At 53.5% G+C, this 458,892-nt stretch carries 429 protein-coding genes, 10 tRNA genes, 7 rRNA genes, 2 pseudogenes and 2 riboswitches (1 of these 450 cut by a window edge); of the genes and pseudogenes, 268 read left to right on the forward strand and 180 right to left on the reverse strand.

Features of this window, described 5'->3' with window-relative positions:
* Positions 1-68: 68 nt before the first annotated feature.
* A complete protein-coding gene (gene glnA / locus PAGR_RS00520) occupies positions 69-1,478 on the reverse strand; it encodes a glutamate--ammonia ligase (protein ID WP_014332991.1) in 1,410 nt (469 codons plus the stop codon).
* Positions 1,479-1,910: 432 nt separating this feature from the next.
* On the opposite strand from glnA, the gene typA reads away from it, so the two are divergent.
* The 5 genes from typA to fabY all read left to right on the forward strand — a co-directional run bounded on the left by typA (position 1,911) and on the right by fabY (position 6,869).
* The gene (gene typA, locus PAGR_RS00525) at positions 1,911-3,734 is read left to right on the forward strand and encodes a ribosome-dependent GTPase TypA (RefSeq protein WP_014332992.1); all 1,824 of its coding nucleotides are present in this window, start codon (positions 1,911-1,913) and stop codon (positions 3,732-3,734) included.
* A gap of 224 nt (positions 3,735-3,958) precedes the next feature.
* On the forward strand, positions 3,959-4,555 hold the full coding sequence (yihX, locus tag PAGR_RS00530) for a glucose-1-phosphatase (RefSeq protein WP_014332993.1): 597 nt from the start codon (positions 3,959-3,961) through the stop codon (positions 4,553-4,555).
* A 3-nt stretch (positions 4,556-4,558) separates the two neighbouring features.
* Positions 4,559-5,428, forward strand: coding sequence for a virulence factor BrkB family protein (locus PAGR_RS00535; RefSeq protein WP_013027778.1), 870 nt, complete (start codon positions 4,559-4,561; stop codon positions 5,426-5,428).
* Positions 5,425-5,862, forward strand: coding sequence for a D-aminoacyl-tRNA deacylase (dtd, locus tag PAGR_RS00540; RefSeq protein ID WP_013027777.1), 438 nt, complete (start codon positions 5,425-5,427; stop codon positions 5,860-5,862). The genes PAGR_RS00535 and dtd overlap by 4 nt, the downstream gene beginning before the upstream one ends.
* 59 nt (positions 5,863-5,921) lie before the next feature.
* Entirely contained in the window at positions 5,922-6,869 is a 948-nt protein-coding gene (fabY, locus tag PAGR_RS00545; protein ID WP_026020958.1) for a fatty acid biosynthesis protein FabY, read from the forward strand.
* A 32-nt stretch (positions 6,870-6,901) separates the two neighbouring features.
* Here the strand turns inward: fabY and PAGR_RS00550 are convergent, their stop codons facing one another.
* From PAGR_RS00550 to gmk, 7 genes are all read right to left on the reverse strand, one after another.
* Complete coding sequence (locus tag PAGR_RS00550; RefSeq protein ID WP_014604732.1) at positions 6,902-8,581, reverse strand: AsmA family protein; 1,680 nt, start codon at positions 8,579-8,581, stop codon at positions 6,902-6,904.
* 111 nt (positions 8,582-8,692) lie between these two features.
* On the reverse strand, positions 8,693-10,072 hold the full coding sequence (locus PAGR_RS00555; RefSeq protein WP_014604733.1) for a nucleobase:cation symporter-2 family protein: 1,380 nt from the start codon (positions 10,070-10,072) through the stop codon (positions 8,693-8,695).
* An 84-nt stretch (positions 10,073-10,156) separates the two neighbouring features.
* Entirely contained in the window at positions 10,157-12,235 is a 2,079-nt protein-coding gene (gene recG / locus PAGR_RS00560) for an ATP-dependent DNA helicase RecG (protein WP_014604734.1), read from the reverse strand.
* Positions 12,232-12,933, reverse strand: a complete 702-nt coding sequence (gene trmH / locus PAGR_RS00565) for a tRNA (guanosine(18)-2'-O)-methyltransferase TrmH (protein WP_014332997.1) — start codon at positions 12,931-12,933, stop codon at positions 12,232-12,234. The genes recG and trmH overlap by 4 nt, the downstream gene beginning before the upstream one ends.
* A gap of 3 nt (positions 12,934-12,936) precedes the next feature.
* On the reverse strand, positions 12,937-15,045 hold the full coding sequence (gene spoT, locus PAGR_RS00570) for a bifunctional GTP diphosphokinase/guanosine-3',5'-bis pyrophosphate 3'-pyrophosphohydrolase (RefSeq protein ID WP_013027771.1): 2,109 nt from the start codon (positions 15,043-15,045) through the stop codon (positions 12,937-12,939).
* A gap of 20 nt (positions 15,046-15,065) precedes the next feature.
* The gene (gene rpoZ, locus PAGR_RS00575; RefSeq protein ID WP_003851346.1) at positions 15,066-15,341 is read right to left on the reverse strand and encodes a DNA-directed RNA polymerase subunit omega; all 276 of its coding nucleotides are present in this window, start codon (positions 15,339-15,341) and stop codon (positions 15,066-15,068) included.
* Between the two features lie 54 nt (positions 15,342-15,395).
* On the reverse strand, positions 15,396-16,019 hold the full coding sequence (gene gmk, locus PAGR_RS00580; protein ID WP_014332998.1) for a guanylate kinase: 624 nt from the start codon (positions 16,017-16,019) through the stop codon (positions 15,396-15,398).
* A 240-nt stretch (positions 16,020-16,259) separates the two neighbouring features.
* Between gmk and ligB the strand changes: the two genes are divergently transcribed.
* The gene (ligB, locus tag PAGR_RS00585) at positions 16,260-18,029 is read left to right on the forward strand and encodes an NAD-dependent DNA ligase LigB (RefSeq protein ID WP_014604735.1); all 1,770 of its coding nucleotides are present in this window, start codon (positions 16,260-16,262) and stop codon (positions 18,027-18,029) included.
* Here ligB and PAGR_RS00590 read toward each other — a convergent pair.
* The 7 genes from PAGR_RS00590 to PAGR_RS00620 form a co-directional block, all read right to left on the reverse strand.
* A complete protein-coding gene (locus tag PAGR_RS00590) occupies positions 17,943-18,560 on the reverse strand; it encodes a trimeric intracellular cation channel family protein (RefSeq protein ID WP_013027768.1) in 618 nt (205 codons plus the stop codon). The two genes, ligB and PAGR_RS00590, sit on opposite strands and share 87 nt — an antisense overlap.
* A gap of 441 nt (positions 18,561-19,001) precedes the next feature.
* A complete protein-coding gene (locus PAGR_RS00595) occupies positions 19,002-19,664 on the reverse strand; it encodes an oligosaccharide flippase family protein (RefSeq protein ID WP_044042239.1) in 663 nt (220 codons plus the stop codon).
* Between the two features lie 761 nt (positions 19,665-20,425).
* On the reverse strand, positions 20,426-21,349 hold the full coding sequence (gene lpxP, locus PAGR_RS00600; RefSeq protein ID WP_014333004.1) for a kdo(2)-lipid IV(A) palmitoleoyltransferase: 924 nt from the start codon (positions 21,347-21,349) through the stop codon (positions 20,426-20,428).
* Between the two features lie 517 nt (positions 21,350-21,866).
* The gene (locus PAGR_RS00605) at positions 21,867-22,142 is read right to left on the reverse strand and encodes a YmdA family protein (RefSeq protein WP_044042241.1); all 276 of its coding nucleotides are present in this window, start codon (positions 22,140-22,142) and stop codon (positions 21,867-21,869) included.
* Between the two features lie 923 nt (positions 22,143-23,065).
* The gene (locus PAGR_RS00610) at positions 23,066-23,545 is read right to left on the reverse strand and encodes a DUF943 family protein (protein ID WP_013027764.1); all 480 of its coding nucleotides are present in this window, start codon (positions 23,543-23,545) and stop codon (positions 23,066-23,068) included.
* Positions 23,542-24,357 (reverse strand): DUF3289 family protein, encoded by an 816-nt coding sequence (locus PAGR_RS00615; RefSeq protein WP_014604738.1) that lies wholly within the window; start codon positions 24,355-24,357, stop codon positions 23,542-23,544. The genes PAGR_RS00610 and PAGR_RS00615 overlap by 4 nt, the downstream gene beginning before the upstream one ends.
* 352 nt (positions 24,358-24,709) lie before the next feature.
* A complete protein-coding gene (locus tag PAGR_RS00620; protein ID WP_013027746.1) occupies positions 24,710-25,573 on the reverse strand; it encodes a YicC/YloC family endoribonuclease in 864 nt (287 codons plus the stop codon).
* A gap of 157 nt (positions 25,574-25,730) precedes the next feature.
* Here PAGR_RS00620 and PAGR_RS00625 point away from each other — a divergent pair, with 157 nt between their 5' ends.
* Entirely contained in the window at positions 25,731-26,165 is a 435-nt protein-coding gene (locus PAGR_RS00625; RefSeq protein WP_044042243.1) for a DUF3574 domain-containing protein, read from the forward strand.
* 35 nt (positions 26,166-26,200) lie between these two features.
* Here PAGR_RS00625 and PAGR_RS00630 read toward each other — a convergent pair whose 3' ends face one another.
* Positions 26,201-27,385 carry a NupC/NupG family nucleoside CNT transporter gene (locus PAGR_RS00630; protein WP_014333007.1) on the reverse strand — a complete coding sequence of 395 codons (1,185 nt, stop codon included), beginning with the start codon at positions 27,383-27,385 and terminating at the stop codon, positions 26,201-26,203.
* A gap of 153 nt (positions 27,386-27,538) precedes the next feature.
* On the opposite strand from PAGR_RS00630, the gene rph reads away from it, so the two are divergent.
* The gene (rph, locus tag PAGR_RS00635; RefSeq protein WP_013027743.1) at positions 27,539-28,255 is read left to right on the forward strand and encodes a ribonuclease PH; all 717 of its coding nucleotides are present in this window, start codon (positions 27,539-27,541) and stop codon (positions 28,253-28,255) included.
* A gap of 49 nt (positions 28,256-28,304) precedes the next feature.
* Entirely contained in the window at positions 28,305-28,946 is a 642-nt protein-coding gene (pyrE, locus tag PAGR_RS00640) for an orotate phosphoribosyltransferase (RefSeq protein WP_013027742.1), read from the forward strand.
* A gap of 28 nt (positions 28,947-28,974) precedes the next feature.
* Here pyrE and slmA read toward each other — a convergent pair whose 3' ends face one another.
* The 3 genes from slmA to coaBC all read right to left on the reverse strand — a co-directional run bounded on the left by slmA (position 28,975) and on the right by coaBC (position 31,348).
* Positions 28,975-29,571, reverse strand: coding sequence for a nucleoid occlusion factor SlmA (slmA, locus tag PAGR_RS00645; protein WP_013027741.1), 597 nt, complete (start codon positions 29,569-29,571; stop codon positions 28,975-28,977).
* A 120-nt stretch (positions 29,572-29,691) separates the two neighbouring features.
* On the reverse strand, positions 29,692-30,150 hold the full coding sequence (dut, locus tag PAGR_RS00650) for a dUTP diphosphatase (RefSeq protein WP_014333008.1): 459 nt from the start codon (positions 30,148-30,150) through the stop codon (positions 29,692-29,694).
* Positions 30,128-31,348, reverse strand: a complete 1,221-nt coding sequence (gene coaBC / locus PAGR_RS00655) for a bifunctional phosphopantothenoylcysteine decarboxylase/phosphopantothenate--cysteine ligase CoaBC (protein WP_014604740.1) — start codon at positions 31,346-31,348, stop codon at positions 30,128-30,130. The genes dut and coaBC overlap by 23 nt, the downstream gene beginning before the upstream one ends.
* Positions 31,349-31,528: 180 nt before the next feature.
* Here coaBC and radC point away from each other — a divergent pair, with 180 nt between their 5' ends.
* The 4 genes from radC to mutM all read left to right on the forward strand — a co-directional run bounded on the left by radC (position 31,529) and on the right by mutM (position 33,727).
* The gene (radC, locus tag PAGR_RS00660; RefSeq protein WP_044042251.1) at positions 31,529-32,185 is read left to right on the forward strand and encodes a RadC family protein; all 657 of its coding nucleotides are present in this window, start codon (positions 31,529-31,531) and stop codon (positions 32,183-32,185) included.
* Between the two features lie 238 nt (positions 32,186-32,423).
* On the forward strand, positions 32,424-32,660 hold the full coding sequence (gene rpmB / locus PAGR_RS00665; RefSeq protein ID WP_006121249.1) for a 50S ribosomal protein L28: 237 nt from the start codon (positions 32,424-32,426) through the stop codon (positions 32,658-32,660).
* A gap of 20 nt (positions 32,661-32,680) precedes the next feature.
* Positions 32,681-32,848, forward strand: coding sequence for a 50S ribosomal protein L33 (gene rpmG / locus PAGR_RS00670; RefSeq protein ID WP_001051798.1), 168 nt, complete (start codon positions 32,681-32,683; stop codon positions 32,846-32,848).
* Between the two features lie 69 nt (positions 32,849-32,917).
* Entirely contained in the window at positions 32,918-33,727 is an 810-nt protein-coding gene (gene mutM, locus PAGR_RS00675) for a bifunctional DNA-formamidopyrimidine glycosylase/DNA-(apurinic or apyrimidinic site) lyase (RefSeq protein ID WP_014604742.1), read from the forward strand.
* Here the strand turns inward: mutM and coaD are convergent.
* The 6 genes from coaD to PAGR_RS00705 all read right to left on the reverse strand — a co-directional run bounded on the left by coaD (position 33,724) and on the right by PAGR_RS00705 (position 39,612).
* Complete coding sequence (gene coaD, locus PAGR_RS00680; protein WP_014604743.1) at positions 33,724-34,203, reverse strand: pantetheine-phosphate adenylyltransferase; 480 nt, start codon at positions 34,201-34,203, stop codon at positions 33,724-33,726. The genes mutM and coaD overlap by 4 nt on opposite strands.
* Positions 34,200-34,979 carry a glycosyltransferase family 2 protein gene (locus tag PAGR_RS00685; protein WP_014604744.1) on the reverse strand — a complete coding sequence of 260 codons (780 nt, stop codon included), beginning with the start codon at positions 34,977-34,979 and terminating at the stop codon, positions 34,200-34,202. The genes coaD and PAGR_RS00685 overlap by 4 nt, the downstream gene beginning before the upstream one ends.
* Positions 34,979-36,253 carry a lipid IV(A) 3-deoxy-D-manno-octulosonic acid transferase gene (waaA, locus tag PAGR_RS00690; RefSeq protein ID WP_013027734.1) on the reverse strand — a complete coding sequence of 425 codons (1,275 nt, stop codon included), beginning with the start codon at positions 36,251-36,253 and terminating at the stop codon, positions 34,979-34,981. The genes PAGR_RS00685 and waaA overlap by 1 nt, the downstream gene beginning before the upstream one ends.
* A 90-nt stretch (positions 36,254-36,343) precedes the next feature.
* The gene (locus PAGR_RS00695; protein ID WP_013027733.1) at positions 36,344-37,480 is read right to left on the reverse strand and encodes a glycosyltransferase family 4 protein; all 1,137 of its coding nucleotides are present in this window, start codon (positions 37,478-37,480) and stop codon (positions 36,344-36,346) included.
* On the reverse strand, positions 37,473-38,549 hold the full coding sequence (rfaQ, locus tag PAGR_RS00700) for a putative lipopolysaccharide heptosyltransferase III (RefSeq protein WP_014604745.1): 1,077 nt from the start codon (positions 38,547-38,549) through the stop codon (positions 37,473-37,475). Before rfaQ ends, PAGR_RS00695 begins: the two co-directional genes overlap by 8 nt.
* 73 nt (positions 38,550-38,622) lie before the next feature.
* The gene (locus PAGR_RS00705; protein WP_071823375.1) at positions 38,623-39,612 is read right to left on the reverse strand and encodes a glycosyltransferase; all 990 of its coding nucleotides are present in this window, start codon (positions 39,610-39,612) and stop codon (positions 38,623-38,625) included.
* Between the two features lie 176 nt (positions 39,613-39,788).
* Between PAGR_RS00705 and PAGR_RS00710 the strand changes: the two genes are divergently transcribed.
* A complete protein-coding gene (locus tag PAGR_RS00710) occupies positions 39,789-40,808 on the forward strand; it encodes a glycosyltransferase family 9 protein (protein WP_014604747.1) in 1,020 nt (339 codons plus the stop codon).
* 33 nt (positions 40,809-40,841) lie between these two features.
* Here the strand turns inward: PAGR_RS00710 and galE are convergent, their stop codons facing one another.
* Entirely contained in the window at positions 40,842-41,858 is a 1,017-nt protein-coding gene (galE, locus tag PAGR_RS00715; RefSeq protein ID WP_014604748.1) for a UDP-glucose 4-epimerase GalE, read from the reverse strand.
* Between the two features lie 11 nt (positions 41,859-41,869).
* The gene (locus PAGR_RS00720) at positions 41,870-42,991 is read right to left on the reverse strand and encodes a glycosyltransferase (protein WP_014604749.1); all 1,122 of its coding nucleotides are present in this window, start codon (positions 42,989-42,991) and stop codon (positions 41,870-41,872) included.
* Between the two features lie 163 nt (positions 42,992-43,154).
* Between PAGR_RS00720 and PAGR_RS00725 the strand changes: the two genes are divergently transcribed.
* The 4 genes from PAGR_RS00725 to PAGR_RS00740 are packed head-to-tail and all read left to right on the forward strand — an operon-like array spanning position 43,155 to position 47,637.
* Complete coding sequence (locus PAGR_RS00725; protein WP_014604750.1) at positions 43,155-44,114, forward strand: polysaccharide deacetylase family protein; 960 nt, start codon at positions 43,155-43,157, stop codon at positions 44,112-44,114.
* A complete protein-coding gene (locus tag PAGR_RS00730) occupies positions 44,114-45,226 on the forward strand; it encodes a glycosyltransferase family 9 protein (protein WP_014604751.1) in 1,113 nt (370 codons plus the stop codon). The genes PAGR_RS00725 and PAGR_RS00730 overlap by 1 nt, the downstream gene beginning before the upstream one ends.
* A 36-nt stretch (positions 45,227-45,262) precedes the next feature.
* Positions 45,263-46,432, forward strand: a complete 1,170-nt coding sequence (locus tag PAGR_RS00735; protein WP_014604752.1) for a glycosyltransferase — start codon at positions 45,263-45,265, stop codon at positions 46,430-46,432.
* A complete protein-coding gene (locus PAGR_RS00740) occupies positions 46,429-47,637 on the forward strand; it encodes an O-antigen ligase family protein (protein WP_014604753.1) in 1,209 nt (402 codons plus the stop codon). Before PAGR_RS00735 ends, PAGR_RS00740 begins: the two co-directional genes overlap by 4 nt.
* Positions 47,638-47,671: 34 nt before the next feature.
* On the opposite strand, the gene rfaC is transcribed toward PAGR_RS00740, so the two are convergent.
* The 3 genes from rfaC to rfaD are packed head-to-tail and all read right to left on the reverse strand — an operon-like array spanning position 47,672 to position 50,636.
* Complete coding sequence (rfaC, locus tag PAGR_RS00745) at positions 47,672-48,640, reverse strand: lipopolysaccharide heptosyltransferase RfaC (RefSeq protein WP_014604754.1); 969 nt, start codon at positions 48,638-48,640, stop codon at positions 47,672-47,674.
* Positions 48,628-49,686, reverse strand: a complete 1,059-nt coding sequence (gene rfaF / locus PAGR_RS00750) for an ADP-heptose--LPS heptosyltransferase RfaF (RefSeq protein WP_014604755.1) — start codon at positions 49,684-49,686, stop codon at positions 48,628-48,630. Before rfaF ends, rfaC begins: the two co-directional genes overlap by 13 nt.
* 17 nt (positions 49,687-49,703) lie before the next feature.
* A complete protein-coding gene (gene rfaD / locus PAGR_RS00755; protein WP_014604756.1) occupies positions 49,704-50,636 on the reverse strand; it encodes an ADP-glyceromanno-heptose 6-epimerase in 933 nt (310 codons plus the stop codon).
* A gap of 228 nt (positions 50,637-50,864) precedes the next feature.
* Here rfaD and kbl point away from each other — a divergent pair, with 228 nt between their 5' ends.
* Both kbl and tdh read left to right on the forward strand, forming a co-directional pair.
* Positions 50,865-52,061 (forward strand): glycine C-acetyltransferase, encoded by a 1,197-nt coding sequence (gene kbl / locus PAGR_RS00760; protein WP_014604757.1) that lies wholly within the window; start codon positions 50,865-50,867, stop codon positions 52,059-52,061.
* A gap of 9 nt (positions 52,062-52,070) precedes the next feature.
* Complete coding sequence (gene tdh / locus PAGR_RS00765; protein ID WP_013027720.1) at positions 52,071-53,105, forward strand: L-threonine 3-dehydrogenase; 1,035 nt, start codon at positions 52,071-52,073, stop codon at positions 53,103-53,105.
* 86 nt (positions 53,106-53,191) lie between these two features.
* Here tdh and PAGR_RS00770 read toward each other — a convergent pair whose 3' ends face one another.
* Positions 53,192-54,103 carry a divergent polysaccharide deacetylase family protein gene (locus PAGR_RS00770; protein ID WP_014604758.1) on the reverse strand — a complete coding sequence of 304 codons (912 nt, stop codon included), beginning with the start codon at positions 54,101-54,103 and terminating at the stop codon, positions 53,192-53,194.
* The gene (gene envC / locus PAGR_RS00775; RefSeq protein ID WP_014604759.1) at positions 54,104-55,405 is read right to left on the reverse strand and encodes a murein hydrolase activator EnvC; all 1,302 of its coding nucleotides are present in this window, start codon (positions 55,403-55,405) and stop codon (positions 54,104-54,106) included.
* 252 nt (positions 55,406-55,657) lie between these two features.
* Here envC and PAGR_RS00780 point away from each other — a divergent pair, with 252 nt between their 5' ends.
* The 5 genes from PAGR_RS00780 to cysE all read left to right on the forward strand — a co-directional run bounded on the left by PAGR_RS00780 (position 55,658) and on the right by cysE (position 58,771).
* Entirely contained in the window at positions 55,658-56,089 is a 432-nt protein-coding gene (locus PAGR_RS00780; protein WP_013027717.1) for a rhodanese-like domain-containing protein, read from the forward strand.
* Between the two features lie 16 nt (positions 56,090-56,105).
* The gene (gene grxC / locus PAGR_RS00785; RefSeq protein ID WP_013027716.1) at positions 56,106-56,360 is read left to right on the forward strand and encodes a glutaredoxin 3; all 255 of its coding nucleotides are present in this window, start codon (positions 56,106-56,108) and stop codon (positions 56,358-56,360) included.
* 36 nt (positions 56,361-56,396) lie between these two features.
* Positions 56,397-56,867, forward strand: coding sequence for a protein-export chaperone SecB (gene secB / locus PAGR_RS00790; RefSeq protein ID WP_013027715.1), 471 nt, complete (start codon positions 56,397-56,399; stop codon positions 56,865-56,867).
* A complete protein-coding gene (gpsA, locus tag PAGR_RS00795) occupies positions 56,867-57,883 on the forward strand; it encodes an NAD(P)H-dependent glycerol-3-phosphate dehydrogenase (RefSeq protein ID WP_013027714.1) in 1,017 nt (338 codons plus the stop codon). The genes secB and gpsA overlap by 1 nt, the downstream gene beginning before the upstream one ends.
* Positions 57,884-57,949: 66 nt before the next feature.
* Positions 57,950-58,771, forward strand: coding sequence for a serine O-acetyltransferase (gene cysE, locus PAGR_RS00800; protein WP_013027713.1), 822 nt, complete (start codon positions 57,950-57,952; stop codon positions 58,769-58,771).
* Here the strand turns inward: cysE and trmL are convergent.
* The 3 genes from trmL to cpxR are packed head-to-tail and all read right to left on the reverse strand — an operon-like array spanning position 58,768 to position 61,351.
* Positions 58,768-59,241 carry a tRNA (uridine(34)/cytosine(34)/5-carboxymethylaminomethyluridine(34)-2'-O)-methyltransferase TrmL gene (gene trmL, locus PAGR_RS00805; protein WP_013027712.1) on the reverse strand — a complete coding sequence of 158 codons (474 nt, stop codon included), beginning with the start codon at positions 59,239-59,241 and terminating at the stop codon, positions 58,768-58,770. The two genes, cysE and trmL, sit on opposite strands and share 4 nt — an antisense overlap.
* A gap of 35 nt (positions 59,242-59,276) precedes the next feature.
* On the reverse strand, positions 59,277-60,656 hold the full coding sequence (gene cpxA, locus PAGR_RS00810) for an envelope stress sensor histidine kinase CpxA (RefSeq protein ID WP_013027711.1): 1,380 nt from the start codon (positions 60,654-60,656) through the stop codon (positions 59,277-59,279).
* Positions 60,653-61,351 carry an envelope stress response regulator transcription factor CpxR gene (gene cpxR / locus PAGR_RS00815; protein WP_014604760.1) on the reverse strand — a complete coding sequence of 233 codons (699 nt, stop codon included), beginning with the start codon at positions 61,349-61,351 and terminating at the stop codon, positions 60,653-60,655. Before cpxR ends, cpxA begins: the two co-directional genes overlap by 4 nt.
* Positions 61,352-61,499: 148 nt before the next feature.
* On the opposite strand from cpxR, the gene cpxP reads away from it, so the two are divergent.
* From cpxP to PAGR_RS00845, 6 genes are all read left to right on the forward strand, one after another.
* Positions 61,500-62,009, forward strand: a complete 510-nt coding sequence (cpxP, locus tag PAGR_RS00820; RefSeq protein WP_013027709.1) for a cell-envelope stress modulator CpxP — start codon at positions 61,500-61,502, stop codon at positions 62,007-62,009.
* A gap of 836 nt (positions 62,010-62,845) precedes the next feature.
* A complete protein-coding gene (locus PAGR_RS00825; protein WP_013027707.1) occupies positions 62,846-63,010 on the forward strand; it encodes a KGG domain-containing protein in 165 nt (54 codons plus the stop codon).
* Positions 63,011-63,245: 235 nt separating this feature from the next.
* Positions 63,246-64,148, forward strand: a complete 903-nt coding sequence (fieF, locus tag PAGR_RS00830; RefSeq protein WP_014604761.1) for a CDF family cation-efflux transporter FieF — start codon at positions 63,246-63,248, stop codon at positions 64,146-64,148.
* A 206-nt stretch (positions 64,149-64,354) separates the two neighbouring features.
* Positions 64,355-65,317 (forward strand): 6-phosphofructokinase, encoded by a 963-nt coding sequence (pfkA, locus tag PAGR_RS00835; RefSeq protein ID WP_006121288.1) that lies wholly within the window; start codon positions 64,355-64,357, stop codon positions 65,315-65,317.
* Between the two features lie 146 nt (positions 65,318-65,463).
* Positions 65,464-66,453: a sulfate ABC transporter substrate-binding protein gene (locus PAGR_RS00840; protein ID WP_014604762.1), complete on the forward strand. Its 990-nt coding sequence runs from the start codon at positions 65,464-65,466 to the stop codon at positions 66,451-66,453.
* Between the two features lie 108 nt (positions 66,454-66,561).
* Positions 66,562-67,335, forward strand: coding sequence for a CDP-diacylglycerol diphosphatase (locus PAGR_RS00845; RefSeq protein ID WP_041458036.1), 774 nt, complete (start codon positions 66,562-66,564; stop codon positions 67,333-67,335).
* A gap of 31 nt (positions 67,336-67,366) precedes the next feature.
* Here PAGR_RS00845 and tpiA read toward each other — a convergent pair whose 3' ends face one another.
* On the reverse strand, positions 67,367-68,134 hold the full coding sequence (tpiA, locus tag PAGR_RS00850) for a triose-phosphate isomerase (protein WP_014604763.1): 768 nt from the start codon (positions 68,132-68,134) through the stop codon (positions 67,367-67,369).
* Positions 68,135-68,254: 120 nt separating this feature from the next.
* Positions 68,255-68,845, reverse strand: coding sequence for a DUF1454 family protein (locus PAGR_RS00855; protein ID WP_014604764.1), 591 nt, complete (start codon positions 68,843-68,845; stop codon positions 68,255-68,257).
* Positions 68,846-68,942: 97 nt separating this feature from the next.
* On the opposite strand from PAGR_RS00855, the gene PAGR_RS00860 reads away from it, so the two are divergent.
* Positions 68,943-69,377 carry a DUF805 domain-containing protein gene (locus PAGR_RS00860; RefSeq protein ID WP_013027700.1) on the forward strand — a complete coding sequence of 145 codons (435 nt, stop codon included), beginning with the start codon at positions 68,943-68,945 and terminating at the stop codon, positions 69,375-69,377.
* Here PAGR_RS00860 and fpr read toward each other — a convergent pair.
* On the reverse strand, positions 69,368-70,114 hold the full coding sequence (fpr, locus tag PAGR_RS00865) for a ferredoxin--NADP(+) reductase (protein WP_013027699.1): 747 nt from the start codon (positions 70,112-70,114) through the stop codon (positions 69,368-69,370). The genes PAGR_RS00860 and fpr overlap by 10 nt on opposite strands.
* 271 nt (positions 70,115-70,385) lie before the next feature.
* Between fpr and emrD the strand changes: the two genes are divergently transcribed.
* The gene (gene emrD / locus PAGR_RS00870) at positions 70,386-71,579 is read left to right on the forward strand and encodes a multidrug efflux MFS transporter EmrD (protein WP_014604765.1); all 1,194 of its coding nucleotides are present in this window, start codon (positions 70,386-70,388) and stop codon (positions 71,577-71,579) included.
* On the opposite strand, the gene glpX is transcribed toward emrD, so the two are convergent.
* The 3 genes from glpX to PAGR_RS00885 form a co-directional block, all read right to left on the reverse strand.
* Positions 71,569-72,579 (reverse strand): class II fructose-bisphosphatase, encoded by a 1,011-nt coding sequence (gene glpX, locus PAGR_RS00875; protein WP_014604766.1) that lies wholly within the window; start codon positions 72,577-72,579, stop codon positions 71,569-71,571. The genes emrD and glpX overlap by 11 nt on opposite strands.
* A 94-nt stretch (positions 72,580-72,673) precedes the next feature.
* Positions 72,674-74,185, reverse strand: a complete 1,512-nt coding sequence (gene glpK, locus PAGR_RS00880) for a glycerol kinase GlpK (RefSeq protein WP_014594886.1) — start codon at positions 74,183-74,185, stop codon at positions 72,674-72,676.
* A 30-nt stretch (positions 74,186-74,215) separates the two neighbouring features.
* Complete coding sequence (locus tag PAGR_RS00885) at positions 74,216-75,064, reverse strand: MIP/aquaporin family protein (protein WP_013027695.1); 849 nt, start codon at positions 75,062-75,064, stop codon at positions 74,216-74,218.
* Positions 75,065-75,481: 417 nt separating this feature from the next.
* Between PAGR_RS00885 and zapB the strand changes: the two genes are divergently transcribed.
* A complete protein-coding gene (gene zapB, locus PAGR_RS00890; protein WP_014594885.1) occupies positions 75,482-75,721 on the forward strand; it encodes a cell division protein ZapB in 240 nt (79 codons plus the stop codon).
* A 53-nt stretch (positions 75,722-75,774) separates the two neighbouring features.
* Here zapB and rraA read toward each other — a convergent pair whose 3' ends face one another.
* The 6 genes from rraA to priA all read right to left on the reverse strand — a co-directional run bounded on the left by rraA (position 75,775) and on the right by priA (position 82,884).
* Positions 75,775-76,260, reverse strand: a complete 486-nt coding sequence (rraA, locus tag PAGR_RS00895; RefSeq protein ID WP_013027693.1) for a ribonuclease E activity regulator RraA — start codon at positions 76,258-76,260, stop codon at positions 75,775-75,777.
* A 161-nt stretch (positions 76,261-76,421) separates the two neighbouring features.
* Positions 76,422-77,759 carry an ATP-dependent protease ATPase subunit HslU gene (hslU, locus tag PAGR_RS00900; protein ID WP_013027692.1) on the reverse strand — a complete coding sequence of 446 codons (1,338 nt, stop codon included), beginning with the start codon at positions 77,757-77,759 and terminating at the stop codon, positions 76,422-76,424.
* A gap of 10 nt (positions 77,760-77,769) precedes the next feature.
* Entirely contained in the window at positions 77,770-78,300 is a 531-nt protein-coding gene (gene hslV, locus PAGR_RS00905) for an ATP-dependent protease subunit HslV (protein WP_024471414.1), read from the reverse strand.
* A gap of 88 nt (positions 78,301-78,388) precedes the next feature.
* Positions 78,389-79,333, reverse strand: coding sequence for a cell division protein FtsN (ftsN, locus tag PAGR_RS00910; protein WP_014604767.1), 945 nt, complete (start codon positions 79,331-79,333; stop codon positions 78,389-78,391).
* Positions 79,334-79,486: 153 nt separating this feature from the next.
* Positions 79,487-80,524, reverse strand: coding sequence for a DNA-binding transcriptional regulator CytR (gene cytR / locus PAGR_RS00915; RefSeq protein WP_014604768.1), 1,038 nt, complete (start codon positions 80,522-80,524; stop codon positions 79,487-79,489).
* A gap of 164 nt (positions 80,525-80,688) precedes the next feature.
* Positions 80,689-82,884 (reverse strand): primosomal protein N', encoded by a 2,196-nt coding sequence (gene priA / locus PAGR_RS00920; protein ID WP_014604769.1) that lies wholly within the window; start codon positions 82,882-82,884, stop codon positions 80,689-80,691.
* Positions 82,885-83,109: 225 nt separating this feature from the next.
* On the opposite strand from priA, the gene rpmE reads away from it, so the two are divergent.
* Positions 83,110-83,325 carry a 50S ribosomal protein L31 gene (gene rpmE / locus PAGR_RS00925; RefSeq protein WP_006121308.1) on the forward strand — a complete coding sequence of 72 codons (216 nt, stop codon included), beginning with the start codon at positions 83,110-83,112 and terminating at the stop codon, positions 83,323-83,325.
* A 72-nt stretch (positions 83,326-83,397) separates the two neighbouring features.
* Here rpmE and metJ read toward each other — a convergent pair whose 3' ends face one another.
* Entirely contained in the window at positions 83,398-83,715 is a 318-nt protein-coding gene (gene metJ / locus PAGR_RS00930; RefSeq protein WP_013027687.1) for a met regulon transcriptional regulator MetJ, read from the reverse strand.
* Positions 83,716-83,986: 271 nt separating this feature from the next.
* Between metJ and metB the strand changes: the two genes are divergently transcribed.
* The 3 genes from metB to metF all read left to right on the forward strand — a co-directional run bounded on the left by metB (position 83,987) and on the right by metF (position 88,690).
* On the forward strand, positions 83,987-85,147 hold the full coding sequence (gene metB / locus PAGR_RS00935; RefSeq protein WP_013027686.1) for a cystathionine gamma-synthase: 1,161 nt from the start codon (positions 83,987-83,989) through the stop codon (positions 85,145-85,147).
* Between the two features lie 2 nt (positions 85,148-85,149).
* A complete protein-coding gene (locus PAGR_RS00940) occupies positions 85,150-87,585 on the forward strand; it encodes a bifunctional aspartate kinase/homoserine dehydrogenase II (protein WP_015699320.1) in 2,436 nt (811 codons plus the stop codon).
* A 208-nt stretch (positions 87,586-87,793) separates the two neighbouring features.
* Positions 87,794-88,690, forward strand: a complete 897-nt coding sequence (gene metF, locus PAGR_RS00945) for a methylenetetrahydrofolate reductase (protein ID WP_014604771.1) — start codon at positions 87,794-87,796, stop codon at positions 88,688-88,690.
* A gap of 93 nt (positions 88,691-88,783) precedes the next feature.
* Here the strand turns inward: metF and PAGR_RS00950 are convergent, their stop codons facing one another.
* The 3 genes from PAGR_RS00950 to argE all read right to left on the reverse strand — a co-directional run bounded on the left by PAGR_RS00950 (position 88,784) and on the right by argE (position 94,928).
* On the reverse strand, positions 88,784-90,418 hold the full coding sequence (locus tag PAGR_RS00950; RefSeq protein ID WP_014594876.1) for a methyl-accepting chemotaxis protein: 1,635 nt from the start codon (positions 90,416-90,418) through the stop codon (positions 88,784-88,786).
* Positions 90,419-90,780: 362 nt separating this feature from the next.
* The gene (ppc, locus tag PAGR_RS00955) at positions 90,781-93,429 is read right to left on the reverse strand and encodes a phosphoenolpyruvate carboxylase (protein ID WP_013027682.1); all 2,649 of its coding nucleotides are present in this window, start codon (positions 93,427-93,429) and stop codon (positions 90,781-90,783) included.
* 350 nt (positions 93,430-93,779) lie between these two features.
* Positions 93,780-94,928 (reverse strand): acetylornithine deacetylase, encoded by a 1,149-nt coding sequence (gene argE / locus PAGR_RS00960; RefSeq protein WP_013027681.1) that lies wholly within the window; start codon positions 94,926-94,928, stop codon positions 93,780-93,782.
* Positions 94,929-95,096: 168 nt separating this feature from the next.
* Here argE and argC point away from each other — a divergent pair, with 168 nt between their 5' ends.
* The 5 genes from argC to oxyR all read left to right on the forward strand — a co-directional run bounded on the left by argC (position 95,097) and on the right by oxyR (position 100,870).
* Complete coding sequence (argC, locus tag PAGR_RS00965; protein WP_014594874.1) at positions 95,097-96,101, forward strand: N-acetyl-gamma-glutamyl-phosphate reductase; 1,005 nt, start codon at positions 95,097-95,099, stop codon at positions 96,099-96,101.
* A gap of 14 nt (positions 96,102-96,115) precedes the next feature.
* Positions 96,116-96,892, forward strand: coding sequence for an acetylglutamate kinase (gene argB, locus PAGR_RS00970; RefSeq protein WP_013027679.1), 777 nt, complete (start codon positions 96,116-96,118; stop codon positions 96,890-96,892).
* 24 nt (positions 96,893-96,916) lie between these two features.
* On the forward strand, positions 96,917-98,134 hold the full coding sequence (locus PAGR_RS00975; protein ID WP_013027678.1) for an argininosuccinate synthase: 1,218 nt from the start codon (positions 96,917-96,919) through the stop codon (positions 98,132-98,134).
* A gap of 88 nt (positions 98,135-98,222) precedes the next feature.
* Positions 98,223-99,596, forward strand: a complete 1,374-nt coding sequence (gene argH / locus PAGR_RS00980) for an argininosuccinate lyase (RefSeq protein WP_014604772.1) — start codon at positions 98,223-98,225, stop codon at positions 99,594-99,596.
* Positions 99,597-99,952: 356 nt separating this feature from the next.
* Positions 99,953-100,870, forward strand: a complete 918-nt coding sequence (oxyR, locus tag PAGR_RS00985) for a DNA-binding transcriptional regulator OxyR (RefSeq protein ID WP_015699323.1) — start codon at positions 99,953-99,955, stop codon at positions 100,868-100,870.
* On the opposite strand, the gene sthA is transcribed toward oxyR, so the two are convergent.
* Entirely contained in the window at positions 100,853-102,253 is a 1,401-nt protein-coding gene (gene sthA / locus PAGR_RS00990) for a Si-specific NAD(P)(+) transhydrogenase (protein ID WP_013027675.1), read from the reverse strand. The two genes, oxyR and sthA, sit on opposite strands and share 18 nt — an antisense overlap.
* Positions 102,254-102,446: 193 nt before the next feature.
* Here sthA and fabR point away from each other — a divergent pair, with 193 nt between their 5' ends.
* Together fabR and PAGR_RS01000 are read left to right on the forward strand one after the other, a co-directional pair.
* Entirely contained in the window at positions 102,447-103,094 is a 648-nt protein-coding gene (fabR, locus tag PAGR_RS00995) for an HTH-type transcriptional repressor FabR (RefSeq protein ID WP_013027674.1), read from the forward strand.
* 14 nt (positions 103,095-103,108) lie between these two features.
* Entirely contained in the window at positions 103,109-103,462 is a 354-nt protein-coding gene (locus PAGR_RS01000; protein ID WP_014604773.1) for a YijD family membrane protein, read from the forward strand.
* Positions 103,463-103,494: 32 nt separating this feature from the next.
* On the opposite strand, the gene trmA is transcribed toward PAGR_RS01000, so the two are convergent.
* Complete coding sequence (trmA, locus tag PAGR_RS01005) at positions 103,495-104,598, reverse strand: tRNA (uridine(54)-C5)-methyltransferase TrmA (protein WP_013027672.1); 1,104 nt, start codon at positions 104,596-104,598, stop codon at positions 103,495-103,497.
* 121 nt (positions 104,599-104,719) lie between these two features.
* A riboswitch (cobalamin riboswitch) is annotated at positions 104,720-104,902 on the forward strand.
* A gap of 66 nt (positions 104,903-104,968) precedes the next feature.
* Between trmA and btuB the strand changes: the two genes are divergently transcribed.
* The 9 genes from btuB to PAGR_RS01055 all read left to right on the forward strand — a co-directional run bounded on the left by btuB (position 104,969) and on the right by PAGR_RS01055 (position 113,689).
* Positions 104,969-106,825 (forward strand): TonB-dependent vitamin B12 receptor BtuB, encoded by a 1,857-nt coding sequence (gene btuB, locus PAGR_RS01015; protein WP_013027671.1) that lies wholly within the window; start codon positions 104,969-104,971, stop codon positions 106,823-106,825.
* Entirely contained in the window at positions 106,770-107,621 is an 852-nt protein-coding gene (gene murI / locus PAGR_RS01020; protein ID WP_013027670.1) for a glutamate racemase, read from the forward strand. Before btuB ends, murI begins: the two co-directional genes overlap by 56 nt.
* A gap of 397 nt (positions 107,622-108,018) precedes the next feature.
* Positions 108,019-109,558 (forward strand): 16S ribosomal RNA (locus PAGR_RS01025).
* A 73-nt stretch (positions 109,559-109,631) separates the two neighbouring features.
* A tRNA-Ile gene (locus tag PAGR_RS01030) sits at positions 109,632-109,708 on the forward strand.
* 148 nt (positions 109,709-109,856) lie between these two features.
* Positions 109,857-109,932: transfer RNA gene (locus tag PAGR_RS01035), tRNA-Ala, on the forward strand.
* A gap of 235 nt (positions 109,933-110,167) precedes the next feature.
* Positions 110,168-113,074: ribosomal RNA gene (locus PAGR_RS01040) — 23S ribosomal RNA — on the forward strand.
* Positions 113,075-113,177: 103 nt separating this feature from the next.
* Positions 113,178-113,293 (forward strand): 5S ribosomal RNA (gene rrf / locus PAGR_RS01045).
* The 16S, 23S and 5S rRNA genes sit together here with 4 tRNA genes alongside, the layout of an rRNA operon.
* 235 nt (positions 113,294-113,528) lie before the next feature.
* Positions 113,529-113,605, forward strand: a tRNA-Asp gene (locus PAGR_RS01050).
* 8 nt (positions 113,606-113,613) lie between these two features.
* Positions 113,614-113,689: transfer RNA gene (locus tag PAGR_RS01055), tRNA-Trp, on the forward strand.
* A gap of 112 nt (positions 113,690-113,801) precedes the next feature.
* On the opposite strand, the gene hdfR is transcribed toward PAGR_RS01055, so the two are convergent.
* A complete protein-coding gene (hdfR, locus tag PAGR_RS01060; RefSeq protein WP_014604774.1) occupies positions 113,802-114,626 on the reverse strand; it encodes an HTH-type transcriptional regulator HdfR in 825 nt (274 codons plus the stop codon).
* 121 nt (positions 114,627-114,747) lie between these two features.
* Between hdfR and PAGR_RS01065 the strand changes: the two genes are divergently transcribed.
* Positions 114,748-115,086, forward strand: a complete 339-nt coding sequence (locus tag PAGR_RS01065) for a MaoP family protein (protein WP_006121163.1) — start codon at positions 114,748-114,750, stop codon at positions 115,084-115,086.
* 23 nt (positions 115,087-115,109) lie between these two features.
* Here PAGR_RS01065 and PAGR_RS01070 read toward each other — a convergent pair whose 3' ends face one another.
* On the reverse strand, positions 115,110-116,630 hold the full coding sequence (locus tag PAGR_RS01070; RefSeq protein WP_014604775.1) for a YifB family Mg chelatase-like AAA ATPase: 1,521 nt from the start codon (positions 116,628-116,630) through the stop codon (positions 115,110-115,112).
* A gap of 330 nt (positions 116,631-116,960) precedes the next feature.
* Here PAGR_RS01070 and ilvL point away from each other — a divergent pair, with 330 nt between their 5' ends.
* From ilvL to ilvA, 6 genes are all read left to right on the forward strand, one after another.
* Positions 116,961-117,059 carry an ilv operon leader peptide gene (ilvL, locus tag PAGR_RS22875; RefSeq protein ID WP_071785161.1) on the forward strand — a complete coding sequence of 33 codons (99 nt, stop codon included), beginning with the start codon at positions 116,961-116,963 and terminating at the stop codon, positions 117,057-117,059.
* Between the two features lie 149 nt (positions 117,060-117,208).
* On the forward strand, positions 117,209-118,855 hold the full coding sequence (gene ilvG / locus PAGR_RS01075) for an acetolactate synthase 2 catalytic subunit (protein WP_014604776.1): 1,647 nt from the start codon (positions 117,209-117,211) through the stop codon (positions 118,853-118,855).
* A complete protein-coding gene (gene ilvM / locus PAGR_RS01080) occupies positions 118,852-119,109 on the forward strand; it encodes an acetolactate synthase 2 small subunit (RefSeq protein WP_013027665.1) in 258 nt (85 codons plus the stop codon). Before ilvG ends, ilvM begins: the two co-directional genes overlap by 4 nt.
* An 18-nt stretch (positions 119,110-119,127) precedes the next feature.
* The gene (locus PAGR_RS01085) at positions 119,128-120,057 is read left to right on the forward strand and encodes a branched-chain amino acid transaminase (protein ID WP_014604777.1); all 930 of its coding nucleotides are present in this window, start codon (positions 119,128-119,130) and stop codon (positions 120,055-120,057) included.
* A gap of 59 nt (positions 120,058-120,116) precedes the next feature.
* Positions 120,117-121,967: a dihydroxy-acid dehydratase gene (gene ilvD, locus PAGR_RS01090; RefSeq protein WP_014604778.1), complete on the forward strand. Its 1,851-nt coding sequence runs from the start codon at positions 120,117-120,119 to the stop codon at positions 121,965-121,967.
* 1 nt (position 121,968) lies between these two features.
* Positions 121,969-123,516 carry a threonine ammonia-lyase, biosynthetic gene (ilvA, locus tag PAGR_RS01095; protein ID WP_014604779.1) on the forward strand — a complete coding sequence of 516 codons (1,548 nt, stop codon included), beginning with the start codon at positions 121,969-121,971 and terminating at the stop codon, positions 123,514-123,516.
* Here ilvA and ilvY read toward each other — a convergent pair whose 3' ends face one another.
* Positions 123,517-124,398, reverse strand: coding sequence for an HTH-type transcriptional activator IlvY (ilvY, locus tag PAGR_RS01100; RefSeq protein WP_014604780.1), 882 nt, complete (start codon positions 124,396-124,398; stop codon positions 123,517-123,519).
* Positions 124,399-124,559: 161 nt separating this feature from the next.
* On the opposite strand from ilvY, the gene ilvC reads away from it, so the two are divergent.
* On the forward strand, positions 124,560-126,035 hold the full coding sequence (gene ilvC, locus PAGR_RS01105) for a ketol-acid reductoisomerase (protein WP_013027660.1): 1,476 nt from the start codon (positions 124,560-124,562) through the stop codon (positions 126,033-126,035).
* Between the two features lie 118 nt (positions 126,036-126,153).
* Here ilvC and PAGR_RS01110 read toward each other — a convergent pair whose 3' ends face one another.
* The 6 genes from PAGR_RS01110 to PAGR_RS01135 are packed head-to-tail and all read right to left on the reverse strand — an operon-like array spanning position 126,154 to position 132,151.
* Positions 126,154-127,395, reverse strand: a complete 1,242-nt coding sequence (locus tag PAGR_RS01110) for an MFS transporter (protein WP_013027659.1) — start codon at positions 127,393-127,395, stop codon at positions 126,154-126,156.
* A gap of 46 nt (positions 127,396-127,441) precedes the next feature.
* Positions 127,442-128,698 (reverse strand): ATP-grasp domain-containing protein, encoded by a 1,257-nt coding sequence (locus PAGR_RS01115; protein ID WP_013027658.1) that lies wholly within the window; start codon positions 128,696-128,698, stop codon positions 127,442-127,444.
* A gap of 48 nt (positions 128,699-128,746) precedes the next feature.
* Positions 128,747-129,481 carry an SDR family NAD(P)-dependent oxidoreductase gene (locus tag PAGR_RS01120; RefSeq protein ID WP_014604781.1) on the reverse strand — a complete coding sequence of 245 codons (735 nt, stop codon included), beginning with the start codon at positions 129,479-129,481 and terminating at the stop codon, positions 128,747-128,749.
* The gene (gene hilB, locus PAGR_RS01125) at positions 129,469-130,209 is read right to left on the reverse strand and encodes a 3(1)-hydroxy-L-isoleucine 4-dioxygenase HilB (RefSeq protein WP_014604782.1); all 741 of its coding nucleotides are present in this window, start codon (positions 130,207-130,209) and stop codon (positions 129,469-129,471) included. Before hilB ends, PAGR_RS01120 begins: the two co-directional genes overlap by 13 nt.
* Before the next feature lie 50 nt (positions 130,210-130,259).
* Positions 130,260-131,150, reverse strand: a complete 891-nt coding sequence (gene hilA, locus PAGR_RS01130; RefSeq protein ID WP_014604783.1) for an L-isoleucine 3(1)-dioxygenase — start codon at positions 131,148-131,150, stop codon at positions 130,260-130,262.
* Positions 131,151-131,179: 29 nt separating this feature from the next.
* A complete protein-coding gene (locus tag PAGR_RS01135; protein WP_014594862.1) occupies positions 131,180-132,151 on the reverse strand; it encodes an amino acid ABC transporter substrate-binding protein in 972 nt (323 codons plus the stop codon).
* Positions 132,152-132,269: 118 nt separating this feature from the next.
* On the opposite strand from PAGR_RS01135, the gene PAGR_RS01140 reads away from it, so the two are divergent.
* Positions 132,270-133,181, forward strand: a complete 912-nt coding sequence (locus tag PAGR_RS01140) for a LysR family transcriptional regulator (protein ID WP_013027653.1) — start codon at positions 132,270-132,272, stop codon at positions 133,179-133,181.
* 64 nt (positions 133,182-133,245) lie between these two features.
* Here the strand turns inward: PAGR_RS01140 and PAGR_RS01145 are convergent, their stop codons facing one another.
* The 3 genes from PAGR_RS01145 to PAGR_RS01155 all read right to left on the reverse strand — a co-directional run bounded on the left by PAGR_RS01145 (position 133,246) and on the right by PAGR_RS01155 (position 136,812).
* Positions 133,246-134,577 carry an MFS transporter gene (locus PAGR_RS01145; protein ID WP_013027652.1) on the reverse strand — a complete coding sequence of 444 codons (1,332 nt, stop codon included), beginning with the start codon at positions 134,575-134,577 and terminating at the stop codon, positions 133,246-133,248.
* A 277-nt stretch (positions 134,578-134,854) separates the two neighbouring features.
* Positions 134,855-135,874: an inner membrane protein YhjD gene (gene yhjD, locus PAGR_RS01150; protein WP_014594860.1), complete on the reverse strand. Its 1,020-nt coding sequence runs from the start codon at positions 135,872-135,874 to the stop codon at positions 134,855-134,857.
* A gap of 38 nt (positions 135,875-135,912) precedes the next feature.
* Positions 135,913-136,812, reverse strand: a complete 900-nt coding sequence (locus PAGR_RS01155; RefSeq protein WP_013027650.1) for a LysR family transcriptional regulator — start codon at positions 136,810-136,812, stop codon at positions 135,913-135,915.
* Positions 136,813-136,927: 115 nt separating this feature from the next.
* Between PAGR_RS01155 and PAGR_RS01160 the strand changes: the two genes are divergently transcribed.
* Complete coding sequence (locus tag PAGR_RS01160; protein ID WP_014604784.1) at positions 136,928-137,686, forward strand: SDR family NAD(P)-dependent oxidoreductase; 759 nt, start codon at positions 136,928-136,930, stop codon at positions 137,684-137,686.
* Positions 137,687-137,725: 39 nt separating this feature from the next.
* Here the strand turns inward: PAGR_RS01160 and PAGR_RS01165 are convergent, their stop codons facing one another.
* Positions 137,726-138,574: a PhzF family phenazine biosynthesis protein gene (locus tag PAGR_RS01165; RefSeq protein ID WP_014594858.1), complete on the reverse strand. Its 849-nt coding sequence runs from the start codon at positions 138,572-138,574 to the stop codon at positions 137,726-137,728.
* Between the two features lie 105 nt (positions 138,575-138,679).
* Between PAGR_RS01165 and PAGR_RS01170 the strand changes: the two genes are divergently transcribed.
* Complete coding sequence (locus tag PAGR_RS01170; protein WP_014604785.1) at positions 138,680-139,303, forward strand: glutathione S-transferase family protein; 624 nt, start codon at positions 138,680-138,682, stop codon at positions 139,301-139,303.
* On the opposite strand, the gene PAGR_RS01175 is transcribed toward PAGR_RS01170, so the two are convergent.
* The gene (locus tag PAGR_RS01175; protein WP_013027646.1) at positions 139,270-140,760 is read right to left on the reverse strand and encodes an aminotransferase-like domain-containing protein; all 1,491 of its coding nucleotides are present in this window, start codon (positions 140,758-140,760) and stop codon (positions 139,270-139,272) included. The genes PAGR_RS01170 and PAGR_RS01175 overlap by 34 nt on opposite strands.
* Positions 140,761-140,894: 134 nt before the next feature.
* Between PAGR_RS01175 and PAGR_RS01180 the strand changes: the two genes are divergently transcribed.
* On the forward strand, positions 140,895-141,482 hold the full coding sequence (locus PAGR_RS01180) for a LysE family translocator (protein ID WP_013027645.1): 588 nt from the start codon (positions 140,895-140,897) through the stop codon (positions 141,480-141,482).
* A gap of 108 nt (positions 141,483-141,590) precedes the next feature.
* On the opposite strand, the gene mqo is transcribed toward PAGR_RS01180, so the two are convergent.
* Both mqo and PAGR_RS01190 read right to left on the reverse strand, forming a co-directional pair.
* Positions 141,591-143,204 carry a malate dehydrogenase (quinone) gene (mqo, locus tag PAGR_RS01185; protein ID WP_014604786.1) on the reverse strand — a complete coding sequence of 538 codons (1,614 nt, stop codon included), beginning with the start codon at positions 143,202-143,204 and terminating at the stop codon, positions 141,591-141,593.
* A 622-nt stretch (positions 143,205-143,826) separates the two neighbouring features.
* On the reverse strand, positions 143,827-144,069 hold the full coding sequence (locus PAGR_RS01190) for a DUF1158 family protein (RefSeq protein ID WP_014604787.1): 243 nt from the start codon (positions 144,067-144,069) through the stop codon (positions 143,827-143,829).
* Positions 144,070-144,374: 305 nt separating this feature from the next.
* Between PAGR_RS01190 and mntP the strand changes: the two genes are divergently transcribed.
* The 5 genes from mntP (at position 144,375) to PAGR_RS01210 (ending at position 148,615) form a co-directional block, all read left to right on the forward strand.
* Entirely contained in the window at positions 144,375-144,947 is a 573-nt protein-coding gene (mntP, locus tag PAGR_RS01195; protein WP_014604788.1) for a manganese efflux pump MntP, read from the forward strand.
* Positions 144,948-145,056: 109 nt separating this feature from the next.
* Positions 145,057-145,134, forward strand: coding sequence for a stress response protein AzuC (gene azuC, locus PAGR_RS24325; protein ID WP_112900613.1), 78 nt, complete (start codon positions 145,057-145,059; stop codon positions 145,132-145,134).
* A gap of 266 nt (positions 145,135-145,400) precedes the next feature.
* The gene (locus PAGR_RS01200; protein WP_014604789.1) at positions 145,401-146,237 is read left to right on the forward strand and encodes a fumarylacetoacetate hydrolase family protein; all 837 of its coding nucleotides are present in this window, start codon (positions 145,401-145,403) and stop codon (positions 146,235-146,237) included.
* A gap of 73 nt (positions 146,238-146,310) precedes the next feature.
* Positions 146,311-147,231 carry an alpha/beta fold hydrolase gene (locus PAGR_RS01205; RefSeq protein WP_015699334.1) on the forward strand — a complete coding sequence of 307 codons (921 nt, stop codon included), beginning with the start codon at positions 146,311-146,313 and terminating at the stop codon, positions 147,229-147,231.
* A complete protein-coding gene (locus PAGR_RS01210; RefSeq protein WP_014604790.1) occupies positions 147,224-148,615 on the forward strand; it encodes a hypothetical protein in 1,392 nt (463 codons plus the stop codon). Before PAGR_RS01205 ends, PAGR_RS01210 begins: the two co-directional genes overlap by 8 nt.
* Before the next feature lie 10 nt (positions 148,616-148,625).
* On the opposite strand, the gene PAGR_RS01215 is transcribed toward PAGR_RS01210, so the two are convergent.
* The gene (locus PAGR_RS01215; protein ID WP_015699336.1) at positions 148,626-149,975 is read right to left on the reverse strand and encodes an MFS transporter; all 1,350 of its coding nucleotides are present in this window, start codon (positions 149,973-149,975) and stop codon (positions 148,626-148,628) included.
* 168 nt (positions 149,976-150,143) lie between these two features.
* Positions 150,144-151,046, reverse strand: a complete 903-nt coding sequence (locus tag PAGR_RS01220) for a GntR family transcriptional regulator (RefSeq protein ID WP_014604792.1) — start codon at positions 151,044-151,046, stop codon at positions 150,144-150,146.
* A gap of 137 nt (positions 151,047-151,183) precedes the next feature.
* Between PAGR_RS01220 and PAGR_RS01225 the strand changes: the two genes are divergently transcribed.
* Positions 151,184-152,212 (forward strand): zinc-binding alcohol dehydrogenase family protein, encoded by a 1,029-nt coding sequence (locus tag PAGR_RS01225; RefSeq protein WP_014604793.1) that lies wholly within the window; start codon positions 151,184-151,186, stop codon positions 152,210-152,212.
* A 33-nt stretch (positions 152,213-152,245) separates the two neighbouring features.
* Here PAGR_RS01225 and PAGR_RS01230 read toward each other — a convergent pair whose 3' ends face one another.
* The gene (locus PAGR_RS01230; protein ID WP_013027635.1) at positions 152,246-153,163 is read right to left on the reverse strand and encodes a nucleoside hydrolase; all 918 of its coding nucleotides are present in this window, start codon (positions 153,161-153,163) and stop codon (positions 152,246-152,248) included.
* Between the two features lie 244 nt (positions 153,164-153,407).
* Positions 153,408-153,484, forward strand: a riboswitch (Fluoride riboswitch).
* Between the two features lie 93 nt (positions 153,485-153,577).
* On the opposite strand from PAGR_RS01230, the gene crcB reads away from it, so the two are divergent.
* Complete coding sequence (gene crcB, locus PAGR_RS01240; protein ID WP_015699341.1) at positions 153,578-153,955, forward strand: fluoride efflux transporter CrcB; 378 nt, start codon at positions 153,578-153,580, stop codon at positions 153,953-153,955.
* Positions 153,956-153,984: 29 nt separating this feature from the next.
* Here crcB and PAGR_RS01245 read toward each other — a convergent pair whose 3' ends face one another.
* A complete protein-coding gene (locus PAGR_RS01245) occupies positions 153,985-154,590 on the reverse strand; it encodes an alpha/beta hydrolase (protein WP_014604794.1) in 606 nt (201 codons plus the stop codon).
* Positions 154,591-154,771: 181 nt separating this feature from the next.
* Here PAGR_RS01245 and PAGR_RS01250 point away from each other — a divergent pair, with 181 nt between their 5' ends.
* On the forward strand, positions 154,772-155,896 hold the full coding sequence (locus PAGR_RS01250) for a GNAT family N-acetyltransferase (protein ID WP_014604795.1): 1,125 nt from the start codon (positions 154,772-154,774) through the stop codon (positions 155,894-155,896).
* On the opposite strand, the gene PAGR_RS01255 is transcribed toward PAGR_RS01250, so the two are convergent.
* Entirely contained in the window at positions 155,893-157,725 is a 1,833-nt protein-coding gene (locus tag PAGR_RS01255; protein WP_014594844.1) for an ABC transporter ATP-binding protein, read from the reverse strand. The two genes, PAGR_RS01250 and PAGR_RS01255, sit on opposite strands and share 4 nt — an antisense overlap.
* A gap of 71 nt (positions 157,726-157,796) precedes the next feature.
* On the opposite strand from PAGR_RS01255, the pseudogene PAGR_RS01260 reads away from it, so the two are divergent.
* From PAGR_RS01260 to PAGR_RS01295, 8 genes and pseudogenes are all read left to right on the forward strand, one after another.
* A pseudogene (locus PAGR_RS01260) lies at positions 157,797-158,299 on the forward strand (GNAT family N-acetyltransferase).
* A 148-nt stretch (positions 158,300-158,447) separates the two neighbouring features.
* A complete protein-coding gene (locus PAGR_RS01265) occupies positions 158,448-159,614 on the forward strand; it encodes an HD-GYP domain-containing protein (RefSeq protein WP_014604797.1) in 1,167 nt (388 codons plus the stop codon).
* A gap of 110 nt (positions 159,615-159,724) precedes the next feature.
* Positions 159,725-159,814 (forward strand): K(+)-transporting ATPase subunit F, encoded by a 90-nt coding sequence (kdpF, locus tag PAGR_RS01270; RefSeq protein ID WP_015699348.1) that lies wholly within the window; start codon positions 159,725-159,727, stop codon positions 159,812-159,814.
* Complete coding sequence (kdpA, locus tag PAGR_RS01275; RefSeq protein WP_013027627.1) at positions 159,814-161,496, forward strand: potassium-transporting ATPase subunit KdpA; 1,683 nt, start codon at positions 159,814-159,816, stop codon at positions 161,494-161,496. Before kdpF ends, kdpA begins: the two co-directional genes overlap by 1 nt.
* Before the next feature lie 2 nt (positions 161,497-161,498).
* The gene (gene kdpB, locus PAGR_RS01280; RefSeq protein ID WP_013027626.1) at positions 161,499-163,544 is read left to right on the forward strand and encodes a potassium-transporting ATPase subunit KdpB; all 2,046 of its coding nucleotides are present in this window, start codon (positions 161,499-161,501) and stop codon (positions 163,542-163,544) included.
* A gap of 10 nt (positions 163,545-163,554) precedes the next feature.
* Entirely contained in the window at positions 163,555-164,124 is a 570-nt protein-coding gene (gene kdpC, locus PAGR_RS01285; protein ID WP_014594840.1) for a potassium-transporting ATPase subunit KdpC, read from the forward strand.
* 13 nt (positions 164,125-164,137) lie between these two features.
* Complete coding sequence (kdpD, locus tag PAGR_RS01290) at positions 164,138-166,813, forward strand: two-component system sensor histidine kinase KdpD (RefSeq protein WP_013027624.1); 2,676 nt, start codon at positions 164,138-164,140, stop codon at positions 166,811-166,813.
* Between the two features lie 54 nt (positions 166,814-166,867).
* Entirely contained in the window at positions 166,868-167,371 is a 504-nt protein-coding gene (locus PAGR_RS01295; RefSeq protein WP_014604798.1) for a TIGR00645 family protein, read from the forward strand.
* 61 nt (positions 167,372-167,432) lie between these two features.
* Here PAGR_RS01295 and PAGR_RS01300 read toward each other — a convergent pair whose 3' ends face one another.
* Positions 167,433-168,365 carry a LysR family transcriptional regulator gene (locus tag PAGR_RS01300; protein ID WP_014604799.1) on the reverse strand — a complete coding sequence of 311 codons (933 nt, stop codon included), beginning with the start codon at positions 168,363-168,365 and terminating at the stop codon, positions 167,433-167,435.
* A gap of 93 nt (positions 168,366-168,458) precedes the next feature.
* Here PAGR_RS01300 and PAGR_RS01305 point away from each other — a divergent pair, with 93 nt between their 5' ends.
* The 4 genes from PAGR_RS01305 to PAGR_RS01320 all read left to right on the forward strand — a co-directional run bounded on the left by PAGR_RS01305 (position 168,459) and on the right by PAGR_RS01320 (position 172,547).
* Positions 168,459-169,667, forward strand: a complete 1,209-nt coding sequence (locus tag PAGR_RS01305; RefSeq protein WP_014604800.1) for an MFS transporter — start codon at positions 168,459-168,461, stop codon at positions 169,665-169,667.
* A 61-nt stretch (positions 169,668-169,728) separates the two neighbouring features.
* Complete coding sequence (locus PAGR_RS01310; protein WP_013027620.1) at positions 169,729-171,072, forward strand: cation:proton antiporter; 1,344 nt, start codon at positions 169,729-169,731, stop codon at positions 171,070-171,072.
* Between the two features lie 30 nt (positions 171,073-171,102).
* Positions 171,103-171,441, forward strand: a complete 339-nt coding sequence (locus PAGR_RS01315; RefSeq protein ID WP_015699351.1) for a hypothetical protein — start codon at positions 171,103-171,105, stop codon at positions 171,439-171,441.
* A 170-nt stretch (positions 171,442-171,611) separates the two neighbouring features.
* Positions 171,612-172,547 carry an alpha/beta hydrolase gene (locus PAGR_RS01320; RefSeq protein ID WP_013027618.1) on the forward strand — a complete coding sequence of 312 codons (936 nt, stop codon included), beginning with the start codon at positions 171,612-171,614 and terminating at the stop codon, positions 172,545-172,547.
* Positions 172,548-172,653: 106 nt separating this feature from the next.
* Here PAGR_RS01320 and PAGR_RS01325 read toward each other — a convergent pair whose 3' ends face one another.
* From PAGR_RS01325 to PAGR_RS01355, 7 genes are all read right to left on the reverse strand, one after another.
* A complete protein-coding gene (locus tag PAGR_RS01325) occupies positions 172,654-173,733 on the reverse strand; it encodes a porin (RefSeq protein ID WP_013027617.1) in 1,080 nt (359 codons plus the stop codon).
* Between the two features lie 199 nt (positions 173,734-173,932).
* Complete coding sequence (locus PAGR_RS01330; RefSeq protein WP_013027616.1) at positions 173,933-174,679, reverse strand: glycerophosphodiester phosphodiesterase family protein; 747 nt, start codon at positions 174,677-174,679, stop codon at positions 173,933-173,935.
* Positions 174,680-174,716: 37 nt separating this feature from the next.
* Positions 174,717-175,820: an extracellular solute-binding protein gene (locus tag PAGR_RS01335; RefSeq protein WP_014594836.1), complete on the reverse strand. Its 1,104-nt coding sequence runs from the start codon at positions 175,818-175,820 to the stop codon at positions 174,717-174,719.
* 31 nt (positions 175,821-175,851) lie between these two features.
* Positions 175,852-176,688, reverse strand: a complete 837-nt coding sequence (locus PAGR_RS01340) for an ABC transporter permease (protein WP_014594835.1) — start codon at positions 176,686-176,688, stop codon at positions 175,852-175,854.
* A complete protein-coding gene (locus tag PAGR_RS01345; protein ID WP_014594834.1) occupies positions 176,688-177,554 on the reverse strand; it encodes an ABC transporter permease in 867 nt (288 codons plus the stop codon). The genes PAGR_RS01340 and PAGR_RS01345 overlap by 1 nt, the downstream gene beginning before the upstream one ends.
* On the reverse strand, positions 177,551-178,651 hold the full coding sequence (locus tag PAGR_RS01350) for an ABC transporter ATP-binding protein (protein ID WP_014604801.1): 1,101 nt from the start codon (positions 178,649-178,651) through the stop codon (positions 177,551-177,553). Before PAGR_RS01350 ends, PAGR_RS01345 begins: the two co-directional genes overlap by 4 nt.
* Positions 178,652-178,943: 292 nt before the next feature.
* A complete protein-coding gene (locus PAGR_RS01355) occupies positions 178,944-179,717 on the reverse strand; it encodes an inositol monophosphatase family protein (protein WP_014604802.1) in 774 nt (257 codons plus the stop codon).
* A gap of 299 nt (positions 179,718-180,016) precedes the next feature.
* On the opposite strand from PAGR_RS01355, the gene PAGR_RS01360 reads away from it, so the two are divergent.
* The gene (locus PAGR_RS01360) at positions 180,017-181,147 is read left to right on the forward strand and encodes an ROK family transcriptional regulator (RefSeq protein WP_014604803.1); all 1,131 of its coding nucleotides are present in this window, start codon (positions 180,017-180,019) and stop codon (positions 181,145-181,147) included.
* Between the two features lie 59 nt (positions 181,148-181,206).
* Here PAGR_RS01360 and gorA read toward each other — a convergent pair whose 3' ends face one another.
* On the reverse strand, positions 181,207-182,559 hold the full coding sequence (gorA, locus tag PAGR_RS01365; protein ID WP_014594830.1) for a glutathione-disulfide reductase: 1,353 nt from the start codon (positions 182,557-182,559) through the stop codon (positions 181,207-181,209).
* A 124-nt stretch (positions 182,560-182,683) separates the two neighbouring features.
* On the opposite strand from gorA, the gene rnz reads away from it, so the two are divergent.
* Positions 182,684-183,595, forward strand: a complete 912-nt coding sequence (rnz, locus tag PAGR_RS01370; RefSeq protein WP_014604804.1) for a ribonuclease Z — start codon at positions 182,684-182,686, stop codon at positions 183,593-183,595.
* A 3-nt stretch (positions 183,596-183,598) separates the two neighbouring features.
* Here the strand turns inward: rnz and PAGR_RS01375 are convergent, their stop codons facing one another.
* Both PAGR_RS01375 and PAGR_RS01380 read right to left on the reverse strand, forming a co-directional pair.
* Entirely contained in the window at positions 183,599-184,414 is an 816-nt protein-coding gene (locus tag PAGR_RS01375) for a CPBP family intramembrane glutamic endopeptidase (RefSeq protein WP_014604805.1), read from the reverse strand.
* Between the two features lie 61 nt (positions 184,415-184,475).
* Complete coding sequence (locus PAGR_RS01380; protein WP_013027606.1) at positions 184,476-185,318, reverse strand: 23S rRNA (adenine(2030)-N(6))-methyltransferase RlmJ; 843 nt, start codon at positions 185,316-185,318, stop codon at positions 184,476-184,478.
* Between the two features lie 371 nt (positions 185,319-185,689).
* Here PAGR_RS01380 and prlC point away from each other — a divergent pair, with 371 nt between their 5' ends.
* Positions 185,690-187,732: an oligopeptidase A gene (gene prlC, locus PAGR_RS01385; protein WP_014604806.1), complete on the forward strand. Its 2,043-nt coding sequence runs from the start codon at positions 185,690-185,692 to the stop codon at positions 187,730-187,732.
* 7 nt (positions 187,733-187,739) lie between these two features.
* Complete coding sequence (gene rsmJ, locus PAGR_RS01390; RefSeq protein ID WP_014604807.1) at positions 187,740-188,489, forward strand: 16S rRNA (guanine(1516)-N(2))-methyltransferase RsmJ; 750 nt, start codon at positions 187,740-187,742, stop codon at positions 188,487-188,489.
* A 53-nt stretch (positions 188,490-188,542) separates the two neighbouring features.
* On the opposite strand, the gene uspA is transcribed toward rsmJ, so the two are convergent.
* A complete protein-coding gene (gene uspA, locus PAGR_RS01395) occupies positions 188,543-188,980 on the reverse strand; it encodes a universal stress protein UspA (RefSeq protein WP_014604808.1) in 438 nt (145 codons plus the stop codon).
* A 423-nt stretch (positions 188,981-189,403) separates the two neighbouring features.
* Between uspA and uspB the strand changes: the two genes are divergently transcribed.
* Entirely contained in the window at positions 189,404-189,739 is a 336-nt protein-coding gene (gene uspB, locus PAGR_RS01400; RefSeq protein ID WP_014604809.1) for a universal stress protein UspB, read from the forward strand.
* 36 nt (positions 189,740-189,775) lie between these two features.
* Here uspB and pitA read toward each other — a convergent pair whose 3' ends face one another.
* The gene (pitA, locus tag PAGR_RS01405) at positions 189,776-191,278 is read right to left on the reverse strand and encodes an inorganic phosphate transporter PitA (protein WP_128574381.1); all 1,503 of its coding nucleotides are present in this window, start codon (positions 191,276-191,278) and stop codon (positions 189,776-189,778) included.
* A 242-nt stretch (positions 191,279-191,520) separates the two neighbouring features.
* Between pitA and PAGR_RS01410 the strand changes: the two genes are divergently transcribed.
* Positions 191,521-192,705: a BaiN/RdsA family NAD(P)/FAD-dependent oxidoreductase gene (locus tag PAGR_RS01410; RefSeq protein WP_014604810.1), complete on the forward strand. Its 1,185-nt coding sequence runs from the start codon at positions 191,521-191,523 to the stop codon at positions 192,703-192,705.
* 21 nt (positions 192,706-192,726) lie between these two features.
* Here PAGR_RS01410 and PAGR_RS01415 read toward each other — a convergent pair whose 3' ends face one another.
* From PAGR_RS01415 to PAGR_RS01450, 8 genes are all read right to left on the reverse strand, one after another.
* A complete protein-coding gene (locus tag PAGR_RS01415) occupies positions 192,727-193,977 on the reverse strand; it encodes a D-amino acid dehydrogenase (RefSeq protein ID WP_014604811.1) in 1,251 nt (416 codons plus the stop codon).
* A 73-nt stretch (positions 193,978-194,050) separates the two neighbouring features.
* On the reverse strand, positions 194,051-195,001 hold the full coding sequence (locus tag PAGR_RS01420) for an ABC transporter ATP-binding protein (RefSeq protein ID WP_014604812.1): 951 nt from the start codon (positions 194,999-195,001) through the stop codon (positions 194,051-194,053).
* Positions 194,994-195,980, reverse strand: coding sequence for an ABC transporter ATP-binding protein (locus tag PAGR_RS01425; RefSeq protein WP_013027597.1), 987 nt, complete (start codon positions 195,978-195,980; stop codon positions 194,994-194,996). Before PAGR_RS01425 ends, PAGR_RS01420 begins: the two co-directional genes overlap by 8 nt.
* Positions 195,980-196,873 carry a D,D-dipeptide ABC transporter permease gene (gene ddpC / locus PAGR_RS01430; protein ID WP_014604813.1) on the reverse strand — a complete coding sequence of 298 codons (894 nt, stop codon included), beginning with the start codon at positions 196,871-196,873 and terminating at the stop codon, positions 195,980-195,982. Before ddpC ends, PAGR_RS01425 begins: the two co-directional genes overlap by 1 nt.
* Before the next feature lie 3 nt (positions 196,874-196,876).
* A complete protein-coding gene (locus PAGR_RS01435) occupies positions 196,877-197,893 on the reverse strand; it encodes an ABC transporter permease (protein WP_029569247.1) in 1,017 nt (338 codons plus the stop codon).
* Positions 197,894-197,947: 54 nt separating this feature from the next.
* A complete protein-coding gene (locus PAGR_RS01440) occupies positions 197,948-199,513 on the reverse strand; it encodes an ABC transporter substrate-binding protein (RefSeq protein WP_014604815.1) in 1,566 nt (521 codons plus the stop codon).
* Positions 199,510-200,094: a D-alanyl-D-alanine dipeptidase gene (gene ddpX / locus PAGR_RS01445; RefSeq protein WP_013027593.1), complete on the reverse strand. Its 585-nt coding sequence runs from the start codon at positions 200,092-200,094 to the stop codon at positions 199,510-199,512. The genes PAGR_RS01440 and ddpX overlap by 4 nt, the downstream gene beginning before the upstream one ends.
* An 18-nt stretch (positions 200,095-200,112) precedes the next feature.
* The gene (locus PAGR_RS01450) at positions 200,113-200,979 is read right to left on the reverse strand and encodes a MurR/RpiR family transcriptional regulator (RefSeq protein WP_013027592.1); all 867 of its coding nucleotides are present in this window, start codon (positions 200,977-200,979) and stop codon (positions 200,113-200,115) included.
* A 632-nt stretch (positions 200,980-201,611) separates the two neighbouring features.
* On the opposite strand from PAGR_RS01450, the gene PAGR_RS24050 reads away from it, so the two are divergent.
* The 4 genes from PAGR_RS24050 to PAGR_RS01475 all read left to right on the forward strand — a co-directional run bounded on the left by PAGR_RS24050 (position 201,612) and on the right by PAGR_RS01475 (position 204,229).
* Positions 201,612-201,809 carry a hypothetical protein gene (locus PAGR_RS24050; RefSeq protein WP_013027591.1) on the forward strand — a complete coding sequence of 66 codons (198 nt, stop codon included), beginning with the start codon at positions 201,612-201,614 and terminating at the stop codon, positions 201,807-201,809.
* A 1-nt stretch (position 201,810) separates the two neighbouring features.
* Positions 201,811-202,632, forward strand: coding sequence for a hypothetical protein (locus tag PAGR_RS01465; RefSeq protein WP_013027590.1), 822 nt, complete (start codon positions 201,811-201,813; stop codon positions 202,630-202,632).
* A gap of 133 nt (positions 202,633-202,765) precedes the next feature.
* The gene (locus tag PAGR_RS01470; RefSeq protein ID WP_014604816.1) at positions 202,766-203,446 is read left to right on the forward strand and encodes an SDR family oxidoreductase; all 681 of its coding nucleotides are present in this window, start codon (positions 202,766-202,768) and stop codon (positions 203,444-203,446) included.
* Positions 203,447-203,569: 123 nt separating this feature from the next.
* On the forward strand, positions 203,570-204,229 hold the full coding sequence (locus PAGR_RS01475; RefSeq protein WP_014594818.1) for an epoxyqueuosine reductase QueH: 660 nt from the start codon (positions 203,570-203,572) through the stop codon (positions 204,227-204,229).
* A gap of 16 nt (positions 204,230-204,245) precedes the next feature.
* Here the strand turns inward: PAGR_RS01475 and PAGR_RS01480 are convergent, their stop codons facing one another.
* The 3 genes from PAGR_RS01480 to proP all read right to left on the reverse strand — a co-directional run bounded on the left by PAGR_RS01480 (position 204,246) and on the right by proP (position 207,610).
* On the reverse strand, positions 204,246-204,710 hold the full coding sequence (locus tag PAGR_RS01480; RefSeq protein ID WP_013027587.1) for a helix-turn-helix domain-containing protein: 465 nt from the start codon (positions 204,708-204,710) through the stop codon (positions 204,246-204,248).
* 287 nt (positions 204,711-204,997) lie between these two features.
* Complete coding sequence (gene hemB / locus PAGR_RS01485; protein WP_014594817.1) at positions 204,998-205,975, reverse strand: porphobilinogen synthase; 978 nt, start codon at positions 205,973-205,975, stop codon at positions 204,998-205,000.
* Between the two features lie 129 nt (positions 205,976-206,104).
* On the reverse strand, positions 206,105-207,610 hold the full coding sequence (proP, locus tag PAGR_RS01490; RefSeq protein ID WP_013027585.1) for a glycine betaine/L-proline transporter ProP: 1,506 nt from the start codon (positions 207,608-207,610) through the stop codon (positions 206,105-206,107).
* Positions 207,611-208,102: 492 nt separating this feature from the next.
* Here proP and PAGR_RS01495 point away from each other — a divergent pair, with 492 nt between their 5' ends.
* Positions 208,103-208,423: a hypothetical protein gene (locus PAGR_RS01495; protein ID WP_013027584.1), complete on the forward strand. Its 321-nt coding sequence runs from the start codon at positions 208,103-208,105 to the stop codon at positions 208,421-208,423.
* Between the two features lie 50 nt (positions 208,424-208,473).
* On the opposite strand, the gene PAGR_RS01500 is transcribed toward PAGR_RS01495, so the two are convergent.
* Entirely contained in the window at positions 208,474-210,054 is a 1,581-nt protein-coding gene (locus PAGR_RS01500) for an EAL domain-containing protein (RefSeq protein ID WP_014604818.1), read from the reverse strand.
* Positions 210,055-210,479: 425 nt separating this feature from the next.
* Positions 210,480-211,664, reverse strand: coding sequence for a mannonate dehydratase (uxuA, locus tag PAGR_RS01505; RefSeq protein WP_014604819.1), 1,185 nt, complete (start codon positions 211,662-211,664; stop codon positions 210,480-210,482).
* Between the two features lie 148 nt (positions 211,665-211,812).
* Here uxuA and PAGR_RS01510 point away from each other — a divergent pair, with 148 nt between their 5' ends.
* A complete protein-coding gene (locus tag PAGR_RS01510) occupies positions 211,813-212,496 on the forward strand; it encodes a FadR/GntR family transcriptional regulator (RefSeq protein WP_013027581.1) in 684 nt (227 codons plus the stop codon).
* Here the strand turns inward: PAGR_RS01510 and PAGR_RS01515 are convergent.
* Positions 212,485-213,540, reverse strand: coding sequence for an AI-2E family transporter (locus PAGR_RS01515; RefSeq protein WP_013027580.1), 1,056 nt, complete (start codon positions 213,538-213,540; stop codon positions 212,485-212,487). The two genes, PAGR_RS01510 and PAGR_RS01515, sit on opposite strands and share 12 nt — an antisense overlap.
* Before the next feature lie 265 nt (positions 213,541-213,805).
* On the reverse strand, positions 213,806-215,185 hold the full coding sequence (locus PAGR_RS01520) for a nucleobase:cation symporter-2 family protein (protein ID WP_028715893.1): 1,380 nt from the start codon (positions 215,183-215,185) through the stop codon (positions 213,806-213,808).
* 685 nt (positions 215,186-215,870) lie between these two features.
* On the opposite strand from PAGR_RS01520, the gene PAGR_RS01525 reads away from it, so the two are divergent.
* Both PAGR_RS01525 and iolB read left to right on the forward strand, forming a co-directional pair.
* Positions 215,871-217,376, forward strand: coding sequence for a CoA-acylating methylmalonate-semialdehyde dehydrogenase (locus PAGR_RS01525; protein WP_014604821.1), 1,506 nt, complete (start codon positions 215,871-215,873; stop codon positions 217,374-217,376).
* Between the two features lie 57 nt (positions 217,377-217,433).
* Positions 217,434-218,252, forward strand: coding sequence for a 5-deoxy-glucuronate isomerase (gene iolB, locus PAGR_RS01530; protein WP_014604822.1), 819 nt, complete (start codon positions 217,434-217,436; stop codon positions 218,250-218,252).
* Positions 218,253-218,798: 546 nt separating this feature from the next.
* Here iolB and PAGR_RS01535 read toward each other — a convergent pair.
* From PAGR_RS01535 to iolD, 4 genes are all read right to left on the reverse strand, one after another.
* A complete protein-coding gene (locus tag PAGR_RS01535; protein WP_013027575.1) occupies positions 218,799-219,650 on the reverse strand; it encodes a MurR/RpiR family transcriptional regulator in 852 nt (283 codons plus the stop codon).
* A 239-nt stretch (positions 219,651-219,889) separates the two neighbouring features.
* The gene (gene iolE, locus PAGR_RS01540) at positions 219,890-220,786 is read right to left on the reverse strand and encodes a myo-inosose-2 dehydratase (RefSeq protein WP_013027574.1); all 897 of its coding nucleotides are present in this window, start codon (positions 220,784-220,786) and stop codon (positions 219,890-219,892) included.
* Between the two features lie 25 nt (positions 220,787-220,811).
* The gene (gene iolG / locus PAGR_RS01545; RefSeq protein WP_013027573.1) at positions 220,812-221,822 is read right to left on the reverse strand and encodes a bifunctional inositol 2-dehydrogenase/D-chiro-inositol 1-dehydrogenase; all 1,011 of its coding nucleotides are present in this window, start codon (positions 221,820-221,822) and stop codon (positions 220,812-220,814) included.
* Between the two features lie 60 nt (positions 221,823-221,882).
* Entirely contained in the window at positions 221,883-223,823 is a 1,941-nt protein-coding gene (gene iolD, locus PAGR_RS01550; RefSeq protein ID WP_014604824.1) for a 3D-(3,5/4)-trihydroxycyclohexane-1,2-dione acylhydrolase (decyclizing), read from the reverse strand.
* Positions 223,824-224,336: 513 nt separating this feature from the next.
* On the opposite strand from iolD, the gene PAGR_RS01555 reads away from it, so the two are divergent.
* Positions 224,337-226,256, forward strand: coding sequence for a bifunctional 5-dehydro-2-deoxygluconokinase/5-dehydro-2-deoxyphosphogluconate aldolase (locus PAGR_RS01555; RefSeq protein WP_014604825.1), 1,920 nt, complete (start codon positions 224,337-224,339; stop codon positions 226,254-226,256).
* 106 nt (positions 226,257-226,362) lie between these two features.
* Here PAGR_RS01555 and PAGR_RS01560 read toward each other — a convergent pair whose 3' ends face one another.
* Complete coding sequence (locus tag PAGR_RS01560) at positions 226,363-226,917, reverse strand: DcrB family lipoprotein (RefSeq protein WP_013027570.1); 555 nt, start codon at positions 226,915-226,917, stop codon at positions 226,363-226,365.
* 117 nt (positions 226,918-227,034) lie between these two features.
* Entirely contained in the window at positions 227,035-227,700 is a 666-nt protein-coding gene (locus PAGR_RS01565) for a 7-cyano-7-deazaguanine/7-aminomethyl-7-deazaguanine transporter (RefSeq protein ID WP_014604826.1), read from the reverse strand.
* 205 nt (positions 227,701-227,905) lie between these two features.
* Here PAGR_RS01565 and tusA point away from each other — a divergent pair, with 205 nt between their 5' ends.
* Positions 227,906-228,157, forward strand: coding sequence for a sulfurtransferase TusA (gene tusA, locus PAGR_RS01570; RefSeq protein ID WP_014604827.1), 252 nt, complete (start codon positions 227,906-227,908; stop codon positions 228,155-228,157).
* A 26-nt stretch (positions 228,158-228,183) separates the two neighbouring features.
* Here the strand turns inward: tusA and PAGR_RS01575 are convergent, their stop codons facing one another.
* Positions 228,184-230,469, reverse strand: a complete 2,286-nt coding sequence (locus PAGR_RS01575) for a zinc/cadmium/mercury/lead-transporting ATPase (protein WP_014604828.1) — start codon at positions 230,467-230,469, stop codon at positions 228,184-228,186.
* An 88-nt stretch (positions 230,470-230,557) separates the two neighbouring features.
* Complete coding sequence (locus PAGR_RS01580) at positions 230,558-231,187, reverse strand: lysoplasmalogenase (RefSeq protein ID WP_014604829.1); 630 nt, start codon at positions 231,185-231,187, stop codon at positions 230,558-230,560.
* 152 nt (positions 231,188-231,339) lie between these two features.
* Here PAGR_RS01580 and PAGR_RS01585 point away from each other — a divergent pair, with 152 nt between their 5' ends.
* A complete protein-coding gene (locus PAGR_RS01585; protein WP_013027565.1) occupies positions 231,340-231,696 on the forward strand; it encodes a DUF2500 domain-containing protein in 357 nt (118 codons plus the stop codon).
* A 28-nt stretch (positions 231,697-231,724) separates the two neighbouring features.
* Here PAGR_RS01585 and PAGR_RS01590 read toward each other — a convergent pair whose 3' ends face one another.
* Both PAGR_RS01590 and rsmD read right to left on the reverse strand, forming a co-directional pair.
* Positions 231,725-231,994: a DUF1145 family protein gene (locus PAGR_RS01590; RefSeq protein ID WP_013027564.1), complete on the reverse strand. Its 270-nt coding sequence runs from the start codon at positions 231,992-231,994 to the stop codon at positions 231,725-231,727.
* Entirely contained in the window at positions 231,984-232,583 is a 600-nt protein-coding gene (gene rsmD / locus PAGR_RS01595) for a 16S rRNA (guanine(966)-N(2))-methyltransferase (protein WP_014594808.1), read from the reverse strand. Before rsmD ends, PAGR_RS01590 begins: the two co-directional genes overlap by 11 nt.
* A gap of 233 nt (positions 232,584-232,816) precedes the next feature.
* On the opposite strand from rsmD, the gene ftsY reads away from it, so the two are divergent.
* The 4 genes from ftsY to rpoH all read left to right on the forward strand — a co-directional run bounded on the left by ftsY (position 232,817) and on the right by rpoH (position 237,303).
* Positions 232,817-234,568 carry a signal recognition particle-docking protein FtsY gene (gene ftsY / locus PAGR_RS01600; RefSeq protein ID WP_014604830.1) on the forward strand — a complete coding sequence of 584 codons (1,752 nt, stop codon included), beginning with the start codon at positions 232,817-232,819 and terminating at the stop codon, positions 234,566-234,568.
* Positions 234,569-234,573: 5 nt separating this feature from the next.
* On the forward strand, positions 234,574-235,242 hold the full coding sequence (ftsE, locus tag PAGR_RS01605; RefSeq protein WP_013027561.1) for a cell division ATP-binding protein FtsE: 669 nt from the start codon (positions 234,574-234,576) through the stop codon (positions 235,240-235,242).
* Entirely contained in the window at positions 235,232-236,215 is a 984-nt protein-coding gene (gene ftsX, locus PAGR_RS01610; protein WP_014594806.1) for a permease-like cell division protein FtsX, read from the forward strand. Before ftsE ends, ftsX begins: the two co-directional genes overlap by 11 nt.
* A gap of 230 nt (positions 236,216-236,445) precedes the next feature.
* A complete protein-coding gene (rpoH, locus tag PAGR_RS01615; protein WP_013027559.1) occupies positions 236,446-237,303 on the forward strand; it encodes an RNA polymerase sigma factor RpoH in 858 nt (285 codons plus the stop codon).
* 45 nt (positions 237,304-237,348) lie between these two features.
* On the opposite strand, the gene panM is transcribed toward rpoH, so the two are convergent.
* Entirely contained in the window at positions 237,349-237,735 is a 387-nt protein-coding gene (panM, locus tag PAGR_RS01620; protein ID WP_014604831.1) for an aspartate 1-decarboxylase autocleavage activator PanM, read from the reverse strand.
* A gap of 402 nt (positions 237,736-238,137) precedes the next feature.
* Here panM and PAGR_RS01630 point away from each other — a divergent pair, with 402 nt between their 5' ends.
* The 10 genes from PAGR_RS01630 (at position 238,138) to ugpQ (ending at position 248,259) form a co-directional block, all read left to right on the forward strand.
* Positions 238,138-239,262 carry a branched-chain amino acid ABC transporter substrate-binding protein gene (locus PAGR_RS01630; protein WP_013027557.1) on the forward strand — a complete coding sequence of 375 codons (1,125 nt, stop codon included), beginning with the start codon at positions 238,138-238,140 and terminating at the stop codon, positions 239,260-239,262.
* Between the two features lie 137 nt (positions 239,263-239,399).
* Complete coding sequence (gene livH, locus PAGR_RS01635) at positions 239,400-240,326, forward strand: high-affinity branched-chain amino acid ABC transporter permease LivH (RefSeq protein ID WP_014594805.1); 927 nt, start codon at positions 239,400-239,402, stop codon at positions 240,324-240,326.
* The gene (locus PAGR_RS01640) at positions 240,323-241,594 is read left to right on the forward strand and encodes a high-affinity branched-chain amino acid ABC transporter permease LivM (RefSeq protein WP_013027555.1); all 1,272 of its coding nucleotides are present in this window, start codon (positions 240,323-240,325) and stop codon (positions 241,592-241,594) included. The genes livH and PAGR_RS01640 overlap by 4 nt, the downstream gene beginning before the upstream one ends.
* Positions 241,591-242,358, forward strand: coding sequence for a high-affinity branched-chain amino acid ABC transporter ATP-binding protein LivG (livG, locus tag PAGR_RS01645; protein ID WP_013027554.1), 768 nt, complete (start codon positions 241,591-241,593; stop codon positions 242,356-242,358). Before PAGR_RS01640 ends, livG begins: the two co-directional genes overlap by 4 nt.
* Before the next feature lies 1 nt (position 242,359).
* Positions 242,360-243,067 (forward strand): high-affinity branched-chain amino acid ABC transporter ATP-binding protein LivF, encoded by a 708-nt coding sequence (gene livF, locus PAGR_RS01650; protein WP_013027553.1) that lies wholly within the window; start codon positions 242,360-242,362, stop codon positions 243,065-243,067.
* 274 nt (positions 243,068-243,341) lie between these two features.
* The gene (ugpB, locus tag PAGR_RS01655; protein ID WP_013027552.1) at positions 243,342-244,658 is read left to right on the forward strand and encodes a sn-glycerol-3-phosphate ABC transporter substrate-binding protein UgpB; all 1,317 of its coding nucleotides are present in this window, start codon (positions 243,342-243,344) and stop codon (positions 244,656-244,658) included.
* A 55-nt stretch (positions 244,659-244,713) separates the two neighbouring features.
* Entirely contained in the window at positions 244,714-245,601 is an 888-nt protein-coding gene (ugpA, locus tag PAGR_RS01660) for a sn-glycerol-3-phosphate ABC transporter permease UgpA (protein ID WP_014594803.1), read from the forward strand.
* Complete coding sequence (gene ugpE / locus PAGR_RS01665) at positions 245,598-246,443, forward strand: sn-glycerol-3-phosphate ABC transporter permease UgpE (protein WP_013027550.1); 846 nt, start codon at positions 245,598-245,600, stop codon at positions 246,441-246,443. The genes ugpA and ugpE overlap by 4 nt, the downstream gene beginning before the upstream one ends.
* A 2-nt stretch (positions 246,444-246,445) precedes the next feature.
* Positions 246,446-247,519: a sn-glycerol-3-phosphate import ATP-binding protein UgpC gene (locus tag PAGR_RS01670; RefSeq protein ID WP_013027549.1), complete on the forward strand. Its 1,074-nt coding sequence runs from the start codon at positions 246,446-246,448 to the stop codon at positions 247,517-247,519.
* Positions 247,516-248,259, forward strand: coding sequence for a glycerophosphodiester phosphodiesterase (gene ugpQ / locus PAGR_RS01675; protein ID WP_014604832.1), 744 nt, complete (start codon positions 247,516-247,518; stop codon positions 248,257-248,259). Before PAGR_RS01670 ends, ugpQ begins: the two co-directional genes overlap by 4 nt.
* Here the strand turns inward: ugpQ and PAGR_RS01680 are convergent.
* A complete protein-coding gene (locus PAGR_RS01680; protein WP_014604833.1) occupies positions 248,256-248,543 on the reverse strand; it encodes a DUF2756 domain-containing protein in 288 nt (95 codons plus the stop codon). The two genes, ugpQ and PAGR_RS01680, sit on opposite strands and share 4 nt — an antisense overlap.
* A 203-nt stretch (positions 248,544-248,746) precedes the next feature.
* On the opposite strand from PAGR_RS01680, the gene ggt reads away from it, so the two are divergent.
* Complete coding sequence (gene ggt / locus PAGR_RS01685; protein ID WP_014604834.1) at positions 248,747-250,498, forward strand: gamma-glutamyltransferase; 1,752 nt, start codon at positions 248,747-248,749, stop codon at positions 250,496-250,498.
* Positions 250,499-250,531: 33 nt separating this feature from the next.
* On the opposite strand, the gene PAGR_RS01690 is transcribed toward ggt, so the two are convergent.
* The gene (locus PAGR_RS01690) at positions 250,532-251,026 is read right to left on the reverse strand and encodes a GNAT family N-acetyltransferase (RefSeq protein ID WP_014604835.1); all 495 of its coding nucleotides are present in this window, start codon (positions 251,024-251,026) and stop codon (positions 250,532-250,534) included.
* Positions 251,027-251,388: 362 nt separating this feature from the next.
* On the opposite strand from PAGR_RS01690, the gene PAGR_RS01695 reads away from it, so the two are divergent.
* The 4 genes from PAGR_RS01695 to gntU all read left to right on the forward strand — a co-directional run bounded on the left by PAGR_RS01695 (position 251,389) and on the right by gntU (position 255,201).
* Positions 251,389-252,084, forward strand: coding sequence for a pirin family protein (locus PAGR_RS01695; protein WP_014594800.1), 696 nt, complete (start codon positions 251,389-251,391; stop codon positions 252,082-252,084).
* 99 nt (positions 252,085-252,183) lie between these two features.
* Entirely contained in the window at positions 252,184-253,179 is a 996-nt protein-coding gene (gntR, locus tag PAGR_RS01700) for a gluconate operon transcriptional repressor GntR (protein ID WP_013027543.1), read from the forward strand.
* A 141-nt stretch (positions 253,180-253,320) separates the two neighbouring features.
* Entirely contained in the window at positions 253,321-253,857 is a 537-nt protein-coding gene (gene gntK, locus PAGR_RS01705; RefSeq protein ID WP_014604836.1) for a gluconokinase, read from the forward strand.
* 3 nt (positions 253,858-253,860) lie between these two features.
* Complete coding sequence (gntU, locus tag PAGR_RS01710; RefSeq protein WP_013027541.1) at positions 253,861-255,201, forward strand: gluconate transporter; 1,341 nt, start codon at positions 253,861-253,863, stop codon at positions 255,199-255,201.
* Positions 255,202-255,245: 44 nt separating this feature from the next.
* On the opposite strand, the gene PAGR_RS01715 is transcribed toward gntU, so the two are convergent.
* Entirely contained in the window at positions 255,246-255,839 is a 594-nt protein-coding gene (locus PAGR_RS01715; RefSeq protein WP_006121032.1) for a YhgN family NAAT transporter, read from the reverse strand.
* Positions 255,840-256,058: 219 nt separating this feature from the next.
* On the opposite strand from PAGR_RS01715, the gene asd (PAGR_RS01720) reads away from it, so the two are divergent.
* From asd (PAGR_RS01720) to glgP, 6 genes are all read left to right on the forward strand, one after another.
* The gene (gene asd, locus PAGR_RS01720; protein ID WP_013027540.1) at positions 256,059-257,168 is read left to right on the forward strand and encodes an aspartate-semialdehyde dehydrogenase; all 1,110 of its coding nucleotides are present in this window, start codon (positions 256,059-256,061) and stop codon (positions 257,166-257,168) included.
* An 890-nt stretch (positions 257,169-258,058) separates the two neighbouring features.
* The gene (gene glgB / locus PAGR_RS01725; protein WP_014604837.1) at positions 258,059-260,242 is read left to right on the forward strand and encodes a 1,4-alpha-glucan branching enzyme; all 2,184 of its coding nucleotides are present in this window, start codon (positions 258,059-258,061) and stop codon (positions 260,240-260,242) included.
* Positions 260,239-262,218, forward strand: a complete 1,980-nt coding sequence (gene glgX / locus PAGR_RS01730) for a glycogen debranching protein GlgX (RefSeq protein ID WP_237711074.1) — start codon at positions 260,239-260,241, stop codon at positions 262,216-262,218. The genes glgB and glgX overlap by 4 nt, the downstream gene beginning before the upstream one ends.
* 13 nt (positions 262,219-262,231) lie before the next feature.
* A complete protein-coding gene (gene glgC, locus PAGR_RS01735) occupies positions 262,232-263,524 on the forward strand; it encodes a glucose-1-phosphate adenylyltransferase (protein ID WP_014604839.1) in 1,293 nt (430 codons plus the stop codon).
* Positions 263,525-263,587: 63 nt separating this feature from the next.
* Entirely contained in the window at positions 263,588-265,021 is a 1,434-nt protein-coding gene (glgA, locus tag PAGR_RS01740) for a glycogen synthase GlgA (protein WP_014604840.1), read from the forward strand.
* Between the two features lie 18 nt (positions 265,022-265,039).
* Positions 265,040-267,487 (forward strand): glycogen phosphorylase, encoded by a 2,448-nt coding sequence (gene glgP, locus PAGR_RS01745; RefSeq protein WP_013027535.1) that lies wholly within the window; start codon positions 265,040-265,042, stop codon positions 267,485-267,487.
* Between the two features lie 905 nt (positions 267,488-268,392).
* On the opposite strand, the gene glpD is transcribed toward glgP, so the two are convergent.
* Positions 268,393-269,898 carry a glycerol-3-phosphate dehydrogenase gene (glpD, locus tag PAGR_RS01760; RefSeq protein ID WP_014604841.1) on the reverse strand — a complete coding sequence of 502 codons (1,506 nt, stop codon included), beginning with the start codon at positions 269,896-269,898 and terminating at the stop codon, positions 268,393-268,395.
* 226 nt (positions 269,899-270,124) lie between these two features.
* Here glpD and glpE point away from each other — a divergent pair, with 226 nt between their 5' ends.
* The 5 genes from glpE (at position 270,125) to malQ (ending at position 276,738) form a co-directional block, all read left to right on the forward strand.
* Positions 270,125-270,451: a thiosulfate sulfurtransferase GlpE gene (gene glpE / locus PAGR_RS01765; RefSeq protein WP_014604842.1), complete on the forward strand. Its 327-nt coding sequence runs from the start codon at positions 270,125-270,127 to the stop codon at positions 270,449-270,451.
* 29 nt (positions 270,452-270,480) lie between these two features.
* On the forward strand, positions 270,481-271,299 hold the full coding sequence (gene glpG, locus PAGR_RS01770) for a rhomboid family intramembrane serine protease GlpG (RefSeq protein WP_013027532.1): 819 nt from the start codon (positions 270,481-270,483) through the stop codon (positions 271,297-271,299).
* 39 nt (positions 271,300-271,338) lie between these two features.
* Positions 271,339-272,097 carry a DeoR/GlpR family transcriptional regulator gene (locus tag PAGR_RS01775; protein ID WP_013027531.1) on the forward strand — a complete coding sequence of 253 codons (759 nt, stop codon included), beginning with the start codon at positions 271,339-271,341 and terminating at the stop codon, positions 272,095-272,097.
* A 153-nt stretch (positions 272,098-272,250) separates the two neighbouring features.
* The gene (gene malP / locus PAGR_RS01780) at positions 272,251-274,656 is read left to right on the forward strand and encodes a maltodextrin phosphorylase (protein ID WP_014604843.1); all 2,406 of its coding nucleotides are present in this window, start codon (positions 272,251-272,253) and stop codon (positions 274,654-274,656) included.
* A 9-nt stretch (positions 274,657-274,665) separates the two neighbouring features.
* Positions 274,666-276,738 (forward strand): 4-alpha-glucanotransferase, encoded by a 2,073-nt coding sequence (gene malQ / locus PAGR_RS01785; protein WP_014604844.1) that lies wholly within the window; start codon positions 274,666-274,668, stop codon positions 276,736-276,738.
* A gap of 37 nt (positions 276,739-276,775) precedes the next feature.
* Here malQ and nfuA read toward each other — a convergent pair whose 3' ends face one another.
* Together nfuA and gntX are read right to left on the reverse strand one after the other, a co-directional pair.
* Positions 276,776-277,351 (reverse strand): Fe-S biogenesis protein NfuA, encoded by a 576-nt coding sequence (nfuA, locus tag PAGR_RS01790; protein WP_013027528.1) that lies wholly within the window; start codon positions 277,349-277,351, stop codon positions 276,776-276,778.
* Positions 277,352-277,409: 58 nt separating this feature from the next.
* Positions 277,410-278,090: a DNA utilization protein GntX gene (gene gntX / locus PAGR_RS01795; RefSeq protein ID WP_014604845.1), complete on the reverse strand. Its 681-nt coding sequence runs from the start codon at positions 278,088-278,090 to the stop codon at positions 277,410-277,412.
* A 34-nt stretch (positions 278,091-278,124) separates the two neighbouring features.
* Here gntX and bioH point away from each other — a divergent pair, with 34 nt between their 5' ends.
* The gene (gene bioH, locus PAGR_RS01800) at positions 278,125-278,901 is read left to right on the forward strand and encodes a pimeloyl-ACP methyl ester esterase BioH (RefSeq protein ID WP_014594791.1); all 777 of its coding nucleotides are present in this window, start codon (positions 278,125-278,127) and stop codon (positions 278,899-278,901) included.
* 169 nt (positions 278,902-279,070) lie between these two features.
* Complete coding sequence (locus PAGR_RS01805) at positions 279,071-279,340, forward strand: YdgH/BhsA/McbA-like domain containing protein (protein ID WP_026021071.1); 270 nt, start codon at positions 279,071-279,073, stop codon at positions 279,338-279,340.
* Here the strand turns inward: PAGR_RS01805 and PAGR_RS01810 are convergent, their stop codons facing one another.
* The 4 genes from PAGR_RS01810 to yjbE form a co-directional block, all read right to left on the reverse strand.
* Entirely contained in the window at positions 279,341-281,026 is a 1,686-nt protein-coding gene (locus PAGR_RS01810; RefSeq protein WP_014604847.1) for an alpha-amylase family glycosyl hydrolase, read from the reverse strand.
* A gap of 282 nt (positions 281,027-281,308) precedes the next feature.
* On the reverse strand, positions 281,309-283,633 hold the full coding sequence (locus PAGR_RS01815) for a Tex family protein (RefSeq protein ID WP_014604848.1): 2,325 nt from the start codon (positions 283,631-283,633) through the stop codon (positions 281,309-281,311).
* 99 nt (positions 283,634-283,732) lie between these two features.
* Positions 283,733-284,209, reverse strand: a complete 477-nt coding sequence (gene greB / locus PAGR_RS01820) for a transcription elongation factor GreB (protein ID WP_014604849.1) — start codon at positions 284,207-284,209, stop codon at positions 283,733-283,735.
* 163 nt (positions 284,210-284,372) lie between these two features.
* Entirely contained in the window at positions 284,373-284,621 is a 249-nt protein-coding gene (gene yjbE / locus PAGR_RS01825) for an exopolysaccharide production protein YjbE (protein WP_014604850.1), read from the reverse strand.
* Between the two features lie 535 nt (positions 284,622-285,156).
* Between yjbE and ompR the strand changes: the two genes are divergently transcribed.
* Both ompR and envZ read left to right on the forward strand, forming a co-directional pair.
* Positions 285,157-285,876: an osmolarity response regulator transcription factor OmpR gene (gene ompR, locus PAGR_RS01830; protein WP_001157751.1), complete on the forward strand. Its 720-nt coding sequence runs from the start codon at positions 285,157-285,159 to the stop codon at positions 285,874-285,876.
* A complete protein-coding gene (envZ, locus tag PAGR_RS01835; protein WP_013027520.1) occupies positions 285,873-287,237 on the forward strand; it encodes a two-component system sensor histidine kinase EnvZ in 1,365 nt (454 codons plus the stop codon). The genes ompR and envZ overlap by 4 nt, the downstream gene beginning before the upstream one ends.
* A gap of 38 nt (positions 287,238-287,275) precedes the next feature.
* Here the strand turns inward: envZ and pckA are convergent, their stop codons facing one another.
* From pckA to PAGR_RS01860, 5 genes are all read right to left on the reverse strand, one after another.
* Entirely contained in the window at positions 287,276-288,895 is a 1,620-nt protein-coding gene (pckA, locus tag PAGR_RS01840; protein ID WP_014604851.1) for a phosphoenolpyruvate carboxykinase (ATP), read from the reverse strand.
* A gap of 280 nt (positions 288,896-289,175) precedes the next feature.
* Positions 289,176-290,042 (reverse strand): Hsp33 family molecular chaperone HslO, encoded by an 867-nt coding sequence (hslO, locus tag PAGR_RS01845; protein WP_013027518.1) that lies wholly within the window; start codon positions 290,040-290,042, stop codon positions 289,176-289,178.
* Between the two features lie 45 nt (positions 290,043-290,087).
* Positions 290,088-290,489, reverse strand: coding sequence for a ribosome-associated heat shock protein Hsp15 (hslR, locus tag PAGR_RS01850; protein ID WP_013027517.1), 402 nt, complete (start codon positions 290,487-290,489; stop codon positions 290,088-290,090).
* The gene (gene yrfG / locus PAGR_RS01855) at positions 290,486-291,151 is read right to left on the reverse strand and encodes a GMP/IMP nucleotidase (protein WP_370620537.1); all 666 of its coding nucleotides are present in this window, start codon (positions 291,149-291,151) and stop codon (positions 290,486-290,488) included. The genes hslR and yrfG overlap by 4 nt, the downstream gene beginning before the upstream one ends.
* A 56-nt stretch (positions 291,152-291,207) precedes the next feature.
* Positions 291,208-293,343: an intracellular growth attenuator family protein gene (locus PAGR_RS01860; protein WP_013027515.1), complete on the reverse strand. Its 2,136-nt coding sequence runs from the start codon at positions 293,341-293,343 to the stop codon at positions 291,208-291,210.
* A 382-nt stretch (positions 293,344-293,725) separates the two neighbouring features.
* Here PAGR_RS01860 and nudE point away from each other — a divergent pair, with 382 nt between their 5' ends.
* Positions 293,726-294,292 (forward strand): ADP compounds hydrolase NudE, encoded by a 567-nt coding sequence (gene nudE / locus PAGR_RS01865; protein ID WP_013027514.1) that lies wholly within the window; start codon positions 293,726-293,728, stop codon positions 294,290-294,292.
* Between the two features lie 55 nt (positions 294,293-294,347).
* On the opposite strand, the gene mrcA is transcribed toward nudE, so the two are convergent.
* Positions 294,348-296,900 carry a peptidoglycan glycosyltransferase/peptidoglycan DD-transpeptidase MrcA gene (gene mrcA, locus PAGR_RS01870; RefSeq protein WP_014604852.1) on the reverse strand — a complete coding sequence of 851 codons (2,553 nt, stop codon included), beginning with the start codon at positions 296,898-296,900 and terminating at the stop codon, positions 294,348-294,350.
* Positions 296,901-297,016: 116 nt separating this feature from the next.
* Here mrcA and pilM point away from each other — a divergent pair, with 116 nt between their 5' ends.
* The 13 genes from pilM to PAGR_RS01935 all read left to right on the forward strand — a co-directional run bounded on the left by pilM (position 297,017) and on the right by PAGR_RS01935 (position 308,463).
* Complete coding sequence (gene pilM / locus PAGR_RS01875; RefSeq protein WP_014604853.1) at positions 297,017-297,820, forward strand: type IV pilus biogenesis protein PilM; 804 nt, start codon at positions 297,017-297,019, stop codon at positions 297,818-297,820.
* On the forward strand, positions 297,820-298,362 hold the full coding sequence (locus PAGR_RS01880; protein WP_014604854.1) for a PilN domain-containing protein: 543 nt from the start codon (positions 297,820-297,822) through the stop codon (positions 298,360-298,362). Before pilM ends, PAGR_RS01880 begins: the two co-directional genes overlap by 1 nt.
* Positions 298,355-298,843 carry a HofO family protein gene (locus PAGR_RS01885; protein WP_014604855.1) on the forward strand — a complete coding sequence of 163 codons (489 nt, stop codon included), beginning with the start codon at positions 298,355-298,357 and terminating at the stop codon, positions 298,841-298,843. The genes PAGR_RS01880 and PAGR_RS01885 overlap by 8 nt, the downstream gene beginning before the upstream one ends.
* Positions 298,830-299,222, forward strand: coding sequence for a HofP DNA utilization family protein (locus tag PAGR_RS01890; RefSeq protein ID WP_014604856.1), 393 nt, complete (start codon positions 298,830-298,832; stop codon positions 299,220-299,222). Before PAGR_RS01885 ends, PAGR_RS01890 begins: the two co-directional genes overlap by 14 nt.
* Positions 299,155-300,426 (forward strand): DNA uptake porin HofQ, encoded by a 1,272-nt coding sequence (gene hofQ / locus PAGR_RS01895; RefSeq protein ID WP_014604857.1) that lies wholly within the window; start codon positions 299,155-299,157, stop codon positions 300,424-300,426. Before PAGR_RS01890 ends, hofQ begins: the two co-directional genes overlap by 68 nt.
* Before the next feature lie 363 nt (positions 300,427-300,789).
* The gene (gene aroK, locus PAGR_RS01900) at positions 300,790-301,311 is read left to right on the forward strand and encodes a shikimate kinase AroK (protein WP_013027507.1); all 522 of its coding nucleotides are present in this window, start codon (positions 300,790-300,792) and stop codon (positions 301,309-301,311) included.
* Between the two features lie 38 nt (positions 301,312-301,349).
* Positions 301,350-302,438: a 3-dehydroquinate synthase gene (gene aroB, locus PAGR_RS01905; protein WP_014594780.1), complete on the forward strand. Its 1,089-nt coding sequence runs from the start codon at positions 301,350-301,352 to the stop codon at positions 302,436-302,438.
* Between the two features lie 71 nt (positions 302,439-302,509).
* Positions 302,510-303,562, forward strand: a complete 1,053-nt coding sequence (locus PAGR_RS01910; RefSeq protein ID WP_014604858.1) for an SPOR domain-containing protein — start codon at positions 302,510-302,512, stop codon at positions 303,560-303,562.
* A gap of 96 nt (positions 303,563-303,658) precedes the next feature.
* Positions 303,659-304,471: an adenine-specific DNA-methyltransferase gene (dam, locus tag PAGR_RS01915; protein WP_013027504.1), complete on the forward strand. Its 813-nt coding sequence runs from the start codon at positions 303,659-303,661 to the stop codon at positions 304,469-304,471.
* A 66-nt stretch (positions 304,472-304,537) separates the two neighbouring features.
* Entirely contained in the window at positions 304,538-305,221 is a 684-nt protein-coding gene (rpe, locus tag PAGR_RS01920) for a ribulose-phosphate 3-epimerase (RefSeq protein ID WP_014594778.1), read from the forward strand.
* Positions 305,205-305,882, forward strand: coding sequence for a phosphoglycolate phosphatase (locus PAGR_RS01925; RefSeq protein ID WP_014604859.1), 678 nt, complete (start codon positions 305,205-305,207; stop codon positions 305,880-305,882). Before rpe ends, PAGR_RS01925 begins: the two co-directional genes overlap by 17 nt.
* 17 nt (positions 305,883-305,899) lie before the next feature.
* Complete coding sequence (trpS, locus tag PAGR_RS01930; protein WP_013027501.1) at positions 305,900-306,904, forward strand: tryptophan--tRNA ligase; 1,005 nt, start codon at positions 305,900-305,902, stop codon at positions 306,902-306,904.
* Between the two features lie 275 nt (positions 306,905-307,179).
* The gene (locus PAGR_RS01935; RefSeq protein ID WP_014594776.1) at positions 307,180-308,463 is read left to right on the forward strand and encodes a cytosine deaminase; all 1,284 of its coding nucleotides are present in this window, start codon (positions 307,180-307,182) and stop codon (positions 308,461-308,463) included.
* Between the two features lie 36 nt (positions 308,464-308,499).
* Here the strand turns inward: PAGR_RS01935 and tsgA are convergent, their stop codons facing one another.
* The gene (tsgA, locus tag PAGR_RS01940; RefSeq protein ID WP_013027499.1) at positions 308,500-309,678 is read right to left on the reverse strand and encodes an MFS transporter TsgA; all 1,179 of its coding nucleotides are present in this window, start codon (positions 309,676-309,678) and stop codon (positions 308,500-308,502) included.
* Positions 309,679-309,938: 260 nt separating this feature from the next.
* Between tsgA and ppiA the strand changes: the two genes are divergently transcribed.
* The 5 genes from ppiA to argD all read left to right on the forward strand — a co-directional run bounded on the left by ppiA (position 309,939) and on the right by argD (position 313,404).
* Positions 309,939-310,511 (forward strand): peptidylprolyl isomerase A, encoded by a 573-nt coding sequence (ppiA, locus tag PAGR_RS01945; RefSeq protein ID WP_014604860.1) that lies wholly within the window; start codon positions 309,939-309,941, stop codon positions 310,509-310,511.
* A 78-nt stretch (positions 310,512-310,589) separates the two neighbouring features.
* Complete coding sequence (ficA, locus tag PAGR_RS22895) at positions 310,590-310,760, forward strand: FicA/YhfG family antitoxin (RefSeq protein ID WP_013027497.1); 171 nt, start codon at positions 310,590-310,592, stop codon at positions 310,758-310,760.
* The gene (locus tag PAGR_RS01950; protein ID WP_014604861.1) at positions 310,750-311,349 is read left to right on the forward strand and encodes a putative adenosine monophosphate-protein transferase Fic; all 600 of its coding nucleotides are present in this window, start codon (positions 310,750-310,752) and stop codon (positions 311,347-311,349) included. The genes ficA and PAGR_RS01950 overlap by 11 nt, the downstream gene beginning before the upstream one ends.
* A gap of 170 nt (positions 311,350-311,519) precedes the next feature.
* The gene (locus PAGR_RS01955) at positions 311,520-312,095 is read left to right on the forward strand and encodes an aminodeoxychorismate synthase component II (RefSeq protein ID WP_014594773.1); all 576 of its coding nucleotides are present in this window, start codon (positions 311,520-311,522) and stop codon (positions 312,093-312,095) included.
* An 88-nt stretch (positions 312,096-312,183) separates the two neighbouring features.
* On the forward strand, positions 312,184-313,404 hold the full coding sequence (gene argD, locus PAGR_RS01960) for a bifunctional acetylornithine/succinyldiaminopimelate transaminase (RefSeq protein WP_013027494.1): 1,221 nt from the start codon (positions 312,184-312,186) through the stop codon (positions 313,402-313,404).
* 1 nt (position 313,405) lies between these two features.
* On the opposite strand, the gene PAGR_RS01965 is transcribed toward argD, so the two are convergent.
* Together PAGR_RS01965 and crp are read right to left on the reverse strand one after the other, a co-directional pair.
* Positions 313,406-315,481, reverse strand: coding sequence for a YccS/YhfK family putative transporter (locus tag PAGR_RS01965; RefSeq protein WP_014604862.1), 2,076 nt, complete (start codon positions 315,479-315,481; stop codon positions 313,406-313,408).
* A gap of 58 nt (positions 315,482-315,539) precedes the next feature.
* A complete protein-coding gene (crp, locus tag PAGR_RS01970; RefSeq protein ID WP_000242758.1) occupies positions 315,540-316,172 on the reverse strand; it encodes a cAMP-activated global transcriptional regulator CRP in 633 nt (210 codons plus the stop codon).
* A gap of 303 nt (positions 316,173-316,475) precedes the next feature.
* Here crp and PAGR_RS01975 point away from each other — a divergent pair, with 303 nt between their 5' ends.
* Positions 316,476-316,880, forward strand: coding sequence for an OsmC family protein (locus PAGR_RS01975; protein ID WP_013027492.1), 405 nt, complete (start codon positions 316,476-316,478; stop codon positions 316,878-316,880).
* Between the two features lie 29 nt (positions 316,881-316,909).
* Here PAGR_RS01975 and PAGR_RS01980 read toward each other — a convergent pair whose 3' ends face one another.
* The 3 genes from PAGR_RS01980 to PAGR_RS01990 form a co-directional block, all read right to left on the reverse strand.
* Positions 316,910-317,779, reverse strand: coding sequence for a phosphoribulokinase (locus tag PAGR_RS01980; protein WP_013027491.1), 870 nt, complete (start codon positions 317,777-317,779; stop codon positions 316,910-316,912).
* Positions 317,780-317,840: 61 nt separating this feature from the next.
* On the reverse strand, positions 317,841-318,059 hold the full coding sequence (locus PAGR_RS01985) for a YheU family protein (protein ID WP_013027490.1): 219 nt from the start codon (positions 318,057-318,059) through the stop codon (positions 317,841-317,843).
* A gap of 4 nt (positions 318,060-318,063) precedes the next feature.
* On the reverse strand, positions 318,064-319,080 hold the full coding sequence (locus PAGR_RS01990; RefSeq protein WP_014594769.1) for a hydrolase: 1,017 nt from the start codon (positions 319,078-319,080) through the stop codon (positions 318,064-318,066).
* A 54-nt stretch (positions 319,081-319,134) separates the two neighbouring features.
* Here PAGR_RS01990 and PAGR_RS01995 point away from each other — a divergent pair, with 54 nt between their 5' ends.
* On the forward strand, positions 319,135-319,737 hold the full coding sequence (locus PAGR_RS01995) for a LysE family translocator (protein ID WP_014604863.1): 603 nt from the start codon (positions 319,135-319,137) through the stop codon (positions 319,735-319,737).
* 2 nt (positions 319,738-319,739) lie between these two features.
* On the opposite strand, the gene PAGR_RS02000 is transcribed toward PAGR_RS01995, so the two are convergent.
* Positions 319,740-320,720: a LacI family DNA-binding transcriptional regulator gene (locus tag PAGR_RS02000; protein ID WP_014604864.1), complete on the reverse strand. Its 981-nt coding sequence runs from the start codon at positions 320,718-320,720 to the stop codon at positions 319,740-319,742.
* 221 nt (positions 320,721-320,941) lie between these two features.
* Between PAGR_RS02000 and tauA the strand changes: the two genes are divergently transcribed.
* Genes tauA through tauD form a run of 4 tightly spaced genes read left to right on the forward strand, consistent with a single transcriptional unit; the run spans position 320,942 to position 324,372 of the window.
* Complete coding sequence (gene tauA, locus PAGR_RS02005; protein WP_014594767.1) at positions 320,942-321,931, forward strand: taurine ABC transporter substrate-binding protein; 990 nt, start codon at positions 320,942-320,944, stop codon at positions 321,929-321,931.
* A gap of 10 nt (positions 321,932-321,941) precedes the next feature.
* Positions 321,942-322,709 carry a taurine ABC transporter ATP-binding subunit gene (gene tauB, locus PAGR_RS02010; RefSeq protein ID WP_014604865.1) on the forward strand — a complete coding sequence of 256 codons (768 nt, stop codon included), beginning with the start codon at positions 321,942-321,944 and terminating at the stop codon, positions 322,707-322,709.
* Positions 322,706-323,536: a taurine ABC transporter permease TauC gene (gene tauC / locus PAGR_RS02015; RefSeq protein WP_013027484.1), complete on the forward strand. Its 831-nt coding sequence runs from the start codon at positions 322,706-322,708 to the stop codon at positions 323,534-323,536. Before tauB ends, tauC begins: the two co-directional genes overlap by 4 nt.
* Positions 323,533-324,372: a taurine dioxygenase gene (gene tauD / locus PAGR_RS02020; RefSeq protein ID WP_014604866.1), complete on the forward strand. Its 840-nt coding sequence runs from the start codon at positions 323,533-323,535 to the stop codon at positions 324,370-324,372. The genes tauC and tauD overlap by 4 nt, the downstream gene beginning before the upstream one ends.
* A 65-nt stretch (positions 324,373-324,437) precedes the next feature.
* Here tauD and PAGR_RS02025 read toward each other — a convergent pair whose 3' ends face one another.
* Positions 324,438-326,342 (reverse strand): ABC transporter ATP-binding protein, encoded by a 1,905-nt coding sequence (locus PAGR_RS02025; RefSeq protein ID WP_014604867.1) that lies wholly within the window; start codon positions 326,340-326,342, stop codon positions 324,438-324,440.
* Between the two features lie 111 nt (positions 326,343-326,453).
* On the opposite strand from PAGR_RS02025, the gene kefG reads away from it, so the two are divergent.
* The 4 genes from kefG to slyD all read left to right on the forward strand — a co-directional run bounded on the left by kefG (position 326,454) and on the right by slyD (position 329,786).
* The gene (gene kefG, locus PAGR_RS02030) at positions 326,454-327,005 is read left to right on the forward strand and encodes a glutathione-regulated potassium-efflux system ancillary protein KefG (protein WP_013027481.1); all 552 of its coding nucleotides are present in this window, start codon (positions 326,454-326,456) and stop codon (positions 327,003-327,005) included.
* A complete protein-coding gene (gene kefB / locus PAGR_RS02035) occupies positions 327,006-328,811 on the forward strand; it encodes a glutathione-regulated potassium-efflux system protein KefB (protein WP_013027480.1) in 1,806 nt (601 codons plus the stop codon).
* Between the two features lie 23 nt (positions 328,812-328,834).
* Positions 328,835-329,029, forward strand: a complete 195-nt coding sequence (locus tag PAGR_RS02040) for a YheV family putative zinc ribbon protein (protein WP_006120567.1) — start codon at positions 328,835-328,837, stop codon at positions 329,027-329,029.
* Positions 329,030-329,225: 196 nt separating this feature from the next.
* Positions 329,226-329,786 carry a peptidylprolyl isomerase gene (slyD, locus tag PAGR_RS02045; RefSeq protein WP_014604868.1) on the forward strand — a complete coding sequence of 187 codons (561 nt, stop codon included), beginning with the start codon at positions 329,226-329,228 and terminating at the stop codon, positions 329,784-329,786.
* A gap of 84 nt (positions 329,787-329,870) precedes the next feature.
* On the opposite strand, the gene PAGR_RS02050 is transcribed toward slyD, so the two are convergent.
* Complete coding sequence (locus PAGR_RS02050; RefSeq protein ID WP_013027478.1) at positions 329,871-330,089, reverse strand: protein SlyX; 219 nt, start codon at positions 330,087-330,089, stop codon at positions 329,871-329,873.
* 270 nt (positions 330,090-330,359) lie between these two features.
* On the opposite strand from PAGR_RS02050, the gene fkpA reads away from it, so the two are divergent.
* The 11 genes from fkpA to bfr all read left to right on the forward strand — a co-directional run bounded on the left by fkpA (position 330,360) and on the right by bfr (position 338,605).
* The gene (fkpA, locus tag PAGR_RS02055; protein ID WP_024471368.1) at positions 330,360-331,196 is read left to right on the forward strand and encodes an FKBP-type peptidyl-prolyl cis-trans isomerase; all 837 of its coding nucleotides are present in this window, start codon (positions 330,360-330,362) and stop codon (positions 331,194-331,196) included.
* 159 nt (positions 331,197-331,355) lie between these two features.
* On the forward strand, positions 331,356-332,078 hold the full coding sequence (locus tag PAGR_RS02060; protein WP_014604869.1) for a helix-turn-helix transcriptional regulator: 723 nt from the start codon (positions 331,356-331,358) through the stop codon (positions 332,076-332,078).
* Complete coding sequence (gene tusD / locus PAGR_RS02065) at positions 332,078-332,464, forward strand: sulfurtransferase complex subunit TusD (protein ID WP_013027475.1); 387 nt, start codon at positions 332,078-332,080, stop codon at positions 332,462-332,464. The genes PAGR_RS02060 and tusD overlap by 1 nt, the downstream gene beginning before the upstream one ends.
* Positions 332,464-332,823, forward strand: a complete 360-nt coding sequence (gene tusC / locus PAGR_RS02070; protein WP_014604870.1) for a sulfurtransferase complex subunit TusC — start codon at positions 332,464-332,466, stop codon at positions 332,821-332,823. The genes tusD and tusC overlap by 1 nt, the downstream gene beginning before the upstream one ends.
* Positions 332,824-332,832: 9 nt before the next feature.
* Positions 332,833-333,120: a sulfurtransferase complex subunit TusB gene (gene tusB, locus PAGR_RS02075; protein WP_013027473.1), complete on the forward strand. Its 288-nt coding sequence runs from the start codon at positions 332,833-332,835 to the stop codon at positions 333,118-333,120.
* A gap of 128 nt (positions 333,121-333,248) precedes the next feature.
* Positions 333,249-333,623 (forward strand): 30S ribosomal protein S12, encoded by a 375-nt coding sequence (rpsL, locus tag PAGR_RS02080; RefSeq protein WP_006120575.1) that lies wholly within the window; start codon positions 333,249-333,251, stop codon positions 333,621-333,623.
* 96 nt (positions 333,624-333,719) lie between these two features.
* Positions 333,720-334,190 carry a 30S ribosomal protein S7 gene (rpsG, locus tag PAGR_RS02085; RefSeq protein ID WP_006120576.1) on the forward strand — a complete coding sequence of 157 codons (471 nt, stop codon included), beginning with the start codon at positions 333,720-333,722 and terminating at the stop codon, positions 334,188-334,190.
* A 93-nt stretch (positions 334,191-334,283) separates the two neighbouring features.
* Positions 334,284-336,398, forward strand: coding sequence for an elongation factor G (gene fusA, locus PAGR_RS02090; protein WP_013027472.1), 2,115 nt, complete (start codon positions 334,284-334,286; stop codon positions 336,396-336,398).
* Positions 336,399-336,466: 68 nt separating this feature from the next.
* Positions 336,467-337,651 carry an elongation factor Tu gene (gene tuf / locus PAGR_RS02095; RefSeq protein WP_013027471.1) on the forward strand — a complete coding sequence of 395 codons (1,185 nt, stop codon included), beginning with the start codon at positions 336,467-336,469 and terminating at the stop codon, positions 337,649-337,651.
* A gap of 179 nt (positions 337,652-337,830) precedes the next feature.
* Entirely contained in the window at positions 337,831-338,025 is a 195-nt protein-coding gene (bfd, locus tag PAGR_RS22900) for a bacterioferritin-associated ferredoxin (protein ID WP_013027470.1), read from the forward strand.
* Between the two features lie 106 nt (positions 338,026-338,131).
* On the forward strand, positions 338,132-338,605 hold the full coding sequence (bfr, locus tag PAGR_RS02105) for a bacterioferritin (protein WP_014604871.1): 474 nt from the start codon (positions 338,132-338,134) through the stop codon (positions 338,603-338,605).
* On the opposite strand, the gene PAGR_RS02110 is transcribed toward bfr, so the two are convergent.
* Entirely contained in the window at positions 338,592-339,365 is a 774-nt protein-coding gene (locus PAGR_RS02110) for a prepilin peptidase (protein WP_014604872.1), read from the reverse strand. The two genes, bfr and PAGR_RS02110, sit on opposite strands and share 14 nt — an antisense overlap.
* A 400-nt stretch (positions 339,366-339,765) precedes the next feature.
* Between PAGR_RS02110 and rpsJ the strand changes: the two genes are divergently transcribed.
* The 30 genes from rpsJ (at position 339,766) to PAGR_RS02260 (ending at position 354,228) form a co-directional block, all read left to right on the forward strand.
* On the forward strand, positions 339,766-340,077 hold the full coding sequence (rpsJ, locus tag PAGR_RS02115; RefSeq protein ID WP_006120582.1) for a 30S ribosomal protein S10: 312 nt from the start codon (positions 339,766-339,768) through the stop codon (positions 340,075-340,077).
* Between the two features lie 32 nt (positions 340,078-340,109).
* Positions 340,110-340,739, forward strand: a complete 630-nt coding sequence (gene rplC, locus PAGR_RS02120) for a 50S ribosomal protein L3 (protein WP_013027467.1) — start codon at positions 340,110-340,112, stop codon at positions 340,737-340,739.
* A 10-nt stretch (positions 340,740-340,749) separates the two neighbouring features.
* Positions 340,750-341,355, forward strand: a complete 606-nt coding sequence (gene rplD / locus PAGR_RS02125) for a 50S ribosomal protein L4 (RefSeq protein WP_006120584.1) — start codon at positions 340,750-340,752, stop codon at positions 341,353-341,355.
* A complete protein-coding gene (rplW, locus tag PAGR_RS02130; RefSeq protein WP_006120585.1) occupies positions 341,352-341,654 on the forward strand; it encodes a 50S ribosomal protein L23 in 303 nt (100 codons plus the stop codon). The genes rplD and rplW overlap by 4 nt, the downstream gene beginning before the upstream one ends.
* A 17-nt stretch (positions 341,655-341,671) precedes the next feature.
* On the forward strand, positions 341,672-342,493 hold the full coding sequence (gene rplB / locus PAGR_RS02135; protein WP_006120586.1) for a 50S ribosomal protein L2: 822 nt from the start codon (positions 341,672-341,674) through the stop codon (positions 342,491-342,493).
* A 16-nt stretch (positions 342,494-342,509) separates the two neighbouring features.
* Positions 342,510-342,788, forward strand: a complete 279-nt coding sequence (rpsS, locus tag PAGR_RS02140) for a 30S ribosomal protein S19 (protein ID WP_001138115.1) — start codon at positions 342,510-342,512, stop codon at positions 342,786-342,788.
* Between the two features lie 13 nt (positions 342,789-342,801).
* Positions 342,802-343,134, forward strand: coding sequence for a 50S ribosomal protein L22 (gene rplV / locus PAGR_RS02145; protein ID WP_002919773.1), 333 nt, complete (start codon positions 342,802-342,804; stop codon positions 343,132-343,134).
* 17 nt (positions 343,135-343,151) lie between these two features.
* On the forward strand, positions 343,152-343,850 hold the full coding sequence (rpsC, locus tag PAGR_RS02150) for a 30S ribosomal protein S3 (RefSeq protein WP_006120587.1): 699 nt from the start codon (positions 343,152-343,154) through the stop codon (positions 343,848-343,850).
* 11 nt (positions 343,851-343,861) lie between these two features.
* A complete protein-coding gene (rplP, locus tag PAGR_RS02155) occupies positions 343,862-344,272 on the forward strand; it encodes a 50S ribosomal protein L16 (protein ID WP_002438716.1) in 411 nt (136 codons plus the stop codon).
* Entirely contained in the window at positions 344,272-344,463 is a 192-nt protein-coding gene (gene rpmC, locus PAGR_RS02160) for a 50S ribosomal protein L29 (RefSeq protein ID WP_006120588.1), read from the forward strand. The genes rplP and rpmC overlap by 1 nt, the downstream gene beginning before the upstream one ends.
* Positions 344,463-344,717 carry a 30S ribosomal protein S17 gene (gene rpsQ, locus PAGR_RS02165; protein WP_006120589.1) on the forward strand — a complete coding sequence of 85 codons (255 nt, stop codon included), beginning with the start codon at positions 344,463-344,465 and terminating at the stop codon, positions 344,715-344,717. The genes rpmC and rpsQ overlap by 1 nt, the downstream gene beginning before the upstream one ends.
* Before the next feature lie 168 nt (positions 344,718-344,885).
* On the forward strand, positions 344,886-345,257 hold the full coding sequence (gene rplN, locus PAGR_RS02170; protein WP_006120590.1) for a 50S ribosomal protein L14: 372 nt from the start codon (positions 344,886-344,888) through the stop codon (positions 345,255-345,257).
* Between the two features lie 10 nt (positions 345,258-345,267).
* Positions 345,268-345,582, forward strand: coding sequence for a 50S ribosomal protein L24 (gene rplX, locus PAGR_RS02175; protein ID WP_003850150.1), 315 nt, complete (start codon positions 345,268-345,270; stop codon positions 345,580-345,582).
* Positions 345,583-345,596: 14 nt separating this feature from the next.
* Positions 345,597-346,136 carry a 50S ribosomal protein L5 gene (gene rplE, locus PAGR_RS02180; protein WP_006120591.1) on the forward strand — a complete coding sequence of 180 codons (540 nt, stop codon included), beginning with the start codon at positions 345,597-345,599 and terminating at the stop codon, positions 346,134-346,136.
* A gap of 14 nt (positions 346,137-346,150) precedes the next feature.
* Complete coding sequence (rpsN, locus tag PAGR_RS02185; protein ID WP_006120592.1) at positions 346,151-346,456, forward strand: 30S ribosomal protein S14; 306 nt, start codon at positions 346,151-346,153, stop codon at positions 346,454-346,456.
* Positions 346,457-346,488: 32 nt separating this feature from the next.
* Positions 346,489-346,881: a 30S ribosomal protein S8 gene (rpsH, locus tag PAGR_RS02190; RefSeq protein WP_013027465.1), complete on the forward strand. Its 393-nt coding sequence runs from the start codon at positions 346,489-346,491 to the stop codon at positions 346,879-346,881.
* A gap of 13 nt (positions 346,882-346,894) precedes the next feature.
* On the forward strand, positions 346,895-347,428 hold the full coding sequence (rplF, locus tag PAGR_RS02195) for a 50S ribosomal protein L6 (protein WP_013027464.1): 534 nt from the start codon (positions 346,895-346,897) through the stop codon (positions 347,426-347,428).
* Positions 347,429-347,437: 9 nt separating this feature from the next.
* Positions 347,438-347,791, forward strand: coding sequence for a 50S ribosomal protein L18 (rplR, locus tag PAGR_RS02200; protein ID WP_013027463.1), 354 nt, complete (start codon positions 347,438-347,440; stop codon positions 347,789-347,791).
* A gap of 14 nt (positions 347,792-347,805) precedes the next feature.
* On the forward strand, positions 347,806-348,306 hold the full coding sequence (gene rpsE / locus PAGR_RS02205; protein WP_006120595.1) for a 30S ribosomal protein S5: 501 nt from the start codon (positions 347,806-347,808) through the stop codon (positions 348,304-348,306).
* A 5-nt stretch (positions 348,307-348,311) separates the two neighbouring features.
* A complete protein-coding gene (rpmD, locus tag PAGR_RS02210; protein ID WP_013027462.1) occupies positions 348,312-348,491 on the forward strand; it encodes a 50S ribosomal protein L30 in 180 nt (59 codons plus the stop codon).
* 3 nt (positions 348,492-348,494) lie between these two features.
* Positions 348,495-348,929 carry a 50S ribosomal protein L15 gene (rplO, locus tag PAGR_RS02215; protein WP_009087579.1) on the forward strand — a complete coding sequence of 145 codons (435 nt, stop codon included), beginning with the start codon at positions 348,495-348,497 and terminating at the stop codon, positions 348,927-348,929.
* A 7-nt stretch (positions 348,930-348,936) separates the two neighbouring features.
* A complete protein-coding gene (secY, locus tag PAGR_RS02220) occupies positions 348,937-350,268 on the forward strand; it encodes a preprotein translocase subunit SecY (protein WP_013027461.1) in 1,332 nt (443 codons plus the stop codon).
* Positions 350,269-350,300: 32 nt separating this feature from the next.
* The gene (rpmJ, locus tag PAGR_RS02225) at positions 350,301-350,417 is read left to right on the forward strand and encodes a 50S ribosomal protein L36 (protein WP_004160566.1); all 117 of its coding nucleotides are present in this window, start codon (positions 350,301-350,303) and stop codon (positions 350,415-350,417) included.
* A 144-nt stretch (positions 350,418-350,561) separates the two neighbouring features.
* Positions 350,562-350,918: a 30S ribosomal protein S13 gene (gene rpsM / locus PAGR_RS02230; protein WP_003850176.1), complete on the forward strand. Its 357-nt coding sequence runs from the start codon at positions 350,562-350,564 to the stop codon at positions 350,916-350,918.
* A 16-nt stretch (positions 350,919-350,934) separates the two neighbouring features.
* Complete coding sequence (gene rpsK, locus PAGR_RS02235) at positions 350,935-351,324, forward strand: 30S ribosomal protein S11 (RefSeq protein WP_004160563.1); 390 nt, start codon at positions 350,935-350,937, stop codon at positions 351,322-351,324.
* Positions 351,325-351,357: 33 nt separating this feature from the next.
* Positions 351,358-351,978, forward strand: coding sequence for a 30S ribosomal protein S4 (gene rpsD, locus PAGR_RS02240; protein ID WP_013027460.1), 621 nt, complete (start codon positions 351,358-351,360; stop codon positions 351,976-351,978).
* 25 nt (positions 351,979-352,003) lie between these two features.
* Positions 352,004-352,993: a DNA-directed RNA polymerase subunit alpha gene (locus PAGR_RS02245; RefSeq protein WP_007891688.1), complete on the forward strand. Its 990-nt coding sequence runs from the start codon at positions 352,004-352,006 to the stop codon at positions 352,991-352,993.
* A gap of 40 nt (positions 352,994-353,033) precedes the next feature.
* On the forward strand, positions 353,034-353,420 hold the full coding sequence (rplQ, locus tag PAGR_RS02250) for a 50S ribosomal protein L17 (protein WP_003850180.1): 387 nt from the start codon (positions 353,034-353,036) through the stop codon (positions 353,418-353,420).
* 93 nt (positions 353,421-353,513) lie between these two features.
* Entirely contained in the window at positions 353,514-353,882 is a 369-nt protein-coding gene (locus tag PAGR_RS02255) for a DnaJ family domain-containing protein (protein WP_014604873.1), read from the forward strand.
* Between the two features lie 85 nt (positions 353,883-353,967).
* Positions 353,968-354,228: an alternative ribosome-rescue factor A gene (locus PAGR_RS02260; protein ID WP_014604874.1), complete on the forward strand. Its 261-nt coding sequence runs from the start codon at positions 353,968-353,970 to the stop codon at positions 354,226-354,228.
* Here PAGR_RS02260 and mscL read toward each other — a convergent pair.
* From mscL to def, 5 genes are all read right to left on the reverse strand, one after another.
* Positions 354,203-354,613 (reverse strand): large-conductance mechanosensitive channel protein MscL, encoded by a 411-nt coding sequence (gene mscL / locus PAGR_RS02265; RefSeq protein WP_013027457.1) that lies wholly within the window; start codon positions 354,611-354,613, stop codon positions 354,203-354,205. The two genes, PAGR_RS02260 and mscL, sit on opposite strands and share 26 nt — an antisense overlap.
* 107 nt (positions 354,614-354,720) lie before the next feature.
* Positions 354,721-356,097, reverse strand: a complete 1,377-nt coding sequence (trkA, locus tag PAGR_RS02270) for a Trk system potassium transporter TrkA (protein ID WP_013027456.1) — start codon at positions 356,095-356,097, stop codon at positions 354,721-354,723.
* A gap of 17 nt (positions 356,098-356,114) precedes the next feature.
* On the reverse strand, positions 356,115-357,416 hold the full coding sequence (gene rsmB / locus PAGR_RS02275; RefSeq protein ID WP_014604875.1) for a 16S rRNA (cytosine(967)-C(5))-methyltransferase RsmB: 1,302 nt from the start codon (positions 357,414-357,416) through the stop codon (positions 356,115-356,117).
* A 47-nt stretch (positions 357,417-357,463) separates the two neighbouring features.
* On the reverse strand, positions 357,464-358,408 hold the full coding sequence (gene fmt / locus PAGR_RS02280) for a methionyl-tRNA formyltransferase (protein ID WP_014604876.1): 945 nt from the start codon (positions 358,406-358,408) through the stop codon (positions 357,464-357,466).
* A gap of 20 nt (positions 358,409-358,428) precedes the next feature.
* Complete coding sequence (def, locus tag PAGR_RS02285; protein ID WP_013027453.1) at positions 358,429-358,941, reverse strand: peptide deformylase; 513 nt, start codon at positions 358,939-358,941, stop codon at positions 358,429-358,431.
* 117 nt (positions 358,942-359,058) lie between these two features.
* Here def and dprA point away from each other — a divergent pair, with 117 nt between their 5' ends.
* The 6 genes from dprA to PAGR_RS02315 are packed head-to-tail and all read left to right on the forward strand — an operon-like array spanning position 359,059 to position 362,854.
* Complete coding sequence (gene dprA, locus PAGR_RS02290; RefSeq protein WP_014594751.1) at positions 359,059-360,183, forward strand: DNA-protecting protein DprA; 1,125 nt, start codon at positions 359,059-359,061, stop codon at positions 360,181-360,183.
* Positions 360,155-360,628 carry a DUF494 family protein Smg gene (smg, locus tag PAGR_RS02295; protein WP_013027451.1) on the forward strand — a complete coding sequence of 158 codons (474 nt, stop codon included), beginning with the start codon at positions 360,155-360,157 and terminating at the stop codon, positions 360,626-360,628. The genes dprA and smg overlap by 29 nt, the downstream gene beginning before the upstream one ends.
* A gap of 22 nt (positions 360,629-360,650) precedes the next feature.
* Complete coding sequence (locus PAGR_RS02300; RefSeq protein WP_014594750.1) at positions 360,651-361,196, forward strand: DNA topoisomerase family protein; 546 nt, start codon at positions 360,651-360,653, stop codon at positions 361,194-361,196.
* Between the two features lie 9 nt (positions 361,197-361,205).
* Positions 361,206-361,778: an L-threonylcarbamoyladenylate synthase type 1 TsaC gene (gene tsaC, locus PAGR_RS02305; RefSeq protein ID WP_014594749.1), complete on the forward strand. Its 573-nt coding sequence runs from the start codon at positions 361,206-361,208 to the stop codon at positions 361,776-361,778.
* A gap of 3 nt (positions 361,779-361,781) precedes the next feature.
* Positions 361,782-362,600 carry a shikimate dehydrogenase gene (aroE, locus tag PAGR_RS02310; protein ID WP_014604877.1) on the forward strand — a complete coding sequence of 273 codons (819 nt, stop codon included), beginning with the start codon at positions 361,782-361,784 and terminating at the stop codon, positions 362,598-362,600.
* Positions 362,597-362,854, forward strand: a complete 258-nt coding sequence (locus PAGR_RS02315; RefSeq protein ID WP_014604878.1) for a DUF1488 family protein — start codon at positions 362,597-362,599, stop codon at positions 362,852-362,854. Before aroE ends, PAGR_RS02315 begins: the two co-directional genes overlap by 4 nt.
* Here the strand turns inward: PAGR_RS02315 and PAGR_RS02320 are convergent.
* A complete protein-coding gene (locus tag PAGR_RS02320) occupies positions 362,809-363,375 on the reverse strand; it encodes a gamma carbonic anhydrase family protein (protein ID WP_014604879.1) in 567 nt (188 codons plus the stop codon). The two genes, PAGR_RS02315 and PAGR_RS02320, sit on opposite strands and share 46 nt — an antisense overlap.
* Positions 363,376-363,867: 492 nt before the next feature.
* Here PAGR_RS02320 and PAGR_RS02325 point away from each other — a divergent pair.
* From PAGR_RS02325 to rrf (PAGR_RS02355), 7 genes are all read left to right on the forward strand, one after another.
* A 16S ribosomal RNA gene (locus tag PAGR_RS02325) occupies positions 363,868-365,409 on the forward strand.
* 73 nt (positions 365,410-365,482) lie between these two features.
* Positions 365,483-365,559: transfer RNA gene (locus PAGR_RS02330), tRNA-Ile, on the forward strand.
* 148 nt (positions 365,560-365,707) lie between these two features.
* Positions 365,708-365,783 (forward strand) — tRNA-Ala (locus PAGR_RS02335).
* 235 nt (positions 365,784-366,018) lie between these two features.
* A 23S ribosomal RNA gene (locus tag PAGR_RS02340) occupies positions 366,019-368,925 on the forward strand.
* A gap of 103 nt (positions 368,926-369,028) precedes the next feature.
* A 5S ribosomal RNA gene (gene rrf / locus PAGR_RS02345) occupies positions 369,029-369,144 on the forward strand.
* 55 nt (positions 369,145-369,199) lie between these two features.
* Positions 369,200-369,275: transfer RNA gene (locus tag PAGR_RS02350), tRNA-Thr, on the forward strand.
* A 37-nt stretch (positions 369,276-369,312) separates the two neighbouring features.
* A 5S ribosomal RNA gene (gene rrf, locus PAGR_RS02355) occupies positions 369,313-369,428 on the forward strand.
* 352 nt (positions 369,429-369,780) lie between these two features.
* Here the strand turns inward: rrf (PAGR_RS02355) and PAGR_RS02360 are convergent.
* From PAGR_RS02360 to msrP, 14 genes are all read right to left on the reverse strand, one after another.
* On the reverse strand, positions 369,781-370,539 hold the full coding sequence (locus tag PAGR_RS02360; protein WP_013027445.1) for an amino acid ABC transporter ATP-binding protein: 759 nt from the start codon (positions 370,537-370,539) through the stop codon (positions 369,781-369,783).
* Between the two features lie 7 nt (positions 370,540-370,546).
* A complete protein-coding gene (locus PAGR_RS02365; RefSeq protein ID WP_013027444.1) occupies positions 370,547-371,647 on the reverse strand; it encodes an amino acid ABC transporter permease in 1,101 nt (366 codons plus the stop codon).
* 15 nt (positions 371,648-371,662) lie between these two features.
* Positions 371,663-372,841, reverse strand: a complete 1,179-nt coding sequence (locus tag PAGR_RS02370; RefSeq protein ID WP_013027443.1) for an amino acid ABC transporter permease — start codon at positions 372,839-372,841, stop codon at positions 371,663-371,665.
* A gap of 70 nt (positions 372,842-372,911) precedes the next feature.
* Positions 372,912-373,937, reverse strand: coding sequence for an amino acid ABC transporter substrate-binding protein (locus PAGR_RS02375; RefSeq protein WP_014604880.1), 1,026 nt, complete (start codon positions 373,935-373,937; stop codon positions 372,912-372,914).
* Positions 373,938-374,481: 544 nt separating this feature from the next.
* On the reverse strand, positions 374,482-374,778 hold the full coding sequence (gene fis / locus PAGR_RS02380) for a DNA-binding transcriptional regulator Fis (protein ID WP_003855228.1): 297 nt from the start codon (positions 374,776-374,778) through the stop codon (positions 374,482-374,484).
* 23 nt (positions 374,779-374,801) lie between these two features.
* Positions 374,802-375,767: a tRNA dihydrouridine synthase DusB gene (gene dusB, locus PAGR_RS02385; RefSeq protein WP_014604881.1), complete on the reverse strand. Its 966-nt coding sequence runs from the start codon at positions 375,765-375,767 to the stop codon at positions 374,802-374,804.
* 411 nt (positions 375,768-376,178) lie between these two features.
* A complete protein-coding gene (gene prmA, locus PAGR_RS02390; protein ID WP_014604882.1) occupies positions 376,179-377,063 on the reverse strand; it encodes a 50S ribosomal protein L11 methyltransferase in 885 nt (294 codons plus the stop codon).
* Between the two features lie 15 nt (positions 377,064-377,078).
* A complete protein-coding gene (gene panF / locus PAGR_RS02395) occupies positions 377,079-378,524 on the reverse strand; it encodes a sodium/pantothenate symporter (protein ID WP_014604883.1) in 1,446 nt (481 codons plus the stop codon).
* The gene (locus PAGR_RS02400; protein WP_014594741.1) at positions 378,514-378,756 is read right to left on the reverse strand and encodes a YhdT family protein; all 243 of its coding nucleotides are present in this window, start codon (positions 378,754-378,756) and stop codon (positions 378,514-378,516) included. Before PAGR_RS02400 ends, panF begins: the two co-directional genes overlap by 11 nt.
* 72 nt (positions 378,757-378,828) lie before the next feature.
* Positions 378,829-380,178 carry an acetyl-CoA carboxylase biotin carboxylase subunit gene (accC, locus tag PAGR_RS02405; RefSeq protein ID WP_013027437.1) on the reverse strand — a complete coding sequence of 450 codons (1,350 nt, stop codon included), beginning with the start codon at positions 380,176-380,178 and terminating at the stop codon, positions 378,829-378,831.
* Positions 380,179-380,189: 11 nt separating this feature from the next.
* Positions 380,190-380,654, reverse strand: a complete 465-nt coding sequence (gene accB, locus PAGR_RS02410; RefSeq protein WP_013027436.1) for an acetyl-CoA carboxylase biotin carboxyl carrier protein — start codon at positions 380,652-380,654, stop codon at positions 380,190-380,192.
* A 25-nt stretch (positions 380,655-380,679) separates the two neighbouring features.
* Positions 380,680-381,132 carry a type II 3-dehydroquinate dehydratase gene (gene aroQ, locus PAGR_RS02415; protein WP_024472015.1) on the reverse strand — a complete coding sequence of 151 codons (453 nt, stop codon included), beginning with the start codon at positions 381,130-381,132 and terminating at the stop codon, positions 380,680-380,682.
* Positions 381,133-381,353: 221 nt separating this feature from the next.
* Positions 381,354-381,956 carry a protein-methionine-sulfoxide reductase heme-binding subunit MsrQ gene (gene msrQ, locus PAGR_RS02420; RefSeq protein ID WP_014604884.1) on the reverse strand — a complete coding sequence of 201 codons (603 nt, stop codon included), beginning with the start codon at positions 381,954-381,956 and terminating at the stop codon, positions 381,354-381,356.
* Positions 381,957-382,961 carry a protein-methionine-sulfoxide reductase catalytic subunit MsrP gene (msrP, locus tag PAGR_RS02425; RefSeq protein ID WP_014604885.1) on the reverse strand — a complete coding sequence of 335 codons (1,005 nt, stop codon included), beginning with the start codon at positions 382,959-382,961 and terminating at the stop codon, positions 381,957-381,959.
* A gap of 285 nt (positions 382,962-383,246) precedes the next feature.
* Here msrP and csrD point away from each other — a divergent pair, with 285 nt between their 5' ends.
* The 8 genes from csrD to tldD all read left to right on the forward strand — a co-directional run bounded on the left by csrD (position 383,247) and on the right by tldD (position 395,739).
* Positions 383,247-385,196 carry an RNase E specificity factor CsrD gene (gene csrD / locus PAGR_RS02430; protein ID WP_014604886.1) on the forward strand — a complete coding sequence of 650 codons (1,950 nt, stop codon included), beginning with the start codon at positions 383,247-383,249 and terminating at the stop codon, positions 385,194-385,196.
* Positions 385,197-385,505: 309 nt separating this feature from the next.
* Entirely contained in the window at positions 385,506-386,549 is a 1,044-nt protein-coding gene (gene mreB, locus PAGR_RS02435) for a rod shape-determining protein MreB (RefSeq protein WP_003855260.1), read from the forward strand.
* Positions 386,550-386,696: 147 nt separating this feature from the next.
* Positions 386,697-387,716 carry a rod shape-determining protein MreC gene (mreC, locus tag PAGR_RS02440; protein WP_014604887.1) on the forward strand — a complete coding sequence of 340 codons (1,020 nt, stop codon included), beginning with the start codon at positions 386,697-386,699 and terminating at the stop codon, positions 387,714-387,716.
* Positions 387,713-388,201 (forward strand): rod shape-determining protein MreD, encoded by a 489-nt coding sequence (mreD, locus tag PAGR_RS02445; protein WP_006120976.1) that lies wholly within the window; start codon positions 387,713-387,715, stop codon positions 388,199-388,201. The genes mreC and mreD overlap by 4 nt, the downstream gene beginning before the upstream one ends.
* Positions 388,202-388,209: 8 nt before the next feature.
* Entirely contained in the window at positions 388,210-388,791 is a 582-nt protein-coding gene (locus PAGR_RS02450) for a Maf family protein (protein WP_014594735.1), read from the forward strand.
* Between the two features lies 1 nt (position 388,792).
* The gene (rng, locus tag PAGR_RS02455; RefSeq protein WP_013027429.1) at positions 388,793-390,262 is read left to right on the forward strand and encodes a ribonuclease G; all 1,470 of its coding nucleotides are present in this window, start codon (positions 388,793-388,795) and stop codon (positions 390,260-390,262) included.
* A 132-nt stretch (positions 390,263-390,394) separates the two neighbouring features.
* Positions 390,395-394,228 carry an AsmA2 domain-containing protein YhdP gene (gene yhdP, locus PAGR_RS02460; protein ID WP_014604888.1) on the forward strand — a complete coding sequence of 1,278 codons (3,834 nt, stop codon included), beginning with the start codon at positions 390,395-390,397 and terminating at the stop codon, positions 394,226-394,228.
* Positions 394,229-394,293: 65 nt separating this feature from the next.
* Positions 394,294-395,739, forward strand: a complete 1,446-nt coding sequence (gene tldD, locus PAGR_RS02465; protein WP_013027427.1) for a metalloprotease TldD — start codon at positions 394,294-394,296, stop codon at positions 395,737-395,739.
* 32 nt (positions 395,740-395,771) lie between these two features.
* Here tldD and aaeR read toward each other — a convergent pair whose 3' ends face one another.
* On the reverse strand, positions 395,772-396,689 hold the full coding sequence (gene aaeR / locus PAGR_RS02470) for an HTH-type transcriptional activator AaeR (protein WP_013027426.1): 918 nt from the start codon (positions 396,687-396,689) through the stop codon (positions 395,772-395,774).
* Between the two features lie 230 nt (positions 396,690-396,919).
* Between aaeR and aaeX the strand changes: the two genes are divergently transcribed.
* From aaeX to PAGR_RS02500, 6 genes are all read left to right on the forward strand, one after another.
* The gene (gene aaeX / locus PAGR_RS02475) at positions 396,920-397,123 is read left to right on the forward strand and encodes a p-hydroxybenzoic acid efflux pump operon protein AaeX (protein ID WP_014594732.1); all 204 of its coding nucleotides are present in this window, start codon (positions 396,920-396,922) and stop codon (positions 397,121-397,123) included.
* Between the two features lie 7 nt (positions 397,124-397,130).
* Positions 397,131-398,063 carry a p-hydroxybenzoic acid efflux pump subunit AaeA gene (gene aaeA, locus PAGR_RS02480; protein ID WP_015699409.1) on the forward strand — a complete coding sequence of 311 codons (933 nt, stop codon included), beginning with the start codon at positions 397,131-397,133 and terminating at the stop codon, positions 398,061-398,063.
* 9 nt (positions 398,064-398,072) lie between these two features.
* Positions 398,073-400,025, forward strand: a complete 1,953-nt coding sequence (gene aaeB, locus PAGR_RS02485; protein ID WP_014604889.1) for a p-hydroxybenzoic acid efflux pump subunit AaeB — start codon at positions 398,073-398,075, stop codon at positions 400,023-400,025.
* Positions 400,026-400,135: 110 nt separating this feature from the next.
* Positions 400,136-401,590 (forward strand): NAD-dependent succinate-semialdehyde dehydrogenase, encoded by a 1,455-nt coding sequence (locus PAGR_RS02490; protein ID WP_014604890.1) that lies wholly within the window; start codon positions 400,136-400,138, stop codon positions 401,588-401,590.
* Between the two features lie 55 nt (positions 401,591-401,645).
* Positions 401,646-401,921: a barstar family protein gene (locus PAGR_RS02495; RefSeq protein ID WP_014604891.1), complete on the forward strand. Its 276-nt coding sequence runs from the start codon at positions 401,646-401,648 to the stop codon at positions 401,919-401,921.
* 143 nt (positions 401,922-402,064) lie between these two features.
* A complete protein-coding gene (locus PAGR_RS02500) occupies positions 402,065-403,021 on the forward strand; it encodes an Rpn family recombination-promoting nuclease/putative transposase (protein ID WP_014604892.1) in 957 nt (318 codons plus the stop codon).
* 234 nt (positions 403,022-403,255) lie between these two features.
* Here PAGR_RS02500 and yhcN (PAGR_RS02505) read toward each other — a convergent pair whose 3' ends face one another.
* The 4 genes from yhcN (PAGR_RS02505) to argR all read right to left on the reverse strand — a co-directional run bounded on the left by yhcN (PAGR_RS02505) (position 403,256) and on the right by argR (position 405,188).
* A complete protein-coding gene (yhcN, locus tag PAGR_RS02505; RefSeq protein WP_013027419.1) occupies positions 403,256-403,519 on the reverse strand; it encodes a peroxide/acid stress response protein YhcN in 264 nt (87 codons plus the stop codon).
* A 93-nt stretch (positions 403,520-403,612) separates the two neighbouring features.
* Positions 403,613-403,885: a YdgH/BhsA/McbA-like domain containing protein gene (locus PAGR_RS02510; RefSeq protein ID WP_015699414.1), complete on the reverse strand. Its 273-nt coding sequence runs from the start codon at positions 403,883-403,885 to the stop codon at positions 403,613-403,615.
* 74 nt (positions 403,886-403,959) lie between these two features.
* Positions 403,960-404,223: a peroxide/acid stress response protein YhcN gene (gene yhcN / locus PAGR_RS02515; protein WP_013027417.1), complete on the reverse strand. Its 264-nt coding sequence runs from the start codon at positions 404,221-404,223 to the stop codon at positions 403,960-403,962.
* 494 nt (positions 404,224-404,717) lie between these two features.
* Positions 404,718-405,188, reverse strand: a complete 471-nt coding sequence (argR, locus tag PAGR_RS02520; protein ID WP_013027416.1) for a transcriptional regulator ArgR — start codon at positions 405,186-405,188, stop codon at positions 404,718-404,720.
* Positions 405,189-405,740: 552 nt separating this feature from the next.
* Here argR and mdh point away from each other — a divergent pair.
* Positions 405,741-406,679, forward strand: coding sequence for a malate dehydrogenase (mdh, locus tag PAGR_RS02525; protein WP_014594728.1), 939 nt, complete (start codon positions 405,741-405,743; stop codon positions 406,677-406,679).
* A gap of 48 nt (positions 406,680-406,727) precedes the next feature.
* On the opposite strand, the gene mscM is transcribed toward mdh, so the two are convergent.
* From mscM to rsgA, 3 genes are all read right to left on the reverse strand, one after another.
* Positions 406,728-410,063, reverse strand: a complete 3,336-nt coding sequence (gene mscM, locus PAGR_RS02530) for a miniconductance mechanosensitive channel MscM (protein WP_014604893.1) — start codon at positions 410,061-410,063, stop codon at positions 406,728-406,730.
* Between the two features lie 5 nt (positions 410,064-410,068).
* Positions 410,069-410,965 (reverse strand): archaetidylserine decarboxylase, encoded by an 897-nt coding sequence (gene asd / locus PAGR_RS02535; protein WP_014604894.1) that lies wholly within the window; start codon positions 410,963-410,965, stop codon positions 410,069-410,071.
* A 92-nt stretch (positions 410,966-411,057) separates the two neighbouring features.
* Complete coding sequence (gene rsgA, locus PAGR_RS02540) at positions 411,058-412,107, reverse strand: small ribosomal subunit biogenesis GTPase RsgA (protein ID WP_013027412.1); 1,050 nt, start codon at positions 412,105-412,107, stop codon at positions 411,058-411,060.
* 99 nt (positions 412,108-412,206) lie between these two features.
* On the opposite strand from rsgA, the gene orn reads away from it, so the two are divergent.
* The 4 genes from orn (at position 412,207) to PAGR_RS02560 (ending at position 413,187) form a co-directional block, all read left to right on the forward strand.
* A complete protein-coding gene (orn, locus tag PAGR_RS02545) occupies positions 412,207-412,755 on the forward strand; it encodes an oligoribonuclease (protein WP_014604895.1) in 549 nt (182 codons plus the stop codon).
* A gap of 153 nt (positions 412,756-412,908) precedes the next feature.
* Positions 412,909-412,984: transfer RNA gene (locus PAGR_RS02550), tRNA-Gly, on the forward strand.
* A 25-nt stretch (positions 412,985-413,009) separates the two neighbouring features.
* Positions 413,010-413,085: transfer RNA gene (locus PAGR_RS02555), tRNA-Gly, on the forward strand.
* 26 nt (positions 413,086-413,111) lie between these two features.
* Positions 413,112-413,187 (forward strand) — tRNA-Gly (locus PAGR_RS02560).
* A 339-nt stretch (positions 413,188-413,526) separates the two neighbouring features.
* Here PAGR_RS02560 and queG read toward each other — a convergent pair.
* Positions 413,527-414,666 (reverse strand): tRNA epoxyqueuosine(34) reductase QueG, encoded by a 1,140-nt coding sequence (queG, locus tag PAGR_RS02565; protein ID WP_014604896.1) that lies wholly within the window; start codon positions 414,664-414,666, stop codon positions 413,527-413,529.
* Between queG and nnr the strand changes: the two genes are divergently transcribed.
* The 15 genes from nnr (at position 414,665) to PAGR_RS02640 (ending at position 432,699) form a co-directional block, all read left to right on the forward strand.
* Positions 414,665-416,185 (forward strand): bifunctional ADP-dependent NAD(P)H-hydrate dehydratase/NAD(P)H-hydrate epimerase, encoded by a 1,521-nt coding sequence (nnr, locus tag PAGR_RS02570; protein ID WP_014604897.1) that lies wholly within the window; start codon positions 414,665-414,667, stop codon positions 416,183-416,185. The two genes, queG and nnr, sit on opposite strands and share 2 nt — an antisense overlap.
* Positions 416,182-416,658, forward strand: coding sequence for a tRNA (adenosine(37)-N6)-threonylcarbamoyltransferase complex ATPase subunit type 1 TsaE (tsaE, locus tag PAGR_RS02575; RefSeq protein ID WP_013027408.1), 477 nt, complete (start codon positions 416,182-416,184; stop codon positions 416,656-416,658). Before nnr ends, tsaE begins: the two co-directional genes overlap by 4 nt.
* Positions 416,655-418,331 (forward strand): N-acetylmuramoyl-L-alanine amidase AmiB, encoded by a 1,677-nt coding sequence (gene amiB, locus PAGR_RS02580; protein WP_013027407.1) that lies wholly within the window; start codon positions 416,655-416,657, stop codon positions 418,329-418,331. The genes tsaE and amiB overlap by 4 nt, the downstream gene beginning before the upstream one ends.
* Positions 418,332-418,380: 49 nt before the next feature.
* Positions 418,381-420,219 carry a DNA mismatch repair endonuclease MutL gene (gene mutL / locus PAGR_RS02585; protein ID WP_014594725.1) on the forward strand — a complete coding sequence of 613 codons (1,839 nt, stop codon included), beginning with the start codon at positions 418,381-418,383 and terminating at the stop codon, positions 420,217-420,219.
* Positions 420,212-421,162, forward strand: coding sequence for a tRNA (adenosine(37)-N6)-dimethylallyltransferase MiaA (gene miaA / locus PAGR_RS02590; protein ID WP_013027405.1), 951 nt, complete (start codon positions 420,212-420,214; stop codon positions 421,160-421,162). The genes mutL and miaA overlap by 8 nt, the downstream gene beginning before the upstream one ends.
* Before the next feature lie 104 nt (positions 421,163-421,266).
* Positions 421,267-421,581, forward strand: coding sequence for an RNA chaperone Hfq (gene hfq / locus PAGR_RS02595; protein WP_013027404.1), 315 nt, complete (start codon positions 421,267-421,269; stop codon positions 421,579-421,581).
* 75 nt (positions 421,582-421,656) lie between these two features.
* The gene (gene hflX / locus PAGR_RS02600; protein ID WP_013027403.1) at positions 421,657-422,937 is read left to right on the forward strand and encodes a ribosome rescue GTPase HflX; all 1,281 of its coding nucleotides are present in this window, start codon (positions 421,657-421,659) and stop codon (positions 422,935-422,937) included.
* Positions 422,938-423,103: 166 nt separating this feature from the next.
* Positions 423,104-424,336 carry an FtsH protease activity modulator HflK gene (gene hflK, locus PAGR_RS02605; RefSeq protein WP_013027402.1) on the forward strand — a complete coding sequence of 411 codons (1,233 nt, stop codon included), beginning with the start codon at positions 423,104-423,106 and terminating at the stop codon, positions 424,334-424,336.
* Between the two features lie 3 nt (positions 424,337-424,339).
* Positions 424,340-425,344: a protease modulator HflC gene (gene hflC, locus PAGR_RS02610; protein ID WP_013027401.1), complete on the forward strand. Its 1,005-nt coding sequence runs from the start codon at positions 424,340-424,342 to the stop codon at positions 425,342-425,344.
* A 55-nt stretch (positions 425,345-425,399) separates the two neighbouring features.
* Positions 425,400-425,600, forward strand: coding sequence for a DUF2065 domain-containing protein (locus PAGR_RS02615; protein WP_013027400.1), 201 nt, complete (start codon positions 425,400-425,402; stop codon positions 425,598-425,600).
* 166 nt (positions 425,601-425,766) lie between these two features.
* Positions 425,767-427,065, forward strand: a complete 1,299-nt coding sequence (locus PAGR_RS02620) for an adenylosuccinate synthase (RefSeq protein ID WP_014604898.1) — start codon at positions 425,767-425,769, stop codon at positions 427,063-427,065.
* 221 nt (positions 427,066-427,286) lie between these two features.
* The gene (gene nsrR / locus PAGR_RS02625; protein WP_014604899.1) at positions 427,287-427,730 is read left to right on the forward strand and encodes a nitric oxide-sensing transcriptional repressor NsrR; all 444 of its coding nucleotides are present in this window, start codon (positions 427,287-427,289) and stop codon (positions 427,728-427,730) included.
* Positions 427,731-427,746: 16 nt separating this feature from the next.
* On the forward strand, positions 427,747-430,182 hold the full coding sequence (gene rnr, locus PAGR_RS02630; RefSeq protein WP_013027397.1) for a ribonuclease R: 2,436 nt from the start codon (positions 427,747-427,749) through the stop codon (positions 430,180-430,182).
* A gap of 68 nt (positions 430,183-430,250) precedes the next feature.
* Positions 430,251-430,985: a 23S rRNA (guanosine(2251)-2'-O)-methyltransferase RlmB gene (rlmB, locus tag PAGR_RS02635; protein ID WP_014604900.1), complete on the forward strand. Its 735-nt coding sequence runs from the start codon at positions 430,251-430,253 to the stop codon at positions 430,983-430,985.
* An 85-nt stretch (positions 430,986-431,070) separates the two neighbouring features.
* Positions 431,071-432,699 (forward strand): isovaleryl-CoA dehydrogenase, encoded by a 1,629-nt coding sequence (locus tag PAGR_RS02640; protein WP_014604901.1) that lies wholly within the window; start codon positions 431,071-431,073, stop codon positions 432,697-432,699.
* Here the strand turns inward: PAGR_RS02640 and bsmA are convergent.
* Positions 432,673-432,999, reverse strand: coding sequence for a biofilm peroxide resistance protein BsmA (gene bsmA, locus PAGR_RS02645; protein WP_014594721.1), 327 nt, complete (start codon positions 432,997-432,999; stop codon positions 432,673-432,675). The genes PAGR_RS02640 and bsmA overlap by 27 nt on opposite strands.
* 57 nt (positions 433,000-433,056) lie before the next feature.
* Positions 433,057-434,988, reverse strand: coding sequence for a methyl-accepting chemotaxis protein (locus tag PAGR_RS02650; protein ID WP_014604902.1), 1,932 nt, complete (start codon positions 434,986-434,988; stop codon positions 433,057-433,059).
* A 156-nt stretch (positions 434,989-435,144) separates the two neighbouring features.
* On the opposite strand from PAGR_RS02650, the gene yjfP reads away from it, so the two are divergent.
* The 6 genes and pseudogenes from yjfP to PAGR_RS02680 all read left to right on the forward strand — a co-directional run bounded on the left by yjfP (position 435,145) and on the right by PAGR_RS02680 (position 438,694).
* Positions 435,145-435,894 (forward strand): esterase, encoded by a 750-nt coding sequence (gene yjfP / locus PAGR_RS02655; RefSeq protein WP_014604903.1) that lies wholly within the window; start codon positions 435,145-435,147, stop codon positions 435,892-435,894.
* 273 nt (positions 435,895-436,167) lie between these two features.
* A complete protein-coding gene (rpsF, locus tag PAGR_RS02660; protein ID WP_013027391.1) occupies positions 436,168-436,563 on the forward strand; it encodes a 30S ribosomal protein S6 in 396 nt (131 codons plus the stop codon).
* 6 nt (positions 436,564-436,569) lie between these two features.
* On the forward strand, positions 436,570-436,887 hold the full coding sequence (gene priB / locus PAGR_RS02665; protein WP_013027390.1) for a primosomal replication protein N: 318 nt from the start codon (positions 436,570-436,572) through the stop codon (positions 436,885-436,887).
* Positions 436,888-436,891: 4 nt separating this feature from the next.
* Positions 436,892-437,119 (forward strand): 30S ribosomal protein S18, encoded by a 228-nt coding sequence (rpsR, locus tag PAGR_RS02670; RefSeq protein WP_000135199.1) that lies wholly within the window; start codon positions 436,892-436,894, stop codon positions 437,117-437,119.
* Between the two features lie 38 nt (positions 437,120-437,157).
* The gene (rplI, locus tag PAGR_RS02675) at positions 437,158-437,607 is read left to right on the forward strand and encodes a 50S ribosomal protein L9 (RefSeq protein WP_013027389.1); all 450 of its coding nucleotides are present in this window, start codon (positions 437,158-437,160) and stop codon (positions 437,605-437,607) included.
* A 122-nt stretch (positions 437,608-437,729) separates the two neighbouring features.
* Positions 437,730-438,694: pseudogene (locus PAGR_RS02680) on the forward strand (DMT family transporter).
* A 34-nt stretch (positions 438,695-438,728) separates the two neighbouring features.
* On the opposite strand, the gene PAGR_RS02685 reads toward PAGR_RS02680, so the two are convergent.
* Complete coding sequence (locus tag PAGR_RS02685) at positions 438,729-439,394, reverse strand: LysM-like peptidoglycan-binding domain-containing protein (protein WP_014604904.1); 666 nt, start codon at positions 439,392-439,394, stop codon at positions 438,729-438,731.
* 220 nt (positions 439,395-439,614) lie between these two features.
* On the opposite strand from PAGR_RS02685, the gene bamJ reads away from it, so the two are divergent.
* A complete protein-coding gene (bamJ, locus tag PAGR_RS02690) occupies positions 439,615-440,235 on the forward strand; it encodes a BamJ family beta-barrel-assembly machinery protein (RefSeq protein ID WP_014604905.1) in 621 nt (206 codons plus the stop codon).
* Positions 440,236-440,271: 36 nt separating this feature from the next.
* Here bamJ and PAGR_RS02695 read toward each other — a convergent pair whose 3' ends face one another.
* Positions 440,272-442,212 carry a bifunctional 2',3'-cyclic-nucleotide 2'-phosphodiesterase/3'-nucleotidase gene (locus PAGR_RS02695; RefSeq protein ID WP_014604906.1) on the reverse strand — a complete coding sequence of 647 codons (1,941 nt, stop codon included), beginning with the start codon at positions 442,210-442,212 and terminating at the stop codon, positions 440,272-440,274.
* Between the two features lie 294 nt (positions 442,213-442,506).
* Here PAGR_RS02695 and cysQ point away from each other — a divergent pair, with 294 nt between their 5' ends.
* Positions 442,507-443,250, forward strand: a complete 744-nt coding sequence (gene cysQ / locus PAGR_RS02700) for a 3'(2'),5'-bisphosphate nucleotidase CysQ (RefSeq protein WP_014604907.1) — start codon at positions 442,507-442,509, stop codon at positions 443,248-443,250.
* Between the two features lie 37 nt (positions 443,251-443,287).
* Here the strand turns inward: cysQ and PAGR_RS02705 are convergent, their stop codons facing one another.
* Complete coding sequence (locus PAGR_RS02705; protein WP_024471139.1) at positions 443,288-443,845, reverse strand: YtfJ family protein; 558 nt, start codon at positions 443,843-443,845, stop codon at positions 443,288-443,290.
* 313 nt (positions 443,846-444,158) lie between these two features.
* Between PAGR_RS02705 and PAGR_RS02710 the strand changes: the two genes are divergently transcribed.
* Entirely contained in the window at positions 444,159-444,365 is a 207-nt protein-coding gene (locus PAGR_RS02710; protein WP_003855513.1) for a DUF1107 domain-containing protein, read from the forward strand.
* Between the two features lie 32 nt (positions 444,366-444,397).
* On the opposite strand, the gene paeA is transcribed toward PAGR_RS02710, so the two are convergent.
* Together paeA and PAGR_RS23865 are read right to left on the reverse strand one after the other, a co-directional pair.
* A complete protein-coding gene (gene paeA / locus PAGR_RS02715) occupies positions 444,398-445,717 on the reverse strand; it encodes a polyamine export protein PaeA (RefSeq protein WP_013027381.1) in 1,320 nt (439 codons plus the stop codon).
* A 182-nt stretch (positions 445,718-445,899) separates the two neighbouring features.
* Complete coding sequence (locus PAGR_RS23865) at positions 445,900-446,067, reverse strand: hypothetical protein (RefSeq protein ID WP_015699432.1); 168 nt, start codon at positions 446,065-446,067, stop codon at positions 445,900-445,902.
* 163 nt (positions 446,068-446,230) lie between these two features.
* On the opposite strand from PAGR_RS23865, the gene tamA reads away from it, so the two are divergent.
* Genes tamA through PAGR_RS02730 form a run of 3 tightly spaced genes read left to right on the forward strand, consistent with a single transcriptional unit; the run spans position 446,231 to position 452,069 of the window.
* Positions 446,231-447,946 carry an autotransporter assembly complex protein TamA gene (gene tamA / locus PAGR_RS02720; RefSeq protein ID WP_014594713.1) on the forward strand — a complete coding sequence of 572 codons (1,716 nt, stop codon included), beginning with the start codon at positions 446,231-446,233 and terminating at the stop codon, positions 447,944-447,946.
* Positions 447,943-451,710 (forward strand): autotransporter assembly complex protein TamB, encoded by a 3,768-nt coding sequence (tamB, locus tag PAGR_RS02725; RefSeq protein ID WP_014604908.1) that lies wholly within the window; start codon positions 447,943-447,945, stop codon positions 451,708-451,710. The genes tamA and tamB overlap by 4 nt, the downstream gene beginning before the upstream one ends.
* A 2-nt stretch (positions 451,711-451,712) precedes the next feature.
* Complete coding sequence (locus PAGR_RS02730) at positions 451,713-452,069, forward strand: gamma-glutamylcyclotransferase family protein (RefSeq protein ID WP_013027378.1); 357 nt, start codon at positions 451,713-451,715, stop codon at positions 452,067-452,069.
* A gap of 423 nt (positions 452,070-452,492) precedes the next feature.
* On the opposite strand, the gene ppa is transcribed toward PAGR_RS02730, so the two are convergent.
* The 3 genes from ppa to PAGR_RS02745 all read right to left on the reverse strand — a co-directional run bounded on the left by ppa (position 452,493) and on the right by PAGR_RS02745 (position 454,044).
* Positions 452,493-453,023 (reverse strand): inorganic diphosphatase, encoded by a 531-nt coding sequence (ppa, locus tag PAGR_RS02735; RefSeq protein WP_013027376.1) that lies wholly within the window; start codon positions 453,021-453,023, stop codon positions 452,493-452,495.
* 100 nt (positions 453,024-453,123) lie between these two features.
* Positions 453,124-453,573, reverse strand: a complete 450-nt coding sequence (locus tag PAGR_RS02740; protein ID WP_014604909.1) for a DUF441 domain-containing protein — start codon at positions 453,571-453,573, stop codon at positions 453,124-453,126.
* A gap of 60 nt (positions 453,574-453,633) precedes the next feature.
* Positions 453,634-454,044 carry a lysozyme inhibitor LprI family protein gene (locus PAGR_RS02745; protein WP_014604910.1) on the reverse strand — a complete coding sequence of 137 codons (411 nt, stop codon included), beginning with the start codon at positions 454,042-454,044 and terminating at the stop codon, positions 453,634-453,636.
* A 179-nt stretch (positions 454,045-454,223) separates the two neighbouring features.
* Here PAGR_RS02745 and PAGR_RS02750 point away from each other — a divergent pair, with 179 nt between their 5' ends.
* Entirely contained in the window at positions 454,224-455,783 is a 1,560-nt protein-coding gene (locus PAGR_RS02750) for a methyl-accepting chemotaxis protein (RefSeq protein WP_014594710.1), read from the forward strand.
* Between the two features lie 34 nt (positions 455,784-455,817).
* Here the strand turns inward: PAGR_RS02750 and fbp are convergent, their stop codons facing one another.
* On the reverse strand, positions 455,818-456,825 hold the full coding sequence (fbp, locus tag PAGR_RS02755) for a class 1 fructose-bisphosphatase (RefSeq protein WP_006118345.1): 1,008 nt from the start codon (positions 456,823-456,825) through the stop codon (positions 455,818-455,820).
* A gap of 167 nt (positions 456,826-456,992) precedes the next feature.
* On the opposite strand from fbp, the gene mpl reads away from it, so the two are divergent.
* On the forward strand, positions 456,993-458,348 hold the full coding sequence (gene mpl, locus PAGR_RS02760) for a UDP-N-acetylmuramate:L-alanyl-gamma-D-glutamyl-meso-diaminopimelate ligase (protein WP_014604911.1): 1,356 nt from the start codon (positions 456,993-456,995) through the stop codon (positions 458,346-458,348).
* An 85-nt stretch (positions 458,349-458,433) separates the two neighbouring features.
* Here mpl and yjgA read toward each other — a convergent pair whose 3' ends face one another.
* On the reverse strand, positions 458,434-458,892 hold the 3' portion of the coding sequence (yjgA, locus tag PAGR_RS02765) for a ribosome biogenesis factor YjgA (RefSeq protein WP_014594709.1). The gene runs 87 nt beyond the window's last position; the window shows 459 of its 546 coding nt (coding positions 88-546); the start codon falls outside the window, past its right edge — the gene reads right to left on this strand; it ends in the stop codon at positions 458,434-458,436.

The raw sequence follows: 458,892 nt of genomic DNA on the forward strand, positions 1-458,892 counted from the left end.
AAACGTTTCAGACTATCGGTGCCGCCTTTGCAAGATCTGTCTGCGGCACCCATTTGCTTATTCTGAAATTAAACGCTGTAGTACAGTTCGAACTCAACCGGGTGCGGCGTCATGCGCACACGATCGTTTTCGGATTTACGCAGTTCGATATAGGCATCGATCGCGTCATCAGTGAACACGCCGCCACGGGTCAGGAACTCGCGGTCTTCGTTCAGGGCAATCAGCGCTTCTTCCAGTGAACCTGCAACTTTTGGAATTTCAGCTTCTTCTTCCGGTGGCAGGTCATACAGGTTTTTGTCCATCGCATCGCCAGGATGGATCTTGTTGATGATGCCATCAAGACCTGCCATCAGCAGTGCGGTAAACGCCAGGTATGGGTTAGCCGCTGGATCCGGGAAGCGCGCTTCAATACGACGTGCTTTCGGGCTGGCAACAACCGGGATACGGATTGAGGCTGAACGGTTACGCGCTGAATAGGCCAGCATCACCGGCGCTTCATAACCCGGCACCAGACGCTTGTAGGAGTTGGTGGTTGGGTTCGCCAGGGCGTTAATAGCTTTAGCATGCTTGATGATGCCGCCAATGTAGAACAGCGCCATTTCAGACAGGCCGCCGTACTTATCGCCAGAGAACAGGTTCTGACCGCCTTTAGACAGCGACATATGGCAGTGCATACCGGAACCATTATCACCAAACATCGGTTTTGGCATAAAGGTCGCCGTTTTGCCGTAGGCATGAGCCACGTTGTGAACGACATATTTGTAGATCTGAATTTCGTCAGCTTTTTTGGTCATGGTATTGAAGCGTGTAGCCACTTCGTTCTGACCTGCTGTTGCAACTTCATGGTGATGGGCTTCAACAACCAGACCCATTTGCTCCATGGTCAGACACATGGCAGAACGGATGTCCTGTGATGAGTCAACCGGTGGAACCGGGAAGTAACCACCTTTCAGGCCTGGACGGTGGCCTTTGTTGCCGCCTTCGTATTCTTTGCCGGTGTTCCAGGCTGCTTCGATATCGTCGATAGCAACATGAGAACCCGAAGTTGAAGAACCAAAACGAATATCGTCAAACAGGAAGAACTCTGGCTCTGGGCCAAACAGAACGGTATCCGCAATGCCTGAAGAACGCAGGTAATCTTCCGCGCGCTTAGCGATAGAACGTGGATCGCGGTCATAGCCCTGCATGGTGCCTGGCTCAAGAATGTCGCAACGAATGATCAGGGTAGAATCTTCAAAGAAAGGATCCATTACCGCCGTGGTTGCATCCGGCATCAGCACCATGTCTGATTCGTTAATGCCTTTCCAGCCGCCGATGGAAGAGCCATCGAACATCTTGCCTTCTTCGAAGAAGTCAGCGTTAACCTGGTGAGCCGGAATAGTAACGTGCTGTTCTTTACCTTTGGTATCGGTAAAACGCAGGTCAACAAACTTAACTTCATGCTCGTTCATCATCGAGAGAACGTGTTCAGCGGACATACTCAACTCTCCTGGAAATGGTCATTGTCTACATGGCGAGAACCGGGTTACGGAATAGACGACTGTTAACTGTCTTTCCTGAATCTGATCCTGACCAGCTCTGTAACCGTTGTCTTACATCGTTTTCATCTGGATAATACAAAGCGAATTCTGTGCCAACTTTATTTCTTTGCACAAAATCGCGCTGTCATGCACCTTTTTGTCATAAAGGTCATGCACCATGATAGTTGCATTGCACTGTTTGTGTGCGGTTGGGTTGAAAGTGAGCACTTTTTTGGTGCAAAACATCGACGCAGTGCAAATTTTGCACGCCTATTAGTGCGATTTTGCGACAATGCAATAAACTTTCAGTGAAAAGTGTGATCGTGTTCAGTCTCCCGCTTAATCCGTGTACAATACCGCGTTATTTCTAATGCCTGAGGCAAAAAAGCTGTGATCGAAAATTTGCGTAACATCGCCATCATCGCGCACGTTGACCATGGAAAGACCACCCTGGTTGATAAACTGCTGCAACAGTCCGGTACTTTCGATGCCCGTACTGAAGCCACCGAGCGCGTGATGGACTCCAATGATTTGGAGAAAGAGCGTGGGATTACCATCCTCGCAAAAAATACCGCCATTAAATGGAACGACTACCGTATCAACATCGTTGATACCCCAGGACACGCCGACTTCGGTGGTGAAGTTGAACGCGTAATGTCTATGGTGGATTCGGTACTGTTGGTTGTAGATGCGATGGATGGCCCTATGCCGCAAACCCGCTTCGTAACCAAAAAAGCGTTCGCGCATGGTTTGAAGCCGATTGTGGTTATCAACAAAGTTGACCGTCCTGGCGCGCGTCCTGATTGGGTTGTTGATCAGGTATTTGACCTGTTCGTTAACCTGGATGCGACTGACGAGCAGCTCGACTTCCCTATCATTTTCGCCTCGGCGCTGAATGGTATTGCCGGTCTTGAGCACACAGACATGGCTGACGATATGACCCCGCTGTATCAGGCTATTGTCGACCATGTATCGCCTCCACAGGTTGAAGCGGATGCCCCGCTGCAGATGCAAATCTCTCAGCTGGACTACAACAACTACCTGGGCGTTATCGGTATCGGCCGCATCAAGCGCGGTAAAGTGAAGCCTAACCAGCAAGTCACTATCATTGATAGCGAAGGTAAAACCCGTAACGGTAAAGTCGGTAAAGTGCTGACTCACCTGGGCCTGGAGCGTATTGACAGCGACCTGGCAGAAGCAGGCGATATCATTGCGATTACCGGTCTGGGCGAGCTGAACATTTCTGACACCATTTGTGATCCACAGAACGTGCAGGCGCTGCCAGCACTGAGCGTGGATGAGCCAACGGTTACCATGTTCTTTAACGTCAACACCTCTCCGTTCTGCGGTAAAGAAGGTAAGTACGTGACGTCTCGTCAGATCCTTGAGCGTCTGAACAAAGAACTGGTTCACAACGTAGCACTGCGTGTTGAAGAAACCGAAGATGCTGACGCGTTCCGCGTATCGGGCCGTGGTGAGCTGCACCTGTCTGTTCTGATCGAGAACATGCGTCGTGAAGGTTTCGAACTGGCGGTATCCCGTCCGAAAGTTATCTTCCGCGAATTCGAAGGCCGTAAGCAAGAGCCCTTCGAGAACGTGACGCTGGATATCGAAGAAACGCATCAGGGTTCAGTCATGCAAGCCATGGGCGAGCGTAAAGGCGACCTGAAAAACATGGATCCAGATGGCAAGGGCCGCGTACGTCTTGACTACGTGATCCCAAGCCGTGGCCTGATCGGTTTCCGTAACGAATTTATGACCATGACCTCAGGTACCGGTCTGCTGTACTCCACCTTCAGTCACTACGATGATATTCGTGCGGGCGAAGTGGGCCAGCGTCAGAACGGCGTGCTGATCTCTAACGGTCAGGGTAAAGCGGTTGCGTTCGCCCTGTTCGGTCTGCAGGATCGCGGCAAGCTGTTCCTGGGTCACGGTGCTGAAGTTTATGAAGGCCAGATCATCGGTATTCACAGTCGTTCTAACGACCTGACTGTAAACTGCCTGACCGGTAAGAAGCTGACTAACATGCGTGCTTCCGGTACTGACGAAGCGACGACGCTGGTTCCACCTATCAAAATGACGCTTGAGCAGGCTATCGAGTTCATTGATGATGACGAACTGGTCGAAGTGACCCCTCAGTCAGTGCGTATCCGTAAACGTCACCTGACTGAAAACGACCGTAAGCGTGCTTCACGCGGCGGTAAAGACGCATAACTGCGCTGTAGGAAGCCCCGTTTAAACGGGGCTTTTTTTTTCCTGCGCGATTGCTACCCAGAGTTAAATCTACCCTAAACCAGCCCGTAACTTCTTCTCTCCGCCCTTTCAACGTTGTGTCGTCGTGCCTTAATTTACTGTTTCTGGTTTTCTCATCCAGGCTGCCTGTTCAGGCTGCGCTTTTACCGCTAGAGTGAATGATCCAGGGAACCCGAGGAGGCACCATGCTGTATATCTTTGATTTGGGCAATGTGATTATCGATATCGACTTTAACCGCGTACTGGGCGTCTGGAGTGACCTCAGCCGCGTGCCGCTGGCCTCGCTTCAAAGCCACTTCCATATGGATGACGCATTTGAACAGCATGAGCGTGGCGAAATCAGTGATGAGGCCTTTGCAGAAGCCCTGTGTGAGAAGCTGGATATCGCGCTGAGCTATGAACAGTTCGCGGCAGGCTGGCAGGCGGTTTTTGTGGGTGTCCGGCCGGAGACGCTGGCCGTAATGCACCAGCTAAGACAGGCGGGACATCGGGTGGTGATTCTCTCCAACACCAACGCCCTGCACTGTACCTTCTGGCCAACGCAATATCCTGACGTACAGCAGGCGGCTGACAAGATCTACCTGTCACAGGAGCTGGGCATGCGTAAACCTGAAGCGAGAATCTATCAGCATGTGTTAGATGCTGAAGGGGTGAGCGCCGATCAGGCCGTGTTCTTCGATGACAATGCCGCGAATATTGAGGGCGCGCGGGCGCTGGGAATTAACAGCGTGCTGGTAACCGACAGCACAACCGTGCCGGACTGGTTTGCAGGTCAGCATTAAGCCATGAAGTTACGTCATTTTCGCCCCGGGCTTCATGCGTTCTGGTTGTGGCTTAAGCTGCTGTGGAAGCGCATTGATAATGATGCCATGACGACGCAGGCAGGCAACCTGGCCTTTGTCTCGTTATTGGCGCTGGTGCCGTTGATTGCCGTGGTCTTTGCGCTGTTTGCTGCGTTTCCTGTGTTCTCTGATATTAGCGTACAGCTTAAGAATTTTATTTTTACCAACTTCATGCCCGCTGCGGGTAACACGCTGCAACGTTACCTTGAGCAGTTTGTGGCAAACGTGCACCGGATGACGGCCGTGGGCGCGGTGGGGTTGATCGTAACGGCGCTGTTGCTCATGCATTCCGTGGATTCGGCGCTGAATGCGATCTGGCGCAGCGACAAAAAGCGGCCGCTGGTCTATTCCTTTGCGGTTTACTGGATGATATTAACGCTCGGGCCCTTGCTGGCGGGTGCCAGTTTAGCCATCAGCTCTTATCTGCTGTCGCTGAAATGGATCAACGTGACGGGCGTAACCAGCCTGGTCGATCAGATGCTGCGTTTCTTTCCGCTGCTCTTATCGTGGCTGTCGTTTTGGCTGTTATACAGTATTGTCCCGACACAGCGGGTTCCTTCGCGCGATGCGTTGACGGGGGCGCTGGTCGCCGGACTGTTGTTTGAGCTGGGGAAAAAGGGCTTTGCGCTCTATGTTACGATGTTCCCGTCTTACCAGCTGATTTATGGTGTGCTGGCGGTGATCCCCATTTTATTCCTGTGGGTTTACTGGACCTGGTGTATCGTACTTCTCGGTGCGGAAATTACCGTGACCTTAGATGACTACCGCCAGTTCAAACGGCAGGAAAGAGAAAAAGAACGAGAGGACGGATGATTGCTTTAATTCAACGCGTTCAGCGTGCCAGCGTCAGTATTGATAACGCTGTTGTGGGTGAAATCGGACAGGGATTGTTAATACTGTTGGGCGTTGAAAAAGGTGATGATGACAAGCGCGCCGAGCGGCTGGCGGAGCGCGTGCTGGGCTATCGTATTTTTAGTGACGACCAGGGCAAGATGAACCTGAACGTCAAACAGGCGGGCGGCAGTGTGCTGGTGGTGTCTCAGTTTACGCTGGCTGCCGATACGCAAAAGGGCATGCGCCCCTCATTTTCCGGCGGAGCTGAGCCACAAGAAGCAGAACGGCTGTATGACTATTTTAGCGCGTGTTGCCGTCGCCATGACGTGATGACCGCGAATGGCCGTTTCGCCGCGGATATGCAGGTCGCGCTGGTCAACGACGGGCCAGTGACATTCTGGTTACAGGTATGACGCCGCATACCGCGCGGCTAAACCTCCGCCATCCCGCATCAGACCGAGAGAAACATTTTATGTATCATCTTCGTGTGCCACAAACGGCGGAAGAGCTGGATGTCTATTATCAGTTCCGCTGGGAAATGTTACGAAAGCCGCTGCATCAACCCCAGGGTTCCGAACGGGATGCCTGGGATGCGTTAGCGCATCATCAAATGGTAGTGGATGAGCAGGGTAAACCCGTTGCGGTGGGGCGACTTTACATCAATGCGGATAATGAGGCGGCGATCCGTTTTTTAGCCGTACACCCAACCGTTCAGGGGAAAGGCCTGGGCACGCTGGTGGCGATGACGCTGGAGTCGGTTGCGCGTCAGGAAGGCGTCAAACGTGTGACGTGCAGTGCGCGTGAGGATGCGGTGGCGTTCTTTGCCAAGCTCGGATATGTCAATCAGGGCGAAATTACCGCTCCACAGACCACGCCGGTGCGCCACTTTCTCATGATTAAGCCGGTTGTTACGCTGGATGATATCTTACACCGCGCGGACTGGTGCGGGCAGCTACAGCAGGCCTGGTACGAGCACATCCCCCTGAGTGAAAAAATGGGCGTGCGGATTCTGCAATATACCGGGCAAAAATTTATTACCACCATGCCGGAAACAGGTAATCAAAACCCGCATCATACCTTGTTTGCCGGAAGCCTGTTTTCGCTGGCCACGCTTACCGGCTGGGGGCTGATCTGGCTGCTGCTGCGTGAGCGCCATCTCGGTGGCACCATTATTCTGGCCGATGCGCATATTCGCTATAGCCGTCCGATCACCGGCAGGCCGGGTGCTATTGCCGACCTTGGCTCACTGAGTGGCGATCTCGATCGCCTGGCACGGGGTCGCAAAGCCCGTGTTCAACTGGACGTGCAGCTATTCGGTGATGATGAGTGTGGTGCGGTATTTGAAGCGGTGTACATCGTGTTGCCTGTGGATCCGGACGGGCCGCTCGAAGAGGGCGGCTCAGGGGCGCGCATCAATTAAACGACAGGGCCGCGATTGCGGCCCTGTGTGTTTTACTTCACCTGACCTGCCTGCATGGTCTGCTGCAGTTGCTGGCTGTCTGTATTCACCGACAGCGTAGCGTTAACCGACGGTGCCAGCGGCTGATCGGCCTTCAGGGAGGCATTCAGGCGCAGCTGGAAATTGCTGTCGCCTTCCAGAGGAAGGGCGGGCCAGCCCCAGTTTTGCAAGACATTGACGGGTACGCCGCGACCAGTCAGGTTAAGGCTAACCGGGCGGTCGGTTTGCTGACCTACGGTTGCCGTGCCTTCCAGTAAACCCTTAGCGCTAAACGCGCTGAGTTCCGTCACCCTGATCTGCCGATCGTCAGCCTCCAGCGCAATGGACGGATGGCGTAAATCCGTGCGGTTAAAAGTCGACTCCGCTGCATTCAGGCTCAGTTTCCCTGACCAGATCCCCCATTGATGCTGACGGGCCAACTGCAGATTCTCACCATTGCCATCCAGTGAGGTAAGCTGGAAAGGAAACGCAGGATTGATGTCGATAATCAAATTGCGGTTTGAGGTGAAACGGGTCACGGTAATCCCATCCAGCCAGTCTGGAAGGGGATCCTGCCATAACGCCCGCCAGTTCTGTGGCAGCGTATATTCCAGGCCCGCGACGGCCAGGTTATTCAGTGTTAAGCGTTTGTCGTTACGTGACCAGTTACCGTCAGCCCGGATCACGCCGTTGGCCCAGCGTGAGCTGAACTGGGTCAGGGCAATCCCCTGTGGCGAGAAGTCCATATTGATAATGGGATCGTTGAGCTCGAATTTGCCATTGATAAAGTTGCCTGCGTTCATCGCCAGTGAGCCATCCTGACTCTGCCAGTCCCGGCCTTTCCAACTGATATTTTTCAATGTCAGATCGAGATCGGTTACCGCCCAGTCAGGGCCCTGCAGCCGGGCATCGGTAATATCGACGCGGTTCAGCGTAACCGAGGGCACCTCTTCAAACGGCTTCAGGAAATCGACAAGCGAGCTGGCGGTTTGCAAACGGATATCGTTCAGGCGGAGCTGATTGATCTTCCAGTTTCCCTGCGCATCGCGCTCTCCGTTACCGGTCATCGAGCCCCGGGCTAAATCCGCGCCGATGTTGCTAAACGTCATGCGGCCCTGGGACACGTTGCCCTGAATCAGCACGTTTTCACCTGCCACGCTGTTGAGCGTCATCTTGCCTGCACTCATCTGGAACTGTGCATCTTTACCCAGCACATCGTCGGGCAAGGGCTTCCACGGCAGAATGCCGCCATTCACCTGCAGTGCGGAAAGCGGTAAAACGGAAGCGGGACTGTCGATGCGCATGTTGTTCAGTTGCAGGCGATCGGCCTGCACGGGTAAGGCGCTATTCCTGGCCAGATTGGTCAGGTTAACCTCACCGTCACGGAGCTCTATGCTGGCAAAATGAAAGGGATCGCTGAACTGCATCAGGGCGATGCCAAGATCGACGCGTTTGGCGACCAGCACGGCCGGTTGTCCGTCATGGCCAAAACTGAAGTCATCCAGAATAATGTGTGTAGGTGATGAAAAGTTATGTTCGATTTTGCTCAGCGACAGATGCCATTCCGTTTTGTCGCTCACCCAACGGCTAAACCAGCCCGCGCCCCACTGTGTTTGCAGCAGTACATACAGCACCACTAACGCAAACAGTAGTAGTAACAATAAGGTAAGGAAAAACTTTCCTATAAATTTCATCGTATCCTTCCCGGGTTCAGTCCGCTGAAAGGTTGTTATGCCTGAATTATCGTTATAGCTCAACCGCCTGGATGTAAATCAGCATAAATAGCAGGCAGGCCGCAGCCTGCCTTAAAACGACTTTTCCGGTGGAAAGATGAGATTAAGCACAATCGCTGTGATGCCCCCTGCGGCAATACCGGAAGACAGTAAGGTTTTCAACCAGTCCGGTGCAAACTGCAAAATCAGCGGTTGCTGTGACACGCCAAGTCCTGCGGCCAGTGAGAGGGCGATAATCATGATTGCACGCCGGTTAAGCGGCTCTCTGGAGACAATACGCACGCCGGATGCGGCGATGGTACCAAACATCACGATAGTTGCGCCGCCCAGAACCGGCTCAGGAATATGCTGCACCAGTCCACTCACCGCCGGAAACAGACCCAGCAGGATAAGCATCAGCGCCACAACAAAACCAACATAGCGGCTGGCAACGCCGGTCAGCTGGATAACGCCGTTATTCTGCCCAAAACAGGAGTTAGGAAAGGTATTAAACAGGCCAGAGACAAAGGAGTTCAGGCCGTTAGCGAGCACGCCGCCTTTCAGGCGCTTCATATAGATGGGGCCGCTCACCGGTTGTTCCGATACATCAGAGGTTGCGGTGATATCACCAATCGTTTCCAGTGAGGTCACCATAAACACCAGCATGAGCGGGATGAGCAGATTCCAGTCAAAACCCAGACCGTAATAAAGCGGAGTCGGCAACGCCACGATCGGCTGATCGGCCGGTGTGCTGATGGATGGCAGCATATTCATCGCCCAGGCCAGCAGGTAGCCCACCGCCATTGCAATCACCAGGGAGGCAACGCGGAGATAAGGATTTTTTTGACGGTTCAGAAGGATAATCACAACCAGAACGACGCCGGCCAGCAGCAGGTTTTTCGGTGCGCCGAAACTGTGATCGTTCATGGCGGCAAAGCCGCCGCCGACGGAGGTGAGGCCAACCTGAATAAGCGATAACCCAATGATCATTACGACAATACCGGACACCAGGGGCGTGATGATACGGCGAGCCAGGTGCAGCACCCGTGACAGTACCATTTCCGTGCAGGATGCGACCATCAGCGTTCCAAACAGCGCCGCCATCATCGTGGGCACATCTGCGCCGCCGTTCTTCAGCGCCATCCCACCCATAATCAGCGGTGTGACAAAGTTAAAGCTGGTGCCCTGAATAGACAGCAAACCTGAGCCAACCGGCCCCCACGTTTTAATTTGCAGCACTGAGGCTACGCCAGAGGCAAACAGGGACATGCTGATGATGTGCTGTGTGTCCTGCGCCGGTAAACCCAATGCCTGGCAGATGAGCAGCGCGGGCGTAATCACCGCAACGAACATGGCCAGCAAATGCTGACCGGCTGCAAACAGGGTTTGCGCAAGCGGCGGGCGATCTTCCAGGCGGTAGATCAGTTCACTTTTACTGACGGATGAGGAGGCTGGCTGCTGATTGGTCGACATTGTAACGGTTCCCAAAAAAAGTGAGGCGATTGTAATCTGCAACGGCTCAAAAGCAAACGTTTGCTAACGGTGGCAAAAAAAGTGTCAGGCGTTGCTGTAGCGGCCGGTTTCCGGCAGCCAGCGCTCGATTAGGGCCTGTGCCTGTTCAGGATAGTGCTGGTGGATATGCCGTGCGACGCGTTGAACTTCAGGAATCATGGCCTGATCGCGCAGGAGATCGGCAACCTTAAACTCAGCATTACCGGTCTGGCGCGTTCCCAACAGTTCACCCGGCCCCCGAATCTCCAGATCGTGTTGGGCAATCACAAAGCCGTCGTTGCTGTCGCGTAGCACCTGCAAACGCTTCTGCGCCGTTTTGCTCAGCGGCGCTTTGTACAGCAGCACACAGTGAGAGGCAACCGCACCCCGTCCCACGCGTCCGCGTAGCTGGTGCAGCTGAGCCAGCCCAAGCCGTTCCGGGTTTTCAATAATCATCAGGCTGGCGTTTGGCACGTCCACGCCGACTTCAATTACGGTAGTAGCGATTAACAGCTGGATCTCGTTCGCTTTGAAAGCCTGCATGACTGCCAGCTTTTCCGCCGGTTTCATACGACCATGCACCAGTCCTACCCGCAAATCAGGCAGCGCCACGTTGAGTTCTTCCCATGTGGCTTCTGCCGCCTGGGCTTCCAGCAGGTCCGATTCTTCAATCAACGTACAGACCCAGTAAGCCTGACGGCCCTCGTGACAGGCCTTTTGTACGCGCTCAATAATCTCACTGCGACGGCTGTCCGGAATGGCAACGGTCGTGACCGGCGTCCTGCCTGGCGGCAATTCGTCAATGGTTGATGTATCCAGATCGGCATAGGCGGTCATGGCCAGCGTGCGCGGAATGGGAGTGGCGGTCATGATCAGCTGATGGGGATGAAAACCCTGCTCCTCCCCCTTTTCCCATAGCGCGAGCCGTTGATGAACACCAAACCGGTGTTGCTCATCAATAATCACCAGCGCCAGCCCGTTGAACTTCACCTGCTCCTGAAACAGTGCATGTGTGCCAACGACCATGGCGACACTACCGCTCGCGATGGCATCCTGCTGCGCCTGACGCGCTTTGCCTTTTTGTTTACCTGCCAGCCAGCCGACTTCCAGACCCAGTGGCGCGAGCCATTGACGAAAATTGATTGCATGCTGTTCGGCCAGCAACTCTGTCGGTGCCATCATCGCCACCTGTTTGCCGTGAGCAATAACGTTCAGGGCGGCGAGGGCGGCAACTAACGTTTTTCCTGAGCCGACGTCTCCCTGGACCAATCGCAACATGGGGAAGTCATTGGCCAGGTCTTTCTCAATCTCGGCGACCACGCGTTTTTGGGCAGAAGTGGGCGAAAAAGGCAGAGCGGCCAGTAACTTGTCACTCAATGTATGTCGGGCAGGCATGGGCAGAGCATAATGGCGCTGCGCGCCGGCCCGAACCGCCAACATACTCAGGTTATGCGCCAGCAGTTCTTCCAGAATCAGCCTGCGCTGCGCAGGATGGTGCCCGCTTTCAAGTTCGCTGAGTTTCACATCTGGCGGTGGCCGATGCAGCGTATGTAAGGCCTCGGGCAGGCTGATCAGTCCGCCGCTTAACGCCTGCGGCAACAGCTCCGTAATCGGGCAGTTTTCCAGCAAAGTTAACGCCTGGTCGGTAAGGTTGCGCAGCGTCGCCTGACGAATGCCATCAGTTGTGGGATAAACGGGCGTCAGGGTTTCTTCCAGCGTCACAGTGCTGTGCTCGCCCTGTACACGGTATTCCGGATGAATGATTTCTGCGCCGCGCTGGCCACGTTTTATTTCACCATAGGCAGTGACACGTCTGCCCGGCGCGAGGCTGTTTTTCATCCCGGCATTAAAGTTGAAGAAGCGCATGCTCAGCACGCCGCTGCCGTCACTGATTTGGCACACCATCATGCGCCGGCGGCCAAAAGTAATCTCGGTATGCAGGACATCGCCCTCAACAGTTGCCCAAATGCCCGGTAGCAGGTCATTAATGGCATAAAGTTGGGTACGATCTTCATAACGCAGGGGAAGGTGAAGCAGTAAATCCTGAATGGTATGCAGGCCAATTTTAGCCAGCTTTGCCGCCTGACTGGCGCCGACGCCGGTCAGGGTACTGAGCGGGATGGCATCCAGCAGACGGCCTTTCATTTCTTACTTCTGCCTGTAGATTGCATCGTTGCCCACCAGGTTTCATCGGCTTCTATCTCGCCCTGAGCATTGATATAGGGATACGGCATGCGCTTGTGCTTTGCCACGCGGGCCAGAACGGGATAGCCGCCCTCAAACAGCAGGCGCTGTTGCTCTTCCGGGGCTAAAAGGCTGGCCTGACGTTGATACATACCGGCATTTTGACGCTGGCGCTGCGCTTCATAAAGAATCAGGGCAGATGCAACGGAAACGTTGAGTGACTGAACCATACCGACCATCGGAATAATGATATGACGATCGGCCAACGCCAGAGCTTCATCAGTAATACCGGTTTTTTCCTGCCCCATCAAAATGCAGGTGGGTTTGGTGTAATCAATCTCACGAAAATCCACGGCGTCAGCAGAGAGGTTGGTCGCCAGTATCTGCATGTTTTGCGTTTTAAGATGGCTAATGGCGTCGTTGATTGAGCGATGCGTTACCACGTTCACCCAACTGTTACTGCCGGCCGATGCCGACGCCTGGGTGCGCATGCGCTGGCTGGGCCATACGGCATGGACCTCATGAATCCCCACCGCGTCGGCGGTACGAATGACAGCGGAAACGTTATGAGGCTTATGCACCTGCTCCATGCAGACGGTAAGGTCGTGCTGGCGCAGGGCCAGCATTTCCTGGATACGAGCAAAGCGTTGAGGGTTCATGCACTAGTTACGGTTGCGGTGAACTTTGATCACATCCGGCATCACACGAATCTTACGCATGATATTCGCCAGGTGGACGCGATCGCGTGCGGTCAGACGGATAAAGGCACTGTAAACGCGGCCATCGCGCTCTTCAGTATTCAGACTCTGGATATTGGAACCGGCAGTATTAATGGCTGCCGTGAGATTAGCCAGTGCACCCTGGTGGTTAAACATATCCACCTTGATCTCAGCCACAAACTCCTGTTCGGTGACTTTATCCCACTCTACCGGCATGAATTTTTCTGGCTCTTTTTGGTAGCCGCGAATATTTCGACAGGATTCATGGTGAACAACCAGGCCTTTACCGGGGCTGACGTGAGCGACAATGGGATCGCCAGGAATAGGGCGACAGCATTTCGCAAAGGTAATCAGCACGCCGTCTGCACCTTTGATGGGCAGCTTGCCTTGTTTTTTGTTATTGCTGAGCGTGCTGGTGTCGGTCTGGAGCAGGTTCTTGGCCACGACCACGCTCATTGCATTACCCAGACCGATTTCCGCTAACAGATCGTCCAGTGACGTCAGTTTCATGCGATCAAGCTCATGCTTGATGTTTTCAGCCGGTACTTCCGCCAGTTTACGACTGCCGCCCATTGCATGGCTGAGCAGGCGACGTCCCAGGTTTACCGAGTCTTCGCGCTTGAGGTTTTTCAGTAGCTGACGGATCTTAGCGCGAGCTTTGGAGCTCACCACGAAGTTGAGCCAGGCAGCGTTAGGACGCGCGCCGGGCGCGGTGATGATCTCGATAGTTTGGCCGCTGGTGAGCGTCTGAGACAGCGGATAAGGCTGACGATCAACGCGCGCGCCTACACAAGCATGACCAATATCGGTATGTACCGCGTAGGCGAAATCGACCGGCGTGGAGCCTGTCGGCAGTTCGACGATACGGCCTTCTGGCGTAAAGACGTAGATCTCATCCGGGAAGAGATCGGATTTCACGCTTTCGATGAATTCAAATGAACTGCCGGCGCTCTGTTGCAGTTCAAGCAGGCTTTGCAGCCAACGCTGAGCGCGGATTTGCGCCGTGGTACCGCTTTCGCCTGCCTGCTTATAGGCCCAGTGCGCGGCAACCCCCATTTCAGCCATCTGATCCATATCTTCGGTACGGATTTGCACCTCAACCGGTACGCCATGTGGCCCGATCATCGAGGTATGCAAAGATTGATAGCCGTTAGCTTTGGGGATTGCAATATAGTCTTTTACCCGGCCCGGACGCGGCTTGTACAAGCTGTGCATCTGACCCAGCACGCGATAACAGGTATCTAAATCTTTGACGATAACGCGAAAGGCATAGATATCCATGATCGAGTGAAAACGCTGCTCTTTGAGCGTCATTTTGCGGTAGATAGAGTAAAGGTGCTTTTCGCGCCCACTTACCCGGCAGGGGATACCGGCTTCCTGCAGGCGGCCATCGATTTCAGAGAGGATTTTTTGAATCATCTCTTTACGGTTGCCGCGGGCCGCTTTCACGACCTCTTTAATCACCCGAAAACGATTGGGATAGAGCGCTTCAAAACCGAGCTCTTCCAGTTCTGTTTTTAGGTGATGAATACCCAGGCGGTGCGCCAGTGGACTGTATATTTCCAGCGTTTCGAGCGCGATGCGACGACGTTTATCGGGACGTAACGACCCGAGCGTTCGCATGTTGTGGGTACGGTCAGCCAGCTTGATGAGAATGACACGGATATCCTGCACCATTGCCATAATCATCTTGCGGAAGTTCTCTGCCTGCGCCTCTTTCTTGTCACGGAATTTCAGCTTATCCAGCTTTGAAACGCCTTCAACCAGTTCGGCAACGCTCTTGCCAAACAGCTGTTCCATATCCTGATAGGTGGCTGGCGTGTCTTCAATAACATCGTGCAAAAGCGCGGCCATGAGCGTTTCATGGTCGAGCTTCATTTCTGCCAGAATACAGGCTACTGCAACAGGATGGGTGATGTAAGGCTCGCCGCTGGAGCGTGTCTGTCCCTCGTGGGCATCACGTGACACAAGATAAGCTTGCTTGAGGCGCTTAATCTGGTCCTCAGGCAAGTATTGTTCAATCAGTTGATTGAGACTTTCAAACAGATACAAGGTTGACCTGCAGCTAGCTGTTAACGACGACCTTCAGCGATAGCGGTAACGGCCTGTAACTCAGCGGCTTCCTGCTCTTGCTGCTCCTGACGATCACGCACATCTAAAATCTGATTGGTGACCAAACCTTCTTCGATTTCGCGCAGTGCGATAACGGTAGGTTTATCGTTCTCTTCCGGAACCAGCGGATCTTTTCCGCCTACCTGCATCTGACGTGCACGACGTGCAGCGACCAACACCAGGTCAAAACGATTACCAACTTTTTCTACTGCGTCCTGAACGGTTACGCGTGCCATAGGTGTGCTACTCCACAGATGAAGAAATGACTCGGCATCATACTGAAACTGGGTTCAGACTGCCAACAGTTTGCTGATTAAAGCATCATGGCGCGCTTTCTGACGGGCCATGCGCAGACGTTCTGCGCGAATAATGGTTTTCAGATCCGATAACGCCAGATCAAAATCATCATTCACAATTAAATAGTCGTATTCGGCGTAGTGGCTCATTTCTGCCACGGCCTGTGCCATCCGACGCGCAATGACCTCTTCGCTGTCCTGACCGCGACCACGCAGGCGACGATCCAGCTCTTCTTTCGAAGGCGGCAAGACAAATATGCTGCGCGCTTCTGGCATCTTAGCGCGAATTTGCTGCGCGCCCTGCCAGTCAATATCAAGAAAAACGTCCACGCCGGTCGCCAGGACCTGTTCAATTGCCTTACGCGAGGTGCCGTAATAGTTGTCGAAAACTTTCGCGTGCTCCAGAAAAGCATCTTCCGCGATCATTTTTTCGAACTCATGCTGTTGAACAAAGAAGTAATGTTCACCATGCGCTTCGCCCGGACGCATACCACGGGTGGTATGGGAAACAGACACTTGCGTATCATACAGCGGCTGCGTTTTTAACAGTGCCTGAATCAGACTGGATTTTCCTGCACCACTGGGCGCAGAAACAATATAGAGCGTACCTTGGGCCATGATTTTCTTGAATTGATTAAGTGCGGAGTCGGTTTCCTGCACAGTATACACAGCTTCCCCGCCCCACGCAGCGTTTGCGCCATCCTCAAAGCGAAAAGTTTATGCGACATGCTACGCAGCCCAGTCCGCAGCAGCTGAAAACACAACTCTTTGTTCGCCTAACCCGTTCCAGAACACCGGAACAGGGCTGGCTCAGCCTGATGTTCAGAGATTGAATGGTTCAAAATCAGGAGGTGACGAATGAGAGGGATGTTTATTGTTGGGCTGCTACTGATATTCAGCACGTTTTCTTCCCTTGCGGCTTTGTGCCCCGCCTGGACGTCAGCGCGTGCCGTCAGTGAGATCGCGCATTTGCAACAGCAACTTCGGCAGTGGGATAAGGCGTATTTCCAGCAAGGGCGCTCGCTGGTTAGTGACGCAGACTACGATAGCTTGCAGCAGCGGCTTAACCACTGGCAGCGCTGTTTTACTCAGGCTGCGGATGAATATTTGCCTGCCTTGCCTGAGGACGGTACGCAGTGGCATCCCGTTGCGCACACCGGCGTTAAAAAAGTACGGGATAAACGTGCGCTGGGTTACTGGATGCAGGCACGAAACGATCTTTGGGTACAACCAAAAATCGATGGCGTTGCCGTCTCTCTGATCTATCGACAGGGAAAACTGGTCTCGCTAATCAGCCGCGGCGATGGGTTACACGGCGAGCAGTGGCTGGCGAAAGCCCGTCATATTCCTGCCATTCCATCGGTTATCGACAGTCAGCAAGGCAGCATCGTCCTGCAGGGCGAGCTTTTTTTGAAGATGACCGGTCATCAGCAGGCTGTGGACGGCGGCAGGAATGCCAGAGCCCGTGTGGCAGGGGCAATGATGAGCCAGGCTGACTCGCCGCTGCTGGCACAACTGGGTATTTTTATCTGGAGTTGGCCTGACGGGCCGGCGAGTATGCCTGAACGTCTGGCCCGGTTGAGCTCATGGGGCTTTGACCTCGCCAGCCACTGGACTCAACCCGTTCAGGATGAAGAGGATGCGGCAAGCTGGCGCGAGCGCTGGTTTCACGCGCCCTTGCCTTTTGTTACCGACGGTATTGTTGTGCACCAGGCTGCCCGCCCGGCAGGAAAGTACTGGCAGCCCGGTGAGGGTGAGTGGGCCATCGCCTGGAAATACCAGCCACCGGAGGTGAGCAGTGAGGTACGATCCGTAGATTTCTCAATAGGACGAACGGGAAAGGTGGCGGTCGTACTGAATCTTCAGCCCGTTCAGCTTGATGACAAAACCGTCAGGCGTGTCAACATAGGGTCGTTAAAACGCTGGCGAGAGCAGGATGTCATCGCGGGAGATCAGGTGACGGTTAGCCTGGCAGGACAGGGAATTCCCCGGCTGGAGCGCGTTATCTGGCGCGTGGCGCAGCGTGATTACCCTGAGCCACCGGGTTCTGAGCACTTCACTCATCTGAGTTGTTATACGTTAACGCCGGATTGCCATCGCCAGTTACTGGCTCGCCTGAGCTGGCTGAGTCAAAAGTTCGTGCTGAATATTCCCGGCGTTCAGCGCAGCACCTGGCAGCGACTACTGGATACCGGTTGTATTACGCACCTGTTTTCCTGGCTGACGATTACGCCAGAACAGATTACCGCTGCAGCAGGCATCTCCTCTGAAAGAGCACAGCAAATCTGGCATAGGTTCGAATTGACCCGCCAGCAACCTTTGCGTCGCTGGGTTAACGCATTGGGCATCGCGTTGCCCCAAAAGGCACTTCGCGCCCTGGCCGATAAAGAGTGGGAACCCTTGCTTGCTCGTGATGTGCAAACCTGGCAAGCGCTGCCCGGCGTGGGCGCAAGGCGTGCTGAACGCATTGCCGCACAATTTCAGGATGCCGGGCTGCGGAAGTTGATTACCTTTTTGCAGCAGCAGGGCATCCCGGCATCATCAGTGTTCAGGGTGGGGATAATTGAAGATGGGCAAGCCGAGTCGAAACCGCAGTGCCAGCAGGCGGGCAAAGAAACCGAAAAGTAAGGTGATGATGATCACCAGCTCATGTGCCAGAGGCGTTTTCAGTAGCAGGATGTACATCCAGCCAGAAGCGAAAGCGATACCGGCGTAAAGCTCTTTTTGAAAAACCAGCGGGATACGATTACAAAACATATCACGCAAAACCCCACCAAATACGCCGGTGATGACGGCACTTATCGCGGCAATGATCATGGCATGACCTGAATCCAGCGCAACCTGAGCGCCAATGATGGAGAACACCACCAGACCCAGCGCATCCAGAACCAGAAATACCTTGCGCAGATGTGTCATCAACGGCGCGGCAAAGGTGGTCACCACGGCAGCCGCGGCGACGATCATGATGTACTCAGGATGCTTTACCCAACCCAGTGGATAATGGCCAAGCAGAATATCGCGTACTGAACCCCCGCCTATCGCGGTCACAGAAGCAATAATGATCACGCCAAACAGGTCCATTTTACGACGGCCGGCGGCAAGTGCACCCGTCATCGCTTCAGCGGTGATACCAATGATATAGAGAACAGTAAGTAACATAGCAGGCTCCAGGAAGACGGCGGCAAGGCTACGCCACTGAAGAGCACGGCGCGACTGAGATTTTCTGTTAGTGACGTTAAAAGTATTAGTAAAAATTATCCCGTTCGGGATAAGGCATTAATAATCAATAAGGTGCATGGGGGAAGACACCAGTAGAGATGAAATTTTTTATTGGTTTTAATTCAGACACGCCAGGGGGCGCTGACGCATTGCCCTGATCTTGCACTCTGCCATGACATTATGTTGGTCTAAACAGGGAAAGGAAACAACGCAAGAAAGCCATGCAGGGTGAATGGCAGCCCGCATGCAGAAGCCGGTGAAAAGCAGGACAGAATCCGCAGGAATAACCAATAACGGAAAGGGCTGTGTGTTCTCAAAAAAACGTGCTGACTGGCAGCACGTGAAGCCCTTTTTTCAGATGCCTGAAGTCCAAATACCTTCTTATCGCGGTACGTTCCTGATACAAACCTGGAAAAAGGTTTTCAGATTAAATTGATACTCGGGTTGAAACCAGACCCGGCCATAACAGCAGTAAGTCAGCATCCTTACTGAAATCATTGCCAGATAGCCCCATAACGCGCATAACACTGAAGGCGTGCTCCACACAGTCAGCAGAGTAATGATCAGTCCAACGAATACGGATGATATTTCACAAAAAGCGATATCGGAATACTGCTTTTCGCGCTGCAAGATCGCGCGGTAATGTTGACCCTGAGGGATGATAATAAAGATGACCGCTGCCATCTCCAGCATCATGGTAATCTCTGGCTGGTTAAAAAGATGATCGGCAACAATGCCGGAAATAAAAAGCGCAGAAAAAATGATGAGGCCCATTAACACATTCCCCCAATATATGACGGACAATGTATTGTCGGAGAGGGGTGAATAGCGAATCACTTTGTTTGAAAAGCCGCGATCCGCCAGTGTATCTATGACTAAAAGGCCGGCAATCACGACAGCCAGAAAATTGAATGCTTCTGCCTGCAGGATTTTACCCAGCAGGGAAAGTTGCAACACGCCAATGCTTAAGATTTTTATTGATGAAAGAAAGGGCCATTTAGCGTCAATAATATTTATTTTACGTATAGCCATGGTTTTTTCCATCGTGTAAATAATTATAGTGGTAAGCGGAGATGAAATCCTGGCTTAGCGTTTGGTCTGTTTATACAGGTTATATTAACGGTCAAGCTGATGCTGTCGCGAACGGATCTATAGTGCGCATATTTCCCCTGGTGATGCTGAATCCCTGTTGTTGTTTTAATTATCCAGACGTCATTCATAATTATAACATTCATGATGCCATAATGAACATTACTGAACGCCTTTATTATATCGTTATATAAGTATTGCTGTGTGTAGGTGATTTATAGCGCTTTTTATTAGAAATAACATCATAAGGAAAATCTGATATACGATTTGAGATAGGCGTTAATATTGAGTGGCTGCATGATTTTTTTTGACTGACAGATAAAATCTACATGTTTATTTGTGCCAGAATTCGGTGTGACTATCCAGCATAAAAGAGTGTGGAATAAAAAAGGCTTTTAAACACTGTACATAGGCACGCTGTGAAAGCGTGAGCCAGGATTTTTCCGCTATAAAATGCTTAAGCAGCGGCAAAGCATAAACACGTTTGTTACGCGCGTGAGGGGTAAATACTTAAACATTCTGAACATAAAAAACCGGAGCGTAAGAATGACTCAACCGCTGTACTGGCAAAATAGCCTTTGGCAGTTATCAAAGAAAGCAGGGAAAGGCGGGGCTGGATAGGGGTTTCTGCTTTCAGGCTGAACCTGCCTTGTTTGCCGTAACGGTAAAACGAATCCCGCCTGAAAAAGTAAAGCAGGCCAGAGCCTGCTTTGTCTTTATACGTAAAGAGACGCTTCACCCGGTGGGCGCGTTTTAAACCGGCGATGTAGCCAGAGGTACTGCTCCGGCGCGCGCATAATCTGGCTTTCGATCACTTTATTCATGTAAGCAGCAGCGGCTGATTCATCTTTGTGAGGATAGTTTTCCAGAATCGGTTCAATAATCAGTTTATAGCCATCGTTGCCGGGATTACGAATCAGCATGATTGGCACCATAGCCGGCTTGGCCAGGCGAGATAAAACATAGGTACCGTTCGTTGTCGCTGCTTTCTCAACGGCAAACAGAGGCGCAAATGTACTGCCTTTAGGGCCGTAATCCTGGTCCGGCGCAAACCAGACGGATTCACCCTGCTTAAGTGCCTGCACCATGCCGCGCAGATCGCGACGGTCAATCATCGCCTTGTTGGAACGCATCCGGCCTTTGGTTTGTACGTATTCCATCGCGCGGTTGTTATGCGGACGGTACATAGCCATCATCGGCTGACACAACCCGCTGATGCGGCCACCCAGCTCTAAGGACATAAAATGGATGCCGATTAACATCACGCCACGGCCTTCATTTTGAGCTGAATAGAGGTTTGCAAGGCCAGAGACGTTGAATAAACGTTTAACCGCATGATCAGGCCAGAACCAGGCAATACCCGTTTCAACCAGTGCCATACCGAGAGAGGCAAAATTACCCGCGATCATGCTTTCTTTTTCTTCGTCACTGATAAAAGGAAAGCAGAGTTCAATATTACGACGGGTTATGCGCTCTCGACGCTGAAGGAAATGACGGGAAAGTTTACCGGCACCTGCACCCAATCTCATCAGAACAGGATAAGGGAGTTGAACCAGAAGCCAGAGAATGCCTAGACCGAACCATGTAAACCAATAACGCGGGTGTAAAAGTGTGCTGCTGAACTGCCTGGTGTTTTTCATCATTGACCTTAAAGGATTGATGGATGTAACGCAAAAAGACCCATTCCTTAAGTTCCCAAGCGGTACGGCTGTACTAACTACGACCAGCACTTTATCAAAAAGTGCCCTCTGTCACAGTGAGCTTTCGTCATCCTGTGGAGTAAGACGATCGATGGAATGGCTTACTGAACGAACAAAACAGGGTGGAGTTATATTTTTTAAATATTTAAAAACAATGCGTTAAGTATACTCTTGTAAAGCCAGAACGTTAAGGAAAGCGTAGGGAAATTAAGACAGTTCTGTACTCACAAGCTAAAATCTTTTCGAAAAACTTACATTCAGAGTGGCAAAATTCTAAAAATTGGCTAAGGACTAGTATGCGCCGGGATGTGATGAAAAGCGACATGATCCGTGCGATAAGTGATTTCGGCAGATCATAAGAGGAGAGAGTGAGGACATGCGTCTTCACAGGCTATACACGTCTGTCCCTGTACGTCACATCATAGCCTGAAAGAACATGCTGTACAAAAAAGGAGCGCTAGTAGTAATTCACAGTCATCATGCGGTAATTACCGACTTTTTTTAACTGAATCGTGCCCAGCTTGAATGGCAAAGATTGCTGGCTGTCATTCAACCCTAGGATGGCAGCTTCGGTTTTACCCCCTCTTGTGCAGCTTTGCTTAATCTGAGAATGAACAATCAGGGTATCACATCCGGTCTCCACAATAGCACCACGAAAAGTGATTTGGCCGCCAGTTGCAAATGACGAGGATGATAATGCCATTAAGACAAATACATAAGTTAGTTTTTTCATGGCTTCACACTCTGTGTTGATTTTCATAAACAAAGAACGGCACCAAATAATAAAACTTTAGTCGATCGTGCTTTTTTATTTTTTAAAAATTATTTTATACGATAGTGTGAGTGATTAGCACTTACAGACTCTTATTAATGCCGATTTCTGGAAGAAGCTTAGTGGATTATAGTTCACTACCTTATGGGCATTTGTTTTCTTAGTAAGATTTTCTCTTTTTTAACAAATCCGCCTGAATACTGGGCGGTAAATCACAAAATAACCGTTTCAATAATGCGTATGAAAATTGGGGTGCAGGTGGGCTGAAATGCGGCATACAGGTCATGTATCACCCAGATGAAAACATGTTCATTATCCGTACTTGGATTGTTGTGCGTCTGGGCTTCTTCGCGTTTTAGTTTCCGGCCTGCTTATCACATCTCACTATTCGGTTAGCGAAGGTTCTTCGGTGAGGACGGTTTACTTAAGAAATAAGGAGGCCTTGCCGAGAGGGCTGCATAATACTGACGATAAAAATCAATTCCATGTTCCGTTAAAAAAGGGAGCACCGAAAATGATAAGTTAACACTAAAGGGTTACAGATTTTATCTGTCTGACCAGAAAGCATCAGTAAAACGGGCGCCCAGTGCGCTTACAGCAGGTTGTTGAGCCTTTTTTACGCGCCTAAATTTGCTGAGCAGCAATGTGAAAAGTCCGCTATTACAAGGACTTGATAATGATGAAGTGACGTAGTAAACGCTATAAAGCGAAATTATCTATTACTCGATATTTTGGATTTGAATGTTGATTAAAATAAAATAAATGCTATTTATCATCATCTTAATGAGTTGATCTGTGACGGGGTTACCATTTTACTCCCCAATCAACTCCCCATTTATAACAGTGGCAAGCTGTTCAGCTCGCCAGGTTACAGATTACATCTGTCATTGAATGGTTGTCTTTGATCTTTCACCTTTCATGAGTTCACCAGAAGGTTTCCGATAGTAAGATTCGGTTCCTATCCGGTAATAGGTATAGCCATCCTTTGTCTTAGTTATGTCCATGATCCAATTAGACTTATCAATACAATTTTCTTCTGTATTCATGTCATCGAAGCATAGTAAATAATCTGTATCATGATCTGGAAAAATACCTGAATTTTTAGGGGCAAGCTTTTGATATCTTCCGTCAAACTTCCAGATTGAAACAAAGTAAGTTTCAGCGGATGAGAGGGTTTTAGCTCCATTATTATCCCACCACTCAATTTTACTACTATCACTGAAAGGCATGTTTTTAACTAAAAATTCTTTATTAGAGCCAGTGCCGTGAACGGCAAGGACCTTAGTGGAATTAAAAAAATTCAAATAGAAGAATACAAGAATAATAGCTGCTAATATAAATATTATAATTTTTCTGGCTTTCATCCATTCCTCCGGCTACTAATTTCAAACTCGGCTTTCATATTTGTAAAAAAAGGTTTAAATGCAAATTTTTCCCATCGTTGGAGCACAAACCAGATGCGGAATGCCCTAATATAGTGAAACTTCATATTCATAATGTCAGTTTTGTCGAGACCAAAATGATCTTGTCCCGTAAAAGTTACTTTCGCTACATAACCACTCTCAGTGATATCAATTTTAGTGAGTTGTATCTTTGTGGCATATATGTCATGTATAGACATTCCTAATCCATTAAAGCTATCTGCCCATCTGTTAAACTTAGGAAGTATTGAATTTCCTATTGCTTTAGTTATTGAATCTTTGTCGGCATCAGATAAGCCATTTTTTACATCAATGGCAACCTTATCGAGCATAGACTGGATTATTTTTAGCGAAGATAACGGAGAGGATTGTTCGTTTAATATCAAACTTTTATATGCACTATCAAGAAAAGGGCTGGAATAGCTTTTTCCATTGCCATGATAAAAATGCTTTACAAGATTATTAAATAAATTATGTTGCCCTAAGTAATATGTAGGCAATGACACTCGAAGAAACTCATCGAAAAGGATTTGAGCAATTACCGTTTTTGATTTTGGTTGGGATTTACGGAAGGAACTAAATATTGAGACTTCCTCTCCAGTCCACGGATCAACGACATCAGAAACATCATCAAGACCTAAGTCGCTTCTAAGCTGTTTTTCAGTAAGATCGCCACATTGCATATCATCAGAGCTGTGGTCATTGAACTGATGCTTAGTCTGATAAAGTGTGGCTGGGAACACCATAGCTGACATAATAACTTCCTTATGATATTAATTTTCAGACCAAACTCTTACTTGTGAAGGTAGATCCAAATCTTTAAATATCGTCATGTCTGTAAACTCAGTTCCTTGTCATTACAAGATATTCATTTCTGACTCTTAACCTATAGCTGATTAGTGTAATAATAAACTTCATATACGGGAAAGGGAAGTGCTGAGAATCTCATCTTTTTCTCAAATTACTGTCATAGCCTGGTCTCAATACTTTGACGTGCTCACCGCTTGGATGAAACAAATTGAAACGTACAAAACAGGCTGGAAATAAAAAGCCCTGATAAATCAGGGCGTTGATAAATATTGAAAAGCTTTGGAAAACAAGAGAAAATTATTCAATATTCTGGATCTGCTCGCGCATCTGTTCAATCAGCACTTTCAGCTCAATGGCTGAATTGGTGATCTCTGCATTAATCGATTTCGAGGCCAGAGTGTTCGACTCGCGGTTGAACTCCTGCATCATGAAGTCGAGCCGACGTCCGACGGCTTCTTTTTTCTTCAAAATGTTGTACGTCTCTTTAACGTGCGCATCCAGGCGATCCAGCTCTTCTGCTACATCCACACGTTGCGCCATCATCACCAGTTCCTGCTCCAGGCGGTTGTTTTCCAACTGCACTTCGGCGTCCTCCAGTTTGGCGATCAGCCTTTCACGCTGCCACTTAATGACATCAGGCAGTTGAGCTCGCACTTTACTGACTTCATGCGTTACCGCTTCCAGACGCTGCTCGATCAGGGATTTCAATGCGCTACCTTCGCTCTCACGTGCAGCAATGAAATCATCCAGTGCGCCATCTAGTGCCTGAATCAGCTGTGTATTAATCGCGTCCAGATCCTGTTCTGGCGCAGACATCACGCCAGGCCAGCGCAAAATATCCAGTGGATTGATCTGGCCTTCGTCGCTCTGCATCTTCACCCAGTTAGCGGCCTGAACCAGCTGTTTAGCCAGCGACTCGTTCAGCATCAGCTCGCCTTGTGCGCCGGGATCGGCATCAAAGCGCAGATTACATTCGATTTTACCGCGCGTCAGACGCTGGCGAATGCGTTCCCGAATCATCGGCTCCAGTCCGCGGAACTGCTCTGGCAGACGAATATAGGTTTCAAGATAACGTTGGTTAACGGAACGCAGCTCCCAGGCGGCGCTGCCCCATTCGCCTTTAACTTCACGGCGGGCGTAGGCGGTCATACTGCGGATCATAAGCGTTACTCATTTTCAGAAAGATTAAAGTCAGTATAACGAGGCAAAGCTAACCATAACAGGTGTAAGCAGCAGCAGGATGAGAGAACAAATTATTTCCGCTTTCAGCAACAGGCACTTATGCTGTTTACTGGCTTACTCGTTGAGGACCCCGTTTATGTCTCACGTATTACGCTTTCCTGTAATGCTGACCTTACTGCTGGCTGGCTGTCATTTGCCATCACCGCCACCTGTGCCATCAACCCGACCTGTTCCCATATGTGCTGGCGGTGAGGTGATGATGCAAACCACATTGTGGTTTGGTCTCAGTAAGCCACAAGGCGGTAGCGTGAGTTCGCTGGACTGGATGAATTTTATCGATAAACAAGTGACGCCTCGCTTTAAAGCCGGGCTCTCGGTTTATGATGCGCAAGGGCAGTGGTTGGGTGAAAACGGTCAGCTGGCGCGTGAGAAAAGCAAAGCGCTGGTGCTCATCTATAACTTTGACAGCGATAACAACAGCCGTGTCGAAGCACTACGCGAGCAGTATAAAAAACAGTTTGGTCAGGAATCGGTCATGCGTGTCGATTCGCCTTCCTGCGTGAGTTTCTGATGCCATTAACGGCGGCCCAGGCCGCCGTAAGATGATCAGATAAACAGTCCGGCGAACGCAGCCGAAAGCAGGCTTACCAGGGTCGAACCATATACCAGTTTCCAGCCAAATCGGGAGACGACGTTCCCCTGTTGTTCGTTCAGCCCCTTAATCGCGCCTGCCACAATACCAATCGACGCAAAGTTAGCAAACGAGACCAGGAATACCGACAGGATGCCTAATCCACGCGGCGTCATGCCTGCCGCCACTTTCTTCAGTTCGATCATGGCGACGAATTCATTGGCCACCAGTTTAGTGGCCATAATGCTCCCAGCCTGAAGGGCGTCGACGGCGGGGATGCCGATTAACCAGGCAAAAGGGTAAAAAACATAGCCCAGGAGCTGCTGGAAACTGTAGCCAAATAGCGCTGCGAACAGCGCATTGACGGCCGCGATCAGCGCAATAAAACCGATCAGCATTGCCAGAATGATCATCGCCACTTTAAAGCCCGCCAGGATGTACTCTCCCAGCATTTCGAAGAAACTCTGCTCCTCATGCAACTTATCCAGGGCTACAGGCTGTTCCTCGCTTTCCTTACCGGGATTAATAATCGACAGAATGATAAAGGTGCTGAACATATTGAGCAGTAGCGCCGCCACGACATAGCGAGCCTCAATCATCGACATGTATGCACCGACAATGGAAAGCGAGACGGTAGACATAGCGGTTGCCGCCATGGTGTAAAGGCGCTTCGGCGGGATATCCGCCAGAATACCTTTATATGCGATGAAGTTTTCAGACTGACCCAGTACCAGCGTACTGACCGCATTAAAAGATTCCAGCTTTCCCATGCCGTTGATTTTAGACAGGACAGTTCCCACCAGGCGGATTAGCAACGGCAGAATGCGCCAGTGCTGCAAAATACCAATCAGAGCGGAAATAAAAACAATCGGGCAAAGTACGCCAAGAAAGATAAAGGCCAGGCCCTGCTGACTCATGCCGCCAAAAACAAACTCTGTGCCTTGTGCAGCAAAACCCAGTAATGTTTCAAAGAAGCTGCCCACCGCTCCCACGAGCGCCAGTCCACTGGCAGAATGAAGGAAAAACCAGCCCAGCGCGGCTTCAACGATAATGAGCTGAATGATATAGCGCGGACGAATGTGTTTACGGTCATGACTGACCAACAGCGCAAGGGCGAAAATCACCACCAGCGCCAGCAGGAAATGTAAAATAGCGGCCATAGTTTAATCTGTTCGTAAAATGCGGCAAAAGGTAGGGCATTTAGCCATACTCCCACATGAATTTCATCCTGAGCCTTACAGCCCACTGCAAGAGACAGCGGGCCAGGAAGTCCGTATAATACGCAGCCAATCATTTGCAAGCCGGAGATAACCATGCGTCCAGCAGGCCGTAGCGCACATCAGGTGCGTCCAGTCACATTGACCCGCAATTACACTAAACACGCAGAAGGTTCCGTTCTGGTGGAATTCGGTGAAACCAAAGTGCTCTGCACTGCCACGGTGGATGAAGGTGTTCCGCGCTTCCTCAAAGGACAGGGACAGGGCTGGGTCACTGCCGAATATGGCATGTTGCCGCGTTCAACGCATAGCCGCATGGCACGTGAAGCCGCGAAGGGCAAACAGGGCGGCCGCACGCTGGAAATTCAGCGTCTGATCGCCCGTTCACTCCGCGCAGCCGTCGATCTTAAAGTGCTGGGTGAATATACCATTACGCTTGATTGCGACGTCATCCAGGCTGATGGTGGCACCCGTACCGCATCTATCACCGGCGCCTGCGTGGCACTGGCGGATGCACTAAACAAACTGGTTGCCAGCGGTAAGCTCAAAGCGAACCCGATGAAAGGGATGGTCGCGGCGGTATCTGTGGGCATCGTTAACGGTGAAGCCCTGTGTGACCTTGAATATGTTGAAGACTCCGCTGCTGAAACCGATATGAACGTCGTGATGATGGAAGACGGCCGTATGATCGAGGTGCAGGGCACGGCGGAAGGCGAACCTTTCAGCCATGAAGAGTTGTTGGCACTGCTGGCGCTGGCCCGCGGCGGCATCGAAGAGTTAATTCAGGCGCAAAAAGCGGCGTTGGAAAAATAAAGTAACAGGCGACCGCAGAGTCGCCTTTTTTTTATCTGAGGAGTAAGACATGAAAGCCTGGCAGCGGCAGTTTATTGAATTCGCACTGAATAAGCAGGTGCTTAAATTTGGTGAGTTTACGTTAAAATCTGGTCGTAAAAGTCCCTATTTCTTTAATGCCGGTCTGTTTAACAGCGGGCGAGACTTAGCGCTGCTGGGGCGTTTCTATGCGCAGGCGTTAGTGGACAGCGGCGTGGATTTCGATTTGCTGTTCGGGCCCGCTTATAAAGGGATTCCTATTGCGACCACGACAGCGGTTGCCTTAGCCGATCATCATGACCGGGATGTGCCTTACTGCTTTAACCGTAAAGAGGCGAAAGATCACGGTGAGGGCGGTCTGCTGGTGGGAAGCCCGCTACAGGGTAAAGTTATGTTGGTCGATGACGTTATCACGGCAGGCACGGCAATCCGCGAGTCGATGGATATCATTAATGCCCATGATGCGAGTCTGGCTGGCGTCATGATTTCACTGGATCGTCAGGAGCGTGGCCGGGGAGAGCTTTCCGCTATTCAGGAAGTGGAACGTGACTATTCCTGCAAGGTTACCGCCATTATCACGCTCAACGACCTGATCGACTATCTGGCTGAAAAAACGCATATGGCCGATCATTTAGCGCAGGTGCGTGCGTATCAAAAAGCGTACGGCGTCTGATTACAGGCGGGCGCTGCCCGCCTGCCTGTTACACCAGCTGTGCCGCAATCAGCGGCCAGCGGGTGTCAAAGTCAGCGGTGGGACTAAAGCGGAACTCCGAGCGAACGTAACGCGACAGTAATCCTTCACACAGAGCCAGTAGCTGACTGGCTAATAATGCTTCATCGGTTTGAAAGCCTTCACCCTCTCGCATTTTCCGCTCACGCATCACCTGACGTAGCTGGACTTCAATGCGCTCAAACAGCTGGTTAATGCGCCCTTGTAAACGATCCTGTTCAAACATCAGCGCGTGACCCGTTAAAATACGTGTCAACCCCGGATTACGCTCACCAAACCCCAGAATCAGTTGCACAATAAGACGCAGGCGCGCCATTGTTTCTTTTTCATCTTTAAGAATGAGATTGATGCGGGTAATCAGACTGTCTTCAATAAATTCGATCAGGCTGTCAAACATCCGTGTTTTGCTGGGAAAATGACGATACAGCGCCGCTTCCGAAACACCGACGTTGGCCGCGAGCTTCGCGGTAGTGATTCGTTGGCTGCCATCGCTGGACTCAAGCATCTGCGCCAGCGCCTGCAAAATCTCTTCGCGACGATTCCGCTTTACGACTTTTTTTTCTGCCATGCCCTTAAAAACCCCTGAATTTCACCATAAACAGGCAACACCTACGCATCAGCCACAAGATAAACACCTATGGCGATGAGAAATAAAATGATGAGCGTAAGTGAAAATAGGTAGTGCTGGTTACTGACGACCTGAGTGACCGAAGCCGCCTTCACCGCGCAAGCTGGCATCAAACTCTTCTACCAGATTGAATTCGGCCTGAACGACAGGAACAAAAACCAGCTGGGCCATGCGGTCGCCCGGCTGTAGCGTAAAGCTTTCCTGACCCCGATTCCATACCGATACCATCAGTTGACCCTGATAATCGGCATCAATAAGCCCCACCAGGTTACCCAGTACGATGCCATGTTTATGGCCCAGTCCTGAGCGTGGGAGGATGACAGCAGCAAGGCTCGGATCGGCAATATGGATAGCCAGGCCGGTAGGGATTAATGTTGTAGTCCCGGGGGCGATTTCCATCACGTCATCAATACAGGCACGAAGATCTAACCCAGCGGAACCCGGTGTCGCATAGGTCGGCAATGGAAAATCTTTGCCGACGCGCGCATCCAGAATTTTAACGTCTATTTTTTTCATCATAACGGCTGACAATCTCGTCTATTAAAAGTTGACCAAGGAGTGACTTATCGCTGAGCGGTAAGGTCTTTTCTCCTTCCTGCCAAAAAAGGTGAAGAGCATTGGTGTCGCTATTGAACCCTTGTCCAGCTTTCGACACGTCGTTAGCACAGATCAGGTCCAGCTTTTTACGCGCGCGTTTTTTTCGGGCGTATTCTTCCACATTCTGGGTTTCAGCCGCAAATCCAACCACAAAAGGCCGGCCCTGCGTTAATGCGGCAACGCCCGCGACGATATCGGGATTTTTAATGAGCTGCAGGGTGACATTATCATCGTCATCCTGTTTCTTGATTTTCTCATCCGCAATGTCGGCTGCCCGGTAGTCTGCCACGGCTGCGCTTGCAATGAAAATATGTTGTTTATTTATCTCGTCCATCACCGCAGACTGCATCTCCCGTGCCGACGTCACATCCACCCGCTTAACGCCCACGGGCGTTGCTAAGCTAACCGGGCCACTAATCAGTGTGACGCTGGCACCGCGTCTGGCGGCCGCAGCCGCAATGGCAAAACCCATTTTTCCTGAGCTGTGGTTGCTGATGTAGCGCACGGGATCGAGGGCTTCACGAGTCGGGCCGGCGGTAATCATAATGTTGAGATGTTGCAGATCGTTGACGGGGCTGGCCCACTGAACCGCATGGTCAACGATAGCCAGTGGGTCGAGCATGCGGCCCGGCCCGACATCGCCGCATGCCTGGCTGCCGCTGTCAGGCCCCCAGATGAATACGCCGCGCGCCTGGAGCGTCGTCAGGTTCGTTTGCGTGATGGCTGCGCGGTACATCTGTTGATTCATCGCCGGCACAATCGCGACAGGCGACGCGGTAGCCAACACGGCGGTTGTCACTAAATCGTTCGCCATACCGGCTGTCACGCGCGCGATTAAATCCGCGGATGCGGGCGCCAGCAGAATCAGATCGGCCCATTTGGCCAGCTCAATATGGCCCATGGCGGCCTCGGCTGCCGGGTCGAGCAGATCGTCCATTACCGGGTAGCCCGATACGGCCTGGAGGCTGAGGGGCGTAATAAACGCTTTTGCTGCATGGGTCATCATCACGCGCACATCGGCACCGCGATCGCGCAGACGGCGCACCAGCTCGGGGGTTTTATAGGCTGCGATGCCACCGCTTACGCCTAAAAGCACTTTTTTACCGGCTAATCCCATCATGCAGTTGACCTCGTTTTCAGTTGCCGTACAGGCACGGCGGAATGGGCGAATTTTATCACAAAACCTTGCCGTCACCTGTTCAAAGGCTGCGTTTGCGAGAAGTGCCGAAGAATCACATTTGCTCACTGGTCGCGTGTTAACTGCCAGAGGATGATACAGGGGGCGACAGGGAGAGCAGCAATGGATCATTTTCTACCACGGGAAAAACTCAAGCGACTGGGCGCAGATGCATTAAGCGATGCAGAACTGCTGGCCATCTTTTTACGTACGGGTTCAAGAGGCGTACCGGTGATGAAGCTGGCGCAGCAGATGTTGCAAGAGCTGGGATCGCTTTACAACATCGTGAACGCCAGTGCGGAGGATTTCAAAGGAATCAAAGGGGCAGGGGAAATTAAGCTAATTCAGCTACGTGCCGTTGCTGAGCTGGCTAAACGGTTTTTCGCCAGCCAGTTGGCCCGTGAAAATACCCTCGACAGCCCGCTTGCGACACGCCAGTATCTGCAAACGCTGTTAGCAGAGCAGGAACGTGAGATTTTCGTCGTGATGTTTCTGGATAATCAACACAGGGTGATAACCGCCCGGCAAATGTTCTCAGGCTCGATTAACAGTGTGGAAGTGCATCCGCGCGAAATTGTGCGCGAGGCGCTTAAAATTAACGCCGCAGCGTTAATCATCGCACACAATCATCCGTCAGGAAGAGCCGAGCCGAGTCAGGCTGACCGCGACATTACCGTTAAAATCTGCGAAGCTTGTCGGCTGGTCAATATTCGCGTGCTCGATCATTTAGTGATTGGACGGGGTGAATCGGTCTCATTTACCGAGCGGGGATGGCTCTGAGCCTGAAAATCTGGTCCAGGTGGCGGATTTTTACACGATCATTCGGGATCTTTATCTGTTCGGGACTTGAGCACTTGGGCCGAGCGGCGTATACTACGCCACCTTTGAGAATCTCGGGTTTGGCGGTTAGGCCAGCTTAGCGGGTTCCATGGAACTCGCCTGGCGGGCTGTAAGCCTGACGAGGCGGCCAAAACCTAATTTTTAAAGCTCGAGCTGATTTGATTTTTGGAGAATAGACATGTCACGAGTCTGCCAGGTAACTGGAAAGCGTCCGGTGACCGGTAACAACCGTTCCCACGCAATGAACGCGACGAAACGCCGTTTCCTTCCGAACCTGCACTCACACCGTTTTTGGGTTGAGAGCGAGAAGCGCTTCGTTACTCTGCGTGTATCTGTAAAAGGTATGCGTATTATTGATAAAAAGGGCATTGATACGGTGTTAGCCGACATGCGTGCCCGTGGTGAGAAGTACTAAGAGTACTAAGGAACTGAATCATGGCTAAAGGTATTCGTGAGAAGATCAAGCTGGTTTCCTCTGCTGGTACAGGTCACTTCTATACCACCACGAAGAACAAACGTACTAAACCAGAGAAACTTGAACTGAAAAAGTTCGATCCGGTTGTACGTCAGCATGTGATCTACAAAGAAGCCAAAATTAAGTAATTTTGGTTTTCTGCAAAAAACCCGGCTCAGGCCGGGTTTTTTGTTTGTGTAATGCGCAGGGGAGAGGTTATGCCAGAGTTGCCAGAGGTAGAAACCAGCCGACGCGGCATTGAGCCACATCTGGTTGGTGAGACAATTCTTCACGCAGTCGTGCGCAACGCGCGTTTGCGTTGGCCAGTGTCACAAGAAATCCTGGCGTTAAGCGATCAGCCTGTGCTGAGCGTTCAACGTCGTGCCAAATACCTTTTACTCGAATTGCCGCACGGCTGGATTATTATCCACCTGGGTATGTCAGGCAGTTTACGTGTCCTTTCAGAAGAGTTGCCCGCAGCCAAACACGATCATGTCGACCTGGTCATGAGCAACGGTAAAGTCCTGCGCTATACCGATCCCCGGCGTTTTGGCGCCTGGCTGTGGAGCAGCGACCTGGCCGGCAGTAGCGTACTGGCACACCTCGGCCCAGAGCCGCTGAGTGAAGCGTTCAGTGGTGACTATCTGTTTGAAAAATCCCGCGGAAAGCGAACGGTGATTAAGCAGTGGCTAATGGACAACAAAATTGTCGTTGGCGTGGGTAACATCTATGCAAGTGAGTCACTGTTTACGGCAGGGATCATTCCTGATCGACCCGCAATGAGCCTTTCCCATGAAGATGCGGCGATATTAGCGAATACCATCAAAGCGGTACTGTTGCGCTCAATCGAGCAGGGCGGAACAACATTACGCGACTTTTTACAAAGTGATGGCAAACCGGGCTATTTTGCACAAGAGCTACAGGTTTATGGTCGCGCGGGAGAGCCCTGCAGGGCATGTGGCACACCGATTGTCAGTGGCAAGCATGGGCAACGCAGTACTTACTGGTGCCCCAACTGTCAACACTAAGGCAGTTTTGCCAGCAGAGCCTGGTGGACAGGCGCGGGCAGGAAGGCCGAGACGTCGCCGCCGTGCCGCGCCACTTCTTTTACCAGGGTAGAAGAGATAAAAGAAAAGTTTTCCGATGGCATCAAAAACACGCTTTCCAGCGTCGGCAGCAAATGCCGGTTCATACGCGCCAGCTGTGTCTCATATTCAAAATCCGACACGGCACGTAATCCGCGCACCAGAATGTTTGCCTGCTGAGTGCGGGCAAAGTTCGCCATCAGATCGCTGAAACCTGTCACCTCAACGTTCGCCAGATGCGCGGTCGCCTGACGCGCCAGCGCAACTCTTTCATCAAGCGTGAATAAGGGCTTTTTGCTCGGGCTGGCGGCAATGGCTACGACCAGCCGGTCAAACATCTGCGCTGCACGCGTCACAATATCGATGTGGCCTAATGTGATGGGATCGAAGGTGCCTGGATAAATAGCTTTCGTGGTCATGTGCGCCCTTTCGCCGAAGCATGTGTCAGCGCCCATAGCGCTGCATATTTGTTGAAGGTGTACTGGGCATTGACGACCGCCAGCAGCCAACCCTGTTTACCATCAAGAAAGCCGGCACGCAGCAGCAGCGTTTTCGCGAAGGCGCCGAGCGCATGACTGAAGACCGAAAACAGGCTGCAGGTTTTTCCGCGCTGAAATCGTTCCTGTGCCCAGGCCTCCGCATAGGCCAGCTGCTTACGCTGGAAAGCCATCAGGTTACGACAGGTCAGGTGTTGTAAATCGCCTTTGAGGGCCTGCACGGAGGCGCCTTCGGTGTTGAGTGACTCATGCACGCTGTTATCGTTATAGCTTAACGTACGTGGGTAAAGACGCATCACTCGATCAGGGTACCAGCCGCTGTGGCGCATGAATCGCCCCAAAAAAAGATTACTGCGGCTGAAGCTGTAAACGGTGTCGCTTGGCGGGGCCTCGAGCACCCGTTCAATGGCCTGACGTAACTCTGGCGTGACTCGCTCATCGGCGTCGATCATTAAAATCATGTCGCAACTGGCAAAACTCTGCGCCCGCTGGCGCTGTTTGCCGTAGCCCTGCCATTCCGTCGCCTGAAAAACCTGCGCGCCTGCTGCCCGGGCCAGCGCCATCGTGTCGTCTGTGCTGCCAGAATCCAGCACGATAATCTCATCGGCCCAGCTCACTGATGCAAGACAGTCGGGCAGCAGCTCTGCTTCATTTTTGGCAATCATCACGACTGAAAGGCGTTGGCGAGTGGATGTCATTAATGGGCTCGTGGCGGCAGGTGTGGTTCAAGTAACTGCAGCAAACGCTGAAGGGCGCCCTGGTTTTGATGCAGCACTTCTACGGCATGGCGTCCGTAGTAGCGACGATAATCATCGTCCTGCAGCAGGTTCGTCACCTCTTTTACCAGCGATGCGACATCAGTAACGGTAATCAGCCCCTGTGCCTGTTGCAGCTTGCTACAAATATCTTTGAAGTTCCAGGTATGGGGGCCCATAAGCACAGGAATAGCATGAGCGGCGGGTTCGAGCGGGTTATGACCACCGCGCTCAACCAGGCTGCCGCCAACAAAGGCCAGATCGGCAATGCCATACAGCAACATCAGTTCACCCATCGAGTCGCCAATCACAACCTGCGTTGAGCCGGATGGGATTTCACCGCTGCTGCGCAGGGTAAAACTGAAGTTGCGCTTCTGCGTCAGCTCTCGGGCATCGTTAAAACGCTCCGGGTGACGCGGCACCAGAATCAGCAGCAAATCCGGAAAGGTTTGTAATAAGCGACGGTGCGTATCCAGCAGGATAGCTTCTTCACCCTCATGAGTGCTGGTGGCAATCCAGACAGGGCGACGGGGCGCCCATTGCCGGCGTAGCGTTACTGCTCTTGCGGCCAGCTCGGGCGTAACAGAAATATCAAACTTCAGGCTGCCGGTAACCGACAGATGCGAGCGCTTCAGACCGAGTTGCACAAACCGCTCACCGTCCTCGGCGTTTTGTGCGGCGATCAGCGTGATACTTTGTAAAAGATTACGCATGAACTTGCCAAGCTTGCGATAGCCTTTAGCCGATCGTTCGGAAAGTCGGGCATTAGCAATCACCAGGGGAATATGGCGCTGGTGCAGGATACGAATGATGTTAGGCCACAGTTCGGTTTCCATAATGATCACCAGGCGTGGATTGACCGTATCAAGAAAGCGATTGATGGCGTTGGGGAGATCGTAAGGCAAATAAACATGATGCACATCTTTGCCAAAAGCAGAGAGCGCACGTTCAGAACCGGTTGGCGTCATGGTTGTGACGGTGATAGGTAGCGTTGGATAGCGATGACGTAGCGCGCGCACCAACGGCACTGCCGCCAGGGTTTCGCCCACGGAAACCGAGTGTAAAACGATGCCTTCAGGCTTCACTTTTCCGGCGCAATAGCCATAACGCTCTGCCCAACGTTTACGGTAGGCAGGAGCTTTACGACCGCGCAGCCACAGGCGCAGCCAAATAAGTGGCTGAATGAGATAAAGCAATGCGGTGTAAATGGTCGTCATAGTTACCGTTATGACACGTTGGCGTCAAAAAAGCAGATTAAAGTCAGAATACAGCATCTTATCAGAAACAGCATAATCACTCATCCCACATCATGCGTGGCGACTCAGGACCTGCTGATAGAGCCTGTTCAGTGAATGTGCCAGGTTTTGCGGCGTGTAAGGTTCAATCCTGCGTCTTGCTGCTTCGCCCATTCTGCCGTCAACGGTTAAAGCAGAAAGGGCATTAATGGCCTGATTGAGTCCTTTTACATCCAGCGCATCACGAACAAACCCTTCCTGACCTTCGCGAATAAATTCAGCGCCGCCACACCCGGTGCTGGTGATCACCGGCAACCCGCAGGCCATGGCTTCCAGCACCACGTTGGGAAAAGGATCGTAAAGGGTGGGCAGAAGCAATCCATCAGCAGCATGGTAATAGGGCTGCACATCCTGCTGTACGCCGACAAAACGAAGCCGCTCACTGCAGTGAAGCTGACTGGCTAACTGCTGATAACGTTTTGCCTGTTTGTCCTGGCCGACCACGATCAGATAGCGGTTACTTTTGGCCAGCGCTTCAATGGCGGCTTTGAGGCCCTTACGTTCAAATCCCGAACCCACATAGATCAGAACAGTCGCGTTAGCGGGCAGGTTCAGCTGTGTCCGAACCGCATGGCGGGCGGCCTCTGTCGCAGGTTGAAAGCGCGTTGAATCAATGGCGTTGTGAATGACATGTATTTTGTCAGCCTGCAGTGCGAAGCAGCGCAGGATGTCTTTTTTTACCATCTCAGAATTACATATCACCGCTTTCAGTGCGGGGGAGTTAAACATATCGGCTTCTGCCTGCAGAACATAGCGATGATATGGGCTGAGGCTGGCGCTAAGACGCTGCAGGGGCGAAACAATACGTGCCCGTTGTTCAAGCCAGACACGATGAACGCCATCGCCTGCCCGAAAGATGTCACAACCAGCGATACGCTCATGGCTTTGAACAATATCGAACTTTTCACGTTCCCAGCAGGCCCGCGCCGCGTGGGCAAAACCGCGTTCACGTGAAACCCGTCCCAGTTTACCTGGATTGCAGATATGCAGGTGCCAGTCCGGGTTGGGCTTTCCTTCCCAGCTTCGGGTGATGATATTGAGATCCAGTTTTTCGCTACCCAGGGCTTCCAGCGCGCGTGAAATAAAGCGTTCGGCCCCGCCATCAGGGCGGTATTTCTGCCGGACAATCGCCAGGCGTAACTTACTCATTTAGATAGCTCCTTGCTGCGGTAACGACGTCCTCAACCGGGATAACGGACAAGTAACGTTGTTCGGTACGAGTATCAATGGAATCCGGAGAAGGAAGGGGGCCATAGTCACCAGCCCAGATGACCCGATTGTTGTCACCCCAGGGGCGCCAGTGCTGCAGTTTTGTCGGGCCGAAAAGCGCAATGCAGGGCGTGTCGAGCGCGGCGGCCATGTGCATCGGGGCTGAGTCAACGCCGATAAAGAGCTGAGCGCGAGCAATAAGTGCAGCCAGTTGTGGCAGAGAGAGTTTGCCTGCCAGCGAGATAACATGCGGAGACTGGCACTGCGCCAGAATCCGCTCAACCATCGCCAGCTCACTATCATCTGGTCCTGCTGTCAGGATGACTTTGCGGTCGGCTTGAGCCAACTGGTCGATAGTGGCTGCAACCTTATCTTCCTCCCAGCATTTGAACTGCCAGCGAGAGGTAGGCTGCAGCACGATATAAGGGGGCTTCACCTGCTGCTGAAGCAGCATATTCTGCACTTTTAACGCATCGTCCGGGCTGAAGTGCATCGAGGCTCTGGCACCGTTGGCTGAAATCTGCAGCGGTGACAGAGCGGAAAGATTCTGTTCAACCGTATGTAAGCGCTCATGATTTTCTGTGGTAACCAAATGATTGTGGCACCCGCGCCAGAAGGCGTTATCACGCTTTTTAAACGCGAATCCAATGCGTACCGGCGCGCCAGACAGTCCGGTGAGAATGGCACTGCGCCACTGATCGGCAAGATTAATCACCAAATCGTAATGACAGGCTCGCACTGCGGAGACCAGTGCGACTTCATGGCGAAACGTCTGCCAGCCACCTTCCTTTTTCCAGTTTCGATCGATGATGTGCAGATGACGGACAGAAGGATGTGCTTCCAGCATGGGCCGGGTTTCTTTGTAGAGCAGGACATCAATGCTGGCCTGCGGATAATGCTGATGCAAAGCATTGATGACAGGCGTAGTCAGCAGCATGTCGCCGTGATGGCGTAGTTTGATTAACAGAATTTTTTTGGGTGCAAACTGGACTGGAATCGGGCTTGTCATACTCAAATGCTCTCAGAATTCAGTGAGCCGATTGTAGGGCAAACCCTTTTGAGGTTAAAGCAAGTGACGCCGCTTATTTCCTGCGCCAGTAATAAATTCGACCCAGCCATAGCAGCAGGTGATACCACTGTTTTACACCGCGCGCATTACGCAGCATACGCGTGTGTGTCTGGGTCGCGAAGATATCGGCAATCATCGCCTGTCGCGCTGATTCGTCCGGTTCGCGTCGGATACTGTGACAGACGCTCAGGGCTTCGTAAGTAATCTGATAGTGAAAGGCCGGATAAATTTTTACCTTATGGCGATAGCTGCTGTTAATTGACTCCAGCATTTGCGCAATTTTCAGATAGTGACGCTGATATTCAACGTTACGCAGGCCGGTTCGCTTGCGGTTGCTGATTGAAGCATCGTGCAGATAGTAGCGATACAGCTGTTTATCGGTATAGCGCGCGCGTTTTACATTCAGCATGAACTCTGTGGTCCACGGAATATCCTGATGATGCAGGCCGGGTTCAAAATTTAGCTTCAGTTTTTCAATCAGTTCGCGTCGGTAAATACCGAGCCAGACAACATGTTTATAGCGATGAGTCTTCAGCGCCTTGTTAAGCCACTCAGGGCCGCTAAGGACGGATGTACTTGAGAGTCGTTCAGGCGGTATCAACGGCTGGGTTTCATTGCTAGCCTGGAAAAACCATTCGGCATTGCATTGCGCCACATCGAGATCGTCTGCCTCTGCCATATCGACCAGTGTCTGATACATCTCTGGCTTCATGGTGTCATCAGCGTCTGGAAAGGTTACGTACTTACCGGATGCGACAGCCAGCCCGGCATTGCGTGCACGTGATACACCACCATTAGGTTGGTGAATGACCCGGATATGAGGATGACGTTGTGCGTAGTCATCCGCTCTCTCACCCGAGCCGTCAGTCGATCCATCATCGACAAGGATGATTTCCAGAGATGTCAGCGTCTGAGCCAGTAAAGACTGAATAAATGTCTCAAACATCACACCAGCGTTAAACATTGGTGTGATTATTGATAATAAAGGCAAATTCTGTGACACAGCATTATGAGTTCAAATGAAAATGGAGCAAATTTTTAACAAAATTATTACTCAAGCGCTCAGAACTTTTTTTGCATTACGGGTCAAATAGTCTGTGTAGCAGAAATTTATTTTTTCGCCACTCTCAATGCCGGGTGCTTTACAGCCAGGACAGGTATCCCTAAACCGAGTATTGTATGAAAAATATCCTCGTCATCAGGCGCGACAACATTGGTGATATGGTTTGTACCACACCGTTACTGGAAGGCATAAAGACAGCCTTTCCTGAAGCTAAACTGACGCTGTTGGTAAATAAAGTGGCGCAGGATGTGATACTGCATAACCCCCATGTCGATGCGCTTCATGTCTATAAGAAAGCCAAGCACCGTGGCAAGAACGAGACCGCAATTGGCGTTTACTGGCACCGTTTAAAGATCTTTTGGGCTTTACGTAAAACGAAGTTTGATGCGGCGGTACTGGCTAATCCGGTTCCCTGTAAATACAGCCTTCGCCTCGCGCGTATGGCGGGCGCACAACATATCATTGGCGCAGGTGAAAAAGGCGATGGTCTGACAAAATGTTTCGACAAGGGCGATTTTTCAGGCCAGCATCAGGTTGAACAAACGTTTAGTTATCTCACCGCATTGACGTCGTTACGTCTTGTCGTTCCTGATGTGCGAATTTATTTAACGAATACAGAAAAAAAAGAAGCAGAACAACGTATCAAGGTTTTTTTTCCTCGGGGACAAAGTTTTTATGGCATTCACATTAGTAGTCGTTCGGCCAAGCGTCGCTGGTCGTTGGAAAGCTATGCGCAATTAATCGAAAAATTGTTAGATGAATCGGATGCACACATTTTAATTTTTTGGTCACCTCAGGGAACGCTGGATCCCAACGATCCTGGCGATCAGGCTCGCGTAGAGGCATTGTTAACTAAAGTAAATTCAGAACGCGTTGCTGCATATCCAACAGCAACGATTCGTGAACTTATGGCAGGCTTTAACTGTTGTAAACAAATACTGTGCAGTGATGGTGGACAAATGCACATCGCAGCAGCACTGCATAAAAAGCAGGTGGTGTTTTTCGGCGATACGGATGCTGCACTTTGGCACCCATGGTCAGGAAAACATGAAATTCTTCAGACTGACTCTGGGGAGAGCACGGATATCAGTGTCGACCAGGCCTGGCTGGCCTGGCAACGACTTGAGTCCATCTAACGAAAAACGGCTGGATAACATGTTTTGTCCAGCTCAGGATTTAAACCCCTCAGGGTGACTTAATTGCCAGCGCCAGGCATCTTTTACCATATCGTCCAGATTGCGCCTTGCCTGCCAGCCAAGCTGTTGTTTTGCCAGCGAAGGATCTGACCAACACTCACCAATATCGCCGTCTCGTCTGGAAACAATCTCATGTGGTACTGGTCGCCCGATAACCTTTTCAAACGCACGCAGGATATCCTGAACAGAATAGCCGATACCGGTGCCGAGATTGTATATGCTTACACCTTGTCGGCAGTTAACCGCATCGAGTGCTTTGAGGTGGCCTTCAGCAACATCCATTACGTGAATATAGTCCCGGACTCCGGTTCCGTCTTTGGTGGGGTAATCATTGCCGTAGATCAATAATTTTTCCAGCTTACCGACGGCGACCTGCGTAAGATAAGGTACGAGATTTGCCGGAACACCATTGGGATTTTCGCCGATCATACCGGATGGATGTGCCCCCACCGGATTAAAATAACGCAAAATAATCACAGAGAAATCGGGACAGGCTCGCGAGTAATCCTGCAATATCTGTTCAATCATTAATTTAGTTGTGCCATACGGATTAGTCGTGCCACCGATGCGTGCATCCTCTCGCAAAGGTATACATTCTGGTTGGCCGTAAACGGTGGCAGATGAGCTGAATATTAAATTATTGACGCCCGCCCGGCGCATTTCCGCCACAAGAACCATCGTGCTTTTTAAATTATTGTCGTAGTATTCCAGCGGTTTACACACCGACTCACCAACGGACTTTAGCGCGGCAAAGTGAATAACCGATGAGATAGCATGACGAGAAAAAATGGCTCTGACCTGATCTACATCGCGTACATCGGCTTGATAAAAAGCCAGCGATTTACCACTAAGGGCTTCCACACGATTAATTGACTCTGAAGATGCATTGCAAAGATTGTCTATGACGACAACTTCGTGACCTGCCTCCAGAAGGGTCAGCACAGTATGTGAACCGATATAACCGGCGCCGCCGGTAACCAGGATAGCCATATCGTTCCTTGTTATTTCGAGTCGCTATTTTTATCGGCCATCAGGCTGAGATAACGTTCGATGATAAGATTGATGTCAAATTTAGCATACATTGCAGGCGTAATGTCAGGCGGAGACTGCCAGCCATGGCGGATTTTAGTGGCTAATGAAGAGGCATCAAGTGCAGACTGATAGCTGGCCAGTTCACCCACCATGATTTCTTTCACCCCTCCAGGACAAGCGGTGCTGACAACAGGTGTCTCACAAACCAGTGATTCGATCAATACTGTAGGCAAGCCCTCACTGTCCGAACTCAACACAAATAAACGCGCATCTTTTAGTACGGGTATAGGATTGGACATAAACCCGCCCAACACCACCTTATCCTGCAGGTTAAGTCTGACAATAAGCGCGTTAAGTTGTTCCGTAACCGACTTCTCTCCCTGACCGAGGATAATGAGTTTGGTGGGAATGTCAGCCATAGCAAATGCTTCAAGAAGACGGTCCTGTCGCTTAACCTGATGAAGACGGCCAATATGCAGAATGTAGTTTTCACCTGCAAAGGGATTGTGTCCCATCGAACGTTGTTTGATTTTATCAAAATCAAAAGGGTTATAAATGGTCAACCTCTTGGCAGGCCTGACGCCCACATTATTGATCATGTCCTCCCCTACCGCTTCAGAAACCGTCACAATATTGCGTTGGTGATAGGTGCGTTGAATTTTGTATTTTTTTAAATAACGAGAAAACGCATTTTTATTACCAAGGTACGAACGGGAAAAAATACCATGGATACAGTGCCAGACATTACATTCCTGTAACAGGCGAGACCTGACAACAATACGATCGGTTTTATGCAAGCTTGAAATGACAAGCGCGGGTGGCCCTTTTTCAGCAAAAAGTAGTTCAAGCCTGTCATCAAGCTGGCGTGCCCGGCGTGAGAGTTCAGTTAACTTGCGAAGCGGACCTGTACCATTATCGTGACACACTCGGTAGTCAATATTGCCGGGAATGGTGTAGTCTAGTTTCTTACTAAGCGATATCAGTGTGACCGGATAACCGCGATGCGCGATGCCCTCAGCCAGGGTTAACGTCACGTTTTCAGCGCCACCACCCGGTAAGCCATCAATGATAAAAAGAATATGTCTTGTCATGATAATGCCTGCCCGAGTCCTAAAATTGTTATCAAAATCTTAATCTAGTATCTATGTCATTGCTATGATTAAAGTTTTTATAATTCATGGTAACTAAATGAATTTGCGCAGATGAGGTCTGGTGCGTAACATAGCTATTCATTTTTTTGGGATTAAAGCCATTATGTCAAGACTTGCATTTCTCATTACTATCGATACTGAAGGCGATAATCTTTGGGAGAATCATGACAGCATCACTACACGAAATGCGATTTTCCTGCCGCGATTTCAGTCTTTATGCGAGAAATATGGCTTTAAACCTACCTGGTTGACTAACTATGAAATGGCCGTCGATCCTGTCTACGTTGAATTTGCAAAGGATGTTATTGCGCGTGGCCAGGGTGAAGTTGGGATGCATCTCCATGCGTGGAATAGTCCACCTCTGCATGACCTCACCGGCGACGACTGGCGGCATAAGCCATACTTAATCGAATATCCTCATGCAGTTATCAGGGAGAAAGTTAAGTACATGACTCAGCTTCTTGAGGATACCTTTCAAACTAAAATGCTCAGCCATCGCGCCGGGCGCTGGGCATTTAACGAATATTATGCCAGTTTGTTGACGGAATTCGGTTATCAGGTTGATTGCTCAGTAACACCTCGTGTTAACTGGAGCAGCTCGATGGGCAACCCAGCCGGGAAGGGGGGCAGTGACTACGTTAACTTTCCACGTCGTGCTTATCTTATTGATCCTGATGACATTGCTAAAAGTGGCCAATCGACATTGCTCGAGGTTCCTATGAGCATTCAATATAAATATTCGCCTGTTATCAACAGCATCAAAATGGGCGTGAAAAAGCTGCGTGGCAAGCATCCTGTTTCATCCGTGAACTGGTTAAGGCCAGTAGGTGGCAATCTCGAACAGATGAAAAAAGTCGTCAATCAGTCTATCGCCGAAGGCGCAGACTATGTTGAGTTTATGCTCCATTCTTCAGAGTTCATGCCAGGGGGGAGCCCCACGTTCAAAAATGAAAAAGATATTGAACAACTTTATGCTGATTTAGAGCAATTATTTAGCTGGCTACAGCATCAAACGACAGGTATGACCTTGGCGGATTATTATGCAACGTTTAAGGGTGAATAATGCGTAAGCGCTGGAAATTTGAATTAATAAATCTTTATTTACGCACAGTTACCCGACGTAACGGCATGGTAGGCTCCAGAGCTGAATTTTTATCAGATAATCAACCAAACGACTTCAAAAATATTGTCATTTATTCTACGACAGCGCTGGGAGATTTCATGATGAATACACCAGCGATAGGAGCCCTGCGGCAACGTTTTCCCGATGCCTGGATCACACTTGTAGCACATCCTAAATTTCGTGATTTTTTAACGGGTGGAAACGACTGGGATGACGTCGTCTACTGGAATAGCAAAGTTAAACAGGTGCCTGCCCTTGTAAAAGCGCTTCAGAAAAAGGGCCGTCCAGAATTGGCCGTGATTCTTCATTCACATGCGCCCTATGACTATACGAGTGCTGTTTTAGCTGGTGCCAGTTATATCTTCCGCGATAACTATCATGATGATGAATCTCTAATTGATCGCTGGTTGACTAACTATACCGTGGGTTATAAAGGGCATCTTATACAGCGCAAACTGGAGCTTATTGCGCCACTGGGGTGTGATACTTCAGCCGTTGAAATGCGGTTGCCTCATTTGCCGCCAAAATGTTTCACGACACGAGAGAGAAAAAAATTAGGCTTTCAGTTAGGTGCATCTTCCCCTGAACGTTGCTGGCCCATCGACTCTTTCGCCGCTGTGGCTAAACGCGCACTCTCCCATAATGAAGATCTTGATATTGTTTTAATCGGTGGTCCGGGAGAAGTGGTTTTAGGACAGCAGTTTATGGCACAACTGAGCCCTCAATTGCATCATCGTGTGGTCAATACGATTGGTAAAACTTCACTGCCACAACTTGTTGAAACAATAAATCAGTTTGATGCTTTACTGACAGGCGATACTGGACCTTTTCACGTCGCGATCGCACTGAAAGTACCAACGCTCAGTCTGTTTGCGACGGCTCAGCCTGTGTTTAGTGGGCCTTATCAAGATCTGAATATCCACCATGCCATCCTGGGCGTCCAGTCTGCCCTGAAGGCCGAGACATTAGGTGATGGTGCGATGAAGTCCATTTCTGTAGATCAGGTTATAGATACATTTGAAGATTATTTCGATGTCTTAAAGCCTTTATGACAACATCGAACGCAATAAATAGTAGGGAATAATGTTATGAAGGTGATTCATATTATCAACCTGGATAAAATGGGTGGGGCTGAAAAAATCTTTTTGCAATTTATTAGCGAGAGCAATTTACAAAATAAAATATTTTGCATAAGTAACAATGTAGACCCGAGCATCAAGCAATCTTTGGTCGGTCATGACATTCAATTTGTAAATAAGATTTTCCCTTTTGCTAAAATAAAATTCCCTCCTTTTTTAAGACCAGTTGTCCTTAAAAAACGAATTGAAAGAGAAGGAGCGGATGTGTTGGTGGTATGGGATCTTATACCTCGCTTATCAGGTAAGCCGCGTGACGTTAAAACCGTTTATTATGACCATGGTTCGTCATGGGTATTCGATAATAATCAACGCACGCGTGAATTTATAAATTACATTGATGCCGCTATTGCTCCCAGCAAAGCATCGAAAGCGATGATGCAGATGCGATTATCGATAAGTGTGCCTGTAAAAATTATTCCCAATACATTACCTGTCCCTAAAGCCAATATGAGGCTCAAAACACCTCCGTCAAAGCATGAGTTAATTCTGGGGACTGCTTCGCGACTGGCTGGTGTAAAAGGGATTGCTGTCTCTGTACTTATGGTGGCTGAGCTACTCAAACGCGATATCAATGCCCGTCTTTTGATTGCCGGAAAAGGGCCAGAAGAAACGCACTTGAGAGCTTTGGTCAAAGAAAGAGGACTAGAAAAACATGTCAGCTTCCTTGGTTATCAGGAGGATTTAGGTGATTTTTATGATTCTATTCACCTCTATATGAGTCTGTCTGTTGCAGAAAGTTTTGGTTTGTCCTGTCTTGATGCACAGTTGCATAAAGTCCCCTGTATTTATTCTGTCGTTGACGGACAACCAGAAGTGAATATACATGAGGTAACCGGAATAGGTATCAAACCGACGCTGAGCATACAAGACTATATTAGCCAGACAGGCTACCCTGCTGATGTTGAAAGAAAGTTTGTATATGATCCTGTAAATAAAAAAATTACCAAACCCATGATCGTTTCTTATCTTGATGGTGCAGATGCAATTGAAGGAATATTACAAAAAGGAAACTATTTGCGTTTTCTGGAGGGGATTGAGCAAAGGAATATGATCCTGTCTGACAGAAACGATATGATTAAGAACATCGAAGATTTTCTTACCCAGGTAAAAATGAAATGACGATAAAATTTAAAGTGCCAGCAATAGTACTCGCACTAAGTTGTGTATCTTTTTCAACTGCATTGAATGCGTCAACAGTCTGTCGCAATGCACTTTTTATGGCATTCATAATATCATTTTTTGATATTTTTTTTAACAGACGGAATTTAAAGACAGATAGCGTCTTTTATTTTTCGCTGACGAGTGCCTTCCTCGCTTTAGGACTTATCTTGCATGCTAAGTTTTTCCATTCAATTGTAATGTTTTCAGTTGATGAAAACTATTATTACGTAGCGATTCGCATATTGATGGCGAGCGTTATCATTTACTACCTTGCGCAACAGAAAGAATATATCTCAAAGAATGGTTTTTTGTTTTCCAAGATTTTGATTCTTGTAGGTTTTTTATATGTTTCCGTGCAAGGGATTCTCATTCATTACCAAAACCCGGGTGTCCGACTGGAAATCAAAACTGTTGCGACTACTGTAGCCTATGTCTATGCTATTCAGGCTTTTGCGGCTATATATGTTACTTCGACTTTAAAAACAAAGTTTTCATTTTTATTGAATGTCTTAGTCATTCTTCTTGGGTTTTATGTGCTGTTACTTACTGAGACGCGGTCTGTTATACTAACCTACCCAATATTGGTTTTTGTTTTTTTGGCTCAGTCAAAACTTATTAACAGGAACATTATCTTACTGATGGTTGCAATCATTGCGATCACTTTTTTTATTAATCATAAGCCGTTTTACAATGCTTTCGAAAGAATTGTCTCTACATCAAGTGAGATTAAAGATTATAACGCCAATAATGGAAATACTTCTCTTGGTGCGAGATTTAGTTTATGGAAAGCAGGACTGTATGCTTTTGCAAAACACCCAATGGGTCAAAGTGCAGATCAGCGTTATATTGAGATTAAAAATTATATTGATCAATATGAACATAAAAATCCTGAAGCATTACGTGCAATAGATTTTCATATGCATAATGAATTCATTGATAGCCTTAGCTTAAGGGGTATTTGGGGCGCTTTGCTACTGGCATCATTCTTTTTTTCACTGGCCTATATTTTCATAAAAAATAATGAAAGTATTGCCGGCGTCATTTTGCTCTTAACGCCTAATTTTATTTATGGCCTGACTGACACTTTATTTATTGATTTACGCTGTGCAATAGTGCTTATGCTGGGGGTACCTGTCTATCTGTTAATTAAAAGACAGGCATAGAAGACAAAACGAGCAGATTGACTCTGCTCGTTTTTTATTTGTCGAGTAACGGACCGAGCGCGTTTGACACCTTCTCTGGAGTAATACTGTTAAGATTGTTATCAGTGGATTTGAGTACGAACTGATTTTGCCCATAACCCCCAATCAAACCCGGATCGGTGGGGCCATATAACGTGATATTGGGCCTGTCCAGCGCGGCGGTCAGATGGCTCAGCCCTGTATCTACCGACACTACGGCATCTGCGCCTGCCAACTGCTGTGCTACGGCTTCAAGAGAAAGCTTAGGCAAGACTTCTACGTGCTCAAAACCTTCAGCCAGACGCAGCGCACGCTGATGTTCATGTTCAGCGCCCCACGGCAGCTTTACACGCAAGCCCGCTGGCCGGACACGTTCAATCAACTCTCGCCAGTGAGATTCTGGCCAGTGCTTGTTATCACGGGTAGTGGCATGAAGAAATACCAGATAAGGGCTCTCATGCTGTGATAAGGGCTTCAGAAAATGGCCGGCAATTGCATAATCCCCCTGAGACGGGGGTTTATCGTAACCCAGACTTTTAGCAAACAGCTCACGCGTCCTCTCGACTGCATGTTGTTGCTTGCTGATCTCGTGTTTTTTGTCGTACCACCAGCTGGCGAAAGGTTCTCTCGCACTACGATTGTCCAGGCCGTGCTTAACGCCTTTAGCCAGACGAGTCACAAGCGCGGCGCTCTTAATCAGCCCCTGAGCGTCGATCACGATGTCGTAGTCACGAGACTGAAGCTCACGCTTGAAACGCACGCGCTCTTCACGCTGCAGGCTGCCAAACCAGTGTTTACGCCAGCGTCGAATGGCGACAGGCAGAACCTTATCCACTGCCGGATGCCAGGTCGGGATTTGTGCAAAATTTTCTTCCACCACCCAGTCAAAGCGTATTCCGGGCAGGGCATTCATGGCATCGGTGAGTGCTGGCAGCGTATGCAGGACGTCTCCCATGGAGGAGGTTTTGACGATCAGGACGTGCATGTCCCCTCCTGGACTTCGCGCAACAACGTGCTCAATGTTTCATGAACCTGTGCGGGCTGAATATCGATAAGACTTTGGTGATAGCCCTGCCCGGCATCGCCTTTGCGTACACGATGATAGCCGCTAATTAAACGGAGAATACGTGCCCGGTCAGACAGAGGTGGCGTAAAGTCAGGGCTGCTGGGACCATATAAGGCGACAAGCGGTCGGTTTAACGCTGCGGCAATATGCATCAGGCCCGAATCATTACTGACCACTGCGTGGCACTGAGCCAGCAGAATAACAGCCTGTTCCAGCTGCGTTTCGCCAGCCAGATTGCGGCAATGTGCACGGCTCGCTTCCGGTAGCGAAGACAGGATTTCTTCACCGGTGGAATGATCTTTAGCCGAGCCAAACAGCAGAATCTGATAACCCTCACTGATTAACTGCTGGGCAAGCGTCGCATAGTGAAAATGCGGCCAGCGTTTTGCCGGCCCAAACTCTGCACCGGGACAAAAACCAATCGTCGGCCGCTCGGGAGTCAGCTGAAACTGCGCGGACGTCTCACTTTTTTCCTGTTCACTGACCTGTAGCTGAGGCGTTAGCAGGGGTTGCGGCAGTTCCCGCGCTGAGCGGACTGGTGAGTCATAAGCCAGAGCCACATAGCGCTCAACCATCAGCGGAAACGCGGCTTTATCCAGTACCCGACAATCGTTTAACAGGCCGTAACGCATTTCTCCGCGCCAGCCAATACGGCGCTTGATCCCGGCAAAAAAGGGAACCAGCGCTGATTTAAAAGAGTTGGGTAAAACATAAGCGCGGTCATAATGGCTGGCCTGGAGCGATTTGCCCAGCCGACGGCGCTCGCCAAGCGCTAACGCGCCATGACCCAGCGGCATCGCCAGCGCCTGATTCACTTCAGGCATCCGTGAAAGTAAAGGACGGCACCACGCAGGTGCCATCACATCAATCACTGCGTCAGGATGTTCGGCCTTGAGGGTACGATAGAGACTTTGCGACATCATCATATCGCCGACCCACGACGGGCCGATCACCAGAATTTTCATTACCGGTATCTATTCCTTTAGACGTTGCGATTTAACCAAACCATATATTCAGAAACGCCCTGTGCCACGGTCTTAAACGGTTTGTCGTAACCCGCTGCGCGTAAATTAGACAGGTCGGCCTGCGTGTAAGCCTGGTAGCGGCCTTTCAGCTTGTCAGGGAAAGGAATGTACTCAATCTGGCCTTTCTGGTGAAAATTAAGCACCGCATCTGCCACTTCCTGGAAGGATTCGGCGCGGCCTGTTCCGCAGTTATAGATGCCGGAAATCCCATTCTCCCAGCACCACAGATTCACCGACACCACATCATCGACATGAATAAAATCACGTTTAAAGCCGTCGCTGCCTTCAAACAGCTTTGGATTTTCATCATTGCTAATCTGCGTGTTTAAATGAAACGCCACGCTTGCCATGCTGCCTTTATGGCTTTCACGCGGGCCGTAAACGTTAAAGTAGCGAAAGCCGCATACCGGCGAGGAGGCTTCAGGCAGGATCTGACGCACGTAGTGGTCGAACAGCATTTTTGAATAGCCGTAGACATTCAGTGGCTGTTCGTACTGGCGCTCTTCAATGAAATTCTCATTGCGTCCACCATAGGTGGCGGCAGAAGAAGCGTAAAGGAACGGAATTTCACGCTCAAGACAGAAGTGCAGCAGATCTTTAGAGTACTGATAGTTATTATCCATCATGTACTTACCGTCCCACTCGGTGGTGGCTGAGCAGGCACCTTCGTGAAAAACGGCTTCAATCGGACCAAGATCTTCACCTGACATGATATAGGTCAGGAATTCTTCTTTATCCATGTAATCAGCGATATCCAGATCGGCCAGATTCACGAACTTGGTGCCATCTTTAAGGTTATCCACGACCAGAATGTCGTTGTGACCGCGATCGTTCAGCGTTTTGACAATATTGCTGCCGATCATTCCTGCGCCACCGGTTACGATAATCATACTGTTACCTTTAAAGTTTTGAGTTGAAACGGGACATTTCACACGTAATGCCTACATCATAACATTTCATCCCGCTCCAGACAGCCAGATGACTCTGTAAGGTCCTGCACATCCGACAGAATGGCGTGAACTATGCTGCAAAATTAACATTCTTTTGGTCGATTAAGCGTAGAAAGGCGATATGTTCAGTAATATTTGCCAGATTTCCACCTTATCAGGAGCAGGATAATGCCAGCGCATTTTTACCAACATATCCGGCAGCAACTCGACGCCGCCCAGCGTGAAGGTTTATTCAAAAAAGAACGTATTATTACCTCCGCACAGCAGGCAGAAATTGAGGTCGGGCCTGAGCGTCCCGTAATTAACTTTTGCGCGAATAACTACCTGGGTTTGGCCAACCACCCAGCCTTAATTCAGGCAGCCAAAGAGGGCATGGATTCGCACGGTTTTGGCATGGCATCCGTGCGTTTTATCTGCGGTACCCAGGATATACACAAACAGCTGGAAAAAAAGCTCGCCGATTTTCTGGGAATGGAGGACGCCATTCTTTACTCCTCCTGTTTTGACGCCAACGGCGGGCTGTTTGAAACCTTACTGGGCGCGGAAGATGCCATCATCTCTGATGCACTCAATCATGCATCGATTATTGATGGTGTACGCCTGTGTAAAGCACAGCGCTATCGTTACGCTAACAATGATATGGCGCAACTGCGCGACCGCCTGAAGGAAGCCAGGGATAACGGGGCGAAGACCATTATGATTGCCACGGACGGCGTGTTCTCGATGGACGGCGTGATCGCCAATCTGAACGCCATTTGCGATCTTGCTGACGACTATTCCGCACTTGTCATGGTCGATGATTCCCATGCGGTTGGCTTTGTCGGAAGTACCGGTCGCGGAACGCATGAGTATTGCGACGTCATGGGCCGGGTCGACATTATCACCGGCACGCTGGGCAAGGCGCTGGGCGGCGCATCCGGCGGTTACACTGCTGCCAAAGCAGAGGTGGTGGAATGGCTGCGTCAGCGCTCACGGCCTTATCTGTTCTCTAACTCGCTGGCACCGGCAATTGTCGCGGCTTCTCTTCGCGTGCTGGATTTATTAAGCGAAGGCGACGGTTTGCGTCAGCGCTTGTGGGACAACGCACGTTTCTTCCGCGAAAAAATGACATCGGCAGGTTTTACGCTGGCCGGCGCCGATCATGCCATCATTCCGGTCATGTTGGGAGAAGCCAGCGTCGCGCAGGAATTTGCTCAGTTGTTACAACAGGAAGGCATCTATGTCACCGGGTTTTTCTATCCGGTTGTGCCAAAAGGTCAGGCACGCATCCGAACCCAAATTTCAGCAGCGCACAGCCAGCAGCAACTCGAAACGGCGGTGGCAGCTTTCACGCGCATTGGTAAACAACTTGGCGTCATTGCCTGAGGATTAACCATGAAAGCACTGGCTAAGTTGAAAAAAGAGCAGGGCATCTGGATGGTGACTGATGCGCCAGTTCCCGAGCCGGGTCACAACGATCTGCTGATAAAAATTCGTAAAACCGCCATCTGTGGGACAGACGTACATATTTACAACTGGGACGACTGGTCGCGTAAAACCATCCCGGTCCCCATGATTGTCGGCCACGAATATGTCGGTGAAGTGGTGGCTATTGGTCAGGAGGTTAAAGGGTTTAACATAGGCGATCGGGTTTCGGGCGAGGGGCATATCACCTGTGGGCACTGCCGAAACTGCCGCGCAGGCCGTACCCATCTCTGTCGAAATACCCAAGGCGTTGGCGTTAACCGCCAGGGATGCTTTGCAGAGTATCTGGTTATTCCCGCCTTTAATGCATTCAAAATTCCCGACAATATTTCCGACGAGCTGGCAGCGATTTTTGATCCCTTCGGCAACGCGGTACATACCGCCTTATCCTTCGACCTGGTCGGTGAAGACGTACTCATTTCCGGTGCCGGCCCTATTGGTATTATGGCGGCTGCGGTGTGCCGCCATGTCGGTGCGCGGAATGTCGTGATCACGGACATTAATGACTACCGGCTTGAACTGGCCCGCAAGATGGGCGTGACCTGCGCGGTCAATGTCGCCAGAGAAGATCTGCGTGAAGTCATGCATGCGCTGGACATGAAAGAAGGCTTTGACGTGGGATTAGAAATGTCAGGTGCACCGCCCGCTTTCCGAACCTTGCTTGAGGTGATGAATCACGGTGGGCGGTTGGCCTTACTGGGCATTCCTCCGGGAGAAATGGCTATTGACTGGAATCTGGTGATCTTTAAAGGACTGTTTATCAAGGGCATATATGGGCGTGAGATGTTCGAAACCTGGTATAAGATGGCCGCGCTGATTCAGTCAGGTTTGGATCTCACCCCGATTATCACTCACCGTTACCCGATTGATGACTTCCAGCAGGGTTTTGATGAAATGCGCTCGGGGCAGTCTGGAAAGGTGATTCTGGACTGGACATCGCCTTGATCGCCCGAGTAGCGAGTAAGAAAGATAACGTTTGTCTGCGTAATGTAATTGCTCAGCACCAGGTTTAATGCCTGGTGCTGAGTGTTTTAGAACAGTTCATCAATACGATGATAAAGCGGACTTTCTGTAATGCTTTCACCAATAACGCTCAGCGCACGGCTAGCCGGAACTGGTGCCAGCGGCTGCTTCACTTTACATTCACCAGGCGGCAGGAAGCCCTGAAGTGGCTTGCTGTGTGGTGTGATTTTGGCTGGCGATGCGTTGCCGTTGCGTAGCGGTTCATTCAATAACTGACCCGGCGTCACCAGGGTGATATCTGCGGGCAGCGAGGGCAACATTTGTTGCAGCACCCGCACGGTATTGGGATGCGGATGACCGATCGCAATCGCGTAGCCATCACGCTGGGCCAGACTGACTGCCCGGTTGAACTGCTGTCGAATCGCATTGATATCCTGACTGTCATCTAAAAATACGCGACGCTTAAGCACCCTGACGTGCGTTCCCTGTGCGGCCTGCAGTGACTGACTGTTACCAATCGTCATGCTGTCGAGAAAGTACAGATTGTACTGATTCAGCGCCTGCATGACTTTTTGCATACCCGGCAGGCTCGATGTCATTTTGCTGCCCATATGGTTATTCAGCCCCACTGCATAGGGGACATTGTTGACCGCACTACGGATGATGCGATCGATTTCCGCGCGGCTCATTTCAGGCGTTAAGGTGTTTTTCTCAAGCGGTTGCTTACTTAACGGCGCCATAGGCAGGTGAATCAGAACTTCACGGCCGCCCTGATGCGCTTTGATGGCCATCTGACGTGCATAGGGCGCATCAGGAAGCACCGCGACAGAGATCGCCTGCGGCATTTGCAGCACTTTATTTTCTTCCGTGGGTCGATAGCCGAAATCATCAATGACGATGGCGAGCTTAGCGGCCTGGGACGCGAAACTGAGCAACAGTCCGCACAGCAAGGCGGTAATCTGGTAACGATGAACTAACACTTATTTTCCCAACCACGGAACTGGATTGACCGCTTTACCCTGACGTCGGATTTCAAAATAGAGCGAAGGCGTGCCGCGACCACCGCTGGTGCCCACCAGCGCAATGGGCTGACCGGCCTTCACCTGGGCACCTACGCTGACGAGGGCGCTTTGGTTATAGCCATACAGACTCATATCTCCTTTACCATGCTCGATAACTACGACCAGACCATAGCCCTGCAACCAGTCGGCCATCAACACACGACCATCGGCAATGGCTTTGACCTCAGTGCCTTCCGGAGCCGCAATGACCAGGCCTTTCCAGCGTAATTCGCCTTGCAGTTCCTCACCGAACCGATGTTCGACGCGTCCGCGTACCGGCCAGATATCCTGACCGTTGGGCCGTCCCAGTCCGCCCGTTCGCGCCATCAGCTCGCGCTCGCTTTGTGTTGGCTGATAACTGGAGCCTTTCGCTTTCGCCTGCACCTGACGCTGACGCACTTTTTCTGCCTCACGTGCCTCACGGGCGGCGCGTTCACGGGCTTCTCGCTCGGCACGAGCGATTTTATCTTGCAGGCGGCTTTCGTTCTGGCGCATCTCAACCAGGTCAGCCTGATCCTTCTGCAGGGCGCTTTCCAGGGACGTGAGCGTTTTTTTACGCGCGGCGCTGGCTTGCTGGAGTTTGTCTTGTTGTTCTTGCTGCTGGGTTAACAGCGTTTTCTGCTGTTGTTGCTTTTGTTCCAGCGAGGCGCGCTGTTGGGCTAATTCCTGACGGGTGGTTTGCAGGGCGGTGATATTTTCCTGACGTGCGGTGTTCAGATAGCCAAAGTAGGCGAGGATACGTTCGCTACGCTGACTCTCTTCACCGCCTAACAGAAGTTGCAAACCTTTGTGCTGCCCCTGGCGAAAGGCGGCGTCCAGCTGTTCAGCAAGCAGCTTTTCCTGCTGGGCCTGCTGCTTTTCAAGACGGGAAACCGAGGCGGTGACCTGGGTAATCTCACCCTTCAGGGCCGACAGGCTGTTACGGGTTTCCCGTAGCTGTCGACTTGCCTGAGCAATGATCTTTTCCTGACTTTGTAGCTGATTAAGTAACTGGCTGCGCTGAACCTTTTGGGCTTTTACGCTTTTTTCTTTTTCGGCAATTTCTTGCTGGATAGATTTCAGCTGGGCTTTGTTGTCATCCGCCGATAAGCCGGGTAGAGGAAACAACAATATGCCCGCATAAAGCAGGCTAAAAGACAGGGCGGACAAGCGTGTAAACAACGGCAGGGGATGACCGTTGTAACGAGTCCATGTTGGTAGAACGGTTGTCTTTCCCTTCATAGGCCGATGATTATTCCACGATGAACAGTTGCTTACCAGCATTGCCGACCGGCTTTTGCTTTCTCAGTGCGATCCATTTTCATCAGGACAAGGGACAAGCGCCACGACATTTTTGCCATTCAGCCAATTTTTTTGGAAAATGACGCACAAATCGTCACTCTGTCCGCTTAGCGTCTGTACATGCGAAGTGGCGCAGGTATACTCAGAAGCCTTGTTTTAGCTTATTAGCCCGGTCTGGAGTCGTTACCCCTCATGCAAGAAATTATGCAGTTTGCAAGCAATCACCCCATCCTGAGTCTGGCATGGGTCGTCTTACTCGTACTGGTGATTGTGACTACCGTTAAAGGAATGTTCTCTAAAGTAAAAACTATCAGTCGAGGCGAAGCAACCCGACTCATTAACAAAGAGGACGCGGTAGTGGTAGACGTGCGTTCGCGTGATGATTACCGCAAGGGGCACATTTCGGGCGCGATAAATGTGGCTGCAGCAGATATCAAGAAAGGCAGTTTAGGCGAGTTGGAAAAGCATAAAGCACAGCCCATAATTGTTGTATGCGCAACCGGACAAAGCGCGGCAGATCCTGCTGCCCATCTGAGCGCGGCTGGATTTACCCAGGTTGCCGTTCTGAAAGACGGTATCAGTGGTTGGAGCGGCGAAAATCTGCCGTTGGTTCGCGGTAAATAATCATCCTGAGGTCCCTATGGCAAATGTTGAAATTTACATCAAAGCAACCTGTCCTTATTGCCACCGGGCAAAAGCGCTGCTGAGTCAAAAAGGCGTGGCGTTTCAGGAGATTCCCATTGATGGGGACATGGCAAAACGCGAAGAGATGATTAAGCGCAGTGGCCGGACTACCGTGCCGCAGATCTTTATCGACGGTCAGCATATTGGCGGCTGCGACGATCTGATGGCGCTCAACGATCGTGCAGGTTTAGATCCGTTACTTCAGGCGTAATTACGCCAGACATATTAACTTACAGGACTTAGTCACATGTCAGAACATAACACCAACGAAATGCAATTTCAGATTCAGCGCGTTTACACGAAAGACATTTCTTTTGAAGCGCCGAACGCGCCACAAGTGTTTCAGAAAGAGTGGGAACCAGACGTTAAGCTGGATCTGGACACGGCTTCTTCGCAGCTGGCTGATGAAGTGTATGAAGTGGTGCTGCGTGTGACTGTAACCGCGACCGTTGGCGAAGATACCGCTTTCCTGTGTGAAGTGCAGCAGGCGGGCATTTTCACCATCGGCGGTATCGACGGCACTCAGATGGCGCATTGCCTGGGCGCTTACTGCCCGAATATTCTGTTCCCTTATGCCCGTGAATGCATCACCAGTCTGGTTTCTCGTGGTACGTTCCCGCAGCTTAACCTCGCGCCGGTGAACTTTGATGCGCTGTTTATGAACTATCTGCAGCAGCAGCAAGGCGAAGAAGGTGCCGCGCAACATCAGGATGCCTGATGACTACTCACGCTTCGATTAGCGTCATCGGTGCCGGTTCGTACGGCACCGCTTTGGCGATTACGCTGGCCCGTAATGGCCATCCCGTGTTGTTGTGGGGCCATAATCCCGCCCACATGGCACAGCTGCAGTCAGACCGCTGCAATCTCGCTTTCCTGCCTGATGTTCCCTTTCCCGATAATCTGACGATTGAACCCGATCTCGCCAGGGCCATTGCGGCCAGCCGCGATCTACTGGTGGTCGTACCCAGCCACGTCTTTGGCGAAGTGCTGACGCAGATCAAACCTGGCTTACGTGAGGACTCGCGTATCGTCTGGGCGACGAAAGGGCTGGAAAAAGAAACCGGTCGTTTGCTGCAGGACGTCGCCCGGGAAATCCTGGGTGAGGCCATTCCGCTGGCGGTGATATCTGGCCCAACCTTCGCGAAAGAACTGGCCGCGGGTTTACCTACGGCGATTGCGCTGGCGGCAACCGATACGCAGTTTGCGGATGATTTGCAAACGCGGTTGCACTGCGGCAAAAGTTTCCGCGTGTATAACAATCCCGATTTTATCGGGGTTCAGCTGGGTGGCGCGGTTAAAAATGTGATCGCGATTGGTGCTGGGATATCGGACGGTATCGGATTTGGCGCGAATGCACGAACGGCATTAATCACCCGTGGACTGGCAGAGATGAGCCGTCTTGGCGCAGCGTTGGGTGCCGATCCCACGACGTTTATGGGGATGGCAGGCCTGGGCGATCTGGTGCTGACCTGTACCGATAATCAGTCGCGTAACCGCCGCTTTGGCATGATGTTGGGGCAGGGTGAAGAGGTCGATGGCGCACAACGCATTATCGGACAAGTTGTAGAAGGTTACAGAAATACGAAAGAAGTCAAAGCGCTGGCTGCACGTGTCGGGGTTGAAATGCCCATTACGGAGCAGATTTATCAGGTGCTCTATTGCGGAAAACCGGCACGAGATGCAGCATTAAGCCTGCTGGGGCGTTCGAGGAAGGACGAAAACAGTACAAACTAAAGCAGGAAGCCAGGCATCATCACCTGCAGCGCCGATCAAGGCGCTTTTTTATCGGGAGAAAACAGCATGTCGTCTGATGAGTTAGAACTGGTCTGGGACAATATCAAGGCGGAAGCACGCGCGCTGGCAGACTGCGAGCCGATGCTGGCCAGCTTTTACCATGCGACATTGCTTAAGCATGAGAATCTTGGCAGTGCTCTTAGCTATATGCTGGCCAATAAGCTGGCGAATCCGATCATGCCTGCTATCGCTATTCGTGAAGTGGTAGAAGAAGCATACCGTGAAGATCCCTCAATGATTGCGTCTGCAGCTTGTGATATTCAGGCGGTTCGCCTGCGCGATCCTGCGGTTGATAAATACTCCACGCCGCTGCTTTATCTGAAAGGCTTTCATGCGCTTCAGGCGCATCGTATCGGGCACTGGCTGTGGAATGAAGGCCGACGCGCTCTGGCCGTTTATCTGCAAAACGAAGTCTCAGTCTCCTTTGCGGTTGATATTCATCCGGCTGCCAAAATTGGTCATGGGATCATGCTGGATCATGCTACCGGGATTGTGATCGGTGAAACCGCCGTTGTGGAAAATGATGTATCAATCCTGCAGTCAGTAACGCTTGGCGGCACCGGAAAAACCAGCGGCGACCGCCATCCGAAAATTCGTGAAGGGGTGATGATTGGCGCGGGTGCGAAAATCCTCGGTAATATCGAGGTAGGCCGTGGTGCCAAGATTGGTGCCGGCTCCGTGGTGTTGCAATCTATCCCTCCACATACCACCGCCGCCGGGGTTCCTGCGCGCATCGTCGGCAAGCCCGGCAGTGAAAAGCCGTCAATGGATATGGATCAACACTTTAACGGTAACGGTGCAGGCTTCCAGTTTGGCGATGGTATTTAAGATTTAATCAGTGCGCCAGCATAGTCGAGTTGGCGCCACGCTTCGTAAACCACTACCGATACCGCGTTGGACAGGTTCATGCTACGGCTTTCCGCCATCATCGGAATGCGGATTTTTTGCGCTGCGGGCAGAGCCTGTAATATCTCTGCGGGTAACCCGCGGCTTTCCGGTCCAAACAGCAAATAATCCCCAGACTGATAGTTGACCGCACTGTGTGCGGGCGTGCCTTTGGTGGTCAGCGCAAACAGGCGCTCAGGCTGCTCGGTAGCGATGAAAGCCTGATAGTCAGCATGAAATTTGATCGCGGTAAATTCGTGATAGTCCAACCCGGCGCGACGCAGGCGCTTATCGTCCCAGGCAAAGCCCAGTGGCTCAATCAGGTGGAGCTGAAAACCGGTATTGGCGCACAGGCGAATAATATTGCCGGTGTTAGGTGGGATTTCTGGTTCAAATAATACGATGTTAAGCATAAGGCCCCCGATAACGAGGGCCGAAGCATAGCAAATTATTGCCTTGCAGAGGAGTAAAGTGGCAGCCAGATAGTGAGGCGCAGTCCACCCAGCGGGCTGTCATCCGCTTTGACCCACCCGCGATGTTGCTGTATTGCCGTTTCCACAATCGCCAGCCCGAGGCCAGTACCGCCGGATTCCCTGTCTCGCGCTTCATCAGTGCGGTAGAAAGGACGAAATATCTGCTCGCGATCCTCCGGGCTGACGCCAGGACCGTCATCATCAACGTGCACGGTAATACCCGAGATATCCACGGAAAAACTGACGCTGATATGCGTGTGCGAGTAGCGCAACGCATTACGGACGATGTTCTCCAGCGCGCTTTCCAGCGCATGTGGGTTGCCGTATAGCGGCCAGGGGCCTGGAGGATAAGGAATCTCCAGCGTCTTGCCCATTTGTTCCGCTTCAAACCTGGCGTCTTCCAGCACGTCATTCCAGAGCTGGTTTGCCTTCATGGCTTCGCTAACCAGCGCGTTCTTATGCTGGGTTCTCGACAGCACCAACAGGTCATTAATCATGCCGTCAAGCCGCTGAGCTTCCATCTCAATGCGCTCCAGCTCTTTGCCTTCACCCTGACGGCGACGCAGCAGGGCGGTAGCCAGCTGAAGTCTCGTCAGCGGCGTACGCAATTCGTGGCTGATATCGGAAAGCAGACGTTGCTGACCGTTCATCATGCGCTCCAGCGCACTCACCATTTGATTGAAGCTGGAACCGGCGGCCAGAAACTCCTGCGGGCCCGATTCCAGTTCAGGATGTTGACGCAGGTTGCCGCTGGCCACTTCATCCGCAGCGTATTTGAGTTTACGTGCAGGACGCGCCAGGCTCCACGCCAGCCAGAGCAGAAGCGGTGAGCTAATCAGCATGGTAACGATAAGCAGTAGCAAAGGCCGGTCAAACAGCAGGTTGATAAAGTCCAGTTGAGAACTGCTGGCAGGCCGAATCAGGTAAAGCTGATAGTTATCCTCCCCATCCCGAACGGCGAAAGGGCCCACCATTTCGACGCGACCATACTTTTTCTTCTGTGGATGATCGGCATTGTCTGACTGACCGATGAAGTTACGGATAACCTGCATTTCATTATGTTGCGCGCCAATAACCCGGCCTTCGCTGGTGACTAACAGCAAGCGCTGACCGGGCGGTGCCCATTTCTCAATCGCGCGAAATAAGCGCCGCCACCACATCAAATCGTTAGGGGGATCGCGCATTAACTCCGCTTCAACATGCTGCTCTATCATCGTCCCCTGACGCTGCTCACTCTCCATCAGCGACGTCATCTGACGTGAATCAAGCTTGGGTACCATGAGCACCAGCATCAATACCAGTGCCAGCGTCAGCCAGAAAATAGCAAAGATGCGGGTAGTCAAACTTCCTATCATGATGCAGAAACCATCAGATAGCCGCGGCCACGTAATGTCTTAAACCACGGATGTCCGTCACGGCGGTCAGGGAGCTTACGGCGCAGGTTAGAGATGTGCATGTCAATGGCGCGGTCAAAAGGCGTAAGGCGTTTGCCCAGCACTTCCTGGCTAAGGTGCTCGCGAGAGACAACCTGCCCAAGATGCTGTGCCAGAAGATAAAGCAGGGTGAATTCCGTTCCGGTGAGATCCAGCGTCTCGCTGTCGAAACTGGCTTCCTGACGGCCCGGATTCAGGCGCAGGCAGTCAACTTCCAGCGTGGGTGAACTGTTATCGTGCTGTTGCTGCTGTTCACTCCAGTTTGAACGGCGCAGGATAGCGCGAATACGCGCGACCAGCTCACGATCGTTAAAGGGTTTAGGCAGATAGTCATCGGCACCCAGTTCAAGGCCCAGCACGCGATCCAGTTCGCTTCCGCGTGCGGTAAGCATAATGACGGGCGTCTGATATTGCTGGCGTAATTCTTTCAGGGTGTCGATACCGTTTTTCTTCGGCATCATGACATCCAGTAAAAGCAGATCAATTGAGTTATCAAGCAGGTTCAACGCTTGTTCACCATCGCTGGCGACCACGACTTCAAACCCTTCCATTTCCAACAGCTCTTTCAAAAGCGAAGTTAATTCGCGGTCATCATCTACCAACAGGATTTTATTCATTTTTGTAGCCCTCCGCAGGCAAAATAGCGTGTTCCCATGATACCAATCCATCGATTTACGTACTTTTACACCCCCTGACGGATGTTTGCAGCTATCGCCGTACACTGGCTATCGTTGAATCGCAAAACAGAACGAACTGGAGTAAACGATGCGCAAATTAACCGCCGTCGTTATTGCCTCAGCGATGGTTCTCTGTAACGCCAGCGCAAGAGCAGCAGAGCCGATGGCGCCTGATGATGTGCATCACGGCGAATTTACGACAGGCAGTATGACGCAAAATTCGCAAAGTCACATGTTCGACGGCATTGAGTTGACGGAACATCAACGGCAGCAGATGCGTGACCTTATGCAGCAAGCCCGACACGATCGTCCGGCAACGAATATTGATGATATCGCAGCCATGCATGATTTAGTGACTGCAGATAATTTTAACGAAGCGGCCATCCGCAGTAAGGCAGAAGCCATTGCCAGAGTTCAGGTAGAGCAGCAGGTTGAGATGGCGCGCGTTCGTAATCAGATGTACCACCTGTTAACGCCGGAGCAGCAGGCCGCGTTACAAAAGAATTATGAGCGGCGTATAAATTCATTACGCAAGCTTTCGAATCTGCAGCCAGCATCATCGCTGCAACCCGTGAGTCGTACCAGTAGTAACCAGTAGTAAATAGTATCCCTGTTTTCCTTGCCATAGACACATCCCTGTCTTCCCCCTCATGATGAGGGGGTTTTTTTTATCAGGTACTTATCCAAAAATCCTTTAAAATCAGTGCGTGCCTAAAAACACGCTAAGCATTTGCAGACAGGTATAAGCGCCGCTGGTGTAGACAATATGTAGACAATATGTAGACAACATTAGCTACACATTGAGGCCACCTTCAAGCGGATTACGCGTAATCGCATCCCTCAAATCGTTAGGTGCAAAATGGGCATAAGCTGCCGTTTGCTCAATCCTCGCATGGCCTAAAATCGCCTGTACCGATATGAGATTTCTGCCGTCTATCATGACCAACGACTGAACGTATGCCGCAAGATATGCATAGCTTGATGCCTGGGTATATCTGGCTTCGCCAGTTTCATTAATTTGCAGAATTGTTCCGGGCTCACTTTGAACCAAAGATCCCTTTTCATCTCATGATGTTTTTTTCTGCGATTTATCATTTACGATGAATTTACAATTTATCCGGTAGTTAAAAAAATAGAAAACACCGTTGGTTTTATTCCTGTTTTTCAGGGGGCTGTTTTTCTTGCGCGTTTTACCATCGAAGATATTTCACTTTTCTTTCATCTTTTAAATACATGATAAGTAAAACTTATTTAACTTCCTGCTTTGTTTTTATTTATATTTCAATCAGCTGCAAATATCCCGCTCCGCTTGCACGCTAATTGCGCAGTTCTACACTTAAGTTGTCTCAGCATGGAAGCCGATGTACTTACGAAATTAACGGAGAGCAGCAACCACATCATGTAGTCCGAATTAACCTATTAACGGAGTAAATTATGGCAGAGCATCGTGGTGGTTCAGGTAATTTCGCAGACAACCCGCAAAAAGCGTCTGAAGCCGGTAAAAAAGGCGGTAAGAGCAGCGGCACTGGCGGCGGTGGTAATTTTAAAAATAACCCCGAAAAAGCCTCCGAAGCGGGCAAGAAAGGCGGCAAAAAGTAACGGCTGCTAAGCACTGAACCAAATCTGCACGTTGATTTGGCGCTTACCCAAGGTAGGCAATTCGCCCCGTCTCTCTATGAGGACGGGGCGAAGTACTTTTTTATCCCTTCAGAAATGCCATTTCATCCTGCTTCTTCGCCGTTCAGACAGTCAGGCGCGACGCCTTCTGTAGTGTTAAACTTAGCCTTTCTCTCATACTGCGTTACGTTTCAGTAATATGTCTATGGAGTTTGGCATGCAGGCTTCGTACGGAAAGTTAATCCAGTCTGCGGCAGTCGCGGCGACGCTGCTGGCTTCCGTCTTGTTGGTTGTGAAGATTTTTGCCTGGTGGTACACCGGATCGGTTAGCCTGCTGGCCGCGCTGGTCGATTCCCTGGTGGATATTGCCGCCTCGCTGACCAACCTGCTGGTGGTGCGTTATTCCTTACAGCCCGCCGATGACGATCATACATTTGGGCATGGTAAAGCGGAGTCGCTGGCCGCGCTGGCCCAAAGCATGTTCATTTCGGGTTCAGCCCTTTTCCTCTTTCTTACGGGTATTCAACATCTCGCTTCCCCTAACGAACTGCGCTCGCCGGGCATCGGAATTGTTGTCACCGTCGTAGCGCTGGTTTCGACATTAGTACTGGTCACCTTCCAGCGCTGGGTCGTGCGTAAAACCCGGAGTCAGGCCATTCGTGCAGATATGCTGCACTATCAGTCAGATGTGTTTATGAACGGAGCTATCCTGGTGGCGCTGATATTAAGCAGCTACGGTTTCACGCGCGCTGATGCACTGTTTGCGTTAGGGATTGGCGTCTATATTCTTTTTAGTGCGCTGCGGATGGGCCATGAAGCCGTTCAGTCTTTACTGGACAGAGCATTACCCGATGAAGAGCGGCAACAAATAATTGCGATTTCCCTCAACTGGCCGGGTGTACAGGGCGTACACGATGTGCGTACGCGTCAGTCCGGCCCGACAAAGTTTATCCAGCTTCACGTTGAGCTCGAAGATCAGTTACCACTCGTCCAGGCTCATCGTATTGCCGATCAGGTAGAGAAAGCGCTGCGAAAAGCGTTTCCCGGTTCTGACGTCATTATTCATCAGGATCCCTGTTCTGTGGTACCGTTTGAAAAGCAGGATTCTTTTAACTTTTAACTTAGATGAATTAAGTTAATAAAATGGAAACGGCACGTTTTTAACATTGCTGCAAAAAATTAGTGAAAAGTTGTCTGACCTGAATCAATTCAGCCGCAGGCCTTTGATATACTATCTGCCATTATATGTTGCGCTCATCACAATCGTGTTTATCAGCGTTGAACAGGCCGGATTAACCCTTAGCTTCGAACAATCCAGAGGTTGTCATGATCAAAAAAATTGGTGTACTGACCAGCGGCGGTGACGCCCCAGGCATGAACGCAGCCATTCGCGGCGTGGTTCGCTCCGCGTTAAGTGAAGGGCTGGAAGTTTTTGGTATCTATGACGGCTATCAGGGTTTGTACGAAGACCGCATGATCAATCTCGATCGTTACAGCGTATCTGACATGATCAATCGCGGCGGCACTTTTTTGGGTTCAGCGCGTTTTCCTGAGTTTCGTAACGATGATGTCCGTCAGGTGGCCATTGAAAACCTGAAAAAGCGCGGTATTGATGCGTTAGTCGTGATTGGCGGGGACGGTTCCTATATGGGCGCCAAGCGACTGACCGAGATGGGGTTCCCCTGTATCGGCCTGCCAGGCACGATCGATAACGATGTTGCCGGCACCGATTACACCATTGGCTACTTTACTGCACTGGAAACGGTGGTGGAGGCGATTGACCGCCTGCGTGATACCTCTTCATCACACCAGCGCATCTCCATCGTTGAAGTGATGGGCCGTTACTGTGGCGATTTGACCCTGGCTGCCGCTATCGCTGGTGGATGCGAGTTTATCGTGTTGCCAGAAATTCCCTATACCCGTGAAGAGCTGGTGGCAGAAATTAAGGCCGGCATCGCGAAAGGTAAAAAGCATGCGATTGTTGCTATCACTGAACATATCTGTGATATCGACGATCTGGCGCGGTTTATCGAGACCGAAACGAAGCGCGAAACGCGCGCGACGGTACTTGGCCACATTCAGCGTGGCGGTGCGCCGTGCGCATATGATCGTATTCTTGCATCCCGCATGGGCGCGTATTCCATTGAACTGCTCATGCAGGGCTACGGTGGCCGCTGTGTGGGTATTCAGAACGACAAAATGGTGCACCATGACATCATTGATGCGATCGAGAACATGAAGCGTCCATTCAAGCGTGACTGGATGGATACCGCGAAGCAGCTTTACTGATTTCACCGCATTAACGGGCATGCTCTTCAGGCATGCCCTTATACCTTCCGTATATTCCCCAAAGTTATAACCGCTTATTTTTAATTCTTTTAGCTCTGAAAAAGTTTATGTCACGCTTGTCCCATAATGAACTGGGAGAGTGCGCAATGAATAAATGGGCCATCGGTATTAGCTTGTTACTGGCATCAGGCAGTGTTCTGGCGAAGGATATTCAGCTGTTAAACGTTTCTTACGATCCCACCCGTGAGCTGTATGAGCAGTACAACAAGGCCTTCAGTGCGCACTATAAACAGGAAACGGGCGATAATGTGGTGATCCGTCAGTCGCATGGCGGCTCAGGCAAGCAGGCCACATCAGTGATAAACGGCATTCGTGCTGACGTCGTGACGCTGGCGCTGCAGTCTGATATTGATGCGATTGCTGAACGTGGCCGCATCGATAAGAACTGGATTAAGCGTCTGCCGGATAACTCGGCACCTTACACTTCCACGATTGTGTTCCTGGTCCGCAAGGGTAATCCAAAAGGGATCCATGACTGGAACGATCTGATCAAACCTGGCGTTTCCGTCATCACGCCTAATCCAAAAACCTCAGGTGGTGCACGCTGGAATTACCTGGCAGCCTGGGGCTGGGCGTTGGATCACAACAACGGCGATAAGGCAAAAGCGCTAAGCTATGTCAAAGCCCTGTTTAAAAATGTTGAAGTGCAGGATTCCGGTGCGCGCGGTGCGACCAACACCTTCGTTGAGCGCGGCATTGGTGATGTTCTGATCGCCTGGGAAAATGAGGCGTACCTGGCCGTGAATAAGCTGGGCAAAGACAAGTTTGAGATCGTTACTCCAAGCGAGTCTATTCTGGCAGAGCCGACGGTTTCCGTGGTGGATAAAGTGGTTGATGAGAAGGGAACGCGCCCAGTGGCTGAGGCCTATCTGAAGTATCTCTATTCGACCGAGGGACAGACGATTGCAGCCGAGAATTACTATCGTCCGCGCAATGCTGAGGTTGCGAAGAAGTTTGCCAGCACCTTTGCCCCTGTAAAATTGTTTACTGTGGACGAGAAATTCGGCGGTTGGGCTAAGGCACAAAAAACCCACTTCGCGGATGGCGGCACCTATGACCAGGTCATGAAGCCGTAACGATCGCCTGACACAATCTAAACCAGCGGAAACGCTGGTTTTTTTATGCGTGACATTCCGGCGCTGTCAGGCGAGGATGCTGACTGGTTCAGTATGGAGAGGGTAACTATGCAGGCAAATCGTCGGGCCTTCATCATCATTGCGTTTCTGCTGGTGCTTGTCGTGGCAGGAATGGGGATAGCTTCCCTTCATGTTAAAGGCAATGCCGATGCGCTTTGGCAGATCGTCAGCGAAAAGTGCGTACCCAATCAGCAGAATAACGGGCAACCTGCGCCTTGCCTGCGAGTTGATCTGCAGCAGCGTTATACACTGCTCAAAGACCGTAACGGTCCCTTGCAATACCTGTTAATTCCCGTTGATAAGATAACCGGCATCGAAAGCCCGCGGTTGCTCAGCACAGCCACACCCAATTTTTTCAGCTTTGCCTGGCATGACAGAGGCGTAGTGGCGCAGAAATTCGGCTCGCCCATTAAAGACACCGTGCTGTCGCTGGCGATCAACTCCGAGTACGGCCGAACTCAGAATCAGCTCCATATTCATATTTCCTGCTTACGGCCTGATGTCCGTCAGCAACTGGATGGACTGGCACCGACTCTCAATGCGCAGTGGAAGGATGTTACCTTTCTGAACCATCACTATATTGTGCGGGTGCTCAGTCAGGCGGAACTGGATCAACAGAGTGTCTTTATCCGGTTAGCGTCTGAAGTCCCTGATGCTAAGAATGCGATGGGGAAATACGGTATGGCACTGGCAAGCTTACCCGATGGCCGTCTGGTGCTGATGGCGGTAGCGCGCAACTGGCTTTTGCTGAATAAGGGATCGGCAGAGGAGGTGCAGGATCACGACTGCGCCCTGCTGCAACCCATAAAAAAAGCGGCCTGATGAGGCCGCTTATGCTGTGCTCAATCGCCGGTTAGCGTTGTTTAGCCGCCGCAGCAGCTTTAACGATCACGGCAAACGCATCGGCTTTCAGCGACGCGCCGCCAACCAGGGCACCGTCGATGTCCGGCTGAGTAAACAGCTCGGCAGCGTTTTTATCGTTAACTGAGCCGCCGTACTGAATAATCACTTGCTCAGCGATAGCCGCATCTTTTTTGGCAATGTGGTCACGAATAAATTTGTGAACGGCCTGCGCCTGAGCAGGTGTGGCTGACTTCCCGGTACCGATCGCCCATACCGGCTCGTAAGCGATGACCGCGTCTTTAAACGCTTCTGCACCCTGCGTGGTCAGCACCGCATCAAGCTGGCGTGCACACACTTCTTCGGTTTTGCCCGCTTCGTTTTCCGCTTCAGTTTCACCGATGCACAGAACCGGCACCAGGCCAGCAGTTTTCAACACGGCATATTTTTTCGCAATGAACTCGTCACTCTCTTTGTGATAAGTGCGACGTTCTGAGTGACCAATGATGATGTATTTCGCGCCGATATCTTTCAGCATTTCAGCGGACACTTCGCCGGTAAATGCGCCAGAGAGGTTTACATCAACGTTTTGAGCACCCAGAGCGATGTGGCTACCGGAGATGGCGTGTTTAGCCTGATCAAGATAGAGCGCGGGCGGTGCAATAGCGATGCCACAACCCTCAACGCCCGACAGTTCTTTGCGCAGACCGTCGATCAGTTCGGCTGTCATATGCTTGCTGCCATTCAACTTCCAGTTACCCATAACCAGTGGATGTCGCATTCTATCCTCCGCATAACGCGATACATGAAATGGCGCTGCCCCGGGGCAACGTTGTCTGCCAGACAGTATAGAGATCAAATAACGTCGTGGCTTTGCTTTTCGTCATTTTTGCCCCGTCCATCAGGGCGCAGCCAGCGCAAGTTTTACCGGCTCAATGGCAAAGGTTAATCCTTTATCCCCGTTATCAGACACCACAAAACGCAGTGCGCCTTCAACGTGCTCGTAGTATCGTGAGCCTTTGCCCGCTTTAAGTAATGTTTCCAGCTTTTTACGCCCTTCTTCTGGCGTGAGTCCCGGCACAAAAAAACGTAATATTGCGGTCATATAATCCATGGCTCTGGCCTGGGACGCACTTTGATCCGGGCCCGGAACCGGAAGCCAGGTGACCTGCAGCGTTTTAATTTTACCTGTGCCAGGCTCAAGCGCGGTCGAGGAGTAAAGCGTTTCGTTGATCTTGGTGGCTGCCCGCGTCAGATCGGTTTTCTCATCGCGGGAGTCAATGGCGCGATACTCCAGCAGCGGCAGTTGAGGGTTCGCGAGATTATATTTTTCACGAAACTGGCCGATAGTCATATCCAGCGTGGGCGCGCCTGTTAACAGATAGGGCGCGGTAGGCATATGTTCGGCCTTGTCGAGTGGCGGCGGATCGGCAGCAAATACCGGAACCGTCAGCGCAAGACTCAGCAACAGTGCGCCTGGCAAATTCTTCATTTTGTCGGCCCTGACCAATAAACTCGGAATCAAATTAGAACGGTTTTTACCTCTAAGGTCAAAAGCGTGCAGGTAAAATTTTGTCTGGGGAGCATGCATGATATTACAGCAATGGTTTTTTTCGTTTCGTGGTCGCGTCGGGCGCCGTGATTTCTGGCTCTGGCAGGCAATCTGGTTGCTGTTAACCAGCGTCCTGTTCTTTTTAGCCGGTAACGATCTGGTGGATACGCAAATGGCTGCGTTTGGCATCGTGTGTTTATTGTGGCCGGCCAGCGCCATCGTGGTTAAGCGCCTGCACGATCGTGATCGCCGCGGTTACTGGGCGCTGTTACTCATCGCTGCCTGGTTGCTGATGGCAGGTAACTGGAGCATGACCGGCGCTGTCCTGCAGTGGGTTATTGGCCGCGCGCTGCCATTTATCATTCTGGCAGGACTGATCCTGGACTTAGGCCTGTTTCGTGGCACCGCTGGCGATAACCGCTTTGGTGCCGCACCGGTGCCTTTACGTCTGAAGCGGGCGACTTACCAGTAATTCTCGCTGGTGATATGACCGGGCTTGCGCTTCAGGTGCTTGCGCATGCCGCGTGTCTCTTTCAACAGCTGCTGCGTATCTCGTACCATCTGTGGATTGCCGCAGACCATCACATGGCTGGTTTCTGCATCAATAGTCAATCCGGCCGCCCGCTCCAGCTCACCACTTTCGATTAATGCCGGAACACGTCCGGTTAATGAGCCCATACTTTCTTCACGACTGACGACCGTGATCACCTGCAGCTTGCCGTTATAGATCTGCTGGAGCTGCTGCATTAGCGGTAAAAAGCTGAGGTCGGCTGCGTAACGTGCGGCATGCACCAGTACGATATGTTTAAAGCGATCCAGGCCTTCACCCTGCTGCAAAATGGACAAATAAGGCCCCACTGCCGTACCGGTTGCCAGCATCCATAAGGTCTGACATTCCGGGACTTCATCCAGAATAAAAAAGCCTGCAGCATCTTTGGTAATCATGACCTGCTCACCGGGGCGCAGCGCCTGTAAGTGTGGACTCAATTTGCCGTCGGGTACGGTGACTAAGTAAAACTCAAGCAGGTCGTCATTGGGCGCATTGACGTAAGAGTAAGCACGTTGCACTCGTTCACCTTCGATCTCCAGTGCCAGCTTGGCGTACTGCCCGGCACTAAACGGGGCGATAGGGGCCTTAACCCGCAAGCTAAACAGCGCGTCAGTCCAGTTTTTTACTTCCTTTACTTGAGCATTGATCCACTCGGCCATGGTTACTCCTTCAGCGTTGAATCGTCTGGCGAATAAACATCTTCTCTACTGCACTGGCAGATTACCAGTCCGTCAGGCTGCAAAGGCTCTAATCGACAAACTGTAATATTTAGTTTACATCATGGTTGCAATTATTGACGTGAATTGCCCCGCCACTTTTTATGAATCACTCGCTTTGTCATGAAATCCTGATATTTTCCTGCCACAACGGGTTTCAGCCGTTATTTGTGCTGTTTAATCGTCCCTGTTCATACAGACCTTTCGTTAAAAGATGATGAAGAAAATAGAAAATCGTCCGTTGCTGATCATGCTCATTGCACTGGTCGCAGTCGGGCAGATGGCTCAGACCATCTATGTGCCCGCCATGGCGGCAATGGCGGATGCACTTCAGGTGCGAAATGGCATGATGCAGCATGTCATGGCGGCCTATTTAATCACCTACGGCGGATCGCAGCTGATCTACGGTCCGCTCTCTGACAGCGTGGGGCGCCGTCCGGTGATCCTAGCGGGGATGGCGATCTTTATGATCGGCGCGATTGCCGCCATGATGGCCTCGTCGCTGGATATGCTGGTCACGGGCAGTGCGATTCAGGGCGCGGGCACCGGCGTGGCCGGTGTCATGGCGCGAACCATGCCGCGCGATCTTTATCACGGTCATGCCCTACGCCAGGCCAACAGCTGGCTTAATATGGGCGTGCTCGCCAGCCCTTTAGTGGCACCGGTGATTGGCGCACTGTTAACGCAGCTGTTTGGCTGGCATGCCTGCTTTGCTTTTCTGCTGTTGCTGTGTCTGATGGTGACGGTCGCCATGGCGCGCTGGCTACCGGAGACGCGCCCAAACGGTGCCGAAGTCACGCCCTTCTTAAAACGCTATATCCGGCTGTTACGTGATGCGAATTTCGTCCGTTATCTGGTGCTGCTGATTGGCGCACTGGCCGGCATTGCCGTCTTTGAGGCCAGCTGTGGCGTGCTGCTCGGTGGCGTTCTGGGCCTGAACAGTTTCACCGTCAGTATTTTGTTTATCTTACCTATTCCTGCGGCCTTCTTTGGTGCCTGGTTCGCCGGACGTGAACAGCGCTCCTGGCATAGCCTGATGTGGTTTGGCGTCAACAGTTGCCTGCTGGCGGCGGTGTTGATGTGGATACCTGCCTGGTTTGGCATCATGACAATCTGGACGTTATTGATACCGGCGTCGCTGTTTTTCTTTGGCGCGGGAATGCTGTTTCCCCTGGCCACATCCGGTGCGATGGAGCCCTATGCCTGGCTCGCAGGAAGTGCGGGCGCACTGATTGGGGGGTTACAGAATTTGGGTTCCGGGCTGGTGGCGTCCCTGTCGGCGTTAATGGCTCAGCGCGATCAGTTCAGCCTTGGCCTGCTGATGGTTATCACGGCTCTGGTGATGTTGCTGTGCTGGCTGCCGCTTTCACGACAGCCAGCAGGCGAGAATCAGGCTGTTACAGGATAAAGGGATGCAAAACCGGATCTTTGCGGTCCAGGTAATGCACAGACTGGATGCGGCGAATCGTGCGTGATTTGCCGCGAATTAACAGGGTTTCACTGGTGGCCATATTGCCCTGACGGGTGATGCCTTTCAGCAGATCACCACTGGTGATACCGGTGGCGGCAAAGATCACGTTATCGTTTCGCGCCATCGCCTGCAGGGGCAGAACTTTTCCTGCCTCAATCCCCATGCCAGCGCAGCGTTTCAGCTCATATTCCCCAATCCGGCGGTTCTCTTCGCTGTCACCTTTTACGTGATGTCGTGCCAGTAATCTGCCCTGCATATCACCGTCCAGCGCACGAATAACAGCGGCCGATACCACGCCCTCAGGCGCGCCGCCGATACCGTACATCACGTCAACTTCGCTGTCGGGCATACAGGTAAGAATGGAGGCCGCCACATCGCCATCAGGGAATGCGAATAGTCTTACGCCCAGCTGTTTAAGCTGCTCGATAACGGCGTCATGGCGCGGCTTTGACAGAATGGACACGGTGAGTTGTGACAACGGCTTATTCATGGCGATGGCGATATTACGCAGGTTAATCTCAAGCGGGAGATCCAGATTGATATGGCCCCGCGCCGCCGGACCGACGATAAGCTTCTCCATATACATGTCAGGCGCATGAAGAAAACTGCCTTTGTCACCGACGGCCATCACGGCAAGCGCATTGGCCTGTCCCATGGCCGTCATGCGGGTACCTTCAATAGGATCGACGGCAATATCCACCGCGTCGCCCTGACCCGTGCCCACTTTTTCGCCGATGTAGAGCATAGGGGCTTCGTCAATTTCCCCTTCGCCGATCACTATCTGTCCATCGATCTGAATGGTATTTAAGACATGACGCATGGCATGAACGGCGGCACCGTCCGCCGCGTTTTTATCGCCGCGCCCTAACCACTTATAACCAGCCAGTGCGGCAGCCTCAGTTACGCGGGAAAATTCAATGGCAAGTTCTCGTTTCATTGCATGTACCTGACAAAAAACAGGCTGGCAGTGTAGCGGAGGGAGAAGGCGGGGAAAAGGCCCGTGACGGAGGACGTCACGGGCGCAGTGCGGATTACTCTTGTTCTTCCCACGCTTGCGCGCGCGCGACAGCTTTCTTCCAGCCGGCATAACGGACGTTACGCTCGGTGGTTTCAAGTGTTGGACGGAATTCGCGCTCAATCACGGCTTTGGCACGGACTTCTTCCAGATCCTGCCAGAAACCTACCGCCAGACCTGCCAGGTACGCGGCACCCAGCGCAGTGACTTCACGTACTTCAGGTCGCTCAACGCGTGTACCAAGAATGTCTGACTGGAACTGCATCAGGAAGTTGTTAGCCACTGCTCCTCCGTCCACACGCAGAGCCTGCAGGCGCGTGTTGGCATCATTCTGCATGGCTTCCAGGACATCACGTGTTTGATAAGCGATGGACTCCAGCGTTGCACGGATGATGTGGTTCGCATTCGCACCACGTGTCAGGCCGAACAGCGCGCCACGTGCATAGGGATCCCAGTAAGGTGCACCCAGGCCAGTAAAGGCAGGAACCATATATACACCGTTTGAATCTTTCACTTTCATCGCGAAGTATTCTGAGTCAGCCGAATCGCTGATCAGCTTCATCTCATCGCGTAACCACTGAATGGCCGCGCCGCCGATAAAGACCGCCCCTTCCAGTGCATAGTTGACTTCACCACGTGGCCCGCAGGCGATAGTGGTCAGCAGGCCGTGCGTTGAGGTAACGGCTTCGGTACCGGTGTTCATCAGCATAAAGCAGCCGGTGCCGTAGGTGTTTTTCGCCATACCCGGCTGAACGCACAGCTGACCATACAGCGCAGCCTGCTGGTCGCCTGCGATACCCGCGATAGGAATACGCGTACCGCCTTTACCACCAATGTTTGTCTGACCATACACTTCAGACGAAGATTTCACTTCTGGCAGCATCGCACGCGGGATATCCAGGATTTCCAGCATGCGCTCATCCCACTCAAGCTTGTGGATGTTGAACAGCATGGTACGTGAGGCGTTGGTGTAATCGGTAATGTGCACGCGCCCCTGGGTCATTTTCCACACCAGCCAGGTGTCGACTGTACCAAACAGCAGTTCGCCACGTTTTGCACGCTCGCGCGCGCCTTCTACGTTATCCAGGATCCACTTAACTTTGGTGCCAGAAAAGTAAGGGTTAATCACCAGACCGGTGGTGTGCTGGATATACTCTTCCAGTCCCTCTTTCTTCAGCTTATTACAGTAGTCAGCAGTACGGGGATCCTGCCAGACGATGGCGTTATAGACTGGCTTACCGGTTTCTTTATCCCAGACGATCGCGGTTTCACGCTGGTTAGTAATCCCAATCGCCGCGATTTCATCGGAGCGAATATCGGCATGTGCCAGCACTTCAACCAGCGTAGAACTCTGTGATGCCCAGATATCCATTGGGTCATGCTCTACCCAGCCCGCTTTCGGATAGATTTGGGTAAATTCGCGTTGCGATACCGCCACAATGTTAGCGTCGTGATCCAGCACCACAGCACGTGAACTGGTTGTGCCCTGATCGAGAGCGACGATGTATTTTTTATCGGTGGTAGTCATAAATTCATTCCTGATGATAAAAAGTGGAACTTACGCTTTACGTTCATGCGCGGACGCAATCGGTTTGTCACTGGTCGGTGGGGAAATCACCGCACCGGGTAAATGGCGGCCAATCAGGGCGCGATAACCAAAGGCTCCCAGGCAAGCACCGACCAGTGGGCCAAAAATTGGCACAAGGAAATACGGAATCTGATGACCGCCAGTGAAGGCAACGGTGCCCCAGCCAGCCAGCCACTCGAAGACTTTCGGTCCGAAGTCACGTGCCGGGTTCAGGGCAAAGCCGGTCAATGGGCCCATAGAGCCACCAATAACGGCAACCAGCAGGCCAATCAGCAGCGGTGCCATCGGGCCACGCGGGACGCCATTGCCATCGTCGGTCAGTGCCATAATCACGGACATCAGGACTGCAGTGATCACCATTTCAACCAGGAAGGCCTGACCTACGCTAATTTGCGGATTCGGGTAGGTAGAAAAAATGCCCGCCAGGCTCAGGCTTTCAACTGAACCCCGTACCATGTTATGACTTTGTTCGAAATTGATAAACAAGCTGTAGTAAAGTCCGTAGACCAGCGCCGCGCCACAGAAAGCACCGGCCACCTGAGACAGAATATAAGGAAGGACTTTACGGCCTTCGAAATTGGCGAACAGGCAGAGTGCGACAGTCACTGCCGGGTTGAGATGGGCACCTGACACACCTGCGCTGAGGTAGACCGCCATAGAAACGGCCAGCCCCCAGACGATACAGATTTCCCATTGGCCAAAAGTGGCACCAGCCAGCTTAAGCGCGGCAACGCAACCCGCGCCAAAAAACAGGATCAAACCGGTACCCAGAAATTCGGCAATACACTGACCTTTGAGTGTGGTTGTAGTCTGACTCATGATAGTTGTTCCTGAAGCGAGGTTAAATTTTATCAGTTTTTGTTCTCATTCCGTGAGTCACCCATCTTTGATGTAGGGCTGTTGTTAATTTATCGTTAACGAGCATAAACGAGAAATAGCGAAATCGATTTTTGTGTAGTGTGTCAAAAAAATGCGCGTTTTCGCGTGTTTTGATTTTCCTTAAGCGCCATTCGGGCCGTTTTCCTCCGCGTGATACCGGCTTCGCCAGGCAAACAGGTGGGAAAGGAACATTTTAGGGATAGGCTGAAAAATGTTACTGACGGCGGTCTGCAGGCCCGCGTTGCTGGACTTGCGTGATGAGGCTACATACAATCGGGACAACGTTGCTGGTAAACGCCTTGTGTGCGAAAGCTGGCATCATCAACGCCTTGCAAGATTTTAGGAGAGGTCAGAAAGATGTCATTTGAAGTGTTTGAGAAACTGGAAGCAAAAGTACAGCAGGCGATTGATACTATCACCCTGCTGCAAATGGAAATTGAAGAGCTGAAAGAGCAGAACAACAACCTGCGTCACGACGCGCAGAATGCTGCTGGCAACCATGAAGCACTGATGCGCGAAAATCAGCATCTGAAAGAGGAGCAGCATGTCTGGCAAGAACGCCTGCGTGCGCTGTTGGGAAAAATGGAAGAGGTATAAGCCTCAACTAATGCGAAAAACGGGTGCCTGGCACCCGTTTTCGTTCGCTGACATTATTCAATGTCGAGCGGATCTTCCGATAAAATCATCCCGGTGTTATCCGCATAGAGATGGTCGCCAGAGAAGAAGGTGACGCCGCCGAAATTCACGCGCACATCGCTTTCGCCAATGCCTTCACCGGCCGCGCCTGCCGGAATAGCGGCGATAGCCTGAATGCCGATTTCCAGTTCTTCCAGTTCGTCTACCTGACGTACCGAACCGTAAACCACGATGCCTTCCCACTCATTCTGCGCTGCCAGTCGGGCAAGCTGCGCATCAACTAAAGCGCGGCGTACTGAGCCACCGCCATCAATCAGCAACACGCGGCCACGACCGTTCTCTTCCAGCAGATCGTAAAGCAGCCCGTTGTCTTCAAAACATTTCACTGTGGTTATCTGACCGCCGAATGAGGTCCGCCCACCGAAATTTGAGAAAAGCGGTTCAACAACGTTCACTTCTTCGTGGTAGATGTCGCAGAGTTCAGAAGTATCGTATTTCATAAGGGTTTCGTCTGTTTGCCACAGGAGCGCTAAGTATATCGCTTTATGCCAATTGTTGGCAAAATCATCAGCGGTAAAAAACCGGTACCGCATCAAGCGCATGCAGAAAAAAGCCCAGCCAAACTGGCCGGGCTTTGATACAGCACATAGACAGGTGAACGTTACAGGATGAAGCGGCTCAGGTCTTCGTCTGCAACCAGCTCATCCAGATGTTTACCCACATATTCGGCATCAATGGTGACGGATTCACCGCTCCGATCGCTGGCATCATAGGAAATATCTTCCATCAGACGTTCCAGCACGGTATGCAAGCGACGCGCACCGATGTTTTCTGTGGTTTCGTTGACCTGCCATGCGGCTTCCGCGATGCGACGAATACCATCGTCAGTAAAGTGAATGTTCACGCCTTCGGTATTCATCAGCGCTTTGTACTGCACTGTGACTGAAGCATTAGGTTCGGTCAGGATGCGCTCGAAATCATTCACCGTCAGGGCCTGGAGTTCAACACGGATCGGTAAACGACCCTGTAGCTCAGGAATCAAATCGGACGGGCTGGCAACCTGGAACGCACCTGAGGCGATAAACAGAATATGGTCAGTCTTGACCATGCCGTGCTTGGTCGACACGGTGCAGCCTTCTACCAGTGGCAGCAGGTCGCGCTGAACGCCTTCGCGTGAGACGTCCGGGCCGCCCGCGTTTTGTCCGCCGCGCTTACAGATTTTGTCTATCTCATCGATGAACACGATGCCGTGCTGTTCTACCGCATCAATGGCATCCTGCTTCAGCTCTTCCGGATTCACCAGCTTAGCGGCTTCTTCTTCAATCAACAGCTTAAAGGCTTCTTTGATTTTCAGCTTGCGCGGTTTCTGTTTCTGCCCGCCCAGGTTCTGGAACATGGACTGCAGCTGGCTGGTCATCTCTTCCATGCCCGGCGGTGCCATGATTTCAACGCCAGGGCCTGTTGCGGCTAAATCGATCTCAATTTCTTTATCGTCGAGCTGGCCTTCACGCAGCTTCTTGCGGAAAGACTGACGTGCAGATGAAGGCTCGCTGGTTTGTTCAGCCTGTCCCCAGTTATTTTTCGCCGGTGGGATAAGCACATCAAGAATGCGCTCTTCCGCCATTTCTTCTGCGCGATATTTGTTCTTCTCAATGGCCTGGCTGCGCACCATTTTGATCGCGGAGTCCGTCAGGTCACGAATAATGGAGTCGACTTCTTTGCCGACATAGCCCACTTCGGTAAACTTGGTGGCTTCAACTTTGATGAACGGCGCGTTGGCCAGTTTTGCCAGACGGCGAGCAATTTCTGTTTTACCCACACCGGTTGGGCCGATCATGAGAATATTTTTAGGGGTCACTTCGTGACGCAGCTCTTCGTCAAGCTGCATACGGCGCCAGCGGTTACGCAGGGCAATAGCCACGGCGCGCTTAGCGCTGTCCTGGCCAATAATAAAGCGGTTCAGCTCGCTGACGATTTCGCGTGGAGTCATCTCAGACATGTTTAGATCCTTACGACTTGGACGTTAATTCTTCGAAATTAACGTTGTGGTTGGTGTAGATGCAAATATCGCCAGCGATATTCAGCGATTTCTCAACGATGTCGCGCGCACCCAATTCAGAATTTTCTAACAGGGCACGGGCAGCGGCCTGGGCATAGGGACCGCCAGAACCGATAGCAATAAGGTCGTTTTCAGGCTGGATGACGTCACCATTACCGCTAATGATCAGCGATGCCGATTCGTCCGCCACCGCCAGCAGCGCTTCCAGGCGGCGTAACATTCTGTCGGTGCGCCAGTCTTTCGCCAGCTCAACGGCCGCTTTCACCAAATGGCCCTGATGCATTTCAAGTTTGCGTTCGAAGAGTTCAAACAGGGTAAAGGCATCTGCAGTGCCGCCAGCAAAGCCAGCAATCACTTTATCGTTGTAAAGACGACGCACTTTTTTGACGTTGCCTTTCATTACGGTATTACCGAGCGTAGCCTGGCCATCGCCGCCAATCACTACCTGGCCGTTGCGTCGAACACTTACTATTGTTGTCACGGGCAGACCCCTTTTACTGTCGGAAAAAAGCTCCGCGCCTAGGGCGCGGAGGATCATGCAGACAGATATGGGGCAGATTTGACGGGTTTCAACCCCCAACGGCGAGCGGAATGCAGCCGGAATGTCCTGAAGCGCGCAGACGTTTCAGCGTGCTGTCTGCGCTGGCGCGGTCTTTGAAGGGCCCTACCACGACACGATTCCATCCGCCGCCGGAGGTCAGACGGCTTTCAAACCCTTCAAACGCCAGCGCGGCGCGCACCGATTCAGCCTGCTCTGTTCCCTTAAACGAGCCACACTGAACCATCCAGCGTTGCGAGGCTGCTTTTTCAGCCGGTTTCGCTTTGGCGGTGTCCTGTGTTTTAGGCTGAGCAGTAGGTTCACGCGTAACAGGTGCGGGTTGTGTCTGCTGCACACTCTGCTGTTGCTGAGTATGCTGCTCCTGACGCTGCTGCTGTATTTGTTGCTGACGTTGCTGCTGCTGTTGTGCCTGCTGCTGACGTTGCTGCGACTGCAATTGCTGTTGCTGGAGCTGTTGCTGTCGCTGAAGTTGCTGTACCTGCTGCTGATGCTGCAGCGTTTGCTGGCGTTGAGCTGGCGTCTGCTCGTTCCACGGCACTTCATTTAATTGGGTGGGTTGCTGACGCATATCCGCCTGCATTTGCTCAAGCAGCTGGCGTTGCTCATCGGTCAGTTGCGTATGTGACTGCACTTCGCCACCGGAGGTAGGCTCGCTTGGGGTCGGCACAGTGACCTGACGGTTTTCCAGCTCTTTGATGTATTTCCAGCGTTCTTCAGGCTTTGGCGGTAAGCCATTCCCGTTGGCTTTATGATCCGTAATAACCGGCACGTCTTCTTTCTTGTGGTGCGCCAGGAACCATAAACCACCGGCAAAGGTCACCAATACAGCAACCGCCAGTACAATCATTAATTTAGAGGTGCCTGAACCGCTTTTTGTTTTTTTGCCACGGCTTGGGCTTTTCTTGCGACGCGTCCCTGTTGAACGCCCGCGGCCTACATAATCTTTTTGTGCCACTCTCGTCCTGATACCCTTGAAAATATGATGCCACGTAGGCGAATCCGTTGTTACCACACGCCCGGCAAGGAGCCCGCCATGTTACTTAAGGGCCGGAACTTTGACCAGCAATGATAGCCCTAAGAATCCCCTGAAAATAGCGGAACTTTTCGCTTATCTCTCATCCTTTTTTGCCAAAGTTGTGCTACCACGCACCACCAGTTCGGCATCCAGCAGCGTTGAACCGTTATGAATGCTATTACCCTGTAATTCATTCAGTAACAGCCGCACGGCTTCGCAGCCTATTTCAAAACAGGGCTGTTTCACCGTGGTGAGCGGCGGCTCGCAGTAACGCGAGAGTTCAATATCGTCGAACCCCACAACCGACAGGTCTTCCGGTATGCGCAGGCCCAATCGTTTTGCCTGGCTAATAGCGCCGATGGCCATGATATCGCTATGACAAAACAGGGCTCGTGGCGGCTGTGGTAAAGCCAATAGCTGATTTATGGCATCAACGCCGGATTCAAAGGTGAAGTCACCCCGAACGATATAAGTGGGATCCACGCTGATGCCGCTGCGACGTAAGGCCTGCACATAACCCTGAAGGCGGTACTGGCAGAGCGCAACGTCTTCCGGTCCGGTCAGGCAGGCAATGCGTTTATGACCCAACTGCAGCAGGTGATTGACCGCGACAAACGAGGCCGTCAGGTTATCGATATTGACGGTGGGTAACGACATTTCTGGCGAGAACTCAATCGCCATCACCATCGGCGGAAGATTGCGCTGCTCTTCAGGACTCACATCAAAGGGTAACTGGGCGCCCAGCAGCACGATGCCATCGATCTGCCGGGTCAGCATCAGGTTTAAAAACGTCCACTCCTGCGGTTTTTGGTGTGCGCAGTCGCCGATAAGCACCAGATAACCAGCCTTTGAGGCGGCGACTTCAACGCCACGGATAATTTCACTGAAGAAGGGATCGCAGATATTGGGGACGATCAGCAGCAGCGTCTGCGTGTCATTGCGCCTGGCATGGCGGGACATGCTCTGGGCGGCATAGCCGACGTCAGCCACGGCCTGTTCGACTTTCTGACGCGTGGCCGAAGAGACTTTTTCCGGGTTCATGAGTGCACGCGACACGGTAGCGGTCGAGACGCCGGCTTTTTCTGCGACGTCTTTCATCGTGGCGGCAGCCGACGGTTGATTCTGATCCAACACATGCTCCTGATGCGTAATCGCGCATTCAACGTTCGTTTTGTCTGAGGTAAAAACAGGCCAGGCACCATTGTTATCGATTGCGATGCCGGGCCGTTACTTAATTTGCATAAAAATTGTGACTTATGCGACGTTTTTCGATCCCTCTCACAACCTGCCCGGGCCTAGCTTTCGGTAGGATCCACGTCCAGCGTCCACTTTACCTTGCGCGAGGCCGGTAAAGTGCCAGTCAGCGGTAACGAACTACTCAGCAGCTGTTGCAGACGTTTGCGTGACGGATGCTGCACCAGCAACTGCCAGCGCCAGCGACCGCTCCGCTTTGGCTGCAGAGCAGGCAGTGGCCCCATGAACCACATTGCCGTGTCGTTAAGCGGGCTGGCTTCCAGCATATTACGCAGCTGTTGCAGAAATTCTGCAGCCTGATGGTTGTCCATGTCCTCCGCACGAAACAGCGCATGATGTGTCCACGGAGGGAGAAAAACCGACTGGCGCTCCAACAGCGTTTGCTGGGCAAAAGCGAAGTAGCCCTGGTGGAGCAGCGTTTGCAGAAGCGGATGCTCAGGATGGTGTGTTTGCAGCAAGACTTCGCCTTGCTTACCGGCCCGACCGGCGCGCCCGGCAACCTGAGTATAAAGCTGAGCGAAGCGTTCTGCGGCACGGAAGTCAGCGGAAAATAAGGCACCGTCGACGTCCAGCAGTGACACCAGCGTCACATCAGGAAAATGATGCCCTTTTGCCAGCATCTGGGTTCCCACAAGAATACGCGCGCCGCCGCGATGGACATCCGCCAGATGCTGCTCCAGCGCGCCTTTGCGGCTGGTGGTATCCCGGTCGATGCGCGAGACCGGCACACCGGGAAATAACGTGCCTAGCTGCTGCTCAAGCTGTTCCGTCCCTACGCCCACAGGTAACAGGTGAGTTGAACCACATTGTGGACACTGGTTGGGCAGCGGCCGCTGGCTGTCACAATGGTGGCAGCGCAACTGACGATGATGTTGATGCAGAGTGTAATAGCGATCGCAGCGCTGGCATTCGGCAATCCAGCCGCAGTCGTGGCAGAGCAGCGCAGGTGAAAAACCACGGCGGTTCAGGAACAGCAACACCTGGTTATCTGCTTTCAGATGCTGGCGCATTTTGAAGATCAGGGCAGGCGCCAGGCCGCCTGTCAGCTGTACGCCTTTCAAATCGATTAGCTGCTGCAGAGCGGGTTTAGCGTTACCGGCGCGTTTCATCAGGTCGAGCTGACGGTATTTGCCGTTACGCACGTTGTGCAGGCTTTCCAGCGCCGGTGTCGCGGAACCCATGATGACAGGAATATTCTCTTCATGGGCGCGAAACACGGCCAGATCGCGAGCCTGATAGCGCCAGCCTTCCTGCTGCTTATAAGAACTGTCGTGCTCTTCGTCGATAATAATGACGCCCGGACGCGCCATAGGGGTAAACAGGGCCGAGCGAGTGCCGATGATGATGGCATTCTCTCCTCTGCGCGCCCGTAGCCAGACAGAAAGGCGTTCGCTGTCATTCAGCGCTGAGTGCAGCACATCAACCGGCGCATCAAAACGTTCGCGGAAACGGGCAATGGTTTGTGGCGTCAGGCCTATTTCGGGCACCAGCACCAGGGCCTGTTTTCCTCTGGCCAGGACGTTTTCCAGCACGCTGAGATAAACTTCAGTCTTGCCTGAGCCGGTAATTCCCGCCAGTAGCCAGGCCGCATAATGCTCATCTTCACTGCGCATCGCCCCGACTGCCGTCGCCTGATCGGTATTGAGGCGCAGGCGTTCACCTTTGACCGCGAAGCTGCTGCGCCAGTCATGCCTATGTGGCTGATGCTCATGTAATTCGCATAACCCTTTGGCACGCAGCGCCTGCATGGCGGCATCGGTGAGATCGTGCTCAGTGACTTCATGACGATAAAGCGGCCGCTGTCGCAGCGTTGCAAGCCCTTGCTGCTGTTTGGGGGCCCGCTTCAGGCTCTCGGGGGCAGTAGCCCGGCCCTGCTCGGTAATTTCCCAACGCCATAAGGGATTATCCTGGGCAGGTTTACCTTGTCTGAGCAGCACCGGTAGCGCATGGCTCAGTACCTCGCCGAGAGGTGAATGATAGTAGTTCGCCGCCCAGTGGAGAATGCGCCACAGAGACGGGGGAAAGAGCGACTCGCTGTCCAGTACCGATATCACCTGTTTGAGCTGGGTCGCGGGCAGGTCGCTGGTGTCAGGTAATGCCACCACGATACCGGTCATTTTTCGGTTACCAAAAGGCACGATCACCCGACCGCCAATGACCGGCTTCACGCCGACAGGAGGCAGGTAGTCAAACAGGCGAGGAAGGGGAACGGGCAGGGCAACCTGAACAACGGGCATAACAGTCTCTTTCCGGTTCATCTAGCAGGGCGGTTAGTGTACACGCTGACGCACACGGCGTGTATCTCAGGCGACATTTGCAGCATTAAACATTAGCCTGTATAATATGCCGCCTTCGGTAAGAAAGACCTTGCCGGAGTTCACCATTAATGTTCAATCGCGTGTGGTGCTGCGCAGGTTCACGTCCTGGCGCGGAGAGCGACACGGCCTTATATGAGGTTTCCCATGAAACAAGGTATTCACCCAAAATACGAAGCAGTTACCATCAACTGTACTTGCGGTAACGTGATTCACACTCGCTCTACGCTGACTCACGAACTGAACCTGGACGTTTGTGGTAAGTGCCACCCGTTCTACACCGGTAAGCAGCGTGAAGTTGCAACTGGTGGCCGCGTTGACCGCTTCAACAAGCGTTTCAGCGTGCCAGGCACCAAAAAATAAGAAACGGCATTCGAACATCTGTTCGGCGGCAAGAAAAACCCAGCTCAGGCTGGGTTTTTTTATGTCTGAAAATCAGTATTCCCAGGTATCCGGGTCGATGCCCATGTCACGCATAATTTTTTTCGCGGCTTCCGGTATTTCGTCGTTACGTTCTTTACGCAGGTCGACATCATTAGGTAACGGTTGTCCGGTAAAAGCATGCAAGAAGGCTTCGCACAGGAGTTCACTGTTTGTCGCGTGGCGCAGGTTGTTAACCTGACGACGTGTCCGTTCGTCTGTCAGAATTTTCAGCACGCTTAACGGAATTGATACCGTGATTTTTTTAACCTGTTCGCTCTTTTTGCCGTGCTCAGCGTACGGGCTGATATATTCGCCGTTCCATTCAGCCATGGGATACCTTAATCAATAAAAGTTAAAAGTTACGAAATCAGCCGATTATGCCTGATTTTCTTCTACCTGACCCCTTCTCTGGCGGGTTTCTTCGTTCAACGCACAGTGCTAATGGAGTTGAACGCCAGGTATGGGCGCATAATTTTAGCGGTTATTGCGACGATGCTCAATCTATACGCAAAGACATTTGGATGTCCAGATGTATTGACGTCTAAAAGCAAGATGATATCCTGTTGGCAAATTATTTCATACTTCAGGAACAGTTAGCCCTATGACGCGTAAACAGGCAACCATCGCAGTGCGCAGCGGTTTGAATGACGACGAGCAATACGGCTGCGTTGTCCCGCCCATCCACCTTTCCAGCACCTATAACTTCCATGATTTCAATGAGCCCCGTGCGCATGACTATTCCCGTCGTGGTAACCCCACGCGTGATGTGGTGCAGCGTGCCCTGGCAGAGCTGGAAGGCGGAGCGGGAGCGGTGCTAACCAATACCGGCATGTCCGCGATTCATCTGGTGACAACCGTGTTCCTGAAGCCTGGCGATCTGCTGGTTGCGCCGCACGACTGTTATGGCGGCAGCTATCGGCTGTTCGACAGTCTGAGTAAGCGGGGCGCTTACCGGGTGAAGTTTGTCGATCAGGGTGATAAAGCTGCGCTGCAGGCGGCACTGGATGAGAAGCCTAAACTGGTGCTGGTTGAAAGCCCCAGTAACCCGCTATTGCGCGTGGTGGATATCGCCGCCATTTGCGCAGCGGCGCGTGCGGCGGGCGCCGTGAGCGTCGTGGACAACACCTTTATGAGTCCGGCACTGCAAAATCCTCTGGCACTGGGTGCGGATCTGGTCATTCACTCCTGTACCAAATACCTGAATGGCCACTCTGACGTGGTAGCCGGTGCCGTGATTGCTAAAGATCCGCAGGCGGCGACCGATTTAGCCTGGTGGGCCAATAATATTGGGGTCACCGGCTCCGCTTTTGACAGCTATCTGCTGCTGCGCGGAATGCGCACGCTGGGCCCACGTATGGCCGCTGCGCAACGTAATGCGTTAGCCATTGTTGATTATCTCAAGCAACAGCCGCTGGTGAAAACGTTGTATCATCCTTCACTGCCGGAAAACGCGGGACATGAATTCGCTGCACGCCAGCAGCGTGGATTCGGTGCCATGCTCAGTTTTGAGCTGGACGGCGATGAAGCCCGGTTGCGCCGTTTCCTCAAAGCGCTTGAGTTGTTCACGTTGGCGGAATCGTTGGGCGGCGTTGAAAGCTTGATTTCACACACGGCGACCATGACCCATGCAGGTATGTCTGCAGAGGCCCGGGCCGCAGCAGGCATCTCTGAAACATTGCTACGTATTTCAGTAGGTATTGAAGACCACGAAGATTTAATTGCCGATTTGGATAATGCATTCCGGATCGCAGCCGAGGATTGATGATGACGAGTTCAGCTGGCGCAGGAACGCCAAACAACAGACAGCTCCACAAGTTTGGTGGCAGCAGCCTTGCAGATGCACGCTGCTACCAGCGTGTCGCCAGCATTATGGCGGATTACAGCCAGCCAGGTGACATGATGGTCGTATCGGCCGCGGGCTCGACGACCAATCAGCTGATTAGCTGGCTGAAGCTGAGCCAGAGCGACCGACTGTCCGCACATCAGGTGCAGCAGACATTACGTCGCTATCAGAGTGAGCTCATCAGTGCACTGTTACCTGCCGAAATAGCCGAACCCTTAATTACTGCCTTTATTCGCGACCTCGAAAAACTGGCGGCGTTACTGGATGGTGACGTCACAGAAGCGGTCTATGCGGAAGTGGTGGGCCATGGTGAGATCTGGTCTGCACGTTTAATGTCAGCGGTGCTGAACCAGCAGGATCTTCATGCCTGCTGGCTGGATGCACGCGATTTTCTGCGCGCGGAACGGGCCGCCCAGCCGCAGGTAGATGAAGGCAAATCCTGGCCGTTGTTACAAACGCTGCTGGCCCAGCATCCGCATAAACGCATCGTGGTAACCGGCTTTATCTGCGGCAATGACGCGGGCGAAACGGTACTGCTGGGGCGTAACGGTTCTGACTACTCTGCCACGCAGATTGGTGCGCTGGCAGGTGTGGGACGTGTGACGATCTGGAGCGATGTGGCGGGCGTTTACAGTGCCGATCCCCGCAAAGTCTCTGATGCCTGTCTGCTGCCCTTGCTGCGCCTGGATGAGGCCAGTGAGCTGGCGCGTCTGGCAGCCCCGGTACTGCATACCCGCACCTTACAGCCGGTCTCGGGCAGCGATATTGATTTGCAGTTACGCTGCAGCTATCAGCCGGAACAGGGCTCTACCCGTATCGAGCGCGTCCTCGCGTCCGGTACGGGCGCCCGCATCGTCACCAGCCACGACGACGTGTGCCTGGTAGAGATCCAACTTCCTGAGCAGCACGATTTTACGCTGTTTCAAAAAGAGATCGACCAGCTGCTGACGCGCGCGCAGATGCGTCCGCTGGCGATGGGCATTCATCCCGATCGTCAGCTGCTGCAACTGTGCTACACCTCTGAAGTGGTGAACAGTGCCTTTACTTTATTGCAGGACGCCGGCTTACCTGGACATTTGCAGTTACGTGAAGGTTTAGCGCTGGTCGCGCTGGTTGGCGCTGGCGTCACGCGCAACCCGTTGCACACGCACCGTTTCTGGCAGCAGCTAAAAGATCAGCCGGTCGAATTTATCAGCCAGTCGCCAGAGCACATTAGCGTGGTTGCGGTGCTGCGCGTTGGCCCTACTCAGCATCTCATTCAGGGGTTGCACAGTTCCCTGTTTCGGGCAGAAAAGCGCATTGGCCTGATGTTGTTTGGCAAGGGCAACATCGGTTCTCGCTGGCTGGAGTTGTTTGCCCGCGAGCAGGAAACGTTGTCGGCGCGCACCGGTTTCGAGTTTGTGCTAGCGGGCGTGGTGGACAGCCAACGCAGCCTGCTGAGCTATGAAGGTCTGGACGCCAGTCGCGCACTGGCATTCTTTGACGATGAAGCGGAAGCGCGCGATGAAGAGTCGCTGTTTCTGTGGATGCGTGCGCACCCTTACGATGATCTGGTTGTGCTGGATGTGACGGCCAGTAAGCCGCTGGCACAGCAATATCTTGATTTTGCCAGCCATGGGTTTCATGTCATCAGCGCCAATAAAGTGGCGGGAGCATCGGATACGCAAACCTGGCGCGAGATTCGGGATGCCTTTGAAAAAACCGGCCGCCACTGGTTGTATAACGCCACCGTGGGCGCAGGTCTGCCGATAAACCATACGGTGCGCGATTTACGGGAAAGCGGCGACACGATTTTGTCGATCAGCGGTATTTTCTCCGGAACGCTGTCCTGGCTGTTTCTGCAATTTGATGGCACGGTGCCCTTTACCGAGCTGGTGGATCAGGCGTGGCAGCAGGGATTGACGGAACCGGATCCTCGCGTCGATCTGTCGGGTCAGGACGTGATGCGCAAACTGGTGATTCTGGCACGTGAAGCAGGCTATAACATCGAGCCGGATCAGGTGCGCGTCGAGTCGCTGGTGCCGCAGAGCTGCGAAGATGAATCAATAGATCACTTTTTCGAGAATGGCGACGAGCTTAATGAGCAGATGCTGCAACGGCTTGAAGCCGCGCAGGAGATGGGGCTGGTGCTGCGCTATGTTGCGCGCTTCGATGCTAACGGCAAAGCACGTGTTGGCGTCGAAGCGGTACGTCCGGAGCATCCTCTGGCCGCCTTACTGCCTTGTGACAACGTGTTTGCCATCGACAGCCGTTGGTATCGCGATAATCCGCTGGTGATCCGCGGACCTGGTGCAGGCCGGGACGTTACCGCCGGCGCTATCCAGTCTGATATTAATCGCCTTGCCCGACTCCTCTGACGTTGCTTTTCTCCAGGCGCTTCGGCGCCTGTCCTGCCCTAACATCCTCATATAAAAAGCCCTTTCACATCGACTGAATATTTGTCACTTCCTGGGATGATTTATCAGTTGACGCTTGCGGGAAAATGGTTCACTTTGAGTGTCTGGACGTCTAAACGTATAGATGTTTACAGGTTAACAGATAACCGATGTGGGCGGAGGTAGCAGGATGAGTTTCTTTCATGCCAATCAGCGCGAGGCGCTCAATCAGAGCCTGGCAGAGCTAAACGGGCGAATTAGTGTCTCTTTTGAGTTTTTCCCGCCGCGCACCAGTGAAATGGAAGAAACGCTGTGGAACTCCATCCATCGTCTGAGCAGCCTGAAGCCCAGTTTTGTCTCTGTAACCTACGGGGCGAACTCGGGTGAGCGTGACCGCACACACAGCATCATTAAAGGCATTAAAGAACGTACGGGGCTCGAAGCTGCGCCGCATCTGACCTGTATTGACGCTACCCGGGATGAGCTGCAAGCCATTGCACAGGATTACTGGAATAACGGTATTCGCCATATCGTGGCGCTGCGTGGCGATCTGCCACCCAATAGCGGTAAGCCGGAAATGTACGGCAGCGATCTCGTTTCGCTGCTTAAAGAGGTCGGTGACTTCGATATCTCCGTCGCGGCCTATCCGGAAGTCCACCCCGAAGCAAAAAGTGCCCAGGCTGACCTGATTAACCTGAAACGTAAAATTGATGCTGGCGCTAACCGTGCCATTACCCAGTTCTTCTTTGATGTTGAAAGCTATCTGCGTTTTCGTGATCGCTGCGTTTCCACCGGCATTGATGTTGAGATCGTGCCGGGCATTTTGCCGGTATCAAATTTCAAACAGCTGCAGCGTTTTGCCGCCCTGACCAATGTACGCGTTCCGGGCTGGATGAATGCCATGTTTGCAGGGCTGGATGAGGATCCTGAAACGCGCAAAATGGTGGGGGCGAACATCGCCATGGACATGGTGAAAATCCTGTCGCGTGAGGGCGTAAAAGATTTTCATTTCTATACTCTGAACCGGGCAGAAATGAGCTATGCCATTTGTCATACCTTAGGTGTGCGTCCGGGAATTGCCGCCTGAAGATGGCCATAAAAAAACCGACGTGTCCGCGTCGGTTCTGAATGTCTCATCCATTGCATATACAGGGCTGACAGCAGCCTGATGTGCCACGCATTAAAAATGTGTCCAGCCTTCATGGGTCAAGGGTTGAGCCGGTTTCACTCGCGAGGGGTTTTTGAGCGTCGGTACGCTATGCACCTGCTGTGTCGTGTTATTAAAGCGAAAGACTGAGACCGCCTGCAGCAGCTGTCGTGCCTGTTCCCGGAGGCTGTTCGCGGCCGAGGCGGATTCTTCCACTAATGCGGCGTTTTGCTGTGTGGCGCTGTCCATCTCGGTTACCGCGATGCCCACCTGTTCTACGCCTCTGGCCTGCTCGGCGCTGGCTGAGGTAATTTCCTCAACGGTATCACTCAGGTGACCTACAGCCGTGACGATGCTCTGCATCGTCGCGGTGGCATGTGCAACCAGTTCGTCACCTTGCCCCACGCTGCGGGCGTTGGCGTCAATTAACTGGCGAATTTCACCTGCGGCCGTGCTGCTACGTTGCGCCAGGGTTCTGACCTCGCTGGCAACCACCGCAAAACCTTTACCGTGTTCGCCCGCGCGCGCGGCTTCTACTGCTGCGTTCAGCGCGAGAATATTGGTCTGGAAGGCAATACTGTCAATAACGGCGGTGATGTCGGCGATTTTCCCTGAGCTGTCTTTAATGGTGCGCATCGTGCTGGTAATCGCTGCCGTGGCATCATTGCCTTCGTTGGCGACATTACGCACATTGACCGCAAGCTGACTGGCCTGCTGCGCATTGCTGGCGTTATTTTTCACCGTCATGCCAAGCTGCGTCATGGTGGCTGCCGTCTGCTCCAGCGCGCTGGCCTGCTCTTCGGTTCTCTGTGACAGGTCGGCATTTCCCTGCGCTATCTGACTACTGGCAGAGGCGACGCTTTCCGCATTGGATCTCACCAGGCTGACCGTTTGAACCAGTGCCTCCTGCATCTCCCGGATTGCCACCAGCAGTTTGCCGGTTTCATCGGTGTGAGTGACCTGCACAGGCTCGCTGAGGTCACCTTTTGCCACGCGCTGTGCGGCAATCAGGGCCTGATTAAGGGGCCGGGTGATGCTGCGCGTAATAAGCCAGGCAGACAATCCCGCCAGAAATAGCGCAACGGCACCGGCGCCCGCCAGTAAACGCAACGCATTGGTTCGATCGCTATGGGAAGTTTGCTCTGCAACCTGCATCCGCGCTTCCTGGTGATCTTTTAATGCCTGAAGGGAGGCTATATAGCCCGTTTGAATGTTGTCTCCCGAGGCCTGTAACAGCTGGTCGGCCTCCTCTTTTTTACCTTGCTGAGCAAGTGCAACGACCTTATCCATTAGCGGCAGAAAAAGCGCCGCGTGAGACTGGATGTTGGAAAAAAGTTGTCTGCCAGTGACGGAGGCAACCTCTTTATCCAGCACCTGCATCAGGCTGTCGGCCTGGCTTCTGACCTGCTGATAGCTGTTAAGCGCTTTTTCTGTTTTTGCCGGATCCGGCTGGAGTACGGCAATGCGCGCCAGACGACTCATATCTTGCGCATAAAATGACAGCATGGCCGATTCGGATGCCTTGGCGTAAAGGCCCCCGGCGATCTCACTGTTAGCGTCGGCCAGAGAACGTGTTTTGGTAATACCGATCAGGACCATGAAAATGACAAGCATACCCATGAAGCCAAAAGCCGCCACGAGCCGTATTCCTATTCTGATGTTATTCATACTGTTACCCTGATGTTAATGATAAGCACGAAGGCCTCACTGCCTTCTGTCAGTGTGGTTTGTGAATCAGTGTGTGGCTTTTTAACGATCAATCCGGGTGATTTTTGACCCGTATAAAGAGTAACGACCACAAAGGCATAAGGTTTATAGGCTAACTGTAATCAAACTGTAATAATTTCTGAGGTAATGCACTTGACCAGATGAAATGGTCTTAAGGACGCTGTGGGTGAAGGGGTAAAACATTAGATAAAACAGCAGGCAATCATCAGAGGGTGCGTATTTGAGACGGGCAAACTCACCCGAGCGCGGGTGGGTTAAGGACGGCCGCACAGGCTGAGCGGACCGTCCTGACGAGAATGGACTTAACCCGTGTTACGCATGCCAGCAGCGACACCGGCAATCGTCACCATCAGCGCCTGTTCGACGCGCGCATCCGGTTCGTCACCGCGGGCTTCTTGAGCACGTGAACGGTGAAGCAGTTCAGCCTGCAGTACGTTCAGGGGATCGGTATACACGTTGCGCAGGGCAATGGATTCGGCAATCCACGGCTGATCCGCCATCAGGTGTGAATCGTTGGCGATGGTCAGCACGGCTTTGATATCGGCATCCAGCTGGTCACGCAGCTGTTGACCTAATGGCCACAAGGATTTATCCACTAGCCGTTGGTCGTAATATTCCGCCAGCCACAGGTCTGCTTTAGAGAACACCATCTCCAGCATACCGAGGCGGGTTGAGAAAAACGGCCAGTCGCGACACATCGCTTCGAGCTGATCCTGATGGCCTGCCAGCATCGCCTGCTGCAGCGCCGCACCTGCACCCAGCCATGCCGGGAGCATCAGACGGTTTTGGGTCCAGGCGAAGATCCAGGGAATGGCGCGCAGGGATTCCACACCGCCGGTAGGACGGCGTTTGGCCGGGCGTGAACCCAGTGGCAGCTTGCCCAGTTCCTGCTCTGGGGTGGCTGAACGGAAGTAGGGCACAAAGTCGGCGTTTTCGCGCACGTAGCCCCGGTACATCGCACAGGAATCCGCAGAAAGCTGATTCATAATACTGCGCCATTCCGGTTTAGGTTCCGGCGGTGGCATCAGGTTAGCTTCCAGTATCGCACCGGTATAGAGCGACAGGCTGGCGATAGTCACTTCCGGTAAACCGTATTTAAAGCGGATCATTTCGCCCTGCTCGGTAACGCGCAGGCCGCCCTTCAGGCTGCCTGGCGGCTGAGACAGCAGCGCAGCATGTGCCGGCGCGCCGCCGCGACCGATAGTACCGCCACGTCCGTGGAACAAGGTCAGTGACACTCCGGCTTTTTCGCAGGTTTTAATCAGCGCATCCTGCGCCTGATACTGCGCCCAACTGGCCGCCATGACGCCGGCATCTTTCGCCGAGTCGGAATAGCCAATCATGACCATCTGTTTGCCCTGAATAAAGCCGCGATACCAGTCAATGTTGAGCAACTTGCTCATCACATCGTTGGCATTGTTGAGGTCATCAAGCGTTTCAAACAGCGGTGCAACCGGCATCGCAAAAGGTATACCGGCTTCTTTCAGTAACAGGTGGACGGCCAGCACATCCGACGGCGTTTTTGCCATCGAAATCACATAGGCGGCGATAGAGCCCTGAGGCGCTTCCGCTACCACTTTGCAGGTTTCCAGCACTTCGCGGGTTTCATCGCTCGGTTCCCAGCTGCGCGGCAGTAAAGGGCGCTTAGAGTTCAGCTCGCGGATGAGGAACGCTTGCTTGTCGGCTTCTGACCAGCTCTCATAATCGCCCAGCCCAAGGTAGCGGGTAATCTCTGCAATGGCTTCGGTGTGACGGGTGCTTTCCTGACGAACATCAATGCGGACCAGCGGCACGCCGAAGCATTTGACGCGGCGCAGCGTATCCAGCAGTTGGCCGTTGGCAATGATGCTCATGCCACACTGCTGCAGGGATTGATAGATCGCATACAGCGGGTCCCAAAGCTGAGCGTTAGAGACCAGTAGGTCAGCCGGACGTGGTAAACGTTCGCCTTTGAGGCGACGTTCCAGATAAGCCTGCGTGCTCATTAGCTGGCTGCGCAGACGCTTCAAAATCACGCGATAAGGTTCGAGCGCTTCAGGATCGCCACTGAGATCGGCCACTTCCTGACTGCATTCAGACATCGACAGTTCTGAAATCAGTACGCCAATGTCACGCAGGAACAGGTCGGTGGCTTTCCAGCGGCTGAGTTGCATGACGTGGCGGGTGATGGAGGCCGTGACATTGGGGTTGCCGTCACGGTCACCGCCCATCCAGGAGGTAAACTGCACCGGAACGAAATCGACCGGCAGCTTAATGCCAAACGTCTCTTCTACCTGTTCATTCAGCTCACGCAGAAACGCAGGTACGCCTTCCCACAGGCTGTTTTCAACGACGGCAAAGCCCCATTTGGCTTCATCCACGGGCGTAGGACGGTATTTACGGATCTCATCCGTATGCCAGGCCTGAGCGACCAGTTGGCGCAGGCGGCGCATAATCTGGTTACGCTCGTAGTCAGAAATATCGCTGTGATCGAGCTGTTCAAGACAGCTGTTAACTTCGCCCAGTTTATGAATCAGCGTACGACGCGTAATTTCTGTGGGATGGGCGGTCAACACCAGTTCCAGCGACAGGGATTCAATCGCCGCGTGAATAGCACTTTCACTAAGATTGTTTTGTTTGAGCGTTTCGAAGGTCTTTTTTAACAACTCGGGATGATTCGCGCCATCGCCGCTACGGGAAATGGTTTGATACTGTTCAGCCACGTTAGTGAGGTTCAGGAACTGACTGAAAGCACGTGCGACGGGCAACAACTCGTCATTTGACAGGTTCTGCAGCGTATTCAGCAACGCCTTACGATGCGTGTCATTGCCAGCACGGGATGATTTAGACAGCTTACGGATGGTTTCCACCTGGTCCAGGATGTTCTCTCCCAGCGCATCCTTAATCGTATCCCCGAGCAGTTTGCCGAGCATACTGACATTACTTCGCATTGCGGAATATTGTTCGTTCATGTGACCCTGACACCCTTATCGTCTTGATAAACCTCTATACCCGGTCTTTTCAGGCAGCACAAAAGCCAGCAACGTTGTCCTCTCGGTACTGCCCGAGGTTCTTCAGTTGCTGCCTGTCGCAAGCTGAATAAAGTGGGATGATTGCCCCGTAGGTATAACATCGTCTTTTATCTAGCCACGTAATCATCCGTTCGTCAATTGACTTAAAGTGAAGGAAACATGCAGCTAACTGCTGGAAATTCATGGAATTTGATAGGGGAGAAGCGGGATAAGTTATTCTTATTATCAAATCCCGCAGAATGGCGGGGCATTTTGCTGTTAATTCAGTGAAATGCCCCGATTAATGATAATTAGTGACAGAAATGCTGCACAACCTGGCTTATCAGCGCACGGGTAGGCTTAATAAATGCGGTATCGATAAACTCGTCTGGCTGGTGCGCCTGATTGATCGATCCTGGGCCCAGTACCAGGGTTGGGCAGAGTTGCTGAATAAAAGGCGCTTCAGTGCAGTAATTCACCACTTCCGTCTGAATCCCCAGCAGCGTTTCTACCACTTTAACCAGTTCATGATCAGCGGGGCACTCGTAGCCGGGAATCGGTGGATGCAGTTCTTCAATGGTGATCCGTCCCGGCCAGCGTTCGCTTACCGGTGCCAGTGCTTCATTTAGCAGCCCGTCGAGATCGCTCAGCGTAAGGCCCGGCAGGGGCCGGATATCCATATGCAATTCGCAGCAGGCACAGATACGGTTTGCCGCATCGCCGCCGTGAATATGACCAAAGTTCATGGTCGGATAGGGGATGGCAAAGCCATCGTGGTGGTAACGTGATTTGAGTGTGTTACGCAACTGCATGAGTTCGGTAATCGACTCATGCATTAGCTCAATGGCATTGACGCCGCGTCCGGGATCGCTGGAGTGGCCCGATTGTCCCTGAATGCGAATCGCATTAGATATATGGCCTTTGTGCGCCCGCACCGGCTTTAGCGAGGTCGGTTCGCCAATAATGGCGCAGTCGGGGCGAAGCTGGGTGGACTCTGCAAAATATTTCGCACCTGCCATCGTGGTTTCTTCATCGGCGGTCGCCAAAATGTACAGCGGCTTACTCAGGGTTGTCACATCCACATCACGTAGCGTGTCCAGAATAAACGCAAAGAAGCCTTTCATATCGGCGGTGCCCAGACCGTACAGCTTGTTGTCATGTTCGGTCAGGGTAAAGGGATCGCGAGTCCAGCGACCATCATCGAACGGAACGGTATCGGTATGCCCAGCAAGCAGCAGGCCGCCCGCGCCGTTTCCGGTGCGCGCCAGCATATTAAATTTATGACGTGTTCCGGGTACGGGCTGTACTTCCACAGCAAAACCCAGGTCGCGGAACCAGCCAGCCAGTAAATTGATTAAAGTTTCATTGCTCTGATCGAGTGCGGCATCGGTTGCGCTGATTGACGGCGTAGCGATCAACTGGCGGTATAGTTCGATAAAAGGCGGTAATTTTGTCTTCACTGTTGACGGTCCTTGAGTTAGGATGTATCAATATTCATGCATTAATAGTGAATAAAAATACATTAACGTCGTGTGCATGTGAACCTTAAATCGCTGCAAACGACATCGTGGGCAACGGGGCAAGGCCGCGACCCGGAACGTGTGACTGTAATAAAGGTATACAGCCTGATGTTGAATACGCTGATCGTTGGTGCCAGTGGTTACGCTGGCGTAGAGCTTGCCACCTTCCTTAATCGCCATCCACATATCAACATAACCGCTTTGGCGGTATCTGCGCAAAGTCCCGATGCGGGCAAGCGCCTGTCCGATCTTCATCCACAGCTTAAAGGCGTGGTGGATTTGCCGCTGCAGCCGTTGAGTGATGCCGCCGAATGGGCAGACAAAGTGGATGTGGTGTTTCTGGCGACCGCCCACGAAGTCAGCCATGACCTGGCCCCTGAATTTCTTAAAGCCGGTTGTGTGGTGTTCGATCTGTCAGGCGCGTTTCGCGTCAACGATGGCGATTTTTACACCCAGTTTTATGGCTTTACGCATCAGCACGGTGACTGGCTGGATAAAGCCGTTTACGGTCTTGCTGAGTTCCAGCAGGAAAAAATTAAAGAAGCACAGCTGGTGGCTGTACCGGGCTGCTATCCCACTGCCTCCCAGCTGGCGTTGAAGCCCGTGTTAGATGCGGGTTTGCTGAATGACGCGCAGTGGCCGGTAATTAACGCCACCAGCGGCGTGAGTGGGGCGGGGCGCAAAGCGAATGTCGGCACCAGCTTCTGCGAAGTCAGCCTGCAACCTTACGGTATTTTTAATCATCGTCATCATCCTGAGATTGTGGCGCACCTGGGAACGCCGGTGATTTTCACCCCGCACCTGGGCAGTTTTCCGCGTGGGATTCTGGCGACCGTTACCTGCCGCCTGAAGGCCGGCGTAAGCCGTGATGATGTTGCTGAAGCTTTTCATAACGCCTACCACGATAAGCCGCTGGTACGCGTGTACGAACAGGGCGTGCCGGCTCTGAAAGCGGTTGTCGGGCTACCCTACTGCGATATCGGGTTCGCCGTTCAGGGCGAACACCTGATTGTGGTGGCTGCAGAAGATAACCTGCTCAAAGGCGCGGCCTCCCAGGCGGTGCAGTGCCTTAATATTCGTTTCGGTTTCCCTGAAACGCAGTCACTGATTTAACGGACGAGTAAACCATGACCAATCCATTGATTATCAAGCTGGGCGGTGTGCTGTTAGACAGCGAAGAAGCGCTGGCCCGTTTATTTGACGCGCTGCTGGCCTATCGCTCCGCGCATCAGCGCCCGTTGATCGTCGTTCACGGCGGCGGCTGTCTGGTCGATGAACTGATGAAAAAACTGGCGCTGCCGGTGCAGAAAAAGAACGGCTTACGCGTTACGCCTGCCGACCAGATCGACATTATTACCGGCGCACTGGCGGGTACCGCGAACAAAACCCTGCTGGCCTGGGCGAAAAAATATGGCATTCACGCGGTAGGCCTTTGCCTGGGCGATGCAGGCCTGGTTAATGTCACGCAGCTGGATGAAGCACTCGGTCATGTGGGCCACGCCACGCCGGGTAATCCCGCGTTGGTCAATACATTGCTTGCGGCGGGTTATATGCCTGTTGTCAGCTCAATTGGCATTACCGATGACGGCCAGTTAATGAACGTCAATGCGGATCAGGCCGCCACGGCGCTGGCATCAACGCTGGGTGCTGATTTAGTCTTGTTATCGGATGTCAGTGGCATTCTCGATGGCAAAGGCCAGCGCATTGCAGAGATGACGGCTGACAAAGCTGAACAGTTGATTGCGCAGGGCATCATCACCGATGGCATGATTGTTAAAGTGAACGCAGCGCTGGATGCTGCGCGCACGCTGGGCCGCCCGGTTGATATCGCCAGCTGGCGTCATGCCGAGCAACTGCCCGACCTTTTTAACGGTGTGTCCATTGGCACCCGGATTCTCGCTTAACGACTCAGATTCAAGGATTACGAAATGCAAACGCAAAACATCAAAAAAATCGTTCTGGCTTACTCTGGTGGTCTGGATACTTCTGCCATTATTCCCTGGCTGAAAGAAAACTATGGCGGCTGTGAAGTGGTCGCGTTTGTGGCTGATATCGGCCAGGAACGTAGCGATCTGGAAGGCGTTGAGAAGAAAGCGCTGCAGTCGGGTGCATCAGAATGCCACGTGGTTGATCTGCGTGAAGAGTTTATCAGCGACTACGTTTATCCGGTGCTGCAGACCGGTGCGCTGTATGAAGGAACTTACCTACTGGGCACCTCCATGGCGCGTCCTATCATCGCTAAAGCGCAGGTTGAGCTGGCGCTGAAAGTCGGTGCTGATGCCCTGTGCCACGGTGCGACCGGTAAAGGGAATGACCAGGTACGTTTTGAAACCACCTATACCGCGCTGGCACCCCAGCTGAAAGTGGTTGCGCCATGGCGCGAATGGAACCTGCGTTCACGTGAAGCGCTGCTGGATTATCTGAAAGAGCGCAATATCCCGACCACCGCTTCGCTGGAAAAAATCTACAGCCGTGATGAAAACGCCTGGCATATTTCTACCGAAGGCGGCGTGCTGGAAAGCCCGTCTAATGCGCCGAATAAAGATTGCTGGGTCTGGACCGTTGATCCGCTGGAAGCCCCGGATCAGCCTGAAGACGTGACGGTAACCGTTGAAAAAGGGCGCGTTGTCGCGGTGAACGGCGAGAAACTGAGCCCGTTCCAGTGTCTGGAAAAGTTGAACGTGCTGGGTGCTAAACACGGCGTAGGTCGTATCGATATCGTTGAAAACCGTCTGGTGGGCATTAAATCACGCGGCTGTTACGAAACTCCCGGCGGCACCATCATGGTTAACGCACTGCGTGCGGTTGAGCAACTGGTTCTGGATCGCGACAGCTTCAAATGGCGTGAGCAGCTGGGCCATGAAATGTCCTATGTGGTTTACGATGGTCGCTGGTTTGCACCGCTGCGTAAGTCTATCCAGGCGGCGGCAGAGTCGCTGGCAGAAGAAGTCAACGGTGAAGTGGTCCTGCAACTCTACAAAGGCCAGGCCACGGCGACGCAGAAGCGTTCAGCCAACAGCCTGTATTCCGAAGAGTTTGCAACCTTCGGCGAAGACGAAGTTTACGATCATCGTCATGCCGGCGGCTTTATCCGTCTGTTCTCACTCTCTTCACGTATTCGTGCATTGAACGAGCAGAAGAAGTAATCGCAGGCGAGGATCGCCTCGCCTCTCAGTATGACCTCAGGGGCGGCTTTCAGGCCGCCCCTGGTTTAACGACTTGAAGGAGATTCACATGGCACTTTGGGGTGGACGCTTTACCCAGGCAGCAGATCAACGTTTCAAACAGTTCAACGACTCGCTGCGTTTTGATTACCGCCTGGCTGAGCAGGACATCATTGGCTCAGTGGCCTGGTCCAAAGCGCTGGTGACGGTAAATGTTCTGACCGGTGATGAGCAGCAGCAGCTGGAAGCCGCATTGAATGCATTGCTGGAAGAGGTTCGTGCCAATCCTGAGCAAATTCTGCAAAGTGATGCCGAAGATATTCACAGCTGGGTTGAAGGCCAGTTGATCGAGAAAGTCGGCGCGCTGGGCAAAAAACTGCACACCGGTCGTAGCCGTAATGACCAGGTAGCCACCGACCTGAAGCTGTGGTGTAAGGAGCAGGTCGCCGCACTGCTGGGGGCCACACGTGAGCTGCAGCAGGCGCTGGTCGCCACCGCCGAAGTGAACCAGGACGCGGTGATGCCGGGCTATACGCATTTGCAGCGGGCGCAGCCGGTGACCTTTGCGCATTGGTGCCTCGCCTATGTTGAAATGCTGGCGCGCGATGAAAGCCGTTTGCAGGATACGTTGAAGCGTCTTGATATTAGCCCACTGGGTTGTGGCGCGCTGGCAGGAACGGCGTATGACATCGATCGTGAGCAGCTGGCTGGCTGGTTAGGTTTTGCTTCTGCCACGCGTAACAGCCTGGACACCGTGTCCGATCGTGACCATGTTCTGGAACTGCTCTCGGATGCGTCAATCGGTATGGTACATCTGTCGCGCTTTGCTGAAGACATGATTTTCTTTAACACAGGCGAAGCCGGCTTTATCGAACTCTCAGATAAAGTCACCTCGGGTTCATCCCTGATGCCACAGAAGAAAAACCCGGATGCGCTGGAGCTGATTCGCGGCAAGTGTGGCCGTGTACAGGGCGCGTTAACCGGAATGATGATGACGCTGAAAGGTCTGCCGCTCGCCTACAACAAAGACATGCAGGAAGACAAAGAAGGGCTGTTCGACGCGCTGGATACCTGGCTGGACTGCCTGCACATGTCGGTTCTTGTCCTGGATGGCCTGCAGGTGAAACGTCCTCGCTGCCAGGAAGCGGCAGAGCAGGGCTACGCTAACTCAACCGAGCTGGCTGACTACCTCGTTGCCAAAGGCGTGCCGTTCCGTGAGGCTCACCACATTGTCGGTGAAACGGTCGTTGAAGCGATAAAACAGGGCGTTGCGCTGGAAGCGCTGACGCTGGCGCAGTTAAAGCAGTTTAGTAGCGTGATAGAGGACGATGTCTATCCTGTTCTGGCCCTAAAATCCTGTCTGGATAAGCGTAATGCGCAGGGTGGGGTTTCGCCCGGTCAGGTTGCCCGTGCTATCGCGGATGCCAAAACACGCTTAGCGTAAACGGCAGGCAAAAAAAAGCGGGCATCAGATGCCCGCCAACCTCTAGCTTCAGAAACTACTTTTATTTTAGGCACATCATCAGAGCCGCGGCGCTCCCGGCCGATGCTCAGATTCGTAACGTTTACCCTCTACGCGTTTTAGGGAAGCGCTGACAGCGCTTCTCGTCTTTTTTTTGGCGAAGGGCTCACGACTGTTGAAAACAGGGAGAACACCGTTTTCAACGTTCAGAAAACATTTCCCTGGGTGGCAATGAATCTGAATTGATGTGGGCATTATTCCCATCCGCTCTTGATAGGGCCAATCGTTGGTTGCTATTCTATCTATCGCCACGAGCTATCGTGGAATGGAGGGTAATAATGAATATCCGTGATCTTGAATATCTGGTTTCGCTTGCTGAACATCGTCATTTCCGACGTGCAGCGGATGCCTGCCATGTCAGTCAGCCCACGTTGAGCGGACAGATCCGTAAATTAGAAGACGAATTAGGTGTCATGCTGCTGGAGCGTACCAGCCGCAAAGTGCTGTTTACTCAGGCCGGCCTGTTGCTGGTCGACCAGGCGCGTACCGTTCTGCGTGAAGTCAAAGTGCTGAAAGAGATGGCCAGTCAGCAAGGCGAAGCGATGTCAGGGCCACTGCATATTGGGCTTATCCCCACGACCGGCCCTTATTTGCTGCCGCAGATCATTCCAATGCTGCATCAGACCTTTCCAAAGCTGGAAATGTATCTGCATGAAGCGCAGACGCAGCAACTGCTGGCGCAGCTCGACAGCGGCAAACTGGACTGTGCGATTCTGGCGTTGGTGAAAGAAAGCGAAGCCTTTATCGAGGTCCCGCTGTTTGATGAGCCGATGAAGCTGGCCGTCTATGAAGATCACCCATGGCGCGATCGTGACCGCGTGCCGATGTCCGATCTGGCGGGCGAAAAGCTGCTAATGCTGGAAGACGGTCATTGCCTGCGCGATCAGGCGATGGGCTTTTGCTTTGAAGCAGGTGCAGACGAAGATACGCATTTCCGCGCGACCAGCCTGGAAACCTTGCGCAATATGGTTGCGGCGGGAAGCGGGATCACGTTACTGCCTGCACTGGCCGTACCGGATCAGCGTATTCGTGACGGCGTTTGTTATCTCCCGTGCTACAAACCGGTCCCCCAACGCACTATCGCACTGGTATACCGTCCCGGTTCACCCCTGCGCAGTCGTTATGAACAACTGGCAGAGGCAATCCGAACGCACATGCAAGGCTATTTCGATACGACGTTAAAACAGGCGGTTTAAGCCGTTTAACGCCGCAACACGATAGGCTTCGGCCATGGTGGGATAGTTAAAGGTGGTATTCACAAAGTACTCGATTGTGTTGCCACCATTTTTTTGCTCCATAATCGCCTGACCGATATGGATGATCTCCGCCGCGCGCTCGCCAAAACAATGAATGCCTAAAATTTCTTTGGTTTCGCGGTGGAACAAGATCTTCAGGCTACCCACATTCATTCCAACGATTTGCGCACGCGCCAGATGTTTGAACTGAGCACGACCCACTTCGTATGGCACTTTCATTGCCGTCAGCTGCTGCTCGGTTTTCCCCACAGAACTGATTTCCGGAATGGTATAGATCCCGGTCGGGATGTCTTCTATCAGATGCGCTGAGGCTTCACCTTTCATAATGGCCTGCGCGGCAATACGGCCCTGATCGTAAGCAGCGGATGCCAGACTTGGATAACCAATCACGTCGCCTACCGCATAAATGTGCGGCTGAGCTGTCTGATACATGCTGTTCACTTTCAGCAGGCCACGTCCGTCTGCTTCTAGACCGACATTTTCCAGCGACAGCGAATCAGTGTTACCGGTACGACCATTCGCATACAGCAGGCAATCCGCTTTTACTTTCTTGCCGGATTTAAGGTGCATGATCACGCCGTCATCTACGCCTTCAATTTTCTCGAACTCTTCATTGTGACGAATCACCACGCCGCTGTTCCAGAAGTGATAGGACAGCGAGTCGGACATCTCCTGGTCAAGAAATGCCAGCAGCCGGTCACGGGTGTTAATCAAATCAACTTTGACGTTAAGTCCACGGAAAATAGAAGCATATTCACAGCCAATGACACCGGCGCCATAAATGATCACGTGGCCAGGTTCATGGTGCAGGTTGAGAATAGAATCGGAGTCGTAAATGCGTGGATGGGTAAAGTCGACATCGTGGGGATGATAAGGGCGTGAACCGCAGGCGATGATAAACTTCTCGGCGGTCAGTTTTTCGCGCGTACCGTCATGATGTTCTACCTCGACCGTGTTGGCATCAACAAAATGGGCATCGCCCTGAAAGAGTTCGCAGCGGTTACGCTCGTAAAAACCCTGACGCATCGCCGTTTGCTGGTTGATCACGCTCTCCGTGTGATTAAGGATATCGGCAAAGGATGAACGAAGCAGTCGGGTGTGGTCGCTGTAAAGGGGATTTTGATTGAACTCGATGATGCGGCTAACAGCGTGACGGAGGGCTTTTGAAGGGATGGTTCCCCAGTGAGTACAGCCGCCGCCGATGTTGTGATAGCGTTCGATAACCGCGATGCGTGCGCCTTGCTTGACCAGTCCCATCGCCGCACCTTCGCCGCCGGGTCCTGAACCAATCACTATAACATCGTAATCGTAAGACTTTTGCATACCGATACGTCCTATTATTTATACATTTTTACAACGAGATTCTAACATCTCACCGCGCACTTCTGAATTCTAACAGCGATTTTCATCACGTTTTGCCTTTCAGTGGTGTTTAACAAGCCGTCACAAAGTTTGCCCGACTGTACGCTGAATATTTTGTTATAGTGCTGTTTCAGAACCTCACAAGGCAGAGAGAATGGGTGTCAGAGCGCAACAAAAAGAACGTACACGGCGTACACTCATCGAAGCTGCATTCAGTCAGCTCAGCGCCGAGCGCAGTTTTGCCAGCCTGAGCCTACGTGAAGTTGCCAGGGAAGCCGGCATTGCGCCCACGTCTTTTTATCGGCATTTCAAAGATGTTGATGAGTTAGGTCTGACGATGGTTGACGAAAGTGGACTGATGTTGCGCCAGCTGATGCGCCAGGCACGCCAGCGTATCGCAAAAGGTGGCAGCATTATTAAAACCTCTATCGCCACATTCATGGAGTTCATCGAGAATAACCCCAATGCGTTTCGCTTGTTATTGCGCGAACGTTCAGGGACTTCTGCGGCCTTTCGCGCTGCTGTTGCACGTGAAATTCAACATTTTATTGCTGAACTGGCTGACTATCTTGAGGTCGAAAATCGCATGCCGCGCAGCTTCACCGAAGCGCAGGCTGAAGCGATGGTGACGATTGTTTTTAGCGCGGGTGCTGAAGCGCTGGACATTGATATCGAGCAGCGACGTAAGCTGGAAGATCGTCTGGTATTACAGTTACGCATGATCGCCAAAGGCGCTTATTACTGGTATCGCCGGGAACAAGAACGTCTGGCGGTAACCCTGGATAAACCTGAAGAGATATGAATAAGGACCCTGCCATGACCCACCCAAGCTCCCGTGATAAAGGCACGATGTTGCTGGCTTTTATTACCGGCCTTGCTATGAACGGCTCGTTCTCCGTGCTGTTTAGTGCTTTTGTTCCTTTTTCTATTTTTCCACTGATTGCGTTGGGGCTGTCGGCCTGGTGCCTGCATCAGCGTTATCTGAACAAAAACATGCCGGATGGCGTTCCCGGCCTTGCTGCCGCCTTTTTCCTGCTGGGCATTTTGGTTTACAGCGCGCTGGTCAGGGCAGAGTACCCGGATATTGGCTCTAATTTCATCCCGACCATTTTGATGGTTGGGCTGGTGTTCTGGATTGCCCTGCGTTACAAGCGAAACCGCAATCGGTAATTAAAAACGGGAACCTTCAGGTTCCCGTTTTTTTACGCTTTACGCGTCAGCAGCACGCCGCATTCCATATGGTGGGTGTACGGGAACTGGTCAAACAGCGCCAGCCGCGTGACGTCGTGGGTTTGCGCCAGTATCCGCAGATTGTCGCACAGGGTTTGCGGATTGCAGGAAATATAGAGAATGGCAGGATAAGCCTGCACCATCTTAACGGTTTCCTCATCCAGCCCGCTGCGCGGCGGATCGACAAAGATCGTCTCGCAGTCATAACTCTTCAGATCGATCCCTTCCAGCCGGTTAAAGCTGCGCACGCCATTCATCGCCTGCGTAAACTCTTCGGCCGCCATGCGAATAATCTGCACGTTATCAACCTGGTTGGCGGCAATATTGTACTGCGCTGACGCTACGGAAGGTTTGGCGATTTCTGTTGCCAGTACCCGGCGGAAATTTCGGGCCAGCGCCAGCGAGAAGTTGCCATTACCACAGTAGAGCTCCAGCAGATCGCCGCGAGAACCCGTGGTGACGTCCAGTGCCCATTCCAGCATTTGAATGTTCATGGCGGCGTTAGGCTGCGTAAAGCTGTTTTCTACCTGACGGTAAATCATCTCTTTACCGGCCACCGGCAAACGCTCATCGACATAATCCCGATCAAGGCAGATTTTGGTCTTGGTCGCTCGGCCAATCAGCTGGACATCAATACCTTCGGCCCGCAATTGATCGCGTAACGTGCTGGCGGCCTGCTGCCATTCCTCATCCAGTTTGCGGTGGTAGAGCAGCGAAATCACGATCTGATGACTCATCGTGGACAGGTAGTCGATCTGAAACAGCTTGTGGCGCAGCAGACGATTGTCCCGAATGGCCGCCATCATTTTTGGCATGACCTGATTGATTAACTCACTGGCCGCAGGAAACTGATCGACGCGTATGCGCTGTTTCGTCTCCTGATCGAAGATAATATGGTAGAGGTCATCACCTTCGTGCCAGATGCGGAATTCTGCTCGCATGCGGTAGTGACTGACGGGTGAACGAAACACCTCCACGGCGGGCGCAGCGAATGGCGTCATCATCGTTTCTAACCGACTGACTTTTTCCGCCAGCTGCGCGTCATACTGTTCAACAGGGAGATGTTCGGGTGTCATGTTTAATCCTGGTTAAGAGCTTACTTGCCGGGCGATTGTAGGCATTCACCTGCCGATGTCCAGTCTTGTACGCTGGCGCAGAAAGACGACGTGCGGAAGTCTGGACTTGCTCATGCGCTCTTCGTAGACTGCTGGCACCGGCCTCAGCCTTGAGTTAATAGGGAATCCAGTGTGAATCTGGAGCTGACGCGCAGCGGTAAGGAATGTCAGGGTGATTGCAATTGCAGACACTGTCCTGCGGGATGGGAAGTCATCACCTGCTATGATTCCCAGCCCGAAGACCTGCCGGTGTGACGTCGCCACTCTTACAATCATCGCGTGCTATCGATTGTATGCCTGCGGCATCCTTTTTCTTTTGGATGCGATAAAAATGAGTAAAACAAAAGCCTCGCTGTTTGCCTTCAGCGCAACGGCGATTTCCCTCTGGGCGCAAAATGGCTTTGCGCAGGGTAATGATGATACGCAAATCGTGACCGCCAATCGTTTTCAACAGCCAGTGTCGTCGGTGCTGGCCCCGACGACCGTGGTTACGCGTGAAGAGATTGATCGCTGGCAGTCCAAAAGCCTCATTGATGTCATGCGGCGTTTGCCGGGGGTGGATATTGCTCAAAACGGTGGGCTGGGTCAATTAAGCTCCATGTTTATTCGTGGAACCAATTCCAGCCATGTTCTTGTGCTGATCGACGGTATTCGTCTTAACCAGGCTGGGATTTCGGGTTCTTCCGATCTCAGCCAGATCCCGCTGTCGCTGGTGCAACGAATCGAATACATCCGGGGTGCACGTTCGGCGGTTTATGGTTCAGATGCCATCGGCGGCGTCGTGAATATTATTACGGGCCGCGATAAGCCCGGCACCACGCTGACCGCAGGTGTGGGTTCTAACGGCTATCAGGCATACGATGGGTCCACCCAGCAGCGGCTGGGTGAGGCGACCACAGCCACTCTGGCGGGGAATTATACCTATACCAAAGGGTATGATGTGGTGGCTAACCTGCCTGATGCCTTTAGCGCGGCCCAGCCTGACCGTGATGGTTTTATGAGTAAAACCCTCTTTGGCACGGTGGAGCACCAATTTAACGATCAATTTAGTGGTTTTGTCCGTGGCTATGGTTTTGACAACCGCACTGCCTACGATGGACAGCAGGTATCTTTCGATCCCAATGCGTTTGTTGATACTCGCCAACTCTACAGTCAAAGCTGGGATAGCGGCTTGCGCTTCAATCAGGGCATCTATTCAACGCAGTTGGTGGCCAGTTACAGCCATACCAAAGACATTAACTACAGCCCTCAACTGGGGCGATATGACAGTACCGCGACCTTTGATGACATTGAGCAGTATAACGTGCAATGGGGCAACACATTGCAAGCAGAGCACGGCACCTTCAGCGGCGGCGTCGACTGGCAAAAAGAAGCGACTCAGCCCGGTACAAACTTCCTGAGTGAGGGCTACGAACAGCGCAACACTGGCCTTTACGCGACGACCCAACAAAAATTTGGCGATGTGACGCTGGAAGGCGCACTTCGTGGGGATGACAATAGCCAGTTTGGCTGGCATACCACATGGCAGACAGCCGCAGCCTGGGAATTTGTAGAAGGTTATCGTGTCTTTGCCAACTATGGCACGGCATTTAACGCCCCTAATTTTGGACAGCTATACAGTGGCTTTGGCGGTAACCCGGATCTCAACCCAGAGAAAAGCAAACAATGGGAAGGGGGTTTTGAAGGCCTGACAGGCCCGGTTAACTGGCGAGTGTCGGGATACCGCAATGATATTGATGATTTGATCTCCTATACCAATAATCGCTATTACAATGTCAACCAGGCCCGGATAAAAGGCGTTGAAACAACGGCATCTTTTGATACTGGCGTGCTCTCTCATTCATTATCTTTTGACTATCTTGATGCTCGCGATGCGACGACAAATCAATGGCTGGCTCGTCGGGCAAAAGAACAGTTTAAATATCAGCTGGATTTAACGCTGTATGATTTCGACTGGTCAGTGAGTTATCAGTATCTTGGCCAGCGTTACGACACCAATTTCAACACGCTTGAAACGGTAAAGCTGGGCGGTGTCAGCCTGTGGGATCTCGCCGTATCGTATCCGGTCACATCACATCTGACCGTTCGTGGTAGAATCGCCAACCTGTTCGATAAAGATTACGAGACAGCGTATGGCTATCAGACTCCAGGAAGAGAGTATTACCTCAGCGGAAGCTACAGCTTCTGACCTGCGCCCGACTGTGCTGGTGTTTGACTCCGGCGTCGGCGGGCTTTCTGTCTATGATGAGGTTCGGCAACTTCTGCCGGACCTGCACTATCTTTATGCGTTCGACAACGCCGGTTTTCCCTACGGAGAGAAAACCGAGACCTTTATTGTCGAGCGCGTCGTGGCGATTGTTGATGCCATTACCCGCCGTCATCCCATTTCCCTGGTCATCATCGCCTGCAATACCGCCAGCACCGTGACACTGCCCGCCTTACGTGAGCGATTTGCCTTTCCTGTCGTCGGCGTAGTGCCTGCGATTAAACCTGCTGCGCGTCTAACGCGTAATGGTGTCGTGGGGCTGCTTGCAACGCGCGCGACGGTTCGTCGCTCGTATACGCATGAGCTGGTGTCGCAGTTTGCCAAAACCTGCAAGATTGAAATGTTGGGTTCAGCCGAACTGGTTGAGCTGGCTGAGGCCAAACTGCATGGCGAAGAGGTGTCGATAGATGAAATCAGGCGCATTGTGCAACCCTGGTTACGTATGGCGGAGCCGCCGGACACAGTGGTGTTAGGCTGTACGCACTTTCCTTTACTGCGCGATGAGCTGCAGCAGATCCTGCCGGAAGGGACGCGTTTAATTGATTCTGGGGCAGCCATAGCCAGACGAACGGCCTGGCTACTGGAAAATGAAGCCCCTGAAGTCCGATCGTCACTGCAAAACGTGGCGTTTTGTACCGAGCTGGATGGCGAAGCGGTGCAATTGTCACCGGTTTTGCAGCGTTATGGCTTCCCATTGCTTGAAAAACTGGCGCTTTAGAAGGTTTTCGTTGAAAAAAACAGCACTCGGAAAATTTATTGAAATTAGCCCTTGTCAGCCGAAAAGAACTCCCTATAATGCGCCTCCACTGACACGGCACAACGGAATACGAAGCGCCGGGTTAAGTAAGGTTCAGAACGATTCGAACCGGTCAGTTAAGCAAAAATAAGTGCTTGACTGATAAAGCGGAAAGCGTAATATATGCAGCCCGCGCCACAGAGAAGTGTGGCACTGCTCTTTAACAATTTATCAGACAATCTGTGTGGGCACTCGCAGGATTGATATCAGCGTCTCCGGACGTAAAAAATATCAAAGCCTCACGAGTGAACACATAATGAAATTCATTATGACGTTTTACAGATGAGCACCGCTGAACTTGTTTCAGCAAATCAAACTTAAATTGAAGAGTTTGATCATGGCTCAGATTGAACGCTGGCGGCAGGCCTAACACATGCAAGTCGGACGGTAGCACAGAGAGCTTGCTCTCGGGTGACGAGTGGCGGACGGGTGAGTAATGTCTGGGGATCTGCCCGATAGAGGGGGATAACCACTGGAAACGGTGGCTAATACCGCATAACGTCGCAAGACCAAAGAGGGGGACCTTCGGGCCTCTCACTATCGGATGAACCCAGATGGGATTAGCTAGTAGGCGGGGTAACGGCCCACCTAGGCGACGATCCCTAGCTGGTCTGAGAGGATGACCAGCCACACTGGAACTGAGACACGGTCCAGACTCCTACGGGAGGCAGCAGTGGGGAATATTGCACAATGGGCGCAAGCCTGATGCAGCCATGCCGCGTGTATGAAGAAGGCCTTCGGGTTGTAAAGTACTTTCAGCGGGGAGGAAGGCGATGTGGTTAATAACCGCGTCGATTGACGTTACCCGCAGAAGAAGCACCGGCTAACTCCGTGCCAGCAGCCGCGGTAATACGGAGGGTGCAAGCGTTAATCGGAATTACTGGGCGTAAAGCGCACGCAGGCGGTCTGTTAAGTCAGATGTGAAATCCCCGGGCTTAACCTGGGAACTGCATTTGAAACTGGCAGGCTTGAGTCTCGTAGAGGGGGGTAGAATTCCAGGTGTAGCGGTGAAATGCGTAGAGATCTGGAGGAATACCGGTGGCGAAGGCGGCCCCCTGGACGAAGACTGACGCTCAGGTGCGAAAGCGTGGGGAGCAAACAGGATTAGATACCCTGGTAGTCCACGCCGTAAACGATGTCGACTTGGAGGTTGTTCCCTTGAGGAGTGGCTTCCGGAGCTAACGCGTTAAGTCGACCGCCTGGGGAGTACGGCCGCAAGGTTAAAACTCAAATGAATTGACGGGGGCCCGCACAAGCGGTGGAGCATGTGGTTTAATTCGATGCAACGCGAAGAACCTTACCTACTCTTGACATCCACGGAATTTGGCAGAGATGCCTTAGTGCCTTCGGGAACCGTGAGACAGGTGCTGCATGGCTGTCGTCAGCTCGTGTTGTGAAATGTTGGGTTAAGTCCCGCAACGAGCGCAACCCTTATCCTTTGTTGCCAGCGATTCGGTCGGGAACTCAAAGGAGACTGCCGGTGATAAACCGGAGGAAGGTGGGGATGACGTCAAGTCATCATGGCCCTTACGAGTAGGGCTACACACGTGCTACAATGGCGCATACAAAGAGAAGCGACCTCGCGAGAGCAAGCGGACCTCATAAAGTGCGTCGTAGTCCGGATCGGAGTCTGCAACTCGACTCCGTGAAGTCGGAATCGCTAGTAATCGTGGATCAGAATGCCACGGTGAATACGTTCCCGGGCCTTGTACACACCGCCCGTCACACCATGGGAGTGGGTTGCAAAAGAAGTAGGTAGCTTAACCTTCGGGAGGGCGCTTACCACTTTGTGATTCATGACTGGGGTGAAGTCGTAACAAGGTAACCGTAGGGGAACCTGCGGTTGGATCACCTCCTTACCTGAAGATACTTTCCCGCGAAGTGCTCACACAGATTGTCTGATAGAAAGTCACGAGCAGAAAAAACCTCTACAGGCTTGTAGCTCAGGTGGTTAGAGCGCACCCCTGATAAGGGTGAGGTCGGTGGTTCAAGTCCACTCAGGCCTACCAAATTTCTTCTTATGCTGCGTTATGCGCGCGGTCGTTTACAGACGTAAACGTCCCTTCCGCATGCCTTGCCTGAGACGAAATGGCATCCTTCTTGATGAAGGATGTTTACTCGGTTGAGTGGTAGTAGTGGTCTCTGCAGTAACTGTATGGGGCTATAGCTCAGCTGGGAGAGCGCCTGCCTTGCACGCAGGAGGTCAGCGGTTCGATCCCGCTTAGCTCCACCATACTCACTACTGTATTTTTTCTGAAAATACTTCAGAGCGTACCGGCAACGGTGTGCTGCGAAGTATTCTGCTCTTTAACAATCCGGAACAAGCTGAAAATTTGAAACGACGCATTGTCGTGTTCCTCCGTAATAAGGAACACAGTACAACGCGTTCGAGTCTCTCAAAAGCTTACAGCTTACAAGCTAACTGTGAAGCCGTTACGGTAAAACAGATAAACGCCTGTGGGTTGTGAGGTTAAGCGACTAAGCGTACACGGTGGATGCCCTGGCAGTCAGAGGCGATGAAGGGCGTGCTAATCTGCGATAAGCGCCGGTAAGGTGATATGAACCGCTACAACCGGCGATACCCGAATGGGGAAACCCAGTGTGTTCCGACACACTATCATGCAGTGAATACATAGCTGTATGAGGCGAACCGGGGGAACTGAAACATCTAAGTACCCCGAGGAAAAGAAATCAACCGAGATTCCCCCAGTAGCGGCGAGCGAACGGGGAGGAGCCCAGAACCATCACCAGCTTGTGCATCAGTGGAAGCGTCTGGAAAGTCGCAGGGTACAGGGTGATACTCCCGTACACAAAGGTGCACAGGCTGTGAGTTCGATGAGTAAGGCGGGACACGTGGTATCCTGTCTGAATATGGGGGGACCATCCTCCAAGGCTAAATACTCCTGACTGACCGATAGTGAACCAGTACCGTGAGGGAAAGGCGAAAAGAACCCCGGCGAGGGGAGTGAAACAGAACCTGAAACCGTGTACGTACAAGCAGTGGGAGCCTTCTTTATGGGGGTGACTGCGTACCTTTTGTATAATGGGTCAGCGACTTATATTCTGTAGCAAGGTTAACCGTATAGGGGAGCCGCAGGGAAACCGAGTCTTAACTGGGCGTTAAGTTGCAGGGTATAGACCCGAAACCCGGTGATCTAGCCATGGGCAGGTTGAAGGTTGGGTAACACTAACTGGAGGACCGAACCGACTAATGTTGAAAAATTAGCGGATGACCTGTGGCTGGGGGTGAAAGGCCAATCAAACCGGGAGATAGCTGGTTCTCCCCGAAAGCTATTTAGGTAGCGCCTCGTGAACTCATCTCCGGGGGTAGAGCACTGTTTCGGCTAGGGGGCCATCCCGGCTTACCAACCCGATGCAAACTGCGAATACCGGAGAATGTTATCACGGGAGACACACGGCGGGTGCTAACGTCCGTCGTGAAGAGGGAAACAACCCAGACCGCCAGCTAAGGTCCCAAAGTCATGGTTAAGTGGGAAACGATGTGGGAAGGCCCAGACAGCCAGGATGTTGGCTTAGAAGCAGCCATCATTTAAAGAAAGCGTAATAGCTCACTGGTCGAGTCGGCCTGCGCGGAAGATGTAACGGGGCTAAACCATGCACCGAAGCTGCGGCAGCGACACTATGTGTTGTTGGGTAGGGGAGCGTTCTGTAAGCCGTCGAAGGTGTGCTGTGAGGCATGCTGGAGGTATCAGAAGTGCGAATGCTGACATAAGTAACGATAAACAAGGTGAAAAACCTTGTCGCCGGAAGACCAAGGGTTCCTGTTCAACGTTAATCGGAGCAGGGTGAGTCGACCCCTAAGGCGAGGCCGAAAGGCGTAGTCGATGGGAAACAGGTTAATATTCCTGTACTTGGTGTTACTGCGAAGGGGGGACGGAGAAGGCTATATCAGCCGGGCGACGGTTGTCCCGGTTTAAGCGTGTAGGTGTGTGTTCCAGGCAAATCCGGTTCACTTTACACTGAGGCGTGACGACGAGGCACTACGGTGCTGAAGTGATAAATGCCCTGCTTCCAGGAAAAGCCTCTAAGCATCAGGTAACACAAAATCGTACCCCAAACCGACACAGGTGGTCAGGTAGAGAATACCAAGGCGCTTGAGAGAACTCGGGTGAAGGAACTAGGCAAAATGGTGCTGTAACTTCGGGAGAAGGCACGCTGGCGCGTAGGTGAAGGGACTTGCTCCCGGAGCTGAAGCCAGTCGAAGATACCAGCTGGCTGCAACTGTTTATTAAAAACACAGCACTGTGCAAACACGAAAGTGGACGTATACGGTGTGACGCCTGCCCGGTGCCGGAAGGTTAATTGATGGGGTTATCCGCAAGGAGAAGCTCTTGATCGAAGCCCCGGTAAACGGCGGCCGTAACTATAACGGTCCTAAGGTAGCGAAATTCCTTGTCGGGTAAGTTCCGACCTGCACGAATGGCGTAATGATGGCCAGGCTGTCTCCACCCGAGACTCAGTGAAATTGAAATCGCTGTGAAGATGCAGTGTACCCGCGGCAAGACGGAAAGACCCCGTGAACCTTTACTACAGCTTGACACTGAACACTGAGCCTTGATGTGTAGGATAGGTGGGAGGCTTTGAAGCGTGGACGCCAGTCTGCGTGGAGCCGGCCTTGAAATACCACCCTTTAATGTTTGGTGTTCTAACGTAGGCCCGTAATCCGGGCTGCGGACAGTGTCTGGTGGGTAGTTTGACTGGGGCGGTCTCCTCCCAAAGCGTAACGGAGGAGCACGAAGGTTGGCTAATCCTGGTCGGACATCAGGAGGTTAGTGCAATGGCATAAGCCAGCTTGACTGCGAGAGTGACGGCTCGAGCAGGTGCGAAAGCAGGTCATAGTGATCCGGTGGTTCTGAATGGAAGGGCCATCGCTCAACGGATAAAAGGTACTCCGGGGATAACAGGCTGATACCGCCCAAGAGTTCATATCGACGGCGGTGTTTGGCACCTCGATGTCGGCTCATCACATCCTGGGGCTGAAGTAGGTCCCAAGGGTACGGCTGTTCGCCGTTTAAAGTGGTACGCGAGCTGGGTTTAGAACGTCGTGAGACAGTTCGGTCCCTATCTGCCGTGGGCGCTGGAGAATTGAGGGGGGTTGCTCCTAGTACGAGAGGACCGGAGTGAACGCACCGCTGGTGTCCGGGTTGTCACGCCAGTGGCACTGCCCGGTAGCTAAGTGCGGAAAAGATAAGTGCTGAAAGCATCTAAGCACGAAACTTGCCCCGAGATGAGTTCTCCCTGAGCCTTTAAGGCTCCTGAAGGGACGTTGAAGACGACGACGTTGATAGGCCGGGTGTGTAAGCGCAGCGATGCGTTGAGCTTACCGGTACTAATGACCCGTGAGGCTTAACCTTACAACGCCAGAGGCGTTTTGGTTGAGAGACGATTTAAATTTTCAGCATTGTTTACCGGATAAAACCGTGCGGCCTGCGAGGGCGGTGCGGGAAACAGAATTTGCCTGGCGGCTGTAGCGCGGTGGTCCCACCTGACCCCATGCCGAACTCAGAAGTGAAACGCCGTAGCGCCGATGGTAGTGTGGGGTCTCCCCATGCGAGAGTAGGGAACTGCCAGGCATCAAATTGAAGGACCTGCACGTAACCTCGGGCAGTTCACTACTCAGTAGAGTAGGACAAAAGCGAATGCTTTTGAACGCTGCGAAGCAGCGGCCCGAAGGGTGAATCACAGCGTGATTCATAAACTGCCAGGCATCAAATTAAGACCAGTACGCTGGTCATGACCTTACCGGTGACGCGGAAGGGCGATATACCTGATATCAGAACGTTTTTCTGACGTCAGTACAGAATCGGTGGAGCGGTAGTTCAGTTGGTTAGAATACCTGCCTGTCACGCAGGGGGTCGCGGGTTCGAGCCCCGTCCGTTCCGCCACCCTTTTTAGGGGCGTAGTTCAATTGGTAGAGCACCGGTCTCCAAAACCGGGTGTTGGGGGTTCGAGTCCCTCCGCCCCTGCCAGAAAGAGAAAAATCCTTTGCTTCGGCGAAGGATTTTTTTTTGCCTGCAGAAAAGTGAAAAAGAAAACCAGCCAGCAGATACTGGCCCAATCCTCTTTGACTTCCCCCTGTTTTTAATTAGGTACCACAGGAAACTTTAACAGCTGACGGATGTACGTTTGCTGATCGCTGTTTTGTAACCACACAGCATAAAGAGGGCGAACGGCTACAGAAGTATCAGGCATTAACATCAGATCGCTGTAAAGGCTTTGCCAGAAATCAGGTAGAAACGCACATGCACCTGTCGTATGAAGCAACTCACGCGTCACCTGAGCGGATGTGGTTGTTAACACGGGCACATCGTCACCGCCAGAGAGATAGCTTTGATGCTGATGAAAGTCGGCTCCCCATTCCAGTTTTATATAATCATATTTTTCACGCTTGTCTGTCTGTCGTGAGCGAAACAGCGCCAGTGAAATATGACCGATCTGCTGACTGGTTAACTCATCCATCTTCGGCGCTTCAGTGGTGATTAATAAATCCAGCTGACGTTCGTGAAGCTGCTTAACCAGTAAATGGCGTTGTGCCACACGCGCTTCCAGATGGAGGCTCTCACGGTTCTCATAGAGCGTCTGAAGCCAGGGTGTTAAATACGCCTCCCATAACGAGGCACTGGCACCAATGGAGAGCTCGTGGTGCTGCTGCGTATGCGACACTTCTTTCTTGGCCATCAGCCACGTATTCATCAGGCTTTCCGCATAGGGCAGCAGCCGCTCACCTGCGGAGGTCAGACGGATATTGTTACGATGTCGGGTAAAAAGATTAACACCAAGCTGATTTTCTAACTGGCGGATGCGAAAACTGACAGCAGACTGCGTTAAGTAAAGTGCTTCTGCAGCGCGCCCGAAATGGCGAGTTCTGCTCACTTCCAGGAAAGTTTTCAGTAATTCCGTATCCACAGCGTTCTCCCAAAATTTGTTTGTCGTATAGATTTAAATGTTTTGTTTTACACTCTGTCAAGCCTATCTAATACTCCGCGCCATAAATAGCACGGCCATAAGAGAAACAGGAGCGTGTAACATGGCGGAAAGCTTCTCAACGGAAAATCGTTTCTTTGACAACAAACATTACCCACGCGGTTTTTCGCGACATGGTGACTTTACGATTAAAGAAGCACAGCTACTTGAACGTCACGGCGTAGCGTTTAATGAGCTGGACCTCGCCAAGCGTGAGCCAGCGACAGAAGAAGAGCGTCTGTTCATTGAGGTTTGTCGTGGCGTGCGTGAGCCACAAACGGAAGCAGAACGTGTATGGTCCAAATACATGACACGTATTAAGCGTCCTAAGCGTTTTCACACGCTGTCAGGCGGTAAACCACAGATGGATACCGTTGAAGACTACACCGAAAGCGACGATTAACGAGAAGGGGTGAAAGCCCCTTTTTACTGCAAGCTTTTGTGCAAATAGATCATCAGTCGGTCAATGCTTCGATAGCTTACGGCCTCCTGAAGATGATGACGTCCAATCACCTCTTCCCCCGCTAAATCGGCCACCGTGCGCGCCACTTTCAGGATACGTTGCCACGCCCTCACCGATAAGCCCAGCTGATTTAAAACAGACTCAAGCCACCGTGCATCCGACGGCGAAATCTGACACCACTGTAGTACATCTGAATTAGCCAACTGCGCATTAATCTTCCCTGAGCGCGCCATCTGTACCTGACGCGCGGCAAAAACGCGCTCACGCACTTCTGCAGAGCTTTCCCCTGCCTGCCGTTGCTGACTCAGCATTCCTGCAGGAAGCAGCGGAACTTCCAGTGACAGATCAAAGCGATCCAGGAAAGGACCAGAAAGTTTACTGAGATAGCGTAAAACCTGCTGTGGCGACGTACGGTTATGTTGTCCCTGATAGTGTCCGGTTGGGCTGGGATTCATTGCTGCGATTAACTGAAAGCGTGCGGGATAAACGACGTTGGCCCTGGCCCGCGAAATGGCCACTTCGCCGGACTCAATGGGTTCACGTAACGCGTCCAGCACGCTGCGCTGAAACTCAGGCAGTTCGTCCAGAAACAGCACGCCGTTATGTGCCAGCGAGATTTCTCCGGGTCGTGGTAACGCACCGCCCCCGATAAGGGCATACAGCGAAGCGCTGTGATGAGGGGCTCTAAAAGGCCGCTTACGCCATCGCAGATGTAATGGAGATGTCTGGCTCAGGCTGGCGATGGCGGCGCACTCCAGGGCTTCCTGATCGCTTAACGGCGGCATGATACCGGGTAAGCGTGTGGCGAGCATGGTCTTACCGGTTCCCGGCGGACCGATCAGCAACAGATTATGTCCACCTGCAGCGGTAATCTCCAGGGCACGCCGTCCCTGCTCCTGACCCACAATATCGCGAAGATCTTCGGTAATGCCGTCATCATCTTTAACATGAGCGGTTGCGGTCGCTAACTCACACTTACCGTGCAAAAAGGCACAAATCTCGATCAAATGTGCGGCGACTAAAGTCGCGCCCTGACGTATCAATCCCACATCAGGCTGGTTTTCAGCAGAGAGCACCAGCTGCCGGCCGGCTCCTGTCGCAGCCAGTGCCGCCGGAATGGCGCCTTTAACGCCACACAGGCCACCGTTAAGCGCCAGCTCACCCAGAAACTCGTAGTGGTTGAGCCTGTCCGCAGGAAGCTGCTCAGAGGCCACCAGAATGGCGATAGCCATAGGCAAATCATAGCGGCCGCCTTCTTTGGGTAAATCTGCCGGGCCTAAGTTGATGGTGATACGTCGGGCAGGGAAGTCAAAACCGCTGTTGATAATGGCACTGCGTACGCGTTCACGCGCCTCTTTCACGGTCGTTTCAGGCAACCCTACCAACGTGAGGGCGGGCAATCCGTTACTGATATGTACTTCAATCGTCACCAGCGGCGCTTCAACACCGATGGCTGCCCGTGTCAGCACCTTTGACAATGACATAGCGGCCCCCAAATGCGGCCATTCTGTACCCGGAATTCAGGTGTAGCGAAGCCCAGAACAAGGAAATGTATGTCGCCCAGCAAACTTTTTATCTGCCATACATCGGGTTTCACATTTTGCAGAAGCAGACTGTGAAATCGTCAAAATGCAATGAGCGGCCTTTTTTTGTCCGGAACCCCGGATGATAAAATAATCTTTTAATAACAATTCGATAATGAATACGGTAAACCTGCGTGATTAAAAAACCTGATAAAAAATATTGTAATTAGAGAGGTAACTATGATAACTCTGTAGGCATTACTTCGAACGAGTTAAAGAATCGAATACGTTATGAAAGCCCTTCTACTAGTGATTAGCCTTGTCGTGATTAGCGTGGTGGTGATTATTAACCCACTGTGCGGGGCAACGCTTGGAGCAAGAAAGGCTTAAAAATCAAGCCAGAACTCTAAAAAACCCCCCGCACCGAAAGGTCCGGGGGTTTTTTTTGACCTGGCAAAAACTCAGTAAATCTGCAAGGAACAAACAATGAACAGTAGCATAAAATTCTGTTGTTCCCCTCGGAATACAGGAGAATAGCGATGACAGGTGCACAATGGGTAGTTCAGGCTTTACGCGCACAGGGCGTTGATATCGTATTTGGCTATCCTGGTGGCGCGATCATGCCAGTATACGATGCGCTATACGACGGCGGCGTTGAACACCTGTTGTGCCGTCATGAGCAGGGCGCGGTAATGGCCGCAATCGGCTATGCCCGTTCAACCGGCAAAACCGGCGTTTGCATCGCAACCTCTGGCCCCGGCGCGACGAATCTGATCACCGGTCTTGCCGACGCCATGATGGACTCTGTTCCGGTCGTCGCCTTAACCGGGCAGGTCGCCTCTGCGTTCATCGGCACGGATGCATTCCAGGAAATCGATGTTCTTGGCCTGTCATTAGCCTGCACGAAACACAGCTTTATGGTTGAGTCTCTGGACGAGTTGCCTTCCGTCATGGCCGAAGCCTTCGCTATTGCCCAGTCAGGCCGCCCCGGTCCTGTATTAGTGGATATCCCGAAAGATATCCAGATGGCAAAAGGCGAGCCTTCGCCGCAGTTGATGCCGGTCGAAGAAGTGATGTCGATGCCGCACCAGGCCATTGTTGAAGCGCGCGCCATGATGGCTCAGGCTAAAAAGCCGATATTCTATGTGGGCGGCGGTGTAGGGATGGCGCAGGCCGTGCCGGCGCTGCGCGCGCTGATGCAGGAGACCGGCATCCCTGCTGTCGCCACGCTGAAAGGCCTGGGAAGTGTTGACGCCCACAGCGAAGGCTATCTGGGCATGCTGGGCATGCACGGTACTAAGGCCGCAAACCTTGCCGTGCAGTCCTGTGACCTGTTGATTGCCGTTGGCGCGCGTTTTGACGACCGCGTCACCGGTAAACTGGATACGTTTGCCCCGCTGGCCAGCGTGATTCATCTGGATGTTGATCCCGCAGAACTGAACAAGTTGCGCCGTGCGCATGTTTCACTGCAGGGCGATCTTAACCATGTCCTGCCAGCCTTGAGCCAGCCTTTACAGATTCAGACATGGCGTGACGAAGTCGCCGCCCTGAAAGCCCAGCATGCATGGCGCTACGATCATCCCGGCGAAGCGATCTATGCGCCGTTATTATTGAAACAACTGTCCGACCGCAAGCCTGCTAAAACCGTGATCACGACCGACGTCGGCCAGCACCAGATGTGGGCGGCCCAGCATATCTCCTGTGACGCGCCTGAAGATTTCATCACCTCCAGCGGATTAGGCACCATGGGCTTTGGGCTGCCCGCGGCGATCGGTGCGCAGGTTGCGCGTCCCAACGATACGGTTATCTGCGTCTCGGGCGATGGCTCGATCATGATGAACATTCAGGAGCTGGGCACCATCAAGCGTGGCAAGCTGCCTGTAAAAATTCTGCTGCTGGACAACCAGCGTTTAGGCATGGTGCGCCAGTGGCAGCAACTGTTTTTTGATGGTCGCTACAGTGAAACCATCCTGACTGATAATCCCGACTTCCTTACGCTGGCCAGCGCGTTTGATATCCCAGGCCAGCGAATCACCCGTAAAGATCAGGTCGACGCCGCACTCGATGCTCTGCTGAGCAGTGAAGGACCTTACTTCCTGCATGTTTCAATCGATGAGCATGAAAACGTCTGGCCATTGGTACCGCCTGGTGCCAGCAACGCCAACATGATGGAGAAAACCGTATGAACCAGCATCAATTGTCTATCGAAGCGCGCTTTCGACCTGAAATATTGGAACGTATTTTACGTGTGGTACGCCATCGTGGTTTTCAGGTGTGTTCCATGAACATGGCCACCGTGGCTAACACTGAAAACATTAATATCGAAATGACCGTTGCCAGCCAGCGCTCTGTCGATTTACTGTCTTCCCAGCTAAGAAAACTGATGGATGTCGCCTGCGTCCAGACTCAACAACAGACATCACAACAAATACGCGCGTAGTCGCTATAGGAAATAATAATGAGCACGAAGAAAGCAGACTTTATTTGGTTCAACGGCGAAATGGTTAAGTGGGAAGAGGCAAAAGTCAGCGTGATGTCTCACGCTTTGCACTACGGCACATCGGTATTTGAAGGCGTTCGCTGCTATGACTCCCATAAAGGGCCGGTTGTATTCCGTCACCGTGAGCACATGCAGCGCCTGCACGATTCCGCCAAAATCTACCGTTTCCCAATCAAACACAGCGTTGATGAACTGATGGAAGCCTGCCGTGAAGTCATTCGCGTCAACAACCTGAAAAGCGCCTATATCCGCCCGCTGGCTTTCGTCGGTGATGTGGGACTGGGCGTGAACCCGCCGGATGGCTTTACGACCGACGTGATCATTGCGGCCTTCCCGTGGGGCGCTTATCTGGGTGCTGAAGCGCTGGAAAACGGTATTGATGCGATGGTTTCTTCATGGAACCGTGTTGCGCCCAATACGCTGCCAACCGCGGCGAAAGCAGGCGGCAACTACCTTTCCTCACTGTTAGTGGGCAGCGAAGCGCGCCGCCATGGTTATCAGGAAGGCATTGCACTGGACACCAATGGCCTGATCTCAGAAGGCGCAGGCGAAAACCTGTTTGAAGTGAAAGACGGTGTGCTGTTTACCCCGCCGTTTACCTCATCTGCACTGCCGGGCATCACCCGCGATGCCATTATTACGCTGGCGCGTGATATGGGCATCGAAGTACGTGAACAGACGCTGTCCCGTGAGTCGCTCTATCTGGCTGATGAAGTCTTTATGTCTGGCACCGCAGCTGAAATTACCCCAGTGCGTAGCGTTGACCGCATTCAGGTTGGCGCAGGCAAATGCGGCCCCGTCACCAAACGCGTTCAGCAGGCCTTCTTCGGCCTGTTCACCGGCGAGACTGAAGACAAATGGGGCTGGCTGGACCCGGTTAACGCATAACCAGACCTGCGCGGATGTCGCTGGATGTCCGCGAACTTATTTTCACTGGAGTAAAGAGCATGCCTAAGTACCGTTCCGCTACCACCACCCACGGCCGCAACATGGCCGGTGCCCGTGCCCTCTGGCGCGCAACAGGAATGACCGACGATGATTTCGGCAAACCGATTATCGCCGTCGTGAACTCCTTCACCCAGTTTGTGCCGGGCCACGTTCACCTGCGTGATCTGGGTAAGCTGGTTGCCGAGCAAATCGAAGCGGCTGGTGGCGTGGCCAAAGAGTTCAACACGATAGCGGTGGATGACGGTATTGCCATGGGCCATGGCGGCATGCTGTATTCTCTGCCTTCCCGGGAACTGATTGCTGACTCCGTCGAGTACATGGTGAATGCGCACTGTGCCGATGCCATGGTCTGCATCTCTAACTGCGACAAAATCACCCCCGGCATGTTGATGGCGTCACTGCGCCTTAACATTCCGGTTATCTTTGTGTCCGGCGGCCCGATGGAAGCCGGTAAAACCAAGCTCTCCGATCAGATCATCAAGCTGGATCTGGTGGATGCCATGATCCAGGGCGCTAACCCGAACGTCAGCGATGCCGACAGCGAGCAGATTGAACGCTCCGCCTGTCCGACCTGCGGCTCCTGTTCAGGCATGTTCACTGCAAACTCCATGAACTGCCTGACCGAAGCGCTGGGCCTGTCGCAACCGGGTAACGGTTCCCTGCTGGCCACTCACGCCGACCGTAAAGAACTGTTTATCAACGCCGGTAAGCGCATCGTGAGCCTGACCAAACGCTATTACGAGCAGGACGATGCCAACATGCTGCCGCGTAACATTGCCACTAAGGCTGCGTTTGAAAATGCCATGACGCTGGATATCGCCATGGGCGGCTCCACCAACACCGTGCTGCACTTGCTGGCTGCCGCGCAGGAAGGCGAGATCGACTTCAATATTTCTGATATCGATCGCCTGTCGCGCAAAGTGCCTCAGCTGTGCAAAGTCGCACCCAGTACCCCGAAATATCACATGGAAGATGTGCACCGCGCCGGTGGCGTGATCGGTATTCTCGGCGAGTTGGATCGTGCCGGACTGATTGACACCAGCGCACGCAACATCCTGCAGCAAAGCATGCGTGAAACGATCGATCAGTACGACATCATGCTGACCCAGGACCAGGCCGTGAAGGACATGTTCCGCGCGGGCCCGGCCGGTATCCGCACCACCCAGGCGTTCTCACAGAATTGCCGTTGGGATACGCTGGATGATGACCGTACTGAAGGCTGTATCCGTACGCGCGAAAACGCCTATTCTCAGGATGGCGGTCTGGCCGTGCTGTACGGCAACATCGCCGAAGATGGCTGTATCGTGAAAACGGCGGGCGTCGATAAAGAGATTCTGACCTTCAGCGGCCCGGCCAAAGTGTATGAAAGCCAGGATGACGCAGTAGAAGCCATCCTCGGTGGCAAAGTGGTGGCAGGTGACGTGGTTGTGATTCGCTACGAAGGGCCAAAAGGCGGACCGGGCATGCAGGAAATGCTGTATCCCACCACCTACCTGAAATCGATGGGGCTGGGTAAGAGCTGTGCCCTGATCACCGACGGTCGCTTCTCTGGCGGTACCTCTGGCCTCTCCATTGGTCATGCCTCACCCGAGGCAGCTAATGGCGGCACCATCGCGCTGGTTAAAGATGGCGATACCATTGAAATTGATATTCCTAACCGCGGCATCAAGCTGGCCGTGCCGGATAATGAACTGCACGCGCGCCGTGAAGAGCAGGAAGCACGTGGCGATGCCGCTTACACGCCGATGAACCGTCAGCGCGAAGTGTCGTTTGCCCTGCGCGCCTATGCATCGCTTGCCACCAGTGCCGACAAAGGTGCCGTGCGCGATAAGAGTAAGCTGGGAGGCTAAAATGGCTGAGGCTCAACCGCTACCCGAGGCGCCCTGCGGCGCCGAGTATTTGCGCGCTGTATTGCGTTCACCGGTATACGAAGTGGCACAGGTTACCCCACTGCAGAAGATGGAAAAAATCTCTGCGCGACTGGGCAATACCATTCTGGTCAAGCGAGAAGATCGCCAGCCGGTGCACAGTTTTAAACTGCGCGGTGCTTACGCGATGATTGCCGGACTTAACGAAGAGCAGAAAGCACGCGGCGTCGTCACCGCGTCTGCGGGTAACCATGCTCAGGGCGTTGCCTTATCCGCCACGAAGCTGGGCATCAAGTCGCTGATCGTGATGCCGCTTGCCACTGCCGACATTAAGGTGGATGCCGTGCGTGCATTTGGCGGAGAAGCCTTTCTGTTTGGTGCCAACTTTGATGAGGCAAAAGCTAAAGCTATCGAGTTAGCGACGCAGCAGGGTTACACCTTTGTCCCACCGTTTGACCATCCGGCGGTTATTGCCGGACAGGGTACGCTGGCGATGGAACTGCTGCAGCAGGACGCCCATCTCGATCGGGTCTTTGTCCCGGTGGGCGGCGGCGGTCTGGCTGCCGGTGTGGCCGTCCTGATCAAACAGCTGATGCCGCAAATCAAAGTGATTGCCGTAGAGTCAGAGGATTCAGCCTGCCTGAAGGCAGCGCTGGACGCCGGTGAGCCGGTAGATTTACCGCGCGTGGGATTATTTGCCGAAGGTGTGGCGGTGAAACGCATCGGTAATGAAACCTTCCGCCTGTGTCAGGAATTTCTCGACGATATCGTCACCGTGGACAGCGATGCGATCTGCGCGGCCATGAAAGATCTGTTTGAAGATGTGCGCGCCGTGGCGGAGCCTTCAGGGGCGCTGGCGCTGGCAGGCATGAAGAAATACGTTCAGCAGCATGACATCAAAGGCGAGCGCCTGGCGCACGTGTTGTCGGGTGCTAACGTTAACTTCCATGGCTTGCGCTATGTTTCTGAACGCTGCGAGCTGGGTGAACAACGTGAAGCGCTTCTGGCCGTCACCATACCGGAACAGCAGGGCAGTTTCCTGAAGTTCTGCCAGACGCTGGGTGGTCGCTCGATTACCGAATTCAACTATCGCTATGCCGACACCGACAAAGCCTGCATCTTTGTGGGGGTGCGCCTGACGCGCGGGATGGAAGAGCGAGCAGAGATCATTAGTCAGTTAACGGAAAACGGCTATCAGGTGGTGGATCTGTCTGACGATGAGATGGCGAAGCTGCATGTGCGTTACATGGTGGGCGGACGGCCTTCCAAGCCGCTGCGTGAGCGTTTGTTTAGCTTTGAATTCCCGGAAGCGCCCGGTGCGTTGCTCAAATTTCTGCAAACGCTGGGCACGCACTGGAATATCTCGTTGTTCCATTACCGCAGCCACGGCACGGATTATGGTCGGGTGCTCACGGCGTTTGAGCTCGGCAGCGATGAGCCACGTTTTGAAGAGCACCTTACCGACCTGGGCTATGATTTCCACGACGAAACCCATAACCCGGCGTTCCGCTTTTTCCTGGCCGGTCAGTAACTACAACTGATGCCAGAACGCACTGATAAGCGGCTCCCCGAGCCGCTTTTTTTGTACGCAAACTCCCAGCTCCAGTGGTGCAACGGACTCCACGTTCTCCAGCGGTAACACCCGGTTACGTACCGGCTCAGGGCTGTTTTCCAGCACCACATCCGGCAACAGGGCAATGCCACAGCCAAGCGCCACCATGGAAACGATCGCTTCATGGCCCGCAACCGTGGCGTAAATCAACGGGTTAACAATGCGGTGACGACGAAACCACAGCTCAATGGCCCGACGAACCGGCCCCTGCTCGGGCAAAATAAACGGAATCTGCGTCCAGTCAGGTGCCTCTTCCGTTGCCTGACTGCGTACCGGGCAGGGCATCGCAGGCGCAATCAGCCCCAGCGGCAGCAGCCCCAGCGTGGTGAAGTCGATGCTGGCCGGTAGCGACTCAGGCCGGCCCGCGATAGCCAGGTCTGCATTGCCCGACTGCACCGTTTCAATCGCATCCGCCGCATCGCCGGTGGTGAGTTTGATTTCGACCTGAGGATGCTCGGCGCGAAAGCGATCCAGAATAGGGGGCAGATGGCTGTACGCGGCGGTCACCGAGCAAAACAGGCGCAGTTCACCACTAAGTGAAGGACCATTGAGATCCATAGCATGGCGCAATTGTTGATACTGCAGTAAGGTTTGTTGGGCAAACAGCTTAAGTCTTTCGCCCGCTTCGGTGAGCGCCACGGTGCGGTTATCGCGCAGAAATAAGGCGTGGCCCACATCCTCTTCCAGGCGTTGGATCTGGCGCGACAGCGTGGAAGGGCTGACGTGCATGGCGCGTGCGGTGCGGCCAAAATGGCAGCTTTCTGCCAGATGCAAAAACAATTTGAGATCGCGTAAATCCATAGGGGGTCCACCTCAGGACGGCATTGCAATTATTGCAATGTAACGTTGTTAATATATCAATTTAAGCAACAGAAATCCTGTCATATGATGGGGTCATTCGCGGCGCTGAACCTTATGCCGTCATCAGACAAAAGCAAACACAACATTTAACCGGAGTACCCATGGCTAATTACTTCAATACACTGAATCTGCGCAACCAGTTAGCGCAACTGGGCAAATGTCGTTTTATGGGGCGTGACGAATTCGCGGATGGCGCCAGCTTCCTGAAAGGCAAAAAGATTGTGATTGTGGGCTGTGGTGCTCAGGGTCTGAATCAGGGCCTGAACATGCGTGATTCGGGTCTGGATGTGTCCTATACGCTGCGTGCAGAAGCCATCGCTGAAAAACGTGCCTCATTCCGTAAAGCGACAGAAAATGGTTTTAAAGTTGGCACTTACGAAGAACTGATTCCACAGGCGGACCTGGTGGTCAACCTGACGCCGGACAAACAGCACTCCGCCGTTGTTCAGGCTGTACAGCCACTGATGAAAGACGGTGCCGCGCTGGGCTATTCACACGGTTTCAACATTGTTGAAGTGGGCGAAACCATCCGTAAAGACATCACCGTCGTGATGGTTGCGCCGAAGTGCCCCGGCACCGAAGTGCGTGAAGAATACAAGCGTGGTTTCGGTGTTCCGACGCTGATCGCGGTTCACCCGGAAAACGATCCAAAAGGTGAAGGCATGGCGATCGCCAAAGCCTGGGCTTCTGCCACCGGTGGCGACCGTGCTGGCGTGCTGGAATCCTCTTTCGTTGCGGAAGTGAAATCTGACCTGATGGGTGAGCAGACCATTCTATGCGGCATGCTGCAGGCCGGTTCTCTGCTGTGCTTCGACAAGCTGGTGGCAGAAGGTCACGATGCGGCATACACCGAAAAACTGATTCAGTTTGGCTGGGAAACCATCACCGAATCCCTGAAGTTTGGTGGCATTACGCTGATGATGGATCGCCTGTCGAATCCGGCCAAACTGCGTGCTTACGCGCTGTCTGAGCAGCTGAAAGGCATCATGGCCCCTCTGTTCCAGAAGCACATGGATGACATCATTTCCGGCGATTTCTCTGCGGGCATGATGGCCGACTGGGCTAACGACGATAAGAAACTGCTGACCTGGCGCGAAGAGACCGGTAAAACTGCGTTCGAAACCGCACCTCAGTTCGATGGCAAAATCGAAGAGCAGGAGTACTACGATAAAGGCGTTGTCATGGTTGCGATGGTCAAAGCGGGCGTTGAGCTGGCATTTGAAACAATGGTTGATGCAGGCATCATCGAAGAGTCGGCTTACTACGAATCGCTGCATGAGCTGCCGCTGATTGCCAACACCATTGCCCGTAAGCGCCTGTACGAAATGAACGTGGTGATTTCTGATACCGCTGAGTACGGTAACTACCTGTTCTCCTTCGCGGCCGTTCCACTGCTGAAAGAGTTCATGACCACGCTGCAGCCGGGCGATCTGGGCAAAGCCATTGAAGGCACTCAGGTGGATAACGCACAGCTGCGCGACGTTAACGAGGCCGTTCGTCAGCATCCTATCGAGCAGGTAGGTCGCAAACTGCGTGGCTACATGACGGATATGAAACGCATCGCGGTTGCGGGCTAAGCCGCACCGCCACTGTTTTCAGCAAAACAGCACATGCAAAAAGGGCGCAGCCATCTGGCTGCGCCCTTTTTATGTATTAAGCCTGCGGCTTGTTATGAAAATTCAGGTATGAAAAAAGTTAACAGGATGGCTCTGACACGATCACTGGGGGTAATAAACTTTTATAGCCAAAGACACGGCGCCCGAAGAAAATCAAAAGCAAGCCAAACACTAATGCGGCAACCAGAATAATGCTAATGATTTGCAGCGGCATAAAATGCCCGGACAGCAGCGATACCACAGCCCCACTCGCCGGTACTGAACACATGTTCATCAAGCCAATAATTCCCATGGTTTTCCCTAAATGTTCTTTAGGAATGACCTGGCTTCTCAACGTGCGCAAATAAACACTGAATGCACCGTCAAAAGCCATCAGCACAGCATAGCCTGCCAGATACATTGCGTAATCAACGGACAGCGACATTATGGCACCCGCAAGAATCATGGCGCAAAACGAAAATGTTCCCAACGTGGACAAACCAAAGCGGCTGGCAAACCTGGGAACAAAGAAGAATGCCACGATAGTGACGAGAGCTGCTGTTGTCTGCAAGGCGCCAAAGTAGCGATCGGACAGGTTGAACTCTTTTAAAATGACCGCTGCGCTCACGACCAGTGCCGCGCCGTAAACCAGATTCACGACCCAGGTCAGGGCGCAAAGATGCAGCAGTATTTTGTTTTTCTTGAGCACGTGCAATGCCGTTCGGTTAGATGCCAGTAAGGTATGAAACCCTAGCTTTTCCGTCACCTCTAGATCGTGTGTTTCCAAAAAAAGATAATTAATAGCCGAAATGGCAAACAGAACAGCTGCGACGATCAAAATGCTGTCGATGCCGCCCCACGAAGAAATCGCAACCGCGATAGCAGGCCCCAATACCATAGTGATTTGATCGACGCCCTGGAGCATGGAGTGGGCTTTCGGCAAGGCTTCACTGGACAAATGACGAGGCAAGAGGGCATCCGTGGCCACAAAGTTGAGTACATAGGCTACAGACAACAAAGCCATCATCGCGGCCAGGGCCGGAAAAGTTGACCCCGGATACCAGTAAAGAAGGGCGAAGACGGCCCCCATCAGTAAGGCACGAAGAGCATCGACATTGAAAAAGATGAAACGGGGCTTGATGCGGTCAGCCATAAATCCCGATAACGGGAAGAAAATAATGCGTGGCAGCCATTCAATGACAAAGGCCAGGGATGAAAGCGTAAGCGACCCTGTCGCCTTGAGAATAGCCAGAGGAACAGCAAACAGTAAGAACTGATCGCACAACGCGCCGACAAAACGGGAAAAAACGAAGCGCTTTAAACCGAAGTTTTCAGCAGACATAAGGGTACTCCTGCTTGAAAGCCGCTTTGCAGCGGCTCAAAAATAATTACGCCTGGCGTAAGGTAAAGAGCGTAGTCGCCAGGTCATCCGCTGTGCGTAGATGCTCATTAAAACCGGTTTCCGGTTTCCGGCTGGGCCAAAAAAACTCTACCGATCCCTCACGTGTTTTCCAGGACTCGAGCTTCTTCGATGTATCCAGCGGTTTTGCGGTGATCTGCATATTCACAATGTGATCAGGAAGGCTGGCAGGAAGTGTCACTTTCTCAATTGTACCGACAGGCGCTTTTATAAAGGCCACCGCACTCAGGCCTTTCGGCACTAAAGGTTCTGCAAGAGGTTTAAGGGCGTTTAAATGGCTTGCTACATGCAGCTCATAAGGATTAATGCCATAGCTCCGTTCAACCAGATCCATAATCGTGTCGCCGCCGGTGCGGGCACCCACTTCAATGATTTTGATCTCTCCGGCGGGGGTAATTCGCGCTTCAAAATGCGCCACGCCATAATGAATGCCCAGGGCATGACAGGCGCGCTCCGCGATATCCCGCAACTGTGGGTTACTGGCATGAACGGAAGGGACACTGTGCCCCACTTCAACAAAATGAGGTTCCTCGCCCAGGTATTTATCCGTTACCGCAATAGCTTTGTGGTAGTCACCTTGATTTATTACCTCGACGCTGACTTCCTGAAGGGAGGGAATGTACTCTTCCACCTGGAACAGGTCTTCGGGAGCATAGGATTCACCGTTAAGTGAGATGACGTCAGCCACACTTCTGGCAAAGCTCGGTTCAATCTCCTCTTCACGGGTAATCTTCAGAACACCAAGACTACCTGCCATTTCACGGGGCTTAATAACGACAGGCAGCCCAATATCACGAATATGGTGTCTGAGTTCTTCCAGCGTACTGAATGCGGCAAAACGTGGCACCGGTAATCCGGCCTTCTCCAGCAGTTGCTTCATGACAAACTTGTCACGGCAATTATGAATAGTCTGACGACTATTACCGTGAAGCTGATAATGTTCAGCCACCAGACTGGCGGCGCGGACAGTGAAATCATTCATGGGGATAGCCGCGGCGGGTTTGCATCCGGTTGAGGCCTCATGGGCTTTTACCGCATCCAATACGGCGTTTTCATCGGCGACATCACCTGACAAATAGCCGTCAAAAAATTTGATTGCGGCACTGGTACGATTTTTTGCCATGGTGAGCACCTGCATTCCGCCTGCTGCGCGCAGTGCACCGGCTAATACACGTTCACGAAGGGAAAACTCGCCGCCTAAGATTAATATATAACGCTTATCCATGTTGCTTCTCCTGCAAAGAGGTTGGGCCGTTTATCTGACCCAAGAAAGTTAAAGATCTTTTCCCAGCGTCCAGCCACCATCGATGACCAGTGTTGAACCTGTGACAAAACGATTCTCCGGGGCGGTCAGATAAAGTGCCGCTGCGGCAACGTCACCTGTCTCACCTAGTACCGGTAAAAACTGGCCACGCTTAATTTTTTCAAGCTGCGAGTCATCGTGGTAATAAGACTCCGTCAGTGGCGTACGAATAACGCCGGGCGCAATCGCATTGACACGAATACCGTGTTTGCCGTATTCGAGTGCCAGTTGTTTCGTCAGGCCGATGACGGCGTGTTTTGATGAGACATAAGCCGTTCGATCAGGCTCGCCCATCAATCCTGAAACGGAGGCCAAATTAACCATATTTCCGGGGCGGTTCTGGTTTACCAACTGTTGGCAAAAAGCACGACCTGCTATAAAACTGGCTGTCACGTTAAGGGCAAAAACGGATTCCCACTGCGCCAGCGTTAAATCCGCGATACTGCAAATTTCACGCGTACCGGCACAGTTAATCAGAACGTTATTAGCCTCGCCGTACTCCAGAGTTTCGAAAAGTGCAGCCAGGCTGACTGAGTCAGTCACGTCCAGCTGATGATGGCGATAGGCTGACGTATCGTTAAATTCCGATGATGAACGATCGATACCCTCAACCTGATAACCTTTGTCCAGGAAAGCCTTGACCAGCGCGCGGCCAATTCCGCTGGATGCCCCCGTGATAATGGCTTTAAGCTTCAGACCGGACATGCTGTCTTCTCCTCGTTTTTCTGAAACGTGATCAGAATGATGTCGCGTTGAGCAGGGCCACTGTTTTCACGTGCGCCAACGGGAGTGACGGCATGAAGTTTGTCGTGATTAACCACTAAGGTGTCAAAAAGCTGTTCCAGACGCAGCACGCGATCAATGCTGCGAGGATGGCTGGCAATCAGACTGTCTCCGCCCAGCATATTCGGTGAGGCATTAATCATATGCACAAACACCACGTCTTCATCGTCTTTATGCAGCCAGACGGGCGAGCTATAAGCAGGCTCATTTTCCGTGGCCTGATAACGAAAAAAATGAATGCCAATGGTCAGGCTGTCGACAGGGCCAATGCTTTCATAAGCGTCTACTAACGATAAATCATCGTGCAACAGCGTTTGAAACAGACGATTGCGGGTGATCGCTTCAGGCAATAGCGGATAATCGCGAACAATATCACCAGTATCAGGATTAAAAGCTTTTGTTTGTTTATAAGGGTTGAATTTTCCAAAGGTTAATTCGCCCTTTTCATTTTTTTTGCATTGAGCATAACCGCGCCAGCGGTTTCCTGGCGAATAAGGATCAAGAAGTAAATTCTCATAGCCTTTTTTTAATTCTTCCAGCTCATCTAAGAAATCTTCTTTATTCGAAAACTGCATGGCTTCAATTGAACGATAATAATCACCGGGAATAAAGGCATAGCCTTGCCTGGAGAGATGCGTTGCATATTCCATCGTTTATTTATCTCTGCATTAAAAGGATAGTTTTAAATACATTCCATAAGCTATGTCCAGTAAACCACCTTACGGTCATTCAGTTTTCCAATAAATCGTCCAGCAGTGAGTCGGCTTCCTTCACTTACACTGCTTACGCCGTGTAAGTGACAAGCATTCATAAAGTAAAGATCGCCAGCATTAAGCTGAACAGAAAGGGATTCGGTTTCATTTAACAGATGGGGTGGATAAGGATAACCTGTTCGTGTTACGCCAAGTGTTTCACGGCACACCTGGTCGGGAATGAGATTCCAGATTTTAAGTTGGCCACCACCCTGCGCAGCTTCCAGACAAACATTATAGGCTGTTACAGTTTGAGTATTCGCAATCTCAAAGCCGTCTTCTTTTGCAAAGTCAACCTGTGCCATATCTTCATGTGGCATAAGTGACATCACACCGTTATCAAGCCAGCGACGAAAGGTTGCAAAACAAGCATAGCCGTTTTTGAATCGTGCCGGACCAAAATGAATACCTCGTTCTAAAAATTCTTTTTCCAGCGTCAGGTTGAGGAAAAGTGATTCACTATCTTCTGCGCTGGTTGCTTTCATCAGGTCGGCGACGCTTTGGTTCACACGATTGACCTCATGAATATATTGTTCACCATTACGCGAAAACTGCGTTGCACCGATCTGATTGGTTAAAACAAAGCCATCGTCAGCGCGATTCCCTCCACTTTGGGTGACCCTGTGATCAAAGTTTTTTGCAAGTTTTTCGCACACGGCTTTTGATGCGTAATTACGAATAACATATAAAACATTGCCATGATGATGGCCGTTAAGAATAATGTTTTTAACAATGGAGAAGTTAATAACGCCATCTGTTGATTCCAGATAGCCAAAGTTTGTTTTTTTTGAACCCGTTAATATTGTTTGCGTAGGTTCTAAGGTCAGTAAATCAGTCATAATGTTTCCATGCCATTGAATTTAAGAAATCAAATAAAAAGAGGTGACCAGAGCATTCCGCCTTCCGCCCAAGGTTTATTGTCGCGGCGCTGTTGTTTTAATTCTGAGTTTTTACCCAGGTTACGCTCAAAAATCTCACCATAGTTGCCAATTTTACGTATTATCTCTCTAATAAAGTCAGGTTGTAGACCGAGTTGCGAACACAAATTCACATCGGGATAGAGAAACGTTTTTAAATAACCCTCAGGATTATCACTTTTTTCTAAAATGTTTTTTTGGGTAATACCCAGATTCTCAGCTTCAATCAGTGCGCGCATAACCCATTTTGTCGCAATATACCACTGTGAATCACTGGCGCTAACGGCGGGTGCCATTGCCTCAAGTGAAATGCGATCGTCCAGGATAAGATGTTGGCTGCTGTCTGTTAACTGGTGATGTTCACCCGCTAGCAGATAACCATCCAGACAGTAGATATCACATTCTCCTGATTCGTAGGCTTGCCTCGCTTGCTGCGGAGAGTCAAATAGCAGAATCTCACAGGGCAGGTTAAGTTCATCAAAATAGCGAGTGAGGTTCTCTTCAGTTGTTGAGCCACGCATCGCAGCAATACGACGCTGACGAGTGAACCTGGCTTGTGGCGTTTCTTCAGTGAGGTTACTGCGCGGAGTCATCAGCACTTCCCCATCAAACAACATCGGATGTAGGAAATTAATGCCGTACTCCGCTTCGCGCTGAAAGGTCACGCTAGCGTTAAAGGTGCCAAGATCGATGACGCCATCACGTAGGGCCTGGAAGCGATCAGCCGATTGCAAAGGTATAAAATGGATTTTGCCGCCGTCTCCCAGCACGCTGATAGCCACAGCGCGTGCCAAATCAATATCAAATCCATTCCAGCTGTTGTTGAGGGGATCGCGCTGCGAAAGGCCTTTAAAACCTAAACTCACACCAACATTTAATACGTCATGTTGTTCAATGCGTTTGATTACTGCATGTTCAAACATAGCTAGCCTGTAATTAAAGTATTAAGAATAATAAGGTTTCACGGATGTAAACCTCTGTTGAACATCATACTGTTCAGTGCTAGCTTGGCTAGATAGTTGAGATGCAAAAGAGCTGTGCGTGAAGAACATAAATGAATTAACGGAAGTCTTGCCTGGATTGGTTTTGTTTGTTCAGGTGGTTGAAAGTGGTAGCTTTTCCTCAGCTGCCAGAGCGCTATCCATGACGCCGTCTTCAGTGAGTCGTATGATAGACAGGTTGGAAAAAAGGCTAAATGTTTTACTCTTTACCCGCTCGACGCGCGCGCTCGCTGTGACCGAGGCCGGACAGGAAATATATCACCAGGCTTTATCAGTTATCGCCGCAACTAAATCCCTGTTTTCTCAGGCAGACAGTTACAGCGATGTCCCTAAGGGGTTACTGCGTATTACTGCGCCGACAACGCTTGGGAAGATTTTACTGACGCCGTTCCTGCCTGGTTTTCTGCGACGCTATGCTGAAATCAATATTGAGCTCAATCTCACTGACCATCTGATTAACCTCACGCATGAGTCGTACGACCTGGCATTGCGCGTCACGGATACGCCACCCATCAATATGGTAGCGCGGGCATTAATGCCTGTTGACTATGTTTTAGTATGTGCAGAGCACTACGATCAAAGGCTGCCTGATATGCCGGGCGACCTCAAACAGCATAATATTTTCTTCCCTGACGACGCACAGTTTCGCGGTGAATGGCGTTTCTGGTTAAACGACACGATGGAGAGCGTTACACTCACGCCCCGGCTGATGATAAATAACAGTGATGCCATGATCGATGCGATATTGCAGGGTGTGGGTATTGCGTTAATCCCCACCTTTATTGCAAATGGTTATTTGCTCAACGGGCAGTTACGCCGCGTGTTACCAGACTGGCGGATTGAAAATACGCTCTCAATGACCACTTACGCCATTACCTTACCCAACCGTCTGTTACCACTAAAAACCCGTGTCTTTATCGACGATTTTATGGCCTGGCTTAAAGCGAAATAGCGTGATCGGAAACGATAAAAAACCCGGCCTGAGCCGGGTTGAGTATCTTTAGCGTTATCGGGTATCACACTTCATACAGCGTTTGATGCCGGGTTTCTTTGCAGGCAATCAGTGCAATCAGCGTCAGGAAAGCCATGGAAGCCAGGTACAATCCGACAGCGTACAAGCCATAGTGCGCGTTCAGCCAGGTCGCAATATAGGGCGCAACCGACGCACCTAAAATCGACGACAGATTATAGGAGAAGGATGCGCCGGTATAACGCACTTCCGTCGGGAACAGCTCAGGCAGCAGCGCACCCATCGGGCCAAACGTCAGCCCCATAATGCTCAAGCCCAGCAGCAGGAACGCCATCACCAGCGCCTGAGAGCCGGATCCCAGCATGGCCGGAAACAGGAATGAAAAGCCAATAATCATCAGCGTAATGACGATCATGGTTTTACGGCGACCAAAGCGGTCAGCAAGCAGGCCCGCAATCGGCACCATCACGCCAAATCCAATCACCGCCATCATCAGCATCCACAGCATACTGTTACGGGATATCCCCAGTCCGGCTGGCGCGGCGGCGGTGCCGTAACTCATTGAGTAAACGGTCATGATGTAAAACAGCGTATAGGTGGCAAGCATGATAAAGGTGCCAAGTATCGTTGCCGTCAGATGTTTGCTCAGGAGCGAGGCAATCGGCACACGTACCTGTTTCTTCTCTTTCTGTACTTTGGCGAATACCGGGCTTTCATGCAGCGATACGCGTACGTACAGACCAATCAAGACCAGTACGGCAGACAGAACAAAAGGGACGCGCCAGCCCCATTGCATAAATTGCTCATCGGTCAGCAGCCAGGAGAGCAGTAGAAAGGTGCCGTTGGCAAAGAAAAAGCCAATCGGTGCGCCCAACTGCGGGAAGGAGCCGTACAGCGCCCGCTTTTTGGCAGGTGCATTTTCCGTCGCCAGCAGGGCTGCGCCGCCCCACTCACCGCCCAGGCCCAACCCCTGACCAAAACGCGCCAGCGCCAACAGCAGCGGAGCCAGAACGCCAATGCTCTGGTAGCTGGGTAATAAACCGATAACCACGGTCGAGATCCCCATCGTCAGCAGTGAGGCAACCAAGGTGGCTTTACGGCCTACGCGATCGCCAAAGTGACCAAACAGGGCAGAGCCGATGGGACGGGCGATGAACGCAATCGCAAAGGTGGCCAGCGACTGCAACGTCGCGACGGTCGCATCACCCTGAGGAAAGAAGATATGAGGGAAAACGATGACGGCTGCGGTGGCATAAATATAGAAATCGAAGAATTCGATAGCGGTGCCAACCAGCGAGGCGATAACCACTTTACTTCGTGAGTTTACTGGCGTGGGATCGTTTTGCTGATCGAGCGGTTCTGAGATGGAGGCTTGCATAAATGTTTCTTATTTTTAATGACAGATAGGGAATCTTACGCACCTGTATAACGGCATTCAATGGCGGAAAGCCGCGTGGTTAGCGACGTTGCGCCGGCAAAAGTGGAAAATTTTTGTGATGTGTTAAATGCCGGAGAATGGCAGCGTTAAGTGACGCAAATATGGCGAGATACTCTAAGAAAGCGCTGAAGAAAAGTGACCCCTCAGTTATTCATCCTGTAAGTTGATGAATAAATAACCGGAGGGGGATATTTTACGCTGGTTTAACGCAGTATTGTCATTTGTGAGTGGTTAGCGCGCCTTTTTCCGGCATACGCGGATCGTCTTTGTATTTCGCGGTGGCAATCCATGCGGCGCAAAACAGCGTCAGACGAGCAAAGAAATAAAAGAAGGCCATTAATCCCAATACCGACCCAAATGCGGCACCTGAGGGCGAGGTGGCCAGTTTTGGTAAGGTCAGCGTCATGACAAACTTGATGATTTCGAAACCCACTGCCGCCAGCAGCGTACCGCGCAGCAGCGCCTTCTTACGGGGCTTATGGCGAGGCAAAATCCAGAAAATCCACAGGAACAACAAATAGTTTGCCATTACGGAAATCGAGGTCGCGATAATTGTCAGCGCAGGACGTAACCATTCGATGCCATCCAGACCTAACGCGCTCACGATCATCGCCTGGGCAGAGCCTGCGACAGAGGTTAACGACAGGGTAATGACCAGAGCCAGCATCAATCCTGTCAGCGATAAGAAGTCGCGAATATAGCGTTTCCAGATTTTCTCTTTATCGTCGGGCTGGCGTTCCCAGACGTCACGCGACTGAGCGCGAATCGCTTCCCGCAGGTTGCCCATCCAGTTCAGGCCCGAATATAGCGCCAACAGCAGACCCGTAATCCCCACGGTCGCGCGCTGTTGAATGGCCGTGTTGACGGTATTTTTCAAGGTCGTTGCCAGTGAGGGATCGCTGATGCTGCTGACGATTTTGTTGATGATATCGGTCAGCAGATCCTGATTCGATGCCAGCACAAAACCCACGGCGGCAAAGGACACCATTAAAATCGGGATTAATGATAAAAATGAAAAATAGGTAATGGCTGCGCCAAACTGGCTACCGAGACGATCGTTAAACCGGTCAAGCGCACGAATAAAATGGGCAACGGCGGGTATGGCCTGAAACCAGGTGGCAAAACGTGAAACCCGCACGATCGAACGATCGACAGACTTGTTGCCTGTTTTGATATCAATCAGTGGTTTGGGTGACTGTGCGTCTTTTGCGTTGTCCTGTTCGTCTGTCATAGACATTCACTTCCTGTTAAACGTAAAAAACACATTATAGCCTCTCAGGTGACATACTCCTGAAGCACCTGACTTAACCACTCCATAAATACCCGAACGCGACGGGCGACGTTACGGCGATGGGGATAAAGTAAATGAATCGGCATCGGTTTTGCCGGGAAGGCATGCAGCACCTCCACCAACTCACCGCTTTCCAGATATTTGTGAATCCCCACGGTCGGCACCTGGATAATGCCCAGCCCCGCGAGGCAGGCCGCGCGATAGGTTTCGGTGCTGTTGACGGTGACAACCCCGCCGGTGTGCACATAGTGGCACTGCTTGCCATCGAAAAACTCAAAGCCTTGGGCAGGCTGGCCGAGCTGCTGACTGTAATGCACCATGGCATGCTGCGACAGCTCTTCAAGCCGAATCGGCCGGCCAAAACGTGAAAGATAGCCAGGGCTGGCGCAGTTAATTAAGGTGTGGGTGCCGATACGGCGGGCGATGAGGCCCGAATCCTTCAGCTCGCCAACGCGGATCACGCAGTCAAACCCTTCGCGGATAACGTCAACCTGGCGATCGTTGCTGCTGAGCTCGATTTCAACGCCGGGATAATGCTGCAAAAATTCTGGCAGGCGGGGCAGGATCAGATCGGTCGCCATCGCGGCGGACATATCCACCCGTAGCTTACCGCTTAAAGTGGCGGGATCGTGCTGGAACAGGCTATCCATATCACTAATCATCGACAGCAAATCCAGACAGCGGTCGTAATAAACTAAGCCATCCTGGGTAAGTTGCACCCGACGAGTGGTGCGGTGCAAAAGACGCGTTCCCATCTGATTTTCCAGCGCCTGAATTTGTCGCGAGACGCTTCCTTTTGGCAGCCCAAGACTTTCTGCTGCTGCCGTAAAACTGCCCATCTCTGCAACTCTGACGAAAACCTGCATTGCATGAATTTTATCCATATGGCCTGCCGATTGTTGTTGTAAGTGGAACAGTGCTGCTCGTTCTTAAGCGTTTATAGAACAATTATTAAAGAATATCCTCAACCTGTGTTCAATTTTGCAACAGGAAATCAACATGAATCGTAAAATCGTCTTGATCACGGGCGCTAATCGCGGTTTAGGCCGGAATGCAGCGGTAAAACTGGCGACTAAGGGCAGGGATATCATTCTGACCTACCGCAGTCATCAACATGAAGCGCAGGACGTGGTAAGGGAAATTGAAAGCGTAGGCGGCCGCGCAGTGGCGCTCCAGCTGGATGTCGGCGACCTGAGCCAGTTTGATCGTTTCATGTCTGAAGTGAAAAATGCACTGCAACAGCACTGGCAGCGTGAGACATTTGATTATTTAGTGAACAATGCCGGCCATGGGCACTATAAACCTTTTATTGAGACCACCGAGGCTGAATTTGATGCGCTGATGAATGTGCATTTCAAGGGGCCTTACTTCCTGACTCAGACGCTATTGCCTGCGATAGCAGACGGCGGGCGCATTCTGAATATCTCCAGCGGATTAACCCGCCTGACGTACCCCGGTTCCGGAACCTATGCCTCAATGAAGGGCGCGATGGAAGTGCTGACGCGCTATCAGGCTAAAGAACTGGGCGAGCGGCGCATTCGCGTTAACATCCTGGCGCCGGGTGCCATTGAGACCGACTTTGGCGGCGGGCGCGTGCGCGATGATAAAACGGTCAATGACACTATCGCCGCATTAACCGCCCTGGGCCGGGTGGGCCTGCCAGACGATATCGGCGATGCCGTTTGCGCCATCCTCAGTGAGGAAACCAGCTGGATCACTGCGCAGCGTATCGAAGCATCGGGTGGTCAGGCGCTGTAATTTTAGGGCGGCTTTGCCGCCCTTGTGCCAGTTTCCGGGTTAGCGCCTGATGGTGCCCTCTATCACCGTCACGGTTTTCCCCCCGATCCAGATCGTATCGCCCTGATATTCCACCGTCACGCGTCCCTGTCGGTTTACCTGAGTACCCTGACGGACGCGATAATCCTGCGTTTTGCCCTGAGCGGCGAAGTAACGTGCCAGACAGGCATTGGCGCTGCCGGTGATCGGATCTTCGGTCAGGCTTCCATGCTCAATTATCAGGCCGCGAACCTCGTACTGTTCCGCTTCTCCTGCGGGCAGTGGACCGAATGGCATAATGCCAGTGACGTTGGCGTGATGGACAAGCCGCTGTAAATCCGCAATATCAGGCTTAATTGCCAGGACCGCATCGGCACTGATCATCGGGATCAGCAGCCAGCGGATGCCCATATCGACCACCACGGCATCCTGCGCGGTATCGAGCGCATGGCTGTTGAGCGCCGCGCTGATAAGCGCATCATGAAACGGTGTTAAGGTGGCTTTTGGCGCGGCAAAGGCCAGCGTGCTGTCGTCGGCAATTTTTATCTTCACGTTGCCTACGCCGCATTCCTGAATTATTACCCCCGGCGTTTTTGTCTGGAAGCCCGCTTCCAGTAAAGCATGAGCGGTACCGAGCGTCGGATGGCCGGCAAAGGGCAGTTCGCCCTCTACGGTGAAGATACGCACGCGGTAGTCGGCCTGATTATCCTGCGGCGGCAGGACAAAGGTCGTTTCAGATAAGTTAGTCCAGCGTGCGATGGCCGCCATCTGGCTGTCGTCCAGACCTTGTGCATCCATGATGACGGCCAGGGGATTGCCGTTAAACGCGGCCGAAGTAAATACATCTACTTGTTTAAACGCAACGTGCATTTTGACTCCTTGTGAATGAGGTAAAGATGTTTTTTCTTGCTCCGGCAATTGCTTATGTCAGTTAACAGGGCTATGAATAAGTTAAGCAACTGGATGGAGCCTGCTATGTTAAAAATTCTTGGACGCGCTTCCTCAATCAACGTGCGCAAAGTACTTTGGCTGTGTGACGAACTGGACCTGCTCTACGAACGTGAAGAGTGGGGAGAAGGGTACAAATCCACGCACTCTCCTGAATTTATCGCGCTTAATCCTAACGCCATGATCCCGGTGTTGATTGATGAAGACCTGACGATGTGGGAGTCCAACGCCATTCTACGCTATCTGGCCACCGCCTACGGTGGCGACTGGCTCTATCCCGACAATCCGCGTGCGCGTGCGCCAGTGGATCAATGGATGGACTGGCAGTCGACGGAACTTAACACCTCATGGCGCTATGCGTTTATGTCACTGGTGCGTAATTCGCCCGCCCATCAGGACCCAAGACTGTTGGCCGCCGCCTGTAAAGGCTGGTCCCACACCATGGGCATCCTCAATCAGCAGCTGGAACATACCGGTCGCTACGTTGCCGGGCGTAACTTCAGTCTGGCGGACATCCCTATTGGGCTGGCCGTTAACCGCTGGTTTGAAACGCCGCTTGACCATCCTGATTTACCGGCCGTGCGGACCTACTACGAACGCCTCACTGAACGGCATGGCTATACCATTTGGGGACGTAATGGCACGCCCTGATCCCGGCCCGGCGGCAGGCCAGCGAGTTCGCAGGCAACCGCCCCCGCGCGGATGATGGCGCGAACATAGCGCTGATCAAACGGATAGCAGCATGAGAGGCGCAATGCATGGTTATAGCGCTCGCTCAGCGAATACAGTGCACCTGGCGTGACACAAATCTGCTCTTTCAACAGACGGGTAAACATCTCTGTGGTATTCACATTGCCGGGCAGTTCGACCCAAAAAACGAAGCCGCCGCGCGGTAACGTAGCCCGGGTACCCTGAGGAAAATGCTGCGCAATCAAACCGCGCGCTTCATCCAGATTGCTGGCATAGCTACGGCGCAGGCTGCGCAGATGGTGGTCGTAGCCTCCGTTGGCAAGAAATTCTGCCAGGGTTTCAGACAGCAGGGCCGATTCCGCCATGGATGACACGGCTTTAAGGCGTGCAATGGCATCATGAAAGCGGCCGGCTGCAATCCAGCCGATGCGAAAATCGGGCGCAACGGTTTTCGTGAAACTGGTGCAGTAGAGCACCCAGCCATGCTGATCGAATGACTTAACCGTAGGAGACAGCGGCCAGTCAAACTGCAACTCATCGTAAAGCCCGTCCTCGATCAAAGGAACGTTGTAAGTGTTCACTAACTTTGCGAGCCTTTTTTTGTCGGGCAACGACATTCCAAAGCCCAGCGGGTTCTGCGCAGAGGGCATGGCAACCAGCGCCTGAATACGCTTTTCCTGGAGCAGCATCTCAAGTGCATCCAGCGACAGGCCGCGCTGAGGATCGGTAGGAATCTCCAGTGCCTTCAGGCCCAGCGATGCCAGCAGGGGAAACAGGAAGAAATAGGTGGGGGATTCCAGACCGACACAATCACCCGGCCGGGTCACCGCCCTGAGTGCCAGCTGAAGTGCCTCCATGCAGCCATGGGTAAGGGTGATCTCATCGGCGGCGAGCGACTGGCCACTATGCAAGGCACGTCGCGCAATCTCCTCCCGTAAGCGCTCACTACCCGGCGGAAGCGCGTAGCGACCAATAAGTTGTGGATCGCGACGTAGCAGAGAGGCCGTAATGCGCGCCAGTCTGGCTGACGGAAACAGGTCACTGTCCTGCGGACAGGCCAGCGAAATATTGGTGTAATCCGGATGATTTTGTGCGGCGAAAACCTTATCAATCAAGTCCAGCTTCTCGTTGCCTGGATCGCGAACCACCCGGGCAGAGTGCTGGGCATCTCGCGTCACCACCGGCAGCACGCCGCGCACGTAGTAGCCCGATTGCGGGCGCGCCTCAATCAGACCGCGATTCTCCAGCAGCTGCCAGGCATTCAGCACGGTGTTCACGCTGACCTGATGTGACTGAGCAACGCGCCGGATGGCGGGTAAGCGCTTGCCCGGTTTTAGCGTGCCCTTGTGAATGGCCTCGGCAAAGCTGTCGGCCAGTTGCTGATAAAGCCTGTGCTCGGACTGAGTTTCAGGGGACACAATTGCCTCCGCAGGTAACAGGTACAGTTGGAATCAGTTCTGATTGTACCCATCAAAATAGCGATTTCTTGTCTCTGTTACCATAGCTTTTCTGATCGTAGCATGGTGTTCTCTCTTTCATCAGGAACGCCACTATGCTCGATCCTTCCTTCTTTAGTTATGTCACCGTGATGTCGATTACGCCGGGGCCAAATAATCTGTTGCTCGCCACTTCCGGTGTTAACTTTGGTATGCGCCGGACGTTACCGATGGTGTTTGGCATTTTGATTGGCTGTGCGCTACAAACCGCCATTGCGGGGCTGGCGCTGGAAGTCCTGCTGCACTGGATGGCATCTGTGCGTCTGCCGCTGACGCTGGTGGGATGTGGTTATTTGTTATGGCTGTCATGGAAAATATTTCGGGCGAATGCACCCGAAGCGCGTGCAAAGCCGCAGCCCATGACCCTGGTGGGTGGGGCCTGTTTTCAGGCTATCAATCCAAAAGCCTGGTTAATGGCCAGCAACGTGGCACTGCTCTACAGCGCCAGCAGTGGCGTGCTGACCGTGATGGGGGCTTTTATGTTGCTCAATCTGCCGTGCATTTTATTGTGGGCTGCGCTGGGTGACCGCCTGCGCGGTCACCTGCAAATCAACTGGAAACGCCAGCTGTTTAACAGCCTGATGGCGCTGTCGCTGGTGGCGACCACGATCTGGATGCTGGTCGATGCCTTCAGGCTTCTCTAGTTCGGTGGGCCTGACGCGGTCGTCAAGGGCGGCGTTTCGTTCTGGATTTCCGGCACATCATCGCCACGAATGCGCACGTAGCGATGATGTTTTGCGAGCTGCCGTGGGTTATTTGCCTATGACATAGGCGGTTTCACGGCCTTCATCGTTGGCAGCCACTGGCGTAACCGGCGTATATTTGAGCTGCAGGATACGGCTGGTTTCTGCCAGTACTTTTTCAGTCAGCGCCACATCGCCATTCAGCTTACGGCCCCAGGACGGCACCACGGCACGGATTTTATTTTGCCACTCCGGCGACGCCATCTGCTCCGGATAGACCTTATGCAGCAGCTCCAGCATAATCGGCGCGGCGGTCGAGGCACCTGGCGAGGCACCCAGCAACGCAGAGACAGAGCCGTCTTCGGACGACACCACTTCCGTGCCTAAACGCAGCACTGCGCCTTCTTTCTCATCTTTCTTGATGATTTGCACGCGCTGCCCGGCCGTCACCAGGCGCCAGTCTTCCTGTTTTGCCTGTGGCACATAAGCCCGCAGTGCATCCATACGATCGCGGTCACTTTGCAGCACCTGATCCATCAGGTATTTCACCAGATCAAAGCTTTTCAGTCCGACCTTGATCATGGGCATTACGTTGGTGCTGTTGAGTGAGGCAAACATATCCAGCAGCGAGCCCTGCTTCAGGAATTTGGTCGAGAAGGTCGCAAAGGGACCAAACAGCAGCACCTGCTTGCCGTTCAGCACACGCGTATCGACATGGGGCACGGACATCGGTGGCGCGCCCACGCTGGCTTTGCCATAGACTTTCGCCATGTGCTGTTTCACGACGTCTGGATTCTCGGTGACCAGGAAGGAACCGCCAACCGGGAAGCCCGCATAGCCGTTGGCTTCCGGAATGCCGGCCTTCTGCAGCAGCGGCAGCGCCGCACCGCCCGCGCCAATAAAGATCTTTCCAGCCGTCAACGTGCGGCGTGTACCCTCTTTCATGCAGACGAGCGTCACCTGCCAGCGGCCATCATTAAGGCGGGTAATCTCGCGCACTTCCTGATGCATCCGTAAACGGAAGCTGGCTTTTTGCTCCAGTGAAGCAATCAGCTGGCGCGTCACTTCACCGAAATCGACGTCGGTACCCATGTCTGTCCAGGTTGCTGCCACTTTCTGATTCGACGCACGGCCTTTCATGACCAGCGGAATCCACTGTGCGATTTGTTGCGGATCTTCAGAATAAGCCATGCCGCGGAACAGCGTGCTTTTCTGTAAGGCAGTAAAGCGCTTGCGCAGGAACGCGACATTATCATCGCCCCAGACAAAGCTCATGTGCGGAGTACTGTGAATAAAGCTTTTCGGCGTATGCAGGTTGCCTTTCTGAACGTGATAAGCCCAGAACTGGCGAGAAATTTGGAATGACTCGTTAATCGCAACGGCTTTGGCGATATCGATACTGCCATCGGCTCGCTGAGGCGTATAGTTCAACTCGGCCAGCGCCGCATGGCCTGTACCCGCGTTGTTCCAGCCATTTGAAGACTCTTCCGCTACGTGTCCCAGCCGCTCCACCATTTCGATGGACCAGTCAGGTTCCAGATCCTGAAGCCAGGTTCCTAACGTAGCACTCATGACGCCTGCGCCAATAAGCAGTACATCAACGTCTTTACGCTCCTGCGCCCTGGTGGTGTCCTTTCCGCTAACACTCATCATGAGCGCAAGATTTACAGCTGATTTGCACATGAGGCGACATCTCCTCTTCTGTTGACCTGAAGCTCAACAGCGTTGCAGGCGAAATAGTCACGCTTCTGATGAGCGCGTTGCGCTATTTCCGGGTTAAGACTCAGGTATGGGTTAAAGCGACGATAACGAGTTAACTCAACGTTATGCTTTGTTGCCCAAATATAACATTCTCGTATCGGATTTAAACATTTGTTTATTTTTTAAATGCAGAAATGATTCAGCATAAGAAATAATCATAATGCCAGGCTGGGTATAAGGGGGATTTTTCTTTTAACTCAGTGAGTTAAGTTAAAATGGATGTTGCGAGATTGCCTCTTTATGGTGCAGGCTGAAAATGTCACTCAAGGGAAGGAATAATTTAAACTTATGAAAAATGGCGTTTATTTAATTTTATTCTTTGAGGTGAATTTTTAATCGTTGGTGTATCTGGCCCATTTGTGTAAAACAAATGTTACATTTTTGTGACCTCAGGAGTGGGCCCATGCAGGATGCCAGCACGGTTGCGACGCCTCAGGAAATACGCGTGACAGCGCAATTTTAAGATTTTCTTCAGAACAGAAAACCGGCCAGGGCCAACCGCCCGGCAGCCCTGTATCCAGGCCGCTTTTGCAGGACAGCGTTGTCACACCTTGAACCAGCGACGCCAGACAAAGAGGATAACAAAAAACTCCAGCGCGCCCAGCACCAGGAACCACAGGCAGAACACCAGGGTGTACAGCTGGCTCAGATCCTGTAAATGAAACAGCTGCTGCAAATGCTGCGCCACCGTCAGGCTAAAAGCCGGTGCGGGTAGCAGCAGGGCAGACAGAAAGCCCAGCAGTAAAATGCCACCGGGAAGGATTAAGGACTCGAAAGGGTTATTCATGAGCAGTGTTCTCTGTTTATCAGCCGGACATTTTCCGGTATTCCGTGCAGAGGTTCAATCATGCTCTGCCGCTACCTGTCATTCCCGGAGGAAAGCTGCCGAGAAAAGGCTTAAATGACATTAACTTAGCGGCATTCATAGCGACTGTTATGAGTTATAGCCTTTGCTATACTTAAATCCCTGATTTTATTGTCTTTTTATATCGATTATCGCGTGATAGACTGCGCGCACTTTTTAAATAACCGAGCAAATTGTGTGATGGATTTAGCATGAAGCCGTGCTTTTTCATCCCAAGTGAACGAATCATGACCTTTATTGCCACGCTTATTCTTGCTTTTGGAATGTCAATGGACGCGTTTGCCGCCGCACTGGGCAAAGGTGCAACCTTGCATCGTCCTGGCCTGAAGGAAGCCGTGCGGACCGGTCTGATTTTCGGTTGTATCGAAGCCCTGACGCCGCTTATCGGTTGGGCGCTGGGCCTGGCGGCCAGCCAGTACGTAGCGGCATGGGATCACTGGATTGCCTTTTTCCTGCTGGCCTTTCTTGGCGCGCGTATGATGATGGAAGGCTTCCGCAAAACAGCCACAGAGCCTTGTGAAGCACCGCAGAGTCACGGCTTCATGGTACTGGCCACCACGGCGGTCGCAACCAGTCTTGATGCCCTGGCCGTCGGGGTTGGACTGGCGTTCCTGCAGGTAAATATCGTGACCACGGCCCTGACTATCGGTGCTGCAACCACCGTAATGGCCACCACTGGCGTGCTGATTGGGCGTTTTATCGGACCGGTGTTGGGCAAATGGGCTGAAGTGCTGGGCGGCCTGGTCCTGATTGCTATTGGGTCAACCATTCTTGCAGAGCACCTGGCCCTGTTTCACTAACGCAGTTAAAAGTGAATTTTGTGATCTGGTTCAAAATTTATTGATGCTTTAAACAGCAGGCGCTATACTTTTGCTGTAGATATTCAACAAATTTTTAACCGGATGATGTATGAAACGTTTTTTTAAGTACGTGTTCCACGCTTATGTCGAAACCTTTAAACACGTACCGCCAGGCGCGCTGAACTAAGCGCCCACCGAATACCCTCGATAGTCGCGGTCAGGGATTGACCGGTGATTATCACCTCGTTATCTCGCCCCCCTTTTGATTGTCCCCTGTCATAACGACAACCTTATCTGCGTGACCTTCCTGACATCCTCCTGTTGACACAACGTGATACATCTGGACATCCGATGTGCCAAACGAGGTACGATTTTCATCGCTATTTTTGCTACTCTGCGCGCCAATTTCTTGTAAAACATGCGGTTATAACCCGTAATCATCATGAGGCGGTCATGCAGCTATGCAGTTTTTACCTTCCTGAACAGGGGAAGAAAAGCTTTGGTATCGTTAAGGCTCAAGGCGTAGTGGATGTCGGTATGCGCCTGGGAAAAGCCTGCCCGGATTTAAAAACCTTCCTGACGCGCTCGTCACTGGCCGACCTGACTGCTTTTGAGGCGATGCCCGCCGATCATGTTTGGTCAACTGTGCAGTTTCTGCCCGTCATCGAGCAGCCTGGTAAAGTGTTTTGCGTGGGCATGAACTATGCCGATAAACGCCAGGAATTCGCCGCCACGCTGGATGCCCCCACGTTATTTGTACGCTTTGCTGACTCCTTGGTCGGCCATGAGCAACCGTTGCAAAAACCCACCACCACCCAGGAGTTTGATTACGAGGGGGAACTGGCGGTGATCATCGGCCAGCCTGCGCATCAGGTTAAGGCGGAAGAGGCGCTGAGCGCGGTGGCAGGATACAGCTGCTTTATGGATGCGACGGTGCGCGACATGCAGTTTACCTGGTTTACCGCAGGGAAAAACTGGCCGCAAACCGGAGGCTTCGGGCCCTGGATGACTACCGCCGACGAGATCCCTGATCCGCAGCAGTTGACCATTAAAACGGTGCTGAACGGTCAGGAAGTACAAAACGATACCACTGGCAGCATGGTGCATCCGGTAGCCAACATTATTGAATACGTTTCCGCCTTTAGCCCGCTGTCGCCAGGCGATGTGATTATCACGGGTTCACCGGGCGGCGTGGGTAAAAAACGCACGCCGCCGCTGTTCATGTTCAGTGGCGATGTGGTTGAGGTTGAGATCGAAAAAATCGGCCGCCTGCGCCATACCATTGCCTGACCCAATGCATTAACCGCCTGCCTCTGCCATTCCCGTCCTACACTCAATGGATACCCAGGAACAGGAGCAGCTGATGAGGCGTACCATCCAGTGTAGAAAGCGGCAGGGCATGGCGCTTGCCGCCGGGATCGGCTTAGGTGTCGCGGCGGTCATGTGGGGCACGAAACGCTGGCAGCAAATGAAGCAAACGCCGCCGGTTTCACCACGCAGTCATCACGCGGGATTGGCGGGTTATTATCAACAGATCGGTGACTGGCGCATGTTTACCCGCGTCACGCCTGAGGAACCTCAGGGGTTGCCCGTGGTGCTGATTCACGGCCTGGTAATGTCGGGGCGGTCGATGGAATCACTGGCATTGGCGCTGGGACGGGATTATCACGTTCTGGTGCCCGACCTGCCAGGCTTTGGCGGTAGTGCGTTGCCCGCATCCGCACCGGTTCTTTCGGTGAAAGCGCTGGCCGATATCCTGTGGCAATGGTTACAGCATAACGGATTTCAGCGGGCGATCTGGGTTGGGAGCGCTTTTGGCTGCCAGGTGCTGGCGGCTCTGGCGGATAAATACCCCGAAGCGGTGGCAGGCCTGGTATTACAGGGGCCCACCGCCGATCGCCACGCGCGCAGCGTGGTTCGTCAGATATGGCGAGGCTGGCGTAACAGCCGAATGGAAGCGCATCGATCGCCCGACTCGCTGGCCCGAATTGACTGGGCGAAAGCCGGTTTGCCGCGAGCCTTTGGCACCCTGCGCGCCATGCTGAACGATCCTATCGAACACCACCTGACCTATCTCACCGCGCCAACCCTCTTGCTGAGAGGCTCGCGCGATCCGGTTTGCCCGGCGCGCTGGCTGGATGAGCTGGCGGGGCTGCTGCCGCACAGTGAAAAAATCACCCTGCGCGGCGGCACGCACCGGCTGCACTATGTCTATCCGTGGAGTTTCTGCCACGCCATCCGACCTTTTTTGGCGCGTATTCAGCAGGAGAGCCAGCATGAGTAAACCTCCTAAGGGCATTGCCCGGTTTGATTCAGCCGCCACGATGCTGCTGGCCTTAGCGAATGCGCTGCACGATCGGCCTTTTGCCAGTCCAGGCCAGCCGCCCATGTTAGACCGCTTACTGCCTTCACTTGATCGGTTACCGACCCGGCTGCGTGAGTGGGGCTATGCGGTCAGTGGCCTGGCCGAGGGCATCAGTCACAAACAGGCCAGTGAACTGGACGTCGAAGGCATCGCCGAATGGATGGTCAGTACCTATCCGCAGCGCGATTATCCGGCTGCGTTTGTCGGTGCCACTAACGGTGCCATGGTGCATCTGGCCGCGGCGATGGGAACGCCGTGGCTACCGCAAACGTTTTTGTGCCCGGTGCGGGTACAGCAGAGCGATCCGGATGACGCCCAGTCCGAATTTGAAAACGGCAAGGCCGTGGCAGCAGCGTTGCTGGCGACCTGGCCTAAGCTTGCCGTGCACCACATGCAGGATCCGAGTCAGGATCGCCTCCTGCTGGAAAAAATGCACTATTTCCGCCTGAAGCTGCGCGACATGCCGCTGGCCTTCAATGAGTTTCTGCTGGGAGGATTACCGGCGGGATCAACACTGTTCATTAATCACTGTACGCGACAGTGGCCGGTAACGCGCACCAGTGACCGCTCTTTCTTTCAGTTTGGCGCCCCCGGCGGCGCAACCGAAAAGGAGTATTTGCAGGGCGGGCCGAGAGTGGCGGAATATCTGGCGCGGGCAGGCGTGGATCGGGCGCGTTGGGAACCGCCTGCTATCACCGACCACGTCCCTGAAGCCGAATGGGGGCTGGATGGCTACCTGATTTCGCCACTGAAAAAGCTGGCAGAAGCCCAGCGCTGGCGGCTGATGGAGATTCGCTACGACCATCCCGAAGCGCTGAGTTTCGTGGTCGCTGAAATTTATCGCGACTGGTATCTGGCGGCGGGCATATTGCCTGCCCGGCTGACGGTAGACAGCTTTTTACTCATGGATCCCTGGTGCAGCATGCAGCAGCACGCGATTCCGTTCTGGCTGATGTTTCCATCCGTGCCGTCGGCTGATGCGCTGCAGCGCTTTCTTGTAAAGCAGCCGCCTTTCAACCATATCGATATGATGCTGTATTCGCACGGCACCGACAGCATTGGCCTGGCGGACGTCGATCGCTGGAAACAGCTGTTAGCCTTCGCCAGGGAAGAGGGCGCATTAGTCGGGGTAGATGAAACGCGCTTCCCCCACGATTTTGCCACCTTTTCCCGGTTCGATTCGGCGCTCCGGGAGCGCGCCCCGCTACTGCCTGCGCCGCCGCCGCTCAGTATTGATAAAGCGATTGTGGGCATTCAGCGTTATGGTGCTCGCCATGGCGTGACCCTCCACCCGCTGACCTGAATCGGGGATATCAGGCGCCGTCCGTGATGGGTTTGCGCACCAGCAGCAGGTACGCCAGGGCGCCAACCAGGGTGACGCAGGCGCAAATCATCAGCGCCAGGCTGAATGATTTGGTGGTATCCAGCACCCATCCGGTCACGACCGGCGCAAACGAGGCAAAGATAAAGCTGGCGAAGTTTTGAATGCTGCCCACGGACGCCGTCATACGCGCGGTGACGTTGGCATGAATCAAACCCCAACAGGAAGTACCGGCAAAGTGGATGCAAAACAGCGCCATCCCAATCAGCGTCACGGCGCTGGTGGTGTCGGTCGCGCGCGTAACGATAGCGGTAAACCCGGCAGACAGAATCATACCGCTGACAATGCAGACTTTACGGGTTTTTACCGCATCCCAGCCGCGCCTGACCAGCGCATCAACCACATAGCCATTTAACAGCATGCCTGCGGCACCGAACAGGAAGGGAATGGCCGCCAGTAATCCCGTGCTTTTCAGGTCGAGATGATAGGTGGATTGCAGATAGCCCGGCAGCCAGGCGATATACAGCCAGGCGGTATAGTTGATGCCGCTGAAGCCAATCATCATGCCCCACATGGTGCGTTGTTTAAACAGCCCACGCCATTCTTGAAAGCTGATCGGCTCTTTACGCGATGCCACGCTGCCTGCCTGCAGGTAGTGGATCTCTTCAGCGCTTAGCTGTTTGTTATCGCGATCGCGGTAAACCAGGTACCAGCCGATGGCAAGAAACACACCCAGAATCCCGATGGTGACAAACATGCCGCGCCAGCCCAGAACCAGCATCATGGCCGCCAGGATCGGCGGCGCGATGGATAAGCCAATCATCGAGGCGGCGTTAAACATCCCCATCGGCATACCGCGATCTTTAATGTTAAACCAGTCATTGATGACCTTGACCCCGCACGGATTCATGGGGGCTTCACCAATGCCGAGCCCAATACGCACCAGGACAAACTGCGTAAAGTTATGCACCAGTCCGGACGCGGCCTGGAACAGGGACCAGATAAACATTCCCAGGCCCAGCATAATACGCGGTCCTTTACGGTCTAGCAGCGCACCGGCGGGCAACTGCGCCAGCCCATAGGCCAGCGAAAACGCAGACAACAGCACGCCGATCTCGGTGGCGCTCAGCCCCATTTCATCACGAATGGTCATGTTGGCCACAGACAGCGAACTGCGATCCAGGTAGTTAATGACGGCAGCAAACAGCAGCAGCAGCATGGCGGTAATCTGGACTTTACGAATGCGCGGCGAGCGCACGATATCACTGCGCCACGGCACAAACGCCTCATCGGGCGAAGTGTCGGACGGGTTCGCGTGATCAACAACCGATCTGTGTTCCATGGCAATCTCCCCGGGCAGGCGATTCATCATTATTGTGAGTATTACGGTCGCCCGGCGGTACAAGGCCGTCGGGGCGTTGCGCTGAGAGTAGGGGGAATGAACAGGATATGTTGTAAAGTTGTTTCAAAATCGTGCGGGAGCTAATGCTTTGTGGTTTTTAATCGGGTTTTAATTGTACTGATTAATGCTCCGTACCATAGAGCGCTTGGCGGTAGCCAGGTGGTTATGCAATGCGCACAGCGCATCCACATCCCGGCGGCCAATCAGGGCGGACAGAATCGCCATATGCTCTTCCAGCGCGACGATATTGCGCTGCTTAAGATCGCTTTCATCCCACTGATAATGCGAATGAAAAATCACTGAAATAATCTCCAGCGACTGATTAAAAAAGGGGTTGTTGGCGGCAGACAGGATCAGCCAGTGCAGCTCTTTATCGAGGGCAGCAAAATGGCGATAGTTGCTGGCGATCGTTTCGCGCATCGATCGGTGGCGATCCAGTAGATCTCTGGCCTGGATCCAGCGTTCATCCTCTCTGGGCAAATTTAGAAAGCGGGTAAGCGCATGAGTTTCCAGCATCTCGCGCAGCTCAAATAACTTTTCGGCGTACTCCTGTGAAAACTTTTTCATCTGCCAGTGGCCGCGTTTAACCGGTTCCAGCAGGTTATAACGCATAAAATGCAGCAGGAATTCCCGTACCGCTACCGGGCTGACGTTGGCCTGTTTTGCCAGTTGCAGTTCGCTGAACGTGTCACCGGGCTGCAGCAGTCGCTGATTAATCATATCAAAAAAGCGTTTTTCCACCTGGCTGGCCTGCAGCTCAATGGCTGGCGTGACGGCGCTGAGGCTGTCTTGCTCTTCAGGCTCGCGCACGATGACCCAGCTCTCTTTTACTTTCTCCAGCACGCCGCGTTGGTGCAGATAGCGCAGAGCATGCCGCACCGTAGTGCGGCTGATATTAAACATTTCAGCCAGGGCGGCCTGTGGCGGCAGGGGCGACTGAATATGACCCTGGGCAATGCTTTCCAGCATATGGTTGATCACGTTATGACGTAAATTCTGACTACGGCTCATGAGCGGCTCCGGTTTTTTATGCATTAAAAACCATTGAAGGCCCAAAAAAACCGTCACGCTTCACAGAACGCGCAAAGGAAATGCCTTGTCACGGCAAGATTAGCCATAACTGCGCTAACGATAACGGGAGTCTTACCATGACAACAATGAAAGCATTAGTCATCGTCGAACCACGCAATATGGTCTGGACCACGCGCGCAACGCCTCAACCCGCGCCAGGGGAGGTGCTGATTAAAATTGTCAGCGTGGGCATCTGCGGCACGGATATCCATGCCTGGGCGGGAAACCAACCTTTTTTTAGCTATCCACGGGTACTCGGGCATGAACTCTGCGCAAACATTGTTGAAACAGGCAGCGCCGTGGAGGGGTTTGCCGTTGGCCAGCGCGTGGCGCTGATCCCCTATCTCTCCTGTTATCAGTGCGATGCCTGCCAAAGCGGTAAAACCAACTGTTGTGAACATATCTCAGTTATTGGCGTACATCAGGATGGCGGCTTTTGTGACTATCTGAGCGTGCCTGCGTCAAACCTGTTGGCCGTGGACGCGCTGGCACCTGAGGCGGCGGCGCTGATTGAACCCTTTGCGATTAGCGCCCATGCGGTAAGGCGTGCGGCAGTGGCACAGGGCGATGCCGTGCTGGTGGTGGGCGCTGGCCCTATTGGGCTGGGGGCGGCGGCCATCGCGGCGGCCAATGGCGCGCAGGTCATCGTGGCGGACACCAGTGAATACCGCCGCCAGCACGTCAGTCAACAGCTGGGTCTTCCCGCGCTTAACCCGGCTGACGCCGATTTCATCGCCAAGCTGCGCGCTGGATTTAACGGTCAGCTGGCGTTAACCCTGATCGATGCCACGGGCAACCCGGCGGCCATGAACGCGGCGGTTAACCTGATTCGGCATGGCGGTACGGTGGTTTATGTAGGCCTGCACAAAGGCGATCTGGTTATCCCTGACAGTGAATTTCACAAAAAAGAGAGTACGTTGATGGGCAGCCGGAACGCTACGCGCGAAGATTTTGACCGGGTGCATGAACTCATGGCCGCCGGGAAACTGCGAGCAGACATGATGCTGAACCGCCGTTTCGCCTTCTCTACGCTGGCAGAGCATTTTGAGGAAGCGGTTATCAACAATCGTGAGTTGATTAAAGGCGTTATCGATTTTGATCGCTAACGGTGGATGACAGGGGCCGTCTCGCCGCCAGGCTTATCGGCTAAGTAACTGAAAAAAGTGTTTCCGCACGGCCTCCGCATCAACGCCCAGAGCGATGCGCTGTCGAGGCAGATTGCGGAAGGGATCATGCCGGGACGCCAGGGCGCTCAACTGACGCACCGTCTGGCCGCAGGCAATGCCTTCCGTAATGACACGAAGCGGGCTTTCCACCAGCGTGAACGCGTCAGGCAAACACAGCCAGGATATCGTCAGCGTGTCATGCAGCGCCATACCAGAAAAGCCTTCTTTCTCAAGGCTGTATGCCAGATAGGGGCGGCAGATCGCATGCAGGACGGGTTGATGAAGTCGATCGACCTCATCGCTGTGGATCAAGACGTTATGCGTGACATCGAGCGGGATCACCACGATCGGCAAGGTGGAAGAGAGAACCTGATCGGCGGCGTGAGGATCTTTCCAGATATTAAATTCGCTGAAGGGCGTGACATTCCCGCTGTGCCCATCCGTGCCAAATGCGCCGCCCATCATGACCAGCTCTTTCACCAGCGGAATAATATCCGGCGCCTGATTGATTGCGCTGGCGATATTGGTCAGCGGACCTATCGCGACAAGCGTGATTTCACCCGGACTGGCCCGCACGCTGTCGATAATAAACTGAACGGCACCGGGTGCCTCATCGCTGAAGGGATTATCAAACGCGTCCCCTAAACCATCTTCGCCATGCAGTCGGGCAGGCGCGCTCGGCGCCTGGGCTAATGGACGTGAACAGCCCCGGTATACCGGCACCTCAATCGCCATTTTGTGGCAAAACAGTCGGGCATTTTTCACGGCCTGTCCCACGGCAACGTTGCCAAACACCGTAGTAATGCCCAGCAAATGTTGGGTGCGGGCGGCATAAGCCAGAGCAAAGGCATCGTCTACGCCGATATCAGTATCTAAAATGACAGTTCGCACAGGCCGCTCCAGAACAGGCTCATCCCTTCGCTATGCGTGAAGGGCATTAAACGGCCCTTTAAGGCCGCTGGCAGGTCACCATTTAAGCGGAAAACGGCTCAAGAGGAAACCTGAATTGTGTGGCCCAAAACCTTCTGCTTTGCGGCAGCCTGAGCGGGGTCATCTGTCCAGGCGGCGTCGGTTGGCATTGCTGATTTCCCCGCTCAACTGTGGTTGCCAGTCAGAAAAAGGCGTCGTATTATGGCGCGCATAAGGTGATGGCGTTCCACCTTTCCCAACCGCCTGCAGGCGTAACCTGCGGCTGATGACGCCTGACATTATCCTTAATCCTTTCGCGGGAGCTGGAGTGTCAGGTGCATGCATTTTTTCTGGCCCTCCACCCTCTTCTGCGCAAATCCTGAAATGGAGTCTGTGATGTTAAAACCGCTATTGGCTGTGATTTTGGGCGGCAGTGTGGGCTGTGTACTGCGTTGGTGGTTCGGTATGCGTTTTAATGCGTTTTTCCCCAATCTGCCACCGGGGACCTTGCTGGTGAATTTGATTGGCGGATTCGTGATTGGCGGTGCAATGGCCTGGTTTATCAAAAATCCCTCACTCGATCCCGCCTGGCGGTTACTCATCATTACGGGCTTATGCGGCGGGCTCACCACGTTTTCCACGTTTACAGCAGAGTTAATGACCTTATTGCAGACCGGCAAATACCTGTGGGCGATGAGCAGTGCGCTGGTGCATGTCATTGGATCGTTACTGATGAGTTTTGCCGGTTTCGCGCTCATTAACCTGTTGGGCTAGCCTGAGGGCCAAACCGGCATGTCTGCGGTTTAGTCCTGCAAGCACTGAGCAATAAACCCGGCGGCGTGCATCGCGCCCTGACCTGAAATCGTGTGACCGGTCTGCGGCTCAAATACCGCTTCGACCAGGACGCCAGCCGCCTTCAGGCGAGTGGCTGCTGACTCGCTTTCACTGGCCGGGATGACCGTATCAGCACGGCCATGAATTATCAGGGCTGGCGTGTGAGGTGCTGGCGTCAGCGGGCCGTCAAAGGCCAGGCGTCCGGAAAACGCCACCACGCCCGCGAGCGGATAACGCCCGGAAGCCAGCAGATCCAGCGCCATAATTGAGCCCTGCGAAAAGCCCACCAGAATGACGTTTTCCCAGCGATCTGCCATTCCGTGCTGCGCCATCAGATGACGGATAACGCGGTCAAAGGCCTCGCGGGCTTCACGCACCCGACCCGGGCGATTTTCCGGCGTAATCCCTGCCAGGCTAAACCACTGATAGCCCGCGCCATGCTCAAAGACGTAAGGCGCATCCGGTGAGGCAAAGGCCACATCCGGGAGCAGGGTTGCCCAGTCGTCGCCAATGGGGGCCAGATCGTCGCCGTTACTGCCCACGCCGTGCAGGAAGATCACCAATGCTTTTGCCATGTCCGTTCCTTCGCTGTTTTGTCAGAGTCTGCAGGCATTTGAACAGCTGGCGGGATTAACGTCAAAACCTAACGACGCTTCAGGTCGCGCGTTGGCATGGGGCATTCCGTGCCGTTCTGCTTTCCCTGAACCCTAAAACCTGCTTGACTGACGTGTCATCGGTTGCTGTCTGGAGTTATGCATGTCGTTGTTCCACCTGAGTTCGCTTTCAGATATCTCTGCCGCTGAATGGGATGCGCTGTTACCCGATCAACAGCCTTTTTTACGCCACGCGTTTTTGCTGAGCCTGGAAGAAAGTGGCAGCGTCCGGCCGGAAAGGGGCTGGCAGCCCGATCACCTTCTCTGGCGTGAGGCCGGTGTGCTTCGCGCCGCGCTTCCCGGTTATCAAAAGTTTCATTCTCAGGGTGAATACGTTTTCGATCACGCCTGGGCAGATGCCTGTCAGCGCGCCGGGATTCCGTACTATCCGAAATGGCTGGGCGCGATTCCTTTCAGCCCGGTCACAGGGGCACGCTTACTCGGCGCAGCGGATGCCGCCGCCCGACTGCTTGCGGCTCTCCCGGACGCGCTGGCTGAACAGGGGCTGAGTGGTGCGCATATCAACTTCACCGACCCGCAAGCGAACGCCTTGCTGGCGGCGCAACCTGACTGGCTGTCACGCCTGGGCTGCCAGTATCACTGGCACAATCGAGGCTATCGCGACTTTCAGGATTTCCTGGATACGCTGATGTCGCGTAAACGTAAACAGCTGCGAAAAGAGCGCGAGCAGGTGGTGCAGAGCGGTTTTGAATTTGACTGGTATCGCGGCGATCAACTGCGCGAGGATCAGTGGGACTTTGTCTATACCTGCTACGCCAATACTTATGCAGTGCGCGGCCAGCGGCCCTATCTGACCCGCGCCTTCTTCAGCCTGCTGGCTGAGAGGCTGCCGGACAATATTCGCGTGGTCATTGCCCGTCTGCAGCAACAACCGGCGGCGATGGCCTTTTACCTCAAGGACGGCCAAAGCCTGTATGGCCGCTACTGGGGCTGCCTGGCGGAATTTGACCGGCTTCACTTCGAAACCTGTTTTTATCAGGGGATGGATTTCGCCATTGCGGAAAGGCTGCAACGCTTTGATGCGGGCGCGCAGGGCGAGCACAAACTGGTACGTGGTTTTGAACCCCAGATGACCCACTCCTGGCACTATTTGTGCCATCCCGGCCTGCGCGCGGCCGTGGATGACTTTCTGCAGCAGGAGCGGCAAGGCGTCCATCTCTGGGCCGAAGAAGCCCGTGACGCCCTGCCATATCGACGCGGCGATTAATCTGCGCCAACAAATCCTCCCGTCTGATGCTGCCACAGACGGGCATACAGGCCATTTTGAGCCAGTAGCTCAGAGTGACTACCGATTTCCACAATCTGGCCTTTTTCCAGCACCACCAGACGATCCATTTTGGCAATGGTGGACAGGCGGTGGGCGATGGCAATCACCGTTTTGCCCTGCATCAGGGATTCCAGGCTTTCCTGAATCGCGGCTTCCACTTCGGAATCGAGCGCGGACGTCGCTTCATCCATAATCAGGATCGGCGCATCTTTCAACAGGACACGGGCGATAGCTACGCGCTGGCGCTGCCCGCCTGACAGTTTTACGCCGCGTTCGCCCACATGTGCATCCAGGCCAAACCGGCCCTGAGAATCCGACAGCAACGGGATAAACTCATCGGCGCGGGCACGATGAATGGCTAGTTGGAGTTCTTCTTCGCTGGCATCTGGCCGCCCGTACAGCAGGTTTTCGCGAATAGAGCGATGCAGCAGCGAGGTATCCTGGGTGATCATCCCGATCTGGCTGCGCAGGCTCTCCTGCGTCACTTCAGCAATATTCTGACCGTCAATCAGGATACGACCGCCGTTGAGGTCGTACAGGCGCAGCAGCAGGTTCACCAGGGTGGATTTACCCGCACCGGAAGGCCCAATCAGGCCAATTTTTTCACCGGGTTTGATGGTCAGGTTCAGGCCATCAATGACCTGACGGCCTCCGCCATAGTCAAAACGGATAGCGTCGAAACGAATCTCGCCCTGCGTCACCTTTAGCTGTGTTGCCTTTGAGGAATCCTGCACGCTAAGCGGTTGTGAAATGGTATTCAGCCCGTCCTGCACCATACCGATGTTTTCAAAAATCCCGTTTACCACCCACATCACCCAGCCGGACATGTTGACCAGGCGGATCACCAGGCCGGTTGCCAGGGCAATGGCGCCAACGCTGATCAGCGACTCGCTCCACAGCCACAGCGCCAGTCCTGACGTTGAGACAATCAGGATTCCGTTCAGCGTTGATAAGGTGAGGTCCATGCTGGTCACCATCCGGTTAGCCTGCTGCGTCTTATCCGTCTGCTCCTGAATCGCTTCGCGGGCATACTGACGTTCCAGATCGCTGTGCGCGAAAAGCTTGATGGTGGCGATGTTGGTATAGCCGTCAACAATGGTGCCCATCAGCTTCGAACGGGCCTCCGATGACACCACCGAACGGGCTTTTACCCGAGGGACGAAAAAGCGCAGCGCGGCAACGTAGGCCACAATCCAGATTATCAGCGGAATCATCAAACGCCAGTCGGCTTCTGCAAACAGGACCATCGCCGTTGCGGCATAGATCAGCACATGCCAGATCGCATCCACCAACTGTACTGCCGAGTCGCGCAGCGAATTACCGGTTTGCAAAATACGTTGCGCAATCCGCCCGGCGAAGTCGTTCTGAAAAAAGTTCATGCTCTGCCGCAGGACATAATTATGGTGCTGCCAGCGGATCATACTGGTCATGCCGGGGTTAATGCTCTGATGGACCAGCATATCGTGCAGTGCAATAAATACCGGGCGCAGTATTAGCGCAACACAGCCCATCCATAACAACGTTTGCCAGTTATCCCTGAACAACGTTGCTGGCGTAGCGTGATTCACCAAATCGATAATGCGGCTCAGATAACTGAACAGTGCAACCTCAATCAGTGCGCCAATTAATCCCACCACCAGTAGTGCGGCAAAGCTCGGCCACACCTGACGCAGATAGTAAAAGTAAAATGGCCAGACCCGTGAAGGCGGCATATCGGTTGGCGCATCCTGAAAAATATTGATAAAACGTTCGAAACGACGATACAACATAGAGTCACTCTTTCCGTTCGGGAAGAGTTACAGCTTAGTGCATGTGTACGCCCGATTAAAAAGGATTAAATATGGATATCACTCTGCGCGGCCGCGAGCCTGGCGATGCTGCGGCATACCAACGTCTTTACGGTCATCCGGCGGTTTATCCCGGACGCTTCAGTTGCCTTTCCCCAGCGTCGCGACCTGGGAAAAGAAGTTTGCAAAGATGGATGCGGAAGGCTTTATCAATTTTATCGCCGAAGTTGAGGGGGAAATGGTGGGCGAACTCACGCTGTTTACCAATCATAATCCGCGTACCCGCCACTGCATCAGTTTCGGTATTGGCGTCGATCCCGCCTTCTCTGGTCGGGGAATCGGAGAGCATTTGATTCGTAACGCCATGGATTATGCGCGCAACTGGCTGGGCATCACCCGTATGGAACTGGAGGTGTTTCACGATAATCACCGGGCGCTGGCGCTGTATGAGCGACTGGGTTTTGAACGCGAAGGCATCCGCCGCCAGGCGTCACTGCGTGAAGGCAAATTTCACGATGTGGTGATGATGGCAAAATTGCTCACTGAGACAGCCTGACCACGCTCTTTTTTTACCGGTTAACAGGAAAAATCTCCCTTCGGCGGCTAAAATTTGTGCTGTGCCACAGTTCGCACAAAATGACCTGCATAAAACCGAGTGCCTGCCGATATCACGATATCACCCGCTGATACTCTGGAGGGAGATTGTGATTAAACTCATCACCATTGACGAACTAAAACCGGGTATGTTCGTCCACAAGCTTGAAGTCTGGTGGTTTAAAGACAAACGCATTCGTAATCAGATGTTGATCACCGATCAACGTCAGGTTTCGATGTTTCGTCATGAGGGCATACAGCGTTTATGGATCGATATGGAGAAATCGATTTCAGTGACGCCATCTGTGACGAAAAAGGTCGATTCAGGCCTGCGTGCGCCTTTTTCTCAGGAAATGGAGCAGGCGCAGCATATCTTTGAACAGGGAAAGCCAAAAGTGCTGGCCATGTTCAGCGAGGCACGCCTGGGCCATGGTCTGAATCTCAATGACATGATTGCCATTGTCGATCAGATTGCGGGCTCTATTGAGCGTGAGCCCTCTGCGCTGTTACGCGTTGCGCAGCTAAAGGATCATGACAATTACACCTACCTGCACTCCATGGCGGTCTGTGGGCTCATGATCGCCTTTGGAAAAAAACTGGGGCTGGATGCTCAGCAGCTTCAGCGGGTGGGGATGGGCGGATTACTGCACGATCTGGGCAAGGCAGCCGTACCACTCGCTATCCTCAACAAACCGGACACGCTCAACGACGAAGAGTTTAAGATCATGTGTGAACATCCGATTGCCGGTGCGCAAATGCTGATGGATGCACAGGCAGGCGATGATCTTGTGGATATCGCGCTGCATCACCATGAAAAATATGACGGTAGCGGCTATCCCTATGGCCTGAAAGGCCATGAGATCAGCGTGTATTCCCGCATGGCGACGATTTGTGACGTTTACGATGCGCTGACCTCAACGCGGCCTTACCGTAAAGGCTGGACCCCAGCCAAAACCCTGCAAATGATGTTGAGCTGGCCGGGGCATTTCGACAGTACCTTACTGCACGCTTTCGTCAGTACGATAGGGATGTATCCCGTCGGTTCCCTGGTTCGCCTGGCGTCTGGACGCATTGCGCTGGTGGTGAAGGGCGGCGATAAGTCATTACAGCGACCTACGGTGCATGTCTTCTGGTCACTGCACGCGCAGCGGGAAATCAAACCCGAGGTGCTGGATCTGGGCGACAGTTTTTGTACTGACAGCATTGTGTGTGCCGAAGATAACGGCCGTTGGGACAACGTCGATCTGCGCCGAATCTGGTTGCTGGACGCCGCCTGATATTGCGGGTCGTTTTTATACATTTTTTACATCCCCGACCCGCATTTTAACCCTTTCTTTATGTGCGCCAGCGCAAGCTACTCAGCAAATCCAATCCTCTGGAGGTTGCTGTGAGTGCAGGCGTAATAACCGGCATTGTGCTGGTAGTGTTGTTGCTGGGCTATCTAATCTATGCCCTGTTAAATGCGGAGGCCTTCTGATGGCGGCCAATGCGTTTTTACTGATCGCGGTTTATCTGCTGTTGCTGATGGTGATGGCGCAACCGCTGGGGCGTGGGCTGGCCGCGCTGGTTGCCGATAAACCCCTCTTTGCACGTGCTGAAGCCCTGCTGTGGCGTTTTTCGGGTGTACAAGAAGGCGGTATGCGCTGGCAGCACTACCTGCTGGCAATTTTGGTGTTCAACCTGCTTGGCTTCGTGGTGCTGCTCGCCATCCTGATGTTTCAGGGAGCGTTGCCGCTCAATCCGCAACATCTTCCCGGACTGAGCTGGGATTTGGCGCTGAATACCGCTATCAGTTTTGTCACCAACACCAACTGGCAGTCTTATGCCGGTGAAAGCACCCTGAGTTACTTCAGCCAGATGGTCGGGCTGACGGTGCAGAACTTCGTTTCCGCCGCCACCGGCATCGCCGTGGCGTTTGCGCTGATTCGCGGTTTTGCTAATCGTTCGGTGGCAACCCTGGGGAACGCCTGGCGCGATTTAACGCGCATTACACTCTATGTCCTGTTGCCGATCAGCCTGCTGATGGCGCTGTTTTTTGTCAGCCAGGGCAGCATCCAGAACTTCCTGCCGTATCACAACGTCACCAGCCTCGAAGGTGCGCAGCAAACGCTGGCAATGGGGCCGGTTGCCTCTCAGGAAGCCATCAAAATGCTGGGCACCAACGGCGGCGGCTTTTTCAACGTCAACTCTGCGCATCCGTTTGAGAACCCTACCGCGCTGAGCAATTTCGTACAGATGCTTAGTATCTTCCTGATTCCGGCGGCTCTCTGCTTTGCCTTTGGCGAAAGCGTAAAAGATCGGCGCCAGGGCTCAATGTTGCTGTGGTCCATGACGCTGATGTTTGTCGTGGCTGCTGCGCTGGTGATGTGGGCTGAACTACGTGGCAACCCGCACTTTCTGACGCTAGGGGCTGACAGCGCCATCAATATGGAAGGCAAAGAAACGCGCTTCGGCATTCTCAACTCCAGCCTGTTTGCGGTGATTACGACGGCGGCGTCCTGCGGTGCGGTAAACGCGATGCATGACTCGTTTACGGCGCTGGGCGGTATGGTGCCGATGCTGCTGATGCAACTGGGCGAGGTGGTGTTTGGCGGCGTGGGTGCCGGTCTGTACGGGATGCTGCTGTTTGTCTTACTGGCGGTGTTTATTGCCGGGTTGATGATTGGCCGCACACCGGAATTCCTCGGCAAGAAAATCGACGTATGGGAAATGAAAATGACGGCCCTGGCGATTCTGGTCACGCCCGCGCTGGTGTTGATCGGTACGGCGATTGCGATGATGACCGACGCCGGACGCGCAGGTATGGCAAACCCCGGAACGCATGGCTTTAGTGAAGTCCTGTATGCCGTTTCGTCGGCCGCCAATAACAATGGCAGCGCCTTTGCGGGCCTGAGCGCCAATACGCCGTTCTGGAACCTGCTGCTGGCGGTGTGCATGTTCGTGGGTCGCTTCGGCATCATTATTCCGGTCATGGCGATCGCGGGGGCAATGGCGGTGAAAAAAGTGCAGCCGGTAGGTAACGGCACGCTCCCTACGCACGGTCCGCTGTTTATCGCACTGCTGGTCGGTACCGTCTTGTTGGTCGGCGCGCTGACCTTTATTCCTGCTCTGGCGCTGGGTCCGGTCGCCGAGCATCTGCAACTTATTCAGGGACAATAATCATGAGTCGTCAACAACAGGTGTTTGACGCAGCGCTGTTACGTACCTCAGCGATCGATGCGGTAAAAAAACTCGATCCTCGCGTGCAGTTTCGCAATCCGGTCATGTTTGTGGTTTACCTGGGCAGTATCCTGACCTCGATTCTGGCCATAATGATGTTTACCGGACACCAGAGCGGCAGCGCCAGCTTTACCGGCGCGATTGCCCTGTGGCTATGGTTCACCGTGCTGTTTGCCAACATGGCAGAAGCCCTGGCGGAAGGGCGCAGTAAAGCCCAGGCAAACAGCCTGAAAGGCGTTAAAAAGACCAGCTTCGCCAAAAAACTGTCGGCGGCGCACTACGGTGCAGCGTGGCAGCAGGTGGCGGCCGATGCGCTGCGTAAAGGGGATGCCGTGCTGGTAGAGGCCGGTGATGTGATCCCCTGCGACGGTGAAGTCGTGGAAGGGGGCGCATCGGTAGACGAGAGCGCGATCACCGGTGAATCGGCACCGGTGATCCGTGAATCGGGCGGGGATTTCGCCTCGGTGACCGGCGGGACACGCATTCTGTCTGACTGGCTGGTCATTACCTGCAGCGCCAACCCAGGCGAAACCTTCCTGGACCGGATGATCGCCATGGTCGAAGGCGCACAGCGTCGTAAAACCCCGAATGAGATTGCCCTGACCATTCTGCTGGTGTCGCTCACCATTGTGTTTCTGTTAGCCACCGTCACGCTGTGGCCTTTTTCAGCCTGGGGCGGCACGCCGGTCACCATCACCGTACTGGTGGCGCTTCTGGTATGCCTGATCCCGACCACCATTGGCGGTCTGCTGTCCGCTATCGGCGTGGCCGGGATGAGCCGGATGCTGGGCGCTAACGTCATTGCCACCAGTGGCCGCGCTGTTGAAGCCGCTGGCGACGTGGATGTGCTGATGCTGGATAAAACCGGCACCATCACGCTGGGTAACCGTCAGGCAACACAGTTTTTACCGGCTCCCGGCGTCACGGAAGAACAGCTTGCCGATGCGGCGCAGCTGGCGTCCCTGGCGGATGAAACGCCGGAAGGGCGCAGCATCGTGGTGCTGGCGAAGCAAAAGTTTAACCTGCGTGAACGTGACCTGAGCAGCATGGGCGCCAGCTTTATTCCCTTCTCGGCTCAAACCCGTATGAGCGGCGTCAACGTACAGGACCGCCTGATCCGTAAAGGTGCGGTCGATGCGGTGCGCCGTCATATTGAAGCCAGCCACGGTGCCTTTCCGGCTGAGGTGAACGCCCGGGTTGAAGAGGTGGCGCGGGCCGGTGGCACACCGCTGGTGGTGGCGGAAGGCGCAAAGGTGCTGGGCGTGGTGGCGCTAAAAGATATCGTTAAAGGTGGCATCAAAGAACGTTTTGCGGAACTGCGCAAGATGGGCATTAAAACCGTGATGATCACCGGTGATAACCCGCTCACCGCCGCCGCCATCGCGGCAGAGGCGGGAGTGGATGACTTTCTGTCAGAAGCGACGCCGGAAGCCAAGCTGGCACTGATTCGTCAGTATCAGGCGGAGGGGCGCTTAGTCGCGATGACCGGTGACGGCACCAATGACGCGCCAGCGTTGGCCCAGGCGGACGTGGCGGTTGCCATGAACTCGGGTACTCAGGCGGCGAAAGAAGCGGGCAACATGGTCGATCTGGACTCGAACCCCACCAAACTGCTGGAAGTGGTGCACATTGGTAAGCAGATGCTGATGACGCGCGGTTCCTTGACCACCTTCAGTATCGCCAATGACGTTGCCAAGTATTTCGCCATCATCCCGGCCGCCTTTGCTGCAACCTATCCACAGTTAAATATGCTCAACGTGATGCAGCTGCACTCGCCCGCATCGGCCATCCTGTCGGCCGTGATTTTTAACGCCCTGGTGATTGTATTCCTGATCCCTCTGGCGCTTAAAGGTGTCAGCTATCGTCCTTTGAGTGCCGCATCGCTGTTGCGCCGTAATTTACTGATTTATGGGTTAGGTGGGCTGCTGGTGCCCTTTGTCGGCATCAAAGCGATTGATATGTTGCTCGTGCTGTCTGGTATGGCCTGAGGAGATTAAAATGAGTCAGTTACGTCCGGCGATTTTCCTGCTTTTGCTGCTAACGGTTGTGTGCGGCGTCGTTTATCCTTTGCTTACCACGGGACTGTCGCAACTGCTGTTTCCCTGGCAGGCTAACGGGTCAGTATTGAATGTCGATGGCGAAGAACGGGGATCAGCGCTGATTGGTCAGAATTTTAGCCAGCCCGGTTATTTCTGGGGGCGTCCTTCTGCAACCGGTGATAAGCCTTATAATCCTCTGGCCTCCAGCGGCAGCAACCTGGCGGCCAGCAACCCGGCGCTGGATAAGGCTGTAGCCGAGCGCGTGGCGGCTTTGCGCACGGCGAATCCGCAGGCTAACGGGGCGGTACCGGTCGAGCTGGTTACCACCTCGGCCAGTGGACTGGACCCGGAGATTTCGCCTGAGGCTGCGCTGTGGCAGGCACCGCGTATCGCGGCGGCACGTCAGCTGCCGCTGGCGAAAGTGGATGCCCTGGTAGACAGCATGACGCAGCGCCCGCTGCTGCCCTTTATCGGCGAACCGACTGTCAATGTGCTGCAGCTTAATCTGGCGCTGAACGACCTCAAATAACTGTAAGGACGCTATGAACCACGAACCGCTGCGCCCCGATCCGGATGCGCTGCTGCAGACCAGCAGCGACAGCCATCGCGGCAAACTGAAAATCTATTTTGGCGCCTGTGCGGGCGTAGGAAAAACCTATGCCATGTTGCAGGAGGCGCAGCGGCTGCGTGCCCAGGGGCTGGATGTGCTGGTGGGCGTAGTGGAAACGCACGAACGTCCGGAAACAGCGCAGCTTCTTAACGGACTGGTGCTGTTGCCGCGCCGGGCGACGGGCCGTTCGCGGCATGCGGAGTTCGACCTTGATGCCGCGCTGGCGCGCCATCCGGCAGTAATTTTGATGGATGAGCTGGCGCACACGAACGTGAAGGGCTCACGTCATCCCAAACGCTGGCAGGATATTGAGGAACTGCTGGAGGCGGGCATTGATGTCCTGACGACAGTGAATGTTCAGCATCTGGAAAGTCTGAATGATGTGGTCGGTGGCGTCACCGGCATTCAGGTGCGTGAAACCGTTCCCGATCCCTTTTTTGACGCTGCCGACGAAGTGGTACTGGTTGATCTCCCGCCTGACGATCTCCGCCAGCGCCTGAAAGAGGGCAAGGTCTACATTGGCGATCGTGCCGAACGCGCCATCGAAAATTTCTTTCGTAAGGGCAACCTGTATGCCCTGCGTGAGCTGGCGCTGCGCCGCACTGCCGACCGGGTCGATGACCAGATGCGCGCCTGGCGCGACAGTCAGGGCCGCGATCGAGTCTGGCACACGCGTGATGCCATTTTATTGTGTATTGGGGACGATACCGGCAGCGAAAAACTGGTGCGGACGGCGGCGCGGCTGGCCGCCAGGCTGGGCAGCGAATGGCATGCCGTTTACGTGGAAACGCCCCGGCTTAACCGGCTACCGGAAGCGCGGCGTCGGGCCATTTTACGCACGCTGAAGCTGGCGCAGGATATGGGGGCGGAGACGGCGACGCTGTCCGACCCTGATGAGGCGCAGGCGGTCCTGCGTTACGCGCGGGAACACAATCTGGGTAAGATTGTGACAGGCCGACGCCCGGCGCGCCGCTGGCGGCGTGACAGCTTTGCCGAGCGGCTGGGGCAGTTGGGTCCCGATCTGGATCTGTTGGTCGTGGCGCTCAATGAGCCTATCCAGGATGCGCCCCATCCGTTAGCCGAGGATCGGGTTAACAGCGACAAATGGCGGCTGCAGCTGCGCGGCGTACTGATGGCGCTGGTGCTGTGTATTGTGGTCACCGCCGCAGGGCAGTCGGTTCTGATCAGCTTCGATCCGGCCAACTGTGTGATGATCTATTTGCTGGCGGTGGTGATCGTCGCGTTGCGCTATGGACGATGGCCCTCCGTTATCGCCACCGTCATGAACATCATTGCCTTTGACCTGTTTTTCGTCGCACCTACCGGCACGGTCGCGGTCTCGGATTTGCAATACCTGGTGACCTTTGGGGTGATGCTGGCGGTCGGGGTTATTGTTGGCAACCTGACGGCCGGCGTTCGCTACCAGGCGCGGGTTGCCCGTTACCGGGAGCAGCGCACGCGGCAGCTTTATGAAATGGCCAAGTCGCTGGGAAGCGGCCTGACGCCTGAAGATATCGCCGCAACCAGCCAGCGGGTGCTGGAGGCGACCTTACAGGCGCGATGCCTGCTGCTGCTACCCGATGAGCAGGGCGAACTGCACACGCTGGGCAACGCGCTGCCGGGCAACGAACCGGATTGGGCTATCGCGAAATGGAGCTTCAGCAAGGGCCAGCCAGCAGGCGCAGGCACGGACACCTTACCGGCGGTGCCCTACCAAATTCTGCCGCTGAAAGTGGGCGATCTGTGTCGCGGATTGCTGGTGGTTGAACCGCAGAATGTGCGTCAGCTGATGGTGCCGGAACAGCAACGGCTGCTGGAAACCTTCACCGTGCTGATTGCCAATGCCCTGGAGCGGATGGCGCTGTCCCAGAGTGAGGCGGCTTCCCGGCTGTCAGCTGAACGTGAGCAGCTGCGTAATGCTTTGCTGTCGGCGCTCTCCCATGATTTACGTACCCCGCTGACGGTGCTGTTTGGTCAGGCAGAAATGCTGATGCTGGACCTGGCCAGCGATAACTCAAAGTATGTGCCCCAGGCCAGCCAGATTCGTGAACAAACCCTGAGTACCATTCGTCTGGTCAGCAACATGCTGGATATGGCGCGTATTCAGTCAGGCGGCCTGAATTTACGCGAAGAGTGGCTGGCGCTGGAAGAGGTGATTGGCGGCGCGCTCAGTAGCATGGCGCCGTCGCTCAAGGGAAGAGAGGTCGAACTCGACCTGCCTGAAGATATTGTCCTGATCAAAGGCGACAGTACGTTGCTGGAGCGGGTATTTACCAACCTGATTGAAAACAGCCTGAAGTACGCTGGCAACTGTGCGCCCCGCGGCATACGTGCCTGGTGTGAAAATACCCGGCTGGAAATCGCCATCTGGGATGGCGGGCCGGGCATCGCCCAAAACGACCTGACGCGGATTTTCGATAAATTTTCACGCGGTGATAAAGAATCGGCCGTACCGGGCGTTGGGCTGGGACTGGCGATTTGTAAAACGATTATCGAAAGCCACGGCGGTCAGATCTGGGCGGAAAATCGTGCTGAAGGCGGTGCCTGCTTTCGTCTCTCTTTACCACTTCCACCCGTTCCTGAAATTTCTCCTGAAGGCTTGAAATAACTTCACAGATGATCGGTTATAATGCGCGACCTTACTGATTATGATTGGGAAATTATGGAACGTTTTACCGAAAACCTGATGTATGCATCGCGCTGGTTGTTGGCTCCGGTTTACATTGGACTTTCGCTGGGACTGCTGGCGCTCACCGTCAAATTTTTCCAGGAAATTTTTCACCTGTTGCCCAACATTTTTAGCATTGCAGAAAACGATCTGATTTTGCTGCTGCTGTCGCTGGTGGATATGACGCTGGTGGGTGGGCTGCTGGTCATGGTTATGCTGTCAGGCTACGAAAACTTTGTGTCCAAACTCGACATTGACGAGGGCAAAGAGAAGCTGAGTTGGCTGGGCAAGATGGATTCCGGCTCGTTGAAAAATAAAGTCGCGGCCTCGATTGTGGCGATTTCCTCCATTCACCTGCTGCGGGTGTTTATGGATGCGCGCAATGTCGAAAACGACAAGCTGATGTGGTACGTCATCATCCACCTGACCTTTGTCCTGTCTGCCTTCGTGATGGGCTGGCTGGACAACATGTCGCGAGCGGAAAAGAAAAACGTCTGATCGACGGCAACCCCCCGGACGCCGTCCGGTGACACGGCTTCCCCGGTGGGGGAGGCCTGTTTCAGGCTGAAGCGGGCCGCGCGCCCGTCAGATGCGGAAATACCGCTTTGATCATGGCAAAGAAGGCGGTCAGCCTGGCGGGATAATAGCTCGCCCACGGATAGGTCAGCCAGACTGGCAACGGGGGAGCCTGCCATTCCGGCATAAGCTGAATCAGATTGCCCTGTGCCAGATCCTCCTGAATGACCCATGTCGACAGAATAGCGGTTCCCAGCCCCGCCAGCGCAGCTTTGCGCACGGCGAAGAGGCTGTCGCTGCTGAGCAGGGGAACGATAGGCAGATTCATCGGTTCCCCCTTGTCTTTATGTTGTAATGCGATCTCGTTACGGTAGAAACTCGTCAGCGCCAGCCACGGCAAATCGCCCAGTTGCGCCGCCTGGTTAATCGGGGGATATTGCTGAAGCAGCGCGGGCGCAGCGACAACAATGCGCGGCACTTCGGCCAGCAGCACGGCTACAACAGAAGGGTCGGTCAGCGCCCCCACCTGAATCGCACAGTCCACGTTCTCGGCGACGAAGTCTGGCGTCCTGTCGTTCAGCATCCATTCAATGCGCAAACGCGGATAGCGGCGCATAAAGTTCACCAGCGGTGTGACCAGCTGATCCTGGCCAAAAGCGTGGGGCGCGCGCACCCGCAAGATGCCAACCGGATCGCTGCCGGCGCCGGTCAGTTCATCTTCCAGCGCGTGCCAGGTTGCCAGGAGCTGCCGGGCCTGTGCATAGCAACGCTCACCATCATCAGTCAGCTTCAGCGCATGGGTGGTGCGCAGAATCAGTTTCAGCCCCAGCCCCTGCTCAAGAGACTGCAACCGGCGACTGATTGTCGGTTGCGTAATACCCAGTTGCAACGCTGCGGCAGACAAACTGCCGCTTTCGACAATGCGAATAAAGGTGTGCATCAGTTCGATACGATCGCTGTTACTGAAATTGCTCATGCGTTCCACGTATAACAGTTTTGCTTTTTATTAGTCTACCGCGTATGTCAAAAACAGGCTTTACTTGCCACACTATTTTTTGAGGATGTAACCATGTCAGCGGTAAAAACTATGACTCCCCACTCAACTGAACGCCTGCCCGCCCCCCTGGTCTTTACGCTGGCTGCCGGCGCGGGCCTGAGCGTGGCCTCGATTTACTACAGTCAGCCGATGCTGGATATCATCGGTAAGCAGTTTCAGGTCAGTGTGAGCACCGTAGGCATGGTGCCGATGCTAACGCAGGCCGGGTATGCTTTAGGTATTCTGCTGCTGGCCCCGCTTGGCGATCGCCACGATCGCCGCACGATAATTTTGATCAAAGGGCTGCTGTTGGTGATGGCGCTGCTGCTGTGTGGGTTTTCCGGCGGTATCAGCGCGCTGCTCATCGCCAGCTTTGTCACCGGCCTGACGGCGACCGTGGCGCAGGATATTGTTCCGGCATCGGCGGCGCTGGCACCGGCGCACAGCCGGGGTAAAACCGTGGGTACGGTAATGACGGGATTACTGGTAGGCATTTTACTCTCCCGGGTCGTCAGCGGCATGGTGGCAGAGTATTTTGGCTGGCGCACCATGTATATTATCGCGGCCCTGGCTGTGTTTCTGATTAGCCTGACGTTGTGGCGTGTACTGCCGCGCTTTACGCCCGGCACGTCGGTAAGCTATCCCCGCCTGCTTTTATCGCTGGTTCACCTGTGGCGCGAACACCAGACCCTGCGGCGCGCGGCCCTGGCTCAGGGACTGCTTTCTGTCAGCTTCAGCGCCTTCTGGTCTACGCTGGCGATCATGCTCAGCGAACGTTTTCACTTTGACAGTGCCATCGCCGGTGCCTTTGGTCTGGCAGGGGCGGCGGGTGCACTGGCCGCGCCGCTGGCGGGTAACCTGGCCGATCGACTCGGCCCGGCACGCGTGACCCAGTTTGGTGCCGGCCTGGTCACGGCGGCCTTCGCCCTGATGTTTTTGCTGCCGCTGCTGTCGCTCCCCGGTCAGCTGGTCGTCATCGTTATCAGCACGCTTGGTTTCGACTTAGGCGTGCAGGCCACGCTGGTCGCCCATCAAACGCTGATTTATGGTCTGGTACCCGATGCACGTAGTCGTCTTAACGCCCTACTGTTTACCATCGTGTTTATCGGCATGGCCAGCGGTGCGGCGCTGGGCAGCCTGGCGCTTGCCCACTGGGGCTGGAATGGCGTTGTGGTGTTGTCCACGCTCGCCGCCGCTGCCAGCCTGATGGTGCGGCTCGCCAGTCGTCACCTCAAGGACTGATCCTTCCGCCCGTCAGCAAATGTGCCAGGCTTAGTCATAAACTCAATTAAAACGGTGCGTTATGAACTTTATTGCCTGGACCGCCGCGACGGGCTGTCTTCTGTTATTAATGTCACTGGCATCAGGGTGGATCCACCGTGGCCCAGTGACCTCTTTTGGTCTTTTCTTGTTAGCCGGGATCGCCTGTGGGCCGTGGATGTTTGATGTTATCGAGATTGATATCATTCGCCATGCGGAACTGGTGACGCACATTACCGAAATCACGATGGCTGCGTCACTGTTTATTACGGGGCTCAAATTACGCTTGCCGCTTAAAGCGAAAAGCTGGCGAGCCGGAGGCTTACTGGCCTTTCCGGCGATGTTGATGACGGTGGCGGCCATGACGCTGCTGTCTCATTGGCTGGTCGGGTTGTCCTGGCCCGTTGCACTGGCGTTTGGCGCAATTGTTGCGCCCACCGACCCGGTACTGGCTAGCCTGATTTCGGTGAGCGACGCGCAGGACGATGACGCCTTGCGCGTCGCCATTTCTAGCGAGGCGGGCATGAATGATGGTTCAGCGCTGCCGTTGCTGGTGCTGGCTTTGCTGCTGTTCAACGGCGAAAACCTCAGTGCAGGCATGCTGGCGCACTGGGCTGCTGTCGACGTCGTGTGGGCCATCGGCGGCGGTATCCTGCTGGGATTTGGCCTGGGCCGACTCGTTGGCTTACTGGCCACCCGGCTTCGCAATGCGCATGGGGATTGCGCCCCCAACGACTTTCTGGCGCTGGCGTTGATCGCGCTTAGCTACGCCCTGGCGGAATGGCTGGGTGCTTCAGGCTTTCTGGCCACCTTTGCCGCCGGTCTTGGGCTGCGCCGTGCTGAGCTGGGCGTCTTTAAACGTTACCAGCCAGACGATATGTCGGACGACGATCGGTTACTGCCTGCAGAGGCATTGGTCAATCCCAACAAGCGCCTGCAGCAACGCAGCAGTGGCATGGTGAAATCCGTTGGTTTAGTAGTAGGCGACGCGCTTTCTTTTGGCGATACTATTGAACGTTTGCTGGCTGCCATCATGATGGTGGTACTGGGCGTAACCATGGCATACCACTGGAACATTCAGGGCATCTTCCTTGGACTGCTGCTGTTTATCGTGGTGCGCCCCCTGGCGGTGTGGTTGGTTACCCTCGGGACGGGCATGCCGCTTCCTCAGCGGTTGCTGATTGGCTGGCTGGGTATCCGCGGTATTGGGAGCCTTAACTATATTGCGTTCGCCTGGGTCCATGGCATGGGGGGCGCAGAAGCAACGATAATGGCTGATATGGCGCTGACGCTGGTGGTGTGCAGTATCGTGGTTCACGGCATTTCGGTGACGCCGCTGCTCAACTGGCGCCAGGCCCGACTGGAGGCGAAACAACGCCAGTCATGAGAGTGAATTAATTGATAACGGGAGTAGATGATGAAAATATCTCAGATACTGTTGCTGAGCATGCTGGCGTCGGGCAGTGCGCTGGCGGAAGACAATAGTGAAGAAAGCGTGTATGCAAGCCAGCTGTGTCACATTGTCAGCAGTGAAAAAAGCGTTTCGACAGCCGACCAGTATGTGGAAAAAATGAAGGCCAGCGTGGCAGGATCGCAGTCCTCCTCTGCCGTCAGCAAGCCTGAATTTGATGAAGAGCTGGCCAATGAAGTGGCCAGCGCCTGGCTGCAGCTGGGTGATGAAGAACGCGCCAAACTCCGCACCAATACTCAACAGTGTGAACAAACGGTGATGACGCAGTTTCAGCAGGAAGATTAACCGCAGTTAATTCGCCAATAAACGCGCTAAAATGGCGCGTTTTTTAATGGATTTTCCCTACCGATTGCGTACATAATCGCCAGCGTCTTAACCAAATGTGCGATACATAATAAAAACGCAGCGGGCCAAAAGGGTCGGCTGACCTTTATGGCATTGATTTAACAGGCATCATGATTACGCGTCGACGCTTTATTTTCGGCACAGGAGCGCTTGCGCTTTCACTGGCTACCAGCAAACTGTTTGCCCGCGATGATATTATTCCTCTCTGGCCGGACGAACCGCCCGGCGGCGGTGGGCCGTCTGGAACATTGCGCGTGGACGCCTGGGGTTCGTGGTCGAATATTGTCAGCCCGGCGATTCAACGCTTCAGGCCAGAAAATCCCAATGGCGAAGCGGTGCTGATTGCGGCCGGGGGAGGCTACCGGTGGATTGGTATGGGACGCGAAGCCTGGCCCGTCGCGCACTGGTTAAATGCTAACGGTTATACCGCCTATGTGCTCAGCTACCGCTTACCGCGCGAGAAATGGCAGGCTGGCAACCTCGCGCCCTTACAGGATGCACAGCGCGCGCTGCGCCTGATACGTTCGTTTGAACGAAAAGTGCATGTCCTGGGGTTTTCGGCTGGGGGGCATTTACTGGGCATGGCGGCGGCGCGCCCGGAATTTCAGTCATATCCGCCGGTGGACAGGCTGGATCAGGAAGTCCCTAAAGCCGACAGTGTTGGGCTGATTTACCCGGTGATTACGCTTGAAGCGCCCTATCAGCATACCAACACGCACCTGATGATGGTGGGCAATGACGCCAGTCCGCAAGAAGAAGCCAGCTGGTCAGTACAAAACTATGTGACGAATCTCTATCCGCCCACGTTCCTGGCTCAGGCCGGAGACGATCACACCTCAAAACCCTTTAACACCCAGCTCATGCGTGACACCTGTCGCCGCAACCGCGTACCGGTGCAGCTGATTCAGCTGTCCAGCGGGGGGCATGGTTTTGGACTCGGCAAAGCGGGTACACCTGCCGCGCTGTGGGATCAGGCCTATGTTAAATGGCTGGAAAACCTCAGTCAGGGCGCATTGGCGGTCAGGCACGCCTCCGTTCTGTCCTGACTGACGCTTCCTGCGGCAGGCGTAAAAAAAGCCGGCATTTGCCGGCCTCGCTAAATGAGCGATGATCAGGATTGAAGCAACACAGGACGAAGCAGCAACAGGCGGATCAGAATTGATAGGTCAGGCCCATACCGATACTGTTTTTCGTCGTAATGCCGGTGGCGCGCGTAAAATCGTTTTCCTTCAGTAAGTTAATGCGGTAGTCCACGTAGGTCAGCATGTTCTTGTTGAAATAGTAATAGGTGCCCACCGCAATATATTTCTGCATCGTCTGGCTGCCCCCGGCAAAATTCCCAGCGCCCTGCAGGTTTTCGCCACGCTGCGTGACAAAACCGACAGAAGGGCGCAAACCGTTCAGGAACTGGTACTGTGCAATCGCCTCAAAGTTATGGGTTTTGTCGGCGACCTGTGCCAGCTGTCCATAAGGCGTAACGTCATTGGCTTCGCCATACATGGCGGCCAGATAGATCTGGTTGGCGTCATATTTTGCAGAGGTTACCCAGGCGGTGGCATCGTCTCCCTGACCGTCAGCTTGCTGAGTCAGTGTCCGTTTTGCTTTCATCCCTGCCGCCGCAATGCTCAGCCCATCGGTAATGCTGTAAGTCAGGCCAGCACCGTAACCATCTCCGTTAGCCAGTTTGGCGGTTGAGCGGTCATTTTTCCCTTGATACTGCAGGGTTAACTTTAACCCGCCCCAGTCCGGAGAGTGCCAGGTCGCGAGGCCGGTTGAGCGTTTTGACAGGAAGTTATCGTTGGTGGTCATGGTGCCGGAACCATAGATCGGTGCCATATCCGTATAGGCAGAGGCAACATACAGTACCCCAAAGCTACGGCCATAATCGAACGAGCCGAAGTCGGCGAGTTTCAGACCGGCAAACCCTAAGCGTGTGGCATTACCCGTTTGCGCATCGCTACCGCCTTCACTGTGATTCAGCTGGAAATTATATTCCCATTGACCATAACCGGTAAGCTTATCATTAATTTGCGTCTCACCTTTAAAACCCAGGCGCGCATAAGAGTTGTCGCCATCTTCTGCAATATTATCTGAGAAAACATGGCGCGCATCGACTTTACCGTACAGGTCGAGCTTATTTCCACTTTTATTATAAATCTCGGCGGAGCATGCAGAAAATGAGACCAGAAAACACATTGCATACGGCGCGACTGTTTTTATTTTATTGTGCATATCATCTACCCTTATCAGTTAACTGAAGCATGAGGATGTTACCGCTCAGGGCGGTATTTATTTCAATATCACTTTCGTCTTATTTAATGAATAAATAATAAAATGGGTATAGCGGCCATAAAATTTATGGCCATTTTTTATAATGGCTTTCCCTGGTGTTATTGCATTCAGGCAGAGAAGATCCTGATGAACTTTTTATTCAAAATGCCAAGTCGGGTATATCGCTTAATACCGTTTGTGCGCCCGCATCAATATATTTTCGGGCAAGCACCGGGTCGTTGATCGTGGCAATCGCGAATTCAATACCTGAACGGGCCAGGCGCGTCAGGTCTTCGTCCGTTGCGAAGTCACCCAGGAAATGCAGGATCTGGCAACCTGTTCTGGCGAGGAGCGCCGCCGGGTCTTTTGGCGGGACGCAAACTGCCAGCCCACGCGGTACGTCAGGCATCAGCCTGGCGGCAACCTGCAGCGAAATCTCAGAGAAGCTGCTGATAAATAACTTCTTCTCGCTCGCTGGCCACAACGACTTCAACTGAGCGATCGCAATCTCCGCCGTTTCCACTTCCTGCCCGGAGGTGGGTTTGATTTCCAGTTGCAGCCCGACGCCTTTATCCAGTACAAAGCCCACAGTTTCAGCCAGCGTAGGCACTTTCACGCCTTTAAAGAGGTGGCCGTAACACACGCCAGCCTCCAGCGACCGGATCTCATCCAGGGTTAAATTTGCCACATAGCCTTTGCCATTCGTTGTCCGGTCTACGGAATCGTCATGAATAATGACCGGGTGCATATCTTTGGTGAGTTTGACATCCACCTCTATCCACGTCGCTCCGCGTTCAACCGCCGCCTGAAACGAAGGCAGCGTGTTTTCCGGTGCCAGCAGCGGTGCTCCCCGATGGGCAATCAGGCGGGCGTTCACTACGCGTGCAGGGTGTTTTTTGGTCGACATTCTTGGCTTTACCTTCTGTTAGGGTTTTATCGCAGGTCTACTTAAGCAAAACCTGGTTAGAGAATTCGGTCCTGACTTCATCACCCAGCGGTTTAGGCATGAACTGAGTGCCATGAACGCGCTCTTTGCTATTGATCAGCCCGGCATCACGATTCACTTCTTTGTTTTGAGGCGTAATGCCATAAACCTGCTGGAACAGCCGTTGGGTGGTAGGCAGGGTCAACCAGTGGATAAACAGCAACGCTGCCGCTTTGTGGGGCGCGTTTTTAGGTATCGCCACCATATTTCCGCCGCCGGGCATGCCGAAATCGGGGATATACAGCCGGATAGTTTTCGGGACTTCACCGTGGTTTTCTAATCCCACCAGGTAATCTTCCCAGGCGGGGACCAGCAGGAACTCACCGCTGACCAGTCGGGTGACGCTGTCGGCGTTGGAGGCCGTAATGATGTAGTTGGGGCGCTGCTGTTTGAACCAGTTCCAGGCGGGCTGCAGAGCCGTCAGGCTTTTTACATCTGCGTCGCCTTTGGTGAAATCAAAACCCGGTACCAGCGTGCGCGTCACCGATTCAATAAAGGCCGGGCCGGAACCGCCGTTTTCAACGTTGAAGCCAAATTCCTGAGGATGACTTTGCAGGAAGGACGTAATCTGCGGCAGGGTTCGTGGCAACTCACTTTCTTTCAGGCGGCGCGAATCGTAGGCCAGACCGGTCTGGTTGCCCCAAAATGCCACGCCATAGCCTTTACTGTCCGTTCCCTCAATGGTGTAGTTCAGGGTTTTGCCTTCCGGCAGCAGTGTATTAAGCGGGCCAAAAAACGTTTGCTGAGGCGATACGGTACCGAATGCGCCCCCGCCAATCGAAAACACATCAATATCGCCCGTTTCCCGTCCCCGGTCAGCCATGAGTTTATTAATGTTGCCCTGTAATGTGCCTTCAGACAGGGTAACGTTAATACCGTACTGTTTTTCAAACAGGCTAACCTGCTCTTTTAAACGGTCCTGGTAATACCATTGATACCAGGTTAATTTCCCTTCTTTTTTCGCCTGTTCGACAATCTGTTCCCAGTTCATCGAGGTTAAATCCTGAGCCTGGCTACAGAAAGCCCCGGCCAGCAATAATATTGCAGCAACGAGTCTGAACATATTTTTCCCCAATAACGCGTGTTAAAGACTGTCAGCCTTTTCCTGCAAAGGAGGCGACAGGATTTTTTGTCAGTAATTTTTCTGCAATCAACATCAACATGACATTTGGCACAACCAGCATTAAAGAAATAACCGCCGCGTTGGGTCGAATAAAGTTATAACCCAGATAAGAATACAGAATGGTAGGGACGGTAATAAAATCGGGTGAGCCAACAATGAAACTTATGGCGAACTCTTCTATTGATAACGTAAAGACAATAATTAATGCAGCAAATATTCCCGGTCTGATGGTGGGCAGGCAGGCCACTAAAAAACGGTTGATCACCGAAGCGCCCATATCTCGTGCTGCATCGAGCGTGTCCTGGCGTATCTGCGAAAATGACAGGGTCAGAATGCGCACGGCATAAGGCATCAAGATAATAATATGCCCCAGCAAAATGCCACCAAACCGGCTGTGAATGCCCGCCACGTTGAGCAACATGGAAAAAAACAGCGCGACGACAAAGCCCGGAACGATAAGCGGCAGTAAGATCGCATTCTGTAAAAGGTGTTTGCCCGTAAACGACATTCTGCCAAACGCCCACGCGGCAGGCAGAGCCAACATCAGCGTGCAGACGGAGACGGTTGCCGCCAGTAAATAGCTGTTCCTGAGCGCCTGGGGTAACGCGGTCGTGGTCCATACCTCCACCCAGCGTCCCAGTGAGAGAACCGGCGGCAGGGCATCTGGCCATGCCCACGGATGGGTTTTATCGACCAGTGACCACAGGACGGTCAACATAAAGGGAATAACCAGCCACAGCATAAACAGGGCGGTGATAAGGATCATCATGACGATTCGCAGCGGGGATAACGTCTCTCTGGCTTTCATTATCTCTGTTCTCCGGCTTGTTGTAGCCACTTCGCCAGGGTGGCAAGCACCACTGCACCGATAAAAGCCGCCAGCATCAAAATTACCGCGACAACGGCCGCAAGATTCCAGCCCTGCGCGCTGATTTCAGGGAAGCGCAGCATGTATTGCGAAAGAGAGAACACGCTGGTTGGCCCCGCAACGACCTGAAATGAAAAGTCACCCAAGGCGCCGATGAAGATCAGCACCAGCGATACCTGAACGGACTTGATAGATAAGGGCAGGATGATCTGTAACAACCGGGCAGTCTTGCCGGCGCCTAAATCCCGCGCGGCATTAAAAATTTCGTCACCAATCGCGCGCAGGCTGCCGGTAATGATAAGCAGCGCATAGGGAAGCTGTTTCCAGACCTGCAAAATAATCACGCCAATTCCCCAGCGGTCATTCTGCATTCTGATGGGGTGCGAGATGATCCCCAGCTTGAGCAAGCCCAGGTTAATAAAGCCCTGCCAGGAAATCAGGTTGATAAACAGCAGCGCAGCCACCAGTCCGTGTACCATCAGCGGGGCTTTGAGTAAGCCGCCCATCAGCATCGAGCCGGGAAACGGCTTTCTCAGCCACAGTGCCAGCGGAAGCGCCAGGGCAACGGACAGCACTGCACTGAGCACGCCGATTCTGAGCGAATAGCCTGTCGCGCGCCACAGCTGGCTGTCATTCAGAATGGTTTGCCAGTACTGAAGCGTGAAGTGCGCCGGTGCGCCAAAATTAAACAGGCCAACGGATTGCGCCAACGCCATGATCACAATCAGCACCAGAGTGATGATGACCGGCGCGACCGCAGGCAGGACCAGCAACCAACAGAGCCTGTTCCGGTTGCGCGTTTTCATGAATAGCTTTCCCGTAAAAAGCGGATCTTGTCTGGCGCAATAGAGAAATTAACGTTGTCACCTTCGCGAATGTGGTTTTTACCGACCAGCTGGATACACCACTGATATTCCGTTTCTTCATGGCCCAGCGGATGAACCTGGAGTTCAGAAAGGTTGCCCAGAAAACTCACCGCACCGATCTCGAAGGCCAGCGTGTTTTTCCCGGCACTGTGTTCGCTGAGTAAGGCATCCTCAGGGCGCCAGAAGGTATAGACCTTGTCCGAGACGGGCGGCACATGGCTATGGATCTCCATTTCGCCCAGTACGCACGCAATGCGATAAATACCGGTGCTGCTGTCGCTATCCACTACGCGGGCTTTCATGACGTTAGCCTGACCGACGAAACCGGCGACAAAGCGGTTTACCGGGGAATAATAGATCTCATCCGGCGTACCGGTTTGCTCAATTTTTCCGGCATTCATGACCACTACAATGTCAGACATCGACAAGGCTTCTGCACGGTCGTGGGTAACATAAATGGCGGTAAACCCATGGGAGCGCTGAAGCTGTCTGATCTCCAGTCGTACCTTGTCGCGTAATTTGGCATCCAGATTTGACAGCGGCTCATCAAACAACACGATTTCCGGACGCACGGCCAGCGCTCTGGCAAGCGCCACGCGCTGCTGCTGACCGCCGGATAACTGTGCTGGCAGTTTAGGCAAATGCGCATTCAGCGATACCTGAGCGGCGGTCTGCGCGACGCGATCGTGAATGTCCGTTTTCGCCATCTTCATTTGCTTGAGGCCAAACCCGATATTTTCAGCAACGGAAAGGTGAGGAAAAAGCGCATAGGACTGAAAGCACATCGCCGTGTCGCGATGTTCAGGTTTTACATGATGCATGTCCTGCTGGTGGATCAGTACTTCGCCACTATCAAGACTGTAAAAGCCGGCAATAACTTTAAGCAGCGTGGTTTTGCCACAGCCAGATGGGCCAAGCAGGGAAACAAATTGTCCTTTTTTGGCCTGCAGTGAAATGCCGTTCAGCGCGACAAAATCGTCGAACGTCAGCATGGCATTGTGTATTTCTAGCGTGTTCACGTTGGGCTGCTCCGTCATATAATGCCAGGGACTTCTTAATTAATGCGAGACGCATAATAATTTGCTGTAGTGAATTTAAGCAATTTCAGACAGGTTAAGAATTTATTAAGTTTTTAAAACCTATATATAACAGTTAAATGAAGGGTTACTTTGAAATCGTACGTTTAACGCGCTAACTATTTTAATGCGTTGTGATTAATATTTGAGGCGAAGAACAAGGTCGTTGTATCAGCAAGCGCACAGAGGGCAGGACAGCGTGGGAACGCTGTCCTGAAATGCAGTGATGAGGTAAGCCGGGGGCAATGCGTGGTCAGGCGGGAGTAAAACGAGGGTGAGGGATAAACTGGGCGGAAAGGCGGTTCATTTCAGCCGTACCGACACTAACATGTGTACTGCTTTTTTCCTGTGTGCCGGCAAGATGCGCATCCAGTCCGGCCGCTTTACAGAGTGCATAACCCGCAGAAACGTCCCACATGCTGCTAAAACATTCCTGATAACCGTCAACGTAACCCAGCACGCTAAAGGTTAAGCCTACGGTGGCACAGCGATAGCGCACCACATTCCAGCCGTCGTCCCGATAGGCCTTTTCAATACAGAGCTGATGGGTGAAATCCCATGATGGACTGTCGCCAATCGCCACGGTTTTCAGCGCCTCGGTGACCACTGGCCGTTCAAAGGGTTCACCATTCAGATAAACCCCTGTCTCTTTGCCGCCGCTCACCATGAGGTTTAATACCGGATGGACGATCACGCCCATAACCGGCTCGCCATTGTGCACATAGCCAACAGAAATCCCCCACAATGACGAGCCGCGCAGGAAGTTACTCGTACCATCGATAGGATCAACAGACCAGTAGCTGGCGCTGAGCTCACCGCCATGCTCTTCCCCAACAACAGAATCCTGTGGGAAATGGTGTTCCAGGCGCTGCCGAATCAGATTTTCCACTTCCCGATCGGCTTCACTGAAGACATCCTGCGGCCTTTTTTCGCAGATCGCTAATTCACTCAGCTGTCTGAAATAGTCAAGAGCCAAAAGTGAAGCCTCTTGTGCGATGCGTTCAGCAACCTTTAAGCGCGTTTCCATTGTTTACCTGATGTATAAGAAGAAGCATGTGAATGAAGACAGAACCCTACGCAAATGAAAGTGCCCATCCGGACATAAGGCTCGCTTTTAATATAATGCTCATTGCATGATATTAGAGTGTCTCTCCGTTATGTTTCACTATTATGATGCTTTTATGATCGGGAAAAACCGGGCCGGAGAAGCTGAAAAGCAGCACATTTTATTAAAACGTAAAGGCAGGGGCCTTTACTATTCGTCCTGCATAAAAGCATGCTAGGGTATTAACAGAACCCATTATTAAATACGGTGAGGACAACGCTGTGGTTCATGGATATTCCGCTGGTCATGAAGTCGAACTTAATCGCAGTGAAAAACTCATTCTTGAGCTTGTCCGCCGCAACGATGGCATTTCCCGCTCCTCGCTGGTTTCGCAAACCATTCTGAATCAGTCATCTGTTCACCGCATTGTTGATACGCTGACCGAAAACGGCTTTCTCAGCCTGGGGGAATCACCGTCCCAGGGAAGAGGCAAGCCCAGCCCATCGTTATCACTGAATGCGAATGCGCGTTATGGTTACGGCATCTCTATTAACTCAGACAGCGTTGCCGCCAGCCTGATTAATTTCCGGGGCGGTATTACAGAATACTGCGTACTGGATACGCATCCGCGCGATCCTGCCCGTACCTTACTCAATATCAAACATCACTATCTGGATACCTTGAAACAATACGGTATTTCGCCGGACAAAGTCTGTGGTGTGGGATACAGCATGGCGGGCTTTCTTTATGAATCACGAAAGTATTTCAATCCGCCTGAACCTTTAAAAAACTGGATGGGCATCGATCTGCGCCGTGAAATTACCATGTTATTTGATCGACCAGTATGGATTGAAAATAACGCCACAACGGCGGCGCACGCTGAAGCCTTTTTAGGCGCCGGGCTGAAATACGATACCTTTGGCTATCTCTCTTTTAATTATGGTTTTGGCGGTGGCATCGTGATTAACGGTAAACCGTTCCAGGGTGCGTTTGGAAATGCGGGGGAGATCAGCCGTATTTTTACGCCGGAAGAGGGCAAGCTGCGCCCGGCCCTGGGGATCTTGATCGATCGCTTACGTAACGGTGGTATTGAAATTAAAGATATTCGCGATCTCAATCATAAATTCGATCCGGCCTGGCCGATTGCGCAACAGTGGGTAGAAGACGTCACGCCAAACCTGCATCGGGCAATGGATGCCATGAATGCGGTGATCGATCCCGGAGCCATCATATTAGGGGGCGAGATTCCCCGTAAGCTGGGCGAAATGTTTTTAGCCATGCCGCGCATCAGTTCGGGTAAACGCTGGAATATTTCTGCGGAATATCCGGATATTCTGCTGAGCGAGATCGAAGGGGACAGTTCGGCGCTGGGGGCGGCGTTGACGCCGCTGCGGGAGACCTATTTTAATTGAGGCTGCTGCCCGCAGACCACAGGGTCAGCGGGCAGCGCTACGTTATGCGCGTAAGCGGATTAACGCATCGTCACAAACTCTTCTGCCGCGGTCGGGTGAATCGCCACGGTGTTATCAAAGTCTTTCTTGGTCGCGCCCATTTTCAACGCCACCGCAAAGCCCTGCAGCATCTCGTCCATTCCGCCGCCGATGCCGTGAATACCCACAATCTTCTCCTCCGGGCCGACGCAGACTAACTTCATGCGGCACGGCTGGCGATGTTGGGTCACCGCGGTATACATTGCGGTAAAGGACGATTTGTAGACTTTTACCTGGTCATCACCGTACTGCTCGCGCGCCTGCGGCTCCGTCAGGCCCACGGTGCCGATCGGCGGATGGCTGAACACCACGGTAGGAATATTGCTGTAATCCAGGTGCTCATCGGGTTTGTTATTAAACAGCCGCTCAGACAGGCGACGACCTGCCGCCACCGCTACCGGCGTCAGCTCAACGGCACCGGTGTTATCACCAACGGCATAAACGCCTGGCACGTTGGTATTCTGGAATTTATCGACCTTGATATAGCCTTTTTCATCCAGCGCAACGCCCGCCGCCTCGATATTCAGGCTGTCGGTTTCCGGCACCCGGCCAATCGCCCAGACCAGGCAATCCACGGTGTATTCACTGCCATTTTCCAACTGCAGCGTCAGGCTACCATCGGCATTTTTCACGACGGCTTTTGGTGTCGCCTCGGTATGCAGCGTTGGGCCTTCCGCGTTCATGACCTCAACCAACGTATCGGTAATCAGCGGATCAAAGCTGCGCAGCGGGGCATGTTTACGGACGAATAAATGGGTTTCCGAGCCCAGCGCATTGACCACGCCTGCCAGCTCAACCGCGATATAACCGGCACCGATCACCGCGGTCCGTTTTGGCAGCGCGTCCAGTTCAAAGAAGCCATCTGAATCAATTCCGTATTCCGCTCCGGGGATAGAGGGATGGCTTGGACGTCCGCCGGTGGCGATCAAAATATGGTCGGCCGTAATGGTTTCGCCATTGACTTCAACGGTATGCGCATCAATAAAACGGGCAAAGCCGGTGATGACATCGACCTTATTTTTCCCCAGAACATTGTCGTATGATTGGTGAATACGGTCGATGTAGGCGCTGCGGTTTTTGACCAGCGTGCCCCAGTCGAAGCGGTTTACCGTAGTATCAAAACCATAATCAGGCCCGTAAAGATGAATGGCCTCGGCGATTTGCGCGGCATGCCACATGACTTTTTTCGGCACACAGCCTACGTTGACGCAGGTTCCGCCCAGCGCTTTGGCTTCTATCAAGGCACACTTCTGGCCATAGCTTGCTGCACGGTTAATCGAAGCAATACCGCCGCTGCCGCCGCCGATGGCGAGATAGTCATAATGTCGGGTCATTGAAGTCTCATCCGGTTACATGGAAATTGATATAGAGTGTAACGCCGCAGGGCACGGTGTCGCAAAAATTGCGCCTATGATTGTAACAGGCCATATTTTTCCACTACTTACAGAGAAGCATAGCATGCACCTGACTTTTCTTGGCACGGGCGGTGGCGCGCCCAGTTTGCAGCGTAACGTCACCGCCATTGCCTTCACCCGGGCAAGCAGTGGCGACACCTGGCTGTTTGACTGTGGTGAAGGCACTCAGCTTCAGTTTATGCGATCCGATCTTAAACCCGGCAAGCTCGATAAAATCTTTATTACCCATTTGCACGGTGACCATATTTTTGGCCTGCCGGGCCTGCTTACCAGCCGTTCAATGGCCGGGCTGACCACGCCGATGACGGTTTACGGTCCAAAAGGACTGAAAGCCTTTGTCGATAGCGCACTTTCCCTGTCCAGCTCGTACACCGACTATCCGCTTGAGGTGATCGAGATTGCGGCGGGCGAGGTGCTGGATGATGGCGAGTTTCGTGTCACGGCCTGGCCGATGAATCATACTATTGACTGCTTTGGCTATCGTATTGAACAGCGAGACAAGCCCGGCTTTCTGGATGCCGCACGTCTCAAAGCGGAAGGTGTGCCACGTGGCCCGTGGTATCAACAGCTGAAGCAGGGAGAACGTATTACGCTGGAAGATGGACGCACCATTGATGGCGCGGCGTATTTGGGGCCGTCCACCAAAGGAAAAACCCTGGCGATTTTTGGCGATACGGCACCCACCGAGGTGGCGTTACAGCTGGCGGCCAATGTGGATGTGATGGTGCACGAAACCACGCTGGAGGATGCGCTGGCGGAAAAAGCCAACGGGCGCGGTCACTCAACTACCGTGCAGGCCGCTACAGTAGCAAAGCAGGCCGGTGCAAAACGGATGATCGCCACGCATTTTAGCTCACGCTATCTCGCCAGAGATATGACGCGTTTGCTGGCAGAGTGCCAGGCCATTTTCCCCGAAACCGAGATGGCGTATGACCTGGCCGTCTTTACGCTGTAACGACTAATGCATCAGTGCCGGGTAGGTAAACAACAACAGATGAACCATGTTGAGTGCAAAATGGCAGGCTGTTACCAGCCAAAGCCGGCCGCTCCAGTGCCAGACCAGGCCATAAATTAGCCCGGCCAGCCCGGCAAATATCATCAGCAGTACGCCGCCGGACGCATGCGCCAGGCCAAACAGCAAGGCGGTGGCCACCAGGGCGATTGTGCCGCCCCATTTCTGGCGCAGCCGCTGCTGTAGATAGCCACGAAAAAATGCTTCTTCTGCCAGCGAGACAAAAAACAGGTTGGCCAGTGCGAACGCGCCCAGCCAGTCAGGCAGGTGTGGCTCAAACGCCAGGCCACCCAGTCCTACCGCGCTGACTAACAGCAGCGGAATCGCCGCCACGGGTACCAGCCATAACAGAGGCGTGCGCGGTGGGTGCGCCTCAGCTTTGAACAGCGTCGGCATACAGGCCAGCAACAGGAAGGGGATCAGGGCTTTGTCAAAATTAAATGAAAAAGAGAAGGGCAGGCTGCGTGCGCCTACCTGAACGGCATCGATTTGACGCGGATTGTTAAAGCCGGGAATAAGATGCAGCAGCAGCGCAGCGGCCATCACGACCAGGAGCACCTCGCTTATGCCCTGCCACACGCGACTGCGGCGATCGTAAATACGAAACGCGACCAGCGCTGCCACCGCAGCAAAAACGAGGGTAACGGGCCAGTCCAGCACGTTCTGGTATACACCCAGAGCCGTTGCCAGTGCCAGCAGTAACAGAGAGAGGCGTTTCGCCGGTTGCAGAGCCGCCAGGGCGCCTGCCAGAATAATCCACATAAAAATGACCTGCGATATCACGCCGCCGTAACTGAACCGGCGACGCTAAACGGGAAAGGCGTTATTCAGGAACGATCTGGTTTACGCTGAAATGACCTGTACCTGCCGGTACCAGTTTCTGGTGTAACCACGGCAGCAGCGTATTCATCTGATCGGCCAGCTTCCAGGGGGGATTGATCACAATCATGCCGGAGGCGGTCATCCCGCGCTGATCGCTGTCAGGACGCACGGCCAGTTCAATTTGCAGGATATTTCGAATGCCGGTCGCCTGCAGATCGCGCAGCATATGCTTGATTTGCTGACGCATGACAACCGGATACCACAGGGCATAAACGCCGGTGCCAAAGCGCTTGTGGCCTTCCTGAATGCCTTTGACGACCGCCTGGTAATCACTCTTCATTTCATAAGGCGGATCGATCAGCACCAGCCCACGGCGTGAAAGCGGGGGCAGCTTTGATTTTAACTGCTGATAGCCATCGGCCTTTTCAACGCGCGCGCGGCTGTCTTTACTGAACTCAGTGCGCAGCATGGGAAAATCGCTGGAATGCAGCTCGGTCAGTTGAATCTTATCTTCCGGGCGAAGCAAGTGGCGGGCGATCAGTGGTGAGCCTGGGTAGTAACGCAGCGTTCCACTGCGGTTCAGGGCATGAATCGCATCAAAGTAGGGTTGCAGCAGTGCGGGCGCATCCGGCTGCTGCCAGATGCGTCCAATGCCTTCCAGATATTCGCCGGTACGCTCTGCATGCTCGCCGCTCAGTTGATAACGTCCTGCGCCTGCATGTGTATCAAGATAGAAAAACGGTTTTTCTTTCTCTTTCAGGGCGGTGATGATGAGGCTTTGTACGGTGTGCTTAAGCACATCGGCATGGTTGCCGGCGTGAAAACTGTGGCGATAACTCAGCATAAAAAAGGGGATTTCCGCGGTTGAAGCTAAAAATAGTGATATTGGCCCGATTATACCGACAGACGGGAATAATTGCTGGCATTTCGCGCATCCGTCGCCCGTGAAGCCGGTTTTCCCTGTTCAGACCGCTTTACACTTTGCATAGCAATCTGCCACAGGCTGTTAACCTCCGTTACGTATTCAGCGACAGGAAAGTGATAGCCTGTTTTGTCCTCAGCTATGATTGATCTCATTGTCAGAAGGATCACTATTCGCACCATTGTTGAAATCACCGTCGGTCGCGCCATTGATTTTCGTGATATCCGACCGCATGTTAATTAAATTGCGTCGCGCGAGCCGTCGCGCCCCACACATTGTTAAAGGACTGCGCTATGACCAATCCGTTACTCACCTCGTTCACACTTCCCCCGTTTTCAGCGATTAAGCCTGAACATGTGGTGCCCGCCGTAACCGACGTTTTGAATGAATGCCGCGCAATGGTGGAAAAAGTGGTGGCGCAAGGCGCACCTTACACCTGGGATAACCTGGTTCAGCCGCTGGCAGAAACCGATGACCGCCTGAGCCGTATCTTTTCACCGGTCAGCCATCTGAACTCGGTTAAAAATAGTCCGGAACTGCGCGAAGCCTACGAACAAACGCTGCCGCTGCTGTCTGAATACAGTACCTGGGTGGGCCAACACGAAGGGCTTTATCAGGCCTACCGCGATCTGAAAGAAGGCAGTCATTATGCTTCGCTGGATCAGGCAAAGCAGAAAGCGGTCGATAACGCACTGCGTGATTTTGAGCTTTCCGGTATCGGTCTGGAAAAAGACAAGCAGCAGCGTTACGGCGAAATTGCCGCGCGTCTTTCCGAGCTGGGCTCGGCCTACAGTAACAACGTGCTTGATGCCACAATGGGCTGGAGCAAGCTGATTACGGACGAAAGCGAGCTGGCGGGCATGCCGGAAAGCGCGCTGGCCGCAGCGAAAGCCCAGGCGGAAGCCAAAGGGCAGGAAGGCTGGTTACTGACGCTGGATATCCCCAGCTATCTGCCGGTCATGACCTATTGCGATAATGCCGCGCTGCGCGAAGAGATGTACCGCGCCTATTCGACCCGCGCCTCCGATCAAGGCCCTAACGCGGGTAAATGGGATAACGGTCCGATTATGGCGGAAGAGCTGACGCTGCGGCACGAGCTGGCGCAGCTGCTGGGCTTCGACTCCTTCGCGGATAAATCCCTGGCCACCAAGATGGCACAGAGCCCGGCACAGGTGATCGATTTCCTGAACGATCTGGCCGATCGCGCCCGTCCACAGGGTGAGAAAGAGCTGGCGCAGCTGCGCGCTTTTGCGCAGAAAGCGTTTGGCGTAGAAACCATGAACCCATGGGATCTCAGCTACTACGGCGAAAAGCAGAAGCAGCATCTTTATACCATCAGCGATGAACAGCTGCGCCCTTACTTCCCGGAGTCGCGTGCAGTGTCCGGCCTGTTTGAAGTGGTGAAGCGCATTTACGGTATTACCGCGAAAGAGCGCACTGACGTCGATGTTTACCATCCGGATGTCCGCTTCTTTGATCTGTTCGATGAAAGCGGCGAGCTGCGCGGCAGTTTCTATCTCGATCTCTATGCTCGCGAACACAAACGCGGCGGCGCATGGATGGACGACTGCGTGGGCCAAATGCGTAAAGCGGACGGGAGCCTGCAAAAACCGGTGGCTTACCTGACCTGTAACTTCAACCGTCCGGTAAGCGGCAAGCCTGCGCTGTTTACGCATGACGAAGTGATTACCCTGTTCCACGAGTTCGGTCACGGCCTGCACCATATGCTGACGCGCATCGAGGCAGCGGGCGTGTCCGGCATTAATGGCGTGCCATGGGACGCCGTGGAACTGCCTAGCCAGTTCATGGAGAACTGGTGCTGGGAGCCGGAAGCACTGGCGTTTATTTCGGGGCACTACGAAACCGGTGAGCCACTGCCTAAAGAACTGTTGGACAAAATGCTGGCGGCGAAAAACTACCAGGCGGCGCTGTTTATCCTGCGCCAGCTTGAGTTCGGCCTGTTCGACTTCCGCCTGCATACCGAATTCAATCCGGAAAAAGGTGCACAGATTCTCGAAACCCTGCGCGAAGTGAAAAGCAAAGTCGCCGTGGTCCCCAGCCCGGAGTGGGGACGTTTCCCTCATGCCTTCAGCCATATCTTTGCGGGTGGCTATGCAGCGGGCTATTACAGCTATCTGTGGGCCGATGTGCTGGCAGCAGATGCCTATTCGCGCTTTGAAGAAGAGGGGATTTTCAACCGGGAAACCGGGCAGTCCTTCCTCGACAATATTCTGACGCGCGGCGGGTCAGAAGAACCTATGGAGCTGTTTAAACGCTTCCGCGGTCGTGAACCACAGCTGGATGCCATGCTGGAACACTACGGTATTCAGGGATAAGCCGTACGTGAAAATCTGTTTGCTTGATGAGACAGGCGCCGGTGACGGCGCCTTACCTGTTTTAGCCGCACGCTGGCAACTGACGCACTGTGATGACGCCGCGCTGGCGCTGGTGAAGACCGCCACACATCTTGAACTGCGCAAACGGGATGAGCCCAAACTGGGGGGCATCTTTGTGGATTTCGCCTCCGGTGCCCTGGCACATCGACGTCGTTTTGGCGGTGGCCGCGGTGAAGCCGTCGCGAAAGCGGTGGGGATAAAAGGGACCTACCTGCCCGATGTGGTGGACGCCACCGCCGGATTAGGACGGGATGCTTTTGTGCTGGCCGCGCTGGGCTGTCGGGTTCGCATGCTGGAGCGCCATCCGGTGGTGGCCGCACTGCTGGAGGACGGGCTGACGCGTGGCTATGAAGATGCAGAAATTGGCGGCTGGCTGCGCGAACGCCTGACGCTGATTCATGCTTCCAGCATTCAGGCTCTGACCGATATTACCCCGCAGCCGGACGTGGTGTATCTCGATCCTATGTATCCCCATCGGCAAAAAAGCGCCATGGTAAAAAAAGAGATGCGGGTCTTTCAGTCGCTGGTGGGGGCGGATGAAGATGCCGACGCACTGCTGGCACCGGCTCGCCGTCTGGCAAAGAAACGTATTGTGGTGAAGCGTCCCGACTACGCGCCACCGCTGGCCGGTGTTGCCACGCAGTCTGCGGTGGTCACCAAAAGCCACCGCTTCGATATCTATCCGCCTCTGTCTTAATCGTGGTTTTAAGCCGGTCGGCACCTCAGTCGCACCGGCTTAACGCTCGCGAATTATTCATCCTCTTCGTCACGCAGCGGCACAATCAGCATGTCGATGTGCACGGTATTGATCAACTGGCGGGCAGACGACATCAGCTTGCTCCAGAAGTCCTGATGATGACCGCACACCACCATGTCCACATCGTATTTCTTAATCGCATCCACCAGCACCTGCCCCAGGTCGCCACTGCCGCTCAGGGTTTCGGTGATAGGGTAGCCCGCGGCATCGGACAGGCTTTTTAGCGCCAGATGCGTTTCCTCAGAAATACGCTTTTGCATATCTCCCAGGTTGACATCAATCAGGCCGGTGTAGAGATCCGAGTAATTAACATCGACATGAATCAGCGAGATTTTTGCGTCGTAAGGGCGCGCGAGTGAGACAGCTTTATCCACTAACAACTGGCTTTCTGGCGAAAGATCGACTGCAATCAGGATATGTTTATAAGCCATGATATTACTCCTTCCACGAGATTCAGAATGGCAGCGGTTTCCAGACGCGTCACAGTTGCGAAATCCATTGCGCGAACGGGCGATGAGCGCCACCGAGATGATTAATGTACAGCACAGGCGATGATGTTGTTATACCTCAAAGTATAGCCCTGTGTGTTAACAAATGCTTCTGAAGCCGCCTGGGTTGTGAATAAGATCAATGATGAACGATTTTTACTCGTATAAAACGAAAATCCTCGCTGGTAAAAAATTGAACATTTCTCCTAAACTGGAAAAAGCAGCCTGCGTCACACGGTTGCTACTTTTCTGATGATTCAAAATAAAACTACAAATCGCTTTACGGGGTTGTTGGCTAATTCTGCAGGGACTGTTCAACAGGGTGCGCGCTCAGCACCCTGCTGCGGTGCCGGTAAGGAGGATGACATGATCAGCACTATCGCGCTTTTTTGGGCTCTTTGTGTGGTATGTATTGTGAATATGGCGCGCTATTTCTCATCGCTGCGTGCGCTGTTGGTGGTTCTGCGTGGCTGTGATCCGCTGCTTTATCAGTATGTTGATGGCGCGGGGTTTTTCACATCCCATGGTCAGCCCGGCAAGCAGGTGCGGCTGGTGCGTTACATCTGGGCAAGGCGCTATCTTGATCATCATGACGACGAATTCATTCGCCGGTGTGAGCGGGTGAGAGGTCTGTTTATCTTAACCAGTTCACTGTGTGGATTGGTGATTATCAGCCTGATTGCGCTGGCAATCTGGCATTAAAAAGGGCGACCGAAGTCGCCCTGGTATGCCGCCGAATCAGATGAGTTTCAGCGCTATCCAGTAGAGCGAACCCGATAACAAAATACAGACCGGCAGGGTAAATACCCACGCCATGGCGATGTTTTTGATGGTTTTGCTCTGCAAGCCGCCGCCGTCAACCAGCATGGTGCCGGCAACGGAAGAAGAGAGGATGTGCGTGGTGGAGACCGGCATGCCGGTGTAGCTGGCAATGCCTATCGACACGGCCGCCGTCACCTGCGCAGACATGCCCTGCGCATAGGTCATGCCCTTCTTACCAATTTTCTCACCGATGGTGGTGGCCACGCGACGCCAGCCGATCATGGTGCCGACGCCTAATGCCAGCGCAACCGCCATGATGATCCATACCGGCGCGTACTCAATGGTGTTCAACAGATCGCCTTTGAGCTTGCCCAGGAAACGTTTATCGTCTGGAGAGGTTTCCGGCAGCTTCGCCGCTTTATCGGCGGTGTCGGAAATACACAGCAGCAGGCGACGCATCTGACTACGCTGCTCGACGGACAGATCGCTGTAGCTTTGCAGGTTGTTCAGCAGCAACTGAGCACGTTGCACGGCCTGCAGCGCACGTGCACTGTCGCAATGAAACTCTGTTGATGATACCGGCGCCACTTCTTCCGGCGTAGGCAGCTTAGGCGGCGCCATCTCGATGATGTGGTTCAGTGAGGCCTGGTGCTGTTGATAATACTGCTCAAGATGATTGACCGCGTCCCGTGTACGCGTAATGTCATAACCCGATGCGTTCATATTCACCACGAAGCCGGCTGGCGCAACGCCTATCAGAACCAGCATGATCAGGCCAATGCCTTTCTGCCCGTCGTTCGCACCGTGTGAATAACTGACACCAATGGCGGAGATAATCAGTGCCGTGCGCGTCCAGAAAGGCGGTTTTTTCTTGCCATCAATCTTCTCGCGATCGGCGGGCGTCATATGAATACGCGCACGCTTTTTGGTGTTACTCCAGTAACGGCGGAGAAGAAAGATTAGGCTGCCCGCTATCACCAGTCCGACAATAGGGGAAAGAATCAGAGACAGGAAAATATTCAGCACTTTCGGGATGTTAAGCGCATCAACGACCGATGTGCCGCTCATCAACGCGTTCGTCAGGCCAATGCCGATAATCGCGCCGATTAAGGTATGGGAACTGGAGGCGGGCAGGCCCAAATACCAGGTACCCAGGTTCCAGATAATCGCCGCCAGCAGCATGGAAAAGACCATGGCGAGACCGTGGGCCGATCCGACATTCAGCAGCAGATCGGTAGGCAGCATATGCACGATAGCGTAAGCCACGCTTAATCCGCCGAGCAATACACCAAAGAAGTTGAAGACGCCTGCCATTAAAACGGCAAGCTGCGCCCGCATGGCACGGGTGTAGATGACCGTCGCAACCGCGTTGGCCGTATCATGAAAGCCGTTAATTGCTTCGTAAAACAATACAAACAGCAGAGCAAGTATCAGTAACAGGCCGGTGCTAAGATCTAGACCAGCAAACAGATGTAGCATAGACGTTACGCCATTTTTGGAGGACATGAACGCGGCGCATTATCCGCGACAACATGCTGTCTGGGAAAGGAAAATATAGTCATGATTTGGACTAAAAGTGTCAATTAACCCGGTGAACAGATACAAAAGCTATAAAAATTAGCTGGTTACATTGTGACATATTTACGGCAAAATTTTGACACTGGCATCCACAGGAGCAGATCACTACAATCTGCCCCTCTCTTACCTGGTGGGCAAAAGCAGTGGAACAGTTTGACGTTATCGTAATTGGGGCAGGCGCTGCCGGGCTTTTTTGTGCTGCGCAGGCCGGACAGCGTGGTCGCCGCGTGTTACTGCTGGATAACGGCAAGAAGCCGGGACGCAAGATTTTGATGTCTGGCGGTGGGCGCTGCAATTTCACCAATCTCTACACTGAACCGGCCGCCTACCTGTCGAATAATCCCCACTTTTGTAAGTCGGCCCTCGCGCGCTATACCCAATGGGATTTTATCGATCTGGTGAATCGCCACGGTATCGCCTGGCATGAGAAAACCCTGGGGCAGCTGTTTTGCGATGATTCTGCCCAGCAGGTGGTCGATTTATTAATGGCCGAATGTGACAAAGGTGGTGTCACCGTTCGGCTGCGCAGCGAAATACTGAGCGTAACCCGGGATGATGCGGGCTACAGCCTGCAGCTCAACGGCAGCGCGGTTCAGGCTGAGAAGCTGGTCATTGCCAGTGGCGGCCTTTCCATGCCGGGCCTGGGTGCATCACCGTTTGGCTATAAAATTGCTGAGCAGTTTGGGCTGAAGGTGCTGCCCACGCGCGCGGCGCTGGTGCCCTTTACCTTACATAAACCACTCCTGGAACAGTTGCAGACGCTGTCAGGCGTTGCGCTGGATACGACCATTGCGGCAAAAGACGGCACCCTGTTCAAAGAGGCGATGTTGTTCACCCACCGCGGCCTGTCCGGCCCGGCAGTGTTGCAGATTTCCAGCTACTGGCAGCCGGGCGAATACCTCACTGTGGACCTCTCTCCGGCCACCCGTCTTGAGGATTTCCTGACGATTCAACGTGAGGCGCATCCGAATCTGAGCCTGAAAAACAGCCTGGCGAAAATTCTGCCTAAGCGCCTGGTGGAGGTCCTACAGGATATGAACGTCGTGCCGGATGTGACGCTGAAGCAACTTAACCGCAAGCAGCAAACAGAGCTGGTGCAGACGCTGCATGGCTGGCAGGTTCAGCCTAACGGCACCGAAGGTTATCGCACCGCCGAAGTGACCCTCGGTGGCGTTGATACTACTCAACTGTCATCGAAGACGATGGAAGCGCGGGACGTACCGGGGCTGTATTTTATCGGTGAGGTGGTGGACGTGACTGGCTGGCTCGGCGGCTATAATTTCCAGTGGGCCTGGAGTTCGGCCTGGGCCTGCGCCCAGGCGCTGTAAGGTCGCCATCTCGCCCTGCACTCAGGCATAACGCGAAACCGCATAGTCCGCATGGGCAATCTCGGGCGGTTTGCCTGAAATCACATCACTCAACAGCTGGCCGGAGCCGCAGGCCATCGTCCAGCCCAGCGTACCGTGGCCGGTATTCAGCCACAGGTTGCTGAAATGTGTATGGCCGACGATGGGCGTGCCGTCAGGCGTCATGGGACGTAACCCGGTCCAGAAGGTTGCCTGCTCAACGCGACCGCCACGGGGATAAAGGTCGTTCACTACCATTTCGAGTGTTTGCCGTCTGGCAGGCAGCAGGGTGTTGCTGTATCCCACAATTTCCGCCATACCGCCCACGCGAATGCGATCATCAAAGCGCGTAATGGCAATTTTGTAGGTTTCATCCAGCACCGTGGACACCGGCGCGGCTGACGCATCGGCAATGGGGATCGTCAGCGAGTAGCCTTTGAGTGGGTAAACCGGAACAGACATGAGTGGCCGGAGTAATGGCGTGGAGTACGAACCCAGCGCCATGACGTATCCGTCCGCCGTCAGCGTTTCGCTGCCACAGGTCATACTGCTGATCCTGTCTCCCTGTGTCAGCAGCGCATCCACGGTTGTGTTAAAGCGAAAGTCGACGCCCGCCTCGCGCGCCATTGCCGCAAGCCGCTGGGTAAATAACTGGCAATCGCCGGTTTCGTCATTAGGCAGTCGCAGCCCGCCGGTCAGCTTATGCTTAACCGCCGCCAGCGCCGGTTCAACCTCGGCCAGTTGTGAGGCTTCCAGCAGTTGATAAGGAACGCCGGCGTCCTGCAACACGGCGATATCGCGTGCCGCATTGTCAAACTGCTGAGCGGTGCGAAACAGCTGCAGCGTGCCGCCCTGACGCCCTTCATATTCAATGCCCGTGCTGGCCCGCAGTGCTCTGATGCAGTCCCGGCTGTACTCTGCCAGCCTGACCATTCTGGCCTTATTTTCGGCGTAACTCTGCGGATTGCAGTTTTTCAGCATTTGCATCATCCAGGCAAGCTGAAAACGTGAGCCATCCGGGCGCACGGAAAGGGGAGCATGACGCTGTACCATCCATTTCACCGCCTTTAAGGGAACGCCCGGCGCGGCCCAGGGCGCGGCATAGCCTGGGGAAATTTGCCCGGCATTGGCCGCGCTGGTGCCTAATGCCGGACCGGCTTCTTTATCAATCACGGTCACCTGATGTCCGGCCTGCTGCAGATACCAGGCGGTTGTTACGCCCACGACACCACTGCCGAGTACAATAATTTTCATTTTGATCGTTATCCTGCATGCGTTATCGCTCAATGGCGCAGGCGTTGCCTGGGCCATCTGTTCTCGTTGTGGCTTATGCCTGACCCCGGTTTTGTGCCTGCCAGCATCGCACCGCGCTGCCTTTTTCCTGCGACAGAAGTAACTGAGGCGCCTCGCAGCCGCTGGTGGCTTGCGGACAGCGGTCGCGGAAATAGCATCCCGTTGGCAGGTGGCGGTTACCCGGTAGCTCGGTGTTCAGCGGCGCGCCATCCAACACTGCGCCGATGCGCGGCACGGACGCCATCAGTAGCTGGGTATAAGGATGTTGCGGGGCGTCAAGGACGCGCTGTGTTTCACCCAGCTCCACAATTTGTCCCAGATACATGACTGCAACGCGATCGCTCATATGGCGCACGACCGACACGTTGTGCGATATCAGGATATAGGTCAGGTTTTGCTGTTTTTGCAGTTCTACCAGCAGATTCAGAATCTGCGCCTGAACAGAAATATCCAGTGCCGAGGTCGGTTCATCCAGCACGATAATATCGGGCTGCGATGACAGGGCCCGGGCAATCGCGATGCGCTGACGCTGGCCGCCGGAAAACGCATGCGGCGGACGGTCCAGATATTCGGGGCGAATACTGACCTGGTGAGCCAGTGATTCCGCCAACGCGCGCCGCGTTTTTTCTGAAGCACGCGACTGAATCCACACCGGCTCGGTGATAATGCGCCAGACGGGCAGGCGGGGGTCGAGTGAAGAGAGCGGATCCTGAAACACCATTTGCATGCGACGTCCCCGGTTATCGGCAGGCGCTGTTGCCAGTTCGAGCTGGCCTGAGGTTGGGCTGAGCATGCCCATCAACAGTTTCGCCAGGGTGCTTTTTCCACAGCCGGATTCGCCAACAATCCCCAGCGTTTCTCCCTGTCTGACCTCCATATCCAGGCCATTCAGCGCATGGACCTGTTCCATGACTTTGCCGCGCCAGTTCTTTTTGGCCGGGAAGGTGACATGTACGTTTTGCAGCGTAAGCAGAGCGTCAGACATGCTGCGCCTCCTGTTGTGGATACCAGCAGGCAACCTGCTGCGCGGCGTTGTCGGTAGTATGCAAGCGCGGCGTGGTGGTGCAGCGTTCTCCTGCCGCAAAACAGCGATCGCGAAAGGCACAGCCTGCGGGTAAACAGGCCAGATTAGGCACGGTGCCGGAAATGGATGCCAGCGGAGCACGCGGTTCAATCGCGTCAGGCGAGCAGGCCAGCAGACCAATGGAATAGGGATGGCGTGGTGAACGCAGCACGGTTTCAGTGACGCCGCTTTCAATGACGGACCCGGCATACATAACGTAGATCCGATCGCACAGCTGTGAAACCACAGCCATATCGTGACTGATAAACAGCACGGCGGTGCCGGTCGCTTCGGCTTTTTGTTTCAACAGGCGCAGTACCTGCCGCTGAACGGTAACATCCAGTGCGGTCGTGGGTTCATCCGCAATCAGCAGGTCTGGCTCACAGGAAAAGGCCAGGGCAATCATGACGCGCTGACGCATTCCGCCTGACAGTTCAAAGGGATAGCGCTCCATAACGTTCTTCGCATCCGCAATTTGCATATCGCCCAGCAGCGTAAGCGCCCGGGCTTTTGCCTCACGGACAGACAGAGGACGATGCTGTCTGATCACATCGACCATCTGTTTGCCAATGCGGCGGGTCGGATTCAGCGCGGTCATGGGCTCCTGAAAAATCATGGCAACACGATTGCCGCGCATTTTGCGCATGTCCACTTCACTGGCGGCGAGGACATCCTGACCCGCCAGCTCCAGCCTGCCGCCTTTGATGTGATAGCTGTGTTCCGGAATGAGCCGCATCGCCAGCATGGCGGTGACGGATTTCCCCGAACCTGATTCGCCGACAACGCCCACAATCTCGCCGCGATTGATGTGCATTGATACGCTATTCAGCACATTCACCTCTCCCTGATAAACCGGGAAGCTGAGACGTAAATCCTCGATCGTCAGAATTCTTTCTTGCATCAGTTACGTCCTCCCGCTTTGGGGTCCAGCAGGTCCTGGATGCCATCGCCAAACAGATTGAATCCCACCGCTGTGATCAAAATCGCGGCCCCGGGAAAGGTGCAGTACCACCACTGGTCAAGAACATAGTTACGTCCGTTAGCCACCATTGCCCCCCATTCCGCCGTCGGTTGCTGAGCGCCCAGCCCGATAAAACCCAACGTGGCCGCCATCAAAATGGCGCTGCCAATATCCAGGGAGGCCTGCACCACCAAGGGCGGCAGAGCATTGCGCAGGATATGCCAGCTAATCAGGTGCCAGCGCGAAGCACCGAACGTTTTTGCCGCTTCAACAAAGGTATGCTGTTTGACGATTAACGTCTGACCGCGCGCCAGCCGGACATAGAAAGGGATGCGCACAATGGCGATAGCCAGCATGGCGTTGAACAGGCTCGGCCCCAGCGCGGCAGCCAGCGCCATGGTCAGTACCAGAGAAGGAATAGACAGCATGATGTCCATCAGGCGCATAATTATCGCATCGCTGCGGCCACCTAATACGCCGGACAGACAGCCCAGTAACGAGCCGCTTATGCCTGCCAGCAGCACGACCGCCAGCCCTGCCGCGACCGACTGCTGGCTCCCCACCAGGACACGGCTGAACAGATCCCGCCCCACCTCATCAGTCCCGAACCAGTGCGCGGCACTGGGTGGCTGGAGGCGATCGGTCAGGCTAATGGCGTTGGGATCGTGCGGCACAATCCACGGTGAAAACACCATTAATCCCAGCATCAGCGTGATGATGGCGGCACCCAACAGGGTCAGAGGGCTTTTACTTAGCATCCACAGGCGGCGTTTCCAGGCGAACAGGCTGGGTTTTACCTGACGCACGGCGGGCTGCTCTTGCGTTATCATCATGTTCTACGCTCCCCGACCCATTCGCGGGTCAATCCACAGATAAAGAAGATCCACGAACAGGTTTACCAGCACGTAAGCAAAGGAAACCACGATGGCGAAGCCCATCACCGCCGGGAAATCAAGCGCCTGAATAGAAGACACCACATACGCGCCCATACCTGGCCAGGCAAACACGGTTTCGGTTAATACTGCACCATACAGCAGGTCGCCTAATGCCAGGCCCAGTACGGTTACGGAGGGAATCAGGGCATTGGGCAGGGCATAGCGCACGACGATAGTCCATTTCGGCAGCCCGCTGGCCAGCGCGGTACGAATATAGTCTTCGCTCAACTGCTCCAGCATGGCCGAGCGAATCTGGCGCGCCACAATGCCAAGGTGAACAAAGGCCAGGGTGGTGGCAGGCAGGATCAGATGCTGAAGCGCATTAAAGAAGACTTCGATGTTGCCTTCCAGCAGGGCATCGATCAGATAGAAGCCGGTAACGCGCGCAGGGGGATCGAGCCAGTCATCCAGCCGTCCGCCGCCGGGCAGCAGGTTTAACTTGCCATAGAACAGCACGATCGCCCCCAGGCCCAGCCAGAAGGCCGGTGTGGAAATCCCGGTCAGCGCCAGCAGACGAACCAGATGATCGAGCCAGCGGTTACGATACACCGCAGAGAGCACGCCCAGCGGCACGCCAACGAGCAGGGCGATGGTCAGGGCACAAAAGGCCAGTTCCAGAGTCGCGGGAAAAAACGCCCGCAGATCGTCCAGGACCGGGCGACCTGTCCGGATAGAGGTGCCCAGGTCGCCATGTAACAGCTGCTCCACATAACGGATAAATTGTTGCCATAACGGTAAATCCAGCCCCAACTGCTGACGGATGTGCTGGACGATTTCATCACTGGCGCGGTCGCCCGCCAGCAGCCTGGCAGGATCCCCGGGAATAAGATGCGAAATAATAAATGTAATGACGCAGACGCCGGCGACCACCAACAGTAGTCCCCAGCTACGCTGTCTTAATAAACTCCAGTAACTCATCATGTCTTCCTCAGCAGGGCCAGGCAGGCCCTGCATGAACGGGCGTGAGCGGTGTTATTCTTTATGCATGGTGGCGATGTTAAATATTTGCTCGAGCATCGGGTTAAACACGTAGCCTTTAACCGATTTGTTCATCGCAACCTGATAATTTTTCTGGAATAAGTAAACGTAAGCTGCATCGTTAATCACGATATTTTGCGCTTGCTGGTAATCGGCAGTCCGCTCAGCCTGATTCGTGGTCGATACCGCTTTTTTCAGCAGCGCATCGACTTCAGGGTTGGAATAAAAGGAGCGGTTACCCGGCAGGCCTTTTTTGTCTGACGCAAACCAGTAATTCATAAACATGTAGGGATCGGCGAAGTCCGGGCTCCAGTTACCAATCGCGATGTCATAGTCTGCTTTACCGATGCGCTCACGCATGGTGGCGTTGGCCAGTTTTTCCAGCTTCACATTGATGCCAATAGCCTGAAGGTTGGCCTGCATCGACAGGGCAATCGGCTCCCAGTTGGGATCGTTGTCAGAATAGAGGAACGACAGCGACTGCGGTTTAGTGGCCACTTTATCCATCTCCGCTTTGGCTTTCGCAAGATTAAAGCTGTACTGCATGGCCTTGGCATCGTAGCCCCACATGCCTTCCGGAATCGGTCCACGCATCTGTTTACCGTTGCCGCCCAGAATGCCCTGCACCATTCCCTGATAATCGGTGGCCCAGGAGATCGCTCTGCGCAAATCGGGCTGGTTCAGAGGCGGTTTACTGTTGTTGAGATAGAGATAGGTCACGCGCAGAGCGGGATAATCCCGCACTGCCACCTCATTTTGCTTTTTCAGGGCGGCAAACTGGTCCATCGGCAGGGCGTCCGCAATGTCCACATCACCTTTTGCCAGCTGCAGGCGTCGGGCCGAACTTTCACTGATAATCTTTACGGACACGCGCTTAAAGGCAGGCTTAGGTCCGGAGAAATGTGGATTCGGCACCAGCACGAGCTGCTGACCTTTCTGCCAGCGCTGCAGCATGTAGGCGCCAGAGCCCGCGGTATGGTCGGCCAAATAACTGCGCGCGTCGTCAGCGGCATTCGCTTTCAGCACGGCAGGGTTGATGATGGAAGCGCCGTCGTTAGCGAGAGTGTAAAGGAAAGGCGCAAACGGCGTCTTCAGTGTGAAGCGCACGGTAAGCGGGTCCACGATCTCAACGTTGAGATCGGACGGGAACGCTTCTGAAGGCCCCTGCTTAATGCGCAGCAGGCGCTCAAACGACAGCTTAACGGCCTCCGCGTTAACGGCTGACCCATCCGCAAACGCGGCGCCGGGACGTAATTTAAACGTCCACACCTTTCCGTCCTCGCTGCTCTGCCAGCTTTCTGCCAGATCGCCTTCAACGTCTGTCGAACCCTTCCCGTCCTCGGTTTTGTATTTGATCAATCGTTGGTAGGCAGGATAGGTAACGGTCCAGTCGTTATTATCGATAGTCACGGCAGGATCAAGCGTCTGGGGATCGGCAGCTTTACCTATCACCAACATGTCTTTGGGAACCGCCGCCAGGACGGATGTCGTGGTGGCAGCAAGGGTCATGGCCAGTAACAAAGGGCGAAAATAGCCGGGTGCTGTGTGCGTCATTTTCATGGTAATACTCCGTCAGTCTGGGCTGGGGATATGCAGGTAAAAACATCATTGAGCAGCGGATAACGGGCCGCTTCCGGTAATTCGAAATGCCACCATTCCGTGGCAATGCCAGTGAAGCCGCCGCCAAACATCACGGCATTAAGCAGCAGCCTGTTACGTTGAGCCGTTAGCGGTACGTCGGGATGATAGGGATGGGACAACGCCTGCATTTCATCGAATCCGGTACCCATATCCAGGATCTGACCTTCGGCATCGACCAGCGTGACGTCAATGGCGGTACCACGACTATGGTTGGATCCTTGCGATAAAGGCACCACGTAATTCTGATCGGGGCAGGCGTGCCACAGCAGCTCCTGGGCTTTTTGCGGGCGATAGGCGTCCAGCACCAGCAGACTCAATCCGGCCACTTTTGCGATAGCGATGCTTTTCGCCAGCGCGCTGACCGCATCGGGGTGCAGCAGACAGCGGGCGACGCTGTAGATGGGCTGTCCCGTGATGTTATCGGCGGTGGCATATTTCAGGTCGATAGTGAGCGCGGGAAAGGCCGCTGCAATATCGACCAACTCTGTTTCCTGCATCATGCTGTAATCCCTGTTTTGTTAATGTTCAAACTGGCCAAATTCCTGCTGCAACAGTCGGTTCTGTGCCAGACGCTCAGAAAGCGCCGGGCCAAGTCGTTCCACGATGGCAGACAGCAGCAGGTTGAAAAGGCAACTAATGGGCGCAAGAGAGTCCCAGAAATTGGCGGTATCCGTTTTTACCTGAAGCAGATCAACCGGGTAATCACGCGCCCATGGGCACCAGATATCGGTGACGAGCGCCATCGCGACCTGGCGCTCGGTGGCAATCCGGCAAAACTGCCTTGCTACGGTGGAATAGGCCCGGGTATCGGTAAGAATGACGTAAGGCCTTGAAGACTCGGAATTCAGCGACTCCAGCCAGCTGCCTGAGCTGCCATCGGCGTAGGTAACGCGCGGGCGCAAATATTCCAGATGACTGAAAAAGGTGTTGGCAATGCCGCGTGTAGACTGAATACCCAGCACGATGACCGTGTCGGCATCCGCGATTTGCTGGCTGATATGGCGGAAAGTATCCGTTTGGGCCAGCTGATAGACATAGCGAATGGCATCCAGCTCCATCTGCAGGGACTGGCTGGACAGGTCGGGCAGGGTGCGTTGCTGCTCCCAGGAATCAAGACGGTCAATAACGCCCCATTGCTTGTAGGGCGTATTGGGGACGTCGCGCAGCAGGTTTTTCACATCATCAAGGTTTTTAAACCCCAGCTTACGCAGGTAACGCCCTACGGTTATACCGCTGGTACCGGTCGCCTGGGCGATGCTGTCAGCCGTTTCAAACGGAATTTGCTCGGGATGACTTAACAGCCACGAACTAATCCGCTTTTCGCTTGGCGTTTGCAGGCTAAAAGCGGCTTCGATTTTTTTGAACAGGGCTTCGTTCGCGCTCATGTTGTCCTCAATGTTACCTGGCTGTCATTGTCCGCTGCGTTGTTAGTCAGGTAACAAGCACAATGCATGCCATATTTCTGAGGTGCATGAAAATAAGCCGCACGTCAGAGGATTCAGTAAAGGGAGTGAGAGGAGTGAATAGCCCGTCCATCAATCTGGCGCAATTAGGGTGCAACATATTTGAAACCTGCATCACATTGGGGCAACAAAATCGGCGGGAAATGTGATGCAGGTGAAGAAAACGGTTCAGCACGGCGCGGACCCGGTCAGCGCGGTTAAGGCCGTTGCGCTACGAGGTCTGAGGACAAGGCCTGAGTGGCCTGAACGGTGCGGAGACATTACTCGCCATGCTGAGGGCCAGTCAAAGACGATCGGTTTTTCAGGTCGCGTTTTGAACCTCAATGAGTGAGGTAAAGCAAAAATCAGCGGTGGCCGCGCAGGGGAAAATTCAGCGTTAAAATAACCTGTTTCTGGCGTGATTTTTTAAAAACGGCGGCCTTTTACATGCAGAAAAAATTATGGCTGACTACCGCTTCGCTAAAGTGACTTTTAAGAATGTTTACCGGCAATAAAATGGCAGTAAACACGATTCAGTCACATACTTGCTTTTTTGACTCGTTAAGTGACACATCATGATTAGCTTCGTTCGTTCTTTGTTCGCCAGCCCGGATAAATTCCTGCAGATAATGAGCCGCCAGGACATAAACGACTCCATTGCGGATGGTGAGCGCATAATTATTGATGAAAATGGCAATGCTGCCGTCAATATTCTCAGTGATGAAGTAAAGGAAGATTTCAATCGGCACGTCAATACCTTAAAGGGAGTTTGAGGTGGGAACCGCAATTTTTATGGTACTGATGGTGAGTGGTTATTGGTACACCAGCCGGGATCTGTCCAGCCGTTTCAAAATGCGTCGTTCTTCAGGATGGGATGTCTATTTTCTTGTCGCACTTTACGGCTGTATTTTTGTACTGCAGGGCGTTTTCGTCACCGCCCTTATCTGGTTTATCTTGTTTATTATTTCAAGCGTTTCCAATTTCCTGTATGCGTTTCCTGGCGATCATTTGCAACTGCAAATGAAGTTCATGAACTGGAGTTTTCTCGGTATTCAGGCCCCAGTGGTAATCATGCTGGGCTTTGCCATCCTGTTCTGTCTCTACCGGTCAAACTGGGCAGGCAGCGCACAACTGAACGTGTCAGGTCGCAAAGATCTTTATCAGAAGCTTTCACGATCCAATGGTGTTGAACAGATGCTGTTCCAGTGCATGGAAGAAGGAGAGCTGGCGTGGATCACCTTAAAATCCCGTCGTATTTATATCGGCATGGTACACGCTGCCACCTTTGAATATGAGCGCACGGCCAATATCGTGCTCATCCCGATGCTGAGCGGCTACCGCGACAGCCATACGCTGAAACTGTCGGTCGAGCACAACTACAGCAGTTGGTATGCCGAGCACGACATCACACTGGATTCTGAGCCGAAAAACGCGATGGCATTTCGAAAAGTCATCATGGTGGATCAGATTGAAAGCTTCTCACTGTTTGATCCTGCCAGCGCAACTGCACTGTCAATGGGCGAAGACCATCCGCAGAGCGTTGAGAAAAGTCGTGAAGGTGACCATTCATCCCCGCCAGACCAGCAAATTGAATAATACAGCAACACCTCTGTCCGTACGTATTCACTGCCCCATCAATGCTGTCTGAATGCAAAATAGCATTGATGATGCAGTGTGTTTGCCAATACGTATCTACGCTGTTTACTGCGTTTATCAACGAGGAAACTCTATGGCTTATCAAGGCAAAGCGTTAGTGATTGGTGCATCACGTGGCATAGGACTGGCGGTCGTCAAGGCGTTTGCGGCCAACAACTGGCAGGTCACGGCAACCCATCGCAGTGAAGTCCCCCCGCAGGGGGAAATCCCGCAGGTTGACTGGCGTCGGCTCGATATGACGCAGACCGAGGCGGTCAAGCAATTTGCGGTTGGGCTGAGCGGGCCGCCTTTTGACGCGATTCTGATCAACGCCGGCATTTACGGGCCTGCGCATCAGAAGCTGTCAGAGAGCAACGATGCTGAGCTAATCCAGCTGTTTATGACCAATGCCGTTGCGCCGATACGAACCGCAGAAATTTTGCTGCCGTTACTGAACCAGCAACACGGCGTACTGGCGTTAACCTCATCTCAACTTGCCAGCCTGAATGAGAATCGACATGCAGAAGCGCCACTTTACTCAGCCAGCAAAGCGGCTCTTAATATGCTCACGCGTTCGCTGGCCAGACCGGTGGCGGCGCAAAACGGCACGCTACTAACCCTGCATCCCGGCTGGGTCAAAACGGATATGGGAGGCGATGCGGCACCGCTCACGCCTGAAGAAAGCGCCAATGGGATTGTTACGCAGTTAACCGCCAGTCGGGGACGTGGCGGCCACCATTATCTGGACTACGCGGGCAAAACGCTTCAGTGGTGAGGTAAAGGTTGCAGTAACGCTGACGGGCTGACAGGGATAATGGCAGCCCGTCAGCGTGAAATTTTGCAACATCCACGCCCCGGCATTACACTGCGCTTTTGATTACATTGATTGAAGGTGCTTATGTCTCAGCCCTACGAGCGACAACCGCTACCCTTACCGGGTGGCCATAAAAAAGTGCTGTTGCACTCCTGCTGCGCGCCCTGTTCGGGAGAAGTCATGGAGGCGATGCTGGCATCCGGCATTGAATACACCATCTATTTCTATAATCCGAACATCCATCCGCTTAAAGAGTATGAGCTGCGCAAAGACGAAAATATCCGCTTTGCCGAAAAGTTTGGCGTGCCGTTTGTCGATGCGGACTACGATCGTGACGACTGGTTTAAGCGTGCCAAAGGGATGGAGTGGGAACCGGAGCGCGGTGAGCGCTGCACCATGTGCTTCGATATGCGTTTCGAGCGCACGGCGCTGTACGCCCATGAAAATGGTTTCCCGGTGATCACAAGTTCACTGGGGATTTCCCGCTGGAAGAACATGCAGCAAATTAACGACTGCGGCGTCCGTGCTGCCGCACATTATCCCGATCTGTCCTACTGGGAATTCAACTGGCGTAAAGGCGGCGGATCGGCACGCATGATTGAAATCAGTAAGCGTGAGAGTTTTTATCAGCAGGAATATTGCGGTTGTGTTTACTCCCTACGGGATACCAATCGTCATCGCGTTGCCAGTGGTCGCGAGCGGATCCAGATTGGCGTACAGTACTATAAGCCTGATGATAACTAGTTTTTTGCTGCCACGGTTAAAGCAAGCGGACTAAATGACCAACCCCGAAGGTTTCGTTTATTCCGCTAAATAACTTCTTTTTTGGGGGGTTTTCAGCCTTACTACATACGCTGCAAGGATGGGCGTTGCTGTCGGTAACGTTCAGTCGCTGGCTTTTACGGCATACGCTAGGCGTACAGCCCATCATCTGCTTGAAGGAGCGGGTAAAAGACTGCTGACTTTCAAAGTGGTATTTAACCGCCAGGCTGATAATGGGCGCATGGCTGTATTTTAAATCATTAATACAGGCAATTAATTTCTTTCTACGGATGTAATGGGCCAGCGTTTCATTATGATAACGGGAAAATAACTTTTGTAGATACCATTTTGAATAACCCGCCTTTTCAGCAATGTCGTCAATGCTTAAGCGCTGGTCCAGATTCTTATTAATCCAGTCAGTAACAGAAATAATCACGCTCTCATTGTATTTGTTCTCATTCATAACACCCCCTTAAATTTCGAAGGTGATTGTAAATTATCCTGTGTTTCTCAAAACATTACATGCGTAAAGATTCTTAAGGAAGTGAATGGTTATTTCCTGCGATGTGGAAGTAAAGGCTAAAAGATTATATTACGTTGCGATTTGTGTATTATTTGTTTACTGAATAGAGGGCATAATGAGTGATGTGATTAATTCACGCCAATAAGCATCGCGTTCATTTCCCCGTTTACCGGACAGGAATAACGCCTTCTGCGAGGGTGCAGGCACCGTCGCAGAAGGGCCATGGCTCAGAGCAGGTTGTTCTCGGCCAACTCAAGTGCAAAATAGCTGAAAATCAAATCTGCGCCAGCCCGCTTGATCGCGCCAAGGCTTTCGAGCACGACATTACGCTCATCGATGGCGCCCGCCTGGGCCGCGAATTTAATCATCGCGTACTCACCACTAACCTGATAGGCCGCCAGCGGAAGTTCGGTGCGCTCGCGGATATCGCGCAGAATGTCCAGATAGGCTCCGGCCGGTTTAACCATCAGTGCATCGGCACCTTCAGCCGCGTCAATTAGCGACTCGCGAATAGCCTCACGACGGTTCATCGGGTTCATCTGATAGGTTTTACGATCGCCTTTCAGGGCCGTACCTGCCGCTTCCCGGAAGGGGCCATAGAAGGATGATGCAAACTTGGTGGAATAAGACATGATCGCTGTCTGGGTAAAGCCTGCGGCGTCCAGCGCCTGGCGTATCGCCTGAACCTGGCCATCCATTGCGGCAGAAGGCGCGATAAAGTCGGCCCCCGCCGCCGCCGCCACAACGGCCTGCTTGCCCAGATTGATCAGGGTGGCATCGTTATCGACGCCGTGGTCACACAGCACGCCACAGTGGCCGTGGCTGGTGTATTCGCAGAAGCAGGTATCCGACATCACGATCATTTCAGGCACGGTGTCTTTGCAGATTTTCGACATACGCGCCACCAGGCCGTTTTCATTCCACGCATCGCTGCCGGTCGCGTCGGTATGATGGGAAATCCCGAAGGTCATGACCGAGCGAATGCCCGCCTTAGCGATACGTTCAATTTCATAGGCAAGACGTTTTTCAGGAATACGTCTTACGCCAGGCATGGCCTGAATATCTTTATAGTCATCAACACCTTCCTCAACAAAAATGGGCAGGGCCAAATCGTTCAGGCTAAGGCTGGACTCCTGAAACATTGCACGCATTGACGCGCTGGCGCGCAATCTTCTGGGACGTTGGGTAAGGGAAAAATCAGACATAGACACTCACGTAGCCAGTTTAAATAAGACGCACAGTCTACTCCGATTAGGTGCAGGCGATGAAGGTTTGTGTGCGGTGTGCAGAGGCAGCAAAAGATTCTCCCGCCTCAGGGGCGGGAGAGAGGGGCGTTACTCGTTGATATTTGGGTGCTGTTCAACCAGATTTTTACGTTTGGCTTCCAGGCGGGCCATCTCGGCGTCGATATCTTCGATTTTCTGCTCGATGTTATCGTGATGCTCCTGCAGAATTTCGCGCGCTTCTTCCATGTCAGAGGCGGCGGGAGTTGCACCTTTCAGGGGCTTATTCGCCGTCTCTTTCATGTAGAGGCCGGTAATCAGGCCAATGACTGCAACCACCATCAGATAGTAAGCGGGCATATAAAGGTTGTTGGTCGATTCTACCAGCCAGGCCGCTAACGTTGGCGTCAGGCCTGCAATCAGTACCGATATGTTGAAGGCGCTGGCTAATGCACTGTAGCGAATGTGCGTCGGAAACATAGCAGGCAGTGACGAAGCCATCACGCCGGTAAAGGCATTAAGGATAACGGCCAGCAGCAACAACCCTGCGAAAATCATTCCCAGCATGCCACTGTTGATCATCATGAAGGCCGGAATGGCGAAGATCATCAGGGCGATACTGCCGATAATCACAAACGGACGACGGCCAAAGCGGTCGCTCAGCAGCCCCATCACGGGCTGGACAAACAGCATGCCCATCATGATGGCGATGATAATCAGCACGCCATGATCTTCAGAGTAGTGCAGGTTGTGCGACAGGTAACTTGGCATGTAGGTCAGCAACATGTAATAGGTCACGTTGGTTGCAATAACCAGACCGATACAGGCTAGCAGGCTACGCCAGTGTTTCGTGGCGATTTCTTTGAAAGAGACTTTCGGACCGTCACGCAGGCCTTCGCGATCGCCTTGTTCCAGTTTGTCGACGTGCTGCTGGAACGCGGGGGTTTCTTCCAGGGCATGGCGCAAATACAGGCCAATAATACCCAGTGGCAGGGCCAGGAAGAACGGAAGACGCCATCCCCACGCAAGGAAGTTCTCTTCGCCGATGATGGTAGAGATTAAGACGACGACGCCCGCGCCCAGCACGAAGCCGGCGATAGAACCGAAGTCCAGCCAGCTTCCCATAAAGCCGCGCTTACGGTCAGGCGAATACTCGGCCACAAAGATAGAGGCACCGGTATATTCCCCACCGACTGAGAAGCCCTGGGCCATTTTGGCCAACAGCAGCAGAACCGGCGCCCAGATGCCAATGGAGGCATAGGAGGGAATCAGGCCGATACAGAAGGTACTGACCGACATAATGACGATGGTAATCGACAGGATTTTCTGACGACCATATTTATCCCCCAGCATGCCGAAAAACAGGCCGCCTAAAGGACGAATCAGGAAAGGAACGGAGAAGGTTGCCAGTGCGGCAATCATTTGAATCCCTGGAGAGGCATCCGGAAAAAACACCTTACCTAAGGCATAAGCCACAAAGCCATAAACACCAAAATCAAACCACTCCATGGCGTTACCCAAAGAGGCGGCGGTAATGGCTTTACGTAAACGGGAATCATCAATGATGGTGACATCATCTATCCCAATCGGTTTTACACGCTTCCTACGCAATTTCATAGAATTACCCTGTAATGGAACATGAAAGTCCTCAACGGCGCGAACCGAAAACAGCGTTCAGACCGCTGCGTTGAGGAAATTTAAGCATAGCCGTAAAACAGCATTATCTGTCGATCCATCAAAACAACAAATACTGTTGTTATCTGATTTATCGGCCGCAGAGTATAACGTTTTTGTGTGATATTTGTCATGTTTGACCTGAAAACGAACAATTTTACCGGTGGTTTATAGCAGCCCCTGAAGCGAAAAAAAGTCAGGTTCTGCACGCGTTTGCGTGTTAAGTGAGCGCTGCGGTTTGAGCTCACTCAGCCGTCTGGCTTAAAGCTATTAATAAAGATTAAGGATTGGGCGGGTTAAGGTTTGAGGCTTGCCTATCAGAACGCCTTCAGCAATACTCTTTCACCTTGATTTGGAGGAAGAATGCCAAGGAACTCCCCCCTTACTTGCCAGAGCCCTTGGGTGGCGCAGATAGATAGTGTAGAAAGAAAATTAATGAATTCCTCTGAGGTGCCCACGGCTTCCCGGTCTCCTGAGGCGCAGCTCAGTTCTGGATGGCTTAGCTGCCGCACGAAATACTGGATTGACCGCCTGGCTCAATTGAGCGAAGCATTACAAACATCGACCGTGACAGGTAAGCAACGCTCGGAATACGAGGAGTGCCAGCAACTGTTGCAGCAGTCGATGCCTACGCTGCAACGGCTGAATCAGCGCGCCAGTGCGCCTGTTGAGCACGTCATTCAGCAGGAAGAGGCCATTGCGGTGGCAATGCGGGCGGCGAGTAAGCAGCGTGCAGCACAGCGAAAAGCGCGTTGATTTAGCGCTTCTTCGCCGTCATTGTGCCGCGTGCGTCAGTAAGTTGCGGCTCAGGTGTTTTCAACCTCAACCGGCAAATGACCATATTGTTTCATCCACGCCACGATCGTGGGGTTATCCATGGGCCTGGCGTAAAAATAGCCCTGGATAAAGGTGACACCATGCTGCTGTAAATAGCGGAACTGCATTGCCGTTTCGACGCCTTCTCCCAATACCTGCAGCTTCAGTTTATGGCTCAGACTGATAATGGCGTCCAGCACCGGCGTTTCCCCCTCCAGGGATTCGATGGCATTGATAAAACCCTGATCGATTTTTAGGTAGTCCAGCGTAAAGGTTTGCAGGTAACTCAGAGAGCAGTGCCCCGTACCAAAGTCATCAATAGCGACTTTCATGCCTGCCTGACGTAGTTGCGCCAGCTTAGCCGCGACAAGGCTCCCTTCTTTGATCAGGCTCCGCTCCGTCAGTTCCAGAGTAATGTTGAATTCGGTTCTCGCCATCCTGTCAGCAAAATTAAGCATATCGTCAACAAAATCCGGGTGCTGAAGATGCTCGGCAGCCACGTTAATCGCCAGATGAAAGCCGGGGTTAGGCGCCCAGCTTTGCGTGTCTTCAACGATCAACGCCATCAAATGATGGGTAATCGGGATAATCATCCCTTCCGCTTCTGCGGCGGTAATAAAGGTGTCCGGGCGCACGCTGTTACCGTTGGGCAGGGTCCAGCGCAACAGGGCTTCTGCGCCCGTGCAACGTTGCAGCGTGCAGCTGTAGGTAGGTTGATAATGCACGCTGAACTGACGGGACTGAATGGCGCGACGAATTTCATCTCCCCAGGAAAAACGTCTGCGAAGCCAGGAGGCGGTAAGAATCATAAACAGCACGGAAAAAATCGCCGCCATCGGCATAAACACGAAAAGAAGCTGCGTCCATGTTTTAACCAGCTCAGCACCGGGCGCTATCAGGGTGACCTTGATGCTATAGCGGGAAGAGGTGGCATGATAGACCTGAGGCTTAAGCCACCTGTCGTCGGCCATTTCACGATCGCCTGACACGATTGGCGCACCGTTACTAAAACGCATGGTTATCTGATAATGATGCGTACTGCCCAGCGCGCTCATAAAATCAATAAGATACTGCCCTTCAACCATCACCCAGAGGGCTCTGCCAGCTGCCAGCTGGCGCACAAATATCACGGCAGGTCGGTCTGGCACGATGTAAGAACCCGCGATGGACAGGCTCCACCAGTCTTTGCCGGTCACGGGCGGGGCGACGCCAATCATGGCTTTAAGCGTAGCGGGCTTGTTACCGTAGGCAGAAGAGCAGCTTACCGTGTTACTTTCCAGTTTGCCGATACCGCGAAAATAGGGATGGAGAGTGCTATTAATCCGCAGCGTATTTTCTATCTTTTCACAGGGTTGGTACTCATACTGGCGCAGCCAGGCGATCATGCTCCAGGCGTTATCGCTGATTTTTTCTGCCTGAGACAGTAAGGTCGCGGCCGTATCAATTTGCTGTTCTTTTACTGTTTTTCTGGCATCAATTATCGTGAACAACAACCCCAGGAGCAGCGGCAATAGTCCTGCGAGGACAATGAGCGATTTGGCATGCTCATGTTTTCTTTTTATTAGCGGCACCGTAAAAACCTCTGAATCGTGATCGTGTTTTGAGAGGTGCTAAGGGTTAATGCAGCATAGCACGCCAGTTCACGCCGCTGGTGAACGGTCGGAAATCCCTTATTCTCCGATATGGTCAATTATCGACCTGGCAGGCAATTAATTGACAAAAAATTCATGCTATTAGTGAATGCTCACACATTAGTTTGATGGCGGCTGTAAACCGGTCGTGGAAAAGGTGAGCTTGGGGGTGTCCTGAAAAGGGTGCAGCGAAGCCGTGGGAGGAGTAATCCAAAACACGGCAGCCAGAAGGGAGAGGAATGAGAACCCTCTTGTTGCCTGGAAAGCGCGGCTGACTAACTGATGACGCGCCATAAATATGAGTACAGCAACCTGTCTAAATTACCCTGTGCCCCGACAGCATAACGACGTCGGGGCAACAACGTTTAGTCCTGGAAATAGATCTGCTTCAGGGCGACTTCGACGCCGCGCAGTTCTGCAAGTCCTTTAAGGCGGCCAATCGCGGAATAGCCTGGATTGGTGCGCTTACGCAAGTCATCCAGCATCTGGTGACCATGATCGGGGCGCATCGGGATGGCTCGCTGTTCGCCCGCCCTACGGCGACGCTGCTCCTCGGCCAGGATCACTTTGATGACGCCAACCATATCCACATCGCCTGTCAGATGGGCCGCCTCGTGGAAGCTGTTGGGGTTCGTTTCTCGCTTTGTTGCCCGCAGGTGCACAAAGTTAATGCGGTCGGCATAGGTTTCTGCCATCTCGATAAGGGCATTATCCTCACGTACGCCGTAGGAACCGGTACAGAAACAGAATCCGTTATGCAGGCTGTCTACCGTTTCTTTCAGCCACTGCATGTCCTCTTGCGTGGAGATAATGCGCGGCAAACCAAGAATTGGACGGGGAGGATCATCAGGATGGACGGCCAGCTTAATGCCGACTTCTTCCGCCACCGGCACGATGGCGCGCAGAAAGGTGGCCATATGCTCGCGCAGCCTGGCTTTATCAATACCGTCGTATTGCGCCAGCTGTGCCTGAAATTGTTCGAGCGTATAACCCTCTTCTGCGCCGGGTAAGCCTGCGATGATGTTGCGCACCAGCGTGGCTTTCTCTTCCTCGGTCATGGCGGCGAAACGCGTTGCGGCGGCCTGTTGTTCGGCGGCGCTGTAATCTTTTTCCGCGCCGGGGCGTTGTAACAGATGCAGTTCAAACGCGGCAAAGGCATCGGCATCAAAGCGCAGCGCCTTAGCGCCGTCCGGCAGTTCCCAGGCCAGATCGGTACGCGTCCAGTCAAGAACCGGCATAAAGTTATAGCATACGGTATCAATCCCGCAGGCTGCCAGGTTGCGAATTGACTGCTGATAATTGGCGATGTAGTGCTGATAATCGCCGCGTTGGGTCTTAATCGTTTCGTGCACAGGAATGCTTTCAACGACTGACCAGGTAAGACCTTTTTCCGCCAGCAGCGCCTGACGCGCTTTGATTTCGGCTACAGGCCACACTTCTCCGTTAGGGATGTGATGAAGTGCTGTGACAATTCCTGTTGCACCTGCCTGGCGGGCATCGTCAAGTGACACAGGATCGTTCGGGCCGTACCAGCGCCATGTATGTTCCATTATTGCTCCTTGGTGGACGTGTGGCCCAGTGGTCAGGCCGCTGGACCAAGAGTAAGATAGCGCGTAAATTAAGGCCGTGATCCGGATCGCAGCAATATAAATACGTATCATCTGATGCCCGAAAGGCGGCCTGCAACAGGAGAGAGTTATGGGGTTAGCGGTACTGAAAACTGAGCGGCTTTATCGGCAAATTGCTAATGCCATCATTGCGGGCATTCATGGCGGCGATTTCGTGCCGGGCGGGGCGCTGCCGCCCGAACGGGAACTGGCCCGACAACTGGGCGTCAGTCGTTCATCGGTGCGTGAAGCCCTGATAGCGCTGGAGATGACGGGTTACGTCAGCATCCACACCGGTACGGGGGTTTTTGTCGCTCAGACCTTACCGCAACCTTCAGCAGGCAAAGAAACCGAGAACTTCAGCCTGCAGGATCTGCTACAGGCGCGCGAAGCCTATGAGAGCATGCTGGCGGGCATGGCGGCGCGAAACGGCAGTGAGGCCCAGCGTCAGCAGCTGCTGTCCCTTAGCGCAGCGCTCCAGGCATTTAATGAAAACGACGCGGCTTTCATCGAGCAGGATAAAGGCTTTCATCTGCTGATTAGCGAGATGAGCGGCAATGATCTGTTGCGGGAAATGATGGAAAATCTGTGGAACAAACGCGACAGCGCCCATTTCCGCCGGCTGGAACGTCATTATGCCGACAATACCTTTGCAGATGAAATGAACGCGGACCATCAGCGCATCGCCGAGGCAATTGCGTCCGGTGATGAGCAGGCTGCACAGGCGGCGATGAGAGATCATCTGCAGCATGTGCAGCAGCGTTTACTTGGTTAACAGCCGCGAAGGCTTGGGGCGGCCGGTTCCCAGCATAATGGCCAGACGGCTCCCGCCCGGGGTAGTTTCCATTAAAATTTTAGTGATGCTGGTCAGAGGAACGGACAGCAGCATGCCGACCGGGCCCAGCAGCCAGCCCCAAAATATCAATGACAGAAACACCACCAATGTTGATAAGCCCAGACCGCGCCCCATGATGCGTGGCTCAAGCATATTGCCGAAAACCATGTGAATGGCAGTAAACAGCGCCGCCACCATTGCCGCGTCAAACACGCTGTTGAGCAGCAGCGCCTGCAGGAAAGGAGGAATACCGGCAATAATCGGCCCGATATTGGGAATAAAGTTAAGGATAAAGGCCACCACGCCCCACAGTAACGCAAATTTCACGTCCAGCAGGTAGAGCGTCAGCCAGACCGCGATGCCGGTGATCAGGCTGATTAGCGTCTTCAATGCCAGGTAATGCGTCACCCCTTTTAAGGCCTTGTGTAAACCGGCGATACGAATTTTGGGGTTCACAAACGAGTTACGCATTTTATAAGGCAGATGGTGCACCTCAAACAGCATAAAGACCACGGTGAGGATCAGTAACACGGTATTGGTCATCGCGCCTGAAAAGCCACTCAGCGCCACACTGGCCAGATTCATAACGGTATTAGGGTCGAAGCGCTGAACCAGGGCATCGGTTGAGATATTGAGATGGATGCTGGCTGCCAGATGCTGAACCACCGCCATTTTCTTTTCCATGATGGTGCGCAGTTGAGGATAGAGGTCGGAAAACTCACTCATCGAGCTTGCCAGTATGGCTCCCAGCAGCAGAATCACGATAAAAATCACCGTAATCACCAGGGTAATCGCCAACCCCCGCCGCAGCCCGCGCCGCATCAGTATCGTGACTAACGGATTCAGTACGATGGCAAAAAAGGCCGCCAGAAGTAACGGGACCAGAATGTCGGAGGCCGCTCTTATCCCGGCAAGGATAATCACCAGCATCGCGAGTTTGATTAAGATATTTTGTCCAATTTTTTCCTGCTGTAACGCGTTCATTCTGTATCTCTACGCATAAATAACTGATGAAAGTGTAGTTGAAGGAAAAGTAACGGTCTGATTTGTTAAGGGAAACGGTAAATCAGGCGAGTTTTTTACCTGATAAATGGCGGAATAAGCCGGATTTCCTGCTGTGTTGCCGTCTGGGTGTTAAAGGATTCTGGGGCGGATCCAGCGAGAAAGCTGTCGGAGACATCAAGGGCAGGGGGCCTGAGCGCACAGGCGGTCACCCGCAACGACTGCGTCGCGGGTGAATGAGGCAGGTTTACAATGACTGTGCGGATTCGCCCTCTTCTACTTCTTCACGTGCCGGCTTGTCTGCGCCAGGAATGAGAAGATTCAGGACAATGGCGACCAGGCCGCCGGTGGTGGCCGCGGAGCCAAACAGATTCTCAAACATGGGCGGCAGATGGGAAAGCGAAGCGGGAACGGATTCGATTCCCAGCCCGAAACTAAACGCCAGACCGACAATCAGTATTTCCCTGCGCGTTAGCGGAGCCTGACTTAGGATGCGAATCCCCGCCGTGACGACGCAGCCGAACATCACCATTGTGGCTCCCCCCAGCACCGGTGTGGGAATCTGACGCAGCGCTTCGCTGAAAGGCGGAAACAGCCCCAGCAGGATAAGAATGACGCCGACGTAACGGCCGACAAAACGACTCGCCACGCCCGTCATCTGGATCACGCCGTTATTTTGCGCAAAGGTGGTGTTGGGAAAGGCGCTCAGCATCGCCGCAATCATGCAGCTCAGTCCGTCTGCCAGAATGCCGCCCTTGAGACGGGCGCTAAAGGTCTTGTCGGTAATAGATTTACCGGAAATCAGGCTGTTAGCAGTAAGATCGCCCACCGCCTCGATGATGCAGACCAGAGAGACCAGCACCACCGGAATGAAAAGCGTACTGTTGAAGTGAAAGCCAAACGGAAACAGAGAGGGTAAACGAAAGACGCTCTCGCCCAGATCGTGAACCTGAAATTTGCCACTCAGGGCAGCGGCAATACAGCCTGCTGCGATGCCGGCCACGACCGATGAAAGGCGTAGCCAGCGGTTACCGGAGCAGCTCAGCACAACGATGACGCCAAGCGTTAACGCACCCAGCGCCAGGTTACTGAGGCTGGCAAAATCCTGGGCTTTCTCACCGCCGCACCAGTTAATCACACTGACTTTGATCAGGCTGATACCAATCAGCGCAATCACGCTCCCCGTCACCACCGGCGTAAAGACCCGCTTTAAGGTATCGATGAAGCGGCTGACGATGACCGGCACCAGCGCCGCGACAAAGTTGACGCCAAACAGCATCGCCATGATGTCTTCTGGACTGCCGCCCTGTGCTTTGACCCACAGGCCGCCGGAGATGGCCACACCAAGAAAGGCAAAACTGGTGCCCTGCATGCATATCATGCCGGCACCTATGCCCCATACCCGGTTTGACTGCAGAAACGTCCCGATGCCGGAGGCAAGGAGCGACATGCTGATCAAATAAGGCAGCCACGCATCCAGACCCAGCGCCGTGCCGATCAGCAACGGGGGCGTAATAATGCCAACCAAGCCCGCCAGCACATGCTGTGAAGCGCTGAAGAAAGCCTGAAGTGGTGGGATTCGCTGGTCCAGTCCGTACAGTAAGCCGCTGTTTTTTGGGTCAGACATGATTATCTCTTTCGGGTGCAGGGAGGTCCGACGATATTGCATAAAGCAGGCCAGGTTTTGCGTTGTGTCGAGGAATCTCATAAATAGTGCTAATAATCAAAAAGATAGACCGTTACCCTGCGATGCAGGAAAGGCGGTAAGCTGTGAAACACATGATTCCTGATTTGCAATCAGGAAATTATTGGTTCAGAAAATGGCCGTGGTTGAGGGATTTTGCACCACTGTCGTGCACCAGTTTGGCTTAAGGGCGTTGCGCCAGCAGAGTGAACCTTGTCAAAGGCAGGCTGAGGGCAAGAGGCGCGCAAAAAGAAATGTTCATTTCACTATGCGATTTAATGAAACTTAAAAGGAAGGCGGTGTTTTGTCTCTCCCTGCTTATTTTGACGCCTGACCGGGAAGGGACGACCGCATCAGTGCAGGCTTCACGCTGGCGCTTGTCGTCACAGCATACAGGCACTAACTTCCCCCCAGACAAGTCATGTAAAGCCATTGCTGGCGAGCCGTTCAGAGCGACATGCAAAAATGCGATCTGCCCCGCTAAAAAGTAATTTTTCAAAAATATTTATTTGAAAAATTTATTCCATTGTAATAGCTTCTCAGCATGCTTTTGGCTTTTCCTGCCCAGCCAGCATGCCACTTCTTGTGCTTTGCCTGCTGGAACCGTACATACCAAAGAGGCAACATCATGACTATCGTAGGAAATTTTATTGGCGGTAAAACCACGTTCAGTGCCAGCAACGAAACCATTCCTGTGTTCGATCCGGCAACCGGCAAGGTGATCCGTGAACTTACCCAATGCAGCGCAGACGAAGTGGCCCAGGCAATCGACGTGGCGCATGCAGCCTTTCCTGCGTGGTCCAAAACCGCCCCGCTTCGCCGCGCACGCGTGATGTTCAACTTTAAAGCCTTAATGGAACAACATCGTGATGAGCTGGCGGCGCTGATCGTGTCCGAGCACGGCAAAGTCTGGTCTGATGCGTTGGGTGAACTGACGCGCGGGATTGAGGTGATTGAGTTCGCCTGCGGCATTCCTCACCTGCTTAAGGGGGAGAACTCGCCTAACGTGGGCGGCGGCGTAGACAGCTACTCGCTCATGCAGCCGGTCGGCGTGGTTGCAGGGATTACCCCCTTCAATTTCCCCGCCATGGTGCCACTGTGGATGTTCCCTATTGCCCTGGCCTGCGGCAACACCTTTGTACTTAAACCCCCGGCGCTGGATCCGTCTGCCGCCGTGCGCATGGCGGAGTTACTGAAAGAAGCGGGCCTGCCGGATGGCGTTTTCAACGTGGTACACAGTTCGAATGAGAATGCAGAACAGCTTTACAAAGATCCCCGTATCGCGGCCGTTAGCTTTGTGGGTTCGTCGGGTGTGGCTGAGCACATTTACAAAACGGCCAGCGCGCACGGCAAACGCGTGCAGGCATTTGGCGCGGCCAAAAACCACGCTATCGTCATGCCTGATGCTGACCTGGACGCCACGGTCAATGCCATCATGGGGGGCGCATTTGGCTCGGCGGGTGAACGCTGCATGGCGTTGCCTGTCGTGGTCGCAGTAGGCGATGACACCGCCGATAAACTGATTTCGCGCCTGACGCCGCTGATTAAAGCATTACGCGTCGGGCCGGGCATGAGTAAGGGCAGTGACGAGAATGAAATGGGGCCTGTCGTTTCGGCCGCCCATCAGAAGAAAGTGCTGGGTTATATCGACATCGGCGAGCAGGAAGGGGCAACGCTGGTTGTGGATGGTCGTCACCAGAAGGTTGCAGGTTATGAGGACGGCTACTATGTCGGTGGAACGTTATTCGATCACGTAACCCCAGAGATGGTGATCTGGCGTGAAGAAATCTTTGGCCCGGTGCTGAGCATCATGCGCGCGCCGGATTACGACAGTGCGCTGAAACTGGTTAACAGTCACGAATTCGGCAACGGCAGCGCCATTTTTACCAGTAATGGTCACACGGCGCGTGAATTTGTCCAAAACGTCGAAGCCGGAATGGTCGGCGTCAACGTGCCCGTGCCGGTGCCAATGGCATTCCACAGTTTTGGTGGCTGGAAGCGCTCGGTGTTTGGCGCACTGAATGTCCACGGTCCGGACGGCGTACGTTTTTATACGCGCATGAAAACAGCGACCGTCCGTTGGCCGAGCGGCCAGCAAACGGTTTCTGAATTCAGTATGCCGACGTTGGGTTGAGTGGGCGCTGAGTGACAGCGTATTGACGATAAAGGGCGATGGATTAGGAGACGGCGGATGTCATTACTCTCAAAGGTAAAACAGCCCGATGAGCAGGGGCGCATACAGCAGGTAACGCCAGACAGTGCGGGCTGGCGCTATGTGGGTTTCGAGTCTTTCCTGTTAAAACAAGGACAGACGCTCGACATGGCCAGCGGTGACAGCGAGCTTTGCCTGGTGCTGGTGGCAGGCCTGGCCTCGATTAGCACGCGTCATGCAAACTTTCCGGGGTTAGGTAAGCGAATGTCGCCGTTTGAACGTACGCCGCCTTATTCCGTGTATGTCCCTCATGATGATGCAGTGACGGTAAGAGCGGACAGCGATCTTGAGCTGGCGGTCTGCAAGGCACCGGGGCAGGGCGACAACCTGCCCGCCCGACTGATTGCGCCAGAAGATGTCGGCGTTGAGCGGCGCGGCAAAGGCCACAACCAGCGACTTGTGCACAACATTCTGCCGGACAGTGAACCGGCAAATAGCTTGCTGGTGGTGGAAGTGTTTACCGATGAGGGCAATACCAGTTCGTATCCGAGTCACAAGCACGACCAGGAAAACAGCGAGAACGAAACCTATCTGGAAGAAACCTATTACCACCGTTTTGAACCCGAACAGGGCTTCGCGATGCAGCGCGTTTATACGGACGATCGTTCTCTGGATGAGTGCATGGCTGTTTATAACCGGGATGTCGTCACCGTACCGCGCGGTTACCATCCTGTAGCAACCCTGGCTGGCTATAACAATTACTACCTTAACGTTATGGCAGGGCCGGTTCGCCTGTGGAAATTCAGCTGGGAACAGGATCATGCCTGGATCAACAGCGATCGCTATCCGTCACGTTAATCACGGCTGAAAGCAAAACGGCAGCCTGAGGGCTAATGCGGGTCATTTAAGGCCCGGTTGACCGATCCAGTGGAAGGGATCAAAGGGGTTCATGTTCATCATGAACCCTTTTTTATGGAACTCTCACAGGCTCTGGGCATCATTCATTCCACTTCTCCCGAACGCGCCCGTTCGCTCTCTGATCTTATTCCCGCTGAGCCTCAGCAGAGCCACCAGTGAGATATCGCGGCTCCTGATGAGTTACCCCGGGCACGGTTCCGGGCGAACTGAGAACGCCGTATGAAAAGGCGAGATGGCGGATACTGCCGGGGCGAAGAGAACGAAACTTTCCGCGGGAGCTGCGAATAAGATCACGGAAATATGCCGATAAAAAAAAGCTGGTCACCTAAGTGACCAGCATTGAGCCTGAGGACTGCGTTTTTGTCGCTGCAGAGGGCGTTTCTCGCCGGGACGCGCGGGGGCGTCATGCTCCCGGCTTTACTGAGGGCGCGTGTATCATGTGTTCAGGTATGACGTGTAAGCAGTGCCGCCGCAGCTGGCGGCATGTCAGGAGAGCTGACCGGACTGCGCATTCGCCAGCGCCAGGGATACGGCCAGCGTTTGTGCCAGGCACAGCGAGGCAACCTGAGAGCGAAAACCGTCAACCTGGGCTTCGCGTACAACGAAACAGACGTCACTGAAGGCGGCAAGTGGGCTGACCTGGCTGTCAGTGATCGCGATTAAGCTGGCACCGCGTTTGGCCCCCAACTCGACCACTTCTACCGCCTCCCTTGCATAGGGTGAACAGCTGATGGCAATCACCACATCTTTGGGCGTAACCAGATTAAGCTGTTCTGTAAACATGCCGCCCAGCCCGTCAATCAGGAAGGCACGGCGTTCCAGATGGCGCAGGGCATACACTAGATAGGAGGCAACGCTAAACGACCGCCGCAGGCCGATTACGTAGACATTTTCGGCTTCGTTCAGAAGCTGCACGGTTTTGTCTAACTGGTCCGGGCTCACCTGCATGGCCAGCTGCTGCAGGGCCTGACTGTTGACCATGGTGAAAACATTGAGAATTTCAGCCGGACTTTCGGGCGAATTCGCAGCATCGTCCGCTGCTGTCTGACGAAACAGCCGCGCTCGTTCTGTATAGTTGACGGTCTCTTCCATCAGATGCTGACGAAAAACCTGTTTCATTTCATTGAAACCGCTGAAGCCAAATGCATTAGCAAAGCGAATCAGCGTAGATGGCGGAACGTCGGCCTGCTGCGCAATAGAGGCCACGGTGTCAAAAGCAATACTGTTACTGTTATCAAGGATATAACGAGCCACCTGCTTCAGACGCTTGCTCAGCGTTTCGTAGCGACGGCGAATCTCGTCCTGCAGCAGTGAAAGTTGGGAGGGATTATTACTCATGACATCTGCTCATTTGCGGAAAACGTGGCTGGATAATGAACGCTATGATATCAGATGGTTGGAAAATTTCATTTTTTTGTTATGTATGCAGCTTTTATTTCATTGGTTTATGAAATGACTCACAGATTCACCGCGACAGGGGCGACGCGCGGGCGAGCTGGCCACTAAAACAGGCTGCATCCGATGAGGGCACAGCCTTACACAGGGCCTGATCATTCTCTTCAGGGCGGATGATAGTCTTACAGTCCGGTATTCTCCCGAATATATTTTCTTGCCTTTACCGCGTACTCGAACGGATTGGCCAACGCAGGATCCTGCTCAGCCTCAACCACCATCCAGCCTTGATAGCCGTAGTCATCAAGAATTTTGAAAACCGGTTTAAAATCAATCACGCCGTCGCCTGGAACGGTGAATGTGCCCTTTTTCACACCGTCCAGAAACGACAGGTGCTGGTCACGCACTTCTGCGACAATCTCATCCCGCACGTCTTTCAGATGAACGTGGAAAATGCGCGGCAGATGGGTTTTCAGCACTGCCAGCATCACGTCCTGTGAGCCTTCAGAATAATAGATGTGGCCGGTATCATAGAGTAAACCGACATTGTCATGCGTGAGCGCCATGAAACGGTCGATTTCCGCGGGCGTCTGAATGCCGGTGCCCATATGGTGGTGCAGGCAAACGCGCATCCCTTTCGCGGCGGCAAGGTCGGCAAGCGTATTGTAGCCTTCCGCCGTTCTCTGCCACTCGTCATCGTTAAACACCGGTTTGTGATCGAACACTGCCCGTGCTGTGCCCTGAATACTTTTACTCTGCTCTGAACAGCCGATCACCCGGGCACCCATTTCATAGAGAAAATTCATGTGCGCCGTAAAACCCTCAAGGGTCTCATCTTTGTCACCCTGCGCAAAAAATGTGCTGAACCAGGCGTTGCAGATCTGAATGCCGCGAATATCGAGCATTGGCTTGAGAATGGCAGGATCGCGTGGGTATTTGCTACCCACTTCACTCCCTGAGAAGCCCGCCAGTGCCATCTCGCTGACGGTTTGCTGAAAAGTATTCTCGCTGCCCAGCTCGGGCATATCATCATTTGTCCAGCCAATGGGCGCTATCGCCAGCTTTACGTTATCGTTGTTCATTGTTTACCTGCCAAAGGCGAGAGATTTAGTTATAGAATGCCGGACGAGCGGGCATTTCAATCGGTTCAATGGCACCGCTTTTCTGCGCCTTGATACAGGCGTCAGCGGCGACGGAGGCGGCAAAACCATCCCAGGCAGACGGACCGGTTAACTGCCCGGCTTTCACGTCGTTGATAAACGCCTGCAGTTCGACGTCGTAAGCCTCGATAAAGCGGTCTTTCCAGTCGACTAAAATGGTGTTGGAAAGTTTGGCCTGTTTGCGCAGCTGCACTGACGAAGGCTCCGGCAGTCTGGCGATGCCTTCTTCACCCACTACCTCACACTGAATGTCGTAGCCGTAGGTACAGTTAACAAAAATTTCTACATCGATGCGCACGCCTTTTTGCGTTTCAAACAGGACGATTTGCGGATCTTTCAGATGCGGACGCGCTTTGGAACTGACGCGCGGGAAAACCACCTGCACGCTTTTGTAGTCGTCACTCGTCAGCCAGCGCAGTACGTCAAGTTCATGAATTAACGTATTGGTGATCGCCATTTCCGTATTGTAATTTTCGGGCACCGTCGGATTGCGATGCGCGCAATGCAGCATGAGCGGCTCGCCGATTTCACCGTCGGTAATCACTTTTTTCAGCGCCCGGTAGCCGGCATCGTAAGGCCGCATAAAACCCACCTGAACCAGCCGCTTACCGTGCTGAATTTCTGCTTCGACTACCCGACGGCAACCCTCTGCGCTCATGGCCAGCGGTTTTTCACAGAACACCGGCTTACCCGCCGCGATGGCCGCCAGGGTAAACTCTTCATGCGTCGGATCCCATGAGGTCACCAGCACCGCATCCACATCAGGTGACTGAATCACCTCATAGCCATCCTTGCAGACTTGCGCATCACTATTCAGCCGTTGCAGTGCAGCCTGCGCGCCTTCAACGTTGATATCGGATACCGCGACCACTCTTGCCCCTTGTAAGACATTGTTGCAGCGGCGAATGTGTTCCTGACCAATCGCGCCTGTTCCAATCACACCAAGTTTCAATGTCATAATTACACCTGTAGGGTTAAATCGAAGAGAAGAAACAAGGGCCGTCAGACGGCCCGGAAATCAGTATTTGCGGGCCTGTGCCAGATGCGCATTCAGTTTGTCCGCCACATCCTGCGTGCGCGCCGATTGGGCAGTTTGTGCAACGCCAACGTGCCACCAGCTGAAATATTTATGAATCATGGTCTTGGGCAGTACTTTAATATCTATCAGCGTAGAAACCTGCTGTGTTTTCGCATCGTCCAGCGCAGCCTTAAGCTGTTCCAGCGTGCTGACGCGATAGGTCTTGCACCCATAACCGGCAGCAATTGCGGCAAAGTCTACCGGCACCAGGCTGCCGTTTAGCTTACCGCTGTCCGTATTGCGGAAGCGAAACTCGGTAATGAAGCTGTCCATACCGTGCTCCATTTGCAGGTTGTTAATGCAGCCATTGCTCATGTTATCCAGCAGCACCACGTTGATTTTGGCACCCTCCTGAATGGAGGTCACCAGCTCGGAATGCAGCATCATAAAAGAGCCGTCGCCGACCAGGGCATAGACTTCCCGCTGGGACTCCGCAAGCTTAACGCCTAACGCCGCATTCACTTCATATCCCATACAGGAATAGCCGTATTCGAGGTGATAGCCGTTATAGCCGCGCGTGCGCCAGACGCGTTGCAGGTCGCCGGGCAGGCTGCCTGCAGCACCGACGATGACGGCATCGGCAGGCAAATGTTGGTTGAGGGTACCCAAGACACTGCTCTGGGTCAGCAGAGACTGCGTCAAGCGATTGAATTCGGCGTAGACGGCGTCCCGATCCAGATGGTCGGCAATCTCGGGCACAAATTCAGCATCGTTATGTGTAACGTGATACACGCGCTGTCTTTCTTCTTCTAACTGGTGCCGCGCCTCGGCAACCTGCGTGCCCCAGTCGTTGCCGTAGTGCTGCGAAACCAGCCCATGACTGAGCGCCAGCAGGGCTTCACGCGCATCGGCAAGCAGCTGCACGCCATCCAGTTTGTAGCTGTCAAAATTGCTGACGTTGATGTTAAGAAAGCTCACCTCGGGATGCCGGAAAATCCATTTCGATGAGGTGGTAAAATCGGTATAGCGTGTGCCAATCCCAATCACCAGATCGGCGTCTTTTGCCAGCAGGTTTGCCGCCAGACAGCCGGTTTCACCTACGCCGCCAACGTTGAGCGGATGATCGGACAGCAGCGTCCCTTTTCCGGCCTGCGTTTCAGCGAACGGAATCTGATACCGTTCAGCGAACGCCTGCAGCGCCTCGCCCGCCCCCGAATATTTGACGCCACCGCCGCAGATAATCAGCGGCTTACGTTTGCGGATAATAAGCTTCAGCGCATCTTCAAGTTGGGCCACGGTGGGCTGACGACGGTCCAGTCGGTGCACGCGTTTCTGGAAGAAATAGTCGGGGTAATCCCAGGCTTCGCCTTGCACATCTTGTGGTAAAGATAGCGTGACGGCCCCGGTTTCAGCGGGGTCGGTGAGCACGCGCATCGCATTAATACAGGCGCTCATTAACTGTTCAGGGCGGCTGATGCGATCCCAGTATTTACTGACCGCTCTGAAGGCATCATTGGTGCTGATGCTCAGATCCCAGGATTGCTCAATCTGTTGCAACACCGGGTCAGGTTGTCGGGTGGCAAAAACGTCACCGGGCAGCAGCAGCAGGGGAATTCGGTTCGCCGTCGCCGTGGCCGCCGCCGTCAACATGTTGGCCGCACCCGGGCCAACAGAAGAGGTGCAGGCGATGATCTGCCGCCGCAGGGATTGTTTGGCAAAGCCGGTTGCAGCGTGTGCCATTCCCTGCTCATTGCGTCCCTGGTATACCACCAGATCCCCACTGTCTTGTTCCAGTGCCTGGCCCAGACCCAGTACATTGCCATGGCCAAAAATGGCAAAAATGCCATGGACAAACTTCGTCTCATGCCCGTCTACGTCAATGTATTGATTATCAAGAAATTTAACTAATGCCTGTGCGGTAGTCAGTTTGATGGTGGCCATAAACTTTCCTCAACGTGCTGGCTGTAGCGGCGTCCGGCCCCGCGTATAAACGGCGTGACGTAACGGAGAGAGCTACCGGGATAACTGAAATGTCAGAGGATTATAAACAAATGCATTTTTCATAAAATACAATTACAGAAGAAATATTTCATTTTGCGAGGGGGATCAAATTTACATTCCTGCCGATCCCACGTAATACGCAGGAAACGGGGGAACTGGAATGATTGGTGAGAGTTGCCGTTTTTTAAGATATTTCATTTCATTGTCAGGTCAGCCCTAAAAGACGGGCGGTGAGTCTGCTGCCTTGTGGTACGCGGTGCGCAGGGCATGGCGATAAAGTACCGGGGAACGACAGATTTTTAACTGGTTCACATAATTGCATTGTAAGTTTCATTTTGAATTGAGTTTGGAATATTTGTTCCTCATACTGTGTTTATCGCTAATCAGACACCTTCAGACCCCGATATCCAACTTGTCCACAGTGTCTGCTCATCACAGAAGGAAACCAGAAGTATGAGTACACAACAGAAGCGTCTTGATGTGATTTGTATTGGACGCATCGCCGTAGACTTCTATGGTCAGCAAATTGGCGCGCGACTGGAGGACACCACGTCCTTTGCCAAATATCTTGGCGGCTCATCGGGTAACGTCGCTTATGGCACCGCTATTCAGGGGTTGCGTTCGGCCATGCTGGCGCGCGTAGGCGATGAGCATAACGGCCGTTTTTTACGTGAAAGCCTGCAAAGGGTTGGGTGTAATACCGATGCGCTGATAACGGATAAAAAACGCCTTACTGCCCTGGTGATTCTCGGTATCAAAGACGACGAAACGTTCCCACTCATTTTTTATCGTGATAACTGCGCCGATATGGGGCTGGTGCCAGAGGATATTGAGGAGTCCTTTATCGCCTCCTCCCGCTCGGTAGCGGTCACCGGCACGCACTTGTCACATCCCCAGACCCGGGCGGCTGTGCTAAAGGCGCTGGAGCTCGCCCGCAAAAACGGCCTGCGAACGGCGCTGGATATCGACTACCGGCCAGTATTGTGGGGATTAACCTCGCTGGGTGACGGTGAAACACGTTTCATTGCATCGTCAGAGGTAACGGCGCAACTGCAGCAGGTCGTCCACTATTTCGATCTTATCGTAGGCACCGAAGAAGAATTCCATATCGCGGGCGGCAGCACCGATACGCTGACGGCGCTGAGAAATGTCCGTGAGGTCAGTAAGGCTACGCTGGTCTGTAAGCGGGGTGCAATGGGATGCGTTGTCTTTGAACATGAAATTCCGGAAAGCTGGGAGCAGGTAACGCTGCACAGCGGCGTGCGCGTCGAGGTGTTAAACGTGCTGGGCGCAGGTGACGCGTTTATGTCGGGCCTGCTGCGTGGCTGGTTAAATGATGAAGGCTGGGAGCAGGCCTGCCGTTATGCCAATGCCTGCGGTGCGTTGGTGGTTTCACGCCATGGTTGCGCGCCGGCGATGCCGACCCGAGAAGAACTGGACGATTTTCTGAGCCGCGAAAACGCCGTCAAGCGTCCGGATCTGGACAGTCGATTAACGCACCTGCACCGCGTGACCACCCGGCAGCGTGCCTGGCCGGAACTCAATATCTTTGCCTTTGACCATCGTAAGCAACTGGTCGATATGGCCAAGGCTGCGGGGGCTGACGTCAGCCACATTCCTCAACTCAAGCTCCTGCTGCTCCAGGCCGCAGAGCAGGCGGTACAGCAGGCAGGCATTGAAAGCAAAAGCGGCATTCTGGCCGATACCACCTTCGGGCAACGGACGCTTAACGCCATTACCGGCAAGAACAGATGGATCGGGCGGCCGATAGAGTTACCGGGATCCCGACCGTTACGCCTTGAACACGGCAATATCGGCACACAGCTTGCCAGCTGGCCAATGGAGCACGTGGTAAAATGTCTGGTGTTTTATCACCCGCATGACAGCGCCGAACTGCGTGAAGAGCAGGATGCCGTGTTGCTGGATGTCTGGAAAGGCTGTAACAAAAGCGGGCATGAACTGCTGTTGGAAGTGATTCTGCCAGAGGGGCAGCCAGACCGTAACGAAGCCTGTTATCTGGCGGTTCTGAGCCACTTTTATGCGTTGGGAATCAAGCCGGACTGGTGGAAATTACCGCCCCTGTCAACAGCGAGCTGGCAGGCCATTGGCACCCTGATTGAGGCGCAGGATCCTCACTGTCGCGGTATCCTGTTGCTCGGGCTGGATGCGCCAGAGGAGACGCTGAAACTCGGTTTCGCTGCGGCTGCGGCTGCGCCATGGGTGAAAGGCTTCGCGGTGGGACGGACGATTTTTGCCCAGCCTTCAAGTCAGTGGTTGCAGGGTGAAATTGACGACGCGGCGCTGGTAACGGCTGTAAAAGATAACTATCTGCGTTTGATTGATTACTGGCGCACGGCACGCGAGCAGGCGTGAAAAGAACCAGAATCGAGCCGTGTGGAAACGTGCTTTTCCACGCGGCTCGCTGTTTTCAGGGCGGGAACCTGAAATAACACCCATATCAGGCAAGGGCCTGTTGCGGTTATTTCAGTTTAATGCTCTTCACTACCGTTTCAGCATCGCTTTGCGCCTGCTGCTGGTTCTGGCCCGGCAGCGTGATCTGCATGGTCATCAGCTTACCATCCACCTTTGCCAACACGACGGAAGACCAGGAGGTCTGGTTATTGGCTGAGATCACGGTGTCCAGCTGTTGTGCAGGTTCGCCGCCCAGGGTGACCGCTTTGTTAGAGACAACCTGTAGCTGCGGATCGCGGTTACGCTGCTGTTGTTCCATGCGCTGTGATAAAACATCCAGCCCTTCGTTAGTGGGATCACCTGCAATGACGATAATCGCCCGCGCGCCGCTTTCATCAGCATACACGTGCATATTGGTGCTTTGTGAGCCCAGCTTGCCGCTCTTATCGGACATGCCCGGCGGTAAGGCGAAGCTTAACTTGCCATCCATCAGCGTCACGGTTTGTGCCGACTGACTGGCAGATGCGCCGTTGTCGTTTGCCGCGTCATCTTTCTTTTGGTCACAGGCGGCAAGGCCGAGGACCAGCAAACCAATTCCCGCATATTTCACTAAATTACGCATCAGAATCCCTTTTTAAATTTCCACTCAGGCGTTTATACAACAGGAATCAGGCTGCAAACGCAACCTGAGTATTGTCAGAAGATTTTAGCGGATTGTCAGGAAAGGCTGTATTGCCGGTTAGCCGAAATGTATCTGTGGTTGAGCCTGGCGTTCGGCCAGACGTTTCAACGCCGCATTGAGCAACACACCATAGGCAGGCAGGAAGAACACCATGCAGATCAGCACCTTGAAACTGTAATCGACCAGGGCGATTTCCACCCAGTGCTGCGCCATAAACGCATCGGAGCTTTTATAGAAGGCGATAAAAAAGAACGCCAGCGTGTCGCTGATATTACCTAAAAACATGGCACAGCCGGGCGCTATCCACCACTGCGGCAGGCGACGCAGGCGGTTAAAGACATGCACATCCAGAATCTGGCCCAGCGCGTAAGCCATAAAGCTGGCGCAGGCGATACGGGCGACAAACAGGTTCACCTGCTGCAATGCCTGCCAGCCTTGCCACTCGCCCTGATAAAACAGGCTGGAAATGGTATAGGAGATAAACAACGCCGGCACCATGACCGCCAGAATAATCCGCCGTGCAAGCGGCGCGCCAAAAATGCGGACGGTGAGATCGGTCGCCAGGAAGATAAACGGGAAACTAAAGGCGCCCCAGGTGGTATGGAAACCAAAAAGGGAGACGGGCAACTGCACCAGATAATTACTGGAGGTAATCACCAGCAGGTGAAACAGGGACAGCCAGAAAAGCGCATAAGTGCGCTGACGCGGGGTAAATGCGAGCATAGTTAGCCTTTTTAATCGTGGGGTGAGGGAACCCATTGCAGGGCGCAGAACGGTCCGCGCACTACGGTTTCATGAACAAAAAACGGCCGCATCTTACCCTGGTGTGCTATTAATGCAATGGCTAATTTTAACGCAATCGTTATCGCCTTGCGTCAAAGGGCTGACGCGCTAGAATAAGCGCCCGCCAACCTGAATTGAGATCGTGATGAGTGATGCATTTTCTTCCGCCGACCATCAACTGGATGCGTTAGGCCTTCGCTGTCCCGAACCGGTCATGATGGTTCGCAAAACCGTGCGTGGGATGCAGGACGGTGAAACGCTACTGATCGTGGCTGACGATCCGGCGACCACGCGGGATATTCCCGGTTTTTGCCGCTTTATGGAGCATCGCCTGTTGGTCGCGCAAACCGACACGTTGCCTTATCAGTTTTTGATCAGGAAAGGGATGGGCGAATAACGGCGGCACCTGCCGCCGTCAGGTTGTTAATCCCGCGTGCGCAGCAGCCGCAACGCGTTCGCCGTGACCAGCGCGGTGGCGCCAGAATCAGCCAGCACCGCCAGCCACAATCCGGTCAGTCCGAGAAGCGTGGTAACCAGAAACAGCGCCTTAAGCCCTAACGCAATGCCGATATTCTGACGAATAATTGCCCGGGTGCGACGCGCCAGACCGATCATCGGAGCCAGATGGCTGAGCTGATTGCGCGTCAGGGCCGCATCGGCTGCTTCCAGCGCGACATCGGTGCCGCTGCCCATGGCGATGCCCAGCGTGGCCGCCTTCATGGCTGGCGCATCATTGATGCCGTCGCCCACCATTGCCACAACCTGATGCTGACTGAGCTGGCGAACCCGCTCAACCTTGTCGGCGGGTAATAAGCCTGCGTGCCACGCGATATCCAGTTGTTGCGCCACCACAGCCGCCGCTCGCGGGTTATCCCCTGTGAGCATAATGCTGTTGATGCCGAGCGCCTTTAACGCCTGCAACGCGGCAGGCGTTTCACTGCGCAGCCGATCGCGCAACGCGAGCGCACCCAGCGCATCACCATTACGCAGCACAATCACCAGGGTTTCGCCCTGGGCTTCCTGCTCGCTAATCATGTCCAGTTGCCGGGCGTTGAGCGCGTTGACGTAAGCCGGTGCCAGCAGTTCAATGCGCTGGCCTGCAACCTCGGCCCTGATGCCGCTGCCGGCGATGGCCTGTTGATGCGCGGCTGCCGGAATTGTCAGGGATTTCGCCTGGGCCGCAGCCACAATTGCCGTAGCCAGCGGATGCGTGGAGCCTTGTTCAACGGCGGCGCCCAGCAGCAGAATCTCGTCTTCACTGAGATCGCCGAATGACAAAATGCGGGTTAACTGCGGTTTGCCTTCCGTGAGCGTCCCGGTTTTATCGAACGCAATCGTCTGCACCGTACTCAGGCGTTCCAGGGCTGCACCGCCCTTGATTAAAGCGCCGCGCCGCGCCGCGGTCGCAAGGCCAGACGTAATGGCCGCTGGCGTCGAGATCACCAGTGCACAGGGGCAACCGATGAGAAGTAACGTCAGCCCTTTGTAGATCCACGGTAGCCATGGACCCGCGCCGAGCAGCGGCGGTATGACCATGACCAGCAGCGCCAGCAGCATGATTGCAGGCGTGTAAATGCGGCTGAAATTATCGATAAAGCGTTCCACCGGAGCACGATGGCTTTCGGCTTCCTCAATCAGCTGCAAAATGCGGTCAATCGCGCTCTCGCCGGGTTTTGACACCACGTCCAGCGTCACCAGCCTGTCCACGCTGGTGGCGCCAGCAAGCACCTTATCGCCCCGCATGCGAAGAACCGGCAAAGACTCGCCGGTTAAGGCGCTTTCATCGAAGCTGGCGCTTTCCGCGACCAGGCATCCGTCAACCGGCAGGCGACCACCGGCGGCAACCTCTATACGGTCGCCTGGCTGCAGCGCCGCCAGTGGAACCTCACTGCGAACGCCATTTTGCAGGCGCACGGCCGATTCGGGACGGATCGCCATCAGCTGACTCACGCCACTGCGCGCACGGATTGCCGCATAGGCCTCCAGGCGTTCACCCAGTTGGAACAGCAGCAACACCATGGCTGCTTCCGCATGGGCGCCAATCAACAGCGCGCCCGCCGACGCCAGCGTCATCAGGGTTTCAATCGTAAAAGCGGAGCCGGTTCGTAGACGTTGCCAGGCTTTACGCGCGACCGGTGCCAGACCAACCAGCGTGGTGAGAATAAATAATCGATCGCCCCACACAGCATTGACCTGGCTGAGCGCAACGCTGGCCAGCATTAACCCGGCGAGCAGAAAAAGGGGGATATGTGTTTGCCAGGGGGCGGGTGAAGAAGCGGAAGCAGCGGTGGAGGAGAGTTGAAATCCGGCTTTTCTGACGGCGTCTTCTATCGCGCCTTGAACCGGTGCGCGGGCGTCAACAATCAGCTTCTCACTGGAGAATACGACGCGGGCCTGGGTGACGTCAGGAAGCTGACGAACGGCCGTTTCGATAGCGCGGGCACAGCTGGGGCAGTCCATGCCGCTGACCAGCCAGCTGAACTGAAAAGCATCTGAGGACCGTCGTCGGTCACCTTCGTCATTGGCTTCACTGCTGGATGAACTGCCGCACGCGCAGTCACCACCGCAGCCATTGCCGTCAGAAATTTCAGGCGTTGCCGCAGTAACAGACAGCGTACCGGAACGAACAGGGCGGATTGCACAAAGCGGTTTTGCGGCACGGTGCGTACCGCAGGGCTTACCGCAGCCACAAGCATGATGTTGATGCATATAACCTCCGGAAGACGTGGGCACCATGCCCACGCCTTATCTTACACCCGACGGTTTATTCCATCTTCAGATTTATTGTGACGCTTTCTTAGTAAATCCACAGGGAGCGGACAATCATAAAGTGGCCCGCGAAATAGCAGGCTGCGACGATGGCGCTGTCCGCGCTAAAGCGGCGACGGTAATGGCTGATAAACCACACAATATTGGCCAAAAGAAGCAGGGCCGAACCGACGAGAATCGAAAAGCTGTAATCGCTGGGACGGAAAAAATATTGCTCTGCCGCCATCCAGTTCATCACCAGCGTCATGCCGATAAGCGTACAGACCGGCCAGCGTAGCGTTTCCAGCTTGCTCCACAGAATGCCAATCACGACAACCCCGATGATCAAAAAGGTCAGCGGAATGGGCCAGTAGAAACTCATCGTCATGTTGGCGGCGAAGCACAGCGTATAGAGCAGATGCGACAGGAAAAACGCGCCCAGCGCGTAGAGCGTCTGCTGACGTGGAAGCAGCGTCAGCGTATCGCCGACAAGCGTGGCGGCCAGCCCGGCCACAATCAGATAGTCTGACGTGTTGGGCGTAGGGGCTTGCCAGGCGAGGCCGACTAACAGCAGTAAGGTTACCGGCTTGAATAACCAGCGTTGCCATTGAGGTCCCCGGTAAGAGGCATCCACATACAGCCAGCCGGAGAAAAGTACCGCGAGAAAGGACCAGAGCATTGCTTCTCCCTATTGACCAAAAATGGTGACAGTTCCTGAAATACTCCTGTCAGTCTAGGTTACGCCAGCCTGATGTGACAATCGGTCAACTCTGGTTGTATGCTTTAGCGCGCCATGTACGCCATCTGTAACCTGAGAAACGTTGGGATATTATGAAACCACCGCTACTTTTTATCATTGTGCTGGCTGTTATCGCCGTTTTAGCGACTCGCCAGTTCATCAAACAGCGGCGTGAAGCCGCCGTCAACGATGCCTCGCCGGTTCGCACCCTGACAGTCGAAGTGAAAACCAAACGTGAGTTTTCTGTTTCCAGCCGGCGCTCGCGTGAACGGGAAGTGATCGCCGGTGATGAAATGCGCTATGAGGCCTGGTTTCATCCGCTGAACGGCGAAAGCGATATTAAGATGCGGGTAAGTGAAAGCGACTACCATCTGATGGACAAGGGCACGCAAGGGGAACTGACTCTGCAGGGCTCGCGCTTTATTCAGTTTACGCCCGCCCGGCACTGACGGCGGGCCAGGTGCCCGCCGTGACGACTTACTTACGTGGAAAGTTTTTTTTCTGCCACGCGACCAGTTCGAATACGCCAAACAAAAAGACTTTTATCTGGGTGACACGATCGATCGGCGGCGCATCTTTACCTTGAGTGGTGCGCAGCAGGACCAACTGCAGACCATGCATCAGAATCATAAATATCAGAGCCACATTGATAAACCAGGTCAGTGGCTTAGGATAAGGATGAATCAGGTTAAACAGTAAAAAACCCCATACGCACAGCATCAGCAGGCGTCCTAAATTAAGTAACATCGTGTGTCTCCTGTTGGCGCTGATATAAGCGATAGGCCACCTGGCCGGCAATTTTTTCGCGGTATAGATCCCAGTGTGCTGGAACCGGGGGAGCACCGCGTTCAACTTCACTTTCAACGTAGATGAGTGCGTCAGCAGTCAGCCAGCCGTTATTCTCCAGCAGTTGCAGCGTTTGTTCCAGCAGGCCCTGACGAAACGGCGGGTCGATAAACACGATATTGAACGGCTTACCGCTCTGCGCCAGCCATGTCAGCGTATTGGTCTGCACAACCTGGCCGTTGGCGGCCTGAAGCGTCTGTAAATTTTTGGCCAACTGCTGCGCTACCGGGCGTTCCAGCTCCAGTAACGTTGCCGACGCGGCGAAACGCGACAAGGCTTCCAGCCCCAGCGCACCACTGCCGGCAAAGCAGTCCAGACAGTTGGCCGCCTGAATAGAGGGCGCCAGCCAGTTAAACAGCGTTTCACGCACTCTGTCGGTAGTCGGACGCAGTCCGGCGCTGTCCGGCACCGGCAATTTGCGGCCGCGCCACTGTCCGCCAATAATGCGGATTTGGCCTGCACCACCAGTCTTACGGGGAGGTTTTATCATCTTGCTCACAAATCTTCATAATTTGTTGCGTAGTTTAACGGGCGAAACGATGAGAAGAAACGTTAAAAAAGGGTGCTGTGGTGAGCTGGCTGGAAAGTGTTAGACTACAGCGTTGCTGCTGTTATGCATAATTCTGCGGTTTGACGCTCATCTGGCGTTTATCACCAATACTGTTTTTAACCCTGGGAACATTGTGCTACCGGGATGAAGCCATCGAGGAGTGTGGTTACACAATGGCAAAAGAGAAAAAACGAGGCTTTTTTTCCTGGCTGGGATTTGGCAAAGAAGAAGAGAAACAACCCTCAACGGAAGCGCAGGCATCACAAACTGCACAACCGGAAGTCCAGCAGCCAGAACAGGAAGCCCCGGCAATAAGTCAGGCGGAGATCCACGCGGAAGAGACCGTTGAAACGACTGAAAAAGTCGTTGAACAGCAACACGCAGCGGATCCCGATAGCGAAGTAAAGCTGACAGCAATTACCCCATCGGCTGAAAACGTGCCTGATCCGCATGATGGCGTTATCACGCCCGCAGAACCTGTGGACGATGAGGCACCGCTCAGCGATGACGAACTCGCGGCACTGGCGCTGGCCGATGCGGAGATCGTGGAGGTTACGCCGCACGAGCCTGAAATCCTTCAGTCCGAACCTGTCCCGGTGGCAGACGAAGCACCGCTCAGCGATGACGAACTCGCCGCACTGGCGCTGGCCGATGCGGATATCGTGGAGGTTACGCCGCACGAGCCTGAAATCCTTCAGTCCGAATCTGTCCCGGTGGCTGACGAGGCACCGCTCAGCGATGACGAACTCGCCGCGCTGGCGCTGGCCGATGCGGATATCGTGGAGGTTACGCCTCACGAGCCTGAAATCCTTCAGTCCGAACCTGTCCCGGAGGCAGACGAGGCGCCGCTCAGCGATGACGAACTCGCCGCACTGGCGCTGGCCGACGCGGATGCCGTTCAGGATGTTCCAGAAAACGCCGATCGGGTGGAGCCAACAGATACCGTCAGCGATCTTCCTTTAGCCGCCGCGCCACTGGTGACGCAGGAGCAGGATCGTCCGACAAAAGAGGGCTTCTTTGCCCGCCTGAAACGCAGCCTGGTGAAAACCCGTCAGAACCTGGGATCGGGTTTTATCGGCCTGTTCCGTGGCAAAAAGATTGATGATGAGCTGTTTGAAGAGCTCGAAGAGCAACTGCTGATTGCGGATGTGGGGGTCGAAACGACGCGCCGTATCATCACCAGCCTGACGCAGCATGCCGACCGTAAACAGCTTCGCGATGCAGAGGCGCTTTATGGCCTGCTGAAAACTGAAATGGCCGACATTCTGGCGAAAGTGGAAGAACCGCTTAATGTTGAAGGCAAAACGCCTTTTGTCATTTTGATGGTCGGTGTTAACGGCGTAGGTAAAACGACCACCATCGGCAAGCTGGCTCGTCAGTATCAGGCAGAAGGCAAGTCGGTCATGCTGGCGGCGGGCGACACCTTCCGTGCAGCGGCTGTTGAACAGCTTCAGGTATGGGGCCAGCGTAACAACATTTCTGTGGTGGCGCAGCATACCGGTGCCGATTCCGCTTCGGTGATTTTCGATGCGATTCAGGCCGCGAAATCCCGTGGCGTTGACGTGTTAATCGCCGACACCGCAGGCCGTTTGCAAAACAAATCGCACCTGATGGAAGAACTGAAGAAAATTACGCGCGTCATGAAAAAGCTGGATGAGCAGGCGCCGCATGAAGTCATGCTGACAATTGATGCCAGCACCGGGCAAAATGCCATCAGCCAGGCCAAACTGTTCCATGAAGCGGTCGGTCTGACCGGTATTACCCTGACAAAACTGGATGGCACGGCCAAAGGCGGTGTGATTTTCTCGGTGGCAGATCAGTTTGGCATCCCTATCCGGTATATCGGTGTCGGAGAAGGCATCGAAGATTTACGGCCGTTCAAGGCCGAGGATTTTATTGAGGCATTGTTTGCCCGAGAGGACTAATTAGGATGATTCGCTTTGAAGAGGTCAGTAAGGCATATCTCGGCGGACGTCAGGCGCTGCAGGGCGTAGATTTTCATCTACGTCCCGGTGAAATGGCGTTTCTGACCGGCCATTCTGGCGCAGGGAAAAGTACCTTGCTGAAGCTGATTTGTGGCATTGAGCGTCCCAGCGCCGGACAAATCTGGTTTAGCGGGCATGACATTTCACGCCTGCGTAACAGCGAGGTGCCGTTTCTGCGCCGTCAGATTGGTATGATCTTTCAGGATCACCACCTGCTGATGGATCGTTCTGTCTATGACAACGTGGCCATTCCGCTGATCATCTCCGGTGCCAGCGGGGAAGATATCCGGCGGCGTGTTTCAGCCGCGCTAGATAAAGTGGGCCTGCTCGACAAAGCGAAAAGTTATCCTATTCAACTTTCCGGTGGTGAACAGCAGCGCGTGGGTATTGCACGCGCCGTGGTGAATAAACCGGCGGTGCTGTTGGCTGATGAACCAACCGGTAACCTGGATGAGGCGCTGTCTGAAGACATCCTGCGCCTGTTTGAAGAGTTTAACCGCGTTGGGGTGACGGTCCTGATGGCGACACACGATGTGGGGCTAATCGGTCGCCGAAATTATCGGGTGATGACGCTAAATAAAGGACGCCTGCACGGAGGCCACGATGGTCAATAAACGCAACAAACGCGCGGCCGCGCCGAAGGCGAAGCAACCGTCGAAAAGCAAAGCGTTACGCGGCGGCTGGCAGGAGCAGTGGCGCTATGCGCTGCGCGGTACGTTGTCTGACATGTGGCGTCAGCCGTTAGCGACGTTGCTGACGGTGATGGTTATTGCGATCTCTCTGACGTTGCCCAGCGTGTGTTACATGGTGTGGAAAAACGTTAGCCAGGCCGCCACTCAGTGGTATCCCGCGCCGCAGCTGACGGTCTATCTCTCCAAAACGCTGGATGATGCCGCCGCCGAAAACGTGACGACTCAGCTGAAGCAGGTCGATGGCGTGGACCACGTTAACTACCTGACGCGCGAAGAAGCCCTGAACGAATTCCGTAACTGGTCAGGCTTTGGCGGCGCGATGGATATGCTGGAGCAGAATCCTCTTCCGGCCGTGGTCATCATTACGCCTAAACTGACCTTCCAGAATTCCGACACGCTACAAACGCTGCGCGACAGGGTGGCGAAAGTGCAGGGCGTTGACGAAGTGCGCATGGATGACAGCTGGTTTGCTCGTCTTGCGGCGCTGACCGGGCTGGTGGGGCAGATTGCCTCCATGATCGGTATCTTAATGATCGTGGCGGTGTTCCTGGTGATTGGTAACAGCGTCAGGCTGAGCATTTTTGCCCGGCGCGATACCATCAACGTGCAGAAGTTGATCGGGGCGACCGACGGGTTTATTCTGCGTCCGTTCCTGTATGGCGGTGCGTTGTTAGGTTTCTCTGGTGCCGTGTTATCGCTGCTTCTTTCCGAAGTGCTGGTCCTGCGTTTGCAGTCCGTGGTGGCCCATGTTGCCTCGGTGTTTGGCACGACCTTCTCGCTGGAAGGGTTCTCCTGGGATGAGGCACTGTTGCTGCTGCTGATCGCGGCGATTATTGGATGGGTTGCGGCCTGGCTGGCTACGGTACAACATTTACGCCGATTTACGCCGCAGTAAACCTCTGCAACATTTTTTTGTTATAATCATCCTCTGCTGCCGACAATGGGTGCAGAGGATATTGCCCCGCTGTCATCTGTGTGTAAAATATTCACTGCTAAAATTGAACTTGTGGATAACTTTGTTTTCCAAGTAGCACAGATTGCTTTTGGTTTTCCTGCGACGTTGACATAATGTGACGTGCGCTTAAGGAAAGATGCGGCAATTCCACTGATTTTGTGAGGGTTTGAATGACCAAAGAAATGCAAACTTTAGCTATTGCTCCTCTGGGCAACCTGGAATCTTACGTTCGGGCTGCCAACACCTGGCCGATGCTGTCGGCAGAAGAGGAAAAGGCGTTGGCTGAACGGCTGCATTACCAGGGCGATCTGGATGCGGCTAAGACGCTGATCCTGTCTCACCTACGCTTTGTTGTTCATATCGCTCGTAACTACTCAGGTTACGGCCTGCCTCAGGCTGACCTGATTCAGGAAGGTAACATCGGCTTGATGAAAGCCGTTCGTCGCTTTAATCCTGAAGTTGGCGTCCGTCTGGTATCCTTTGCCGTACACTGGATTAAAGCGGAAATTCACGAATATGTGCTGCGTAACTGGCGTATCGTGAAAGTGGCGACCACGAAAGCACAGCGCAAGCTGTTCTTTAACCTGCGTAAAACCAAGCAGCGCCTGGGCTGGTTTAATCAGGACGAAGTAGAAATGGTCGCGCGCGAGCTGGGCGTGAGCAGCAAAGATGTGCGGGAAATGGAATCGCGCATGGCCGCTCAGGATATGACCTTCGATATGTCCGCTGATGACGAAAGCGGTGAAGGTAAATCCATGGCGCCGGTGCTGTATCTCCAGGATAAAACCTCTGATTTTGCCGACGGTATCGAAGAGGATAACTGGGAGTCACATGCAGCCGACAAGCTGACGTACGCAATGGAAGGCCTGGACGAGCGCAGCCAGCATATCATTCGCGCCCGCTGGCTGGATGAGGACAACAAAACTACCCTGCAGGAACTGGCCGATCGTTATGGCGTTTCCGCAGAGCGAGTCCGACAGCTTGAAAAGAACGCGATGAAGAAACTCCGAATGGCTATCGAAGCCTGACGAGACAGGGCGACTTCAGGTCGCCCTTTTTTATTGTCTGTTTTTTTATTTTACCCAGCCGTCAACCTGGGCGCGAAAACCACAGGCCTGCATAAACGCCGCCCGAATACGTTGATCGTCACTGCCGTCATCGGCAATCCACCAGTCGTTTAACGATGGATTCTGCTTCATCGTCTCTTCCAGCAAATACTGTCCTACGCCACGTCGCCGGGTAACATCTCTTACAGCCAAATGATGCACTTTGCCGTGAATACCTGAAATTTCAAGTTGTAATGCAGCCAGTAGACGATCGTTGAAGCGCGCCGCATAAAGACGATGGCTTTCATTCAACGCTGTCTCCAGCTTTTCTATATCGATCTCAGGCCAGATTTTCCCCAGATCTATCCGGTCCTGTAGCGTCAACGAGGTGAGACGCAAAATGGTGAGCTTCATAATAAACACCTGTGCGTGTAAAAGTCGTTAGTGTAGTCAATTCCCGTTACCGGAACCCTGGCACATTTTAGGCAATAAAACAGGTCAAAACAGCGACAGAGTGCCAGGATAATAGCTATAAACATGATATCCGCTTTTAAAGGCAGCATAACGCGCTGGCCTGGTGAGTAAAAGCCACGCATTGGCTCCAGAGGATTATGCTGCTTTTGGCTGCGAATCATGAATATGTCAGTTGCTTTACAGAATAAACTTCCTGTTTAATAGACTGAAATATAAAGCCTTATTATTAATAAAAGCCAGAAAAGCGTGCTAACTCATTATTGTTAAATCAGTTTTCCACTTTATCTGGCAGAAAATAAAACCACTCACAACAAACACGACACAACTGATGGGGTAGTTCGCATGAAAATGACAGGTCGCGCGTTACTGGCAGGATGCGTTGCATTGGCGATGAGCCATGCGGCAATGGCGAAAGAGATTAAAATAGCTATCGTAGGCGCCGCTACTGGTCCGGTCGCGCAATATGGTGATATGGAATTTACCGGCGCTGCGCAGGCGATTAAAGATATTAATGCCAAAGGCGGCGTGAACGGCGACAAACTGGTCGGTGTGGAATATGACGACGCCTGCGACCCAAAACAAGCGGTTGCGGTGGCGAACAAGGTGATCAACGACGGCATTAAGTATGTTATCGGCCACCTGTGCTCCTCCTCAACTCAGCCCGCTTCAGATATCTACAACGACGAAGGCGTGCTGATGATTACCCCCGCGGCCACGGCACCTGAACTCACGGCACGTGGCTATGCAGATGTGATGCGCACCACCGGTCTGGATTCTGACCAGGGCCCAACGGCGGCGAACTACATTCTGGATGTGATCAAACCTAAACGTATCGCTGTGGTGCATGACAAACAGCAGTACGGCCAGGGCCTCGCGGAATCCGTACAAAAAACCCTGAAGGCCAAAGGCGGCAACGTGGTGATGTTCGAAGGTATCACCGCGGGCGATAAAGATTTCTCTACGCTGGTTGCGCGTCTGAAGAAAGAGAACGTGGATTTCGTGTACTACGGTGGTTACTACCCGGAGCTGGGCCAGATTCTGCGCCAGGCGAAAGCGGCAGGCCTGAAAGCCGGCTTTATGGGACCAGAAGGTGTGGGTAACGCCTCGCTGTCTAACATCGCAGGCGACGCTTCTGAAGGGCTGTATGTAACCTTACCAAAACGTTACGACCAGCTGCCGCAGAACAAGGCGATTGTTGAAGCCATTAAAGCGAATACCGCGTCTAACCGCAAAGATCCAACTGGCCCCTTTGTCTGGACAACCTACGCGGCGATCCAGTCTCTGGTAACTGGTATTGAACGCAGTAAGAGCGATGAGCCAGATGCGATTGCGAAGAACCTGAAAACCGGTGCGCCTGTGCCGACAGTGATGGGTGACCTGAGCTGGGATCAGAAAGGCGATCTGAAAGGCTTCGAGTTTGGTGTCTTCAAATGGCACAAAGACGGTTCATCCACCGCGGTTAAATAAGGTCATGACGCTTCCCTGCAGCCTTTGCTCGGGGAAGCAGGCCAAAGCGATGCGCCCTGTGGGGCAATGCTTTCGCCTTGCTAACCCTCTCCTGCTGGCAGGAGAGGGGTTTTCTGGTTTCTGAGTAGGTCCTCATTATGTCCGAGCAGTTTCTCTATTTCATTCAGCAGATGTTCAACGGGGTCACCCTCGGGAGCACCTACGCGCTGATCGCCATTGGCTACACCATGGTTTACGGCATTATCGGCATGATCAACTTCGCCCACGGCGAGGTCTATATGATCGGCAGCTATGTCTCTTTTATGGTGATTGCTGCCCTGATGATGATGGGCATTGATACCTCATGGCTCATGATCGCCGCCGGCTTTGTGATGGCAGTGATTATTTCCAGCGCCTATGGCTGGAGCATTGAGCGCGTGGCTTACCGGCCGGTTCGCTCTTCCAAGCGCCTGATTGCGCTGATCTCCGCCATCGGAATGTCCATCTTCCTGCAAAACTACGTCAGCCTCACCCAGGGCTCGCGCGATCTTGCGTTGCCGAGCTTAATTACCGGCCAGTGGACGCTGGGAGAAAGCAATGGTTTCGCGGCCACGCTGTCGACGATGCAGCTGGTGATCTGGGTGGTGACGTTCCTGACCATGCTGGCGCTGACCCTGTTTATTCGCTATTCCCGCATGGGCCGCGCCTGCCGAGCCTGTGCTGAAGACCTGAAAATGGCCAGCCTGCTGGGCATTAATACGGATCGCGTCATTTCGCTGACCTTCGTGATTGGTGCCGCGATGGCGGCGGTGGCCGGCGTGCTGTTAGGCCAGTTTTATGGCTCCATCAACCCCTTTATCGGCTTCATGGCGGGCATGAAAGCCTTTACCGCAGCGGTGCTGGGCGGCATTGGCAGTATTCCCGGCGCGATGATTGGCGGTCTGGTGCTGGGCATTGCTGAAGCCCTGACCTCGGCTTATCTCTCCACGGAATATAAAGATGTGGTGTCGTTTGCCTTACTGATCGTGGTGCTGCTGGTGATGCCGACCGGCATTCTGGGCCGTCCGGAGGTAGAGAAAGTATGAAACGCCTTGGTCTGGTCAATGCGCTGATCTCTACGGTCATGTTGCTGGTTCTGGCTGCGTTCTTTATGGGAATGCGACTCGATCTGAATGGTACGAAGCTACAGGTGGTCAATGCCGGTAGCGTGCGCTGGAACTGGATATTTATCGGTTGTGCGGTGGTGTTTCTGTTCCAGCTGCTGCGTCCGCTGCTTCAGGGCAAGCTGAAGCGCAGCAGTGGCGGTCTGGTGCTGCCTGGGTTTGATGGTTCCACGCCGAAGCAAAAACTTGTCATGGCGTTAATGATCGCTGCTGCCGTTATCTGGCCTTTTCTGGTCTCGCGCGGCAGCGTTGATATTGCGACGCTGACGCTCATCTACATCATGCTGGGCCTGGGGCTGAACGTGGTGGTTGGGCTATCGGGGCTGCTGGTTCTGGGCTATGGCGGCTTCTATGCCATCGGTGCCTATACCTTTGCTTTGCTCAATCATTACTATGGTTTCGGTTTCTGGCAGAGCCTGCCGCTGGCCGGATTAGTGGCCGCGGCCTTTGGCCTGCTGCTGGGGTTCCCGGTATTGCGGCTGCGCGGCGATTATCTGGCTATCGTGACGCTGGGCTTCGGCGAAATCGTCCGTATTCTGCTGCTTAACAATACCGCGATTACAGGGGGACCGAACGGCATTGCCCAGATTCCTAAACCCACTTTCTTCGGCCTGGAGTTCGGCCGCCGCGTCAGTGAAGGGGGATGGGGCACGTTTCACGAGGTCTTTGGCATGAAGTACGATCCCAGCGACAGGGTGATTTTCCTGTATCTGGTGGCGTTACTGTTAGTGGTGTTGACGCTGTTTGTGATTAACCGTCTGCTGCGTATGCCGCTTGGACGGGCCTGGGAAGCACTGCGTGAAGATGAGATTGCCTGTCGCTCGCTGGGCTTAAGCCCGACCCGTATCAAGCTGACTGCCTTTACTATCAGTGCGGCTTTTGCGGGGTTTGCCGGTACGCTGTTTGCCGCCCGCCAGGGATTTGTCAGTCCCGAATCCTTTACCTTCGTTGAATCCGCGTTTGTGCTGGCCATCGTGGTTCTGGGCGGAATGGGATCGCAGTTTGCGGTGATTCTGGCCGCCATTCTGCTGGTGGTGTCGCGTGAACTGATGCGCGACCTCAATGAGTACAGCATGCTGGTCCTCGGTGGGTTGATGGTGCTGATGATGATCTGGCGGCCGCAGGGTTTATTGCCGATGAAGCGTCCACACCTGAAACTCAGGCAGGGTAAACAAGGAGAGCAGGCATGAGTCAGCCTTTATTAGCCGTTGAAGGCCTGATGATGCGCTTCGGCGGTTTGTTAGCCGTAAACAACGTCAAACTGGAACTGCGTCCACAGGAAATCGTGTCGCTTATCGGTCCGAACGGAGCAGGCAAAACCACCGTGTTCAACTGTCTGACAGGTTTCTACAAGCCAACAGGCGGCAGCATTACCTTGCGTGACAAGAATCTGGCCGGTTTATCCGGGCAGAAGATCGCGCGCATGGGGATTGTCCGTACCTTTCAGCATGTGCGCCTGTTCCGCGAAATGACGGTGATAGAAAACCTGCTGGTCGCGCAGCACCAACATCTGAAAAGCGGGGTCTTTTCCGGCCTGATTAAAACGCCCGCCTTTCGCCGCAGTGAAGGCGAGGCGCTGGATCGTGCCGCCACCTGGCTCGAACGCGTCGGGTTGCTGGACATGGCCAACCGCCAGGCCGGTAATCTGGCCTACGGTCAGCAGCGCCGCCTGGAGATCGCCCGCTGCATGGTGACGCGTCCGGAGATTTTAATGCTGGATGAACCGGCCGCCGGGCTTAACCCCAAAGAAACGCACGAGCTTGATGAATTGATTGCCGAGTTACGTGGCGAACATAAGGTTTCCGTTTTATTGATTGAGCACGACATGAAACTGGTCATGGGCATTTCCGATCGTATCTATGTGGTTAATCAGGGAACGCCGCTGGCTAACGGCACGCCGGAAGAGATTCGTAACAATCCGGACGTGATCCGTGCCTATTTAGGAGAGGCGTAATATGGCCATGTTAACCATTGATAACGTCAGTGCGCATTACGGCAAAATTCAGGCCCTGCATGGCGTAAGCCTGCATATCGATCAGGGTGAGATCGTCACGCTGATTGGTGCCAACGGTGCCGGTAAAACCACGCTGCTGGGTACGCTGTGCGGCGAACCGCGCGCCACCAGCGGCACCATTACTTTTGATGGCAAAGCCATTACCGACTGGCAAACGGCGCGCATTATGCGTGAAGCCATTGCCATCGTGCCTGAAGGCCGTCGCGTATTTTCACGTATGACCGTGGAAGAGAATCTGGCGATGGGCGGTTTTTTTGCCAGTCGTCAGCAGTATCTGCAGCGCATCGAACGTGTTTACCAGCTGTTCCCGCGTCTGGCTGAGCGTAAAATTCAGCGGGCAGGCACGATGTCCGGTGGCGAACAGCAGATGCTGGCTATCGGTCGGGCACTGATGAGCCAGCCGCGCCTGTTGTTACTCGATGAGCCTTCTCTGGGCCTGGCGCCGATTATTATTCAGCAAATATTCGATACGATTGAGCAGTTACGCAGCGAAGGCATGACGATTTTCCTGGTCGAGCAAAACGCGAACCAGGCACTGAAACTGGCCGACAGGGGCTACGTACTGGAAAACGGTCACGTGGTGCTGGAGGACAGCGGTGAGGCATTGCTTTCTAACGAGGCCGTGCGCAGCGCGTATCTGGGCGCCTAGCTTTCTGGCCTGACGTTCCTGCCAGGCCAGGATCCGGCAGCGCCCCTCCTCGTAAAGGTGTGGGCGCTGTTTCTCAGCGCTGCCTTAGCTGCATTCTTCTGCACTCGCTTGTCGTCATCATGCATTAATCCCGCTTATCCCTGTCATCTTCTGACATTCTGTCGTCATTTTTCCGTCATCTGACTGTTATTTTTCCGTCATTTCCGCGTGTCATGTTACTTCGCGAGCAAAAAATGCGTGATAACGCGCGTACCTACCTGAACAGGAAAATTCTATGTCCGTTGTTACTTTTCGTCGTAGCCTGATGAGCGCACTGCTCGGTCTGGCGATCAGTGGTAATGCACTGGCCGTAACTGAGATCCCTTTCTGGCACTCAATGGAAGGCGAGTTAGGCAAAGAAGTTGACTCACTGGCACAACGTTTTAACCAGGAGCACCCCGACTACAAGATCGTCCCGGTGTATAAAGGGAACTACGAACAGAGTCTGGCGGCAGGTATCGCTGCGGTCCGCACAGGAAAAGCCCCTGCGCTGTTACAGGTTTATGAAGTAGGTACGGCAACCATGATGGCCTCCAAAGCCATCGTGCCGGTGTACCAGGTGTTTAAAGATGCTGGCATCCCAATGGATGAGAAGCAGTTTGTGCCTGCGGTCGCCGGTTACTACAGCAACGCACAAGGCCAGCTGATCTCTCAACCCTTCAACAGCTCTACGCCCGTGCTGTACTACAACAAAGACGCGTTTAAAAAAGCGGGCCTGAATCCGGACCAGCCGCCAAAAACCTGGCAGGAACTGGCAAAGGATGCCGACGCGCTGCGTAAGTCAGGCATGAGCTGCGGCTATGCCAGCGGCTGGCAGGGATGGATCCAGATTGAAAACTTCAGTGCCTGGAACGGTCTGCCGGTGGCGACCAAGAACAATGGTTTCGACGGCACTGATGCCGTGCTGGAGTTCAACAAGCCGGCACAGGTTCGTCATATCCAGCTACTGGAAGATATGAACAAGAAAGGTGACTTCACCTATTTTGGTCGTAAAGATGAATCGACCGCCAAGTTCTACAACGGGGATTGTGGTATGACGACGGCCTCATCCGGCTCGCTGGCCGACATCCGTCATTATGCCAAATTCAACTACGGCGTAGGCATGATGCCTTACGATGCGGATATCCCGAATGCGCCACAGAACGCGATTATCGGCGGTGCCAGCCTGTGGGTGATGAAGGGCAAAGATGCTAACACCTACAAAGGTGCAGCGGAATTCATGAAATTCCTCACCGAGCCAAAAATTGCGGCGGAATGGCATCAGAAAACCGGCTACCTGCCGATTACCACTGCGGCATATGAGCTGACGAAGAAAGAAGGCTTCTACGATAAAAATCCAGGCGCGGATATCGCTATTCGCCAGATGATGAACAAGCCACCATTGCCTTACACCAAAGGCATGCGTCTGGGGAATATGCCTCAGATCCGTACCATTCTGGATGAAGAGCTGGAAGGCGTCTGGACCGGCAAGCAGTCACCGCAGGCGGCACTGGATAACGCAGTGAAACGCGGTAACGAACTGCTGCGCCGTTTCGAGCAACAGAACAAGTAATCCGGTGTGCAGGCCAGCTCCGGCTGGCCTTTTTTCCCCAAAGTCAGAGAACGTTATGTCTCCATCTCGCCCGGTGTTTCGCAATCGCCTGTTACCCTATTTGCTGGTGCTCCCGCAGCTCCTGATCACCGCTATTTTCTTTGTCTGGCCAGCGGGTGAAGCGCTGTGGTATTCCCTGCAAAACCTGGATCCCTTCGGTATCTCCAGCACCTTTGTCGGGTTGGATAACTTCAAACGGCTGTTTTCCGATAGCCTCTATCTGGATACCTTCTGGACCACGATCAAGTTCAGCGGGATGGTGGCGTTTTTTGGCATGGTATCGTCTTTGCTCCTGGCGGCACTGGTGGACTATGTCGTGCGGCTGCGCAAGCTGTATCAGATGCTGCTGCTGCTGCCCTACGCCGTGGCGCCGGTTATTGCCGCGGTATTATGGATGTTTCTGTTCAGCCCCGGCCTGGGTTTACTCAGCTATCTGCTTAACCACATGGGCTATAACTGGAACTTTGCCCAAAACAGCGGTCAGGCTATGTTTCTGGTGGTGCTGGCCTCGGTGTGGCAACAGATGAGCTACAACTTCCTGTTCTTTTTTGCGGCATTACAGTCGATACCGAAATCGCTGGTCGAAGCCGCCGCCATTGATGGCGCGGGGCCGGTGCGCCGTTTCTTCTCGATTTCGCTCCCGTTGATCACGCCGGTAAGCTTCTTTCTGCTGGTGGTCAATCTGATCTATGCCTTCTTCGATACCTTCCCGGTGATTGATGCCGCGACAGGCGGTGGTCCGGTTCAGGCAACGACCACGCTTATCTATAAAATTTACCGGGAAGGCTTCACTGGCCTCGATCTCTCCTCTTCAGCCGCGCAGTCCGTGGTGTTAATGCTGCTGGTGATTGGCCTGACGGTCATTCAGTTCCGTTTTGTTGAGCGTAAGGTGCAATACCAATGATTGAAAACCGTCGCGGGCTGGACATATTCAGCCATGTGGTGCTGGTGTTGGGCATCCTGACCATTCTGTTTCCGCTCTATGTCGCCTTTGTGGCGGCTACGCTGGATAACGACGCCGTGTATAACGTCCCGATGACGCTGATTCCCGGCACGCACCTGTGGGAAAACATTTCGAACATCTGGACGCGCGGGGTTAACGGCAACGGTCCGGCCTTTAGCGTGATGCTGATGAACAGCGTCATCATGGCGCTGGGTATTACGATTGGCAAAATCCTGGTGTCGATTCTGTCGGCCTTTGCGCTGGTGTGGTTTCGCTTTCCACTGCGTTCGCTGTTCTTTTGGATGATCTTTATTACCCTGATGCTGCCGGTTGAGGTGCGCATTTTCCCGACGGTGCAGGTTATCGCCGATCTTAATCTGCTGGACAGCTACAGCGGGCTGACCCTGCCCCTGATGGCCTCAGCTACCGCCACTTTTCTGTTTCGGCAGTTCTTTATGTCGCTACCGGATGAGTTAATCGAAGCGGCGCGCATTGACGGGGCCAGCGCGATGCGTTTTTTCTGGGACATCGTGCTGCCGCTGTCAAAAACTAACCTGGCGGCGCTGTTCGTGATCACCTTTATCTATGGCTGGAACCAGTATCTCTGGCCGCTGTTAATCATTGATAACGCCAACCTGGGCACTGCCGTGGCCGGCATTAAAAGCATGATCTCCACCAGCGGTTCGCCGACCCAGTGGAACGAAGTGATGGCGGCAATGTTGTTAACCCTGATTCCACCGGTGGTGGTGGTATTTGTTATGCAGCGCGCCTTTGTGCGTGGTCTGGTTGAGAGCGAGAAATAAAGATGGCAGGCGTAACCCTTCAGGCGGTGACCAAGTCTTACGACGGTAAAAATCAGATCATTCAACCACTCAACGTCACGATCAACGACGGCGAGTTTATGGTGATGGTGGGCCCTTCGGGCTGTGGCAAATCGACGCTGTTGCGTATGGTCGCCGGACTGGAGCGGGTGACCTCTGGCGATATCTATATTGCCGATAAACGTGTCACTCACGAAGAGCCAAAAGACCGCGGCATTGCCATGGTGTTCCAAAACTATGCGCTCTATCCTCATATGTCCGTCGAAGAGAACATGGCTTACGGCCTGAAAATCCGCGGCATGAGTAAAGAACATGTTCGTCAACGTGTGCTGGAAGCCGCACGGAGCCTGGAGCTGGATCACCTGCTGACGCGCCGTCCGCGTGAGTTATCGGGTGGGCAGCGCCAGCGCGTGGCCATGGGCCGCGCTATCGTGCGTGAGCCTGCCGTGTTTCTGTTTGATGAGCCCCTCTCTAATCTGGATGCCCGCCTGCGTGTCCAGATGCGCCTGGAGCTTCAGCAGCTGCACCGTCGTCTGCAAACCACCAGCCTGTACGTGACGCACGATCAGGTCGAGGCGATGACGCTGGCACAGCGCGTCATGGTCATGAACAAAGGCATACTGGAGCAGATCGGCACGCCGGTAGAGGTCTATGAACGGCCCGCTAGCCAGTTTGTCGCGTCTTTTATGGGCTCACCGGCCATGAATCTGATCCATGGCAATATCAGCCAGGAGGGGACGCGCTTTACGATTGATGCCTCCCACGGGATAGCCATTGGCGAGGGAAAAGCGAAGTGGGCCAACCGTCCCGTCGTCCTTGGCGTACGACCAGAACATATTCAGATCAGCAGCCAGGCGCAGGGCGGAATTCCGTTCCGGGTGGAAACCCTGGAAATGCTCGGGGCGGATAATCTGGCGCATGGCCGCATCGGTGAGGCACGTTTAGTGGTACGCTTGCCCCACAGCGAGCGCCCTGAAGCAGGCAGTACCTTATGGCTGCATCTGCCCGTGGGGTCGCTACATTTCTTCGATTCAACGCACGGGAAACGTCTGGAATGAGCAAAAAACAGTGGCCTTATCCGCCCATCGTCGCCCATCGGGGCGGAGGAAAGCTGGCACCGGAAAATACACTTGCGGCAATTGATACGGGCGCCAGATATGGTCACCTGATGATTGAATTCGACGCCAAACTGTCGGCCGATGCGCATATTTTCCTGCTGCATGACGATACGTTAGATCGTACCAGCAACGGCTGGGGCGTAGCGGGTGAACTGCCCTGGGACAAGCTGTCGCAGCTGGATGCGGGCGGCTGGTTTAGCGATGTGTTTCAGGGGGAAAAGCTGGCCCGGCTGGATGAGGTCGCCGAGCGCTGTCGCCAGCATGGCATGATGGCCAATATCGAAATTAAACCTACAACAGGAACGGATGCAGAAACCGGGCGCGCCATTGCCCAGGCAGCCGCCGCGCTGTGGCAGGGACAAACGCTGCCATTGCTGTCATCATTTTCCTTTAAGGCGCTGGAAGCCGCGATGCAGGCTGAACCTCAGCTACCGCGTGGGCTGTTATCCCATAGCTGGGACACCGCGTGGAAAGCGAAAACCCGCGCGCTCGACTGCACCTCCATTCATCTCAATCATAAGGTGTTAACCGAGGCGCGGGTGGCAGAACTGAAAGAGGCCGATCTGCATATTCTGGTTTATACCGTAAACAGCCCTGACCGGGCCAGAACGCTGTTGAAATGGGGCGTTGATGCCATCTGTACGGACAGCATCGACATCATCGGCCCCGATTTCCGCTAATACTGACTCTGTTGATTCTGCTGCTGGCCCGGCTGCGATTTAATCACTCGCTGCTGGGCACTGTCTCGTTGTTCCTGCAGTTTACGCTGTAAATCCTGATTCTGACGCTGCTGATCCTGTTGCAGTTTGTTCTGTTGTTGCTGCGACTGGTTGAGCATCTGCGTTTGCATGCGCTGCTGGCTAGGGTTATAGCCGGGTTGATTAGGATTGTTGGTGTTATTCAGCATGTTCGCCATGCCGCTTAACGGCAGCAGGGCGGCAAAAACCATAAGCCACTTTTTCATTTTTATCCTCCAGTAAACGACCGGGTGCTGTGTGTGCGTGCCCAAATCGGGTCACGAGGTCGTTATCGTCATTCTATGCACGGGTTCAGATTCCTGCTCCAGGAGTGCACTGAATTTGCGTTAATTCTTGATATTCGACTGTGTTTGTAGTCAGTTACATAAAGAATAAAGAAATGTAAATAAAAGTGGAGAGTGGAAACAACATGATGATGCAAGGCAAACTGCGCCAGCTGGGCTGGTCATTATTGATGAGTTTTACTGTTGTGACCGGGGCGGGTGCCGCGCCGGTTCAGGCACCGCCCGTCTCTTATGGTATCGACAGCGATACGTTTCATCCGGTTAAGGCGCATAACGGTATGGTGGCCTCAGTGGATGCGCTGGCAACCCAGGTCGGCGTTGATATCCTGCGCCAGGGCGGTAACGCCGTGGATGCCGCCGTTGCGGTGGGCTTTGCGCTGGCGGTCACGCATCCGCAGGCGGGCAACCTGGGCGGTGGGGGCTTTATGCTGCTGCGCACGGCATCAGGACAGACCACGGCCATCGATTTCCGTGAAATGGCCCCGGCGGCGGCTTCACGCGATATGTTCCTGGATAAGCAGGGAAATGCCGATAGCAAGCTTTCCCTCACTTCGCACCTGGCCTCAGGTACGCCCGGCACCGTGGCGGGTTTTGCTTTAGCCGTCAATAAATATGGCACGCTGCCGCTCAGCAAGCTGCTGGCGCCTGCTATTAAACTGGCGCGTGACGGTTTTGTCGTCAACGATGCGCTGGCGGATGACCTGAAAACCTACGGTAAGGAAGTGCTGATCACGCATCCCAATAGCAAAGCCATTTTCTATAAGCCCGATGGCACGCCGTGGCAGAAGGGCGACCGTCTGGTGCAAAAAAATCTGGCCCACAGCTTACAGCTGATTGCGCAGCAAGGCCCGGATGCCTTCTATAAAGGGAAAATTGCCGATCAAATCGCTGCCGAAATGGCCCAGCATGGCGGGTTAATTAATAAAGCCGATTTAGCAGCCTATCATGCGGTTGAACGTAAGCCCGTCAGCGGCACCTATCGTGGTTATGAGGTGTTTTCCATGCCACCGCCTTCATCGGGCGGCATTCATATCGTGCAGATCCTGAATATCCTGGAAAATTTTGATTTGGGCAAAATGGGCTTCGGCAGCGCGGACGCGATGCAGGTCATGGCGGAAGCGGAGAAGTATGCTTACGCGGACCGTTCCGAATATCTGGGCGATCCGGATTTCGTCAAGGTGCCCTGGCAGGCGCTGACCAGCAAAGCCTATGCGAAGTCACTGGCGCAGCAGATTGATATTGCCAAAGCCCGCCCGTCCAGCGAGATCAAGCCGGGTAAACTGGCCCCTTACGAAAGTAATCAAACTACTCACTTCTCCGTGGTGGACAAAAGTGGCAATGCGGTCGCTGTCACCTACACGCTTAACACCTACTTCGGCAGCGGTATCGTCGCCGGTAACAGCGGCATTCTGATGAATAACCAGATGGATGATTTCTCTGCCAAGCCGGGCACGCCGAATGTTTACGGGTTAGTCGGCGGCGAAGCCAATGCCGTGCAGGCCGGGAAGCGTCCGCTGTCTTCGATGTCACCGACTATCGTGGTGAAAGACGGGAAAACATGGCTGGTAACGGGTAGCCCGGGCGGCAGCCGCATTATCACCACGGTATTGCAGATGGTGGTGAACAGTATTGATTACGGGATGAACGTGGCAGAGGCGACCAACGCGCCGCGCTTCCATCATCAATGGCTGCCCGATCAGCTGCGTGTTGAAAAGGGATTCAGTCCGGATACCTTGCGGTTACTGGAGGCCAAAGGCCAGCATGTGAAAGTGTTGCCGTCGATGGGCAGTACCCAAAGTATTATGATTGGGCCTGACGGTACGCTGTATGGCGCGTCCGATCCGCGCACCGTAGATGACCTGAGCGCAGGTTACTGATGAAAACGGGCAGCCCTTTGGCTGCCCGTAATCTTATGTTTTCAGCCTCGCCATATAATGTGTATCGATCAAGGCACCCTCACGCATGGCGAAGCCTTGCGCGGTGCCTTCAATTCGGAAGCCGAACTTGTGATACAGCGCTATCGCGTTGTCATTGTCGGCAAACACCGTGAGTTCAATGCGCGTAACCTGTAGCCAGTTGTCGCAGAGATCGATCATCGCGGCCATCAGGGCGCTGCCAATCCCGCGACGATGAAACGCCGGATCGACGCCCATCCCCAGGCTGGCACAATGCCGTCGCCGTGCGGCCGTCATTCCCTCAAGCGTAAGTTGCCCAACGACCTGCTCACCGAGACAGGCAACGAGCATATAAACGCCCGCGCGCGGGTTGGCGAGTTTCTGCTCCCACAGCGAGGGGGAAGGATAAGGCAGGTGCAGGGTAGCCGCCTGCGTTTCGGGCTGGCTGTAAAGACGCGTTAATGCGGATGCGTCAGAAGGGATAGCATGACGAATGGTTACCGTGTTCATAGCGCTTATCCTTGTTGGCAGGGTGATAACCCTTTCAACTTCAAGGTATTTACGCATGACGTCAATAAAAGAATGTGCAAAAAGACTTTACAGATGAGAATGATAATGATTATTATTGTCATGCTTTCTCGCGTGTCATCGACACGGTAGAACGCACGACATTGCTCACATTGCTTCCAGTATTATTTAGCCAGCCGGGTGCTGGCTTTTTTTTGCTACCTCTTCCCGCCAGGCCTCCTTCAGCCCCTTTCAACAACCCGTGATTTAATGTTCATAATTTTTGAACAGAGAGGTGAAGTTTTTCAGCTATCAATCTTTTACGCCGGATACCACACTATAAAAAACAGTGAGGAGATTTGAACATGATCTATTTACGTAAAGCTGAAGAACGCGGTCACGCGAATCACGGTTGGCTGGACAGCTGGCATACCTTTTCCTTTGCCAACTATTACGATGCCAATTTTATGGGCTTTTCGGCGTTACGCGTCATTAACGAAGACGTGATCGATCCGGGTCAGGGCTTTGGTACGCATCCCCATAAAGACATGGAAATTCTGACCTATGTGCTGTCAGGTACCGTTGAACATCAGGACAGCATGGGGAATAAAGAACAGATACCGGCAGGCGAATTCCAGATTATGAGTGCCGGTACGGGCGTGCGTCATTCAGAATATAACGCCAGCCAAACCGAACCCCTGCACCTCTACCAAATCTGGATTATTCCAGAAAGCACAGGGATAGAGCCGCGCTACGCTCAGCGCCGTTTTCCCGACGTACAGGGACGCCAGTATATTCTGACGCCTGATGCCCGTGACGGATCGCTCAAAGTCTGGCAGGACATGACGTTGTCGCGCTGGGTATTTGCGGCGGGCGACAGCGACAGCGTGGTACCCGACGCGGGCCGCCGTATCTGGATCCAGGTGGTGAAGGGCCAGGTCAAGGTAAACGGTCAGCCAGCGACAAACAGCGATGCTTTTGCCATCTGGGACGAAAGCAGCCTGGTGCTCGAAGCAGACAGCGCCGCGGAAGTCCTGCTGTTTGATCTGCCGCCGGTATAAGCCTGTTGGGGCGGGCATATCTCGCCCCACTGGCAATCTGGCTGCAAAAAAGTGATAGACTCGTCGTAACTTGCTTTCAGGGCTATCCAGGCGCTTACGATGAAGAAGAAAAGACCGGTTTTACAGGACGTTGCCGATCGTATCGGTATCACCAAAATGACTGTCAGTCGTTATCTGCGTAATCCCGAGCAGGTGTCCGTTGCGCTGGGGAAAAAGATTGCCGTGGCGCTGGACGAACTGGGATACATACCGAATCGTGCCCCGGATATGCTGTCGAATGCGACCAGCCGCGCCATTGGCGTGTTGCTGCCTTCCCTGACCAATCAGGTTTTTGCCGACGTACTGCGTGGCATTGAAGCCGTCACCGATGAGGCCGGTTATCAGACGCTGGTGGCGCACTTTGGCTATAACCCGGAAAAAGAAGAGCGTCAGCTACGGTCGTTGCTGGGCTGGAACATCGACGGCGTTATCCTGACGGAACGCACCCACACGCCCGGCACGTTGCGCATGCTGGAAGTGGCGGGGATTCCGGTCATTGAAATGATGGACAGCGTTACCCCTTGTCTTGATATGGCGGTCGGCTTTGACAATGTCGAGGCGGCCCGGCAGATGACGCTGGCAATCATCAATAAAGGTCATCGTCATACCGTTTATCTGGGCGCGCGTCTGGATGAGCGAACGCTGCAAAAACAGCGCGGTTATGAAGCCGCCATGCGCGAGGCCGGATTAACGCCGCGCAGCGTGATGATGGAAGAAGCCTCCTCGTTTAGCGCAGGCGGCGATCTGCTGCGTGAAGCGCAGCGCCGTTATCCTCAGACAGACAGCCTGTTCTGTACCAATGACGATCTGGCGGTCGGCGCGATGTTTGAGTGTCAACGACAGGGACTCAAGGTGCCCTCCCAAATGGCGATTGCCGGTTTCCACGGCCATGATATTAGCCAGGTTGTCACGCCGCAGCTGGCAACGGTACTCACCCCGCGCGACCGAATGGGACGTGAGTCTGCTGCATTATTACTGGCGCGTATCGCCGGGGAACACAGCGTTACACCACCGCTGGATATCGGTTTTGAGATTCTGGAAGGTGGCAGTATCTGATTAACGCGATTTTATGAAGCAGCTCACACTTTAACGCTTTGGGATGTAAAAAGGTTGCCAGCATGTAATGCCACCAGGACAATGTGCTCCACCATTGTTATCGGTAACATGGCAGACTGACTGAACTTGCCGGAGTAAAAAATGACCACGCAATCTTCGCCACATCACGTTTTTATTCTGATGGGTGTTTCAGGCAGCGGTAAATCCGTTGTCGCTAACCAGGTTTCTCACCAGTTGAACACCGCGTTTCTCGACGGTGATTTTCTTCATCCGCGCGCCAATATCCTGAAAATGGCAGAAGGCCATCCACTGGATGATAACGATCGTCTGCCCTGGTTACAGGCTCTGAACGACGCGGCTTTCGCGATGCAACGCACTCAGGCCATTTCCATCATCGTCTGTTCAGCCCTGAAAAAGCATTACCGCGATATTCTTCGTCAGGGTAATGACAACCTGCGTTTTGTGTATCTGAAAGGGGATTTCGATACCATCGAAGCCCGTCTGAAGGCGCGTAAAGGCCACTTCTTCAAGCCGCAAATGCTGGTGACGCAGTTTGCCACCCTGGAAGAGCCGGGCAGTGATGAAAAAGATGTGCTGGTCGTGGATATCGCGAACCCGCTGGATGAGGTTGTGGCGGCGACGGTTGCGACCATCAAGGACGCCATTAATCAAGGCTAGGCCATGAATACCGCAACACTTATTTTAACCGCAGCAGGCTCTGTCCTGCTGCTGCTCTTTCTGGTGATGAAAGCCCGCATGCATGCCTTTCTTGCCTTGATGCTGGTCTCAGTCGGGGCCGGGCTGTTATCCGGTATGCCACTGGATAACATCGCCGAAACCATGCAGAAAGGCATGGGCGGCACGCTGGGCTTTCTGGCAATTGTGGTGGCGCTGGGCGCGATGTTCGGCAAGATCCTGCATGAAACCGGTGCCGTTGACCAAATTGCGATTCGCATGCTCAAGACCTTTGGCGAAAACCGCGCCCACTTTGCCATGGGAATCGCCGGGCTAATCTGTGCCTTACCGCTCTTCTTTGAAGTTGCCGTGGTACTGCTTATCAGCATTGCCTTCGCCGTCGCCCGACGCACGGGGGATAATCTGGTGAAGCTGGTGATACCGCTGTTTGCCGGTGTGGCTGCCGCCGCGGCCTTTCTGCTGCCGGGGCCTGCGCCCATGTTGCTGGCGTCTCAGATGCATGCGGATTTTGGCTGGATGATTTTAATCGGCCTGTGCGCTGCGCTGCCGGGCATGCTGATTGCCGGGCCGCTGTTTGGTAATTTTATCGCCAGACGCGTTTCGTTCAGCGCGCCTCCTGAAGATCATCAGCCGGATATTGATGAAAACAAGCTGCCCTCTTTTGGTTTTAGCCTGGCGTTAATCCTGTTTCCTCTCGTGCTGGTCGGGTTAAAAACCATTGGCGCACGCTTCACCACGGAAGGCACCGCGCTTTATCAATGGCTGGAATTTATCGGCCATCCTTTTATCGCCATTCTGCTGGCCTGCCTGGTGGCTATTTACGGCCTGGCTTATCGTCAGGGCATGGAAAAAGAGAAAGTGATGCAGATCTGCGGCAGCGCACTGCAGCCAGCGGGCATTATTTTGCTGGTGATTGGTGCGGGCGGCGTCTTTAAACAGGTACTGGTCGATTCCGGCGTAGGGCCTGTGCTGGGAAATGCCCTGACCGGTGCCGGGCTGCCCGTTGCGCTGGCCTGTTTTATTCTGTCTGGGGCGGTCCGGGTGATTCAGGGATCGGCCACGGTCGCCTGTTTGACGACAGTGGGATTGATCATGCCTGTGATTGAGCCACTGCATTATAACGGCGCGCAGCTGGCGGCCTTGTCCATCTGTATCGGTGGCGGTTCCATTATTATCAGCCATGTTAACGATGCAGGTTTCTGGTTGTTTGGGCGATTTACCGGCGCCACGGAAGGGGAAACCTTAAAGACGTGGACATTGATGGAGACCATTTTGGGCACCGTCGGTGCCGTAGTCGGCATGATCGCCTTTACGCTGCTTTCCTGATGCGTTGTAACCGGGCAGGGCTGCCCGGTTACAATTGACCATGGTTACAACTTCAGATACACGCGAATCCCGTCTAAGAACATCTGCGTTGCCAGCATAATCAGTATCAATCCCATCAGACGTTCCAGCGCATTAACGCCCTTATCGCCCAGCAGCCGAAGAAACAGGCCTGACAACAGCAGAATCATGACCGTTACGCCCCAGGCAATGAGCAGGGCACCCACCAGATGCGACATTTGATTGGGATACTGATGCGACAGCAGCATCAGGGTCGCCAGCAATGACGGCCCGGCCACCAGGGGAATCGCCAGCGGCACCAGAAAAGGCTCTTCTCCCGCCGGTAAGCCCGTGCTACTGCTTTCAGGTGACGGGAAAATCATTTTGATGGCGATTAAAAACAGGATGACCCCACCAGATATGGACACGGTTTCAGTACGCAGGTTGAGAAAGGCCAGAATTCGCTCGCCGGTAAACAAAAACAGCAACATGATGATGAGCGCAATCAGCATTTCACGAATAAGCACGACTCGCCGACGTTTCGGTTCCAGATGCTTTAAAACCGACATAAAAATCGGCAAATTGCCTAAGGGATCCATTATTAACAACAATAATATTGTTGCCGAGATCATTTCAGTCATTCGTTTTACGTCTTCTCGTTATAGATAAAGTCAGGTTATTAGCGGTGTTGCTGAAAAAGTTGGCCTGATTACATTAATTCACTTGCCAGAAAAGCTGCATTTTGTAGAGTAAATCATCACAGGCAGATCTGATTATTACGCAGAGTGGCGTGAGAGTACCACGACACTTTTCCCTTCGATAAGAAAGTCAGGTGTTTATCATCCTGAAACGGACATGACATGAAGAATGTAGGTTTAGTTGGTTGGCGCGGTATGGTTGGCTCAGTGCTGATGTCCCGCATGAGCGAAGAGCGGGATTTTGATGTGATCAATCCGGTCTTCTTCTCCACCTCGCAGCACGGTGAAGCGGCCCCGACGTTTGCAGGCAAGCAGCAGGGTACGTTGCAGGATGCCTTTGATATCGAGGCGTTGAACGCGCTGGATATCATTATCACCTGTCAGGGCGGTGACTACACCTCTGAGATCTATCCAAAACTGCGCGCCAGCGGCTGGAATGGCTACTGGATCGATGCGGCGTCAACGCTGCGTATGAAAGACGATGCCATTATTATTCTCGATCCGGTTAACCATCAGGTTATTCGTCAGGGCATCGACAGCGGCGTAAAAACCTTTGTTGGCGGTAACTGCACCGTCAGCCTGATGTTAATGTCGCTAGGCGGTCTGTTTGCACAGGATTTGGTGGAATGGGCCTCAGTGGCAACCTATCAGGCTGCATCCGGCGGCGGCGCGCGTCATATGCGCGAACTGCTGACGCAGATGGGCATGTTGCACGATCACGTGGCGACTTCTCTGCAAAACCCGGCTTCGGCGATTCTGGATATTGAGCGAAGCGTAACGGATTTCACCCGCTCTGGTACGCTGCCAACGGATAACTTTGGCGTGCCGTTGGCGGGCAGCCTGATTCCGTGGATCGACAAGCAACTCGAAAACGGTCAGAGCCGCGAAGAGTGGAAAGGTCAGGCCGAAACGAACAAAATTCTGGCGACCCCGCGCGTCATTCCGGTTGACGGGCTGTGCGTCCGCGTGGGCGCGCTGCGCTGCCACAGCCAGGCCTTTACGCTGAAGCTTAAAAAAGACCTGCCGCTGGCGGAAATTGAGCAACTGCTGGCTTCCCACAATGAATGGGTGAAAGTGGTGCCTAACGATCGTGAACTCACCCTGCGTGAACTCACCCCAGCCGCCGTGACCGGTACGCTGAATACACCGGTAGGACGTCTCCGCAAGTTGAATATGGGGCCAGAATATCTTTCTGCCTTTACTGTCGGCGATCAGCTCCTTTGGGGCGCTGCCGAGCCGCTGCGTCGCATGTTGCGTTTGCTCATCGACTAAATCTGAAAGCATCAAAAGACCGGACTTGTCCGGTCTTATTCCCACAATTCACTGCAAATTGTTCTACTGTTACGATCGCTAAGTGATCCGCTTCCCCTTTTTGCCTGTCCAGAAATAAATTTTTGCTTATCTGCTCTTATAACCGCTGTCATCAAGCTATGATTTAACAAGGGTGCGCCGCGAGTTAACTGTTTTACTTTATTAACTAAATGGTTGTTGTAGATGGGAAAGACATTTTTTCGAGGAACGTACTGGCACTGTTTTTCACCGATGTCCATCCAACCGATGAGGCGGATAAATCATATCTGACTGGCAGCGCTTAACCCGCGATGCTGGCGGCTTCGCTCTGCGCTAAAACCCGGCGGCGCCTGAGATACGCGGTGCAGCAGCGGGGCGGTAAAACGTCCTCCTCCCGGCCGGTCTTTCCGAAAAAAAGAACGGCTTAAGCGGAATGGCGGGCTCTTAGCGAAAAGTGGCCGGTTTTTATTAAATAAGATGAAACGCGAATCTGTTATACATTAATATAATTTAATTTTTTGCGGGGCGGTTCGCAAAAATAAAAGGCGGGTGTTCTCTCTTAAAAACGTTCTTACATCAGATGATGTAGGTGATGACTGCCTTTTTTAGCCAGGGCCGGCTTGCACGTGAAAGTAAAAGTTATTTAATGTCTGGAGGCTTGCCGGATGGGCATCTGGCGGTACTACGGGCTTTGCATTGAGCAGACAGGCTTGATGCTAACTGGTTGTGATTTAAGGAGGCGCGTGGTGAGGAGCGTTTCGTTTTGACACCCACGCCGCTGTACTCATGGCTCAATGAAGAGCAGCGCAACAGACCTGCGATAACACGACGTCGTGGTCTTTTCGCCTGCCAACTATCACAGGAAGAAAGTCATGTCAGAGCTACCCGATCGCCAGGCGATCAATGCCCTTTTTGCGGGTAATTATTCCGACCCCTTTTCACTGCTGGGGATGCATAAAACCGAAAATGGTCTTGAAGTGCGTGCGCTGCTTCCGGAAGCCCTGGAAGTCTGGGTCATTGAAACCTCAACAGGACGCAAACTGGTCCAACTGAAGTGTGATGATTCTCGTGGTTTTTTCAGTGGCGTCGTTCCTCGTCGTAAAAATCCGTTTCGCTATCAACTGGCGGTTAACTGGCACGGCCAGCAGAACCTCATTGATGATGCCTACCGCTTTGGCCCTTTGTTGCAAGAGATGGACTTGTGGCTGCTGGCAGAAGGCACGCACCTGCGGCCCTATGAAACGCTGGGCGCCCACGGCGACGTCATTGATGGTGTGATTGGTACGCGTTTTTGTGTCTGGGCACCTAACGCACGCCGCGTATCGGTTGTCGGTGATTTCAACTTTTGGGACGGCCGTCGTCATCCGATGCGTCTGCGTCAGGAAATGGGCGTCTGGGAGCTGTTTGTTCCTGGCGCTGTTAACGGGCAACTCTATAAATTTGAAATCATCGATGCCCATGGACAGCTCCGTATCAAGGCCGATCCTTTAGCGTTTGAAGCACAAATGCGTCCGCAAACCGCATCAATGATTTGCGGCCTGCCCGAAAAAGTGGAGATGTCGGCCTCACGCAAGGCGGCAAATGAGTTTGATAAACCCATCTCTATCTACGAAGTGCATCTGGGATCGTGGCGTCGCCATACTGATGACAACTTCTGGCTCAGTTACAAAGAGCTGGCTGAGCAGCTGGTGCCTTACGTTAAAGAGATGGGGTTTACCCATATCGAGCTGCTGCCCATTAACGAACATCCGTTTGACGGCAGTTGGGGTTATCAGCCGCTCGGTATGTATGCGCCCACCCGCCGTTTCGGTACCCGTGATGATTTCCGCTACTTTATCGACAGCGCCCATGCGGCAGGGCTGAATGTGTTACTGGACTGGGTGCCAGGCCATTTCCCGAGCGATGATTTTGGTCTGGCAAAGTTTGATGGCACCGAACTGTATGAGCACAGCGATCCGCGTGAAGGTTACCATCAGGACTGGAATACGCTGATTTACAACTTTGGCCGTCGGGAAGTCAGTAACTTCCTGGCAGGCAATGCACTGTACTGGATGGAGCGCTTCGGTATTGATGGCCTGCGTGTCGATGCGGTGGCTTCAATGATCTATCGTGATTACAGCCGCGCCGAAGGCGAGTGGATCCCCAATCAATACGGTGGTCGCGAAAATCTCGAAGCCATTAATTTCCTGCGCTATACCAACCGTACTTTGGGACATGTCGCCCCAGGTTCAGTGACGATGGCTGAAGAGTCCACAGACTATCCTGGTGTTTCACGACCGCCTGAAGGTGGCGGCCTGGGGTTCTGGTACAAATGGAACCTGGGCTGGATGCATGACACGCTGGACTATATGAAACTCGACCCGGTACATCGCCGCTACCATCATAATCTGATGAGCTTTGGCATCATGTACAACTACAGCGAAAACTTCGTCCTGCCGCTGTCGCACGATGAAGTGGTGCACGGAAAACGCTCTATTCTTGATCGCATGCCGGGAGATGCCTGGCAAAAATTCGCTAACCTGCGTGCCTACTACGGCTGGATGTGGGCGTTTCCGGGTAAGAAGCTGTTATTCATGGGCAACGAATTTGCGCAGGGCAAAGAGTGGAATCACGATGTCAGCCTTGACTGGCACCTGCTTGAAGGTGAGGACAACTGGCATCACGGCGTTCAGCGTCTGGTGCGCGATCTGAACCATACCTATCAGCATTACACCTCCCTGCATCAGCTTGATTTCGATCCAGCGGGGTTTGAGTGGCTGGTTGTTGATGATGCAGAGCATTCCGTCTTTGCGTTTGTACGTCGCGACCGTGATGGCAATGAAGTGATTGTTGTCAGCAACTTTACCCCTGTCCCGCGTCCGGGCTATCGCTTCGGCGTGAACCAGGCGGGCAGCTGGCGCGAAGTGCTTAATACCGACCAGCATGAATACCACGGCAGCGACGTGCGCAATCATCTGGTGCACACCGATCAGCAGGAAAGTCATGGCCGCCCGCAATCGCTGAGCCTGAATTTACCGCCACTGGCGACGGTATGGTTCGTGCGGGAGGGGGAATGATATTACGTGCCGGACATCCCCAACCGCTGGGTGCCAGCTACGATGGGAAAGGGGTCAATTTTACGCTGTTTTCCCATCACGCTGAGCGTGTTGAACTGTGCCTGTTCGATGAGAACGGCCTTGAGCAGCGCGTTGAACTCACTGAGCGAAGCGGCGATATCTGGCACGGCTATCTGCCCGGACTCAAGCCCGGACAGCGTTATGGCTATCGGGTACACGGGCCGTGGGCGCCCCAGCAGGGGCACTTTTTTAATCCTGCCAAACTGTTAATCGATCCCTGCGCCAGAGCAGTGCAGGGCGATGTCCCCGACGATCCGCGCTTTCACTGCGGGTATGGCGAGCCTGATGGTCGTGATAACGCCGCCCTCGCTCCCAAGAGCATTGTCGTGACGGACGATTTCGACTGGCAAGGGGATGTAGCGCCGCGCACGTCGTGGGGAGATAGCATCATTTACGAAGCGCATGTCCGCGGTCTGACGCAGCTGCATCCCGGCATTCCCGAACCCCTGCGTGGCACCTATGCTGCTCTGGGCCATCCGGTGATGGTGGATTACCTGCTGAAAATGGGCATCACCGCCATTGAGCTCCTGCCCATTGCGCAGTTCGCCAGCGAGCCTCGCCTGCTGCGCCTGGGACTGACTAACTACTGGGGTTATAACCCCTTTGCCCTCTGGGCTGTCGATCCCCGCTATGCATCGGGTCAGGATGGCCTGTCTCCTCTGCAAGAGTTTCAGCAGGCGGTAAAGCGTCTGCACGCTGCCGGGATTGAGGTGCTGCTGGATGTGGTGTTTAACCATACGGCGGAACTGGATGACACCGGACCGACGCTTTCCTTTCGCGGCATTGATAACGCCAGCTATTACTGGCTGGACGAACAGGGCGATTATCACAATTGGACCGGCTGCGGCAATACCCTGAACCTCAGCCATCCGCAGGTAATGAACTGGACGCTGGAGGCGCTGCGCTACTGGGTGCGCGTCTGTCACGTCGATGGTTTCCGCTTTGATCTTGCGCCGGTGCTGGGTCGCGAACCGGATTATCACCGCGATGCGGCTCTGTTTGAGGCCATTCGCGCCTGTCCGATACTGTCAAAAGTCAAACTGATCGCCGAGCCCTGGGATATCGGTCCATGCGGTTATCAGGTAGGCAATTTTCCTGCGCCCTTTGCAGAATGGAACGATCAATTTCGCGATACGACCCGGCGCGCATGGCTGCATGGTGACGTCAGCCTGGGGGAATTTGCCTGCCGGTTTGCCGCGTCAAGCGACCTTTTTCAGCATGACGATCGCAGGCCACACGCGACCATCAATCTGATTACCGCTCACGATGGTTTTACCCTGCGCGACCTCGTGAGTTTCAACAATAAACATAACGAAGTTAACGGTGAAGAAAACCGTGACGGGCACGGTAACAACTATAGCCACAATCATGGTACAGAAGGTCTGGAGAGCAGTGCGGAGGTGGCGCAGCGTCGACGCCGCAGCATGCAAGGGCTGCTGACCACGCTGCTGCTTTCTCAGGGAACGCCCATGCTGCTGGCGGGAGACGAACGGGGTCAAAGTCAGCAGGGCAATAACAATGCGTATTGCCAGGACAATCCTCTGAGCTGGCTCAACTGGCACGATGACGAAAAAGCGCTGGTCGATTTTACGGCGTCGCTAATTCAACTGCGCAAGCGAATTCCTGCACTCACAGCAGATCGCTGGTGGCAGAACGATGACGGCAATGTCCAGTGGCTGGACGCCCAGGGTAATCCCGTAGATGAAGCTGGCTGGAAGCAGGGCATGTGTAGCCTGCAGATTCTGCTTTCAGACCGCTGGTTAATAACAATAAATGCGACAGATTCGATATGTGATATCGCCTTACCAGACGGAGAATGGCACGTCCTTCCTCCTTTCACCGGGGAATGTCACCCCATCCGGTTAACTGTCTGGCATGGTCCCGCACACGCTGTGTGTGTGTTCCAAAAGCAATGATAAGGAGTCAGACATGGTCAAATTAGAAAGAGCAGAACATCTCATGCTGGCGCGCCAGCTCCCTACACAAACCGTTGCCCTTGTACTGGCTGGTGGACGCGGTACGCGTCTGGTCGATCTTACCGCTAAGCGTGCCAAGCCCGCCGTTCACTTTGGTGGCAAATTCCGCATTATCGACTTTGCACTTTCCAACTGTGTGAACTCAGGGATTCGCCGCATTGGGGTCATTACGCAATACCAGTCTCATACGTTAACTCAACATATTCAGCGTGGTTGGTCTATCTTCAACGAAGAGATGAATGAATTTGTTGACCTGCTACCTGCGCAGCAGCGCTTCTCGACGGAGCAATGGTATCGCGGAACAGCGGATGCAGTAACACAGAACCTTGACGTTATCCGACGCTATGGCGCGCAGTACGTCGTCATCCTGGCCGGTGATCATATCTATAAGATGGATTACTCAAGGATGTTGCTGGACCACGTGCTGAACGATGCGCGATGCACCATCGCCTGTCTGCCCGTGCCGGTGCATGAGGCGACCGCATTTGGTGTGATGGCCGTCGACGAAAACAATAAAGTAATCGATTTCGTAGAGAAGCCGCCGAAGCCACCGACAATGCCGGGCGATGACACCAAATCGCTGGCCAGTATGGGAATTTATGTCTTCGACGCCGAATACCTCTATGGCTTGCTGGAAGCCGACCTGCATGAAGCAGGTTCAAGCCACGATTTCGGCAAAGATATTCTGCCAAAAGTGGTCGCGAGTGGAGAGGGCTACGCCCATTCGTTTGCGATCTCTTGTGTGCAAAACGATCACGAGGCACCGCCCTACTGGCGGGATGTGGGTACGCTGGAAGCCTACTGGCGCGCCAACCTTGATTTAGCCTCTGTTACACCCGAGCTGGACATGTACGACAGCACCTGGCCGATTCGGACGCACATGGAACCTTTGCCACCGGCAAAGTTTGTTCAGGACCGTTCCGGCAGCCATGGTATGACGATGAACTCACTGGTCTCCGGTGGCTGCATTATCTCGGGATCGGTGGTGGTGAATTCGGTCATGTTTTCCCGCGTGCGGGTGAACTCATTTTGCAATATCGATTCAACGGTACTGCTACCTGATGTGGTAGTCGGCCGATCCTGTCGTCTGCGCCGCTGCGTCATTGACCGCGCCTGTGTGCTGCCAGAAGGGATGGTGATTGGTGAAAACCCTGATGAAGACAGCCGCCGGTTTTTCCGTTCAGAAGAAGGCATTGTACTGGTTACGCGCGCCATGCTGGCCAAACTAAATAGCGCGGGATCATAAACGACAAGCGGCACACAACCCATCGGCACGAGGATCGTGCCTGGTAACTTAATGAGGTCGAGGATGCAGGTTTTACATGTCTGTTCAGAACTTTTCCCGCTGCTGAAAACGGGCGGGCTGGCTGATGTAGTCGGAGCATTACCTCAGGCACAAATTGCGGGTGGAACAGATACGCGTGTGTTGTTACCCGCGTTTCCTGCATTACGTAAAGGAATACCCGATACGCAGGTGGTTGCGGAACTGCAAACCTTTGCCGGTCCGGTGCGCCTGCTTTTTGGGCGATTCGATGGGGTAGGTATCTATCTTATCGACGCTCCCGATCTCTACGATCGGCCGGGCAGTCCTTATCATGATGAATCGCAGTTTGCCTACGTCGACAACTATTTGCGCTTTGCTTTACTGGGGTGGATGGGCTGTGAGTTAGGCTGCGGGCTGGATAGCTACTGGCGACCGGATATTGTTCATGCACACGACTGGCATGCGGGTCTGACGTGTGCTTATCTGGAGGCGCGTGGCCGTCCGGCTAAGTCTGTCTTCACCGTGCATAACCTGGCTTATCAGGGGCTTTTTTCGGCGCACCATTTGGATCAGATTCAGCTGCCACAATCGTTTTTTAACATGTTTGGTCTGGAGTTCTTTGGCCAGATCTCTTACCTGAAGGCCGGCTTGTTCTACGCCGACCACGTGACGGCAGTCAGCCCAACTTACGCGCGTGAAATTACGACGCCAGAGTACGGCTATGGCATGGAAACGTTGCTGGCACAGCGTATGCGTGAAGGTCGCCTGAGCGGCGTTCTGAACGGCGTGGACCCGGCTATTTGGGATCCTTCTCACGATCTGTTGCTGAGCTCCCGCTACAACCGGGATACGCTGGAAGCTAAAGCGGAAAACAAGCGCCAGCTGCAGGTTGCGATGGGACTGAAGGTTGACGATAAAGCACCGGTGTTTGCCGTGATCAGCCGCCTGACCCGGCAAAAAGGGCTGGATCTGGTGCTGGAAGCGCTGCCGGGTTTACTGGCGCAGGGCGGACAGCTGGTGCTGTTAGGACAGGGTGATGCTGAGCTGCAGCAGGGCTTTCTGGCCGCCGCCGCCGAACATCCCGGCAGCGTGGGCGTGCAGATTGGCTACCACGAGGCATTCTCGCATCGCATCGTTGGTGGGGCCGATGTCATTATGGTACCGAGCCGTTTTGAGCCTTGCGGCCTGACACAGCTCTATGGACTGAAATACGGCACGCTGCCACTGGTCCGCCGCACGGGCGGGCTGGCGGATACGGTCAACGACAGTTCGCTAGAAAATTTAGCGGATGGCATTGCCAGTGGGTTCAGTTTCGAAGACAGTAATGCCTGGTCCTTATTAAGGGCCATTCGTCGTGCTTTTGTGTTGTGGTCTCGTCCTTCACTGTGGCGTTATGTGCAGCGTCAGGCGATGGGAATGGACTTTAGCTGGCAGGTTGCCGCTCAAGCCTACCGCGATCTTTACCAACGTTTGTTGTAACGGATTGGGAAACAGAAAATGAATACACCATTCACTTACGCTTCACCTACGTTGACGGTTGATGCCTTAAAGCACTCAATCGCTTACAAACTGATGTTCACCATTGGTAAAGACCCTTCGATTGCGAACAAACATGAATGGCTCAACGCCGCGTTGCTTGCCGTGCGCGATCGCATGGTAGAGCGCTGGCTGCGTTCTAATCGTGCTCAACTTTCCCAGGATGTGCGTCAGGTTTATTACCTGTCGATGGAATTCCTGATGGGCCGCACGTTGGGCAATGCGCTACTGGCCATGGGGATCTACGACGATCTCAATCTGGCACTGGACGAAATGGGCCTCGATCTGGCCGAACTCATGGAAGAAGAGAACGATCCCGGCCTGGGCAACGGGGGTTTAGGCCGTCTTGCCGCCTGCTTCCTGGATTCTCTGGCTACGCTGGGCATGCCCGGACGCGGCTACGGCATCCGCTATGATTACGGCATGTTCAAACAAAATATTGTGGACGGCGAGCAGAAAGAGTCTCCGGATTACTGGCTGGAATACGGTAACCCGTGGGAGTTTCAGCGCTTTAACACCCGTTATAAAGTTCGCTTCGGTGGCCGCGTTCAGCACGAAGGTGCCAAAGTGCGCTGGCTGGAAACCGAAGAAATTCTCGCTATGGCCTACGATCAAATTATCCCTGGCTACGACACTGACTCGACCAATACGTTACGTTTGTGGGGCGCGCAGGCCAGTAACGAAATCAACCTGGGTAAATTCAACCAAGGTGACTATTTTGCGGCTGTGGAAGATAAAAACCACTCAGAAAACGTGTCGCGCGTGCTTTATCCCGATGACTCGACCTATTCCGGGCGTGAGCTTCGTTTGCGTCAGGAGTACTTCCTGGTGTCAGCTACCGTGCAGGATATCCTGAATCGCCACTGGATGATGCACCGCACCTGGAACAATCTGGCTGATAAAATCGCCATTCACCTTAATGACACACATCCGGTGTTAGCGATTCCTGAGCTGATGCGGTTGTTGATTGATGAGCATAAATTCACCTGGGATGATGCGTTTGATGTGTGCTGCCAGGTGTTCTCTTACACCAACCACACGTTAATGACTGAAGCCCTGGAAACCTGGCCGGTAGACATGATCGGTAAGATCCTGCCGCGTCATCTGAGCATCATCTTTGAAATCAACGACTTTTTCCTTAAAACGATTCAGGAATACTATCCAGACGACTGGGATCTGCTGTCGCGTATTTCGATCATCGACGAGAACGACGGGCGTCGGGTACGTATGGCCTGGCTGGCTGTTGTTGTCAGTCATAAGGTTAACGGCGTTTCTGAACTGCACTCGAACCTGATGGTTCAGTCCCTGTTTGCCGATTTCTCGCGGCTGTTCCCAGGCCGATTCTGTAACAAAACCAACGGCGTAACGCCACGTCGCTGGCTGGCGCTGGCTAATCCGCCACTGTCAGAATTACTGGACGAACAAATTGGCCGTAACTGGCGCACCGATCTAAGCCAGCTCAGTGAACTCAAAAGCTGTGTTGATTATCCTGCGTTTATTGAGAAAGTGGCCGAAGCCAAGCTGGAAAACAAAAAACGTCTGGCGATCTGGGTGGCGAAGAATCTGGATGTCGTTATCGATCCTAACGCGCTGTTTGACGTACAGATTAAGCGCATCCATGAGTACAAGCGCCAGTTGCTTAACGTTTTGCACGTGATTACGCGCTACAACCGCATCAAAGCCGATCCGGACGCCGAGTGGGTGCCGCGTGTTAACATTTTTGCAGGTAAAGCCGCGTCCGCTTACTACGTTGCCAAGCACATTATTCATCTGATTAACGATGTGGCTAAGGTCATCAACAACGATCCTCAGGTTAAAAACAAACTTAAGGTCGTATTTATTCCTAACTACAGCGTGAGTCTGGCGCAGATTATTATTCCTGCTGCCGATCTCTCTGAGCAGATTTCAACGGCAGGTACCGAAGCATCGGGTACCAGTAATATGAAATTTGCGCTCAACGGCGCGTTGACTATCGGCACGCTGGACGGGGCCAACGTTGAAATGCTGGAGCACGTGGGTAAAGAGAACATCTTCATTTTTGGTAACACAACGCCGCAGGTCGAAGCCTTGCGTAAAGCAGGTTATAACCCGCGTAAATACTATGAAGAAGATGCAGAGTTGCATCAGGTGCTGACTCAGTTGGCCTCAGGCGTCTTTAGTCCGCAGGATCCCGGCCGTTACCGTAATCTGTTCGACCTGCTGGTCAACTTCGGCGATCACTATCAGCTGTTGGCAGATTACCGCAGCTATGTGGATACGCAGGATAAGGTTGATGAACTGTATCGCCAGCCGGATGTCTGGCAGCACCGGGCGGCTATGAACATTGCTGGCATGGGCTATTTCTCGTCTGACCGTACGATTCAGGAATATGCGGATGAGATTTGGAATATTTCGCCGGTAAGGTTGTAGTTTGGCGGTAACGTTTCTGCTCTGAGCAGGTTCCGCCCGCAACGGTTGTGCACCTGGCAGGTGTGGGGGCACGGTCTTGCATTGAGCAGGTTCCGCCCACCAGGCGCCGGGGAGTTTCAGCCTGTCCGTGCAGGCGGTCGGGTTAAGGGGCTCGCGCCAGCCCCTTAACAATCCCGGCGTCCGGCAGCCGCCGCTGTACCTTCGTCACTCACTGCGGCCTGACGGACCGTCCGGATGCGCCATCCCTGGCGCAGCCGTCCTCGTCGCGGCTTCCGTGCCGCGCCGTCCTGGCCTCCGTTCTTTCCTCAGCGCGGCGGATGCCTTCTGAAAACCCCTCGTCTGTGAGATTTTCTGTTTTTCCAAAAGGCTGGTTTTGTCTGTTATTAACAGCATGCAATGGAATTCTGATGAAACAAAAAATGAACACTAATGGGGCGGATGCTTTTATGACACCTGAAGCGATACGGAAGTTGGTCTTAACCCAGAGACTGAAGCGGGGGAGTGGGCCGGCCTTCCCGTCCCGCTGAGCGGACGCAGGATTTCCGGATGAGCCGACAGGACGTCGGCGAAAGTCAGGCCGCGCCAGGGACGGCGCGTCCTGGCGGTCCGGCAGAAATCCTGAAGCAGCGAAGGCACCGCGCAGCGGCGGGTGGGCAGGACGGGAGCCTGGGGTCAAGGGGCCGCGGCGACTGGCGGCCCCTTGTCGGTCGCCCGCACGGGGCGGACTGAAACTGCCCGCCGCCTGGCGAGCGAAACCTTCTCAGAGTTACATAACTGGACGCCGCTCAGGCAACCAACCAAAAGCCACGTTCATGCAATGAACCTCAACACGTTGCCGCGCAGGCAAAAAAAACGGCACAACAGGCCGCAACCTGTTGCACCGCGCTTTCAGCGCTGACGCGCGACTACGATGCCAGCGACAGCGTAGGCTTCGCCTTAGCCGCCAGCCATTCGGCAATGCGTGCCTGCTGGGCTTCGTTCAGCCACATACCTTGCTTGGTACGGCGCCAGATAGCATCATCCACTTCACGCACCCACTCATGCTGCACAAGATAACGTAACTCCGCCTCATAAAACTCATGACCGAAGTTTTCACCCAGGTCTTCCAGCGATGTCGCGTCTTTAAGCAGCACTTCGGTGCTGCTACCGTAAGTGCGGGCGTAGTGACGTGCCATGTTTTCAGTAATGAACGGGTAACGGCGGCGCAGGCTGGCAGCGTAATCGTCGCTGCTGCCGGAAATATTACCGCCGGGCAGCACGCAGTTTTTAGTCCATGCTGCGCCCGCATCAGGATAATACTTCGACAGCTTCTCCAGCGCATGCTCGGCCAGCTTACGGTAAGTCGTCAATTTGCCACCAAAAACGGACAGCAGCGGTGTCTGACCGTTGTCATCGCGGACATCCAGGGTGTAATCGCGAGTGATCGCCTGCGGCGAATCGGACTCGTCATCACAAAGCGGACGCACGCCGGAATAGGTCCACACAATGTCGTCAGGCGTCAGCTGCTTTTTGAAATGGCCGTTGTACACCTTCAGGATGTAGTCGATTTCATTATCATCAATAGCGACGCTTTTCGGATCGCCTTTGTATTCCACGTCGGTGGTGCCGATGATAGAAAACTCATCCATCCACGGAATGACAAACACAATACGGTTATCTTCGTTTTGCAGGATATAAGCCTGCTTCTCATTGTGAACGCGCGGCACCACAATATGGCTGCCTTTGATCAGGCGAATACCGTAAGGCGATTTCAGCTCCAGGCCATCGTCGAAGAACTGCTTAACCCATGGACCGGCGGCGTTGACCAGGCCTTTGGCCTGCCAGGTGAAGGTTTTGCCGCTGTCGATATCCTCAGCTTCTACCATCCACAGGCCGTTCTCACGCCATGCGCGAGTCACGCGAGTGCGGGTACGCACCTCACCACCATGTTTAACCACTTCCTGCGCATTGAGTACCACCATTCGGGCATCGTCCACCCAGCAGTCGGAATACTCAAAACCGCGCTTAATTTCAGGCTTAAGTGCAGACTCTGCACCAAAGCTCAGGCTTTTACTGCCCGGCAGACTCGTGCGCTTGCCCAAGTGATCGTACATAAACAGACCGGTACGGATCATCCACGCCGGACGCAGATGCGGGCGGTGTGGTAAGCGAAAGCGCATTGGGAACGCGATATGGGGTGCCATCTTTAACAGCACTTCGCGCTCGGCCAGCGCTTCGCTCACCAGACGGAATTCATAATGTTCAAGGTAGCGCAGGCCACCGTGAATCAGCTTTGAGCTGGCGGAAGAGGTCGCGCAAGCCAGGTCCCGCGCCTCTAGCATTAACACCGACAGTCCGCGTCCTGCAGCGTCTGCTGCGATGCCAGCACCGTTGATGCCGCCGCCGATAACGATCAGGTCTTTGGTTTCCACGTTGTCTCCTCCGATGTTCGGAATAGTTCACTTATGTTCGTTTTCGAGCATAATCATAATCGCAAACCAACATTGATGCCAGTATTTAACCACCTAAAAACAATTTTGCGTGATATGGATAACATTATCTGGGCGCAAAGGTGAATAGCCGTAGTGATTGTCAGGTTATTGGTGAGGATTATCAGGTTACACTAGACGTCATTTTGATGATGTTATGAGAGACACCATGGAAACTTACCAATGTATTGATGTTCATCAGGCTCAACAGCGGCTGGCACAAGGCGCAGTAATGGTGGATATCCGCGATGCGCAAAGTTTTGCTCTTGGTCATGCCAACGGCGCCTTGCATTTATCGAATAACAACCTTAATGATTTTATCAGTTCAACCGATACAAGTCTGCCGGTGCTGGTAATGTGCTATCACGGCAACAGCAGTAAAAGTGCAGCGGATTATCTGCACGCCCAGGGATTTACCACTGCTTACAGTATTGATGGCGGGTTTGATGCCTGGCGCGCCGCCTTCCCTCAACAGGTGACCAGTGGCGCTGAGTGACTGGTCAGGCGTAACACGGAGAGTGAGTAATGCGCATTACCCAATTTAACCAGCCGCGCATGGCGCAGGCTTTTGTTGACTATATGGCAACGCGCGGCGTGAAATTGCGTATTGAACGTGAAAGTCATTACGTCATTATGCTGGATGATGAAAGCCAGCTTTCGATGGTCGAAAACGAACTTCAGCAGTTTGTGCGCGATCCCAACCATCCGCGCTACCAGGCGGCAAGCTGGCACAGTGGTAAAACCGACAGCGGGTTGCGCTATGAGCGAAGCAATATCTGGGCAAACATCCGTGAGCGTGCCGGGCCGTTGACCATGGTGGTTATGTTTGCCTGTATTGCGGTATTTGTGCTGATGCAGGTACTGGGCGATCGTACCGTAATGTACTGGCTGGCGTGGCCAGATGCCGATCAACATTTTGAGATCTGGCGCTGGTTTAGCCATGTGCTACTTCACTTTTCACTGTTGCACATCCTGTTTAATCTGATGTGGTGGTGGTATCTCGGTGGAGCCGTAGAAAAACGTCTGGGCAGCGGTAAGCTTTTTGTTATTTTTATCATTTCTGCACTGCTCAGCGGCTGGCTTCAGTCGAAATTTAGCGGTATCTGGTTTGGCGGCCTGTCCGGTGTGGTCTATGCGCTGATGGGATACTGCTGGCTGCGCGGTGAACGCGATCCCGACAGCGGTGTTTATCTGGAGCGTGGGTTAATCGGCTTTGCACTTGTCTGGCTGGTGGTGGGCTGGTTTGGTGCATTTGGTCTGGCTATCGCTAACGCAGCACACGTTGGTGGCCTGCTTGTCGGACTGGCAATGGCGTTTGTCGACACACGCAAGCGTAAACGGTAGTCACAACGAATAAGAATAAGCCCGAAACAGGAGAGGAATGTGAAGCAGACGCAACGTCATGACGCCATTATTGATCTGGTTCGGCGTCAGGGATATGTCAGTACTGAGGAGCTGGTCGATCATTTTGAGGTCAGCCCACAAACGATTCGTCGTGATTTAAACGACCTTGCCGATCAAAATAAAATTCAGCGCCACCACGGCGGCGCGGCCTTGCCTTCCAGTTCAGAGAATACCGCCTGGCAGGATCGCAAGATGATGTGGTCAGCTGAAAAAGCGCGTATCGCACAGCGGGTGGCCAGCCAGATACCGGACGGGGCGACGCTGTTTATCGATATCGGTACCACACCAGAAGCCGTGGCACATGCGTTGTTAAACCATAGCGATTTACGCGTGGTGACCAACAACCTGAACGTGGCAATGCTGTTGATGGGCAAGCCAGACTTCAGGGTCATTATCGCCGGTGGAGAAGTGCGTACGCGTGACGGCGCAGTCATGGGGGAAGCGACGCTGGACTTTATTTCACAGTTTCGTCTTGATTACGGCATCCTCGGGATCAGCGGCATCGATATGGACGGATCGCTGCTGGAGTTTGACTACCACGAAGTCCGTACCAAACGCGCCATCATCGAAAACTCCCGCTGTGTCATGTTGGTGGTAGACCACTCGAAATTTGGCCGTAACGCGATGGTCAATCTGGGGAATATGAGCCAGCTCGACTATCTCTACACCGATAAGATGCCGCCTAACAGCATCATGAAAGTTATTGAACAGCATGAGGTTCACCTCGAACTCTGCTGAGACCTGCACGCCAGTCAGATCACTGGCGTTTTTCAAACCTGCCTGTCGCTTTTTTCTCCACTCGCGTATTTAATTAACATGGCCGCCAGCAATATGGCTGGCCCATGCGCATTCCATTTTTGCTTTACCCATATGGATACAAAAGGGAGTGATATGCCACAGCAGAAATTCAACAAATCCCGTTTTCAGGCTGCGTTAACCCGCCACTGGCAACATCTTGGTTTCTCCTCCGCAAAACAAATGACGCCGCACCAGTGGTGGCAGGCACTGAGTGCCACGGTCAACGAATTGCTCAACGCCCAACCGGCGGTCCGGGGCGCGCAACCCCAGCGTCACGTTAACTATCTCTCAATGGAGTTTCTGCTGGGGCGCCTTACAGGAAATAACCTGATGAATCTGGGGTGGTACGACGAGGTCAAATCCCTGCTGGCGGAATACCAGGTTGAGTTAAGCGAATTACTGGAAGAAGAAGTTGATCCGGCATTGGGGAACGGTGGCCTGGGCAGGCTGGCTGCCTGTTACATGGACTCAATGGCGACGGTTGGGCAGCCCGCTACCGGGCACGGGCTTAACTACCAGTACGGTTTGTTTCGCCAGCGTTTTGCAGAGGGGAAACAGGTCGAGGAACCCGACGACTGGGCGCGCGAGACGTACCCCTGGTTTCGGCATAACGCCGCGCTGGATGTCCGCGTCGCGATGGGCGGAAAAGTCATTAAGCAGGATGACGGGCGTAAAGTGTGGGAGCCCGCCATTTATCTTCGTGGAGAAGCCTGGGATTTACCGGTAACAGGTTATCGCAATGGCGTCACCCTGCCGTTGAGGCTGTGGAAAGCGACCAGTGAGCATCCCTTTGACCTGACCCTGTTCAACGACGGTCAGTTTTTGCAGGCTGAGAAGCAGGGGATTGATGCCGCCAGCCTGACCAAAGTGCTCTATCCCAATGATAACCATCCACAGGGCAAACGCCTGCGTCTGATGCAGCAGTATTTCCAGTGTGCCTGTGCGGTGGCCGATATTTTGCGTCGCCATCATCAGGCGGGGAGAAGCATTCATGCGCTGCCTGATTTTGAGGTCATTCAGCTTAACGATACGCATCCCACTATCGCCATTCCGGAGATGCTGCGCCTGCTGCTGGATGAGCACCAGCTAAGTTGGGACGAGGCCTGGCACATCACCAGCCGCGTGTTTGCCTATACCAATCACACCTTAATGCCCGAAGCCCTGGAGCGCTGGGATGAGAAGCTGATACGCAGCCTGCTGCCGCGCCACATGATGATCATCAAAGAGATCAACCGTCGCCTCAAACAGCAGGTTAAACAGCGCTGGCCTGATGACAAAGCGCTTTGGAACAAACTGGCTGTGGTCGCCGAGGGGCAGGTCAGAATGGCTAATCTTTGCGTTGTCAGTGGCTTTGCGGTGAATGGCGTGGCGGCCCTGCATTCCGGGCTGGTCGTGACGGATCTTTTTCCCGAGTACCATCAGCTCTGGCCGCAGAAGTTTCATAATGTCACCAACGGCATTACGCCGCGCCGCTGGATAAAGCAGTGCAATCCTGCGCTGGCTGGCCTGATTGATGACACCCTGAAGCGTGAATGGGTCAACAACCTGACCGCGCTGCAGGGCCTTGAGCCTTACGCCGACGATCCCGTTTTCCGTGAGCGTTTTCGCGCGGTTAAGCAACACAACAAAGCGCGGTTAGCCACCTATATTGCTCAGCACACCGGCATTGTGGTTAATCCAAACGCGATTTTTGACGTGCAGATTAAGCGGCTACATGAATATAAACGTCAGCATCTGGGTCTGCTCCATATTCTGCACTGCTATAAAAACGTCCGCGACAACCCCAATGACGCCAGTATCATCCCCAGAGTGTTTCTGTTTGGGGCAAAGGCGGCACCAGGCTACTACCTGGCAAAGAACATTATCTATGCCATTAACAAGGTGGCAGAGGTGGTGAACAACGATCCGCTTGTCGGCGACAAGCTGAAGGTGGTCTTTATTCCGGATTACCGCATCACGGCCGCCGAATACCTGATTCCCGCCGCCGATCTGTCAGAGCAGATTTCCACCGCAGGCTATGAAGCTTCCGGCACCGGCAACATGAAACTTGCACTGAATGGCGCGCTGACTATCGGCACGCTGGATGGCGCCAACGTGGAAATTGCGGAGCAGGTAGGGGCAGAAAATATCTTTATTTTTGGCAATACCGTGGATGACGTTAAAGCCCTCAAGGCCGGAGGCTACAAACCGCAAAAAGTCCGTAAGCACAACAAGGAACTGGATGAACTGTTGAGATCACTGAAAAAAGGAACGTTCAGTCATGGCGATAAGCATGCATTCAACCTAATGTTGGATAGCCTGACAAAAAATGGCGATCCCTGGCTGGTGCTGGCGGATTATCAGGCCTATATCGATGCGCAGAAACGGGTTGAGGCCTTGTGGCGCGATCGGGAAGCCTGGACGCGCGCCGCCATTCTCAACACGGCGCGAACCGGTATTTTTAGTTCGGATCGGTCGATTCGGGACTATCAACAGCGCATCTGGCAGGCGCAACGCTAAGGAATTGCGATGAAATCCACTTCACTTGATAAAGCCGCCCAGGCGGCGGGAATAGCGCTCACGTATTTCGATGCGAACGGTGAACCTGAAGCCATCAGCGATGATACCAAACGCGCCTTACTGGGCATAATGGAAAACCCACAGAAAGCCGGTAAATCTCCGCTGCCCCCCGTTGTGGTTTTTAGCGGTAACCGTAAACGCGAGCTGACGCCTCAGATGGACGGCAGCTTCCGCTGGCAGTTGCAGACAGAGAAAGGCAAAACCCTTAGCGGAACCCTCGAAGGCGGTGCGCCCTTTAAACTGCCTTCGCCTCTGGGGCAGGGTTATCACCAGCTGACCTTGAGCAAGGGCAAGCGTGAGTGGCAGACGCGTGTGATCGTGACACCGCGCCGTTGTTATCTGCCACCGGCCTTGCGCGCCGGAGAGAAACGCTGGGGGGCGCTGGTGCAGCTTTATACCGTGCGTTCAGAGAAAAACTGGGGCATCGGTGATTTTGGCGATCTGGAAATGTTGCTGGAGCAGCTTGCCGCACGCGGCGGCGACTTTGTTGGCCTGAACCCGTTGCATGCGCTCTATCCGTCCAGCCCCGCTTTTGCCAGCCCCTACAGCCCTTCATCGCGCCGCTGGCTGAATATTATTTACATCGATGTGGCACAGGTTGCCGATTTCCAACAAAGCAGCGCGGGTCAGAAGTGGTGGAAAAGTGCCAAAACCCAAAAGGCGTTAAAGCAAGCCCGTGAAAGCGAATGGGTGGATTATGACGCGGTTATGGCACTGAAAATTACGGCATTACGTCACGGCTGGGCCCGGTTCCAGTCGCGCGATGCGCAAGACGCACAGAAGCAGCAGTTTGCGGATTTCATCCAGCAGGGGGGCGACAGCCTGCGCTATCAGGCGGCCTATGAGGGTCTGCAGGCTGAAATGCAGGGGAAAGGTGCCACGCACGCGGGCTGGCCGGCCTGGCCTGAGCGCTGGCGTAACAGTCAGTCTTCTGACGTTCAGGATTGGTGCGCGCAGCACGCGGATGAGATTGCCTTCTGGCAGTGGTTACAGTGGCTGGCACAGCAGCAGTTCTCTCAGTGTTGGGCACGGAGCCAGGCGCTGGGCATGAGCGTGGGGCTGTATCGTGATTTAGCGGTCGGTGTGGCCGAAGGCAGTGCCGAAACCTGGCACGATCCGGAGCTGTACCGCCTTAAGGCATCAATTGGCGCGCCGCCTGACAGGCTGGGGCCGTTGGGGCAAAACTGGGGGCTGCCGCCAATGGATCCTCACGTATTGCAGGCCAGGGGCTATCAACCATTTATTGATATCCTGCGCGCCAATATGCGTGACTGCGGGGCGCTGCGTATTGACCACGTCATGGCTCTGCTGCGCCTCTGGTGGGTTCCGGCAGGTGAAACGGCGGATAAAGGCGCCTACGTCGCTTACCCTGTGCACGATCTGCTTGGCATTCTGGCGCTGGAAAGCCAGCGTTTGCGCTGTATGGTGATTGGTGAGGATCTCGGTACGGTACCTAAAGAGATCGTCAGCCTGCTGCGCGACAGCGGCGTGTTTTCCTGGAAAGTCTTGTGGTTTGAGCAGGAAAAACAGGGGACTTACCGTGCCCCCCAGGCCTATCCACGCCAGTCCATTGCCAGCGCCAGTACGCACGATCTTCCCACGTTGACCGGCTTCTGGAGTGCAGGTGATTTAGAGCTTGGCGAGAAAATCGGGCTTTATCCAGACGGGCAAACGGTACAGAACCTGCAGCAGCAGCGGATGAAGCAAAAACAGGCCTTACTGGATGCTCTGCATAAAGCGGGAGCCGTACCGTCGCGCAGCGCAAAGCGGGCGGATGCTCTGGCGATGACGGCCGAACTGAATCAGTCCGTTCACCGTTTTCTGGCGGACACGAACAGTGCGCTGCTGGGGCTACAGCCGGAAGACTGGCTGGGGATGACGACGCCGGTGAATGTGCCGGGTACGGTCGATCAATATCCCAACTGGCGGCGCAAGCTCGCGCAGCCGCTGGAACGCATTTTTGCCGACGATAACGTGAATAAACTGCTGGAAACCGTGACTAAACGACGCAAGGCAGGATAACGGATGCGCGCGACAGCCGGGCTGTCGCGCGTAAACATCAGTAGAAAGAGTGCTCGCCACGCTGATGTTCGGTGATATCGCGCACGCCTTTCAGCTGCGGGAACGCCGCCAGCAGTTCTTTCTCAATGCCGTCTTTAAGGGTGACGTCGATCATCGAACAGCCGTTACAGCCGCCGCCGAATTGCAGAATAGCAAAACCGTCGTCGGTGATTTCCATCAGCGAAACGCGACCGCCGTGGCCTGCCAGCTGCGGGTTAATCTGAGCCTGTAACAGGTACTCAACACGCTCAACCATCGGCGCATCATCGGAAACTTTACGCATTTTGGCATTAGGCGCCTTGAGCGTCAGCTGCGAACCCAGGTTATCCGTTACGAAGTCGATTTCAGCGTCTTCCAAATAGGGCGCGCTCAGCTCATCCACATAGGCTGACAGCTTTTCAAATTTCAGTTCAGTATCTGTCGCTTCTACCGCATCCGGTGGGCAGTAGGACACACCGCATTCGGCAGTTGGCGTACCCGGGTTAATCACGAATACGCGAATCTGGGTGCCATCTTCTTGTTTGGATAGCAGTTTTGAAAAATGCTCTTGGGCAGAATCAGTAATTCGGATCATGTCAGTTGCTCAATAGTTGACTAATTTAGTTGGTTATAATACGCCCATCATTCAGGCTCTACAAGGTACGGCACAGGCACCACACTTGCACGCTGGCTGCGCCTCGCCCCTGTAACAGGCGGCTGATTTCTCTGACCGTGCTGCCGGTCGTCACCACATCATCGATTAAGGCGATATGGCGTCCGTTAACATCCGTTTCAAGGCAAAACGCACCGCGTAGATTGCGGCGCCGCTGACGGGCACTCAACTGATGCTGAACGGCGCCGGCGCGCTGACGGGATAACGCCAGGCTGAATTCACACTCCAGCCAGCGTGCCAGCGGCGTTGCCAACAGGGCCGTCTGGTTGTAACCGCGCCGCCAGCAGCGTCGGGCATGCAGCGGAACACACATCAGTAAGTCGGGACGAACGGTCTGTCCTCTGCGATACGCATTGAGCCAGCTTAGCAAAAGCAGCCGGGCCAGCATCACCCTGAGTGCGGTAATACCCGAAAATTTTAATTGATTCACCCATGTGCTGAGCGGGGGCTGATAGTGGCTGACGCAGATTAGCGCCTGCCAGGGCGGCGGTCTAAGCAGGCAACGACCGCAGGGCAGAGCATCGGATGCGGCAGGCAGGCCGCAGCATGGACACAGTGATGGCAGCCGTGGTAGCTGGCGCAGGCAAATGCTGCAGAGTCCATGCAGGGCAATCCGCAAGGGTAACTGACATAGCCAACACAGGGCGGGCATTGGTAGCATAGTGACCTCCTTATCAATCATGGAATAGTAACGGATGAGCTCACTTTACTGGCATACCTGTGGCGAAGGAGATGACGATCTTGTGCTGCTGCACGGCTGGGGGCTGAATGCGGAAGTGTGGCAAAACATTGTGCCGCGACTCAGCGCACAGTTTCGCCTGCATCTGGTGGATCTGCCTGGCTATGGTCGCAGCCGCGGGTTTGCTGCCCTGTCGCTGGAACAGATGGCGCAGGCACTGGTGCCCTTTCTGCCGCCTCGCGCCATTGTGCTGGGGTGGTCGCTTGGCGGGTTGGTCGCCACACAGCTGGCGTTGAGCGAGCCAGAGCGGTTACGCGCCCTGATTACGGTGGCTTCTTCGCCCTGTTTTACGGCCCGCGATGACTGGCCGGGTATTGCCCCCTTAACCCTGCATAACTTCCAGCAGCAGCTCAGTCACGATTTTCAGCGTACCGTCGAGCGTTTTCTGGCGCTGCAGACCATGGGAACGGAAACCGCTCGGGCGGATGCACGTAAGCTCAAGGAGGTGGTATTGTCGCAGCCGATGCCAGACGTGGACGTGCTCAATGGCGGCCTGACGATTCTGAGCGACGATGACTTGCGTGACAGGCTTACGGCCATTACGCTGCCCTTTTTGCGGATGTATGGCGCGCTGGATGGTCTGGTGCCGCGCCGGATTGTGCAGCAACTCGATCCGCTGCTGCCCACGTCGCCGTCTGTCGTAACGGACAAAGCGGCACATGCCCCCTTTATTTCGCACCCGGATGCGTTCTGCCAGCACATTGTTTCATTTATCAGCAAATTAGACAGATAACCCTGGCCGTTACTGGCAAATTTCTGCGCAGCGGCAATACTTCATGAGTGAGCAAGGCCGCTGCACTTCTATGCGATTAGTCAGGGAGATGACTATGCCGTTCGATATAGCCTTAAGCGATTTGCGGCTGCTTACATCTCAACAATGGATCATGAATGAGGGTAGACAAATGAAGGTTATGAAATGGGTTGTTGCATCAATGATGATGGGCGCAGTGTCATTCTCTGCTCTGGCGGCGAAAGAAGTCACCAAAGAAGAAGTGCAGAAGATGCATCTGACCAAAATCGGCACCGTAAATACCACGGCCGAAACCACGTCGCCGATGGATGCCAAGAAGAAGCTGTCAGAGGCCGCTGATGAGAAGGGTGGCAAATACTTCCTGGTGATCGCGGGTCGTGAGCACGGTAAGTTCAGTGCGACAGCGGAAGTGTACAAGTAATTATCGTAGCCACATGAATTGCCAGGCATCCAGCGTTACTGGCTGGGTGCCATCAATTTTCTCACCGCTTACCACATCCTGAAAAAGATGCGCCTCCGGTAACGGGGCTTCAATCTGCCTGCCACTGAGATTAAACACACACAGTAATTCATCACAGCCGTTATGCGAATAACGCTTCATGATGAGCAGGGCATTATCGCTCTGAAACAACGTCAACGGGTTGTCGGGATGAAAGGCCGTCTGGCGTCGACGCTGCTGAATCAGTTTGCTCAGCCGGGTATAAACCTGATGGCGTAAGCCGTCGCTGTTCACCAGTGCGTCTTCGATAGCGGAGAGCGAATATTTTTGCCGGTTAATGGCCCGGTTATGGCCTGCCTCACGTACGCCGTCATAGTCATTACGCGATCCCAGGATGCTTTGAATATAGACGGCTGGAACACCCGGAAAGGCCAGTAAAATAGCATGCGCCAGCATAAAGCGTTTGAGGCGCGTTTCGTCGTCATCGCCTTCACGGTTAAGCGCGTCGAAATAGGTCACGTTGATTTCGTATGGGCTGGTGCTGCCGTCAGGATTGTTTTTATAGGAGATCAGCGCCCCCTCCAGTGCCAGATCGCGCACCAGCGCCGTGATCTCCACCTCCGATAAAATCCCGCGTGCCGGATTAAGACCTATACCATCGTGCGAGGCCAGGAAGTTAAAAAAGGTTGTATTGCCATTTCCCACCTGCAGGGTGCTGGCCCATTGACGCAGAGCGCGAGCCGATCCGGTGTGGATGGCGTGTAGCACCAGCGGCGGTAAGGAAAACTGATACACCATCTGGGCTTCGTCTTGCCCGTTCCCAAAGTAGCTGATGTTGTCTTTGTGCGGCACATTCGTTTCGGTGATGATGACGGTGCCGGGTGCGACCACGTCGGCAATGGCACGAAACAGTTTGACCAGCAGATGCGTTTTTTCGAGGTGAATACAGTTCGTGCCTGGCGTTTTCCACATGTATCCCACCGCATCCAGTCGCACATAGTCCGCGCCACGTTTCAGATAGTCGAGTAGTACCTCTACCATGCGCACCAGCACCCTGGGACGGGCAAAGTTAAGGTCAATCTGATCGGCACTGAACGTAGTCCAGACAAAGCGGATTTCACCGTTTTCCAGCGTAAATGGGGTGAGCAACGGTGACGTTCGTGGCCGCGTGACCGCGCTGAGGTCGGTGGTGGGCGGCAGGCTGATAAAAAAATCATCCCAGCCTTCATCCTGAGCAAGATAATGTTTAAACCACGCACTATGCGCTGACATATGGTTACAGACAAAGTCGAACATCAGGCGCGTTTCCTGATGCAGTAAGGCAATGTCCTGCCAGTCGCCACACAGCGGATCGACCTGATGGTAGTTAATGACCGAAAAGCCGTCGTCAGACGAATAGGGATAAAACGGCAGGAGGTGCACCAGCGGAAACGTGGCGTGCAAATGCTGCTGGTAGAAACGTGAAAAGGTGTTGAGTGTGGGTTTGCCCGGCTCGCGGAACTGATCGGCATACGTAATCAGCACCACGTCCTGCTCATCCCAGTGGGCCTTTCTCGGCAGCTTAGTGGTGTCACGGGCTTCAACGATCGTGGCGAGCAGGCGTTCGCGCATAGCCTGAGGAAAGGCATCGGCATAAATCTTATCGATTAAAGCAGTGATCTTTTCCATTATCAAAGGGTGCCACAGCAGGTGTCGTTATTATGACGGGCGTCTTTTTAGCGTAGCGTCAGGGCGGGGATTTTCAACTCAAACGTGCCAGGTCGGCCTGAAAAGCCAGTGCAAAGCAGCAGGCGTGAAGCCCCACATCGGCAACCTCGCCCGCGTCAGAAGGTAAACAGGGGCAGCCTGGAACGTTTTTTCTGTTCAGATAAAACGAGCGACCAGCGAGAGAAGGATGACAGTCACCTCCTTCTCCATGACGGGGATAAGAGGTGACTGCGTGGTGCGTAACTAGCGTTTTTTACCGAATGCCGCCGCCAGCGCGTCGCCCATGGCGCTGTTGCCCGCGGGCTGGCTGGCTGGACGTGCGCGGCCTTTGTTCGCGGCCGGACGTTTTTCTTCGCGTGGCGCACCGCTCTTAGCGCCACGCGCGTTGCCTTCTCCCGGCTGCTCGTCAAGGCGCATGGTTAAGGCAATGCGCTTACGTTGCAGATCCACTTCCATCACTTTAACTTTCACGATGTCGCCCGCTTTCACGACCTGATGAGGATCTTCCACAAACTTGTCTGACAGCGAAGAAATATGAACCAGGCCATCCTGATGCACGCCAATATCGACGAACGCACCAAAGTTGGTGACGTTGGTCACGGCGCCTTCAAGTACCATGCCTGGCATCAGGTCATTCAGGGTTTCCACGCCTTCGGCAAACTGTGCCGTTTTAAACTCAGGACGGGGATCGCGGCCCGGCTTTTCCAGCTCTTTCATGATGTCGGTCACAGTCGGTAAACCAAAGCGGTCGTCTGTGAAGTCCAACGCTTTCAGGTTACGCAGGCTGGTGGGATTGCCCATCAGCTCACTCAGCGCCTGCTCGGTCGCGGCCAGAATGCGTTCCACCACCGGATAAGCTTCCGGGTGCACCGTCGAGGCATCCAGTGGATTATCGCCGTGGTTGATGCGCAGGAAGCCAGCGCACTGCTCAAACGCTTTAGGCCCAAGACGGCTGACCTTGAGAAGCTGCTGACGGTTTTGGAAACGGCCGTTTTCATCGCGCCAGCCAACAATATTTTGTGCCATCATGCGGGTTAACCCGGCCACGCGCGTCAGCAGCGGTACCGAAGCCGTGTTGAGATCGACACCGACAGCGTTCACACAGTCTTCCACCACCGCATCCAGTTTTTTTGCTAGCTGGCTCTGGCTGACGTCATGCTGATACTGGCCGACACCGATCGATTTCGGATCGATTTTCACCAGTTCGGCCAGCGGATCCTGCAGGCGACGGGCGATCGACACTGCGCCACGCAGTGAGACATCCAGATCCGGAAATTCCAGCGCAGCTAATTCAGACGCGGAGTAGACTGAGGCGCCCGCTTCGCTGACGATCACTTTCTGGGCGGTGACCTGGGGAAACTGTTTTTGCAGATCCAGAAAGAAGCGCTCGGTTTCACGTGAGGCGGTGCCATTACCGATGGCGACCAGTTCCACCTGATGTTTCACGCACAGCGCCGCGACCGCTGCCGCCGCCTTGGCCGTTTGCCCGGTATGCGGATAAACTGTATCGGTGGCGACCAGCTTGCCGGTCGCGTCAACCACGGCAACTTTCACACCGGTACGCAGGCCGGGATCCAGGCCCATCGTGGCCCTCATGCCCGCAGGTGCCGCCATTAACAGGTCGTGCAGGTTACGGGCAAAGACGTTAATGGCCTCGTCTTCCGCACGCTCGCGAACGGTACCCATCAGCTCGGTTTCCAGATGCAGCATGACTTTGATGCGCCAGGTCCAACTGACCACGGCCTTGCGCCAGCTGTCAGCCGGTGCGTTATTCAGTCGCAGATTCAGGTGTTCCGCAATCAGGGTTTCACCGTGGCTTTCGCGCGGCGGCTCATCAAACTGCGGATCGGCATTCAGCGACAGCTGTAAAATACCTTCATTACGACCGCGCAGCATGGCCAGCGCGCGATGCGAAGGGACGCTGTGCAGCGGCTCATGGTGATCGAAGTAGTCGCGGAATTTCGCGCCTTCTTCCTCTTTGCCTTCCACCACGTTTGAGACCAGATGGGCATTTTTCCACAAATAGTGGCGGACTTTAGCCAGCAGGGCGGCATCTTCAGCAAAGCGCTCCATCAGGATATAGCGCGCGCCATCCAGCGCCGCACGAACGTCAGCGACACCGTTATCCACATTCACATAGCCTGTTGCCAACTGCTCAGGGTCCTGTGAAGGATCCTGCCATAAGGTATCGGCCAGGGGTTCCAGCCCGGCTTCAATCGCGATTTGGCCACGCGTACGGCGCTTAGGCTTATAGGGCAGGTAGAGGTCTTCAAGTTCGGTTTTGCTGAGGGTGGTATTGATGGCATTCGCCAGATCGTCGGTGAGTTTTCCCTGTTCCTCTATAGATTTCAGGATGGCCTGCCGACGCTCGGATAATTCACGCAGGTAGCTGAGGCGGGTTTCGAGCTGGCGGAGTTGTGTATCATCCAGGCCGCCCGTCACCTCTTTACGATAACGTGCGATAAACGGCACGGTATTCCCTTCATCCAACAGGCGGACGGCCGCATCAACTTGCTCAGGGCGCGCCTGTAGCTCACTTGCAATTAGCTGGCTAAGAACATTCATCATCGGACTATTATGCTTTCTGGGTTGAGAAATAGCCGATAGTTATACGGATTGATGGCTGAAATTGCCAGAGAAGCGGCCTGCTTTCAGCGATATTCTGAATCAGCCTTCAACATAGCTAATTTCATTGACATACCAGCATGCCGGGCCCGCTGGCGTTTCTACTACCGCCGCGTCGCCGACGGCCTTTTTTAACAGCGCCCGCGCCATGGGCGAGTCAATTGAGATGTAATCCTTGCGGCCAAAAATCTCATCGTAACCCACGATACGGAAGCGCTTCACATCGCCGTCATCGTTTTCGACTTCAACCCAGGCGCCAAAAAATACTTTGCCATCCTGCTGGGGTGAATAATCCACAATGCGCAGTTGCTCAATGCTCTTGCTCAAATAGCGCACGCGGCGGTCAATTTCACGCAGGCGTTTCTTATTGTATTGATAATCCGCATTTTCGCTGCGGTCGCCGAGGCTGGCGGCCCAGGTCACTTTTTTGGTGACTTCAGGTCGCTCTTCACGCCACAGGTGATCGAGTTCAGCTTTTAAGGTGTTGAAACCTTCTCGGGTAATCAGTCGGGTTCTCATGGTACAAGCCGGTCAAATCGAAAGAGGATCAGTGTAAAGCAAATCGTGCGTGGCGAAAAAGAGGTGGGAAAAGGGTTTTTTACCTGTTAAAAAACCCTTATACGGCGATGACAGAGGATGGGGCTGTCATATCCAGAGCGGTGCGGTTCCGTGGCGGCAGGAATTACTTACCGGCTTTAGTCGAGGTGGTCGTCGAGGTGCTGCTGTTGGTGCCGTCACCGCCGCCGCCGCCAGCCGTTGCCAGTCCAACGCCCAGCAGAGCGGCGACTGCGCCAATACCAATCGCGTTGGAGTTACCCTGAGCGGTGGTCGTTGCCTGTGCGCCCGCGGCTTCACCGGTTGCGGTTGCGGCATAAGTCTGACCGACGCTGGCCAAAGCCAGTGCGCTCAGCAGTAAAATCGTTTTTTTCATTATGGTTTCCCCGTAAAGCGGCAAGTTGGTGTCGCTATAGTGTGGGTGAAATCCATTGGGCCGCAAAGCGGGCTTTACTGTTTGATTTATCTCTCTTTACCTGCAGATGGCCTTGTTCGGGAGGCTTCTCAAACTAATCCGAGAGAGGTCGCGTATTAACCTGTTTTTTTTCCGAATATTATGCTGTTATCAGTCTAAAAAACCGGACTATCCGGGATTCGTCGTCAGATACGAACGTAATTTAAGTCAAATTTTCCGGCAAGCGCTTGAATTTGCAAGTGCTGTGCCACGGTGTGCCGCGTCTAAACCAGTGAATAGCGGAATTTTACCCAATATTTCAGATTTGCCGTATTCTGTTCAACGCCGTGGTCATTACGCAGCTTGCCCGGCCGTCAGACCAAAATTTAAATATAAGCTGCTGTTTAATATGCTTTGTAACAATTTTGACTAGAATATAAACCATTAAACACTGTCACTGTGCCGCATCTTTTTTTAACAATATCGGCTCAGGCAATAGCGCCTTTGGGAGTTAAAAATGCAAGAAAACTACAAGATTCTGGTCGTCGATGACGATATGCGTTTACGTGCACTATTAGAGCGCTATCTTACCGAGCAGGGCTTTCAGGTGCGCAGTGTCGCCAACGCCGAGCAGATGGACCGTCTGTTAACCCGCGAATCCTTCCATTTAATGGTGCTTGATCTGATGCTGCCTGGCGAAGATGGTCTTTCCATTTGCCGCCGCCTGCGCAGTCAGAGCAACCCGATGCCTATCATTATGGTGACCGCCAAGGGCGAAGAAGTGGATCGCATCGTTGGGCTGGAAATCGGTGCTGACGACTATATTCCAAAGCCGTTCAACCCACGTGAGCTGCTGGCGCGTATTCGTGCGGTATTGCGCCGTCAGGCCAATGAACTGCCCGGTGCGCCGTCTCAGGAAGAAGCGGTCATCGCTTTTGGCAAGTTCAAGCTTAACCTGGGCACGCGTGAGATGTTCCGTGAAGACGAACCTATGCCGTTGACCAGCGGTGAATTTGCCGTTCTCAAGGCGCTGGTAAGCCATCCACGTGAGCCGCTGTCGCGCGATAAGCTGATGAATCTGGCCCGTGGTCGGGAGTACAGCGCCATGGAACGTTCTATCGACGTACAGATTTCCCGCCTGCGACGCATGGTGGAAGAAGATCCGGCCCATCCACGCTACATCCAGACCGTTTGGGGCCTGGGCTATGTATTTGTTCCGGACGGCAGTAAAGCATGAGGCGGCTGCGCTTCTCGCCACGAAGTTCATTTGCACGCACCCTGTTGTTGATCGTTACCTTGCTGTTCGTCAGCCTGGTAACGACCTACCTGGTGGTGCTGAACTTTGCCATTCTTCCCAGCCTGCAACAGTTTAATAAAGTCCTCGCCTACGAAGTGCGTATGCTGATGACCGACCGTTTACAGCTGGAAGATGGTACGCAGCTGGAAGTGCCGCCCGCTTTTCGTCGCGAAATTTATCGTGAACTGGGTATTTCGCTCTATACCAATGCGGCGGCAGAGGAGAGCGGACTGCGCTGGGCGCAGCACTACAAATTCCTTAGCGATCAGATGGGCCAGCAGCTTGGCGGCCCGACAGACGTTCGCGTCGAGGTCAACAAAAACTCCCCTGTTGTCTGGCTCAAAACCTGGCTATCGCCCGACATTTGGGTACGGGTGCCGTTAACGGAAATTCATCAGGGTGATTTCTCGCCGCTGTTCCGCTATACCCTGGCGATAATGTTGCTGGCGATAGGCGGCGCATGGCTTTTTATCCGCATCCAGAACCGCCCGTTAGTCGATTTAGAACATGCCGCATTACAGGTGGGCAAGGGCATTATTCCCCCACCATTACGTGAATACGGTGCGTCAGAGGTGCGTTCGGTGACGCGCGCGTTTAACCAAATGGCGGCGGGCGTTAAGCAGCTTGCCGATGACCGCACTTTGTTGATGGCGGGCGTCAGCCACGATTTACGCACCCCTTTGACGCGCATCCGGCTCGCGACGGAAATGATGAATGAACAGGATGGCTACCTGGCAGAGTCGATTAACAAAGACATCGAAGAGTGCAATGCTATCATCGAGCAGTTCATCGATTACCTGCGCACCGGGCAGGAGATGCAGACTGAGCTGGCCGATCTTAACAGCGTGCTGGGCGAAGTAGTGGCCGCAGAAAGCGGTTATGAACGTGAAATTGAAAACGCCGTCATGGCAGAAGAGCTCATGCTGGAGATTAATCCCCTTTCGATTAAGCGCGCCCTGGCTAACCTGGTGGTGAACGCGGCGCGTTACGGCAACGGCTGGATCAAAGTCAGCAGCGGACGCGAGCTGCATAGGGCCTGGTTCCAGGTTGAAGATGACGGTCCCGGCATTAAGCCGGATCAGCTGGCGCATCTCTTTCAGCCATTTGTGCGCGGTGACAGCGCACGCAGCACCAGCGGCACGGGCCTTGGTCTGGCGATCGTCCAGCGCATTATTGATGCGCATCAGGGTTCGCTAGAGATCGGTGACAGTGAACGCGGCGGATTACGTATCCGTGCCTGGTTACCCTTAGCGGAAAGCCCGGAGTCGGGCGCCAACAACAGCAACCTTGCACTGAGTTAAACAGCAGCGGCGCGGCCTGTTAAGCCGCGCCGCTGTGATTAACGCTGAGGACCTGCTTTTACCAACGCGGCACCGGCCGCATTATCGGTATATTTTTCAAAGTTAGTGATAAAGCGCTGGGCTAAATCATCTGCCGCCGCGTGCCACTTCTCTTCGCTTTCCCAGGTACGACGTGGGTCGAGCGTTTCGGCATCCAGATCGCCCAACGTTTTTGGCACCTGCAGGTTAAATACCGGCAGCGTTTCCGTTGGCGCATCGTCCAGTTCACCGGCCAGAATGGCGTTGATGATGGCACGGGTATTTTTCAGTGAGATACGCTTGCCACTGCCGTTCCAGCCCGTATTAACCAGATAAGCCTGCGCGCCCGCCGCTTCCATGCGTTTCACCAACACTTCTGCATACTGTGTAGGATGCAGCGTCAGGAAGGCTGCGCCAAAACAGGCTGAGAAGGTTGGCGTTGGCGCCGTTACTCCGCGCTCCGTGCCTGCCAGCTTCGCTGTAAAGCCCGACAGGAAATGATACTGAGTCTGCTCTGGCGTCAGTCTGGAGACGGGCGGCAGCACGCCAAAGGCGTCGGCGGTCAGGAAAATGACTTTCGTCGCATGGCCTGCTTTGGAAACCGGCTGAACAATATTGTCGATATGGTTAATCGGATAGGACACACGGGTGTTTTCGGTTTTGCTGCCGTCAGCAAAATCGATGCTGCCGTCTTCACGTACAACGACGTTTTCCAGTAAGGCGTTACGACGAATGGCGCGATAGATTTCCGGCTCAGCCTGTTCAGAAAGGTTAATCGTTTTCGCGTAACAGCCGCCTTCAAAGTTGAACACGCCGTCATCGTCCCAGCCGTGTTCGTCGTCACCGATTAACTGGCGGTCCGGATCGGTAGAAAGCGTGGTTTTACCCGTGCCGGACAGTCCAAAGAATACCGCGACATCGCCTGCTTTACCCACGTTGGCGGAGCAGTGCATAGAGGCAATGCCCTTCAGCGGCAGCAGATAGTTCATCACCGCGAACAGCCCCTTCTTCATTTCTCCGCCGTACCATGTGCCGCCAATCAGCTGCATACGTTCGGTCAGGTTAAAGGCAACAAAGTTCTCGGAATGCAGCCCTTGTGCCTGCCAGTCAGGGTTGGTGCATTTAGCCCCATTCATCACTACAAAATCGGGCGTGAAGTTATCCAGCTCAGCCGCGCTCGGCTGAATGAACATGTTTTTGACGAAATGCGCCTGCCAGGCAACCTCGGTAACAAAACGCACGCTCAGGCGTGAATCCGGGTTAGCCCCGCAGAAGGCATCAATAACGAACAGACGCTTCCCTGAGAGCTGCCGGGTCACGCATTTTTTCAGCGCCTGCCAGGTTTCCTGGGACAGGGGCTGATTATCGTTCTTTCCGGTTCCTTGATCGTTCCACCACAGCGTATCGCGCGTGGTGTCATCACGCACAATGTACTTATCCTTGGGCGAGCGCCCGGTAAAAATCCCGGTATCAACGGCGATTGCGCCGCTCTGCGTCAGGGTGCCACGCTCAAAACCTTCGAGCTCCGGACGCATCTCTTCCTGAAATAGCGTAGCGTAATCAGGGTTATGAACCACCTCAGTGGTATCGGTGATGCCCAGATCGGCAAGGGCTTTCGAGGTCAGGCCGTTAACGCGCATTTTACTGCTCCTTAAATCGGTGTCTGTTCTGTAGGGCAAAGAGAGTTTGGGATCGCGTCCTTAAAATGCCACAGAGTGAGGGGCGGAGACGCGATCGCGCGCAGTTTACGCTACTGTGCCAGGCGAGAAAGGCTTGTTCGTTAAAAATGAGACTTAGGGCGCGTTAAGGATATGTTTCGAACGTTTTTAAGATGTTATGAAAGTAAAAAAAGATAATTTGCTAAGTAAATTAATGGCATAGCAGTGAGGCAGGCAGGGCGGCATAACCGCCCTGGTCCGATCAGTGAAGTCGATTGCTGTTCTCAACGGAGTTGCTGCGGATCCCGGCAATGTCTACCGCATCGAATACGTAATGCGATCCACAATAGTCGCAGTTCATATCGATTTTGCCATCTTCTGCAATGATCTCGTCAACTTCTTCCTGCGGCAGGGTTTTCAGCACCTCGCTACAGCGTTCGCGTGAACATGTGCATTTATAAACAACCGGCTGCGGATCGTAAACGGTCACCTCTTCCTGGTGATAAAGCCGCCACAGGACATCGGTTGCAGGCAAATCAATCAGCTCTTCGGTTTTAATGGTTTCTGTCAGCGTCGCCAGATGCTCAAAATCATCTTTACTCGTGTCCTGAGCCGGTAGGACCTGCAGCAGAATCCCGGCTGCGCCTGCGTCGCTGGTGCGGATAAACAGTCGGGTCGGCAATTGCTCTGAGCGCATAAAGTAGTCTTCCAGACAGTCGCTCAGCGTGTCACCTTCCAGTCCTACCACGCCCTGATAACGCTCGCCCTTTTCAGGCGTGATGGTGATAACCAGATAGCCGTTACCCACCATGCTTTTGAGCGTGCTGTCGTCAGGAATGTCACCTTTCATGCGGGCTATGCCACGTAACTCCTGCTGATTATTACCATTGATCACGGCTAAGGTCAGGGGGCCATCGCCTTGAAGCTGCACGGTAATTTCCCCGTCAAATTTAAGCGTGGCGGTCAGCAAGCTGGTTGCCACCAGTAACTCCCCCAGCAGCGTTTGTACGGCTGGCGGGTAGTCGTGATTTTTAAGGATAGCGTGCCAGGTGTTTGAAACATTAACCAGTTCGCCGCGGACGGCAGCATTTTCAAACAAATAGCGGCGCAGTTGATCTTGTACAGACATAGTTTTTCTCTCTTTTGGCGGACGATAACCGGCTCAGTAGCCGGTTTACTCATCGCCCGATAACTTAAACTTCATCAAATCGCGGCGTTCTTTCTTATCGGGCCGGCGATCGGGATGGGGCATGGTCAGCGCATTCATCTTGCGTGCCAGAGCCACTTTTTCACGTTTTTCAATACTGGCTTCGGTTTCGCGGTAAAGCAGCTGTGCTTCACTGGCGGGGCGCCGCTGCTCGCTGATTTCGGCAATGACGACTGTTCGCTCCTCATTGCCCTGACGCAGGGTTAACTCAGCATCCCGTTCGACCAGTTTACTGGGTTTACTCCGCTGACCATTGTAATGAACCTTGCCACCTTCAATCATTTCGCGCGCAATCGAGCGGGTTTTGTAGAACCGTGCCGCCCAAAGCCATTTATCAAGACGAACGCCTTCGTCGGGTTTCTCTTTCATTGCTGCTCCCAGAACGGAATCAGTGTGCGGTAGTCGCTGATCGCACAGTGACGCTGAAAGTGTTGTTCAGGACGGCCAGAGTCAGGATTACTGACGCCCAGGCACCAGCCGATTCCCCATGATTTGGCGGCATCGAGGATGATTTCGCTGTCATCGATGAACAATGTCCGCGATGCATCAAAGCCAGTGTGCTGCTCAACCGCCTGCCACAAACGCTGATCTTCTTTCGGATAGCCAAAGGTATGGGTGGAAAGCAATAAATCAAGGTGTGGTGCTAAAGCTGTCTGTTTGAGTTTCACATCCAGATTCCAGGGATGCGCATTGGTCAGCAGGATGGTGCGCTTACCCGCGCGACGCAGTGCCTGTAGAAAAGGCAGCGTATCCGCGCGGATACTGACCCGGTGACGTTGTTCCCAGGTCATGGCATGAATGTCCAACTGCAACGCCTGTGACCAGTAATCCAGACAATACCAGTTTAGCGTATGCGCTACGGCCTGATATTTTTCTTCAATAATCAGCCGGGCCTGAGCAGCAGGGATGCCGCGTTGGGTGCTCAGGATGTCAGGGACATGCTCCAGCCAGAAAAAGCGGTCAAACGCCAAATCAAGCAGCGTGCCGTCCATATCGAGCAGCACGGTGTCAATGTCGGACCCGTTGAACATCATGGCAATTCACCCGTTGCTTGTCAGCGCAACAGGGTAGCACAGTTGCAGGTGGCTCAGAATATGGAGCGCACGCCCTGTATAGTGTTAAGCGAGGGATTAAAGCACTTATCGTAATACTGCTGGATAGCAAGCATTCGCTGGCGGTTAAGATGGATGCGCCGCAGTGCCAGCAGACCGTTGGTAATGGCGCAGGTCAGCAACACGATAAGCAACAGTGCAGCGCCCAGATAGCGCCATTTTGCCATGGCGTCAGGCTCATTGTGCAGGGCGATATGACGCGTGCCGTTGGCATCGGTATAAATGCCGGTAATGATGCCTGTAGCGCTAAACGGTGTGTGCAGCAACAAGGAGGACAGACGCTGCAGCTCTTGCCACTGCGAACCCGCATCCAGATCAAACAGAGGAACGGCAGGCTGAGGCTGATTGACGAGCTGATGCCCTTCATCACTGGCGATAACAAACCCGCCTGGCGGTGGGCTGTTCAGGTTTTCTGCGGCGCGGCGCGTTTCGCGGAAGAAGAAGGTAGAGGTTGCCGTGTGCACCAGGTTTTCCAGCGCCTCCGCACTGACCGGACGCAACAGGACATTCATCCCGTTTAGCTGGCCAGAATCGGCACGGCTGACTAAGGTGTCCCAGTCTTTGGCATTCCCCAGATTGACCAGCGCATTTTTGAGTCGCATACAGTCCTGTGCCTGATTGCAAAGCGCCTGCGTTTTTAACACGAGGTCCGAAAAGTCATCCAGCAGAATCATGCCTGATTTCTGAATCGCCGACGCTAACTGTGGGTTCAGTTTGGGATCGGTGTTCGTTTCAGGATGGAGCTGCCTGGTGGTGGTGTCCAGCAACGCCGAGGCTTTCTCAATAATATCTGAGTGGGGCAGCGGCAGCGGTGTGGCGTTATTCCAGTAAATTTGCGAGCAATCGAACGGCATATAAGTATAGGTGCGGTTGCTTTGGTAGTTGTCCGGTACCGCACACATACCGGTTCCGGTGACCTTAAGGCTGTCGCCTACTTTAAGATCTTCACGACTCAGTTGGTTTACGCTATTCACATCCAGGCTCTCCGTCCCTTTAGCCCATGCCAGACTGAGTTTAATGGGCATACTGAGGGGGATCCAGGTGATCAACAAGGCCAGAACAATCAGCGAGCCAACGGCAAGAACAACATTTTTCCGCCAGCGCTGTAGCGGAAAATTCCTTACCTCGTCCTGAAGGGAAAGGAAGCGCCCCTGGCGTACTACCTGACGATTCAGATAAATATCGACATCCGTTACCTGACCAAGATCGTGCGCGACGTAAGGCTGCCAGTGTGCAGGATAAGCCAGATCGATGATCCCCAGCGTAATGTTGCTCTGCTCCTGATTTGACTCCCCAAACAGGCCCCAGCGCTTGGGGGCCCCGCGCAGGCAGTGAATTTCGCGCAGGCCATTTTCACCCGGTACGCGATACATCAGCCACAGGCTGGCGACAATCATCATGCCAGCAAGGACGGACAGCCAGATCATCAGGCTCGCGGGCAGCAGCAAACCAATAAAAAACAGCAGCAGGGCAAATGAGATAATTACGGCTTCGCGCGTGCCATCGGGACGAGACAGTCGGTATTCTTCCAGCGTTTCTTTGCGTACTCGTACCAGCTCGACGTTTTCACTTTCGGCTTTACGGATCGAGGCGTTGGTGGAGGACGGACGTATCAGATTGGGTAGCGACTGCTGATCGATAGCGTAATCCACCAGAGAATGCCCGTTCAAAGAGATGATCAAGGGGATCGACTGGGTGCGGATTAACTCAACGTAGTTTTCGTCCGTAATATACTGTTCCCACAGCGGCGGCAAATGCACTTCGACTTCATCGAGGTAGTAGCGCCACTTATGCGGATCGTCCGTGGAAAGGCCATAACGGGTTATCGCCCGCGTAACAGGGTAAACGTTGTTGCTTTGTGCCGTGAGCACCAGTTTTTCATGACGACGACGGGTTTCACCCGGGCTGAGGATACGGGGCTGTTTTTCCAGTGCGGCAAGGTATTGTTCAACCGCCTTGCGCTCCCGCTCAGAGAGTTTACGGCAGGGCGGACTAATAAATGGCAGCGGTTTCGCCAACGGCGGCCTGCGCCGCATAGCGTACCAAAATCCAATACCTGCCAGAATTGAACAGGTTAGCACTACGGCCAATATAATAATTATTGTGCTCATGCTTTGCTCAATTCAGCCAAAATACTGCCTTCACTTTAAACTTATTATCCCCAGATGCGCCGGATAGTTAAGACGACTTATGGGAGGTTAAACAACGCTGACAAGTTTAACAATAAACGAAATAGTAATGTAAATCATTTAATTAGGCGTTATTACATCACACATTGCCAGAATAGTAACCACAGTGCACAGGTTATTGTATCGGCATTGTCTGAATTTTGGCGTGAGATATTGACTAACACAAATTTTTTGTACCTGAGAAACCAGTGTTATCGTAGAAAAACAACATACGCTTCGCGTGCGCCTTGAGAGTCGCACAATGGCGGAGGGTTAGGTATGCTAATTCGTTCCTGAGTGCTGGCGCAGCAAGTTTGAGGCTGATATGAGAAAGTCGTTAAAAAAACCGGACATCCTCAATGTAGAAACCGTGGCGAAGTCACGATTGTTTACTGTTGAAGCGGTAGATCTGGCCTTTAGTAATGGCGCACGGCGTATCTACGAGCGCATGAAGCCCTCAGAACGTGAAGCGGTGATGATCGTGCCGATTATTGACGATCACCTGGTGCTGATTGAAGAGTACGCGGTGGGCCTGGAGAGCTACGAACTGGGCTTTCCAAAAGGCTTAATTGATCCGGGTGAAACCGTAAATCAGGCTGCCGATCGGGAACTTAAAGAAGAAGCGGGATTTGGTGCGGGTCAACTGACCACCCTGGGAAAACTGACCCTGGCGCCGTCCTACTTTTCCAGCAAGATGAATATTGTGGTGGCGGAAGGGCTTTATCAGGAGAAGCTGGAAGGTGATGAGCCTGAACCGCTGGTCGTCCATCACTGGCCGTTGAGCAATCTGCTGGCTTTGTTGCAGGAGCCTGATTTTCGCGAGGCACGCAACGTCAGCGCATTGTTTATGGTGCGTGAGTGGCTGGTGAAGCAGGGACGTATCAGTTATTGATGGGCCGTAAAAGCAGTTTTCGGTGAGCAGGGGCGACTTGCGCCGCCCCTGAAGATTAAAACAGTTCGTGGCTCTCGCCATTATCCATGATGGTTGTCCCTGCATCATGTACCGAATACTCGGTTGGCTGAGTACCATTGATAAAGTATTCCTGGCGCGTATTGCCCCCGCCGTTGGCCAGTTTGCCGGTGCTGCGATCGATAGTAACCGTCACAATCCCCTCTGGTGGCGTCAGCGGCTGCACAGGAACGCCCTCCAGGGCAACCTTCATGAAGTCATCCCAGGCAGGCTGTGCACTCTTCGCGCCGCCCTCGTAACCCGAAATCTGATCGGGAATGGCGCCGGAAAGCGTACTGCGGCCCAGATCGCGGCGCGCATCGTCAAAACCAATCCACACCGAGGTCACCACGCCAGGCCCGTACCCCGAGAACCAGGCATCTTTGGAACTGTTGGTTGTCCCCGTTTTACCACCGATGTCATTACGTTTCAGGTCGCGGCCGGCACGCCAGCCTGTTCCCATCCAGCCCGGTTCGCCAAAAATGTTACTGTTCAGCGCGCTCTTAATCAGGAATGACAGCGGTGTATTAATCACATGTGGCGCATACAGCTGTTCGCCACCTGACTGTGGCTGTGCAGGTACCTGCTCCAGCTCAGGCTGCGGCACCGTCTGGTTTTGCTGCTGAGCGGAAGGCGCAACGTTCTCAACGCTTTCGGCGTTCAGCGCCAACGCTTTTTTGGTTTCACCGTAAATCACGGGCAGGTTGCACTGTGGACAGGCAATTCTCGGTTTTTCTTCGAAAACGGTTTGTCCCTGCTCATTTTCAATCTTGCTGATGAAGTAAGGATCAATCAGGAAACCGCCATTCGCCATAACCGAGTAGCCGCGCACGACCTGCAGAGGCGTAAACGAGGCTGCACCAAGGGCCAGCGATTCGGTATGCACAATATTCTGAGCCGGGAAGCCAAAGCGCTGTAGGTACTCTGCAGCATAGTCCACGCCCATCGCACGCATCGCACGCACCATCACCACGTTTTTCGACTGGCCAAGGCCCTGACGCAGACGAATCGGACCATCGTAGGTCGGCGGGGAGTTCTTCGGACGCCAGTCAGCCCCGGCACCCGCATCCCAGCGGGAAATAGGAACGTCATTAAGTATGGATGCCAGAGTTAATCCCCGATCCATCGCGGCCGTGTAGAGGAACGGTTTGATGTTCGAACCGACCTGGCGCAGGGCCTGGGTGGCGCGGTTAAACATGCTTTGGTTAAAGTCAAAACCGCCCACCAGCGCACGCACGGCACCGTTGGCAGGATCCAGCGAAACCAGCGCCGAGTTAACATCCGGCACCTGGCCCAGCCACCATGTCTCACCGACCTGGCGCACCCAAACCTGCTGGCCCGGCTGCAGAACCTGAGTAATGCTCTTAGGGGTTGGCCCCTGCGCCGTGTCCGACTTAAAGGCACGCGCCCAGCGCACGCCTGCCATGGTCAGCGAGACGTTGCTGCCATCTTTCATCATAACGGTGGCTTCATCGCTCTGGACATGTGTGACCACAGCCGGGTGAAGCGGGCCGTATAACGGCAGGTCTTTTAACGCCTTAACAATCTGCGCCTGCCCCCACGCGGGCTCGCCAACTTTCCACAGCACGCTGGTAGGGCCGCGGTAGCCGTGGCGCATATCGTAGGCCATCACGTTATTCCGAACGGCCTCCTGCGCGGACTGCTGCAGACGACGTGTGACGGTGGTATAAACCTTGTAGCCATCGGTATAGGCGTTGTTGCCATAACGTTTTACCATCTCCTGACGCACCATCTCACTCAGATAAGGCGCAGCGAAGACGATTTTAGGCCCATGATAAGTGGACACTAAAGGCGTATTACGTGCTTCATCGTACTGTTGCTGGGTGATGTAGTGCTGATCCAGCATGCGGGCAAGGACGACGTTGCGGCGTGCTACCGCACGGCTGTGCGAATAAAGCGGGTTAAACGTCGAAGGCGCTTTAGGCAGGCCTGCGATGGTCGCCATTTCACTTAATGAAAGCTCATTGACAGGCTTACCAAAATAAACCTGTGAGGCTGCGCCCACGCCGTAAGCCCGATAGCCGAGATAGATTTTATTCAGATACAGCTCAAGAATTTCGTCTTTATTCAGCAGCTGCTCGATGCGAATCGCCAGGAAGGCTTCCTTTATCTTACGCATCAGGGAGCGTTCCGGACTCAGGAAAAAGTTACGCGCCAGCTGCTGGGTAATCGTACTGGCACCCTGAGAGGCATGACCTGACACCAGCGCAACGCTGGCAGCACGAAAAATCCCGATGGGATCCACACCGTGATGCTCATAGAAGCGGCTGTCTTCCGTGGCAATGAACGCTTTCACCATTTCAGGCGGAACCTGCTGCAGGCTAAGCGGTATACGGCGCATTTCACCGTACTGAGCGATAAGATCGCCCTCAGCGCTGTAAACCTGCATAGGGGTTTGCAAACGCACATCTTTCAGCGTGTTAACGTCGGGCAGCTGTGGCTCAATGTATTTGTACAAACCATAAATCGAGCCAGCTCCCAGCAAGATGCAACACACTGCAAGGATCAATAAATACTTTACGAACTTCACCTGAGATTTCCCATCTGTTGTCGTTTGGGCAGTTTATAAGCAACCGCGCAGTAGTATAAAGGCAAGCCAGACGCTTTGATATGTCCATTTTTCTGGACGATAAGGAGATCGCGCGCATGACTTTGCACACCTGGCAAATTGGGCTGGATATCCAGAACAGGCAGTGCTGCGCCATTGCCATCCTGCGTCGCCGCCAGGGCTGGCAGTTATGCCACTGGTGGCAGCAGCGGCTGGCGCAAGATACGTTAAGAAACGGCGTGCTGCAATCTTCCCCTGAATTGCTGACCGTGTTAACCCGCTGGCGCAAGCGCTTGCCTCTGCGCTACTCACTGCGTGTGGGCCTGCCTGCCCAGCTGGTATTGCAGCAGCCGCTTTCCCCTCCCGAACTGCCGTTAAAAGAACCCGCATTAAGCCGTTTCATCCTGGCGGCGGCCCAACGCCTTTTTCCCGTTGACGTGCGCGAACTGGCGCTGGATTACCGTCTCGATCCCACCCATAACCAGCTGTTTATTACGGCAGCCCGGCTTGATGTGGTGCAACAGTGGCTGGCCCCGCTGACGCAGGCAGGACTCAAGCCCCGCGTGTTTGAACTGGCTACGCATGCGCTAAAAATGGTGACTGAGCAGGCGCAATTAGCAGCGGGAAGTGTAGTGGTTTTACGACAGGATGCACGTTACCTGTGGAGTGACGGCATCAGTGCAGCATCTTTGGCTGAAGCGGACGGGTTATCGGCTCTGCGTGAGCAGGCCTTTCCGCAGGCAAGCCACCTGTTTTATTGCGATGCCGACAACCTCTCGTCTCCTGAGGGTACGCGTCCTTTTTCACCCTTCCAGCCACTTCGCTATCAGCCGCCTTTACCTGACAATCCCGGTGCGTTCGCGCTGGCAACCGGGCTGGCGCTGCGAAAGGAGGATCGCTGATGGTGGCGGTTAATCTTTTACCCTGGCGGGCGTGGCGCTGGCAGCGTCAAAGGCGCCAGAGCATTATCGCGCTGGGCCTGACATTACTGCTTTTAACGCTGGCGGTGCTCCTGTTGTACTGGCAGGAACATCAGGCTCTCATTCATGTCCGGCGGCAGCATGCTCAACTCAGTCCTGTTCTTGAGCGCCTTGTTGCGCGAGCAGAGCAGCAAAAACATCTGCTGCAACAGCTGGACGGGTTGCAGCAACAGCGCATCTGGCTTCGTCAGCAGTCCAGGCAATTCAGCGTCTGGCAGCAGCTTTGGCAGGACCTGCCGGTCATGCTGCCCGATGGGCTGTGGTTAACGCGGCTGGAAAAGCACGATGCGCAGTTGCTGCTGGAGGGCAGGGCACTGCAAATGCAGGCTATCCGCCATTTTCGTCAGCGCTTAACGGGTGTGGCTTTTTTTGCACAGATTCGGCAGGGCAATGTGCAGCGCCAGCCAGAAGGGGATTACCACTTCACGCTGCGCATTACACTCAAGGAGGAAGTCAGTGAGTAACGCTATGCAGCACTGGTTACAGTTAACCTGGCCGCTTCGCTATCTCAGCCTGCTGGCGGCAGCCTTTGGGCTGTTCTTTGTTGCCTGGTGGATGCTGTTGCAGCCGCAGCGGCGGGTAACGCACGAAGCCCGGCTTCAGTTGGCGCAGCAGCAGCAGCGGGTGCAACAGCGGCAGTTTCAGCTGGCTCAGCATCCTGACATTGCGACATTACAGGCTCAGTTGGTGCTGGAAACGGCAAGACAACCTGCAGCGCCACGCACGCTGGAGGCCATCATCGCGGAGCGGGGGACGCAGTTAATGCAGTGGCTTACTGATGAAGAGCCGAGGGTGCTGACGTTCCACCTGCAATGGGTGCAGTTTCAACCGCTGTTTTCAGCGTTGTCGCAATCAGCGACGGCATTTCCGGGGCGTTTTCAACTCACCGCACATCCGGCGCATCTGGTCGCGCAACTCTGGCTGCAATCCGATGAAGCCCGTTAGCGTCATCCTGGTATTGCTCTGCTGCGGCGCCGTTCATGCGCGCGATCCTTTTCGTCCTCTTCCCGGTACGGCTTGTCTGGCAGACGTTGAGCCGCTCAGCGAATGGCGCTTACAGGGCATTGTGGGTCGTGCGCCGAGGTTTCAGGGCTGGCTGGTGACGCCGCAGGGTCATGGCGTGAAAGTTCTCAGCGATCGCCCTTTCCCGATGGGGCCATGGCAAACCGTGCAGTTCACGTCGCGTACCCTTGAGCTGTCAGTACCGGGCAGTTGTTCATCTCAACGTTTCACCTTTCGTCTCAAAGGAAGCCTGCATGATAAGGACAGCGATTCTGACGTGGCTGGTGCTATGCCTGATGCCCGCTCACGCCAGCCACGATGACGGCTTAAGCCTGGCATTTGATGATGCACCTGTTGAACGTGTTTTGCAGGCGCTGGCTGATTATCAGCACATTAACCTGATGATTTCGCCTGAGGTTGAGGGAAGACTGTCATTGCGGCTGGAGAATGTACCCTGGCAACAGGCGCTGTCGCTGGTCGGCCGTATGGCTCGCCTGACCTTACTGGAAGAGGAGAACGTTCTGCTGGTTTATCCTGAGAGCTGGCAGCAGCAACGGCATGAGGCCGAAAAGGCACAACAGGCCGAAGCGTTACAGCAACAACCGCTGCAACAACGCAGGATCCCCCTGCACTATGCCAGTGCCAGCGACGTCCATCGCAGCCTGCAGAGCGAACGGCCATCGCTGATGACCGCGCGCGGCAGTGCAACGGTTGACAGCCGGACCAACAGCCTACTGCTGCGCGACAGCCCGTTGGCGCTTGAGGAGACTGCGCGCTGGATACGTGCGCTGGATGTCCCGCTGGAGCAGGTGGAACTGGCGGCGCATATCGTCACCATCAGCGAAGAGCACTTGCATGAACTGGGCGTCAACTGGCGGCTGTATAACGAAGGCGACGTCATAAATCGTGCATTACGTCATCCTTTACTTGATATTCCATTGGGGCTGAATTCCCACGACGTGTCTGTGGGCGTCACGCTGTCGCGGATTGGCGGTAAACTTCTGGATTTAGAACTCAGCGCTCTGGAGCAGGAAAATCAGGTGGAAATTATCGCCAGCCCGCGCTTGTTTACCTCCCACCAACAAACGGCATCCATTAAGCAAGGCACTGAAATCCCTTATGAAGTCTCTGCCGGCAACAGCGGAGCGACCAGCATTGAGTTCAAAGAGGCAGTGCTGGGCATGGAGGTCACGCCTGCCGTTTTAGGCAATGGCCGCATTCAGCTCAAAATACGCATCAGTCAGAACGTGCCGGGTCGGGCGGTTCAGACCGGCGATTCACAGGTTTTGTCCATTGATAAGCAGGAAATTGAAACTCAGGTCACGGTCAGTGACGGGCAAACGCTGGCGCTGGGGGGAATTTTTCATCAGCAGCGCACTCGCGGGCAGCGCCAGGTTCCGCTGCTCGGTAATCTTCCTGTTGTGGGCAGCCTGTTTCGGCAGCATGCAGAAGAGCAGAGAAAACGTGAGCTGGTCATTTTCATGACGCCGCGATTGGTCAGGGAAGCAGCGCTTTCGGCACGATAAAACGGAAAATGCGCCCATAAAGTCCAACTGCGTTGACGCAGGGCTGGAATTAGCTTACAAGGTTTAGCGATTTTTAACACGTTGTAAGCGTCTGTGTTGGAAAAACCAGGCAAGCAGATGAAAGAATTCCTCTGCTCGCCGTAATGTCACAACGCTGTACTGACGCATTACAGTTTCGCGAACGACGGGCCAATTCAGAAATGGATGTGCTGTAAGCAATATAATCGGTTGCCAAACAGCCTTGAGTGTTGAGATAATTTTTCGTCTGACTCTTGCTAACGCTCATGAGGTCTCAGTTCCTGTCCCGCCAGCAAAATGCTGAAAGCGGGGTATCATTAACGAATTCTTAGTAATACCGACAAAATGGCAGAGAAACGCAATATCTTTCTGGTTGGGCCGATGGGTGCCGGCAAAAGCACTATTGGCCGTCAGTTGGCTCAGCAACTCAATATGGAGTTCTTCGATTCCGATCAGGAAATTGAGCGACGCACCGGAGCGGATGTGGGCTGGGTTTTTGACGTTGAAGGCGAAGCTGGCTTCCGCGATCGTGAAGAAAAAATCATCAATGAACTGACCGAGAAGCAGGGCATCGTCCTGGCGACCGGCGGTGGCTCCGTAAAATCCCGGGAAACACGTAATCGTCTCTCCGCTCGCGGCGTCGTGGTGTATCTTGAAACCACTATTGAGAAACAACTGGCACGTACACAGCGTGATAAAAAACGCCCCTTACTGCAGGTAGAATCACCGCCGCGTGAAGTGCTTGAAGCGCTGGCAGGTGAACGTAACCCGCTTTATGAAGAGATCGCCGACGTCACTATCCGCACTGACGATCAAAGTGCAAAAGTGGTGGCGAATCAGATTATCCACATGTTGGAAAAAAGTTGATCCAACGTTTGAAGGCTCTTTGACAGGTATCGAGCATCATGGAGAAGATCACCGTTTCACTGGGGGAACGTAGTTACCCCATCACTATCGCCGCCGGACTGTTTAACGATCCGGCTTCTTTTTGGCCGTTAAAAGCGGGTGACAATGCCATGCTGGTGACCAACCAGACGCTGGCACCGCTCTACCTGGATAAGGTATCGGCTCTGCTGAAGGCGGCGGGGGTGAAAACGGATCAGGTGATTTTGCCCGACGGTGAGCAGTATAAAACGCTGACCGTGATGGATCAGGTCTTTACCGCACTACTGCAAAAACCCCACGGCCGTGATACTACGCTGGTGGCGCTTGGCGGTGGTGTCATTGGCGATCTAACGGGGTTTGCTGCGGCAAGCTATCAGCGCGGCGTGCGCTTTATTCAGGTACCGACAACGCTGCTGTCGCAGGTTGACTCATCGGTTGGCGGCAAAACGGCCGTTAACCATCCTCTTGGCAAAAACATGATCGGCGCGTTTTATCAGCCCGCCTCGGTGGTGATCGATACGGTATGTCTTCGTTCACTGCCGCCACGTGAACTGGCTTCCGGTCTGGCTGAAGTCATCAAGTATGGCATTATCCTGGACGGTGAATTCTTTCAGTGGCTTGAGCAGAATCTTGATGGGCTTCTGGCACTGGATGAATCTGCACTGGCCTGGTGTATTCGCCGCTGCTGCGAGTTGAAGGCGGAGGTCGTTGCCGCAGATGAGCACGAGCACGGTCAGCGCGCATTACTGAATCTGGGTCATACTTTTGGTCATGCCATTGAGGCCCATATGGGCTACGGCAACTGGTTACATGGTGAGGCGATTGCTGCCGGGATGGTCATGGCGGCGCGCACGGCGCAACGTCTGGGCCAGTTCAGCGCACAGGACACCGATCGCATCATTGCTTTACTGCAGCGGGCCGGTTTACCGGTGAACGGGCCAGTAGAGATGCAGGCAGAGGACTATTTGCCGCATATGATGCGTGACAAAAAAGTGCTGGCCGGTGAATTGCGTCTGATACTGCCGCTGTCCATTGGTCGCGCTGAAGTGCGCGGTGGCGTGGCTCATGATATGGTGATGGCTGCAATTAATGATTGCCAGAAATCTTGATATTAAGCAGGTAAGTGGTGACGCGGCGCGCAGGTGCGCAGTGCGGGATGCCGCTTTACGGAGGAGGCAAAATGGATGAGTTCAAACCGGATGATGAGTTAAAACCTGACGCCAGCGACCGTCGTCCCTCGCGCCCACGTAAATCGTCTTCTGCGACGAAAGCACCGGTATCGCGCCAGCATGTCATGATGGGCGTCGGGATTCTGGTGTTACTGCTGTTAGTGCTGGGAATCGGTTCTGCGCTCAACGGTTCTGACGACAGTAAGTCCTCTTCGGCCAGCGATAATAAGAACGCGCCTGCCAGCGGAGCCGCGGGAACGGGCAGCGAAAAAAATATTGATCTGAGTGGATCTACCGCCATGAGCGGTGGACAAAATGCCGCAGGGACTCAGCCGTCCTCTTCGACAGCGCAGAATGCACCGGGTACGGATTCTTCTGCCGGAGCGACAAATGCGCCACGCGATATTTCTATGCCGCCGGTGGCTTCAACGCCGACGCAGGCAGCGCCCGTTGAAACCCCAGCAAATCAGCAGCGCGTAACGTTACCCGGCGATCTCAACAGCGCCCTGACCAATCAACAGCAGCAGGTTGATGGCGCGGTGCAGGGAGCAGAAAACAGCAGCTCACTGCCTACGGCGCCCGCCACGGTTAGCGGCAAAGCCGGTTCAGCGCCAGCAACAACAGGCCGGGCGCCTTCAGGTCAGACCGCGGTCGCCCCACGTCACATGCGTGAGCAACCGGTCAAAACCGCGACTAAGCCCGCAGCCAGCGAGCACAAAACCCACACCACGCCAGCGCACACTGCCGCGAATACTGCGCCAGCTAAAGCCACTGGCAGCGGCGCAGCGGCGAGTAAATCGCTGCCTGGCGGCAATTACACTCTGCAGCTGAGCGGTGCCTCCAAAGCAGAAAGCCTGAATGCATGGGCCAGGAAACAGAATCTGAGCGCGTACCATGTGTATAAGACGACGCGCAATGGCCAACCCTGGTACGTGCTGGTGAGTGGTGCGTATGCAACGCCCGCGGACGCAAAACGCGCTGTAGCAACCTTGCCTGCCGCCGTCCGCGCACAGAACCCATGGGTAAAACCGGTCAGTCAGGTCAGGAAAGAAGCCAGCCAATAAATGATGTGGGACCGGCCGTTGCCGGTCCCGTTTTAAGCGCAGATCTGCTGTCGGTTTAACCACAGCCTCACAATAAGATGTAATTACCACGACAGCATGAAAAAAAATCGCGCTTTTTTGAAATGGGCGGGGGGAAAGTTTCCCTTAGTCGAAGAGATCCACCGTTACCTGCCGCAAGGTGATTGCCTGATCGAACCCTTTGTTGGCGCTGGCTCAGTGTTTCTCAACACCGATTTTGATCGCTATCATCTGGCCGATATCAACAACGATCTCATCAATCTCTACAACATCGTGAAAACGCGTACGGCAGATTTTATCCGCGATGCGCGTTTACTCTTTACGCCTGAAGGGAATAACGAAGCCTGCTATTACCAGCTCCGCACTGAATTCAATCTCAGCCAGGATGCTTATCAGCGTGCGCTGCTATTTCTCTATCTTAATCGTCATTGTTACAACGGCCTGTGTCGCTACAATTTACGCGGCGAGTTCAACGTCCCTTTTGGTCGCTACCGCAAACCATACTTTCCGGAAGCAGAGTTACTGTGGTTTGCCGAACGTGCGCAGAAAGCGACGTTTGTCTGTGAATCATACGATGTTACCCTGAACAATGCCCGGAAAGGCTCTGTGGTATATTGTGATCCGCCGTACGCGCCACTGTCCGCGACGGCTAACTTTACGGCTTACCACACCAATAGTTTCAGTCTGCATGAACAGCAGCATCTGGCACAGCTGGCGGCTAAGCTGGCGTCTGAGAGCCAGATTCCGGTACTGATTTCTAATCATGATACTGAGCTGACGCGTTGCTGGTATCAGGATGCCGTGTTACATGTGGTTAAAGTCCGGCGTTCTATTAGCCGAAGCATAACCGGCCGCACCAAGGTCGACGAACTGCTGGCACTCTATCGCTAGTCTGTTTCGTCCGCGGCCAGGGTATTTCGCCAGCAGCGATGCTGGCGCACAACAGTGGAGAATCGGATGAAACAATATTTGCTGGCCCCTTCCATCCTTTCGGCAGACTTTGCTCGCCTGGGTGAAGACACTGCGAAAGCACTGGCGGCCGGAGGCGACGTGGTTCACTTCGACGTTATGGACAACCACTATGTTCCCAATCTGACCATGGGACCGATGGTACTGAAAGCGTTGCGCGATTACGGTATTACGGCCCCAATCGATGTGCATTTAATGGTGAAGCCCGTGGATGCGTTAATTCCCGAGTTTGCCAAAGCCGGTGCCACCTACATTACTTTCCACCCGGAAGCCAGCGAGCATGTTGACCGTACGCTGCAGTTGATCAAAGAGCACGGTTGCAAAGCCGGCCTGGTCTTCAATCCCGCCACGCCGCTCAGCTACCTTGATTACGTGATGGATAAGCTGGATATCATTCTGCTGATGTCGGTGAACCCTGGCTTCGGCGGGCAGTCATTTATTCCCGGCACCCTGGATAAGCTACGTGAAGCGCGTAAGCGCATCGATCAGAGCGGCTACAGCATTCGTCTGGAAGTGGACGGCGGCGTGAAGATTGATAATATTGGCCAGATCGCCGCAGCAGGCGCGGATATGTTTGTGGCCGGTTCAGCCATCTTTGGCCATCCGGACTATAAAAAAGTAATCGATGACATGCGAAACGAGCTGGAGAAAGCCAATGGCTCATTTCACTGATATACGCGCACTGGCGTTCGATCTGGATGGTACGCTGGTCGACAGCGCGCCGGGCCTGGCTGACGCAATCGATCTGACGCTTGCGGATCTGCGTTTACCGGCTGCTGGCGTGGCGCGCGTGTCCACCTGGATTGGTAACGGTGCGGATATCATGATGGCCCGCGCGCTGACCTGGGCGCTGGGGCGTGAGCCACAGCAGGATGAGCAGCGTGATGCGCGAGTGCTCTTTGACAAGCACTATGCCAGTACCGTGGAAGCCGGCAGCACGCTGTTTCCTCAGGTTAAGGAAACGCTGGTAACCCTGCAGGCGCAGGGGATACCGATGGCGATTGTGACCAATAAGCCTACGCCGTTTGTCGCCCCGCTGCTGAAGTCTTTGGGGATTGATGACGCGTTTTCGCTGATTATTGGCGGTGATGACGTCGTAGCGAAAAAACCGCATCCTGCGGCCATTTTTTTGGTGCTGGGTAAATTTGGCCTGCTGCCCGCGCAGTTGCTGTTTGTCGGGGATTCGCGCAACGATATTTTGGCTGCGCAGTCGGCTGGTGTTCCCAATATTGGTATGACCTTTGGCTATAACTACGGCGAGCCTATTGCGACCAGCCAACCCGATCTCACCCTTGACTCTTTTGACGAACTTTTGCCCGCTATCGGGCGGTAATTTATCAGGACATAAGCATGAGCAAACCCATCGTTTTCAGCGGCGCACAGCCGTCCGGCGAACTGACCATTGGCAACTATATGGGTGCGCTGCGTCAGTGGGTGCAGATGCAGGATGATTTCCACTGCATTTACTGTATCGTCGACCTGCACGCGATCACCGTTCGCCAGGACCCGGCAGCACTGCGTAAAGCCACCTTAGATACGCTGGCGCTGTATCTGGCCTGTGGTATCGATCCCGAGAAAAGCACTATCTTCGTTCAGTCCCATGTGCCCGAGCACACGCAGCTCAGTTGGATCCTGAACTGCTACACCTATTTTGGTGAGCTGAACCGTATGACGCAGTTTAAAGACAAATCCTCGCGATATGAAGAAAACATCAACGCGGGATTGTTCAGCTATCCGGTGCTGATGGCTGCAGACATTTTGCTTTATCAGACGACGCAGGTGCCAGTGGGTGAAGACCAGAAACAGCACCTTGAACTGAGTCGCGACATTGCGAGCCGGTTTAACGCGTTGTATGGCGATATCTTTAAAGTGCCCGAGCCGTTCATTCCTAAATCTGGCGCACGCGTGATGTCCCTGCTGGAACCGACGAAAAAGATGTCTAAGTCGGACGATAACCGCAATAACGTTATCGGCCTGCTGGAAGATCCAAAATCCGTGGTCAAAAAAATCAAGCGCGCGATGACCGACTCGGAAGAGCCACCTGTCATTCGCTATGACATTAAAGAGAAGGCGGGCGTATCAAACCTGCTGGACATTCTGTCAGGCGTGACCGGCAAGCCCGTAACGGCGCTGGAGCAGGAGTTTGAAGGCAAAATGTACGGGCATCTGAAAGGCGCAGTAGCTGATGCGGTGTCCGGTATGCTGACTGATCTGCAGGAACGTTATCATCGCTTCCGTAACGATGAAGCGCTGCTGGAGCAGGTGATGCGTGACGGTGCGCAGAAAGCCCGTGCTCAGGCGCAGGAAACCCTGAAAAAGGTTTATGACGCTGTAGGTTTTGTCGCTCAGCCCTAATCGGCGGGTCAGGCATGTAAACGGCGAGCATAGGCTCGCCGTTTTGTTTTTACCACCAGCGTAATGTTTCGTGCAGGACAATCCGACAGCGGCGAATCACCTGTCTGGCGCTTATTGATGTACATCAATCGCAGTACGCTATACCTCTTAAGGGAGCGCTGCACGATTCAGCCCATTACCTTAAGTGAGGTCACTGACTTACAAAGTCATCTGGAGCAGGGCAACGCTATCGTGTTAGCTTTAATCAGCAGCGCTTAACGTATCAGGAGCCCGCAATGACAACCGCACCACTTCGATGGATAAACAATCTGCGTCTGCCCACACGTGACGGACTGTGGCAGATAGAAATTGCTGAAGGGAAAATCGTCCGAATGACGGCACAGCCTCAGCAGATATCTGCGGACGGCGCCTCGCTGGATGCGGAAGGTGGCCTGGCCCTTGCGCCTTTTATTGAACCTCATATTCACCTGGATACCACGCAAACCGCGGGAGAGCCAGCCTGGAACCAGTCCGGGACCTTGTTTGAGGGCATTGAGCGCTGGGCAGAGCGCAAAGCGTTGCTGAGTCATGAGGACGTCAAACGGCGGGCAATGCAGACGCTGAAGTGGCAAATAGCGAACGGCATACAGTATGTCCGTACCCATGTGGACGTATCCGATCCCACCTTAACGGCTCTCAAAGCGATGCTGGAACTTAAAGCGGAGATGGCACCCTGGATTGATATTCAGATCGTGGCGTTTCCGCAGGAAGGCATCCTGTCTTATCCCAATGGTGAAGCGCTTCTTGAAGAGGCGCTGCGGCTCGGCGCAGATGTCGTCGGGGCGATTCCTCATTTTGAATTCACCCGGGAATACGGCGTCGAGTCGTTGCATAAAACGTTCGCGCTGGCTAACCGTTATGACCGGCTGGTGGATGTGCACTGCGACGAAATTGACGATGAGCAGTCGCGCTTTGTTGAAACCGTGGCCGCGTTGGCCCACCGCGATGGCATGGGGGCACGCGTGACCGCAAGCCACACTACGGCGATGCACTCCTATAACGGTGCCTACACATCGCGTCTGTTTCGACTCCTGAAGCTCTCCGGGATTAACTTTGTAGCGAATCCGCTGGTCAATATTCATCTTCAGGGTCGTTTTGACAGTTACCCTAAGCGGCGCGGCATTACCCGTGTTAAAGAGCTTCTGGAGGCGGAGATTAACGTCTGCTTTGGTCACGATGATGTGTTTGATCCCTGGTATCCGCTGGGCACGGCCAATATGCTCCAGGTGCTGCATATGGGGCTACACGTGTGTCAGCTAATGGGCTATGAACAAATTAATGCCGGGCTCGATCTCATCACCCATCACAGTGCCAAAACGATGAATCTTGCAGAATACGGCATTCAACGCGGGCATGACGCCAGCTTGATTATCCTGCCAGCGGAAAACGGCTTTGACGCGGTGAGAAGACAGGTACCGGTGCGCTATTCGCTGCGTCGCGGAAAGGTGATCGCCGAGACTCAGCCTGCGAAAAGCGCAATCTGTTTAGAACAGTGGGAAGACGTGACGTTTAAACGCTGAAAGGCGAGGGCGGCACGGTGGCGCCGCCCAGAGAGATTAATGGGTGTTATGACCGTGGGAGCGGTGTTTGGTCACCAGACCTAACAGCACACACATAATAAACACCACCGCGTACAGGCCGTTTGCGGTTAACAGCGCGCTGTGAACGCCGCTGTTTTTCACAATCGGTGACGTCACAACAAAGGTCAGCATGGTGCCGACCGTGCCGCAGGTCAGAATAAAGTTAACCAGCTTGGGTGAGGCCACTTTGGTTTGCAGCGAGCCCAGGGTGATAATAGTGGTATAGATCGCGCTTGAGCTAAAGCCCAGCGTTAAGATAATCCATCTCAGCATGCTGGCGTCATGGCTGCTTACGAACCAGTACATCAACACCGTTGCCAGGCCTGCCAGCACCATCAAAATACGTTGCAGATCAAAGAAGCGCAGCAGGAAGCTGAACACCCACATACCGACCATGTAGGCGGTCCAGAAACTGCCCACCAGCTGACCGGCGTCGTCAATATTCATGCCCATGACTTTGGTCGCGTACTCTGGCACCCAGGAAATAAAGCCTAACTGGCCCAGGATGTAGCATAGCGCCGCAATGGCCAGAAACAGGACGCCAGCCCCCCATTTCTCTTTCTCAACGGTCGGGCTGTTCTCCGGCTTGCGCAGCACCGGGAATTCAACAAACAGCGTCATGATAAAAATGCCAACATAAATCACGCCAATACAGACGTAAACCCAGTACCACGGCAGATGACGCGCCAGCAGGATACCGGCAAGGATGGGGAAAATGGTGCCTGCCATGCTGAAGAACGAATCCGTAAACAGCAGACGTGAACCGCGCTGACGGCCTTCGTACATATGGGTTATCAGGAAGGTGCCAATCGACATGGTAATGCCGCTGACCACGCCAAGCACGAACATGCACAGTGAAAATACCGACAGATCGCGGCTGGTCATTAAGCCGATGACGGCTAACACCATCAGCACAAAGCCGAATATCAGCTGCCGTTTGAGCGGCACAATCACCATCAGCCAGGCATTAAGGAAAACCGCAGCCAGAATGCCACTGTTCAGGAAGGTGAAGGTGTTGCCCATACTGTCGATAGGAATCTGGAAATCTTTCGCGATATCGCCCATTACCATGCCGGTGACAATCACCAGTGCGCCGGTAAGCGCATACGAGAGAAAGCTAATCCAGGTAAGGCCGATACGATTACGATTTGTCATGTTCTGAACCTGTTAGGAAGCGGGAGAGCCTGAAGCGTCAGAAATTGTAAACGTAACCGTGATCTTAATAAACTAAGAGTGAAAACTGATGTCATTCATTTCATCAATACTGTGATTTTAGTCACGAAGCGCAAGCAACCTTATTCAGGCTCTGGTGGGTGCCTTTAGCGTAAATATAGGTAAAACGCTGGCTCTTGTATTACATGCTCTTTACAATCAATATCGTTTTTGAGCTGGCTCTCCAAAGTAAGGAATTACTCATGTTTAAACGTACTTTGACAGCGGCAGTTGCCCTGTTAGCGCTCTCTTCTGTTTCCGCCTCAGCTTTAGCGGCTAAAGGTGATACGCATGTTCTGCTTACCACCTCTGCTGGCAATATCGAACTCGAACTGAATAATCAAAAAGCACCGGTTTCAGTTAAAAACTTCGTGGATTACGTCAACAGCGGTTTCTATAACAACACGATTTTTCACCGCGTCATTCCTGGCTTTATGATCCAGGGCGGTGGCTTTACCAGTGAAATGCAGCAAAAACAGACCAACGCGCCGATTAAAAACGAAGCAGACAACGGCTTGCGCAACCTGCGTGGCACCATCTCAATGGCCCGTACCGCCGATAAAGACAGCGCCACCAGCCAGTTCTTCCTGAACGTTGCTGACAACGCTTTCCTGGATCACGGTCAACGTGATTTTGGTTACGCCGTATTTGGTAAGATTGTCAAAGGCCAGGACGTGGTGGATAAAATTTCTCAGGTGCCGACAAAAGACGTGGGCCCGTATCAGAATGTGCCAACCAAACCTGTGGTTATTTTGTCAGCGAAAGTCTTACCGTAATTTGATCCCATGCCATCTCGTCTCCGGCAAAGGGAAAATTTGCTCTTATACTTAGAGCAAACCTGAGCAGGAGGCGGTATGGCAAACAAACTCACAGATAAACAAAAAGCAGCGCTCTGGCAACAGCGGCGAAATGCCAGCTATCGGGCAAGCTGTCGGCTCGAAGGCTTTACCCTGACGGAACCGGAAATCAAGGGTGAAGATGCAGAAGCGCGTCTGGCCTCACTGAGGAGGCAATATGGCTGCTAACACTGCCGTCACTCAGGATCCCTACCTGTGGCAAAACGATACCGTACTGAAAAACCGTCTTGATATTCACGATGCCGCGCAGCTGCGTAAAGCCGAGTTAAGCTTTAGTGCCGCGCGCCTTGCCACGCTTGAACTGGGCCCGTGCAAGATCGGATTGCCCTACCTCTGCCATATTCACCGTACCCTGTTTCAGGACGTCTATAGCTGGGCCGGCGAACTGCGTACGCTGGACATCTGGCGCGACGAAACCCCTTTTTGTCATTTCGAGTACATCGAAAAAGAGGGAAATGCACTGATGGCGGCGCTGGAAGAGGAGAAAGCCTTGGCCTGTCTGCCTCAGGCTGAGTTTGTAAAACGGATTGCCTGGTACTATTGCGAAGTCAATATGCTGCATCCCTTCCGCGAAGGTAACGGCAGGGCGCAGCGTATTTTCTTTGAACAGCTGGCGCTGCATGCCGGCTACGTGCTGGAATGGGACAACCTGAGCGCCGAAGACTGGGTTGCGGCAAATCAGGCCAGTGCCGCCGGCGCGTTGCAGCCGCTGGAAAAGCTCTTTGCCCGTATCGTCAGTGAAGCCAAAGCCCCCTGATCCGCTTACGCCACAGGGCGGCGCCCCAGGTGCGTCGCCCTGCACGAAACCGGTTATCCTGCATCCCCACATCACACTCATCCTGAACAGCATGATAGGATAGCGCTCTGGTCATCACTCTGGATGCTGAACGCTCCGCGCATCCCTCCGGTCTGCCTGAAATCACAATCATGTTGCTGCTTATTGATAACTACGACTCGTTTACCTGGAACCTCTACCAGTATTTTTGCCAACTGGGTGCTCAGGTTCGGGTAGTAAGAAATGATGCTATTACCCTTGATGAGATGCGCACGCTGCCGCTGACTCATTTGGTGATTTCTCCCGGCCCCTGCACGCCCGATCAGAGCGGTATTTCATTGCAGGCCATCCGCCATTACGCTGGCCGTCTTCCTGTACTGGGCGTTTGCCTGGGCCATCAGGCGATAGCCCAGGTTTTTGGGGCGCAGATCGTCCGCGCTCGCGAGGTAATGCATGGTAAAACCTCGGCGGTGCAGCACAATGGTTGCGGCGTCTTCCGCGGTCTGAATCAGCCGTTGACCGTTACGCGCTACCATTCACTTATTGTCAAAACGGAAACCTTACCTGATGAGTTCGAGGTGACCGCATGGAGCCTGCGTAACGGCCAGCCGGATGAGATTATGGGGATTCGCCATAAAACGCTCGCACTGGAAGGCGTGCAGTTTCATCCAGAGAGCATCCTCAGTGAACAGGGACACCAGCTGTTGGCTAATTTCCTGCACCAGTAAAGTTGTGTTTGCCTTTAAGTGATTTTTTATGCATATTTCATGATTATTATTTCATCGTGACTCAACGAATCAGTTAATGAGGTTGTCAATGACAGCGGAAAATATGGCAGTAACGCGTGAGACGTTCGATCAGGTTATTTTGCCTGTTTATGCACCTGCTCAGTTTGTACCGGTAAAAGGCAAAGGAAGCCGCGTCTGGGATCAACAGGGTAAAGAATATATCGACTTCTCTGGCGGCATTGCCGTGACCGCTCTGGGCCATTGCCACCCGGCGCTGGTTGAGACCCTGAAGAAACAGGGCGAAACCTTATGGCATACCAGCAATGTGTTTACCAATGAACCTGCGCTGCGTCTGGCCAGTAAACTGATCAACGCCACGTTTGCGGAGCGGGTCTTTTTTGCTAATTCGGGGGCAGAAGCCAATGAGGCCGCGTTTAAGTTGGCTCGCTACTATGCCTGTAAACGCCACAGCCCGTTCAAAAGCAAAATCATTGCCTTTCACAACGCCTTTCACGGCCGGACGCTGTTCACCGTAACGGTGGGCGGTCAGCCCAAGTACTCCGACGGTTTTGGCCCGAAACCCGCCGATATCGTTCATGTGCCGTTCAACGATCTGGACGCGGTTAAGGCGGTGATTGACGATCACACTTGCGCCATTGTGGTGGAGCCGATTCAGGGTGAAGGCGGTGTGATGCCTGCAACACCAGCGTTTATGCAGGGGTTACGTGAACTGTGCGACAAACACCAGGCGCTGCTGGTACTGGATGAGGTGCAAAGCGGCATGGGGCGCAGCGGTAAGTTGTTTGCCTATGAGCACTACGGCGTGACGCCCGATATTCTGACCTCGGCGAAGGCGCTGGGCGGCGGTTTTCCGGTAAGCGCCATGCTGACCACCAATGAGGTAGCCTCAACCATGGCGCCTGGCGTGCATGGCACGACTTATGGCGGCAATCCGCTGGCATGCGCGATCGCAGAAACCGCGTTAGATATTATCAATACGCCAGCTGTACTGAATGGGGTAGAAATCCGCCGCCAGCAGTTTGTTGAGGCGCTCAAGGCTATTGATGCGCGTCACGACCTGTTCAGTGATATCCGTGGTAAAGGCCTGCTGATTGGTGCAGCCCTGAAGCCGCAGCATGCGGGCAAGGCGCGCGATATTCTGAATGCGTCAGCTGCGGAAGGCGTCATGGTGCTGGTGGCCGGAACAGATGTGATGCGCTTCGCACCGTCGCTGATTATCGAGCCTGCCGATATCGAAGAGGGCATGGCTCGCTTTGCCCGCGCGGTAGAGAAAGTGCTGTCTGCCTGAGTTATTTGCGGCGCAGACTGCGCAACAGCCAGCGGCCATGATGAGGCCGCTGGTTCCAGGCCAGAGAAGAGATCGTGTGCATGACTTTCAGATGCTCCAGGATGCGCCTGACGTGCTGCTCCAGTACCGTGACCGGCCCCTCATTTATATCTTCCACGCCCTGTAGCAGATCCGTCTGCGAACTTTCCCCATCATATTCCAGCCTTTGCTGACACCGTTGCAGGGCGATCTCGCACCATTGCAGGTAGTGCTCAGCCAGCGTGGGCGGCAGCATGGTATGTTCGCGTGCCAGAATGGTCATGGCGTTAATGTGCTCCACGATAAACTGGCAGTGCGTGACCCATAAGCGCATATCCTGCAGGTAGCGTGAATTAAATCCCGGCTCCTGCATGGCCTGATTCAGGGAGTTGAATACGGCGTTATGCGCCTGGTTGACCTTAACCCGCTGGTAAGCCAGCGCATCGGGTGACTGCTCCGGGCCCAGCAACATTCGCAGGGCATCCTGACAGGCCTCCAGCGCATCATGGGCATTCTGGCGCAGCAGGGCACTTTGCCACTGCGGCCACAGCCATAACATGCCCCCAAAGGCGATCAGGCAGCCCATCAGCGTATCCAGCAGGCGGGGCAGTAAAAACTGTGCCCCGTTAAGGGAGAGCAGTTGCAGCGTATAAACGGCCGTAACCGTAAATCCCACTATTGACCAGCCGTAAAACTGGCGGGTAAAACGGTAGCTGATAAAGGTAATCACCAGCATGATGCTCAGCACCAGCGGTTCAGGCACATCCAGGCGTAGCGACGCCGCCGCGATAGCCAGTCCGGCAAAGGTTCCCAGGGCCCGGTGCTGAATACGTACGCGGGTTGCGCTGTAGTTGCTCTGGCTGACAAACATGATGGTCATCAAAATCCAGTAGGGCTTAGGAATCGAAAAGAACACGGCCAGGGCGCTGCCCAGCATCAGCATGACGGAAAAACGCCCGGCCGTTCGCAGTGCGGAAGACCGCAGCGACAGATAGCTCCGCAACGCGGGCAGCAGCGGTAAACGACGCTGGCGATCGGCCATCAGGTCGCGTTGATAAAGCGGCTTTTGGGTTCGAAGCACCCGGGCGATACGGCTGAAATGATAGAGACAGAAGTTACCCACCGGATTGTCCGGATGCTGAAGGGCGATTTTCTCCAGCGCACCCAACTGCTTGTCCATATCGAAACGACCAGAGAGTTGGTGATACAGAATATCGTCGGCCAGCGCGCGCAGCCGGGCTGAAATCGTTCTGGCGTTCCAGCGGATGACGGCTTCAGCATGGCTTTGCTCGACCAGCTTCTGGACCTCTTCCGGCTGATGCAGGCTGACGGAGATATGCTCCTGCAGATCCAGTGCTACCTGAAACGCCCGGGTCAGGCGTTTGTGGCTGTGATCGCGACTCGCAGACAGCATATGCATTTGCTGATAGCAGGTGTTGATCAGATCGATCGCTTTTTGCTGACGCGCCAGCAGGGGCGGCAGGGCTTTTTCCGGATCAGTCAGCTGCGTCAATAAGCTGTACTTGGCGTCACAGTAATTTGCCAGCTCACGGTAGATCAGGCTCAGGCTTTCGCGCATCGGCTGCTCTTTCCACAGCCAGAACCAAAACCAGTTGAACAGGCCATACCAGAGCGTTCCACCGATATAGAGCAGGGGCGGAACGTAAATGGGCATACGGCCAATCAGGCTGAGGGTAAAAATTGCCGCGATTAACGTGCCGGGCAGCAGTCGGGCGTGCAGCGGACTGATCTCTCCGGTGACGCCAAGCAGCAAAGGCAGGGCAAACAGGATGAGCGGCAGCGGCACGTCTTTAAGCAGCAGCCACTGCATCAGTAAACTGCCAAGGGCAAACAGGCTGCCGCCGATGATCAGGCGTTTAAAGAAGCGTTTGTGGGGCGTGTCCAGACCGGCAATGTTGCAGCAGGCGGGAACCAATGAGAACAGTAATCCTTTTTGCAGATCGCCGAACAGCCAGCCGAGCGCTACGGGAAGGCACAACACCAGCGTCTGGCGCAGCGCATAGTTAACTTCGGGGTGATAGATTATTCTTCGCCACATCGGCTCAACACAAGACATTCACGGCATAATGTCGCCATCACGCCGTGAACAGTCAGGCTTAGCGTGTGCCGTAAACAACGATGGTTTTGCCGTGTGCGGAGATCAGGTTCTGATCTTCCAGCATCTTCAAGATACGGCCCACGGTTTCACGTGAACAACCAACGATTTGGCCAATTTCCTGACGAGTAATTTTAATTTGCATGCCGTCAGGATGCGTCATGGCATCTGGCTGTTTAGCCAGATTAAGCAACGTTTGTGCAATGCGTCCGGTCACATCCAGGAAAGCGAGATTTCCCACTTTTTCTGACGTCACCTGCAGACGGCGAGCCATCTGAGAAGAAAGGCGCATCAAAATATCCGGGTTAACCTGAATGAGCTGACGGAATTTCTTGTAGGAAATCTCTGCCACTTCGCACGCAGTTTTCGCACGTACCCAGGCGCTGCGCTCCTGACCTTCTTCAAACAGGCCAAGCTCACCAATAAAATCGCCTTGATTCAGATAAGAAAGAATCATCTCTTTGCCTTCTTCATCCTTAATCAGTACCGCGACGGAACCTTTCACGATGTAGTAAAGCGTTTCGGCTTTTTCACCTTGGTGAATCAGCGTACTTTTGGATGGATACTTGTGAATATGGCAATGGGACAGGAACCATTCAAGTGTAGGGTCTGTTTGCGGTTTGCCGAGAACCATTCGCTATTATCCTCTATTGTAATCGTGCCCAAAATACAGGGCTCAGTTTCCCTGCCAGGCGATGAAAGCGTTAAGCGTGTTTCCATTCAGGAAATTATTCGGGCTGCATTTGCGCAGAGCGCATCATTCTTCCCGGCTTCGTCTTCGGATGACGAAAAATATTTTCAGCACTGTTTGTAGCACAGCTTTCGCCGACTGTCTTGTGTTGTCTCGCTTCAGCAATAAGGCTGATTTCTCCGGATTGCTGTTTACCAGGCAAAAGCGTACTCTGACGCAAAAACAGGGCATTCTGGGGGCCAGATTATGCAGGCAAGAGTCAAATGGGTTGAAGGGTTAACATTCCTCGGCGAGTCTTCGTCCGGACATCAGGTCTTAATGGACGGCAATTCCGGCGATAAAGCGCCCAGCCCTATGGAAATGGTGCTGATGGCGGCCGGCGGATGCAGCGCCATTGATGTGGTATCAATTTTGCAAAAAGGTCGCAACGATGTGGCTGATTGCGAAGTAAAACTCGAATCAGAACGCCGGGAAGAAGCGCCTCGCATCTTTACCCGCATCAACCTGCATTTTATCGTCAGTGGAAAAGCACTTTCAGATAAAGCCGTGGCGCGTGCGGTCGACCTTTCAGCTGAGAAGTATTGCTCGGTTGCCATTATGTTAGGCAAAGGGGTGGAAATTACCCACAGTTACGAAGTTATCGAGCTGTAATTATTCAGAGGCCAGCGCGGCCTCTGATTTTATTCAATGCGTTTGCCTTCCATGAGCCGTTTTACCAGCGGTGCCATAATTAATTCCATCGCCAGCCCCATTTTCCCGCCAGGTACAACCAGCGTGTTGATATTGGAAATAAACGATCCCTGCAGCATAGCCAGTAGGTAGGGAAAATCAATATCTTCCAGCCCCTGAAAGTGGATGACGACAAAACTTTCATCCAGTGAAGGAATGGTGCGTGCCGCAAAGGGGTTAGAGGTGTCGACGGTTGGAACCCGCTGAAAGTTAATATGGGTGCGTGAGAACTGCGGCGTAATGAAATTGATGTAATCTTCCATTGAGCGCACCACCGAATCCATTACGGCTTCACGCGAATGACCGCGTTCACCGGTATCGCGTACCAGCTTCTGAATCCACTCCAGGTTAACGATGGGGACGACGCCGACCAGTAAATCCACTTTTTCAGCGACGTTGTGCTGAGCCGTCACGACGCCGCCGTGCAGTCCTTCATAAAACAGCACGTCCGTATCCGGTGGCAGCGGCTGCCACGGGGTAAAGGTACCTGGCACCTGATTCCAGGGCACCGCTTCGTCGTAGGTATGCAGGTATTTACGTGACTGGCCCTTGCCCTGATCACCGTATTCAACAAAGGTCTGCTCCAGCAGACCGAAATCATTCGCCTCCGGGCCAAAGTAGCTGATATGGCGACCCAGATCGCGCGCCTTACGGATAGCCATATCCATTTCAGGCCGGGTAAATCGGTGGAAACTGTCCCCTTCCAGCTCGGCCGCGTGCAAATTGAGTTGCTGAAAAATTTTACGGAATGCGAGGCTGGTGGTAGTGGTTCCGGCACCGCTGGAACCTGTTACCGCGATAATCGGATGACGTGCCGACATAGTGAAACTCCCTGTGAAATCAGGCGATGAGCATTGTTAGCACGATTTTTCGTTCTGTGCATCAGCCACGGAACTCACTTTTGCGCATGATGTTGACCGATTCGTGAAGCTCAGACCAGACCAGCACGACTTCACCTTGCTGCAGCTGGCGTCGCACATTGGCGACTTTTTCGGTCAGGCTGAGTTCCTGTTCGCCGTAGTCGGTACCTTCGCGCAGAACAAAGGCTTCAATAACGTTTTCAAGGGTTTCGGGAGAAACCTGTTGCCAGGGAATAATCACAGGGTTAGCTATCCAGATAAGGGGAAATCCACTGCGGCACGCGCTGTTCCAGCCACAATTCAGGCTGACGCAGGGTACCACTCACAAATCCAACATGACCACCGTGTGTTGTCAGCTGATAGGTAATAGTGGCAGATAACTGGTCATTCTGCGGGATCACCTCATCGCTCATAAAGGGGTCATCTTTTGCATGGATAATCAGCAACGGTTTTGTCACCGATCTCAGCAACGGCAGGGCGCTGGCACGGCGATAATAGTCCGTGGCGTCGGCAAAGCCATGCGCCCGGGCCGTGATGGCGTCGTCAAAATCACGCAGGCGACGCAGGGCATTCAGCTGACTGAGATTGACCGGTAAGGTGTCGGGCCATGCGTGCAGCTTGCGCCTGGCATTCTTTTTAAGCTGGCTCAGCAGGTAACGCTGATAAATTTGGGAAAACCCGCGTTCCAGTCGGGCGCTACAGGGTTCAAGCATCAAGGGTGCCGAAACGATAACGCCGGCATCCAGCGCAACGTCACTGCCCTGTTGGCCCAGCAGGCAACCCAGCATATTCCCGCCCAGCGAAAACCCCACAGCTGCAGTAGGAACCTGTCCCCAGCGGGCCTTCAGCCAGGTCAGGAAAAAGCGTGCATCTTCCGTCTCGCCGGAGTGGTAAATCCGGTTTAGCCTGTTCGGCTCGCCGCTACAGCCGCGAAAATGCATCACTACGGCCAGCCAGCCACGTTGCCTGCAGACTTGCATCAGGCCATGGATGTAGGGACTGTGGAAGCTTCCTTCCAGACCATGAAACAGCACCACGCGTGGTTTATGCGCGGCAAACTGTGGATCTTCACTCCAGGCCAGATCGACAAAATCACCATCGGGTAAATCCAGCCGCTGCCAGTGAGGCGTTAACGCTAGAGTACGGCGGAACAGGCGCGGCAGTATGGTTTGCACATGCGGATTGGTCAGGCCGCGCATGGGGCTGAACGCCGCGCCGTCCGGGCCCGAAAATTTCATGTTGTAAAGGCTTGTCTGTTCCATATCACACTGTTAGCTTCGATAAGTTTTCACATAATGGAGGGAGAACCCGGATTAATGGAACTCAGTCTTTTTTTATCAATGTTAGGGTTTCTCTGGGTCGCGGCGATTACACCCGGACCTAATAATATGTTACTCACCGCCTCGGGCGCCAACTTTGGCTTTTTCCGAACCCTTCCGTTAATGGTCGGCATCATGATTGGTATGCAACTGATGCTACTGATGGTGGCGTTTGGCGTAGGGGGATTGATCCTGCTCTATCCCTCACTGCACCTTATCCTGAAAGTTGCCGGGAGCCTCTATCTTCTGTGGCTGGCATGGAAAATTGCGACCGCCGCATACGAAAAGCTGGAGACCGATGCGGCACCGGTCGCGCCCATGCCCTTCTGGCAGGGAGGATTGTTGCAGTTGATCAATCCCAAAGCCTGGTTAATGGCCCTGGGGGCGATAGCCAGCTTTAGCCTGGCCGGTGCCGGATATCGCCACTCTGTCCTGTTAATCAGCGTAGGGATGGTGATGGTCAATCTGGTCGCGGGCATCATCTGGATGGGGTTTGGCGCGATGATTGGCCGTGTTTTACGCAGTCCGCGCGCGTGGAAGATATTTAACCTCAGTATGGGGCTGTTAACCGCAGCCTGCGTACTGCTCATCTGGCGCTGACGTTAACTGGAGGCGCGTTCCAGGCGCTTCCAGGGCAGCACCTCCCTGACAACCGGCGCATGGGGCTGACGGATTTTTTTCAGCAGCAACTGTACGCTGCGGGCGCCCAGCTCATTCATCGGTTGCTCTATGGTGGTCAAAGGCGGATTCAGGCTGCCGGTAAAGGGAATACCGTCAAACCCGACCACAGCCAAATCCTCGGGCACGCGCAAGCCTGCTTCCAGCGCCGCATGCACGACGCCGACCGCCAGTACATCGGACACGGCAAAGACCGCGTCTGGTCGCTCGGGTGAGTGCAACATCTCCCGTAAAGCCCGACTGCCTTCTTCACAGGAAATATCCGCAGTATAGACGACCTTAGACCAGCCCAAATCCGTTTGCTCAATGGCCTGGCGATAACCCTGCTCACGATACTGGGAATACAGATAACGCATGTCACCGTTGACCAGTGCAATGCGTTGGCGGCCTCTGGCAGCAAGGTAATGTACGGTATCGCGCGCAGCCTCAAGATGATCGATGGAGACCGAGGATGCCGCAATCTGGGGATCAAACTCTGAGCACTGCACCCAGGGCGCATCTCCAATGATATCGATAAGGCTTTCCAGCCCGGCCGCCGCGTCCATGGTAATGACGCCATCAACGACTTTGCCTGTGAGCAGCGTCAGGTAAGCGGCTTCGCGTTTAAACTGCGAGGCGGAATTACACAACAGGATATGGTAGCCATGCATTTCGGCTTCCGCTTCAATGCCTTGCACCACCCTGGAACAAAAGGGATTGGTGATATCTGAAATCAGCACCAGCAGCATATGGCTTTGTGAGGTACGCAACTGACGCGCTAACAGGTTTGGCTGATAGCCGCTGGTTGAAATGGCATCCAGCACTTTCTGGCGCGTATCCGCTTTCACACCTGGATGAGCGTTAAGCACGCGGGATACCGTGGCTTTAGACACGCCAGCTAACAGGGCAACTTTGTCGATCGACATCGAACTCGCAGGCCTCACCGGGAGCAAATAATAGCGCATATCAATAGCACACCCAGCATGTGAGCGCCTGACAAATTTATGGCTTTTTGTCTGAATTTTAATTTGCATATAACAGCAATCTATTGCAGATGATGATCTAAGAATTTCTTTCTATTAGGGATAACTTTTAATTCCTTTGTGAAATTAATCCTGCCAGCAACACTGCCCACATCATAAAAGTGATGGGGAAAATCATGTTAAAAGGGCAGTCAACCATTTTGGCTACTGTGCTGGCACTGCTGGCGTTTCAGGCCGGCGCGGTCGACGTGACGGTGGCGTATCAAACCTCTGCCGAACCGGCCAAGGTGGCGCAGGCAGATAACACTTTTGCTAAAGAGAGCGGCGCAACGGTAGCCTGGCGCAAATTCGACAGTGGGGCGGGCGTATTGCGCGCCCTGGCATCCGGAGATGTGCAGATAGGCAATATTGGGTCCAGTCCGCTAGCGGTTGCGGCGACGCAGCAACTCCCGATAGAAGCGTTTTTGCTCGCCTCTCAGTTGGGGAATTCAGAAGCGCTTGTTGTCAGGAAAACCATCGCCAGCCCTCAGGATCTGATTGGCAAACGCATCGCCGTCCCCTTTATCTCCACCACGCACTACAGCCTGCTTGCTGCCTTGAAGCACTGGGGAATTAAACCCTCCCAGGTCCAACTGGTGAACCTGCAGCCGCCCGCTATTGTGGCCGCCTGGCAGCGGGGCGATATCGACGGCGCGTACGTTTGGGCACCGGCTGTCAATGCACTGGAAAAGGACGGCAAGGTCCTGACAGACTCTTCTCAGGTTGGCCGCTGGGGATCGCCTACGCTGGATGTCTGGGTCGTGCGTAAAGACTTCGCACAGCAGCATCCTGATATTGTTACCGCCTTTGCCCGCAGCGCCCTTGAGGCGCAGAAAGCCTATCTGGATGACCCGGAAAAGTGGCTGAAACAGGCTGACAACCTCAGCAAGCTTTCGCGTTTAAGCGGCGTGCCAGAGCAAGCGGTTCCGGAACTGGTAAAAGGCAATACCTACCTTACGGCCGCGCAGCAGGTTAAACAGCTGGATCAGCCGGTGAACAAGGCCATCGTGGATACGGCGCAGTTTCTGAAAGCGCAGGGAAAAGTGCCGCAGGCTGGCAGTGATTACAGCCGTTATGTCACCAGCCGCTTTGTTGCCCCCTTGGCTAAACCCTGAGGAGAGCGCCATGTTACGTATCGCTCACCTGAACGCGAGTTATGGCGGCCAGCCTGTGTTGCAGGACATCACGTTACAGCTTGATAAAAAAGCGTTGATGGTCGTGCTGGGGCCGTCAGGCTGTGGCAAAACAACCCTGCTTAACCTGATCGCCGGATTTTTACCGGTTGAGTCCGGCACGGTTTCCCTGGACGGGGAGCCTGTGCGCGGGCCGGGCGCAGAGCGTGGCGTGGTGTTTCAGAACGAAGGCCTGCTGCCGTGGCGTAACGTGCTGGATAACGTGGCTTTCGGCTTGCAGATAGCCGGCATGGCGCGCCAGCAGCGTGAGGAGATTGCACGGGGTTTCATCAAAAGCGTCGGACTCGAAGGTGCGGAAAAACGCCCTATCTGGCAGCTGTCAGGAGGCCAGCGCCAGCGCGTCGGGATCGCCCGGGCGCTGGCGGCCAATCCACAACTGTTGCTGTTGGATGAGCCTTTCGGCGCACTTGACGCGTTTACGCGTGAGCAAATGCAAACCCTGTTATTAACCCTGTGGCGCAACAGCGGTAAGCAGATTCTGCTTATCACTCACGACATTGAAGAAGCCATCTTTCTGGCCAGCGAGCTGGTGCTGCTCTCTCCCGGGCCAGGGCGCGTGCAGGAAAAAATGACGCTTAATTTTGGTCAGCGTTTCGTGGAGGGCGAACCCTGCCGGAGCATTAAATCCGATCCTGATTTTATTGCCCAGCGGGAATATGTGTTGAGTCGGGTATTTGAACAGCGGGAGGCCTTTGTATGAGTGCGCTGATCAACGATGAGCCGGCCACCGTGCGCCACCGTCGCCTGCGCTGGCCTTTTTCCACCTCGTTTACGCTGAGCGCCCTGAGCCTGCTTGTGCTGCTGTTCGTCTGGTGGAGCGTGACCGCGCTGGGCCTCATTGCACCGCTGTTTTTACCTTCGCCGCAGCAGGTAGTAAGTAAGCTACTGCTGGTGGCTGGCCCGCAAGGATTTATGGACGCCACGCTGTGGCAGCATCTGTCGGCCAGTCTGACGCGGATGCTGATTGCCTTAACCGCGGCGGCGGCGATCGGCATCCCGGTGGGGATCGCGATGGGCATCAGCCCGGTCGTGCGTGCGTTGATCGATCCGCTGATTGAGCTGTACCGGCCCGTACCGCCGCTGGCGTATTTGCCGCTGATGGTGATCTGGTTTGGTATTGGCGAGACCTCGAAAATCCTGTTGATTTATCTGGCTATATTCGCCCCGGTGGTGCTGTCGACGGTGGCGGGCGTGCGTCATGCTCAGCAGGTTCGTCTGCGTGCGGCGGCCTCGTTGGGAGCGACCCGCTGGCAACAGCTGCGTTGGGTCATTTTGCCTGGCGCCCTGCCGGAGATACTGACCGGGTTACGGATTGGTCTGGGCGTGGGATGGTCAACGCTGGTGGCTGCCGAGTTAATCGCGGCAACCCGAGGCTTGGGTTTTATGGTGCAGTCGGCGGGCGAGTTTCTTGCTACGGATGTGGTGCTGGCAGGGATCGCGGTCATTGCCGTGATTGCGTTTGGTTTAGAGCTGAGTCTGCGTGCGTTGCAACGCCGGTTAACGCCCTGGAATGGAGAGCAAAAATGAACGAAAAGTTAGCCATCAAGCCGCTGGGGCCTTTTATCGGTGCCCAGGTCGGCAACCTTGATGTATCACGTCCCCTCAGCGACGCGCAGTTTGAACAGCTTTATCATGCGCTGCTGCGTCACCAGGTGCTGTTCCTGCGCGAACAGGTCATTACGCCCGAGCAGCATCGCGCACTGGCGATTCGCTTTGGCGATCTCCATATTCATCCGGTTTACCCTCATGCCGAGGGCGTGGAAGAGATCATCGTTCTGGACACGCACCTGGATAATCCGCCGGATAATGACAACTGGCATACCGATGTGACCTTTATTCAAACGCCGCCCGCCGTGGCGTTACTTGCGTCTAAAGTGCTGCCTGAGTCTGGGGGCGATACGTTGTGGACCAGCGGCATTGCCGCTTACGAGGCGCTGTCTGCGCCTTTTAAGACATTACTGGCTGAGTTACGTGCAGAGCATGACTTTACCAAGGCGTTTCCTGAATATAAGCATCGCAAGACGGAAGAGGCGCATCGGCAGTGGCAGCAGGCTGTGGCGAAAAATCCCCCCGTTTATCATCCGGTGATCCGCACCCATCCCGTGAGTGGCAAGAAGGCCCTGTTTGTCAACGAGGGGTTTACTACGCGAATTATGGATATCAGTCAGAAAGAGAGCGACGCGCTACTGGGCTTTTTGTTTGCCCACGTGACCCGGCCCGAGTTTCAGGTGCGCTGGCGCTGGCAGCCAAACGACCTGGCTATCTGGGACAACCGGGTGACACAGCACTATGCGAATGCGGACTACTATCCGGCGAGGCGAGTGATGCAGCGGGCGACGGTGCTAGGTGACCGGCCTTATTGATCCGCACCCGGCGCTGGAGCCGGTGCGGAGGAGTAAGGCAAGAGCAAGAAACATCACCGCCTTTATCAGGCGGTGAGCATGGCTTCCAGTTTTTCCTGTGCATCCAGCCAGGCCATCTCCACCTCTTCCAGGGCCGATTTACTCTCGGCCTGTTTTTGTAGCGCGGCGCTGAGATCGGCCTTACGGCTTTGCTCATAGAGGGCGCTGTCTGAGAGCAGGGCTTCGGCGTCGGCGAGCTGGCTTTGCCATTTTGCCATCTGCTTTTCCAGCTTCTCAATTTCTTTACGCAGCGGCTGGGTCTGCGTGCGCAGCTCCGCTTCACGGCGCTTCTGGTCCTTGCGCGCCTGAGCGCTGTTGCCGGAATCCTGCCTGGGTGCCGCATCCTGCTGAGACTGCTGTTTTTGCAGGTCGCTCAGCCACTGCTGATAGTCTTCCAGATCGCCGGGAAACACATCTACGCTGCCATCGTGAACCAGATAGAGATCGTCCGTGGTGGCACGTAACAGATGACGATCGTGCGAAACCACCACTAACGCGCCTTCGAAATCGATAAGCGCTTCGGTGAGTGCCTGGCGCATATCCAGATCCAGATGGTTGGTTGGCTCATCCAGCAGCAGCAGGTTAGGGCGCTGCCAGACAATCAGCGCCAGCACCAGGCGCGCCTTTTCTCCACCGGAGAAACGCGCTGTTATCTCTGTGACTTTATCACCCTGAAAACCAAAACCGCCGAGATAGTCACGTAACTGCTGCTCCAGCACTTTTGGCGCGATACGGGACAGGTGCTGTAAAGGGGACTCGTCGGCGCGCAGGAACTCCAGCTGATGCTGGGCGAAGTAACCCAGCTTGATGCCTTTTGCCAGCCCAATCTCACCCTCTTTGGCACTGAGCTCACCGGCCAGCAGCTTAATCAGGGTCGATTTACCGGCGCCGTTGCGCCCCAGCAGGCCAATACGTGAGCCGGGCACCAGGTTAAGCTTAATGGCATCAAGAATGATGCGATCGCCATAGCCTGCGGTGACTTTTTCCATTTTCAGCAGCGGATTCGGCAGGCTCTCCGGTGCACGAAAGCTGAAGCTGAAGGGGTTATCCACGTGCGCTGGCGCAATCAGCTCCATGCGCTCCAGCATCTTGATGCGGCTTTGGGCCTGCTTCGCCTTGGTTGCCTGAGCACGGAAGCGATCAATATATTTCTGCAGATGCGCCACTTTTTCCTGCTGGCTCTGATATAACGCCTGCTGCTGGGCCAGTTTGGCGCCGCGCTGGCGTTCGAAGGAGCTGTAGTTCCCGGTGTACTCCATCATCGTCTGCTGCTCGATGTGGATAATTTTATCCACCACGGGATCGAGAAAATCGCGATCGTGCGAGATCAGGATCAGCGTACCTTCATAGCTTTTCAGCCAGCGCTCCAGCCAGATAACCGCATCCAGATCGAGGTGGTTGGTCGGTTCATCCAGCAGCAACAAATCTGAGCGGCACAGTAACGCCTGAGCCAGGTTTAGCCGCATGCGCCAGCCGCCCGAAAAGTCGCTTACCGGGCGCTGAAGCTGCTCCTGACTAAATCCCAGTCCATGCAGCAGGCTCGAGGCGCGTGACTGGATGGTCCAGGCCTGAATGGTATCGAGCTTTCCGTGTACCAAAGCAATGGCATTTCCGTCATTTCTGATGTTCGCCTCTGCCAGTTCTGCCTCAAGCTGGCGGTATTCACGATCGCCATCGATCACATAGTCAAGGGCGGCCTGGCTCAGGGCAGGGGTTTCCTGATTTACCCAGGCCAGTGACCAGTTGCCAGGAAAGGTGAATGAGCCAGCATCGCTGCTGATCTCGCCTTTCAGCAACGACAGCAGCGTGGATTTTCCACAGCCGTTTTTACCCACCAGTCCGACTTTTTGGCCGGGATTGATGGTGGCGGTCGCGTTATCGAGCAGAACGCGAATACCGCGGCGAATTTGTAGGGCAGAGAAGACAATCATAAGCGCCGTATCGTCAGAATATGTTAATTTACCTGCAACATAATTGGGTTTTTGTTGCGTTGTGCATGGTAGCGGAAATCTGCACCAATGACGACGCTTTGGAGGGAAAGGATGTCGCAGCCACCTAAGATTTTGCTGCTTTTTGCTCATCCTGAAGCACAGGATTCAAAGGCAAATCGCATTTTGCTGGAGGCGGCAGAGAAAACAGAACATGTCACCGTTCACGATCTCTATGCTGCCTACCCGGATTTTTTTATTGATGTCTACCACGAGCAACAGCTGCTGCGTGAGCATGATGTGATTATTTTTCAACATCCGCTTTACACCTACAGCTGCCCGGCGCTGTTAAAAGAGTGGCTGGATCGCGTGCTGTCGCGCGGCTTTGCCAACGGCGTGGATGGTAATGCGCTCGAAGGCAAATACTGGCGCAGTATTGTGACCACCGGTGAGCCAGAGTCCGCCTTTCAGCGCCAGGGGCTAAATCGCTACGCCATGAATGACATTTTACGTCCCTTCGAGCTGACGGCGCAGATGTGCCGCATGCACTGGATGCCGCCGATGATTATTTACTGGGCTCGCCGTCAGGATCCCGATTTACTGAAAAACTATGCCCGCGCTTACAGCGACTGGCTGGCAGCACCGCTGCCAAATGGAGGGTTATAAATGGAAGGACAAACGCTACTGACCGCGGGGGTAATCTATCTCGTTGCGGCGGTGCTGATCGTACCGGTAGCGGCGCGTCTCGGTATTGGCGCGGTTTTAGGGTACTTGCTGGCCGGTATTGCTATCGGGCCATGGGGACTAGGGTTTATTAGCGACGTCGATGAGATTCTGCACTTTTCTGAGCTGGGCGTCGTGTTTCTGATGTTTATCATCGGGCTGGAGCTTAATCCGGCAAAGCTTTGGGCGCTGCGCCGTTCTATTTTTGGTATCGGTGCGGCGCAGGTGATTTTTTCAGCGGCCATTCTCGGCGTATTGCTGTGGCTGACCAAATTTGACTGGCGAGCGGCGGTTATTGGCGGCATTGGTTTGGCAATGTCATCCACGGCGATGGCGCTCCAGCTGATGCGCGACAAGGGAATGAATCGCAGTGAAGCCGGGCAGTTAGGCTTTTCAGTACTGCTGTTCCAGGATCTGGCCGTCATTCCAGCTCTGGCATTGATTCCGCTGCTGGCAGGCAATGACAGCGGCAGTATCGACTGGATGAAAGTGGGCATGAAGGTGCTGGCCTTCGCTGGCATGTTAGTGGGTGGCCGTTATTTGCTGCGCCCCATTTTTCGTTATATCGCGGCATCGGGCGTACGCGAGGTGTTTACCGCTGCTTCACTGCTGCTGGTATTAGGATCGGCGCTGTTTATGGATGCGCTGGGATTGTCCATGGCGCTGGGGACATTTATCGCCGGCATTCTGCTGGCGGAAAGTGAATACCGGCATGAGCTGGAAGTGGCGATTGAGCCGTTTAAAGGTTTGCTGCTGGGGCTGTTTTTTATCTCAGTCGGCATGGCGCTGAATCTTGGCGTGCTCTATACCCATATTATCGCGATTTTGCTGGGCGTACTGGCGCTGGTAGCGGTAAAAATCCTGGTTTTATACGTACTGGCACGTATTTATGGTCTGCGCAGCTCGGAGCGCCAGCAGTTTGCCGGTGTACTGAGTCAGGGCGGTGAGTTTGCCTTCGTCCTGTTTTCAGCCGCGTCATCCGCCAAACTGTTTTCGGGCGATCAACTTCCGCTTCTGCTGGTAACCGTGACGCTGTCCATGATGACGACGCCACTGTTGATGCAAGGCATTGACCGTCTGTTAGCACGTCGTTTCAATGAAATCGACGAAGATGCTGAAAAGCCGTTCGTTGAAGACGATCAGCCGCAGGTTATTGTGGTGGGCTTTGGTCGTTTTGGTCAGGTCGTTGGCCGCTTGCTGATGGCGAACAATAAACGTATCACGGTACTGGAGCGCGATATCAGCGCGGTGAGCCTGATGCGTAAATATGGCTACAAGGTTTATTATGGCGATGCCACCGAGCTGGAGCTACTGCGTGCAGCCGGGGCGGCCAGTGCGCAATCCATTGTGATTACCTGCAGTAATCCGGAAGATGCCATGACGATTGTCCATCTCTGCCAGCAGCATTTTCCGCATCTGCACATCATGGCGCGTGCTCGCGGCCGCGTAGAAGCCCACGAGCTACTTCAGGCGGGCGTTACGCAGTTCTCGCGTGAAACCTTTTCCAGTGCGCTGGAACTGGGGCGTAAAACATTGATGTCGTTGGGTATGCATCCGCATCAGGCGCACCGCGCACAGCAGCATTTCCGTCGGCTGGATATGCGCATGTTACGGGAACTGATGCCCGCCCATTCCGACAATGCACAGATTTCTCGTGCGCGTGAAGCCCGTCGGGAACTTGAAGATATCTTCCAGCGTGAAATGCAGCATGAACGGCGTCAGATCCATGACTGGGACGACGATCAGTAATCAGAGAAGGCAGGTAGAGCATCATGCGTAAACGTTTTATTGCCGGTGCGGTTTGTCCGCACTGCCAGGAAAAAGACACGCTGGCCATGTGGCGTGAAAACAATGTCGATGTGGTTGAGTGTGTGAAGTGCGGCCATCAAATGCGCGAAGCGGATAAACAGGCACGCGATCAGGTTCGCAGCAATGAGCAGGTGATCGGAATTTTCCATCCCGAGTAGCGAAATGGCCCAGCTTTTTTTAAGCTTAACCACACAGCGGGATTGAATTCCGTTACAATTGACGCCATTAACGCTGTGGTCGCAAGAGAAAAAGATAACCTCTTGTACTCAGCCCCGAACCTTTCTGGTTGGTGTTATTGCACGCAAGAATAGACCAATGAGACGGGATCTTTGTTCTCAACGGTTAGGAGATATCATGAAAGTAGCAAAAGACCTGGTGGTAAGCCTGGCCTATCAGGTACGTACAGAAGACGGTGTGTTGGTTGACGAGTCACCGGTGAGTGCACCGTTAGACTATCTGCACGGTCATGGTTCCCTGATTTCTGGTCTGGAAAACGCGCTGGAAAACCACGTAGCGGGCGATAAGTTTGAGGTGCACATTCCTGCAAACGACGCTTACGGTCAGTACGATGACAACCTGGTACAGCGCGTACCAAAAGACGTTTTTATGGGCGTTGATGAATTACAGGTTGGTATGCGTTTCCTGGCAGAAACCGATCAGGGCCCAGTACCGGTTGAAATCACCGAAGTTGAAGACGAGCATGTTGTGGTTGACGGTAACCACATGCTGGCAGGTCAGAACCTGAACTTCAATGTTGAGGTGGTTGCGATTCGTGAAGCCACACCGGAAGAGCTGGCCCATGGCCACGTTCACGGTGCCGATGGTCATCATCACGATCATGACCACGACCACGATCACGGCCATGACCACGGTCAGGGTGGTTGCGGTACCGGTGGTTGCGGTTGCAGCCACTAAGTTCAAATCTGCATGTCAAGGCCACCTCCGGGTGGCCTTACTTTTTTCTGCCTGTCGCGGTGCGCGCGTCGATAACCGCCTGGATCAGTAATGAGGCGGTGGCGTTTCTTCAGAAGGATCGGCAATCATCGATGGCGCGCTGGCTTTGAACTTCTCAAGCAGCAGGCGCATATGTTCGCGCATCTTACTCATTTCAAGTTCATGCTGGACCACGGTATTGTTCAGTTGATCGATGGTCATCTCCTGAAAAGCCAGTTTACTTTCAAGCGTTTCAATACGTTGTTCCCACTCTGACTGTTGCATGACCTGTTCTCCTGTTAAGGTGCTACTCAGCGCGCAATTCTAATGGCTGACGTTGCAGAATTGCCCTATTTTTTATCTTTAATTTAGTGTTTAGCTTGAAAATGGCCCAGATGGCATCATCTCTGGTGAAACTTCCTGATGCAAAAAAGGTCGGAAGTAGACCAGGATAATTACGCTGTGGGAGTGTTCGCCACTGCCACGTAAAGTTATAGTGTGGGCCCGCAGTCCGCAATGATTCCCGAGGTGTCAGGCTTCGGTTTTGGAGAAAGGATGAAATCACTGTTCAAAGTCACATTGTTAGCTACCACCATGGCCGTTGCGCTAAATGCTCCGCTGGCAATGGCCGCAGAAACTGCAGCGGCACCGGCTGCTGCTGATGCACCTCAGACTGCTCCCCAGGCTCCAAAAAACGCTGCCTTCAAAAACGAAGATCAGCAATCTGCATATGCATTAGGTGCATCGCTGGGTCGTTACATGGACAACTCTCTGAAAGAACAAGAGAAGCTGGGCATCAAACTGGACAAACAGCAGCTGATTGCCGGTGTTCAGGATGCATTCGGTGGCAAGAGCAAACTGTCTGACGAAGAAATCGAGCAAACACTGCAGGCGTTTGAAGTGCGTGTGAAAGGCGCGGCTTCAGCCAAGATGGAAAAAGACGCGAAAGAAAACGCTGAGAAAGGGGAAGCTTACAGCGCTAAGTTTGCCAAAGAGAGCGGCGTGAAGAAAACTGACAGCGGTCTGCTTTACAAAGTAGAGAAAGAAGGCACCGGTGATGCGCCGAAAGACAGCGATACCGTGGTCGTCAACTATAAAGGTACGCTGATTGACGGTACTGAGTTCGACAACTCTTACACGCGCGGTGAGCCTCTGTCATTCCGTCTTGATGGCGTGATCCCGGGCTGGACCGAAGGCCTGAAGCACGTTAAGAAAGGCGGTAAGATTAAGCTGGTCATTCCACCGAACCTTGCTTACGGTAAAAACGGCGTTCCGGGTATTCCGGCTAACTCCACCCTGGTGTTTGATGTTGAACTGCTTGATATCAAACCTGCTCCGAAAGCGGATGAAAAAACGCAGGCCCCTGCTGCTGACGCGAAGAAATCTCAGTAATCTGTCTACCGCCACCTTCGGGTGGCGGTTTCTGTTTATGACAAACCTCTGGCATAAGCCCGCGACATTTGCCAGACTATCGCCTGCATAACTATCCCAATATTGAGTCTGCCCGTAAGCCGCTGAGACAGGCTCCAGCCATGTAGGGTGATGTCTTCAATGTCTAATCCATTCAATCCCGGTGAACTGAGCGACTTCGATCTTCTGGAGCAGCATCCGTTCGAGCAAACTGATTACGATATTCTAAAGTCGTATGAGGCCGTCGTAGATGGCCTTGCCATGTTGATTGGCTCGCATTGCGAAATCGTCCTTCACTCACTGGAGGATTTGAACTGTTCGGCCGTGCGCATTGCTAACGGCGAGCACACAGGGCGTAAAGTGGGATCGCCCATTACGGATTTAGCACTGCGCATGCTGCACGATATGCAGGGTGCAGACAGCAATGTTTCCCGTGCCTACTTTACCCGCGCGAAAAGCGGTGTGCTGATGAAGTCAGTGACCATCGCGATTCGTAACCGACAGCAGCGGGTGATTGGGCTGCTGTGTATCAATATGAACCTTGATGTTCCGTTTTCGCAGATTATGTCGACATTTCTTCCCCCTGAGATGCATCAGGTTGACTCTAACGTCAACTTCGCCAGTTCGGTAGACGACCTGGTGATGCAAACGCTGGAATTTACTATTGAAGAGGTGAGCGCCGATCGCAACGTCTCTAATAATGCCAAGAATCGTCAAATCGTATTGAACCTGTATGAGAAAGGTATTTTTGACATCAAGGACGCGATTAATCAGGTGGCGGACCGCTTAAATATTTCTAAACACACCGTGTATCTGTACATCCGTCAGTTTAAAAATGGCGACTTTCAGGGGCAGGATCGCTAATGCGCTATGCGCTGTTAGTGACGGGACCGGCTTATGGCACGCAGCAGGCGACCAGCGCCTTGCTGTTTGCCAACGCGTTGCTGGCAGCCGGCCATCAACTGGAAAGCGTGTTCTTTTACCGCGAAGGGGTGCTGAATGCGAATCAGCTGACGGCACCGGCCAGTGATGAGTTTGATCTGGTAAGGGCATGGCAGACACTCAGTCAGACTCAGGGCGTCGCGCTGAATATCTGCGTTGCGGCGGCGTTACGTCGCGGTGTGACCGACCAGCAGGAAGCGTCACGGCTGGCGCTGCCCGGCGCTAATCTTCAACCCGGCTTTACGCTGGCGGGGTTAGGCGCGCTGGCGGAAGCTCTGCTGCGTTGCGAACGTATGGTGCAGTTTTAATGAATCGTGTTGCATTTGTTTTTACCCGTGCGCCGCATGGTAGCAGCGCGGGGCGTGAAGGACTGGATGCTGCGCTGGCCACCGGCGCGTTAAGCGACGATATTGGCCTGTTTTTTATCGGCGATGGCGTGCTCCAGCTCTGCAGCGGGCAACATCCAGAAAGCATTCACGCCCGTCATTATGCCGCGACCTTTGGTGTGCTGGCGCTGTACGATATTGAGCAATGTTACCTGTGTCGGGACGCGTTACGGGATCGCGGTTTAGCGGAACGTGCGCCGCGCATGTTGGATGCTGAGATTTTAGATGCGCCGTTGCTGCGTCAAAAACTCGCGAGCTATGACCGTATTGTGACTTTTTAAGAGCGTGTAATGCTGCATACTTTATTTCATTCTCCGGCCTACAGTGATATCGATTCGCTGTCTTTGCTCCTCAGCCCGGACGACGACCTGTTATTGCTGCAGGACGGCGTGCTGGCTGCGATGCAGGGCAGTAAGGCGTTGGAAAAACTGAGCGCCAGTGGGGTAAACGTGTGGGCGTTGGAAGCGGACCTGAATGCACGCGGGCTGGGTGAGCAAATTTCCCCCATTGTGCAGCCAGTAGACTATACTTTCTTCGTTGCGTTAACGGTAAAACATCGACAACAAATGGCCTGGTAATTCGTTAACCCCCTGGTTATTTCTTGACACCCTTTTGACACAGCCCTAAAATTCTGCCTCCTCGTAATTCTACGAGGTGATTTATTACGTGTTTACGAAGCAAAAAGCTAAATCCCAGGAGCTATTTAATGGCAACAGTTAACCAGCTGGTTCGCAAACCACGCGTCCGCAAAGTTGCAAAGAGCAACGTGCCGGCGCTGGAAGCTTGCCCGCAGAAACGTGGTGTTTGTACTCGTGTGTACACCACCACTCCTAAAAAACCAAACTCAGCACTGCGTAAAGTTTGCCGTGTGCGTTTGACTAACGGTTTTGAAGTCACCTCCTACATCGGCGGTGAAGGTCATAACCTGCAGGAACACTCCGTGATCCTGATCCGTGGCGGTCGTGTTAAAGACCTGCCAGGTGTGCGTTACCACACCGTTCGTGGCGCGCTGGACTGCTCAGGTGTTAAAGACCGTAAGCAGTCACGCTCCAAGTACGGCGTGAAGAAGCCAAAGGCTTAATGGTTCTCCGTTAAGTAAGGCCAAACGTTTTAACTTAAATGTCAAACTAAACTCGTAGAGTTTTGGACAATCCTGAATTAACAACGGAGTATTTCCATGCCACGTCGTCGCGTCATTGGTCAGCGTAAAATTCTGCCGGATCCTAAGTTCGGATCAGAGCTGCTGGCTAAATTTGTAAACATCCTGATGGTAGATGGTAAAAAATCTACTGCCGAATCTATCGTCTATACCGCGCTTGAGACCCTGGCTCAACGTGCTGGTAAAGATGGCCTGGAAGCGTTCGAGGTTGCTCTCGAAAACGTACGTCCGACTGTCGAAGTTAAGTCACGTCGCGTTGGTGGTTCAACCTACCAGGTTCCAGTTGAAGTCCGTCCGGTTCGTCGTAATGCCCTGGCAATGCGTTGGATCGTAGAAGCTGCTCGTAAACGCGGTGATAAATCTATGGCTTTACGCCTGGCGAACGAACTTTCTGATGCTGCAGAAAACAAAGGTACTGCAGTGAAGAAACGTGAAGACGTTCACCGTATGGCTGAAGCCAACAAGGCGTTCGCTCACTACCGCTGGTAACAGCTGCGTAGGTGTTATTAACCCAGCGGGCGTCCCAGTGGCTTACCTGCTGGGCTTTATTAACTTAGAACGTCTAAGAATCAGAGGAATCAAATGGCTCGTAAAACACCCATTGAGCGCTACCGTAACATTGGTATCAGTGCGCACATCGACGCCGGTAAGACTACAACTACCGAACGTGTTCTGTTCTACACCGGTGTAAACCACAAAATCGGTGAAGTTCATGACGGCGCAGCAACCATGGACTGGATGGAGCAGGAGCAGGAACGTGGTATTACCATCACGTCAGCTGCGACCACCTGCTACTGGTCTGGTATGGCTAAGCAGTTTGAACCACACCACGTAAACATCATCGACACCCCGGGACACGTTGACTTCACCATCGAAGTTGAGCGTTCTATGCGTGTGCTTGATGGCGCAGTTATGGTTTACTGTGCAGTTGGTGGTGTTCAGCCACAGTCTGAAACCGTATGGCGCCAGGCTAACAAATATAAAGTTCCACGCATCGCGTTCGTTAACAAAATGGACCGCATGGGTGCTAACTTCCTGAAAGTTGTTGACCAGATGAAAGCGCGTCTGGGTGCAAACCCAGTCCCACTTCAGCTGGCTATCGGCGCAGAAGACAGCTTCACCGGTGTTGTTGACCTGGTGAAAATGAAAGCGATCAACTGGAACGATGAAGACCAGGGCGTGACCTTCGTTTACGAAGACATTCCAGCCAACATGCAGGAACTGGCTGAAGAATGGCGTGCGAAACTGGTTGAAGCCGCAGCTGAAGGTTCTGACGAGCTGATGGAGAAATTCTTCGGCGGTGAAGAGCTGACAGAAGAAGAGATCAAAACTTCTCTGCGTAAGCGCGTTCTGAAAAACGAAATCATCCTGGTGACCTGTGGTTCTGCATTTAAGAACAAAGGTGTTCAGGCGATGCTGGATGCGGTTGTTGAATACCTGCCAGCACCGACTGACGTTACCGCGATCAACGGTATCCTGGACGACGGTAAAGACACACCGGCTGAGCGTCATTCCGATGACAAAGAGCCGTTTGCTGCTCTGGCGTTTAAAATCGCTACCGACCCGTTTGTAGGTAACCTGACCTTCTTCCGCGTTTACTCTGGTGTGGTTAATACGGGTGATACCGTATTCAACCCGGTTAAGTCAAACCGTGAGCGTCTGGGCCGTATCGTTCAGATGCACGCCAACAAGCGTGAAGAAATCAAAGAAGTTCGTGCGGGCGATATCGCAGCAGCGATCGGCCTGAAGGACGTGACGACAGGTGACACCCTGTGTGACCCAGATAACGTCATCATCCTTGAGCGCATGGAATTCCCAGAGCCGGTAATTTCTATCGCCGTTGAGCCGAAAACCAAAGCTGACCAGGAAAAAATGGGTCTGGCTCTGGGTCGTCTGGCGAAAGAAGACCCGTCATTCCGCGTATGGACTGACGAAGAGTCTAACCAGACTATCATCGCTGGTATGGGTGAACTTCACCTCGATATCATCGTTGACCGTATGAAGCGTGAATTCAACGTTGAAGCGAACGTGGGTAAACCACAGGTTGCTTACCGTGAAGCCATTCGCTCTAAAGTCACCGGTATCGAAGGTAAACACGCCAAGCAGTCTGGTGGTCGTGGTCAGTACGGTCATGTTGTTATCGACATGTACCCACTGGAGCCGGGCGTTAACCCGAAAGGTTACGAATTTGTCAACGATATCAAAGGTGGTGTAATTCCTGGTGAATTCATCCCGGCCGTTGATAAAGGTATCCAGGAGCAGTTGAAATCAGGCCCACTGGCAGGTTATCCGGTTGTGGATCTGGGTGTTCGTCTGCACTTCGGTTCTTACCATGACGTTGACTCCTCTGAACTGGCGTTTAAACTGGCCGCGTCTATTGCCTTTAAAGATGGCTTTAAGAAAGCGCAGCCTGTTCTGCTTGAGCCTATCATGAAGGTTGAAGTTGAAACCCCAGAAGAGAACACCGGTGACGTAATCGGTGACCTTAGCCGTCGTCGTGGTATGCTCAAAGGGCAAGAATCTAACGCTACTGGCGTTCAGATCCACGCTGAAGTTCCGCTGTCTGAAATGTTCGGATATGCAACTCAGCTGCGCTCTCTGACCAAAGGTCGTGCTTCGTACTCCATGGAGTTCCTGAAGTATGACGACGCACCGAGCAACGTTGCGCAGGCCGTTATTGAAGCTCGTAGCAAATAAGCTACGGTTTAAATTTGAACTGATGCCTTCATCCAGAGTGATGAAGGCATAACGTAAGGAATATCGCCATGGCGAAAGAGCAATTTCAACGTAACAAACTGCACGTAAACGTGGGCACCATCGGTCACGTTGACCACGGTAAAACCACCCTGACTGCAGCGATCACCACCGTTCTGGCTAAAACCAACGGCGGCCAGGCACGTGCGTTCGATCAGATCGACAGCACCCCGGAAGAAAAAGCACGTGGTATCACCATCAACACGGCACACGTTGAGTATGAAACCCCGTCTCGCCACTATGCGCACGTTGACTGCCCAGGCCACGCCGACTATGTGAAAAACATGATCACCGGTGCTGCGCAGATGGACGGCGCGATCCTGGTTGTTGCTGCGACTGACGGCCCAATGCCGCAGACCCGTGAGCACATCCTGCTGGGTCGTCAGGTAGGCGTTCCTTACATCATCGTGTTCCTGAACAAGTGTGACATGGTTGATGACGAAGAGCTGCTGGAACTGGTTGAGATGGAAGTTCGTGACCTGCTGTCACAGTACGACTTCCCGGGCGACGATACACCAATCGTTCGCGGTTCAGCCCTGAAAGCGCTGGAAGGCAACCCAGAGTGGGAAGAGAAGATCGTTGAGCTGGCTGGTCACCTGGATAACTACATCCCGGATCCAGTACGTGCAATCGATATGCCATTCCTGCTGCCAATCGAAGACGTATTCTCAATCTCTGGCCGTGGTACTGTTGTAACCGGTCGTGTAGAGCGCGGTATCGTTAAAGTCGGCGACGAAGTTGAAATCGTTGGTATCAAAGATACCGCGAAATCAACCTGTACCGGTGTTGAAATGTTCCGCAAACTGCTGGACCAGGGTCAGGCAGGCGAAAACTGTGGTGTTCTGCTGCGCGGTATCAAGCGTGAAGACATCCAGCGTGGTCAGGTTCTGGCGAAGCCAGGCTCAATCAAGCCACACACCAAGTTCGAGTCAGAAGTTTACGTTCTGTCTAAAGACGAAGGTGGCCGCCATACTCCGTTCTTCAAGGGCTACCGTCCACAGTTCTACTTCCGTACCACAGACGTGACCGGTTCAGTAGAGCTGCCAGAAGGCGTTGAAATGGTTATGCCAGGCGACAACATCAAAATGGTTGTTACCCTGATTCACCCAATCGCAATGGACGAAGGTCTGCGCTTCGCAATCCGCGAAGGTGGCCGTACCGTTGGCGCGGGCGTTGTTGCTAAAGTTATCGCTTAATTGTGATATCTGATGTGGCCGCGTAAGCGGTCACAGCAAGACAGAAGAGGGCACTTAAGTGCTCTCTTTTTTTTGGGCTTAAACAGGCTACCTGAACGTTTTCCCTACAAAGGGTAGGTTTGAAATAAAAACGATTCGCATTTACACTGTGAGCACGAAATAGACTGAGTGATAAAGAAATGTACGTCTGTCTGTGTAATGCCATTAGTGATAAGACCCTCCGTGAAGTCGTGCGCCGCTACCAGCCGAAATCTATTCAGCAGCTTCGCCAAATCGTACCCGTAGGTAAGCAATGCGGTAAGTGCATTCGTGTCGCCCGTGAAATCATGGATGAAGAGATGCAGCAGGTTCCGCAGTATAAAGAGATCGCCTGAGCGCTTTCTTTCCTGGGACATGATAATACCCACAGTTTTCATCGCGTTTTTTTGACTTCTTTTTAACCGCATCTACGCTCAAATAAACATGAGCGGAGGACGTGAAATGAAGGGCGATGCGAAAATCATAAGTCATCTCAATAAACTGTTAGGGAATGAACTGGTTGCGATCAATCAGTATTTTCTCCACGCACGGATGTTCAAAAACTGGGGGCTGATGCGTCTTAATGACGTTGAGTACCACGAATCCATTGATGAAATGAAGCATGCGGACAAATATATTGAACGCATTCTGTTTCTTGAAGGTATTCCAAATCTGCAGGATCTGGGACGACTCAGGGTCGGAGAGGATGTGGAAGAGATGCTGCAGTCCGATCTTAACCTTGAACTTGAAGGCGCAAAAGATCTGCGCGAAGCGATCGCGTATGCCGACAAAATTCATGACTACGTCAGTCGGGATATGATGATCGAAATCCTTGCGGACGAAGAGCACCATATCGACTGGATCGAGACCGAACTCGATCTGATCAAAAAAATGGGCATTCAAAACTATCTTCAGGCGCAAATCAGAGACGAATGAGGCTTTGCAGGACGATCATTCCCCAGCCCGCGGCGGCCAGAAAAGGGCCAAAAGGAAGCGGGCTGTTCATATACAAGCGCTTGTGGATGATAGCTCTGACCACAAAGGCAAGCAGGGCTGACACACTGGCTATCAAGGCAATCCACGGCAGAGCCTGCCAACCACACCATATGCCCAGTGCGGCAAAGAGTTTGATATCGCCGTTACCCAATCCCTCTTGATGCTTTATCTGACGATACAGCCAGGCCAGTAGCCAGAGTGAACCGTAACCTGCGACGGCACCACCGACTGCCGAGGTGACGGAGAGCGGCGCAGCGAAAAAGAAGCGCGACAGTCCCAGCCAGAGTAAAGCGCCCGTCAGCACATCCGGCAGCAGGAAGTGGCGCTGGTCGATAACCGCAAGTAACAGAAGCAGGCAGGACGCCACCAGAATAAATGCTGCGGTGAGGGGGCACGCGTTAAACACGATCACCAGCATCAGGCAAAGCAGGGCGCCCGTCAGCTCAAACAGCAGGGGCAGCACGCCGATTGCCTGGCGACAGGCACGACAGCGCCCCTGAAGACACAGCCAGCTGATTAAGGGGATTTTATCGCGCCACAGGACGGGGGCCCGGCAAAGCATGCATCGCGAAGGTGGCGTCCACAGCGCGCGGAACCAGTCGGACGGTGACGCCGTGGGCGAGTAACGTTGGCAGGCCAGGGCAAGAGTGCTACCCAAGGCGGCGCCAAGCGCCGTAACAGTTAACAGGATGATAAGCACCGCATTGCCTCAAATGAACTGACATGTCGCCCCAGCCTGGCGGAAGGCCCATCTGACGTCGCGGGCAAGATAAGCAGAGTGGAGCGCCCCTCACAGAGAAATTGCGGCTTTACATCTCTTATTCATCATTTTGTGCGGGCTGTGCCAGCACATCAGTTTGCACTTTTCACCGGCAAATTCCTGACATGGGTTGCTTCCTGAGCAAATATACGTATAATGCGCGGGCCTACCGATATTGGTAGGCGCGATTCGAGCTGAATCGCAGACGGCAGAATGTTGGGCCGTCTGACAATACTCCCAACTGTGGAGTTATATGCTGAACGATTACACTCTCCCATCAATCGTAATGGGTTCGAGTAGTAATTTTTTTCGTCTATAAAATGTTTGGAGCCTTGGTCTCATGTCGAACCAAAGAATCCGTATCCGTCTTAAAGCGTTTGATCATCGTCTGATCGATCAATCAACCGCGGAAATCGTCGAGACTGCCAAGCGCACTGGTGCGCAGGTCCGTGGTCCGATCCCGCTGCCAACCCGCAAAGAGCGCTTTACCGTTCTGATCTCCCCGCACGTTAACAAAGACGCGCGTGATCAGTACGAAATTCGCACTCACAAGCGTCTGGTAGACATCGTTGAGCCAACTGAGAAAACCGTTGATGCTCTGATGCGTCTGGACCTGGCTGCCGGTGTTGACGTGCAGATCAGCCTGGGTTAATCAGGTCATCGAGCGATTGAGAGGTTGAAACAATGATTGGTTTAGTCGGTAAAAAAGTGGGTATGACCCGCATCTTCACTGAAGATGGCGTTTCTATCCCAGTAACCGTAATCGAAGTTGAAGCGAACCGCGTTACTCAGGTCAAAGGCCTGGAAAACGATGGTTACCAGGCAATTCAGGTTACCACCGGTGCTAAAAAAGCAAACCGTGTGACCAAACCTGAAGCTGGTCATTTTGCTAAAGCTGGCGTAGAAGCTGGCCGTGGCCTGTGGGAATTCCGCACCGTTGAAGGTGATGAGTATGCCGTAGGTCAGAGCATCAGCGTTGAAATTTTCGCTGACGTTAAAAAAGTAGACGTAACTGGCACCTCTAAAGGTAAAGGTTTCGCAGGTACCGTTAAGCGCTGGAACTTCCGTACCCAGGACGCTACCCACGGTAACTCCTTGTCTCACCGCGTTCCGGGTTCTATCGGTCAGAACCAGACTCCGGGCAAAGTGTTCAAAGGCAAGAAAATGGCAGGTCAGCTGGGTAATGAGCGCGTAACTGTTCAGAGCCTGGACGTAGTACGTGTTGACGCTGAGCGCAACCTGCTGCTGGTTAAAGGTGCAGTTCCCGGTGCTACCGGTAGCGACCTGATCGTTAAACCAGCTGTGAAGGCGTAAGGGGATAGCAATGGAATTAGTATTGAAAGACGCGCAGAGCGCGCTGACTGTTTCCGAAACTACCTTCGGTCGTGATTTCAACGAAGCGCTGGTTCACCAGGTTGTTGTTGCTTACGCATCAGGCGCCCGCCAGGGTACTCGCGCGCAGAAAACTCGCGCTGAAGTAACCGGTTCAGGCAAAAAGCCTTGGCGTCAGAAAGGCACCGGCCGTGCGCGTTCAGGTTCTGTAAAGAGCCCGATCTGGCGTTCAGGTGGCGTGACCTTTGCTGCGAAGCCACAAGACCACAGTCAAAAAGTTAATAAAAAGATGTACCGCGGCGCGCTGAAAAGCATCCTGTCCGAACTGGTACGTCAAGATCGTCTGATCGTCGTCGAGCAGTTCTCTGTTGAAGCACCGAAAACCAAGTTGCTGGCGCAGAAGCTGAAAGACATGGCGCTGGAAGACGTGCTGATCATCACCGGTGAACTGGATGAGAATCTGTTCCTGGCTGCGCGTAACCTGTACAAGGTTGACGTGCGTGATGCAGCGGGTATCGATCCAGTTAGCCTGATCGCCTTCGACAAAGTCGTTATGACTGCTGATGCAGTTAAGCAAGTTGAGGAGATGCTGGCATGATCCGTGAAGAACGTCTGCTGAAAGTACTGCGCGCGCCGCACGTATCTGAAAAGGCATCTAGCGCGATGGAAAAAACCAACACCATCGTACTCAAAGTAGCTAAAGACGCGACTAAAGCAGAGATCGTTGCTGCTGTTGAGAAGCTGTTCGAAGTAGAAGTTAAAGACGTAAACACCCTGGTTGTTAAAGGTAAGGTTAAGCGTCACGGACAGCGTATCGGTCGTCGTAGCGACTGGAAAAAAGCTTACGTCACCCTGAAGGAAGGCCAGAATCTGGACTTCGTCGGCGGCGCTGAGTAAGTCGGAGGAGAAAGACAATGGCAGTTGTTAAATGTAAACCGACATCTCCGGGTCGTCGCCACGTCGTTAAAGTGGTGAACCCAGAGTTGCACAAGGGCAAGCCGTTTGCTCCATTGCTGGAAAAAAACAGCAAATCCGGTGGCCGCAACAACAACGGTCGCATCACTACCCGTCACATCGGTGGTGGTCATAAGCAGGCTTACCGTCTGGTTGATTTCAAACGCAACAAAGATGGTATCCCGGCAACCGTTGAACGTCTTGAGTACGATCCGAACCGCTCTGCGAACATCGCACTGGTTCTGTACAAAGACGGCGAACGCCGTTACATCCTGGCCCCTAAAGGCCTGAAAGCCGGCGACCAGATTCAGTCTGGCGTTGATGCTGCGATCAAAGCAGGTAACACACTGCCGATGCGTAACATCCCGGTGGGTTCTACCGTTCACAACGTAGAAATGAAACCAGGCAAAGGCGGTCAGATTGCTCGCTCAGCCGGTGCTTACGTGCAGATCGTTGCGCGTGAAGGTTCCTACGTTACCCTGCGTCTGCGTTCAGGTGAAATGCGTAAAGTCGAAGCTGACTGCCGCGCAACACTGGGCGAAGTCGGTAACGCTGAGCATATGCTGCGCGTTCTGGGTAAAGCCGGTGCAACCCGTTGGCGTGGTGTTCGTCCGACCGTTCGTGGTACCGCGATGAACCCAGTAGATCACCCGCACGGTGGTGGTGAAGGTCGTAACTTTGGTAAGCACCCGGTAACCCCGTGGGGCGTTCAGACCAAAGGTAAGAAGACCCGTAGCAACAAGCGTACCGATAAGTTTATCGTACGTCGCCGTAGCAAATAATATTAGAGGATAAGCCATGCCACGTTCTCTCAAGAAAGGTCCTTTTATTGACCTGCACTTGCTGAAGAAGGTAGAGAAAGCGGTGGAAAGCGGTGACAAGAAGCCTTTGCGCACTTGGTCCCGTCGTTCAACGATCTTTCCTAACATGATCGGTTTGACCATCGCTGTCCATAATGGTCGTCAGCACGTTCCTGTCTTTGTTTCCGACGAAATGGTTGGTCACAAACTGGGTGAATTCGCGCCGACACGTACTTATCGCGGTCACGCGGCTGATAAAAAAGCCAAGAAGAAATAAGTAGGAGGAAGAGATGGAAACTTTAGCTCAACATCGCCACGCTCGTTCTTCTGCTCAGAAGGTTCGCCTTGTTGCTGACCTGATCCGCGGTAAGAAAGTGTCGCAGGCACTGGACATTTTGACCTACACCAACAAGAAAGCGGCTGTACTGGTCAAGAAAGTTCTGGAATCTGCCATTGCTAACGCTGAACACAACGATGGCGCTGATATCGACGATCTGAAAGTCGCGAAAATTTTCGTCGACGAAGGCCCAAGCATGAAGCGCATTATGCCGCGTGCAAAAGGTCGTGCAGATCGCATCCTGAAGCGCACCAGCCACATTACTGTGGTTGTGTCCGATCGCTGAGACTCTGGAGACTAGCAATGGGTCAGAAAGTACATCCTAATGGTATTCGCCTGGGTATTGTAAAACCATGGAACTCTACCTGGTTTGCGAACACCAAAGAATTCGCTGACAACCTGGACAGCGACTTTAAAGTACGTCAGTACCTGACTAAGGAACTGGCTAAGGCGTCTGTATCTCGTATCGTTATCGAGCGTCCGGCTAAGAGCATCCGTGTGACCATTCACACCGCTCGTCCTGGCATCGTGATCGGTAAGAAAGGTGAAGACGTAGAAAAACTGCGCACGGTCGTGGCGAAAATCGCTGGCGTACCTGCACAGATCAATATCGCCGAAGTCCGTAAACCGGAACTGGACGCTAAACTGGTTGCTGACAGCATCACTTCACAGCTGGAGCGTCGCGTGATGTTCCGTCGTGCTATGAAGCGTGCGGTTCAGAACGCCATGCGTCTGGGCGCGAAGGGTATTAAAGTTGAAGTTAGCGGCCGTCTGGGCGGCGCCGAGATCGCACGTACCGAATGGTATCGTGAAGGTCGCGTGCCGTTGCACACTCTGCGTGCTGACATTGACTACAACACCTCTGAAGCGCACACCACTTATGGTGTAATCGGCGTTAAGGTATGGATCTTCAAAGGCGAGATCCTGGGTGGTATGGCTGCTGTTGAACAACCGGAACCGGCTGCTCAACCTAAAAAGCAGCAGCGTAAAGGCCGTAAGTAAGGAGAGTCGCTATGTTACAACCAAAGCGTACAAAATTCCGTAAAGTGCACAAAGGCCGCAACCGTGGTCTGGCGCAGGGTACGGATGTTAGCTTCGGGACTTTCGGTCTGAAAGCTGTTGGCCGTGGTCGTCTGACTGCCCGTCAGATCGAAGCAGCACGTCGTGCTATGACCCGTGCAGTTAAGCGTCAAGGTAAGATCTGGATCCGTGTATTCCCGGACAAACCGATCACCGAGAAGCCGCTGGAAGTGCGTATGGGTAAAGGTAAGGGTAACGTCGAGTATTGGGTTGCCCTGATCCAGCCTGGTAAAGTCCTGTATGAAATGGACGGCGTACCAGAAGAGCTGGCCCGTGAAGCATTCAAGCTGGCAGCAGCAAAACTGCCTATCAAAACCACCTTTGTAACTAAGACGGTGATGTAATGAAAGCAACTGAGCTGCGTGAAAAAAGCGTTGAAGAGCTGAACACTGAGCTGCTTAATCTGCTGCGTGAGCAATTTAACCTGCGCATGCAGGCAGCATCTGGCCAACTGCAGCAGTCTCATCTGCTGAAGCAGGTTCGCCGTGATGTTGCGCGCGTTAAGACTTTACTGACTGAGAAGGCGGGTTCGTAATGACCGATAAAATCCGTACTCTGCAGGGTCGTGTCGTTAGTGACAAAATGCAGAAATCTGCGGTTGTTGCTATCGAGCGTTTCGTGAAGCATCCAATCTATGGAAAATTCATTAAGCGTACGACTAAGCTGCACATCCATGACGAGAACAACGAATGTGGAATCGGTGACGTGGTAGAAATCCGCGAATGCCGTCCACTGTCCAAGACTAAGTCCTGGACTCTGGTTCGCGTTGTAGAGAAAGCAATTCTGTAATAGAATCTGCCCTCTTTAAAAATCGAATGAACGGCTCGCAAGAGCCGTTCATTTTTTCTACCCATCTGCGAGAACCGGTGTTATAATGCCGCGCCCTCAATTATGGGGCTTTCAATCGACCTGAGGTCTAGGTCCCGAAGTAGTAGTTGACATTAGCGGAGCACTGAAATGATCCAAGAACAGACTATGCTGAACGTCGCCGACAACTCCGGTGCACGTCGCGTAATGTGTATCAAGGTTCTGGGTGGCTCGCACCGTCGCTACGCAGGCGTCGGCGACATCATTAAAGTTACCATCAAGGAAGCAATTCCACGTGGTAAAGTTAAAAAAGGTGATGTCCTGAAGGCGGTAGTGGTGCGCACCAGGAAGGGTGTTCGTCGCCCGGACGGTTCTGTCATTCGCTTCGATGGTAATGCATGCGTTATTTTAAACAATAACAGTGAGCAGCCTATCGGTACGCGTATTTTTGGGCCGGTAACTCGTGAACTTCGTACTGAAAAGTTCATGAAAATTATCTCTCTGGCACCAGAAGTACTCTAAGGAGCGAACAATGGCAGCTAAAATCCGTCGTAACGACGAAGTTATCGTGTTAACCGGTAAAGATAAAGGTAAGCGCGGTAAAGTTAAGAACGTCCTGTCTTCTGGCAAGGTCATCGTTGAAGGTATCAACCTGGTTAAGAAACATCAGAAGCCTGTTCCGGCTCTGAACCAACCAGGTGGCATCGTTGAAAAAGAAGCTGCTATTCAGGTTTCTAACGTTGCTCTCTTCAATGCGGCAACCGGTAAGGCTGACCGTGTAGGCTTTAGATTCGAAGACGGCAAAAAAGTCCGCTTCTTCAAGTCTAATAGCGAAACTATCAAGTAATTTGGAGTAGTACGATGGCGAAACTGCATGATTACTACAAAGACGAGGTAGTCCAGAAACTCATGAGTGAGTTCGGCTACAATTCTGTCATGCAAGTCCCTCGGGTCGAGAAGATCACCCTGAACATGGGTGTTGGTGAAGCGATCGCTGACAAGAAACTGCTGGATAACGCAGCAGCTGACCTGGCAGCAATCTCCGGTCAAAAACCGTTGATCACCAAAGCACGCAAATCAGTTGCAGGCTTCAAAATCCGTCAGGGCTATCCGATCGGCTGTAAAGTAACTCTGCGTGGCGAACGCATGTGGGAGTTCTTTGAGCGTCTGATCACCATTGCTGTACCGCGTATCCGTGACTTCCGTGGCTTGTCCGCTAAGTCATTCGATGGTCGTGGCAACTACAGCATGGGTGTACGTGAGCAGATCATCTTCCCAGAAATCGACTACGACAAAGTCGATCGCGTTCGTGGTTTGGATATTACCATTACCACTACTGCGAAATCTGATGATGAAGGCCGTGCTCTGCTGGCTGCCTTTGACTTCCCGTTCCGTAAGTAAGGTAGGGTTACTTAATGGCTAAGCAATCTATGAAAGCACGCGAAGTTAAGCGTGTGAAATTAGCAGACAAATTCTTCGCAAAACGCGCTGAACTGAAAGCGATCATTTCTGATGTGAACGCTTCCGACGAAGACCGTTGGGATGCCGTTCTCAAGCTGCAGAGTCTGCCGCGTGATTCCAGCCCTTCACGTCAGCGTAACCGCTGCCGTCAAACAGGTCGTCCGCACGGTTTCCTGCGGAAGTTTGGGTTGAGCCGTATCAAGGTCCGTGAAGCCGCAATGCGCGGTGAAATCCCGGGTCTGAAAAAGGCTAGCTGGTAATTGTCACCAATTGAATCACGGGAGTAACACAGATGAGCATGCAAGATCCGATCGCGGATATGCTGACCCGTATCCGTAACGGTCAGGCCGCGAACAAAGTTGCGGTCACCATGCCCTCCTCCAAGCTGAAATTGGCAATTGCCAACGTGCTGAAGGAAGAAGGCTTTATTGAAGATTTTAAAATCGAAGGCGACATCAAGCTGGAACTGGAACTGACTCTTAAGTATTTCCAGGGTAAAGCTGTTGTAGAAAGCATTCAGCGAGTAAGCCGTCCCGGCCTGCGCATCTATAAGAAAAAAGATGAGCTGCCAAAGGTAATGGCTGGTATGGGTATCGCTGTCATTTCTACATCGAAAGGTGTCATGACTGATCGTGCAGCGCGCCAGGCTGGTCTTGGTGGCGAAATTATCTGCTACGTAGCGTAATCGGAGGAATAAAATGTCTCGTGTTGCTAAAGCACCTGTCGTTATTCCTGCCGGCGTAGAGGTAAAACTCAACGGTCAGGTAATTTCGATTAAAGGTAAAAACGGCGAGCTGACTCGTACTATCAATGATGCTGTTGAAGTTAAGCATGCTGACAACGCTCTGACTTTCGCTCCGCGCGAAGGTTTCGTTGACGGCTGGGCGCAGGCGGGTACTTCTCGCGCGCTGCTGAACGCAATGGTTATCGGTGTTACCGAAGGCTTCACTAAGAAGCTGCAGCTGGTTGGTGTTGGTTATCGTGCTGCCGTAAAAGGCAACGTAGTTAACCTGTCTCTGGGCTTTTCTCATCCAGTTGATCACCAGCTGCCCGCGGGTATCACTGCAGAGTGTCCGACTCAGACTGAAATCGTGCTGAAAGGCGCTGATAAGCAGGTGATCGGCCAGGTTGCAGCTGACTTGCGCGCCTACCGTCGTCCTGAGCCTTATAAAGGCAAGGGTGTCCGTTACGCCGACGAAGTCGTGCGTACCAAAGAGGCTAAGAAGAAGTAAGGTAACACTATGGATAAGAAATCTGCTCGTATCCGTCGTGCGACCCGTGCACGTCGCAAGCTCAAAGAGCTGGGTGCTACTCGCCTGGTGGTACATCGTACCCCGCGTCACATTTACGCACAGGTAATCGCCCCGAACGGTTCCGAAGTTCTGGTTGCTGCTTCTACTGTAGAAAAAGCTATCACTGAACAACTGAAGTTTACCGGTAATAAAGAAGCCGCAGCTGCTGTAGGTAAAGCTATTGCAGAACGCGCAATCGAAAAAGGCATCACTGGTGTTTCTTTCGACCGTTCCGGTTTCCAATATCATGGTCGCGTCCAGGCACTGGCAGATGCTGCCCGTGAAGCTGGCCTTCAGTTCTAAGGTAGAGGTCTAAGATGGCACACATCGAGAAACAAGCTGGCGAACTGCAGGAAAAACTGATCGCGGTAAACCGTGTATCTAAAACTGTAAAAGGTGGTCGTATTTTCTCCTTCACCGCACTGACTGTAGTGGGTGATGGTAACGGCCGCGTTGGTTTTGGTTACGGTAAAGCGCGTGAAGTTCCAGCAGCGATCCAGAAAGCGATGGAGAAAGCCCGTCGCAATATGGTTAATGTCGCGCTGATCAACGGCACCCTGCAGCACCCTGTTAAAGGTGCGCACACTGGGTCCCGTGTGTTCATGCAGCCGGCTTCAGAAGGTACCGGTATCATCGCCGGTGGTGCAATGCGCGCCGTTCTGGAAGTCGCTGGAGTACATAACGTTCTGGCAAAAGCCTATGGTTCCACCAACCCGATTAACGTGGTTCGTGCAACTATTGACGGTCTGGGCAATATGAAGTCTCCGGAAATGGTCGCTGCTAAGCGTGGTAAATCCGTTGAAGAAATTCTGGGGTAATCACGATGGCTAACACTATTAAAATCACCCAAACCCGTAGTTCAATCGGCCGCTTGCCTAAGCATAAAGCCACTCTGGTTGGCCTGGGTCTGCGTCGTATTGGTCATACCGTAGAGCGTGAAGATACGCCAGCTGTACGCGGTATGGTCAACGCGGTTTCCTACATGGTTAAAGTGGAGGAGTAAGAGATGCGTTTAAATACTCTGTCTCCGGCCGAAGGGTCTAAGCACGCTACCAAGCGTCTGGGTCGTGGTATCGGTTCTGGCCTCGGAAAAACCGGTGGTCGTGGTCACAAAGGTCAGAACTCTCGTTCTGGCGGTGGCGTACGTCGCGGTTTCGAAGGTGGTCAGATGCCTCTGTACCGTCGTCTGCCGAAGTTCGGTTTCACCTCTCGCAAAGCAATGATCACCACAGAGATTCGTCTGTCTGATCTGGCGAAAGTTGAAGGCGGTATCGTCGACCTGAACGCGCTGAAAGCAGCCAACATTGTCGGTGTTCAGATTGAATTCGTTAAAGTAATTCTTTCTGGTGAAGTTTCTGCACCGGTAACGGTTCGCGGCTTGCGTGTCACCAAAGGTGCTCGTGCTGCAATCGAAGCTGCTGGCGGTAAAATCGAGGAATAAGTAGCAGATGGCTAAACAACCGGGATTAGATTTTCAAAGTGCCAAAGGTGGCTTTGGTGAACTGAAACGCAGACTGCTGTTTGTAATCGGTGCACTGATTGTCTTCCGTATTGGCTCTTTTATTCCGATCCCTGGTATTGATGCCACTGTACTTGCCAAACTGCTTGAGCAACAGCGTGGCACCATCATTGAAATGTTTAACATGTTCTCTGGTGGTGCTCTCAGCCGTGCTTCTATCTTTGCTCTGGGTATCATGCCGTATATTTCGGCATCGATTATTATCCAGCTGTTAACGGTGGTTCATCCCGCGTTAGCTGAAATCAAGAAAGAAGGGGAGGCTGGCCGTCGTAAGATTAGCCAGTACACCCGTTACGGTACGTTGGTATTGGCCATATTCCAGTCAATCGGTATTGCTACCGGTTTACCGAATATGCCTGGTATGCAAGGCCTGGTAATGAATCCAGGCTTTGCATTCTATTTTACCGCTGTTGTGAGTCTGGTTACCGGGACAATGTTCCTGATGTGGCTGGGCGAACAGATAACTGAGCGTGGTATCGGTAACGGTATTTCAATCATTATCTTCGCAGGTATTGTTGCGGGTCTTCCGCCGGCCATTGGCCATACCATCGAGCAAGCGCGGCAAGGTGACCTGCACTTCCTTCTGTTGCTGTTGGTTGCAGTTCTCGTATTTGCAGTGACCTTCTTTGTTATTTTCGTTGAGCGTGGTCAACGCCGCATTGTGGTGAACTATGCCAAACGTCAACAAGGTCGCCGTGTATACGCTGCACAGAGCACACATTTACCGTTGAAAGTGAATATGGCAGGGGTTATCCCGGCAATCTTCGCTTCCAGCATTATTCTGTTCCCGGCAACGATTGCATCGTGGTTCGGGGGCGGTACCGGTTGGAACTGGCTGACAACAATTTCGATGTATTTGCAGCCAGGACAGCCGCTTTATGTGCTACTCTATGCGACTGCTATCATCTTCTTCTGTTTCTTCTACACGGCGTTGGTTTTCAACCCGCGTGAAACAGCAGATAACCTGAAGAAGTCTGGTGCATTCGTACCGGGAATTCGTCCGGGAGAGCAAACGGCGAAGTATATTGATAAAGTAATGACGCGGTTAACCTTAATCGGTGCCCTCTACATTACCTTTATCTGCCTTATCCCGGAGTTCATGCGTGATGCGATGAAAGTTCCTTTCTACTTTGGCGGTACATCACTGCTCATCGTAGTGGTCGTCATCATGGACTTTATGGCTCAAGTGCAAACTCTGATGATGTCAAGTCAGTACGAGTCTGCATTGAAGAAAGCTAACCTGAAGGGCTACGGCCGTTAATTCAGGTGGTTGAGAAGTTACGGAGAGTAAAAATGAAAGTTCGTGCTTCCGTCAAGAAATTATGTCGTAACTGCAAAATCATTCGCCGCGACGGTGTCGTTCGTGTGATCTGCAGCGCCGAGCCAAAGCATAAACAGCGCCAAGGCTGATTTTCACATATTTTTCTTGCAAAGTCGGGTTGAGCTGGCTAGATTAGCCAGCCAATCTTTTGTATGTCTGTACGTTTCCATTTGAGTATCCTGAAAACGGGCTTTTCGGCATGGTGCGTACATATTAAATAGTAGGAGTGCATAGTGGCCCGTATAGCAGGCATTAACATTCCTGATCAGAAACATACCGTTATCGCTTTAACCTCGATTTTCGGTATTGGTAAGACTCGTTCGAAAGCCATCTGCGCTTCAACGGGTATTGCTGAAAATGTTAAGATCAGTGAGCTGTCTGAAGAACAAATTGATCAGCTGCGTGATGCAGTTGCTAAATTCGTTGTAGAAGGTGATCTGCGCCGTGAAATCACCCTGAGCATCAAGCGTCTTATGGACCTTGGTTGCTACCGTGGTTTGCGCCATCGTCGTGGTCTTCCGGTTCGCGGTCAGCGCACCAAGACCAACGCACGTACCCGTAAGGGTCCGCGTAAACCGATCAAGAAATAATCGGGGTGAGTAAATAATGGCAAAGGCACCAGTTCGTGCACGTAAGCGTGTAAGAAAACAAGTCTCAGATGGCGTGGCTCATGTCCATGCTTCTTTTAACAACACAATCGTTACCATTACTGATCGTCAGGGTAACGCACTGGGTTGGGCAACCGCCGGTGGTTCCGGTTTCCGCGGTTCACGTAAATCCACTCCGTTTGCTGCTCAGGTCGCTGCAGAGCGCTGTGCAGAAGCGGTAAAAGATTACGGTATTAAGAACCTGGAAGTTATGGTTAAGGGTCCGGGTCCGGGTCGCGAATCAACAATTCGTGCACTGAACGCCGCTGGTTTCCGCATCACGAATATTACTGATGTGACTCCGATCCCTCATAACGGTTGTCGTCCGCCGAAAAAACGTCGCGTATAACGCCCCGTTTTTTAGGATAGTTGGAGAAAGAAAATGGCAAGATATTTGGGTCCTAAGCTCAAGCTGAGCCGTCGTGAGGGCACTGACTTATTCCTTAAGTCTGGCGTTCGCGCGATTGATTCCAAGTGTAAAATTGAACAAGCTCCTGGTCAGCACGGTGCGCGTAAGCCACGTCTGTCTGACTACGGCGGCCAGTTACGTGAAAAGCAAAAAGTTCGTCGTATGTACGGTGTTCTTGAGCGTCAGTTCCGTAACTATTACAAAGAAGCAGCACGTCTGAAAGGCAACACCGGTGAAAACCTGTTGGCTCTGCTGGAAGGCCGTCTGGACAACGTCGTTTATCGTATGGGCTTTGGTGCCACGCGTGCGGAAGCACGTCAGCTGGTGAGCCATAAGTCTGTTCTGGTAAATGGTCGCGTTGTCAACATCGCTTCTTATCAGGTATCTCCGAATGATGTCGTTAGCATCCGTGAGAAAGCCAAAAAGCAATCTCGCGTGAAGGCCGCTCTGGAGCTGGCTGAGCAGCGTGAAAAGCCAACCTGGCTGGAAGTTGATGCAGCTAAGATGGAAGGTGTGTTCAAACGTATTCCTGAACGTACCGATCTGTCTGCGGACATTAACGAACACCTGATCGTCGAGCTTTACTCCAAGTAAAGCTTAGTACCAAAGAGAGGACACAATGCAGGGTTCTGTGACAGAGTTTCTAAAACCGCGCCTGGTAGATATCGAGCAAGTGAGTTCGACGCACGCCAAGGTGACCCTTGAGCCTTTAGAGCGTGGCTTTGGCCATACTCTTGGTAACGCGCTGCGCCGTATTCTGCTTTCATCAATGCCGGGTTGCGCGGTGACCGAGGTTGAAATTGATGGTGTACTGCATGAGTACAGCACCAAAGAGGGTGTACAGGAAGATATCCTGGAAATCCTGCTCAACCTTAAAGGTTTGGCGGTAAGAGTTCAGGGCAAAGATGAAGTTATTCTTACCTTGAATAAATCTGGCATTGGCCCTGTGACTGCAGCCGACATTACCCATGATGGTGATGTCGAAATCGTCAAGCCGCAGCATGTGATCTGCCATCTGACCGATGAAAATGCATCTATTAGCATGCGTATCAAAGTTCAGCGTGGTCGTGGTTATGTGCCGGCTTCTGCCCGAATTCATTCGGAAGAAGATGAGCGCCCAATCGGCCGTCTGTTAGTTGACGCTTGCTACAGCCCTGTAGACCGTATCGCCTACAATGTTGAAGCAGCGCGTGTAGAGCAGCGCACCGACCTGGACAAGCTGGTCATCGAAATGGAAACCAACGGCACAATCGATCCTGAAGAGGCGATTCGTCGTGCGGCAACCATCCTGGCAGAACAACTGGAAGCTTTCGTCGACTTACGTGATGTACGTCAGCCGGAAGTTAAAGAAGAGAAACCAGAATTCGATCCGATCCTGCTGCGCCCTGTTGACGATCTGGAATTGACTGTCCGCTCTGCTAACTGCCTTAAGGCAGAAGCTATCCACTACATCGGTGATCTGGTACAGCGTACTGAGGTTGAGCTGCTTAAAACGCCTAACCTTGGTAAAAAATCTCTTACCGAGATTAAAGATGTGCTGGCCTCACGTGGTCTGTCTCTGGGCATGCGCCTGGAAAACTGGCCACCGGCAAGCATTGCTGATGAATAACCCGATCACAGGTTAAGGTTTCACTGAGAAGGATAAGGTCATGCGCCATCGTAAGAGTGGTCGTCAACTGAACCGCAACAGCAGCCATCGTCAGGCTATGTTCCGCAACATGGCTGGCTCTCTGGTTCGTCATGAGATCATTAAGACGACTCTGCCGAAAGCCAAAGAGTTGCGCCGCGTAGTTGAGCCGCTGATTACTCTTGCCAAGACCGACAGCGTAGCTAATCGTCGTCTGGCATTCGCCCGCACTCGTGATAACGAGATCGTGGCAAAACTGTTTAATGAGTTAGGCCCGCGTTTCGCGAGCCGTGCAGGTGGTTACACTCGCATTCTGAAGTGTGGCTTCCGCGCTGGTGACAACGCTCCGATGGCATACATCGAGCTGGTTGATCGTCCAGAAGCTCAAGCAGAAGCTGCGGCAGAGTAATCTGTTGCAACGTGAAAAACCCGCTTCGGCGGGTTTTTTATTGTCTGCAGTTCCGCGTCTGCTACGCTTGTCATGTTATGAAGGAGGCGAACAATGTGGTTAATTGATCAGCTTGTTGAACAGCATATCAAAGCGGCGCAGGAGAAAGGCGAGCTGAGTAACCTGCCGGGCGAAGGTGCGCCGCTGCAACTTGAAGACGACAGTCAGGTTCCACCTGAGCTGCGTGCAGGATTTCGACTGTTAAAAAATGCAGGCTTCCTGCCCCCGGAACTCGAACTCCGGCGCGAAGCGCTGCAGGTCAGCGATTTGTTACACCATTTAGATCCTGACGATCCTGAGAGACTGATTCAGACACAACGGCTGCTGCTGCTGAAGGTTAAACTTCGTCAGGCCGGCATGAGCACAGATTTTTTGGATGGCGAATATGGCCGCGCAATTAAGCACAAAATTTCGCCAGATTAGCATGTTTTATGTCGCCAGCATCCGCGTATAATAGTGGCTGCTGCATCTTTAACAGCCTTATTTCTATCAACAACACGGAGAAATTATGTCCAGTTATCGCCATACGAAAGGGCAAATACAGGATAACGCCTTACAGGCATTGTTACACGATCCTCTCTTCAGACAGCGGGTCGAACAGAAACAAAAAGGGAAGGGCAGTTTCAAACGTAAAGCAAAACACGGAAAAGGAAAAGACTGGGAGGCCAGTGATAAGCAAGCCGTTTATCACTGGCCTTCTGCTTTTCGGGCACAAAAAAGCCGCGTTAAAGCGGCTTCGTCGTTTAAATTTTCGTGTTTTGTTGTTTAAGTAAGTCGCGAATTTCGGTCAGAAGCAGTTCTTCGTTTGAAGGTTTGGGGGCCGGTTTTTCCACTTCTTTCTTTTTATACAGTTTGTTCATCAACTTGATTGCCATGAAGATAGCAAAAGCAACAATGATGAAATCAAATACGGTTTGCAGGAAAACACCATATTCCATGACGACAGCGGGCGCATTACCTACGGCGGGTTTAAGCACCCAACTAAACGATTTGAAATCAACGCCGCCAATCAGCAAACCCAAAGGTGGCATAATGATGTTCGCCACCAATGATGAAACAATTTTACCAAATGCCGCACCAATGATGACACCGACGGCCAGATCAACCACATTGCCGCGCATCGCAAAATCACGAAACTCTTTGAATAAACTCATACTTCTCTCCTTGCCTTAGCCAATGCCATAAAGTTTAACAAAGCTTGCCATATTTGCCATTACTGCGAACAATTTGCTAAATGATGTCAGACACAGCCCTGAATTTTTTAGAGGAAGAACGGACTTGGCTGAAACAGACGTTCGACGTCCGGTACAAATTTCTTATCGGTTAAAAACATGACGACGTGGTCGCCCTGTTCAATACGCAGGTTGTCATTCGCTATCATCACATCATCGCCGCGAACCACCGCACCAATCAATGTGCCTGGTGGAAGCTTGATATCATCAATTGACCGTCCCACCACGCGTGAGGTGGTTTCATCACCGTGCGCAATGGCTTCAATGGCTTCGGCAATACCGCGGCGTAAAGACGAAACGCCTACAATGTCCGCTTTGCGCACGTGCCCTAACAGGGCTGAAATCGTGGCCTGCTGTGGCGAAATGGCAATATCAATTACGCTGCCCTGGACCAGATCGACGTAAGCCCGTCGTTGTATCAGCACCATGACTTTCTTGGCACCCATTTTTTTAGCCAGCATGGCCGACATAATATTCGCTTCGTCATCGTTGGTGACGGCAATGAATAAGTCGACCTGCTCAATGTGCTCTTCTGCCAGCAGCTCCTGATCGGACGCATCACCATAGAACACCACTGTATCATGTAACTGTTCTGCCAGCTCGGCAGCACGCTGAGGATTACGCTCAATGAGTTTGACGCTGTAATTTTTCTCAAGCCGCTGCGCCAGGCCAAAACCAATATTTCCGCCGCCCACCAACATGATGCGTTTATAGGGTTTTTCCAGCCGCTGCATTTCACTCATGACTGCACGAATATGCTGGCTTGCGGCAATGAAAAAGACCTCATCCCCTGCTTCAATAATGGTGGATCCCTGTGGACGGATAGGGCGATCCTGACGGAAGATTGCCGCCACGCGCGTATCGATATGTGGCATATGGTCCCGCAGGATCGACAGCGGATTGCCTACGAGCGGACCGCCATAATAGGCTTTGACAACGGCAAGACTGACCTTACCTTCGGCAAAGTTAACGACCTGCAGTGCACCAGGATACTGAATCAGACGATATATGTTGTCGATGACCAGTTGCTCAGGCGAAATCAAATGATCGATGGGCACGGCTTCAGGAATAAACAGTTTATCGGCGTCGCGCAGATAGTCCGCCGCACGGATACGGGCGATGCGATTTGGCGTGTTGAAAAGCGAATAAGCGATTTGGCAGGCAATCATATTGGTTTCATCCGAGCTGGTCACGGCAACCAGCATATCGGCATCCTCTGCACCGGCCTCACGGAGAATACGTGGGTGAGAACCATGGCCCTGCACGACACGTAAATCAAATTTGTCCTGCAGTTGGCGTAACCGCGTTGAGTCTGTATCCACAACGGTAATATCGTTATTTTCACCAACCAGGTTTTCTGCCAGTGTGCCGCCGACCTGACCAGCACCAAGAATTATGATTTTCATCGCTTATCAATGCCTTTTCAGAGTGGACCCGTGCGTTTCACCAGCTTAGCGTAGAAAAAACCATCTCCGCCTTCTGCCTCGGGAAAGACCTGCCAACCGTTCAGGGGCGCGCCGGACAATGAAACCGCTTCCGCATCAGCGTGACGCTCGATGAACTCGCTGATTTGCCGCTGGTTCTCGTCCGGTAAGACAGAGCAGGTTGCATAGATCATCGTACCGCCGGGTTTGAGCAGCGGCCAGGTCGCATCCAGAATTTCACGTTGTAATGCGGCCAGCTCTGCAATGTCGCGATCGCGACGTAACCACTTAATGTCGGGATGCCGGCGGATAACGCCGGTCGCTGAGCAGGGCGCATCCAGCAAAATGCGGTCAAACTGACGTTGGTCGCACCACTGCTGCGGCGTGCGCCCATCTCCCTGTTTTACCTCGGCGGTCATCCCCAGACGAGTCAGATTTTCATTCACGCGTTTCAGTCGTTGGGCATCAACATCGACAGCAAGCACCTGTGCCTCGGGAGCAATCTCCAGAATGTGGGTCGTTTTCCCTCCCGGCGCCGCGCAGAGATCCAGAATCTGCTCACCGTTTTTTGGCTCAAGCAGAAGCGCACAGCGTTGAGCGGAGAGATCCTGTACCGTAAACCAGCCTTGCTCAAAGCCAGGCAGCAGAGTAACCGGTGCAGGCGCCGCAAGACGCAGCGCTTCTGGCACATCTTGGGCGACAGCAGCACTCTTCTCCTCTGCGGTGAGGCGCGCCAGCCAGCTGTCACGTGAATGATGTTGGCGATTAACACGCAACCACATCGGTGGTCGCTGGTTGTTTGCCTCAACAATTTGCTGCCACTGCTCTGGCCATGCCTGCTGAAGCCGGTTCAGTAACCAGCCCGGATGAAGATGACGCTGAGGACCATCCTGAATACTGGCAAGAAGGGCTTCCTGCTGACGCTGGAACTGGCGCAAGACGCCATTGATTAATCCTTTCAGGTTTGCGCGTTTCAGCACCTCCGCCCCGGCCACTGTCTCCGCTAATGCTGCATGAGCGGGCACGCGTGTATAAAGTAGCTGATATAAGCCCACCATAATCAGGAAATGCAGCGTACGCTGCTTACCCGTTAAGGGACGTTCCATCAGTTTGCCGATCAGCGCTTCCAGCTGCGGTAACGTGCGCAGTACACCAAAGCAGATCTCTTGTACCAGGGCAGCATCTTTATCTGAGAGTTTTTTCTGTGCCGCGGGCAAGGCGGTATTGAGTGATTCGCCTTTATCGACAACGCGTTCGATCAGTTGAGCAGACAGGCTACGAAGATTGGTTGATTTAGTCATAAGATAGTGCCATCAAGCAAAAGGCCCGGTTTTGCCGGGCCTGAGGGTCAGTCCAGAAGCGTGCCGGTTTCAAACCATTCGCGACGCGAGTTAAGCAGGTCCTGTGCTGACATCGTTTTTTTACCGGCGGGTTGAAGCTGAAGTAAATTCAGCACGCCGTCGGCAGTGGCAATGTGAATGCCGTGTTTGTCAGCCTGGATAATCTCTCCCGGCTGCTTGTTGACATGAGGTAAGACGCTGGCTTGCCAGACTTTCACCGGCTGGTCATTCACCATAAAGAAGCTTATCGGCCAGGGATTAAAAGCACGAATGCAGCGTTCCAGCTGTTCAGCCGGCAACGTCCAGTTAAGGCGCGCCTCTTCTTTGCTCAGTTTTTCTGCGTAGTTAGCCAGACTTTCATCCTGCTGAACGGCCTGCGCGTTACCGTCACGTAACTGGGATAATGTGGTCATCAACCCTGCCGGACCCAGATCTGCCAGCTTATCGTAAAGCGTTGCGCTGGTGTCTTCAGCGCTAATCGGACAGGCGAGTTTTAACAACATGTCACCCGTATCCAGCCCGACATCCATCTGCATAATGGTCACGCCGGTTTCGCTGTCACCCGCCCAGAGTGCGCGCTGAATAGGCGCGGCGCCACGCCAGCGTGGTAACAGGGAACCGTGCACGTTGATACAACCCAAACGGGGCATCTCAAGCACGGTTTTTGGCAGGATGAGCCCATAAGCGACGACAACCATGACGTCAGCCTGTAAGTCTGCAACCAACTGTTGGTTTTCGGCCGGGCGCAGGGATTGGGGTTGAAATACCGGAATGTTGTGAGCCTGGGCCAATGACTTGACCGGGCTGGCGGTCAACTTATTGCCGCGACCTGCAGGACGATCCGGCTGGGTGAAGACGCCGACAATCTGATGCTCAGAAGCAAGCAGCGCGTCAAGATGACGCGCTGCAAAGTCTGGCGTGCCAGCAAAGATAATTTTAAGCGGAGCAGACACGTTTATCCCTTATTCCGATCTCAGGAAGCCTGAGCATTTTGACGCGCCAGCTTTTCTAACTTTGTTTTAATGCGCTGACGCTTTAAAGGCGAAAGATAATCGATGAACAGCTTACCATCGAGATGGTCGATTTCGTGCTGGATGCAGATAGCAAGAAGATCACCGGTTTCAAGTTCGAAGCTTTTACCCTCGCGGTCCAGTGCACGGACTTTTACCCGCTCGGCACGAGGCACAAAGGCACGTTGCTCAGGAATAGACAGGCAACCTTCTTCGATACCCGTTTCGCCGCTCTTTTCCAGCAGCTCAGGATTGATTAAGACCAGGCGTTCGTCGCGGTTTTCAGAGACATCAATCACAATGATGCGCTGATGAATATCCACCTGCGTCGCGGCAAGGCCGATACCTTCTTCGGAATACATGGTTTCGAACATATCATCGACGATACGCTGAACGTCCGCGTTAACTTCTTTAACAGGCGCGGCAATTTTGCGCAGGCGCTCGTCAGGGAAATGTAATACCTGTAAAACTGACATAAATATCCAGATATAAATTCTAAAAGGGAAAGATTACTTCCTCATATTGTAGACTTTTTACTACCCGATTGACAGCATTCTGCGGAGGGACGCGATGCTTGTCAGAGGGCTTTGAAGATGAGAAAACGGGAGCAATTACTGCGGCTGGGCACTATACCGGGCTTAACCGGCAGGCGTTGGTTAAAGGCGGCACAGCAACTGTCTGAAGGCAAAGATGTTGACGATGTGTTGACCCAGAATGGATTAGAGGTTTCACAGCGCCACCATTACCATCATCTCTCCCCGGGTTGGCTGAAAACGGTAAACAAGTGGCTGTCGCAAAGCCCGTTACATCATTTGATTACCGCCCTTGATCCGCTTTATCCCGCTCAGCTCACTGAAATCAGCTGTTTTCCTCCTTTGCTGTATGTAAAGGGCGATCCTTCCGTTCTGGGTACATCGCAGCTGGCGGTGGTGGGCAGCCGCCAGTGCTCTCACTCCGGTCGTTACTGGTGTGACGTGTTCACACAGGCGTTGTCGCTCAGTGGCTTCACCATCACCAGCGGCCTGGCTCTCGGTATTGATGGTGTTGCACATCGTGCTGCGCTGAACGTGAGGGGGAAAACCGTTGCGGTACTGGGCAGCGGACTGGCCCACCTCTATCCCAGGAGGCATGTTGCGCTGGCTCAGGAAATTGTCGAGCAGGGGGGCGCGGTGATATCCGAGTTTCCGCTTGATGCACTTCCTCTGGCACACCGGTTTCCACGCAGAAACCGGATTATCAGCGGATTAAGCCAGGGCGTGTTAGTCATTGAAGCGTCATTAAAGAGTGGTTCATTAGTCACAGCCCGTTACGCATTAGAGCAAAATCGCGCTGTTTATGCCTTGCCTGGAGCATTGGGCAACAGCGGCAGTGAGGGAACAAACTGGTTGATTCAGCAGGGAGCAATGCTGGTGGCACATCCTAATAACATCATTGAAGATTTACGCGCTATGCTTAACTGGTTACCTGTTACACAATCAGACGAAATTTATTCTGATGCCAGTGACGATGCTCCATTGCCATTTGCCGAGCTGTTGGCTAACGTAGGTGATGAGGTTACACCTGTTGACGTTGTCGCTGAACGTGCCGGCCAACCTGTGCCAGTTATTACAGCTCAGTTGCTGGAACTGGAGTTAGCAGGATGGATCGCAGCTGTACCCGGCGGCTATGTCCGATTGAGGAGGGCATGCCATGTTCGACGTACTCATGTACTTGTTTGAGACCTATATCCACAACGAAGCAGAAATGGGTGTTGATCAGGACAGATTGACAGATGACTTGACGGATGCCGGTTTTCATCGCGAAGACATTTATAACGCGTTGAACTGGTTAGAAAAATTGGCAGACTACCAGGAAGGTCTGGTCGCACCAATTTTACTGGCAAATGATCCGCTCTCCATGCGCATCTATACAGATGAAGAGAGCAAGCGTTTAGATGCCGAAAGCCGCGGTTTCCTGCTCTTCCTGGAACAAATTCAGGTATTGAGCCTTGAAACACGAGAAATGGTCATTGAACGTGTCATGGCGCTTGATACTCTTGATTTCGATCTTGAGGATCTTAAATGGGTGGTGTTGATGGTGCTTTTTAACATCCCTGGATGTGAAAATGCCTACCAACAAATGGAAGAACTGTTATTCGACGTCAACGAAGGTATGCTGCATTAAATTTCACTGATGCATTATCGTTATGAGTAAAACCGCACTCTTCACTGTGCGTAAACAGGATCCCTGCCCCGCTTGCGGGGCAGAACTTGTTATACGTTCAGGAAAACACGGTCCTTTTTTGGGCTGTGCAAACTACCCTGCCTGCGATTACATTCGGCCCCTGGGCAACCAGGCCGACGGGCATGTTGTGAAAGTTCTGGAAGGTCACGCCTGCCCGCAATGTGGCGCAGATAAAGTATTACGCCAGGGCCGTTTTGGTATGTTCATTGGCTGTAGCCATTATCCAGAATGTGATTACACAGAAACGATCGATAAACCTGATGAGACGACTCTCGATTGCCCGCAGTGTCAGCAGGGTAAACTGGTACAGCGGCGATCGCGTTTTGGTAAAACGTTTCATTCCTGTGATCGCTATCCAGCCTGCCAGTTTGCCGTCAACCTGACACCCGTGGCCGGGCGTTGTCCGCATTGTGAATTTCCACTTTTAGTTGAAAAAAAGACCACGCAAGGCACCCGGCTTTTTTGCGCCAGTAAACGTTGTGGCAAAGCTATCATTGAAGAGACGTAAGACATCATCATGCAAAATCAACCAGTTTCCGGCTCACTCCAGGATTGTGTGAACCATCTGAAGCAACATGCAGTCATTGCTTACCCTACAGAAGCGGTATTCGGCCTGGGCTGCGATCCTGATAATGAATCCGCCGTCATGGCGCTGTTGGCGTTGAAACGGCGGCCCGTGGAAAAAGGATTGATTCTGATAGCGGCTGATTATGGCCAGCTCATGCCCTACGTTTCCGATCACGTGTTAACGGCGATGCAGCGTGAACGTATGTTTGCCTGCTGGCCCGGCCCGGTCACCTTTGTCGTGCCTGCGGCACCGCATACGCCGCGTTGGTTAACCGGACAATTCGATTCTCTGGCTATTCGCGTCAGCGATCATCCTGACGTTCAGGCGTTGTGCCGGGCGTTTGGCAAGCCTCTGGTGTCAACCAGTGCGAATCTTTCAGGGCAGCCGCCCTGTCGCACAGTAGATGAAGTCAAACGGCAGTTTGGTCCGGCGTTCCCCGTGCTCAACGGGAACACGGGAGGCAGGTTAAATCCTTCCGAGATCCGCGACGTCATCAGCGGCAACCAGATACGGCAGGGTTAGCAGATGATACATTTTGCCGTTTTTGGTCACCCAATAAGCCACAGTAAGTCGCCGCAAATCCATCAGGCTTTTGCCAGACAAACGGGGATCACCCTTCAATATGATCGTATTGAAGCGCCTGTGGATAGTTTCCCCGAGGCGGTTACGACGTTTTTTGCCCAAGGCGGAGCGGGCGCAAATATCACGTTACCTTTCAAGCAGCAGGCCTGGGAATATGCCGATCAACTGACCGAGCGGGCTTCTACCTCGGGGGCGGTTAACACGTTGAAAAAGTGCCCGGACGGACAGATTCTTGGCGACAATACGGACGGCATTGGTTTAGTCAGCGATCTTCAGCGTCTGTCGATGATCAAACCAGGCGATCGTGTCTTACTGATGGGGGCTGGTGGGGCAGCGCGTGGCGTGATCCTGCCTCTGCTTTCTCTGGGAACGACGATTACGCTAGTCAACCGCACGGCTGCGAGTGCCCAAAGCATGGCAAAGGCGTTCGGACAGTATGGGGCGGTGAGTGCATGTTCATTTAATGCGCTGAGTGGTAAACAATTTGATTTACTGATTAACGCGACATCGAGTGGCATTAATGGCGATGTGCCGCCATTACCCTCATCATTAATCCATGCTGATTTACACTGCTATGACATGTTTTATCAGAACGGATTAACCGCTTTTCTGCGCTGGTGCCAACAACAGGGTTCATCGCATCTTGCGGATGGATTAGGCATGCTGGTGGGGCAAGCCGCGCATGCATTTCATTTATGGCATGGCATCATGCCGGAAATTGCGCCGGTGATCGCGTCATTGAAAGCGGAGCTGTCGTCGTGAATCAGGCTATCCAGTTTCCAGATCGTGAAACGCTGGATACGACATTAATGGCTGTCTGTTTCCCTGTTTTGGTCAATGGCATGGGGCTAACCTGTGCCATCAGTGTGACGGCTTTACACCAACAATTCGGGGAAGGGGATGCGATGGCACTGTTTCGTGACCATCGCTGGGATTTGGAAGATCAGGCGGAAGACTGTATCCGTAACGATCAGGTCGATAATGAAGGATGGATCTGGCTGTCGCCGGCCAGGTAGTCGTTCTTCCAACTGACATAGTTGCTGGCAGAGTAGAGCAATCCTGCTATTTCTTTTTCATTCAGCGGTCGGATCTGTTTGACCGGACTGCCTACATAAAGATAACCACTTTCCAGCCGCTTACCGGGAGGAACCAGGCTCCCGGCACCAATCAGAACGTCATCCTCAACAATCACGCCATCCAGCACAATTGACCCCATTCCAACCAGTACGCGATTGCCAATAGTACAACCGTGCAGCATGGCTTTATGTCCGACAGTAACATCCTCACCGATCACCAGTGGGAAACCTGCAGGATTAGCATCAGACTTATGGGTAACATGCAGCACGCTACCATCCTGAATATTGGTGCGGGCGCCGATGCGAACCTGGTTCACATCACCACGAATAGCCACCAGAGGCCAGATACCGACATCGTCTTCCATGATTACGTCACCCGCCACAACGCTGGTGGGATCAACCATGACGCGCAGACCCAACTGCGGGAAGAGATGTTTATAAGGACGTAACGCTACAGTCATTGTGCTCTCCTTTACTGTGTTTACCGGCAGCCTGATGCGATTGTGACCAACTGGCAAGGGGATTTTGCGCCGGATCGTTGGTGATCTAATCAATATGAATGTTTTCTCGGCAGTCAGTAAAAAGATCCAAAAAAAGGGTTGTGCAATTAAATCGGATCCCTATAATGCGCCTCCATCGACACGGCACAACGGCTTACGGAATGCGGTGTTGAGAGGTTCAGGCAACTGAGCCGCCAGAGAAAAACTTCTGAAAAAGAGGTTGACTCTGAAGGAGGAAAGCGTAATATACGCCACCTCGCGACAGACGGTTAACCCGCTGTTCGCACTGCTCTTTAACAATTTATCAGACAATCTGTGTGGGCACTCGCAGGATTGATATCAGCGTCTCCGGACGTAAAAAATATCAAAGCCTCACGAGTGAACACATAATGAAATTCATTATGACGTTTTACAGATGAGCACCGCTGAACTGGTTTCAGCAAATCAAACTTTAAATTGAAGAGTTTGATCATGGCTCAGATTGAACGCTGGCGGCAGGCCTAACACATGCAAGTCGGACGGTAGCACAGAGGAGCTTGCTCCTCGGGTGACGAGTGGCGGACGGGTGAGTAATGTCTGGGGATCTGCCCGATAGAGGGGGATAACCACTGGAAACGGTGGCTAATACCGCATAACGTCGCAAGACCAAAGAGGGGGACCTTCGGGCCTCTCACTATCGGATGAACCCAGATGGGATTAGCTAGTAGGCGGGGTAACGGCCCACCTAGGCGACGATCCCTAGCTGGTCTGAGAGGATGACCAGCCACACTGGAACTGAGACACGGTCCAGACTCCTACGGGAGGCAGCAGTGGGGAATATTGCACAATGGGCGCAAGCCTGATGCAGCCATGCCGCGTGTATGAAGAAGGCCTTCGGGTTGTAAAGTACTTTCAGCGGGGAGGAAGGCGATGTGGTTAATAACCGCGTCGATTGACGTTACCCGCAGAAGAAGCACCGGCTAACTCCGTGCCAGCAGCCGCGGTAATACGGAGGGTGCAAGCGTTAATCGGAATTACTGGGCGTAAAGCGCACGCAGGCGGTCTGTTAAGTCAGATGTGAAATCCCCGGGCTTAACCTGGGAACTGCATTTGAAACTGGCAGGCTTGAGTCTCGTAGAGGGGGGTAGAATTCCAGGTGTAGCGGTGAAATGCGTAGAGATCTGGAGGAATACCGGTGGCGAAGGCGGCCCCCTGGACGAAGACTGACGCTCAGGTGCGAAAGCGTGGGGAGCAAACAGGATTAGATACCCTGGTAGTCCACGCCGTAAACGATGTCGACTTGGAGGTTGTTCCCTTGAGGAGTGGCTTCCGGAGCTAACGCGTTAAGTCGACCGCCTGGGGAGTACGGCCGCAAGGTTAAAACTCAAATGAATTGACGGGGGCCCGCACAAGCGGTGGAGCATGTGGTTTAATTCGATGCAACGCGAAGAACCTTACCTACTCTTGACATCCACGGAATTTGGCAGAGATGCCTTAGTGCCTTCGGGAACCGTGAGACAGGTGCTGCATGGCTGTCGTCAGCTCGTGTTGTGAAATGTTGGGTTAAGTCCCGCAACGAGCGCAACCCTTATCCTTTGTTGCCAGCGATTCGGTCGGGAACTCAAAGGAGACTGCCGGTGATAAACCGGAGGAAGGTGGGGATGACGTCAAGTCATCATGGCCCTTACGAGTAGGGCTACACACGTGCTACAATGGCGCATACAAAGAGAAGCGACCTCGCGAGAGCAAGCGGACCTCATAAAGTGCGTCGTAGTCCGGATCGGAGTCTGCAACTCGACTCCGTGAAGTCGGAATCGCTAGTAATCGTGGATCAGAATGCCACGGTGAATACGTTCCCGGGCCTTGTACACACCGCCCGTCACACCATGGGAGTGGGTTGCAAAAGAAGTAGGTAGCTTAACCTTCGGGAGGGCGCTTACCACTTTGTGATTCATGACTGGGGTGAAGTCGTAACAAGGTAACCGTAGGGGAACCTGCGGTTGGATCACCTCCTTACCTGAAGATACTTTCCCGCGAAGTGCTCACACAGATTGTCTGATAGAAAGTCACGAGCAGAAAAAACCTCTACAGGCTTGTAGCTCAGGTGGTTAGAGCGCACCCCTGATAAGGGTGAGGTCGGTGGTTCAAGTCCACTCAGGCCTACCAAATTTCTTCTTATGCTGCGTTATGCGCGCGGTCGTTTACAGACGTAAACGTCCCTTCCGCATGCCTTGCCTGAGACGAAATGGCATCCTTCTTGATGAAGGATGTTTACTCGGTTGAGTGGTAGTAGTGGTCTCTGCAGTAACTGTATGGGGCTATAGCTCAGCTGGGAGAGCGCCTGCCTTGCACGCAGGAGGTCAGCGGTTCGATCCCGCTTAGCTCCACCATACTCACTACTGTATTTTTTCTGAAAATACTTCAGAGCGTACCGGCAACGGTGTGCTGCGAAGTATTCTGCTCTTTAACAATCCGGAACAAGCTGAAAATTTGAAACGACGCATTGTCGTGTTCCTCCGTAATAAGGAACACAGTACAACGCGTTCGAGTCTCTCAAAAGCTTACAGCTTACAAGCTAACTGTGAAGCCGTTACGGTAAAACAGATAAACGCCTGTGGGTTGTGAGGTTAAGCGACTAAGCGTACACGGTGGATGCCCTGGCAGTCAGAGGCGATGAAGGGCGTGCTAATCTGCGATAAGCGCCGGTAAGGTGATATGAACCGCTACAACCGGCGATACCCGAATGGGGAAACCCAGTGTGTTCCGACACACTATCATGCAGTGAATACATAGCTGTATGAGGCGAACCGGGGGAACTGAAACATCTAAGTACCCCGAGGAAAAGAAATCAACCGAGATTCCCCCAGTAGCGGCGAGCGAACGGGGAGGAGCCCAGAACCATCACCAGCTTGTGCATCAGTGGAAGCGTCTGGAAAGTCGCAGGGTACAGGGTGATACTCCCGTACACAAAGGTGCACAGGCTGTGAGTTCGATGAGTAAGGCGGGACACGTGGTATCCTGTCTGAATATGGGGGGACCATCCTCCAAGGCTAAATACTCCTGACTGACCGATAGTGAACCAGTACCGTGAGGGAAAGGCGAAAAGAACCCCGGCGAGGGGAGTGAAACAGAACCTGAAACCGTGTACGTACAAGCAGTGGGAGCCTTCTTTATGGGGGTGACTGCGTACCTTTTGTATAATGGGTCAGCGACTTATATTCTGTAGCAAGGTTAACCGTATAGGGGAGCCGCAGGGAAACCGAGTCTTAACTGGGCGTTAAGTTGCAGGGTATAGACCCGAAACCCGGTGATCTAGCCATGGGCAGGTTGAAGGTTGGGTAACACTAACTGGAGGACCGAACCGACTAATGTTGAAAAATTAGCGGATGACCTGTGGCTGGGGGTGAAAGGCCAATCAAACCGGGAGATAGCTGGTTCTCCCCGAAAGCTATTTAGGTAGCGCCTCGTGAACTCATCTCCGGGGGTAGAGCACTGTTTCGGCTAGGGGGCCATCCCGGCTTACCAACCCGATGCAAACTGCGAATACCGGAGAATGTTATCACGGGAGACACACGGCGGGTGCTAACGTCCGTCGTGAAGAGGGAAACAACCCAGACCGCCAGCTAAGGTCCCAAAGTCATGGTTAAGTGGGAAACGATGTGGGAAGGCCCAGACAGCCAGGATGTTGGCTTAGAAGCAGCCATCATTTAAAGAAAGCGTAATAGCTCACTGGTCGAGTCGGCCTGCGCGGAAGATGTAACGGGGCTAAACCATGCACCGAAGCTGCGGCAGCGACACTATGTGTTGTTGGGTAGGGGAGCGTTCTGTAAGCCGTCGAAGGTGTGCTGTGAGGCATGCTGGAGGTATCAGAAGTGCGAATGCTGACATAAGTAACGATAAACAAGGTGAAAAACCTTGTCGCCGGAAGACCAAGGGTTCCTGTTCAACGTTAATCGGAGCAGGGTGAGTCGACCCCTAAGGCGAGGCCGAAAGGCGTAGTCGATGGGAAACAGGTTAATATTCCTGTACTTGGTGTTACTGCGAAGGGGGGACGGAGAAGGCTATATCAGCCGGGCGACGGTTGTCCCGGTTTAAGCGTGTAGGTGTGTGTTCCAGGCAAATCCGGTTCACTTTACACTGAGGCGTGACGACGAGGCACTACGGTGCTGAAGTGATAAATGCCCTGCTTCCAGGAAAAGCCTCTAAGCATCAGGTAACACAAAATCGTACCCCAAACCGACACAGGTGGTCAGGTAGAGAATACCAAGGCGCTTGAGAGAACTCGGGTGAAGGAACTAGGCAAAATGGTGCTGTAACTTCGGGAGAAGGCACGCTGGCGCGTAGGTGAAGGGACTTGCTCCCGGAGCTGAAGCCAGTCGAAGATACCAGCTGGCTGCAACTGTTTATTAAAAACACAGCACTGTGCAAACACGAAAGTGGACGTATACGGTGTGACGCCTGCCCGGTGCCGGAAGGTTAATTGATGGGGTTATCCGCAAGGAGAAGCTCTTGATCGAAGCCCCGGTAAACGGCGGCCGTAACTATAACGGTCCTAAGGTAGCGAAATTCCTTGTCGGGTAAGTTCCGACCTGCACGAATGGCGTAATGATGGCCAGGCTGTCTCCACCCGAGACTCAGTGAAATTGAAATCGCTGTGAAGATGCAGTGTACCCGCGGCAAGACGGAAAGACCCCGTGAACCTTTACTACAGCTTGACACTGAACACTGAGCCTTGATGTGTAGGATAGGTGGGAGGCTTTGAAGCGTGGACGCCAGTCTGCGTGGAGCCGGCCTTGAAATACCACCCTTTAATGTTTGGTGTTCTAACGTAGGCCCGTAATCCGGGCTGCGGACAGTGTCTGGTGGGTAGTTTGACTGGGGCGGTCTCCTCCCAAAGCGTAACGGAGGAGCACGAAGGTTGGCTAATCCTGGTCGGACATCAGGAGGTTAGTGCAATGGCATAAGCCAGCTTGACTGCGAGAGTGACGGCTCGAGCAGGTGCGAAAGCAGGTCATAGTGATCCGGTGGTTCTGAATGGAAGGGCCATCGCTCAACGGATAAAAGGTACTCCGGGGATAACAGGCTGATACCGCCCAAGAGTTCATATCGACGGCGGTGTTTGGCACCTCGATGTCGGCTCATCACATCCTGGGGCTGAAGTAGGTCCCAAGGGTACGGCTGTTCGCCGTTTAAAGTGGTACGCGAGCTGGGTTTAGAACGTCGTGAGACAGTTCGGTCCCTATCTGCCGTGGGCGCTGGAGAATTGAGGGGGGTTGCTCCTAGTACGAGAGGACCGGAGTGAACGCACCGCTGGTGTCCGGGTTGTCACGCCAGTGGCACTGCCCGGTAGCTAAGTGCGGAAAAGATAAGTGCTGAAAGCATCTAAGCACGAAACTTGCCCCGAGATGAGTTCTCCCTGAGCCTTTAAGGCTCCTGAAGGGACGTTGAAGACGACGACGTTGATAGGCCGGGTGTGTAAGCGCAGCGATGCGTTGAGCTTACCGGTACTAATGACCCGTGAGGCTTAACCTTACAACGCCAGAGGCGTTTTGGTTGAGAGACGATTTAAATTTTCAGCATTGTTTACCGGATAAAACCGTGCGGCCTGCGAGGGCGGTGCGGGAAACAGAATTTGCCTGGCGGCTGTAGCGCGGTGGTCCCACCTGACCCCATGCCGAACTCAGAAGTGAAACGCCGTAGCGCCGATGGTAGTGTGGGGTCTCCCCATGCGAGAGTAGGGAACTGCCAGGCATCAAATTGAAAGACCCGAGCATCAGCATAACAGTGCCGGGAGTACCTGTTGCGTGCTGATATGGCTCAGTTGGTAGAGCGCACCCTTGGTAAGGGTGAGGTCCCCAGTTCGACTCTGGGTATCAGCACCAGTTATATATGGCTAGAGTTCGGCAAATAAAGAATTTGCCTGGCGGCTGTAGCGCGGTGGTCCCACCTGACCCCATGCCGAACTCAGAAGTGAAACGCCGTAGCGCCGATGGTAGTGTGGGGTCTCCCCATGCGAGAGTAGGGAACTGCCAGGCATCAAACAGAAAAGCCCCGTACGAAAGTGCGGGGCTTTTTTACGTCTGCAACGCGGTAAAAAGCCAATACTGAGCCGATTATGGCGCGCGGAAGGCCCCCTTTGGGCACTGAAAACTTTCGAATGCTCCTTTCCATATCAATAAAACGCCGGCTAAAAACCGGGCAACTGAGCTCAAACAGGGTTGTTAGCGTAATGAAACGCGATTATAAGCAATGCTGGCAGCTGAGGCATTGTGCAACCACAGTTAACGCAGTGCGATTATTCGCGTAGCAGAAGAATATTATGCTGAGCGTCATGGGGGGAAACCGCACCTCCGTCGTAGACGAAGATGCGGGGAGAGATAAGAGGGGTTAGTGGATAACCTGGGACAGGAAAGCGCGGGTACGCTCTGACCGAGGATTAGCAAAAAACTCCTGCGGAGGAGCGACTTCCACGATCTCACCGCGATCCATAAAGATCACTCTGTCGGCTACCGTACGGGCAAAGCCCATTTCGTGCGTCACACAAAGCATTGTCATACCATCTTCGGCCAGTCCAATCATCGTATCGAGCACTTCCTTCACCATCTCTGGATCCAGAGCAGAGGTCGGCTCATCAAACAGCATGATTTTAGGCTTCATGCATAGCGAACGTGCGATAGCTACGCGCTGCTGCTGTCCCCCAGAAAGCTGGCCGGGAAACTTATGCGCATGTTCCTCAATACGAACACGCTTGAGGTAGTGCATAGCAAGCTCTTCGGCTTCCTTTTTGGCAATTTTACGCACCCACATGGGCGCCAGCGTGCAGTTCTGCAAAACGGTAAGATGAGGGAAAAGGTTAAAATGTTGAAACACCATACCGACCTCGGTACGGACCCGCTCAATGTTGCGCACATCATCATTCAAATGAATACCATCAACCACAATACGGCCCTTCTGGTGTTCTTCAAGATGGTTGATGCAGCGAATTGTGGTGGATTTGCCTGAACCTGATGGTCCACACAAGACGATACGTTCCTGGGGTTTAACCTGAAGATTAATATCTTTCAGCACATGGAATTGCCCGTACCACTTGTTCACATTTTCCAGCGAAATCATCGCATTGGTTGAATCAGTTATTATTTGTGTCATAGAAACCTCAGTGCGATTTGCGCCCGGTGTGAAAACGTTTTTCCAGATACTGGCTGTAACGTGACATGCTAAAACAGAAAATCCAGTAGACCAGCGCGGCAAAGACATAGCCTTCAGTAGACATGCCTAGCCAGGCGGGATCGACGGTAGCCTGCTGCACGCTACTAAACAGATCGAATAAACCAATAATGATGACCAGGCTGGTATCTTTGAATAACGCGATAATGGTATTCACCAGTCCTGGAATAGTCAGCTTTAAGGCCTGCGGAAGGATGACCAGCATTTGCGTCTTCCAGTATCCCAGAGCCAGCGATTCAGCAGCTTCATACTGCCCCTTAGGCAAGGCTTGCAGTCCACCACGTACCACCTCTGCCACATAAGCCGACTGGAACAAGATCACGCCAACCAGTGCACGCACCAGTTTGTCGATGGTCGTTCCTTCTGCCATAAACAACGGCAACATGACCGAAGACATAAACAGCACGGTTATCAGCGGCACGCCGCGCCAGAACTCAATAAAAATCACTGACAGCGTTCGCACCACTGGCATCCGGGAGCGTCGTCCCAGCGCCAGTAAAATCCCCAGCGGTAAGGCGCCAGCGATACCAACGGATGCAATGATCAGCGTCAGTGTAAGCCCACCCCATTGACGGGTTTCCACCCGGTCCAGCCCTAAGAAACCGCCATATAACAGAAACCAGACAACAAGGGGATAGCATACTGCCCATGCGGCAATGTAGCGTCCACGATAAGGCAGCCGTTTAATAAACATCGGCACAATGGATGCCAGCCCAATGACCAGCGCCAGGTTGATGCGCCAGCGCAGTTCATGTGGATAAAGCCCATACATAAACTGGCCAAAGCGGGCATGAATAAAGACCCAACATGCCCCCTCTTTCGTACAGTCTGCGCGTGTTGTGCCGAACCAGTTTGCATCGAAGATCAGCCAGTTCAGAGCAGGTGGAATCACATGCCAGATAAGCCAGATGCAAAGCAGCGTCAGACAGGTATTAAACCACCCTGAAAACAGATTTTTGCGCGCCCACAGCCAGGCCCGGCTCAGCGGTGATGAGGCTATCTGCGGTGTTTCGTGTGTAGTGACAGACATAGTTATCCCGTTCTCTTAACGCTCAACCAGCGCGATTTTGCGGTTGTAGAAGTTCATCAACATTGAAATCAGCAGGCTGATAATCAGATAGACGCTCATGGTGATAGCAATGGTTTCGATGGCCTGGCCGGTCTGATTCAGGACCGTTCCGGCAAACAACGACACCATATCGGGATAGCCAATTGCCGCAGCCAGAGAAGAGTTCTTCACAATATTCAGATACTGGCTGGTAAGGGGAGGAATGATCACGCGCATCGCCTGAGGGATAATAACCTGACGCAAGGTGACCGGATTGGGTAATCCCAGCGAGCGGGCCGCCTCATGCTGCCCATAGGGCACAGCCTGAATACCTGATCGAATGACTTCCGCAATAAACGAGGAGGTATAAATCGACAGCGCCAGCGTCAGTGCCGCCAGCTCAGGAATCATGACGAAACCGCCCCTAAAGTTAAAGCCGCGTAACTCAGGAATGTCCCAATGCATGGCTGCGCCAAAGCCCAGATGTGCAATGAAGGGAAAGAGTAACAACATCAAAATGGCGACAGGCCAGGTGCGACGAAATTGACCGGTTTTAAGCTGATGCTGACGGTTGAAGCGGAACAGGGCATAACTCGCGACAACAGCCAAAACGAGGGCAATAACAAATGGCCAGCTTCCCGGTGCATAGGTCGGCCAGGGCACATACAGGCCACGGTTGCTGACGAAGGCCAGATCGAAAGCATTGAGCGCCTGACGGGGGCCGGGCAGGTTACGTAATACCGCAAAATACCAAAAGAAGATCTGGAGTAAGGGAGGAATATTGCGGAAAGTTTCAATATAGATATTGGCGATTTTACGCAGTAACCAGTTATCTGACAGGCGTGCCAGCCCGATAAAAAAACCCAGAACAGATGCAAAAACAATACAGAGTGCCGAAACCAGTAACGTATTGGTCAGCCCGACCAGAAAGACGCGTGCGTAGGTGTCACCCTCAGTGTAGTCAATAAGATGCTGAACAATGCCGAAACCAGCATTGCGCTCCAGAAAACCAAACCCGGAAGTAATACCGCGATTAGCGAGATTGATAACGGTGTTGTGGATAAGGTAGCCCACCACAGCAACTACAATAATGATCGCAACTATCTGGTAAAGCCAGGCTCGAACCGTGGGATTACCGAACGAAAAATCCCTTTTCACGGTTGGGCGTTGTGACATGTTTAAACCTCAATAACAAAAGCTTTGCTGGGGCACCGTAGAAAACGGTGCCCGACGGGTTGAGGCGCGATTAACGTACCGGTGGCGCGTACTGAATACCGCCCTGATTCCAGAGTGCATTCTGGCCACGAGCGATTTTTAACGGACTGTCTTTACCGACGTTGCGATCAAAACTTTCCTGATAGTTACCTACCTGTTTAATGATGTTGTAAGCCCATTTGTTATCCAGCTTCAAATCTTTGCCGAAATCACCTTCAGCGCCCAGCAGGTGAGCCATATCAGGTGTTGCCGGTTTAGCCGTCATTTCATCAACGTTTTTGGAGTTGATACCCATCTCTTCAGCGTTCAGCATGGCGAAAAGCGACCACTTAACAATGGTGAACCAGTCATCATCACCGCGACGTACAAGCGGCCCCAGTGGTTCTTTAGAAATCACTTCAGGCAGGACGATAAAGTCGTCTGGTTTACCTAATTTAATGCGCAGGGCGTACAGCTGAGACTGGTCAGAGGCCAGCGTGTCGCAACGGCCGCTGTCCAGTGCCTTAGCGGATTCATCAGAGCGATCGAAGGTGACCGGCGTGTACTGCATTTTGTTGGCTTTAAAGAAGTCAGCGACGTTCAGCTCGGTATCGGTGCCCGCCTGAATACAGACGGTCGCACCGTCGAGTTCTTTCGCGCTCTTGAGACCCGCTTTCTTGTGGGTCAGGAAGCCAATGCCGTCGTAGTAGTTGACGCCGGTAAACATGAAGCCCATGCCGCCGTCACGTGATGAGGTCCAGGTGGTATTGCGAGAAAGCACGTCGACTTCGCCGGACTGCAGCGCGGTAAAACGCTCTTTTGCCGTCAGCGGGGTGTACTTCACTTTTGTGGCGTCGCCAAATACGGCAGCCGCGGCAGCACGACAGATATCCACATCAAGGCCGGTAAATTTGCCACTGGCATCCGCATAAGAGAACCCTGGCAGGCCATCGCTGATCCCACACTGAATGAAGCCTTTCTTTTTAATCGCATCGAGTGTAGGGCCTGCGTGGGCCTGCTGAGCAACGGCAAGCAGAGAAGCCGCAGCAACCAGAGTAGAGAGCATCATCTTTTTCATAAAGCATCCTGTGTGGCATGTCATGTTGTGTTGTTATGTATTGCGCACTTTATTGTGCGTCCTGTCTGTGGCGAACGGCCCCCCACGACTTTGCAAAGCCAGTGCCAGGTTTGCAGAATCCTGAAGTCACCTGAAAGATCGGGTAATAATCTGAATTATCTGGAAGGCTGCGTTAATATGACGCACCAAAAGGAAGCATTTCGAGTCGTAGGGATCACATTTAGTGCAAAATGTTTCACTATTTAGCAACATTGTGAGCAGCGTTGCATGTGCTGACTGCAAGCAGGGTGCTCGTTGCGAAAAAAGTAAAGCAGGCTCACACAAGGCCGCTATAGCGGGGCTGAGAGGCTGGAAACGGGAAAAAACAGGGATGGAAATGAGGACGATGTGAAAAAGGCAGCCCGTTAAAAATCACGCTGGCGACTGCAACTACAGTTACCATATTTGACGCAACTGTTTCACAAATTTTAAAACAATTTGTGTGTCAGGGCACAAATAAAAACGCCAGCCCTGAGGCTGGCGAGATTAACGGCCTGAACCTGAATCAGTTCATGCCGTATTTTTTCAGTTTCTTACGCAGCGTACCGCGGTTGATACCCATCATCAGGGCAGCACGGGTCTGGTTGCCACGGGTATACTGCATCACCATGTCCAACAGAGGCTGCTCGACTTCAGCCAAAACCAGCTCATACAGGTCACTAACATCCTGACCATTCAGTTGAGCAAAATAGTTCTTCAGTGCCTGTTTAACCGAATCACGCAAAGGTTTTTGAGTTACCTGATCCTGTGAGTTAACGGTAGAAACGGTCAGTACGTCAGAATTTACGCGTTGTTCGAACATAGTTCTTTCAGCTCTTTATTTCGTTACGCAAGATTTTCGAAGTATGCCTCCAACGCCTCCAGCTGTTCGCTGGCATCCTCAATGGCGTTGAATGTGCGCCGAAACTGGTCATTTGGGGCATGTTCCTGGAGATACCAGGAGACGTGCTTTCGCGCTATACGGTATCCCTTGCCTGAACCGTAAAAGTCGTGCAGCTCACGTATATGCGAAACAAGCAAACGCTTGACCTCTGCCAGTGGCAGCGGGGCAAGCAGCTCCCCAGTGTCCAGATAATGCTGGATTTCCCGGAAGATCCACGGTCTTCCCTGAGCAGCACGTCCTATCATCAGAGCATCGGCTCCGGTGTAGTCGAGCACTGCTCTGGCTTTATGCGGGTCAGTTATGTCTCCATTCGCGATAATCGGAATAGAAACACTCTGCTTAACTGTCCGAATACTGTCGTATTCAGCGTCTCCGTTGAACAGGCAGGCACGAGTGCGGCCATGTATCGTCAAAGCCTGAATGCCACAGCGTTCAGCCAATTGGGCAATCGCGACACAGTTTCTGTTTTCTGGATCCCATCCGGTACGGATTTTCAGCGTTACCGGGACATCAACAGCATTTACCACGGCAGAGAGAATTGACTCTACTACTGAGGGATACTGCAGTAAGGCGGAGCCCGCCATTTTGCGGTTCACCTTTTTCGCCGGGCAACCCATATTAATATCAATAACCTGTGCACCAGCATCAACATTAATACGTGCAGCCTGGGCCATCTCACTGGGATCACAGCCTGCAATCTGGACGGCACGAATGCCGGGTTCATCACTGTGCACCATGCGTAAACGAGATTTGTCACTGGCCCAGACTTCGGGGTTCGATGACAACATCTCAGAAACCGCCATTCCTGCACCCATCTCGTGACAAAGCGTTCTGAAAGGCCTGTCGGTAATACCGGCCATCGGCGCTGCAATCAGTCGATTTCTCAGCTGGAGGTTTCCAATGCGCATGAAGTCGTAATGCCATACTGTGTCTGCAAGGCGGCGTATATTACGCATTTTTTTATGAAGATGAAAGGCCAAACTTTGAACAATTCACAAGAAAACCGCTTTTATCCTGCCCGGACCCTGTTGATAAGGATAAATAACAAGATAAATCAGTAGATTAAGTGTTTGTGTTTATTTTGTGAACAAAGGTTTTTCCGACGAAGATTCGGTATTCACCAGATAAAAAACGTCACATACCGTGATTAACGATACAAGCAGCGGTTTTATCAACCACAAAGACTGCGCCACAGGAGGGTTTAGCCTCAGCCGATTGCAATCGCGGCTCTGGGTGAAACACTGAACGGACAGTAACGAATGTTTAACAGCCCTACCGATCCGCCAGGGCTGCTGTTGGTAGCTGCAATGCCTGAAAGGCTAAGCGGTTTTAACGCCTGTAATACGACACCACTCTTCCTTGACTGCAACGGGATCGAGCGCAAAATGCGTCCTGTAAGCTTCACAGACGCTTTCAGCCTGGCTCTCCAGTACGCCTGACAAACCAAGATGCCCGCCAGATTTAGGCAGGACACCAATAAGCGGTGCCAGCTCGCGGAGCGGCCCGGCCAGGATATTCGCGACCACGACATCAGCCTGCAGGTTTTCCGGCTGCTGATGCGGCAGATACAGGGATAAACGATCGGCCACCCCATTGCGCTCGGCGTTGTCGCGGCTGGCCTGGATCGCCTGGGGATCAATATCAATACCAATAGCCTGCGCCGCCCCAAGTTTAAGCGCCGCAATTGCCAGGATCCCTGAACCGCAGCCAAAATCGATCACGGTTTTACCCGCGAGATCCAGGCCGTCGAGCCACGTCAGGCACAGTGAAGTGGTGGGGTGCGTGCCGGTTCCGAACGCCAGGCCGGGATCGAGCATCACATTGACGGCATCGGGGTCGGGTACATCGCGCCAGCTTGGACAGATCCACAAACGCTCACCGAACCGCATAGGATGGAAGTTTTCCATCCATTCACGTTCCCAGTCTTTGTCTTCGATCTGCTCGATCTTGTGACGGAAATTCTCGCCGAGCAGCGGATGTTGAGACAGTTCCGCAATCACGCCATCCATGTCGCTTTCAGCGTCGAACAATCCGATAACGTCGGTATCACCCCATAAACGCGTTTCACCCGGCATAGGTTCATATACCGGCGTATCGTTTGTGTCCTGAAAGGTCACAGACACGGCACCGACTTCCATTAGCGCGTCGCTCAGTCCTTCCGCGTTTGCGCCAGAACTGTTAATTTTGATTTGAATCCAAGGCATAACGTCTCTCTTAATTCAGTGTTGTGGTGCATCAACCGCATGCGGTAAGCGCCCAAACAGGTTGCCGACCAGGAACGCCAGCAGACTTAACATTAATGACGGCACAATGGGATGAAAACCCCATAGTTGCAGACCAAAGGTTGCCAGAACGGCATAACATCCTCCGCCCACCACCATGCCGCTGACAGCGCCGGCGGCATTAGCGCGCTCCCAATATAAACCCAGCACCAGCGGCCATAAGAACACGGCTTCCAGACCACCAAAAGCCAGTAGGTTGAGCCAGATAATCATGTCTGGCGGATGCCAGGCGACAAACAGCAGTATGACACCCAGCAAAAAGGTCACCGTCCCCGATAATATTCGCAACCGCGGCTCATTATCGATTTGCTGCGGTGCAAGGCGCAGGTAGAGGTCTTTCACCAGCGTAGCGGAGGCCTGCAGCAACTGGGCATTGATAGTGGACATGATCGCCGCCATCGGCGCGGCTAAAAACAGCCCGGCAGCCAGTGGTGGTAGCACGGTGATCATCAGCGTAGGGATAACGCTGTCCGGCACGGTCAGGTCAGGTAATACCGCGCGTCCGAGCGCCCCGGCCAGATGCATTCCCAGCATCAGGAGCACAACAACAATGGTGCCAAGCACAATAGCCCGGTGTACCGCTTTACTGTCCTTGTAAGAGATACAGCGAACGGCGGTGTGCGGCAGGCCGATGACGCCAAAGCAGACCAGCACGATAAACGAGCTCAGGAACGTGGGCGTAATAATATCGCCCGGCCCCTCCGGCGACAGCAGCTTGGGATTGATGGCGTGCAGTTTATCGACGGCCGAGTGAATACCGCCAGCGTGGTGAATAACGGCAAACAGCAGTAAAAACGTGCCTATCAGCATCACCACGCCCTGCATCGCATCATTCAGCACACTGGCGCGGAAGCCGCCGAAGGCCGTATAAAGCGCTATTGTGCCGCCAAAGATCAGCAGGCCGGTGTCGTAAGGGATCCCGGCAGCGGTTTCCAGCAGACGCGCGCCACCAATAAACTGCACGGCCATCGCGCCCACGAAGGCAACCAGCAGGCTCAGGCTGGCTAACCAGACCAGCAGCGTACTGCCATAGCGTGCATAGAGCATATCGTTAAGGGTCACGGCGTTGTGCTTGCGCGCCAGAATGGCAAACTTTTTACCCAGCACGCCTAACGACAGCCAGACAGCAGGCACCTGTACCATAGCCAGCAGCACCCAGCCCAGGCCGTACTTATAAGCTGCACCCGGCCCGCCGATAAACGAGCTCGCACTGATATAGGTGGTCGTGATGGTCATTGCCAGGACAAATCCGCCCATTGAGCGGCTGCCCAGGAAATACTCAGTCAGGAAATTTCCCTGGCGTTGTTTTCGCATCGCAAAGACGGAAAGGCCCGCGATAACAGCCAGATAAGCCAGCAGTGGAAGAATGATTTCAGTATTCATTTTCATCCTCCAGCGACATATTCCGGAAGATTTTACGCACCATCATCCAGCATAAAAAAATGAACAGTAGGGGGGCAAAAAGACAGGAGAGCTCAAACCAGCGAGGTAAGCCGGTCAGGCCAGTGGCATTTCCCCCTAACCAGGCAGAACCGCCCCAGACGGCTAACCAGGCCAGCGTCAGATAGAGTGACCAGCGAGCTTCTTTATGAGCCTGTAAATAACGCGCGTCCATAGTGTGACCTCAACGCCAGCGGGAAAAGAAAAAGGCCGGAATATCCGGCCTCAGACTGACTCAGCGTGGCGATTACTTCTCGTGCAGGCCAAGCTTTTTCTCCAGATAGTGGATATTGGTTCCACCCTGCTGGAAGTTCTCATCGGACATGATTTTCATCTGCAGTTCGATGTTGGTTTTGATACCGTCGATAATCAGCTCCGCCAGGGCATTTTTCATACGTGCAATGGCGATATCGCGGGTTTCACCGTAGGTGATTAACTTGCCAATCATGGAGTCATAATAAGGCGGTACGCTGTAACCGGCATAAATATGAGATTCCCAACGCACGCCAAAACCACCCGGCGCATGGAAGCGGGTGATTTTGCCGGGGCTTGGCAGGAAGCTAACCGGATCTTCCGCGTTGATACGGCACTCGACCGCATGACCGCGAATAATCACGTCTTCCTGCTTGATTGACAGCGGCTGACCCGCAGCAATACGCAGCTGCTCTTTAATCAGGTCAACGCCGGTGATCATCTCGGTAACCGGATGCTCAACCTGGATACGGGTGTTCATTTCAATGAAATAGAACTCGCCGTTTTCATACAGGAATTCAAACGTACCTGCCCCGCGATAGCCAATATCAATACAGGCTCGGGTGCAACGCTCACCGATGAAGGAACGCAATTCTGGCGTGATCCCCGGTGCTGGCGCTTCTTCCACGACCTTCTGGTGACGACGCTGCATTGAACAGTCGCGTTCGCCCAGATAAATGGCATTGCCCTGGCCGTCGGCCAGTACCTGAATCTCGATATGGCGTGGATTCTCCAGATACTTTTCCATGTAAACCATGTCGTTGTTGAAAGCCGCTTTGGCTTCCGCTTTCGTCATGTTGATGGATTGTTCCAGATCTTTATCGCTACGCACAACGCGCATGCCGCGACCGCCGCCGCCGCCAGAGGCTTTGATAATAACCGGATAGCCGATGCGCTTGGCGAAGGCACGGTTTTTTTCCATGTCATCGGTGAGCGAGCCATCGGAGCCGGGGACGGTAGGAACGCCCGCTTTCTTCATCGCGGTAATCGCGGACACTTTATCGCCCATCAGGCGAATGGTATCGGCTTTCGGACCGACGAAGATAAAGCCAGAACGCTCAACCTGCTCAGCAAAATCGGCGTTCTCAGAAAGGAAGCCGTAGCCGGGGTGAATCGCCACCGCGCCGGTGATCTCAGCGGCAGAAATCAGCGCCGGGATGTTGAGGTAACTTTTGACCGACTGCGCCGGGCCGATGCAAACCGTTTCGTCTGCCAGCAGCACGTGCTTCAGGTCACGATCCGCGCTTGAATGGACCGCGACAGTCTTGATGCCCAGTTCTTTACAGGCACGCAGAATGCGCAGCGCAATCTCACCGCGGTTAGCAATAACAATTTTATCCAGCATGGTTCGCCCCGTTATTCGATGACAACAAGTGGCTCGTCAAATTCTACCGGCTGACCACTTTCCACCAGAATGGCTTTAACAACGCCAGACTTATCCGCTTCAATCTGGTTCATCATTTTCATGGCTTCAACGATGCACAGCGTGTCACCTGCATTGACTTTCTGACCCACTTCCACGAACGCTTTTGCATCCGGGCTTGGTGTGCGATAGAAGGTCCCTACCATTGGTGAACGTACGATGTGGCCGCTGATCTCAGCAGGCGCGGCTTCTGCAACGGCGGCAACAGGTGCAACGGCTGTCGCCAGAGCAGGCTGTTGAGCAACCGGCGCGGCATAAGCCTGTTGCATCATTGGGTAACCGGTATTTGCAGGTGCGCGACTGATGCGAACAGACTCTTCGCCTTCGGAGATTTCCAGCTCAGAAATGCCAGATTCTTCAACCAGTTCGATCAGTTTTTTAATTTTACGAATATCCATGAATGGGGTTCCGTACTCAGTTTGATTAATTAGTATGAGACAGGCGCTTTACTGCCGTTTGCAATGCCCACGAGTAACCGTCAGCGCCAAGCCCACAAATGACGCCAGCAGAGACATCAGAAAAATAGGAGTGATGGCGAAAAGGCTCGCGACCGTGCACATTTGACAGGTGAACTTCGATAAAGGGAATATTCACCGCTAGCAGCGCATCACGTAATGCTACGCTGGTATGCGTAAACGCAGCAGGATTGATAAGGATATAATCCACATTGCCTTTTGCCTCATGAATGCGATCAATAAGCTGAAATTCAGCATTGGATTGCATATGGCTTAATCTTACATTCAGCTGGTCTGCCTGATGGCTCAAATCGGAAACGATCTGATCCAGGGTGACATCCCCGTATTTTTCAGGCTCGCGCGTCCCTAACAGATTAAGGTTGGGACCGTTCAAAAGCAGAATATGTAATTTGTCGGCCATCTTGCTGCCATCTCCCGCAATCATTGAGGCATCGCGTAAAATACCTTGCCGCTTTCCATTTGTCACCCGTCACAGTAAAAAAGAAGCGTCATATCGCAATAAAGCCGGGCATTATATCCGTTTCGTGGCATTTCGCAGCAAAATACTGGTCTTATCTGCGAAGTTGATCGGGTGCGGCCTGTGGACCCCATTTTTCGCAGACGTTCGGAGAAGCGCAGGGGCTAACGCGGCCACCATTTAATGAACTTTTTATAGCGCCAGGCTAACAGGAACAGGGCGAAAAGCGCGTAGATGACAGGCTGGGGAGAAAGGATTTTTACCGACCATATGTAGTGAATTGGGGCCAAAATCGCGACCAGATAAATCGCGTTGTGCAAGGTTTGCCAGCGTCTGCCCAGTTTTCGCTGCATGCGTTGAAAAGAGGTCACCGCCAGCGCCAGCAGAATAAACCAGCAAATAATTCCCAGCGTGAGATAGGGGCGTGAAATCAGTTCGCTACCGAGCAGACCAAGGTTGTTAATGCCCAGTTCCAGCAGGTAGTAGCTGGTTAAATGCAGGCTGGCCCAGAAAAAAGTCCAGATCCCCAGCAGCCGTCGGGTGCGAATGAGCAAAGGCTGTTTGGCGATGCGCGTTAACGGCGAGACAAGCAGCGTCGCCAGTAGCAGTTTCAGCGCCATACGGCCGGTAAAATGCTGGATATCTTTGGCGGGATCGGCGCTAAGACCGCCCTGCATAGCGGCCATAATCAAGTAAACCAGCGGTAAGAAAGCCGCCAGATGTAGCAGGACTTTAAGCCAGCCGATCTGCTTTATTGTCAGGCGCACTCAATAATTCTCCCGTAAATCCATACCGCGATACAGCGACGCGACCTGATCGGCATAACCGTTGAAGAGTAATGTCGGCTGACGATCCACATTAAAGCTGCTGCCCGGACCAATAAAACGCTCGGTCGCCTGCGACCAGCGTGGATGATTAACATGCGGATTAACGTTGGCATAGAAGCCGTACTCGTTATCGGCAATCTGGTTCCAGGTCGTCGGTGGCTGATCATGCGTCAGCGTGATTTTCACAATGGACTTGATGCCCTTAAAGCCATATTTCCATGGGACCGTCAGGCGAATCGGGGCGCCATTCTGCGGGGGCAGCGCTTTACCGTAAACGCCTGTCGTCAGAATCGTGAGGGGATGCATGGCTTCATCCAGACGCAAACCTTCTACATAAGGGTAATTTAGCCCGCCGCCGATAAAGCGATCTTTTTGACCTGGCATCTGATCGGGAGCATAAAGCGTCTGGAAAGCGACAAAACGCGCTTTGCTGGTGGGTTCAGCCAGCTTCAGGAGTTTATTGAGTTCGAAACCTATCCAGGGCACCACCATCGACCAGGCTTCAACGCATCGCATCCGATAGATACGCTGCTCCATGGCAAAGCGTTTGAAGATATCATCCATATCTAATGTGATGGGCTTTGCCACTTCGCCTTCAATCGTCAGCTTCCAGGGATCGGTCTTTAGCGTCCCCGCATTGGCGGCCGGATCGGCTTTATCAAGGCCAAACTCATAGAAATTGTTATAGCCCGAAACCTTGTCTGCAGGCGTCAACGGCAGGTTAGCCTGGTATTGTGCAGGTTTGGTAAAGTCCAGAGGGCGGCCTGCGGGCGCGGGTGGGCGGTCATTGCCTTTAAACCAACTCAGAATATCGGCGTTGGCCATGCCGGGAATGCTGATAGCGGCAGCGCCCAGACCCAGGGTCTGAAGCACGCGACGACGATTCATATTAAAGATGTTTTCTGGCGTTACATCAGCTTCAGTCAGGCGTTTTTTCAGCGTCATCGTCTCTTCTCCGGCTCGATTTTCATCATCAGCATGATGACTATTACTTAAGCTGGCGAATTTTGCCGCAAAAATGTGAAATTTCCTGGTAAACCCTTCCAATGAGAATGCGCTGAAAAAAGGATAATTAAGCGCTCTGGGCCTTTCTCAACGGTATACTTCGGCTTCATGCACGACCTCGCTGCCGCCGGGAACAATTTGTGTTATTTTTCTCAAAATTTCTCCCGGCGGACGGTCAGAGGGGCGGCGTGATTCGGCTACAACCGTAGTGAAACAGGCACAGGGATGCGATTAACTACCAAACTTTCTGCATTTATTACATTTATTAGCGTACTGGCAATGGTTTTAATGCTGGTTGGCTGTGCTTTTAGCGTTTTCTGGCTCACGCATCAACGCGTTGAAAATCGCGTACAGGTTTTGGCAACGGAAGTGGATAAAGTCTTGCTAAAACAGCCGCCCGATGCGTTAGAAGCCTGGCTTGCGCCGGTCTTACCCGTCATCAATGCTGAGCAGTTATCTTTATACAATGGCCGGCAGAATGTTTTTACGCTTTCCCGCCACGAAAACCAGATGCTGCAACATCAAAAAAACCGCTACATCCACTTTGACATTGCGCTGATGCATCAGCCGGGTATGCGTTTGCAATTGACGATACTTGATCCGGCACAAACCTGGCTACGATCTATTCCCACCACCTATACGCTTGCCGCCCTGATGCTGGTGGTGCTGATTATGGCGGTGACGCTGTTCATCACCCATCGCTGGCTGGTAAGACAATGGCGCGGAATGGAACAGCTGGAGAGCCGGTCGGCATCAATACTCAGCGGCGCGCGCCAGCTTTATCGCAGGAAGCATGCTGATGAGTGGCCGCCCAAAGCCAGCCGGGCAATTGACGTGTTGCTCTCCGATTTACAGGAAGCCGGTGAGCAGCGTGTGCGCATTGATACCTTAATTCGTACCTTCGCTGCACAGGACGGGCGGACGGGGCTGAATAATCGCCTTTTCTTCGACAGTCAGCTGGCAACGCTGCTTGAAGATCAGGAAGATGTTGGCACGCATGGCGTGGTCATGATGATCCGTTTTCCTGAACTTGATACACATGATGATTCACTGGGGCCCGTGCTGGTCGAAGAGTATCTCTTCAATGTCGTGAATATGTTGTCGACCTTTGTCATGCGTTACCCCGGCGCACTTCTGGCCCGCTATTTTCGCAGCGATTTTGCGGTCTTACTGCCGCACCGCAGCCTGAAAGAGGCCAACAGCATCGCCGATCACCTCATCAATGCGGTCGATGCCCTGCCGCCTATGCGCATGGTCAACCGGGACGATTTTATCCACATTGGTATCAGCGCTTGGCACAGCGGACAGACGGTGCCCCAGGTCATGGAAAACGTTGAAATGGCCACGCGTCGGGCAACCCTGTCGGGCGGAAACAACTGGTCCAATGGCGCAGGAAATCCCCTGGATGCCGGGCGCGGCAGCGTTCGCTGGCGTACTCTGCTGGAAAATACCTTAAGTCGCGGCGGCCCCCGGTTATATCAAAAGCCCGCCGTGGACAGAGAGGGTAAGGTGCGGCATCGCGTCCTGCTCACGCGCATTTTTGACGGGGATAAAGAGGTCCTGTCGGCAGAATATATGCCCCTGGTTCAGCAGCTCGGTATGGCTGAGAACTGGGACCGGCAGATGGTATTACGCGTTGCCGCACTCTCTGAACTTTGGCCGGAAGAGACGCTGGCGATCCCCGTTAACATTGAGTCGTTGCTGAAACGTCCCTTTATTGCCTGGTTGTACACGATGTTGCTGCAGTGCCCAAAAAGTCAAAGAAAGCGATTTTTATTTGAACTTGCAGAAGGGGACGTCTGTCAACACATCAGCGATTTGATTCCCGTATTTCACGCATTGCAGGCGTTCGGTTGTCGCATCGCCGTTAATCAGGCGGGTTTGACGGTGGTCAGCAGTGCCTATATCCGGCAGTTACCGGTTGAGTTGATCAAGCTGGATGCGGGTTTAGTGCGTAATATTGAGCGCCGTACAGAAAACCAGCTGTTCGTGCGAAGCTTACTGGATGTTTGCAAACCCACCGGGACGCAGCTGTATGCGACTGGCGTGCGAACGCACGCAGAGTGGCAGACTTTGGTCGGGTTAGGTGTAGAAGGTGGTCAGGGTGACTTTTTTTCACCTTCACAACCGGTTAACAGTAACGTAAAAAAGTACTCCCAACGTTACCGTTTTTAATCGTTTGACCGGTTTCAGGGTTATCGCCTGCGCTTTTGGTGAATATGTGACAATAAACAGGCAGAATAATGCGCCTGAAATGTTAGATTTTATGTCGGAGTAAAGTTAAGAAAATTCTTTAACATGCCGCTCTGATGCCGTGGTATCGCTGTTCCGCTCGTGTGCGTAACAGGCATAAATGATGTAAAGCGAATGCAGTCTAATTTTTCACCGAAGCAGAACGTTTTTGCGCCTTGTGGCAGCTTCGTGTGGTTGGTAAAGTAAGCGGATTTTATTTTCCGCCTCCAGCTTGCAGGATTATCCTTTAGTATGTTTAAAAAATTTCGTGGCATGTTTTCAAATGACTTGTCCATTGACCTGGGTACCGCGAACACCCTGATTTATGTAAAAGGACAAGGCATCGTGCTGAACGAGCCTTCCGTGGTTGCTATTCGCCAGGATCGTGCCGGTTCACCAAAAAGCGTGGCGGCAGTAGGTCATGACGCCAAACAGATGCTTGGCCGTACGCCAGGCAATATCGCAGCTATTCGTCCAATGAAAGATGGCGTTATCGCCGATTTCTTTGTGACGGAAAAAATGCTGCAGCACTTCATTAAGCAGGTTCACAGCAACAGCTTCATGCGTCCAAGCCCGCGCGTGCTGGTCTGTGTGCCAGTTGGCGCTACCCAGGTTGAACGTCGTGCGATTCGTGAATCGGCCCAGGGCGCTGGCGCCCGCGAAGTTTTCCTGATTGAAGAGCCGATGGCGGCCGCGATTGGTGCTGGCCTACCGGTTTCCGAAGCAACGGGTTCTATGGTCGTCGATATCGGTGGTGGTACCACTGAAGTCGCCGTTATTTCCCTGAACGGCGTCGTGTACTCGTCATCCGTCCGTATCGGCGGTGATCGTTTCGACGAAGCCATTATTAATTATGTGCGCCGTAACTATGGTTCACTGATTGGTGAAGCCACGGCAGAACGCATCAAGCATGAGATCGGCTCGGCTTATCCGGGCGATGAAGTGCGCGAAATTGAAGTGCGTGGACGTAACCTGGCGGAAGGTGTGCCACGCGGCTTTACACTTAATTCCAACGAGATTCTTGAAGCCCTGCAAGAGCCTCTGACCGGTATCGTCAGTGCAGTCATGGTTGCGCTGGAACAGTGCCCGCCGGAGCTGGCATCTGATATCTCCGAGCGCGGTATGGTACTGACCGGTGGTGGTGCGCTGCTGCGTAACCTGGATCGCCTGCTGATGGAAGAAACCGGTATTCCTGTGGTCGTCGCGGAAGATCCCCTGACCTGCGTGGCTCGCGGTGGCGGTAAAGCGTTGGAAATGATCGACATGCATGGCGGCGATTTATTCAGCGAAGAATAATTGCCTCAACCGGCTGGAATCGTTGTAACAGTGCGCAGGGAGTAGCGTGTAAACCGGCGCTGCGTGCATCGGTATGATGTGACCAGCCCAGGAAAGTGCGGCCCGCCCGTACTTTCTTACCTTGTAGTCGAGGAACACGCAGATTATATGAAGCCGATTTTTAGCAGAGGGCCTTCTCTGCAATTGCGTCTATTTCTGGCGGTGATTGTGGCGATTGCCATTATCATCGCTGATAGTCGCGTGAGTTCATTTACTCAAATACGCAACTATCTGGACACGTCGGTCAGTCCGTTTTACTTCCTGGCCAACGGGCCGCGCCAGCTACTTGATGGCGTGTCAGACACGCTGGCTTCTCGCCAGCAGCTCGAACTGGAAAATAAAGCGTTACGTCGAGAGCTTTTTCTGAAGAACAGCGACCTGCTCATGCTGGGGCAATATAAGCAGGAGAACGCGCGCCTGCGCGAGCTGCTGGGTTCCCCACTGCGTCAGGACGAGCACAAGATGGTGACCCAGGTGATCTCTACCGGCACCGATCCTTACACCGATCAGGTCGTGATCGATAAGGGCAGTGCGAATGGCGTATACGAAGGCCAGCCGGTTATCAGTGATAAAGGTGTGGTCGGTCAGGTGATTGCCGTAGGCCAGTTCACCAGCCGTGTTCTGTTGATTTGTGATGCATCACATGCGCTGCCTATTCAGGTGCTGCGCAATGACATTCGTGTCATCGCAGCGGGCAATGGCTGTACGGAAGATCTGCAGCTGGAGCATCTGCCGGGCAATACTGACATTCGCGTTGGTGACGTGCTGGTCACCTCTGGTTTAGGTGGCCGTTTCCCTGAAGGCTATCCGGTGGGTGTTGTGTCATCGGTCAAGGTTGACACACAGCGCGCCTACACGGTCATTCAGGCGCATCCCACCGCGGGTCTGCAACGCCTGCGTTACCTGCTGCTGCTGTGGGGCGCGGATCGCAAAGGCGAGATGCCGATGGCACCTGACGATGTTCATCGGGTAGCTAATGAACGGCTGATGCAAATGATGCCGCAGGTTCTGCCTCCCGCCGGTGAAATGGGCCCTCCTGCGCCTTCAGCGCAGAACACCACTCCGGCGGGCAGTGGCGAAAGCGCCGCACAGGGTTCCGCTTCGCGCTCACGCGGAGGCCAGAATTGAGTCGATATCGCAGCCAGGGTCGATGGGTTATCTGGCTGTCCTTCCTTATGGCCTTTATTCTGCAAATCATGCCGTGGCCGGAACAGATCTATATGTTCCGGCCATCATGGCTATTGCTGATTCTCGTGTATTGGGTTCTGGCGCTACCGCACCGTGTCAACGTCGGAAGTGGTTTTCTGCTGGGAGCGATTATGGATTTAATCGCGGGTTCGACGCTCGGCGTTCGGGCGTTGGCGCTGAGCATCATCGCCTATCTGGTCGCATTTAAATTCCAGCTATTCCGTAACTTAGCGTTGTGGCAGCAGGCGTTAATGGTTATGGTGCTGTCATTAGCAATGGATGTGATCGTCTTCTGGGCGGAGTTTCTGGTGATCAACGTCTCATTCCGCCCTGAAATTTTCTGGAGCAGTGTTGTCGACGGGATTCTCTGGCCGTGGCTATTCTTATTAATGAGAAAGATCCGCCGTCAGTTCGCTGTTCAATAAGGAAATTTATGGTAACCCTTTATCTGGCCTCCGCGTCTCCCCGTCGACGTGAGCTGCTGACCCAACTGGGTCTGACCTTTGAGCGCATCATCACTGACGTTGAAGAACAGCGTCAGCCCCATGAAGCGGCAGACGTTTATGTCCGCCGCCTGGCGCATGACAAAGCGAAAGCCGGCACGCTGATTGCCCAACACGATCTGCCGGTGCTGGGCGCGGATACCATTGTCGTGCTCAATGGAGAAGTGCTGGAAAAACCGCACGATGCCGACCATGCCAGCGCCATGCTCAGTAAACTCTCCGGGAAAACCCATCAGGTCATGACCGCAATTGCCCTCGCCGATCGTCAGCAGGTGCTGGACTGCCTGGTGGTAACCGAGGTGACATTTCGTAACTTAACCGCGCGCGACATTACCGATTACATCGCAACAGGTGAACCCATGGATAAAGCCGGCGCGTACGGCATTCAGGGGAAGGGCGGAAACTTTGTTCGTAAAATCAATGGAAGTTATCACGCGGTGGTCGGATTGCCCTTGGTTGAGACAGCGGAGCTGATCGACCATTTTCAGTCACTGCGTGCCGTAAGGGGTTAACATGACGGCTGAACTACTGGTTAACGTTACGCCTGCTGAAACGCGTGTCGCCTATATCGACGGCGGCATCCTGCAGGAAATCCATATTGAGCGTGAAGCCCGACGCGGCATCGTTGGCAATATCTACAAGGGACGCGTCAGTCGCGTGCTGCCTGGCATGCAGGCGGCCTTTGTGGATATCGGACTGGACAAGGCCGCTTTCCTGCATGCTTCTGACATCATGCCGCATACGGAATGTGTCGCAGGCGATGAAAAGAAAAATTTTGTCGTACGCGATATCGCAGAACTGGTTCGTCAGGGGCAGGATTTGGTCGTGCAGGTAGTGAAAGACCCGCTTGGCACAAAAGGCGCGCGCCTGACTACGGATATCACGTTGCCTTCCCGTTATTTGGTGTTCATGCCTGGTGCTGCGCACGTCGGGGTTTCTCAACGTATTGCCAGTGAAAAAGAACGCGAGCGTCTCAAAGCGGTGGTGGCTGACTACTGCGACGATCTGGGCGGCTTTATTATTCGCACGGCAGCCGAAGGCATTGGCGAAGAAGAGCTGGCACAGGATGCCGCCTTTCTGAAACGTCTGTGGACCAAAGTCAGCGAGCGGAAAAAACGTAACCAGACACGTTGCCTGCTTTATGGCGAACTGGCGCTGGCGCAGCGTATTCTGCGAGACTTTGCCGGCGCAGCCCTTGACCGCATTCGCGTAGACTCGCGGCTGACCTGTGATTTACTTAACGAGTTTACCAGCGAATACATCCCCGAGATGGCCAGCAAGCTCGAACTTTACAACGGCAAGCAGCCCATCTTCGATCTGTTCGACGTTGAAAATGAGATTCAACGCTCGCTGGAGCGTAAAGTTGAACTCAAATCTGGCGGATACCTCATCATCGATCAAACTGAAGCGATGACGACGATAGACATCAACACGGGTGCCTTTGTCGGACACCGAAACCTTGATGAGACGATCTTTAATACCAACGTGGAAGCCACTCAGGCCATTGCACGTCAGCTAAGGCTTCGCAACCTTGGCGGCATTATTATCATCGACTTCATTGATATGAGTAATGAAGATCATCGTCGTCGCGTACTGCATTCACTGGAAACGGCGCTGAATAAAGATCGGGTCAAGACAGGTATCAGCGGTTTTTCCGCATTGGGGCTGGTGGAAATGACCCGCAAGCGCACGCGCGAAAGCATTGAGCACGTGCTGTGCGAAGACTGTCCTGTGTGCAAAGGGCGCGGCACGCTGAAAACGGTTGAAACCGTGTGCTATGAAATCATGCGCGAAATCGTCCGCGTGCACCATGCTTATGATTCGGATCGTTTCCTGGTGTATGTTTCGCCAACCGTAGGTGAAGCGTTGAAAACGGATGAGTCCCATGCGCTGGCCGAAGTGGAGCTTTTCGTGGGCAAGCAGGTAAAGGTGCATGTCGAAGCGCTTTACACCCAGGAACAATTTGACGTGGTGATGATGTAATACTGGCTGGTCGGGCTGACGATGCCTGACTGCACATTTTAGGGTAAAATGTGAACCCATACCGCTATGTCATAGGACGCCGGGTATGAGCAGCAACCATCCGTCGTTAACGGTAGACAAGGAGAGGTGTGAGTGAGGCAGTTGCCAAGAATTCTGTTACTGCTGCTCGCGACAGTCGTTGTGATTGTGGCGCTGCTCGTCAGCGCGCTACGTCTGGCGATGCCGCATCTCGATGCCTATCGCAGTCAGGTCCTTCAGTGGGTTTCTGACGCCAGCGGCGTCAACGTGAAAGCCAGTGAGCTACGTGGCAAGTGGGAGAATTTTGGGCCCACGCTACAAATCCGCAATTTAGACGTCGATATGAAAGAGACGGGGTCGCTCTCTATCGCGCGTATCACCGTGGCACTGGACGTCTGGCAGTCACTGCTTCACTGGCGCTGGCAGTTCCGCGATCTTACCTTCTGGCAGTTACATCTCGACAGCACACAGCCTCTGTTAACCAGTGACAATGACAAGCACAGTTTCAAACTCACTCAGGTTAACGATCTGTTTTTGCGCCAGTTCGATCACTTTGACCTGCGTGACAGCACCATTCGTTTTATCACGCCATCCGGCCAACATGCTGAACTGGCGATACCGAAACTGACATGGCTGAATGAAAACACCCGGCATCGGGCTGAAGGTGAAGTCAGCTTGTCGAGCTTTACCGGCCAGCACGGCGTGGTGCAGGTCCGTCTCGACCTGAAAGACAGCGGTGACTTACTCAACGATGGTCGTATCTGGATGCAGGCTGATGACGTTGATATGCGCCCCTGGCTGGGCCGCTGGGTGCGGGATAATACGCGTCTTGACAGTGCCCGATTCAGTCTGGCGGCCTGGGTTAATTTGCGCGATGGCGACGTCTATGCCGGCGATCTGCTGTTAAGTCGGGGCGGCGCAAGCTGGCAGGGCGAAAGCGGCCCACATACGCTGAGCGTTGATAATCTTACAGCCCACTTGTCGCGTTACAAAAATGGCTGGGTGGTTAATGTGCCGCAAACCAAACTCAGCACAGACGGTAACGCCTGGCCCGCTGGTCATTTTTCTCTGCTCTGGCAACCTCAGGACGCGCAGATGCCGGGCAGCAACAGCGAGGCTGAGGTACGGGTTCGCGCGACGCAACTGGCGCTGGACCATATTGCCCCCCTGGTGCCGCTGTTTGCGCCCTTGTCACCGGCGCTGTTTGATAACTGGCGAGCACTGCGACCTCGCGGCACCATTGACGGGCTGGCCTTGGATATTCCTGTTGAGCAGCCTGAGCAGACACGCTTTCAGGTTAAATGGCGAGATTTCAGCTGGCAGTACTGGAAACTGGTTCCGGGAATCAGTCATTTAAGTGGCGAGGCAGCAGGCAGCCTGAATAACGGACAGGCCAGGATTGCGATGGGTCAGGCTACGGTGCCCTATGGTGATATGTTCCAGGCCCCGTTAGAGATCAAGAAGGTGACCGGCAGCATGAACTGGCTGCGTGACCAACACGGACTGACTCTGGCAGGTCAGGATCTTGATGTACAGGCGCGTTCACTCTGGGCGCATGGCGATTTCCGTTATCAGCAAAATACCGATACGCATCCTCAGCTGGATATCCTGGCCGGGATCAACGTTACTGACGCGGGCGATGCCTGGCGCTATTTCCCAACGCCGTTAATGGGGCATTCACTTACGCGCTATCTGAGCGGTGCCGTAAAAGGGGGCAGGGTCGACAATGCCACGCTGCTGTTCAATGGCAATCCGGCGCTTTTCCCCTTCCAGCACAACGACGGCATGTTTCAGGTCTGGGTACCGTTACGCAAGGCTACCTATGGCTTCCAGCCGGGCTGGCCGGATATCAGCAATCTCGATATCGATCTTAACTTTCTCAATGACGGTTTGTGGATGCAGGCTCCTCTGGCAAAACTGGGGGAGGTTAATGCCCGCAACGTCAGCGCCGTCATTCCTGATTACATGAAGGAAAAGCTGATTATCAATGGCGATATCAGCGGTGATGGGCAGGAAATTGGCGAATACTTTCAGCACACGCCACTTAAGTCCTCGCTGGGCGCGGCGCTGGAGCAGCTACAGATTAAAGGTCTGACCAAGGGCCACCTCAAACTTGATATTCCGCTGGATGGTAAGGATGTTCGCGCCAGCGGTGATGTGGTGATGAACAATAACAGCCTGCATATCAAGCCGCTGAACACCACCATGACGCATCTGACAGGACAGTTTCGTTATGACAACGGCAATCTCGAAAGCGATCAGATGCAGGCTAACTGGTTTGGTCAGCCACTCAATGTCAGCTTTAGTACGAAAGAAAACCCCGATGATTTTGGCGTTAACGTAAAGTTGCTTGCTGACTGGCAGCTGGCAAAAATTACCGGAATGCCGCCTCAGATTGGCACCCAACTGGCCGGGCATCTTCCCTGGCAGGGTGAGGTGAACGTTTCCTTACCGCACAAGGGCGGCGCGCGTTATGACGTAGCCTTGAAAGGTGACGGAAAAGAAGTAAGTAGTCGCTTACCTTCGCCGCTTGATAAAAAAGCGGGCGAAAGCCTGCCGATCGCCGTCAATGCTAAAGGCGATTTAACGCATTTTGATCTCAGCGGTAGCGTGGATGAACGACATAAGTTCAACAGCCGCTGGCTGCTGGAACCCACACTGCGCGTCGATCGGGGCATCTGGCTTAACGATACAAAAACCCTACCGACGTTGCCAGACCGATCGGGAATGGTGCTGAACCTGCCGGCGCTGGATGGCGAAGCCTGGGCGGCATTGATGGCGACCGGCGGCGGCGGATCAACCCGTTCGACGACGGGTGAGCATCAGGTGGGCGGCGCAACGCTGCCAGGCAATATTATCCTGCGCAGTCCTTCTGTGACTCTGGCCGGGCAACAGTGGCATAACGTTGATACCTCTCTCACTCAGGAAATGAGTGGTAAGACCCGGGTGAAGGTCAACGCCGATGAGCTGAGAGGCCAGTTAACGACCTCACCTTCGGCCCCGTGGCAGATTGCACTGGATTACCTGTATTACAATCCAGAATGGAAGGCGACGGCCGATCAAAAAGGCGCGTCGACTTCACCGCTGGGACAAAAGAGCGAGCGGATCGATTTTAGTCAGTGGCCTGCCTTACAGCTGCAGTGTGCGGAATGCTGGCTGATGGGGCAGAAGTATGGCCGGGTGAACGCCAGACTGCAGCCCAATGGAAGTACGTTAGCACTCACTAACGGACTGGTTGACACCGGCACCTCGCGCCTGAATATTCAGGGCGAATGGGTTAATCGTCCAGACGACCAGCGAACCTCATTGAAAGGCACATTACAGGGCAGCAACATCAATAACGCCACCAACTGGTTTGGCGTAAATACACCGCTGCGGGATGCGCCTTTCAAGATTGATTATGATCTGCACTGGCGCTCTGCACCGTGGCAGCCTGCAGCGGAAACGCTGAGCGGCACATTAAAAACGCATTTTGGCAAAGGGCAAATCAGTGATGTGGATACCGGCGCTGCGGGACAGATCCTGCGTCTGCTGAGCTTTGATGCGTTGTTGCGCAAACTGCGTTTTGACTTCAGCGATACCTTTAACAAAGGATTCTACTTCGACGCCATCAACGGCACCGCCTGGATTGAAAATGGCGTCGTACGCACGGATAACCTGCTTGTCGATGGGCTGGAAGCGGATATCGCCATGCAGGGGAATATGGACCTGGTGAAGCGCCGCATTGATATGGAAGCGATAGTCACGCCAGAAATCTCAGCCTCAGTCGGCGTAGCGGCTGCGTTTGCCATCAATCCGGTGGTGGGCGCTGCGGTATTTGCTGCCAGCAAGGTGCTGGGGCCGCTCTGGAGTAAGATTTCCGTGCTGCGTTATCACATCAGCGGGCCGCTGGATAAGCCTGAAATTGATGAAGTAATGCGTAAACCACGCGAAACCTATAACAAGTGATATTTGACGGCGTAACATAATTGCCGCAGGCTATGATTATCCGAGCACATATTAAGTGAGAAACGATGACTCTGAATCTGGTAAGTGAGCAGTTGCTAACTGCTAACAACATTAATCAGCAGGACCTTTTTTCCCTGTTAGGGCAGCTTTCAGAACGTCGTCTGGACTATGCCGATCTCTATTTCCAGTCCAGCTTCCATGAATCCTGGGTTCTGGAAGATAAAATCATTAAAGACGGGTCCTACCATATCGATCAGGGCGTGGGCGTACGCGCCGTAAGCGGTGAAAAAACCGGCTTTGCCTATGCTGACCAAATTACCCTGAATGCGTTGCGTTTATCTTCTGAAGCGGCACGCAGCATTGTGCGTGAACAAGGCAACGGCAAGGCACAGACGCTGTCGGCCGTAGTTAACCGCTCGCTGTACGCGCCGGTCGATCCGCTCGGTAGCCTGAGCCGTGAAGATAAAATAGCCCTTCTGCATCGTGTAGACCAGGTCGCACGTGCTGCCGATCCCCGCGTTCAGGAAGTCAATGCCAGCCTGACTGGCGTCTATGAGCAGGTCCTGGTTGCCGCCACTGACGGCACCTTAGCCGCCGATGTCCGCCCACTGGTTCGTCTGTCCATCAGCGTCCAGGTTGAAGATCAGGGCAAGCGTGAGCGCGGTTCAAGCGGCGGCGGTGCGCGTACCGGCTATGCCTTTTTCCTGGCCGATGAGAACGGCGAGGTGCGGGCCGATGCCTGGGCTCGTGAGGCCGTGCGCATGGCGCTGGTAAATCTGTCAGCGGTGGCTGCGCCTGCAGGAACCTTACCCGTGGTGTTGGGCGCTGGCTGGCCGGGCGTACTGCTGCACGAAGCCGTAGGTCACGGCCTGGAAGGTGATTTCAATCGCCGTGGTACATCGGTCTTTAGCGGCAAGATGGGCCAACTGGTCGCTTCTGATCTGTGCACCGTTGTCGATGACGGCACGATTGATGGATTGCGGGGTTCGTTAGCTATCGACGATGAAGGCGTGCCGGGGCAATACAATGTGCTGATCGAAAATGGCGTATTGAAAGGCTATATGCAGGATAAGCTGAATGCCCGTCTGATGGGGGTGAATCCCACCGGTAATGGTCGTCGCGAATCCTATGCGCACCTGCCGATGCCGCGTATGACAAATACTTATATGCTTGCCGGTAAATCCACGCCGCAGGACATCATTGAAAGCGTGGAGTACGGATTATATGCCCCTAACTTTGGCGGCGGTCAGGTCGATATCACTTCCGGAAAATTTGTGTTCTCCACCTCGGAAGCCTATCTGATTGAGAAGGGCAAAGTGACCAAACCCGTAAAAGGGGCGACATTGATCGGCTCCGGTATCGAGGCAATGCAGCAAATTTCGATGGTCGGCAACGACCTGGCGCTGGATAAAGGCGTTGGCGTCTGTGGTAAAGAAGGACAGAGCCTGCCGGTAGGCGTGGGGCAACCCACACTCAAGCTGGATAAGCTGACAATCGGCGGCACCGCCTGACCGAGACGCAAAACCCGCCAACTGGCGGGTTTTTAGCTTTTGCGGTGCTGTTTGTACTGCTCGGCAACCTGCTCGAAATACTGCGTCAGATAGTCGATGCAAACCTGCACTTTCAGCGGCAGCTTGTCTCTTTCAGTATAAAGCGCATAAACCGGTCGTGGGTCAGATTGGTACTGCGGGAACAAAATATCAATCTCACCTTTCTTGATTTCATCCGCCACCCACATCATCGGGACATAGGCGATGCCATTACCGGCCTTAAGCCAGCGGATGAGCGTCTGAGAGTCATTGGTGACAAAACGCCCCTGCGGTGATAAACGCGTAACGATGCCTTCGGGGGCAATCAGCTCAAAATTGTTATCTGGCCTTACGCTGTATTCCAGCCAGGCAAATTTAGTGATATCGCCAGGTTTTTCCGGCGTCCCATGCTGCGTCAGATAGTGTTTAGCGGCACAGACCACCATTGGCATCGCCCCGAGTCGGCGCGAGAACAGGCTCGAATCCTTTAAAGCGCCCACCCGGATCACCACGTCCAGCCCATCCGCGATTAAATCTGGCGCAGGAATACCGGTGACCAGGTTGACGCTCAGCCCCGGGTAATCACGCAGCATATCGCTCGTCATACCGGCCAGCACGTTCTGTGCCATCGTGGAAGAGCTGCCAATGCGTAGTACGCCGATCGGCGTGTTGTTAAAGGCATAAAGCTGTTCGTGAACCTGGTTAGCCTCTGCCAGCATACGGCGACAGCCCTGATAGTAGATTTTACCGGCTTCAGTGAGCCCAATGCTGCGCGTACTGCGGTTGAGTAGCTTTACCTGCAGCGCATCTTCCAGTTTGGCGACAATCTGGCTAATTGATGACACGCTAAGGTGAAGCTGTCGTGCGGCCGCAGTAAAAGAACCCAGTTCAACTACTTTGGCAAAAATCGACATACCTTTGAGTCGTTCCATTGTTTACTCTGGCTAAAAAGTGATTTAGATCACATTCAGTAGAAAACGTATAGTTAAGCGCGTTACTATATGTCGACCGGGGTATGACCTGGCGACGCTTCATTACCTGAAAACACCCGATGATACGCTATTATTAAGTCAGCCGTAGTTCAGATGTGGCTTATGGCGCGCAGGCGTTTGCGTCCTTCAGGCGGTGAATTATCCCGGCCGTATCGAACTAAGGATTTTTAATGAGTGTACTTCCGGTATTTGTCATGTTTGGGCTCTCTTTTCCGCCCATTTTCATCGAACTCATCGTTTCGCTCATGCTGTTCTGGATGGTGAAACGCGTGCTGACGCCCAGCGGTATCTACGATCTTGTCTGGCATCCGGCACTCTTCAATACAGCCCTTTACTGCTGTGTATTTTATCTGGTATCCCGTTTATTTGTTTGAGGTTTACGTGAACACGCTTATAAGAAAAATCGCGCGTTACGCGATCACCATCCTGCTGGTCATCATCGCCGTCATTATCATATTCCGTGCCTGGGTGTTCTATACCGAATCCCCCTGGACACGCGATGCAAGGTTTGCGGCCGATGTGGTCGCGATTTCACCTGATGTCACCGGGTTAATTACCGAGGTTCCCGTTCACGACAACCAACGGGTTAAAAAAGGTGACACGCTGTTTGTGGTCGATCGTCCACGGTACCAAAAAGCGTTAGATGAAGCGCAGGCTGATGTGGAATATTACCAGGCACTGGTTAATGAAAAACGCCGTGAGGCCGGACGTCGAAACCGACTCGGGACCTCTGCGATGTCACGCGAAGCCATTGAGCAGTCCAACAACGATCTGCAAACCAGTGAACATCAACTGGCAAAATCTGTCGCTACCCGCGATCTGGCTAAGATCGACCTGGAACGAACCACGATCACCGCGCCGTCAGATGGATGGGTGACGAACCTGAACGTCTACCAGGGCGAATTCATTACGCGGGGAGCGGTTGCCGTGGCGCTGGTACAGCAGCGCTCATTTTACGTGCTGGCTTACCTCGAAGAGACCAAGCTGCATGGTGTGCGCCCCGGCTTTCGGGCCGAGATCACGCCATTGGGCAGCAATGTGACGCTGCGCGGTACGGTTGACAGCATCGCGGCAGGCGTGACCAACAGCAGCAGCAGCGTTGACAGTAAAGGAATGGCAACGGTCCAGTCTAACCTGGAGTGGGTACGCCTGGCGCAGCGCGTACCGGTTCGCATCCGTCTTGACCAGGACCCCGGCAATCACTATCCGGCCGGAACGACAGCGACCGTGGTCATCACTGGCACAGAGGATCGTCAGCATACTGATACATCGCCCATCATGTCCTTCTTTAACCGTCTGCGTGAGTTTGGTTAAGAGGACGCTATGACTGAGTTCCTGCGGTTCCCGATAAAGCTGACTTTTGCGCTGGTTGCGGCGCTGATGATCGGCTTTCATCTTAACCTTGAAACCCCCCGCTGGGCCGTCATGACAGCGGGCATTGTGGCAGGCGGGACGGCGTTTGCGGCAGGCGGCGATCCCTATTCGGGCGCATTACGCTATCGCGGTATTCTTCGTATCATCGGAACCTTTATTGGCTGTGTCGCCGCGCTGGTCATCATGATTGCGACCGTACGCGCACCGGTAGTCATGCTGCTGTTGTGTTGTATTTGGGCGGGTTTCTGCGTATGGCTGTCTTCGCTGATCAAGGTTGAAAACTCCTATGCGCTCGGACTGGCTGGTTACACCGCGTTAATTATTGTCGTGACGGCGAATGCCAGTGGTGGGCTGACGCTGGTCCCGCAATATGCCGTGGAACGCTGTAGCGAGATCATTTTAGGGATACTGTGCGCCATTCTGGCCGATATGATTTTCTCGCCACGTTCGATTAAAAAAGTGATTGATGCTGAAGTTGACTCGCTGCTGGTGGCGCATTACAGGTTGCTGCAGCTGTGCGTGGTGCATGAGGACAAAGAAGAAGTCGATAAAGCCTGGGGGGCTTTGGTACGGCGTACCACGGCGCTCAGCAGTATGCGTAGCCAGTTGATGATGGAGTCTTCGCGCTGGCAGAATACCAGTCGACGGCTGCAAATGCTGAACACTCTGTCACTGACGATGATTACCCAGGCGGCTGAAACCTTTTTAATTCAAAACTCACGGCCTGACTACATTGCAACGCAGTATCGTGTGTTAATGGAGAAAGAGGCAGCGACGGCAGAAGACGTACACAAGCGTATGAAAGCGCTGCGACGGTTAATTGCCGTCAGCAGTAAAACGGTCCCCGAGACGCTGGAAAGCTGGGTTGAGGCAGCAACGGAATATCAGCTGCTGACGCATGGCATCAAAAGTAACGGCCGTATCACAGCGCTGGAGGAGGGGATTCTTCAGCGCGAGGTCGTGATTCAGGCGCGTTCTGCTGAAAACCACCATGCGATGATTAACGGTGTTCGCACCTTTGTAGCGACTGCGCTCGGTTCGCTGTTCTGGCTCTATACCGGCTGGACATCAGGTAGCGGCTGTATGGTCATGTTGGGCGTGATTACGGCACTGGCGATGCGCATGCCCAATCCGCTCATGATGGCTAAAGACTTTGTTTACGGTATGACGGTGGCGGTCCCGCTGGGCGCACTCTATTTCATGTATATTTTGCCCAACACCCAACAAAGTGCCGTGCTGCTGTGCATTGCCATTGGCCTGTTAGGGTTTATTTCCGGCATTTTAATTCAGCGCAGGCAGATTGGTACGCTGGGAGCCATGGTCGGCACAATCAACGTGCTGGTGCTGGATAATCCGATGCAGTTCAACTTTACGCAGTTTATCGACAATGCGCTGGGACAGTGGATCGGCAGCTTCGTTGCGTTGATGGTCATCCTGTTGATTCGGGATAAGTCCAAAGCGCGCACGGGCCGTAAATTGCTCAACCGCTTCATGTATGCGGCGGTCTCGGCGATGACCACTAACCAGGCTCGCCGTCGTGAAAACCATCTTCCGGCACTCTATCAGCAGCTCTTTTTACTGCTTAACCTGTTCCCGGGTGACATCGACAAATATCGCATTGCCCTGACCTTAATTATTGGTCATCAGCGATTACGTGCTGCCGATGTGCCGGTTAATGCCGATCTGTCTGCGTATCATCGCCAACTGCGCCACACGGCGGATCGGATCATCTCGGTACGCAGTGACGAAAAGCGCCGTTACTATTTCGAACGGTTACTCAAAGAGCTGGATGTCTATCAGCACAAGCTGGCGCACTATGACGCCCCAACCAGCGTGACCGAGCCGGTAACGCGACTGGCTGAGATGCTGAAAAAATATCAAAATACGCTCGTCCAAATCTGAATTATGGCCGCGGCAAGCGCTGGCGGCCATGATGATCCCCCGTGTTACCTGACCTGTCATTTTTGCCATCTATACTTTCCTGACAGATGACAAACCGACAGGAGCACCTAATGCATTCTTCACTGCACGACAGCGAACTGTTCCAGACAGGCTATCTGGTAAACGGGCAATGGCTGCGTACCACGTCTACCTTTGACGTGACGAACCCTGCCACGGGCGAGGTCGTCGCTCAGGTGGCAAAAGCAGGAAAAACGGAAACGGAAGCTGCAATAAAGGCTGCCCAGGATGCTTTCCCAGCGTGGCGAGCACAGACCGCCAAGGGGCGTTCAGAACTGCTGTACCGCTGGTATAGGTTAATCATTGAACATAAACGCTGGCTGGCTGAGTTAATGACAACGGAGCAAGGCAAGCCGCTCAAGGAAGCAGAAGGCGAAGTGGAATATGCCGCCAGCTTTATTCAATGGTTCGCCGAGCAGGCTAAACGGGCTAACGGTGAAATCATCCCTCCTGCTAAAGCGGGCTCGCGCATTCTGGCAACCCGTGAGCCGGTCGGCGTCGTCGCCGCTATCACGCCCTGGAATTTCCCTATGGCGATGCTGACACGTAAGTTAGGCCCGGCGCTGGCAGCGGGATGTACAGGCATTATTAAACCCGCGAATAACACACCGCTTTCCGCATTTGCCTTACTGGCGCTGGCAAAAAAAGCCGGCATCCCCGATGGCGTGCTTAACGGTGTAGCAGGCGACACGCATGCCATTAGCGATGCCATTATGGCCAGCAAAGCCGTACGTAAAATTTCCTTTACCGGTTCGACGGCAGTGGGGAAAACGCTAATGCGTAACGCTGCTGAAACCATGAAAAAGGTTTCGATGGAACTGGGCGGTAATGCGCCCTATATCGTCTTTGAAGATGCAGATATCGATGCAGCCGTGCAGGGAGCCATCGCCAATAAATTCCGCAATGCCGGTCAGGTTTGTGTCAGCGTTAACCGCTTTTTCATTCACAGTGCAGTTTACGAACGTTTTACGACCCAACTGGCCGCTGAAGTGGATAAGCTTAGCGTCGGAAACGGCATGGATAATGGCGTGGTCGTCGGCCCGTTAATCGAATCATCCGCATTAGAAAAAGTCGAAGAGCATGTCAAAGATGCCATTGCTCAGGGCGGAAAAGTGCTGACGGGTGGTCAGCGGCACGCGCTGGGCGGTAATTTTTGGCAGCCAACGGTCATTGTTGAGGCACATGAAGGCATGAAACTGGCTCAGGAAGAAACGTTTGGCCCGGTGGCAGCCTGTTTCCGCTTTGATGACGAAGAAGAGGTTATCCGTCGTGCCAACCAGACGGAATACGGGCTGGCGGCGTATTTTTATACGCAAAACCTGCAGCGGGTATTCCGGGTCTCTGCCGCGCTCGAAAGTGGAATGATTGGCATCAATGAGTGTGCGGTCTCGACAGAGTTGGCCCCCTTTGGCGGCGTGAAAGAGTCTGGTCTGGGACGTGAAGGATCGGTACTGGGGATGGATGAGTACCTGGAGGTCAAAGCGCTGCACCTCGGCGGGTTAAGTTAGATGAACATCCGGGCGGCGCAGGGCCGCCCAGAACCGGATAACGGGAGTCGCTAGTATGAGAGTCGAGCGTTTTGATTTTAATGAGATTGTCGATCAGGCCCATTTTTTACGGCAATTTTGCGAACGCTTTGCTTTAAAGGCGTACGCCATCTGTGATTTGGATGGATTGTGGGACATCATTGTCTGCAAAGGTTTACCTCTCCCCCTGAAAATAGAGTTTGTGAATTTAGGACAAGGGCAGAAGCGGCGATATGGAGCCTTAATTCTGCTGTTCGACGAGGCGGAAGAGGAGCTGGAAGGACAACTGCAATTTAACGTAATAGAGCGTTAACAGCGTTGAAGACCGACTAACGTGTGTTATCGGGTCGCCCACGTGCGAGAAATTCCTCGAGAGCTCTCGCAACGTCACCGTTTGCTGACGCTGAGCATTTTCAGGTCGTGCTAACCTGCCACCTCATCATCAGGACAGGTTACATGAAAAGTAAAAATGGCACGCCCACGCCCCATGATGCGACATTCCGTCAATTCTTGTCCCAGCCCACCATTGCCCGTGATTTTATGGCATTGCATCTTCCGGCAGAGTTTCTCGCGCTGTGCGATCTGGATACGTTAAAACTGGAGTCTGGCGCTTTTGTGGAAGAGGACTTACGGCAATATTTTAGCGATATACTGTACAGTCTAAAAACCACAAGCCGCGATGATGGCTATATCCATGTGTTGATTGAACATCAGTCATCACCTGACAGGCATATGGCATTCAGACTGATGCGTTATGCCATTGCGGCAATGCAGCGGCACCTGGATGCCGGGCACAAAAAACTCCCGTTAGTCATTCCGATTTTATTCTACAGTGGCAAACGCAGTCCCTATCCCTATAGTACCCGCTGGCTGGACGAATTTTCGATTCCCGCCTTCGCCAGTCGGCTCTACAGCAACGCTTTTCCGCTAGTGGACGTGACGGTGATTCCTGATGAGGAGATTGTCGGCCACCGCAGCATGGCTGCATTAACACTGCTGCAAAAGCATATTCATCAAAGAGATTTGGCAGAACTCATCGATAAGCTGGCCTCTGTCACACTGGCGGATTATCTCTCTTCATCACAGGTTATATCGTTGGTAAGCTATCTTTTACAGGCGGGAGAAACCGCGGACGCTGACCTTTTCGTCAGAACGCTGGCGCAGCGGGTGCCGCAACATGAGGATGCATTGATGACCATCGCACAACAGCTTGAGCAGAAAGGCATTGAAAAGGGCCTGGAAGAGGGCCTTCAGCTTGGTGAACAACGTGGCCTGGTGAAAGGCCGCAGTGAGGGAGAACGGTCGGCTGCACTAAAAATCGCGCGAACAATGCTGCAAAACGGTTTGCCTCCCAGCCTTGTCGCAGAGATGACCGGACTGTCAGACGATGATTTGGCGCAGATTGCCCATTGATATGTTGCGCCTTAGGTCTGTGATTAACGGTACTGTTGACAGCGTATTAATCCCCCGCGTAAGCCAGACTTCTTCTGCTCATGTCGTTTTATGTCGCTGAATCCCGTCGATTAACATTGGCGGATGAAGGCTGCCTTTGCTTACCCCCTGTCACAGTTCACTCACCGCGCGTTTCAGGCAAAAAAAAGCCCCGGCGAGCGGGGCTAAAGGGTTCGTCATACGTCAGACGAGGAACTATTTATACAGCTGCGCGGTGATGTGGTAGCTGTCACCGGTATTAGCCTCAATAATTTTGTAGGCACTTGCGCCTTGTTCATCCGCTTTCTGGGACAGCTGGGCGCGATAGTCGATAGGTGAACCCGCAACGCCACTGATGCTTACGGTTCCTGCAGGTTGCAGATTCTGCGTTTGATCGGCCGTGACGAGCTGCGCTGCTGAAGCGCCAAAAGCGATCACGGAGAGCAGACTCATCGTTGCGATGGTTGATTTGATGTTCATGATTTATTCCTCATAGCAATCAACAACCTGCGGAATGGCATACATAGAGCGGGTCATCGATTTTGTCAGGGCGGCAACATTGCCGCAGATGAATTATTTATACAGTTCGGCGGTGACGTGGAAGGTATCGTCACGGTTGTTCTCAATCACGCGGTAATGGCCTGCACCTTGTGCATCCGCTTTCTCAGACAGTACCTGGCGGATGTTGGTCTGGTCGCCATTGATACCGCTTACGCTAATTGTTTGGTTTAGCGGCTGCAGATTCATGTCTTGCGCCTGCTGATTTGTGACCATGCTAGCGGCATTGGCACCAAAAGAGAGCAGTGAGGCCACGCCCAGCGCGGCAATCGTTAATTGGATTTTCATCATTCATTCTCCGGTAAGGATGTTTAACCAGCGGTCGCATTGGGACCGCTGGTTACCTGTCAGGTCCTGCGAGTTTATTTGTACAGCTCAGCCGTCGCGTGGTAGTTGCCGTCGTTATAGGCCTCAATAACACGGAAAGCTTTCGCGCCTTGTTGATCGGCTTTATCGCTCAGTTGCTGTCTGATATCGGATGGCGCGCCGGCCACACCGCTCACGCTTACCGTGCCAACAGGCTGCAGATTTTGTGCTTGTGAAGCAGAAATATAATCTGCTGCAGAAGCGCCGAATGACAGGGCAGATAAAATGCTCAAGGCAGCGATGGTAGATTTAGTTTTCATAAAAGATGTCCTCGTCCTGGTTGTTCTTCTTTTTTATTAGTGTGATTCACATCACGAAACTAAGTATAGGACTAATAACGGCAGAAATTAATACCTGCCTAATAATGTTTTGTTGATGCAATTTAACCATTTGGGATTTTTTAATAACTAAAAGTTATTAAAAATGGCTAAAATGCCACTACAGATGGGTAATTACGCATAAAAACAGTAAGATACGTTACTTTAACTTTTAGTGCGAAAAATCATGGTTGATCTGGCTGCTTATCTGTTTTGGTCTGGGTGATGACGCCAGTATTTGAATGTAAAGCAGTGTAAAATAGCGCGCAATGTTAAAGGTGGCAAAGGGTATGACCAATATTTTATGCGCTGAAAACGACGCGGCTAAAGAGTAATGCCTTGAAAAGTAACGTATCGGCTGAAAGAGAGCTGACAGAAGGAAGAGGGGGATAACGGGCAGAATAAACCGGCGATGTGCTGCCGGTTAGCGGGAACGACTATAGCTCTTGTTCAAACAGGACGAGGATAGCATCGTGAAGTTGTTTGACGGTAAAGGCGCGTGCCGGCGTGATAAAAATGGTGTCATCACCCGCAATCGTCCCCAGAATCCCCTCAGATTTACCCAGAGAATCCAGCAGGCGAGCGATCAGCTGCGCTGCGCCAGGGCTGGTATGGATCACGACCAGCGCATCATTGTAGTCAATATCCAGAACCAGATTCTTCAATGGACTGGTTGTTGTCGGCACGCCCAGCTCGGCAGGCAAACAGTACACCATCTCCATTTTGGCATTGCGGGTCCGCACCGCGCCAAACTTTGTCAGCATCCGGGAAACTTTGGACTGGTTGATGTTCTCAAAGCCGTCTTCCTGAAGCGCCTGAACAATTTCGCCCTGAGAACTGAATTTTTCTTCTTTTAATAAAGCCTTGAAGGCTTTGATCAGATCGTCTTGTTTCGATGGGTTTCGCATAATTTACCAGTAAATGTAAGAAAAACCGCGGAACAGACCGCAGCAAAGTCATTATTATGCATATAAATGAATTTTTATGCAATTGGTTGTTAATTGAACGGGGCGGTATCCATGGCGGGCGGCGATAATAGCAAAGAATTTACTCAGACCAAAACCCAGCTCACAGCCTGGAAAGGCAAAGGTTGCAAAGCTGTTATATTATTGATGAGGTAAGAAAATAAAAATTTACACTGCCGTTCTCTGTCTGCCGACGTCAAGGTTGTCGATTTCAGGTGATACCGGCCAACTCCCGCGCAACAGTTGGAGAGAAATCCCGTCACCGTCGTCGGCGCTTACCTGAGGTAGCCCTGACACGGCAAACAGGTTAGCTCGTTGTCTGCAACGCAGGATGAGGACGATATAGCGATGATAAGTAAGTTTTAAAATCCCGAGACTGCGGGCATTAGCGCGTAAAATAGTCTCGGATACCCGTCATCACCTGAGCAGTTGATTAAGGTCTGACACAGATGGAATTTCGGCTCTTCTCTGCCCCACCTTAATAAGGAGTTATGAATGAAAGTTGCCGTACTCGGTGCCGCTGGTGGCATAGGCCAGGCGCTAGCACTTCTACTCAAAACCCAGCTTCCCGCAGGTTCAGAACTTTCTCTCTACGACATCGCGCCCGTCACGCCTGGCGTCGCGGTCGATCTCAGCCACATTCCTACCGCAGTTAACGTTAAGGGTTTTAGTGGGGAAGATGCCACCCCGGCTTTAAAAGGTGCGGATGTCGTGCTCATCTCTGCTGGGGTAGCGCGTAAGCCTGGTATGGATCGGGCCGATTTGTTTAACGTCAATGCCGGCATCGTGCGTAATTTGATTGAGCAGGTTGCTACGACAGCGCCGAAAGCGTTAATTGGGGTGATCACCAATCCGGTTAACACGACGGTGGCGATTGCGGCCGAGGTCCTGAAGAAACACGGTGTTTATGACAAGAATCGACTGTTTGGCGTGACAACGCTGGACATTATTCGCGCCAATACCTTTGTCGCTGAGCTGAAAGGCAAACAGCCTGGCGAGGTGAACGTGCCCGTGGTGGGGGGACACTCAGGCGTCACTATTCTGCCATTACTGTCCCAGGTTGCGGGCGTCAGCTTTAGCGATCAGGAAGTGGCTGACCTCACCAAACGTATTCAAAACGCCGGTACAGAAGTGGTGGAAGCCAAGGCTGGTGGGGGTTCAGCAACGTTATCCATGGGGCAGGCCGCCGCCCGTTTCGGTTTATCGCTGGTACGTGCCTTAAACGGCGAAGCGAACGTTGTGGAGTGTGCCTACGTGGAAGGCGATGGCGAGCATGCCCGCTTCTTCTCTCAGCCCCTGCTGTTAGGTAAAAACGGCGTGGCGGAGCGTAAGCCTGTTGGTGCCCTTAGCCCGTTCGAACAGCAGGCGCTGGATGGCATGCTGGAAACACTGAAAAAAGATATCGCGCAGGGCGAAGCTTTTGTGAAGCAATAATCCCCGCAGCCCGAACAGGAAAACGCCCGGTCAGACCGGGCGTTTTTTTTATAATCCGCCTGATTTAAAAGTCCGCGTCGTCGACGCACCATTTCCGGCAGGCGTTTTTCTGCTTAAGGTTTCTACCCGCATCTGGAAGGGTGGGAAAGGCATTTCGATACCATGTTCTGCAAAGCCGTGCAGGATAAGCTGATGCAGTTCATGGCGAAGCGGCATGCGATGGCCCATTTCAGCGGCGTGTACGCGTAGCTCAAACAACTGTATTCCCTGCTGCAGGTCAACCAGAAACACTTCCGGCGGCGGTGTATCCAGAACGTAGCTACAACGTTCTGCAGCCAGCTTCAGCAACGTGGTGACCTCCTCGCTGCTTACCTGTGCGGGAGCGGGTATGGTCAGCACGACGCGCGTGACGGAGTCCGACAGCGACCAGTTAACAAACTGTTCTGTAATAAAGGCCTTATTAGGCACGATGATCTCTTTGCGATCCCAGTCTGTAATTGTCGTGGCGCGAGTATTGATGCGCGTAATGCTGCCGGTCAGATCGCGAATAGTAACGGTATCGCCAATACGAATGGGTTTTTCAAACAAAATGATCAGGCCGGAGATAAAGTTCGCAAAAATCTCCTGCAGACCAAATCCCAACCCAACACCCAGGCCGGTCACCAGCCATTGCAGCTTGGACCATTCAATTCCAATCAATGAGAAGCCGAGCAAGCCACCAATTAGCAGCAGCAAATACTTGGTCAGCGTGGTAATGGCATAGCCGGTGCCTGGCGACAAATCAAGATGCTGCAGCAGTGCCAGCTCAAGCAGGGCCGGCATATTGCGCACCAGCTGCGTCGTAATCACGAACACCAGAATGGCGATCAGAACGGCGCCCAGCGTAATGGGTTGAATACTCTCCACGCCCTGAACGGAGGTGTTGACATCCCATAAACGAATATTCTCAAGGAAACCAAACGCAGAGTGGATTTCCGACCACAGGACAATGACTGACACCAGCGCAATCAGCGTCAGGATTGACCTGACCAGGCGCAGTGACTGAGCACTGATGGCGTCCAAATCGATCACGGGCTCTTCTATTTCAATAACGTCAGTATTCTGCGCCTGATCTTTTTCTTCTTCGTTGCGCGCGCGATTGGCCAGCATATCGGCCCGGCGCTGGCGTGCGCGATCGAACCCCAGCCTGCGTCGTTGAATCAGCATCCAACGGCGAATGATATGGTAAATAACCAGCAGGAAAAACCAGATTGCCACCGAGGTTTCCAGACGTGCCAGCAGCGCCTGCGCTGTTTCAAGGTAACCAATCATGGAGGCCAGCGCGGCCAGCAATGGAATGGCGATCATAATATTCCACAGCAGGCGGTTAATCATGTTTTCGCCGTTGCCCTCTTTATCAAGATAAAGAGGGATCCCTGCGCGTTTTAGACTCACCGTAACAAGACTCAGGGCGCCACAGATCAAAATAAAACACAGTCGGCCCAGGGTGGCAGAGAAAAGACGATCGTCAAGGTTATCAAAGGTGATAAGCAGCATAATCAGCGGCACGATCAGGCCAATACTCAACGAGTAGTAACGCATGGCACGCGCAACGCGTACCTGCGGCCAGCGGAAATGCACAATGAACAAACCGTTGGCGCGGGCAAACTGGGCGCTGACCATGAATATCCACAGCAGAGGCAGCGTCGCCGTAATGCCATCGCCGATAGCAACGGCTACCGGATACGGCCAGGCGTTTTGCAGCCCGTATCCCAGGGTTGCCCAAAGCACAGGAAGCGGAAGCGCGACCAGAATTGACCAGAAAACAGTGCGGATGGTCAGGCGGAAGCGATCCTGGGTGACCTTACCAACCTTACTGGCTGAGCGTTCCAAAAAAGCGTTAAAGTGACGGCGTGTACTCAGGCTAAAACCGACCAGCAACACGGCACCCAAAATGGGCAGGACGGTGCCGCGGCTGGTAAACATCATTGCCAGAGCTTTGCCAAGCTGCCCAAGCGTATCCAGCGTAAGCAGGTGCGACAGGCCTTTAGCCACGTCCAGAGGATAGCTCAATGAAATGGGGCTGACATCTGCTGTCCAGAACAGATAGCGGTGCGTGGCGTCTTTGACTTCGGTTAACGCATCCTGAAGCTGCGTATTGGCGACCTTGAGTTTAGTGATTTCCAGAATCAGCGTATCGCAGCCGGATATCAGGGAGTTCAGCAATTCTCGCTGCGTTTTTAACTGTGCATCCAGAATGCGCTTTTGGTCGCTGGTAAAAGGCTGCCCGTCCGCCTGATGTGCTTTGCGAAGCGCATTCTGTCGTTCCAGAAGATCTTCATAATGCAGGCGCTGAACGCGCAGCTGTGCCATTTCATTATCGATTTGCTGAGATTTCGGCATATCGGGTAAACGCGCCACCTGTGCCCGAAGCGCATCGCCGAGCAGGTTAGAGGCACCCAGCCACTGGGATTGTTCCCGCAACGTTGCCAGCGCCTGACGAACCTGAATAATTTGATTGGTGGCGAGGCGCTGTTGCGATGCCACCAGATCCATGCGCTGTGCCTGCTGATTCAGCGCACCGGACAAATCGCGGTTAACCCGAAACTGCTCACTGATCTCGGGCGGTAAATCACCACTGTTTTCCGCCAGCTGTTCCGTACGCGCCAGCGCCGTTTCGGCCTCGCGCTGACGTTGTTCATTCAGTTGATTACGTAAAGCCTGCAGATAATTATCAAGCTGGGTCACTTTGCGCTGATGCACCTCGGCGCGCATGCGAGCCAGCTCCTGGCGATTGTTGGCCGATAACTGTGCCAGCTCATACTCATCGACTTTGGCTTTATTGGCGGCATTTTCTGCCTGGCGAGCCACCAGTTGGGCCTGACCGACTGGAGTGGCAGCGCTGCCGGCACTCTGTAAGCGCCGTTCGCTCTCGGTCAGTGCCCGGCGCGCTTCCGTTTGCTGCTGTGGCAACTGCGACAGGGAATCACTGATCTCTCTGGCACGGTCCTGCTCCTGCTGGGCCTGGCGTCCTTCTTCAATCAGCTGACTGCTGATTTGCAGAATCTCTTGTTCCAACTCTGCGCTGGTCATCGTGCTGCGCACGGTTTTAGCGTTGTCGTTAAGCGTGGCGATTTGCTGCCTTAACTCGCGGGCAAGGCGCGGAAAATCGTCAATAACCTGTTGATACTGTTGTGCGCGTTCGAGGGCATCATCGCGTTCAGAGAGCGAGGCCAGTGCGGCTTCCAGTGACTGAATTTGTTCAGTTTGCGAGGGGGCATTTTTAGTGGCTTTGACCTCTTCCAGCTGCTGTTTGAGCTGGCTGGCATCAGGCAGGCTGGCGGCTAGCGTAGAAGAGCTGAGCCAGAGGCTCAGCAGCAGACAAAAGATCGAACGCACGAACATAGGTTCTACTCGACAGCGTCAGGCGCGGTAGTCGTCAGTGGAAGGGCGAGCGCTAAAGGTTGGCCCAGTCGAACCTTACTTTCCGCCTCAAGGCTTTCCGCCAGCTTGATTCGGCCAGGCGCGAACAGGTTGATTACCGTAGAACCCAGTTTAAAGCGGCCCATTTCCTGACCTTTGAGTAATACCACGGCACCGTCATGATCGGCGGCCGGGTAATGCCAGCGTTTAATAATGCCTTCGCGCGGCGGTGTGACGGTGCCTGCCCAAACGGTTTCAATGCTGCCGACAATCGTTGCGCCCACCAGGATCTGCACCATCGGGCCCATATCGGTTTCAAAGTAACAAATTACGCGCTCGTTACGGGCAAAGAGGTTAGGGATGTTACGTGCGGTCAGCGGATTAACGGAGTAAAGATCGCCCGGTACATAGATCATCTCACGCAGGATGCCGTTACAAGGCATGTGGACGCGGTGATAATCACGCGGTGCCAGGTAAGTGGTCGCAAATTCCCCCTCACGAAACTGTGCCGCCATATGCTCATTACCGGCGAGCAGGGCGTCGATCGTGTAGTAATGGCCTTTCGCCTGGAAAATCTGATCGCCTTCAATATGGCCAAGCTGGCTGATCGCGCCGTCAGCAGGCAGAACGATCAGGCTGGCATCGGGATCGATTGGGCGTGCATCGTCCTTTAACGGACGAACAAAGAAATCGTTAAAGGTGCGGTAGCTGGCGGTATCCGGTTTCCGTGCTTCAGCCATATCGACTTTGTAAAACCAGACAAAAATATCAATGACCAGCTTCGTCAGCCAGCCGCCGCGACGGCTGGCTCCCCAACCCGCAAGTTCAGTCAGCCATTTTTTTGGAAGAATGTGATTCAAGCCGAGTTTAAAACGATCAAACACCCTAGCCTCCTGGCTATCTTTCATAACATTGACAAAAAGGGAGCGGATTGTAACAGCGCCCCAGTCAGATGGCGAATACGCCGTTACGGGCCTTAATCTTCACTCTCGGCGAAGTTTTTCCGGGTTTTCATTTGCGCCATGCTTTCAAGAATACGGTGGTAGTTATAGAAGCGTGATTGATCGATTTTGCCGTTTTCAACGGCTTCACGAATCGCACAGCCCGGATCGGTGTCATGCTTACAGTCACGAAACTTACAATCGCCTAAGAACGCACGGAATTCGACAAATCCACGCGTGATTTGTTCCGGCTCAAGATGCCACAAACCAAACTCACGGACACCCGGAGAATCAATCACATCCCCGCCCTCGGGGAAATGATAAAGCCGGGATGCGGTCGTGGTATGTTGGCCCAGTCCGGAAACATCGGAAACATCATTGGTCAGAATGGCGGTGTCCTGCTGTTGATCGAAGCCAAGCAGGGCGTTCAGCAGGCTGGACTTACCTACGCCGGACTGCCCGGCAAAGATACTTATCCGGTCAGTTAAGGCTGCCTGCAGTGCATTCAAACCCTCTTTCACATGGCTGGAAACCATCAATACCCGATAACCGATCTTGCGGTAAATCTCCATCTGCTCGTCAACAAACGCACGTGCGTTGTCATCCAGCAGATCGATTTTGTTCAGCACCAGCAGGGGCTCAATATCCAGTGTTTCGCTGGCGACCAGATAACGGTCGATAATATTCAGTGACAGCTCTGGCAGAATCGCGGACACGATAATAATTTGATCGATGTTTGCGGCGATGGGTTTGACGCCATCGTAGAAATCGGGGCGCGTCAGCACGCTGGTGCGTTCGTGCACTGCTTCAACAATACCTTTACCGCCGTTTAGCGCGGGACGCCATACCACCCGATCGCCGGTGACCAGCGAACGAATCGTGCGACGTATATTGCAACGGTGGGTAAGGCCAGCACTGTCCTCGACATCGGCATGCATGCCAAATCGGCTGACCACCACGCCCTCTGCGTCCTGACCAAACAAATTATCGTCCGCTTCCGGGCGCGTTTTGCGCTGATTCAAACGACGATCGTGGTTAGCGCTTACGCGACGTTGTTGACCTTTAGACAGTTTATTTTTACTCACTCACCCTCACCGTTTAGCTGGATTTCGCCCTGAGGGGCAAAACGTCTATGATACACCTTATTCATGATGAATGACGACTCAGCAACCACAGGTAACAGCATGGCCACTGGAAACGAAAATAATCTAATTTGGATCGACCTTGAAATGACCGGACTCGATCCGGAACGCGATCGCATTATTGAGATCGCCACTATCGTGACCGATGCCGACCTCAATATCCTGGCTGAAGGGCCGGTGATGGCGGTTCATCAGTCAGATGCACAGCTCGCCTTAATGGACGAATGGAACGTTCGTACACATACGAATAGCGGTTTGGTGGAACGGGTAAAGGCCAGTAAGATTGACGATCGCGCTGCGGAAAAAGCGACTATCGAGTTCCTACAGCAGTGGGTGCCCGCAAACACCTCGCCCATCTGCGGCAACAGCATTGGGCAGGATCGCCGTTTCCTGTTCAAGTACATGCCAGAGCTGGAAGCCTATTTCCACTACCGCTATTTAGATGTCAGCACGCTCAAGGAACTGGCTCGTCGTTGGAAGCCAGACATTCTTCCAGGCTTCAAAAAGAGCGGCTCGCATCAGGCGTTAGACGATATTCGTGAGTCCGTAGCCGAACTGGCGTACTACCGCCAACACTTTTTGCAGCTTTAAACCGCAAAGGGTGCGCAGGAAATCGCCAGGTTGATGCAATAAGCAGCAAACGCATCAAAAGCGCAAATTTTTGCTGTAAGCATCTTGCAGCAGCAGCGATTTCTCGTATAATGCGCACCCCGTACCGGTGAAGAATTTATGACGGTACAAGGCGCGGGAATAGCTCAGTTGGTAGAGCACGACCTTGCCAAGGTCGGGGTCGCGAGTTCGAGTCTCGTTTCCCGCTCCAGATTATGTTTAGCAGTACCCTCTATGCGGGAATAGCTCAGTTGGTAGAGCACGACCTTGCCAAGGTCGGGGTCGCGAGTTCGAGTCTCGTTTCCCGCTCCAAAATATGTTTAGCAGTGCCCTTCTATGCGGGAATAGCTCAGTTGGTAGAGCACGACCTTGCCAAGGTCGGGGTCGCGAGTTCGAGTCTCGTTTCCCGCTCCAGTTTTGTCACTTTCTTTGTCGCAGCCTGCCAGGCTGGATGATGATCTTTAGTACTACAGTCAGAGTTATCCACAGCAGGACAGATGACTGTTCATGCTTTTTTGCCGTTCTGTAAAACTCTTTTAAACAGAGTTATCCACAGATATAGGGATTAAGCCAAACGCTAGACGCATTTGCAAAATAACACAAATTTTATTTAACCTATTGATAGTTAAAGAAATAATAATATTTCATTATGTTATTTGATTCTGTCACTTGTGTTATTACGATTGAATGACAAGGTGTTTTTATTTTTATTCACAGGATGTGGAAATCTGTTTCCTGTGCATCGTTGCGCAATCAGGCATCACGCGGCAATCCCTTCTCTATTACCCTGACGAGCCTTTTTTGCTGTGCTGGCTGTACGTCAATCTCTACGTACTTTCGCTTATCCTGTTGCTGCGCAATGGCCCACTGAATATGTTCGTCCAGTAAATCACTTTCACCCAGCCGCTGTTCGAGTATGGGGAGGATCTCTGCGCTCCACGGGGCATTCCCCAGCGCCACCGCAATATTGCGTGACCAGCGCTGATAACCAATTCGGCGGATGGGAGAGCCTTCGGTAATACGCAGGAATTTCGCTTCATCCCACTGAAACAGGGCGGTTAACGCTGGCGCATGCAGCGCTGCGCGGGGTGAAAAATCCGCTTCGTCAGTCAGTTGCCCATAGCGGTTCCAGGGGCAGATGAGCTGGCAGTCGTCACAGCCATAAATGCGGTTCCCCATCAGGGGCCGCAGCGCTTCGGGGATGGCGCCTTCGAGCTCAATCGTCAGGTAGGAAATGCAGCGGCGGGCATCCACCGTGTAGGGCGCCACGATAGCGCCTGTCGGGCAAATCGTCATGCAGGCCACGCAGCGTCCACACTGCTCTTCCTGTGGAGAATCTATAGGCAGAGGCAGGTCGATCAGCAATTCCCCCAGGAAAAACCATGAGCCCGCCTCCCGGTTCAGGATCAACGAGTGTTTGCCGGTCCAGCCCAATCCGGCTTTCTCTGCCAGAGGGCGTTCAAGCAGTGGGGCAGAATCGACAAACGGACGAAACTGGCTTTCGCCACAGTGGGCCTGAATCATTTCTCCGAGCTTTTTCAGGCGATTGCGCAATACTTTGTGATAATCACGGCCCAGCGCATAGCGGCTGACATAACCTAACTGTGGGTTTTTCAGCGTACTGGCGAAAGCGGCTTTGGCAGGAAGATAATTCATGCGCACGCTGATCACCCGCAGCGTACCGGGTAACAGCTCATGGGGACGCGCACGCATCATTCCATGGCGGGCCATCCATTCCATCTCGCCATGGTACTGTTTGTCCAGCCATGCCTGCAGACGCGGTTCTTCAGCGCTGAGATCGGTGTCGGTAATACCGACCTGCTGAAAGCCGAGATCGCGTCCCCACTGTTTAATGTGTTGAGCGAGTTGATCAAGATCGAGAGGGTATGACATGACTAACCAGAATTCGAAGAGAAACGGCAGCAGTTTACCACACTCTGTCTGGCCTGCGCAGGCACTGGCACAACTTGAGCGTGAGGGCGCCGATGCACTGGGTATCTCGCTCTACGAGCTGATGTTAAGGGCAGGACAGGCCGCCTATGAGCATATAACTGTCCACTGGCCGGATGCAGAGCACTGGCTGGTGCTGTGCGGTCATGGCAATAACGGAGGCGATGGTTATGTGGTTGCCCGTCTGGCGCAGGCTGCAGGCAAAGAGGTGACGCTTCTGGCCTGTGATAGCGATAAGCCGCTGCCCGACGAAGCAGAGGCCGCCAGAAACAGCTGGCTTGAAGCGGGTGGGGTGATCCATGCGCCCGACGTGGCCTGGCCTGAAAAGGTCGATATTATCGTCGATGCGTTACTGGGAACAGGCATCAGCCGGGCGCCCGCCGAACCTGTTTCCACCCTGATAACTCAGGTAAACGCACATGACGCGCCGGTCATGGCGATTGACCTCCCCTCTGGTCTGTCTGCAGCGACAGGCAACACACCGGGAGAGGTTATCAATGCCACGCATACGTTGAGCGTTATTGCGCTGAAGCCCGGACAGCTTACCGGCAAGGCGCGGGACTGTATTGGGTCGCTTTACTTTGCCGACCTGGGACTGCAAAGCTTTCTGTCAGCGCAGTCGCCGCCTATGGCTCGCTATGATGCCCGTTTCTTATCCCACTGGCTGAAACCGCGTAAAGCAACGTCCCACAAAGGCGATCAGGGGCGTTTGTTGGTGATAGGCGGTGACAGCGGCACCGCCGGTGCCGTGCGGATGTCGGCAGAAGCCGCGCTACGAACGGGAAGTGGTTTGGTGCGAGTGCTTACTCACAAAGACAATATTATCCCTATCCTCACCGCGCGCCCGGAAATTATGGTGGATGTGCTCACGGACGCGGGACTGGCTGATGCGCTGGAATGGGCGGACGTCATCGCCATCGGTCCGGGGCTGGGACAGCGGGAATGGGGCAAAAAGGCGCTCGAAAAGGTTAAAAGTACTGAAAAGCCCATGCTTTGGGATGCAGATGCGCTTAACTTGCTGGCAATAAGCGCTGAGAAACGTCAGAATCGCATTATAACGCCGCATCCGGGTGAAGCTGCTCGTTTACTGGGTGTTAAGACCAGCGAAATTGAGAGTGACCGCTTACAAGCCGCACGAGAGCTGGCGAAACGTTATGGTGGCGTTGCCGTATTAAAAGGTGCGGGCACGATTATCGCCAGTGAAAACGGGCAAATGGCGTTTGCCTATGTGGGTAATGCCGGGATGGCATCGGGCGGTATGGGTGATGTGCTCACCGGTATTATTGCCTCGTTAATGGGACAAAAATTGGCGCTGTTTGATGCTGCCTGTGCAGGTTGTGTTGCTCACGGTGCTGCCGCTGATACGTTGGCTGAGCAGCGGGGCACGCGCGGCATGCTGGCATCAGACTTATTTGATCTGCTGTGGCAGTTTGTTAATCCAGAGATGAATCAAGAAGCATGAAGAGCTGTGTTATATCTTTGCCCAATGAGGCGGCAACACTCGAACTGGGTGCTCAACTGGCGCAGGCCTGTGGCAATGCGGCGGTGATCTATCTTTATGGCGACCTCGGCGCAGGAAAGACCACCTTCAGCCGCGGTTTCTTGCAGGCATCCGGTCATCCGGGCAATGTGAAAAGCCCTACCTACACCCTCGTCGAGCCTTATGTTCTTGAAGGGCGTTCCGTTTATCATTTCGATCTCTACCGCCTTGCCGATCCGGAAGAGCTGGAGTTTATGGGCATTCGTGACTACTTCACGAACGACGCGGTTTGTCTGGTTGAGTGGCCCCAGCAGGGCGCCGGTATTTTGCCCCCGCCGGACGTGGCGTTGACGCTCCGTTATGTCGATGAAGCGCGGCAAGCCGAGCTGGTTGCGCACTCCGCTCAGGGGCAGCGCTGGGTTGATCAGATCGAACAAGGCAGGGCCCGGGCATGATGACATGGATGAAAATGCTCGTTGTGGCAGGATTGCTACTCATTACCGGCCCCCTGTTTGCCGCTAACCTGTCTGATATTCAGGTATCGAATGGCGGAAATCAGGCCACGGTTACGCTGAGTTTTTCCGGCCAACCGGTTTATGCCTACTTTCCGCTACACAATCCCGACCGTGTGGTGCTGGATATTCGTCAAAGCGGCGTCATCAAAGGCTTACCCCTGACGTTTAGCGGCGATAACATCGTTAAACGCATTCGTACCAGTACCCCAAAAGATAAACAAAGCATACGTCTGGTCTTTGAGCTGACGCAGTCTGGAAAAACCCGCGCCGTTACGCAACGCAACGGCAGTCAGTACAGCGTGGTCTTTACCATACAGGGTAAACATCCGGCCGTTACGCGCAGCGCGCCCGTGGTTGCAGCCGAGCCTGCGCCGACACGAGCACGGGAAACCGCAGCCAGTAATCCGTTCAATGCTAACCCGGTGACCACGGTCACCAACACCAACAGCACGGTCCGTCCCGGTGGGGTTGCCAGCCGAAACGACACGGTTATTGTAGCCATTGATGCCGGACACGGAGGCCAGGATCCCGGGGCGATAGGCCAGCACGGACTTAAAGAGAAAAACGTCACCATCGCCATTGCGCGTAAACTGAAAGTGTTGTTAAACGACGATCCCATGTTCAAAGGGGTTCTGACGCGTGACGGCGACTATTTTATCTCTGTAATGGGCCGTTCAGACGTTGCGCGCAAAGCGAATGCTAACGTGCTGGTGTCAATTCACGCCGATGCGGCACCCAGCCATGCGGCAACCGGAGCCTCTGTTTGGGTATTGTCTAACCGCCGCGCGAACAGTGAGATGGCAAACTGGCTGGAGCAGAAAGAGAAACAGTCAGAACTGTTAGGCGGAGCAGGCGATCTGCTGGCGAACAGTCAGGCCGATCCCTATCTGAGTCAGGCCGTGCTGGATTTGCAGTTTGGTCACTCGCAGCGCGTCGGGTATGACATCGCGACGAAGGTGATTCAGCAGCTGCGTGGCGTCACGTCTTTACACAAGCGTTTACCTGAGCATGCCAGTCTTGGCGTGTTACGTTCGCCGGATATTCCTTCCCTGTTGGTGGAAACCGGTTTTATTAGTAATGCCTCGGAGGAGCGACTGCTCGGCAGTAGCGCACACCAGGATAAGATTGCTCAGTCGATATATAAAGGACTGCGCGCTTATTTCCTGGCGCACCCGCTACAATCGGTCCCAAAGGAGGAAAACCGGCCGCTGGCTACGTCGCCAGCGGTCAGCGTAGTCAGTAATCCGGCGACCGGAGAGACGCAGTATACGGGCGCCATTCAGCGGCATACTGTAACGCGCGGCGAAACGCTCTCAGGAATCGCGGCAAAATATGGCGTGAGCATGGCAACACTGCGGCAGATGAACACCCTGAAGCGCGATGTTGTCTGGGTGGGGCAGCGGCTGAAAGTTCCGGCCAGTGCGGTGGCCAGCCGTACCGCACCGGCTTCCTCAGGGGCGCATCGCCCGGTGCGGCATAAAGTGGTGCGGGGAGACTCGCTGAGCAGTATCGCCGCGCATTATGGCGTCAGCCCTAAATCGATTCTCCAGGCGAATAACCTGAAATCCACCAACGTGATGTTGGGTCAGAACCTGAAAATCCCTGCATCCTGATTGTTAGCCCGGCCGCCGTGCCGGGTTGTCAGCCACAAGGATATCCAGCATGCCAATACAAATTTTGCCGCCGCAACTCGCAAACCAAATTGCGGCGGGAGAAGTGGTTGAGCGTCCTGCATCGGTCGTCAAAGAGCTGGTGGAAAACAGCCTTGATGCCGGGGCGACGCGCATTGATGTGGAAATTGAAAAGGGTGGCGCAAAACTGATTCGCATCCGCGATAACGGCTGCGGTATAGCGAAAAATGAGCTGGCAATGGCGCTGGCTCGGCATGCCACGAGTAAAATTGCTTCGCTGGACGATCTTGAGGCCATTATGAGCCTGGGCTTTCGCGGTGAAGCCCTGGCCAGTATCAGCTCAGTGTCTCGTCTGACCCTGACATCGCGCACGGCCGAGCAAAACGAAGCCTGGCAGGCGTATGCTGAAGGGCGCGATATGGACGTTACTGTTAAGCCCGCCGCCCATCCTTGTGGATCGACGCTGGAAGTGCTTGACCTGTTTTACAACACGCCAGCCCGGCGCAAATTCATGCGCACTGAAAAAACTGAATTCGGGCATATTGATGAAGTGATCCGGCGCATCGCGCTGGCGCGCTTTGACGTGGCTATCTCATTAAGCCATAACGGCAAACTGATGCGTCAGTACCGGGCCGTCAATGATGACGGGCAACGTGAGCGTCGGCTGGGTGCCATATGCGGGACGACCTTCATGCAGCATGCGCTACGCATAGACTGGCAACATGATGACCTTGTATTGCGCGGCTGGGTTGCCGATCCGTCCGGCTCCCGTCAGGTGAGTGATATTCAGTATTGCTATGTTAATGGCCGCATGATGCGTGACAAGCTGATCAATCATGCTATACGTCAGGCGTTTCAGAGCCAGCTACAGGATGATCAGCACCCCGCTTACGTCTTGTATTTAGAGATAGATCCGCATCAGGTCGATGTAAATGTGCATCCGGCAAAACACGAAGTGCGTTTTCATCAGTCACGTCTGGTGCATGACTTCATCTATCAGGGCGTCATGAGCGTGCTGCAGGAAAGCGCCTCCCCGGTTCTGCCAACGTTACAGGCTGAAGAACCCACTCCGCGTTGGCAGCAGGAGAACCGCCAGGCGGCAGGCGGCAATCATTTCAGCCAGCCGGCTGTCACAGGTGACGCGGCCAGGCCATCGGTTGCACCCGCCTGGCAAAATAAAGACGCCGGATACAGCCAACGCGAAGGCCGGGTTTACCAGCAGCTTCTTAAAACGCCGGCGAGTTCGCCGGCAACCAAAAGTGCCGAGCCTGCGGCACGAGAGCCGGTCAGTGCCGTGCCACCTCTGGCGGCTCACGCCCACAGTTTTGGCCGCGTGTTAACCGTGCTTGAAGGCCAGTATGCTCTGCTTGAGCAGGGCCAGCGGTTACTGCTAATGGCTCTGCCTGTGGCAACCCGCTGGTTAAAGCAGGCACAGTTAGAACCTACCGAAGGTGGGCTGAAATCACAGCCGCTTTTGATCCCGGTGCGGTTAAAAATCGCCTCGGCGGAGCGCAAGGCGGCCCAGGAAAATCTCAGCCTGCTCAACCTGATGGGCATTGATTTACACCCTGAGGGTGACCACATTATCCTGCGTGCGGTGCCTTTACCGTTACGAACACAAAATTTACAAATCTTGATTCCTGAACTGTTAGGCTATCTCGCCCGGCAGCAAGAGAACTCTGCTACGCAACTGGCCCAGTGGCTGGCGCGACGTGAAGATGCAGAGCCTCAACACTGGAATCACTCCCAGGCGATTACCTTGCTGGCTGAGCTCGAAAGGCTTTGTCCGCAGTTACTGAAATCGCCACCTTCTGGCTTAGTACAAGCCATTGAGATTGAGAGCGCGGTCAACGCGTTGAAGCATGAGTGAACTGAACCAGGCTGGCCGGCCAAAGGCAATATTTTTGATGGGGCCTACAGCGTCAGGCAAAACCGCATTAGCGATCGAATTGCGCAAGCACTTACCTGTAGAGCTTATCAGCGTAGATTCGGCTCTGATTTATCGTCAGATGGATGTCGGTACGGCAAAACCCTCTGCAGAAGAGCGGGCGCAGGCGCCCCATCGTTTGCTGGACATTCGCGATCCTGCCGAAGCCTATTCGGCGGCAGAGTTCCGGCGGGATGCGTTAGCAGAAATGGCGGATATCGTTCAGCATGGACGAATTCCGTTGCTTGTTGGTGGAACTATGCTCTACTTCAAGGCGTTACTTGAAGGATTGTCGCCGCTGCCCTCGGCCGATCCGGAGGTTCGTCAAAAAATAGAGCAAATGGCGAATGAAAGAGGCTGGGAAGCTTTACATCGTCAACTTTGCGAAATTGATCCGGTCGCAGGCAGTCGTATTCATCCGAATGATCCGCAGAGACTTTCGCGAGCACTGGAAGTTTTTTTTATTTCGGGTAAAACTTTAACGGAACTGACAAAAATTTCTGGTGAAGCGTTACCCTACGATGTGCATCAGTTTGCTATCGCCCCCGCGAACCGCGAACTGTTGCATCAACGCATCGCACTGCGTTTTGATCAGATGTTGGCGTCAGGATTTGAAGCGGAGTCTCGGGCCCTGTTTGCACGAGGTGATTTGCATACGGATATGCCTTCCATTCGTTGTGTTGGCTATCGCCAGATGTGGTCGTATTTGGCTGGCGAGATCGATTACGACGAAATGGTTTATCGGGGAGTTTGCGCAACCCGGCAACTCGCTAAACGCCAGATGACCTGGTTACGTGGTTGGGAAAATATTCACTGGCTAGACAGTGATGAACCTCACTCAGCGCGTGATACAGTACTGAAGGTTGTTAGTGCGAAGCATGGGTGATTGTGTACAATTGGCAAGTTACGTGCGCAAATTTTTACGCAGTTTTTTTCAGAACCACTGTGTTCTACAAGCAACAAACAACAAGCATATAAGGAAAAGATAGAATGGCTAAGGGGCAATCATTACAAGACCCGTTTCTGAACGCACTGCGTCGTGAACGTGTTCCGGTTTCGATTTATTTGGTTAACGGTATTAAGCTGCAAGGTCAGATCGAATCCTTTGATCAGTTCGTGATCTTGTTGAAAAACACGGTAAGTCAGATGGTTTATAAGCACGCCATTTCTACCGTCGTGCCTTCACGCCCGGTTTCTCACCATAGCAACAATACCGGCGGTGGCAGCAGCAACAATTACCATCATGGCGGCAGCAGCACTTCTGCGCAGTCGCAGCCACAACAAGACGGTGATAACGCAGAGTAAGGCGGCACCGTTTAACCAGGATCGGAAAGCGTCAGGTTTTCCATCCTGGTCTTTTTATATAAGCGAGGTTATAGCTTGTTTGACCGTTATGATGCCGGTGAGCAGGCCGTACTGGTACACATCTGGTTCTCCCAAGACAAAGAGCTGGAAGATTTACAGGAATTCGAAACCCTGGTGTCTTCTGCTGGCGTTGAAGCACTGCAGGTTGTCACCGGCAGTCGTAAAGCGCCACACCCAAAGTATTTTGTCGGTGAAGGAAAGGCCGTTGAAATTGCCGATGCGGTAAAAACAAGTGGAGCATCGGTCGTTCTTTTCGATCATGCTTTAACGCCCGCTCAGGAACGTAATCTTGAGCGCCTGTGCGAGTGCCGTGTTATCGACCGCACTGGCTTGATTCTTGATATTTTTGCCCAACGCGCACGTACCCACGAAGGTAAATTGCAGGTTGAGCTGGCGCAGTTGCGTCACCTTGCAACACGTCTGGTACGTGGCTGGACGCACCTTGAACGCCAGAAGGGCGGGATTGGCCTGCGTGGTCCGGGTGAAACCCAGTTAGAAACTGACCGCCGTTTACTTCGCGGGCGCATTAGCCAGATTTTGTCGCGTCTTGAACGTGTTGAAAAACAGCGCGAGCAGGGCCGCCAGGCGCGTGCCAAAGCGGACGTCCCGACTGTTTCACTGGTGGGCTACACCAACGCCGGTAAATCTACTCTCTTTAACGCCATTACGTCTGCCAATGTCTATGCCGCGGACCAGCTGTTTGCGACGCTGGACCCCACGCTGCGTCGGCTAAACGTCGCTGATGTGGGCGAAGTGGTGTTGGCCGATACCGTTGGCTTCATTCGCCACCTGCCGCACGATCTGGTTGCCGCCTTCAAAGCTACCCTGCAAGAGACGCGTCAGGCCACGCTGCTGATGCACGTGATCGATGCCGCCGATGTCCGGGTTAATGAAAATATCGGCGCGGTTAATGAGGTGTTGGAGGAAATCGACGCTGATGAAATCCCCACGTTACTGATCATGAATAAGATCGACATGCTGGACGGTTTTGAGCCGCGCATCGACCGTGATGAAGAAAATATGCCGGTCCGCGTGTGGCTCTCTGCACAGTCCGGCGTCGGCATTCCTTTATTGTGGCAGGCGCTTTCCGAGCGGTTGTCCGGTGAAATTGCGCAGTATGATTTACGTCTGCCGCCGGAGGCGGGTCGCTTACGCAGCCGCTTCTATCAGTTGCAGGCGATTGAAAAAGAGTGGAACGAAGAAGACGGCTGTGTAGGGTTGCATGTGCGTATGCCCGTGATTGACTGGCGCCGCTTGTGCAAGCAGGAGCCGTCGCTGACCAGTTATATTGTTTGATATTGCCAAATCGAACTTACTCTGAGGATTTTATGTTGTCGTGCGGCGTTGGGGGTTTGCTCTCTGACAGTGACTTTGCAAAGGGTCAGGGCAACGAGCGTAGCCAGCGTTGCGACAATACGGAATACAACGGGTAAGCCGCTAAAACTATAAATGGAGTAATGACATGGCGTGGAATCAGCCCGGAAATAACGGACAGGACCGCGACCCGTGGGGAAGCAGCAATAATCAAGGCGGCAACTCTGGGGGAAATAAGGGAGGTAAGGAATCTGGGCCTCCTGATCTGGATGATATCTTCCGTAAACTGAGCAAAAAGCTCGGCGGATTCGGTGGTGGCAAAAAAGGTGATAACGGTCAGCGCAGTTCCGGTGGTAGTGGCAAAATCTTTGGTATCGTCGCCGTAGCCGCCGTCGTCATCTGGGCCGCGAGCGGATTTTACACGATAAAAGAAGCCGAGCGGGGCGTAGTCACTCGCTTTGGTAAGTTCAGCCACCTGGTGGAGCCGGGCCTGAACTGGAAACCGACCTTTATCGATCAGGTGCGCGCGGTCAACGTTGAAGCCGTTCGCGAACTGGCGGCATCAGGTGTGATGCTGACCTCTGATGAAAACGTCGTGCGCGTTGAAATGAACGTGCAGTATCGCGTTACCGATCCTGAGCGCTATTTATTCGCGGTGACCAGCGCCGACGACAGCCTGCGTCAGGCAACCGACAGCGCCCTGCGTGGCGTCATTGGTCGCTCTACCATGGATCGTATTCTGACCGAAGGTCGTACGGTCGTGCGTAGCGAAACCCAGCGTGAAATCGACGAAACCATTCGTCCTTACAATATGGGCATTACGGTTCTCGACGTGAACTTCCAGGCGGCACGTCCACCAGAAGAAGTGAAGTCGGCGTTTGACGATGCGATTGCCGCACGTGAAAACCGTGAGCAGTACGTACGTGAAGCCGAAGCCTATGCCAACGAAGTGCAGCCGCGTGCTAACGGTCGTGCACAGCGTGTGCTGGAAGAAGCGCGTGCCTATAAAGAGCGTACGGTTCTGGAAGCACAGGGTGAAGTCGCGCGTTTTGCCAAGCTATTGCCTGAGTACAAAGCCGCGCCGGAAATCACCAAAGAGCGTCTGTATATCGAGACCATGGAACGCGTGCTGAGCCATACACGTAAAGTGCTGGTGAACGATCGCGGTAACAATCTGATGGTCCTGCCTCTCGATCAACTGATGCGTGGCGGCGAGTCTTCATCCGCGAAGAGTGGACAAAAAAGCAGCTCAACATTGCCCTCGCTTTCCGATCGCAGTGCCAGCCGCAATGACACGTCGTCATACAGTCCAGACAGCATCATGGATCAGCGTCGAGCCAATGCTCTGCGCAACGATACCCAGCGCGAAGGGAGAGAGTAATCAATGCGTAAGCCAGTAATTGTACTAATCATTATCGCGTTGGTGGCCTTTTATGCGTCGCTGTTCGTGGTTCAGGAAGGCGAGCGCGGTATCGTTCTGCGCTTTGGTAAAGTGTTACGCGATAGCGAAAACAAACCGCAGGTGTTTGCGCCGGGTCTTCATTTTAAAATTCCGTTTATCGAAACGGTTAAGATGCTGGATGCACGTATCCAGACCATGGACAACCAGGCCGATCGCTTTGTAACCAAAGAGAAGAAAGACCTGATCGTGGACTCTTACATCAAGTGGCGCATCAGCGATTTCAGTCGTTACTACCTGGCGACCGGTGGCGGGGATGTTTCTCAGGCCGAAGTCCTGCTGAAACGTAAATTCAGTGACCGTTTACGTTCAGAGATGGGACGTCTTGACGTTAAAGACATCGTGACCGATTCACGAGGCCGTTTAACCACCGACGTGCGCGATGCATTGAACACCGGTACGGCGGGCGGTGACGACGAAGTTGCCACGCCTGCTGCGGATGATGCTATCGCCAGTGCAGCCGCGCGAGTTGAGCGTGAAACCAACAGCAGCGAACCTGCGCCTAATCCAAACAGTATGGCGGCGTTAGGGATTCAGGTTGTAGATGTGCGCATCAAACAGATCAACCTGCCGACGGAAGTGTCGGATGCGATCTTCAACCGTATGCGCGCAGAACGTGAAGCCGTTGCACGTAGTCAGCGTTCGCAGGGTCAGGAAGAGGCCGAAAAACTGCGCGCCCAGGCCGATTACCAGGTCACCCGTACGCTGGCAGAAGCACAGCGTGAGGCATTGATTACCCGCGGTGATGGTGATGCAGAAGCGGCGAAACTGTTTGCCAACGCATTCAGCCAGGATCCGGATTTCTATGCCTTTATCCGCAGCCTGCGCGCGTATGAAAACAGCTTCAATGAAAATCAGGACGTCATGGTGCTGAGCCCGGATAGCGACTTCTTCCGCTATATGAAGGCGCCTTCTAACGCCACGCGTTAAGAACTGATATAACTAACAGGCCGACAATGTTGTCGGCCTTTTTTTTGGATGCAGTATGAACGTGAATATCTGGATGGCACTGGCGTTGGTTCTGGTGCTGGAAGGCCTGGGGCCAATGTTTATGCCACGTCTGTGGCGACGTGTGATTTTGAGCATGACACAATTGCCCGATCGCCTGTTACATCGATTTGGCGGGGGATTGGTGGTGGCAGGAATGGTGATTTACTGTATGTTGCGGCTGCATGGCGAACTCTGATGCGTTCAGCCTCGCCGTCTGAATGGTATCTCAGCCTCGATTTTACCCCTGGATGTTGTAGTGATCAAAACTCAGGCAAAAAAGCGCGCAATCGTATGCTAAAAGTGCTGAAAACCGAAAAATCAGATGGTAGAATCCTTTTTTAAGCAATCGGTGATTTTGAGAAATGGGTAAGAACGTCGTCGTACTGGGCACCCAATGGGGTGACGAAGGTAAAGGTAAGATTGTAGACCTTCTGACTGAGCGCGCTAATTACGTTGTGCGTTATCAAGGCGGCCACAATGCGGGCCATACACTTGTCATCAACGGTGAAAAAACCGTCCTCCACTTAATCCCTTCTGGCATTCTGCGTGACAACGTTACCAGCATCATTGGTAATGGCGTGGTGCTTTCTCCTGAAGCTCTGATGAAAGAGATGAAAGGCCTGGAAGAGCGTGGAATTCCGGTACGCGAACGTCTGCTGATTTCTGAAGCCTGCCCGTTGATCCTGCAATACCATGTGGCAATGGATATGGCGCGCGAGAAAGCGCGTGGTGCAAAAGCCATTGGTACCACAGGTCGCGGTATCGGTCCTGCTTATGAAGACAAAGTAGCCCGCCGTGCACTGCGCGTCAGCGACCTGTTTAACAAAGAAACCTTTGCAGCCAAGCTGAAAGAAGTGATCGACCTGTATAACTTCCAGCTGGTGCACTACTACAAAGAAGAAGCCGTTGACTACGACAAAGTGCTGAGCGATGTGATGGCGGTTGCCGACATCCTCACCAGCATGGTTGTTGACGTTTCTGAACTGTTAGACGTGGCGCGTAAGCGTGGCGATCTGATCATGTTCGAAGGTGCCCAGGGCACGCTGCTGGATATTGACCACGGTACTTACCCCTATGTGACCTCCTCAAATACCACTGCCGGTGGCGTGGCGACGGGGTCAGGTATTGGTCCACGCTTCGTGGATTACGTCCTGGGTATCGTTAAAGCTTACTCAACGCGTGTCGGTGCAGGCCCGTTCCCGACCGAGTTATTCGACGAAACCGGTGAGTTCCTGTGCAAGCAGGGCAATGAGTTTGGCGCCACAACAGGCCGTCGCCGCCGTACTGGCTGGCTGGATGCGGTTGCTGTACGTCGTGCCGTGCAGATTAACTCGCTCTCCGGTTTCTGCATGACCAAGCTGGACGTGCTGGATGGTCTGAAAGAAGTGAAAATTTGTGTGGCTTACCGCATGCCTGATGGCAGCGAAGTCACCACCACGCCGCTGGCAGCGGAAAACTGGGAAGGCATTGAGCCGATCTACGAAACCCTGCCGGGCTGGAGCGAGACAACCTTTGGCGTGAAAACGCTGGAAGGCCTGCCCCAGGCCGCGCGTAACTACATTAAACGTGTAGAAGAAGTGACCGGTGTGCCAATTGATATTATTTCAACGGGTCCAGACCGTAGCGAGACGATGATTCTGCGTGATCCCTTCAACGCATAATCATCCTGTGGCCGGACATTGTCCGGCCTTTGTTTTTATGTAATTTGATGCCACTAAACGCCCCTTCGCTTGTCAAACCCTTCACTGGCTGAAAAAAATACACGGTCGTCAACAGTCTGGTTTATCATCGTAACTCAATACGAAAGAGCCAGTTCAACATTGAAATAAAGAGCAGGACGGGCGAGCATAGACGTGCCACCGGATGATTGACTGAGGTCACTGTGCAGCTAACAAGTTTTACCGATTACGGCCTGCGGGCGCTGATTTACATGGCCACCTTGCCGGAAGGCAGGCTGACCAATATCACTGAAGTCACCGATACCTATGGCGTATCGCGTAATCATATGGTCAAAATTATCAATCAGCTTAGTCGTGCAGGATTCGTCTCCGCCATTCGTGGTAAAAATGGTGGTATCCGCCTGGGCATGAGCGCCAGGGACATCGTGATAGGTGAAGTGGTACGCAAAATGGAGCCACTACAGTTAGTGGATTGCTCGAACTGCTCTATCGCGCCCGCCTGCCGCCTTAAAAAGGCCTTACATGACGCCGTGCAGCTGTTTTTACAGGAGCTGGATGGCTACACGCTGGCAGACTTAGTAGAAGGTAATACACCTTTATATGAAATTATATTGTCCGAACCGCCGGTGGCAATGAATATTAAATGACATCGGAGGAACCGTAATGTCAAAAGATCCTTTTCTGGACAGAGAAGCTGAAAAGTACGAAAACCCTATTCCAAGCCGTGAATTTATTCTGGCGTTATTAGAAAAACGAGAAAAACCGGCCAGCCGTGAAGAGCTGGCACAAGAGATGAACCTGCAGGAAGAAGAACACCTCGAAGCCTTGCGCCGTCGTTTACGTGCGATGGAGCGTGACGGTCAGTTAGTTTTTACCCGCCGCCAGTGTTATGCCTTGCCAGAACGTCTCGATCTGCTCCGTGGAAAAGTCATTGGCCACCGTGATGGCTATGGCTTTCTGCGCGCAGAAGGACAAAAAGACGATCTCTACCTGTCTGCGGAACAGATGAAATTCTGCATGCACGGCGACGTGATTCTGGCCCAGCCACTGGGTGCGGATCGCAAAGGCCGCCGTGAAGCCCGTGTGGTGCGGGTACAGGAACCGCGTAACAATCAAATCGTCGGCCGCTACTTTACGGACGCGGGCGTGGGATTTGTGGTGCCTGATGACAGCCGTCTGAGCTTCGACATCCTGATTGGCCCTGACGAAACCATGAATGCCCGAATGGGCTCCGTGGTGGTGGTTGAACTGTTGCAGCGCCCGACGCGTCGTTCGAAGGCGATCGGCAAAATCGCAGAGATTCTGGGCGATGACATGGGCACCAGCCTGGCGGTCGATATGGCGCTGCGCACGCATGAAATTCCGCACAGCTGGCCGCCAGAGGTTGAGGCTCAGGTGGGCAAACTGAATGAAGAGGTCCCGGAGTCGGCAAAAAAAGGCCGTGTTGACCTTCGCGATCTGCCATTGGTCACTATTGATGGTGAAGATGCGCGCGACTTCGATGATGCTGTTTACTGCGAGAAAAAACGCGGCGGCGGCTGGCGGCTGTGGGTCGCGATTGCGGACGTCAGTTATTATGTTCGTCCCGGCACACCGCTGGACAACGAAGCGCAGCAGCGCGGTACCTCGGTCTATTTCCCTTCGCAGGTGGTGCCGATGCTGCCGGAAGTGCTGTCGAACGGCTTGTGTTCGCTGAATCCACAGGTCGATCGCCTGTGTATGGTGTGCGAAATGACCGTGTCGTCAAAAGGTAAGCTCACCGGCTTTAAGCATTATGAAGCCGTGATGAACTCCCATGCACGTCTGACCTATAACAAAGTCTGGAATATTCTGCAGGGCAATCCGGAACTGCGTGAGCAATATGCGCCGCTGGTGAAAGACCTGCAGGAACTGCACAACATGTATCAGGTGCTGGAAACGGCCCGTGAAGAGCGCGGCGGCATCTCATTTGAAACCGAAGAAGCGAAATTTATCTTCAACGCGGAACGTCGAATTGAACGTGTCGAGCGCACCTCACGTAATGATGCCCACAAGCTGATTGAAGAGTGCATGATTCTGGCAAACATTGCCTCCGCGCGTTTCGTCGAGAAGCATCAGGAACCGGCACTGTTCCGCGATCACGATCGTCCCAGCGATGACAGTATCAAAAGCTTCCGCACGGTATTGAATGAGTTGGGTCTGAGCTTACCGGGCGGTAACAAACCGCAGCCGATCGATTACGCCGCGCTACTGGATCAGGTTGCCGATCGCCCCGACGCGGAAATGCTGCAAACCATGCTGCTGCGTTCCATGAAACAGGCGGTGTACGATCCGGAAAACCGGGGCCACTTTGGCCTGGCGCTGGCCTCTTATGCGCACTTCACTTCGCCAATCCGCCGCTATCCGGATTTGTTACTGCATCGCGCCATCAAGTATCTGCTGGCAAAAGAGCAGGGCGAAGTAAAAGGCCTGACCACGGCTACCGGCGGCTACCATTACGATATGCAACAGATGCTGCAGCTGGGCCAGCACTGCTCCATGACAGAGCGCCGTGCCGATGAGGCCACTCGCGATGTGGCAGACTGGCTGAAGTGTGACTTTATGCAGGATCAGGTAGGCAACGTCTTTAACGGCGTGATCTCCAGCGTGACCGGATTCGGCTTCTTTGTGCGCCTGAGCGATCTCTTTATCGACGGGCTGGTTCATGTCTCTACGCTGGACAACGACTACTATCGTTTCGATCCGGTAGGGCAGCGACTGATTGGCGAATCTGGCGGTCGTACCTATCGCCTGGGCGATACCGTTGAAGTCCGGGTCGAAGCGGTCCATATGGACGAGCGTAAAATCGACTTTGCGCTGGTTTCCAGCAAGCGCCAGGTACGTGGCGAAGGCAAAACGGAACGGGATAAGGCGAAGCGGAACGCTAAGGCACCGACGAAGCATCGCCGCCAGGCCGGTCGCAAAACGAATTTCGAGCCGGATTCAGCCTTCCGCAACAGCAGCAGTCAGCCTGCTGCGGCAAAGACTGAGAAAAAAAGTAAAAAAGTTTCCGAGAAAACCCGTAAAATCGCCGCCGCCACCAAGGCTAAGCGTGCCGCGAAGAAGGCGAAGCCGGCCTGATGCGCACATCAGCCCCTGCGTGCATGCAGGGGCTGTTATCCATTCATTTCCAACCACTGAGCAGATTGATGAGCGAAATTATTTTTGGTATCCATGCCGTGCAGGCGCTGCTGGAACGCGATCCTCAGCGTTTCCAGGAAGTCTTTATTCTCAAAGGCCGCGACGATCGTCGCCTGCAACCGCTGGTGACCGCGTTAGAAGCTCAAGGGATCGTGATTCAACTGGCCGATCGTAAATGGCTGGACAGCCAGGTGGAAGGCGGCGTACATCAGGGGATCGTGGCGCGTGTGAAGCCGGGCCGCCAGTATCAGGAAGGCGATCTGCCGGATCTGCTGCAGAGCCTGGAAAAGCCGTTCCTGCTGGTGCTCGACGGCGTTACCGATCCCCACAACCTCGGTGCCTGCTTACGTAGCGCCGATGCCGCAGGCGCCCATGCCGTGATCGTTCCCAAAGATCGCTCCGCACCGCTGAACGCGACGGCGAAAAAGGTTGCCAGTGGTGCGGCAGAAAACGTTCCCCTCATCAGGGTAACCAATCTGGCACGCACCTTGCGCCTGCTGCAGGAATATAACATCTGGGTCGTCGGCACCGCTGGCGAAGCCGACCATACTGTATACCAAAGCAAGATGACCGGGCCGATGGCGCTTGTCATGGGGGCTGAAGGTGAAGGGATGCGTCGCCTGACGCGTGAGCACTGCGATGAGCTAATCAGTATCCCTATGGCAGGCAGCGTTTCGTCCCTCAATGTGTCAGTGGCCACTGGCGTCTGCCTGTTTGAAGCGGTTCGTCAGCGTAACGCGTGATCGCTGCCGCAATTTAGTCTTTCTGTCCGGTCATAATGGTGGCTCACCTTACATACTGAGTGAGTGATATCCGCGAGGAGCCGTTATGACCTGGACAACTCACACCGTTTTCAATCAACCTTTTCCCCTCAGTCACAGCAATCTGTTTCTGTCTGATGTTCCGCTGTGTGACGCACTGCAGCGTGAAGGCGGGGGCTGGGACAGCGAGTGGCTGGCGTCAGTCGGCAGGCAGTTGGGCAGTGCAGAATCGCTGGAGCTGGGCAGGCTCGCCAATGCCAGTCCGCCTGAACTCCACCGTTATGACGCACGCGGCGTCAGGCTGGATGACGTCCGCTTTCATCCAGCCTGGCATCTACTGATGCAGGGCCTTTGCGCCAGCCGTCTGCATAACCTCAGCTGGCAGCCTGACGTACAGCCAAATGCCAGCGTGGCCCGTGCGGCACGCTTTATCTTGCATGCTCAGGTTGAGGCCGGAACGCTCTGTCCGGTGACCATGACCCACGCGGCAATCCCTTTACTACAGCGTTATTTGCCTGCCCGGTTTGAGTCCTGGCTTGAACCCTTACTCAGCGATCGTTACGACACGCATGCGGTTCCGGGCGATCAGAAGCGCGGTCTGCTGATTGGCATGGGCATGACTGAAAAGCAGGGCGGCAGCGATGTGCTGACCAATACGACGCGCGCAGAGCCCCTGGACAGGCGCGGAAGCGGTGAAGCCTATCGTATCGTCGGGCATAAATGGTTTTTCTCTGTGCCGCAAAGCGATGCGCATGTGATTCTTGCGCAAACGCAGCAGGGGCTCAGCTGCTTCTTTCTGCCACGGCTGCTGCCGGACGGTTCACGAAATGCCATCGTCATTGAGCGGTTAAAAGACAAGCTCGGTAACCGATCCAACGCCAGCAGTGAGGTGGAGTTCAGGGAGGCGACCGGCTGGCTGCTGGGCGAAGAGGGCGAAGGCGTTCGTCTGATCCTGAAAATGGCGGGCATGACGCGTCTTGACTGCGCGCTGGGCAGCCACGGCCAAATGCGCCGGGCGTTTTCCGTTGCGCTGTACCACGCACATCAGCGTCAGGTCATGGGCAAAACTCTGGTGGATCAACCGATCATGCGTCAGGTGCTGGCGCGTCAGGCCTTGCAGTTAGAAGGGCAAACGGCACTGCTGCTACGCCTGGCTCGTGCCTGGTCTTCTCCCGCCAACGTCCATGAAGCCGCCTTCGCCCGGTTATTCACCCCGGCGGCGAAATATGTGATCTGTAAAGCAGGCGCCCCCTTTATCGCTGAGGCCATGGAGATACTGGGCGGCGTGGGCTATTGCGAAGACAGCGAACTGCCTCGCCTCTATCGTGATATTCCGGTTAACAGTATCTGGGAAGGATCGGGCAACGTGATGTGCCTTGACGTATTAAGAGTGGTGGGCCGCCAGAGCGGCACGCTGGACATGCTCAGGCAGGAGTTTGACGCCGTTAAAGGCTGTAACCGCCATTTCGATCGCAGCTGGCGACAGCTGGCTCTGCACCTGAGCAAAATGGATGAGTCGCAGGCCCGTGAACTTACCGACAGGCTGCTGCAACTGGCGACGGCGGCACAGTTGTTGAAGCACGCCGAGCCGTTAGTGGCGGATGCATGGTGCAGTCAGTGGCTTGACCCGCGCGGCACGCGCAAAATCGAGGGGCCACTGACCGACCGCTTACTGGCGCGCGCCAGCGGCAGGTGAGGCGCCATACAGGATGGCAGTCGTGTACCAGATCCCGGGGGTAACCGTTTCGTCGACCATCAAAATCTGATAATAAACGGCACCGGCCTGATTCGCGCGTGCAGCAATGGCACGCTGCGCGTCGTCAGGCGAGCCTCTTACGCTGGCGCTAATGGTGCCCAGCTTCGGTAAACCGCCACTCTGGGCACGGGTAATAGACTGCGCGTGACCTGTTGGCGCGGGCGGGGCCTTTGGCGTCACCTGGAACAGCGAGCAGCCACTTAACAACAAACTTAACGTCAGTAACAGAGCGTAACGCATAGCAGATTTCTCGCCGTCAGGTTAAGTGGATAAGTGTAAGCTACCCGCCCGTTATCTTCACGATTTGATCGAGAAAACACTGACCAGCTGCGTCAAATGATGCCCCTTGTCGCTAAGGCTCTGGGCTGTGTTTTCTGCCTGTGCAACCAGTTCACTGTTTTGATGGGTAGCCTGGCTTATCTGGTTCATCGCCAGATTGACCTGACCAATGCCCGCCGTCTGCTGTTGTGCAGCAACGTTAATCTCACCCATTAATGCCTGAACCTGCTCAATATGCGTCACGATATCGCTCATCGCGTCACGGGTTTGCTCCGACAGTGTATGTCCCTCCGCAACGTGACGTATCGAGGTCGCGATCAGCGTATCGATCTCTTTTGCCGCCTGTGCCGAACGCTGTGCCAGCGCACGCACTTCGGCTGCCACTACGGCAAATCCACGACCGTGCTCACCTGCACGCGCGGCTTCGACAGCGGCATTCAGGGCCAAAATATTGGTCTGGAACGCGATGGACTCGATAACGTGGGTAATTTCGGCAATGCTCTGCGAAGACACGTTAATGGCCGACATCGTGCTGACCGAGCGCGTCACCGTCTGGTTGCCATTACTCACGATACCGCTAGCCTCCGCGACCAGCGACATGGCCTGACGCAGGCTATCGGCGGTGTGCTCAACGGTCGCACCAAACTGCTCCATGCTGGCAGAGGTTTCTTCAACGCTGCTGGCCTGGCGGCCAATCTGCTCACTGATGTTGTGGCTGCTGGCTGCAATGGTATCTGTGCCGTCACTGATCTCCTGCGCGGCGCGGCGAACCTGGGCAACAATCTTCTCCAGCCCCTCGCCGATGCCGTTAATGGCGTTAATCAACTGACCCACTTCGTCATGACGCGTGGTGTCCAGATGCTCCAGCAAATTGCCGGCGGCATACTGCTCAGCTAAGTGAATAACCTGTTGTAACGGTCGCGTGATGGCGCGGCGGCTGTACCAGACAAAGCAGGGGGCAAACAGCAACACCAGAATCAGGCCGGTGATAAGAAACAGATTTCGGCTATGAATAACCGGAGCCAGCAGGCTGTCACGGTTAACTTCACCGACCACAATCCAGTTCCAGCCGGGCAGCTGTTGCCAGGCCAGCATCTTCGTTTCACCGTCGATTTCGGCTTGCTGAACACCCTCGGGCTGCGCCAGCATCTGCTTCATGACGCTATCCTGCCAGTCTGGACGCTTGCCTTCATTTTGTTTATCAAACAGATATTGTCCCTGCGCCGCGCCCGGCGAGCCGTTGAGCACATAGAAATGCCCGCTGTCGCCCAGGCGGCGAGCCAGCACTTTTTCGCGCATCAGGCCGTACTGCTTATCGATCTGGACGCCGACAAACAGAATCGCGATGACGGCACCGCTGTCGTCTTTAATCGGTTGATACTGCGTGATGTAACGGTGATCGAATAAGGTGGCCAGTCCCCGGAAGGTTTCCCCCTTCATGACGCTTTTCCAGGCGGCGCTGGCAGGATCAAGTTGGGTACCGATCGCCCGGCTGCCATCCTGTTTCTTCAGGGACGTGGAAATACGGATAAAATTATCACCATCACGGACAAAAATCGTCGCGACAGCCGAGGTGCGATCCGTAAAATCATCGACGGCGATCTGATCGAGGTTAAGGGTTTTAAGGCCGGCACGCAGGGTCGGTGTGGAAAATTCTCCGACCTGAACACGTGTGGTTTCATCGCGGCTGAAGCGTTTAGGTAAAAAGCTGACGAAGAGCTGAGTATAGTTGCCGACTTCCTGCGTCAGCGTCGCATTAAACATGGATGCCATCTCGGTGATGCCCTGCACCTGATTAACCATGTCATCGACGGCAAGACTTTCCAACTGGCGTGAAGCATTCTGGCTTTGGATAAGGGTTAACGCCAATAACAAAACGCCTACGCTGAAGGAAGTGATGACGCATAGCTTCACTCCAAGGCTCGTTCTGCTAAGAGAGAAACGTTTCATAGATTACCTTTGTTTTCTTGTCAAATATGCATTAACAACGGCAGCGCAGCGGAAATATTTAGTTTAGAAATTATTACTATTGTAATGTTGTAAACCATTACCCAGGTTATCGTCGTTGGCGAGGCGCTAAAGGCCGCCCCTGCTTCAGGAGAAAATATGATTGAACTCACCACGGAAAGGCTGGCAGGTATTGAATGTTTGCATGCAGCACCCGCAGGCCAGCGCCAGCAGCGGCTGCCAACGGTCGTGTTTTATCATGGCTTTACCTCGTCGAAAGAGGTTTATGCCTACTTTGCGGTGGCCCTGGCCCAGGCGGGGTTTCGTACCCTGATGCCCGATGCCGATATGCATGGCGCACGCTATAACGGCGATGCCGACGCGCGGTTTAGCCATTTTTGGGACATCCTCAAACAAAACATTGATGAATTCCCGTTGATAGAGGCCGCGTTACGCGCTGATGACCTGATTGCCGGCGACCGTCTTGCCGTCGCCGGGGCCTCAATGGGCGGAATGACGGCGTTAGGGGTGATGGCGCGCTATGCGCATATTCACAGCGTCGCCTGCATGATGGGGTCCGGCTATTTTATGCAACTCAGCCACACGCTGTTCCCGCCTGTCACGGTAATGGGCCCGGAACAGCAGGCACAGTTCACAAAACGGATGGCGCCGCTGGCGGATTACGATCCCGCTGCCCGGCTACATAATCTCGCGGACCGCCCCCTCCTGCTATGGCACGGTGAGGCCGATGAGGTCATCCCTTTCGCAGAAACCCAGCGGCTGGAACGGGCTCTGCATGAGCAGAGGCTGGATACCCATCTTGTTTCGTTGTCCGAAAAGCATATCGGACACAAAATTACGCCGTCGGGCCTGACGGCGCTGGTCAGCTTTTTTAAGCGCCAACTCTAGCCCGTAAACGACAGCGCCTTCCGTTTCAGCCTCTGTTTGCCTCTGCATTCCCGCTTTCCGCACACAAGGGCGGAAAGCGGGCGTCTCCCGACAATTTAAATGAAATCCCCGCTTGAGTTTGTGCGTTGCCGCCAGTATGATTACGCGTCAATTTTTCAGCTGCATTCAGAGGTGTGTGTCATTACGGTGACCCACGACCTATAACGTTCCTTGCTTCCGTGGGCCGCAGCTGACCCTGACAGGAGGCTGAATAATCCGTAAGGAGCAATTTCGATGCGTCATTACGAAATCGTATTTATGGTTCATCCTGACCAGAGCGAACAGGTTCCGGGCATGATCGAGCGTTACACTGGTGCTATCACTGGTGCAGAAGGCACGATCCACCGTCTGGAAGACTGGGGCCGTCGTCAGCTGGCTTACCCGATCAACAAACTGCACAAAGCACACTATGTTCTGCTGAACGTAGAAGCGCCGCAGGAAGTGATCGACGAGCTGGAAACGAACTTCCGCTTCAACGACGCCGTTATCCGTAGCATGGTTATGCGCGTTAAAAACGCGGTAACTGAAGCATCACCGATGGTTAAAGCGAAAGACGAGCGTCGTGAGCGCCGCGAAGATTTTGCTAACGAATCCGCTGATGACTCAGATGCTGGGGATTCTGAAGAGTAATCCATCGTGACGGTTAATCGGCTGCGCTTGTCTGGCACGGTGTGCAAGACGCCAGTCCGTAAAATTAGCCCGTCAGGAATTCCGCACTGTCAGTTCGTGCTTGAGCACAACTCGGTGCAGGAGGAGGCCGGATTTCACCGGCAAGCCTGGTGTCGAATGCCTGTTATTATTAGCGGCAGCGCCCATCAGGTGATTACTCAACATATAACGGTCGGCACGCAACTCATTCTCGAAGGCTTTATCAGCTGCCATCAGGCGCGAAATGGTCAGAGTAAAATGGTGTTACATGCCGAGCAGATTGAATTGATAGATTCTGGAGACTAGCCAAATGGCACGTTATTTCCGTCGTCGCAAGTTCTGCCGTTTCACCGCGGAAGGCGTTCAAGAGATCGATTATAAAGATATCGCAACGCTGAAAAACTACATCACTGAAAGCGGCAAGATTGTACCAAGCCGTATCACTGGTACTCGCGCAAAATACCAGCGTCAGCTGGCTCGTGCTATCAAGCGCGCGCGTTACCTGTCTCTGCTGCCGTACACTGATCGTCATCAGTAACGGCTGTTGTCCATTAACGACTTTAAGAGGATAAGGTAATGCAAGTTATTCTGCTTGATAAAGTAGCAAACCTGGGCAGCCTGGGTGATCAGGTTAACGTTAAAGCGGGCTACGCTCGTAACTTCCTGGTTCCACAGGGTAAAGCTGTTCCTGCTACCAAGAAAAACGTTGAATTCTTCGAAGCACGTCGTGCAGAACTGGAAGCCAAACTGGCTGACGTTCTGGCAGCATCTAATGCTCGCGCAGAGAAAATCAACGCACTGGGCACCGTTACCATCACGTCTAAAGCAGGCGATGAAGGTAAACTGTTCGGTTCCATCGGTACCCGCGACATCGCTGATGCAGTCACTGCAGCTGGCGTTGAAGTCGCTAAGAGCGAAGTTCGTTTACCGAACGGCGTTCTGCGCACCACCGGTGAGCACGAAGTGGACTTCCAGGTTCACAGCGAAGTCTTCGCGAAACTGATCGTGAACGTAGTAGCAGGCTAATTTTTAGTTACCTGCCACACCTGAACGCCGACACTTGTGTCGGCGTTTTTGTTTTAACGACGTAACAGAATTCCCTTCTCTGTCTTGCAGATTCAGGCTCCTCCGGGCATGTTCAATATAAAATGAAACGCGATTTTATTATTGGCCACGCCCATGCATATCCTTCTGCCGAATCCGTGTTCACCCGTCGAAATGGGGGTTTTTGCCTGCGCAACGCGGTGCTGTTTGCTCTGGGGACGTTCTTACCCCGCGATCAAAAGTGGCGACGTGCTGTATCGAATCGCCCAGACGATATTGCCTCGAAAGTAGTTTTTGCCGGTTATCGTTTTTTGTTAGCGGGGCTGATATTGTTTCTTTTTGCCCTGGTGCAGCGCAAACCGGTTTACCGTTTATCCCCCAGCAGTTTAGTCAGCTTGCCCTGTTGGGTAGCATGCAAACCGCCCTTCAATACACGTTTTTCTAAATCGGGCTCGCGTTTACCATAGGGGTAAAAGGTTCGATCATGAACGCCACGGACACATTTTTTAGCATCATGCTGGCGCGTTTTATCTATCAAAATGACAGGCTCAGTGACAACAAATCGCCTGGCTGCCTTCTGAGTTTTAGCGGCGTGATGCTGGTCAACCTCGAAAGTAGACTGAGTGATTTTCAGTTTGTCTGGCAGGGTAACGGCTTCGCGGTGCTGGCCGCGTTTCTCCTCTCTGCCGCCACGCGATAGGGAAAACGCATTTCTCACACTATCGATCCGAGGGTGATGACCGGCTGGCAGTTGGCTCTGGGCGGAGGCGCCATGGTAATGGGCGGCGACCTGGCGAGTGGGACGCTGCAGATTAACATTATCGGTGCTGGGGCGGTGTTGGGTTATCTGACGCTGATCTCGTCAGTGACCTTTGCCTTGTGGAGCGTGCTGCTAAAATATAACCGCGTCAGCATGATTGCGCCGTTTAACGTCGTGATGCCTGTAGCGGGAACGGTGCTCTCCGCCGTTTTCCAGGGTGAAGATATGTTGGGCATCAAGTATCTGCTTGCCCTGCTGCTGGTCTGTTCGGGGATCGTGCTGGTCAATAAAATCAAAAAAGCGGGATAACGGACAGCCGGTGACGTGAGCCACCGGTTATCGCTTATTCTACCCGTAAAAAGCTGCCGTCCGGCTGGCGGGTAAACAGCACCGGGCCGTTCGCGCCATCCAGCGTTAAACCTGTCACGACGCCTTTTGCATCCCGACGGATTTTCACCTGTTGGCCCTCTTTTAATGTGCTGAGCGGCTGATCGTTACCTTCGACGCGCGCCATCGCAAAGACGTCATTCACCGGAAGATTATTGTCGCGGAACAGCTGCGCCAGCGTCTGCCCGGACGCAATCTGGTAGCTATGCCAGTCACCCTGAGAATCGGCCTTTGCCTCTGGCTGAGACGCGGATTGAGCCGGTTTGTTATTGTAGATGTCCGCCTGCATCGGCACCTCTTTTTCTGCCGAAGGCGTCACAGGCCGTTCTACCGGATACTGTGGCGTGCTGGACGGCCAGAGAAAGGCCAGCAGCAGGATGAGTAAAGCGAGCACGATCCCACGACGGTGGAAAGCCGGCAGCGGGTCCATCCAGCGGATATCGTCTGTGAAATGCCAGATTCGATAAAGCCAGTGAGGCAGGCGAGACGAGACGTTTGAAGGCATATCAGGTTCCTCCGCTCCGGCACCTTGCGGCCGCGTTCGTTGCGGCAGCCAGACCTGTAACCGGGTTAAAATACGCAGTGCGTGCGTCCTGCGGCGACGAGGGGCAATCTGGCCCATATTTTCTCTCTTTCTTATAGTGCCACTGACAAGGAAAAACTTGTCACTTATACAGTATGGGCAATGTGGACGCGAAGTGCCTGCCAGCATTGATAAATTTGACCTGCGTATTGTTTCTCTTTCGCCAGCAAAAGTCATCTGCGGCGCTGTGGATTTTACGCCAGCGGCCTGCGCTGCTATGCTGCCCGTCTTACTATATCCGAGAGTGAAAGGAACGAAGATGACTACCCCTTCTTTCGACAGCGTCGAAGCACAAGCAAGTTACGGTATTGGTTTACAGGTTGGCCAGCAGCTGCTGGAGTCTGGTCTGCAGGGGCTGCAGCCAGAAGCACTGCTCGCGGGCCTGCGCGACGCGCTGGAAGGGAACTCACCCGCGGTGCCTGTTGATGTGGTCCATCGCGCGCTGCGTGAAGTCCATGAGCGTGCGGAAAGCGTGCGTCGTGAGCGCGTGGAAGCGATGGCCGCAGAAGGCCAGGCTTTCCTGCAGGACCATGCCCAGCGCGAAGGCGTCAGCAGCACCGAGTCAGGTTTACAGTTCAGCGTGATGACGCAGGGGGAAGGTCCGATTCCATCGCGCCAGGACCGCGTACGCGTGCATTACACCGGTAAACTGATCGACGGCACCGTCTTTGACAGCTCAGTCGCTCGCGGCGAACCGGCTGAATTCCCGGTTACCGGCGTGATTGCGGGCTGGATCGAAGCGCTGACGCTGATGCCGGTGGGTTCCAAATGGGAACTGGTTATTCCACACAACCTCGCTTACGGCGAGCGCGGTGCGGGTGCGTCCATCCCGCCATTCAGCACCCTGATTTTTGAAGTTGAGCTGCTGGAAATCCTGTAAGGATAAAAGGGCGGCGCGATGCCGCCCTTAGCCCTCTTACTGCTGTAAATTTACCTGCCAGAGAGCAAATCCCGTCTCGTCATTCCCTGTTGCCTTCATTGGATACTGCGCATGCTGTTGAATAAAGTGCGTGGCTTTATCACCGGGCGCGGTTTCAAAGCGAATATCAAGAGGCTGTGCAGCCTTGATCGTCGCCAGCCGCCAGTTATTGTCAGCCTGAGGGCGCACTTCACCCTGCTTTTTGGTTTCTGCGCTGATATAGGCCGCCAGGATTGAGCGGTTTTCATCCGGTGAGGCAAAAGCAATGTACTTGTCGCCCGTGCCCGCGAATTTACCGCTGTAGGCCCGGTAGTTATTGGTCGCCACCAGGAAGGTTGCTTTAGGATCGATGGGTTGCCCCTGCCAGCGAAGATCCTTAACACGTGAGGCATCAGGATGAATCAGTTGGCACTCTTCGTCATAACGGGCCGGCTGTGTCACATCAATCTGGTAACTCACACCGTCGATCACGTCGAAGTTATAGGTGCGGAAATTCCAGTTAATTAACGATTGCGTACGGGTGCTGGTCGGATCGATCTGATTAAACTGGCCTGCGGAGCATTCCAGCCACTCTTTTACCTGCTCGCCGCTCACTTTCATCACCACCAGCGTATTGGGATAGAGATAAAGATCCGCCGCATTGCGGAACGTCAGGTCACCTTTCTCCACTTCCACGTAGCTGGCAGGATCGTTCTTACGTCCACCGGCTTTAAACGGCGCAGCGGCCGACAGCACCGGCAGCGTCGCCAGATCGGGATCGCCCTGAATAAAATGCTCCACGTAGGCGCGCTGAGCGTTATTCACAATCTGAACGGTGGGATCGTCCTGAACCAGCGACAGGTAGCTGTACATCACGTCGGCGGATTTTCCGATGGGCTGAGCGACAAACTCGCGGGTGGCATGGTGATCGTCTTTCAGGACGTTAACCAGTGCCGGATCTTCTGCGGCCAGCGATGTCTTGTTTGCGGTGTCATAGACAGGGCGCGCCTGTGCGGTGCCGTGAGTAACGTGCCAGCGGCCACCTGCGTTGCTCAGCGCCAGATCCACCACGCCCAGATGATCGCCCCACATGCCCGGCATCACCGCAGGAATACCGTTAAGGGTTCCTTTCTCAATATCCGCACCTTTAATCCGTGCAAACTCCTTGCCCGGGAAAACGGCGTGCGCATGGCCAAACATAATGGCATCAATGCCTGCGACCTCGCTGAGGTAATAAACAGAATTTTCAGCCATGGCCTGATAAGGTTCGCTACTCAGACCGGAGTGGGCAAGGGCAATAACGACATCCGCGCCTTTAGCGCGCATCTCTGGGACATAGCGACGTGCGGTTTCTGTGATGTCATCCACCCGCACCTTGTCGTGCAGGTTGGCTTTATCCCACACCATAATTTGCGGCGGGACAAAGCCGATATAGCCCACCTGCAGGGTATGTGTTTTACCCTCACGATCGGTCACGCGGGTCGGTTTAATCAGGTAGGGCGTAAACAGAGGCTTACCGCTTTTCAGATCGATAACGTTCGCATTCACATAGGGGAAGCGCGCGCCAGCCAGCGCTTTTTGCAGGTACGGCAGGCCGTAGTTAAACTCATGGTTGCCCAACGTACCGACGCTGTAATCAAGCGTATTCATGGCTTTATAGACAGGATGGATATCGCCCTGTTTGAGCCCTTTTGCGGCCATATAGTCGCCCAGCGGGCTGCCCTGAATAAGATCGCCATTGTCTACCAAAACGCTGTTGGTGGCTTCCTGACGCGCCGCATGGATTAACGAGGCGGTGCGCACCAGACCATATTTTTCCGTGGGCGTATCTTTGTAGTAGTCGAAGTCCATTATATTGCTGTGCAGATCGGTCGTTTCCAGCACGCGTAAATCCACGGTGGCTCCCTGTGCTGCAACTGAAACGCTCAACGCCAGTAACATCATTCCCGCCTTAAACATGCTCGCTCCCAAAGCTAATAGATCAAGGCTACAAAAATAATGTAAAACTCTGATGAAAGGGCAGATTAAATCGTGATGAAGATAACGTTTTGAGCCAGCCGCACGCTGGGGTCGGGCGAAACGCGTTGCAGGATTTGTAAAAGGATATCGTTGCCATTTTTTTCTATTATGTTGATATACCTGAAAAATGATTCAGAATGTTTGCCTGAAATCAGAGATGAACGTGAAGCTGCTAGACTGTATTCCAACGGGTATGACAGTTAACGCGTAGCATTCTCATACATGAGGTGGAAAATGTTAGAGCAAATAAGCCAACTGGCGCGTGAAGCAGGCGACGCGATTATGCAGGTCTACAACGGTTCCGTTCCGACAGACGTTTCTCACAAAGCGGATGATTCTCCTGTCACGGCGGCAGACCTGGCCGCTCATGATGTGATTGTGTCGGGCTTAAAACAGCTGACACCGGATATTCCGGTACTATCAGAGGAAGATCCGCCCGGCTGGGAGGTTCGCCAGCACTGGCAACGTTACTGGCTGGTTGACCCGCTGGATGGCACCAAAGAATTTATCAAACGTAACGGCGAATTTACCGTGAATATTGCGCTGATTGAGCAGGGCAAACCGGTAATGGGCGTGGTTTATGCTCCCGCGCTGGGCGTGATGTATTCCGCCGCAGAGGGCAAAGCCTGGAAAGAAGAGAACGGCGAGCGACAACAGATTCATGTGCTTGATGCGCGTCCACCGTTAGTGGTGGTGAGCCGTTCGCACAACGACGACGACGAGATGAAAGAGTACCTCAAGCAACTGGGGGAACATCAGACGGTGGCAACCGGGTCATCACTGAAGTTTTGCCTGGTGGCAGAAGGGAAAGCACAGCTCTATCCGCGCTTTGGGCCAACCAATATTTGGGATACCGGAGCGGGTCATGCCGTTGCCGCGGCCGCGGGTGCTCACGTTCACGACTGGCAGGGAAGAACACTGGACTATGCACCGCGTGAATCTTTTCTTAATCCCGGCTTTCGCGTCTCGCTGTTTTAACCCAGTGCGGGAGGCGCAGCCCTCCCGCTTTCCGCCTTCAGTCCTGCAACAGCGATTTTAATAAGCTCATCACCTGCTGCACCTCCTGCTGAGAGAGCGCCCCGTCTTTAACGTATTTAACCTGACCCGTTTTATCCAGTACCACAATAGCCGAGCCGCCCTGCTGTAATTGCCAGGCGTGCTGCACATTGCCATTGCTGTCGACGATAAACTGCGACCAGGGATACTGCTGCTTATTACTGTGAATACTGCTGCGTACGAACATGCTGGTGCCAGGAATGGCATCATCGGTATTAACAATGGTGGTGGTCTGATAGCGGTCGTGAGGCAATTTCGCTGCCTTGATAGCTTCAACCAGCGCCGCGTTCATCTCTTTCGCGGATGAGCGCCCGGCAATATGCTGTACTACGCGGACTTTTCCGCTCAACTGAGCGCTGTTCCAGTTTTTATAACTGAATTTTTCCTGCTGTAAAATCAGCTCGCCTTTGTCGTTGACGCCCACTGCTGGCACACGTTTGCCCAGCTCAATGTTATGCGCCAGCGCGCTAACGGGAATCAACAACGATAAAGCCAGTGCTGCCAGTGTTGCACGCATCATCATTCTCTCCAGTGATCAGACCAGTTAGTCATTCCACTGTCATATTAAGTAGGGATGATGCGGCTGTCTCAAAAAGCTGTCAGCTTTGCTATCGACAACACAATTCTTTAACCAATGAAGGTTTATACTGAATAGTGAAAAGTAAATAACAGAGTATTCTGTAATGTTGTGTCAGAACGGTAAAAAAATTTATTTCTTATCGTGCGAAGCAAACAGAGTGTTCTATAGTTTATCTCGAATTCGCGCTTCATGGATCCGTACCGAATTTGGCAACGGTGAAGCGTGCTTAAAAATTAAGGAGTTAATCACTATGAAAATCTTCCAGCGCTATAATCCACTACAGATAGCAAAATATGTTAAGACGCTGTTTAAAGGAAGGTTGTACATCAAGGATGTTGGCGCATTCGAGTTTGATAAAGGTAAAGTCCTGATCCCACGGGTCAAAGACAAACAGCACCTGAGCGTGATGTCAGAAATTAACCGCCAGGTCGTTCGTCTCAAGCTAGAGTTCAACTAAATAACAGGGCGCCGTTGGCGCCCTTAGTGTTTCTACTCTTCGGTTTTTGCCACATTCAGCATCGGCGGGCGTTCATCAATCCGCGTCACCAGTAGCTGGTCAATTCGGTAGCTGTCGATATCCACAACTTCGAACTTGTAACCGGCAAACTTCACAAAGTCTGTGCGCTTCGGGATTTTGCGCAGCATATACATCATAAAGCCGCCAATGGTTTCGTAGTTACCTGACTGCGGAAAATCATCAATATCCAGCACGCGCATGACATCATCTATCGGCGTACCGCCTTCCACCAGCCAGGAGTTTTCGTCACGTGCGACGATTTGCTCTTCCATGCCCTGGCCCACCAGGTCGCCCATCAGCGTGGTCATGACGTCGTTAAGCGTAATGATGCCCACCACCAGCGCGTACTCGTTCATGATGACCGCAAAATCGTCACCCGCCGTCTTAAAGCTTTCCAGCGCCTCAGATAACGTCAGCGTATCGGGCACAATAAGCGCCGATCGGATCTGAACCCCGCTGTTCAGCGCCATGCTCTGATTTCCCAGCACGCGCAGCAGGAGCTCTTTAGAGTCGACATAGCCCACAATGTGGTCAATATCGCCATTACAGACCAGGAATTTAGAGTGAGGATGTTGAGCGATTTTGGTTTTCAGGCTGACTTCATCTTCGTGCAGATCGAACCAGACAATGTTTTCGCGTGAGGTCATGGAGGAAGGGACGGTACGCGACTCCAGTTCAAACACGTTCTCAATGAGTTCGTGCTCCTGCTTACGCAGCACACCGGCCAGCGCACCGGCTTCGACAACCGCATAAATATCGTCAGAGGTAATATCGTCTTTACGCACCATCGGCAGTTTAAAAATGCGAAAGAAGACGTTGGCCAGACCGTTGAACAGCCACACCAGCGGCCGCATCACCAGCAAGCAGAAGCGCATGGGATTGATAATGCGCAGGGCGATGGTTTCGGGCGCGATCATACCGACGCGTTTCGGGGTCAGGTCGGCAAACAGAATAAACAGGCTGGTCACGATGGTAAACGAGCAGATAAAGCTAAGCTGTTCGGCAAGTTCATGCGACATAAAGCGGTTAAACAGGCTGGAAAACGCGGGCGAAAACGCCGCATCACCGACGATACCACCGAGGATCGCCACGGCATTCAGGCCGATTTGCACCACGGTAAAGAACATGCCGGGGGTTTCCTGCATTTTCAAAACGCGCTGAGCGTTGATGTTGCCTTCGTCGGCCAGAAGTTTCAGCTTAATCTTGCGGGCGGCGGCCAGCGAGATTTCCGAAAGAGAGAAAAAAGCACTGATTACGATCAGTAGCAGAATGACAAGTAAGCTATCAAGCATATGAGATCCAAAGAGTTATTCACTTGTCATTTTTGGCCTGGGCAGCGTGCGGTTTAGGCGGTCATTCCCTGTGCTGGTGACGCAAGGGGAGCTATCCGTGCCAAAAATGTCTGCGCCCATTTAACACAATGCGTGAGCGTCGGGGCAGAAATGAAGACAGGCGGGATGCCTGTGGTGGGTGATTATAGCAGCAGCGACGATGCCGCCGCCAGAGGGCAATCGGTGGCGTCCTGTGAGGCCATCGGGCAGTCTGTCATCAACCGCCCGGTCAGGCGGACAAACGGCAATCGCGCCTGCGACGTAACAACATCGTTGTAACGTAAGTGGGTTTTGCCGACAATAATGCTCAATTTGACTTATAACTCGTTGTACACTGCCAGTTAGCAAAAAGTGCGGCTATGATGAGTGAGTTGCCGTCGCGATCGTATCGGTAACGAGGATTAACACGCGCCCTGTGGAATGGGGCAGGCATGACAGACAGGAGTAAAGGTGCCACGATTTTATGTTTATTGCATGGCGGGTTTACTACTCGTCGCGCCCGCCTTCGGGGCAGCGCCGGTTCGACTACAGCTGGAAGGGCTAACCGGAGAACTGCAAAAAAACGTCAGGGCACGCCTGTCGACTATTGGCAGCGATGAAGTCACCAACGATGGCCGCTTTCGCTCCCGCGTATCCGCGGCAATAAAAGAGGGGCTGCGTGCGCTTGGCTATTATGAGCCGGATATCGACTTCGTATCCCGGCCTGCGCCACCTCAGGGCGGCCGTCCGGTGTTAATCGCCCGCGTCACGCCCGGTCAGCCGGTAAAAATTGCGGGCAGTACGATTATCGTCACCGGCCAGGCTAAAAACGATGCGGACTATAAAAACTGGATCGCGCAGGGGCGCCCCAAAGTCGGAACGGTGCTGAATCACGGGCAGTACGACAAATTCAAAAGCGGCTTCACTAACCTTGCCCTCCGTAACGGCTATTTCGACGGTGAGTTTGAGAAAAGCGAGCTGGGCGTTTCCGTTGCGCGCCACGAAGCCTTTTGGGATCTCGATTACAACAGCGGCCCGCGCTATCGTTTTGGCAATGTCAGCTTTGAAGGTTCGCAGATTCGCGAAGCCTATTTGCAAAATTTAGTCCCTTTTAAAGAGGGCGATTACTACAGCTCGCGCGATCTGGCTGAGCTTAACCGCCGTCTTTCTGCGACCGGCTGGTTCCAGTCAGTTGTGGTTGCGCCTGAGTTTAAGCAGGGACGTAAAACCAAAGTCCTGCCTTTGAATGCGGTGGTATCGCCCCGCGCTAAAAACACCATCGAAGCCGGTGTCGGTTATTCAACCGATGTCGGACCGCGCCTGAAAGGAACGTGGAGAAAGCCCTGGGTTAACGATCGCGGTCACAGCATGGTCGCCAGTGCCTATGTCTCTGCCCCCGAGCAGCAGGTCGATCTCAGTTATAAAGTCCCCTTGCTGAAAAGCCCCCTGGAGCAGTACTACACGTTCTCGGGCGGCCTGAAGCGCACCGACCTCAACGATACCAAGGCGGACACCAGTACGCTGGCGGTATCACGTAACTGGGACAGCAGCAGCGGCTGGCAAAGAGCCCTTAATCTGCGCTGGAGCCTGGACCACTTTACACAGGGTAACGTCACTAACACCACGATGCTGCTCTATCCCGGCGTCAGTCTCAACCGCACCCGTTCGCGCGGGGGCTTAATGCCCACCTGGGGCGACTCGCAGCGTTATTCCGCCGATGTGTCCGATACCACCTGGGGATCGGATGTCGATTTCTTGATCCTGCAGGCGCAAAACGTCTGGATCCGCACACTGGGCGAAAAGAACCGCTTTATCGCGCGCGGCACGGTGGGATGGATTGAAACCAACGACTTCGACAGGGTGCCGCCGGACCTGCGTTTCTTCGCCGGCGGGGATCGCAGCATTCGCGGTTATAAATACAAAAACGTTTCGCCCCGTGACAGTGACGGCAAACTGACCGGGGCCTCGAAAATGGCCACCGGTTCGCTGGAATATCAATACAACGTCAGCGGCAAATGGTGGGGTGCGGTGTTTATTGACTCCGGTGAGGCCGTTAATGACATCAGTCAAAGCAATATCAAAACCGGTGCCGGTATCGGCGTACGCTGGGCATCACCCGTGGGGCCCATTAAGTTTGATATTGCCCGCCCTATTGGCGACAGCGAGGAGCATGGTGTGCAATTTTACGTAGGATTGGGGCCTGAATTATGACGCGCTGGAAAAAGGTCCTGATTGGCTTTTTGATTTTTTTAGTGCTGCTGTTTGCCGGCCTGGCATTTTTGATTGGTACAACGCCGGGATTACATCTGGTGCTGAAGGGCGCTACGCGCTGGGTGCCGGGGCTATCCATCAACAAAGTGGACGGTGGCTGGCGTAATCTTACCCTCAGTGGATTGCGCTATGAGATGCCTGGCATCAGCGTTAACGCGGGCAATATCCATCTGGCCGTGGATCTTAACTGCCTGCTGCACTCGTCTGTTTGTGTGAACGATCTTACGCTGAAGGATATCAGCGTGGTGGTCGACAGCAAAAAGATGACGCCCTCCACCGCGCCGCCGGAAGAAGAAAGCGGCAAGACAAACCTCAGCACGCCCTATCCGATCGCCCTGCGCCACGTGGGCCTGCACAATATAAACGTGAAAGTGGATGATACCGCTATTTCGCTGGTGGATTTTACCACCGGCCTGCAGTGGCAGGATCGTGCGCTGACGCTCAATCCCACCCATATTCAAAGCCTGCTGATTGCGCTGCCGAAAGCGGCGCAGGTGGCAAAAGAGCAGGTGGTGCAGCCCAAAATACAGCAGCCGAAGCCCGACGAGAAGCCGCTGGGCGAAACCTTACAGGCGATGTTTGCCAAACCGCTGTTGCCTGAACTGCCCGACTTTCAGCTTCCGCTGGACATTGATGTACAGGACATTGTGGGCGAGCAGTTGCGGATTACTGGGGATACCGATATTACGGTGAGCCGATTGCAGGTGAAGGCAAAAACCCTCGACCGGCATATGCAGTTGCAAACGCTGGCGGTGGATTCAAACCTGGGCAAGCTGAACGGCAGCGGTCAGGCGACGCTGGCCGACAACTGGCCCGTTGATTTGGCGCTAAACGGTGACGTGAACGTTGATCCGGTGAAAGGCGAAAAGCTAAATCTGACAGTAAAAGGCGCGATGCGCGACGAGTTGAAACTGGCGCTAACGCTTTCAGGCCCGGTGCGCGCGCAGCTCGATGCCAGCGCCCAGCCCGCCGTTATTGGGCTTCCGCTGGCGCTCAACCTGACCAGTCCGCAGTTACGCTGGCCCCTGACCGGGCCGGTTCAGTATCAGGCCGACGATCTTCACTACCAGTTCAACGGCAAGGCGACTGACTATGTCATGTCGCTCCGTACGTCGGTCAAAGGGGAGTCGGTGCCGCCTGCGACGGTCGCCCTGGAGGGGAAAGGCAACGTTCAGCAGTTCAGTCTGGATAAGCTGCGTGTGGCGGTGTTACAGGGCAACGTTGATCTGACAGCGCTGGTGGACTGGAGCAAAGCGATCAGCTGGCGCAGTGAGTTGACGCTGGACGGCATCAATACCGCACGCCAGTATCCTGACTGGCCGGCAAAGCTGAACGGCAACATTACCACGCGCGGCAGCCTGTATGGCGGCAGCTGGCAGGTCAGCGTACCGCAACTGATGCTAAAAGGTAACGTTAAGCAGAATGCGGTCAGCGCAGAGGGGACCTTAAGGGGCAACAGCTACAACCAATGGGATATCCCCGGCATCAAAATAGCGCTGGGACGCAATCACCTGGAGATAAAAGGCAGTCTGGCAGATAGCCTGAACCTGGATGCCAACGTTGATGCGCCCCGTCTTGATAATGCACTTCCAGGCCTGGGCGGCGTGGTGAAAGGGGATATCAAAGCACGCGGTACGCTGAAAGCGCCACAGTTGCTGGCCGATCTTACCGCCACGGGTTTACGCTGGCAGCAACTGCTTGTCCGCCGCATCACCCTGAAAAGCGACGTGCGCTCCAGCGATCAGATCGCCGGTAAACTTCAATTGCGGGTTGAACAGCTAAAACAGGATGCACTCAACATCAGCCTGCTGACGCTCAATGCCGAGGGTGATGAAAAGCAGCACCAGCTCAAACTCAACGTACAGGGTGAGCCGGTATCAGGACAGCTTGCGCTCAACGGCAGCTTTGACCGTCAGACAGAGACGTGGAAAGGCAGCCTTAATAATACGCGTTTTGACACGCCGGTGGGTGAATGGCGACTGACGCGTGCGATGACCATTGACTATTTTAATCAGAAACAGAGCGCGACGATCGGCCCCCACTGCTGGCAAAACCCCAATGCACAGCTTTGTGTGCCAGAGCCCATTGAAGCCGGCCCCAGTGGTCATGCTCACGTGGTGTTAAACCGCTTCGATCTGGCAATGTTGAAACCCTTCCTGACCGATCAAACGCAGCTGAGCGGCGTGTTCAGCGGTGATGCCCGCGTCAACTGGACGGCGGAGGGTAAACTGCCCGTCGGCACGCTGGCGCTGAAGAGTAACAACGTGAAAGTCGCGCAGGATGTGCAGGGCAATACGCTGCCCATCGCCTTTAACACGATTAACGTTAATGCGGCACTGCGGGACGGACGGGCTCAGCTCGACTGGCTGATTCGCATCGTGAATAACGGTCAACTGGACGGCAATGTGCAGATTACCGATCCGCAGCAGCGCCGTACGCTGGGCGGCAACGTGAATATCCGCAACATCTCCCTGGCAATGATCAACCCGGCGTTGATGCAGGGCGAAAGCATCAAAGGCAATCTGAACAGTAATCTGCGTCTGGGAGGAACAGCACAGCAGCCGCAGATTTTTGGTCAACTCGGCCTCAAAGATGTGAATGTAAAAGGCAACTTCATGCCGGTGGATCTTACCAGTGCCAGCCTGAATATGGTGTTTAACGGCATGAGTTCGACGCTGAATGGCCTGCTCCAGACCGCACAGGGCAACATTAACCTGAGTGGTGATGCGGACTGGAGTCAGTTGGATAACTGGCGTGCGCGCGTTGCCGCTAAAGGCAGTCGGGTTCGCGTCACCGTGCCGCCCATGGTGCGCATGGACGTTTCCCCGGATGTGGTCTTTGAGGCTACGCCAGCCGCCTTTAACCTTGACGGCCGGGTGGATATCCCATGGGCGCGCATCACGGTACAAGAGGTGCCAGAGAGCGCCGTGGGCGTCTCCTCTGACGAGGTGATGCTGGATAAGAACCTCAAACCGATTGAGCCTAAAACCGCCTCAATACCGATTAACAGTAACCTGACCATTCACGTCGGAAACGACGTACGTCTGTCGGCCTTTGGACTAAAAGCCCGGCTCAATGGCGATCTGAAAATGGTGCAGGATAAATCCGGACTGGGGCTTAATGGACAGATCAACATTCCATCCGGCCGTTTCCATGCCTATGGTCAGGACTTGATCGTACGCAAAGGTGAACTGCAGTTTGCAGGCCCGCCAGACCAGCCTTATCTCAACCTGGAGGCGATTCGTAATCCGGATGCAACAGAGGATGGCGTCACCGCAGGGTTGCGCGTCACGGGGCTGGCAGACGAGCCAAAAGTAGAAGTGTTCTCCGATCCGGCGATGTCACAGCAGGAAGCCCTTTCATACCTGTTACGGGGTCAGGGACTGAAAAGCGACGGTGACGGTAACGCACTAACTTCGGCGTTAGTCGGCTTAGGGGTTGCACAAAGTGGGCAGGTTGTGGGTAAAATCGGCGAGACGTTCGGTGTAAGTAACCTTGCTCTCGACACCACCGGCGTTGGCGACAGTCAACAGGTGCAGGTCAGCGGCTATGTACTGCCGGGTCTACAAGTAAAATACGGAGTGGGCATTTTTGATTCACTGGCAACGTTAACCTTGCGTTACCGCCTGATGCCCAAACTCTATTTGGAAGCCGTGTCCGGTGTGGATCAGGCTCTTGATTTGCTTTATCAGTTTGAGTTTTAGCAATGCGAATAATTGTCTATGGCAGTTTACGGCGCAAACAGGGAAACAGTCACTGGATGACACACGCGCAATGGTTGGGTGACCATCAGATTGAGGGCTATGAGCTTTACAGTCTGGGTCACTATCCCGGCGTGATTACTGGCGAAGGAACGGTATATTGCGAAGTATACCGAATTGATGCCTCCATCCTCGCCGAGTTAGATGCGCTTCGCACCAAAGGCGGAGAATACAAACGTTTTCTGATTCAGACGCCGTTTGGGAGCGCGTGGCTTTATGTTTATCAACGTTCAGTTTCAGGACGTCAGCGCATTATGAGCGGCGACTGGCTGAAACGTGAAGAGGAGCAGGAAAGCGATTAATTCGTTGGACTCACCAGCCAGTTAAGCTGAATGCCATTCAGATAAAAGGGTTCATGATCTTGATGAACCCTTTTATTCCTGTTTTCAGGCGACTCTCCAGCCTGCCTCATTATCGTGTCTTCTCAGGGTTCCCATACAGGACGATATTACGGTAAGCCATGAGGATGTGGTCATGTCGATGTGCCATGGAGAACGCATTGCTCATAATCAGGACTATGACCTGTATAAGTATCGCGATCGTTTAACCGTCGATTTCACATTAAAGGGATGCCAGCACTAACAGGCGGCCAGCCCGCAACGAAGCAACATAATAACGACAAAAAAATGCAGGCCCGTAGCAGGGCCTGTATGTATGACAAAGGAAAACGTCGTTTGCCTTTTGTCCTGTGCTGAAAACGGTAGGGCGTTTCAGCGCAAGGGGATTTATTTCTTCGCCGCACGCTCGAAAGAAGAGATGATCTCAGCTTTCGCTGCTTCAGCGTTATCCCAGCCGTCAACCTTAACCCATTTGCCTTTTTCCAGATCTTTGTAGTGCTCAAAGAAATGGGTGATCTGCGCACGCAGCAGCTCTGGCAGGTCGTTCACATCTTTAATGTGATCGTATTCTTTGGTGAGCTTGGTATGCGGAACGGCAACCAGCTTGGCATCTTCACCTGACTCGTCGGTCATTTTTAATACGCCAACCGGGCGGCAACGGATCACTGAGCCTGGCTCCAGTGGGTACTGGGTAGGGACCAGCACGTCTACCGGATCGCCATCCAGTGACAGGGTATGGTTGATGTAACCATAGTTGCACGGATAGAACATCGCAGTGGACATGAAGCGATCTACAAACAGGGCTCCAGAATCTTTATCAACTTCATATTTGATCGGATCGGCATTGGCCGGGATCTCAATAATTACGTAGATATCTTCTGGCAGGTCTTTACCTGCTGGCACCTGGTTCAAACTCATCGGGAATTCCTTCAGTCGTCGTGTGTTGAGTGTTGGCTATTATAGCCAACTGACTGTGAAAGTACGCCCCCTTTTTGGCGTTTCGGAATGCTCCTCGACGCTATTTGGCCGTGATGAACAGGGAAACAATGCCCGCAGCAATCAATGGCCCTACCGGGACGCCGCGGAAAAACGCCACACCAATCACCGTGCCCATCAACAACCCGCCAATGACCGAAGGTTGCACGCTCATATAGCTGACGCCACGGCCGCCCAGCCAGGCGACAAAAATACCCACCAGCACCGCCACAATGGATTGCCAACTGGCAAAGGACTTGATCAGGGAGGAGGCGGGCAACGAACCGCTGGCGAGCGGGGCCATGACCGCCACCGTAAGGATGATAATGCCTATCGTAATGCCCTGTTTTTCCACGTAAGGGAAGAACTGCGCCAACGGGGTCAGTTTGATGGCCAGCAGAATCAATATAGAAAGGATGACGGCGGTGTTGTGGACAAAATAGCTCAGTATGGCAAGGCCGATTAATATCAGCGTAGAGGCATAAGCAGCCATGATTTTTCCCTGCAGGTAAAAGACAACATTGGCAAAAAGCCAACAACGGACTGACATTAATCAACAATCGTCGGGGTTAGCGCAACTGCCATTGGCCAAAGATTGCAGTTGTAACGTTTGATTGCGTACCAGGGCTGTACTCTGCGCCGCCAGCGCAACGGGACCAAGGGTGCCCTGCGTATTCAGTTGGCTGCGGCTCGCCGCTAACCATGCCTCACGGTATTTCATCCATGCGCGCTGTGCGGCACGCAGTTTTTCTCTGGGCTGTCCGCTTAATTTTTTCATCAATGCATTGTACTGCGTGTTCATTTCCTTATCCCATTCCTGGGTCGCCGCATCCTGGCATTGCATCAAGGCCAACGTGGTATCAGCTTGATTAAGGCATTGATTTAATGTGACATCAATAGTGGACTGCTCCGCAACTGCTGCGTTGCAGCTTAAGAGTAACAGCAACACCCATCCTCTTTTCATGGATTTCCTCTTTTGTTTTTTTAACACAATACCTTCAGATTCATTAACAGATTAGCGGTAATGAATGGGTTAATCATTCACTGGCGTTAAAGTTTACGAATCGCAGTGCCGATACTTTCTCCGTTTAAGGGTTGTCGAAATTTTTTTCGCCTTTTACTACTCATACGGAAACGATCAAGATGAAACAGTTATCACTACGCACGGGGTTGCTGGCGTTGCTGGCATTCATGACACTGCTGCTGTTGGCGGTGAGTGTGATGGGCATTGTGGCCATTAATAAAGGTAACCGTTCTTTGGATGTGATCAACCGCATTCAGGGAATCGAGTTAAACAGCTTGTATCAAAGTAATGCCGATTTAATGCGCGCACGGGCCAGTGCTGCGCTGGCGGTGCGTAAAATTGAGATTGGTTTACTGGATGAGGGCGCGCAGGTCACCAAAACGGCGCAGGCTGATGTCGCGGCATCGCAGCAGAATCTTAAGCGATTTGTCGATGCCGGTACCGTGACCGCTGAAGGGAAAATTATGGCCGATGCCATCGCATCCAGCTATAAGGACTACCTCGATCAGGGCATCCTGCCAATGATGAAGGCGCTGGATAAACAGTACAACGATGAATACTACCAACTGCTGGAAGGCAAGCTGGAGCCGCTTTCGGCGAAATACAGCAAAGCGGTAGAAACCTTCGGTAAAAAAGCCGATGAGATTACCCAGGCGCAATTAGTTGAAGCCCAGCGCAATGAAATCATGATGAAAGTGCTGATAGCCGTGGCCGTCGGACTCTCGTTGTTGCTGCTGGTGCTGGCCTGGGTGCTGTTGCGCCGCATGCTGCTGATTCCGCTAAACAACGCGATCATCCATCTTGAGCAGATTGCGGCGGGCGATTTGTCCCAGACGTTGCCGCTGGCGGGCAATAATGAGTTGGGGCGCCTGAACAATGCGCTGGCGGGCATGCAGCATGCGTTGCGCGAATCGGTTAATCAGGTGCGCGAAGCCGGCCTGAAAATTGATATCGGTAGCCGTGAACTGGCCGCCGGCAATGTCCATCTTTCCCAACGTACCGAAGAGTCAGCGGCATCGCTGGAGCAAACGGCGGCCAGCATGGAGCAGCTAACTGCAACGGTCCGTCTTAACGCCAGCAATGCCCAGCAGGCCCATCAGCTGGCTAACGCCGTGTCTGACAGTGCCGATCGCGGCGCAGAGGTGGTGAATTATGTTATGGAAAAAATGCATGAAATCACCGACAGCGCTAACCGTATCGGCGATATCCTGAGCGTCATTGACGGCATTGCTTTCCAGACCAATATCCTGGCACTGAACGCGGCGGTGGAAGCGGCACGTGCCGGAGAGCAGGGGCGCGGATTTGCCGTGGTCGCCAACGAGGTTCGTACGCTGGCACAGCGCAGTGCCAGTGCGGCGAAAGAGATCCGTACGCTGATCGGTGATTCACAAACGCGCGTCAAAGAGGGCAGTGAAATGGCGACGCGTGCGGGTGAAACAATGGATGAGATTGCCGCTGAAGTTATGCGGGTTACGGCCCTGATGAAAGAGATTTCCATGGCGTCAGAAGAGCAGAGCCGGGGAATCGATCAGGTGAATCACGCGGTCACGCAGATGGATGAAGCGGCGCAGCAGAACGCGGCGCTGGTAGAACAGGCAACGGCGGCGACCCATTCACTGGAGTCGCAATCCGAGCAGCTCCAGGCGGCGATGGCGCAGTTCAGGCTGCAGCAGTCGTAACGCAAAAAGGGCGCGTCACGCGCGCCCTTGATGTTTAGCCCTGACGGCACTCGGGGAATTCAGCCAGGAAACGCTCTACATCGTCAACCATGGCGGTGTTACCGCAGTAGAACGGACAGCGTTGGTGCAGCGTGACCGGGGGAATATCCAGGATACGGTTCTGACCGTCGCTGGCTTTACCGCCGGCCTGCTCCGCCAGGAAAGCCATTGGGTTGCACTCATACAGCAGGCGCAGCTTGCCTTTTGGATGGCTGGCGGTGCTGGGATAAAGATAAATACCGCCCTTCAGCAGGTTACGGTGAAAATCCGCGACCAGAGAGCCGATATAGCGTGATGTGTAAGGACGGTGAGTCGCCACATCCTCTTCCTGACAGAATTTCAGGTACTTTTTCACGCCCTGTGGGAAACGAATGTAGTTACCTTCGTTAATGGAATAGGTGTAACCCACTTCCGGATAGGTCATGCGTTCATGGCTGAGGCAGAACACGCCCAGAGAGGGATCATAGGTAAACGCATGGACGCCACAGCCGGTGGTGTACACCATCATGGTGGATGAGCCATAAACGACGTAACCGGCGGCAACCTGTTTGTTGCCTGGCTGCATGAAGTCGGCTTCGACAACTGGCGTACCCGGCTCGCTGACGCGGCGATAGATGGAGAAAATGGTGCCGACGGAGACGTTAACATCGATGTTCGACGAACCGTCGAGCGGGTCCATCAATACGACGTATTTTCCGTTTTCCTCGCCTTCAAAGATAACAAACTCATCTTCTTCTTCAGAAGCGATACCGGCAACAATGCCGCGTGCTTTCAGTGCGGCTTTGAGTTTTTCGTTGGCGAACAGATCCAGTTTCATCTGCTGTTCACCCTGAACATTCTCAACGCCGCTGGCACCAAGAATATCGACTAAGCCGGCTTTGTTGATATCACGGTGAATAATTTTAGCACCCAGCTTAATGGCTGAGATAAGTGCCGTAAGTTCACCTGTGGCGTGCGGAAAGTCGTGTTGCTTCTCGACGATAAATTCGCCCAACGTTTTCATAACACATTCCCTGAATCATCGATGGAGTGGCAGCGGCATACTTAACTGCCCGTGGATGCGTACGCAGTTTAGCCGATTGAACTTTAAAAACCATAGTCCTAATCCGTTTCTTCCGTGTGCAAGCGAGGTTACACTGTGCGCCGAACTTTTGAGTTATGGACCTCGTTATGCGCATTCACATCCTCGGGATATGTGGCACTTTTATGGGCGGACTGGCTATGCTGGCCCGCTCCCTTGGTCATCAGGTGACAGGCTCTGACGCCAATGTCTATCCACCGATGAGCACGTTGCTTGAGCAGCAAGGCATTGAATTAACAGAAGGTTACGATGCGAGCCAGCTTGAGCCCGTACCGGACCTGGTCATTATTGGCAACGCCATGACGCGCGGGAACCCCTGCGTGGAAGCGGTACTGGAACGCAACATTCCTTACCTCTCTGGCCCCCAATGGCTGCACGATTTTGTGCTGCGCGATCGCTGGGTGCTGGCCGTGGCGGGCACGCACGGTAAAACCACCACAGCAGGCATGGCAGCGTGGATTCTGGAAGCCTGCGGCCTGGAACCTGGCTTTATTATTGGTGGCGTACCCGGTAACTTCGATGTTTCTGCAAAATTAGGAAAAAGCCCATTCTTCGTCATTGAGGCTGATGAATACGACTGCGCGTTTTTCGACAAGCGCTCGAAATTCGTCCATTACTGCCCACGTACGCTGATTCTGAATAATCTTGAATTCGATCATGCCGATATTTTTGACGATCTGCGGGCCATCCAGAAACAGTTTCATCATCTGGTACGCATTGTGCCGGGTCAGGGCAAGATCCTGCTGCCAGAGCACGATCATAACCTGAAGCAGGTGATGGCAATGGGCTGCTGGAGCGAACAGGAGCATGTGGGCGACGGCGGTCACTGGCAGGCGAAGAAGCTGACGCCGGATGCCTCCCGCTGGGAAGTGCTGCTGGCGGGTGAAAAAGTGGGCGAGGTGAACTGGGGACTGGTCGGCGAGCACAACATGCACAATGGCCTGATGGCGATTGCGGCAGCGCGCCATGTCGGCGTAAAACCTGAGGACGCAAGCCAGGCGCTGGACAGCTTTATTAATGCCCGTCGCCGTCTTGAGCTGCGCGGTGAGGTCAACGGCATCAAGATCTATGATGATTTTGCCCACCACCCGACGGCGATTCTGGCCACGCTGAGCGCACTGCGCAGTAAAGTGGGCGGCACCGCGCGCATTCTGGCGGTGCTGGAGCCGCGTTCAAACACCATGAAAATGGGCGTGAATAAAAATGAGCTGGCACCGTCGCTGGCGCGCGCAGACGAAGTGTTCCTGTTCCAGCCGAGCCATATTCCGTGGCAGGTCGCGGACGTCGCAGAAGCCTGCATGCAGCCCGCTCACTGCAGCGCGGATATCGATACGCTGGTAGAGACGATCGCGAAAACGGCCCAGCCGGGCGATTCCATCCTGGTCATGAGTAACGGGGGCTTTGGTGGGATTCATCAGAAGCTGCTGGATCGTCTGGCGCGCTGATCACTAGCGGACCCGTTCCTCTCCCTCAGACGGGAGAAGAAAACCCTGCGGCTGGGCGCTGCTCAGCCGCAAATCAGCGGAAAGGTCAGACGGTTTCGGCTAACTCACGCAGATACTGAAAAATCTGACGGGCAGATTTTGGCGGTTTGTTACCGGCTTTTTCCTTCTGCGCATTACGGATCATGCTACGCAGCTGCTGGCGATCGGCCTGCGGATAAAGGGCGATCACGTCCGCCATCGCCTCATCACCCTCATCAATCAGACGATCGCGCAGCATTTCCAGTTTATGGAACAGGGCGACCTGCTGGTTGTGACGGTTCTTGAGTTTGTCGAGTGCGATGCGGATCGGCTCAACATCCATACTGCGCAACAGTTTACCGATAAGCTGTAACTGACGGCGGCGACCTTCTTTCTTGATGCGCTGTGCCAGTTCAATCTCGTTACGTAAACGCTCGTCCAGCGGAATTTTATCCAGAGAGTTTTTACCCAGATCGACCAGCTCGGCACCCAGGCGTTTCAGCTCTTCAGCATCACGTTTTATTTC

The sequence above is a fragment of the Pantoea ananatis PA13 genome (assembly GCF_000233595.1).
GTDB classification, from domain to species: Bacteria; Pseudomonadota; Gammaproteobacteria; order Enterobacterales; family Enterobacteriaceae; genus Pantoea; species Pantoea ananatis.

Excerpts from the sequence above, each read along its gene's own strand:
- rpmE (WP_006121308.1), top strand. The coding sequence starts at position 83,110 with ATGAAACAAGGTATTCACCCAAAATACGAAGCAGTTACCATCAACTGT.
- rpmJ (WP_004160566.1), top strand. The coding sequence starts at position 350,301 with ATGAAAGTTCGTGCTTCCGTCAAGAAATTATGTCGTAACTGCAAAATC.
- PAGR_RS02695 (WP_014604906.1), bottom strand. The coding sequence starts at position 442,212 with ATGTTTAAGGCGGGAATGATGTTACTGGCGTTGAGCGTTTCAGTTGCA.
- panF (WP_014604883.1), bottom strand. The coding sequence starts at position 378,524 with ATGAATACTGAAATCATTCTTCCACTGCTGGCTTATCTGGCTGTTATC.
- PAGR_RS00535 (WP_013027778.1), top strand. The coding sequence starts at position 4,559 with ATGAAGTTACGTCATTTTCGCCCCGGGCTTCATGCGTTCTGGTTGTGG.
- fabR (WP_013027674.1), top strand. The coding sequence starts at position 102,447 with ATGGGTGTCAGAGCGCAACAAAAAGAACGTACACGGCGTACACTCATC.
- argB (WP_013027679.1), top strand. The coding sequence starts at position 96,116 with ATGACCAATCCATTGATTATCAAGCTGGGCGGTGTGCTGTTAGACAGC.
- PAGR_RS01925 (WP_014604859.1), top strand. The coding sequence starts at position 305,205 with ATGGCTCATTTCACTGATATACGCGCACTGGCGTTCGATCTGGATGGT.
- PAGR_RS02300 (WP_014594750.1), top strand. The coding sequence starts at position 360,651 with ATGAGTAAAACCGCACTCTTCACTGTGCGTAAACAGGATCCCTGCCCC.
- mutM (WP_014604742.1), top strand. The coding sequence starts at position 32,918 with ATGCCAGAGTTGCCAGAGGTAGAAACCAGCCGACGCGGCATTGAGCCA.
- murI (WP_013027670.1), top strand. The coding sequence starts at position 106,770 with ATGGCTATCAGACTCCAGGAAGAGAGTATTACCTCAGCGGAAGCTACA.
- recG (WP_014604734.1), bottom strand. The coding sequence starts at position 12,235 with ATGAAAGGCCGTCTGCTGGATGCCATCCCGCTCAGTACCCTGACCGGC.
- PAGR_RS02370 (WP_013027443.1), bottom strand. The coding sequence starts at position 372,841 with ATGTCACAACGCCCAACCGTGAAAAGGGATTTTTCGTTCGGTAATCCC.
- PAGR_RS00845 (WP_041458036.1), top strand. The coding sequence starts at position 66,562 with ATGCAGGCAAATCGTCGGGCCTTCATCATCATTGCGTTTCTGCTGGTG.
- yihX (WP_014332993.1), top strand. The coding sequence starts at position 3,959 with ATGCTGTATATCTTTGATTTGGGCAATGTGATTATCGATATCGACTTT.
- PAGR_RS01110 (WP_013027659.1), bottom strand. The coding sequence starts at position 127,395 with ATGTCTGCTGAAAACTTCGGTTTAAAGCGCTTCGTTTTTTCCCGTTTT.
- hfq (WP_013027404.1), top strand. The coding sequence starts at position 421,267 with ATGGCTAAGGGGCAATCATTACAAGACCCGTTTCTGAACGCACTGCGT.
- rpsC (WP_006120587.1), top strand. The coding sequence starts at position 343,152 with ATGGGTCAGAAAGTACATCCTAATGGTATTCGCCTGGGTATTGTAAAA.
- PAGR_RS01935 (WP_014594776.1), top strand. The coding sequence starts at position 307,180 with ATGACAACCGCACCACTTCGATGGATAAACAATCTGCGTCTGCCCACA.
- PAGR_RS01435 (WP_029569247.1), bottom strand. The coding sequence starts at position 197,893 with ATGAGTTACTGGAGTTTATTAAGACAGCGTAGCTGGGGACTACTGTTG.
- rpsH (WP_013027465.1), top strand. The coding sequence starts at position 346,489 with ATGAGCATGCAAGATCCGATCGCGGATATGCTGACCCGTATCCGTAAC.
- glpG (WP_013027532.1), top strand. The coding sequence starts at position 270,481 with ATGCGCATTACCCAATTTAACCAGCCGCGCATGGCGCAGGCTTTTGTT.
- PAGR_RS02050 (WP_013027478.1), bottom strand. The coding sequence starts at position 330,089 with ATGCAACAGTCAGAGTGGGAACAACGTATTGAAACGCTTGAAAGTAAA.
- ilvD (WP_014604778.1), top strand. The coding sequence starts at position 120,117 with ATGCCTAAGTACCGTTCCGCTACCACCACCCACGGCCGCAACATGGCC.
- mqo (WP_014604786.1), bottom strand. The coding sequence starts at position 143,204 with ATGTGCAAATCAGCTGTAAATCTTGCGCTCATGATGAGTGTTAGCGGA.
- PAGR_RS02615 (WP_013027400.1), top strand. The coding sequence starts at position 425,400 with ATGAACGTGAATATCTGGATGGCACTGGCGTTGGTTCTGGTGCTGGAA.
- malQ (WP_014604844.1), top strand. The coding sequence starts at position 274,666 with ATGAAATCCACTTCACTTGATAAAGCCGCCCAGGCGGCGGGAATAGCG.
- rplF (WP_013027464.1), top strand. The coding sequence starts at position 346,895 with ATGTCTCGTGTTGCTAAAGCACCTGTCGTTATTCCTGCCGGCGTAGAG.
- aroB (WP_014594780.1), top strand. The coding sequence starts at position 301,350 with ATGGAGAAGATCACCGTTTCACTGGGGGAACGTAGTTACCCCATCACT.
- PAGR_RS01695 (WP_014594800.1), top strand. The coding sequence starts at position 251,389 with ATGATCTATTTACGTAAAGCTGAAGAACGCGGTCACGCGAATCACGGT.
- tauA (WP_014594767.1), top strand. The coding sequence starts at position 320,942 with ATGGGGAAAATCATGTTAAAAGGGCAGTCAACCATTTTGGCTACTGTG.
- metB (WP_013027686.1), top strand. The coding sequence starts at position 83,987 with ATGACGCGTAAACAGGCAACCATCGCAGTGCGCAGCGGTTTGAATGAC.
- envZ (WP_013027520.1), top strand. The coding sequence starts at position 285,873 with ATGAGGCGGCTGCGCTTCTCGCCACGAAGTTCATTTGCACGCACCCTG.
- amiB (WP_013027407.1), top strand. The coding sequence starts at position 416,655 with ATGATGACATGGATGAAAATGCTCGTTGTGGCAGGATTGCTACTCATT.
- bioH (WP_014594791.1), top strand. The coding sequence starts at position 278,125 with ATGAGCTCACTTTACTGGCATACCTGTGGCGAAGGAGATGACGATCTT.
- PAGR_RS02040 (WP_006120567.1), top strand. The coding sequence starts at position 328,835 with ATGCGTAAACGTTTTATTGCCGGTGCGGTTTGTCCGCACTGCCAGGAA.
- rnz (WP_014604804.1), top strand. The coding sequence starts at position 182,684 with ATGCACCTGACTTTTCTTGGCACGGGCGGTGGCGCGCCCAGTTTGCAG.
- PAGR_RS00885 (WP_013027695.1), bottom strand. The coding sequence starts at position 75,064 with ATGAGTCAGACTACAACCACACTCAAAGGTCAGTGTATTGCCGAATTT.
- PAGR_RS01220 (WP_014604792.1), bottom strand. The coding sequence starts at position 151,046 with ATGAGCCGTAGTCAGAATTTACGTCATAACGTGATCAACCATATGCTG.
- PAGR_RS01690 (WP_014604835.1), bottom strand. The coding sequence starts at position 251,026 with ATGAACACGGTAACCATTCGTCATGCTATCCCTTCTGACGCATCCGCA.
- PAGR_RS00595 (WP_044042239.1), bottom strand. The coding sequence starts at position 19,664 with ATGGAAAAAACCATGGCTATACGTAAAATAAATATTATTGACGCTAAA.
- mpl (WP_014604911.1), top strand. The coding sequence starts at position 456,993 with ATGCGCATTCACATCCTCGGGATATGTGGCACTTTTATGGGCGGACTG.
- PAGR_RS02650 (WP_014604902.1), bottom strand. The coding sequence starts at position 434,988 with ATGAAACGTTTCTCTCTTAGCAGAACGAGCCTTGGAGTGAAGCTATGC.
- glgP (WP_013027535.1), top strand. The coding sequence starts at position 265,040 with ATGAATACACCATTCACTTACGCTTCACCTACGTTGACGGTTGATGCC.
- PAGR_RS01160 (WP_014604784.1), top strand. The coding sequence starts at position 136,928 with ATGAATCGTAAAATCGTCTTGATCACGGGCGCTAATCGCGGTTTAGGC.
- orn (WP_014604895.1), top strand. The coding sequence starts at position 412,207 with ATGGCCACTGGAAACGAAAATAATCTAATTTGGATCGACCTTGAAATG.
- tsaE (WP_013027408.1), top strand. The coding sequence starts at position 416,182 with ATGAAGAGCTGTGTTATATCTTTGCCCAATGAGGCGGCAACACTCGAA.
- grxC (WP_013027716.1), top strand. The coding sequence starts at position 56,106 with ATGGCAAATGTTGAAATTTACATCAAAGCAACCTGTCCTTATTGCCAC.
- PAGR_RS02060 (WP_014604869.1), top strand. The coding sequence starts at position 331,356 with ATGTCTAATCCATTCAATCCCGGTGAACTGAGCGACTTCGATCTTCTG.
- ppa (WP_013027376.1), bottom strand. The coding sequence starts at position 453,023 with ATGAGTTTGAACCAGGTGCCAGCAGGTAAAGACCTGCCAGAAGATATC.
- kdpD (WP_013027624.1), top strand. The coding sequence starts at position 164,138 with ATGAACCACGAACCGCTGCGCCCCGATCCGGATGCGCTGCTGCAGACC.
- rsmD (WP_014594808.1), bottom strand. The coding sequence starts at position 232,583 with ATGATAAAACCTCCCCGTAAGACTGGTGGTGCAGGCCAAATCCGCATT.
- PAGR_RS02510 (WP_015699414.1), bottom strand. The coding sequence starts at position 403,885 with ATGAAAATCCAATTAACGATTGCCGCGCTGGGCGTGGCCTCACTGCTC.
- pyrE (WP_013027742.1), top strand. The coding sequence starts at position 28,305 with ATGAAAGCCTGGCAGCGGCAGTTTATTGAATTCGCACTGAATAAGCAG.
- aaeB (WP_014604889.1), top strand. The coding sequence starts at position 398,073 with ATGACTGAGTTCCTGCGGTTCCCGATAAAGCTGACTTTTGCGCTGGTT.
- argH (WP_014604772.1), top strand. The coding sequence starts at position 98,223 with ATGGCACTTTGGGGTGGACGCTTTACCCAGGCAGCAGATCAACGTTTC.
- fusA (WP_013027472.1), top strand. The coding sequence starts at position 334,284 with ATGGCTCGTAAAACACCCATTGAGCGCTACCGTAACATTGGTATCAGT.
- PAGR_RS01145 (WP_013027652.1), bottom strand. The coding sequence starts at position 134,577 with ATGCAAGCCTCCATCTCAGAACCGCTCGATCAGCAAAACGATCCCACG.
- asd (WP_013027540.1), top strand. The coding sequence starts at position 256,059 with ATGAAGAATGTAGGTTTAGTTGGTTGGCGCGGTATGGTTGGCTCAGTG.
- PAGR_RS00855 (WP_014604764.1), bottom strand. The coding sequence starts at position 68,845 with ATGAAGAATTTGCCAGGCGCACTGTTGCTGAGTCTTGCGCTGACGGTT.
- kdpA (WP_013027627.1), top strand. The coding sequence starts at position 159,814 with ATGGCGGCCAATGCGTTTTTACTGATCGCGGTTTATCTGCTGTTGCTG.
- proP (WP_013027585.1), bottom strand. The coding sequence starts at position 207,610 with ATGAAATTGCGTAGGAAGCGTGTAAAACCGATTGGGATAGATGATGTC.
- smg (WP_013027451.1), top strand. The coding sequence starts at position 360,155 with ATGTTCGACGTACTCATGTACTTGTTTGAGACCTATATCCACAACGAA.
- zapB (WP_014594885.1), top strand. The coding sequence starts at position 75,482 with ATGTCATTTGAAGTGTTTGAGAAACTGGAAGCAAAAGTACAGCAGGCG.
- PAGR_RS01300 (WP_014604799.1), bottom strand. The coding sequence starts at position 168,365 with ATGAGCAATTTCAGTAACAGCGATCGTATCGAACTGATGCACACCTTT.
- tusC (WP_014604870.1), top strand. The coding sequence starts at position 332,464 with ATGAATCGTGTTGCATTTGTTTTTACCCGTGCGCCGCATGGTAGCAGC.
- envC (WP_014604759.1), bottom strand. The coding sequence starts at position 55,405 with ATGAAGGGAAAGACAACCGTTCTACCAACATGGACTCGTTACAACGGT.
- secY (WP_013027461.1), top strand. The coding sequence starts at position 348,937 with ATGGCTAAACAACCGGGATTAGATTTTCAAAGTGCCAAAGGTGGCTTT.
- yhcN (WP_013027419.1), bottom strand. The coding sequence starts at position 403,519 with ATGAACATCAAATCAACCATCGCAACGATGAGTCTGCTCTCCGTGATC.
- PAGR_RS00555 (WP_014604733.1), bottom strand. The coding sequence starts at position 10,072 with ATGTCGACCAATCAGCAGCCAGCCTCCTCATCCGTCAGTAAAAGTGAA.
- PAGR_RS01320 (WP_013027618.1), top strand. The coding sequence starts at position 171,612 with ATGATTACGCGTCGACGCTTTATTTTCGGCACAGGAGCGCTTGCGCTT.
- bfd (WP_013027470.1), top strand. The coding sequence starts at position 337,831 with ATGTACGTCTGTCTGTGTAATGCCATTAGTGATAAGACCCTCCGTGAA.
- PAGR_RS01565 (WP_014604826.1), bottom strand. The coding sequence starts at position 227,700 with ATGCTCGCATTTACCCCGCGTCAGCGCACTTATGCGCTTTTCTGGCTG.
- panM (WP_014604831.1), bottom strand. The coding sequence starts at position 237,735 with ATGAAGCTCACCATTTTGCGTCTCACCTCGTTGACGCTACAGGACCGG.
- PAGR_RS01510 (WP_013027581.1), top strand. The coding sequence starts at position 211,813 with ATGGGGTTAGCGGTACTGAAAACTGAGCGGCTTTATCGGCAAATTGCT.
- PAGR_RS01200 (WP_014604789.1), top strand. The coding sequence starts at position 145,401 with ATGCAGCTATGCAGTTTTTACCTTCCTGAACAGGGGAAGAAAAGCTTT.
- fkpA (WP_024471368.1), top strand. The coding sequence starts at position 330,360 with ATGAAATCACTGTTCAAAGTCACATTGTTAGCTACCACCATGGCCGTT.
- pfkA (WP_006121288.1), top strand. The coding sequence starts at position 64,355 with ATGATCAAAAAAATTGGTGTACTGACCAGCGGCGGTGACGCCCCAGGC.
- pitA (WP_128574381.1), bottom strand. The coding sequence starts at position 191,278 with ATGCTACATCTGTTTGCTGGTCTAGATCTTAGCACCGGCCTGTTACTG.
- rplO (WP_009087579.1), top strand. The coding sequence starts at position 348,495 with ATGCGTTTAAATACTCTGTCTCCGGCCGAAGGGTCTAAGCACGCTACC.
- PAGR_RS01165 (WP_014594858.1), bottom strand. The coding sequence starts at position 138,574 with ATGCACGTTGCGTTTAAACAAGTAGATGTATTTACTTCGGCCGCGTTT.
- PAGR_RS01355 (WP_014604802.1), bottom strand. The coding sequence starts at position 179,717 with ATGGAAACGCGCTTAAAGGTTGCTGAACGCATCGCACAAGAGGCTTCA.
- nnr (WP_014604897.1), top strand. The coding sequence starts at position 414,665 with ATGACTAACCAGAATTCGAAGAGAAACGGCAGCAGTTTACCACACTCT.
- PAGR_RS01470 (WP_014604816.1), top strand. The coding sequence starts at position 202,766 with ATGGCTTATCAAGGCAAAGCGTTAGTGATTGGTGCATCACGTGGCATA.
- mreC (WP_014604887.1), top strand. The coding sequence starts at position 386,697 with ATGAAGCCGATTTTTAGCAGAGGGCCTTCTCTGCAATTGCGTCTATTT.
- rplV (WP_002919773.1), top strand. The coding sequence starts at position 342,802 with ATGGAAACTTTAGCTCAACATCGCCACGCTCGTTCTTCTGCTCAGAAG.
- PAGR_RS01250 (WP_014604795.1), top strand. The coding sequence starts at position 154,772 with ATGTCGTTGTTCCACCTGAGTTCGCTTTCAGATATCTCTGCCGCTGAA.
- fpr (WP_013027699.1), bottom strand. The coding sequence starts at position 70,114 with ATGGCCGAGTGGATCAATGCTCAAGTAAAGGAAGTAAAAAACTGGACT.
- fis (WP_003855228.1), bottom strand. The coding sequence starts at position 374,778 with ATGTTCGAACAACGCGTAAATTCTGACGTACTGACCGTTTCTACCGTT.
- argR (WP_013027416.1), bottom strand. The coding sequence starts at position 405,188 with ATGCGAAACCCATCGAAACAAGACGATCTGATCAAAGCCTTCAAGGCT.
- rfaD (WP_014604756.1), bottom strand. The coding sequence starts at position 50,636 with ATGATTATCGTAACCGGTGGCGCAGGAATGATCGGCAGCAATATTGTC.
- tamA (WP_014594713.1), top strand. The coding sequence starts at position 446,231 with ATGGCGGGTTTACTACTCGTCGCGCCCGCCTTCGGGGCAGCGCCGGTT.
- PAGR_RS01585 (WP_013027565.1), top strand. The coding sequence starts at position 231,340 with ATGAAACCACCGCTACTTTTTATCATTGTGCTGGCTGTTATCGCCGTT.
- PAGR_RS00740 (WP_014604753.1), top strand. The coding sequence starts at position 46,429 with ATGACGATAAAATTTAAAGTGCCAGCAATAGTACTCGCACTAAGTTGT.
- uspA (WP_014604808.1), bottom strand. The coding sequence starts at position 188,980 with ATGGCTTATAAACATATCCTGATTGCAGTCGATCTTTCGCCAGAAAGC.
- tusD (WP_013027475.1), top strand. The coding sequence starts at position 332,078 with ATGCGCTATGCGCTGTTAGTGACGGGACCGGCTTATGGCACGCAGCAG.
- rpsK (WP_004160563.1), top strand. The coding sequence starts at position 350,935 with ATGGCAAAGGCACCAGTTCGTGCACGTAAGCGTGTAAGAAAACAAGTC.
- PAGR_RS01860 (WP_013027515.1), bottom strand. The coding sequence starts at position 293,343 with ATGAGCACAATAATTATTATATTGGCCGTAGTGCTAACCTGTTCAATT.
- PAGR_RS01715 (WP_006121032.1), bottom strand. The coding sequence starts at position 255,839 with ATGACTGAAATGATCTCGGCAACAATATTATTGTTGTTAATAATGGAT.
- mscL (WP_013027457.1), bottom strand. The coding sequence starts at position 354,613 with ATGAGTTTATTCAAAGAGTTTCGTGATTTTGCGATGCGCGGCAATGTG.
- rpmD (WP_013027462.1), top strand. The coding sequence starts at position 348,312 with ATGGCTAACACTATTAAAATCACCCAAACCCGTAGTTCAATCGGCCGC.
- PAGR_RS02705 (WP_024471139.1), bottom strand. The coding sequence starts at position 443,845 with ATGCGTGCAACACTGGCAGCACTGGCTTTATCGTTGTTGATTCCCGTT.
- PAGR_RS01680 (WP_014604833.1), bottom strand. The coding sequence starts at position 248,543 with ATGAAAAAGTGGCTTATGGTTTTTGCCGCCCTGCTGCCGTTAAGCGGC.
- PAGR_RS02710 (WP_003855513.1), top strand. The coding sequence starts at position 444,159 with ATGAAAATCTTCCAGCGCTATAATCCACTACAGATAGCAAAATATGTT.
- emrD (WP_014604765.1), top strand. The coding sequence starts at position 70,386 with ATGATGAAGAAAATAGAAAATCGTCCGTTGCTGATCATGCTCATTGCA.
- PAGR_RS01120 (WP_014604781.1), bottom strand. The coding sequence starts at position 129,481 with ATGTCCGGTCTGAAGCTTAAAGCCATTATCACGGGGGCATCCAGCGGA.
- rplE (WP_006120591.1), top strand. The coding sequence starts at position 345,597 with ATGGCGAAACTGCATGATTACTACAAAGACGAGGTAGTCCAGAAACTC.
- PAGR_RS02400 (WP_014594741.1), bottom strand. The coding sequence starts at position 378,756 with ATGGACGCGCGTTATTTACAGGCTCATAAAGAAGCTCGCTGGTCACTC.
- bfr (WP_014604871.1), top strand. The coding sequence starts at position 338,132 with ATGAAGGGCGATGCGAAAATCATAAGTCATCTCAATAAACTGTTAGGG.
- glpE (WP_014604842.1), top strand. The coding sequence starts at position 270,125 with ATGGAAACTTACCAATGTATTGATGTTCATCAGGCTCAACAGCGGCTG.
- rplN (WP_006120590.1), top strand. The coding sequence starts at position 344,886 with ATGATCCAAGAACAGACTATGCTGAACGTCGCCGACAACTCCGGTGCA.
- rplR (WP_013027463.1), top strand. The coding sequence starts at position 347,438 with ATGGATAAGAAATCTGCTCGTATCCGTCGTGCGACCCGTGCACGTCGC.
- glgX (WP_237711074.1), top strand. The coding sequence starts at position 260,239 with ATGATATTACGTGCCGGACATCCCCAACCGCTGGGTGCCAGCTACGAT.
- PAGR_RS01670 (WP_013027549.1), top strand. The coding sequence starts at position 246,446 with ATGGCAGGCGTAACCCTTCAGGCGGTGACCAAGTCTTACGACGGTAAA.
- PAGR_RS00590 (WP_013027768.1), bottom strand. The coding sequence starts at position 18,560 with ATGTTACTTACTGTTCTCTATATCATTGGTATCACCGCTGAAGCGATG.
- glpK (WP_014594886.1), bottom strand. The coding sequence starts at position 74,185 with ATGACTACCACCGATAAAAAATACATCGTCGCTCTCGATCAGGGCACA.
- ftsX (WP_014594806.1), top strand. The coding sequence starts at position 235,232 with ATGGTCAATAAACGCAACAAACGCGCGGCCGCGCCGAAGGCGAAGCAA.
- PAGR_RS01190 (WP_014604787.1), bottom strand. The coding sequence starts at position 144,069 with ATGAATAACCCTTTCGAGTCCTTAATCCTTCCCGGTGGCATTTTACTG.
- PAGR_RS02750 (WP_014594710.1), top strand. The coding sequence starts at position 454,224 with ATGAAACAGTTATCACTACGCACGGGGTTGCTGGCGTTGCTGGCATTC.
- PAGR_RS01415 (WP_014604811.1), bottom strand. The coding sequence starts at position 193,977 with ATGAAAATTATTGTACTCGGCAGTGGTGTCGTGGGCGTAACAACCGCC.
- fbp (WP_006118345.1), bottom strand. The coding sequence starts at position 456,825 with ATGAAAACGTTGGGCGAATTTATCGTCGAGAAGCAACACGACTTTCCG.
- ddpC (WP_014604813.1), bottom strand. The coding sequence starts at position 196,873 with ATGATGATAACGCAAGAGCAGCCCGCCGTGCGTCAGGTAAAACCCAGC.
- argD (WP_013027494.1), top strand. The coding sequence starts at position 312,184 with ATGACAGCGGAAAATATGGCAGTAACGCGTGAGACGTTCGATCAGGTT.
- tuf (WP_013027471.1), top strand. The coding sequence starts at position 336,467 with ATGGCGAAAGAGCAATTTCAACGTAACAAACTGCACGTAAACGTGGGC.
- tusB (WP_013027473.1), top strand. The coding sequence starts at position 332,833 with ATGCTGCATACTTTATTTCATTCTCCGGCCTACAGTGATATCGATTCG.
- PAGR_RS01995 (WP_014604863.1), top strand. The coding sequence starts at position 319,135 with ATGGAACTCAGTCTTTTTTTATCAATGTTAGGGTTTCTCTGGGTCGCG.
- PAGR_RS01580 (WP_014604829.1), bottom strand. The coding sequence starts at position 231,187 with ATGCTCTGGTCCTTTCTCGCGGTACTTTTCTCCGGCTGGCTGTATGTG.
- def (WP_013027453.1), bottom strand. The coding sequence starts at position 358,941 with ATGTCAGTTTTACAGGTATTACATTTCCCTGACGAGCGCCTGCGCAAA.
- argC (WP_014594874.1), top strand. The coding sequence starts at position 95,097 with ATGTTGAATACGCTGATCGTTGGTGCCAGTGGTTACGCTGGCGTAGAG.
- tusA (WP_014604827.1), top strand. The coding sequence starts at position 227,906 with ATGAGTGATGCATTTTCTTCCGCCGACCATCAACTGGATGCGTTAGGC.
- rpsL (WP_006120575.1), top strand. The coding sequence starts at position 333,249 with ATGGCAACAGTTAACCAGCTGGTTCGCAAACCACGCGTCCGCAAAGTT.
- kefG (WP_013027481.1), top strand. The coding sequence starts at position 326,454 with ATGTCGCAGCCACCTAAGATTTTGCTGCTTTTTGCTCATCCTGAAGCA.
- hofQ (WP_014604857.1), top strand. The coding sequence starts at position 299,155 with ATGATAAGGACAGCGATTCTGACGTGGCTGGTGCTATGCCTGATGCCC.
- yjbE (WP_014604850.1), bottom strand. The coding sequence starts at position 284,621 with ATGAAAAAAACGATTTTACTGCTGAGCGCACTGGCTTTGGCCAGCGTC.
- cpxP (WP_013027709.1), top strand. The coding sequence starts at position 61,500 with ATGCGCAAATTAACCGCCGTCGTTATTGCCTCAGCGATGGTTCTCTGT.
- ddpX (WP_013027593.1), bottom strand. The coding sequence starts at position 200,094 with ATGATGCAGGAAACAGAGTTGGTCGATATTGCAGCGGCCTTTCCCGCG.
- PAGR_RS01555 (WP_014604825.1), top strand. The coding sequence starts at position 224,337 with ATGAGTACACAACAGAAGCGTCTTGATGTGATTTGTATTGGACGCATC.
- PAGR_RS02450 (WP_014594735.1), top strand. The coding sequence starts at position 388,210 with ATGGTAACCCTTTATCTGGCCTCCGCGTCTCCCCGTCGACGTGAGCTG.
- PAGR_RS01325 (WP_013027617.1), bottom strand. The coding sequence starts at position 173,733 with ATGCACAATAAAATAAAAACAGTCGCGCCGTATGCAATGTGTTTTCTG.
- rpsD (WP_013027460.1), top strand. The coding sequence starts at position 351,358 with ATGGCAAGATATTTGGGTCCTAAGCTCAAGCTGAGCCGTCGTGAGGGC.
- PAGR_RS01535 (WP_013027575.1), bottom strand. The coding sequence starts at position 219,650 with ATGAGTAATAATCCCTCCCAACTTTCACTGCTGCAGGACGAGATTCGC.
- PAGR_RS00780 (WP_013027717.1), top strand. The coding sequence starts at position 55,658 with ATGCAAGAAATTATGCAGTTTGCAAGCAATCACCCCATCCTGAGTCTG.
- glgB (WP_014604837.1), top strand. The coding sequence starts at position 258,059 with ATGTCAGAGCTACCCGATCGCCAGGCGATCAATGCCCTTTTTGCGGGT.
- glpX (WP_014604766.1), bottom strand. The coding sequence starts at position 72,579 with ATGAAACGAGAACTTGCCATTGAATTTTCCCGCGTAACTGAGGCTGCC.
- rplI (WP_013027389.1), top strand. The coding sequence starts at position 437,158 with ATGCAAGTTATTCTGCTTGATAAAGTAGCAAACCTGGGCAGCCTGGGT.
- PAGR_RS01255 (WP_014594844.1), bottom strand. The coding sequence starts at position 157,725 with ATGTTGTATCGTCGTTTCGAACGTTTTATCAATATTTTTCAGGATGCG.
- rpsQ (WP_006120589.1), top strand. The coding sequence starts at position 344,463 with ATGACCGATAAAATCCGTACTCTGCAGGGTCGTGTCGTTAGTGACAAA.
- livG (WP_013027554.1), top strand. The coding sequence starts at position 241,591 with ATGAGTCAGCCTTTATTAGCCGTTGAAGGCCTGATGATGCGCTTCGGC.
- rnr (WP_013027397.1), top strand. The coding sequence starts at position 427,747 with ATGTCAAAAGATCCTTTTCTGGACAGAGAAGCTGAAAAGTACGAAAAC.
- nfuA (WP_013027528.1), bottom strand. The coding sequence starts at position 277,351 with ATGATCCGAATTACTGATTCTGCCCAAGAGCATTTTTCAAAACTGCTA.
- PAGR_RS01070 (WP_014604775.1), bottom strand. The coding sequence starts at position 116,630 with ATGTCATTGTCAAAGGTGCTGACACGGGCAGCCATCGGTGTTGAAGCG.
- PAGR_RS02245 (WP_007891688.1), top strand. The coding sequence starts at position 352,004 with ATGCAGGGTTCTGTGACAGAGTTTCTAAAACCGCGCCTGGTAGATATC.
- PAGR_RS02745 (WP_014604910.1), bottom strand. The coding sequence starts at position 454,044 with ATGAAAAGAGGATGGGTGTTGCTGTTACTCTTAAGCTGCAACGCAGCA.
- tsaC (WP_014594749.1), top strand. The coding sequence starts at position 361,206 with ATGCAAAATCAACCAGTTTCCGGCTCACTCCAGGATTGTGTGAACCAT.
- rpsG (WP_006120576.1), top strand. The coding sequence starts at position 333,720 with ATGCCACGTCGTCGCGTCATTGGTCAGCGTAAAATTCTGCCGGATCCT.
- miaA (WP_013027405.1), top strand. The coding sequence starts at position 420,212 with ATGAGTGAACTGAACCAGGCTGGCCGGCCAAAGGCAATATTTTTGATG.
- trmA (WP_013027672.1), bottom strand. The coding sequence starts at position 104,598 with ATGACACCCGAACATCTCCCTGTTGAACAGTATGACGCGCAGCTGGCG.
- PAGR_RS01335 (WP_014594836.1), bottom strand. The coding sequence starts at position 175,820 with ATGTTCAGACTCGTTGCTGCAATATTATTGCTGGCCGGGGCTTTCTGT.
- rplW (WP_006120585.1), top strand. The coding sequence starts at position 341,352 with ATGATCCGTGAAGAACGTCTGCTGAAAGTACTGCGCGCGCCGCACGTA.
- rpoZ (WP_003851346.1), bottom strand. The coding sequence starts at position 15,341 with ATGGCACGCGTAACCGTTCAGGACGCAGTAGAAAAAGTTGGTAATCGT.
- PAGR_RS02000 (WP_014604864.1), bottom strand. The coding sequence starts at position 320,720 with ATGTCGATCGACAAAGTTGCCCTGTTAGCTGGCGTGTCTAAAGCCACG.
- sthA (WP_013027675.1), bottom strand. The coding sequence starts at position 102,253 with ATGCAAAAGTCTTACGATTACGATGTTATAGTGATTGGTTCAGGACCC.
- PAGR_RS00630 (WP_014333007.1), bottom strand. The coding sequence starts at position 27,385 with ATGGCCGCTATTTTACATTTCCTGCTGGCGCTGGTGGTGATTTTCGCC.
- gorA (WP_014594830.1), bottom strand. The coding sequence starts at position 182,559 with ATGACCCGACATTATGACTATCTCGCCATCGGCGGCGGCAGCGGCGGT.
- azuC (WP_112900613.1), top strand. The coding sequence starts at position 145,057 with ATGAAACGTTTTTTTAAGTACGTGTTCCACGCTTATGTCGAAACCTTT.
- tauC (WP_013027484.1), top strand. The coding sequence starts at position 322,706 with ATGAGTGCGCTGATCAACGATGAGCCGGCCACCGTGCGCCACCGTCGC.
- PAGR_RS02490 (WP_014604890.1), top strand. The coding sequence starts at position 400,136 with ATGCATTCTTCACTGCACGACAGCGAACTGTTCCAGACAGGCTATCTG.
- PAGR_RS00950 (WP_014594876.1), bottom strand. The coding sequence starts at position 90,418 with ATGAATAACATCAGAATAGGAATACGGCTCGTGGCGGCTTTTGGCTTC.
- pckA (WP_014604851.1), bottom strand. The coding sequence starts at position 288,895 with ATGCGCGTTAACGGCCTGACCTCGAAAGCCCTTGCCGATCTGGGCATC.
- iolD (WP_014604824.1), bottom strand. The coding sequence starts at position 223,823 with ATGGCCACCATCAAACTGACTACCGCACAGGCATTAGTTAAATTTCTT.
- PAGR_RS00620 (WP_013027746.1), bottom strand. The coding sequence starts at position 25,573 with ATGATCCGCAGTATGACCGCCTACGCCCGCCGTGAAGTTAAAGGCGAA.
- ficA (WP_013027497.1), top strand. The coding sequence starts at position 310,590 with ATGGCAAACAAACTCACAGATAAACAAAAAGCAGCGCTCTGGCAACAG.
- rpmC (WP_006120588.1), top strand. The coding sequence starts at position 344,272 with ATGAAAGCAACTGAGCTGCGTGAAAAAAGCGTTGAAGAGCTGAACACT.
- secB (WP_013027715.1), top strand. The coding sequence starts at position 56,397 with ATGTCAGAACATAACACCAACGAAATGCAATTTCAGATTCAGCGCGTT.
- PAGR_RS01475 (WP_014594818.1), top strand. The coding sequence starts at position 203,570 with ATGTCTCAGCCCTACGAGCGACAACCGCTACCCTTACCGGGTGGCCAT.
- PAGR_RS01975 (WP_013027492.1), top strand. The coding sequence starts at position 316,476 with ATGCAGGCAAGAGTCAAATGGGTTGAAGGGTTAACATTCCTCGGCGAG.
- PAGR_RS01495 (WP_013027584.1), top strand. The coding sequence starts at position 208,103 with ATGAATTCCTCTGAGGTGCCCACGGCTTCCCGGTCTCCTGAGGCGCAG.
- cpxA (WP_013027711.1), bottom strand. The coding sequence starts at position 60,656 with ATGATAGGAAGTTTGACTACCCGCATCTTTGCTATTTTCTGGCTGACG.
- PAGR_RS01560 (WP_013027570.1), bottom strand. The coding sequence starts at position 226,917 with ATGCGTAATTTAGTGAAATATGCGGGAATTGGTTTGCTGGTCCTCGGC.
- PAGR_RS01205 (WP_015699334.1), top strand. The coding sequence starts at position 146,311 with ATGAGGCGTACCATCCAGTGTAGAAAGCGGCAGGGCATGGCGCTTGCC.
- PAGR_RS00605 (WP_044042241.1), bottom strand. The coding sequence starts at position 22,142 with ATGAAAAAACTAACTTATGTATTTGTCTTAATGGCATTATCATCCTCG.
- hilB (WP_014604782.1), bottom strand. The coding sequence starts at position 130,209 with ATGGAATATGCAACGCATCTCTCCAGGCAAGGCTATGCCTTTATTCCC.
- aroE (WP_014604877.1), top strand. The coding sequence starts at position 361,782 with ATGATACATTTTGCCGTTTTTGGTCACCCAATAAGCCACAGTAAGTCG.
- PAGR_RS00625 (WP_044042243.1), top strand. The coding sequence starts at position 25,731 with ATGTCTCACGTATTACGCTTTCCTGTAATGCTGACCTTACTGCTGGCT.
- ftsE (WP_013027561.1), top strand. The coding sequence starts at position 234,574 with ATGATTCGCTTTGAAGAGGTCAGTAAGGCATATCTCGGCGGACGTCAG.
- hslU (WP_013027692.1), bottom strand. The coding sequence starts at position 77,759 with ATGTCTGAGATGACTCCACGCGAAATCGTCAGCGAGCTGAACCGCTTT.
- PAGR_RS01520 (WP_028715893.1), bottom strand. The coding sequence starts at position 215,185 with ATGTCTGACCCAAAAAACAGCGGCTTACTGTACGGACTGGACCAGCGA.
- nudE (WP_013027514.1), top strand. The coding sequence starts at position 293,726 with ATGAGAAAGTCGTTAAAAAAACCGGACATCCTCAATGTAGAAACCGTG.
- livF (WP_013027553.1), top strand. The coding sequence starts at position 242,360 with ATGGCCATGTTAACCATTGATAACGTCAGTGCGCATTACGGCAAAATT.
- PAGR_RS01525 (WP_014604821.1), top strand. The coding sequence starts at position 215,871 with ATGACTATCGTAGGAAATTTTATTGGCGGTAAAACCACGTTCAGTGCC.
- coaD (WP_014604743.1), bottom strand. The coding sequence starts at position 34,203 with ATGACCACGAAAGCTATTTATCCAGGCACCTTCGATCCCATCACATTA.
- ilvY (WP_014604780.1), bottom strand. The coding sequence starts at position 124,398 with ATGGATTTACGCGATCTCAAATTGTTTTTGCATCTGGCAGAAAGCTGC.
- bamJ (WP_014604905.1), top strand. The coding sequence starts at position 439,615 with ATGACTACCCCTTCTTTCGACAGCGTCGAAGCACAAGCAAGTTACGGT.
- radC (WP_044042251.1), top strand. The coding sequence starts at position 31,529 with ATGGATCATTTTCTACCACGGGAAAAACTCAAGCGACTGGGCGCAGAT.
- PAGR_RS00685 (WP_014604744.1), bottom strand. The coding sequence starts at position 34,979 with ATGACATCCACTCGCCAACGCCTTTCAGTCGTGATGATTGCCAAAAAT.
- tdh (WP_013027720.1), top strand. The coding sequence starts at position 52,071 with ATGAAAGCACTGGCTAAGTTGAAAAAAGAGCAGGGCATCTGGATGGTG.
- dtd (WP_013027777.1), top strand. The coding sequence starts at position 5,425 with ATGATTGCTTTAATTCAACGCGTTCAGCGTGCCAGCGTCAGTATTGAT.
- tldD (WP_013027427.1), top strand. The coding sequence starts at position 394,294 with ATGACTCTGAATCTGGTAAGTGAGCAGTTGCTAACTGCTAACAACATT.
- rph (WP_013027743.1), top strand. The coding sequence starts at position 27,539 with ATGCGTCCAGCAGGCCGTAGCGCACATCAGGTGCGTCCAGTCACATTG.
- PAGR_RS01575 (WP_014604828.1), bottom strand. The coding sequence starts at position 230,469 with ATGCATCAACATCATGCTTGTGGCTGCGGTAAGCCCTGCGGTACGCAC.
- hflK (WP_013027402.1), top strand. The coding sequence starts at position 423,104 with ATGGCGTGGAATCAGCCCGGAAATAACGGACAGGACCGCGACCCGTGG.
- slmA (WP_013027741.1), bottom strand. The coding sequence starts at position 29,571 with ATGGCAGAAAAAAAAGTCGTAAAGCGGAATCGTCGCGAAGAGATTTTG.
- malP (WP_014604843.1), top strand. The coding sequence starts at position 272,251 with ATGCCACAGCAGAAATTCAACAAATCCCGTTTTCAGGCTGCGTTAACC.
- trmL (WP_013027712.1), bottom strand. The coding sequence starts at position 59,241 with ATGCTTAACATCGTATTATTTGAACCAGAAATCCCACCTAACACCGGC.
- mntP (WP_014604788.1), top strand. The coding sequence starts at position 144,375 with ATGACCTTTATTGCCACGCTTATTCTTGCTTTTGGAATGTCAATGGAC.
- glnA (WP_014332991.1), bottom strand. The coding sequence starts at position 1,478 with ATGTCCGCTGAACACGTTCTCTCGATGATGAACGAGCATGAAGTTAAG.
- PAGR_RS01910 (WP_014604858.1), top strand. The coding sequence starts at position 302,510 with ATGGATGAGTTCAAACCGGATGATGAGTTAAAACCTGACGCCAGCGAC.
- PAGR_RS01210 (WP_014604790.1), top strand. The coding sequence starts at position 147,224 with ATGAGTAAACCTCCTAAGGGCATTGCCCGGTTTGATTCAGCCGCCACG.
- hslO (WP_013027518.1), bottom strand. The coding sequence starts at position 290,042 with ATGTCTGTACAAGATCAACTGCGCCGCTATTTGTTTGAAAATGCTGCC.
- lpxP (WP_014333004.1), bottom strand. The coding sequence starts at position 21,349 with ATGAAAAACACCAGGCAGTTCAGCAGCACACTTTTACACCCGCGTTAT.
- dam (WP_013027504.1), top strand. The coding sequence starts at position 303,659 with ATGAAAAAAAATCGCGCTTTTTTGAAATGGGCGGGGGGAAAGTTTCCC.
- rfaC (WP_014604754.1), bottom strand. The coding sequence starts at position 48,640 with ATGCACGTCCTGATCGTCAAAACCTCCTCCATGGGAGACGTCCTGCAT.
- rpsN (WP_006120592.1), top strand. The coding sequence starts at position 346,151 with ATGGCTAAGCAATCTATGAAAGCACGCGAAGTTAAGCGTGTGAAATTA.
- uspB (WP_014604809.1), top strand. The coding sequence starts at position 189,404 with ATGATCAGCACTATCGCGCTTTTTTGGGCTCTTTGTGTGGTATGTATT.
- PAGR_RS01155 (WP_013027650.1), bottom strand. The coding sequence starts at position 136,812 with ATGGATAAAATTCATGCAATGCAGGTTTTCGTCAGAGTTGCAGAGATG.
- gntK (WP_014604836.1), top strand. The coding sequence starts at position 253,321 with ATGACCACGCAATCTTCGCCACATCACGTTTTTATTCTGATGGGTGTT.
- PAGR_RS00840 (WP_014604762.1), top strand. The coding sequence starts at position 65,464 with ATGAATAAATGGGCCATCGGTATTAGCTTGTTACTGGCATCAGGCAGT.
- rpsJ (WP_006120582.1), top strand. The coding sequence starts at position 339,766 with ATGTCGAACCAAAGAATCCGTATCCGTCTTAAAGCGTTTGATCATCGT.
- rfaF (WP_014604755.1), bottom strand. The coding sequence starts at position 49,686 with ATGAAAATTCTGGTGATCGGCCCGTCGTGGGTCGGCGATATGATGATG.
- PAGR_RS00710 (WP_014604747.1), top strand. The coding sequence starts at position 39,789 with ATGAAAAATATCCTCGTCATCAGGCGCGACAACATTGGTGATATGGTT.
- gmk (WP_014332998.1), bottom strand. The coding sequence starts at position 16,019 with ATGGCCCAAGGTACGCTCTATATTGTTTCTGCGCCCAGTGGTGCAGGA.
- PAGR_RS00735 (WP_014604752.1), top strand. The coding sequence starts at position 45,263 with ATGAAGGTGATTCATATTATCAACCTGGATAAAATGGGTGGGGCTGAA.
- mscM (WP_014604893.1), bottom strand. The coding sequence starts at position 410,063 with ATGTTCGTGCGTTCGATCTTTTGTCTGCTGCTGAGCCTCTGGCTCAGC.
- iolE (WP_013027574.1), bottom strand. The coding sequence starts at position 220,786 with ATGAACAACGATAACGTAAAGCTGGCGATAGCGCCCATTGGCTGGACA.
- PAGR_RS00975 (WP_013027678.1), top strand. The coding sequence starts at position 96,917 with ATGCAAACGCAAAACATCAAAAAAATCGTTCTGGCTTACTCTGGTGGT.
- galE (WP_014604748.1), bottom strand. The coding sequence starts at position 41,858 with ATGGCTATCCTGGTTACCGGCGGCGCCGGTTATATCGGTTCACATACT.
- hemB (WP_014594817.1), bottom strand. The coding sequence starts at position 205,975 with ATGTCTGATTTTTCCCTTACCCAACGTCCCAGAAGATTGCGCGCCAGC.
- PAGR_RS01630 (WP_013027557.1), top strand. The coding sequence starts at position 238,138 with ATGAAAATGACAGGTCGCGCGTTACTGGCAGGATGCGTTGCATTGGCG.
- PAGR_RS02500 (WP_014604892.1), top strand. The coding sequence starts at position 402,065 with ATGAAAAGTAAAAATGGCACGCCCACGCCCCATGATGCGACATTCCGT.
- yhjD (WP_014594860.1), bottom strand. The coding sequence starts at position 135,874 with ATGTCTATGACAGACGAACAGGACAACGCAAAAGACGCACAGTCACCC.
- rpe (WP_014594778.1), top strand. The coding sequence starts at position 304,538 with ATGAAACAATATTTGCTGGCCCCTTCCATCCTTTCGGCAGACTTTGCT.
- PAGR_RS01345 (WP_014594834.1), bottom strand. The coding sequence starts at position 177,554 with ATGAAAACGCGCAACCGGAACAGGCTCTGTTGGTTGCTGGTCCTGCCT.
- iolG (WP_013027573.1), bottom strand. The coding sequence starts at position 221,822 with ATGACATTGAAACTTGGTGTGATTGGAACAGGCGCGATTGGTCAGGAA.
- yjfP (WP_014604903.1), top strand. The coding sequence starts at position 435,145 with ATGATTGAACTCACCACGGAAAGGCTGGCAGGTATTGAATGTTTGCAT.
- paeA (WP_013027381.1), bottom strand. The coding sequence starts at position 445,717 with ATGCTTGATAGCTTACTTGTCATTCTGCTACTGATCGTAATCAGTGCT.
- rsmB (WP_014604875.1), bottom strand. The coding sequence starts at position 357,416 with ATGACTAAATCAACCAATCTTCGTAGCCTGTCTGCTCAACTGATCGAA.
- ilvL (WP_071785161.1), top strand. The coding sequence starts at position 116,961 with ATGAAAGCCCTTCTACTAGTGATTAGCCTTGTCGTGATTAGCGTGGTG.
- PAGR_RS01440 (WP_014604815.1), bottom strand. The coding sequence starts at position 199,513 with ATGAAAATGACGCACACAGCACCCGGCTATTTTCGCCCTTTGTTACTG.
- PAGR_RS02685 (WP_014604904.1), bottom strand. The coding sequence starts at position 439,394 with ATGGGCCAGATTGCCCCTCGTCGCCGCAGGACGCACGCACTGCGTATT.
- slyD (WP_014604868.1), top strand. The coding sequence starts at position 329,226 with ATGAAAGTAGCAAAAGACCTGGTGGTAAGCCTGGCCTATCAGGTACGT.
- hilA (WP_014604783.1), bottom strand. The coding sequence starts at position 131,150 with ATGACTGATTTACTGACCTTAGAACCTACGCAAACAATATTAACGGGT.
- PAGR_RS01380 (WP_013027606.1), bottom strand. The coding sequence starts at position 185,318 with ATGCTGAGTTATCGCCACAGTTTTCACGCCGGCAACCATGCCGATGTG.
- ggt (WP_014604834.1), top strand. The coding sequence starts at position 248,747 with ATGATGATGCAAGGCAAACTGCGCCAGCTGGGCTGGTCATTATTGATG.
- gpsA (WP_013027714.1), top strand. The coding sequence starts at position 56,867 with ATGACTACTCACGCTTCGATTAGCGTCATCGGTGCCGGTTCGTACGGC.
- rpsE (WP_006120595.1), top strand. The coding sequence starts at position 347,806 with ATGGCACACATCGAGAAACAAGCTGGCGAACTGCAGGAAAAACTGATC.
- PAGR_RS01305 (WP_014604800.1), top strand. The coding sequence starts at position 168,459 with ATGTCAGCGGTAAAAACTATGACTCCCCACTCAACTGAACGCCTGCCC.
- yrfG (WP_370620537.1), bottom strand. The coding sequence starts at position 291,151 with ATGTTCAACGGGTCCGACATTGACACCGTGCTGCTCGATATGGACGGC.
- PAGR_RS01965 (WP_014604862.1), bottom strand. The coding sequence starts at position 315,481 with ATGTGGCGAAGAATAATCTATCACCCCGAAGTTAACTATGCGCTGCGC.
- dusB (WP_014604881.1), bottom strand. The coding sequence starts at position 375,767 with ATGCGCATTGGAAACCTCCAGCTGAGAAATCGACTGATTGCAGCGCCG.
- PAGR_RS02375 (WP_014604880.1), bottom strand. The coding sequence starts at position 373,937 with ATGAAAAAGATGATGCTCTCTACTCTGGTTGCTGCGGCTTCTCTGCTT.
- aaeX (WP_014594732.1), top strand. The coding sequence starts at position 396,920 with ATGAGTGTACTTCCGGTATTTGTCATGTTTGGGCTCTCTTTTCCGCCC.
- pilM (WP_014604853.1), top strand. The coding sequence starts at position 297,017 with ATGACTTTGCACACCTGGCAAATTGGGCTGGATATCCAGAACAGGCAG.
- rplD (WP_006120584.1), top strand. The coding sequence starts at position 340,750 with ATGGAATTAGTATTGAAAGACGCGCAGAGCGCGCTGACTGTTTCCGAA.
- PAGR_RS00550 (WP_014604732.1), bottom strand. The coding sequence starts at position 8,581 with ATGAAATTTATAGGAAAGTTTTTCCTTACCTTATTGTTACTACTACTG.
- glgC (WP_014604839.1), top strand. The coding sequence starts at position 262,232 with ATGGTCAAATTAGAAAGAGCAGAACATCTCATGCTGGCGCGCCAGCTC.
- ligB (WP_014604735.1), top strand. The coding sequence starts at position 16,260 with ATGAGAGGGATGTTTATTGTTGGGCTGCTACTGATATTCAGCACGTTT.
- rng (WP_013027429.1), top strand. The coding sequence starts at position 388,793 with ATGACGGCTGAACTACTGGTTAACGTTACGCCTGCTGAAACGCGTGTC.
- PAGR_RS01180 (WP_013027645.1), top strand. The coding sequence starts at position 140,895 with ATGCTCGATCCTTCCTTCTTTAGTTATGTCACCGTGATGTCGATTACG.
- PAGR_RS01515 (WP_013027580.1), bottom strand. The coding sequence starts at position 213,540 with ATGAACGCGTTACAGCAGGAAAAAATTGGACAAAATATCTTAATCAAA.
- aroK (WP_013027507.1), top strand. The coding sequence starts at position 300,790 with ATGGCAGAGAAACGCAATATCTTTCTGGTTGGGCCGATGGGTGCCGGC.
- yhcN (WP_013027417.1), bottom strand. The coding sequence starts at position 404,223 with ATGAAAACTAAATCTACCATCGCTGCCTTGAGCATTTTATCTGCCCTG.
- ugpA (WP_014594803.1), top strand. The coding sequence starts at position 244,714 with ATGTCTCCATCTCGCCCGGTGTTTCGCAATCGCCTGTTACCCTATTTG.
- rlmB (WP_014604900.1), top strand. The coding sequence starts at position 430,251 with ATGAGCGAAATTATTTTTGGTATCCATGCCGTGCAGGCGCTGCTGGAA.
- PAGR_RS01310 (WP_013027620.1), top strand. The coding sequence starts at position 169,729 with ATGAACTTTATTGCCTGGACCGCCGCGACGGGCTGTCTTCTGTTATTA.
- cysE (WP_013027713.1), top strand. The coding sequence starts at position 57,950 with ATGTCGTCTGATGAGTTAGAACTGGTCTGGGACAATATCAAGGCGGAA.
- rpmB (WP_006121249.1), top strand. The coding sequence starts at position 32,424 with ATGTCACGAGTCTGCCAGGTAACTGGAAAGCGTCCGGTGACCGGTAAC.
- mdh (WP_014594728.1), top strand. The coding sequence starts at position 405,741 with ATGAAAGTTGCCGTACTCGGTGCCGCTGGTGGCATAGGCCAGGCGCTA.
- tsgA (WP_013027499.1), bottom strand. The coding sequence starts at position 309,678 with ATGACAAATCGTAATCGTATCGGCCTTACCTGGATTAGCTTTCTCTCG.
- ugpB (WP_013027552.1), top strand. The coding sequence starts at position 243,342 with ATGTCCGTTGTTACTTTTCGTCGTAGCCTGATGAGCGCACTGCTCGGT.
- PAGR_RS01215 (WP_015699336.1), bottom strand. The coding sequence starts at position 149,975 with ATGGAACACAGATCGGTTGTTGATCACGCGAACCCGTCCGACACTTCG.
- PAGR_RS01880 (WP_014604854.1), top strand. The coding sequence starts at position 297,820 with ATGGTGGCGGTTAATCTTTTACCCTGGCGGGCGTGGCGCTGGCAGCGT.
- PAGR_RS02495 (WP_014604891.1), top strand. The coding sequence starts at position 401,646 with ATGAGAGTCGAGCGTTTTGATTTTAATGAGATTGTCGATCAGGCCCAT.
- PAGR_RS00615 (WP_014604738.1), bottom strand. The coding sequence starts at position 24,357 with ATGTCAGCTATGGTGTTCCCAGCCACACTTTATCAGACTAAGCATCAG.
- crcB (WP_015699341.1), top strand. The coding sequence starts at position 153,578 with ATGTTAAAACCGCTATTGGCTGTGATTTTGGGCGGCAGTGTGGGCTGT.
- PAGR_RS01085 (WP_014604777.1), top strand. The coding sequence starts at position 119,128 with ATGAGCACGAAGAAAGCAGACTTTATTTGGTTCAACGGCGAAATGGTT.
- PAGR_RS01295 (WP_014604798.1), top strand. The coding sequence starts at position 166,868 with ATGGAACGTTTTACCGAAAACCTGATGTATGCATCGCGCTGGTTGTTG.
- tamB (WP_014604908.1), top strand. The coding sequence starts at position 447,943 with ATGACGCGCTGGAAAAAGGTCCTGATTGGCTTTTTGATTTTTTTAGTG.
- PAGR_RS01135 (WP_014594862.1), bottom strand. The coding sequence starts at position 132,151 with ATGTTTGAACATGCAGTAATCAAACGCATTGAACAACATGACGTATTA.
- kdpC (WP_014594840.1), top strand. The coding sequence starts at position 163,555 with ATGAGTCAGTTACGTCCGGCGATTTTCCTGCTTTTGCTGCTAACGGTT.
- PAGR_RS01990 (WP_014594769.1), bottom strand. The coding sequence starts at position 319,080 with ATGGAACAGACAAGCCTTTACAACATGAAATTTTCGGGCCCGGACGGC.
- PAGR_RS00725 (WP_014604750.1), top strand. The coding sequence starts at position 43,155 with ATGTCAAGACTTGCATTTCTCATTACTATCGATACTGAAGGCGATAAT.
- accC (WP_013027437.1), bottom strand. The coding sequence starts at position 380,178 with ATGCTGGATAAAATTGTTATTGCTAACCGCGGTGAGATTGCGCTGCGC.
- PAGR_RS01225 (WP_014604793.1), top strand. The coding sequence starts at position 151,184 with ATGACAACAATGAAAGCATTAGTCATCGTCGAACCACGCAATATGGTC.
- PAGR_RS02620 (WP_014604898.1), top strand. The coding sequence starts at position 425,767 with ATGGGTAAGAACGTCGTCGTACTGGGCACCCAATGGGGTGACGAAGGT.
- PAGR_RS00720 (WP_014604749.1), bottom strand. The coding sequence starts at position 42,991 with ATGACAAGACATATTCTTTTTATCATTGATGGCTTACCGGGTGGTGGC.
- PAGR_RS01980 (WP_013027491.1), bottom strand. The coding sequence starts at position 317,779 with ATGTCGGCACGTCATCCGATTATCGCGGTAACAGGTTCCAGCGGTGCC.
- PAGR_RS01805 (WP_026021071.1), top strand. The coding sequence starts at position 279,071 with ATGAAGGTTATGAAATGGGTTGTTGCATCAATGATGATGGGCGCAGTG.
- accB (WP_013027436.1), bottom strand. The coding sequence starts at position 380,654 with ATGGATATTCGTAAAATTAAAAAACTGATCGAACTGGTTGAAGAATCT.
- msrP (WP_014604885.1), bottom strand. The coding sequence starts at position 382,961 with ATGACGCTGAAAAAACGCCTGACTGAAGCTGATGTAACGCCAGAAAAC.
- PAGR_RS02025 (WP_014604867.1), bottom strand. The coding sequence starts at position 326,342 with ATGATTGTCTTCTCTGCCCTACAAATTCGCCGCGGTATTCGCGTTCTG.
- ugpE (WP_013027550.1), top strand. The coding sequence starts at position 245,598 with ATGATTGAAAACCGTCGCGGGCTGGACATATTCAGCCATGTGGTGCTG.
- trmH (WP_014332997.1), bottom strand. The coding sequence starts at position 12,933 with ATGAACCCTCAACGCTTTGCTCGTATCCAGGAAATGCTGGCCCTGCGC.
- PAGR_RS02365 (WP_013027444.1), bottom strand. The coding sequence starts at position 371,647 with ATGTCTGTCACTACACACGAAACACCGCAGATAGCCTCATCACCGCTG.
- iolB (WP_014604822.1), top strand. The coding sequence starts at position 217,434 with ATGTCATTACTCTCAAAGGTAAAACAGCCCGATGAGCAGGGGCGCATA.
- PAGR_RS01340 (WP_014594835.1), bottom strand. The coding sequence starts at position 176,688 with ATGAAAGCCAGAGAGACGTTATCCCCGCTGCGAATCGTCATGATGATC.
- rplQ (WP_003850180.1), top strand. The coding sequence starts at position 353,034 with ATGCGCCATCGTAAGAGTGGTCGTCAACTGAACCGCAACAGCAGCCAT.
- kbl (WP_014604757.1), top strand. The coding sequence starts at position 50,865 with ATGCCAGCGCATTTTTACCAACATATCCGGCAGCAACTCGACGCCGCC.
- rpoH (WP_013027559.1), top strand. The coding sequence starts at position 236,446 with ATGACCAAAGAAATGCAAACTTTAGCTATTGCTCCTCTGGGCAACCTG.
- rplC (WP_013027467.1), top strand. The coding sequence starts at position 340,110 with ATGATTGGTTTAGTCGGTAAAAAAGTGGGTATGACCCGCATCTTCACT.
- PAGR_RS00940 (WP_015699320.1), top strand. The coding sequence starts at position 85,150 with ATGACGAGTTCAGCTGGCGCAGGAACGCCAAACAACAGACAGCTCCAC.
- PAGR_RS01330 (WP_013027616.1), bottom strand. The coding sequence starts at position 174,679 with ATGTCGACCAAAAAACACCCTGCACGCGTAGTGAACGCCCGCCTGATT.
- fieF (WP_014604761.1), top strand. The coding sequence starts at position 63,246 with ATGCAGGCTTCGTACGGAAAGTTAATCCAGTCTGCGGCAGTCGCGGCG.
- PAGR_RS02320 (WP_014604879.1), bottom strand. The coding sequence starts at position 363,375 with ATGACTGTAGCGTTACGTCCTTATAAACATCTCTTCCCGCAGTTGGGT.
- PAGR_RS01375 (WP_014604805.1), bottom strand. The coding sequence starts at position 184,414 with ATGTGGATTATTCTGGCAGGCGCCCTGGCGGCTCTGCAACCGGCGAAA.
- trpS (WP_013027501.1), top strand. The coding sequence starts at position 305,900 with ATGAGCAAACCCATCGTTTTCAGCGGCGCACAGCCGTCCGGCGAACTG.
- PAGR_RS02640 (WP_014604901.1), top strand. The coding sequence starts at position 431,071 with ATGACCTGGACAACTCACACCGTTTTCAATCAACCTTTTCCCCTCAGT.
- uxuA (WP_014604819.1), bottom strand. The coding sequence starts at position 211,664 with ATGGAACATACATGGCGCTGGTACGGCCCGAACGATCCTGTGTCACTT.
- coaBC (WP_014604740.1), bottom strand. The coding sequence starts at position 31,348 with ATGATGGGATTAGCCGGTAAAAAAGTGCTTTTAGGCGTAAGCGGTGGC.
- ugpQ (WP_014604832.1), top strand. The coding sequence starts at position 247,516 with ATGAGCAAAAAACAGTGGCCTTATCCGCCCATCGTCGCCCATCGGGGC.
- PAGR_RS01640 (WP_013027555.1), top strand. The coding sequence starts at position 240,323 with ATGAAACGCCTTGGTCTGGTCAATGCGCTGATCTCTACGGTCATGTTG.
- aaeR (WP_013027426.1), bottom strand. The coding sequence starts at position 396,689 with ATGGAACGACTCAAAGGTATGTCGATTTTTGCCAAAGTAGTTGAACTG.
- PAGR_RS01955 (WP_014594773.1), top strand. The coding sequence starts at position 311,520 with ATGTTGCTGCTTATTGATAACTACGACTCGTTTACCTGGAACCTCTAC.
- PAGR_RS00730 (WP_014604751.1), top strand. The coding sequence starts at position 44,114 with ATGCGTAAGCGCTGGAAATTTGAATTAATAAATCTTTATTTACGCACA.
- mutL (WP_014594725.1), top strand. The coding sequence starts at position 418,381 with ATGCCAATACAAATTTTGCCGCCGCAACTCGCAAACCAAATTGCGGCG.
- PAGR_RS02255 (WP_014604873.1), top strand. The coding sequence starts at position 353,514 with ATGTGGTTAATTGATCAGCTTGTTGAACAGCATATCAAAGCGGCGCAG.
- rplB (WP_006120586.1), top strand. The coding sequence starts at position 341,672 with ATGGCAGTTGTTAAATGTAAACCGACATCTCCGGGTCGTCGCCACGTC.
- kefB (WP_013027480.1), top strand. The coding sequence starts at position 327,006 with ATGGAAGGACAAACGCTACTGACCGCGGGGGTAATCTATCTCGTTGCG.
- rpmG (WP_001051798.1), top strand. The coding sequence starts at position 32,681 with ATGGCTAAAGGTATTCGTGAGAAGATCAAGCTGGTTTCCTCTGCTGGT.
- PAGR_RS02730 (WP_013027378.1), top strand. The coding sequence starts at position 451,713 with ATGCGAATAATTGTCTATGGCAGTTTACGGCGCAAACAGGGAAACAGT.
- ilvA (WP_014604779.1), top strand. The coding sequence starts at position 121,969 with ATGGCTGAGGCTCAACCGCTACCCGAGGCGCCCTGCGGCGCCGAGTAT.
- gntU (WP_013027541.1), top strand. The coding sequence starts at position 253,861 with ATGAATACCGCAACACTTATTTTAACCGCAGCAGGCTCTGTCCTGCTG.
- rfaQ (WP_014604745.1), bottom strand. The coding sequence starts at position 38,549 with ATGACAAGCCCGATTCCAGTCCAGTTTGCACCCAAAAAAATTCTGTTA.
- aroQ (WP_024472015.1), bottom strand. The coding sequence starts at position 381,132 with ATGGCCGACAAATTACATATTCTGCTTTTGAACGGTCCCAACCTTAAT.
- ppiA (WP_014604860.1), top strand. The coding sequence starts at position 309,939 with ATGTTTAAACGTACTTTGACAGCGGCAGTTGCCCTGTTAGCGCTCTCT.
- PAGR_RS01815 (WP_014604848.1), bottom strand. The coding sequence starts at position 283,633 with ATGATGAATGTTCTTAGCCAGCTAATTGCAAGTGAGCTACAGGCGCGC.
- PAGR_RS01810 (WP_014604847.1), bottom strand. The coding sequence starts at position 281,026 with ATGGAAAAGATCACTGCTTTAATCGATAAGATTTATGCCGATGCCTTT.
- PAGR_RS01590 (WP_013027564.1), bottom strand. The coding sequence starts at position 231,994 with ATGTTACTTAATTTAGGACGCCTGCTGATGCTGTGCGTATGGGGTTTT.
- ilvG (WP_014604776.1), top strand. The coding sequence starts at position 117,209 with ATGACAGGTGCACAATGGGTAGTTCAGGCTTTACGCGCACAGGGCGTT.
- hslR (WP_013027517.1), bottom strand. The coding sequence starts at position 290,489 with ATGAAAGAGAAACCCGACGAAGGCGTTCGTCTTGATAAATGGCTTTGG.
- PAGR_RS01000 (WP_014604773.1), top strand. The coding sequence starts at position 103,109 with ATGACCCACCCAAGCTCCCGTGATAAAGGCACGATGTTGCTGGCTTTT.
- ilvC (WP_013027660.1), top strand. The coding sequence starts at position 124,560 with ATGGCTAATTACTTCAATACACTGAATCTGCGCAACCAGTTAGCGCAA.
- PAGR_RS01425 (WP_013027597.1), bottom strand. The coding sequence starts at position 195,980 with ATGCAAGAAAGAATTCTGACGATCGAGGATTTACGTCTCAGCTTCCCG.
- cysQ (WP_014604907.1), top strand. The coding sequence starts at position 442,507 with ATGTTAGAGCAAATAAGCCAACTGGCGCGTGAAGCAGGCGACGCGATT.
- PAGR_RS01350 (WP_014604801.1), bottom strand. The coding sequence starts at position 178,651 with ATGACGGAGCAGCCCAACGTGAACACGCTAGAAATACACAATGCCATG.
- PAGR_RS01315 (WP_015699351.1), top strand. The coding sequence starts at position 171,103 with ATGAAAATATCTCAGATACTGTTGCTGAGCATGCTGGCGTCGGGCAGT.
- PAGR_RS00860 (WP_013027700.1), top strand. The coding sequence starts at position 68,943 with ATGATATTACAGCAATGGTTTTTTTCGTTTCGTGGTCGCGTCGGGCGC.
- PAGR_RS01890 (WP_014604856.1), top strand. The coding sequence starts at position 298,830 with ATGAAGCCCGTTAGCGTCATCCTGGTATTGCTCTGCTGCGGCGCCGTT.
- fabY (WP_026020958.1), top strand. The coding sequence starts at position 5,922 with ATGTATCATCTTCGTGTGCCACAAACGGCGGAAGAGCTGGATGTCTAT.
- hflC (WP_013027401.1), top strand. The coding sequence starts at position 424,340 with ATGCGTAAGCCAGTAATTGTACTAATCATTATCGCGTTGGTGGCCTTT.
- rplX (WP_003850150.1), top strand. The coding sequence starts at position 345,268 with ATGGCAGCTAAAATCCGTCGTAACGACGAAGTTATCGTGTTAACCGGT.
- glgA (WP_014604840.1), top strand. The coding sequence starts at position 263,588 with ATGCAGGTTTTACATGTCTGTTCAGAACTTTTCCCGCTGCTGAAAACG.
- dprA (WP_014594751.1), top strand. The coding sequence starts at position 359,059 with ATGAGAAAACGGGAGCAATTACTGCGGCTGGGCACTATACCGGGCTTA.
- prlC (WP_014604806.1), top strand. The coding sequence starts at position 185,690 with ATGACCAATCCGTTACTCACCTCGTTCACACTTCCCCCGTTTTCAGCG.
- PAGR_RS01245 (WP_014604794.1), bottom strand. The coding sequence starts at position 154,590 with ATGGCAAAAGCATTGGTGATCTTCCTGCACGGCGTGGGCAGTAACGGC.
- csrD (WP_014604886.1), top strand. The coding sequence starts at position 383,247 with ATGCGATTAACTACCAAACTTTCTGCATTTATTACATTTATTAGCGTA.
- metJ (WP_013027687.1), bottom strand. The coding sequence starts at position 83,715 with ATGGCTGAATGGAACGGCGAATATATCAGCCCGTACGCTGAGCACGGC.
- greB (WP_014604849.1), bottom strand. The coding sequence starts at position 284,209 with ATGAGAACCCGACTGATTACCCGAGAAGGTTTCAACACCTTAAAAGCT.
- ilvM (WP_013027665.1), top strand. The coding sequence starts at position 118,852 with ATGAACCAGCATCAATTGTCTATCGAAGCGCGCTTTCGACCTGAAATA.
- PAGR_RS01065 (WP_006121163.1), top strand. The coding sequence starts at position 114,748 with ATGGCGGAAAGCTTCTCAACGGAAAATCGTTTCTTTGACAACAAACAT.
- queG (WP_014604896.1), bottom strand. The coding sequence starts at position 414,666 with ATGTCATACCCTCTCGATCTTGATCAACTCGCTCAACACATTAAACAG.
- rraA (WP_013027693.1), bottom strand. The coding sequence starts at position 76,260 with ATGAAATACGATACTTCTGAACTCTGCGACATCTACCACGAAGAAGTG.
- tauB (WP_014604865.1), top strand. The coding sequence starts at position 321,942 with ATGTTACGTATCGCTCACCTGAACGCGAGTTATGGCGGCCAGCCTGTG.
- crp (WP_000242758.1), bottom strand. The coding sequence starts at position 316,172 with ATGGTTCTCGGCAAACCGCAAACAGACCCTACACTTGAATGGTTCCTG.
- PAGR_RS02260 (WP_014604874.1), top strand. The coding sequence starts at position 353,968 with ATGTCCAGTTATCGCCATACGAAAGGGCAAATACAGGATAACGCCTTA.
- ompR (WP_001157751.1), top strand. The coding sequence starts at position 285,157 with ATGCAAGAAAACTACAAGATTCTGGTCGTCGATGACGATATGCGTTTA.
- rpsF (WP_013027391.1), top strand. The coding sequence starts at position 436,168 with ATGCGTCATTACGAAATCGTATTTATGGTTCATCCTGACCAGAGCGAA.
- cpxR (WP_014604760.1), bottom strand. The coding sequence starts at position 61,351 with ATGAATAAAATCCTGTTGGTAGATGATGACCGCGAATTAACTTCGCTT.
- livH (WP_014594805.1), top strand. The coding sequence starts at position 239,400 with ATGTCCGAGCAGTTTCTCTATTTCATTCAGCAGATGTTCAACGGGGTC.
- oxyR (WP_015699323.1), top strand. The coding sequence starts at position 99,953 with ATGAATATCCGTGATCTTGAATATCTGGTTTCGCTTGCTGAACATCGT.
- btuB (WP_013027671.1), top strand. The coding sequence starts at position 104,969 with ATGAGTAAAACAAAAGCCTCGCTGTTTGCCTTCAGCGCAACGGCGATT.
- gntR (WP_013027543.1), top strand. The coding sequence starts at position 252,184 with ATGAAGAAGAAAAGACCGGTTTTACAGGACGTTGCCGATCGTATCGGT.
- PAGR_RS01950 (WP_014604861.1), top strand. The coding sequence starts at position 310,750 with ATGGCTGCTAACACTGCCGTCACTCAGGATCCCTACCTGTGGCAAAAC.
- bsmA (WP_014594721.1), bottom strand. The coding sequence starts at position 432,999 with ATGCGTTACGCTCTGTTACTGACGTTAAGTTTGTTGTTAAGTGGCTGC.
- PAGR_RS01450 (WP_013027592.1), bottom strand. The coding sequence starts at position 200,979 with ATGAGCGCGAACGAAGCCCTGTTCAAAAAAATCGAAGCCGCTTTTAGC.
- waaA (WP_013027734.1), bottom strand. The coding sequence starts at position 36,253 with ATGACGACCATTTACACCGCATTGCTTTATCTCATTCAGCCACTTATT.
- PAGR_RS01480 (WP_013027587.1), bottom strand. The coding sequence starts at position 204,710 with ATGAATGAGAACAAATACAATGAGAGCGTGATTATTTCTGTTACTGAC.
- PAGR_RS00825 (WP_013027707.1), top strand. The coding sequence starts at position 62,846 with ATGGCAGAGCATCGTGGTGGTTCAGGTAATTTCGCAGACAACCCGCAA.
- PAGR_RS02740 (WP_014604909.1), bottom strand. The coding sequence starts at position 453,573 with ATGGCTGCTTATGCCTCTACGCTGATATTAATCGGCCTTGCCATACTG.
- rpsS (WP_001138115.1), top strand. The coding sequence starts at position 342,510 with ATGCCACGTTCTCTCAAGAAAGGTCCTTTTATTGACCTGCACTTGCTG.
- ftsY (WP_014604830.1), top strand. The coding sequence starts at position 232,817 with ATGGCAAAAGAGAAAAAACGAGGCTTTTTTTCCTGGCTGGGATTTGGC.
- PAGR_RS00610 (WP_013027764.1), bottom strand. The coding sequence starts at position 23,545 with ATGAAAGCCAGAAAAATTATAATATTTATATTAGCAGCTATTATTCTT.
- PAGR_RS24050 (WP_013027591.1), top strand. The coding sequence starts at position 201,612 with ATGATTAGCTTCGTTCGTTCTTTGTTCGCCAGCCCGGATAAATTCCTG.
- PAGR_RS01115 (WP_013027658.1), bottom strand. The coding sequence starts at position 128,698 with ATGGATAAGCGTTATATATTAATCTTAGGCGGCGAGTTTTCCCTTCGT.
- PAGR_RS01420 (WP_014604812.1), bottom strand. The coding sequence starts at position 195,001 with ATGTCTGACGCTCTGCTTACGCTGCAAAACGTACATGTCACCTTCCCG.
- priA (WP_014604769.1), bottom strand. The coding sequence starts at position 82,884 with ATGCCCGTTGTTCAGGTTGCCCTGCCCGTTCCCCTTCCTCGCCTGTTT.
- tpiA (WP_014604763.1), bottom strand. The coding sequence starts at position 68,134 with ATGCGACATCCACTGGTTATGGGTAACTGGAAGTTGAATGGCAGCAAG.
- PAGR_RS00695 (WP_013027733.1), bottom strand. The coding sequence starts at position 37,480 with ATGAGTAAGTTACGCCTGGCGATTGTCCGGCAGAAATACCGCCCTGAT.
- mreB (WP_003855260.1), top strand. The coding sequence starts at position 385,506 with ATGTTTAAAAAATTTCGTGGCATGTTTTCAAATGACTTGTCCATTGAC.
- ppc (WP_013027682.1), bottom strand. The coding sequence starts at position 93,429 with ATGAACGAACAATATTCCGCAATGCGAAGTAATGTCAGTATGCTCGGC.
- prmA (WP_014604882.1), bottom strand. The coding sequence starts at position 377,063 with ATGCCTTGGATTCAAATCAAAATTAACAGTTCTGGCGCAAACGCGGAA.
- kdpB (WP_013027626.1), top strand. The coding sequence starts at position 161,499 with ATGAGTCGTCAACAACAGGTGTTTGACGCAGCGCTGTTACGTACCTCA.
- trkA (WP_013027456.1), bottom strand. The coding sequence starts at position 356,097 with ATGAAAATCATAATTCTTGGTGCTGGTCAGGTCGGCGGCACACTGGCA.
- PAGR_RS01170 (WP_014604785.1), top strand. The coding sequence starts at position 138,680 with ATGTTAAAAATTCTTGGACGCGCTTCCTCAATCAACGTGCGCAAAGTA.
- dut (WP_014333008.1), bottom strand. The coding sequence starts at position 30,150 with ATGATGAAAAAAATAGACGTTAAAATTCTGGATGCGCGCGTCGGCAAA.
- metF (WP_014604771.1), top strand. The coding sequence starts at position 87,794 with ATGAGTTTCTTTCATGCCAATCAGCGCGAGGCGCTCAATCAGAGCCTG.
- rplP (WP_002438716.1), top strand. The coding sequence starts at position 343,862 with ATGTTACAACCAAAGCGTACAAAATTCCGTAAAGTGCACAAAGGCCGC.
- rpsR (WP_000135199.1), top strand. The coding sequence starts at position 436,892 with ATGGCACGTTATTTCCGTCGTCGCAAGTTCTGCCGTTTCACCGCGGAA.
- gntX (WP_014604845.1), bottom strand. The coding sequence starts at position 278,090 with ATGCTACCAATGCCCGCCCTGTGTTGGCTATGTCAGTTACCCTTGCGG.
- tauD (WP_014604866.1), top strand. The coding sequence starts at position 323,533 with ATGAACGAAAAGTTAGCCATCAAGCCGCTGGGGCCTTTTATCGGTGCC.
- PAGR_RS02360 (WP_013027445.1), bottom strand. The coding sequence starts at position 370,539 with ATGACACAAATAATAACTGATTCAACCAATGCGATGATTTCGCTGGAA.